This window comes from Pseudoxanthomonas sp. CF125 (assembly GCF_900104085.1).
Taxonomy (GTDB): domain Bacteria; phylum Pseudomonadota; class Gammaproteobacteria; order Xanthomonadales; family Xanthomonadaceae; genus Pseudoxanthomonas_A.
On the sequence record NZ_FNLD01000003.1, the window covers coordinates 590179 to 917835 of the forward strand.

General features: G+C 64.6%; 269 protein-coding genes and 5 pseudogenes. 157 read left to right on the plus strand and 117 right to left on the minus strand.

The annotated features are described in order from the left end of the window. Positions 1–150: 150 nt before the first annotated feature. On the plus strand, positions 151–939 hold the full coding sequence (locus tag BLR66_RS16150) for a TatD family hydrolase (protein ID WP_093289385.1): 789 nt from the start codon (positions 151–153) through the stop codon (positions 937–939). A gap of 69 nt (positions 940–1008) precedes the next feature. On the opposite strand, the gene BLR66_RS16155 is transcribed toward BLR66_RS16150, so the two are convergent. After that, a complete protein-coding gene (locus BLR66_RS16155; RefSeq protein WP_176943923.1) occupies positions 1009–1473 on the minus strand; it encodes a nuclear transport factor 2 family protein in 465 nt (154 codons plus the stop codon). Positions 1474–1498: 25 nt separating this feature from the next. Beyond that, positions 1499–1816: a hypothetical protein gene (locus tag BLR66_RS16160; protein WP_093289390.1), complete on the minus strand. Its 318-nt coding sequence runs from the start codon at positions 1814–1816 to the stop codon at positions 1499–1501. A gap of 190 nt (positions 1817–2006) precedes the next feature. On the opposite strand from BLR66_RS16160, the gene BLR66_RS16165 reads away from it, so the two are divergent. Beyond that, the gene (locus BLR66_RS16165; RefSeq protein ID WP_093289393.1) at positions 2007–3989 is read left to right on the plus strand and encodes a winged helix-turn-helix domain-containing protein; all 1983 of its coding nucleotides are present in this window, start codon (positions 2007–2009) and stop codon (positions 3987–3989) included. A 4-nt stretch (positions 3990–3993) separates the two neighbouring features. On the opposite strand, the gene panE is transcribed toward BLR66_RS16165, so the two are convergent. The 3 genes from panE to BLR66_RS16180 form a co-directional block, all read right to left on the minus strand. After that, a complete protein-coding gene (gene panE / locus BLR66_RS16170; protein WP_093289396.1) occupies positions 3994–4932 on the minus strand; it encodes a 2-dehydropantoate 2-reductase in 939 nt (312 codons plus the stop codon). Between the two features lie 106 nt (positions 4933–5038). After that, positions 5039–5833: an ABC transporter permease gene (locus tag BLR66_RS16175; protein ID WP_093289399.1), complete on the minus strand. Its 795-nt coding sequence runs from the start codon at positions 5831–5833 to the stop codon at positions 5039–5041. Between the two features lie 172 nt (positions 5834–6005). Next, positions 6006–6977 carry an ABC transporter ATP-binding protein gene (locus BLR66_RS16180; RefSeq protein WP_093289401.1) on the minus strand — a complete coding sequence of 324 codons (972 nt, stop codon included), beginning with the start codon at positions 6975–6977 and terminating at the stop codon, positions 6006–6008. A gap of 35 nt (positions 6978–7012) precedes the next feature. Between BLR66_RS16180 and BLR66_RS16185 the strand changes: the two are divergent. The 5 genes and pseudogenes from BLR66_RS16185 (at position 7013) to BLR66_RS16205 (ending at position 11926) form a co-directional block, all read left to right on the plus strand. Continuing rightward, a pseudogene (locus BLR66_RS16185) lies at positions 7013–7832 on the plus strand (FAD-binding oxidoreductase). 118 nt (positions 7833–7950) lie between these two features. Beyond that, the gene (locus BLR66_RS16190) at positions 7951–9417 is read left to right on the plus strand and encodes an alpha/beta hydrolase (protein ID WP_093289404.1); all 1467 of its coding nucleotides are present in this window, start codon (positions 7951–7953) and stop codon (positions 9415–9417) included. 154 nt (positions 9418–9571) lie between these two features. Beyond that, positions 9572–10318 (plus strand): ABC transporter ATP-binding protein, encoded by a 747-nt coding sequence (locus BLR66_RS16195; RefSeq protein ID WP_093289407.1) that lies wholly within the window; start codon positions 9572–9574, stop codon positions 10316–10318. After that, positions 10315–11496, plus strand: a complete 1182-nt coding sequence (locus BLR66_RS16200; RefSeq protein ID WP_093289409.1) for an ABC transporter permease — start codon at positions 10315–10317, stop codon at positions 11494–11496. Before BLR66_RS16195 ends, BLR66_RS16200 begins: the two co-directional genes overlap by 4 nt. A gap of 103 nt (positions 11497–11599) precedes the next feature. Next, positions 11600–11926: a hypothetical protein gene (locus tag BLR66_RS16205; protein ID WP_093289412.1), complete on the plus strand. Its 327-nt coding sequence runs from the start codon at positions 11600–11602 to the stop codon at positions 11924–11926. Between the two features lie 385 nt (positions 11927–12311). Here the strand turns inward: BLR66_RS16205 and BLR66_RS16210 are convergent, their stop codons facing one another. The 5 genes from BLR66_RS16210 to rpmH all read right to left on the minus strand — a co-directional run bounded on the left by BLR66_RS16210 (position 12312) and on the right by rpmH (position 17524). Further along, complete coding sequence (locus BLR66_RS16210; protein WP_093289415.1) at positions 12312–13316, minus strand: energy transducer TonB; 1005 nt, start codon at positions 13314–13316, stop codon at positions 12312–12314. A gap of 82 nt (positions 13317–13398) precedes the next feature. Further along, entirely contained in the window at positions 13399–14748 is a 1350-nt protein-coding gene (gene mnmE / locus BLR66_RS16215) for a tRNA uridine-5-carboxymethylaminomethyl(34) synthesis GTPase MnmE (protein WP_093289419.1), read from the minus strand. 297 nt (positions 14749–15045) lie between these two features. Further along, positions 15046–16791 (minus strand): membrane protein insertase YidC, encoded by a 1746-nt coding sequence (gene yidC, locus BLR66_RS16220; protein WP_093289421.1) that lies wholly within the window; start codon positions 16789–16791, stop codon positions 15046–15048. Between the two features lie 13 nt (positions 16792–16804). Further along, on the minus strand, positions 16805–17239 hold the full coding sequence (gene rnpA / locus BLR66_RS16225; RefSeq protein ID WP_093289424.1) for a ribonuclease P protein component: 435 nt from the start codon (positions 17237–17239) through the stop codon (positions 16805–16807). Positions 17240–17383: 144 nt separating this feature from the next. Further along, positions 17384–17524 (minus strand): 50S ribosomal protein L34, encoded by a 141-nt coding sequence (rpmH, locus tag BLR66_RS16230; RefSeq protein ID WP_093289426.1) that lies wholly within the window; start codon positions 17522–17524, stop codon positions 17384–17386. Between the two features lie 296 nt (positions 17525–17820). Here rpmH and dnaA point away from each other — a divergent pair, with 296 nt between their 5' ends. The 12 genes from dnaA (at position 17821) to BLR66_RS16290 (ending at position 30613) form a co-directional block, all read left to right on the plus strand. Continuing rightward, positions 17821–19146 (plus strand): chromosomal replication initiator protein DnaA, encoded by a 1326-nt coding sequence (gene dnaA, locus BLR66_RS16235; RefSeq protein ID WP_093289429.1) that lies wholly within the window; start codon positions 17821–17823, stop codon positions 19144–19146. A gap of 224 nt (positions 19147–19370) precedes the next feature. Continuing rightward, positions 19371–20471, plus strand: coding sequence for a DNA polymerase III subunit beta (dnaN, locus tag BLR66_RS16240; protein ID WP_093289432.1), 1101 nt, complete (start codon positions 19371–19373; stop codon positions 20469–20471). A 166-nt stretch (positions 20472–20637) separates the two neighbouring features. Next, the gene (gene recF / locus BLR66_RS16245) at positions 20638–21723 is read left to right on the plus strand and encodes a DNA replication/repair protein RecF (RefSeq protein WP_093289434.1); all 1086 of its coding nucleotides are present in this window, start codon (positions 20638–20640) and stop codon (positions 21721–21723) included. 333 nt (positions 21724–22056) lie between these two features. After that, the gene (gene gyrB, locus BLR66_RS16250; RefSeq protein ID WP_093289437.1) at positions 22057–24501 is read left to right on the plus strand and encodes a DNA topoisomerase (ATP-hydrolyzing) subunit B; all 2445 of its coding nucleotides are present in this window, start codon (positions 22057–22059) and stop codon (positions 24499–24501) included. Between the two features lie 7 nt (positions 24502–24508). Beyond that, entirely contained in the window at positions 24509–25324 is an 816-nt protein-coding gene (locus BLR66_RS16255) for a CPBP family intramembrane glutamic endopeptidase (RefSeq protein ID WP_255402723.1), read from the plus strand. Positions 25325–25392: 68 nt separating this feature from the next. Then, positions 25393–26184: a M48 family metallopeptidase gene (locus BLR66_RS16260; protein ID WP_093289440.1), complete on the plus strand. Its 792-nt coding sequence runs from the start codon at positions 25393–25395 to the stop codon at positions 26182–26184. Positions 26185–26316: 132 nt separating this feature from the next. After that, on the plus strand, positions 26317–27489 hold the full coding sequence (locus tag BLR66_RS16265; RefSeq protein WP_093289443.1) for a heme biosynthesis protein HemY: 1173 nt from the start codon (positions 26317–26319) through the stop codon (positions 27487–27489). 271 nt (positions 27490–27760) lie between these two features. After that, the gene (locus BLR66_RS16270; RefSeq protein ID WP_255402764.1) at positions 27761–28315 is read left to right on the plus strand and encodes an energy transducer TonB; all 555 of its coding nucleotides are present in this window, start codon (positions 27761–27763) and stop codon (positions 28313–28315) included. A gap of 103 nt (positions 28316–28418) precedes the next feature. Then, a complete protein-coding gene (locus BLR66_RS16275) occupies positions 28419–29168 on the plus strand; it encodes a MotA/TolQ/ExbB proton channel family protein (protein WP_093289449.1) in 750 nt (249 codons plus the stop codon). Between the two features lie 41 nt (positions 29169–29209). Next, positions 29210–29638, plus strand: a complete 429-nt coding sequence (locus BLR66_RS16280; protein ID WP_093289452.1) for an ExbD/TolR family protein — start codon at positions 29210–29212, stop codon at positions 29636–29638. A gap of 3 nt (positions 29639–29641) precedes the next feature. Then, positions 29642–30061: an ExbD/TolR family protein gene (locus tag BLR66_RS16285; protein WP_093289455.1), complete on the plus strand. Its 420-nt coding sequence runs from the start codon at positions 29642–29644 to the stop codon at positions 30059–30061. 153 nt (positions 30062–30214) lie between these two features. Continuing rightward, positions 30215–30613, plus strand: coding sequence for an ExbD/TolR family protein (locus BLR66_RS16290; protein ID WP_093289458.1), 399 nt, complete (start codon positions 30215–30217; stop codon positions 30611–30613). Positions 30614–30649: 36 nt separating this feature from the next. Here the strand turns inward: BLR66_RS16290 and BLR66_RS16295 are convergent, their stop codons facing one another. From BLR66_RS16295 to cls, 3 genes are all read right to left on the minus strand, one after another. Next, positions 30650–31405 carry a pyridoxine 5'-phosphate synthase gene (locus BLR66_RS16295; RefSeq protein WP_093289461.1) on the minus strand — a complete coding sequence of 252 codons (756 nt, stop codon included), beginning with the start codon at positions 31403–31405 and terminating at the stop codon, positions 30650–30652. A 31-nt stretch (positions 31406–31436) separates the two neighbouring features. Continuing rightward, positions 31437–31700 (minus strand): hypothetical protein, encoded by a 264-nt coding sequence (locus BLR66_RS16300; protein ID WP_093289464.1) that lies wholly within the window; start codon positions 31698–31700, stop codon positions 31437–31439. Positions 31701–31778: 78 nt separating this feature from the next. After that, positions 31779–33233 (minus strand): cardiolipin synthase, encoded by a 1455-nt coding sequence (cls, locus tag BLR66_RS16305; RefSeq protein WP_093289467.1) that lies wholly within the window; start codon positions 33231–33233, stop codon positions 31779–31781. 151 nt (positions 33234–33384) lie between these two features. On the opposite strand from cls, the gene BLR66_RS16310 reads away from it, so the two are divergent. The 11 genes and pseudogenes from BLR66_RS16310 to BLR66_RS16355 all read left to right on the plus strand — a co-directional run bounded on the left by BLR66_RS16310 (position 33385) and on the right by BLR66_RS16355 (position 41832). Then, positions 33385–34461, plus strand: coding sequence for a PA0069 family radical SAM protein (locus tag BLR66_RS16310; protein WP_093289470.1), 1077 nt, complete (start codon positions 33385–33387; stop codon positions 34459–34461). Positions 34462–35011: 550 nt separating this feature from the next. Further along, positions 35012–35395: a DUF4189 domain-containing protein gene (locus BLR66_RS19450; RefSeq protein WP_255402765.1), complete on the plus strand. Its 384-nt coding sequence runs from the start codon at positions 35012–35014 to the stop codon at positions 35393–35395. 190 nt (positions 35396–35585) lie between these two features. After that, positions 35586–36476 carry a hypothetical protein gene (locus tag BLR66_RS16320; protein ID WP_143014683.1) on the plus strand — a complete coding sequence of 297 codons (891 nt, stop codon included), beginning with the start codon at positions 35586–35588 and terminating at the stop codon, positions 36474–36476. A gap of 58 nt (positions 36477–36534) precedes the next feature. After that, positions 36535–36648 (plus strand): annotated as a pseudogene (locus BLR66_RS19455) (IS30 family transposase); the annotation flags it as partial. A gap of 150 nt (positions 36649–36798) precedes the next feature. Next, the gene (locus tag BLR66_RS16325) at positions 36799–37593 is read left to right on the plus strand and encodes a DUF4189 domain-containing protein (RefSeq protein ID WP_255402766.1); all 795 of its coding nucleotides are present in this window, start codon (positions 36799–36801) and stop codon (positions 37591–37593) included. 293 nt (positions 37594–37886) lie between these two features. After that, positions 37887–38579 (plus strand): DUF4189 domain-containing protein, encoded by a 693-nt coding sequence (locus tag BLR66_RS16330; RefSeq protein ID WP_176943924.1) that lies wholly within the window; start codon positions 37887–37889, stop codon positions 38577–38579. 57 nt (positions 38580–38636) lie between these two features. Next, positions 38637–39080: a hypothetical protein gene (locus BLR66_RS16335; protein WP_143014685.1), complete on the plus strand. Its 444-nt coding sequence runs from the start codon at positions 38637–38639 to the stop codon at positions 39078–39080. A gap of 48 nt (positions 39081–39128) precedes the next feature. Beyond that, complete coding sequence (locus tag BLR66_RS16340) at positions 39129–39593, plus strand: hypothetical protein (RefSeq protein WP_093289485.1); 465 nt, start codon at positions 39129–39131, stop codon at positions 39591–39593. Between the two features lie 74 nt (positions 39594–39667). Continuing rightward, the gene (locus BLR66_RS16345; protein WP_093289489.1) at positions 39668–40534 is read left to right on the plus strand and encodes a histidine phosphatase family protein; all 867 of its coding nucleotides are present in this window, start codon (positions 39668–39670) and stop codon (positions 40532–40534) included. 145 nt (positions 40535–40679) lie between these two features. Continuing rightward, positions 40680–41015: a hypothetical protein gene (locus tag BLR66_RS16350; RefSeq protein ID WP_093289492.1), complete on the plus strand. Its 336-nt coding sequence runs from the start codon at positions 40680–40682 to the stop codon at positions 41013–41015. A 298-nt stretch (positions 41016–41313) separates the two neighbouring features. After that, positions 41314–41832, plus strand: a complete 519-nt coding sequence (locus BLR66_RS16355) for a tetratricopeptide repeat protein (RefSeq protein ID WP_176943926.1) — start codon at positions 41314–41316, stop codon at positions 41830–41832. Between the two features lie 208 nt (positions 41833–42040). Here the strand turns inward: BLR66_RS16355 and BLR66_RS16360 are convergent, their stop codons facing one another. From BLR66_RS16360 to BLR66_RS16370, 3 genes are all read right to left on the minus strand, one after another. Next, on the minus strand, positions 42041–42733 hold the full coding sequence (locus BLR66_RS16360; RefSeq protein ID WP_093289498.1) for a 2OG-Fe(II) oxygenase: 693 nt from the start codon (positions 42731–42733) through the stop codon (positions 42041–42043). A 217-nt stretch (positions 42734–42950) separates the two neighbouring features. After that, the gene (locus BLR66_RS16365) at positions 42951–43589 is read right to left on the minus strand and encodes a response regulator transcription factor (protein WP_093289501.1); all 639 of its coding nucleotides are present in this window, start codon (positions 43587–43589) and stop codon (positions 42951–42953) included. A 10-nt stretch (positions 43590–43599) separates the two neighbouring features. Continuing rightward, positions 43600–44703, minus strand: coding sequence for a sensor histidine kinase (locus BLR66_RS16370; protein WP_093289915.1), 1104 nt, complete (start codon positions 44701–44703; stop codon positions 43600–43602). A 153-nt stretch (positions 44704–44856) separates the two neighbouring features. Here BLR66_RS16370 and BLR66_RS16375 point away from each other — a divergent pair, with 153 nt between their 5' ends. From BLR66_RS16375 to BLR66_RS16405, 7 genes are all read left to right on the plus strand, one after another. Continuing rightward, entirely contained in the window at positions 44857–45288 is a 432-nt protein-coding gene (locus BLR66_RS16375) for a DUF2141 domain-containing protein (RefSeq protein WP_093289504.1), read from the plus strand. 40 nt (positions 45289–45328) lie between these two features. Beyond that, positions 45329–46858: a carotenoid oxygenase family protein gene (locus BLR66_RS16380; RefSeq protein ID WP_093289507.1), complete on the plus strand. Its 1530-nt coding sequence runs from the start codon at positions 45329–45331 to the stop codon at positions 46856–46858. Positions 46859–46992: 134 nt separating this feature from the next. Continuing rightward, entirely contained in the window at positions 46993–47592 is a 600-nt protein-coding gene (locus BLR66_RS16385; RefSeq protein WP_218119663.1) for a hypothetical protein, read from the plus strand. A 3-nt stretch (positions 47593–47595) separates the two neighbouring features. Next, positions 47596–47949 carry an NIPSNAP family protein gene (locus BLR66_RS16390; RefSeq protein ID WP_093289509.1) on the plus strand — a complete coding sequence of 118 codons (354 nt, stop codon included), beginning with the start codon at positions 47596–47598 and terminating at the stop codon, positions 47947–47949. 101 nt (positions 47950–48050) lie between these two features. Next, positions 48051–48776 (plus strand): NIPSNAP family protein, encoded by a 726-nt coding sequence (locus tag BLR66_RS16395; protein WP_093289512.1) that lies wholly within the window; start codon positions 48051–48053, stop codon positions 48774–48776. Continuing rightward, entirely contained in the window at positions 48773–49276 is a 504-nt protein-coding gene (locus BLR66_RS16400; RefSeq protein ID WP_093289515.1) for a hypothetical protein, read from the plus strand. Before BLR66_RS16395 ends, BLR66_RS16400 begins: the two co-directional genes overlap by 4 nt. Positions 49277–49315: 39 nt before the next feature. Further along, the gene (locus BLR66_RS16405) at positions 49316–50008 is read left to right on the plus strand and encodes a helix-turn-helix transcriptional regulator (RefSeq protein ID WP_093289519.1); all 693 of its coding nucleotides are present in this window, start codon (positions 49316–49318) and stop codon (positions 50006–50008) included. A 300-nt stretch (positions 50009–50308) separates the two neighbouring features. On the opposite strand, the gene BLR66_RS16410 is transcribed toward BLR66_RS16405, so the two are convergent. Together BLR66_RS16410 and phhA are read right to left on the minus strand one after the other, a co-directional pair. Next, positions 50309–52435, minus strand: a complete 2127-nt coding sequence (locus tag BLR66_RS16410; RefSeq protein ID WP_093289522.1) for a TonB-dependent receptor family protein — start codon at positions 52433–52435, stop codon at positions 50309–50311. Positions 52436–52525: 90 nt separating this feature from the next. Further along, complete coding sequence (gene phhA, locus BLR66_RS16415; protein WP_093289525.1) at positions 52526–53413, minus strand: phenylalanine 4-monooxygenase; 888 nt, start codon at positions 53411–53413, stop codon at positions 52526–52528. Positions 53414–53544: 131 nt separating this feature from the next. Here phhA and BLR66_RS16420 point away from each other — a divergent pair, with 131 nt between their 5' ends. Continuing rightward, positions 53545–54027, plus strand: a complete 483-nt coding sequence (locus BLR66_RS16420) for an Lrp/AsnC family transcriptional regulator (protein WP_093289528.1) — start codon at positions 53545–53547, stop codon at positions 54025–54027. A gap of 72 nt (positions 54028–54099) precedes the next feature. Here BLR66_RS16420 and BLR66_RS16425 read toward each other — a convergent pair whose 3' ends face one another. Beyond that, positions 54100–54558 carry a hypothetical protein gene (locus BLR66_RS16425; protein WP_176943927.1) on the minus strand — a complete coding sequence of 153 codons (459 nt, stop codon included), beginning with the start codon at positions 54556–54558 and terminating at the stop codon, positions 54100–54102. Between the two features lie 313 nt (positions 54559–54871). Here BLR66_RS16425 and BLR66_RS16430 point away from each other — a divergent pair, with 313 nt between their 5' ends. Continuing rightward, positions 54872–57160 (plus strand): TonB-dependent receptor, encoded by a 2289-nt coding sequence (locus BLR66_RS16430; RefSeq protein WP_093289534.1) that lies wholly within the window; start codon positions 54872–54874, stop codon positions 57158–57160. A gap of 193 nt (positions 57161–57353) precedes the next feature. Here BLR66_RS16430 and BLR66_RS16435 read toward each other — a convergent pair whose 3' ends face one another. The 3 genes from BLR66_RS16435 to BLR66_RS16445 form a co-directional block, all read right to left on the minus strand. Further along, positions 57354–58337, minus strand: coding sequence for an NAD-dependent epimerase/dehydratase family protein (locus tag BLR66_RS16435; RefSeq protein WP_093289536.1), 984 nt, complete (start codon positions 58335–58337; stop codon positions 57354–57356). Positions 58338–58486: 149 nt separating this feature from the next. Continuing rightward, a complete protein-coding gene (locus BLR66_RS16440; RefSeq protein WP_176943928.1) occupies positions 58487–59554 on the minus strand; it encodes a glycoside hydrolase family 18 protein in 1068 nt (355 codons plus the stop codon). A 215-nt stretch (positions 59555–59769) separates the two neighbouring features. Beyond that, positions 59770–60549, minus strand: coding sequence for a rhomboid family intramembrane serine protease (locus BLR66_RS16445; RefSeq protein WP_093289542.1), 780 nt, complete (start codon positions 60547–60549; stop codon positions 59770–59772). 348 nt (positions 60550–60897) lie between these two features. On the opposite strand from BLR66_RS16445, the gene BLR66_RS16450 reads away from it, so the two are divergent. Beyond that, positions 60898–62064 (plus strand): class I SAM-dependent rRNA methyltransferase, encoded by a 1167-nt coding sequence (locus tag BLR66_RS16450; protein WP_093289545.1) that lies wholly within the window; start codon positions 60898–60900, stop codon positions 62062–62064. A 211-nt stretch (positions 62065–62275) separates the two neighbouring features. Here the strand turns inward: BLR66_RS16450 and BLR66_RS16455 are convergent, their stop codons facing one another. Beyond that, positions 62276–62764, minus strand: coding sequence for an Lrp/AsnC family transcriptional regulator (locus tag BLR66_RS16455; RefSeq protein WP_093289548.1), 489 nt, complete (start codon positions 62762–62764; stop codon positions 62276–62278). Between the two features lie 323 nt (positions 62765–63087). On the opposite strand from BLR66_RS16455, the gene BLR66_RS16460 reads away from it, so the two are divergent. Genes BLR66_RS16460 through BLR66_RS16485 form a run of 6 tightly spaced genes read left to right on the plus strand, consistent with a single transcriptional unit; the run spans position 63088 to position 71921 of the window. Further along, positions 63088–65337: a TonB-dependent receptor gene (locus BLR66_RS16460; RefSeq protein WP_176943929.1), complete on the plus strand. Its 2250-nt coding sequence runs from the start codon at positions 63088–63090 to the stop codon at positions 65335–65337. 10 nt (positions 65338–65347) lie between these two features. Beyond that, positions 65348–66880, plus strand: a complete 1533-nt coding sequence (locus tag BLR66_RS16465) for an APC family permease (protein ID WP_255402728.1) — start codon at positions 65348–65350, stop codon at positions 66878–66880. After that, positions 66877–68316, plus strand: a complete 1440-nt coding sequence (locus BLR66_RS16470) for an amidase family protein (RefSeq protein WP_093289555.1) — start codon at positions 66877–66879, stop codon at positions 68314–68316. Before BLR66_RS16465 ends, BLR66_RS16470 begins: the two co-directional genes overlap by 4 nt. Positions 68317–68329: 13 nt before the next feature. After that, positions 68330–68971: an FMN-binding negative transcriptional regulator gene (locus BLR66_RS16475; protein WP_093289558.1), complete on the plus strand. Its 642-nt coding sequence runs from the start codon at positions 68330–68332 to the stop codon at positions 68969–68971. Beyond that, on the plus strand, positions 68968–69945 hold the full coding sequence (locus BLR66_RS16480; RefSeq protein WP_093289561.1) for an alpha/beta hydrolase: 978 nt from the start codon (positions 68968–68970) through the stop codon (positions 69943–69945). Before BLR66_RS16475 ends, BLR66_RS16480 begins: the two co-directional genes overlap by 4 nt. Further along, on the plus strand, positions 69942–71921 hold the full coding sequence (locus tag BLR66_RS16485) for a S9 family peptidase (protein ID WP_255402729.1): 1980 nt from the start codon (positions 69942–69944) through the stop codon (positions 71919–71921). The genes BLR66_RS16480 and BLR66_RS16485 overlap by 4 nt, the downstream gene beginning before the upstream one ends. A 175-nt stretch (positions 71922–72096) precedes the next feature. Here BLR66_RS16485 and BLR66_RS16490 read toward each other — a convergent pair whose 3' ends face one another. From BLR66_RS16490 to BLR66_RS16510, 5 genes are all read right to left on the minus strand, one after another. Continuing rightward, complete coding sequence (locus BLR66_RS16490) at positions 72097–73518, minus strand: amino acid permease (RefSeq protein ID WP_093289564.1); 1422 nt, start codon at positions 73516–73518, stop codon at positions 72097–72099. A 284-nt stretch (positions 73519–73802) separates the two neighbouring features. Continuing rightward, positions 73803–74246 carry a hypothetical protein gene (locus tag BLR66_RS16495; protein WP_093289567.1) on the minus strand — a complete coding sequence of 148 codons (444 nt, stop codon included), beginning with the start codon at positions 74244–74246 and terminating at the stop codon, positions 73803–73805. Positions 74247–74300: 54 nt separating this feature from the next. Further along, entirely contained in the window at positions 74301–74690 is a 390-nt protein-coding gene (locus BLR66_RS16500; RefSeq protein WP_093289570.1) for a YciI family protein, read from the minus strand. A 126-nt stretch (positions 74691–74816) separates the two neighbouring features. After that, positions 74817–75197 carry a VOC family protein gene (locus BLR66_RS16505; protein ID WP_093289573.1) on the minus strand — a complete coding sequence of 127 codons (381 nt, stop codon included), beginning with the start codon at positions 75195–75197 and terminating at the stop codon, positions 74817–74819. A gap of 480 nt (positions 75198–75677) precedes the next feature. Beyond that, positions 75678–75929: an Imm32 family immunity protein gene (locus BLR66_RS16510; protein WP_093289576.1), complete on the minus strand. Its 252-nt coding sequence runs from the start codon at positions 75927–75929 to the stop codon at positions 75678–75680. A gap of 126 nt (positions 75930–76055) precedes the next feature. On the opposite strand from BLR66_RS16510, the gene rmuC reads away from it, so the two are divergent. Next, positions 76056–77399 (plus strand): DNA recombination protein RmuC, encoded by a 1344-nt coding sequence (gene rmuC / locus BLR66_RS16515; RefSeq protein WP_093289579.1) that lies wholly within the window; start codon positions 76056–76058, stop codon positions 77397–77399. 207 nt (positions 77400–77606) lie between these two features. Here the strand turns inward: rmuC and BLR66_RS16520 are convergent, their stop codons facing one another. From BLR66_RS16520 to BLR66_RS16545, 6 genes are all read right to left on the minus strand, one after another. Next, complete coding sequence (locus tag BLR66_RS16520; protein ID WP_093289582.1) at positions 77607–78638, minus strand: MlaA family lipoprotein; 1032 nt, start codon at positions 78636–78638, stop codon at positions 77607–77609. Between the two features lie 15 nt (positions 78639–78653). After that, positions 78654–78965, minus strand: a complete 312-nt coding sequence (locus BLR66_RS16525; RefSeq protein ID WP_093289585.1) for an STAS domain-containing protein — start codon at positions 78963–78965, stop codon at positions 78654–78656. Next, positions 78952–79608, minus strand: a complete 657-nt coding sequence (locus BLR66_RS16530) for an MlaC/ttg2D family ABC transporter substrate-binding protein (protein WP_093289587.1) — start codon at positions 79606–79608, stop codon at positions 78952–78954. Before BLR66_RS16530 ends, BLR66_RS16525 begins: the two co-directional genes overlap by 14 nt. Then, entirely contained in the window at positions 79605–80162 is a 558-nt protein-coding gene (gene mlaD / locus BLR66_RS16535) for an outer membrane lipid asymmetry maintenance protein MlaD (RefSeq protein ID WP_093289590.1), read from the minus strand. Before mlaD ends, BLR66_RS16530 begins: the two co-directional genes overlap by 4 nt. Before the next feature lie 4 nt (positions 80163–80166). Then, positions 80167–80919, minus strand: coding sequence for an MlaE family lipid ABC transporter permease subunit (locus BLR66_RS16540; RefSeq protein WP_093289593.1), 753 nt, complete (start codon positions 80917–80919; stop codon positions 80167–80169). Between the two features lie 205 nt (positions 80920–81124). Next, positions 81125–81913, minus strand: coding sequence for an ABC transporter ATP-binding protein (locus tag BLR66_RS16545; protein WP_093289596.1), 789 nt, complete (start codon positions 81911–81913; stop codon positions 81125–81127). Positions 81914–82101: 188 nt separating this feature from the next. Here BLR66_RS16545 and recC point away from each other — a divergent pair, with 188 nt between their 5' ends. The 7 genes from recC (at position 82102) to BLR66_RS16580 (ending at position 94339) form a co-directional block, all read left to right on the plus strand. Next, positions 82102–85509, plus strand: a complete 3408-nt coding sequence (recC, locus tag BLR66_RS16550; protein WP_093289598.1) for an exodeoxyribonuclease V subunit gamma — start codon at positions 82102–82104, stop codon at positions 85507–85509. After that, positions 85506–89138 carry an exodeoxyribonuclease V subunit beta gene (gene recB / locus BLR66_RS16555; RefSeq protein WP_093289601.1) on the plus strand — a complete coding sequence of 1211 codons (3633 nt, stop codon included), beginning with the start codon at positions 85506–85508 and terminating at the stop codon, positions 89136–89138. The genes recC and recB overlap by 4 nt, the downstream gene beginning before the upstream one ends. Beyond that, positions 89135–91114 (plus strand): AAA family ATPase, encoded by a 1980-nt coding sequence (locus BLR66_RS16560; protein WP_093289604.1) that lies wholly within the window; start codon positions 89135–89137, stop codon positions 91112–91114. The genes recB and BLR66_RS16560 overlap by 4 nt, the downstream gene beginning before the upstream one ends. Positions 91115–91154: 40 nt before the next feature. After that, the gene (gene folE, locus BLR66_RS16565; protein WP_093289607.1) at positions 91155–91766 is read left to right on the plus strand and encodes a GTP cyclohydrolase I FolE; all 612 of its coding nucleotides are present in this window, start codon (positions 91155–91157) and stop codon (positions 91764–91766) included. A 3-nt stretch (positions 91767–91769) separates the two neighbouring features. Next, complete coding sequence (locus BLR66_RS16570) at positions 91770–92156, plus strand: YchJ family protein (protein ID WP_093289609.1); 387 nt, start codon at positions 91770–91772, stop codon at positions 92154–92156. A gap of 63 nt (positions 92157–92219) precedes the next feature. Further along, positions 92220–93491: a TCR/Tet family MFS transporter gene (locus BLR66_RS16575; RefSeq protein ID WP_093289612.1), complete on the plus strand. Its 1272-nt coding sequence runs from the start codon at positions 92220–92222 to the stop codon at positions 93489–93491. Positions 93492–93493: 2 nt separating this feature from the next. Then, entirely contained in the window at positions 93494–94339 is an 846-nt protein-coding gene (locus tag BLR66_RS16580; RefSeq protein WP_093289614.1) for a D-hexose-6-phosphate mutarotase, read from the plus strand. A 24-nt stretch (positions 94340–94363) separates the two neighbouring features. On the opposite strand, the gene BLR66_RS16585 is transcribed toward BLR66_RS16580, so the two are convergent. The 19 genes and pseudogenes from BLR66_RS16585 to BLR66_RS16680 all read right to left on the minus strand — a co-directional run. After that, positions 94364–94723 carry a hypothetical protein gene (locus tag BLR66_RS16585; RefSeq protein ID WP_093289616.1) on the minus strand — a complete coding sequence of 120 codons (360 nt, stop codon included), beginning with the start codon at positions 94721–94723 and terminating at the stop codon, positions 94364–94366. A 121-nt stretch (positions 94724–94844) separates the two neighbouring features. Next, positions 94845–95285, minus strand: a complete 441-nt coding sequence (locus BLR66_RS16590; protein WP_093289619.1) for a PepSY domain-containing protein — start codon at positions 95283–95285, stop codon at positions 94845–94847. Positions 95286–95510: 225 nt separating this feature from the next. After that, entirely contained in the window at positions 95511–96692 is a 1182-nt protein-coding gene (locus BLR66_RS16595) for a benzoate/H(+) symporter BenE family transporter (RefSeq protein WP_093289622.1), read from the minus strand. Between the two features lies 1 nt (position 96693). Beyond that, positions 96694–97572 carry a methylglyoxal synthase gene (locus BLR66_RS16600; protein ID WP_093289625.1) on the minus strand — a complete coding sequence of 293 codons (879 nt, stop codon included), beginning with the start codon at positions 97570–97572 and terminating at the stop codon, positions 96694–96696. A gap of 90 nt (positions 97573–97662) precedes the next feature. Continuing rightward, on the minus strand, positions 97663–98025 hold the full coding sequence (locus BLR66_RS16605) for a gamma-glutamylcyclotransferase family protein (protein ID WP_093289628.1): 363 nt from the start codon (positions 98023–98025) through the stop codon (positions 97663–97665). A gap of 68 nt (positions 98026–98093) precedes the next feature. Next, the gene (locus BLR66_RS16610) at positions 98094–98510 is read right to left on the minus strand and encodes a hypothetical protein (protein ID WP_093289630.1); all 417 of its coding nucleotides are present in this window, start codon (positions 98508–98510) and stop codon (positions 98094–98096) included. Between the two features lie 207 nt (positions 98511–98717). After that, the gene (locus tag BLR66_RS16615) at positions 98718–100085 is read right to left on the minus strand and encodes an Hsp70 family protein (RefSeq protein WP_093289633.1); all 1368 of its coding nucleotides are present in this window, start codon (positions 100083–100085) and stop codon (positions 98718–98720) included. 288 nt (positions 100086–100373) lie between these two features. Beyond that, complete coding sequence (locus tag BLR66_RS16625) at positions 100374–100748, minus strand: hypothetical protein (protein ID WP_093289636.1); 375 nt, start codon at positions 100746–100748, stop codon at positions 100374–100376. Positions 100749–100839: 91 nt separating this feature from the next. Continuing rightward, complete coding sequence (locus BLR66_RS16630) at positions 100840–101691, minus strand: DUF4272 domain-containing protein (protein ID WP_255402738.1); 852 nt, start codon at positions 101689–101691, stop codon at positions 100840–100842. Beyond that, positions 101663–102151, minus strand: a complete 489-nt coding sequence (locus BLR66_RS16635) for a GNAT family N-acetyltransferase (protein ID WP_093289642.1) — start codon at positions 102149–102151, stop codon at positions 101663–101665. Before BLR66_RS16635 ends, BLR66_RS16630 begins: the two co-directional genes overlap by 29 nt. 145 nt (positions 102152–102296) lie before the next feature. Further along, the gene (locus BLR66_RS16640) at positions 102297–103388 is read right to left on the minus strand and encodes a hypothetical protein (protein ID WP_093289645.1); all 1092 of its coding nucleotides are present in this window, start codon (positions 103386–103388) and stop codon (positions 102297–102299) included. 166 nt (positions 103389–103554) lie between these two features. Then, the gene (locus BLR66_RS16645; protein WP_093289648.1) at positions 103555–103824 is read right to left on the minus strand and encodes a DUF2798 domain-containing protein; all 270 of its coding nucleotides are present in this window, start codon (positions 103822–103824) and stop codon (positions 103555–103557) included. Positions 103825–104051: 227 nt separating this feature from the next. Continuing rightward, the gene (locus tag BLR66_RS16650) at positions 104052–105107 is read right to left on the minus strand and encodes a glycoside hydrolase family 5 protein (protein ID WP_093289651.1); all 1056 of its coding nucleotides are present in this window, start codon (positions 105105–105107) and stop codon (positions 104052–104054) included. Positions 105108–105182: 75 nt separating this feature from the next. Continuing rightward, positions 105183–106646 (minus strand): FAD-dependent oxidoreductase, encoded by a 1464-nt coding sequence (locus tag BLR66_RS16655; protein ID WP_093289654.1) that lies wholly within the window; start codon positions 106644–106646, stop codon positions 105183–105185. Positions 106647–106863: 217 nt separating this feature from the next. Continuing rightward, positions 106864–111336 (minus strand): glutamate synthase large subunit, encoded by a 4473-nt coding sequence (gene gltB / locus BLR66_RS16660; protein WP_093289657.1) that lies wholly within the window; start codon positions 111334–111336, stop codon positions 106864–106866. 200 nt (positions 111337–111536) lie between these two features. Further along, positions 111537–111866 carry an I78 family peptidase inhibitor gene (locus BLR66_RS16665; RefSeq protein ID WP_093289660.1) on the minus strand — a complete coding sequence of 110 codons (330 nt, stop codon included), beginning with the start codon at positions 111864–111866 and terminating at the stop codon, positions 111537–111539. A gap of 30 nt (positions 111867–111896) precedes the next feature. Further along, positions 111897–112256, minus strand: coding sequence for an I78 family peptidase inhibitor (locus tag BLR66_RS16670; protein ID WP_093289662.1), 360 nt, complete (start codon positions 112254–112256; stop codon positions 111897–111899). A gap of 430 nt (positions 112257–112686) precedes the next feature. Beyond that, positions 112687–113469 (minus strand): annotated as a pseudogene (locus BLR66_RS16675) (ribonuclease H-like domain-containing protein); the annotation flags it as partial. 420 nt (positions 113470–113889) lie between these two features. Beyond that, positions 113890–116271 (minus strand): annotated as a pseudogene (locus tag BLR66_RS16680) (DEAD/DEAH box helicase); the annotation flags it as partial. Positions 116272–116665: 394 nt separating this feature from the next. Between BLR66_RS16680 and BLR66_RS16685 the strand changes: the two are divergent. Continuing rightward, positions 116666–120409, plus strand: a complete 3744-nt coding sequence (locus BLR66_RS16685) for a M48 family metallopeptidase (protein WP_093289920.1) — start codon at positions 116666–116668, stop codon at positions 120407–120409. Between the two features lie 178 nt (positions 120410–120587). Here BLR66_RS16685 and BLR66_RS16690 read toward each other — a convergent pair whose 3' ends face one another. From BLR66_RS16690 to BLR66_RS16735, 10 genes are all read right to left on the minus strand, one after another. Continuing rightward, on the minus strand, positions 120588–122441 hold the full coding sequence (locus BLR66_RS16690) for a hypothetical protein (RefSeq protein ID WP_093289668.1): 1854 nt from the start codon (positions 122439–122441) through the stop codon (positions 120588–120590). After that, the gene (locus tag BLR66_RS16695) at positions 122438–124606 is read right to left on the minus strand and encodes a DUF4175 domain-containing protein (RefSeq protein WP_093289671.1); all 2169 of its coding nucleotides are present in this window, start codon (positions 124604–124606) and stop codon (positions 122438–122440) included. The genes BLR66_RS16690 and BLR66_RS16695 overlap by 4 nt, the downstream gene beginning before the upstream one ends. Then, a complete protein-coding gene (locus tag BLR66_RS19045; protein ID WP_143014689.1) occupies positions 124603–124896 on the minus strand; it encodes a hypothetical protein in 294 nt (97 codons plus the stop codon). The genes BLR66_RS16695 and BLR66_RS19045 overlap by 4 nt, the downstream gene beginning before the upstream one ends. Next, entirely contained in the window at positions 124893–126053 is a 1161-nt protein-coding gene (locus BLR66_RS16705; RefSeq protein ID WP_093289676.1) for a BatA domain-containing protein, read from the minus strand. The genes BLR66_RS19045 and BLR66_RS16705 overlap by 4 nt, the downstream gene beginning before the upstream one ends. Continuing rightward, a complete protein-coding gene (locus BLR66_RS16710; RefSeq protein ID WP_093289678.1) occupies positions 126050–126946 on the minus strand; it encodes a DUF58 domain-containing protein in 897 nt (298 codons plus the stop codon). The genes BLR66_RS16705 and BLR66_RS16710 overlap by 4 nt, the downstream gene beginning before the upstream one ends. Positions 126947–126959: 13 nt before the next feature. After that, entirely contained in the window at positions 126960–127958 is a 999-nt protein-coding gene (locus BLR66_RS16715) for an AAA family ATPase (protein WP_093289680.1), read from the minus strand. A 198-nt stretch (positions 127959–128156) separates the two neighbouring features. Beyond that, entirely contained in the window at positions 128157–128864 is a 708-nt protein-coding gene (locus BLR66_RS16720; protein ID WP_093289683.1) for a DUF4159 domain-containing protein, read from the minus strand. A 46-nt stretch (positions 128865–128910) separates the two neighbouring features. Next, complete coding sequence (locus tag BLR66_RS16725) at positions 128911–130245, minus strand: TldD/PmbA family protein (RefSeq protein ID WP_093289686.1); 1335 nt, start codon at positions 130243–130245, stop codon at positions 128911–128913. 24 nt (positions 130246–130269) lie between these two features. After that, a complete protein-coding gene (locus tag BLR66_RS16730; RefSeq protein WP_176943932.1) occupies positions 130270–131904 on the minus strand; it encodes a TldD/PmbA family protein in 1635 nt (544 codons plus the stop codon). Positions 131905–132169: 265 nt separating this feature from the next. Then, positions 132170–134014, minus strand: coding sequence for a family 43 glycosylhydrolase (locus tag BLR66_RS16735; RefSeq protein ID WP_255402739.1), 1845 nt, complete (start codon positions 134012–134014; stop codon positions 132170–132172). Between the two features lie 90 nt (positions 134015–134104). Between BLR66_RS16735 and BLR66_RS16740 the strand changes: the two genes are divergently transcribed. The 3 genes from BLR66_RS16740 to BLR66_RS16750 all read left to right on the plus strand — a co-directional run bounded on the left by BLR66_RS16740 (position 134105) and on the right by BLR66_RS16750 (position 137602). Beyond that, positions 134105–135871 (plus strand): NAD(P)/FAD-dependent oxidoreductase, encoded by a 1767-nt coding sequence (locus BLR66_RS16740; protein WP_093289690.1) that lies wholly within the window; start codon positions 134105–134107, stop codon positions 135869–135871. A 243-nt stretch (positions 135872–136114) separates the two neighbouring features. Further along, the gene (locus BLR66_RS16745; RefSeq protein ID WP_093289693.1) at positions 136115–136966 is read left to right on the plus strand and encodes an NYN domain-containing protein; all 852 of its coding nucleotides are present in this window, start codon (positions 136115–136117) and stop codon (positions 136964–136966) included. A gap of 9 nt (positions 136967–136975) precedes the next feature. Beyond that, positions 136976–137602, plus strand: a complete 627-nt coding sequence (locus tag BLR66_RS16750; protein ID WP_093289696.1) for a DUF938 domain-containing protein — start codon at positions 136976–136978, stop codon at positions 137600–137602. Between the two features lie 238 nt (positions 137603–137840). On the opposite strand, the gene BLR66_RS16755 is transcribed toward BLR66_RS16750, so the two are convergent. The 3 genes from BLR66_RS16755 to BLR66_RS16765 all read right to left on the minus strand — a co-directional run bounded on the left by BLR66_RS16755 (position 137841) and on the right by BLR66_RS16765 (position 141416). Then, complete coding sequence (locus BLR66_RS16755) at positions 137841–139049, minus strand: hypothetical protein (protein WP_255402740.1); 1209 nt, start codon at positions 139047–139049, stop codon at positions 137841–137843. Beyond that, on the minus strand, positions 139024–140382 hold the full coding sequence (locus BLR66_RS16760) for an MBOAT family O-acyltransferase (RefSeq protein ID WP_255402741.1): 1359 nt from the start codon (positions 140380–140382) through the stop codon (positions 139024–139026). Before BLR66_RS16760 ends, BLR66_RS16755 begins: the two co-directional genes overlap by 26 nt. 266 nt (positions 140383–140648) lie before the next feature. Beyond that, positions 140649–141416, minus strand: coding sequence for a hypothetical protein (locus tag BLR66_RS16765; protein WP_143014690.1), 768 nt, complete (start codon positions 141414–141416; stop codon positions 140649–140651). Between the two features lie 495 nt (positions 141417–141911). Between BLR66_RS16765 and BLR66_RS16770 the strand changes: the two genes are divergently transcribed. Further along, positions 141912–143813 carry a M61 family metallopeptidase gene (locus BLR66_RS16770; RefSeq protein ID WP_093289705.1) on the plus strand — a complete coding sequence of 634 codons (1902 nt, stop codon included), beginning with the start codon at positions 141912–141914 and terminating at the stop codon, positions 143811–143813. A gap of 161 nt (positions 143814–143974) precedes the next feature. Further along, the gene (locus BLR66_RS16775; RefSeq protein ID WP_218119664.1) at positions 143975–145237 is read left to right on the plus strand and encodes a lytic murein transglycosylase; all 1263 of its coding nucleotides are present in this window, start codon (positions 143975–143977) and stop codon (positions 145235–145237) included. Between the two features lie 134 nt (positions 145238–145371). Here the strand turns inward: BLR66_RS16775 and BLR66_RS16780 are convergent, their stop codons facing one another. Continuing rightward, positions 145372–149082 carry an indolepyruvate ferredoxin oxidoreductase family protein gene (locus BLR66_RS16780; RefSeq protein ID WP_093289708.1) on the minus strand — a complete coding sequence of 1237 codons (3711 nt, stop codon included), beginning with the start codon at positions 149080–149082 and terminating at the stop codon, positions 145372–145374. 164 nt (positions 149083–149246) lie between these two features. Between BLR66_RS16780 and BLR66_RS16785 the strand changes: the two genes are divergently transcribed. The 3 genes from BLR66_RS16785 (at position 149247) to ggt (ending at position 152444) form a co-directional block, all read left to right on the plus strand. Further along, on the plus strand, positions 149247–149885 hold the full coding sequence (locus tag BLR66_RS16785; protein ID WP_255402742.1) for a tetratricopeptide repeat protein: 639 nt from the start codon (positions 149247–149249) through the stop codon (positions 149883–149885). A gap of 73 nt (positions 149886–149958) precedes the next feature. Then, complete coding sequence (locus BLR66_RS16790) at positions 149959–150654, plus strand: 2OG-Fe(II) oxygenase (protein WP_093289714.1); 696 nt, start codon at positions 149959–149961, stop codon at positions 150652–150654. An 86-nt stretch (positions 150655–150740) separates the two neighbouring features. Further along, the gene (gene ggt, locus BLR66_RS16795) at positions 150741–152444 is read left to right on the plus strand and encodes a gamma-glutamyltransferase (protein WP_093289717.1); all 1704 of its coding nucleotides are present in this window, start codon (positions 150741–150743) and stop codon (positions 152442–152444) included. Positions 152445–152536: 92 nt separating this feature from the next. On the opposite strand, the gene BLR66_RS16800 is transcribed toward ggt, so the two are convergent. Then, positions 152537–154039: an AAA family ATPase gene (locus BLR66_RS16800; RefSeq protein WP_093289719.1), complete on the minus strand. Its 1503-nt coding sequence runs from the start codon at positions 154037–154039 to the stop codon at positions 152537–152539. 252 nt (positions 154040–154291) lie between these two features. On the opposite strand from BLR66_RS16800, the gene BLR66_RS16805 reads away from it, so the two are divergent. The 9 genes from BLR66_RS16805 (at position 154292) to BLR66_RS16845 (ending at position 163158) form a co-directional block, all read left to right on the plus strand. Next, positions 154292–154924 carry a ParA family protein gene (locus BLR66_RS16805; RefSeq protein WP_093289722.1) on the plus strand — a complete coding sequence of 211 codons (633 nt, stop codon included), beginning with the start codon at positions 154292–154294 and terminating at the stop codon, positions 154922–154924. Positions 154925–155005: 81 nt separating this feature from the next. Continuing rightward, positions 155006–155482 (plus strand): SixA phosphatase family protein, encoded by a 477-nt coding sequence (locus BLR66_RS16810; protein WP_093289725.1) that lies wholly within the window; start codon positions 155006–155008, stop codon positions 155480–155482. Between the two features lie 8 nt (positions 155483–155490). Continuing rightward, the gene (locus BLR66_RS16815; RefSeq protein WP_093289925.1) at positions 155491–156060 is read left to right on the plus strand and encodes a YceI family protein; all 570 of its coding nucleotides are present in this window, start codon (positions 155491–155493) and stop codon (positions 156058–156060) included. Continuing rightward, the gene (locus BLR66_RS16820) at positions 156057–157985 is read left to right on the plus strand and encodes a phospholipase D family protein (protein ID WP_093289728.1); all 1929 of its coding nucleotides are present in this window, start codon (positions 156057–156059) and stop codon (positions 157983–157985) included. The genes BLR66_RS16815 and BLR66_RS16820 overlap by 4 nt, the downstream gene beginning before the upstream one ends. A gap of 14 nt (positions 157986–157999) precedes the next feature. Next, positions 158000–158425: a hotdog fold thioesterase gene (locus BLR66_RS16825; protein ID WP_093289731.1), complete on the plus strand. Its 426-nt coding sequence runs from the start codon at positions 158000–158002 to the stop codon at positions 158423–158425. A gap of 136 nt (positions 158426–158561) precedes the next feature. Continuing rightward, on the plus strand, positions 158562–159362 hold the full coding sequence (locus tag BLR66_RS16830; RefSeq protein ID WP_093289734.1) for a lysophospholipid acyltransferase family protein: 801 nt from the start codon (positions 158562–158564) through the stop codon (positions 159360–159362). A 50-nt stretch (positions 159363–159412) separates the two neighbouring features. Next, on the plus strand, positions 159413–160405 hold the full coding sequence (locus BLR66_RS16835) for a YheT family hydrolase (RefSeq protein WP_176943953.1): 993 nt from the start codon (positions 159413–159415) through the stop codon (positions 160403–160405). Between the two features lie 48 nt (positions 160406–160453). After that, a complete protein-coding gene (locus tag BLR66_RS16840; protein ID WP_093289737.1) occupies positions 160454–162520 on the plus strand; it encodes a tetratricopeptide repeat protein in 2067 nt (688 codons plus the stop codon). A 23-nt stretch (positions 162521–162543) separates the two neighbouring features. Then, a complete protein-coding gene (locus BLR66_RS16845) occupies positions 162544–163158 on the plus strand; it encodes a YbhB/YbcL family Raf kinase inhibitor-like protein (protein ID WP_093289740.1) in 615 nt (204 codons plus the stop codon). A 114-nt stretch (positions 163159–163272) separates the two neighbouring features. Here the strand turns inward: BLR66_RS16845 and BLR66_RS16850 are convergent, their stop codons facing one another. Together BLR66_RS16850 and BLR66_RS16855 are read right to left on the minus strand one after the other, a co-directional pair. Next, positions 163273–164091, minus strand: a complete 819-nt coding sequence (locus BLR66_RS16850) for an META and DUF4377 domain-containing protein (protein ID WP_093289743.1) — start codon at positions 164089–164091, stop codon at positions 163273–163275. Positions 164092–164224: 133 nt separating this feature from the next. Continuing rightward, positions 164225–165079, minus strand: a complete 855-nt coding sequence (locus tag BLR66_RS16855) for an undecaprenyl-diphosphate phosphatase (RefSeq protein ID WP_218119665.1) — start codon at positions 165077–165079, stop codon at positions 164225–164227. Here BLR66_RS16855 and BLR66_RS16860 point away from each other — a divergent pair. The 7 genes from BLR66_RS16860 (at position 165078) to BLR66_RS16890 (ending at position 172546) form a co-directional block, all read left to right on the plus strand. Then, positions 165078–165269, plus strand: coding sequence for a hypothetical protein (locus BLR66_RS16860; RefSeq protein ID WP_093289745.1), 192 nt, complete (start codon positions 165078–165080; stop codon positions 165267–165269). The two genes, BLR66_RS16855 and BLR66_RS16860, sit on opposite strands and share 2 nt — an antisense overlap. A gap of 251 nt (positions 165270–165520) precedes the next feature. Continuing rightward, the gene (glnA, locus tag BLR66_RS16865) at positions 165521–166930 is read left to right on the plus strand and encodes a type I glutamate--ammonia ligase (RefSeq protein WP_093289746.1); all 1410 of its coding nucleotides are present in this window, start codon (positions 165521–165523) and stop codon (positions 166928–166930) included. A 227-nt stretch (positions 166931–167157) separates the two neighbouring features. Then, positions 167158–167496 carry a P-II family nitrogen regulator gene (locus BLR66_RS16870; protein ID WP_093289747.1) on the plus strand — a complete coding sequence of 113 codons (339 nt, stop codon included), beginning with the start codon at positions 167158–167160 and terminating at the stop codon, positions 167494–167496. Between the two features lie 18 nt (positions 167497–167514). Then, the gene (locus tag BLR66_RS16875; protein WP_218119666.1) at positions 167515–169086 is read left to right on the plus strand and encodes an ammonium transporter; all 1572 of its coding nucleotides are present in this window, start codon (positions 167515–167517) and stop codon (positions 169084–169086) included. A 46-nt stretch (positions 169087–169132) separates the two neighbouring features. Further along, complete coding sequence (locus tag BLR66_RS16880) at positions 169133–170236, plus strand: two-component system sensor histidine kinase NtrB (protein WP_255402767.1); 1104 nt, start codon at positions 169133–169135, stop codon at positions 170234–170236. Then, positions 170226–171689 (plus strand): nitrogen regulation protein NR(I), encoded by a 1464-nt coding sequence (gene ntrC / locus BLR66_RS16885; protein ID WP_093289750.1) that lies wholly within the window; start codon positions 170226–170228, stop codon positions 171687–171689. The genes BLR66_RS16880 and ntrC overlap by 11 nt, the downstream gene beginning before the upstream one ends. A gap of 296 nt (positions 171690–171985) precedes the next feature. After that, positions 171986–172546, plus strand: coding sequence for a superoxide dismutase family protein (locus BLR66_RS16890; protein WP_093289751.1), 561 nt, complete (start codon positions 171986–171988; stop codon positions 172544–172546). A 125-nt stretch (positions 172547–172671) separates the two neighbouring features. On the opposite strand, the gene BLR66_RS16895 is transcribed toward BLR66_RS16890, so the two are convergent. Continuing rightward, positions 172672–173559 carry a hypothetical protein gene (locus BLR66_RS16895; RefSeq protein WP_176943954.1) on the minus strand — a complete coding sequence of 296 codons (888 nt, stop codon included), beginning with the start codon at positions 173557–173559 and terminating at the stop codon, positions 172672–172674. A gap of 129 nt (positions 173560–173688) precedes the next feature. On the opposite strand from BLR66_RS16895, the gene BLR66_RS16900 reads away from it, so the two are divergent. The 4 genes from BLR66_RS16900 to BLR66_RS16915 all read left to right on the plus strand — a co-directional run bounded on the left by BLR66_RS16900 (position 173689) and on the right by BLR66_RS16915 (position 177022). Next, a complete protein-coding gene (locus BLR66_RS16900; protein WP_093289752.1) occupies positions 173689–174969 on the plus strand; it encodes an acetyl-CoA C-acetyltransferase in 1281 nt (426 codons plus the stop codon). Between the two features lie 10 nt (positions 174970–174979). After that, positions 174980–175309, plus strand: coding sequence for a hypothetical protein (locus tag BLR66_RS16905; protein WP_143014691.1), 330 nt, complete (start codon positions 174980–174982; stop codon positions 175307–175309). A 241-nt stretch (positions 175310–175550) separates the two neighbouring features. Continuing rightward, the gene (locus tag BLR66_RS16910) at positions 175551–176528 is read left to right on the plus strand and encodes a DUF4349 domain-containing protein (RefSeq protein WP_093289754.1); all 978 of its coding nucleotides are present in this window, start codon (positions 175551–175553) and stop codon (positions 176526–176528) included. Then, entirely contained in the window at positions 176525–177022 is a 498-nt protein-coding gene (locus tag BLR66_RS16915) for a GNAT family N-acetyltransferase (RefSeq protein WP_255402743.1), read from the plus strand. Before BLR66_RS16910 ends, BLR66_RS16915 begins: the two co-directional genes overlap by 4 nt. Positions 177023–177329: 307 nt before the next feature. Here BLR66_RS16915 and BLR66_RS16920 read toward each other — a convergent pair whose 3' ends face one another. Genes BLR66_RS16920 through BLR66_RS16930 form a run of 3 tightly spaced genes read right to left on the minus strand, consistent with a single transcriptional unit; the run spans position 177330 to position 180425 of the window. Further along, entirely contained in the window at positions 177330–178592 is a 1263-nt protein-coding gene (locus BLR66_RS16920; protein ID WP_093289755.1) for a heme biosynthesis protein HemY, read from the minus strand. Continuing rightward, positions 178589–179623, minus strand: a complete 1035-nt coding sequence (locus BLR66_RS16925; protein WP_093289756.1) for a uroporphyrinogen-III C-methyltransferase — start codon at positions 179621–179623, stop codon at positions 178589–178591. Before BLR66_RS16925 ends, BLR66_RS16920 begins: the two co-directional genes overlap by 4 nt. 43 nt (positions 179624–179666) lie before the next feature. Beyond that, positions 179667–180425 carry a uroporphyrinogen-III synthase gene (locus BLR66_RS16930; protein WP_093289757.1) on the minus strand — a complete coding sequence of 253 codons (759 nt, stop codon included), beginning with the start codon at positions 180423–180425 and terminating at the stop codon, positions 179667–179669. Between the two features lie 16 nt (positions 180426–180441). Here BLR66_RS16930 and BLR66_RS16935 point away from each other — a divergent pair, with 16 nt between their 5' ends. From BLR66_RS16935 to BLR66_RS16955, 5 genes are all read left to right on the plus strand, one after another. Next, positions 180442–180939, plus strand: coding sequence for a YiiD C-terminal domain-containing protein (locus BLR66_RS16935; RefSeq protein WP_093289758.1), 498 nt, complete (start codon positions 180442–180444; stop codon positions 180937–180939). A 1-nt stretch (position 180940) separates the two neighbouring features. Next, a complete protein-coding gene (locus tag BLR66_RS16940; RefSeq protein WP_255402744.1) occupies positions 180941–181399 on the plus strand; it encodes a hypothetical protein in 459 nt (152 codons plus the stop codon). A 119-nt stretch (positions 181400–181518) separates the two neighbouring features. Then, positions 181519–181953 carry a rhodanese-like domain-containing protein gene (locus tag BLR66_RS16945; protein WP_093289759.1) on the plus strand — a complete coding sequence of 145 codons (435 nt, stop codon included), beginning with the start codon at positions 181519–181521 and terminating at the stop codon, positions 181951–181953. Between the two features lie 127 nt (positions 181954–182080). Beyond that, on the plus strand, positions 182081–182596 hold the full coding sequence (gene secB / locus BLR66_RS16950) for a protein-export chaperone SecB (protein ID WP_093289760.1): 516 nt from the start codon (positions 182081–182083) through the stop codon (positions 182594–182596). A gap of 94 nt (positions 182597–182690) precedes the next feature. Further along, positions 182691–183716, plus strand: coding sequence for an NAD(P)H-dependent glycerol-3-phosphate dehydrogenase (locus BLR66_RS16955; protein ID WP_093289761.1), 1026 nt, complete (start codon positions 182691–182693; stop codon positions 183714–183716). A gap of 424 nt (positions 183717–184140) precedes the next feature. Here BLR66_RS16955 and BLR66_RS16960 read toward each other — a convergent pair whose 3' ends face one another. Then, positions 184141–184731 (minus strand): outer membrane beta-barrel protein, encoded by a 591-nt coding sequence (locus BLR66_RS16960; RefSeq protein WP_093289762.1) that lies wholly within the window; start codon positions 184729–184731, stop codon positions 184141–184143. Between the two features lie 448 nt (positions 184732–185179). Here BLR66_RS16960 and BLR66_RS16965 point away from each other — a divergent pair, with 448 nt between their 5' ends. Beyond that, positions 185180–186544, plus strand: a complete 1365-nt coding sequence (locus BLR66_RS16965) for an alpha-L-fucosidase (RefSeq protein ID WP_093289763.1) — start codon at positions 185180–185182, stop codon at positions 186542–186544. Between the two features lie 242 nt (positions 186545–186786). Continuing rightward, positions 186787–187839 (plus strand): alkaline phosphatase family protein, encoded by a 1053-nt coding sequence (locus BLR66_RS16970; protein WP_176943934.1) that lies wholly within the window; start codon positions 186787–186789, stop codon positions 187837–187839. A 47-nt stretch (positions 187840–187886) separates the two neighbouring features. Here BLR66_RS16970 and BLR66_RS16975 read toward each other — a convergent pair whose 3' ends face one another. The 5 genes from BLR66_RS16975 to BLR66_RS16995 are packed head-to-tail and all read right to left on the minus strand — an operon-like array spanning position 187887 to position 192254. Further along, complete coding sequence (locus BLR66_RS16975) at positions 187887–188786, minus strand: 2-dehydro-3-deoxygalactonokinase (RefSeq protein WP_093289765.1); 900 nt, start codon at positions 188784–188786, stop codon at positions 187887–187889. Beyond that, positions 188783–189709 carry an SMP-30/gluconolactonase/LRE family protein gene (locus tag BLR66_RS16980; protein ID WP_255402745.1) on the minus strand — a complete coding sequence of 309 codons (927 nt, stop codon included), beginning with the start codon at positions 189707–189709 and terminating at the stop codon, positions 188783–188785. Before BLR66_RS16980 ends, BLR66_RS16975 begins: the two co-directional genes overlap by 4 nt. A gap of 4 nt (positions 189710–189713) precedes the next feature. Further along, positions 189714–190862, minus strand: coding sequence for a galactonate dehydratase (gene dgoD, locus BLR66_RS16985; protein ID WP_093289766.1), 1149 nt, complete (start codon positions 190860–190862; stop codon positions 189714–189716). Next, positions 190859–191488, minus strand: a complete 630-nt coding sequence (locus tag BLR66_RS16990) for a 2-dehydro-3-deoxy-6-phosphogalactonate aldolase (protein ID WP_093289767.1) — start codon at positions 191486–191488, stop codon at positions 190859–190861. Before BLR66_RS16990 ends, dgoD begins: the two co-directional genes overlap by 4 nt. A 16-nt stretch (positions 191489–191504) precedes the next feature. Next, positions 191505–192254 carry an SDR family oxidoreductase gene (locus BLR66_RS16995; RefSeq protein WP_093289768.1) on the minus strand — a complete coding sequence of 250 codons (750 nt, stop codon included), beginning with the start codon at positions 192252–192254 and terminating at the stop codon, positions 191505–191507. Positions 192255–192572: 318 nt separating this feature from the next. Here BLR66_RS16995 and BLR66_RS17000 point away from each other — a divergent pair, with 318 nt between their 5' ends. The 15 genes from BLR66_RS17000 (at position 192573) to BLR66_RS17070 (ending at position 223432) form a co-directional block, all read left to right on the plus strand. After that, entirely contained in the window at positions 192573–193523 is a 951-nt protein-coding gene (locus tag BLR66_RS17000) for a LysR substrate-binding domain-containing protein (RefSeq protein WP_255402747.1), read from the plus strand. 384 nt (positions 193524–193907) lie between these two features. Further along, entirely contained in the window at positions 193908–196883 is a 2976-nt protein-coding gene (locus BLR66_RS17005; RefSeq protein WP_093289770.1) for a TonB-dependent receptor, read from the plus strand. Positions 196884–197042: 159 nt separating this feature from the next. Next, entirely contained in the window at positions 197043–198287 is a 1245-nt protein-coding gene (locus BLR66_RS17010) for a glycoside hydrolase family 27 protein (RefSeq protein WP_255402748.1), read from the plus strand. Positions 198288–198862: 575 nt separating this feature from the next. Next, the gene (locus BLR66_RS17015) at positions 198863–201514 is read left to right on the plus strand and encodes a TonB-dependent receptor (RefSeq protein ID WP_093289933.1); all 2652 of its coding nucleotides are present in this window, start codon (positions 198863–198865) and stop codon (positions 201512–201514) included. Positions 201515–201634: 120 nt separating this feature from the next. Then, the gene (locus BLR66_RS17020; RefSeq protein ID WP_143014692.1) at positions 201635–203902 is read left to right on the plus strand and encodes an exo-alpha-sialidase; all 2268 of its coding nucleotides are present in this window, start codon (positions 201635–201637) and stop codon (positions 203900–203902) included. Then, positions 203886–205778: a glycoside hydrolase family 2 protein gene (locus BLR66_RS17025; protein WP_218119667.1), complete on the plus strand. Its 1893-nt coding sequence runs from the start codon at positions 203886–203888 to the stop codon at positions 205776–205778. The genes BLR66_RS17020 and BLR66_RS17025 overlap by 17 nt, the downstream gene beginning before the upstream one ends. A gap of 29 nt (positions 205779–205807) precedes the next feature. Beyond that, a complete protein-coding gene (locus tag BLR66_RS17030; protein ID WP_093289772.1) occupies positions 205808–207709 on the plus strand; it encodes a sialate O-acetylesterase in 1902 nt (633 codons plus the stop codon). Positions 207710–207726: 17 nt separating this feature from the next. Then, on the plus strand, positions 207727–209430 hold the full coding sequence (locus tag BLR66_RS17035) for a DUF5597 domain-containing protein (RefSeq protein ID WP_093289773.1): 1704 nt from the start codon (positions 207727–207729) through the stop codon (positions 209428–209430). A 94-nt stretch (positions 209431–209524) separates the two neighbouring features. Then, entirely contained in the window at positions 209525–212368 is a 2844-nt protein-coding gene (locus BLR66_RS17040; RefSeq protein ID WP_093289774.1) for a TIM-barrel domain-containing protein, read from the plus strand. A gap of 1 nt (position 212369) precedes the next feature. Then, complete coding sequence (locus BLR66_RS17045; protein WP_093289775.1) at positions 212370–214733, plus strand: glycoside hydrolase family 95 protein; 2364 nt, start codon at positions 212370–212372, stop codon at positions 214731–214733. Beyond that, positions 214730–216223, plus strand: coding sequence for a xylulokinase (xylB, locus tag BLR66_RS17050; RefSeq protein ID WP_093289776.1), 1494 nt, complete (start codon positions 214730–214732; stop codon positions 216221–216223). The genes BLR66_RS17045 and xylB overlap by 4 nt, the downstream gene beginning before the upstream one ends. 33 nt (positions 216224–216256) lie before the next feature. Further along, positions 216257–217591, plus strand: coding sequence for a xylose isomerase (gene xylA, locus BLR66_RS17055; protein WP_093289777.1), 1335 nt, complete (start codon positions 216257–216259; stop codon positions 217589–217591). 63 nt (positions 217592–217654) lie between these two features. After that, the gene (locus BLR66_RS17060; protein WP_093289778.1) at positions 217655–219085 is read left to right on the plus strand and encodes a sugar porter family MFS transporter; all 1431 of its coding nucleotides are present in this window, start codon (positions 217655–217657) and stop codon (positions 219083–219085) included. Between the two features lie 180 nt (positions 219086–219265). Continuing rightward, positions 219266–221797, plus strand: coding sequence for a glycoside hydrolase family 3 protein (locus BLR66_RS17065; protein ID WP_255402768.1), 2532 nt, complete (start codon positions 219266–219268; stop codon positions 221795–221797). A 72-nt stretch (positions 221798–221869) separates the two neighbouring features. Beyond that, positions 221870–223432 carry a sodium/sugar symporter gene (locus BLR66_RS17070; protein ID WP_093289779.1) on the plus strand — a complete coding sequence of 521 codons (1563 nt, stop codon included), beginning with the start codon at positions 221870–221872 and terminating at the stop codon, positions 223430–223432. A 112-nt stretch (positions 223433–223544) separates the two neighbouring features. Here BLR66_RS17070 and trmL read toward each other — a convergent pair whose 3' ends face one another. The 3 genes from trmL to BLR66_RS17085 all read right to left on the minus strand — a co-directional run bounded on the left by trmL (position 223545) and on the right by BLR66_RS17085 (position 225624). Next, on the minus strand, positions 223545–224039 hold the full coding sequence (trmL, locus tag BLR66_RS17075; RefSeq protein ID WP_093289780.1) for a tRNA (uridine(34)/cytosine(34)/5-carboxymethylaminomethyluridine(34)-2'-O)-methyltransferase TrmL: 495 nt from the start codon (positions 224037–224039) through the stop codon (positions 223545–223547). A 107-nt stretch (positions 224040–224146) separates the two neighbouring features. Next, complete coding sequence (locus tag BLR66_RS17080; RefSeq protein ID WP_093289781.1) at positions 224147–224521, minus strand: hypothetical protein; 375 nt, start codon at positions 224519–224521, stop codon at positions 224147–224149. A 386-nt stretch (positions 224522–224907) separates the two neighbouring features. Then, complete coding sequence (locus BLR66_RS17085) at positions 224908–225624, minus strand: SDR family oxidoreductase (protein ID WP_093289782.1); 717 nt, start codon at positions 225622–225624, stop codon at positions 224908–224910. A gap of 104 nt (positions 225625–225728) precedes the next feature. On the opposite strand from BLR66_RS17085, the gene BLR66_RS17090 reads away from it, so the two are divergent. The 12 genes from BLR66_RS17090 to BLR66_RS17145 all read left to right on the plus strand — a co-directional run bounded on the left by BLR66_RS17090 (position 225729) and on the right by BLR66_RS17145 (position 240631). Further along, positions 225729–228587: a M16 family metallopeptidase gene (locus BLR66_RS17090; protein WP_093289783.1), complete on the plus strand. Its 2859-nt coding sequence runs from the start codon at positions 225729–225731 to the stop codon at positions 228585–228587. Between the two features lie 147 nt (positions 228588–228734). Continuing rightward, the gene (locus tag BLR66_RS17095; RefSeq protein WP_093289784.1) at positions 228735–231605 is read left to right on the plus strand and encodes a M16 family metallopeptidase; all 2871 of its coding nucleotides are present in this window, start codon (positions 228735–228737) and stop codon (positions 231603–231605) included. Positions 231606–231787: 182 nt separating this feature from the next. Then, the gene (locus BLR66_RS17100; RefSeq protein ID WP_093289785.1) at positions 231788–232108 is read left to right on the plus strand and encodes a DUF4156 domain-containing protein; all 321 of its coding nucleotides are present in this window, start codon (positions 231788–231790) and stop codon (positions 232106–232108) included. Between the two features lie 195 nt (positions 232109–232303). Next, positions 232304–233320, plus strand: coding sequence for a 3-oxoacyl-ACP synthase III (locus BLR66_RS17105; RefSeq protein ID WP_093289786.1), 1017 nt, complete (start codon positions 232304–232306; stop codon positions 233318–233320). Positions 233321–233385: 65 nt separating this feature from the next. Then, complete coding sequence (locus BLR66_RS17110) at positions 233386–234288, plus strand: alpha/beta fold hydrolase (RefSeq protein WP_093289787.1); 903 nt, start codon at positions 233386–233388, stop codon at positions 234286–234288. 92 nt (positions 234289–234380) lie between these two features. Next, the gene (oleC, locus tag BLR66_RS17115) at positions 234381–236030 is read left to right on the plus strand and encodes an olefin beta-lactone synthetase (RefSeq protein ID WP_093289788.1); all 1650 of its coding nucleotides are present in this window, start codon (positions 234381–234383) and stop codon (positions 236028–236030) included. A gap of 124 nt (positions 236031–236154) precedes the next feature. After that, entirely contained in the window at positions 236155–236550 is a 396-nt protein-coding gene (locus tag BLR66_RS17120; RefSeq protein ID WP_093289789.1) for an endonuclease domain-containing protein, read from the plus strand. Continuing rightward, positions 236547–237536 (plus strand): 2-alkyl-3-oxoalkanoate reductase, encoded by a 990-nt coding sequence (gene oleD / locus BLR66_RS17125; RefSeq protein WP_093289790.1) that lies wholly within the window; start codon positions 236547–236549, stop codon positions 237534–237536. The genes BLR66_RS17120 and oleD overlap by 4 nt, the downstream gene beginning before the upstream one ends. Before the next feature lie 84 nt (positions 237537–237620). Next, a complete protein-coding gene (locus tag BLR66_RS17130; RefSeq protein ID WP_093289791.1) occupies positions 237621–237776 on the plus strand; it encodes a DUF1328 domain-containing protein in 156 nt (51 codons plus the stop codon). Positions 237777–237856: 80 nt separating this feature from the next. Further along, positions 237857–238489: a ubiquinone biosynthesis accessory factor UbiJ gene (locus BLR66_RS17135; protein WP_093289792.1), complete on the plus strand. Its 633-nt coding sequence runs from the start codon at positions 237857–237859 to the stop codon at positions 238487–238489. Continuing rightward, positions 238486–240144: a ubiquinone biosynthesis regulatory protein kinase UbiB gene (ubiB, locus tag BLR66_RS17140; protein WP_093289793.1), complete on the plus strand. Its 1659-nt coding sequence runs from the start codon at positions 238486–238488 to the stop codon at positions 240142–240144. The genes BLR66_RS17135 and ubiB overlap by 4 nt, the downstream gene beginning before the upstream one ends. A 109-nt stretch (positions 240145–240253) precedes the next feature. Then, positions 240254–240631 carry a hypothetical protein gene (locus tag BLR66_RS17145; RefSeq protein WP_093289794.1) on the plus strand — a complete coding sequence of 126 codons (378 nt, stop codon included), beginning with the start codon at positions 240254–240256 and terminating at the stop codon, positions 240629–240631. A gap of 67 nt (positions 240632–240698) precedes the next feature. Here BLR66_RS17145 and BLR66_RS17150 read toward each other — a convergent pair whose 3' ends face one another. Further along, the gene (locus BLR66_RS17150; protein ID WP_093289936.1) at positions 240699–243488 is read right to left on the minus strand and encodes a M16 family metallopeptidase; all 2790 of its coding nucleotides are present in this window, start codon (positions 243486–243488) and stop codon (positions 240699–240701) included. A 116-nt stretch (positions 243489–243604) separates the two neighbouring features. Here BLR66_RS17150 and BLR66_RS17155 point away from each other — a divergent pair, with 116 nt between their 5' ends. Next, a complete protein-coding gene (locus BLR66_RS17155; RefSeq protein WP_255402749.1) occupies positions 243605–244318 on the plus strand; it encodes a pseudouridine synthase in 714 nt (237 codons plus the stop codon). A gap of 11 nt (positions 244319–244329) precedes the next feature. Here the strand turns inward: BLR66_RS17155 and BLR66_RS17160 are convergent, their stop codons facing one another. The 3 genes from BLR66_RS17160 to BLR66_RS17170 form a co-directional block, all read right to left on the minus strand. Continuing rightward, positions 244330–244719, minus strand: coding sequence for an MAPEG family protein (locus BLR66_RS17160; protein WP_093289795.1), 390 nt, complete (start codon positions 244717–244719; stop codon positions 244330–244332). A gap of 153 nt (positions 244720–244872) precedes the next feature. Further along, positions 244873–246570 carry a M28 family metallopeptidase gene (locus BLR66_RS17165; protein WP_093289796.1) on the minus strand — a complete coding sequence of 566 codons (1698 nt, stop codon included), beginning with the start codon at positions 246568–246570 and terminating at the stop codon, positions 244873–244875. Positions 246571–246672: 102 nt separating this feature from the next. Next, positions 246673–247335 (minus strand): DUF4097 family beta strand repeat-containing protein, encoded by a 663-nt coding sequence (locus BLR66_RS17170; RefSeq protein WP_093289797.1) that lies wholly within the window; start codon positions 247333–247335, stop codon positions 246673–246675. Positions 247336–247528: 193 nt separating this feature from the next. Between BLR66_RS17170 and gpmI the strand changes: the two genes are divergently transcribed. The 3 genes and pseudogenes from gpmI to BLR66_RS17185 form a co-directional block, all read left to right on the plus strand. Beyond that, positions 247529–249073 (plus strand): 2,3-bisphosphoglycerate-independent phosphoglycerate mutase, encoded by a 1545-nt coding sequence (gene gpmI, locus BLR66_RS17175; protein ID WP_093289798.1) that lies wholly within the window; start codon positions 247529–247531, stop codon positions 249071–249073. After that, positions 249070–250332 (plus strand): murein hydrolase activator EnvC family protein, encoded by a 1263-nt coding sequence (locus tag BLR66_RS17180; RefSeq protein WP_093289799.1) that lies wholly within the window; start codon positions 249070–249072, stop codon positions 250330–250332. Before gpmI ends, BLR66_RS17180 begins: the two co-directional genes overlap by 4 nt. 222 nt (positions 250333–250554) lie before the next feature. Then, positions 250555–251826, plus strand: a pseudogene (locus BLR66_RS17185) (S41 family peptidase); the annotation flags it as partial. 130 nt (positions 251827–251956) lie between these two features. On the opposite strand, the gene BLR66_RS17190 reads toward BLR66_RS17185, so the two are convergent. Together BLR66_RS17190 and BLR66_RS17195 are read right to left on the minus strand one after the other, a co-directional pair. Further along, complete coding sequence (locus BLR66_RS17190) at positions 251957–252277, minus strand: DUF1820 family protein (protein ID WP_093289801.1); 321 nt, start codon at positions 252275–252277, stop codon at positions 251957–251959. A 255-nt stretch (positions 252278–252532) separates the two neighbouring features. Further along, complete coding sequence (locus BLR66_RS17195; protein WP_093289802.1) at positions 252533–253225, minus strand: rhomboid family intramembrane serine protease; 693 nt, start codon at positions 253223–253225, stop codon at positions 252533–252535. A 233-nt stretch (positions 253226–253458) separates the two neighbouring features. On the opposite strand from BLR66_RS17195, the gene BLR66_RS17200 reads away from it, so the two are divergent. Further along, entirely contained in the window at positions 253459–254823 is a 1365-nt protein-coding gene (locus tag BLR66_RS17200; protein ID WP_176943936.1) for an OmpP1/FadL family transporter, read from the plus strand. 77 nt (positions 254824–254900) lie between these two features. Here BLR66_RS17200 and BLR66_RS17205 read toward each other — a convergent pair whose 3' ends face one another. From BLR66_RS17205 to putA, 3 genes are all read right to left on the minus strand, one after another. Next, a complete protein-coding gene (locus BLR66_RS17205; protein ID WP_093289804.1) occupies positions 254901–255716 on the minus strand; it encodes a sulfotransferase family 2 domain-containing protein in 816 nt (271 codons plus the stop codon). A 58-nt stretch (positions 255717–255774) separates the two neighbouring features. Beyond that, complete coding sequence (locus BLR66_RS17210; protein WP_093289805.1) at positions 255775–256959, minus strand: GGDEF domain-containing protein; 1185 nt, start codon at positions 256957–256959, stop codon at positions 255775–255777. A gap of 97 nt (positions 256960–257056) precedes the next feature. Further along, the gene (gene putA / locus BLR66_RS17215; protein ID WP_093289938.1) at positions 257057–260245 is read right to left on the minus strand and encodes a bifunctional proline dehydrogenase/L-glutamate gamma-semialdehyde dehydrogenase PutA; all 3189 of its coding nucleotides are present in this window, start codon (positions 260243–260245) and stop codon (positions 257057–257059) included. 301 nt (positions 260246–260546) lie between these two features. Here putA and BLR66_RS17220 point away from each other — a divergent pair, with 301 nt between their 5' ends. Genes BLR66_RS17220 through BLR66_RS17240 form a run of 6 tightly spaced genes read left to right on the plus strand, consistent with a single transcriptional unit; the run spans position 260547 to position 265349 of the window. Further along, complete coding sequence (locus BLR66_RS17220; protein ID WP_093289806.1) at positions 260547–261035, plus strand: DUF2244 domain-containing protein; 489 nt, start codon at positions 260547–260549, stop codon at positions 261033–261035. A gap of 18 nt (positions 261036–261053) precedes the next feature. Then, the gene (gene coxB, locus BLR66_RS17225; RefSeq protein ID WP_093289807.1) at positions 261054–262007 is read left to right on the plus strand and encodes a cytochrome c oxidase subunit II; all 954 of its coding nucleotides are present in this window, start codon (positions 261054–261056) and stop codon (positions 262005–262007) included. Positions 262008–262065: 58 nt separating this feature from the next. After that, on the plus strand, positions 262066–263676 hold the full coding sequence (gene ctaD / locus BLR66_RS17230; protein WP_093289808.1) for a cytochrome c oxidase subunit I: 1611 nt from the start codon (positions 262066–262068) through the stop codon (positions 263674–263676). Positions 263677–263683: 7 nt separating this feature from the next. After that, a complete protein-coding gene (locus BLR66_RS19270; RefSeq protein ID WP_176943937.1) occupies positions 263684–263833 on the plus strand; it encodes a hypothetical protein in 150 nt (49 codons plus the stop codon). Continuing rightward, complete coding sequence (locus BLR66_RS17235) at positions 263830–264423, plus strand: cytochrome c oxidase assembly protein (protein ID WP_093289809.1); 594 nt, start codon at positions 263830–263832, stop codon at positions 264421–264423. Before BLR66_RS19270 ends, BLR66_RS17235 begins: the two co-directional genes overlap by 4 nt. A 47-nt stretch (positions 264424–264470) precedes the next feature. Continuing rightward, complete coding sequence (locus BLR66_RS17240) at positions 264471–265349, plus strand: cytochrome c oxidase subunit 3 (protein WP_093289810.1); 879 nt, start codon at positions 264471–264473, stop codon at positions 265347–265349. Positions 265350–265527: 178 nt separating this feature from the next. Here the strand turns inward: BLR66_RS17240 and BLR66_RS17245 are convergent, their stop codons facing one another. After that, positions 265528–265746 (minus strand): twin transmembrane helix small protein, encoded by a 219-nt coding sequence (locus tag BLR66_RS17245; RefSeq protein ID WP_093289811.1) that lies wholly within the window; start codon positions 265744–265746, stop codon positions 265528–265530. Positions 265747–265866: 120 nt separating this feature from the next. Here BLR66_RS17245 and BLR66_RS17250 point away from each other — a divergent pair, with 120 nt between their 5' ends. The 5 genes from BLR66_RS17250 (at position 265867) to BLR66_RS17270 (ending at position 270648) form a co-directional block, all read left to right on the plus strand. Continuing rightward, positions 265867–266568, plus strand: a complete 702-nt coding sequence (locus BLR66_RS17250) for an SURF1 family protein (protein ID WP_093289939.1) — start codon at positions 265867–265869, stop codon at positions 266566–266568. A 28-nt stretch (positions 266569–266596) separates the two neighbouring features. Further along, positions 266597–267184, plus strand: a complete 588-nt coding sequence (locus tag BLR66_RS17255; protein ID WP_093289812.1) for a hypothetical protein — start codon at positions 266597–266599, stop codon at positions 267182–267184. Continuing rightward, a complete protein-coding gene (locus BLR66_RS17260; RefSeq protein WP_093289813.1) occupies positions 267184–268347 on the plus strand; it encodes a COX15/CtaA family protein in 1164 nt (387 codons plus the stop codon). The genes BLR66_RS17255 and BLR66_RS17260 overlap by 1 nt, the downstream gene beginning before the upstream one ends. Before the next feature lie 2 nt (positions 268348–268349). Beyond that, positions 268350–269276, plus strand: a complete 927-nt coding sequence (locus BLR66_RS17265) for a heme o synthase (RefSeq protein ID WP_176943938.1) — start codon at positions 268350–268352, stop codon at positions 269274–269276. A 115-nt stretch (positions 269277–269391) separates the two neighbouring features. Then, entirely contained in the window at positions 269392–270648 is a 1257-nt protein-coding gene (locus BLR66_RS17270) for a Xaa-Pro dipeptidase (protein WP_093289940.1), read from the plus strand. 25 nt (positions 270649–270673) lie between these two features. Here the strand turns inward: BLR66_RS17270 and BLR66_RS17275 are convergent, their stop codons facing one another. Together BLR66_RS17275 and dnaG are read right to left on the minus strand one after the other, a co-directional pair. Next, positions 270674–272656 (minus strand): S9 family peptidase, encoded by a 1983-nt coding sequence (locus BLR66_RS17275; protein WP_093289815.1) that lies wholly within the window; start codon positions 272654–272656, stop codon positions 270674–270676. Positions 272657–272823: 167 nt separating this feature from the next. After that, positions 272824–274563: a DNA primase gene (dnaG, locus tag BLR66_RS17280; protein WP_093289816.1), complete on the minus strand. Its 1740-nt coding sequence runs from the start codon at positions 274561–274563 to the stop codon at positions 272824–272826. A 234-nt stretch (positions 274564–274797) separates the two neighbouring features. On the opposite strand from dnaG, the gene BLR66_RS17285 reads away from it, so the two are divergent. Next, entirely contained in the window at positions 274798–275700 is a 903-nt protein-coding gene (locus BLR66_RS17285; protein ID WP_093289817.1) for a hypothetical protein, read from the plus strand. 40 nt (positions 275701–275740) lie between these two features. Here BLR66_RS17285 and BLR66_RS17290 read toward each other — a convergent pair whose 3' ends face one another. The 3 genes from BLR66_RS17290 to rpsU all read right to left on the minus strand — a co-directional run bounded on the left by BLR66_RS17290 (position 275741) and on the right by rpsU (position 277135). Beyond that, entirely contained in the window at positions 275741–276232 is a 492-nt protein-coding gene (locus BLR66_RS17290; RefSeq protein ID WP_093289818.1) for a GNAT family N-acetyltransferase, read from the minus strand. Between the two features lie 164 nt (positions 276233–276396). Next, positions 276397–276843 carry a GatB/YqeY domain-containing protein gene (locus BLR66_RS17295; RefSeq protein ID WP_093289819.1) on the minus strand — a complete coding sequence of 149 codons (447 nt, stop codon included), beginning with the start codon at positions 276841–276843 and terminating at the stop codon, positions 276397–276399. 76 nt (positions 276844–276919) lie between these two features. Then, on the minus strand, positions 276920–277135 hold the full coding sequence (rpsU, locus tag BLR66_RS17300; protein WP_002808376.1) for a 30S ribosomal protein S21: 216 nt from the start codon (positions 277133–277135) through the stop codon (positions 276920–276922). A gap of 124 nt (positions 277136–277259) precedes the next feature. Between rpsU and tsaD the strand changes: the two genes are divergently transcribed. The 3 genes from tsaD to folK all read left to right on the plus strand — a co-directional run bounded on the left by tsaD (position 277260) and on the right by folK (position 279378). Further along, positions 277260–278312, plus strand: coding sequence for a tRNA (adenosine(37)-N6)-threonylcarbamoyltransferase complex transferase subunit TsaD (gene tsaD, locus BLR66_RS17305; protein WP_093289820.1), 1053 nt, complete (start codon positions 277260–277262; stop codon positions 278310–278312). A gap of 184 nt (positions 278313–278496) precedes the next feature. Continuing rightward, positions 278497–278850: a dihydroneopterin aldolase gene (folB, locus tag BLR66_RS17310; RefSeq protein WP_093289821.1), complete on the plus strand. Its 354-nt coding sequence runs from the start codon at positions 278497–278499 to the stop codon at positions 278848–278850. Positions 278851–278877: 27 nt separating this feature from the next. Beyond that, a complete protein-coding gene (gene folK, locus BLR66_RS17315; RefSeq protein ID WP_093289822.1) occupies positions 278878–279378 on the plus strand; it encodes a 2-amino-4-hydroxy-6-hydroxymethyldihydropteridine diphosphokinase in 501 nt (166 codons plus the stop codon). A 53-nt stretch (positions 279379–279431) separates the two neighbouring features. On the opposite strand, the gene BLR66_RS17320 is transcribed toward folK, so the two are convergent. Further along, the gene (locus BLR66_RS17320; RefSeq protein WP_093289941.1) at positions 279432–280172 is read right to left on the minus strand and encodes a pteridine reductase; all 741 of its coding nucleotides are present in this window, start codon (positions 280170–280172) and stop codon (positions 279432–279434) included. A 147-nt stretch (positions 280173–280319) separates the two neighbouring features. Here BLR66_RS17320 and BLR66_RS17325 point away from each other — a divergent pair, with 147 nt between their 5' ends. Beyond that, on the plus strand, positions 280320–281768 hold the full coding sequence (locus BLR66_RS17325) for a circularly permuted type 2 ATP-grasp protein (protein WP_093289823.1): 1449 nt from the start codon (positions 280320–280322) through the stop codon (positions 281766–281768). Between the two features lie 175 nt (positions 281769–281943). Continuing rightward, on the plus strand, positions 281944–282885 hold the full coding sequence (locus tag BLR66_RS17330) for an alpha-E domain-containing protein (protein WP_093289824.1): 942 nt from the start codon (positions 281944–281946) through the stop codon (positions 282883–282885). A gap of 108 nt (positions 282886–282993) precedes the next feature. On the opposite strand, the gene BLR66_RS17335 is transcribed toward BLR66_RS17330, so the two are convergent. After that, positions 282994–283824 carry a proteasome-type protease gene (locus BLR66_RS17335; RefSeq protein WP_093289825.1) on the minus strand — a complete coding sequence of 277 codons (831 nt, stop codon included), beginning with the start codon at positions 283822–283824 and terminating at the stop codon, positions 282994–282996. A 118-nt stretch (positions 283825–283942) separates the two neighbouring features. Here BLR66_RS17335 and BLR66_RS17340 point away from each other — a divergent pair, with 118 nt between their 5' ends. Then, positions 283943–285124 carry a class I SAM-dependent methyltransferase gene (locus BLR66_RS17340; protein ID WP_093289826.1) on the plus strand — a complete coding sequence of 394 codons (1182 nt, stop codon included), beginning with the start codon at positions 283943–283945 and terminating at the stop codon, positions 285122–285124. Then, positions 285112–285513 (plus strand): VanZ family protein, encoded by a 402-nt coding sequence (locus tag BLR66_RS17345; protein WP_093289827.1) that lies wholly within the window; start codon positions 285112–285114, stop codon positions 285511–285513. The genes BLR66_RS17340 and BLR66_RS17345 overlap by 13 nt, the downstream gene beginning before the upstream one ends. 129 nt (positions 285514–285642) lie before the next feature. Here the strand turns inward: BLR66_RS17345 and BLR66_RS17350 are convergent, their stop codons facing one another. The 3 genes from BLR66_RS17350 to BLR66_RS17360 form a co-directional block, all read right to left on the minus strand. Next, positions 285643–287952 (minus strand): family 20 glycosylhydrolase, encoded by a 2310-nt coding sequence (locus tag BLR66_RS17350; RefSeq protein ID WP_093289828.1) that lies wholly within the window; start codon positions 287950–287952, stop codon positions 285643–285645. Between the two features lie 245 nt (positions 287953–288197). Continuing rightward, on the minus strand, positions 288198–290945 hold the full coding sequence (locus tag BLR66_RS17355) for a TonB-dependent receptor (RefSeq protein ID WP_093289829.1): 2748 nt from the start codon (positions 290943–290945) through the stop codon (positions 288198–288200). Positions 290946–291079: 134 nt separating this feature from the next. Further along, the gene (locus tag BLR66_RS17360) at positions 291080–292108 is read right to left on the minus strand and encodes a glucokinase family protein (RefSeq protein WP_255402750.1); all 1029 of its coding nucleotides are present in this window, start codon (positions 292106–292108) and stop codon (positions 291080–291082) included. Between the two features lie 415 nt (positions 292109–292523). Here BLR66_RS17360 and BLR66_RS17365 point away from each other — a divergent pair, with 415 nt between their 5' ends. The 6 genes from BLR66_RS17365 (at position 292524) to BLR66_RS17390 (ending at position 299565) form a co-directional block, all read left to right on the plus strand. Next, positions 292524–293816, plus strand: coding sequence for a sugar MFS transporter (locus tag BLR66_RS17365; RefSeq protein WP_093289831.1), 1293 nt, complete (start codon positions 292524–292526; stop codon positions 293814–293816). Between the two features lie 42 nt (positions 293817–293858). Continuing rightward, positions 293859–294905, plus strand: a complete 1047-nt coding sequence (locus BLR66_RS17370; protein ID WP_093289832.1) for a LacI family DNA-binding transcriptional regulator — start codon at positions 293859–293861, stop codon at positions 294903–294905. A gap of 14 nt (positions 294906–294919) precedes the next feature. Beyond that, a complete protein-coding gene (locus tag BLR66_RS17375; RefSeq protein ID WP_093289833.1) occupies positions 294920–295972 on the plus strand; it encodes an SIS domain-containing protein in 1053 nt (350 codons plus the stop codon). Further along, positions 295969–297126 carry an N-acetylglucosamine-6-phosphate deacetylase gene (nagA, locus tag BLR66_RS17380; protein ID WP_093289834.1) on the plus strand — a complete coding sequence of 386 codons (1158 nt, stop codon included), beginning with the start codon at positions 295969–295971 and terminating at the stop codon, positions 297124–297126. The genes BLR66_RS17375 and nagA overlap by 4 nt, the downstream gene beginning before the upstream one ends. Beyond that, the gene (locus BLR66_RS17385; RefSeq protein ID WP_255402751.1) at positions 297123–298193 is read left to right on the plus strand and encodes an acyltransferase family protein; all 1071 of its coding nucleotides are present in this window, start codon (positions 297123–297125) and stop codon (positions 298191–298193) included. Before nagA ends, BLR66_RS17385 begins: the two co-directional genes overlap by 4 nt. 88 nt (positions 298194–298281) lie before the next feature. After that, the gene (locus tag BLR66_RS17390) at positions 298282–299565 is read left to right on the plus strand and encodes a PQQ-dependent sugar dehydrogenase (RefSeq protein ID WP_093289835.1); all 1284 of its coding nucleotides are present in this window, start codon (positions 298282–298284) and stop codon (positions 299563–299565) included. A gap of 16 nt (positions 299566–299581) precedes the next feature. On the opposite strand, the gene BLR66_RS17395 is transcribed toward BLR66_RS17390, so the two are convergent. From BLR66_RS17395 to BLR66_RS17410, 4 genes are all read right to left on the minus strand, one after another. Continuing rightward, on the minus strand, positions 299582–300499 hold the full coding sequence (locus tag BLR66_RS17395) for a hypothetical protein (RefSeq protein WP_093289836.1): 918 nt from the start codon (positions 300497–300499) through the stop codon (positions 299582–299584). Beyond that, on the minus strand, positions 300496–301893 hold the full coding sequence (locus BLR66_RS17400; protein ID WP_176943939.1) for a glycosyltransferase family 2 protein: 1398 nt from the start codon (positions 301891–301893) through the stop codon (positions 300496–300498). Before BLR66_RS17400 ends, BLR66_RS17395 begins: the two co-directional genes overlap by 4 nt. A gap of 183 nt (positions 301894–302076) precedes the next feature. Next, entirely contained in the window at positions 302077–303306 is a 1230-nt protein-coding gene (locus BLR66_RS17405) for a multifunctional CCA addition/repair protein (protein ID WP_093289837.1), read from the minus strand. A 241-nt stretch (positions 303307–303547) separates the two neighbouring features. After that, positions 303548–305512 carry a transglycosylase SLT domain-containing protein gene (locus tag BLR66_RS17410; protein ID WP_093289838.1) on the minus strand — a complete coding sequence of 655 codons (1965 nt, stop codon included), beginning with the start codon at positions 305510–305512 and terminating at the stop codon, positions 303548–303550. Positions 305513–305613: 101 nt separating this feature from the next. On the opposite strand from BLR66_RS17410, the gene BLR66_RS17415 reads away from it, so the two are divergent. Together BLR66_RS17415 and BLR66_RS17420 are read left to right on the plus strand one after the other, a co-directional pair. Beyond that, positions 305614–306411 (plus strand): sulfite exporter TauE/SafE family protein, encoded by a 798-nt coding sequence (locus BLR66_RS17415; RefSeq protein ID WP_255402752.1) that lies wholly within the window; start codon positions 305614–305616, stop codon positions 306409–306411. Between the two features lie 145 nt (positions 306412–306556). Next, the gene (locus BLR66_RS17420) at positions 306557–309451 is read left to right on the plus strand and encodes a TonB-dependent receptor plug domain-containing protein (RefSeq protein ID WP_093289839.1); all 2895 of its coding nucleotides are present in this window, start codon (positions 306557–306559) and stop codon (positions 309449–309451) included. Positions 309452–309537: 86 nt separating this feature from the next. Here BLR66_RS17420 and BLR66_RS17425 read toward each other — a convergent pair whose 3' ends face one another. From BLR66_RS17425 to BLR66_RS17440, 4 genes are all read right to left on the minus strand, one after another. Further along, positions 309538–310305, minus strand: coding sequence for an endonuclease/exonuclease/phosphatase family protein (locus BLR66_RS17425; RefSeq protein WP_093289840.1), 768 nt, complete (start codon positions 310303–310305; stop codon positions 309538–309540). Positions 310306–310322: 17 nt separating this feature from the next. Beyond that, positions 310323–311120, minus strand: coding sequence for a thiol:disulfide interchange protein DsbA/DsbL (locus BLR66_RS17430; RefSeq protein WP_093289841.1), 798 nt, complete (start codon positions 311118–311120; stop codon positions 310323–310325). An 88-nt stretch (positions 311121–311208) separates the two neighbouring features. Then, positions 311209–311832 carry a thiol:disulfide interchange protein DsbA/DsbL gene (locus tag BLR66_RS17435; RefSeq protein WP_093289842.1) on the minus strand — a complete coding sequence of 208 codons (624 nt, stop codon included), beginning with the start codon at positions 311830–311832 and terminating at the stop codon, positions 311209–311211. A gap of 97 nt (positions 311833–311929) precedes the next feature. Further along, positions 311930–312757, minus strand: coding sequence for a c-type cytochrome (locus BLR66_RS17440; RefSeq protein ID WP_093289843.1), 828 nt, complete (start codon positions 312755–312757; stop codon positions 311930–311932). A 174-nt stretch (positions 312758–312931) separates the two neighbouring features. On the opposite strand from BLR66_RS17440, the gene yihA reads away from it, so the two are divergent. Together yihA and BLR66_RS17450 are read left to right on the plus strand one after the other, a co-directional pair. After that, positions 312932–313540 (plus strand): ribosome biogenesis GTP-binding protein YihA/YsxC, encoded by a 609-nt coding sequence (gene yihA / locus BLR66_RS17445; protein WP_093289844.1) that lies wholly within the window; start codon positions 312932–312934, stop codon positions 313538–313540. A 52-nt stretch (positions 313541–313592) separates the two neighbouring features. Next, positions 313593–314567, plus strand: coding sequence for a polysaccharide deacetylase family protein (locus BLR66_RS17450; protein ID WP_093289845.1), 975 nt, complete (start codon positions 313593–313595; stop codon positions 314565–314567). A gap of 64 nt (positions 314568–314631) precedes the next feature. Here BLR66_RS17450 and BLR66_RS17455 read toward each other — a convergent pair whose 3' ends face one another. Genes BLR66_RS17455 through BLR66_RS17465 form a run of 3 tightly spaced genes read right to left on the minus strand, consistent with a single transcriptional unit; the run spans position 314632 to position 317916 of the window. Further along, positions 314632–315573 (minus strand): ABC transporter permease subunit, encoded by a 942-nt coding sequence (locus BLR66_RS17455; protein ID WP_093289945.1) that lies wholly within the window; start codon positions 315571–315573, stop codon positions 314632–314634. Positions 315574–315610: 37 nt separating this feature from the next. Beyond that, on the minus strand, positions 315611–316306 hold the full coding sequence (locus BLR66_RS17460) for a VIT1/CCC1 transporter family protein (protein WP_093289846.1): 696 nt from the start codon (positions 316304–316306) through the stop codon (positions 315611–315613). A 14-nt stretch (positions 316307–316320) separates the two neighbouring features. After that, entirely contained in the window at positions 316321–317916 is a 1596-nt protein-coding gene (locus BLR66_RS17465; protein ID WP_176943940.1) for a peptide ABC transporter substrate-binding protein, read from the minus strand. Positions 317917–317997: 81 nt separating this feature from the next. On the opposite strand from BLR66_RS17465, the gene BLR66_RS17470 reads away from it, so the two are divergent. From BLR66_RS17470 to fghA, 5 genes are all read left to right on the plus strand, one after another. Next, positions 317998–319362, plus strand: coding sequence for a glutamate--cysteine ligase (locus BLR66_RS17470; protein WP_093289848.1), 1365 nt, complete (start codon positions 317998–318000; stop codon positions 319360–319362). Between the two features lie 69 nt (positions 319363–319431). Further along, on the plus strand, positions 319432–320742 hold the full coding sequence (locus BLR66_RS17475; RefSeq protein WP_218119668.1) for an amidohydrolase family protein: 1311 nt from the start codon (positions 319432–319434) through the stop codon (positions 320740–320742). Between the two features lie 50 nt (positions 320743–320792). Next, on the plus strand, positions 320793–321902 hold the full coding sequence (locus BLR66_RS17480; RefSeq protein WP_093289850.1) for an S-(hydroxymethyl)glutathione dehydrogenase/class III alcohol dehydrogenase: 1110 nt from the start codon (positions 320793–320795) through the stop codon (positions 321900–321902). 77 nt (positions 321903–321979) lie between these two features. Continuing rightward, positions 321980–322555: an S-(hydroxymethyl)glutathione synthase gene (gene gfa, locus BLR66_RS17485; RefSeq protein ID WP_093289851.1), complete on the plus strand. Its 576-nt coding sequence runs from the start codon at positions 321980–321982 to the stop codon at positions 322553–322555. A gap of 60 nt (positions 322556–322615) precedes the next feature. Continuing rightward, a complete protein-coding gene (gene fghA / locus BLR66_RS17490) occupies positions 322616–323467 on the plus strand; it encodes an S-formylglutathione hydrolase (RefSeq protein WP_255402753.1) in 852 nt (283 codons plus the stop codon). A gap of 90 nt (positions 323468–323557) precedes the next feature. Here fghA and BLR66_RS17495 read toward each other — a convergent pair whose 3' ends face one another. From BLR66_RS17495 to BLR66_RS17505, 3 genes are read right to left on the minus strand one after another with little or no spacing between them, the layout of a single operon-like run. Further along, positions 323558–324247 carry a Dph6-related ATP pyrophosphatase gene (locus tag BLR66_RS17495; protein WP_093289853.1) on the minus strand — a complete coding sequence of 230 codons (690 nt, stop codon included), beginning with the start codon at positions 324245–324247 and terminating at the stop codon, positions 323558–323560. Positions 324248–324262: 15 nt separating this feature from the next. Continuing rightward, a complete protein-coding gene (locus BLR66_RS17500; protein ID WP_093289854.1) occupies positions 324263–324607 on the minus strand; it encodes a hypothetical protein in 345 nt (114 codons plus the stop codon). Positions 324608–324661: 54 nt separating this feature from the next. After that, positions 324662–325609 (minus strand): DegV family protein, encoded by a 948-nt coding sequence (locus BLR66_RS17505; protein ID WP_093289855.1) that lies wholly within the window; start codon positions 325607–325609, stop codon positions 324662–324664. Between the two features lie 305 nt (positions 325610–325914). Between BLR66_RS17505 and BLR66_RS17510 the strand changes: the two genes are divergently transcribed. Next, positions 325915–327555, plus strand: coding sequence for a sensor domain-containing diguanylate cyclase (locus BLR66_RS17510; protein ID WP_176943941.1), 1641 nt, complete (start codon positions 325915–325917; stop codon positions 327553–327555). Positions 327556–327657: the final 102 nt, after the last annotated feature.

Consider the following 327657-nt stretch of genomic DNA (forward strand, 5'->3'; position numbering starts at 1 on the left):
CCCGCTTTGCGGCGCCCGAAGGGTGTGCAAGGCTGGGAGGGGAGCGCGAAGCGCAGGGTGAGGGCCCGGCTTTTCGCGAAGAACTTGGCCATTCTCCCCAGAATCGGGAAGAGAAACCCAAAGCTCGCCACACCCTCTAAACTTCGCCGCATGCAACTTATCGACATCGGCGCCAACCTCACCCATGACAGTTTCGACCCCGACCGCGACGCGGTTCTGCAGCGCGCGCGCGATGCCGGGATCGTGCAGATGGTGATCACCGGCGCCAGCCGCGAGCATTCGCCCAAGGCGCTGGCGTTGGCTCAGGCGCACCCGGGCTTTTTGTTCGCCACCGCCGGCGTGCACCCGCATCACGCGCTGGAATACACCGACGAATGCGACGCTGAGATGCGCACCCTGCACGCGCATCCGCAAGTGGTGGCGGTGGGCGAATGCGGCCTGGATTACTTCCGCGACTTTTCCCCGCGCCCGGCCCAGCGCAAAGCATTCGAGCGCCAGCTACAGCTTGCTTCGGAGAACGGCAAGCCGCTGTTCCTGCACCAGCGCGACGCGCACGCCGATTTCATGGCGGTAATGAAGAACTTCGAGGGGCGGATCGGGCCGGCGGTGGTGCATTGCTTCACCGGCACCCGCGAGGAAATGTTCGATTACCTGGACCGCGACTGGCACATCGGCATCACCGGCTGGCTATGCGACGAGCGCCGCGGCCTGCACCTGCGCGAGCTGGTGAAGAGCATTCCCGCCAACCGGCTGATGATCGAAACCGACGCGCCCTACCTGCTGCCGCGCACGGTCAAGCCAAAGCCTTCGCACCACCGCAATGAACCCAGGTACCTGGCTCACATCGTGGAAGAGCTGGCGCGCGATCGCGGCGAGGACGTGGCGACCACGGCGGCGATAACCACGGCAAACGCGCGCGAGTTCTTCCGCCTGCCGTAGGTCGGGGCTACGTCCCCGACGCTCGGCCAATTTTCAGAGCGTCGGGGACGTAGCCCCGACCTACAGGCGTCATTCCTTCGGCACCGGGGTCGACTGGTGAATGACCAGCTGCCAGTGCCCGTCACGGCGCACGAATACGTTGAGGAAGCGCAGCGCCATGGCGCCGTAATTTCCCTTGTAGGTGCCGGCCACGTTCTCGATACCGGTCACCAATGCCGTGTCGCCGTACACGGAGACTTCCATGTCCTGGTCTTCGACTCGATCCGGCTTCAGTTCTCCCGAAGCGAATACTCCGATATCGGCCTCGCGGCTTACGACCGAGCCATTCATGGAATGGACGCGGAATTCTTTGGCGTACAGGCGCTCGAGATACGCGACATCGCGCTTGACCCGCGCCGCCGCCCATTCGTCCTGGATCCTGAGCAGTTCCTTCCCGCTCTCTCCGGCAGATTGAGCAACACCAGGGGCAGTCGGGGCGAGCCACAGCGCAACCACAACCGCTGCCGATTTCACCAGGGAGGTGAACTCGATCATGGGATTCTCCTGGGTGGCATGGACTTCACCGCGAAGCATTCGTCTGCGCGACCGTGCGGGTGGATTCGCGTACGGATGGCTCCATCACCAGCCGAACCCGCGTTACGCCCTCGCGCTGGCAGGCGCGGCGGGCTTCGGACATCAGGCGGGCGCGGGTGGCATAGACCTGGCTGAAGTTGTACTGACCGGTTGTCTCGCCGACTTCGCGCTGGCTGGGCAGGGCCGGTTTGGCGCAATCGACCACGATGCTGGCTTCGCCAACAGGCACTTCGGTCGCATGGGTGGAAGCGATGCCGAAGGAGGAGGACAGGGACAGAAGGGTGAGGCAGGTGCGGATGTTCATGGCGGTTTCCTTGGCGGTGAACCGGGTCGTTCCCGGCGTCGCCAGCTTCCTGCCGCCACGCCGGCCGGTCTTGAGGACGCCCGCAGGCTGCGCAGATGCTTTGTCGGAAAAGCTTGGGGAATGCTTAGGCCGGGCCAATGGGCTTTGCGCGTATGCTTGAAAGCACAGGGTTTTTTCGACAATACCCGCCATGCCCCCACCCCAACCGGCCAATCTAGCCTTCGACGATGTGGTGATCGATTTCGCCGGCCGCCGCTTGTTGCGCGGTGGCGCCGAGCAGCCGCTGGAGCCCAAGGCCTTCGCCGTGCTGTCCTTGCTGGCGTGCGCGCCCGGGCAGGTCTTTACCCGCGACGACATCCTGGATGCGGTCTGGGGTCATCGCCATGTCACCCCGGGTGTACTGAACCGGGTGGTGACCCTGCTGCGGCATGCGCTGGGCGAAGACGCGCAGCATCCGCGCCTGCTGCATACCCTGCATGGCACGGGGTATCGTTTCGACCTGCCTGCGCGGGAGGAGGCGGCCGATTCCGTGACGCTGCAGGAAGAGCGGCGTGTCCAATCCGATCGTCGCGCTCTGGAGGTTGACGGCTCGGGCGCAATCCCGGCACCGAGCGGCAAGCGTCGTCTTTGGCTGATTGCCGTGGTCGTGGCGGCGTTGTTGGCGGCAGTGCTGGCCTGGTGGCGTGATGCGTCTTCTCCGCCCCCGGTTTCCCCCGCTCCGAAAGCCGGGCCGGCCACTATGCCGACCCTGGTGGTGATGCCTCTCAAAGCCATCGGCAACGACGGTGCCGGCCGCGAACTTGCCGACGGCCTGGGCGAAGAATTGATCGGCACGCTGGCGCAGATCGACGGTCTGCGCGTGATCGCGCGCGAGTCCACCGTGATTGCCGCGGCCGAATCCACCGACCCGACCCGACTGACCCAGCGCCTGGGCATCACCCATGCCCTGGAAGGCAGCCTGCAACAGGCCGGACAGCACCTGCGCATTCGCCTGCGCCTGATCGAGGCCGGCAGCGGCCGCGCGCTATGGGCCAGGGATTTCGACCGCGATGCCACCGAAGTACTGGCCCTTCAGCGCGAGATCGCGCAGGCCGTGGCGACTTCACTCACCTTGAAGATGGGCCTGACGGCAGGATCAACGGCGAAAAGCGGCGATGCCGAATTTCTGCGCCGCTATCTGGCCGCGCAAGCCTTGCTGCGCAGCCGACAAGGCGCCGTCGATAGAACGGTCGAACCGGCGGAAGCCGAATTCCGCGCATTGATCCGTGAGCGTCCGGACGATGCGCGCGCCCATGCGGGACTGGCCTCAGCACTGGGTACGCGCGCCTACCGGCGCCCGCATCTGGCCGCCGCGCTGCGCGCCGAGGCCATGCAGGAAGCCGCCATCACCCAGCGGCTGGATCCGTCCCTGCCCGAACCTTACTTCCTGCAGGCCACCGCGGCATGCCGCGACAACCGATGGGAGCCTTGTCTGGCTTTGCTGGCGAAAACCACCACGCTGGCACCGAACTTCTATCCGGCCCGCTACCAGCAAGCCATGACAATGTCGCAACTCGGTTACCTGCAGCAAGCCGAGGCGATAGTGCGCGAGGACGTGGCGCGCGATCCCATCAATCCAGGCAAACGCTTTACCCTGGGCCGTATCCTCGACACTCTGGGACGGCACGAAGACGCGCGTGCGCAGTTCGAGCGCAGCGATATCTTCGCCGTCTACGGGCGTTGGTTCAACGCGGTCTGGCGCAAAGACTACGCCGCCGCCGTACGCATCGCCGAGCAGGATTTGGGCAACGAGGCCCTGCGCGATACCGAAGCCGGACGACTCAAGGCGTCCTACGTCGCCAGCTCTCGCGCGCTGGTCGATCCGTCGTTTTGGCCGCAGGCCGAGGCCGAGATGCGTACGTTCGAAGCGAAGACCGGGCTGCTGAACTTCAATCGCGTGCTGATGCCCGACGCCGGCAACCACGCCGCCGAACTGATCCACAAACTCGACGTGCTGCGCGAGCGCTCGTATTCGAGCTGGGACCTGTTGCTGTGGACCAAGGACCTGGCCTATCTGCGTCGCGATCCTGCCTTCCAGGATTATCTGCGCGACAACGGCATTCTGGCCTACTGGAAGAAGCACGGTTTTCCTGAGCAATGCCGCCCGCAGGACGAGGGTGCCGTTTGCGATTGACGGATTACGCGATCAGTCCCGCTTCGTAAGCCTGCAGGTGGCACCACGCCGCCGCCAACAGCGGCGCCTGCTGTTGCGCCTGCTGCGCGCGATGCAGCATGTCGCCGACGATGTGCGCTGCTTCCACTTTCTGTCCTGCCTCCAGGTCGCGCAGCATCGACGCCTTCACCGGCGAATCGGATTGCGTGAGCGTGGCCAGCGCCGTGGCCTGCGCGGTTTCTGGAACGGCTTGGCCGGCCGCTTCGGCTACCGCCGCGCATTCGCGATACAACGCATGCATGAAGTCGGCACCGCCCTCGCCTGCCACAATGCGCCCCACGCTGGCGCGCATCAGGCAGGTCCCTGCAGCCAGCGTGGCGAGGAAGCTGTATTTGATCCAGAGCTGCTGGTTGATGTCCGCGGCAGCGAGATGATCCAGCCCGGCTCGTTCGCAGAGCAGCGCGAAGTCGCGTACACGCTGGCTGTCGGCATCGCCTTCGCGTTCGCCGAAGGTGATCGAGGCCGGCTTGCCCAGATGCAACACTTCGCCATCGGGTCCTTTCGTCGCGCTGATGAAGCACAACCCGCCCAGCACACGTTCGCGTCCGAAGCGCGTGTCCAACGCCGCATAGTGCAGCAGACCGTTGAGGATGGGCATGACCGTGGTTTGCGGGCCAACCGCAGGAGCGATGGCGTCGAGCGAGCTGTCCAGGTCGTAGGCCTTGCAGCTGAGCAACACCAGATCGAATGGCTTTTCGGCCGCCAGCGGCTTCAGATTTTCGGCGACGACGTACGCGACCGGAAAATCCGCATCGCCGAGCGGGCTGCGGATCTGCAGCCCGTTGCGCTCCAGTTGCAGCGCGCGCGCAGAGCGCACGAGAAAAGTCACGTCCGCTCCGGATTGCGCCAGTCGACCACCGAAGTAGCCTCCGGTTCCGCCCGCTCCCAACACCAGGACTCGCATGCAATGCTCCTCGCTTTGTAGAGCCGAGCTTGCTCGGCTGCTCTTTAACACGCAAAGACCTGAGTCCCCGCGAAGGGCAGCCGAGCAAGCTCGGCTCTACAGGCCGCTAGCTGCGCAGACCTACGCCGCGCTTCAACAACCACAGACCCAAGGCGCCCAACCCGCCCACGAAGCTCAGCATCAACGCGTACGCCACCCACACCGGCACATCGCTGGTGCCCAGCAGGCCGTAGCGGAACGCATTGACCATGTAGAAGATGGGATTGGCGTGGGTAGCGGCCTCGGCCCACGGCGGCAGCAGCTTGACCGAATAGAACACGCCGCCCAGGTAAGTCAGTGGGGTGAGGATGAAGGTCGGCACGATGGCCACGTCGTCGAACTTCTTCGCATACACCGCGTTGATGAAGCCGGCCAGCGAGAAGATGGTGGCGCCCAGCAGCACCGTGGTCAGGGTGATGAAAGGATGCGGGATGCGCACCTTGGTGAAGAACATGGCGATCACCAGCACGATGCTGCCGACCATCAGCCCGCGCAGCACCGCGCCGGCCACGTAGCCGCCCAGGATCACCCAGTTGGGCATCGGGCTGACCAGCAATTCCTCGATATGGCGGCCGAACTTGGCGCCGAAGAAACTGGAGGAGATGTTGCCGTAGCTGTTCTGGATGACGCTCATCATCACCAACCCGGGCACGATGAACTCCATGTAGCTGTAGCCGCCCATGTCGCCGATGCGCGAACCGATCAGCCCGCCGAAGATCAGGAAGTACAAAGTCATGGTGATCGCCGGCGGCACCAGGGTCTGCCCCCAGATGCGCAGGATGCGCATGATCTCGCGGCGCACGATGGTGCCGAGGGCGACGAAGTTCTTTTGCAGTGAGGTGGTGGCAACGGCTTGGGTCATTCTCTATCTCAGCATCTCTTGCGTTTGCTCTTGCCCCCTCCCTTGCGAAGCAGGGGAGGGTTGGGGAGGGGTGCTCTTGATCTTGCCTTTAGCTCTTCTCAAAGCAACAACAACAGCAAAATCAAAAGCACCCCTCCCTAGCCCTCCCCTGCTTCGCAAGGGAGGGGATTAATCATGCCGCTTGTTCCCGCTTCGCCGCCGCTTCATCGCCGGTCAACCGCACGAACAATTCTTCCAACCGATTGCTCTTGGTCCGCATCGAACGCACGCGGATACCCGCCTCGCCCAACGCTGCGAACACACGGTTGAGATCCATCGCCCGCGGCATGTCCAAGTCCAAAGTATGGTCGTCGGTGGCGACCAGCGTGGTCCCTTCGATCGCCGGCAATTGCGAAGGCAACACGCCATCGATGTCGAACACGAATCCTTCCACATCCAGCTTGGCCAGCAACGCGCGCATCGGCCCCTGCTCGACGATGGTGCCGCGGTCGATGATGGCCACGTTGCGGCACAGGCTCTCGGCTTCTTCCAGGTAATGCGTGGTCAGGATGATGGTGGTGCCGGCAGTATTGATTTCCTTCAGCGTCTTCCACATGCCGCGGCGGATCTCGATGTCCACGCCGGCGGTGGGTTCGTCCAGGATCAGCAGGCGCGGACGGGTCATCATGGCGCGGGCGATCATCAGCCGGCGCTTCATGCCACCGGACAGAGTGCGCGACATGCTGGTGGCCTTGTCCCACAGCTGGGCGCGCTTGAGTTCCTCTTCGGCCCGCACCAGCGCCTCGGCCCGCGGAATTCCGTAGAAACCGGCGTAGTTGACCAGGATGTCGATGGGCTTCTCGAACATGTTGAAGTTCAGCTCCTGCGGCACCAGGCCGAGCAGGCGCATGGCGCCGTCGCGGTCCTTGGACAGATTGACGCCGAATACTTCCACTTCCCCGGCGCTCTTGTTGACCAGCGAGCTGACGATCCCGATCAAGGTGGACTTGCCGGCGCCATTGGGGCCCAGCAGGGCGAAGAAATCGCCCGGAGCGACCTGCAGCGAGACGCCCTTGAGCGCCTGCACGCCGGTGTCGTAGGTCTTGCGCAAGTCGGTGATGGAGAGCGCGGCCGCATTGGCGGCAGGTGCAGCTTGGGAAACCATGTAGGACCTTACGGCGCCCGCCGGGCGCCTGAAGTATGCAAACGCTTATTATAGGCGTCCCGTCGGGCCGGCCCCGGCACCAGACTGTTCCGGTTCCGAACCTTGGCCATCGTCCATTTCCCGCTCAAGTTGGTAGAACGCCGCATGCTGGCGCCCTCCGTCGGCCACTACGTATTCGTACGCGGCGACGGGCTTCCCTTGGATTTCATCCCGGGCCAGTTCATCCAGGTGCATTTCAGCTACGCCGATGGCACCGCCACCAAGCGCAGCTATTCGCTGGCCACCATCCACGACCATGCCCTGGGCGCCGGCGAAACCGTCGAAATCGCCGTCAGTTACGTGGCCGGCGGTGCGGCCACCGCGCTGTTCGAAGGGCTGGAGACCGGTGGCCAGATCGACGCCAGCGGCCCGTACGGGCGCTTCTGCCTGATGCCGGGCGACGCCAACAGGCGCTATCTGTTCATCGGCACCGGCACCGGCGTCACCCCTTACCGCGCCATGCTGCCGCTGGTGGAAAAGCTGATCGCCGAGCGCGGCATCGAGGTGGTGCTGCTGTTCGGCGCGCGCACGCCCGAGGAATTGCTGTACGGCGAGGATTTCCGCGCCTTCGCCGACAAGCACCCGCAGTTCCGCTTCGTGCCCTGCTTCTCCCGCGAGCTGCCGGACAACCCCCACCCCGATGTGCGCCGCGGTTACGTGCAGCAATTCCTGGCCGAGTTCTCGCCCAACCCGCAAACCGACATCGCCTACCTGTGCGGCAATCCCAACATGGTGGATGCGTGCTTCGAATCGCTGAAGGCCGACGGACTGCCGATTCCGCAGATCCGGCGGGAGAAGTACGTTTCGTCGAAGTGACGCTTTTCCTTCTCCCGGTGGGAGAAGGAAAAACCCATGCCCTGCCTTTGGTCACATCCGCCGCCGCTCTCCGTCGTGACAACATAGGGTCTGGAAGAGACCGCTCACCGGAGACGCCATGCGTCGAATACAGATTGCCGCCGCTGTTGCTCTGTTGGCCCTGGCCTGCGCCCCCGACGCGCAGGCGCGCAAGCTGGGCTCCCTGGAGTTCAAGACCTGCTCGCTGAGCACGCCGTTTTCCGACGAGGCGTTGCCCGCGCAGTGCGCTACGTTGCAGGTGCCGGAAAATCCGGCCAGCCCGGCGGGCCGCAAGATCGGCCTGAAGATCGCGTGGATACCCGCCGACAAGGACGATGCCGCCGAGCCGGATCCGGTCTTCATGCTCGCCGGCGGACCGGGCCAATCGGCGCTGGAAAGCTACCCGCAAACCGCCAATGCCTTCGCCGAGACCCGCAAGAAACGCCACATCATCTTGGTGGACCAGCGCGGCACGGGTGGTTCCAATGCGCTGAGCTGCAAGGAGCCGTTCGATGAAACCGAACTGCCCACGCCGCAGGCTGCCACCGACTACACCAAGCGCTGCCTGGCCGCACTGTCCAAGCGCGCCGATCCGCGCTTCTACACCACCACCGAAGCGATCCAGGACCTGGACGCGGTGCGCAAGGCAATCGGCGCCGAGAAGATCAATCTGGTCGGCATCTCTTACGGCACGCGCGTGGCCCAGCAGTACGCGGCGAAGTATCCGGCCAGCACGCGCACGATCGTGCTGGACAGCGTGGCGCCCAATTCGCTGGTGCTGGGCAACGAGTTCGCGCGCAACCTGGAAGAGGCGCTGGATCTGCAGTTCGCACTCTGCGCCAAGACTTCAGCCTGTCTGCAACGCATGGGCGACCCGCGCGCGAAGCTACGCGCACTGATGGCCAAGCTGGAATCCGATCCGCCCTTGGTGGCCTATCGCGACGGCATTACCGGCGAAAGCAAGCAGGAAAAATTGACGCCCGCGCTGGTCGCGGGCTTGGTGCGCATGTACGCGTACATGCCGCTGGCCTCGTCGCTGCTGCCCTTGCAGTTGAACGAAGCGGCCAACGGACGTTACGACGCGCTGATGGCGCTGTCGAAGATGCTGGGCGACCAGATGTCCGAAAGCATCACCATGGGCATGCAGCTTTCGGTGATCTGCAGCGAGGACGGCAGCGAACTAAAAGCCGACCCGGCCGACGAAGGCACTCTGCTCGGCAACGATCTCGCGGATTATCTGGTCGCCCAATGCGCGGTCTGGCCGAAAGGCACGCGTCCGGCGGGTTTCCGTGCGCCGCTGAAGACCGCCGTGCCTGCCTTGCTGTTGTCCGGCGAGTTCGATCCGGTGACCCCGCCGCGCTACGGCGAGGCAGTGGTCAAGCCGCTTGCGAACGGACGCCATCTGGTGCTGCGCGGCCAGGGCCACAACGTGATCGGCGTCGGCTGCATGCCCAGGCTGATGGCTCAGTTCATCGACAGCGCAGACGCCAGGAGGCTCGACGCCAAGTGTTTGGCCAAGTTGGCCTACACACCGCCCTTCACCGGCTTTTATGGATGGGAACCATGAGTGCCGGGAATGGGGATTCGGGATTGGGGATTGGGGATTCGGAACGGCAAAAACGGAGGACATCTTTCATGGTGGTTGCATCGCATGCGGCAAGGATCGGGGCTTTTCCCCAATCCCAAATCCCCAATCCCGAATCCCCATTCCCGGTGTCGCCATGATCCAAGTACAGGCGCTGCATAAGTCCTTCACCGCCGCCAAGACGGTGGTCAAAGCCGTTGACGGCGTGAGTTTCGAAGCGCGCGATGGCGAGATCACCGGTCTTCTGGGTCCCAACGGCGCCGGCAAGACCACCACCTTGCGCATGCTGTACACGCTGATGAAGCCCGACAGCGGGCGCGTGCTGGTGGACGGCCACGACACGGCCAGCGAAGCCGAAGCGGTAAGACGCGCGCTGGGCGTGTTGCCGGATGCGCGCGGCGTATACAAGCGCCTGACCGCACGCGAGAACATCGCCTATTTCGGCGAATTGCACGGCCTGGATGCGGCCACCATCGCCACGCGAACCGACAGTCTGGTGCGCGCGCTGAACATGCAGGACTTCATTGATCGTCGCACTGAAGGATTTTCGCAAGGCCAGCGCACCAAGACCGCGATCGCACGCGCGCTTGTCCACGATCCGGGCAACGTGATCCTGGACGAGCCCACCAACGGCCTGGACGTGATGACCACGCGCGGCCTGCGCGAATTTCTCAAGCAATTGCGCGCCGAAGGGCGCTGCGTGGTCTTCTCCAGCCACATCATGCAAGAGGTCGCTGCGCTGTGCGACCGCATCGTGATCATCGCGCGCGGCCAGGTGGTGGCCTCGGGCACCGCCGACGAACTGCGCGCGTTGACCGGCGAAGAGAACCTGGAAGACGCGTTCGTGAAAGCCATCGGCTCGGAAGAAGGACTGCTCGCATGAAATCTTTCCGTGCCTTGATGACCGTGATGCGCAAGGAATTGCGCGACCTGTTCCGCGACCGCCGCACCTTGCTGCTGGCCCTGGGGCTCAGCCCGTTGCTCACTCCCCTGCTGATCATCGGCCTGGGCACACTGGGCGAAAGCCGCGCCCGTAGCCAGATCGAAAAACCGTTAGAACTGCCTGTGGTCGGCCGCGAACATGCGCCCAACCTGATCGCCTGGCTGGAGGGCCAGAACGTGACGATCAAGGCGCCGCCGAAAGACATCAATGCGGCCATCGCAAGCCAGGAAGAAGACGTGGTCCTGCGGATCGGTCCCGAATTTCCGGAGCAATGGCGCAAAAGCCTGCCGGCACCGCTGGAGATCATCCAGGACAGCACCCGCCAGGATGCCGAAATCCCGGTGCGTCGCCTGCAAGGATTGTTGTCCGCCTATGGCGGACAAGCCGGTTCGCTGCGCCTGCTCGCACGCGGCGTCAGCCCCGGCGCGGCCAGCGCCATCCAGATACGGAAAACCGACCTGGCCACGCCCGAAGCGCAACGCGGGCGCGTGCTGTCCTTCATCCTTCCCTATTTCCTGATCATCAGCGCCTTCCTGGGCGGCGTTTCCCTGATCCTGGATGCGACCGCCGGCGAGCGCGAGCGCCAATCGCTGGAGCCCTTGCTGGCCACGCCCGCGCCGCGCGGCGCCATCGTCAGCGGCAAGATCGCGGCGGCGTGCGTGATCGCCTTGATTTCGCTGTTGCTCACCCTGCTCGCGTTCAAGCTGGGGGCGCTGCTGTCGCCATCGGTCGGCCGGCAGATGGAAGTCAGCTTCATGGCCATCGGCAAGCTGCTGCTGATCCTGATGCCGATGGTGTTCATCGGCACCACCCTGCTGACCTACCTGGCCGCCGCGGCCAAGAGCATGAAGGAAGCGCAGAGCCACATGACCTGGCTGATGCTGCTGCCGATGCTGCCGACCATCGTGCTGATGGTGAACCCGGTGAAGACCCAGCTCTGGCAGTTCGCGGTGCCTTTCCTGGCTCAGAACCAGCTGATCCTGAAAGTGGTGCGCGGCGAAGTCATCACCGCGCAGCAATGGGCGGTCTACCTGGCAACGGGTTTCGGCTTGGCGGCGATCCTGTGGTTCGCGGCGACGCGTCGTTACCAGCAGGAGCGTTTGGCCATCTCGGGTTGAGCCCACTCCAACAAAAGCAACCCGAGGGATTGCGCGGCGGTCAATTCAAACGCCACCGCGCCACCGTCAACGAAGACGGAACCGTTCGAACCTTGGACTAGCCGTGCTGGACATTTACTACACAGATCCATCCACCACCGATATGCCCGACGATCCCAGCGGCCTTGAACTGGCGGGCTCCATCGATCTCGATGCCCACCGCTCGCTGGCGTTTTTGTTCGACAAGGGCAGCCTGGCCGGCGCAGGTCTCAGATACTTCGAGGATTCCTTTCTGCAGCCTGCCCAGGTCGCCACGCTCATGAAGATATTCACGGCCAACGTGAGCGAACTCGGCGGCAACCGCGAGGCGCTGGAGGCGTTTGAGGCGATGCGCAGCCTCTTCGAGGCGGCATTGGTCAGGGGTGCAGGCCTGGCTGCCTTCTGCGACTGAGCTTGCGTCGAAAAGGAAATGGACCGCCTGGATGGTTTCCCTGAAGAAAAGAAAGGAAACAACCGTCATCCCGGCGAATGCCGGGACCCAACTTCCAGTTGATGCAATGTCGGAACGTGCGCCGTGAGAAATTGACCGGCACGTACGTTGTTCATGCGTAATGACAGGGCGTGCACAGATCATTTCCCACCGCTGACCAACCACTTCAATCGCTGTTAGTTGGGTCCCGGCATTCGCCGGGATGACGGTCTTTAATTTTAGAACCGGCCTTCTTCATTTCCAGCCCGTACCCGGCATCGCGCTTCGTGCGATTTCTGTACAGAACTTCCGGCTAAAACAAGAAGGCCGGCTTGCGCCGGCCTTCCGTCAACGATTGCTTTGCAATTCAACCCGGATTGAACGCCAGCGTGCGGCGCGTGGTGGTCGGCGCGTCGATGGGTTCGAACTTCCAGCGGCGTACCGCATTCAAGGCTTCGCGATCGAACACGCGCGGCGGCGTGGCGCGCACCACGCGCGCATTGGTCACCGAACCGTCGGTGCCGATGGTGATCTCCACCAGCACTTCACCGGCGGTGCCGGCGCGCAGCGCTTCGGGCGGGTACCGCGGCGAGGGCGAACTGACCACCTTCAGCGACGTGCTGGCGGCCGGCCGTGCAGCCGCGGGCGCCGCCGTTGCGGTCGAGGCCGGGGTGGTAGTGCGGGCGGCGGCTTCGCGCTGGGCCGCTTCACGCTGGGCGGCGGCAACACGCTCGGCTTCCGCCGCACGCGCTGCGTCCTGCTGTTGCTGCGTCGCCAGGGCGGCGGCGGCGGCCCGCTGCTGTTCGGCCTGTTGCGCCAGACGCTGCTCTTCCAGCGCCTTGGTCTCGGCAGCGGTGACTTCCTTGGTCTTCTCGGTCTCGGCGCGCGCTGCGACCGCCAGCTGCGCATTGGCAATGGTCTGCTTCAGGCGCGGCAGGGCCGGGGCTTTGGGATCGGCTTTTTCGAGCAGCGCAGAAAGGCGCTGCGCCTCGAGGAAGTCCTCGCGGCCGATGCTTTGTTCGGTAGCGATCAGCGTATAGGGCATCAGATCGGTCAATGCGCTGGTCACGGCCGGGTCACTGGGCAATTTGTCGCGCAGCGCCAGGTAGTACTCCATGGCGTTGTCCCCGCCCGGGGCGTAGATACGGTTCTCGCTCAGCGCCTTGGTGGCGGCTTCGCGCAGCTGCTCGGCGCTCATCGCCTGAACCTGCGCCGAAACGGCCGGTGCGGGTGGAGCGGCGGCCGGCGCGGCGGCCGGTGCTGCGGTGGTCGCTTCCGTGCCGGCTTGCTCGTCCTTGGAACAGGCGGCAAGGGCGACCATCAGCGACAGTGCGACCCAGCGCGACCTCTTTGAAATCGTGGCAACAGACATTCGTTTACTCCCCAAGACAAACAATCGAAAAAAACCCCTTACCAGCCAAGCATGAAGCATGCCATCGCATTCGTCGGCTTGCTCACTTGCCGATGCAGAAAGTCGAGAAAATGCGGCCCAGCATGTCATCCGGCGAAATCCTCCCGGTGATTTCGCCCAAGGCTTCGTGGGACAGCCTTAATTCTTCGGCGGCCAGCTCCAGCCTTTCGTGATCCAGTTCACGCTTTGCCGTATCCGCATGTTCCTGCGCCCTGCGCAGCGCGTCTACATGGCGGGCGCGCGCAGAGAACTCGCCGGCGCCGGCTTGCTGGGTGTTTCCCATGGCCAGCGAGCGCAAACGGGCATGCAGCGTTTCCAGACCCCGACCGTCCTTGGCCGAGACATGCACCGTGGTCTCGTTGTCCGTGGGCGGCGCAGCCAGCAGATCGCTTTTGTTGTGGATCAGCAGGCGCAGCGGCACTGTCGCCAGCACGCCTTCCACCGCCGCCAGCCCGGCGGCGGGGTCGCGCGCATCCAGCACCACCAGGGCCAGGTCGGCGGTTTCCAGTTCGGCCCGGGCGCGGCGCATGCCCTCGCGTTCGATGGCATCGCCCCCCTCGCGCAAGCCCGCGGTGTCCACCAGCGTCAGTTCCAGACCATCCAGGCGCATGGTTTCGCGCAGGACATCGCGGGTGGTGCCGGGAATGTCGGTGACGATGGCGCGGTCGCCGCCGGCCAGCGCATTGAGCAACGAGCTCTTGCCGGCGTTGGGCGGACCCACGATCACCGCATGCAGGCCGTCGCGCAGTTTGCGGCCGCGTTCGGCGTCGGCCAGCAGGTGCGACAGGTCGGCCTGCGTGGCCGCGAGCTTTTCGCGCACCGCCGGGCCACCCAGCGTGTCGATGGACTCGTCGGCGAAGTCGATGGCCGCCTCCACATGCACGCGCAAGGCCGAGAAACTGTCGGCGATGGCCTCCACGCGTTGCGAGAACACGCCCTCCAGCGCGCGCCGTGCAGCGCGCGCAGCGCGCGTGTCGGAAGCGGCGATCAGGTCGGCGATGGCTTCAGCCTGGGCCAGATCGAGTCGGTCGTTGAGAAAAGCGCGCTCGCTGAATTCGCCCGGGCGCGCATGTCGGGCGCCCAGCGAACAGGCGCGCATCACCAGTTGCTGCAGCACTACCGGACTGCCGTGGGCCTGCAGCTCGACCACGTCTTCGCCAGTGAAGCTGTTGGGCGCGGGAAAGGACAGCGCCAGGCCGTCATCGATGATTTCGCCGTCGTGTTCGGAAAAACGCACATGATGCGCGTGGCGCGGCTGCAGGCTTCGTCCGCAGATGTTTTCGGCGATCGCAAGCGAGTGTGGCCCCGACAGGCGCACGATGCCGACGCCGCCCGCGCCCGGCGCGGTGGCGACAGCGACGATGGTGTCGGTGCTGTGGTTGGCGTTGTTCATCGGCCTGCGGAATTCATGGAGCGGAGTCTTGCATATTCTCGAATCAAATCCGGTTCAACCAACGCTTTCGCGGCGAAGCTTCCAAGAATCCCGTTGGCCCTGATTTCCAGGAGTCCCGTTCGTGGTGAGCCTGTCGAACCATGCTTTTCGAGTGAAAACCAAGCGCTGGCTTTCGACTGGTTACCGCCAGGAGCGTGGTTCGACAGGCTCACCACGAACGGATGCGTGGAGTGGGATTCTCAAAAACAGGAAACCCGCCTTCCGGCGGGTTTCCCATGTTGTTGCCGATGCGGTCGTTTACTTGCTGATTGCCTTGCCCTTGGCTTCAGGTGCAGCCGGCGGCTTGCCGTGTTTCTTGCCGACCCACCATTGCTGCAGCAGGCCCAGGCTGCCGTTGGTTACCCAGTACAGCACCAGGCCCGACGGGAAGAACGCCATCATCACGCCGAACACCAGCGGCATGAACTGCATCATCTTCTGCTGCATCGGGTCCATGCCCACCGCAGGCGTCATCTTCTGCGTGGTCCACATCACCAACATGTTGAGCGCGGGCAGAATGAAATACGGATCGCGTGCGGTCAGATCCTGGATCCACAGGAACCACGGCGCCTGCCGCAGCTCCACCGATTCCACCAGCACCCAGTACAAGGCCAGGAAGATCGGCATGGTCACCAGGATGGGCAGACAGCCGCCCATCGGGTTGACCTTCTCTTTCTTGTACAGCTCCATCATCGCCGCTTGCTGCTTGGCGCGGTCGTCGCCGTAGCGCTCGCGCAGCTGGGCCACGCGCGGCGCAAGCGCGCGCATCTTGTTGGCGCTCTCGTACTGCTTGTTGGCCAGCGGATACAGCGCAAGTTTCACCAGAACCACCAAGCCGATGATCGACCAGCCCCAATTGCCGAACAGCGAATGCAGGTGGCTGAGGATCCAGAACAGACCTTGGCCGATGACGGCGAAGATGGAGAACTGGCTGTAGTCGACCGCGCGGTCGAGACCGGGCACGCCCTGCGCTTTCATCTGCTGGATCAGCTTCGGTCCCACGTACAGGCGCGCATCGGTGGACACGCGCTGGCCGGGCGCGACGTTGAAGCCCGGGCCCAGCTCGCGGATCAGCGCACGGCCGGAAATCTCGTCGGTCTGCAGTTTCACTTCGGCCTTAGGATCCGGAATCCAGGCGCTGAAGAAGTGGTGCTGCAGCATGGCAATCCAGCTGCCGCTCGCGTCCTGGTTAAGCTTGCCGTCGTCCATGTACTTGGCGAACTTCAGACGCTCGTACTGCTTCTGCACGCTATACCAGGTCGCGCCGCTGAAGCTGAAGGATTCCGGATTGGTCATGCCGGTCTTGATCACCGGTGGCTGGCGCTCCAGCTGGCGATAGATCGTGCCCTCCCAGGGCGCGCCGCCGTTGTTGACCACTTCGTCGCGCACGTCCACCGCGTAGTTGTCGCGCTTGAGCGTGTAGGTGCGGCGAATGACCACGCCCGACGGGCCGTTCCACACGAACGGCACCGACACCGACGCCGCACCGGGCGCCAGGTTGACTGCGCCTGCGCCGTTCTCCGGAACAAAACCGCTCAAGTGATTGGGTGCAGGATTCTTGGAGCTGGTCCAGCCGCTTTGCGCCGTGTAGTAGTGCGCCGGATCCTGGGTGAACAACACCACGGGCGGGCTGCCGGCGGCTTTGCTCTGCGGATACTTCAGCAGCACCGCTTCCAGCACGTTGCCGCCGTCGATGGTCAGGCGCAGCAGATCGCTGCTGACCACCACGCTCTGCCGGGCGGGAGCCGCGGTAGCGGTAGCGGTGGCATTGTTGGCAGCGGCGCTGACCGCGGGCGCCACGGGCACACCGGCACTGGCCGCAGTTGCGGCGGACTGCGGGACCGGCGAGGCGGAAGGCACCGAGCCTACGTTTGCGGGTTGCGGCTGGCTCGTGGCGGTCGCCAGTCCGGCCGGCTTGGGCGCATTGAACTTGCCCCACTCCATCCACAACAAGGTCGCCACCATCAGCCAGGCGAAAAACAGGAATACACGGGTCTGGTTCATCGGGCAGGCATTCTCAACCGGCGGAAGCGTCCGGTTTGGGCGTGTTGCGGGAAAGGGAAGGAAGAGGTTTCTTGACCGGCGGCATTGTGCCGGGCGCAGACGACGCGGGCAATGCGCCGGCACGTATCAGCGTGCGCAAAAAAGTCTCGCGCAACTGCGTGTTGTCGGCGTTGCGTGCGGCGACGCGGGCCACCACCACGTACTCGCCGCCTGGCAGGTGCTCGCGCAACTTGCGGAACTGATCGCGGAATACGCGTTTGATGCGGTTGCGGCCCACCGCATTGGGATCGACCTTGCGCGAAACGGCCAGGCCCAGCTTCGCTGGCGTTTCACCGGCCAGCCAATGCAGACTCAGCAGCGGGTCGGAGGTGCGGCGGGCTTGTTCGAATACGCGCGCGTATTCGGCGCCCGTGCGTACTCGCGCAGAGGGTGGGAAGGTGGCGTTCATGGGATCATGCTCATGAAGGCCTGCTCATGAAGGCGTTCTCATGCGGACATGAACATGCGGACATGAAAAAGTCCGCACAAGGGCTGCGCGGACTTTTTGCGGAAGGCGTACATGGATGACTCGGCCGCTAATGCGGCAGAAGCATCAGGCGCTCAGGCGTGAGCGGCCCTTGGCACGGCGACGGGCCAGGATCTTGCGGCCATCGGCGGTCTTCATGCGGGCACGAAAGCCATGGTCGCGCTTGCGCTTGAGGTTGCTGGGTTGGTAAGTGCGCTTGGTGGCCATGGGGCCCTCGGGCGGTTTGCGGTGGAAAGAACCGGAAATTCTATAGGGACACCCGGGCTCCGGTCAACCATGGCGTAGGTCGGGGCTACGCCCCCGACGCCCGCCAACTCGGCCACGCGTGCTGTCGGGGACGTAGCCCCGACCTACCGCGGTGGCCTAGCGGTGTTGCTGAACGCGGTGGATAACTCCCGTGCCGCGCGCCGTCGCGTGATAATGTGGCCGACTGTATTTCACCCGCGTCCCGCGCCGTTCGACTGCCGCGTGCACGCCCTTTCGAAGACCGATCGCCGCCCTCGATGGATGCCTGGCCCCGCTGCCTCGAACGCCTGGAAGCCGAACTGCCGGCCGAAGATGTACACACCTGGCTCAAACCCCTGCAGGCCGAACAGCGCCTCGACGCCATGGTCCTGTACGCGCCCAACGCCTTCATCGTGGAGCAGGTGCGCGAGCGCTATCTGTCGCGCATCCAGGAGTTGCTGGGCCACTTCGCCGGCCACCGCGACGTGTCGGTGGAAATCGGATCGCGCGCGCGCATCGTCGAGCCCGCGTTGTCGGCATCGGCATCGGCCGCCGCGAATTTCGCCGCCACCGAGCCTTACGCCGGCAACCTGGATTCGCACTACAGCTTCGACAACTTCGTCGAAGGCCGCAGCAATCAACTGGGCCGCGCCGCTGCCTGGCAGGCCGCGCAGAAGCCTGGCGACCGTTCGCACAACCCCCTGCTGCTGTACGGCGGCACCGGCCTGGGCAAGACCCATTTGATGTTCGCCGCCGGCAACGAACTACGCCGGCAGAATCCGAATGCGCGCGTGCTGTACCTGCGTTCGGAACAGTTCTTCAGCGCCATGACCAAGGCGCTGATCGAGAAATCGATGGACCAGTTCAAGCGCCGCTTCCAACAGGTGGATGCGCTGCTGATCGACGACATCCAGTTCTTCGCCGGCAAGGACCGCACCCAGGAAGAGTTCTTCCACACCTTCAACGCGTTGTTCGACGGCCGCCAGCAGATCATCCTGACCTGCGACCGCTATCCGCGCGAAGTGGAAGGCCTGGAGCCGCGTTTGAAATCGCGCCTGGCCTGGGGCTTGTCGGTGGCGATCGAACCCCCCGATTTCGAGACCCGCGCGGCCATCGTGCTGGCCAAGGCGCGCGAACGCGGCGCGCAGATTCCCGACGATGTCGCTTTCCTGCTGGCCAAGAAAATGCGCTCCAACGTGCGCGACCTGGAAGGCGCCTTGAACACCCTGACCGCGCGCGCCAACTTCACCGGCCGCGCCATCACCACCGAGTTCGCCCAGGAAACCCTGCGCGATCTGTTGCGCGCGCAGCAGCAAGCCATCAGCATCCCCAACATACAGAAGACCGTGGCAGACTATTACGGTCTGCAGATCAAGGATTTGCTGTCCAAGCGACGCACGCGCTCACTGGCGCGTCCGCGACAGGTGGCGATGGCCTTGGCCAAGGAACTGACCGAACACAGCCTGCCGGAAATCGGCGATGCCTTCGCCGGTCGCGACCACACCACCGTTTTGCATGCCTGCCGGCAGATCCGCAACCTGATGGAAACCGACGGCAAGCTGCACGAAGACTGGGACAAACTGATCCGTAAGCTCAGTGAGTAACTAGCCCCAGGCTCTGTGGATAAGTTGGGGACGAAAATCGCCTTCAAACTTATCCACAAGTTGCACCACAGATCCAACGTTCTTGATACATGGCTTGGCGGTATCGAAAAACGAATAAGATTCAAAGGGTTGCGCTGCTTCTCCACCGAAATCGGCGAAACCATCACCACCAGTTTTTGATTTAATACTCTTTCAAGATCCAGTGCATAAGGGGCCAGCACCACATGCGTTTCAGTCTGCAACGCGAAGCATTCCTGAAGCCGTTGGCGCAAGTCGTCAACGTGGTCGAACGCCGGCAGACGTTGCCGGTCCTCGCCAACTTCCTTGTCCAAGTGCAGGGCGGGCAACTCTCGCTCACCGGTACCGATCTGGAAGTGGAGATGATCGCGCGCAGCGCGGTCGACGACGCCCAGGACGGTGAAACCACGATCCCGGCGCGCAAGCTGTTCGAGATCATCCGGGCCCTGCCCGACGGCAGCAAGATCACCGTCAGCCAGACCGGCGACAAGGTCACCGTCTCGGCTGGGCGCAGCCGCTTCACCTTGGCAACGCTTCCGGCCAACGATTTCCCTTCGGTGGATGAAGTTGAGGCGACCGAACGGGTCAACGTGCCCGAAGCCGCGCTGAAGGAGCTGATCGAGCGCACCGCGTTCGCCATGGCCCAGCAGGACGTGCGCTACTACCTCAACGGCCTGCTGTTCGACCTGGGCGACAAGCTACTGCGTTGCGTGGCCACCGACGGCCACCGCCTAGCCTTGTGCGAAACCCCGCTGGACGGCGCCGCCGGCGCCAAGCGCCAGATCATCGTGCCGCGCAAAGGCGTGACCGAGCTGCAGCGGTTGCTGGAGAATGGCGACCGCGAACTGGAACTGGAAATCGGCCGCAGTCATATCCGCGTCAAGCGTGACGATGTGACCTTCACCTCCAAGCTGATCGACGGCCGTTTCCCCGACTACGCCGCGGTGATTCCGATCGGCGCCGACCGTGAGGTCAAGCTGGATCGCGAAGTCCTGCGCGCCGCTCTGCAGCGTGCGGCCATTCTGTCCAACGAGAAGTACCGCGGCGTCCGCGTCGAGGTTTCTCCGGGCCAATTGAAGATCAGCGCCCACAACCCCGAGCAGGAAGAAGCCCAGGAAGAGATCGAGGCCGACACCAAGGTCAGCGATCTGGCCATCGGCTTCAACGTCAATTACCTGCTCGATGCCCTCTCCGCCCTGCGCGACGAGCACATCATCATCCAGTTGCGGGACGCCAACTCCTCGGCACTGGTGCGTGAAGCCAGCAGCGAGAAGTCCCGGCACGTGGTGATGCCGCTGCGCCTGTGATTCCACCCTTGTTTCACGTGGAACATCCTCAACGCCCGGAGATCTCCGGGCGTTCTGGTTTTGCGGGGGGCCTTTTCGCCGTAGGTCGGGGCTACGCCCCCGACGCTCGGGTAGGTTGGTTCCTCTTTGTCGGGGACGTAGCCCCGACCTACGCAGGGGCCGGCGGATGCAAGTAACCCGCCTCACCGCCTCCGGCCTACGTCGCTTCGAAAGCGTGGCGATCGAACCCGCTGCTGGCCTCAACCTGATTACCGGCGACAACGGCGCCGGCAAGACCAGCTTGCTGGAGGCCCTACACCTGATGGCTTACGGGCGCAGTTTCCGTGGGCGGGTGCGGGATGGGCTGGTGAGGACGGGTTCGGACGCCGTCGAGGTCTTCGTGGAATGGCGGGAAGGCCCGGACGCCCGGCACCGCCGCGCCGGCCTGCGCCACACCGGCCAGACTTGGGTCGGACGCCTGGATGGCGAGAACGTGGCCCAACTGGGCGAACTCTGCGCCGCGCTGGCAGTGGTCAGCTTCGAACCCGGCAGCCATGCTCTGGTAACCGGCGGCGGCGAACCCCGGCGCCGGTTCGTGGATTGGGGGTTGTTCCACGTGGAACAAGGTTTCCTGTTGCTCTGGCGCCGTTATGCCCGCGCCCTGAAACAGCGCAATGCTCTGCTGAAGTCGGGCGCAGGCGGGCAGCAGCTGGATGCCTGGGATCATGAGCTGGCGGAAGCCGGGGAGCCCCTCACCCGCCATCGACGCCAATACCTGGAACAACTCCAGCTTCGCCTATCTGCGGTCGCCGCGGACCTAGTGCCGGCGCTGGGCGCCAGCAACCTCGAATTCCAACCGGGCTGGCGCAGCAGCGAGCTGTCGCTGGCCGACGCCCTGTTGCTTGCCCGGGATCGCGACCGGAGCCTGGGCTACACCTCCGTCGGCCCGCACCGAGCCGACTGGCGGATCGAATATGCGGGCCATCCCAACCGCGAAGCGCTGTCGCGGGGCCAAGCCAAGCTTTCTGCCCTGTCCGCCCTGCTCGCGCAAGCCGAGGACTACGCCCAGCGGCGCGGTGAGTGGCCTATCGTCGCCCTGGACGATCTTTCCTCGGAGCTGGACCGCAAGCACCAGCAACGGGTGCTGCAGCGCCTCCTGGCCAGCGGCGCTCAGATATTCATTACCGGCACCGAAGCCCCGGCCGCTCTGGAAAGTATTGAGGCGACACCGGCGGTGTTCCACGTGGAACAAGGCCAAGTTCTGCGCACGTAGGTCGGGGCTACGCCCCCGACGCTCAGGAAGCCAGGATTCCCTGTGTCGGGGGCGTAGCCCCGACCTACCCGCTTCTCTCTGAGGAAGAAGACGCCGGAAGAGCCTGCCCCGCGCTTGATGCGGGGCGGATGAGGGTGCGGCGAAGTCATTAGCGTGTGAACTATCCTGGTTTCGCCGTACCCTCACCCCAACCCCTCTCCCGCCGGGAGAGGGGCTTCAAGGCGGCCGAAATGCTATAATTCCTGCCTCACTCCCTATAGCTAATGTGTAGCCTGCAACCAGCCTTCGGCCGGACTGCTTGCACACGGAAGCGCAGCAGGCGATACGAAGCGCATGACCGAAGAAACCACTCCTGTCCCTACCCCCAACGGCAATTACGACTCCAGCAAGATCACCGTGCTGCGTGGCCTGGAAGCGGTCCGTAAGCGCCCGGGCATGTACATCGGCGACGTGCACGATGGCACCGGTCTGCATCACATGGTGTTCGAAGTGGTGGACAACGCCATCGACGAAGCCCTCGCCGGTCACGCCGACGATGTGGTGGTGAAGATCCTGGAAGACGGCTCGGTGGCGGTGTACGACAACGGTCGCGGCATTCCGGTCGATATCCACAAGGAAGAGGGCGTATCCGCGGCCGAAGTCATCATGACCGTGCTGCACGCCGGCGGTAAGTTCGACGACAACAGCTACAAGGTTTCCGGCGGTTTGCACGGCGTCGGCGTGTCGGTGGTCAACGCCTTGTCCGAGCATTTGTGGCTGGATGTGTGGCGCGACGGCTTCCATTACCAGCAGGAATATTCGCTGGGCGAACCGCTGTATCCGCTCAAGCAACTCGAAGCGTCCGACAAGCGCGGCACGCTGCTGCGCTTCAAGCCGGCGGCCGAGATATTCACCGATGTCGAGTTCCATTACGACATTCTGGCCAAGCGCCTGCGCGAACTGTCCTTCCTCAATTCGGGCGTCAAGATCACGCTCAGCGACGAGCGTGGCGAAGGCCGCAAGGATCTGTTCCAGTACGAAGGCGGCATCCGTTCTTTCGTCGAACATCTGGCCCAACTGAAGACGCCGCTGCATCCCAACGTGATCTCGGTGACCGGCGAGCAGAACGGCATCACCGTCGATGTCGCCCTGCAGTGGACCGACGCGTACCAGGAAACGATGTTCTGCTTCACCAACAACATTCCGCAGAAAGACGGCGGCACCCACCTGATCGGTTTCCGCGCCGCGCTGACGCGCACGCTGACCAATTACATCGAACAGAACGGCATCGCCAAGCAGGCCAAGGTCGCGCTGTCGGGCGACGACATGCGCGAAGGCATGATCGCCGTGCTATCGGTCAAAGTGCCCGATCCCAGCTTCTCCTCGCAGACCAAGGAAAAACTGGTCAGTTCCGAGGTCAGACCGGTAGTTGAGAGCACGTTCGGCGCACGTTTGGAGGAATTCCTGCAAGAACACCCCAACGAGGCCCGCGCCATCGCCGGCAAGATCGTCGATGCCGCCCGCGCCCGCGAAGCCGCCCGCAAGGCGCGCGACCTGACCCGCCGCAAGGGTGCGCTGGATATCGCCGGCCTGCCCGGCAAGCTGGCCGACTGCCAGGAAAAGGATCCGGCGCTATCCGAGCTGTTCATCGTCGAGGGCGACTCGGCCGGCGGTTCCGCCAAACAGGGCCGCAATCGCAAGAACCAGGCGGTGTTGCCGTTGCGCGGCAAGATCCTCAACGTCGAACGCGCGCGTTTCGACCGCATGCTGGCTTCGGCCGAAGTCGGCACGCTGATCACCGCGTTGGGCACCGGCATTGGCCGCGACGAATACAATCCGGACAAGCTGCGTTACCACCGCATCATCATCATGACCGACGCCGACGTCGACGGTTCGCACATCCGCACCTTGCTGCTTACTTTCTTCTACCGGCAGATGCCGGAGCTGATCGAGCGCGGCCACATCTACATCGGCCTGCCGCCGCTCTACAAGTTGAAGCAGGGCAAGCAGGAGATGTACATGAAGGACGATGCGGCGTTGAACGTCTACCTGGCCAACAGCGCGGTGGAAAACGCCGGCCTGATTCCCGCCGAAGGCGAACCGCCGGTCACCGGCGAATCGCTGGAGAAATTGCTGCTGTCCTTCGCCGGCGCGCGCGAGGCCATCGCCCGCAACGCGCACCGCTACGATGCGATCCTGCTGGAATCGCTGATCGATTTCTCGCCGCTGGACGCCGCGCATCTTGCGCAGAACGTCGACGAGCGCCAGGAATTGGATGCGCTGGAGAAGAAGCTCAACCGCGGCGGTATCGGCAGCGCGCGCTATGCGCTCACTCTGCAGTCGGCCAATGAGAACCGTCCGGCCGCGTTGCTGGCGACCCGCAAGCACATGGGCGAAGAACTGACCCAGGTGCTGCCGTTCTCCGCCTTCGAAACCGGCGAACTGCGTCCGCTGCGCGATGCGGCGGCGGTGCTGCACGGCTTGATCCGCGAAGGTGCGCAGATCGTGCGCGGCAACAAGACCCAGCCGATTTCGAGCTTCGCCGAAGCGCAGGCGTGGTTGCTCGATGAGGCCAAGAAGGGCCGCAGCATCCAGCGCTTCAAGGGCCTTGGCGAAATGAATCCGGAGCAGTTGTGGGATACCACGGTGAACCCGGATACGCGTCGTCTGCTGCAGGTGCGCATCGAGGATGCGGTGGCCGCCGACCAGATCTTCAGCACGCTGATGGGCGATGTGGTGGAACCGCGCCGCGAGTTCATCGACGCCAATGCGCTGAAGGTTTCCAATCTCGACGTCTGAGGCGAGCGTGAGCCAGGCGGTGGAGTCGCACGGCGCATCGCCTCCGCGTTCGCGCACAGGGCGTCCGCTTGCCGGATTCTTCCTGGATCTGGCGATTGCCATCGGCGCGCTGTTGGTTCTTTCCTTCGCCTGCGGAGCGGTCTGGGCCGCATTCAAGGGCGTGCAGATCGTCGTCCAGGGCGGGGCCACCGATCCGGCCAGCGTCATGCGTGCGCTGGGCGAACCCGGCGCCATCGCCATGATCTGGATGACGCTAGTCAGTACCGGCGGTGCGGCACTGCTGGTGTATGGGTGGCGGCGCCGGGCCACGCGCGAGGAGCGCGCGGTTTCCCGTCAGGCCATCCGGCGCATCGGCACCTGGGGTTGGGTGGTTGCGACGGGGGCGACCACCTTCCTGGTCAGTTCGGGCCTGGGCTTTCTTGGCCAGCATTTCGGCATCAAACCGCAACCGACCAACCTGGCATTGATCGAAGCCGCTTTCGCCGCGAGCCCGGTTTTCATGCTGTTGTTCGGGGTGTTCATCGCGCCGGCTTACGAAGAATTGCTGTTCCGCAGAGTGCTGTTCGGCAGACTGTGGGCGTCCGGGCGTCCCTGGCTGGGCGTGCTGCTGAGCAGCGCCGCGTTCGCCTTGATGCATGAAATTCCCGGCACCACCGGCAACAGCTGGCAGGCGACGGGCGTGCTTTGGCTTACCTATGGATTCATGGGCGCGGCCTTCGCGTTCGTCTACTGGCGTACGCGCACGCTGTGGGCCGCGATCGGAGCCCACGCGCTGAACAATGCCATAGCGCTGGCTTTGTTGAACCTGTCTGCAGGCAATTGAAAGCCTTTGGTTTGACGAAAAGTTAAGACGCCACTCGCCACACTCTGCATTCACAGGAGGGGCGTTGGATGAAGCACTGGATACTCTCGGCGGCGATCGTTGCCGCGCTGGCGGCTTGCGCCACCACAACGTCCTCCACGGGTCGCAGGCAGTACGTGGGCGGCGTTTCGGAACAGCAGCTCAATCAGCTGGGAGCGCAGGCTTTCGTCGAGGCGAAAAGCAAAGGCCCCCTGAGCAACGACGCCAAGCAGAACGCGTACGTGCGTTGCGTGGTCAATGCGCTGACCCGGCAACTGCCGGCGCAGGCCCAAAGCGTGGGTTGGGAGACGGCGGTGTTCGCCAACAGCGAACCCAATGCCTTCGCGCTCCCTGGCGGCAAGGTCGGCGTAAACACCGGTATTTTTACGGTGGCCAAGAACCAGGATCAGTTGGCGGCAGTGCTGGCGCACGAGATCGGACACGTGGTCGAGCGGCATCACGACGAACGCATCACCCGGCAGATGGGCGCCTCCAGCGCCGTGCAAGTGCTTGGAGCATTGGCCGGCGATTACGGCGCTCTGGCGACCCAGGGCGGCGGCCTGCTGGCGCAGACGGGTTTCCTGCTTCCGGGTTCGCGCGTGCAGGAAACCGAAGCCGATGTAGTGGGGCAGCGCTTGATGGCCGAGGCCGGATTCGATCCCGCCCAGGCCGTCAATCTATGGCAGAACATGATCGCCGCAGGCGGCGGCCGCCCGCCTGAATGGCTCTCTACTCATCCCAATCCGCAATCGCGCATTCAAGAACTGCGCAACCGCGCTGGAACGTTGACGCCCGCCTACCAGCAGGCGCGGGCTTCCGGGCGTATTCCGAAGTGCGGGTGACGAGGGATTTGCTGCGCCGCACCATGTCCAACCCTGTTTCCGAGCCATAGCCGTTTCTGTTAGCGTTGCCGCCCCCGAGCCCAGCCCGACGGCGTTCAAACCGGTCTTCGCAGTCCTTTAGAGGTGATCCCCATGTTGTTCCGCAATTGCAAACAAGCTTTGCTTTCCCTGGCAATCGTCAGCCTGCTGGGTACGGCCGCCGTCGGCGTCGACGCGCAGACGCGCGACCGATCGGAGCGCAGCAGCAAGAAGCAGGAAAACCTGTACCCCAACGCCACCCGCGAAGAGCCCAAGGCCAAAGGTGCGCCCAAGCTGCAAAGCAAACTGCAGAAGCTGATCGACATTTACAACAAGGACGACTACGCCGCTACCCGCACCCAGGCCGACGAGCTGGCAGCCAACCCGGCCGCCACCGATTACGACAAGGCCGTCGCCGCGCAGCTCGCTTCGCAGGCGGCCTACAACCTGGACGACATGCCCGGGACGATCGCTTACCTGAAACAGGCGGTGCAGCTCAACGCGCTCGACAACAACAGCCACTACCAACTGCTGTACATGCTGGCCGGCCTGCAGCTGCAGGAAGATCAATTGGCCGACGGCATCGCCACGCTCGACCGCTACTTCGCCGAAACCAAATCGCAAAAACCCGAAGAACTGGCGTTGAAGGGCCAGGCCCTGTACCAGCAGGAAAAATACGCTGAAGCCATTCCGGTGCTGAAGCAGGCCATCGAATCCTCGCCCGAACCCAAGGACAACTGGCAGCAGTTGCTGATGGCGTCCTACGCCGAGGCGGGCCAAGCGGGCGAAGCCACGCAGATGGCGGAGAAGATCGCCGCCAAGACCCCTGGCGACAAGAAGGCGCAGATGAACCTGGCCAGCGTGTACCTGCAAGCCGACAAGTACGACCAGGCCGCGGCCATCCTGGAGAAGCTGCGCAGCTCCGGCCAGATGACCGACGAGAAGGAATACCGTCAGCTCTACACCACCTACGCCAATATGGACGGCAAGGAGAAGGAAGTCATCGCCGTGATCAACGACGGCATGCAGAAGGGCGTGCTCAAGCCCGACCAGCAGACCTACCTGGCCCTGGCGCAGTCCTACTACTACTCCGACCAGATCGCGCCGGCGATCGAGGCCTGGCAGAAGGCTGCGCCGTTGTCAAAGGACGGCGAAACCTATCTGAACCTGGCCAAGGTGCTGTGGCAGGAAGACCGTATTCCCGAAGCCAAGCAGGCGGCCAAGTCGGCGCTGGAAAAAGGCGTCAAAAAACCCGAAGAAGCAAAGAAAATCATCGCTTTGCCCTGATTGTGAGATCCGGAAATTAGAGCTCCGGCACCCTGAAAAGATGGTACAGGCGTGGAAGATTGGTATAAGCTCGACACCCCCGCGCCGGAAACGGTTGCGGGTCCCCAAAATTTTGATGGCGCCGCTCCGTCGGCCCAAGAACTGAGCTCACTGGCGCATGGCTGAACAACTGGTCATTAACAACAGGTACCGCGACGAAGAGCAACCAGGCTTGAACTGGTCGCGCATCATCGGTATCGCTTTCGTCATCGCGCTGCACATGGCCGCATTCCTGTTGCTGCTGATCCCGGCCGTGGCCCCGCCTGCGGAAAAAGAGCAGGAACAGAAGACGATCGTGACCATCGTCGACGCGCCGCCGCCGCCACCCCCGCCGCCGCCGCCGCCGCCGCCGGACGAAACTCCGCCGCCGCCGATCAAGAACCTGGCGCCGCCCACCACCACCCCGTTGCCGCCGCCGCCCGAAGCGCCGCCGATCGACGTGGCCGAACCGCGCCCGACCGACACCTTCGTGCCGCCCTCACCGCCGGCTCCGCCCGCCCCGGTCCAGAGCATCGGCGCCAGCGTGGACATCTCGTCCAAGAACATGAATCCGCCGAAGTACCCGCCTGCCGCCGCCCGCGCCGGCATCCAGGGCACGGTGGTCCTGATCATCGACGTCGATGCCAGCGGCAACGTCACCAACGTAGCCGTCGAGAAATCCAGCCGTAACCGCGACCTGGACCGTGCCGCCATGGATGCTGCGCGTAAATGGCGCTTCAACCCCGGTAAACAGGGAGCCCAGAGCGTCGCCGGCCGCGTACGCGTGCCCGTTGACTTCAAGATGTAAAGCGCGGACAAGCTTCAAGCCGCACTAGCCGAAAACCGCATACACACCGCTGCAACCCCTAAACCCGCATCATTCTCATCATCACAAATAAAAGGTAAGCGTCATGCTGCAGGAAACCACCGCCGCTGCTGGAGGCAACAACGCCGCCCAGGCCCTGAACAACATGGGCTTTGAGCACCTTATTAGCGAAATGACCGCCACCCCCGGCTCGTATGTTGTTTCCTGGGTCGTGTTGATCACGCTGCTGATCATGTCCGCCCTGGCCTGGTACTGGACGATCATCAACTTCATCAAGAGCATGCGCCTGAAGGGCCAGGCCGAACGCGTCACCGGAAGCTTCTGGGACACGGCCAACGCCCAGGACGCCATCCGCCTGATGGAAGAACAGCCGCGCAACGAGCCGTTCTCCAAGATCGCGCTGGACGCCGCCCAGGCCGCTGCCCACCACCAGCGCAGCGAAGGCTCCAAGCTGGCCGAATCGCTGAACCGTTCCGAGTTCGTCGATCGCGCCCTGCGCCAGGCCGTCACCCGCGAGAGCTCCAAGCTGCAGGCCGGCATGACCGTGCTGGCGACCGTCGGCGCCACCGCGCCGTTCGTGGGTCTGCTGGGTACGGTGTGGGGCATCTACGGCGCCCTGATCCGCATCGGCGCCACCGGCCAGGCTTCCATCGACGCAGTGGCCGGCCCGGTGGGCGAGGCGCTGATCATGACCGCGCTGGGCCTGTTCGTCGCGATCCCGGCGGTGTTGGCGTACAACTTCTTCAACCGCACCAACAGCGCCACCAACGCCAAGTTCGACACCTTCGCGCACGACCTGCACGACTTCTTCGCCACCGGCTCGCGCGTCCGCTAAGCCTGCGTCGAATTCGCACAGATCAATAACGGAGCCCGAGAATGGCCTTCAGTAGTGGTAACGATAGCGGCGGCCCCATGGCCGACATCAACGTCACGCCCCTCGTGGACGTGATGCTGGTGCTGCTGATCATCTTCATCATCACCGCACCGCTGATGTCGCATAAGGTCCAGATCAAGCTTCCCGAAGCCAATCTGAACCAGAAGCCCGACGACGCGGCCAAGCGCGTGTCGCCGATCAACCTGGCGGTCAAGGAAGATGGTTCGCTGTACTGGAACGACGAGCGCATCACCAAGGAAATCCTGGAGTCGCGGCTGTCCAGCGCGGCCCAGCTGACCCCGCAGCCGCCGTTGAACCTGCGTGGCGACCGCACCACCAAGATGCGCACCATCAACGAAGTCACCAAGATCGCGCAAGAGCAGGGCATGCTGGATATCGGCTTCGTCGCCACCAAAGACAGGGGTCAATAAGCCATGGCATTCGCAACCGGTTCCGGCAAGGGCCAGCCGATGGCCGACATCAACGTCACGCCCCTGGTGGACGTGATGTTGGTGCTGCTGATCATCTTCATCGTGACCGCGCCGGTCATGACCTACCCGATCGACGTCGACCTTCCGCAACGCGTGATCAACCCGCCGCCGCAGCTGCGCGAGCCGCCGCCGCCGATCGAGTTGAAGATCGACGCGTCCGGCCAGGTGACCTGGAACAACAATCCGGTCCAGGTCAGCGCGGTGCAGGCGATGATGGAGAACGAGGTCCAGCGCGACCCGACCAACCAGCCGCTGCTGCAGATCGACGCCAACCCCGATGCACAGTACGACGTCATGGCCAAAGTGCTGGCCGCGGCCAAGAACGCGCAGATGCAGAAGATCGGTTTCGTCCAGCAGGAGTGATGCCTGGCGGGCGGTACCAAAAGAAAGCTTCCACGCCGCCTACGGGCGGCGTGGTCGTTTCCGGGTCGCCGATCCCAGGGAAGCAAGTCCGGCTTGCGGAGCGGGGAGGGCGGGAGTAGCGTGGGTCCATCCACCGACGCTCAGGAGTACGCCATGGCTTTCTCCGCTACCGCTCGCGATTCCGTCGTTGCCGAAATGAACATCACGCCGCTGGTGGACGTGATGCTGGTGTTGCTGGTGATCTTCATGGTGTCGGCGCCACTACTGACGAAAACGGTCGATGCCGGTCTGCCTCAGGTAACGTCGGACGATCCGGAAACGATCAAGCCACTGCAATTGCAGCTGGACATTGGCGACGATGGCTCCTACCGTCTGGACGGACGCTTGTTGCCACAGTCCGAACTGGGCGCTCGCTTGGGCGATGCAGCGCTCTCCGATCCACGCGTTGTACTACGCGTGCACGGCTCGTCCGGAGCCGATTATCAGCAGGTCGTTACCGTGCTGGCCGAAGCGCGCAAACAGGGCATCGCCAATCTGAGCGTGCAGCACTAAGCTGAAGTCGGAACGAGCGGCCGCGCGCTGCGGCCGTCACTGCGAGTCGGAAATAATCTGCAGATAGTTATGAACGGTGCGCTGCAGGCCCACATACAGCGCCTCGCTGATCAGCGCGTGGCCGATGGAAACCTCCAGCAGCTGCGGCATGGCTTCCAGGAATTCGGGCAGATTGGCCTGGCTGAGGTCGTGGCCGGCGTTCACGCCCAGACCCAGCGCCTGCGCTTCGCGTGCGGTGTCGATGCAGGTGGCGAGGGCAGCGCCCGCATCGCCCGAAGCTTGTGCGTGGGCGAAGGGGCCGGTGTAGATTTCGATGCGATCGGCACCGATTTCCCTGGCCAGGGCCAGCCCGGCGCCGCCAGCGTCCACGAATAGGCTGACCCGGCAATCCAGAGATTTCAGTTCCGCGATCAACGGGCGAAGACGTTCGGCGTCGCGGGCGAAATCGAAACCGTGGTCGGAAGTGAGCTGCCCATCGCCATCGGGCACCAGAGTGGCCTGGGCCGGACGCACCCGCTCGCACAGCGCCAGAAAACCGGGATAGCCCTCGCGCGGCGGAGCGAAAGGATTGCCTTCCAGATTGAATTCGACTTCGTGCTCCAGGGTCAGCGCCGCCAGCGCCAGCACATCGTCGGTACGGATATGGCGCTGGTCCGGGCGCGGATGCACGGTGATGCCGTGGGCGCCCGATTGCAGGCAGGTGCGCGCGGCGCGGACTACGTCAGGTTCGCCGCCGCCGCGCGAATTACGCAGCACCGCGATCTTGTTGACGTTGACGCTCAGCGCCGTCATCGCGCGCCTTCCCGCATCGGGAGATCCAGATTCAAGAATTGACCGGCGGCTCGGGCGGTTGCAATCCCGCCTTGCGCGCTTCGGCGATCTCGCGCAGACGGCGCAATTCCGCCGGATCGATCATCTGGCTTTCGTCGCGGCTGGTGCTGCCCACGCGCGCCGCGTACCAGCCCATGATCCAGGCGATGAACAAACCCAGCGAAGCCAGCAGACAGACCAACATCAACACCACCGACGAGGTCTTCAACGCGATCCCCATCGCCCCCAAGGCCAGCAGCAGGAATAGCCAATGCATGTTGTGCGTCCCCTCCAGACAATGGACGAAGTTTACTATTTCCGCCGCTGCGAAACGCCAACCCGTTCACAGCAATGTTCATAGCAAAGGCGACATAAGCCGGGCCAGCGCTTCGGGCAGGCGGTTGCGCCAGAGCGAGCGATTGCGCAGATCGTGCACGGGCTCGGAAGCGGCGATTTCCCCCTCCACGAGCTGGGCCAGGGTCGCGGCGATCGTGCGGTCGCGGAACAGCAGGGAGATCTCGAAATTGAGGCGGAAACTGCGATGGTCGAAGTTGGCGCTGCCGATGATGGCCAGGTCGTCGTCGCAGAGCAGGGCCTTGGTATGGAGCAGGCGCGGCCCGAATTCGTAGACCTTCACCCCGGCCGCCAGCAGCTCGTCGAAATAGGAGCGCGCCGCATAGGTCACCAGGCGCGAGTCGCTCAGCTTGGGCACGACCAGGCGCACGTCCAGGCCGCCCAGTGCGGCCGACGTCAGGGCCATGCGCGCGGCTTCGCCGGGCACGAAATACGGCGTCACCAGCCAGACCCGGCTGCGCGCCTCATGGATGGCAGCCACATGGGCGCGATGGATCGCCTCCCAGGAGGAATCCGGCCCGGAGATGAGCGTCTGCGCCGAAATGCCGCCCTGGATCCCGGGCTCGGTCGCCCGCCACAAGGTAGTGCCTTCGAAATCCTTGCGCTTCTGTCCGGTGGCATAAGCCCAATCCTCCACGAACACCAGCTGCACGCTGCGCACCACTTCGCCCTCCAGGCGCAGATGCAGGTCGCGGTAGGCGCTGTCGCCCAGGCGCTCGTCTTCTTCGTCGGTGATGTTGATGCCGCCGGTGAAGGCCACGCTGCCGTCCACCACCACGATCTTGCGATGGGTGCGCAAATTGACCCAGCTGCGGGTGAACGGGCGGAAGCGGGTAGGGTGGAACCATGCGAATTCGCCGCCGGCGTCCAGCAGCGGTTGCAGGAAGCGCCGGTTGACCTTCGACGAACCCACCGCATCCAGCAACAGACGCACCTTGACGCCTGCGCGGGCGCGTTCGGCCAGAGCATCGCGCAAGCGCGTGCCGATGCCGTCGGGCATGTAGATGTAGTACTCCAGATGGATATGGTTGCGCGCGCCTGCGACGGCGTCGAGTAGCGCGTCGTAGGTGGCGCCGCCATCCACCAGCAGCTGTACCGAGGTCGCGCTGGACGGTGGCAGGCCAGTGGTGGCCTGTCCCATCGAAGCCAGTTCCGAACAGTTGCCGTCGACCGGGCAGGAAGCGTCGTGCGATTCCATGCCCTTGCGCGAATGGTATCGGCGCAGACGCTGGCGGTGGATCTTCTGTGGACCCAGCAGGAAATAGATCAGGTAACCCAGATAGGGCAGCAGCGCCAGCGACAGCACCCAGGTAAGGGTGGCCACCGGCTCGCGTTTCTGCAGCACTATCCAGCCGCAGAGCAATACGATGTACAGCAGCCAAGCCAGGGTCAGGTACAACTTGAGGTGCGGGATCGCCCACAGCGCGTGCCACAGGTTCTGGAAGGTTTCGAGCATGGACCGATACTAGGGCCTGCCGCTGAAACAACCAACCGTAGGTCGGGGCTACGCCCCCGACGTGCGAGGGGTCCGGGTTGCCGTGCGTCGGGGGCGTAGCCCCGACCTACGTGTCGCCTGTCTTGAGACGGCGCGGCGCTAGGATTGGCGCATGGGCGAGTTGATCAAAGGCCGCGGCTCAACCGGCTACTTGCCGGGCCGCTTCGAAGTGACGGTCAGCCAGGGCGTCGACGACGGTTGGCACGCGCAGCAGGAAGAGGAATTCGCCTCGGTCCTGCCGCGCACCCAGGTGCGCGAGGAAACCGCGCGCAGCATCATCACCCGCAACAAATCGCCGGACATCTTCTTCTCGCAGTCAGTCAATCCTTACCGCGGCTGCGAGCATGGTTGTTCGTACTGCTTCGCGCGTCCTTCGCATGCCTACCTGGGCCTGTCGCCAGGCCTGGATTTCGAAACCAGGATCTTCGCCAAGACCAACGCGCCGGAGCTGCTGCGCCGCGAACTGGCCAAGCCCGGCTATCAGGTCAGTCCGATCGCGCTGGGCATCAACACCGACGCTTATCAGCCGATAGAACGCAAGCTGCAACTGACCCGCAGCCTCATCGAAGTCTTCGCCGAAACCAAGCATCCGTTCTCGCTGATCACCAAGAACGCATTGGTCACGCGCGACCTCGATCTGCTGGCGCCGTTGGCGCGCGAAAACCTGGTCAGCGTGCATTTCTCGGTCACCTCGCTGGACAACCGTCTTTCCGCAGCGCTCGAGCCGCGCGCCTCGGCACCGCACTCGCGCCTGCGCGCCATCCGCGCGATGCGCGAAGCCGGTGTGCCGGTCGGCGTCATGGTGGCGCCGGTAATCCCATGGGTGAACGACAGCGAGCTGGAAGCCGTGCTTGAGGCGGTGCGCGAAGCGGGGGCCGGATCGGCCGGCTATGTGCTGCTGCGGTTGCCGCACGAAGTAGCGCCGTTGTTCCGCGACTGGCTGCAGACGCACGTACCCGACCGCGCTGCGCATGTCATGAGCACCATCCAGCAGCTGCGCGGTGGCAAGGACTACGACTCGGCGTTCGGCAAACGCATGCGCGGCGAAGGCGTGTATGCGGATCTGCTGGAGCGCCGTTTCGCGCTGGCACTGAAACGCTATGGTTTTCCGGCGCGGCAACCGCGCGGACTCGATTGCACCCGCTTCATCGCGCCGCGTGCGCCGTCACCGCAGGGCGAGTTGTTCTAGCCGGGTTTCTGCCGATCCAGGGTAGGGCAAGCCAAAACGCCAGATGTGTGAGTGAAGGCACAGTGGTGCCGATTCATTGTGCCCCTCTTCCGTAGGTCGCTAGAATCCAGGCCCTGCGATCCGAACAGGTTCGCATGCGGCAATTTTTCCCTGGGATTGGGTGCAAAGCATGGACAGGTTGATTCGCCTGGCGGCCAAGGTGCCGCTAGCGAATTCGGTTTTTGAACGGCCTGCGCGTCGGCGCCCACCTCGCCCCTTCTTTAATGTGACTCGGCTAACACTGGCTATCGCCGGTGTCATTCCCTTTTCTTCGTTCGCGCAGAACGCCAACGAAAATGAGCGGCAGCATCCGCAGCGGAGGGGCGGTTCCAAGCAAACCGGCACCACTAAGACGCACTCCCTTGCGTCGAATCGAAGGGATCTGATCGTGCTTGAAAATCTCTTGCGTAGTTTGCTCGTGATGGGTGCGGGGTTGCTCTGGACTGGGGAGGTGCACGCTGAAGGAGGGAGTTGTCCTTCGGGCTATTACCCTGTTGGCGGGCAGGGAACCATGGGCTGTGCCCCACTTCCGGGATCCGGAAATCAGCAGGCCCCGCTACCACCAGCCCCGCAGTGGGAGCGTCGGTGGGGGGCGATTGCGACGGACGGGCCAAACGACGCTCTAGGCGTAGCTACCGACAAGCGGAGCAAGCGAGAAGCCTCGCAAATAGCAATGCAGGATTGCAAATCAAAAGGCGGCGTGAGTTGCAAGATCGACGTTGCATATGACAACCAGTGTGCCGCGGTTGTCGTGGGCGATGGAGGATACAACGTAGGCAATGCCGCCACGGTGGATATTGCAGTTGCATCAGGCATGAAGACGTGTCGTGACGGTGGGCTCACCAACTGCCACGCCTATTACACCGCCTGCAGCCTGCCGGTGCGCATCCGGTAAGTGCCATGCACGTCATCGCTTGCGACCAGTTCAGCTGCTTGGGTGCAACCCATGGCAACGAAAGCGGACAGATCAATCGAGCACAGAGGACAAATCCGTCCCCATTTTTCCAAATGAGTAAGCGCGTTCCCGGCTTCTGATGCTTATGCAAATCGCGGCAATTCCAATGACAATCAACCAAGGAAAAAATATGAACTCTCTCAAATACATTTACTCCCAGGTTCTGATTGCATCAAGTCTGGCTGTTTTCCAGATACCTGCCTTCGCCGACACGATCTCATTCGATTCGGCCAACGAAATAAGGGGCCGAGTCGTCGGCCCCATTACTTCGGGTCAAGCCGAAGACTGGATGGATGGCACGCAGATCAAAGCCTATTACCTCGAAACAGAACGGCCCATGCTGCTCAATGACCCAAAAAGCTCCTGCGGCGCTCAGCGCATCGAGCGGTTGCCGATTCTGTCGGAAGGGATGGCCCGATACAAAAACAAGTACGTCAAGATCTCCGCCTCGATTCAATGCGTTGAATCGAAACTGGGCAGTTACGCGATCGATCGTGTCGATGCCATAGAGGACTCCACCAGCAGTGCGCTGCCTCCCATGGTGGCCAATCTGCCCAATGTGTCCTGCAACCGCCCGAAAAGAGGATGGAACCAGGAGTGCGCATCCGACGGTTGGCGCATCTTGATCGACGCCAAAGGGTGCAGCGCGAAGAAGGGCGCCTATGGCAAGGTCCAGGCCGACGGCGAGGCCACCGTCAAGCTACGGCGCTCGCTGCCTCCGGCGCAGTCCGATGTCGAAGCGAAGCTCGGCGACGGGCAGTTCGTTTGCGTCGCAGCCACCGCGCGTGAATCCACCAGCAACCAGCCCCAGTGGTACTACCTGATGGCCATCCCGGTGCAGTCGGTCAAAGCCTGCGCCGCCAAGTCGTTCTGCGCAAGACCCGGCGACCTGCCCATCGAATGGATGCGACCCACGTCCGGTCAACGCTGCCACGCGAATGCTCGCAGCCGGTATGAAGGCGACTGCGCTGCGGGGTGGGTCAAGGCCGAGGAATTCGGTGAGTTTTCGATGGGCCTTTGAAGCCCGGAGTGACGAGACATGGCAAGAATGAGATGCCCCTATCAGCGCAGCACCAATGAACACCAACGAATTAATACGTTGGTACTTCCATAAAGGCACCGTTATGAACAGATATTACGAGCATGAACTCAACACAGTGGCCGCCACCCTCAATGGCAGGTCTCGTAAGACCCATGAGAGGTTCTGCGAAATGCGTTTCTTGGACGTGCATCGAGTTGCACGGATGCTTCTGATCGGGCTGCTCGCCTGGTGTCTTTGGCCAGCCACAGCTCAGGCGCAGCAGGCCTATGTCTGCGGCTCCGGCCCTGGCCCAGGCGAGCGGATGGTCGGGTGGACAAATGGCGCCGGTCCGCGGGCCAGTGACGCCATCGCCGCGCTTCCGCTGTGCGTGCGCGATGGTCCCGCCCCACCCCCGCAGGCGCCTGTCAGCATCTATGCAGCGATTGCTTGGCATCCCGATGCCGCCGACATTTGGGTAGACGGCAATTACACCGGTCCTAATGCCGCCGAGCGCGGGGCGCTCGAAATGTGCAACCAAGTGATGGGCGGCGGCTGCACTTCGACCGGTGAATGGTCGAACTCGTCGATGACGGTCATCCGCGACCGCGCCGGAAATTTCTATAACAGTTGGAACGGCCAAGATAGGGCTGGGCGTCGGCAAGCGCTGGCCGAATGTTCAGCCAAGCAACTGCTGCCGTGCGAGGTTTTTGCGACCATCCGCTCAACCACCAACCGGCGTTCGCCCGGCGCTTCCGTGCGCAAATTCTATGCGGCGTCGGCCTGGGTCGATGGCACCGAGGGAAATGACAACAAGCTCTACGTCGCAAGCGGCTATCGCAGCGCAGATGCCGCAATCGCCGCAGCAATCAAGTCGTGCAGCGACGCCACTTCGCGCCCGTGCAAAACCAACATGTGGACCGGCAACGGGTTCATCCAGGCCTATAGCGTGGATGCCGGCGACAGCGCGACCGTTGAAACTTCCGCCAAGCGTGCGCAGGAGGCCGCCCGGCTGAATTGCAAGAAATTGAAGAGCACCACTTGCGAACTTCAGGCGCTGTTCGACAGCCGCAAGCCTGGGTTGTTCGTGCACGATTTCACCAAGACCAAGGCTAGGTAGCTCGTCAGCAGATTATCGAAGAAACAGGGCACATCTATTCACTGAGCGGACAGAAAATAGATCTGTCCCTTTTCTTCCTCTCAGACGCACTCTCATGCGCCGAATCGAAAGGACTTGATCATGTTCAAAAATTCCCTGCGTATATTGCTGTTGACGGGCGCGGGATTGCTATGGGCTGGCCTCGCACAGGCGCAATGCCCCCCAGGCATGTACCATTTCAGTTTGCACCCAATCAGCCGTCCTCTTGCGCGCCTATTCCTGGGAATGGCAATCAACAGGCGCCGCAAGCTCCCGTGAGCAGCTATGCGGCGATTGCCTGGCATCCCGATGCCGCTGACATCTGGGTGGACGGCAACTACACCGGCCCCAATGCCGCCCAGCAGGGTGCGCTTGAAATGTGCAACCAAGTGATGGGCGGCGGCTGCACCTCGACCGGTGAATGGTCGAACTCGTCGATGACGGTTATCCGCGACCGGGGCGGAGATTTCCATAACGGCTGGAATGGCGAAGGTAGGGCTGGACGTCGGCAGGCGCTGGCGGAATGTTCGGCCAAGCAACTGTTGCCGTGCGAGGTTTTTGCAACCATCCGCTCAAGCACCAGCCGACGTTCGCCCGGCGCCTCCGTGCGTAAGTTCTATGCGGCGTCGGCCTGGGTCGATGGAACCGAGGGAAATGACCACAAGCTCTATGTCGCAAGCGGCTATCGCAGCGCCGATGCCGCAATCGCCGCAGCAATCAAGTCGTGCAACGACGCCACTTCGCGTCCGTGCGTAAACAACATGTGGACAGGCAACGGGTTTATCCAGGCCTATAGCGTGGATGCCGGCGACAGCGCGACCGTTGAAACCACGGCCAAGCGCGCGCAGGAGGCCGCCAGGGTGAACTGCAAGAAACTGAAGAGCGCCACTTGCGAACTTCAGGCGCTGTTCGACAGCCGCAAGCCTGGACTGTTCGTGCACGAATTCACCAAGACCAAGGCGAAGTAGTTCCTCTGTGACCAGCAACAAATCGACAGTCCACGCGTGAAAACAAAGAGAGAAAAGATGATCCGTTCGTTTCCCAGAATTCCAGCCGCTCTGCGCCACGCGTCTTCGGCGATACTGGTTTGCGCAGCTTCTTTAGCGATGCCCGTCTTTGCTCAGGATGGGACAGCCTCTGCCGCCTCCCATGACATCGGTGATCTAAAACACGCCGGGCCCGACTGGGTTCGCGGCAAAGTGGCCGAGGTTTCCGCAACGGCCTCGGGCATTCTGGTCGTATTCAAGAAAAGCATCGTCCCTGCGAACTGCAAAAAATCCGGCTCCTATCGTATTTTGATACGGCAGCAAGATACATCTATGACGCATCTGTTCATGACGGCATGGGCGAGCGGCAAGCACAACTTCCGGATAAGTACGTTGCCCTACACCAGTACCCCTCCGATCAATCCCTACATTCCGGATCGAGGCGACAACTACTGCACTGCGCTTCAGATAGACGTGAAGTAGCGTTTGCGACTTCGGACTCCCCTGCAACCTGCAAGGCAAAGAACGCACATGCGAATCGAAGAATCCGATACTCCCCGCTCCCGGGCAGTGAATGCCGTCTCGCATCTATCAACAGGCATCAGCGCCGCGCTGTTTATCCTGTGTTTGTTTCTTCCTGCCTACACTGTTTTCGGAAAACTAGAGCTCCACAGTACGGTCGGCTTCGAGGTGCTGATCATTGGATGGTTCGGCATCTTGGATTCCATGCTTGAGTGGTACGCGAATCCTCTGCTCGTCATTTCATGGTTCCTAATAGCCTTCAGGATTCGCGCTGTTGGTTTGATCTTTTCCACAGGCTCCCTCTATCTCGCCCTGTCGTTCCTTGGCAGGACGCAGATGATCCTGGACGAATCCCCCCACTATGGAAACATCGTTTCCCGAGATCTAGGGTATTGGGTGTGGATCGCCAGCATATCGTTCTCTATCGCGGCCGCCGTGATCCCTCTCGCTTACAACCTCACTAGAAGACGCTGACAGTCCATTCACGCCGCCGACGCTTCCCGGGTCGTCTCAACTCATGCATTAAACAAGGCGGAGAAAGAACGCCCATGGAAAAATCCCAATACGGGTCCCTTCGAATGAGCGCCACTACGGAAGCTCGCTTGAGAATGCCAAGCCGCATGGTGTTGATACGGCATGGTGAAAGCCAGGGCAATATTGTGCAGAAGGCGATCAAGAAGAAAAAGATTGCCGCTTACCCCGAAGGATTCAACGAAGTTCCAGATAGGGAATTCCGTCTGTCCAAGCGCGGGCAAGAGCAGGCCAAAACCACCGGCTCCTGGCTAAAAACCCAGTATCCGAACGGCTTCGATATCATCTACGTTTCGGACCATATTCGCGCACGCGAGACGGCGGCATTGGTCTGCGAATCCGCAGGCTGGCACGACTGCCAGATCAGAATCGATCCGCTACTTGGCGAGCGCTCCTGGGGAAACTTTCAAACCGCCCACGAGCACAAAAGAGACGCGCTTATGGCGCTACGCAAGCGGGACCCATTGCATGCGGCATTTCCCGATGGTGAGTCTCTTCTATTTACTAGGCTTAGAGCCCGCAATCTAATTCAAAAGGCGGCAACGCAATTTGCGGACAAGCGTGTTCTGATATTCTCACACGGCGAGTATATAGAGGCGTTCTGGAGCGAGCTGGCGCATTGGTCAACGGAAAAATCGGTGGAATTTTTTCACTCCAACGCTGGAAATGTCCGAAACTGCCAAGTCGTGGAATTTTCCAACTCCAATCCGCATACCTTGAGTGATGAAGGTTTGTTGCGGTGGGTCAAAAGTTCTTGTCCATACTTCGAAATATATGGCCAATGGAGTGAGCTATCCTATAGAAAGTTCAACCCAAGAGAATTATTGGAAATGGTGAATAAGTATCCGCACCTTGATTTGGGATCTCTGGAAAATCGGGAATGACCTCAGAGAGATGTGCTGCGCGATATTGCGCTTAGGCCCAAAAAAGGCGGACCGATTTGGTTTCTGTGCCAGATTAATAGTTGGATGAAGGGAGCAGAATAAGAAGCTTGACCCATTTTCTTCCAATGGATTCGCGAGATAACCAATGATCGACACCATTTTTTCGCGCAAGAACAAACAGGCGTATGCCGTTGTCGATTACTCGCAAGACGAAGAGATCGAGTTCTACTTTCGTGGGCGCATCATAGAGAACAGTTTTCCGGCTGAGCTGCTGGCGCTCATCGAGGAGTACAACGGCATCGTGGACGACATGGCTTTATCTCTTGTGGACGGAGCCGAAGAGAAAATCTACGCCTACGACCTTAGCCTCAAGGCAAGGGATTCGAGAATTTTCAATATCTCGATCAAGAACAAGGACGAAATCTCGTTCTTCACCAAGTACCCGACCGGCGACGGTTTCAGAGACGAGTACCCGGTGTAATCGCATTGTTGACGACGCCCTCGCCGGCACGGCGCACCCTATTCATCGCCGAGCCGCAGTGGCCAGTTCACGCAAATCCTGTTTCCTGCCCCGCGCCGTCATCGCAGGCGAACGGCCCCAGCAGCCGCGCGACAGATGATCGCCGGGGATCCGAAACGCGCTAAGCTTGTTCAATGGCGCGCAACTGAATCGCAAGTATCGAAGTGGCGCCATTGCTTGGGGAAGCAAGAAGAATCCAGAAGAACGGGTCAATCAGGGTCGGCACATGGTTGCCTGGCCTCTCATCAAGGGGATACCAATGAAATTCAGTTCCATGTCGATTGCCGCAGCGCTATTCGTTCTGGCCGTTCCGGCCGCTTTTGCCGCGCAGGAAGTCGCGCCGTCGCAGTACCACGGCAAGGACAAGCAGGAGGCCGCCCGCGCTCTGCTCGAAGTGGCCAAGGTGCAGGCCGGGAAGGGCAGCTGGGAGCGCATCGCGATCGGCCGCATCTACTACCTGGGCGGTTTCAAGGCCGAAGGCCAGGCGATCTTCGACGATGTGCTGGCCAACGATCCGGAAGGCACCGATCTGTTCCGCATCGCGCGGATCTACCGGCAGGCCGGCGAATGGGAGCGTGCCAAGCCCCTGTTCGAGCGGGCTTTGCAGGAGAAGCCGAAGGATGTCCAGGGCATAGCCGAACTGGGTGCCTACTACATGCTGCTCGGCGACCGCGCTACCGCCGAACAGCTGTTCGACCGCTCTTTCCAGCGCGAAGACGAGCTGTGGTCGACAGTCGCTGCGGCCGGCAGCTACCTGGACGTACCGCCGCAGGAGTAATTCTGCCGCCAGACGTGCACGGGTGTTTCATGTAGAGCCGAGCTTGCTCGGCTCTTGTCGTCATCCCAGCGAAAGCTGGAGGCGCTCTTCAACAGCCGTATGGCTGGTCATCCATTTCGCTTTTGTTCTTGCTTCTGCTTTTCCCTTCGAAAGCAGGGTCAAGATCAAAATGGATCCCAGCTTTCGCTGGGATGACGGCAACGGAGGATCAGCTGGCTGCGTAAAGCTTCTCCGCCGGCTGGAACAGGATCCAGCTGGTGGCGATGAACTTGTCGCCGTTCTGCGGGCGGTTGCCGCGGTGGGTGTGGGTGAAGGCGGTGGGCGCGATCAACAGGCTGCCGGTGCGCGGTTCGATCTTGCGTTGCTGGAACAGGAATTCGGTTTCGCCTTCCTCGAAGCCGTCGTTGAGATACAACGTCCACAGCAGGTGCCGGTGCAGGGTTTCGGCGCTGGCGTCGCGTGGGTACAGCTCGCAATGCCAGTATGGGTAGCCGCCTTCGCCCGCCGAATACCACTGCAGGTTGATCGCGCCGGGACGCAGGCAGGCGCGTGCCAGTTCGGCCACCGCCTTGTCGTCCATCGCGGCGAAATCCTCGGCCTGTAGGCGCCGCGATCCGCCACTGGCGTCGGGCTGCTGCAGCATCAGCGGCGAGATCAGCACCTGCGGATACTTGCGCAGATAGCCCAGCAGTCCGGCGAAGATGGCCTGCTGCAGGCGCGCATCTACTTCGGCCCAGTCTGCATTGCCGCTGATGCGCAGATCGCGGCTGTGCTTGAGTTCCGGATATACGCCGCCGCCTACGCGGCCGGGTTGCAGACGGTCGCTGCCGCGCATCCGCGCGACGATGGCCTCGCAGGTGGCGCGGTCCAGGGCGTCGTCGATGACTTCAATGAAATCCATGCAGGCAGATACTCTATGCGGACCTGCGCAACTTTATCGCGGAATCGTGCTCGCTGGCGGAGATCGATCTCGACCCCGAGACTCCGTAGCAGCGAGGCGCGAGCAGTGTCGTGGGAGCGGCGTCCCGTCGCGAGCTGTTGCTTGTGTTCGGCTTTCTGGCTAGAGCTCGCGGCGGGACGCCGCTCCCACGACACCGCTCCCACGTAGAGACACTGCATCAGATGATTCTCAGGGTGATCGCCTTCAGCACCGCGCGGGTGCGGTCGCGGGTACCGAGCTTGTCCAGAATGGTGGAGACATAGTTCTTCACCGTGCCTTCGGCCAGGAACAGGCTGCGCGCGATTTCCTTGTTGGAATAACCTCCGGCCAGCAAGCGCAGGATCGCCACTTCACGGGCGCCGAAGGTTTCGGTGGGTTCGGATTCGTCGCGGAAACGGAAACGTGCGCGCACCGGGTCGGTACTCACCGGCTGCAGCAAGGTTTCGCCGGCGGCGACCCGGACGATGGCGTCGCGCAGGTCTTCCGGCGCGGCGTCCTTCAACAGAAAACCTTGCGCGCCCGCATCGGTGGCGCGCAACAGCAAGTCGCTTTCGTCGAAGGTGGTGAGCAGCAGCATGGGCGTGGCGTCGCCGCGTTCGCGCAACCGCAGTAGCGCCTGGATGCCGTCGGTACCCGGCATGCGGATGTCGCTGAGCACCACGTCCACGGACTGTTGCTCCAGCTTCTGCAGCAGGTCGTCGCCGTCCTCGGCTTCCAGCGTCACCTCGATGTTCTGCTGCAACAGCAGGGCGCGCAAACCGGCACGGACCAGCGCCTGGTCGTCGGCCAATGCCACACGGATCGTCTTCGTGCTCATGTGGGAGTGCTCATGCGGGAAGTCTCGCTTCGATGCGCAATCCGCCGTGCGGCGCGACGCTTGCCTGGAAATCGCCCCGCGAGGCCTCCACGCGTTCGCGCATCCCGGCCATGCCGTTGCCTTCCCGGAGGGCGCCTTTCACCACGCCGTCATCCTCGATCCGCAGCATTACTCCATCGCCTTCGCGCAAGATTTCCACGGACACGCGGTTTGCGCCCGCATGGCGCGCCGCATTGGTCAGCGATTCCTGCACCAGGCGCAAAAGGGTCTCGGCCTGGGCGGGGTCGGTCACCTGCACGTCGCCGTCGATACGCAGGTCCATGCGCAGTTTGGGCAGCGGCGCGGCCAGCGCGCGCAATGCGGTTTCCAGGTCCAGGCCGCGGCTGTCGCGCAAGGCCTGCACCACGTTGCGGATGTCGGTCAGCAGTTCGCTGGAGAGCTGTTGCGCAAGGTGGATCTCCTGGCGCTGGGAGAACGCCGGATCCGACGCCAGCGCACGCAGGTTGAGGTGTATCGCGGTCAGCTTGTGTCCGGCCACATCGTGCAGTTCGCGCGCCATGCGCAGGCGTTCGGCATCGCGCGCGCTGTCGGCCAGCAGCGCGCGGGTGGCCAGCAGGTCGGCGTTGACCAGCGCAAGCCGGTCGCGCGTGCGCTCGGCATTGCTCGCGTAATGGCCCACCAGCAAGGCGAACGCCTGGAAGCCGGCATAGATCAGCACCATCAAGGACGGCGAGGAAAAGCCGGCGTCGCGCAGCAGCAGATAGAACAGCACGTCGACCACCGCCATGGCCAGCAGCGTCGCGCGCAACGACCAGACCATGCTCAGCTGCGCGGCCAACACCACCAGTAATACGGGTGTGGTGCCCGTGCGCGGCGCCAGCCATACCAATGCCAGCGCGCTCGCGGCGATGACCGCCAGCAACGCATTCACTTGCCGGGGCCCGAGCTGCGGCAGGTCGCAGCTCAGGCTGGCCACCAGGAACACCACCATCAGGCTCCAGCACAGAACCAGGCTTTGCGGCTCCGCATCGCGCAGGGAAAGGCCGACCGCCAGCCAGGTCAGCAGCAGGGCCAGGTTAAGGGGTTGCAGCAGGTGGCGGAGCAGTGCGCGCATGCCGGCATGCTGCGGGGTGGCCGCGGCGTTGGCAATGCATCCGCCGCCGAAAGTGACTTCCGGCACTGCGCAGTGGTGACTGCCGGCAGCTGATCGGTGTCGGTCCGCTGCGCACACTGGCCCCGTCATCCACCACAGCACAGGACTTCGCCAATGAACCGCACCGCCGCCTTCCGTATCGCCCCGCTCGCATTGATCGCCGCGCTGTCGAGCGCCAGCGCGCTCGCCGGCGACCTCACCGTAAAACTGCACGGCATCCGTGCCCAGACCGGCCTGGTCAAGGTGGCCGTGGTCGATTCGCAGGAAGCATGGGACGGCAAGGCCGCCCCGGTGCAGGCCGACGGCGTTCCCGCGCAGGGCGAGGAGGCCAGCTTCACTTTCAAGGATCTCAAGCCCGGCAACTACGCAGTGATGATCACCCACGACGAAAACGGCAACGGCAAGATGGATACCAACGTCATGGGCATGCCATTGGAAGGCTACGGCTTCAGCAACAACCCGCAGGTGATGCGCAAGCCGACCTGGGACGAAGCCCGCTTCCAGGTCACCGCTACCGGCGCGGCCATCGACGTCGACCTGCGCTGAAACGCATCCGCATCAAGCGCACCACATCAGGAGCATCGCCATGAGCACCACCGGTAACAGCCGCCGTCGTTTCCTGCGCAACCTGCTTTCCGGCGCCACGGTCATGGCGCTGGCCCCGACGCTGCTGCACGGCCAGGACGCAGCGGCCGGCGACGCCGCCGAGTTCGCGCGCGGCCTGCGCGAGCATCCGTGGATGGCGGGTTGGAAAAGCGCGACCGCCGAGTCGCTGGGCCCGACCACCGTGCAGATCGAAGGGCGGCTGCCCGAAGGTTTCGCGGGCACGCTCTACCGCAACGGACCGGCCTGGACCGAACGCGCCGGCTTCCGCTACGAACACTGGTTCGATGGCGACGGCATGGTGCACGGCTGGCGTTTCGACGGCGGCCAGCTGACCCATCGCGGACGCATGGTCGCCACGCCCAAGTTCACCCGCGAACAGAAAGCCGGACGCTTCCTGTATCCGGCAGCCGGCACGCGCATCCCCGATTCGCAGCCGGTGCGCAACAACGACGACGCCAATACCGCCAACACTTCGGTGATGACGCTCGATGGCCGCTTGTTCGCCTTGTGCGAAGCGGGTTCGGCCTTCGAGCTGGATCCCGACCAGCTGACCACGCTGGGGCCGGTGACCTGGCGTCCGGACCTGGCCAGCATTCCGTTCTCCGCGCATCCGCTGATCGATCGCGATGGCTCGGCCTGGAATTTCGGCGCGGTCAGCCTGATGGGCGGTTCGGGCCTGGTGATCTGGCACGTGGGCGCGGACGGCAAGCTGATTTCGGCCGACATGCTGGATACGCCGATACGCGGCTATCTGCACAGCTTCGCCATGACCGACAAGCATCTGGTGTTCGCCCTGATTCCGTTCCGCTATCTGGAAGGCGAAGGCGCGTTCTTCGAACGCCTGCGCTTCCAGCCCGAGCAGTCGCTGCGCGTGGCGGTGGTGCCGAAGGATGCGCCGACGCAAGCGCAGTGGTTCGAGGCCGAGTTCGCCGCCATCTATCATTTCGGCGATGCCTACGAGCGCAACGGCGAGATCGTGATGCGCGCCGTACAGCACCTCGACATCGAAGAGGCGCGCTCGCCGATGCAGGCCGCGATGAAAGGGCATGCGGAGGTGGAGGGCGGCAAGGGCAGACTGCGCGAACTGCGCCTGGGCCTGCGCGACGGTAAGGCGCGCTGGCAGGACATCGGCGTGGAAGGTATCGAGTTTCCGCTGTTCGATCCGCGCACGCGTGGCGACCGTGCAGCGCGCCTGTACGCGCCCACCAACGAAGGCGTCCGCACCGCGCCCTATTTCAATGCGGTCGCTTCCTACGATGTCGAACGCGGCCGCCGGCGCGTGCACAACTACGGCGAATCGGTGTTGGCGGAGGAGCATGTGTTCGTGCCGCGCCCCGGCAGCGCGCGTGCCGGCGACGGCTGGCTGGTGGGTACGCTGCTGGACAGCGCGCGCGGCCGCAGCGGCATCGCGGTGCTGGATGCGCGGCGCGTGGAAGACGGACCGCTGGCGCAAGCATGGCTGCCTTACACCGTGCCATTGGGTTTCCACGGCCATTTCGCCGCGCGCTGAGGACGGCCTTCAGGAAATCCGGAAGAGCGGATCTCCAGGCGGACCGCGCAAGGTCCGCCTGGACCGGGACTGCTGACAACACGCTGTCAGCAGCGGGCGCACAGACTGGCCATCTCCCAGCTATGGCGATACCCATGGATCCGCAACGCCGACTGATCACTGCCGCCTGTCTCGGCGGCACCGCCGCCACACTGTTGGCCGATGCCCTTGCCCAGACGGGCGGCGTCGCAGGCCACGCGCCCGCAGAGGTCCCGTCTCCCGACGGGAGCCACGACGGCCGCCACGATTTCGATTTCTTCCACGGCCGCTGGCATCTGCACAACCGGCGCCTGAAAACCTGGCTCGCTGATTCCGACGAGTGGGTCGAATTCGAGGGCCGCCTGCATTGCCAGTCCCTGCTCGACGGCATTGGCAATATCGATGAAGTCGTCGCCGATTTCGGAGAAGGCATCCACGGGCTCAGCCTGCGCCTGTACGACCCGGCGGCGCGGCGATGGAGCGATTACTGGGCCACCAAGCGCAGCGGCGTGCTCGGGCCACCGGTGATCGGTGCTTTCGACGGAGGGATCGGCACATTCTTCGGCGAGGACGAATTTGAAGGTCGTCCGGTGCGGATCCGCGCGATCTGGTCGCAGCCCGCCGCAAACGAAGTGCATTGGGAACAGGCCTTCTCCATCGATCGCGGCAAGACCTGGGAAACCAACTGGACCATGCGCATGACGAGGCAGAACTGACTCATGAGCAGATTCGTCGAAATACGCTCCTACACGCTCAAGCCGGGCACGCGCGAAGAGTTCGACCGCATCGCCTCGCAACAGGCCATTCCGATGCTGCGGCGCTGGGCCGTTGATGTGGTGACGCACGGACCGTCGCCGCACGACGACGATTCCTATTATCTGATCCGCGCCTACGCCAGTCTCGCCGACCGCCAGCAGAGCCAGGACGCCTTCTACGGCAGCCAGGAATGGAAGGACGGTCCGCGTGCGGCGATCCTGGCGCTAATCGAAAACTTCACTTCCATCGTGCTCGAACTGGAGCCGACGACGGTCGAAGCATTGCGGGTCGCGCCATCGCGCGGAGCATCGGCATGAAGACGACAAGATTGCGGCTGGCATTGTTGCTGGGTGCTTGTCTGAGTTCCGCCGCCGCCGCCGCGCACGCGAACGATACCGAGGAAACAGGAGCCCGATCCATGCAAACGACCGCGACTTGCTGCGCAGTGCTTGAGTTGCGCCAGTACACGCTCAAGCCCGGACAGCGCGAGGTCCTGATCGGTTTGTTCGACGAAAAGTTCGTCGCCGGCCAGGAAGACGCCGGCATGACCATTGTCGGCCAGTTCCGCGATCTGGATGCGCCGGACCGTTTCGTCTGGTTGCGCGGCTTCGCCGGCATGCCGCAACGCAAGCGGGCGCTGGAAACTTTCTACGGCGGGCCGGTGTGGCAAGGCAACCGCATCACCGCCAACGGCACCATGATCGATTCGGACAATGTGCTGCTGCTGCGGCCAGCCACGGTGACCTCCGGATTCGCTTTGCAGGGACTGGCGCGCGACCGGCGTCCTGCGGGCTTGGTGGTGGCGTACCTGCACTATCTGCAGCGGCCTGCGAGTGCGTCCATGGTGGGGGACATGGAGTGGCGTCTGCGTTCGGCCTTGCAGTCTTCCGGCGCGCAACTGCAGGCGGTGCTGGTCAGCGAACATAGCGAAAACACATTCCTGGCCTTGCCGGTGCGGCTGGGCGAGGAAGTGCTGGTGTGGGTGGCGGGTTTCGCCGACCAGGCTGCCTACGATGCGCAGCGCGTCGCGCTCGAAGAAATCGCGTCCGTTCTCCAACCTCTGCAATCCGTGCCGGCCGAACGCCTGCATCTGTCGCCCACTGCCGGATCCCTGTTGCGCGGCATGCAGGAGACGCAGCCATGACATCGCCTTCCCCGATCGCGTCGCCTTCGGAAAACGACGGACGCCACGACTTCGATTTCTACTACGGCCAATGGAAGGTGCGTAACGAGCGCCTGAAAAAGCGCCTGGCCGGCAGCGACGAATGGGAAACCTTCGAGGCCACGCAAAGCTGCCGGCCGCTGCTCGACGGTATCGGCAACTTGGACGACTTCGTCACCGGATGGAGCGGCGGGTTCCGCGGCATGACCTTGCGACTGTTCGACCTGCAGGCCAGGCAATGGCGCATCTACTGGGCCAGCAATCGCAGCGGCGTGTTGGAACCGCCGGTGATGGGACGATTCGAAGGCGGCGTCGGCACCTTTTACGGACGCGATACCCACGAAGGCGTACCGGTGCTGGCGCGTTTCCTCTGGTCTGACATCGCCGCCGATTCGGCGCACTGGCAGCAGGCCTTTTCCACCGACGAAGGCGCAAGCTGGGAAACCAACTGGCACATGTGGATGACGCGGATCGCCGGATGAGCCTTTGATCCGGGCGCCGCGGCGCGCCATGATGGCCGCATGCGCCGCGCCGACCGCCTGTTCCTGATCATCCACGCCCTGCGCGGCCGCCGTTCGGCGATGACCGCGCAGCAACTGGCCGGAACCCTGCATGTCTCCCTGCGCACCATCTATCGCGACGTCGCCGATCTGCAGCTGTCCGGGGTGCCGATCGAAGGCGAGGCCGGGATCGGCTACGTGCTGCGCAAGGGTTCGGACATCCCGCCGCTGATGTTCAACGCCGACGAACTGGAAGCGCTGGTGGTGGGCACGCGTTTCGTGCGCGCCTTCGGCGGCGAGCGCCTGGGGGTGAGCGCCAGCGCGGCATTGTTGAAGATCGAGGCGGTGCTGCCACCGGAGTTGCGCGAGCGTTCGCGCCGCACCCGCATCTACGCGCCTGAGCTGGACAACCGCATCGAGGCCAGCGGCATGATCGATCGCCTGCATGCGGCGGTGGAAGCGCGCCAGGTGCTGCGTCTGCAATACCGCGACCCGTCCGGCAGCGAAACCACGCGCGAAGTGGAGCCGCTGTGTTTGAGTTTCTGGGGCGGCAGTTGGACGCTGGGTGCGTGGTGCCGATTGCGCGGGGATTTCCGTAATTTCAGGCCGGACCGGATAGTCGTTTTGGAGGCGACTGGCGAAGCGTTCGTCGAGAGCGCCGGGCGGGATCTGGACGCTTACTTGCGGGCAGTGGGCAATACGCCGCAAGGCTGAAGCGTAGTCCCGGTCCTCGAATCGCCGTCCCCGCGAAGGCGGGGACCCAGTGGCTTTGCTTTCAGCGCCAAGAGCGTGGTTCGACAAGCTGCCCACGAGCGGCCCGAGGTAGGTCGGGGTTACACCCCCCGACACCAAGCTCGCGCGCTGCGCGACGCGGGAATTCTCCGCAACGTTGACCTTGGGCCGGGTCTCTCTCCGGTTAGGTCACGGTGGCGCCTCGACAACGAATTCTCGCGTGCGTCGGGGGCGTAGCCCCGACCTACGACACTCTGCGCCAACGGCGTCCGCAAATAGCCATCATCGACTCCACCGCCATTGCGCACCGACCTGCAAAGTGCGGCCGGGGCCGGGTTCGTAGAAGCGCCCATTGCCTTCGTTGACAATTGCCGAGCCGATGTAAGCCTGATCCAGCGCGTTGTCGATGCGCGCGAAAGTGCGCAGGCTGCCGGAGGCGAACTTCCATTCGCGCGCCGCTTCCAGATGCAGCAGGAAGTAGCCGGGCGCAGATTCGCTGGCCACATCGTTGACCACAACGTCACCAACACCTTCGCCTTCAGCGGCTGCGCTCCACGCGGTTCCCTGCCATTGCAGGCGACCGAACAACTGCTGACGCGCGACGCCCGGAATGCGAGAGCCCGCCGCCACCGGCGTCGAAGGGACGGTGCAGCCGGCGCCGGTGCAGACCAGATAGGTGCTGCGGAAAGTCGCGTCCAGCCAGGTATAGGCCAGCTGCAGGCGCCACCGGTCGGAGAGCGCGGTCTCGAACGAAGTCTCGAAGCCCTGCCGCCGTGCGCGCCCCACGTTGCGGAAACTGCTGCGCCCGCCGACATTGCGCGCCACCGCCAGCTCGTCGTCGGTGTCGGCGCGGAACAGTGCGGCTTCCAGGCGCGTGTCGCCTTCGCCGCGCCATTTCATTCCCAACTCCACATTGCGGCTGGTCGCCGGCTGCAGATCGAAGGCCAGGCCTGCGCCGCCATCGGCGCGGTAGCCCAGCTCGTTGAAGGTCGGCGTTTCGAAACCCCGGCCGGCGGAAACATAGAAGCGCAGATCCTCGCCAGGCTCGAACATCAGCCCGGCCACCGGCGTCGTATCGCGATAACGCACCTGGCCGCTGTCGTCGGGATTGCCGGCGGCGACATAGCGGTCGCGGGCGGTGAATTCCACTTCGCTATGGCGCGCGCCGGCCAGCAACGACCATCGCGGCGCGAACCGCCACCATGCCTGCGCGAACTGGTCCACGTTGCGTACCCGGTTGCTTTCGTTGCGCCGCAACGCGCCCTTGACGCCCAGCGTGGTTCCGATGAAGTTTTCGTAGCCGCGTCGTCGCTGATCCTGCTGGTCGAAATTGGCGCCGGCGGTGAGCTCGAACGGTTTCGAGGCCAACTCACCCTGCCAGCTCCAGCGCAGATCGGCGCCGCCATAGTCGCTGGCCAGGTCGATCACGCCGCCGGCGTTGAGCGGATTGGCTTGCGCCGCTACCGGCAAGGCCAGGAACTGCTCCACCGCACGTCGTCCCGCATAGGCCATGACACGCCAGGTCTGCGCATTGCCGACTTGCTGTTCGTAAGTCAGCCCGCCCTGGCTCTGGCGCACCGACTTGCGCGTGTCGAACTGCGTGGCGACCGACGTGGTCTGACGCGGATCGGCCTGGTACTGCGTGCGCGTCAGCCCCAGCGGGTCGTCGGCGTCGGGCAGATCGACATGGTTCAGCACCAGGGTCAGCTTGCGCGAAGGATCGATGCGGAAATCGAAGCGCGCATTGAGCGAATCGCGCCGCGCCGCGCTGTGGTCGCGATAGCCCTGGGTGTCGAAACGCGAGGCGGCCAGGTTGTAGCCCAGATCGCCACTGGCGCCCCGCAGCTGTGCGCCCAGCGTGTACGCATCGTCGCTGCCGGCCGTGGCGCGGACCCGCCACGGATCGCCCTCTTTTCCTTCCGTGCTCCATAACTGCACCACGCCGCCGGAAGAGTTTCCGTATAGCGCGGAAAAAGGGCCGCGCATGATCTCGATGCGTTCGCCGCCCAGCACGTTGAAATGCGAAAGCTGCCCCTGTCCATCCGGCATCGAGGCGGGAATGCCGTCGGAAAACAAGCGCACGCCGCGCACGCCGAAGGTCGAGCGCGCGCCGAACCCGCGGATGGACAGCTGCGTGTCCTGCGCATAGTTCTGCCGGTCGCGGGCCAGCAGTCCGGGAACGCCGCCCAGCGCATCGGAAACATCGACCGCATCGCTGTTGCCGTCGTCGCCAAGGGACACGGTATCTACGGAAGCCGGCGTGTCGAAATCATCGACGCCGATCAGGCGGGTGGCTTGCACGCGGATGCGGTCGAGGGTGACGGGGTCGCTGCCGGGGGATTGTGCGTATGTGCCCGTACTGAACGAAAGAAAGCCGAGCAGGGCGAGTGCGGAGTATCCGTAAGTCATGCGCCATGATCGCGCATCTCATCCCCAAGGTCGTCATCCCGCTTTCGCCGGGATGACGGCCGTATATTCTATTTTTTACGCCTACGTCCGTTAAACGTCCGCGTCCATGGCCCAGCCTTCGCCGGTGCCGCGCGTGTAGACCTTGTCGGCGTCCAGCACCTTGCCCGCCGGAGACGCTTCGCCCTGCGCCAGCCGCGCATAAATCGGCGTGAAGTCCGGCTCCGTCGCGGCGATCAGCTGCTCGAAGCTGTCGATGACGAAATAAGTCTTCTGGAAGGTGTCGATGCGGTAGCGCGTGCGCATCACCCGCTCCAGATCGAAACCGATGCGGTTGGGCGCATCCGATTCCAGCGAATACAGCGACTCGCCCTTCGACGAGACGATGCCGCTGCCGTAGATGCGCAAGCCCTGTGGCGTATCGATCAGGCCGAACTCCACCGTGTACCAGTACAGGCGCGTCAGGTTGACCAGCGCCTCGGGGCCGATGCCGTGCGCCTTTACGCCGCCGCGGCCGTAGGCCTGCATGTAATCGGCGAACAGCGGATTCATCAGCAACGGCACGTGGCCGAACAGGTCGTGGAAGAGGTCCGGTTCGGCGATGTAGTCGATCTGGTCCGGGCGGCGTATCCACCAGGTCACCGGGAAGCGGCGGTTGGCCAGGTGGTCGAAGAAATCCAGTTCCGGCAGCAGGCCTTCCACGCCGATCAGGGTCCAGCCGGTGGCCGCGCCCAGCACTTCGTTCAACTGGTCGAAGCGCGGGATTGCGTGCGGGGTCATGCCCATCTCGTCCTGGGCTTGCAGGAATTCCTCGCAAGCCCGGCCCACCAGCAGCTCGCGCTGGCGCTGGTACAGAGCGCCCCAGGTGGCGTGGTCCTCGGCCCGGTAGTCGTTCCACGGCTGTTCCACCACGGCGGTCGTATAGACCGGCACGTAGCCTTTGTCGGTCTGCTGGTGCTCGACGCGGCGTGGCTCGTTCATGGGCGGGTCTCCGGGAAGATGGAAGCGGCACTTGATGTTAGCGCCGCAAGCGCGCAACAGGGTTGCAAAGTTGCACGAATCGATGGATTTGGCGCAATATTCGTGCGTAAATATCTTATATCGAGCATGAAATGGCCGAATCCATCTCCTTGGACCGCACCGACCTGCGCCTGCTCGCGCTCCTGCAACAGAACGGGCGCGCCACCAATGCCGACATCGCCGCGCAGGTGAACCTGTCCCCGTCCGCCTGCCTGCGGAGGATCCAGCGGCTGGAATCCACGGGTGTGATCCGCGGTTACGCGGCCCTGGTCGATCCGAAGCGGGTAGGCCTGGGCCTGCAGGCCTTCGTGCGCGTGCAATTGGAAAAGCACGGGCAGCTGGGGCTGGACCGGTTCATCGACGGCGTGAACGACTGGGACGAAGTGGTGGCCTGCCACGCGCTCACCGGCGACATGGATTACCTGCTGCAGGTAGTGGTGCAGGACCTGGAGCACTTCTCCCGCTTCCTGCTGGACAAACTGATCAACGCCACCGGTGTGGCCGACGTGAATTCCAGTTTCGTCCTGCGCACGGTCAAGCAGACGCGGGCGCTGCCTCTGGGGCATCTCATGTAGGAGCGGGCCCTGCCCGCGACCGGACGTTACCGGTAAAGCCTGTCGCGGGCAGGGCCCGCTCCTACAGAGTTGTTATTTGGGTGGCAGAGTTATGCCCTTGATGCATTCCTCGACCGTGGTCTTGAGCGCCGGGTCGGTCACCGACTGCAATGCGGCCACCGCTTTTGCTTCATAGGCTTCGGCCACGCCTGGCGCCGGTTCGATGAAAGGCGAAGTGCACAGATTGCCGACGGTATAGCCATGTCCTACCAGCGCCAGCACGCGCTCGGGCGCATTCGGCAGCGCCCGGGCCAGCGCGTAACTCAAGGTCTCGCCGGTGCCGGCGTCGGAACCTTCGCGCAGCCGCAGGGCGATGGTCAGCCAGACCGGATCGGCGGTGGCGGTGGCGTCGCCGACCTTGCCGAAACGCAGCTCGTCCCGATCCAGCGCGGCGATGACCGCCTTGGCCCCCTTGGCGTCGATTTCGCTGTTGATCTGCTTGGCCAATTCCGGCTCTACCGGGGCCGTTTGCAGGGCGGGCACGGGAGACACGGGCGGAGCTGCGGGGGCTGCGGAAACCGGCGGGGCGGGCGCTGCGGCCGGTTCCGGTGGGGCAGCGACAGGCGAGCAAGCCGACGACAACAGCCCGCCACAGGCCAACAGAACCACCAATCCGGATCGCTTCACGCCATTCTCCACGGGTAGGGAAGAGGGCAGGATCGCAAAATCCGCAACGCCCCGTTCGTGATCCGATTGGCTGAACGGGACTTCCGGCCATTGCCCCGATTGTTGCTGTCCTGCAACATGCACGTGCTAGGCACCGAACCCCGCCTTAGCCTCCTTCCACCACCCTCCGGAAGCCAACATGCCCGCCAGCCGCTCCTCGTCCGTGCGTCCGCACCGACTCGCCCTCGCCATTGCCGCCCTGTTGCCGTTCGGCACAGTCCTCGCCCAGGAAGCCGCGCCCGCCGCGTCGACGCAAAGCGAAGCCACCACGCTGGATGCGGTGCAAGTCACCGCGCAGCGCCGCGTCGAGAACATCCAGGACGTGCCGGTATCCATCAGCACCATCAGCAGCGAGAAGCTCGACGTGCTGGCCTCCGGCGGCAACGACGTGCGCTTCCTGTCCGCGCGCGTGCCCAGCCTCAACATCGAATCCTCCTACGGCCGCGCCTTCCCGCGCTTCTACATACGCGGCCTGGGCAATACCGACTTCGACCTCAACGCATCGCAGCCGGTGTCGCTGATCTATGACGACGTCGTGCAGGAAAGCCCGTTGCTGAAAGGCTTCCCGGTGTTCGACCTGGAACGCATCGAAGTGCTGCGCGGCCCGCAGGGCACGCTGTTCGGCCGCAACACGCCGGCCGGTGTGGTCAAGTTCGAATCGGCCAAGCCGACCCAGGAATTCGGCGGCTACGGCAAGGTGTCCTACGGCACCGACAACATGTGGAACGTGGAAGGCGCCGTTGGCGGCGGCCTGACCGATCGCTGGTCGGCGCGCGCTTCGGTGCTGTTCCAGCGTCGCGAAGATTCGGTGACCAACACTTACATCCCCGGTCCCGACCGCGGCGCCGAAGGCTACGACGAATCGGCCGCGCGCGTGCAGTTCCTGTACGAGGGCGACACCTTCGAAGGCCTGTTCAACCTGCACAAGCGCCACCTCAACGGCACCGCACGTTTGTTCCGCGCCAACATCATCGATCCGGGCACCAACAATCTGGTGCCTGGCTTCGACCGCGATGAAGTGTCCACCGACGGCATCAACTTCTCCGAGCTCGACACCTGGGGCGGCAGCGCGCGCTTGCGCTGGGAACTGGGCAGCGTGAACCTGTACTCGATCACCGGCTATGAAACCGCCGAATCGCTCAACCGCGGCGACATCGACGGCGGTTTCGGCGCGGCGTTCCTGGGCCCGGGCAATTCCGGCCCGGGTTTCATTCCGTTCGCTTCCGAGTCGGCCGACGGCTTGCCCGACCACCGCCAGATCACCCAGGAATTCCGCGTCGAATCCAACGAGTGGGGCCGCTTCGACTGGCAGGCCGGCGTGTTCTGGTACGACGAAGACATCACCATCGACAGCTTCAACTACGACTCGCTGACCGCCGGCAACCCGCAGGCCGGCCATGCGATCCAGGAACAGCGCAACAAGGCCTGGGCGGTATTCGCCAGCGGCGACTTCGAAGTCACCGACGCCTTCACCCTGCGCGGCGGCCTGCGCTACACCAAGGACCAGAAAGACTTCAGTGCTTCGGTGCTGGAGGGCGCGCCGTTCGGCGCACCGGTCGGCGGCCCGTACTTCGTCAACACCGACGTCGATGACGTCAGCTGGGACCTGAGCGGCGTGTATGCGCTCAACGAAGACATCAATCTGTACGCACGCGTGGCCAAGGGTTTCCGCGCGCCGTCGATCCAGGGCCGGCTGCTATTCGCCAGTGCGTTGGCGCCCAATGGCGGCGTGTCCACCGCCGATTCGGAAGAAGTGATTTCCTATGAGGCCGGTATCAAGGCCGATCTGTGGGACAAGCGCGCGCGCCTGGGCTTCAACGTGTTCCGCTATGACGTCAGCGACCAGCAGATCATCGCTGTCGGCGGCGGTTCCAACACCGCCACGCTGCTCAACGCGGACAAGACCATCGGCCAGGGCTTCGAACTGGATCTGGAAGCGTATTTGACCGACACCCTGCTGGTCACGCTGGGCAGCAGCTACAACGACACCGAGATCGACGACCCCACCCTGGCCGTGCCCGGTTGCGGCGGCGGCTGCACCGTGACCGATCCGGAAACCGCGCCGGGTTCGGGCCTGTATCTGATCGACGGCAACTCGCTGCCGCAGGCGCCCAAGTGGGTGCACAACGTGACCGCGCGCTGGAGCATGCCGGTCGGTACGGGCGAGTTCTACGTGTTCACCGACTGGGCTTACCGCAGCGAAGTGAATTTCTTCCTGTACGACTCGGTGGAATTCCGCGGCAAGTCCTCGCTCGAAGGCGGCCTGCGCCTGGGCTACAACTGGAACCAGGGCGACTACGGCGTGGCGCTGTTCGGCCGCAACATCACCGACCAGACCCGCATCGTCGGCGGCATCGACTTCAACAACCTCACCGGCTTCCTCAACGAGCCGCGCACGGTGGGCGTGGAGTTCAGCGCGAGGTTCTGATGCAACGGCGGCTCTCCTTCTCGCAGAGGGGGAGCCCGCCGGAAAGCGGTAGGAGCGACGTCCCCCAAGGGGACTTCCTTCGGGGCGCGAGTCGCGAAGCCTGTAGATTGCCGGATTGCCGAAAATTCTGTCGTTTGGTTGCTGAGGGCTTCGCGACTCACGTCGCTCCTACAAAGCTCCTACAAACGATTGGTTAGTTCACCGGATAGGGTCCGTCTTCGAAGGTTTGCGCGTGGTAGCCCTTCGCGCCAACTTCGACAGCCAGTGGGCTGCGCGGATCTTCGCCGGCGCGCAGGCGCTCCAAGACGTGGGCGAAGCCGTAGGCCGGTTCCCATCCCAACGCCTGCCGTGCGGCGGCGTTGACGTAGACGCGTTCGATGCCCGCGAACATGCGCCAGCCCAGCCGCGCGTAGTCCGTTTCATAACCAGGGAAGTGCCGCGCCACCACGGCCGGCGCATCGTCGTGCAGCTGTTGCAGGTCCTCGCGGGTGAACGGCGTGGTGGCGCTGACGATGAAGCGGCTGAAGCCGATATCGCCCGCACGCTCCAGCGCCAGCAGGTGCGCATCCACCACGTCCTGCAAATCCGCGCGCCGGTACAGGAACTCGTTGGCCTTGATGTTGGCGTCGGCGAAATTCTCGCGCACCTGCCTGCGGTCGTCGGCCTCGGGGAAAAAGCGCGCGGCGCGCAGCACCACGCACGGCAGCCCTTCGTTGCGGTGGAACAGTTGGCATAAATCTTCGGCGGCGACCTTGGTCACGCCGTAGATGTTCTTCGGCACAGGCACCACCTCCTCTGTGATCCAGGCCGCAGGCGCGCCCGGCGGTGGCACCAGTGCATCGCCGTAGAGGCTGGTGGTGCTGGTGAACACGAAAGCGCCGACGCCGTTGCGCTTGGCCGCTTCCAGCAGATTGAGCGTGCCGGTGATGTTGGTGTCCACGAAATCCTGCCGCGTGTGCGTGGCCACGTGCGGCTTGTGCAGCGTGGCCGAATGCAGCACGGCGCCGATGCCACGCATGCAGCGGTCGACGAAAGCAGGGTCGGCGATGGAGCCGACCAGATCGGTGTGCGATGAAGGCGAGATATCGACGCCCGTGACTTCGCGGCCTTGCGCGCGCAACGTGCGCACCAGTCCTTCGCCCAGATGTCCCGCACTGCCGGTGACCAGTATCCGCATGTCGCGCGCCGCCGTTCGAAAACGGCGATTATAGTCGCGCCTCAAAATTTGCCGTAGGAGCGACGTTAGTCGCGAATATTGTGGCGGTTCTGGTTGTGCGGATTTGCGGTACGGTGTTGTTTCGCGACGAACGTCGCTCCTACGCGCTCCTATGGCGTTTTGTGCAGGGCCGCGTGGACTACGTCCAGCAACTGCTCGTCCGGATCGGTGCGTTGCTCCCAATACATCACCCCGCCCAGGCCGCGTTCGCGCACGAAATCCGCCTTGGCCCGCAGCGCCTGCGGGTCTTCGTAGCTGATCAGGCGGCGATCCTTTTCGTTCCATAGCCAGGCCGCTTGCGCCTGTTCGTCCCAGAGGCGGACGAAGCCGCCCTTGTTCAGGTGATCGCGGGCGATTTCCTGCCAGGTGACGAAGCCGCCTTCGCTGGCGAAGGGCTGGTGCAATCCCTGTTGCGCGTCGGTTACCTTGCCGAACACGCGGCCATAAAAGGCCAGGCCGACGTTGAGCTTGCGCGGCGGGGTGCCGGCCTTGAGGAATTCATCCACCGCCTGCTCGGTAGTCCGGCTACCGGGCGCGGCCGAAGCCGATCGGTACAGCGAAGCATGATGTCCCGTGGTCGGCGTCAGGCTGCCGTAAAAGTCGTAGGTCATCAGATTGATCCAATCCAATACCTCGGAGATGCGGGCGATCTCCAGACCGCGCGCGGCTTCGCCGTCGGCCGCGGCGATGGTCAGCAGATAGCGGCGGCCGCTTTGGCTTGTACCCAACGCGTCGAGCTTGGCGCGTATCGCCTGCAGCAGCAGGGTGAAGTTCTGCTTGTCCTCCGGACGATGGCTGATGCCGGGCCCCGGATGGGCCGGATACTCCCAATCGATGTCCAACCCATCCAGGTCGTGCTTGCGTACCAGCGCCACGGCGGTGTCCGCGAAACGCGCGCGCGAAGCGTCGGTGAGTGCGGCTTCGGAAAAATTCCCCGCGCCCCAACCGCCGATCGACAGCAATACTTTCAGGTCGGGATTCGTTTTTCGCAAAGCCACCAGGCCCGACAGCGAACGGACGGCGGTTTCGTGCGGCAGGAAAACCTCATGCGCCGGGTTGACCTGTGCGAAGGCGAAGTTGACGACATCAAGTTTCTCCGCGCTGATCTTCGGCAGCGTGGGGCCATCGGCAACATAGCCGATGATGCGGTAGTCGTGCGCGGCGTCTTTCGCACACACGGGACCGTGAACTAACACTGCGGCCAAAGCCAGGCCAGTCGTCAAGCGGGCCACATACTTGCGTAACGCATCCATCCGCCGCACACCTCTCTTGATCGTGAGGAGTTAACTATAGCGGCGCGATGCTCGGCATGGAGCAGGAGGGACGATCTGAAAAATGGGCGGACAGGCGCGGGACAAAAAGTGTCCGAATGCTTGTCGTCATGAATGTCCCGTCAGGAATTCGGCGGATCGCGCGGAGGAAAACGCAGGATCACGCCGCGCGATCCTTCGTTCTGGGGCCGCACCCACAACACCGGCACTTCGCGCGGCGCGGGCGGTTCCAGTTCGTCGTCCAGCGGCGCGAGGTTTTCTTCCTCGTCTTCCCAGCTGTAGCGCTTGCGCGGCAGGGCGGGATCCAGCTTGCGGAACAACAACGCAGCCAACAGACCGCCCACCGCGCCGCCCAGGTGCGATTGCCAGGACACACCGGGCTCGTGCGGCAACACCGTCAGCAACATGCCGCCGTAGAACAGGAACGCGATCATGCCGGTGGCGATGGCGGGCCGGTCGCGGCGCAACACACCCAGGCCGAAGATCAGGAACATCAATCCGTGGGTCACGCCGCTGGCGCCGAGGTGGCGCGACCCGGCATCGCCGAGCAACCACGCGCCGAGCCCCGAGCCGATCCACAACAACGGCAGCGACCACAAGGTGGCGCGCGGATACACGCTGCCGGCCAACGTGCCCAGCATCAGCAGGGCTACGCCGTTGGCGGCGATATGTTCCACCGATCCGTGCAGCAGCGGCGCGGTGAGCACGCCGAGCAGGCCTTGCGCGCTATGCGGCGCAACGGCGAACGGCGCCCAGTCGAAGCTGCCTTGCGCCGAATACACCAGGATCAGCGCCAGCACGAAGGCCAGGCTGATGTTGAGCGCGCGGATCAGGCGGCGGCGGTCGGCGCGCGCTTGGCTGTCCGGGTCGTGGCGGGGATCGTCGGGGTGGTAGGGGTCCATGAGGAAGGGATGGCGACGAGGTGCGGGAATGCAAGGGTGGGGCGGGTCGGGATGGTGAATCCCGTGGCCTTCGTGTGCAGGAAAAGGGTGAATGAGCCACCTCTCCCCTCGTGGGAGAGGTCGACGCGCTTGCGCGGCGGGAGAGGGGAAGCGGAGTCAGAGCGTTTCAGGCTGAAGAGCTGCGTCAGCATTCGAGAAAGCCGCTTGCTGGACGCGCGCTGGAGATTGAAGTTTCCTCCTTCGCTCGCCCCTCATCCGCCCTACGGGCCCCTTCTCCCACAAGGGGAGAAGGGGGCTGTCTGCTTCGGCTGCAAAGTCGGGGTATGCCTCAGCCGGTAGAATGCACCTATGAATACCCCACTCCCTCAAGTCCACCTCAAAAACGCCTGGCGCTCCAGCCACCCCTGGATCTTCCAGAAACTGGTAGCCAAGCCCGAACAGAAACCCAAGCCCGGCAGCATCGTCGATGTGATCGGGGTGGAAGGCGAATGGATCGGCCGCGGCTTCTACAACGGCCATTCGCGCATCGCCGTGCGCATCCTGGAAACCGATCCCGACGTGCCGGTCGATGCCGGCTGGTTCTCGCGCAAGATCGCCGAAGCGGTGTCGTTGCGCCGCGACGTGCTCAAGCTGGACGAAGTCTCCAACGCTTGGCGCGTGGTGCACGCCGAGGGCGACGGCCTGTCCGGCCTGGTCGTGGACCGTTACGACGATCTGCTGGTGGTCGAGTTCTTCAGCGCCGGCATGTTCCGCCACCGCGAGTGGATCTACGAAGCGCTGAAGGAACAGTTCCCCGGCGCGCGTTTCTACAGCTTCGCCGAAGAACACGTGCAGAAGCAGGAAAGCTTCGACTTCCGCGGTACCGAGCCGCCGGCGCCGGCGATCATCAGCGAATACGGCGTGCGTTTCCGCGCCGACCCGGCCGGCGCGCACAAGACCGGCTTCTTCGCCGACCAGCGCGAGAATCGGCAGTGGCTGTCGCAACAGGTCGCCGGCAAGCGCGTGCTGGATCTGTGCTGCAACACCGGCGGCTTCGGCGTGTACGCCAAGGTGCGCGGGGCCGAGGAAGTGGTGGGCGTGGATATCGACGAGGACGTGATTTCCATCGCCAAGGGCAACGCCAAGCTCAACGACGTGAAATTGAAGTTCGTGCAGGCCGACATCTTCCCGTGGCTGCGCGATGCGGGCAACGCCAAGGATCTGTACGACGTGGTGATCCTGGACCCGGCCAAGATGACCCGCGACCGCGAACAGGTGATCGCCGCGCTGAAGAAATATCTGGACATGAACAAGCTGGCGCTGGGCGTGGTGAAGCCGGGCGGATTGTTCGCCACGTTCTCGTGCACGGGGCTGGTCAGCGAGCAGGAGTTCCTGGACATGCTTCGTCGCGCCGCTTATTTCTCAGGCCGCACGATCCAGATCCTGAAGGTCTCGGGCGCAGGCGCCGACCATCCGTTCATGGCGCATGTGCAGGAATCGCGGTATCTGAAGGCGGTGTTCTGCCGGGTGTTTTGATTAGCCACCGGACGTCCCAGTTCTGGTTTTCGTACCCGATAAAAACGACTCGTCATCCCAGCGAAAGCTGGGATCCATTTTGACTTTGCCTTTGGCTGTTCACGCCGAGCTAAAGAGCAAGATCAAGATGGATCCCAGCTTTCGCTGGGATGACGACGATTATTACTGCGTGACACGAGTGGATCCCGGACTTCGGTAGAGCGAAAAAACCTCATTCCCGCTGCGGCCTCGGCGTCAACGGATAACCCGAGAACGGCTTCACCTCGTCCATCAGGAAGTGCGAGACGATCTTCTCCACGCCGTACTCGCCGGCCAGCAACAGGCGCGCGATGTCCTTCCAGTGGTGCACGTCGTGCACGATCACGCGCAGCAGGTAGTCGTAGGAACCGCTGACGCGGCTGGCTTCCACCACTTCGGGCATCGCCAGGATGCGGTGGTCGAATTCGGTGAACTCATCCAGCGCATGTTGCTTGAACGTCACCTGCGCCAGCACGATCGTCGCCGAACGGATGCGGTCCACCGCCACGTGCGCGCGATAGCTGCGGATCAATCCGCGCGCTTCCAACGCGCGCACCCGCGCCAGGCACGCACTGGGCGACAGCGCCACCAGGTCGGCCAGCGCCTGGTTGGTGATGCGTGCGTCCTGCTGCAGTACATCGAGGATCTTCAGATCCAGGCGGTCGGGGCTCTTCTGGGACATGTTCGGACTCGCGGGCGGCGGATCGTTGAAGGGATGTCGCGGGCCGCAGGTTGTAGGGAATGTGAGACATAAACCAGCAGATTCTGCGGTTATTGCTGTCCAAATCCGTCGTCAATGCGGAACGCATGCGGGTAAATCTTTCTATTTCAGCAGCTTATCATAACAAGGAGCTCCGTTGTTTCTGCTGGACGCAGCCTGGATGGTCACCTATTACTGCTAGCCAGCAGGCCTCTGATGCCGCCGCGACGGGAGGTCACTGGCGCGCCGTCGGCAGCGCCCCTGCTCCGCAGCCTTACGCCACGCCGCCATTGAGGGGATCGCCCATGAAGCCACAAATCCGCCACACCCTTTTCAACGCTATCCGCCTGGCCTGTCTGTGCAGCCTGGTGGGCAGCGCCCCGGTCTGGGCGCAGGAAGCAGCCCCCGCAGAAACCGTGGCAACAGACGCCACCACGCTGGACCGCATCACCGTCACTGCCGGCAAGCGCGAACAGTCGGTCCGCGAGGTCGCCGGTTCGGTCTCGGCCGTCACCGGCCAGCAGCTGCAGGACATCGGCGCGCAGAGTCTGGCCGACTACATCCAGAGCACGCCGGGCGTGGTCTTCAACCAGTACCAGCCCGGCGTTTCGCACGTGGTGGTGCGCGGCATCGCCAGCAACTCGGGCAACGTGCAGGGCCAGGCCACCACCGGCTACTTCCTCAACGAGGTTCCGCTGACCGAGCCGGGCTGGACCATCGTGGTGCCCGACATCGACACCTTCGATCTCAATCGGGTGGAAGTGCTGCGCGGCCCGCAGGGCACCTTGTTCGGTTCGGCGTCCATGGGCGGCGCGATCAACTACGTGGCCAATACCGCCGATGCATCCGGCTTCGACGCCGCGGTGGAAGCCACGGCCAGCCAGACCCGCAACGCCGATACCGGCTTCGGCGCCAAGGCGATGGTCAATGTTCCGATCAAGCAGGACGTGTTCGCGATACGTGCCGTGGCGCAGTACCGCGACGATCCCGGTTATCTGGACAACATCGGCCTGGGCAAAGACGGCTCCAACGACGTCACCGTCTCCGGCGGACGCCTGTCGATGGTGCTGACGCCGAACGAGAACACCACGCTCACCTGGCTCAGCCTGCTGCAGAAGACCGACTCGGACGACAACAGCTACCGCAATCCCACGCTCGGCGATCTGGTCCGCAACACCGCCGTGGCCGAGTTCACCGACACCGACATTTCCCTGCACAGCCTGCGCTGGGACCAGGACCTGGGCTGGGCCAACTTCACCGCGCTGGCTTCGTACCAGAAGAAGCAGCAGGACTGGCGTTTCGATTACACCCCGATCCGCGTGTTCTATAACGCCGATCTGGATCTGGACCTGACTTCGCCGCTCTACATCAACTCCGGCGGCGAGAGCGAAGGCCGCAGCCTCGAGCTGCGCCTGACCTCGCCTTCGGGCGGGCGCTTCGAATGGCTGCTGGGTGCGATGTACTTCGACACCGAAAAGACTTTGTACGAAGCCATTGGTGCGCAAGGCGCGGCGGCAGCGTTCGACAACTCCTCGCTGTACGGTCCCGGCAGCGGTGCGGTGATCGCGCCCGATGGCGAGATCTTCAACGCGTTCTATTCCGACATCGACGGTTCGGAAGCGGCCCTGTTCGGCGAAGGCAGCTACGCCTTCACCCCGGAATGGAAACTCACCGTCGGCGGCCGTTTGTTCAAGACCAAGGTCAGGATCATCTCCACCCAGGTGGGTTTCTCCACCTATCCGGGCGACCCCATCGTCACGCCGTCGGAAACCGACGAAAGCGGATTCAATCCGAAGGTTTCGCTCAGCTACACGCCCAACGACAACGTGATGTTCTACGGCCTGGTGTCCGAAGGTTTCCGCTTCGGCACGCCCAACACGCCCGGTCTGAGCGCGTATCCGGTTCCCGCCGGCAGCGGCAGCGACAGCCTCACCAACTACGAACTCGGCACACGCACCACCTGGCTGGACGGTCGTCTGCAACTGGACGCCACCGCCTTCTACGTCGACTGGAGCGATATCCAGCTGCGCCTGCAGACACCGGACTTCTTCAACTACGCCACCAATGGCGGCAAGGCCTACAGCCGCGGCATCGAACTGTCGGCCGCCTGGCGTCCCAATGACCGGTTCCAATGGCTGAGCTCGGTTACCTGGCAGCGCGCGCGCCTGGACGAGGATCTCTTCATCCTCTTCGCCGGCACCGCGCCCAAGGGCTCGCGTCTGCCGGGTTCCTCCGACTGGTCGGTCAACAACAACCTCAGCTACCGCTTCGATTCGCGCTTCTCTCCGACGCTCACCCTGACCCATCAGTATCTGTCCGAAGGCATCAGCGACCTCAATTCCGCAGTGCCCGGAGCGACGCCGAACAAGCAGGGCGACTACAACCTGTTCGACCTGCGTTTCCGCATGAGTTTCGGCAACACCGATATCACCCTGTTCGGCAGCAACCTGACCGACGAACGCGGCGTGACCCGCACCGTGTCGGAGGTCAACGGACTGGGCGAAGGCATCGTGCGTCCGCGCACCTTCGGCGTGACCGCGCATTGGCGCTACTGAGCGGCGCGCGGTGAGCTCGCGCTGGAAACGCGCACTGGCGCGCAAGCCGCTGGAGTCGGTATTGGCCGATGCCGAAGCCAGCGGGCTGCGAAGGCAGCTCGGCGCCGGCAGTCTGCTGATACTGGGCGTGGCCAACATCCTGGGCGCCGGCATCTACGTGATGACCGGCGAAGCGGCGGCCAGTTTCGCCGGGCCGGCGGTGCTGCTGTCGTTCGTGCTGGCCGGGCTGGCCTGCGGCTTCACCGGGCTTTGCTACGCAGAACTGTCGTCGGTGATCCCGGTGTCGGGTTCGGCGTACAGCTATTGCCAGGTGACGCTGGGCGAAGGCCTGGCCTGGGCGCTGGGCTGGATGATCATGCTGGAATACACGCTGGCCGCTGCGGCGGTAGCGGTGGGCTTTTCCGGCTACCTGCTCAGCCTGCTCGGCGATATGGGCATCTCCATTCCCGCGGCGCTGGCCGTCTCCAGCATCGGCGCCGATCAGGTGGGCGGACACACCGCGTTGCGACTCAATGGTGGCGTCAACCTGGTCGCCGCGCTGGCGGCGATGGCGGCGGCGGTGACGCTGATTTTCGGCGTGGGCCGCTCTTCGCTGGCCAACACCGTGCTGGTGCTGATCAAAGTCGCGGTGCTGGTCGGTTTCATCGCGGTCGGCTCGCGCTATGTGCAGGCTGAGAACTGGCAGCCGTTCCTGCCGGCCAATGAAGGCGGGTTCGCCTACGGCTGGCCCGGCGTGCTGCGCGCGGCGGCGATGCTGTTCTTCGCCTACCTGGGTTTCGAAACCGTATCGATGGCGGCCGCCGAAGCGCGCAATCCGCGCCGCGACGTGCCCATCGGCATCCTCGGTTCGCTGGTGGTATGCACGGTGCTGTACATCGCCGCCGCCGTGGTGCTGACCGGACTGGTGCCTTTCCGCGAACTGGGCGTGGCCGACCCGGTGGCGCTGGCGGTGGACCGCATCGGCTGGCCCGGCTTCGCCATCCTGATCAAGATCGGCGCGCTGACCGGGCTGGGCTCGGTGCTGCTGGCCAACGCCTACGGACATTCGCGCATGTGCCTGACCATGGCCCGCGACGGCCTGATGCCGCCGGTGTTCACCCGCGTGCATGCGCGCTTCGGCACGCCGTGGAAAGGCAATCTGATCCTGGGCAGCATCGCCGCGACTCTGGCGGCGACGCTGCCGATCAGCGTGCTGGGCGACCTCATCTGCCTGGGCATCGCCTCGGCCTTCATCGTGGTCTGCATTTCGGTGATGTGGCTGCGTACCCATCGTCCCGACCTGCGCGGCGGCTTCCGCGTGCCGCTGGGCGGTGTGCGCATCGGCAAGGTCTGGATAGGGGTGGTGCCGGTGCTGGGCATCGCCATGTGCCTGTCGATGATGGCGCCGGTGCTGGCCGATATGTTCACGCAGGTGCGTCGCGGCGATTTGCTGCCCGCCACGATCCTAACGGTCTACGTCGTCGCGGGCATAGCGATCTATTTTTTCTACGGCCTGCGGCATTCGCGCCGCGTGGGTCTGGCGGGCGAGGGAAGCGTGGCATGAGCGAAGGAACGGTTGGTTTGCAGGACGCACTCGCTCTGGGCCGGTTGGATGCGCGCGACCAGGCCGCGCTGCGACAGTCGGGCGAAATATCTGCTGCGGAACTGGTGGAGGCGGCGATCCTGCGTGCGCAGCATCTGGACGATGCGCTTGGATCGATCAGCCACCGGGCATTCGATCTGGCGCGTCAACGCGCGCAGGAAATCGATGCGCATAAAGACGATGGCCGCAGTCACGCCGGTGTGCCGTACCTGGTCAAGGATTCGCTGGACTATCCCGGCATGCCCACCCATGCGGGTTCGCGCAGTCGTGGCGATGCATTGGCGAATAAAGCCTTTCCGTTCGTGCAGCGTCTCGATGGCGCCGGACTGGTGCCTATCGGCAAGAGCACGATGCCCGAATTCGGCCTGATGCCTTCCACCGAACCATTACGCGGGCCGGTTACGCGCAATCCCTGGTCGCCACTGCACTCTCCCGGCGGTTCCAGTGGCGGCGCGGGGGCCGCCATCGCCGCCGGCATAGTGCCGCTGGCGCATGGCAGCGACGGCGCCGGCTCCATCCGCATGCCGGCCGCATGCTGCGGCGTGGTCGGGTTGAAGCCTGGTCGTGGCGGGGTGGTGCGGGTACGCTCGCGCCACGTGCTGGAAGATTTGATGGTGGGTGACAGCCTGATGTCGCGCAGTGTGCGCGATACCGCCTGGGCGTTCGCAAACGCGCATCCGCAAAGAAAAGATCCCGTGACCGGTCCCGCCGCGCGGCGTCTGCGCATTGCGGTAGTGGAACAAAACCTGGTCGGCAATGCGCCGCACCCGGAGGTAGCCGCTGCGCTTTCCCGCAGCGCCGAACTGTGCGCGTCATTGGGTCATCGGGTGGAAACCCGGCCGTGGCCGGTCGACGGCGCTGAGGTCACGCGCGCTTTGTACACGCTGTGGTCGCACCTGGCCGCCGATTGCGAGGACCGAGCCGCGTCCGCTTCGCAGACATCGCAATCTGCGTTGGAACCCTGGACGCTCGGGCTCGCGCGCTGGAACCGCGAGAACTGCGGCATCGACGAACTCGAGCAGGCCTATGCGCAGCTGGCCCATTTGCCGGCCGCCTTCAACGCTTTTCACCAGAACTTCGACGTGATCCTGTCGCCCGTGCTGCGCGCACCGCCGCTGCCGATAGGCGAGCTTGCGCCGGATCGAGAATTCGGCGAACTGATGCCGGCGCTGTTCGACTGGATGTCGTACACGCCCTTGCAGAACCTGGCCGGTACGCCCGGCCTCTCGCTGCCGCTATCCTCGACGGCGGAAGGGTTGCCGGTCGGTACCCAGTTCGTCGCCGACCGGGGACAGGAGGAGCTGCTGCTGGCGCTGGCTTTCGAACTGGAAGCGGCGGCGCCCTGGCGCGATCGCTGGCCGCCGCATTCGGTGGCGAGTCTTTCCTCCAAAAACTGATCCACGGAAAAATATGGGACACGCCAGAGACACTTTGTATGCAGCGCGCTCGCAGGACGACCTGGTCGCCCTGCTGGCTGCGCAACCGCTGGCCTGGCTGGTGTCGGCCGGCGGCGACGATGCTGCGTCCACGCCGCTGCCGTTGCGCGTGGGTTTCGACGCGGACGGAAGGCTGGATTCATTGTTGGGACATTTCTCGAAACGCAATCCGCATGCCGCGCGGCTGCAGAGCGATCCGGTGGCGCAGGTGCTGGTGATGGGCCCGCATGCCTATGTGTCGCCGTCCTGGCTGGACGACCGCACCCAGGCGCCGACGTGGAACTACGCCAGCGCCAGTTTCGACGTGCGCGTCTCGCTGCTGACCGATGCCGACGCCATCGCCACCGAACTCGACGCCCTGGTGACGCAGATGGAAACCGGGCGCGATAATGCCTGGCGCATGCAGGAAATGGGCGAACGTCAGGCGCGGCTCGCGCAGGGCGTGATCGCCTTGCGCGCGGAAATCGTTTCGGTCCACGTTACTTTCAAGCTTGGCCAGGACGAGCGCCGCTACGACTTCGACCAGATCGTGCGCGGACTGGAAAAGCAGGGCGAAGCGGAATTGGTTCGCTGGATGCGGGATTTCGATGCGCGCGCAACGGAAGGTGGACGATGAGCCGCAGCCTGGAAGCGCTGGACCCGGAAGTGCGCCGGTTCGTGGAAGCGGTCTGCGCCGAATCGGCGCGCCTTTCCGCTGGCCGCACGCTGGACTGGGTGCAAAAACGGCCCATCGCCGAGATCGCGCGGCAGCCGTGGCGCACCGGCGGCCCGGTCATGGCCGATACGCGCGAGGAATGGCTGCGCTGGAGCGGCGGCGATTTCCGCATACGCCTATACCGGCCTGTCGCCACCAACACCGCGTTGCCTGCGATCGTCTACCTGCACGGAGGCGGCTGGTCCATCTTCAGCATCGATACCCATGACCGCCTGATGCGCGAATACGCGCATGCCACCGGTGCGGTCGTAGTGGGCGTGGACTACGCGCTGTCGCCGGAGCACCGCTATCCCATCGCCCTGGAACAGAGCATCGACACGGTGCGCTGGCTGCGCGAGCATGCCGATGAGCTCCGCATCGACGCCTCGCGGCTGGCGCTGGCCGGCGACTCGGCGGGCGCCAACCTCGCTTTGAGCACTGCCTTGTCTCTGCGCGACGAAAACTCGAGTCGTGGGCTTTGCGCGCTACTGTTGAACTACGGCGGCTTCGACACCGAGATCTCGGAACACGCCCGCGCCACGCTCGGCACATCGGACGACATGCTGTCGGGAGAAGAAATGGACGCGTTCTGGAACAGCTACCTCGGCGAAGACGCACGGCATCGTCAGGATCCCTTGGCGGTTCCCATGCGCGCCTCTCTGCACGATCTGCCGCCCGCCTTCCTGGTGATGGCCGAACGCGACGTGCTCTCCGAGCAAAGCCTGCGCATGACCGAACTCCTGCGCGCGCAAGGCAACACGGCGACGCTTCGCCGCTATCCCGGGGCTTCGCACAGCTTCCTCGAAGCGATGTCGATTTCCGCACTGGCGCGGCGGGCGATCGAAGAGGGCGCGGGCTGGCTTAGGGAGCAGCTCGAAGTGGATACTCAAGCATGAACGCGATGGTCCTGCGTCGTTGGGCTGCGGTGCTGGTGGCATCGGTGCTGGTGCTGCCCGTGCTGGCGGGCACGCGCACGATAACTCCGGACGATCTGGTGAATCTCAAGCAGGTCGCCGATCCGCAGATCACCGCCGACGGCGCGCGCATCACCTACACCGTCGCCACGCCGCGGGGCGAAGGTAAGCTCGCATTGAGCCGGATCTGGCGTATCGGCGTCACGGGCGATGCCAAGGCAACGGAGCTACCTGCGCCGGCGGCAGCCAACGACAGCGCGCCGCGGTGGTCGCCGGACGGACTGCAGCTGCTGTTCCTTTCCGACCGCACACTTTCCGGCGGCAAGAAATCCGGAACCGGCCTCGCCTCCACCCAAGTCTGGCAAGTTCCGCGCGACGGCAGCGCCGCGCGCGCACTCACCGCATCGGCCGGCGAAGTGCTGTCCTTCTCGCTTTCGCACGACGGACGCTCGCTGGCCTACGTCGCGCTCGACCCGCTTGCGCCCGAGGCGGCGGCGCGGGCCAAGCGCAAGGACGACGCCATCGAAGTCGACCATCCACGGCAGTTCGCGCGGTTGTGGCTGCGCGATCTACGAGACGGCACCGCACGCACGCTCACCCCCGAACGCATGCAAGTGCATGAAGCAGTCTGGTCGCCGGACGGCAAACAGCTGGCGTTGCGCATCTCCACCGGCACCACGCTCAACGACTACTGGTACCGCTCGCGCGTGGTACTGATCGATGCCGGGACCGGCCGTCTGCTGCGCACGCTGTGCGACCGCGCATCGGCCGCGCCGCTGTCGTGGTCGCCGGATGGAAAACGCCTGATATACGGCGAACTGGGCGAACACGGCATGACCGCCGCCTTGTTCGTGCACGACCTGCACGGGGACAAGCGCGTGCCGCTGGCCAGCGACTGGCCGGGCACGCTATGGGGCGCGCGCTGGCAGGACGATGCCCAGTTGATCGGAGAAGGGCAGCGCGGCGTACGCGCGGAGTTCCTGCGCATCGATGCCGGCGACGGCAAGTGGACGACGCTGGCCCAAGTACAGGCGCCATGGCAGGCCTTCAGCGTCGCTCGCAACGGCGACGTCGCCTTCGTCGGCATGCGCGACGACACGCCGGCCGAAATCTGGTCGCTCACCGATGGAAAAGCGCGCGCATTGACCTCGACCCATCCGCAGGTCGCGCAATGGTCGCACGGGCAGCTGCGCGAGATCAGCTGGCGCAGTTCTCGCGATGGTCTGCAAATCCACGGCTTACTGATGCTGCCGCCCGACTACAAACCCGGCACGCGCCTGCCCACGCTGGTGCAGATCCACGGCGGGCCCGCGTGGGCGTGGTGGTCGGGCTGGCTGGGTTCGTGGCACGAATGGGCGCAGCTGCTCTCATCGCACGGCTATGCGGTGCTGATGCCGAACCCGCGCGGTTCCGAAGGCCAGGGCGGCGCCTTCACCGAAATGGCGCGTAGCGACTGGGGCGGCGCCGACTATCAGGACGTACTCGACGGCCTGGACCAGATCGTCGAACAAGGCATCGCCGATCCCAAGCGCGTGGCCATCGGCGGCTGGAGCTACGGCGGCTATCTGTCGGCGTGGGCGGTGACCCAGGGCGACCGTTTCAAAACCGCGATTGTGGGTGCCGGCGTGATCGACATCGGCGGCATGGCGCTCAGCACCGACACGCCCGACTACCTGCCCGGCTACTTCGGCGATCCGGTCACCCAACGCGACGCGTACGACAAGCACTCGCCGATCCGCTATGCGGACAAGGTGAAGGTGCCGGTGCTGATCCTGCACGGCGAACAGGACAAGCGCGTGCCTGTTTCACAGGGCGAGCAATTCTACGGCGCGCTCAAGTTCAACGGCACGCCGGTGGAAATGGTGCGCTACCCGCGCGGACCGCACTGGTTCCACGAACGCGAGCATGAGCGCGATGTGCTGGAACGCGTGCTGCGGTGGTTGGATACGCATTTGTAGGCTATGCGGCGAAACCTCCGCAGTCATCCCACGCGCGATAAACGGCCGTCATCCCAGCGAAAGCTGGGATCCATTTTGCTTTTAGGGCTTTTGTAAGCCGAACATCAACAGCAAGATCAAAATGGATCCCAGCTTTCGCTGGGATGACGACACTGGTTGTTCGCCGGTAAATGACTCAAGCATCCCCGCCTTTCGCCAACAAGCTCGCACGCCGCCCATAAGCCAGGTAAGCCACCAGCCCGATCGCATTCCAGATCAGGAAATACAGCTGCGTGCGTTGCGGCAAGCTCCAGAACAGGTACAGGCAGCCGAAGATCGCGATGGGTCCCACCACCCACGCCAACGGCGTGCGGAATACGCGGCGGCGCGAGGGGTCGCGCTTGCGCAGCACCAGCAGGCACACCGACACCGCGATGAAGGCGGCCAGGGTGCCGGCGTTGGCCAGCGCTGCGATTTCGTCCAGGCGCGCCACGCCGGCCAGCGCGGCCACCAAAATCGCGGTGAACAGCGTGGTGGCGATCGGCGTGCCGGTGCGCTTGCTCACCTTGGACAAGCCGCGCGGCAGCAGGCCGTCGCGCGACATCACGAAGAAGATGCGGCTCTGGCCGTACAGGAACGCCAGCAGTACCGTCGGCAGCGCGATGACGGCAGCGGCGGCGATGATCGTGGCTGCATTGCCTTGCTTCAGTTCACGCAGGATCAGCGCCAGCGGTTCCGGGCTGTTGCCGAAGATCGTGTAGCTGAGCGCGCCGACCGCGGCCAGCGCCACGATCATGTAGATCAGCGTGCAGCCGACCATGGAGCCGACGATGCCGATGGAAAGATCGCGCTCCGGGTTCTTGGTTTCCTCGGCGGCGGTGGAGATAGCATCGAATCCGTAGAAGGCGAAGAAGATGATCGCCGCCGCCGCCATCACCCCGCGTTCCACGCCGTCGGCGCCCATCGACTTGGCGAAGCCGAACGGCATGAACGGGTCCAGGCGCGTCGCGTCGAAATGCGGCAGCGCGATGGCCACGAAGATCGCCAGCGCGATCACCTTCACCACCACCAGCGCCGCATTCAACGTAGCGCTTTCGCGCGTGCCCGCCATCAACAAGCCGGCGACCAGGAACACGATGCCCACCGCCGGCAGGTTGATGAAGCCGCCGGCGTGCGGCCCGGCCGTCGCCCATAGCGGCAGGTCCACGCCCAGTCCTTTCAAGAAGCCCACGGCGTAGCCGGACCATCCTACCGCCACCGTACTCACCACCAGCGAATATTCCAGGATCAGGCTCCAGCCCACGATCCAGGCCAGGGTTTCGCCCAGCACGATGTAGCTGTAGGTATAGGCGCTGCCGGCGGCCGGCATCATGGTCGCCATCTCCGCATAGGCCAGCGCCGCGCAGGCGCAGACGATGCCGGCGATGGCGAAGGACAGCAGCACGGCGGGGCCGGCCAGGTTGGCGCCGACGCCGATCAGGGTGTAGATGCCGGTGCCGACAATGGCGCCGATGCCCAGCGCGATCAGGTGCGGCCAGCTCAGGGTGGGAACCAGCCGCCGGCCTTCCTCGTGCACGGTCACCTGATCGATCGATTTGCGCCTGAGCCAAGTCTGCATGCGAGCCCCTGAGTTTGTTTCTGGAAAAGGTGGCACATAGTGGCGCATCGGCCGCGCCGATGCGATGTGCGTTGCGGCGAGAAGGCCCCGGACAGCCCTTGCTTCGCCCCCTTTGACAAAGGGGGCTATGGGGGATTTGCTCTTGATCTTGCTCTGAAGCGAGAGCAAATCCCCCTCAATCCCCCTTTTTCAAAGGGGGAGGCATGCGCTTCGAGCCGGAATCGGTGCCCATGTCGTCGGTGTCCAGCTGGCGATGCCGCAGCGCCGCCCTTCATCGCGGGCAATCAGACGGCGGTGGAGCGATTGAAGAGGCTCTGCACGCTCGGTTTGCCCAGCACCATGAACGTCGCCACGCCGAGCGCCGTGCCGAAGGGAATCGACAGACAGGTAATACCAGCGATCACCTGGCAGAAGGTCCGCGACCGGCGTTGCCTGAGGTATTTGCCGGTGAGGAACTTGGCGATCGCCATGCCTGCGCCGAACAGGAAGAACAGCCCGCCGAAGATGCCGAACATCCAGCCCATCATTTGCGGAGGCATGGCATCGGCATGCTGGCCGGTCTTTACTGCGGACGAGAAGACCGCTCCCATCATCACGCCCATGGACATGTACATCAGGCCGAACAGGGAAAAGAACCCGCTGACGCCAGCCGAAATGTAGTAGCCGATGGAAAGCAGGCGCAGATGCTCTTCGTCGAGGATCGATTGCTTGAAGGCGAGGTCGGTCACGGGTGCCGCTCCTTGGGTGATGGCTGGATGGTATCCGGCCTGTGGAGTTCCGTGTCAGCTCGGCGTTTCGTTGGTCACGTTGTACGCGCTGCCTTTTTGCGGATCTATAGGCCGGATCTCGTAGAACAGGCCGTACTGCATGCATGGATTCTGCGCGGCCAGGTGCGCGGCTTCTTCCAGGCTGTGCGCCAGGATGAACCAGTAGCCGCCCACCACTTCCTTGGATTCGCCGAAAGGTCCGTCGGTCACCACGCCCCTTTTCTTCGAAACCGTCGCCCCGGGCGTATCCAGGCGCTGGCCGGTCTTCATTTTTCCTTCGGCGATCATGCGCTCCAGCCAGTCGTAGAACTCGTCGATAGCCACCTGGATGTCGGCGGGCGCGGCGTCCTTGTCCCATTGGCCGCGGGAGAGCACGAGGTATTCGGAAGGTGCCTGGTCGGTCATGATGGTTTCCAAAAATGGCGAAAGGATCGTAGGCGGCAAAGCGTATCGAAACCTGCGGGCGCCCGGCTATGCCAAGACGGGCGATTGCCCGCCCCAAGGCAGACCAATAAGCAGCCCGTTCAAAAGCTATTCCCAGAGGTTCGCGTTTTTAGGGAAACCGGGCCGCTGGACGCGCACCACGCAGAATCGTTGCCCGGTCGGGGCCTGCATCACCACCCATCGCTCCAAACGGTCAACGACGCTGGCGCCCAGTTTTTCCAGGCGGGCCACTTCGGCGGGAATGTCATCGGTTTCGATGTCGATGTGCACCCTGCTTTCGTGCTCGACGCGCTGGATTTGCACGATGGGTTCGTCGGGCGGCGTCTCCAGCATGCGGTAATTGCCGCGGGTGCCGGGGTGGTCCGGGTCTATCGCGCGACCCAGTGCCCCGGCCCAGAAGCCGGCGGCCTGATCGACATCGGGCGTGTTGCAATCGATCAGCAGGGCGCAGAGTCGGGAGTGGTGCATGGGCTTGTCTCTAGTATCGGGGCCAAGTCGAGCGTGCCAGGTTAACTTCGGCACAGGCTGGGTGAGAAAAAAGTAGGCTGGGTTGGCTCTATCAACCCAGCATCGCAAGAAATAGCCAAAGCGCTGGGTTGATGAAACTAACCCAGCCTACGGCCCTTTATCCTCGCTATGTCACTCACTTGTCACCTCGACTGGCAATAAGCAGAAATCCGCAGTTCGGCATGAAGCCGAGAAAGACAGCCAAATAAATCCAAAGCGATCAACTTCGACAACTGTTCGTTTCTCTCCGACCAGGGCGGAAAGACGATCCTGGTCTTCCCTCGGTAGTTCGCGAGCACAAGATACGACGGACATGATTGTGACAAGGGCTCCTGGCGCCAGAAGCTTTCCGTACGCGTCAATTGGTTGAGGCGGAAGATCATCAACGCTACCCATCAGACACCCATAAAACTCTAAAGGGGCTTCGGTTTAACTGAATTTTCAGCGCCCACCCAATAGCTTGGAGTTGAACACCGTGAAGTGGGGCGAGCCCTCAAACTCGGGCTGCACGTCTGCGAGGTGCACATGGCCGTAAGAATCGCCCATGCGCTCCATACTATCTGCGGCCGAGAGCAAGAAGGCAGCAATCTTTCGTGTCTCATCGGGAGTTGCATTGAGCGTTATTTCCGCAAGCTCGGCGGGTACAACGTCCTCAATCGGCAAACCCTGGTCGCTATATCCGTAAATCTTCATGGATTCTCGTGAGAGCTAACAAGAAATGGGCCTCGGGAATGAGGTGTAACGCAGTATGCAGCGTTATACGAGATGGACAAACACCCAAGACTCAACCCCTGAGACCGACCCCGCTACACTGTCCCCATGGATACCAACACCCTCCTGCTGATCCTCCTCGTCCTGGCCGCAGCCGCCGTCATCCTGCTGGTCGTCCTGCTGCTGCGCCGCCCCGAGCAGCGCATGGAGCTGGCCCTGCGCGAGGAACAGCGCAGCGGGCGTAGCGAGTTGCGGGAACAGCTGGACAGCCTGTCCAGGCAGCAGGAAACCCGGATCGAAGGCTTCGGACGCAACCTGACCGAACTGAGCACCCGCACCGACCAGCGCCTGGACCTGCTGCGCGAAGCGCTGGGCGAAGACGCCCGCAAGGGGCGGCTGGAAAGCAGCGAACAGCAGCAGCGTTTCAGCGACACCCTCAGCCAGCGCCTCAACGAACTGACCCAGCGCAACGAACTGCGCATCGGCGAACTGCGCGCCACCCTGGAATCGCGGCTCAAGGAACTGCAGGCCGACAACACCGCCAAACTCGAACAGATGCGCCAGACCGTGGACGAAAAACTGCACGCCACCCTGGAAACCCGCCTGACCGAAAGCTTCGGCAACGTCACCGCCATGCTGGCACAGGTGCACCAGGGCCTGGGCGACATGAACAAACTTGCCGCCGACGTCGGCGGACTGCAGCGCGTGCTCAACAACGTCAAGTCGCGCGGCGTGTTCGGCGAAGTGCAGTTGGCCGGATTACTGGAGCAGGTATTCGCACCCGACCAGTACGCGGCCAATGTCGCCACCGTGCCCGGCAGCAGCGAGCGCGTGGAATTCGCAGTGCGCTTCCCCGGTTCTTCCGCCGACTCGGTGGTGTGGCTGCCGATCGACGCCAAATTCCCGCGCGAGGATTACGAGCGTCTGCTCGACGCCCAGGAAAAAGCCGACGCCGACGGCGCACGCGCCGCGGGCGATGCGCTGGAACGCCGCGTGCGCCTGGAAGCGGCACGCATCCGCGACAAATACGTTTCCCCGCCCAGCACCACCGAATTCGCCATTCTGTTCCTGCCCACCGAAGGCCTGTACGCCGAAGTGCTGCGCCGCCCGGGACTGGTCGATGCCCTGCAGCGCGACCAGCGCATCGCCGTGGCCGGCCCCACCACCTTGCTGGCCCTGATGACCAGCTTCCACATGGGTTTCCGCACCCTGGCCATCGAAAAACGCTCCAGCGAAGTGTGGAAGACCCTGGGCGCGGTGAAGACCGAATTCTCCAAGTTCGGCGACGTGCTGGATTCGGTGAAGAGCAAGCTGGACCAGGCCAGCACCCAGATCGAGAAGACCGGCGTGCGTACGCGGGCTATCGAGCGCAGGTTGCGCGAGGTGGAGTCGTTGCCCAGCGAAGGAGAGCCGGGGTTGCTGGGGAGTGAGGTCGAGGATCCGCAGGAATAGGTCGACTGCCTGTCGGCATCCCGCAATCTGTCGTCATCCCAGCGAAAGCTGGGATCCATTTTGATGTTGCTTTTGCTGTTGCTGTTGCCTCGTCGACCATCCCACCAAGATCAAGATGGATCCCAGCTTTCGCTGGGATGACGACTCGATTTATTCGATTGAGGTCAGACCGCCGATTGCTCGATTGATCTCAGGTTGCCGAAAGCCTCACCCGCCCGGCGTCGGCACGATCACCGGCATCGCGTCCATCGGCACGGTGGGGTTGTCTTCTTCTTCCAGCAGGTAATCGGGCAGATTCTCGTCGTCCGACTTCTTGCGGTCCTCGCCGATCTGGTAGTTGCGGCGCTGCAGCCACGAATCGCGGAACAACGCGTACTCGTCCACCGCGCCTTCGCGCAAGGAATCGATCGACAACAGCTGCGCGCGCACGTCGACCAGCTGCAGCCCCTGCAGGAAGAAACGGGTCTTGTCGCTTTCCACCTGGCGGATCGGCGACAGCGGCGCGTCGCCGACCAGGCCGAACACATCGCGCACCGTGCGCGGCCCGAACAGCGGCAGCTCCACGTAGCGCGAGCGCTTCCAGCCCCACACGCCCAGGGTCTGGCCGAAATCCTCGTTCTTGCGCGGCAGCTTGGCGTCGCTGGCCGGGTCGAAGATGCCGCCGATGCCCAGCGTCGAATTCAACAGGAAACGGCCCAGCGACTGTCCGGCCTGCTTGGGCTTGCCCTGCAGCAGGCTGTTGAGCGCGGTGATGGGCTCGCCCAGATTGCTGAAGAAATTGCTGACGCCCAGCCGCACCGGCCGCGGCACCACTTTCACGTAGCCGCGCGCCAGCGGCCGCGCGATGGTGCGGTCCACCGCGTTGTTGAAGGTGTGCACCTTGCGGTTGAGTTTTTCCCACGGGTCGTACGACCTTGGCATTTCAACGCCGGGCGGCAGAGTGGGATCGGCGACCGGGTTGTACTCGTCCTGGCCGTAGATGGCGGCGAAGTCGTCTTCGGCGGCGGTTTCAGCGCCGGCGGAAACCGCGGCGGGTGCCTCTGGTGCCGGAAGTTCGATGGAGGCGTCTGCGCTCGCCGCAGCGGCCGCCGGCGTTTGGACGGGCGGCGGCGCCTCCGGAGCCTGGCCGACCACGAGGGTTTCGGCCGGCGGCGGCGTGGAGGCGGTGGGCTTGGTCGACGCGCAGGCCGAAGCCAGCGCAGCGAGAACAACGACGACAGCGATGCGTAACAGGTTCATCCCGTTTCCTGGGTACTACGGCGTGGGGGTGCCGGGGAAATCCAGCCCGGACGTCAATCGATAAGCGGTGCGCAGTTCGGACAGGCCAGCGGGCTCGCCTTCTATGTGCGGAGCCGCGCCTGCCGCGCGCAAGCGCGCGGCCAGTTCGGCCAACAATGCCAGCCCGGCGCTGTCCACGGAAGTGACTTTGGTCAGGACAATGCGTTGCGCGCCGGCCAGCATTTTGCTGGCCGAGGGCCACAAGGCGGCGGCCGCGGTCCGGTCCAGCGCGCCGGCGAAAACCAGGGCGTCGCCGGTGCGTTCGGCGGTGGCGTCAGTTGCTGCCATTGGCCTGCAACTTGCCGGCGCGCAGGTCAGCGGCGACCTGGGCAATGGACTTCTGCCGCAGCGGGGCGTCGAACTGGTTCTTGAAGGTCTGCACGTAGGAAATGCCTTCGATCATCACGTCGAACGCTTTCCATTGGCCGCCGACGTTGCGGATCAGGTAGTCCACCGGGATCGGGTCGCCGCCGTCGCGCAGCATCTCGCTGGAAACCTTGACCCCGCGGTTGCCGGGCAGCGGCGACTCGGACTTGATGCGCACGCGCAGCTTGGTGTTGAAGTCCAGCAGCGAGGTGCCGTAACGGGAGGTCAGATTGTCGGCCAGCGCATCGGCGAACAGCTTCACGTCGGCGTCGGACGCGCCGCGGCCATGCACGCCCAGCACCAGGCGAGCGGCGTAGTCGCGGTCGAACATGCGGTTGAATTCGGTGGTGATGAATTGCTTGAGCGCAGGCGGGCTCTTGCGGAATTCGGCGCGGCGCTGTTCCAGCGTGGTCAGGATGCGCGTGCTGCTGTCCAGCACCACTTTGCTGGCGCTGCCTTGGGCAGGCGCGGCGGCGGCGGGCTTGGCGGCCTGGGCGGTGACCAGCAGGGGAGCGCCGGCCAGCAGTACGGAGGCGATGACGAGGGAGAGCAGGGACTTCTTCATTTGGTGGGTTCCTCGGAGGGCGGGGTAGCGGCGGGCGGGGCACTGGCGTCGGCGCCGGCTTCGACGCTGCTTGCATCGCCGGAGCCGGCCGGCTTGCCGCCGCCGCTGAACATGTATTTGCCGACCAGCTGCAGCAGGTCGACCGCGGGTTGGGTGTAGGCGATCTCTTCGCCGGGCTTCAGGACTTCCGGGTCGCCGCCGGGGGAGAGGCCAATGTAGTTCTCGCCCAACAAACCGCTGGTGAAGATGCCTGCCGAAGTGTCGGCGGGCAGGTCCTTGTATTCATTATTGATATCGAGGGTGACCACCGAATCGAACTTCACCGGGTCCAGCGCGATCTTCGACACCTGGCCGATGACCACGCCGCCGATCTTCACCGGCGCCTGCGGACGCAGCTGGCCCAGGTTGGTGAAGCGCGCGGTCAGCTCGTAGCTGCTGCTGCCGAAACCGAACTTCTTGTTGGTCGAAGCAATCGCCAGCACCAGCAGCGAAGCCAGCGCCAGGACAAGGAAGGCGCCGACGGCGAATTCTAGACGGGGTCCACGGACGGCCATGGCATCAACTCCTGAACAACAAGGCGGAAAGAACGAAATTGAACATCAGCACCAACAGCGAGGCGTTCACCACTGCGCGAGTGGTGGCGACCGAAGTGCCTTCGATGGTGGGCTCGGCATGGAAGCCTTCGTAGGCGGCGACCAGGGCGCAGGTGCCGCCGAACACCGCCGACTTCAACAGGGCCACGCCGAAGTCGTCCCAGAAATCGACGCTATTGCTCAGCGCCGACCAGAACACGCCGTTGTCCAGGCCCAGCACGTGCACCGCTTCCAGATAGCTGGCGCTGATGGCCAGGCTGCAGAAGAAGCCGGTCAGCAGCGGCACGGTCAGCACCGCGGCCCAGAAGCGCGGGGCCACGGCCTTGGCCACCGGGTCGATGGCCATCAGCTCCAGTGCCTTGATCTGGTCGGTGGCGCGCATCAGGCCCAGCTCGGCGGCGATCGAGGAGCCGGCGCGGCCGATGAACAGCAGGGCGGTCAGCACCGGACCCAGTTCGCGGTAGAGGGACAGGCCCAGCAGAGTGGAAAGCGCGTCGGAAGCGCCGAAAGTGGTCAGCGTGCGCCAGCCCTGCAGGGTCAGCACCAGGCCCACGAAGGCGCCGCCCACGGCGATGATCGGCAGCGAACGTGCGCCAACCTTGTAGATTTCGCGGGTAAGTTCGGCGAAAAAGTCTTTGGTTGGCTTGGACGACCGGAACACCGACAGGGTGAACAGGCCGGCGCGGCCGACGGAGCGGATGGAAGCGGCAATGGGCATCAGCGCACCGTCCCGATCATCTGAACAGGCAGACGCCCGGAACAGCCCCCTTTGAAAAAGGGGGCGACAAGACGCGACAGCGGCTTGTGGGGGATTTGCTCTTCGCGCGAAAAGCAAATCCCCCGTCGCCCGCTTCGCGGCCGCCCGCCCCCTTTTTCAAAGGGGGCAAAGATACGGGCGTCGTTGCCTATGAAGGTGGGGTGTCTCATGCCGCCTCCGTCCGTGGTGTCGCGTCGAAGCCGATCGGCCCGTCCGGCTGCCCGCGCAGGAACTGCTGCACCAGCGGGTCGGTGGTGGCTTCCAGTTCCGCCGGGGTGCCGGAGAACACGATGCCGCCGTTGGCGATCACCACCGCCTGGTCGGCGATGGGCAGGGTCTCGTGCACGTGGTGGCTGACGATGATGCTGGTCAGGCCCAGGGTGTCGTTGAGGCGCTGGATCAGGCTCATGATCACGCCACTGGCGATCGGGTCCAGCCCGGTCAGGGGTTCGTCGTAGAGCATCAGCGGCGGGTCCAGGGCCAGCGCGCGTGCCAGCGCCACGCGCCGGGCCATGCCGCCGGAGAGCTCGCGCGGGTAGGCGTCGGCCGCCGCCCGCAGGCCCACGGCGTTGAGTTTGAAGGCAACCACGCGCTCGATCAGCGCTGCCGGCAATCGGGTGTGGGTGCGCAGGGGCAGGGCGATGTTTTCGCCCACGCTGAGGTCGGTGAGCAGACCATTGCCCTGCAGCAGCACACCGATGCCCTTGCGCATTTCCAGCAGGTGGCGGGTGCCGCGGGGCACCGGCTTGCCGAACACCTCGACCGTACCCGCCGCCGGCGGCAGCTCGCCGGTCAGCGCCGCCAGCAAGGTGGATTTGCCGCTGCCCGACGGACCCAGCACCGCGGTGATGCTGCCTCTCGGCACCGACAGGTCGATGTCGCGCAGGATCGTGCGTCCGCCCCGGTCTAGCCGGGTGTTGGACAGGCGCACTGCGGGCGAATCTGGGGAGGTCATTGGCACGGAAAACTCCAAAGCACCGTGAAGCATCGCGGTCGGTGGCTGAACAATAGTGCACTGCCCAGTTTCATTTTTGCATTTTTGCAACGCAGGCGACTGCTGGCCGGGCGTCTGCCCGTCCCAGCCCACCCCGATACAGGGGCGCGGTCGCGGCAGATGCGACGGCTCTGCGGCAAGATGACGGCATGCCCGAACGCCCGCAGGCCGATTTCCGGCTTTATCCCTCCAACGACCTGGACGTGCTGGCTGGCGTGCTGGGCGAGCTGTTGCGCGCGCCCGGCGACGGTGATTGGTGGCGCGAGGAATGGGTGCTGGTGCCGCAGTTCTCCATGCGCCGCTGGCTGCAGCAGTCGCTGGCCGAGCGGCTGGGCATCTGCGCCAATATCCGCTTCGTGACGCCGGGCGAGTTCGTCGAGCATGCGCTGGAGACCAACCTGGGCGCGGCGCCGCGCGCCGACCGCCTGATGCCCGAAGTCCTGCGCTGGCATCTATTGCGCGAATTGGAAACGAACCCGCCGCAGGAATTCGCCGGCTTCCTCTCCAGCACCGACCCCAGGCGGAACTGGTCGCTGGCTACCTCGCTGGCCGACAGTTTCGAGAAATACCAGGCGTGGCGCCGCGAGGATCTGCTGGGTTGGGAACGCCGCGCACCGCGTGACGATGCGCAGGCGCAATTGTGGAAACGGATCGGCGGCGGGCGCGCGCATCGTGCGCGGCGCATCGGCGAGTACCTGCAGCGGTTCGGCGGCGAGGGCGGTGAAATTCCCTCCGGCCTGCCTTCGCGCCTGTTCGTGTTCGCCTGCCAGAACATCTCGCCCGACGTACTGCAGGTCGTCGCCAGCCAGGCGCGCGCGGGCTGCCAGCATTTCTTCCTGCATACGCCGTCGCGCGCCTACTGGGGCGACCTGGACCGATGGGCAGCCGACTACCGTCCTGACCAGGACGACCGCTTCGGCGGCGAGAATCCTCTGCTGGCCGCGTGGGGCCAGGCCGGCCGCGATTTCATCGCCGCCCTGGGCAGCGGAGAAACCGTGCGTGCCCGTTTCGAAACGCCTGCCTTCACCCAGCCGCTTGCCGACACGCTGCTCGGCCGCGTGCAGACGGACGTGCTGGAAAACCGTGCGCCGCTTGCCGATGCGGTCGCTGGCGACCCGTGGCCCCGCCAGCAGGTCGATACCGCCGACGCCAGCCTGCAGTTCCACGCCTGCCACACCCGCCTGCGCGAAGTACAGGTGCTGCACGATCAGCTGCGCGCCTTGCTGGAAGAAAAAGCTGCGCCAGGCCGTGAGCGCATCGATCCGCGCGACATCGCCGTGCTGATGCCGGACGTGGACGCCTACGCGCCGCATGTGGAAGCCGTATTCGGCGGCGCGCTGGGAAGCTCGCGCGAAATTCCCTACACCATCGCCGATACCAGTCCGCTGGCCAGCGCGGCGATCGCCGAAGCCTTCCTGCGCCTGCTCAGACTGCCGATGCAGCCGCTGACGCTGACCGACGTGATCGACCTGCTGGCGGTGCCGGCGCTGGCCGAACGTTTCGACGTGGACGACGCCGACCGCGCGCGGCTGCAGGACTGGTTGCAGGTCAGCGGCGCGCGCTGGGGTCTGGATGGCGCGGACCGCGAACGCCACAACGCCAGTGGGGAAAGCGCCTACACCTTCGAATTCGCACTGGATCGTTTGCTGCTGGGCATGGCCAGCGGTGCGGACGACATGATCGCCGGCGTCGCGCCGTGGCCGGAGCTGGAAGGGCAGTCCACGCAGTCGCTGGACGCGCTGGTGCGGCTGCTGGCCGCATTGCGCAGCTACGGCACGCGCCTGCAAGGGCCGCATGCGCCGGGCGAATGGTCGGAGTTGCTGGCCGACATGATCGCCGCCTTGTTCGCCGCCGAGCCGCGCGATCCTTCCGAGCGCGCGGTGCTGGAGCGCCTGCACCAGGCGGTGGCCGGCTTCGCCGACAGCGCGTACCTGGCCGCGTTCGAGCAACCGGTGGCGCACAGTGTCGCCCTTGATCACTTCCAGGCCGAACTGTCCGGCAGCGATGCGCGCGCGCCGTTCCTGTCCGGCGGGGTGTGCTTCGGCAAGATGGTGCCGATGCGCTTGATCCCGTTCCGCGTGATCTGCGTGCTGGGCATGGAGGAAGCGGCCTTCCCCGCACGCGACGGGCGCGATCCGGTCAACCGCATCAACCAGGCGCTGGACAGCGCGCAGCGCCGCGTCGGCGATCCTTCGCGGCGGGATGCGGACCGTTATCTGTTCCTGCAGCTGTTCTCGTCCGCCAGCCGCGTTTTCTACCTCAGCTGGATAGGCATGGACGCGCGCGACGGCAGCAAGCGCGAACCTTCGATGCTGGTTTCCGAGCTTCTCGACGTCGCGGTGCGTTATCACCAGGGTGAAGGCGGGCAAGCCAACGGGGAACCGGTACGCGAGCGGCTGATCGTGCGGCACGCATTGCAGCCGTTCTCGCCCGCGGCGTTCGGTGCGGCGTTGCCGGAGGAAAGGCAGGGCGATGCGCGCCGTTTCAGTTACGACGCGCGCTGGCATCCGGCCGCCGATGCGGCCATCGGCAGCGACGAGCGCAAAGTTTTCGCGCCCGCGCGCCTGCTTCGCCAGCAAGAACCGGAAACCACCGTTTCGCTCGCGCAGTTGCGCGGTGCGCTGATGCGGCCGCACGAGTTCTATCTGCAGCAAGGCGTGGGTCTGCGCCTGCCGGAGGAAGAAGCGGCGCTCGAAGAGCACGAACCGTTCGGCACGCCCGACGCGCTGGCGCGGTACGGTTTGCGCCAGCGCGTTTTCGACAGCTGGTGCGAATCTGGCCAGGCACCGGATCTACGATCGCTGCAATCGCAATTGCTGGCGCGCGGCCTGCTTGCGCCGGGCGCCGACGGAGTGGCGGTGTTGCAAGGAGTGATGGAGGAAGTGGCGCCGTTCGCCGAAGCTGCGGTGCAGGCCGGCTTCGCAGGCGCCAGCGATTCGATGCCGTTCGAGTTGCCGCTGCGGGAAGGCGTGCTGATGGGCGCGCTGGATCGCATCTATCCGCAGGGCGCGCATCTGCAAGGCGTGCATTCGCAAGGTGTGTTCCGCGCGGTGCTCAATCCCAATGGGCGGCATGGCGGCCACGCAGTGAGGCATGGGCTCGACTGGCTGGTCGCTTCCGTGCACGGACTGCCGCTGTACGAACTGTCCGCGGAAAAGAAAGGCGCGACGCCGCAGATATTGGTGCGGCCTCCCTTGCCGCCGGATGACGCGCGACGGGCATTGTCTTCGTTGCAGGCATTGCGTGGTTACGGCATGGGCCGGCCTTTGTGCTTCCTTCCCAAGAGCGGCTATGCCTGGTGGCTGACCGCCCAGGCCGATCCCGGCAAGGCGTTGGCCGAAGCGCAGAAGGTGTGGGGCGGCGGCGACGACGACTTCGGCGGGCCCGGCGAAGCGCAGGCTGCGACCCTCATGGCCCTGCGCGGACGCGATCCTTTCCTGGATGGCGATGCGGATTCCCTCGATGCATTCGAACTCTTGTCGCACCTGATCTTCAGCGCGGTCGAACGCGGCGAAGCCTTCGCTGAGGAAGCTCTGACAGGAGCGAGGCTGCCATGAGCGAGGCCGTGTTCGACATCGACCTGCACCAGCGCAACCTGATCGAAGCCAGCGCCGGTACCGGAAAGACCTACGCGTTGGCCGGCCTGTTCGCGCGCGCGGTGATCGCCGAGCGCTTGCGCGTGCCGCAGATCCTGGCGGTGACCTATACCGTCGCCGCCACCCAGGAACTGCACGAACGCGTGCGCCTGCGTCTGAAGCAGGCGCTCGATCTCGCCCATGCCTGGCGCGAGGGCGACGGCGAAACCCATGCAGGCGACGCTGCGGAGACAGCGATGCTCCGCCGCTTGCTCCATCGGTCGCTCACGGCCGAACCGCGCGAATCGTTGCCCGCGCTGCGCCAGCGGCTTGCGCGCGCGCTGCGCGAAATGGACCTTGCGGCCATCGCCACCATTCACGGCTTCTGTCAGCGCGTGTTGCGCGAGCATGCGTTGGATACGCAGCAACCGCTGATCGCTTCGGAGCTGGAAACCGGCAGCGCCGCGCATCGCGAAAAACTGGCGGCGGACGTGTGGCGCGCGTTCTCGCAGGACCAGGAGGGCGCGGCTTTCCTGCGCCGCCGGTTCGGACGGTTGCAAGACCTGGCCCGGAGTCTGCGCGAACTGCTTGCGCCCGAGCCGCTGCTTCCGCCCGCACCGCAGACGTTGACCGATCCGCGGCCGCAGTTGATGCAGGCGTGGGCGCAGGTCTGCCATCTGTTCACCCTGCACGGAGAGTCGGCATGCGGAAAAATAGACGAAGCCATCGCCGACTCGGTGCTCAACGCCAGCCAGTACAAGGCCGAACATGCCTCTTCGCTGCGCCGCTGGCTGCAATCCGTTACGCGCTCGCCGTCGCCCCCGCTCGAGCTGCATCCCAAGTTGCACAAGTTCATCCCCGCCGCGCTAGAAAAAGGCACGCTCAAGGCCAAGGCCGGGCGTACTCCGCAATCGCCCTTGTTCGATGGCTTCCAGCCGCTGGTCGATGCAGTGGCCGCCGTCGAGCTTTGGCGCGAGGCGCACGACCTGCAACAGCTGCACGCGCTTCGGGCCGATGCGGTGCGGCGCGAGCGTGCCCGAAAGCAGGCTTTCAACGTACGCGACTACGACGACCTGATCGGCGAATTGCACGAAGCGGTGGCCAGCGATCCGGGAACGCTGGCCGGCGCATTGCGCAAACAGTTCCCCTGCGTGCTGGTCGACGAATTCCAGGACACCGACGCACGCCAGTGGGAAATCTTCTCGCGGCTGTTCGGCGAGGGTAGCCTGATCCTGGTCGGCGATCCCAAGCAGGCGATCTATCGTTTCCGCGGCGGCGACGTGAACACCTACGTGAAGGCCGCGGACACCGCCCAGCGCGAAAGCGCGCTGGACCGCAATTTCCGTTCCCGGCCCTGCGTGATCGATGCGGTCAACACCCTGTTCCAGTCGATGCCGGAAGGCTCGTTGGGCGAGGGCATCGCTTTCCTGCCCACCGAAGCGGGCGGCAAGGCCAGCGATTCGGATTTCCTGCTGGATAATCGGCCCGCTCCTGCGATCCATTTCCATGCGATTCCCCTTTCGGAAAACGGCAAGGACTACACCAAGCCCGTCTCCGTGCGTATGGCCGCCGAACTCTGCGCCGACGAAATTATGCAACGACTGCGGCCTTCCTCCGGATCGTCGATGAAAGACCGGCGTACGCAGACGATGAGGCCGCTGCAACCACGGGATTTCGCCGTGCTGGTGCGCGACCATCGCCAGGCCGCCGAGATCCGGCACGCGTTGTCGTTACGCGGCGTACCGGCGGTCGCTTCCGGCAAGGAAAGCCTGTACCAGAGCGAAGAAGCACAGGACCTGCTGACCTTGCTGCTGGCGCTGCGTTCGCCGGGCGACGACCGCCGTTTGCGCGCCGTGCTGGCGACGCCGCTACTGGGATGGGACGCGCAGCGCATCGTCGCGCTGGATATCGAATCGCACCATCAGCGCGATGAGGGCTTGAGCGCCGGCGACGCCCCCGCATCGAGTGCGGGGCAGGCTCTACGGCAATGGCAGCAGGATCTGGTGGCCTGGCGCACGCGCTGGGAGCGGCATGGTCCGCAGGCGATGCTGGCCGAAGTGCTGGCCGCCAACGCCGAGCGTCTGCTGCAACAGGCCGGCGGCGAGCGTCGCCTGACCAACTACCTGCAGCTGGGCGAATTGATGCAATCCGCATCGGGGCGCAATCTGGGCACGCAAGGCCAGCTGGATGCGTTGCGCCACGACATCGTCCATGCCGACGGCGAGAACGAAGCGCAGCAGCCGCGCCTGGAATCCGATGCCGGCCGCGTGCAGATCCTCACCCTGCACAAGAGCAAAGGCCTCGAGTTTCCGCTGGTGTACCTGCCCTTCGCAGGGATCGGCCGGCAGGAAAGGGTCGGCGGGCTGGCCATGTACACCGATGAAAGCGGACAGCGCGTGCGCCAATGGGAAACCGCCCAGGTCTTCGCTGGCGCGCCCGCCTGGACCGATGCCAGGCGACTGCACCTGAAAGAAGAAGCCGCCGAGGACATGCGCCTGCTGTACGTCGGCTTGACCCGCGCCAGCGAGGCGTTGTGGGTATGCTGCGGCCCGCTGTCGCAGCACGGCAACGCGGCGCTGAATCGACTGATGGGCGCCGCTGCGCCTACGCCGGAATTGAGAGCAAGGCTGGGCGATAAAGCCACTTTCAGCGAAGGCCTTCCGCCCGCCGGTAAACCCGCGCGCTTGCCGCCGCTGTCCGCCGAACGCGTGCCCGAGTCACGCACGGCGCAACGCCGGTTGCATCGCGACTGGTGGATCCACAGCTTCAGCCAGCTGCACAAACAGCAGTCGCACGGCGCCAGCGCGATGATCGAAACGCTTCCCGCCGATGACGAAGCGCCCTCCACTCCCCTCGCGCCCTCGCAACCGCGTCAATTCTCCGGCTCGCGCTTCGGCAACGTGCTGCACCATGCCCTTGAGCATGTCGACTTCGCCGCGTGGCGCGATCACGCAGGCGAGCGGCCACCGGCTTCGCAGGAGCGTTTCCTCATCGATGCGCTCAACAGCCAGGGCTATCCGCAACGCATGCACGAAGCCGGCATCCGCGAGCTGGCGCCGCTGGTCGCCCGCACGCTCAACGCCGCGTTGCCCGAAGGCGTGCGCCTGTGCGATCTGCCGGCGGAAGCGCGCCTGGTCGAACTGGAATTCCATTTGGCTTTGCGCGGCGCCACCAGCCATGCCTTCCTTGAGCTGCTGCATCGCCACGGCGTGGCCCTGGACCGCAACGACTTCGGCGTCTGGACGCAGCTCAGCGGCCTGATGAACGGCAAGATCGACCTGACCTATCGCCATGGCGGGCGCGTCTACGTGATGGACTACAAGTCCAACGACCTGCCGGCCTACGACGCGGCCACGCTCGCGCACACCATGGCTGCGAGCGAGTACGACCTGCAGGCCTTGCTCTATACCTTGGCCGTGCATCGCTGGATGCGGTTGCGGCTGGGCCCGTCCTACGACTACGACCGCGATTTCGGCGGCGTGCGCTATGTGTTCTGTCGTGGCCTGGATGCCGCCGATCCGGCGCGAGGTATGTTCGTGCCGCGCTTCGCGCGCAAACTGGTCGAGGCGGTGGATGCCCTGCTGGTGTCGCCGATGGAGCAGGCGGCATGAAGCTGATCGCGCATCTGCAGCGTTCGCAAGACAGCCTTCGCGCGGTGGACATCGCATTGGCGGATACCCTTCGCCGGTTGGATCCGGCGTCGGATGAGCTTGTGCTCGCCGGTGCGGCATTGGCTTCGCTGGCCGTCGGCACCGGTCATACGGCCTGCGCTCCGGCACGGCTGCAACTGCTGCTGGGAAGCGTGCCGGGTTTGCCCGAAGCGGACGAATGGATCGCGGCCTGGCGTGCATCGCCTTGGGTGAGCGAACCTGAAGCGGACGCCGTCGCACCTGCCTCGTTCCCCTTGGTGCTGGAAAACGGATTGCTGTACCTGCGTCGTTATCGCGAATACGAACGCGGCCTGGCTTCCTGCCTCAAGCGCCTGGCGGCGCAGTCGCCCACCGGTGCCGACCTTGCGGCGATACGGCCGCTGTTCGACGCGTTGTTCCCGGGCGCGCAAGACGGCGATCGCCAGGCGCGTGCGGCGGCACTGGCTCTGGTGCAGTCGCTGCTGCTGATTACCGGCGGCCCGGGCACCGGCAAGACCACCACCATCGCGCGCCTGTTGCTGCTGCTGATCGCGCAGGCCGATGCCGATGGCGCCGCGTTGCGTATCGCGCTGGCCGCGCCGACCGGCCGCGCCGCCGACCGCATGTCGGAGAGCCTGCATGCCGCCGTCGCCAATCTGCAAACCTCGCCGCTATTGCAGTCGAAGTGGCTGGCTGCGCTGCCGCGGCAGGCCAGCACGCTGCATCGCCTGCTCGGCAGCCGGCCGGGCAGTCCGCGTTTCCAGCATCATGCCGGCCAGCCGTTGCCGTTCGACGTGATCGTGGTCGATGAAGCCTCGATGGTGGACATGCCGTTGATGAGCAAGCTGGTGGATGCCGTGGCCGACGGCGCGCGGCTGATCCTGCTCGGGGACCGCGACCAGTTGCCTTCCGTGGAAGCAGGCGACGTACTGGCCGCCATCGGCGATGCCGCGGGCGATGGAGACACGCTTCCCGAAGCGCTGGCCTCCTCGTTGTCGCCGTTGTTGCCGGTCGTCCCGCGTAGGAGCGACGGTAGGAACGATCGTAGGAGCGACGTAAGTCGCGAAACGACCTCAACGATTCCCGAACAGAGCGATATGTTCGATTCCAGGAATGTGGGCCCTTCCATCGCGACTCACGCCCCGAAGGAAGTCTCCTTGGGGGACGTCGCTCCTACGGCCGCGCCTGCGCTGGAACGTTCGCCGCTGTTCGGCCATCGCGTTCAACTCCTGCGCGGTTATCGCCAGTCCGCCGAGTTGGATTTGTCCCCGCTGGCCAACGCGGTGCGCGAAGGCGATGCCGACGCCGCGCTGGGCCACCTGCGCGACGGCCGGTTGCGCGGCGTGCATTTCCACGAGGAGGCGGGCAATCCCCTGGCTTCAGATTCCCGCAGCGTCCTGCTTGCGCACTGGCGTGCGCTGGCGGCGGAAGCCGATCCTGCCGCAGCGTTGAAGGCGGCCGACCGCCTGCGCCTGCTGACGGCCTTGCGCGAAGGTCCACAAGGCGCCTCCACGCTCAACGCGCAGATCGAAGAAGCGCTGGCCGGCGCGCAACGCGAAACCTATTTCCATGGCCGCCTGCTGCTGGTCACCGAGAACAGTTACCGGCATGGCCTGTTCAACGGCGACGTAGGCATCTGCCTGCGCCAGGTGGACGGCAACGTCGCGGTTTTCTTCTCCAATGGCGGGCAGGACGTGCGCGCTTTCCACCCGGCCGCACTGCCGGCGCACGCCAGCGCGTTCGCGCTGACCGTGCACAAGGCGCAGGGTTCGGAATTCGACCAGGCCTGGATCGTGCTGCCGCAGCAGGATGCGCGCACACTGACCCGCGAACTGCTTTACACCGCGCTGACCCGCGCACGCAATCAGGTGCATCTGTTCGCGCGCGAAGACATCCTGCGGACCTTGCTTGCGCGCAAGGCCCAGCGGGTCACCGGGCTGGCGGAAAGGCTGGCCTGATGCGTTACCATCCACGCCCCCGCACGGGATTCTTCCGCCCATGAGCAACCACAAGAAAACACCCGCAAAATCCGCCGTCACCAAAGACCAGGCCGAAGCTGCCGTACGCACGCTGTTGGCCTGGGCCGGCGAAGACCCGACCCGCGAAGGCCTGCTGGACACGCCCAAGCGCGTGGTCGAAGCCTACGGCGACTGGTACAGCGGCTACGCCGAGGATCCGCGCGAATTCCTGGAACGCACCTTCAAGGAGGTGGCCGGCTACGACGAGATGATCGTGCTGCGCGACATCGAATTCGAAAGCCATTGCGAGCACCACATGGCGCCGATCATCGGCAGGGCGCACGTGGGCTACCTGCCCGACGGTAAGGTAGTGGGCATCAGCAAACTGGCGCGGGTGGTGGAAACCTACGCGCGCCGCTTCCAGGTGCAGGAAAAGATGACCGCGCAGATCGCCGGCTGCATCCAGGACGTGCTGCAGCCGCTGGGCGTGGGCGTGGTGGTGGAAGGCATGCACGAATGCATGACAACCCGCGGCATCCACAAGCGCGGCGTCAGCATGATCACTTCCAAAATGTTAGGCAGCTTCCGCGAGGATGCGCGCACGCGTGCGGAGTTCCTGCGTTTCATCGAGGCGGGGAACGGGAAGCGTTGATCGGTGGCCGCGTCGTCGTGTCCTTGCGGCTCCGACCGTGACTATTCGCAATGCTGCCGTCTGCTGCACGATGGGGCGCCAGCGGCCGATGCCGAAGCGCTCATGCGTTCGCGCTATAGCGCTTATGCGCTGGGATTGGGCCAGTACCTGCTCGACAGCTGGCACGCCAGTACGCGGCCTGTGGAATTCGATCTGGATGCCGCGGACCCGCCGGCGACTTGGTTGGGCTTGAGCGTCAAGCGCCATCAGCGAACCAGCGCAGACACCGCTGAAGTGGAATTCATCGCACGTTACCGCGTAGGCGGCGGCAGTGCGGTGCGATTGCATGAACGCAGCCGGTTTCAACTCGTCCATGGCCACTGGTTCTATCTGGATGGCCAACATCTGTAGCTCGGTGAGGGTTCGCTACGGATTTCCCGCTAAACTGCGGCCTTTCTGTCGACCGGCTTTCCTGTGAACGCAACTAACCAGACATCCGGCAAACGCAACGCCGCACTCATATTCATCTTCGTCACCGTGCTGATCGACGTGCTGTCGTTCGGCGTGATCATTCCCGTGCTTCCTCATCTGGTGCAAGATTTCGTCGGCGGCAGCATCTCCGAAGCCGCGATCTGGGTCGGCATCTTCGGCATGGTGTTCGCGGGTGTGCAGTTTGTGAGCTCGCCGATCCAGGGCGCATTGTCGGACCGCTTCGGCCGGCGTCCGGTGATCCTGCTCTCGTGCCTGGGGCTGGGCCTGGACTTCATCTTCATGGCGCTGGCCAACTCGCTGCCATGGCTGATGATCGGCCGCATCATTTCGGGCATCGCCTCGGCCAGCTTCACCACCGCCAACGCCTACATCGCCGACATCACTCCGCCGGAGCAGCGCGCCAAGGCGTTCGGCATGATCGGCGCCGCTTTCGGTCTGGGTTTCATCATCGGACCGCTGATCGGCGGCCAGCTCGGCGAAATAAGCCTGCGGCTGCCGTTCTGGTTCGCAGCGGGATTGGCGTTGCTGAATTTCCTGTACGGCTGGTTCGTGCTGCCCGAGTCGCTGCCCAAGGAAAAGCGCGCCAGGCGGTTCGATTGGTCGCACGCCAATCCGTTCGGTTCGATGCTGCTGTTGAAAAGCTATCCGCAGGTATTCGGTTTGGCTGCGGTGGTGCTGCTGGCGAACCTGGCGCACTACATCTATCCCAGCGTGTTCGTGCTGTTCGCCGACTATCGCTACCAGTGGGGTCCGCGCGAAGTGGCCTGGGTGCTGGCCATGGTCGGTGTGTGCAGCGTGATCGTGCAGGCCGGCCTGATCGGGCCGCTGGTCAAGCGCATGGGCGAGCGCCGTGCATTGCTGTTCGGGCTCGCCTGCGGCGTGGCCGGGTTCGTGATCTATGGTTTCGCCTCGGTGGGTTGGGTGTTCCTGATCGGCATTCCGATCAGCGCGTTGTGGGGAATGGCCGGCCCGGCGACGCAGGCATTGATCACGCGTCAGGTCGGCGCTGACGTGCAGGGCCGCATACAGGGTGCACTGATGAGTCTGGTGAGCCTGGCCGGCGTGTTCGGCCCGATGCTGTTCGCGGGCACCTTCGCGCTGTTCATCGGCCAACGCGCACCCATGCACTTGCCCGGTGCGCCGTGGCTGCTGGCGGGGGGATTGCTGTTCGGCGCGTTACTGGTGGCGTGGCGTTATGCGCGCGAACGCCCCACGACTGTCGCCGCCTGGTCGGGCGCGGAGCAGGAGCCTTGAATATGGAAGCAGGCCAGTTCCATGGCATCCCCGCGCTGCTGATCGACGCCCCCCTGGCCAGCGCCGCGATCTCGTTGCATGGCGGCCAGTTGCTGTCTTACGCGCCAAGGGGTTTCGACGACTTGCTGTGGCTCTCGCCGGTCAGCAAACGCGCGCCCGACGCGATCCGCGGCGGCGTGCCGGTGTGCTGGCCGTACTTCGGCCGCCAGGGGCAATCGGCGAATGCGCCGCAACACGGCTTCGCGCGCAACACCCAGTGGACGATGACGGACTCGAACCTCGATTCCGAAGGCGCAGCGACGATCGAACTGGCCCTGCCCGAACGCGCGGACACTCCGCTGCGATTGAAGCAGACGCTGCATATCGGCCATGAACTGCGTCAGTCGTTGACCACGCGCAATACCGGTGCGGAAACGGTCGTGTTTACCCAGGCGCTGCATACCTATTTCCATGTCGGCGATGCCGAACGCGCGCGGGTGAGCGGGCTGGATGGATTGACCTATGCGGACAAATACGACGGCGACGAGCACCTGCAATCGGGAGAATGGAACCTGCAGGATCCGCGCGATCCCGGCCGCAGCGACCGCATCTACCACCGCACCGGCAATCGCTTCGCGTTGATCGATCCGGTACTGGGCCGCCGCATCGACTTGACCACATCGGGCAGCCGTTCGCTGGTGGTCTGGAATCCGGGCGCGTCCGGCATCGCCGCAATCGGCGATGCGCCGGCCGACGGCTGGCACCGATTCGTATGCCTGGAAGCGGCCAATGCGAGTGAGGACGCGATTTCGCTGGCAACCGGACAAACGCACACTTTGCAACAAACGGTCAGCGCAGTCCGCCTGTAGGACAAAACCCTTACAGGAGGCGGGTCACAGGCCCTGCTTCACGAACTCCGCATTCAGTGCGTACACCAGTTTGCCCACTTCGGGCGTCAGGCAGGTATTGAAGGTCGCGGGATTATTGCAGCGGCCGTCGACATCGGCGGAAACCTTCTTCAAGCCATAATCGGCCAGGATCTGTCGCGCCTTCACGAAGCAGGCCTGGCCCGGGGATCCGGTCAGCAGGTTGCCGTGTTTGGTGCTGCAGTAAGTCATGGCGGACGCCAATGCGGCCGAATTGATCGCGTATAGCGATGGGCTGACCTTGGGGGATGCGGGCGCTGGCGCGGTCTGGGCGCTGGCGGCCGCGCTGATGGCGAGCAGGGTGGCGATGAGGCTGCGCTTCAACATGGGAATGTCCTCTGGGTCAGGGCATTGTCGGACGCAAACCGCCTCTGCGCCAGTCCACTTCGCTCCAAAAAGGGAAGGCCGCATCGCTGCGGCCTTCCCCTTGTTCACGAGTCGCGCGGACTCAGTCGTTTTCGACGTGCAGGACGTGTCCGTCCTTCGGATCGAGATGGATCTCGACATCGTTGCCGTCGGCGCGTTCGGCTTCGGCTTTCCACACGCCGTCGTCGAAGTCGACGTCATGCACCTTCGAGTAGCCGGCCGCCGACAGTTTGGCTTTGACATCGTCCTCGCTCAGCGTGGATACCAATGCCTCGGCGTAGATCCTGCTGGTGGCCGGGTCCACGCGCACATCGACACGGTTTCCATCGGCGCTGGTGGCGTCGGTTTCCCAGGCGCCATCTTCGAAGTCCAGATCGTCGATGCGGGTATAGCCCTTCTCCGTCAGCAGCGCGCGGACTTGCGGTTCGGTGAGCGCATCGGCCTTGGGGCTTTGCGCCAGAGCTGCGCCGGAGGCGGCCAGTGCGGCAGACAGCAACAATATTCGTGGTTGGAACTTGCGCATGGATTTTCTCCCGCGTTGGAATGAGCAGCGAGTGTGCCGATGCGTATCGGACTGCCGCATGAACTCACACCCCCTGCACATTGCTGAGCAAATGCAAACGGAAAAGGCGCATGGGCGCGTAGGAGCGACGTGAGTCGCGAAGGCATCCTTCGCTCATCTATCTCAATCATCCATTCATGCACGGTTTTAGGCGATGGATTCGCGACTCACGTCGCTCCTACGCATTCAGATTTTCCGCCGCCAGACCAGCAAGGTGACCGCGCCGGCGACGAGTCCCCAGAACGCCGAACCGATGCCGCCCAGCGAAATGCCGGAAGCCGTCACCAGGAAAGCGATCAGTGCCGGCTCGCGATCGCTTTCCTCGCGCATCGCCGCCGCCAGGCTGTTGCCGATGGTGCCGAACAGGGCGAGCCCGGCGATGGCCATCACCAGCTCTTTCGGAAACGCCGCGAACACCGCCGCGACCGTGGCGCCGAACAGGCCGACCAGTACATAGAACAGGCCCGCGAACACCGCGGCCACATAACGGCGTTCCGGATCCTGATGCGCTTCGCGGCCCATGCAGATCGCCGCGGTGATCGCAGCCAGGTTCAAGGCGAACGCACCGAACGGCGCCAACAGCACGTTGGCCACGCCGGTCCAGCCGATCACGGGCGAAATCGGCACCTCATAACCAGAAGCGCGGATCACGGCCACGCCCGGCACGTTCTGCGAGGTCATGGTGACGATGAACAACGGCAGCGCAATGCCGAACACCGAAGCCAACGACAACGACGGCAGGGTGAACACGGGGCGTGCGAATTCCAGCCGCACTCCGTCGACATGCAGCAAGCCGGTGGCGCCGGCGATGGCGATGCCCATCACCAGCGTCGCGATCACCGCATAGCGCGGGAACAGGCGGCGCCCGCACAGATAGGTCACGAACATGGTCAAGGCCATGCCCAGCTGGGTTTGCATGGAGACGAACACATCCAGCCCGAAGCGCAGCAGCACGCCGGCCAGCATGCCCGATGCCAGCGAGGCCGGAATGCGGTTCAAGCTGCGTTCGAACACACCGCTGAAGCCGGCGATGGCCATCAGCAAAGCCGACAGCACGAAGGCGCCGATCACTTCCGGATAAGGCAGCCCCGCAGTGCTGGCGATAAGCATCGCCGCACCGGGCGTGGACCATGCTGTCACTACCGGCATGCGGTAGCGCAGCGACAGGCCGATGCAGGTCAGGCCCATGCCCAGACCCAGCGCCCACATCCACGAAGCGATCTCCGCTTCCGATGCGCCCAGCGCCTGCGCAGCCTGGAACACGATCACCGCCGAGGCGGTGAAGCCCACCAGCACGGTGACGAAACCTGCGGCGACGGCGGAAAGAGAGAAATCGCGAAGCAGGCGCGGCGAAGAAGAACCGGTCATGTCAGGCACCGCGCCCGGCGCGTAGCGCCACCGCCTGCAGCCAGCGGCGGGCGACGACGGGCGAGGTCGTGCAGACCGCATCGTCGGTCACCGTGGTGACGGCGCGCTCCAGCAACTGGATATCGGCTTCGTGCTGCCGGGCGACATGCGGATCTTCGAAGAAGACCACGCGCTGGCACCGGCGCTCCAGTACACGGTCGGCGATCTGCGCATCGCCGCCCATGGGCCCGCTCTGGTAGCGCTCGGCCCACAGGCGGTCGTGCGGCCAGCCAAGGCTCCAGGCCAGTTCGTTGAGGCGCTGGCCGGTGGTGCCGGTGGCGACCCGGTGCGCAAAGCGCGACAACGCATCGAAATGTTCGGCCGCGAATGCCAGCATCTGCGGCTTCATCGCGTCGTGTGCGATCAGCGCCAGCGTTTGCGTTTCCAGTGCATGGAAGCGATCCGCACCGGGGTCCGGTGCAAAGCCGGCGTGGATGCGTTCCATCTCGATCCAGTCGCGCGCCGAGGCGACCGTGGACAGGAAAGGTTTGCCGTGGATCACGCATTGGCGCTTGAGCGCGGTCGCTTCCGGAAAAATGGAGGAAGGGTCCACCGGATCGATCAGGTAGATGGCGCCATCCAGGCTGCGCTCGGCGCCTTCCAGGCCCACCACTTCGGCGACCAGCTTCATCAGGCCGCCTTCGCGGCCATAGGGATAACGCCGCAGGCCCGCGTAGTCGACGAGCATGCCGGCCGTGGCGATGGCATCGTGGGTACGACCGATCGCATGCAGGCCCAGCTTCAACTCGCGGATGCCGGCTTCGCAGGCGCGCAGCCAGCGGAACAGGGCCGCGTCCTGGTTCTGATGGTGCAGGCGATTGGCTGCAAGGCCCAGGCGCATGGGGGAATCCGTGGGTGAAGGAGAGAAGACAGTCTAATTCTGTCATCCCGAGCGCAGCGAGGGATGACCTTCGACTTGTTCGGAACTTCCTTAGCCGCCACCAGACGGATTCTGAGACAAGTCGTTTCCACTAAGGGCGTAAATATAGGCCTGAACAATAGCGCCGGTTTCGAGCTTTGCCGGGACCAGCATGCGCACATAACCTTCGCCCTCGAACTGATCGAGGTGCGCCCAATGCGCGCCCAGCTCATCGGAGGAAAAGACGAATCCCGCGACCTCGTCGCCGCCTTCATCCACCACGATGCCCGGATAGCCGATCGCCGCTCCCCAGCCTTGTTGACGCAACGCGCCTCTGACTGTCGCCGCCTCCCAGGTGCCGGGAACCTCAGCCAGCACGTGCGCATTCGGGCGGCCGGGTGCGAGCGAACCGTAGACGAAGAGCCGGTCGGTCATTGAATTCTCAAGGCAGTCAGCGTCTGAGCCGAGCCGGCCCGCCAAGCGGGTCCGGCCGGAGCGGGCTGTCAGTTACCACTGATGTTCACATTCCATTCTTGGATTGGTACGTCGGTGCGCTCTACGACAAGTTCTTCGATGATTTGCTGTTCCGTGGTCAGCTGCGTCTTCCCCTGCGCAACAGGTTCTATGGCGCTGTCCGCGTCGCGCCAGGCGACAGTGACCCGCAGATCCCATTGCTCGTTGGCGGAGTTGAAGCGTGGCCTGGACAAGCGCGCCCATAGAATGCGGCCGTCCTTTATCTTGGCGCGCAAAAGCGGGATCCGGTTCTTCTCGAACAAGCCGATGAACTGCAGCTCTTTGCCGGGCTTGATCCAATAAGTCTGCTCGACGACGAAGGGACTACGTGCCGCTGGATCCTGCTGCGCCGCGGCGCTCAACGGCGTCAATGCGAGGGCAAGTATGAGGGGGGCAATAAAACGCATGCGACAGAATCTCCCTGGCGACTAACGCCTGAATTCAGCTGAATCGGAGTGGGATGGAAGCTGGATGCAACTGTAGCCGAAGGCGCGCGCTTAGGCACGGCTTCATGACTTGAGTGAAGACCATCGCTGACCAAGGTGAACGCCGACGCGAAAACATACCGATATGCAGCAGCGGCGAGTCGGCGGGCGGTCAACGCCGGCCGGAAATCAGTTCAACCCGCCCGGCGCGTGATCGGCCAGACCCGAAACGACTCCCAGCGAGGGATCCCCGAACACCAGTCTCACATTGGGGAATGCTTCCCGCACGACCGCTTGTACATACGGCGCGCGCGACATGCCCCCGGTCAGGAAAATGCTGTCGGGGCGCGCTTCCAGCTCGCTCGCCACTTCGCGCAGCAGCCGCTCCAGCCGGCTCAGGAAATCCACGCTGGCGATCCGCAGATCCTCGCGACTGGCGGCGACCGACAACGCCGCATCGATATAGTCCAGCGCATGCCGGCTGTCGTCGTGTTCGCTGAGCCGGATCTTCATGGACTCTACCGCGCGATACAAACGGGTGGTGCCGCCGTCGTGCTGCAAGGTCCGCAGCCGCGCGTTGTAAGGCGCGGGCACTTCGCTGAAATCGCGTTTGTGGAAGGCGCGCTGGCGCGGCATGTCCTGGACCATGGCCGCATCCACGAAATGATGCGCAGGCACGCGGGTATCGCCGCGTCCGAACAGCGGCATGAAGTGGGCCATGCTCAGGGCCAGGTCCACGTCGGTGCCGCCATTGGGCAGGCCCCAGGCGCGATGGATCACCGGCGCCTGGCTGCCGCCGACCTGCGCATGGGCGATATCGGTGGTGCCGCCGCCGACATCCACCACCAGCGTGGAATGCCGGGTATCGCTGCCGGCGTGGTAATGCAGCGCGGCGGCGGCGGGTTCTTCCAGGAAGTCCACCGCCTCGAAACCGGCGATCTGCGCGGCTTCGGCCAGGATATCCAGCGCCTGCTCGCCGCCTGCAGGACCCAGCGAACTGCGGAAGCGCACCGGCCGCCCGATCGTGGCCAGGCGCACCTCGGTGCCCAGCTGCCCGCCGGCGGTCAGGCGAATGTGTTCAAGAATCTGCGCGGCGATGCCGGTGATGGTCTTCCGCGCGCGTGGCAGCAGGTCGTAGCCCAGCATCGATTTGGGCGACTGCACAAGGTGGCCGCTGCCTTCTTCCAGATAACGGTCGATGGCGTCCTCGCCGAACACCGCATCGTCCAGATCCGCCGCCGCGTCCTCGGCTTCCTGCCTTTGCGTCTCCAGCCATTGCCTGCGCACGATCTGCACGGCATCGCGGTGCAGCTGCGCATCGCTGCGCGGAATCACGCCGCTACGGGTCTGCTCGACCTTGGCCGCCCGCACCAGCGCCGCGACTTCGCCTTCCAGCGCGGTGGTCAGACGGAAATCGGCGGGGTCCGGCAGGGCGGTGGGAAAGAACACCGCGGTACGGAACTGCGGCAGTCCGCCGAAGCGGATGTGCTCCAGCCGCCCGCCGATGCGCGCAGCCGCAGCCGAGTAGCTGGTGCCGAAGTCGATGCCGATTCTCATGGGGGATGGGGGCTTGCGCGCGGGGGCCGGCGATTCTACGTGGTACGGACGTGCGCGTCGCGAGGAGATCGCAATCCAGGCATGAGCTTGGCCAAAGTCAGACATCAACGCCCGAATCGGGCCGGCCCAATTCGCGGGGTCGGCTTGAAAGAATTCTGGACCTCAGTTCTGGGGAAGCAGCTGCGGATTCCACAAGACTTCCCACAAATGCTGGTCGGGATCCTGGAAGTATCCTGCGGAACCGCCCCAGGACGTGTCATGGGCGGGCCTGGCGATCACGGCACCGGCCTAAATGCCTTTGGCATCGGCGTAGGCGATCCAGGTGCCGCAGATCACAACAAAATAGACCAGGCCAGCCACGGAAATTATCTGCGACCGCCGTAAATGCGGGTGAAGCTTGCCGACGTTTGCGGCGTACACCAGCAGACCGACCTTTCCGATGCTGCGGCCGTCAGCAGCGGCCTGCCCGGCAATCAGCATGAAGTGATGCATGGCGAATACGAAAGGAAACAGAACAATGGCCTGGATGGCTGCGACCACCCACGCCACCGGAAACCCGAACGGTTCACGGCCGAAAGCTTTGGCAAGCACGGGCTGCACGTCCGGCGAGAATACGGTGCCGATGATCACGACGTAGATCACTGCCGGAAGCGCATAGCTCATTCTGCTTTTATGAGGCATCGGTGATGATCCGTTTGGCGCATGCCGTCCAGGTTAAGCCGGTCAGCGAAGCGGCTCCGGTGCGAATGAATTCTCAGGTATCCGTAGAGATATCATCCCACTCCTGCCCCATGTAGCCGATGAGCCAGTTAAGCGCATAGTGCCGCTCCATGGTTACGCCGGGCTCCAAGCCAGCAGGTGCCGGCTTGCCATTGATCCGCGCATCCACCACGGCCCAGTGATACCGATAGATCAGATCGGCTTGCTCCGCCACCTCTTCGGTGGATCGCAGCTTGGCGTCCGCGATGAATTGCTCGGCGGATCGCTGCTGCATGATCTTGACGGCGCGGGGTACGTCGCAGATCGCCGTTGGTTTCGACAGATCTTCCACATAGCCCAGCGCCCACAATAGCGTCCATGCCGTCTCATAGCGCCACGAAAACTGGACACGGTCATGATCGGAAGGCGAGGCCTGACTGATGAAGGCGGCCTCCTCGGGGCTGAAGTGCTCTTTCAACCGATAATCTTGGACGAGCTTGTCGACCGATGCTTGGTCCAGCCCTTCGCCTTTCACCGCCACGACGAGGAGCGCCATGGCTCGCCACGCCACTTCGTCCCTGGTGCGGCGTTTCATTTCGCCAACGTCTTCGATGGCAGGAAGCGATTCATTCACCGGTACGCCTTCCAATGCGAGACGCGCATCGGAGCGATCTTTCCGCTTGAGAGCATCGGCAGTAGCGCTGGTTTCTATGGACTTGATCCGTTCTTTCCGTTCTTGAAGATCGGGCGTGTCTTGCGCGCACGTGCTGGTCGATAGGGCGGCAAAAACGACCAACAGGAAACGATATCGCATAGGAGATACCTGGTGCTTGGACCAACCCGCGCCGCTTGGGTGTGGATTCGGTTGGAATGAATTGTCAGGCTTGCCTTTCGAAGCGCTGCTCATTGACTTGTTTTCCCCACTGGTTGCCGGCTTGCTGGTGAACCAAGCGAAAGCCGTGCCTTTCATAGAGATGCCTGGCGGTCTCCAGGCCCTCGAACGTCCAAAGGTAAACGCGACGAAAGCCTTGCGCAATGCAATGCTCCATGGCGTGGTCCATCAGTCTGCTTCCGATTCCTGTCCCGCGCGTTTCCTCGGACGCGATGAACCAACGGAGGTGCGCACCTTCCTCTTCGGCATGGGATCCGTCTATGGCGATGGACCCCTGTATTTTGCTTCCTTCCACGGCCAGCCAGATTCCATCGCGTCCGGCCTGGTACTGCTCGAAGAAAGCGACCAACCCGCCAGCAACCTTCGCTTCGAAGTGGAGGCCAAACCCGGCAAGGCGGCTGTAGTAGTCGGCGTGGAGTTCGGTAATGCGCCCGATGCAGCCGGGCACATAGCCCTGTTGTACGGTGAGTGCCATTGACGCGCCTTTGCGAACCTAATACCTGGACCAAGCCGAGTCGAGAAAGTGGGTTCGATTTGAATGAGTTTCCAGACTTTACCTCATGCTGGCCCCAGCGGATCGAAGCACCGTAGCCCGCTGCTGGTCCACGCACGCCCGGCCTTCAAGAAAATGGAAGCGCTGCATTCTTGGGAACCAAGATGCTGCACCAATTGATTGCACTTGGGCTATACGCAATCAAGTCCGTGCCATTGAACAGCACATCAACCTTCTTCTCATCCAGGCCAGATAGATTCTGCTTCGCCGTCAATGAAAGTTCAGCGAATGGCTCTCCGTTATCAAGGCCGCAAAGAACAATTCCATTTCCTTTTGGGGGTCTTATCGTACAGTACCGATTGCAGTGACTGACCTGCAATGCGCCATGCGGCAAGGACGCTACCGACTCGGCCTCGAATCGGCTGACTGACGGTGATTTTTCCTGCTCTTTGCCGGAAATAGAACCGACCCACGTTTTACTTGCAGGATCCTGCTTCATGCCATACCGGACGATGTAGTTGGCGTCACCTCTTGCAAGGGTCGCCTTTGTCGACTCACCCCCTATCGTGCTGGCAATTATCTGGTCCCCGATGAGTGTCAATCCACGGAGGTTCAAGAAACTCACAAGCGGAGGAAGGTTTCCGCCCATTGCATCCAGAACTATGCGGTCTTCCAGCTCGCAGAGAGGAGAGTTCCAGAAGAAGTCCTGTCCATCGAACTCAAGAATGGTGAAATACCGCCCTGCTCGTACAAAACCAGAATCAGAGAGTTTCACCAAAAATTGACTGCCGGACAGTTGGTGAACAGAAAGGATGGCCGGCATCCGTCGAAACTTGCCGTCGTTTTCTATGATCTTTGGATCATCCCGCAATATCTCCCAATTGCGGACTCGATACGTTTTCTTGCGGTCAGAACGCCAATCGGGCCAGTGGTGGCAAAGATGGGAATCGAAGATCGCCACGCCGGTTGTCCAGCGAAACCATGGGTAGCTGTAAGTCGGATGCTTCAACTCGGCGACGAGGGGAGCGTCGATTATTCTTCCGCTTCGATCAAGCGTGTATATGGCCGGCGAATACGGATCCGCCGTGAGCTGACCGATCACGGCAAGTCTCTCGCTGTCGAAGTGCTCGATCCGCATCGTGCTGATCAGTCCATTGTCCAGTGAGATCGTCTTTACTATCTCTGTTCTTAGAGTGATGCGGCTGGTCACGGTATCCATTAGGCAGCTCCGTCCGCGAACGACTCATCCGCGAGTGAGTGATCAAGAACCGCCAGTCCAGAAGTTGGAATTTGGAGAATGTGCATGGTGAATTCTTGGAAGACGCTGCGCTCTACCCGGGTTGCGCGGCCGCGCTCTACTCGGGCTACGTCACTTGGATGAACCGTCAGGCTGCTCGCACGAGTGCCGCTGTAGCCTTGCGCACCACAGGCAACACTAACAGCAGCACGGGAAATGCGATAAGCCACGACACCCCCCAAGCGCCGAGCCACTTGGATGTGAACTGAGGTGACATGCCAATGCCTTTGAAGGTGCTGATAAGGGACACGATGCATGTCATGAGGATAGACAGCATCAAAGGCATGACCAACGAGCCGTAGCGCGCGGGAAGCTTGGGAATACCGAAGACGATGGTGGATTTGTTTGAAGCGTTCATGAGCGATCTCCTAGATCCGGTCAAGCAAAGGCGCCTTTCGCCCGCGAACAGGCAAACAGCCCCGGCAATGCCGGAGATGAGGGGCGCGTTGGTTGACGTGAACGCTTACGGCCGACCGCGAGAACCACGATGACGGAGGGCATGTTAGAAACTGCGGCGCGTCTTGGCAAGAGCAGCCTAACCCCCGGCTATCAGAATTTTCATGCAATCCTGCTCGCGCTTTCGTTTCAATCCGTAACCCGATGCGCCTTCTTCGAAAGCACCGTCATCTGCGGTTTCTCATTCCCTTCCTTGTCCGGCTGCACGTTGAACGGATAGTCCGGCTTCCACCACGCGCCGCCGGCCCAGTAGGTCCAGCCCAGCCACACATCGGCGTTGGTTTCGATGTGCTCCAGCATCGACTCCAGCGCAGCCATGCAGACCGGGTCGCTGCCGGCGGCGAACTCGCCAAGGAAACCCTGCTTGTGGTGCTCGCGTAGCCAGGCAGTGAAACCCTGCAGCTTCTGCACACCGATCTGCTCGCTCTGGCATTGGCCGGAAGTACCCGAATAATCCGCGTCCAGATACTGATGCGCCTCGAACGCAATGCGATTGGCCGAATCGGTGATCGCCAGCAGCGCCTCGCCATTGGACGTGCCTCCGTACCAGGCGCCGTTCCAGCTGTGCGCGCCGCTGTACGCGGTGCCCGGCACCAGTACCAGATTATTCGCGCCGGCAGCGCGGATGGCGTTCAAGCCGGCCTGCGCGGCATCGGCCCAGCTCTTGGCGTCGATGCCGTTGGGCTCGTTCATCAGGCCGAAGATCACCGAGTCGTCGCCTTTGAATTCGGCGGCCAGCTTGCTCCAGAAATCCGCGAAGACCGCGACCGGAGTTTCCGCCGTGCCGATCCGGCTGCCGTAATACTTGGCGTAGTTGTGCACGTCCAGCACCACGCGCAGATTCTGCGCCTTGGCCCGCTTCACCGCGGTCTGCAGATAGGACAGCTGCTGGCTGTCCAGCGCGCCGTTGGCCTGCGGCTGCAGCCGTTCCCACAAGAACGGCAGACGGATCACATTCATGCCCTTGGAAGCGTAGTAGGCGTAGTCCGACTCGCTGGGGTAGGTGTAGTCCTTGTAGAGCACGCCGGGTTTTCTCGACGAATTGAATTCGGCGCCGGCCAGATTGACGCCGGCGTATTCCAACACACGTGTGGTTTGCGCCGAAGCCGGACTCAGGTTGGCCGACAGCAGGAGCAGGCAAGCGACGATGGCGATCCGGCAATGAGGAAGAGCATGCAAGCGCATGATCGATTTCTCCGTTCACGACGCAACGACCTTAGCATCGTGGACTACGACGGGCAGTGGAGCCCGTCGCAAAGTTCAGGAAAGCAGCATCTGCGCGATGCTTCCGGCCGCATCGCGGCCTTCGGCCACCGCCGTCACCACCAGGTCGGCGCCGCGCACCGCGTCGCCGCCGGCGAACAATTTGGGATTGGTGGTCTGGAACGGCAGGCGTCCGCTCTCGTCGGCGATACCGCCGCCGACCACGATGCGTCCATTCGGGCTGCCTTCCACGCCCTGCGCGGCCAGCCACTCCGGCACCGTGGCCGAAAAACCGAAAGCGATGATGACGATATCCGCTTCCAGCAACGATTCGCTGCCTTCGATCGGTACCGCATTGCGGCGCCCGCGCTCATCGGGTTCGCCGAGTTTCGTTTCCACCACCCGCACGCCGGCCACGCGGTCGTCGCCATCGCTTTCGATCAGCAGCGGCTGGCGGTTGAACAGGAAACGCACGCCTTCCTCGCGCGCATTGGCCACCTCGCGCGCCGAGCCGGGCATGTTGGCTTCATCGCGCCGGTACGCGCAGGTCACCTTGGCCGCGCCCAGGCGGATGGCGCTGCGCACGCAATCCATGCCGGTGTCGCCGCCGCCCAGCACCACCACGCGCTTGCCGCTCATATCGGGCAGCTGCATGGTGTCCTCCCAGCCGGCGATAGGCCGGCCCCAGGGATCGTTGCCGCTGACGATGCGCCCGTTCTGCACCAGGAACGGCAACGCCGGCAGCACGTTCTTCAGGTCCTGCCCAGGCAATCCGCCATCGGTGTAGCGATAGGCACCGGTGCCCAGGAAAACCGCGTCGTAATCGGCCAGCAGTTCCTCGATGCCGAGATCCTTGCCGATCTCCACGCCCAGGCGGAACTCCACGCCCATGCCTTCCAGCACCTGGCGGCGGCGCGCGATGATGCTCTTCTCCAGCTTGAAACTGGGGATGCCGAACTGCATCAGCCCGCCGATCTGCTCGTAGCGGTCGAACACCACGGCGTGGATGCCGTTGCGCGCCAGCACGTCGGCGCAGGCCAGCCCTGCGGGTCCGGCACCGATCACCGCTACGCGCTTGCCGGTGGCGACGACTTCGCTCAGATCAGGACGCCAGCCCTTTTCCAGCGCCGCATCGACGATGTATTTCTCCACTGCACCGATGGTGACCGCGCCGAAGCCGTCCTCCAGCGTGCAGCTGCCCTCGCACAGACGATCCTGCGGACAGACGCGGCCGCACATCTCCGGCAGCGGATTGGTGGTGTGGCAGAGCGCGGCGGCTTCGTCGATGCGGTTCTCCTGCACCAGCTGCAGCCACTGCGGGATGGCGTTGTGCACCGGGCATTTCCAGCTGCAGTACGGATTGCCGCAGTCCAGGCAGCGCCCGGCCTGGTGCTGCGCCTCGGGCAGGGCGAACTTGCCGTACATCTCGCCCCAGTCGCCGGAGGTGCGCAGTTCCAGCGGGATGCGCTGGGGCATCTGGCGGGGGAGTTCTACGAATTGGAAGACTTGTTTGCGGCTCATGAGAATCTTTCCGACGTCGTTGCAGCGTTCTTCATCGACCAAAGACGAGTCACTCGAAAACTATCCGAGGTCATCCCAGCGAAAGCTGGGATCCATTTTGACTTTGCTTCTGCTTTTGCTTCTTTCGTTTTGGATCGCGCGAAGATCAAGATGGATCCCAGCTTTCGCTGGGATGACGTCGGCAAAATTTCGCGGTATGAGCGCGGGTAAAGGCCCATCACGCCGCTCTCCTCAACGACTCCGTCAACGACTCCAGACTCGCCGCCTTCGGCTTGACCAGCCAGAACTTGCCCACGTAGTCGCGGAACTCGTCCAGGATCTGCTGCGCCCAGATGCTGCCGGTGAGTTCGCGATGCCGCGTGACCAGCGTGTGCAGGTGCTGGCGATGGCTTTCGAAACCTTCCGGCGAGATGCGGTGGATGTCGATCAGCTCGTGGTTGTAGCGGTCGACGAAATCGCGGTCCAGGTCCAGCACGTAGGCCAGGCCGCCGGTGAAGCCGGCGCCGAAATTCAGGCCCACCCTGCCCAGCACCATGACGATGCCGTCGGTCATGTATTCGCAGCAGTGGTCGCCCGCGCCTTCGATCACCGCCAGCGCGCCGGAGTTGCGCACCGCGAAACGTTCGCCCGCGCGTCCTGCGGCGAACAGCTCGCCGCCGGTCGCGCCGTACAGGCAGGTGTTGCCCAGGATGGCGGTGTTGCGCGCCTCGAAGCGCGCACCGCGCGGCGGGCGCACCACCAGGCGGCCGCCGGCCATGCCCTTGCCCACGTAGTCGTTGGCTTCGCCTTCCAATTCCATCAACAGACCGCCGGCGTTGAACGCGCCGAAGCTCTGCCCCGCCGTGCCGCGGAAACGCAGCTGCAAGGGCGCATCGCTCATGCCAAGGTTGCCGTGCGCGCGGGCGATGGCGCCGGACAGGCGCGTGCCGATGGAGCGGTCGGTGTTGTGGATCAGGAAGCGCTGGTCGCCGCCCGATTTGTCGGCGATGGGTTTGGCCATCAGGCCGTCGAGCTGCGTGGCCAGGCTGTCCGGCGATTCGTACAGACGCTGCGCGGCGCAGTGGCCGCTATCCTGATGCACGTGCTTGAGCAGGCGCGACAGGTCCACATGCACGCCGGGCCGCGGCGACACCTCGAGTTGCTGCAGCAGGTCGGTGCGGCCGACGATTTCGTCCAGCGAACGCGCGCCCAGATACGACAGCCACTGCCGCACTTCCTCGCTGAGCAGGCGGAAGAAATTCTCCACCCGCTCCGGCAGACCGGTGAAGTGCTTGGCGCGCAGATGTTCGTCCTGCGTGGCCACGCCGGTGGCGCAGTTGTTCAGATGGCAGATGCGCAGGTATTTGCAGCCCAGCACGATCATCGGTGCAGTGCCGAAACCGAAACTGTCCGCGCCAAGCAACGCTGCTTTGACCACATCCAATCCGGTCTTGAAGCCGCCGTCGGTTTGCAGCACGGTGCGGTCGCGCAATTGATTGGCGACCAGCGCCTGGTGCGATTCGGCCACGCCCAGTTCCCACGGCACGCCGGCGTAACGGATCGAACTCAACGGGCTGGCGCCGGTGCCGCCGTCATGGCCGGAAATGGTGATCAGGTCCGCGCCGGCCTTCACCACGCCTGCGGCAATGGTGCCGACGCCGGCATGCGACACCAGCTTCACCGAAATCAGCGCAGTCGGATTCACCTGGCGCAGGTCGAAAATCAACTGGGCCAGATCCTCGATGGAATAGATGTCGTGATGCGGCGGCGGCGAGATCAAACCGATACCCGGCTTGGCGTAGCGCAGCCGCGCGATCATCTCGTTGACCTTGTGGCCGGGCAGCTGGCCGCCTTCGCCGGGCTTGGCGCCCTGCGCGACCTTGATCTGCAGCACTTCGGCATTGACCAGGTATTCGGGAGTGACGCCGAAACGGCCGGACGCCACCTGCTTGATCTTGCTGCGCTTGGCGGTGCCGTAGCGCGCGGGATCTTCGCCGCCTTCGCCGGAATTGCTGCGGCCGCCCAGGCGGTTCATGGCGATGGCCAGCGCTTCGTGCGCTTCGGGCGACAGCGCACCCAGACTGATCGCGGCGGTGTCGAAGCGGCGCAACAGGTCGCTGGCGTCGGCAACTTGATCCAGCGGCGTCGGTGCATCGGCTTTTTTCAGTTGCAGCAGATCGCGCAAGGCCGAAGGCGGGCGCGCATGCACGAAATCGGCGTACTTCTGCCAGTCGGCGGGTTCGCCGGTGCGGGTGGCGTGTTGCAGCGACATCACCACGTCCGGGTTGTACATGTGGTACTCGCCGCCGTGCACGTACTTGAGCAGGCCGCCGATCTCCTGCTTGTGCAGGTCGTTCCAGGCGTTGCGGGTCAGCTGGCGCGCCTCCACGTCCAGCCGCGCCAGATCCACGCCGCCCACGCGCGAGGCGGTGTCCGGGAAACACAGATCGATCACGTCCGGCTGCAGGCCCACGATCTCGAACAACTGCGCGGCGCGGTAGCTGGCGATGGTGGCGATGCCCATCTTGGAGATGATCTTGGACAGGCCCTTGTAGATGCCCTTGCGGTAGCTGCGGCCGATCTGCGCCTGTTCGCCGCCCTTCTTCAGGTGCAGGATGCCGCGGCGGCCCAGATCGAACAGAGTCTGGTAGGCCAGGTACGGATACACCGCGGTCGCGCCGAAACCCAGCAGGCAGGCGATGTGGTGCGGATCGCGCGCGGTACCGGTTTCGATGATCAGGTTGACGTCGCAGCGCAGGCCGACGCGGGCCAGGTGGTGGTGCACCGCGCCGGTGGCGAGCAGGGCGTGCACCATCGGCCGTTCGGCCACCGGGTAGCGGTCGCTCAGCAGCAGCATCACCATGCCGTCGCGCGCGGCCTGCTCGGCCTGGGCGCAGATGCGTTCGATGCCGGCCTTCAATCCTTCTTCGTGCGAATAGGACAGGTCGATCAGCGCGTTCTTCTCGTCGTACGGTTGCATCTTCAGCAGCTGGCGCAATTTGCGTTGCGAGAGCACCGGCGAATTGAGGATCACGTGGTTCACCGTTTCCGGGCCCGCGTGGAAGATGTTGGTTTCCTTGCCCAGCTGCGTGGTCAGCGACATCACGCAGTCTTCGCGCAATGGATCGATCGGCGGATTGGTGACCTGGGCGAAGGCCTGGCGGAAGTAGTCGTACAGCGGGCGCGTCTGCCGGCTCAGCACCGCCATCGGCGTGTCGTCGCCCATCGAGCCGGTGGCTTCCTGTTCGGTCTCGGCCAACGGCCGCAGCACGAACTCCACTTCTTCGTTGGTCAGCTGGAACAGCTTGTGATAGCTGCGCAGGGTCTTCTCGTCGAACGGTTCTTCGACCAGCGAAGGGTCGATCAGTTCGGTCTGCAGATAGGTCACGCCGTGCTGCAGCCACTGCTTGTACGGCGCGCGGCCACGGTTGATGCGGTCGATGGCCTCGCTGTCCAGCAGATCGCCGCGCTTGAGATCGATGGCCATCATTTCGCCCGGGCCCAGCTTGCCCTTGCGCACGATGCGCTCGGCCGGCAGTTCCCACACGCCGGCTTCGGAGGCGACCAGGAAATGGCGGTCGGAGGTCAACAGCCAGCGCGCCGGGCGCAGGCCGTTGCGGTCCAGCATGCAGGCCGCGTAACGCGCATCGCAGGCGACGATGCCGGCCGGGCCGTCCCAGGGTTCGCTGTTCAAACCGTAGAACTCGTAGAAGGCGGCCAGGTCGGCGTCCTTGAACTCCAGCGATTGGGTGGCCGGCGGAACCAGGATGCGCAACGCCTGCAACAGATCCATGCCGCCGGCGATCATCAGCTCCAGCATGTTGTCCAGACTCTGCGAGTCGGATCCGTGCATGGAGATGACCGGGTCGAACTCGGCGATGTCGAAACGCGGCGTCTTCCACACCTTGCTGCGCGCCTGCGCCCAGCGGCGGTTGCCTTCGATGGTGTTGATTTCGCCGTTGTGGGCGAGCAGACGGAACGGATGCGCCAATGGCCAGCGCGGCAGCGTATTGGTGGAGAAACGCTGGTGGAACACGACCGCGCTGGCGGCCAGATCGCTGCGCTGCAGATCAGGGAAGAAGGTGGACAGCTTGTCCGGCAGCACCATGCCCTTGTAGCCGATGGCGTGCGGGCTGAGCGTGACTACGTAGAAATCGGCGGCGCTGTCGCCCAGCAGTGGTTCGCGCAGGCGCTGTTCGGCGCGGCGGCGCGCCAGGAACAGGGCCAGCGCGAAGGCCTCGTCGTTGTGGTCTTCGCCGGCGTCGACGAAGACCTGCTCGATATGCGGCAGCGTGTCTTTCGCCAGTTGCCCGCACACCGAATCGTCGGTGGGCAGTACTCGCCAGCCTTGCAGCTTGACGCCGGCGCGCTGGAATTCTTCCGCAAGAACGGCGCGGCACTGCGCGGCCTGTTCGGTATCGCGTGGCAGGAATACCAGTCCGGCGGCATAGCGCTGGCCGACGCTCAGGCCGGCTTCCTTGGCCAGCGCACGCAGGAACGCATCGGGTTTGCGGATCAGCAGGCCGCAACCGTCGCCGGTCAGGCCATCGGCGGCGACGCCGCCGCGGTGGGTCATGCGCGACAGCGCGGAGATGGCGGTATCCACCAGCGAACGCGACGGCTGGTCATCGAGTTGCGCGACCATGCCGAAACCGCAGGCGTCGCGTTCGTCGTTCGGATCGTAGAGTCCCTGGCTATGGCTGGGGGCCATCGTATTTCTCAACCGGATTAAGGCTGCCGGCGCGTGCCGATCAGCGAAGTGACGGCGACACCGCACCCTGCGCAAGCGGCGCTACTGAATGTCTCCGGAAACTCGACTAGAACATAGATGTTGCGGTGCCGCAACACGAGCGGGATGCGGCCCGGTTAGTTACATCGGCAACTTTTCTCCGGTCGTTGCCGGACTTCAATTCAACTGCAATTGACGCTGGCGATCTTGCCTTCGGCATCCAGCACCAGATTCAGCCTGCCCACCCTGAATTCCTTGGTGATGGGCTGGTTGTGCCTGAGTACGCGCACTATTTCGGCGCCGGCGGCGGTGCGCGCTCGCTCCTGCGTTTCCGGCGTGGGCAGCTGGCCGACCGCGTCGGCGACCTTGCCTGCGTCGCAATGCGCGGAAGAGGTGGCGTCGACGGCCGGGGCCGGCGGCGCAGCCGCGCTGTCCGGTGCGGGAACCTGTGCGCACGCGGACAGCGCCAGGGCCAGGGCTGGAGCGACAAGGAGCGGGATGGGTTTTGCCATGGCGTACCTCCCGGAGCAAGTCGGCGGCTGTCAGCCGCAGCGGATCGCGGTCACCGTGCCGGCGTCGTCCAGGTCCAGGTTCAGCCGGTTGCCGTTGAATTCCATCGTCACCATCTGGTTGGGTTTGAGCGTGCGCGCGGTCTCGGCGCCGCTGTCCTTGCGCGCCTGCTCCACCTCGGCCTCGGTGACTTTCTTGCCGACCGCCCACTGCGCCTGCGAGTCGTCGCAGGCAGTGGCCGCCGCCGGCGGTGTCGGCGGCGCCGGCTGAGCGGCTTCCTCGGCGCGCTCCTCGGACTGGGCCACGGCCTGTTCCTGCTCATCGGGTTTGGATGTGCACGCGGCGAGGCACAGGGTCAGCAAGGCGGCGGCTGGCAACAGAAGTCGGGACATGCGTGGCTCCGGAGAAGAGGATGGGCTGATTCAAGCATCCCGCATCCGGCATTCGCAAGGCGTTAACCGGTAGGACGCCGCTCAATCCACTGTACAAATCGGCCGAAGGCGTCGCCGATTCTGGCAGGACGGCGAAATGGAGCGGCCGGCGTAGCCGGAACAGATCTCTCCAGCATTTGTGTCCATGCCTCGCCGGTGACTGCTGCGTACATCAGCGGGGTGGTGTTGCCGGCGGTGGGTAGGCCAAGGGGGTGAGGTCGATTGAAGCCCCCCTCCCGTCGGGAGAGGGGTTGGGGTGAGGGTACGGCGGAGCGAGAGCGGCGCAAACATCATGGACTTCGCCGTACCCTCGCACCCCAAGGGTGCTTGCTACGCGCCACCTCGTATCGAGTACGGCGCAGGCTCTTCTCCAGATGGAAGAAGGAAGCGATCAAGGCGTCTCGACGAATGGCATCGTTTCTTCCCCAATCGCTTCTACTTCCACCAACCGCACCATCAGCAACGCCAGCGTCACTACATCCTGGTGGTTATGCGCGCACACACGCCGCAGGTTGCGAGCCGATCCGCCGCGCAGGTAGTTGAGCCAGGCCGCGGGCGCTTCGGAACCCGGGAGATCGTCCTCGCGCACGATGCGCAGCAATTCGCGCTCGATCGTCGCCAGGCGGCAGTTCTCCCAGGTGCCGCGATAGCGTCTGCGCGTGGGAAACAGCAGGTCCACATGATCTAGCGGCGTGATCGGGTCGTCCTTGCGCGCAAGGCGATAGCGCGTCTTCAGCAACGGCGAGTCGTAGCAGCGGCCGTTGTAGCTGGACAGCACGGTGGGCTTCTCTTGCAGCCAGCATGCGAAGGCATCGAGCATCGCCGCTTCGGCCGCCATCGTGGTCATCAGCAACTGGCGCACACGCAAGCCGTCGCCATGCCGGCTGTCGATATGCCAATCCGCGGCGCCGATCATGAAGGCGCGAGTGCCGGTGCCGCCGGCCAGTCCGGTGGTTTCGGTGTCGAAGAACAGCAGGTTGCGCGGGTTCAGCGATTGGTCGTGGCGCTTGGCGAACGCCAGTGGGAGATCGTAGTCCGGCGCGGGCATGGGCAAGTGGGTTTCGATCAGGCGCAGGCCTGGGGAGATTTCTTCTCCCGGGACTTCGCGGTCGGTGGATTTGTGTGAGCGCGGCGAAGCGGAGTTCTTTTCGCGGAGGCCCAGCAGCTTTCGCAGCGTATCGATGGATTGCGAAGCAGGCCGAGCCGCAGAGATACGCAATGCATCCGCGAGCGACGGGCCAGCCTCCTCCCTTGCGCGAAGCGCAGGGGAGGATTGAGGAGGGGTGCTCTTGATCTTGTTGTTGCTTTTCCCATCACTCGACGCAAAGTCTCCGGACGACTTCGCGCCAAGAGCACCCCTCCCCCTGAGCCGCTCGTCGCGGCTTCGAGCTCCCCTTGCTTCGCAAAGGGAGGGAGCAAGAGCGCCAGCTTCCCGCTTCAACGCCCGCAGCTTTTCCAGCGATACACTCACGCGGCGATCCCGAATGCCATGCGGAGGAGCGACGTGAGTCGCGACGTCTTCCTCCCTGAGAAACGATTCGGCATACCGCAGCTAACGAAATATCCTTCGCGACTCACGCCGCTCCTACTGGCATCACGCATCGATTTCACTTCCCAATAGTCCAAGCACCTCCAGCGCCAGCGACTTCGGCGTCGCCGATTGCTTGCCTTCGCTGGTCGCCAGCACCGGCCCCACGCACGCCGGGCAACCCGCCGCGCAATCGCAGCGACCCACCAGTTCACGCGCACGTTGCACCAGTTCGGCCTGCCGCCGCCATAACGGTTCGCTCAGGCCCACGCCGCCGGGGAAATTGTCGTACAGATACACGGTCGGCACGAACTGCTGCACCTCGACGGATGAACCTTCCGTCATCGGCACCGGTTTGCCGTCATCGTCCTGCGCACGGCCGTTGCCCTTGCCGTCCTGGGTCGCGAACCATGCCCCATCGCCATTGCCGACCGACTGCTGCAGGTCGCGCGCATCGGCCATCACCGCCACCGTCGCTACCACGTGCAATGCGTAGGCCGCGCCCAGAAAACCATCCAGCGCATCCTGCTTGGACGCGAACCCCTTCAGCAGCACCGTCTGCGGCAGCTGCCACCACACCGCGGTGGTGTGCAATTCCTGGTCCGGCAAATTCACCGGTCCATAGCCGATGTTCTCGTGCGTGTAGTAGCGGATCTTCTTGTAGCCGGCCACGCGCCGCACCACGTGCACTTCGCCGTGAATGCTGTCGCCGTCGCCGGCTTCGCAAGCTTCGAAACGCTCCAGCACTTTCAACTTGGTGAAATCGATGCTGTCGGTGTAGTAGTCCACATGGGTGCGGGTGACGTAGGCCTTGCGGCCTTCCCAGTCCAGCCGTTCGACCTGGTAGGGCGTGCTCTGCACCATGTGGATCGCGCCTTCGTACAGGGTGAGCGCGGCGGCTGAATAATCCACTTCGCAAAGGATAGTCTGGCGTCCGTCGGTCTTGTCTACGACTACGAAATTACCGTCGGCCACCGAGCGCAAGCTCACCGCTTGGGCCGGATAGCTGTCGGCGATCCATTCCCAGCGTTCGCCTTCGCGGTGTACTACTTCGGTTTCAGCCAGCGCTTCCAAATAGACAGAAGGATCGATCGGGCCGAACGGCTCATCGACCACGAACGGCAGTTCAAACGAACCGCAGCGAATGTGATCGAACAGAATCAGCGGTTGATCCGGAGCGATGCGCGCGTGTTCCGGCGGCGCATCGGCGAAGAAATCCGGATGCCGCACCACGTACTGGTCCAGTGGCTGCGAACTGGCCACCAGCACGCCCAGCGAAGGCTGCTGGCGGCGGCCGGCGCGGCCGAAGCGCTGCCAAGTCGCCGCCACCGTGCCCGGATAGCCGTTCAATACCACCACGTCCAGGCTGCCGATATCCACGCCCAGTTCCAGCGCGGAGGTGGCGATGATGCCGTCGATGCTGCCGGCGCGCATGTCGCGCTCGGCGGCGCGGCGTTCGGTCGGCAGGTAGCCGCCGCGGTAGGCGCGGATGCGTGGCGGCTTGCGCGGGTCATGGTCGAACACATCCTTCAGGTACTTGGTCAGCACTTCCACCATCAGTCGCGTCTGTGCGAACACCAGCGTTTTCAATCCCGACTTGATGGCGATGCGGGCGATGCGGTTGCTCTGCGAACGCGCCGAGGCGCGCAGGCCCAGGTCGGCGTTGACCACCGGCGGGTTCCACAGCAGTACGTGCTTGTCGCCGGTGGGCGCTCCGGATTCGGTGATCGCGCGCACGCGGTCCTCGATCAGCGCTTCGCAATGCGCTTGCGGGTTACCGATGGTCGCCGAGCACAGGATGAACTGCGGCCGCACGCCGTAGAAGGCGCAGATGCGCTTGAGCCGGCGCAGCACGTTAGCGACGTGGCTGCCGAACACGCCGCGGTAAGTGTGCACCTCGTCGATGACCACGTAGCGCAGGTTTTCGAAGAACTGCGCCCACTTGGTGTGGTGCGGCAGGATGGCCTGGTGCAGCATGTCCGGATTGCTGACCACGATGTCGCCATGCAGGCGGATCGCTTGCCGCGCATCGCCGGGCGTGTCGCCGTCGAAGGTGAAAGCCTTCACGCCCAATTCGCCGGCGCGGTTGAGTTCCAGCAACTCGGCGACCTGATCCTGCGCCAGCGCCTTGGTCGGGAACAGGTACAGCGCCTTGGCATTGCCGCTCATGGCCGCGGCCACCACCGGCAAGGTGTAGCAAAGCGATTTTCCTGAAGCGGTGGGCGTAACGATGGCGACATGTTCGCCCGCTTGCGCCGCGGTCCATGCTTCGGCCTGGTGGCTGTACAACCGGTCGATGCCGCGCGCCTGCAACGCGGCCTTCAATGATGCCGGCACGTCGTCGGGAATCGGCGCGTACCGCCCTTCGCGTCCGGGAATCATGAAGTTGCCGGTGATCCGGTCGGCATAGCGCTTGGCAAGCCGTTCGGTCAGCAGGCCGCCGTTCCGGCCCGCGTGGCCGTCGGCATCCAGCACCAGGGGATTGTCCTGTTCGTAAGTGCGCAGAGAGCGCGAGAGTTCGGTCATGCCAGGGCGCCTGGGGAAAGATGACAGTGGAGCCCCGTGCCGTCTCACCTGGTGCGACCGGTGCCCGGGCGGTCCGTACGGCCGGACTGATGGATTTTATTCGTGCGGTTAGGTAGTTTCGTCCCCGCAGATGCGGGGAGGGGTCCCCGGTTTGCCATTCCGTTCACCGCCGGTCCCGAGTACCGGGCCGGACGCGGGAACGGCATCACTACAGGGGATTGGACCAATGGAATCGCTCTATCCGGCCGGACCTGCATCGGTGCCTGCGGGCTTTACTTCGCCCAGCAAAAATTATCGCCGCCATGCATGGTTCGCCATGCTGGGCCTGCTCGGCTTCATGCTCGGTTATCTCGGTTTGCTGGGCTGGTTCGCCTGGACCAGCTATCGCCTGGTCGCCGGATTGCTGGCCGGTACGGGCGGCGGCGACGATGCGCTGGTGACCCTGGGCGCAGCGCTTTGCGCCGCCTTTCTTGCGTTCTTCATGCTCAAGGCGCTGGTATTCAACAAGCGCGCCAAAGTGTCCAGCCAGGACATGGAGCTCAAGCCGCAGGAGCAGCCGGAACTTTTCGAATTCCTGTACCGGCTGGCCGACGAAGCACGGGCGCCAAGGCCGCATCGCGTGTACCTGTCCGCCAACGTCAATGCCGGCGTGTTCTACGATCTGTCCCTGGCCAACCTGATCCTGCCATCGAAGAAGAATCTCGAGATAGGCCTGGGGCTTGTCAATGTGCTCAATCTGGGCGAACTGAAGGCGGTGCTGGCCCACGAATTCGGCCATTTCGCGCAACGCACCATGGCGGTGGGCCGTTGGGTGTATGTCGCCCAGCAGATCGCTTCGCATATCGTGGCCAAGCGCGATGCGCTGGATACGTTCCTGGCCACTCTGTCGCGGGTCGATTTTCGTATCGCCTGGATCGGCTGGATTCTTTCGCTGATCGTATGGTCGATCCGCTCGCTGGTCGAAATCGCCTTTCGCGCCGTAGTCATGGCGCAACGTGCGCTGTCGCGTGAGATGGAATACCAGGCGGACCTGGTATCGGCCTCGCTTACCGGCAGCGACGCCCTGGTGCATGCGCTGCATCGGCTAGGCGCGGCGGATGCCGCCTGGGGCAGGGCGCTGCAGTTCGCCAACAGCGAATTCCAGCAAGGCCGTCCGGTCAAGGACCTGTTCGCCGTCCAGACCCGGATCATCGAGCGCCTGCGCACGGTGCTGGCCGACCCGGCCTACGGCCAGTCGCCCACCGTGCCGCAGGACCGGAAGGACAGCCACCGCGTATTCCAGGCCGAGCTGGTGCAGCCGCCGCAGATGTGGTCTACCCATCCTTCGAGCACGGCGCGGGAAGAGAACCTCAAGCAGGTCTACGTTTCCTGTCCCATCGACGAGCGCCCGGCGTTGTGCCTGGTGCGCGATGCGCAATCGCTGAAGGAACAGGTAACGCTTCGCATGATGTCCAACCCGCCGGCGGAGTTCGCGCCGACCGAAGAATCCCTGCGCAGGCTGGACGAGGAATACGCCGCGCTGTCCTTCTCCCCGCGCTATCGGGGCAGTTACCTGGGTCGCTCATTCGTACGCAAGCACGCAAGAGTGGGCGATCTGTTTACAGGCACTGGGATTGGCGGCGACTTGCTGGCGCAGCTGGATGGGCTTTACCCGGAAACCCATGGCGAGGACATCGAGAAACTGCGCGACCTGGAGCAGCAGCGGGCCACGCTGGAAGCAGTGAGGCTCGGCGCTTTGCAGGCCGAGGGCGGAATGTTGCACTGGCGGGGCGCGCAGGTGTCGCGCAAGTCGTTGCCGTCGGTCATCGCCGAGCTGGAGAGCGAGCTGGAGCCGGTGCGCCAGGCGGTATTGGCGCACGACCAGCGTTGCCGTGGCCTGCATCTGGCGGCAGCCGAGAAGCTCGGTCCGGCATGGGTCGCGGCATTGCGAGGGCAAGTGCACGTACTGCACTACGCCGAGCATGCGCATGCCGACATCAGCGATGCCCATTCGCTGCTCGGCAACACCTACGCGATCGTCACTGCCGATGGACGCGTTTCCAAGGGCGAACTGCGCAAGCTGGTGGCGGCCTGCAATCAAGTGCAAGCTGGCCTCCAGGCCGTGTACGACCAAGCCGGGCAGGTAGTGGTGGACGCGCCGATGGCCGCCAAGCTGGGCGTAGCCACATGGCCTGAAATGCTGGAGCAGCCCTTCAGCCTGCCGCGCGCTTCGGAAGAAAACATCAATTCGTGGATCAAAGCGGTCGACAGCTGGACGCAAGCCACCTTGGGCGCTTTGTCCGCCTTGCGGCACGCCGCTCTTGAATCGTTATTGGCGACCGAAGACGAAGTCGCCCGCCAGCTGCGCAGCGATGCGCGTGAAGCGGAACCCGCGCAAGCGGCATCGGCACCCGGCGAGTACATCACCCTGTTGCCCGGCAAGGGCCGCCAGCTGCAACACAAACTGGGCTGGTGGGATAAATTCCAGACCGCGGATGGTTTTTTCCCCGGCGCGGCCAGAGTCGTGGTCGCCGGCGGCATCGTCGGCTCCGTGCTGCTGCTGGGCGGTGCGGTAGGCCTTTCCAAAGTAAACGTGTACAACGGCTTGGCGCGGCAGGTGACGGTAGAAATCGACGGGCAATCGTTGAGCCTGCAGCCATTCGGAACGGGCGTTCTGTCCGTGCCCAACCAAAACGTGCACAAGGTGGAAACCAAGACCAGCGATGGGGCGGTGGTGGAAAGCTTCGACGGTGATGCGCCCCCGGGCGCACCGCATCTGGTCTACAACATCGCCGCCGCGGCGCCGCTGATCGAATGGACCGCCAACTACGGTTCGGCCCCGGTGGTGCCGGAGCAGCGACTGGGTGCGCAGCGCTGGATCGAGACCCATGCCGAATACGTCTTCGCCGAACCGCCCGAATCCATCAAGACCAAGAGCGGCGACGGAGGAACCCGTTCGGTGCTATCCGGTTTCAGCAACGCTTCCCCTTCGCACATGTTGAGCGCCCTGAAAGGCCAGGAAGCGAAGGACGCCGCGGCCTTGATCGCCGTCCATGCAAAGTGGGACGCGGCTGATTCGCGCCATCTCGGAGAATGGCTGTGGCGGGCCCGGGAACATGACCCCGAGGGAAAAATCGTCGCCGAACGGCTGAAACGCAATCCGACCGAGATCGTATCGCTGCGCATGGAGCAGGAGTACGCCAAAGGCGCCGAGCACGATGCCGTTTGTGCACGGCACCGCGCACTCGCGGCGAAAACTCCCGATGCGGCGCCGATCAATTACATAGCCATGCGCTGCATCGCCGATCCGAAGGCCCGGGACGATGCGTTCGTAGCCGGCCATCTGCGCTGGCCGAAAGAGCCTTGGCTGACCATGGCGGCCGGCTATGTCTATGCGGAACGCGGGCTATGGGACCAGGCGCTTCCCTTGATGGAGCAGTCCAGCCTGATACCCGAGTTCGCGGAGGGAATAGCGCCCGATCTCGCCCGCCTGAAGCGCAGCATGCCGCAAGTTTCGCCCAGCCAGGTGGCCGCACTGGCCCAGCGTTCCAGTTATCTGGCAAACATGCTGGCTCTTGAAACCGGCGAAGGCACCAATGGCACGCCCTTCGCCGCCTATCGCTACCTGGGCGCGGGAGATCTGCCTAGCGCTCTGGGTATGGCCGCCTCCGACGACGAACTGTCGCAACGCGTGTTGCGGCTCGCCGCTGCGTCCGATGGCGCCACGCAGGACATGGTCGATCGGATGCTGGCCCTGCCGGTGAGTTCCGGCATCGATGAACTGACCGCTTGGACTTCGCTGGCCGTGGCCACGCGGGAACACCGCAACACCACGGCTTTGCGCGAGGCGGCATTGGCGTCCGATCCGGAAGAGGCTGCCGCTATCGCCAAATTCTTCGATGCGGTGCGCAGCGGCGCCGGTCGGGCGGAAGCGGAGACGGTACTGGGGGATGTCTCGTTGCGGGCTCGCGGGATTGCGTACAGCACGGCAGTCATCTTGAAGGGCACGCAATGCCCGGAAGCGTGGCGCGACTCGGCGAAAAAACTGCTCTTCTCTGCAGAAAGGCCGTACTTCTCCTGAACCGGCCAATGCGGATGGATGCGCAACAAAAAACCTGGGTTGCAGATGTCCGAGGTGCCCAACCTGGGTAGCGGCGTCCCTTTGCGAGCTTTCGAGCGGCCTGTATGAAAGGCTGAGAGCTCGCGACGGGACGTCGCTCCCACGTGTACCGCGAGTGGGCTTTGCCATCGGTGTTTTTTCAGGCTGCGACGCTGGTTCGCCCAGCGCGTGCACGTTCCAGCCACCACAGCGCGCCTGCGCTGGCCAGCCAGGCGAGGAACCAGGGCCAGGAGGGTCCGCGCCGTCCGGGGACCTCATGGTGGTCGGCGCTTCCGGCGACGTTGACCGGCATGGCTTGCAACCGCGCCGTAGAATCGCGCAATTCGGCTGCGCGCAGGGCCGGTGCCGTACCGATGGGGTAGACGAAGAAAGGCCATGAGCTTTCGGCTGCTTCGGCGTCGGTTTGCAGCAGCAGATGCCAGCCGGGTTGCCGGGGCCAGTAGGCGGCACAGAGAGAATCGCCGGCACCGGGATCGGGTAATAGCGTGGTGGTTTGTCCGTCGGCTGCGACGACACGGGGGTTGCCGCCGAGTCCGCACAACGCCAGACGCTGCTGTTCGCGCGGTTGCGGATCGATGCGCGGAGCGGAATCGGTTCGTGCGCGGGCCAGGGTTGCGAAGGCGCTGCTCCACAATTCGGCGTGGCGTGCGCTTTGTCCGGACAGCACCAGCGCGAAGCTGTCGGTCATGCCCCACACTGCGATGCGTCCACGCTGTTCCGCGCGCCAGACCGCGAGCACGGTGCCGTCGGCATCGCGCAGCAAGGGTGTGGCGTCGGCACCGCCCAGCTTCAGCGCGCGACGGGTAAGCGCAGGGTTTTCGTCCTGCGCGCCATTCGGCGCAGTGGCCGTGTCGGCCGTGCCCGGTCCGCGTCGCGCGCGCAGCGCTTCCTCGTCGATCGATTCGGCGGGCAGGCGAACAGTGGCGGTATCGCCGCCGGCGCCGAGCGAGAAGCCCAATGCCTGCCACTGGCGCCGTGTCGTGTCGGGCAATGGCCCGGTGATCCGCAACACCAGGCCGAGCCCCTGGCGAACCGCTTCGATCAGCGCCGCGCGTTCGTTCGCGCTAAGGGTGGCCCAGCTGCGTTCGTCCAGCACCACAAGATCGAAACGTTGCAAGGTCGCCGCATCCACGCGCAACGGCGCATCGCCCAGCTGCATACCGCCACCGACGCCGATCTGGGTATGCAAGGAAAGTCCGGCATCGGCGGCCCAGCGGCGCAGGTACTTCAGCTCGGGCGAGGGTGCGCCCGCCAGCAACAGCATGCGCGGCGCAGGATCGGCCGTCGTCCACAACGGCACCTGCACTTCTTCCACCGTTCTTCGCTGCGCATCTCGCACGCGCAAGGTGAAGATCGCCTGCCCGGGCACGCGGGTGGTGCCGGTGACGATGAATTCGCCGCTGGCCGGCAGCGCAAGCGCATCCACGCGCTGGCCGGCCGGATCGATCAGTTCCACCGATCCTTTGACCACGCCATTGACCTGTCCACCGATCTGGAACGCGGCGCCGGCCGCTACTTGTCCTGGTCCGTCCAGACGTATCACGCCACGCGGCAAGGCCGGCGCATCGAAGGTCAAGGGCAGAGTCTGCGCGGCCTCGCGGTCGCGCGGCTCCAGCCCGGCGCCGACGATGCGCAGGCGTTGCATGCCGGGATAACGACCCAACGCGGTGGCCAGATCGGGCACGCGTTCGGCACCGGCCAGAACCGGAGCCTCAGGCAGCGCGATCAGACGATCGCCCGCCGCCTGCGCGCCAGTGCGTGTCGCGCCTGCGGTGGCGACCACCAGTGTTCCCGCTTCCCTGGGCAAGGTGGGCGGCAACAGCGTGAAGTAGAGCAGCACGGCGCATAGCGGCTGCAGCAGCCACAACGCCGCCAGCCGCCAGCCGCGCGATCGCGAGGCGTCCGGTGCGCTTCGTTGCCAGAGCCAAAGGCGCAGCCAGGCGAGCATGACCGCCAGCGCCAGCAATACCGCCAGCCACAACGACAGGTTCATGGCCGGGTCTCCTGGCCCAACGCTTCAAGATAACGACGCCCGTCGGCGCCTTCGTCGCTGCGCCGCAAGACGTTCGCCGGCGGCCGCGGCAGCACCGTCCACAACAATCCGCGCAAGTCGCGCCGGCATTCGATGCAGGACGGATCGCGCCGCACCGCATCGATCGCGCTGACGAAGGCGAGCGGATCGGAAACGCGCGCTTCGTTGGCGCGCAGCCAGCGTTCCAGCGCATCCAGCGGTAGTTCGGTGGTCTTGGCCGCATGCGGAGAATCGGCAAGTGCGCGCCACACCTCGGCAGGCGCGGCATCGATGCCGGTGTTCTTCGCCGCTAGCGGCAGTTCGCGGCGCGCCAGTCCGGCGCGGTCGCCGGTCATGCGTCGCGCTTCATCGATAGGCGGAAGTTCGGGACCGACGCGGGCCAGGAAGATGCGCGTGGCCTGCTGCACCTGCTTGATGAAACCCAGCGCCTTGTACGCATAAGGCAAGGCTTGCCGCGGATGGCCCTGGCGCAGATGCAATTCCGATTGCCACATCTGGTCCAGCGCCTGCTTCAAGGTGGCGCGGGTTTCCGGATCCAGCAGGGTGGCCGCTTCGGCGTGGTCGTGGGTGTGGCCGAATTCCACAAGTACGTCGGCGTCCGCACCGAAGGCCGGCTTCGCCTCCTCGCTGGCAGGCGCGTGGTCGTGCTCGTCTTGCGTTGCCGCTTCCGCCTGCGTCTGTGCGTGGTCGTCGTCGTGCGTTTCGGCGTCGTTGGTCGGCGGCGGCCTGGCGCCGCCTTCGGCTTCCTCGCCCAGGAACTGGCCGTAGCGCAGGCGCAGGATGCGCTGGTCCACACCGATGGCGTCGGAACGGGCGGCGAAGCGTTCGGTATCGAGTTTGCGTTGTTCCTTCAGCAGGGCCTCGGCGTCGATGATGATCTGGCGCTGGCTGCGGAAATACGCAGGCATCACCTTCTTGACCATGCCTTCCAGGCCGGTGCTCTCCGCACCCAGGTCAGAGGGCCAGCGCAGGATCAGGCTGGGACTGCGCACCGTTTGCGGCCGCGGCGCACGGTTGTCGGCGACTGTGAGCTGGGCGATCAGATCGTCGCCGGTCGAGAATCCCAGTGCGGCCAGGTCCAGCTGCGGCGAGAAGCGTTTCAGCTTGCCGGTTCCGGTGCCACGCAGGTCGAGGGTGCGTTCGCGGAAAGTGATGTTCTCGCCTTCGCCCTGGGCCAGGGTGATGCGTAGCTGTGCGTTCGCCGCCACGCCGTAGTCGTCGCTCACTTCGAAGCTCAGCGCCCAGTTGCGCTGGCCCGGCGTGACCAGGCTCAAGCTGCGCTCGGGAACCAGCACTTTCACCTGGGGAGGCGCATCGCTTATCGCATCCAGCCTGTGCAGCGGTGGTGCGGGCTGATGTTCCGCTCCGCTTGGCGAGACGCGGTACAACACTGATTTGTCCAGACTGCGGGCGACGCTCCAGTCTTCGCCATCGCGGGTCAATGCGGCGCGGGTGCCGTCATGGAAGGCCAGATCGGCGGCGATGGGTTGCGGTTCGAAATGCAACGTCCACCGCAAATGCGAACCCTGCGGCGCTTTTGCATCCAGGCTGGCTTCGTCGCGTGCCGGCAGTCCGGTGTAGGCGGGGGGAGTTATGCGCAGCCGTTGCCCCACCAGCCGCGGCACGCCGGCCACCACCGGCAGGTTCTCCGCGCTGGGCGCGAGGACCGTCGTCGATTGCCGGGCTGGCCAGAAAACGAGTGTCGCAACGGCCAGCGCGCCCGCGATCCACGACGCAGCGATGCGCGACGACGACCATGCTGGGCGAAGATCGGGCGTGCGGTGTTCGGCCAGACGCTGTTGCAATCTTGCGCGCTGCAGTCGTTGCAGCGGATTCAACCGCGCATCTTCGGCGAACAGCAGATCCGTGCTGTCTTCCATGTCGGCGCGCTGCGCATCGAGCTGCCGGATCAGCCACTGACGATCGAAGCGGCGCGCGCGTTGCCACGCGAATACCGTCAGCAGGAAAAAACCGGCTACTCCAACCAGCAAGGCTGCCAATGTGTTCTGCCAACGCCATGCCGCAGCGGCCAACAGCAATGGCAATGGCGACCAGAGCAGCAGGTCGTCGGCCAGACTGCGCATGCGCGCCGGTTGCGACAGCCGTGGGAGTTTGTTCGCGATCATGACGCGACCTTCCCGCACACGTAGGCCTTGTGTGGCAGCACTTCTGCCTCCCCCTTTGAAAAAGGGGGATTGAGGGGGATTTGCTTCTGCTCTGGAGCACGATCAAGAGCAAGAGCAAGAGCAAGAGCAAAAGCAAAAGCAAAAGCAAAAGCAAAAGCAAAAGCAAAAGCAAAAGCAAAAGCAAAAGCAAATCCCCCGTAGCCCCCTTTTTCAAAGGGGGCGAAGCAACGGCAGCGCGCGGTTACGTCATGCTTGCGAACCAACTGTAAGAACAGCGCATGGGGACTCATGGCGAGACTCCCCTGACGCGCCGTGTCGCCAGCCAGCGCTCCGTCAGCAGCAGCGCCGCGATCAGCAGCGCCAGCCACGGCCGCAGGTCGCGCGGCGGCTGCGCGTACGACATTCCTCCCGTGATCGGCGCGTAGTCGCGCGCGGCCACTCGCGCCGGCACCGGCGCCGGTGATGCGAACAGATTGCGCAGATTGCGCGGGAAATCGGGTTGCAGCAGTTGCGGTATCGTCGCCGGAGCGAAGGTGCGGGTGAAACGAAGCACCCGGCCGCGTCCCAGCGCCGCGCCTTCGACCAGCGGCGCGCCGACTTCATCGCGCCAGTAGACGGTGGTCGAAGCAGGAAACTTGTATTCGGTGTCCGCCGACAGCAGTGCGGTTCCACCCCGCCGGATCAAGTCGGCGACTGCGACAGGCAGAGGGCCGGGCGCAAGCCAGACCAGATGCTGCGTATCGGCTGGGAGCGCCTGGGTCGTCGGCGCGGCTGCGAATGCAGCCGTTGTCGAAGGCCGCCACGCGCTCGCCGCCGCGCGCAGATAGCGCAATCCGTCTTCACGATCCTGCGCGTAGCGGACAGTGAGCGCCTGCGCGCCGGCAGCGAAGGGCTTGGGTGCCGGCATCGCACCCGCAAGCACCTTCCATTCGACCGTGCGCGACAGCTGCGGCCGTTCCGCATCCGCGCCCTGCAACTGTTCGGGAACCAGCACGCTCAGCTTCACCGCGGCAGGAAGTTCCGAATCGAGCTGACGCAACAGGCTGGCGAACGGCAATGCGGCGGTTGCGGGCGATGGCTGGTCCAAAGCGGGGAAGCCGGGCGCCAGCCAATGCAGACGCGCTTTGTCGTCGTCGATGGCTGCACGCGCCTGCGCCGCATCGATGCCAGGCATCACGGCCACCCACGGCGCTTCGCCGGCGCTGCCGAACAGCACCGGTTTCGCCAGCCACACCGCCAGCAAGGCGAGCAGCAGCAATCGCGCGACCAGCAGCGGCCATTCGTCGAAGCGCACGCGGTGGCGCGGCTTGAGCTTTTGCCGCAACCAGCGCAGTGCGGCGAAATCGGTGGGGCGTTGTTCGCTGCGGCGGGCCAGGTGGATCAGCAGCGGCAACAGCAGCGCGGCGAGCGCTGCCAGTGCGGCCGGCAACAGCAAGGCCGGAGTCATGCGTATTCCGCCGCGTCTCGCGAACCGAACAAGCGCCGCAGCGGCACATCCAGCTCCTCATCCAGCACGTAGCCGGCATGGCGGATGCCGCTGGCATCGAGCTGCGCGTGCAGCAAGTCGCGCGCTTCGCCGAAGCGGCGCAGGAAATCGGCCCGCAGCGCCACGCCATCGCCCAGCAATTCCTCGCCGGTTTCCGGGTCGCGGAAGCGGTAACCGCCGCGGAACGGGAAATCGCGTTCTTCGACGGTCAGCAACTGGATCGCCAGCACCTCGCGCCGCGCTGCCGCCAGTTTTTGCATCAGCTCCAGGCAAGCCGGGTCGAAGCAGTCGCTGAGCACGATCACCAGATCTTGCGCGCCGACGCGGTCCCACAACGGCGTCAATTGCTCGACGCGTGGGAATCCGCCTGCCGCCGACAATCCATGCATCTCGAGCAGCAAGCGGTCGCGCTGGCGAGCGCCGGCCGCAGGCGCGACCAGTTGCAGACCGTCGTCGCGCAAGGCCACCCAACCGAAGCGGTCGCCCTGGCGCATTGCCAACTCGCCGATGCAGGCCGCCAGCGCCTTGGCCGCATCCAACCGCGACCAGCCGGGACGCGCCGCGTCTTCCTGCGCCATCGAGGCGCTGGCGTCGATCAGTATCCACACCGCCAGCGGGCTTTCGCGCTCGGCTTCGCGCACGAAGAAGCGGTCCGAGCGTGCATACAGTTTCCAGTCGATTTGGCGCAGCTCGTCGCCGGGTTCGTAGGCGCGGTACTGGGCGAACTCCAGTCCGGCGCCGCGGCTGCGGCTGTGGTGCAGGCCGATGCCGTGCAGGCCGACCGCGCGCCGCGAGGTCAGCCGCAGGTCTTTCAATCGGCTGCGGACCTGGGGCGGGATCAGTTCGTACGACACCGTGTGCGGCCTGTCAGGCGGCAGGCAACGGCACGCTGCGCAGCAGCGCGGCGATCACGTCGTCGGCGCTTTTCTGTTCGGCTTCGGCGGCGAACGACAACAACAGACGGTGGCGCATGACCGGCGCCGCCAGTGCGGCGATATCTTCACGCGTCGCAGCCAGGCGTCCGTGCAGCAATGCACGTGCCTTGGCCGCCAGCACCAGCGATTGCCCGGCGCGCGGACCGGCGCCCCAGCGGACGTACTTGCGCACGTCTTCCAATCCGCCTTCGCCGGGTCTGCTCGCGCGCACCAGCTTCGTGATCCACGCCAGCAGGTCTTCGCCCAGATGCACTTCGCGGACCAGCGATTGCAGCTTCAGCACTTCCTCGCCATGCATCACCTGCGGCACTTCGTTGCCGCGGCTGCCGGTGGTCTGCGCCAGGATGTCGTGCTCTTCGCGCTCGCTGGGGTAGTCCACGCGGATGTGCAGCAGGAAGCGGTCCAGCTGCGCCTCGGGCAATGGATAGGTGCCGGCCTGTTCCAGCGGATTCTGCGTGGCCAGCACGAAGAACGGCGCCGGCAGCGCATGGGTCACGCCGGCATAGCTGACCGTGCGTTCCTGCATGGCTTCAAGCAGCGCGGCCTGGGTCTTGGGCGGGGTGCGGTTGAGTTCGTCGGCCAGCAACAGGTTGGTGAACACCGGACCGGGCTGGAAACGGAAATGGCGATGGCCGGTGCCGTGGTCTTCTTCCAGCAACTCGGTGCCCAGGATGTCGCTGGGCATCAGGTCGGGGGTGAACTGCACGCGGCGGAACTGCAGTTTCAGCGCCTGCCCCAGCGACCGCACCAGTAGGGTCTTGCCCAGTCCCGGCACGCCTTCGAGCAGGCAGTGGCCGCCGGCCAGCAGACCGATCAGCAATTGCTCGACGACTTCGTCCTGGCCGACGATCGCCTGGGCGATAGCCTGGCGCAGTTGGCCCAGCCGCGCGAGTTGGGATTGGAGGTCGGATTCGGTGAGGGGGGTACTCATCTTTGTTCCTTGCTGACTTCAATGTGGCCGGCTGCAAAATAATGAATCGTCATCCCAGCGAAAGCTGGGATCCATTTTGATCTTGCTTTGCTTTTGCTTTGGCTTTACGTCTTGCTGCGGGCTCAACGTGAAGATCAAGATGGATCCCAGCTTCCGCTGGGATGACGTCGGAGAGAATTCGGGGTGGTGAGGACGCACTCACGCCGTCAACGCATACATGACGATATTCACCGCGAACCTGGTGTTGTCCTCGGCCAGGAAGCGCTTGTTGCGCCAGTCGTAATCCCACTCGCAACCATAGTCCTTGTTGCTGTAGAGCAGGCCCAGGCGGCCGTCGATGTCGATGCCTTGCAGATACTCGTGCACCAGGTCGTCGCCCCAGCCGTTGAGTTCGAAACCGGTGGCCGGCGGGCCGTCGAACTTGAAGAAGCTGCGGTAGATCGGATGGTTGTTGGGCAGCTTCTTCATCGCCTTGGCGCCGAAGATCGAAGCCATCTGCGCTTCGAACGACTTGGCGAACAGGCCGTCGATGTCGTGGTTGCAGTCGTCCACCAGCACGAAGCCGCCGTTGCGCACGTAGCGTTCGAAGTTGCGGCGCTCGGCCGGGTTGAACTCCACCAGCTTGTGTCCGGCCAGGTAGCAGAACGGCGCAGTCAGCATCTTCGGATCGGCCAGGGCCAGCACGTGTTCCTTCGGGTCCACGCGCAGGTTGGTGTAGTCGATCAGCGAGGTGATGAGGTTGGCCGGCATGCGCTGGTCCACGTCCCAGTCGCCGGAGTCGTACTTCAGGCGGGTGAACCAGAAGTCGTAGCTGGAAACCGCCGCGCTTGCGCTGCGCGGCGGCCCGGCCAGCAGGGCGCCGGCCAGGCCGCCGGCCATCAATCGCAGGAACTGAGCGCGATTCATGCGCCGTCGCGCAGCTTCATCGATCGCACTGCATCCGCTTCATCGATCAGACCGCATCCGACAGGGAGGTGAAGGTGAAGTCGCGCAGCTTCATCGGCGGGATCATCATCACGAACGAAGACTCGTCGCCGGCCACGCGCACCGGCTTGCCCAGTTCTTCGATGTTGTTGAGCATGATCACCGGCGATTCGTTGAAGCGGAAATTCTTCACCGGGTACTTGATCTCGCCGTTCTCGATGTAGAAGGTGCCGTCGCGGGTCAGGCCGGTCAGCAGCACGGTCTGCGGATCGACCATGCGGATGTACCAGGTGCGCGTGACCAGGATGCCTTTCTGCGTGCTCTTGACCAGCTCGGCGGTGGACTTGGTGCCGCCGGACATCAGCAGATTGCCGGCCGCGCCGGTCGCGCGCTTGCCCTGTTTTTGCGCCCAGTAGCGCGAATACTCCAGGTTGACGACCTTGCCGTTCTCCACCACCGCGGTCTTCTCGCGCGGCAGTCCCTCGTCGTCCCACGGCATCACCGGGGCTTCCGGGTGCCAGGGATCGGCGGAAATATTCACCCGCGGGTCGTAGACCTGTTCGCCGATCTTGTTGCCGCCGCCTTTCTTGGACAGGAAGCTGCGGCCCTCGTCGGCCTGGCGCGCATCGAAGAAATTCATCATGAAAGAGATCAGCCCGGCCGCCGCGGCAGGTTCCAGGATCACCGTGTACTTGCCCGGCTCCAGCGCCTTGGCCGCGGCCGATTCGCTGGCCTTGCGCATGGCGACGCGGACGTCCTGGCCGGCCTTGAACGGAGTGGCGTCCTGCAGATTGCGGCCGACCCAGCCAGAGCCGCGGCCGTCTTCGGTACGCACGGTGCAGGTGTAGTCCAGGTTGGTGGCCTTCTGGTAGCCGAAGTTGCCCTTGCTGTTGGCGAAGGCGACGAAACTCTGACCGTCTTCCAGGAAGCCGGCGGCGATCAGTTTTTCCGCGCGGCACGGGCCGATGGAATCGGCCGCCACCTGGGCGCGATATTCCGGGGTGATGGCGGCGGTGGCTTCGCTGAAGGTCGGGCTTGCCTTGTAGGTCTGCTTTTCCACGGCCGGCACGAACTCCGGGTTTTCCGGCGCCAGCCTGGCCAGGTCTTCGGCCCTGCGCACCACGCGTTCCAGCGCGGCGTCGTCGAACTCGTTGATGGTGGCCACGCCCACGCGCTTGCCGAAAGCGACCTGCACGGCCAGATCGGCATTGTCGACGATGCCGCTGGTGGAGACATTATTCAGGGCGAAACGGATGTTGCCGGAAATGGAACCGGACAGCGACGCGGTGCATTCGTCGGCCTTGGACAGGGCGATGACCTTGTCGAGAATGGCCTTGGCTTGCTCTTCGGTGAAGATGCTCATGTTCTAGTGGTCTCCTGGATGCGATCAGCCGAGCGAGCGGGCGGTGTTGATGACGTTGATGCCGTTGAAGCGCGCGGTGCTGGAACCGTGCGAGACCGCCGATACCTGACCGGGTTGGCCCTTGCCGTCGAAGAACGAGCCGCCCATGCGGTAGTCGCTTTCGTCGCAGATCGCGGCGCAGGCGTTCCAGAACTCGGGCGTGCGGATCTGGTAGGCCACGTCCTCGATCATCGCGCCGATCTTGCCGTTCTTGATCTCGTAGAACAGCTGGCCACCGAACTGGGCGTTGTAGCGCTGCTGGTCGATGGAGAACGAGCCGTCGCCGATGATGTAGATGCCGTTTTCCACGTCCTTGACCATGTCGGCCACGCTCAGCTTGTCCTTGCCTGCCTGGAGCGATACGTTGGCCATGCGCTGGAATTGCACGCTGGACCACGAATCGGCGTAGCAGCAGCCGTCCGATTCCTTCTTGCCCAGGATGTGGGCCTGGTCGCGAATGGTCTGGTAGTCGACCAGCTTGCCGCCGCTGATCAGGTCCCATTGCTTGGTCTTGACGCCTTCGTCGTCGTAGCCCACTGCGCCCAGGCTGCCGGCCTGGGTCTTGTCGGCGAAGATGTTGACCCTGTCGCTGCCGTACTGGAACTTGGCTTCGCGCTTGTCCAGGGTGGCGAAGCTGGTGCCGGCGTAGTTGGCCTCGTAGCCCAGCACGCGGTCCAGCTCCAGCGGATGGCCGACCGACTCGTGGATGGTCAGCCAGGTGTGCGAAGGATCCAGCACCAGATCGTACTTGCCGGGCTTGACCGAAGGCGCCTTCAATTTCTCGCGCGCCTGCTTGGCGCCGGCGATGGCGTCTTCCTTCATGTCGTAGGACAGGCCGTAGTTGATCACGCCGTTGGGCGACACGAACTTGCCCGAAGCCGCGCCGTCCAGGTATTCGAAGCCCATCCCCATCGGCGAGGACAGACCGTCGCGGGTACGGAACTTGCCGCTGGCCTTGTCGATGGCGGTGACCGTCATCGGCGCCCAGATGCGGTGCACGTCCTGGTCGATGTAGGAGCCGTCGGTGCTGGCGAAATACTTCTGCTCGTTGACCAGGAACAGCATGGAGTTGACGAAATCCGCGCCGGCATTGGTGGCCGCGGCGTTGACGCCCAGCAACAGGTCCACCTTGTCCTTGATCGGCACGTTCATCGCGTTCTTCACGATCGGCGTCTTCCAGCTCACCTCGCCCACGCCTTTGACCGGGGCCAGCTGCACTTTGGCGGTCTGGATCTTGGCGTTGGCCTTGGCGATGGCCGCGGCCTGGCGCGCGGCCCGGGCCACCCCATTGGTGGTCAGGTCGTTGGTGGCGGCGAAACCCCAGGCGCCGTCGGCGATGACGCGGATGCCGGCACCGGTGGATTCGGTGTTCACCACGTTCTGCACCTTGTCTTCGCGGGTGATCACGAACTGGCGCAGGTAGCGGCCCACGCGCACGTCGCAGTAGCTGGCGCCGGCGTCGGTGGCGGCGGCCAGCGCGGCATCGGCCAGGCCTTTCTTGAAGCCGACGTCCAGCGTGGTCTGCAATTGTTCGGCGGCGATCGCCTTGCCGAGGAAGGACGGCACCATCAGGCCGCCGAGGCTGAGGCCGGTAACGGCCAGGAAGTCGCGTCTGTGCAAGGCTGCTCTCCATCGGTAGAGCCCGCGCGCGCGGCGCGGGACGGGGACTGAAGCGGACGATCATGGCGCGCACGCGGCGCATCGCCATACCGCCAGCGATCATTGCCGCCGGGGCAGGCAACGTCAAATGACTTTTGGCATAGACGGGGCGATGGGTTTCAATATTCGCGAGCCGCCGCCAATTCCTGCAATCCCCGCAATCCGGATCCGCTTCGTTCCGGATCGAGAGCGGTGGTCCGTCGTTCCGCCAGCGAATAAAACGCGGTCAGTTCGCTTTCTTGACAGCACTCAGTGCGGATACCCCATTCTCATTGAAGGCCTCTACCGCGACTTCATAAGACGGTTCGATGTTCAGCGCGCGCAGCTCCAGTGTCGTACCTTTGTCCACGAACACCTGATAGCTCAGGTTCAAGCGATCCGCGCGCAAGCCCCAGCGCACGTTGTAACCCACCGCGCCTGCAACGGGTTTCCAGGTCACCGTCGCATTGCGCCGATCCTGGTCGCGCTCGACGGTCACGCCCGCCGGGGCGTGCGGCGGCGCGCCGTCCGCGTTGCCGAACACGCGCAGGTCGCTGATGGCCAGGTTCGCGGCGCCCACGTGGCCATGCAAGTAGCGGATATAACGTGTGCGCACCGGCTCGGGCAGTTGCAGGTACGCATTGGGACGGTCGCGGCGGTCCGGCCCGTCGCCGACTTCGGCCAGCGGAGTCCACCGCTTGCTGTCGCGAGAGTATTGCAAGCGGAACGAGGTGTAGATATCCGGCGCATCGGCGTAACGCCCGGACTGATAATCGGCATAGTTGACCTGCACCGCTCGCACGATCTTTTCCGCGCCCAGATCGACGGTCAGCGTTTCGCCCGGTTTGTTGCCGCCGGCGACCCAGAACGTACGCGGATTCTCATCGGTGACACGGTCGGCGGCGAACTCGCCCTGCGTGGACGAAGCCGTCGCCTTCTTGCGATAGGACAGCAGCATCCAGCCGGTGAACAGCGATTCCGGATCGGCGACCTTGCCTTCCGGCATCCAGTGCGGGAAATCGCCGAAGCGCGCGGACACGCTCATCTGTCCGTCGTCGGCGAAGGCGGCGGGGAACATCGCGATGCGCCGTTCGAAGGTCCAGTTGTAGCCGATCCACGGCGTACCGGTGTTCCACCAGTTGCCGTATTCGTCCTGGAAAGTGGAACCGTGCCCGGCGCCCTGCACGAAACCGCCGGGCTTGTAGGCCACCGGGTTGTAAAGCGCGTATTCGAACGGACCCAGCGGACTGTCGCTGACATAGGTGCCGTTGGCGTATGCGTTGTACTCGGTGCCGGGCGCGCCGTACTGCAGGTAATAGCGGCCGCGCACCTTGGTCATCCACGCGCCTTCCATGTAGTTGCCGACCGGTTTGCCGTTGGGGAAATTCATGCCGCGGTGATCGGGGCCGAAGCGCTCCCAGCCATGCTTGGCCGGATCCAGCGCCAGCATCACTTTGGGTTCGCCACGGAAGGCGAATCCACGCGGGGCTTTTTCCATCTCGATGCCGTACAGCGGATAGGTGTCCGACGAACCCCAGTAGAGGTACCAGCGGCCGTCGTCGTCGATGAAGATATCCGGGTCCCATGGCCCCGGCGGGGTCTTGCCGGCCGGCAGCGGCAGCAGGTCCTGCCCCGGCGGCACGGCGGTGGGAATGCGCGGCAACAGGCGGGTGAGGTAGTCGATCTTGCCGCTGGCCGGATCGGTGGACTGCAACAACGCGCGCGGGCCGAACGCCGATTGCATGATGACCAGACGATCGCCGTCGGAAACCACGGCCGGGGCCACGATGCTTTCCGAAGGCCAGCGGCTGGGCGTGACGAAGCGCCAGTCCAGAAGATTGGTGGAGCGCCAGTAGCCATCGGCCAGGGTCTGGAACAGGTAGTAGGCGTCCTTGTGCCGCACGATCACCGGGTCGGCGCCGGTGCGGTAGGAGATGCCTTCGTTGAGCTGCTCGAAGTTGTAGCGGTAGTCCAGGTCGACAGGGTTGGCGTAAGTGCGTCGGCCGGGCGTTTCGGCTGCCGGCAGCGCAGTGCTCGCAAGGATCGACAGCGACAGCAGTGCGCCTCGTGGCAACAACGGAACGCGCTTCACGATGGTATCTCCCAATGCCGTTTTCGGTCGCTACCTTACCGCGCTTCGCATCGGCGGCAGTTAAACTGGCGTACCTCTACGGCCTTGCCCATGCTGCGACTCACCGACCTCAAGCTTCCCTTGGACCATGACCAAGCCGCGCTTCCCGCGGCGATCGTCGCGCGCCTCGGCATCGCCGCCGCCGAACTGGCCGGCTTCACTATCGCCAAGCGCAGCTACGACGCGCGCAAGCGCGGCGCGATCATGTTGATCTACGCGGTGGACGTGGAGACCACGCGCGAAGCGGACATCCTGCAGCGCCTGCAGATGGACGAAGAAGCGGCCGACGGCAAGGTCGCGCCCACGCCGGACACCACCTACAAACCGGTCGCACAGTCTTTGCATGGCGAAGCGCCGGTGCACGTACCGCTTTCGGTCTCGTCCGAAGACGCGCGCGTGGTGGCGACCGCCGTCGAAGAAGCCGTCCAGGCTTCTCCACATCCAGCGGCGCTACGACCTTTGGTCATCGGCATGGGGCCCTGCGGCCTGTTCGCCGGCCTGATTCTGGCGCAGATGGGCTTGCGGCCGATCATCCTGGAGCGCGGCAAGAACGTGCGCGAGCGCACCGTGGACACGTTCGGACTGTGGCGGAAGAAGATCCTCAATCCCGAATCCAACGTGCAGTTCGGCGAAGGCGGCGCGGGCACGTTCTCCGACGGCAAGCTGTACAGCCAGATCAGCGACAAGCGCCATTACGGGCGCAAGGTGCTGACCGAATTCGTCAAGGCCGGCGCGCCGGAGGAGATCCTCTACGTCAGCAAGCCGCACATCGGCACCTTCCGCCTGGTGTCGATGGTGGAGAACATGCGCGCGGACATCGAAGCGCTGGGCGGCGAGATCCGTTTCTCTCATCGCGTCGATGACCTGCTGGTGGAGACCGATGCTGCCGGTACGCGCAAAGTGCGCGGGGTGGTGTTGGCCGATGGCGGCGAGATCCGCGCCGATCATGTGGTGATGGCACTGGGCCACAGCGCACGCGATACCTTCTTCATGCTGCACGAGCGCGGCGTGTTCCTGGAAGCCAAACCCTTCTCCATCGGCTTCCGCATCGAACATCCGCAATCGCTGATCGACCGTGCGCGCTTCGGTCCGCAGGCCGGTCATCCGATCCTCGGCGCGGCCGACTACAAACTCGTGCACCACTGCCGCAACGGGCGCTCGGTGTACAGCTTCTGCATGTGCCCGGGCGGCACCGTGGTCGCCGCCGCCAGCGAACCCGGCCGCGTGGTCACCAACGGCATGAGCCAGTACTCGCGCAACGAACGCAACGCCAATGCCGCCATCGTGGTCGGCATCACGCCCGAGGACTACGCCGAGTTCGATCCCAGCGGCAGTCCGCTGGCCGGCATCGCCTTGCAGCGGCATTGGGAAGAGCAGGCCTTCCTGCAAGGCGGCGAAGACTACCGCGCGCCGGGGCAGCTGGTCGGCGATTTCCTGCGCAAACGCGCCTCGCGCGAATTCGGCGCCGTGCTGCCTTCGTACACGCCGGGCGTGACGCTGGGCGATCTCTCCAGCGCATTGCCGCGCTACGCCATCGACGCGATCCGCGAGGCGTTGCCGGCCTTCGACCGGCAGATCAAGGGCTTCGCGATGGACGATGCGATCCTCACCGGAGTGGAGACGCGCACTTCTTCGCCGGTGCGGATGACGCGCGGGGCGGATGGGCAGAGCCTCAATACGCGCGGGTTGTTTCCTGCGGGAGAGGGGGCAGGGTATGCGGGAGGAATCCTCTCTGCAGGTGTGGATGGGATCAAGGCGGCTGAAGCGGTGGCAATGCAGATGATCGCAGAAGGAACAGCGCGAGCGGTGCCGCTTTAGTCCCCTCCCTTGCGAAGCAGGGGAGGGCTAGGGAGGGGTGCTTTTGGCGCGATGTTCGACGAGTGAAGAGAAGTGGGCCGCCTGAAATCTTCTAAAGCAGGTCATTGGCTCTTTAGGTTCGCCGCAAAGAGCACCCCTCCCCAACCCTCCCCTGCTTCGCAAGGGAGGGGGCTGATCCCATCGCTGGGAGAATGAGGGGAGTATGTTTGCATCGGTGCAGCAATCAACTCAGGGATCAACCCCATGAAATCCAGAAACAACGCCAAGTCCGACAACGACGACGACCAGCCGCGGCTGGCGGTATTGATCGACGCCGACAACGCCCAGCCCTCGGTGATCGAAGGCCTGCTGGCCGAAGTGGCCAAGTACGGCGTGGCCAGCGTCAAGCGCATCTACGGCGATTTCACCAGCCCGCGCATGACCCAGTGGAAGGCGGCGCTGCTCAGGCACTCGATCAGCCCGGCCCAGCAGTTCGCCTATACCAGCGGCAAGAACGCCACCGACAGCTCGATGATCATCGACGCCATGGACCTGCTTTACACGCAGCGCTTCGACGGTTTCTGCCTGGTCTCCAGTGACAGCGACTTCACCCGTCTGGCCCAGCGCCTGCGCGAAGAAGGTCTGACCGTGTACGGCTTCGGCGAAAAGAAGACGCCCGATGCATTCGTGCGCGCCTGCGACAAGTTCGTCTACACCGAGGTGCTGCGCAAGGAAGCCGCGGCCAGCGCTCCGACGAAGCCGGCAACGGCCAAGCCGGCGAAGAAGGCGGTATCGAAATCCGCGCCGGCGCAACCGGCATCGACTGTGCCCCCTAGCCAAGCCGTGGCGGCGACGGACGCCAAGGACAAATCCGCCGAACCTTTACCGCTGGCGTTGATCCGCCAGGCCATTGAAGAAGCCTCCGACGACAACGGCTGGGCGTTCCTGGGCGCGGTCGGCAGCTACCTCAACAAGATCCAGCCCGACTTCGACCCGCGTCTGTACGGGCATCGCAAGTTGAGCGACTTGCTGAAGCACCAGCCCAAGTACTTCGCCATCGAGGAACGCGGCGCCAGTGGTTCCAACAAGATGATCTACGTCCGTTCGCTGGGCTGAGCGACCGCCGTGACGACCGGAAAACCGTTCTCGCCGGCCAGCGAGCGCAACCGCGATCCGATTCTGGAAGTCTTGCGCGAGCACTTCGCGCACGCGCGCGAAGTACTGGAGATCGGCAGCGGCACCGGCCAGCACGCGGTGCATTTCGCCGCGGCCATGCCGTGGCTGGGCTGGCAATGCTCCGACCGCGCCGACTATCTGCCGGGTATCCGCGCATGGCTGGACGAAGTGGCATTGCCGAATACGCCGCCGCCGGTGGAGCTGGACGTCGCGCAAGGCGCCTGGCCGGCCCGGACCTTCGATGCCGTATTCAGCGCCAATACCTTGCACATCATGGGATGGCCCGAAGTCCAAGCCTGCTTCGCGGGACTGGACAAAACGCTGGCCGCCGACGCGGTGCTGGCGGTGTACGGGCCCTTCAACTACGGCGGGCAATTCACCAGCGACAGCAACCGGGAGTTCGACGCCTCGCTGAAGGCGCGCGATGGGCGGATGGGCATCCGCGATGCCGAAGCCGTGGACGCGCTGGCGCAGACGATCGGATTGCGACTGGTCGACGATATCGCCATGCCGGCCAACAACCGCTGCCGGGTGTGGCGTCGCGGCGTTGGCGCGACGTTTACATCGCCGCGCTAAATCGCACGGGCGGGCTGGAACCTGCGCAACCCGCACTGTCGATGTGTCGTCGTGCTCCTCTCTCCCAGAGACCTGGACAAGATCGGTGGGAGCGGCGTCCCGCCGCGAGCTTCCCACGCAACCCGGCACTCATGGGAAAGCTCGCGGCGGGACGCCGCTCCCACCCGCTGCTCCCACCCGCTGCTCCCACCTCGCTCGCATATCGAGAAGCGTGCGTGGACAGCATGCTTTCAGCACGTTAGCGCATCGCCGCCTGCTGCCGCGCGGCTTCTTCGCGCAAGAACTCGCGCTCGATCAGCGGCGCTAGTGCGGTGGTGAAGCGCTTTGCGTCCACAGCATCGAGGTGCGACCACTCCGGCAGCGTATAACCCTGCAGTTGCGGATAGTCCTCGAAGTGGACGCCGGGCACGCCCGTACGCTGCAGCAGCGCTTCCCAACTTTCCTTGCGTGGCGTCAGCCGCTGTTCCTGAGCCTGCCACGGCCCACTGCTGGGCGGGCGCACGAACACCACCTGCACGCCGCGCGCGCGCAGCTTGGCCACGGCGCCGGCAACGCGTCCGATGGTTTCCTCGCGCAGCTTCCGCCGTTTGGCTTCGGTATCCACCATCGGCTGCAACGGCAGGCCCAACTGCACTTGCCAGATGCGGCGCGTCAGCGCGTGGTACCCGGGATCGTCCGAAACTTTGTGCCACAGGTAAGTGTTGCGGTCGATTTCCTGCACCGACAGCTTGCGCACCAGGATCCGCCTCGGCAGGCCCGGCCGATCCGGCCATGCTTGCCTGCGTACGACCACGGGCAAGGCGAAATCCGGGTCGTAGAACGCGAACCAGGGCTCCAGGAAACGCTGCGACAACCAATGGCCGCTGCGCTGCGAAGGCGACTGCCCATGGTAATAAGGCACTACCGAAGCGCGCCGTCCGCTCTGGCCCAGGAACAGGCTGGTCGGCGTCGTGTCCACCACCAGGCGGCCGGTGAAATCCGGATCGTCGGCCAGATCCTCCAGTACGGGCAAAGGCGAGGTGCCTTCCAGCGACAGCTGGATCGGACGCTCTCCAGTGGCGCGTTCCCATTCCGGCAGTTGTACGTCGAACAGCATGCGCGAGCTGCCGATGAGCACGGTCTTGCCGCCTTCGCCGGTGTCGATGCGGCGGCGCTGGTCGGCCCATGCGCCGTCGCTGTTGCGATAACCGGGTGCGGCCCCGAATGCGCGCCAGTGCCATTCCCATGCCGCCATCAGCAGCACGAACAACACCAGCGCGCCGAGCAGAATCCTGCCCCAAGGCTGCGACGGAATATCGCGTTCCGGCACCGGCTGCGCGACGCCGGGCCGGTCCGAAGCGGTGAGCCGCACGAAGCCGGGCCGCTCGAAGCGCTCTTCGGCTGGAATGCCGCCGTCGCTGGCCATCGCGAAGCCGGCCCGCTCAGAATTGGAAATAGATGAAGGCATTGCCCGCTCCCTGTGCGGCGACCACCGCGAACGCCATTACGCCCAATGCCGCCGACAACTGCACCGGGTGCCGCCGCGCCAACATCGCTTCCAGCGTGCGGCTGCGCATCAGCCAGTGGGCGATCACTATCCCGCCCACGATCAGCGCCACCATCGCCAGATGCGCGGTGGTCAGGATCGGTTTGGCCTCCGGGTTGCCGCCGAACATGCCTCGCAGGATCGTCCACGCCTGTCCGAAACCCTGGGCGCGGAAGAACACCCAGGTAATGTTGATCAGCGCATAAGTCAGCAGACCCAGCCCGAACAACGCCAACGGCCCGGGCCGGTAGCCCTGGAAGCGCGCGCGCAGCACGCGTTCGGCCGCCAGGTACAGTCCATGCAAACCGCCCCAGACCACGAAAGTCCAACTGGCCCCATGCCACAGGCCGCCCAGCAGCATCGTGGCCATCAGCGCGAAATAGGTGCGCGCCTCGCCATGGCGGTTGCCGCCTAGCGGAATGTAGAGGTAGTCGCGCAGCCATGACGACAAAGTGATGTGCCATCGTCGCCAGAAGTCTGAAAAACCGACTGCCGCGTACGGAAAGCGGAAGTTGTCGGGCATCGCAAAGCCCAGGCACATCGCCGCGCCGATCGCGGTGGTGGAATAACCGGCGAAGTCGCAGAAGATCTGCCCGCTGAAAGCCAGCGTGCCCATCCACGCATCCAGCGTGCCGGGAATGCGGCCCGGCGCGTCGTAGACCGCCTCGGCCGCCGGTCCCAGGAAACCGTCGGCCAGCACGATTTTCTGGAACAGTCCCAACACCATCAACGCCAGTCCGAAACGCAACTGGTCGGCGGTTGCGCGGCGTTCGCGCGCGAACTGCGGCACCAGTTCGGTCGGGCGCATGATCGGCCCGGCGACCAGATGCGGGAAGAAAGTAACGAACAGCGCGTAGTCGAGGAAGTTGCTGGCCGGCTTGGCGCGGCGCAGATACACGTCGAGCGTGTAGGACAGGGTGGCGAAGGTGTAGAAGGAGATGCCGACCGGCAGCACGATATCGAGTTTTGGCGGTTGGTAGGCCACACCCAGCGAGGCCATCAACACCTGGAAGTTCTCCATCAGAAAGCCGCCGTACTTGAAGTAGGCGAGCATGCCCAGGTTGACCACCACCGACAGCAGCATCCACGCGCGCCGCGCGTGCGGATTCTGCGCATCGACCAGTTTCTTCGCCGCCCACCAGTCGACCAGCGTCGATACCCAGAGCAGGATTACGAACGGCGGGTTCCAGGCCGCGTAGAACAGATAGCTGGCGACCAGCAGGTTGACCTTCTTGGTGGTCCAGCGGAAGGGCATTGCGTGGAGCGCAAGCACCAGCGCGAAAAACACGATGAAAGTAAGCGAGTTGAAGACCACGCGGGCGGACCTCGCCGGCGGGGGCCGGATATGACCTGCAACGCGGTTAGTGGCCGGCGACGGACAATACGGCGATGAACGGTGGTGCGTTCTTCGTCATGCCGAAGGTCGGGTGGACGCCGGGGTGCTTCCCGGCTCGTTCCTGCGCACGAACATACCCGGAATGTGGTCGTATCTCCTTCAAGGCGAGGCCCGCATGTCTCCGTTCAAGGGCTCGGCAATGCGGACTCGATCGACGCGCCGCCGGTGCTCGCCCCGTGCTTTTGCCGCAGCCACATGCCGAATGCGGACAGGCTGATGACGGCGGTCATCACCAGTTCGCCGCCGTCTTCGACCAGGGTCGACAAGGTCTGCGACACATTCCTTCCCAGCATCCCGTGCACTGCATCCACGCCGACACCGAAGAAAATCAGGATCGCGAAGTAGGCCGTGAAGACCAGATAGGCAAGCCAGTCGTCCTCCCCTCGAATCAGGCGCGTGCCAGCAAGCCAGAACACGGCCGACAACAATCCCGTCGTGGAAAATCCGATCAGATCGCCGACGACCGGCGATAGACCCAATCCGGCATTGAACATATGCCCGATCGCTTCATGCAGTTCGAACGCATCGTCCAGAAACGTCACAAACAGGATAGCCGCGAATGCATACCACTGCTTCTTGCCATACACCCGGGCGAGCATGGCAAACAGCGCACAGGCCATCAGTTCCAGGCCGTAGCCGAAGATTTCGGGATAGCCTCTATCGACGAAGGAAAACTGAAGGCGGTCATAGAAGAAGCTGCCTGTCAGACGATGCCTCTCCACATACGCATACCTTATGAAGCAGGCAATCAGGATCGAAATCGTACCGGTCACGGCTGCAACGGAGCATCGATGCGCTCGATCCGGCAGAATCAAAAAATCCCGCGCGAGCCGCAGGCCGCGAGGGACAAGGTATGCGATGGAATGGGATTGGTAGCCGGTGGCGACGTGCATATGACCCTCCTAGCGGATGACTTGCTGCCGTCCGCGAACTCGGCGGAGGGTCTGTCATAAAGGCGTCATATACTGCTTGCCTAATCAGGAGTTTTGCAATTTTTTTGCAGCGTATTCAGCAAGAAAAACGCTATGAATTCATGTCCCCTCTAGTCGCCATTAATCTAGGTGATAACTGCGTGACGTTTATGCCGCCGAGCAACAGAACGGAAGTTATCTCGGAGGTATTCGGAGGCTGGAGAAGAAAAAGAGGAAAGTCGAAACACTGCGTCGGCAGAGCGACGTCTCCAGCGCACCGAAAGGTTGTCCAATGCGGTTGGCTTTCTATACACAAACTCGGAAATCCCAACACGCATAGCGCGAAGCCCGCGGTCATCCCGTGTGCTTCAGGAACCTAGCCGACGATTCCGCCCGCCAGGCCGATTCCGCCCGCAAGCTTGTCGTTCCTCGCCCGACATGCCCAGAATGCCGCTTTCCCACGGAACTGGAACTCGCATGGCGCGGCTCGTGATCCTGTTGTCCTGCTTGCTGGGGCTGTCGTTTTCCGTGCGGGCACAGGCGCCGGCCGCCGCGGCCGCGGCTTCCGACCACGATTATCCTGGAGTGATATCGCTCGCGGTCGATGCCACCGACGTGTCGCGCCGCATCTACCGGGTGCGCGAACGCATCCCGGTACAACCGGGTCCATTGAAGCTCTGGTATCCGCAGTGGATACCCGGCAACCATGCGGCCACCGGCCCGATCAACCAGTTCGCGGGCCTGTCGATATCCGGCAACGGACAGCGCATCGAATGGCGGCGAGATCCGCTGGACGTTTACGCGTTCCATCTGCAAGTGCCCGCGGGCGTCACTACGCTCGATGTCGAATTCCAATCGCTTTCGCCCACTGCCGACGACCAGGGACGGGTGGCGATGACCACCGAGCTGATGTCGGTGCAATGGTCGCGCCTGCTTCTGTATCCGGCCGGCTACGACGCGCGCCGCATCCGCTTCGAACCCAGTCTGCGCTTGCCGGAAGGCTGGCAATTCGGCAGCGCGCTTGAAACGGCCGTGGCCGATGGCGGGGTGAGCCGCTTTCAGACGGTCGCTCTTGTCGATCTGGTCGATTCCCCCGTCTACGCGGGCCGCTACTTCAAACGGTTCGACCTGGATCCCGGCGCGAAAATACCGGTGCGCCTCAACGTGATCGCCGACGCGCCGGAGCTGCTCGAGGTCAAGCCGGAAATCCTCGCCGCGCACCGTGCGCTGGTGAAGCAGGCCGATCGCGTGTTTGGCGCGCGTCCGTTCGCGCATTACGATTTCCTGCTGGCGCTGTCGGACCAGTTCAGCGGCATCGGCCTGGAACATCATCAGTCGAGCGAGAACGGCACCTTTCCGGGTTATCTGACAGGCGAGGCGCCCTTCACCGACAACTATCTGCTGCCGCACGAATACACGCACAGCTGGAACGGCAAGTTCATGCGTCCGGCGCTGCTGTGGACACCGCACTACAACACGCCGATGCAGAACGATCTGCTATGGGTCTACGAAGGCCAGACCGAGTTCTGGGCCTGGGTGCTGGCCGCGCGGGCCGGGTTGTACACGCCGCAGCAGGCGCAGGAAGTGCTGGCCGCCAATGCGGCCCTGTTCGACCATCGCGCCGGCCGCGGATGGCGCAACCTGCAGGACACCGTCTATCAGGGCATCGTCGATTTCAACGATGCGCCGCAGGCATGGGAGAGCTGGCAGCGCGGCTACGATTTCTACGACGAAGGCACGCTGGTGTGGCTGGATGTCGATACCAAGCTGCGGGAACTGTCGGGCGGAAAACGCTCGCTGGACGATTTCGCGCGCGGGTTCTTCGGCGGCAGTACGGGCAAGGTAGAAGCGCGGACTTATGTGGTCGACGACGTGATCGGAGCACTGCGGACAGTGCAGCCTCATGATTGGGCCGCATTCCTGCGCCAGCGCGTGGACAGCCATGGTCCGGGCGCGCCGACGGAGGGTTTGGCACGTGCAGGCTGGAAGCTGGTCTACGACGAACAACCCAATGCCGCCATCGCAGAGGCCGAAGGCGACCAGGAGTTCGACGATTTCAGCTATTCGCTGGGATTGAAAATCGCCAGCGCCGATGGAAAGGTCGAAGCAGTGCTGTGGAACAGCCCCGCCTATCTTGCCGGACTGGCAAAAGACATGGTGGTCGTGGCGGTGTCGGGCATGGCCTACGATGCCGACCGCCTGAAGCGGGCGATCACCGCCGCCAAAACAACGGAACCTGCAATCGAACTGCTGGTGAGGCAGGGAGATGCCTATCGCACCTTGCGAGTGGAGTATCGCCAAGGGCTGCGGTATCCGCATCTGCAGCGCATCGCTGGAACGCCGGATCGCCTGACCCAACTGCTCGCGCCGAAAAAGTGATGGTTGCAGATGCGGTCGTTCGTTAGTGCATGGGATCCCAAAGGAATCGTATGCGCGAATGCGCAAACCCCGTCGCAACGGGTTCCCTCGTCATCCAGAGTTGCGGAAGCATGCGCGATACTCCGGCCAACAAGGACTAGGTCCGCCGAAAACGAGAGGGGATGGCCATGAAAACGCTTCTGTGCACTTCGTTGGCGCTAGCGCTATGGTCGAACGCAGCGCGCGCCGACGAGCTCGTCTTCAACGATTGTCTGGCGGGGCTGCGCACAAAGGCCGAAGCAGTGGGCGTGGAAGGAACCGCCTTCGACGCCAACACCCGCGATCTGGTTCCGGACATGGGCGTGCTGGAGTTGCTGGATGCCCAGCCGGAGTTCACCACGCCGATCTGGGATTATCTGGCCGCGCTGGTCGATGATCAGCGCATCAGCGATGGCCAGGCCATGTTGCAGGCCAATGCCGCGACCCTGGCGCGGGTTTCGCAGGAGTACGGCGTGGATTCGCAGACCGTGGTGGCGGTATGGGGCGTTGAAAGCGACTACGGCAAGACCTTCGGCAAGCGGCCGTTGCTGGTTTCGCTGGCTACGCTGTCCTGCTTCGGCCGCCGTCAGGAGTTCTTTCGCGGTGAATTCTTCGCCACGCTCAAGCTGCTGCAAGCCGGCGATCTGAAGTCCGAAGGTTTGACGGGTTCGTGGGCCGGCGCCTTCGGCCACACCCAGTTCATGCCCACCACCTACCAGCGCGTCGCCGTCGATGGCGACGGCGACGGGCGTCGCGATCTGGTCGCCAGCATTCCGGATGCGCTGGCTTCGACCGCCAACTATCTCAAGCAGGCCGGCTGGCGCACGGGCGAGCCATGGGGATACGAAGTGAAACTGCCTGCGGGTTTCGACGCCGCACTCGCAGGCAGGAAGAACAAGCGGCCCCTGTCCGACTGGATCGTGCGCGGCGTCACCCGCATCGACGGTACGCCGCTGCTGGCGGCCGATACCCAGGCGGCCGTGCTGCTGCCCGCGGGCGCGACCGGCCCCGCCTTCCTGGTGTTCCGCAATTTCGATGCGATCTATTCGTACAACGCGGCGGAGAGTTATGCCCTGGCCATCGCCACCTTGTCCGACCGCCTGCGCGGAGGCGGCGCGCTGGTCACGCCGTGGCCGACCGACGATCCGGGACTGGGCCGCGGCGAACGCAAGCAACTGCAGCAACTGCTGCTGGCGCGCGGGCATGCCATCGGCGAAGCGGACGGCATGATCGGTACGCTCACCCGTCGCGCGATCGTGGCCGAACAACAGCGGCTGGGACTGCAGCCGCAGGATGGGCGTGCGGGGAAGAAGATTCTCGATGCGTTGCGGGCCGAGGCGCCGCTGCCGGTCACGCCGCCGGCGACGGTGCCGCAGTCGCCGCCCGAATCCAAGCCAACAGATTGAGCAAAGCCTCTCCGGACGCCCGACCTGGAAGACTGTGGGAGCGGCGTCCCGCCGCGAGTTCCTGAGCGATTTCGAGCGTAGGCCAAGAGCTCGCGGCGGGACGCCGCTCCCACCTGTCGCAGGTGGACCGCGTTCTACGCCGCCTGCACGATCGGGATCTCCCGCGGATTGTTCCACTTGTCCAGCAGCGCCGCTTCCTTTGCTTTGGCCTTGTGCAAATGCGCTTCCTTGACATGGCCGTAGCCGCGGATGTGCTCGGGAATGCTGGCGATTTCGGCGGCCAGCGGCAGATTGCCCGCGTTGAGCGAAGCCAGCAGTGCGCCGATCGTCTTTTCATAGTCGCCGATCAATTTACGCTCGCCCTTGCGCTCTTCGGTGTAGCCGAAGATGTCGAACATACCGCCACGCAGGAACCTGAACTTCGCCATCAGCTTGAACGCGCTGAACACCCACGGACCGAATTCCTGCTTGATCAGCCGGCCCTGCGCATCTTTCTTGGCCAGCAGCGGCGGCGCCAGGTGGAAGTGCAGCTTGTAGTCGCCGTCGAACTGCTGCTCCAGCTTGCGCTTGAAATCGCCGCTGGTGTACAGCCGCGCCACTTCGTATTCGTCCTTGTAGGCCATCAGCTTGAAGAAATAGCGCGCCACCGCCTCGCTCAGTGCGGTGGAACCCGGCGCACGCACGTGTTCGGCGTCGCGCGCCTTGTCGACAAGGGCGCTGTAACGCTGCGCATAGGCCGCGTTCTGGTACTCGGTGAGGAAGGCGACGCGGCGCTGTATCAGTTCGTCCAGCGAACGCGACAGGCGCAAGTCGTCCAGCGGCAGGAAAGCGAGGTTGCTGTCGCCGCTGTTGGCGTCCTGAAGGCCGCGCACTTCATGCTCGTTGTCGGGCGTGCGCGGCGCGCTTGGACTCGCCCACTCGCTGGTCTCCCACTCGCCCGGAGGCAGGATCTGCAGGTTGCGGTGCGGTGTGCGCTCGGATTCGGTCTGCGTGTTGTGGATCACACCCGCTGCTTCGGCGACAGCGACGGGATTCACGACCGCAAGCCGGCCCCAGGCGAACGCCTGGCGGTTCATTTCGATGGCGGCGCCATTCAACTCGACCGCACGCATGATCGCTTCGAACGAAATCGGCACCAATCCCTGCTGCCACGCATAGCCCAGCATGAACAGATTGGCGGCGATTGCGTCGCCGAGCAGGGCCGTCGCAAGCACCGTGGCGTCGACCTGCAACGGCGCGCGCCCACCGAGTGCCTGGGTCACTGCCGAAACGATGCCGGCGGCCGGGAATTCCATGTCGGGACGCGTAGTGAACGTGCCGGGCATCGCCTGGTAGGTATTGAGCACCACCTGCGAACGTTCGCCACGCACTTTCGACAGCACCCAGTAATCGTTGACCACCACCATGTCGCAACCCAGCACCACGTCGGCTTCGCCGGCGGCGATGCGCACGGCGTGGATGTGTTCGGGCGTGCGCGCGATGCGGATGTGGGTGGTGACCGCGCCACCTTTCTGCGCCAGGCCGGTCTGGTCCAGCACGCTGGCGCCCTTGCCTTCCAGGTGCCCGGCCATGCCCAGCAGCGCGCCGATGGTGACCACGCCGGTACCGCCGACGCCGGTGATGAGGATGTTCCAGGGCTGCTGGAAATCGGCCTTGAATACCGGCGCCGGCAGGCTGGCCAGCAACTCGGTGGGATCTTTTTTCTTGCCCTTGCGCGGGCCGCCGCCGTGCACGGTGACGAAGCTGGGGCAGAAGCCGTTGACGCAGCTGTAGTCCTTGTTGCAGTTGGACTGGTCGATCTCGCGCTTGCGGCCGAACTCGGTTTCCTTCGGCAGCACCGACACGCAGAAGCTTTTCACGCCGCAGTCGCCGCAGCCTTCGCACACCAGCGTGTTGACCATCACCCGCTTCTGCGGATCGGCCAGCTTGCCGCGCTTGCGGCGGCGGCGCTTTTCGGTGGCGCAGACTTGGTCGTAGATCAGGATGGACACGCCCTTCACTTCGCGCAGCTGCTTTTGCACTTCGTCCAGGCGCTTGCGGTCGAAGAACTCCACGCCGGACGGGAAGATCTCCGGCTTGTTCCACTTGCCGATTTCATCGCTGACCACCACGATCGTCTGCACGCCCTCAGCGCGCATCATGTGCGCGATCTGCGGCACGCTGAGGGTGCCGTCCACCGGCTGGCCGCCGGTCATCGCCACCGCGTCGTTGTAGAGGATCTTGTAGGTGATGTTGACGCCGGTGGCCACCGACTGGCGCACCGCCAGCGAACCGGAATGGAAGAAGGTGCCGTCGCCCAGGTTCTGGAACACGTGCTCGGTTTCGGTGAACGGCGCCTGGCCCGACCAGGTGACGCCTTCGCCGCCCATGTGGGTGAAGGTGTCGGTGTCGCGGTCCATCCACGTCACCATATAGTGGCAGCCGATGCCGCCCAGCGCGCGCGAACCCTCCGGCACCACCGTGGAGGTGTTGTGCGGGCAGCCGCTGCAGTAATGCGGCACGCGCGGGAAGTTGGCGCGCGGCAGCGCCATTTCCGCTTCTTTTTCTTCCATCCAGCGCAAACGCTGCTCGATGGATTCGGTCGTGAAGAAGCGCTGGATGCGGCGGCCGATCACACCTGCGATGGTGGCAGGCGTCAGCTCGCCGGTGGATGGCAGGATCCATTCGCCGGCTTCATCGTACTTGCCGACGATGGAAGGACGCGGACCCGCGCTGGCCGGCCAGTTGTAGAACTGTTCCTTCATCTGCCGCTCGATGAAGGCGCGCTTCTCTTCGACGACGACGATGTCTTCCAAACCGTGGGCGAAGTTGGCGATGCCCACCGGCTCCAGCGGCCAGGTCATGCCGACCTTGTACACGCGGATGCCGATGTCGGCGCAGGCGGCTTCGTCCAGGCCCAGGTATTCCAGGGCCTGCAACACGTCCAGGTAGCTCTTGCCGGTGGTGACGATGCCCAGCCGCGCGCGCGGCGAGTCCAGCACGATGCGGTCCACGCCGTTGGCGCGGGCGAAGGCCTGCGCGGCCTTGACCGCATAACGGTGCAGGCGCATTTCCTGGTCCAGCGGCGGGTCGGGCCAACGGATGTTCAAGCCGCCACCGGGCATTTCGAAATCTTCCGGCAGCACGATGCGGCGCGCGAACGGATTCACTTCCACCGAAGCCGACGATTCCACCGTTTCTGCGATGGTCTTGAAGCCGATCCAGCGCCCGGTGTAGCGGCTCATCGCCCAACCGACCAGGCCCAGGTCCAGAATGTCCTGCACGCCGGCCGGGTTCAGCACCGGCATCATCGCGCTGACGAATTCGTCTTCCGAACCATGCGGCAGGGTGGAGCTGCGGCAGTTGTGGTCGTCGGCGGCCATGGCCAGCACGCCGCCATGCCTGGAAGTGCCGGCGGCGTTGCCGTGCTTGAACACATCGCCGCAACGGTCCACGCCGGGGCCCTTGCCGTACCACATCGAGTACACGCCCTCGACCTTGGCGCCGGGGAACAGGTTGGTCTGCTGCGTGCCCCAGACCATGGTCGCGCCCAGGTCCTCGTTGAGGCCGGGCACGAACTTCACCTGCGCTTCGCCCAGATGTTTCTTGGCCCGCCACAATTCCAGGTCGAAGCCGCCCAGCGGCGAGCCGCGATAGCCGCTGATGAAGCCAGCGGTGTTCAGCCCCGCGGCCTGGTCGCGCAGGCGCTGCATCAGCGGCAGGCGCACCAGCGCCTGCACCCCGCTCAGATAGATGCGGCCGTCGGTGCGGGTGTATTTGTGTTCCAGGGTGTAGTCGTTGTCCAGCATGTCGATCGCCGGGGTGTTGGCGGAAGACGGCGAGGTGAGTTCGGCAGTGCTGGTCATGGCTGGCCCGGGGGATTGGAGACGGCTGGCGGCGCCGGCATGGCCCGGCGCAGGGTGCGGAATTGTATCAGCGCGGTAATATGTGACCGATTTCGCTCACCGGTTGTGCGCTGCAGCGGGTAGGATGGGTTTGGGGAGGTCGTTTTGTGGTTAGGGGAAGTTGCGTGAATCTATTTCGAATTTTTCAGGCCGCGATGCTGGTCTCGCTGGCGTTGTCCGCTGCCGTCGCGCAGGGACAAACGATGACCAAGCCCAAGGAATTCTATTTCGATCAGGACGTCTCGACCGTCCGCAAGATCGTGGTGGCGCAAGGCGAAGGCGAGGCCCTGGCCGCCGAGCTGGTAAAAATGCGCGACCGCGGCCGCAAGTCGATCGAAGCGACGGCGCAGCTGGCCCATATCGCTCTGTCCGACAATCGTGCCGAGCTGGGCAAGACGCTATACGAGCAGGCGGTCTCGGGCACAGCCCAGAACAGCAGCATCGGACGGGCGGTGCGCTGGAACTACGCCTGGGACCTGTACCGCAACGCTGACTATGCGCAGGCTTTCGGCTTGTGGAACGATCTGGCGGCGGGTTTCGGTACCCCGGCCTGGTTGCCGCCGACGATGGCGCTGTCGTTGTGGAGTCTGGACCGCAAGGCCGAGGCCGTGCAGTGGTATGCGGCGGCGGTGCGGACCGAGCCGGCCCTATGGAGCGACCCCGCCAATTTCGCGCAATTGTTGCCGGAATGGCGCGAACAGGACCGGGCTCGCCTGATCGAAGTCCATGCGGCCTGGCAAGCGAATCCGCCAGCCTGGCCGTAGTCCGGCGACCGCATGAGAGAATCGTCGGCGTCCGGGCCCCCGGACCCTGGCGATCTTTTTGCGCTTCCGGACAATGATCAGCAACGAACTCGATATCGGACCCCTGCGGGAAAGGCTGAAAAGCCATCGCCGCCTGCAAGTACTGGACTTCCTGCAAGAGCCGGCTGCGGACAGGTTGCATGCCTGCCTGCGCGATGAAGTGCCTTGGGAAATAGCCCAGCGCGCCGATCTACCGGCGCCAGTACATCCTTTGCCGATGCCGGGAGCGCCCGAAGAAGCAGCGTTGTTGGAAGCGGCCTACCAGCGCGCCAGGATGGGTTTCGAATTCGTCTACGACCGCTACCGGATGGTCGATGCGCGCCGCGAAGGCCGCGAGCCGGGGCTGGTCCTTCACGTGGTGCTCGACTTCCTCAACAGTCCGCAGTTCCTCGATTTCGCGCGGGAACTCACCGGCGATTCGGCGATACGCATGGTAAGCGCGCAGGCCGCGAGATATCGTCCGGGGCATTTCCTCACCTTGCATAGCGACAAAGCGCAGGACGAAGACCGCGCGTTCGCCTACGTGATCAACCTTACCCGAGGGTGGCAATCGGATTGGGGTGGATTGCTGCAGTTTGTGGAGAAGGGCCAGCGGATCAGCGACACCTTCGTTCCGCACTGGAACTCGCTGAGCCTGTTCCAGGTGCCGCAGGCGCATCAGGTCAGCTTGGTGGCGCCATGGGCGAAAGAAGCCCGCTATAGCATTACCGGCTGGTTCCGGCGCAGCTGATAAGTTTGCCTACGCTATACCCGTCCGCGGCACGCTCGGCAGCATGCCTTCGCGCCAATAACGAAACCAATTTGCGGAGAACGACGATGCGCATCGCGATACTGCTTCTGCTGACGTTGTCGGCGGCCCTGTCCGCCAGTGCCGCCGACCGCATCACCGGGCGCGATTTCGCCACCCGTTCGGAAGTCATCGCGCCGCACGCGATGGCGGCCACTTCGCATCCTTTGGCCACGCAGATCGCGCTGGAGGTGATGAAGCAGGGCGGCAGCGCGGTCGATGCGGCCATCGCCGCCAATGCCGCGCTGGGATTGATGGAGCCCACCGGCAATGGGATGGGCGGCGACTTGTTCGCCATCGTCTGGGATCCGAAGACCAGGAAGCTTTACGGCTACAACGGTTCGGGCCGTTCGCCCAAATCGCTGACGCTCGATTATTTCCAGAAGCAGGGCCTCACCGACATCCCGCCGCTGGGTCCGTTGCCGGTCAGCGTGCCGGGCGCGGTGGACGGCTGGTTCGCCCTGCACGGCCGCTTCGGCAAGGTGCCGATGAAAGACGTGCTGGCGCCGGCCATCCGCTATGCGCGCGAAGGCCATCCAGTCGCCGAGACCATCGCTTATTACTGGGCCCGTTCGGTGCCGCGTCTGTCCAAGTACCCGGGCTTCAGCGAACAGTTCACCGTCGGCGGGCGCGCCCCGCGTACCGGCGAGTTGTGGAAGAACCCCAACCTGGCCGACACCCTGCAGAAGATTTCCGACGGCGGCCGCGATGCCTTCTACAAGGGCGACATCGCCCACACCATCGGTGACTACTTCAAGGCCAACGGCGGTTTCCTGAGTTACGAGGACCTGGCCGCGCACCAGGGCGAATGGGTGGAGCCGGTCAGCACCAACTACCGCGGCTACGACGTCTGGGAATTGCCGCCCAACGGCCAGGGCATCGCCGCGCTGCAGATGCTCAACGTGCTGGAAGGCTACGACTTCTCCAAGATTCCCTACGCCAGCGCCGAACACGTACATCTGTTCGTGGAAGCCAAGAAACTCGCCTTCGCCGACCGCGCGCGCTGGTACGCCGATCCCGCGTTCCAGCCGGCGCCGGTGGCCAAACTGATCTCCAAGCCGTACGCCGCGCAGCGCCGCAAGCTGATCTCGACCGACAAGGTGCTGAAGGAAGTGCAGCCCGGCACGCCGGCGGAACTGGATGAAGGCGACACCATCTACCTGACCACCGCCGACGCCCACGGCATGATGGTGTCGCTGATCCAGTCCAACTACCGCGGCATGGGCAGCGGCATGGCGCCGCCAGGGCTGGGCTTCATCCTGCAGGACCGTGGCGAGATGTTCGTACTCAAGCCCGGCCATCCGAACACCTACGAACCCGGCAAGCGTCCCTTCCAGACCATCATTCCCGCGTTCATCACCAAGGACGGCAAGCCCCTGATCAGCTTCGGCCTGATGGGCGGCGCGATGCAGCCGCAGGGGCACGTGCAGATCGTGATGAACCTCATCGATTTCGGGATGAACCTGCAGGAAGCCGGCGACGCCCCGCGCATCCAGCACGAGAACGACACCGAACCTACCGGCCAGAACACGGCGATGGGCGACGGCGGGGTGGTGCAGCTGGAAAGCGGATTTCCTTACGAAACCGTGCGCGCATTGATGGACAAGGGCCACCATCTGGAATGGGCGCTGGGGCCTTATGGCGGTTACCAGGCGATCCGTCGCGATCCGCAGACCGGCGTGTATTTCGGCGCATCGGAAAGTCGCAAGGACGGGCAGGCGGCGGGGTATTGATCGTCGTAGGAGCGAGCCCTGCCCGCGACGCTCCTGAATGATCTCTCGGAAAAGCGTCGCGGGCAGGGCCCGCTCCTACATCTCCTGCGCGATCAGTCGGCCGGCACGGTGCGTTCGCTGGCCCACGCGCGCAGCGCCGACACCTGTTCGGCCATGATCACCGACAGCGGCCGCGTGTTGCGGATTTCCTGCATCAGCAAATCGGTATCCAGCGCCTTCTGTTCCGCATGGGCGGTGTAAAGCGCGGCGACGATGGCCTGTTCTATCTCCGCGCCCGAGAAGCCGTTGCTGGCCGCGGCCAGGGCGGGCAACGCGAAGTCCTCGGGTTCCAGCTTGCGCCGGGTCAGATGCAGGCGCAGCACTTCCACGCGCGTATCGGGATCGGGCAGGTCGACGAAGAAGATTTCGTCGAAGCGGCCCTTGCGCAGCAGCTCCGGGGGCAGTTCGCTGACCTGGTTGGCGGTGGCGACGATGAACACGCCGCCGCCAGCGGCTGGACCCTTGCGCTCGGCCATCCAGGTCAGCAGATAGCCGAGCACCCGCCGCGAAACCCCGCCGTCGCCGTCGCCGCTGCCGCCGGCCAATCCTTTCTCTATCTCGTCGATCCACAGCACGCATGGCGCCAGCTGTTCGGCCGAAGCCAGCGCGCTGCGCAGGTTCTTTTCGGTCTCGCCATGGAACTTGTCGTACAGGGTGCCGAAATCCAGACGCAGCAGCGGCACGCCGAAACCGCCGGCGGTGGCCTTGGCCAGCATCGACTTGCCGCAGCCCTGCACGCCCAGCAGCAGCACGCCCTTGGGTGGATCCAGCCCGGGCGGCGCGTTACCGGACACGAACACCGCGCGGCGCTGCTCGATCCAGCGCTTCAGCCGGCGTGCGCCGGCCACGTCGGCGAAGCGGGCGGTGTCGTATTCGTAGTGCAGGTGGCCGCTGCGGTTGAGCAGTTCGAACTTCAGCTTGGACAATTGCGGCAGGTCGGCGGCACTGAGCGCGCCATCGTCGTAGATCAGCTGGCGGGCGATGCGTCGGGCGTCGGGCAGGCTCAGGCCCTGCAGGTTGCGCACGATCTGCTGCACCGCCTCGCCGTCGGCTTCGACCCGGCGACCGCCGTTTTCGCGGGCGTAGTCGGTGGCTTCCTCGCGCACCATCTTCAGCAGGGCGTTGGCATCGGGCAGGCGCGGGTTGAAGCGCACCGCGACGGCTTCCAGTTCCGGCGGCAGCTCCACTTTGCCGCCCACCAACACGATCACGTGCGGCTGGCAATTGCGGCGCTGGACCAGGTCACGCAGCTGGCGCTGGCTGCTGGCGTAGCCCAGGTAGGGATGGAAATCGAGCAGCAGGTAGATGCCGCGCTGCTCGGCCAGCTTCATCGCCTGCAAGGCGGCGCTGGCGTCGGGCGGGCCTTCGGCTTCGTCCTCGCGGTCCATGTCGATACGGCGCAGGCCTTCGGTGATCGACCAGCGGTACAGCGCGCGCCAGACCTGGGACAGGGCCTGGCGGAACAGTTCCACCACGCGGCCTTCGTCCTGGGTCTCGATGACGATCAAGGGGGTATTGGCGCGGATCAGCGCCGTCAGGTCCTGCAGTTCGCTCACGATCGGTCCGGGTCCATGGCAGCGCGCACGATAGCAAAGGGAAAACGGGATGAACGAAACGATTGCGCTTTTGCTTTGCCCCCTTTGGAAAAGGGGGCTACGGGGGATTTGCTCTTGCTCTGCGGACCCTAAAGACAAGATCAAGAGCAAATCCCCCTCAATCCCCCTTTTCCAAAGGGGGAGGCTGGGCGGCCTGTTCCCGGCTTACCGTGGCCGGTGTACCCTGCGGCTTCCCGGTAACGAGGCGTGCGCATGAAGACGATTCTGGTCGCCAGCTCCAAGGGTGGCGCGGGCAAGAGCACATTGGCCACCAATCTGGCCGCGCATTTCGCGCTGGACGGCAAACGCACCGTACTGGTGGACGCCGACCCCCAGCACTCCTCCACCCGCTGGGCCGAACGCCGCTCCGAGCTGGAAACCGCCGTACTTCCCATCGACGCCAGCGGCAAGCGCCCCTGGCGCAGCTGGCTGCCCGAAGACGCCGAACGGGTGGTTATCGACGCCCCGGCCGGATCCATGGCCGACGACCTGCAGCAATTCATCGAGCACGCCGACGCCATCGTGGTTCCGGTGCTGCCGTCGGCGATGGACATCGAGGCCACCGTGGGGTTCCTGAATTCGTTGTCCAAGGTGCCGCGCGTGCACAAGCGCAAGCTGCCGGTAGGCCTGGTGGTCAACCGCAGCAAGCCGTGGACCAACACCTCGCAGCAGGCGGTGGAAATGCTCAAGACCTGGCCTTATCCGGTGGTCGCGCAGCTGCGCGATACCCAGGCCTATGTGGTCCTGGCGGGCCTGGGCCGTAGCCTGTTCGATTACCGGTCAGCGCAGGTGCGCGACCATCAGGCCGACTGGGACCCCTTGCTGAAATGGGTCAAGAAGGCTTGAACCGGGCCCCAGAGTCTGACTTCACCGGGTTCGTTCCATCGAACTCGCTCTATCAAGCCCGCTACGACCGAAAGGGATGCCATGCGTGAACTGATACTCCTGCGCCATGCGCATGCCGAACCCGCCGCCGCCGGGCAGTCCGACCTCGATCGGCCCCTGTCTCCGGACGGGCTTGCCGAGGCCGCCGCCGCTGGCCGCTGGATCGCCGAACAAGGCCTGGTGCCGGACCGGGTGTTGTGCTCGCCGGCACGGCGCGCACGCGAAACCCTGGAGGCGGTGCTGGAGACCACCGGCTATGTCGAGCAGCGCCTGGACGAGCGGATCTACGAAGCCACCGCCGGCACCCTGGCCGAACTGGCCGATGCCAACCGCGAAGCCGAACGCCTGTTGCTGGTGGGCCACAATCCGGGCCTGGAGCGGCTGGCGGCGTTGATGCACAGCGGCCAGTCCGGCGATTACCGCGGCATGCCGGTCGCCTCGGTGGTGGTGCTCAAGTTGCCGGCGGACGCCAGCATCGAACCAGGAGTCGCGACTCTCTCCGCCTTCTGGTGGCCGTGACGGTTCCAATGTTCGGCCGCAAGCGTTGGAGGTGGTGCGGTCTGGCGCTGTTGTGCCTGCCCGCGCTTGCGGCAACGGCCGAAACCTTCGATCCGGTCGCCTCGCGTTTCGGTTTCGAACTGCGCACGCGCTGGGGCATGAAGCTGGAAGGCGAGTTCAAGCGCTACGAAGGCGAAGTGAAGCACCTTCACGACGGCCGCCACCAGGTGGTGCTGCGCATGTTCACCGATTCGGTGGAGATCCTTGGCCATCCACGCTATTCCGAGTGGACCCGCGGCCGCCAGTTCTTCGAGGCCGAGCGCTATCCGGTGGTGGTGTTCGTCTCCAAGCCCTACGACGAGCAGCTGCTGAAGCACGGCGGCGATCTGGCCGGCGACTTGAGCATTCGCGGCATCACCCGGCCCAAGACGCTGACGGTGGCGCCCTCCGCCTGCTCGCGCCCGGCGCGGGATTGCGACGTGGTCGCCACCGGCGCGGTGCGGCGCAGCGATTACGACATGGACGACTGGATGATGGCGGTCAGCGACCGGGTGGTGTTCGTGCTGCGTGCGCGGCTTAAAGGGGAAACTGCGCCATGAATATTCTTCTGCGCGGCCTGGTGGTGTGGCTGGCACTGTCGTGCGCAGCCTGCGTCAGCCTGTCCGAGACCCAGCGCAACCGCGCCGCTTCGATCGCCGTGGCGGCGCGTTCGCACGTGGTGGACTGCAGCGCGCCCAATGCATGCGCCCAGCCTTCGCCGTTGCGCGAACTCAGCGACCGCGCCGTCGCCGAATCCACCACGCAAGCGCCGCGCCATTACGCGCTGATCCTGGATCGCGGCAGCGATGCGCTGCTGGCGCGCATCAACCTGATCCGCAGCGCGCGCAGCCGCATCGATGTGCAGACCTACATCTTCGACAAGGACGACAGCGCGCGGCTGGTGCTGGATGAACTGCTGGCCGCATCGCGCCGCGGGGTGAAGGTGCGGTTGCTGATCGATCAGCTTTCCGCGATCCCGGACCTGGGCATCCTGGCGGCGCTGTCGGGTTCGCACGTGAATTTCGAGATCCGCATCTACAACCCCAGTTTCCGCAAGGCCAAGCTCAACTACTTCGACTATGCCGGCAGCGTGCTGTGCTGCTTCCGCCGCTTCAACCAGCGCATGCACACCAAGCTGATACTGGTGGACGCCGCCGTCGGCATCACCGGCGGGCGCAATTACCAGGACGACTATTTCGACTGGGACGCCGAGTACAACTTCCGCGACCGCGACGTGCTGGTGGCCGGGCCGGCCTCGCGCGAGATGGCGGCCAACTTCGACGCGTTCTGGAATGCGCGCCGCAGCATCCCGGTAGAACGCCTGAACGACGTCGGCCGCAAGTTGCTGAAGGAGGGCGTGCCGGCGATGCCGCCGGACGCTTTCCTGCGCCCGGAGCGAGTGGCGGCGCTGTCGGCCGAAGCCAGCGACCAGGCGCAGATACGCGATCGCCTGGTGCAGGCGGCGATGCCGGTGGGTGCGGTGAAATACGTTGCCGATCTGCCGCAGAAGCACCGCCGCGAACGTCCCGCGAATGCGGCGCCGGCGGTACCGGAGCTGAAAACGCTGATCGCCGGCGCGCAATCGGAAGTGCTGATACAGACGCCTTACCTGGTGATGTCCGACGCGGCCCAGGATCTGTTTCGGGAGCTGCATCAGCGCAAGCCGCCGCCGCAGGTGGTCGTCTCCACCAACAGCCTGGCCGCCACCGACAACGCGGTGGTCTATTCGATGTCGTTCAAGTACAAGCGCCGCTATCTGCGCGAGTTCGGTTTCCGCATCTACGAGTACAAGCCGTTTCCCGAAGACGCCCCGGTGGATTACGCCGCGCTGATGCCCGATGGGCCGCCGATCGAAATCCGGGAACGTTTCCGTGGCCCGTCCGGTTCGATCGGCCCGTCTTCGCGCTCGACCGGAGCGGGCGAAACCACCCGCCGGCTGCAGCGCACCGAATCGCGCCCTTCCTTCCTCAGCAGCGGCGCGGCCAGCGAGCCGCTGCCCTTGAAGCGCGCGGGCGTACGCATCGGGCTGCATGCCAAATCGATGGTGATCGACAACCGCATCGGCGTGATCGGTACCCACAACTTCGATCCGCGTTCGGAGAACTACAACACCGAGAGCGCGGTGGTCATCGACGATGCCGCCTTCGCGCAGGCGCTGGCCGCGAGCATCCGCCGCGATACCTCGCCGGAGAATTCCTGGGTGATTGCGCCGCGCGCCAAGCCGCCGGTGCTGTCGGGGCTGGACTACAGCCTGGGCAAGGTGTCCGAAGCCTTGCCGCTGTTCGACCTGTGGCCGTGGCGCTACGCCACCAGTTACCAATTCAAGCCCGGCCTGGACTGTCCGATGCCGGTGCCCTCGAACGATCCCGCGTTCCATCGTTGTTATGAAGCCGTCGGCGATTTCCCCGAGGTCAACGTCGGGCCAAAATGGCTGTATACGCGCTTGCTGACCGCGTTCGGCGCCGGTCTGGTCCCCATTCTCTAAAAGAGGAGCCGCATATGGCCTTCCGCAATCCTGTCGATATCGATGCCCTGAATGCGCGTGCGCGCGGTTCCATGGTCGAGACTCTGGGCATCGTCGTCACCGAAGCCGGCGACGACTGGCTGCGCGGCACCATGCCGGTGGACGCGCGCACCAGGCAGCCCTATGGGTTGCTGCATGGAGGCGCCTCGGTCGCGCTGGCCGAAACGCTGGGCAGCATGGCCGGCGGGCTGTGCGTGGACATAACGCGGGAAGCGGTGGTGGGCCTGGAGATCAACGCCAACCACCTGCGTGCGGTTCGCGAAGGCACGGTCACCGGCACCGCCCGCGCCCTGCATGTCGGACGCAGCACGCACGTCTGGGAGATCCGCATCGAGAACGAAGCCGGCAAGCCGGTGTGCATTTCCCGCATCACCCTGGCGGTGATTCCAGCCGCAGCGTAGGTCGGGGCTACGCCCCCGACGTGCGTAGTCTCGATGACGTTCGCAGACCATGCACCGCGCGCGTCGGGGGCGTAGCCCCGACCTGCGGCCCAGCGCTTAGTAGCCGAACTCCAGACCCATCCGGTATTGTGACGGAATGATTTCCCCCCAACCCCACGCCACTTCCGGCGGCGGACTGGGGCGCGCGTTCCGCTACCTATACCGCGTTCCTCTGCTGCTGATCCACATCCTGGTGCTGTTGCCGCTGGTGCTGCTGAGCATGGTGCCGCTGTGGTCGGGCGTGCGCGTGGGCGGACTGCGGGTGGAGCATCTGGCAGTCAAGCTGTGGTCGGCAGGGCTGATGCGCATCTTCGGTTTCCGCCTGCGCCGCATCGGCACGCCGTTGCCCGATCCGGCGATGTTCGTCGCCAACCATGTCAGCTGGGTTGACATCGAGATGCTGCACAGCCAGCGCATGATGGGTTTCGTGGCCAAGCAGGAAATCCGCGGCTGGCCGGTGGTGGGCTGGCTGACGGCACGCGGCGAAACCATCTTCCACCAGCGCGGCAGCCAGGAGTCGATGGGCGGGGTGATGCACGCCATGCTCGCGCGCCTGCAGGCGGGCCGTCCGGTCGGCGTGTTTCCCGAAGGGCGCACCCGCGACGGTTCCGAAGTGGGCCCGTTCCATGCGCGCATTTTCCAGCCGGCGGTGGAGGCGGGGGTGCCGGTGCAACCGGTGGCCCTGCGCTACGGCCCGCGCGGCAGCGCGCAGATGGCGGTGGCGTTCGGCGCAGGGGAAAGTTTCTTCGCCAATTTCATGCGTCTGCTGGGCGAACCACCACGCAGCGCGGATATCTGTTTCCTCACCCCGATCGCGGCGGGCGAGCTGGAAGGCCGCAGCAAGATCGCCGAACTGGCGCGCGAGCGTATCGTCGCGGCTATGGAGTCGGACCGATGAACGCATTTGGAGGCAATGCTCCAAACAACGCGAGCATGCTCGGCCCGATGCTGACCGCCGACGACTACCATCCACCCAAATGGCTGCATAACCCGCACCTGCAATCGGTGCTGAGTTCCAGCGGTTTGCGCCGCCGCCGCGGCCTGCGCGCGCTCAACGCCACCGGTGCGGTGACTACCGAACACATCTTCGACGGCGGCGACGGCGTGCGCCTGCAGGGCTGGCACAGCGCGGTGCCGGGCAAGACCTCCAGCGGCCTGGCGCTGCTGCTGCACGGCTGGGAGGGCAGCACCGAATCCAGCTACATGCGCATGACCGCCGCACGCCTGCTCGAAGCCGGTTTCGAAGTGGTGCGCCTGAATTTCCGCGACCACGGCGGCACCCACCATCTCAACGAAGAGATCTTCCACTCCAACCGGCTGGATGAAGTGGTCAATGCGGCCGGCGACGTGGCCCGGCGCTTCCCGCACCGCAGGTTCGTGGCGGCCGGTTATTCGCTGGGCGGAAATTTCGTGCTGCGCTTGGCCTTGCGCGCCCCCCAGGCGGGCCTGCCGCTGGCGCGGGTGGCGTCGGTCTGCCCGGTGCTGGACCCTTCCGCATCGCTGATGGGCATGGAAGAAGGGTTGCCGCTGTACCACTGGTATTTCCAGCGCAAGTGGCGGCATTCGCTGGAACGCAAGCGCGAACTGTTTCCCGAGCGCCACAACTACGACGACGAAACCCTGGCCAAGAGCGTGCGCGAGCTGACCCAGTGGATGGTCGAACGGCATACCGATTTCGGCACCATCGACGACTATTTCGAAGGTTACTCCATCGCCGGCAACCGGCTTGGCGCGCTGACGGTGCCGGCCGATATCCTGATGGCCGAGGACGACCCGGTGATTCCTTTCGCCCATTTCCAGGCTTGGCAGCTGCCGGCGCTGGCGCATCTGGAGACCGCACGCTGGGGCGGGCACTGCGGTTTCATCGAAAACGCGGCCTGCGACGGCTTCGGCGAACGCTGGGTGACCGCGCGCCTGCTGCGGGACGACAATCCGGGATAATCGGCCCGGCCGGCTAGAATAGTGGTTTGCCCTGAAGTGCCGGATTCCATGCAAGAGAAGATCATCCAAGCCCTGCGTAGCAATGCAGCGGAAGAAGCCGTCATCTACGCGCGCGAGTGGATCCACCAGAGTCCGGGCGATGCCCAGGCGCATCGCTGGCTGGCGGTGGCCTCGCAGCAGCGTGGCGACCACTCCGATGCGCTGCGCAGCATCGAGCGCGCCATCGAGCTGGCGCCGGAGAACGATGCCCTGCAACTGGTGCGCGCCAACCTGTTGATCGCGGGGAAGCAGTGGGAGGAAGCGAACGCGGCGCTGAGCAAAGCCAGCGACCTCAACCCCAACCAGCTGGGCGCCTACCTGATGCAGGCGCAGCTGGCGTTGGGTCGTGGCGATCTTGACGAAGCCGAACGCCTGAACCATCTGGCGTCCCGGGTGGCGCCGGATCACCCGCAACTGGCGGTGGTCGAGGGCATGCTGGCCTTGCAGCGCGGCAACGTGGATAGCGGATTGCAGCGGGTTTCGGCCGCTTTGCAACAGGTGCCGGAGGATGTGCAGCTGCGTTACGTGCTCGGTTTCCTGTACCTGCGCAAGCAGCACTGGGCCTTCGCCGAACAGGCATTCCGTGGCGTGGTCGAACAGCTACCGGACGCCCGCAACCTTCGCGCACTGATCGCCGAGCTGGTCAACCGCCAGGGCAGGCCGGCCGAAGCGGCTGCGGAACTCGCCCCGCTTTTGGCCGATCCATCGACGGCAACGCCCGTGATCCAGCGCGCCGCCGGCCTGCTGCATGTTGCCGCGGGCCAGGTCGAGCAGGCGCTGCCCTTGCTGCGCGGCGCGCTCGCGGTGCGGCCCGCCGATTTGCCGACGCTGCAAGGCCTGGTGGCTGCGTGGCGCACGCTGGGATTGGAAGACGATGCACGCGCCTCGCTGGAAGCGGCCCTGGCCACCACCACCGATGCGCCCGACTTGTGGCGCGCGCGGCTGGTGTTTACGCCGGATGCCGAAGCCTGGCGCGCGGTGATCGAACGTTGGGCCGCGGCCATGCCGAAGTCGATACTGCCGCTGGAAATCCTGTTGCAGCGACAGCAGCAAGAGGGCGATCGCAGCGCGGCCGACGCTACTGTTGCGCGCCTGTTGAAGCTGGCGCCCACTCATGCCGAAGCGCGCTTGCAGATGCTCAATGGGCTGATGGCCCAGGATCCGGGAACCGCGATCGCCCAGATAGAAGCCTGGCTGCTGACCGCCAGCGATCCTTCCGATCGTCGGTTCCTGCTGGGCCTGTTGGGATTGAGTCAGGACCAGGCCGGCCAGCCCGCCAAAGCCGTGGCCGCATGGTCGCAAATGCAGGCCGACCTGTTGCCGCAGTTGGTACCGTTGCCGCCTCTGAGCGCTCCGCGTCTGGAGTGGCCGGAGCTGGCTGCCAGCCCCGTGAACGCCGCCAAAGTGATGTTCCTGTGGGGCGCGCCGGGTTCGGGCATCGAAAAAGTAGCAGCGGTCATGGGTGCAGCGGGGGATCCGTTCCGCGCCGACCGCTTCGGCTCGCAGCCGCCGCAGGATGGCTTTCAGTCCTATGCCGTCATCGATGGGCTGACCTCCGGCAAGTTGTCGGGCCAGGAGGTGGCCGCACGCTGGCGCCAGGCGCTGCCGTCGCGCCAGCTGACCTCCGGCGATGTCTTCGACTGGCTGCCCTGGTGGGACAACGCGTTGTTGATCGCGCTGCGTCCATACGTGCGCGAAGGTATGCTGATGATGGCCATCCGCGATCCCCGCGATATGCTGCTGGATTGGCTGGCTTTCGGTTCGGTCGCACCGTTCGCCATGCCGTCGGTGGACGAAGCTGCGGCATGGCTGGCCGGCTCGCTTAGCCAGGCCGCGGCGTTGTTCGAGAACCAGTGGTATCCCAACCGCGTGGTCCACACCGATACGATCGGCAACGATCCGCGGATTGCGGCCGAGCTGGTCGGCGAAGCCCTGCAACTGTCGATGCCGGCGCCGCCCGCCATCGGCCCGGCGCACTTTCCGGCCGGCCACTGGCGTCATTACCGCCAAGCCCTGGGCGAGGCGTTCGCCGTGCTCGCGCCGATCGCGCAGCGGATGGGTTACCCGGAAACCTGATTGGCTACAGGAGTAAAAAAAAAATGCGCATCCATAGCGATAGTTTCGCCAACGGCAAGCCGATCCCCGCCGAATACGCCATGGGCCAAGCCGGTGGCTTCGCAGGCAACCGCAATCCGCACCTGGCCTGGGACGAGGCGCCGGCGGGGACTCGTTCGTTCGCGCTGCTGTGCATCGATCCCGATGCGCCCACCGTGCCGGAAACTGTCGGTCGCGACGATCTCGAAATTCCGGTGGAGCAGCCGCGCGCGGATTTCATCCACTGGACGATGATCGACATCGCCGCCGATGTGCGCCGGATCGAAGCCGGCAGCTGCAGCGACGGCGTCACGCCGAAGGGCAAGCGCAATCCGCCGGGTCCGCCGGGCGCGCGCCAGGGGTTGAACGACTACACCGGCTGGTTCGCCGGCGATGCGCAGATGGGCGGCGACTACTACGGTTACGACGGTCCGTACCCGCCGTTCAACGACTTGCGCACGCACCGGTATTTCTTCCGCTTGTTCGCGCTTGACGTGGAAAAGCTCGAAGTGCCGGGGCGTTTCACTGCGGCGCAGGTGCTGCGCGCGATGCAGGGACACGTGCTGGGCGAGGCGCTGGCGCACGGCACCTATTCATTGAACGCAAAAGCCAGGAGCTGAGAATCCTCTGTAGGAGCTGCGTCAGCTGCGACCGGAAATCATCCGGTTGCAGAAACCATCTTGAGCTGCATTGCCGCGGTCGCAGCTGACGCAGCTCCTACAAAGGCGTATGCGTTACCGCTTCACGGTTTCCGACTCCACCACCATGTCCAGCACATAGGCCAGTGAACCGCCGTCGGCTGGCGGGTTCTTGATCGTGTAGCGTTTGACCCGCACCACGTTGCGGATGCCGGGCTCGTGGGTGTAACCCTCGATGTTGCCGTAGAAGTTCTCGAAAGAGCCGTCCGTGCCGGTCTTGATGCCCTTATCGTCGTACTTGATCTCGCGCACCTGCAGGCACTGCAGGTTGGGGATCAGCGGATGGTTGCAGGGCTTGGTCTGCGCGGCGACTTCGAGGAAGGCGGTTTCGCCCGGACCACCGTAGCGGGTTTCGGCGGTGGGTTCGCCTTTGAACGTCAGCGTGTCGCCGTTGCTGGCGGTCAGCGTCAGCGTCGGCGCATCGCCCGTCTGCAGCGCGAATGTCGATTCCGTTTCCAGGCGCTTGCCGATCTCCTGATCCAGCGCCATCAGTTTGGCGTCGATGCAGGCCATCAGGGTCGATGCGAAACGGTCGAACTTCAGTTTGTCGCCTGCGACCGAATACGCACCGCCCATGTGGTTGCAGGTGTTGCCGACGCTGACGCGCCCATCTTTGAAATCGAGTTGCAGCGGCTTGTCCGCGCTGACGAAAAGCGCTTCGATGCGTTTGCCGCTGGCGTCTTTGGCGTCGTTCAACCGCCAGCGATAGGCGGACAGGAGGGCAGCCGTATCGGCCGAAGCGGGTTGCGTTGCGGCGGGAGCGGTCGCTGCCGGCGGCGTGGCCGGCTCGCCCTGAGGGGGCTTGGCGCAGGCCGCCAGTGCGAGTGGCAGCATCAGGATCAGGCAGCGTTTCATTTGATTCTCCAGTGATGAGCTCGGGCAAACGCATCAATGCAACGAATGGGGTGAACCTGCCGGATTGGCGTAGGAGCGACGTGAGTCGCGAGACAGACATCAATCGCGACTCACGTCGCTCCTACGCGCAGGATCAACTGCCGGCAGGCACCATCAGCAGCAATGCCACGCCCAGCACGAAACGGTAGATTGCGAATGCGGTGAAACGGTGGCTCTGGATATAGCTCAGCAACCATTTCACTGCGATGAAGGCAGTGATGGCCGAAGCGACGAAAGCGACGGCGAACGCCGCCCAGTCCTCGTTCGCAGCCTGGCCCGAGCGCAGCACGTCGATCAGCTCGTAGCCGGTGGCCGCGAACATGGTCGGAATGCCGACCAGGAAGGCGAACTCGGTCGCCGCCGCGCGATTGGTGGTGCCGGCGAGCAAGGCGACGAAGATGGTGGCCGAGGACCGGGAGGTACCGGGAAACACGCCGGCCACCACCTGCGCAATGCCGACCAGGATCGCCACCGTCCAACTGATCTCACTGCGCTCGCCCAAGGCTTGCGCGCGCTTGGCGGCGAAATACTCGGCGGCGACCATCCAGACGGCGCCCAGGATCAGTGCCCAGGCGATGGGCGTGACCTCCTCCGGTAGTTTGAAGCCCAGCTTCTTCACCAGCACGCCGAGCACGGCGGTCACGCCGAAGGCGACCGCCAATTTCAGTGTGTAGGCGCGCGCCTGCGCCGGGGTCAGTGCCATGCCGGCGGGGTCGTGGCCGGCGGGCGCGCCGCGGCCGAAGAACCCCATCGCCAGGTCCCACAGCCGTTGCCGGTAGATCAGCACCACGGCCAGGATCGCGCCGGCCTGGATGCCGATGTTGAACAGATCGCTGCGGTGGCCCAGCCAGCGTTCGGCGATCAGCAGGTGCCCGGTGCTGGAGATGGGCAGGAATTCGGTGATGCCTTCGATGACGCCGAGGAGCAGGGCTTTGAGCAGATCGATCATGGAGTGGGTCTGGGTGGGGGTGGATGGTGGCTTCGGGCAGCCCAAAGGGCTTGGCTACCTTGAAGATGGCAACCGCCTCGAAGGATCGTCATCCCAGCGAAAGCTGGGATCCATCTTGATCTTGCCTTTCACCGGGGGTGATACGGCAAAGGGCAAAGTCAAAATGGATGACCAGCCATTCGGCTGTTGAAAAGCGCTTCCAGCTTTCTCGCTGGGATGACGACGGTCTTGGAATGGCCGAGTTCAGTGTGGCGTCCAAGAATAGTGGATTTGCAAAGCGCCAATTTGGTGCATTGCAATTCCTTAAATCCCCGTAATTGTGCAAACCATCTGCATCTGTGACGCACCGCACCATATAAATCAACCACTTACCGTGCATTAAGGCTTGGCATGCGCCTTGCAATAGGTACCTCACTCAATTCCAAACCCGAGGTTCCAAAGATGTCTGCGGACAAAGTCGAAAAGCTGATCAAGGACAACAAGGTCGAGTTCGTGGACCTGCGCTTCGCCGATGTGCGCGGCATCCAGCACCACGTGACCTTCCCGGCCAACATCGTCGACGACTCGCTGTTCGAGGACGGCCGCATGTTCGACGGCAGCTCCATCAGCGGCTGGAAGGGCATCAACGAGTCCGACATGGTCCTGCTGCCCGACGCCAGCACCGCCTACCTGGACCCGTTCACCGCCGATCCCACCGTGGTGTTGACCTGCGACGTGCTGGACCCGGCCACCATGCAGGGCTACTCGCGCTGCCCGCGCGGCATCGCCAAGCGCGCCGAAGCCTTCCTCAAGTCCAGCGGCATCGCCGAACAGGCGTTCTTCGGCCCGGAACCGGAATTCTTCATCTTCGATTCCGTGCGCTACGCCAACGACATGGGCAACACCTTCTTCAAGATCGAATCCGAGGAAGCGGCCTGGAACAGCGGCACCAAGTACGAAGGCGGCAACAGCGGCTATCGCCCGGGCGTGAAGGGCGGCTACTTCCCCGTCGCTCCGGCCGACACCCTGCACGATATCCGCGCCGAGATGTGCAAGACGCTCGAGCAGGTCGGTATCGAAGTCGAAGTGCACCACCACGAAGTGGCCACCGCCGGCCAGTGCGAGATCGGCACCAAGTTCAACTCGCTGGTGAAGAAGGCCGACGAGCTGCTGACCATGAAGTACATCGTCAAGAACGTCGCTTTCCGCAACGGCAAGACCGCCACCTTCATGCCCAAGCCCATCGTCGGCGACAACGGCAGCGGCATGCACGTGCACCAGTCGCTGGCCAAGGGCGGCACCAATCTGTTCACCGGCGACGGCTACGGCGGCCTGTCGCAGCTGGCGCTGTGGTACATCGGCGGCATCTTCAAGCACGCCAAGGCCATCAACGCGTTCTCCAACTCGGGTACCAACAGCTACAAGCGCCTGGTGCCGGGCTTCGAGGCGCCGGTGATGCTCGCTTACTCGGCGCGCAACCGTTCGGCGTCGTGCCGTATTCCGTGGGTGTCCAACCCGAAGGCGCGCCGCATCGAGATGCGCTTCCCCGATCCGCTGCAGACCGGCTACCTGACCTTCACCGCGCTGATGATGGCCGGCCTGGACGGCATCAAGAACCAGATCGATCCGGGCGAGCCTTCCGACAAGGATCTGTACGACCTGCCGCCGGAAGAAGAGAAGAACATCCCGCAGGTCTGCTCCAGCCTGGACCAGGCGCTGGAAGCGCTGGATGCCGACCGCGAGTTCCTCAAGGCCGGCGGCGTGATGAGCGACGACTTCATCGACGGCTACATCGCGCTGAAGATGCAGGAAGTGACCAAGTTCCGCGCGGCCACCCATCCGCTCGAATACCAGCTGTACTACGGCAACTGAGTCCGCTTTCGCCGGGTTTTTAGCGGCGATAGCGACGGAATACCCCTCCCACCCGTCGCTATCGCCGCGTTTTCCCTTCGCAACTCCACTCAAGCAATAAATAAGAAAAGAAGCAAAGAAACAGCAAACCGCAGCTCCCTCTCCTACGTCGAATGCGGTTTCTGTTTTGTGTTGAAACCCCCGGTCGTTGCATCAGGCCGGCTCCTTTCCACCCACGGGGAATGCGCATGAAACTGATCACCGCCATCATCCGGCCGTTCAAGCTAGACGAGGTTCGAGAATCCTTGTCGCAAGCGGGCGTGTCCGGCATCACCGTCACCGAAGTCAAAGGCTTCGGACGGCAGAAGGGCCATACCGAGTTGTATCGCGGCGCCGAGTACGTCGTCGATTTCCTGCCCAAGATCAAGATCGAAACCGTGGTCACCGACGAGCGTCTGGAAGCCGTGATCGAGGCCATCCAGCAGGCGGCGGGCACCGGCAAGATCGGCGACGGCAAGATCTTCGTCACCGCCGTCGATCAGGTCATCCGCATCCGCACCGGCGAAGTCGGCGCGGACGCACTCTAACCAAACTCGGAGCCCCTTATGAAGACTCGTCTCTCCGGGTGGAAAACCCGACTGCAAGTAATGACGCTCGCGGCGCTGTGCTGCGTTGCCCTGGGCACCGGTTTTGGCGCGATGGCGCAGGAAACCGCGGCGCCCGCTACCGAAACTGCCGCTGCGCCGGCCGACGCCGCTGCCGCAACCACGCCTGCAGATGCCGACGCTGCGCCCGCCGTCGCAACACCTGCTGCCGCCGAAGCGGCGCCCGCTGCCGAAGCGCCTGCGGAAGAAGCGCCCGCTCCCAGCATCAGCAAACCCGACACTGTCTGGGTATTGATGTCGGCGGCGCTGGTGATCTTCATGACTCTGCCCGGCCTGGCCCTGTTCTACGGCGGCCTGGTGCGTTCGAAGAACGTGTTGTCGATCCTGGTGCAGAACCTGGCGGTGTTCTCGCTGGTCGCGGTGTTGTGGGCCCTGTACGGCTACAGCATCGCCTTCACCGAAGGCTCGCCCTTCATTGGCGGCTGGGACCGGTTGTTCGCCAAGGGCCTGGATGCGGCGTCGATCGGCGCCACCTTCACCAAAGGCGTGTACATCCCGGAGCTGGCGTTCTTCGTGTTCCAGGGTGCGTTCGCCTGCATCACCTGCGCGCTGATCGTCGGCGCCTTCGCCGAGCGGGTTAAGTTCGCCGGCGTAATGCTGTTCACCGTGCTGTGGTTCACCTTCGCCTATCTGCCGATGGCGCACATGGTCTGGTTCTTCCCCGGCCCGGATGCGTTCACCGACAACGATGCGGTGGCCGGCGTGCTGGCCAAGTCGGGTTTCCTGTTCGCCAAGGGCGCGCTGGATTTCGCCGGCGGCACCGTCGTGCATATCAACGCCGCGGTCGCGGGCCTGGTGGGTGCGTACGTGATCGGCAAGCGCACCGGTTATGGGCGCGAGGCGATCAAGCCGCACAACCTGACCCTGACCATGGTCGGCGCCTCGATCCTGTGGTTCGGCTGGTTCGGCTTCAATGCGGGTTCCGCGCTGGAAGCCGGCGGCGTGGCCGCGATCGCCTTCGTCAACACCTTCCTGGCCACGGCCGCGGCGGTGGTGGCGTGGACGCTGGTGGAATGGATCTTCAAGGGCAAGCCGTCGCTGCTCGGCGCGGCATCGGGTGCGGTGGCCGGTCTGGTCGCCATCACTCCGGCGGCCGGATTCGTCGGCCTCAACGGCGCATTGGCCATCGGCGCCATCGCCGGCGTGTTGTGCCTGTGGGGCGTGACCGGCCTGAAGAAGCTGCTGGGCGCGGACGACAGCCTGGACGTATTCGGTGTGCACGGCGTCGGCGGCATCACCGGCGCGCTGCTGACCGGCGTGTTCGCGGCGCCCTCCTTGGGCGGCGCGGGCATCTGGGACTACGTGACCGAAACCGCGCTGCCGGATTACTCCATCGGCACCCAGGTCTGGATCCAGGCCCAGGGCGTGCTGACCACCATCGTGCTGTCGGGCGTGGTGGCGCTGGTCGCCTTCCTGATCGTCAAGTACACGGTCGGCCTGCGCGTCAGCGAAGAAGCCGAACGCGAAGGTCTGGATATCTCCTCGCATGGCGAAGCGGCGTACGAGGCCTGATGGCGTTCTGGGGGCACCATTGCACTAAACTGGTGCAATGGTGCCCCTGATCCCCAAAAACCCGCTGCCGGACGGACCCGCCGCCGACGTGCTCAGCACGGCGGTGGCCTGGGCGGACGCCGAGGGCCTGATCCTCGGTGTCAACCCGGCTTTTGCGCGCTGGATGGGCGTCAGCGCACGACGCCTGCTCGGCCAACCCCTTGCGGCATTGGAAATGGATGGCGATGCCATGGCGCGGCTCTTCGAAAAATCGCAGCTGGAAAACACCGGCCCCGACGTGCTGCGGCTGCACCGCATGGCCCTGGGCCTTCCGGGCGAGTCGCAACGCTTCGCCGAAGGCTGGTTGTCGCGGCTCGATGACGGCGGCTGGCTGCTGGAAGCGCATCCGCTGGACGAATTCCCGGCGCTGGACCCGGCGCAGGTGCTGCCCAGCGCATTGGGCGCGGCGCTGAAAGGCCTGGCCCATGAACTGCGCAATCCGCTGGCCGGCCTCAAGGGCGCGGCGCAACTGCTGGCGCGACGCGCGCTGCACCGCGACGACAACGAGGACGAGCGCGAACTGATCGGACTGATCGAATCGGAAGTCGAGCGTCTCAACGGCTTGCTCGACCAATTGCTTTCTCCCGCCCCGCAGCGCCCGCATACCGCGCTCAATATCCACGTGGTGCTGGAGCGCGTGCTGCGCCTGGCCGAAACCGAAGGCGGCTGGTCGGTGCGCGTGCAGCGCGATTACGACCCCAGCATTCCCGAATTCCCCGGCGATGCCGACCGCATGACCCAGGCGATCTGGAACCTGGTGCGTAACGCCATCCAGGCCGGCGCCGCCAGCGTCACGCTGCGTACCCGCGTCGAGCATGGCGTGCGCATCCACGACCACCTGCATGCGATGGCGCTGCGCGTGGAGATCATCGACGACGGCAAAGGCGTACCCGAAGAACTGGCCGAACACCTGTTCCTGCCTTTGGTCAGCGGTCGTGCCGAAGGCAGCGGCCTGGGTCTGGCCCTGGCCCAGCAGGTGGCGCGCGAACACCGCGGCTCGCTGACTTACCGTTCGCGCCCGGGGCATACCGTGTTCACCCTGCTGCTGCCGCAGCCGGAAGACCATCGCTTGGAAGGGCAGCGCCTAGAGGAGCAGCGCAATGTCCATTGACCCGGCTTCCTTCGCGCCCGCTTCGCCGAACGCGCAGCGCATCTGGGTGGTGGACGACGATCGCTCGGTGCGCTTCGTGCTGGCCACAGCCCTGCGCGATGCCGGTTATGCGGTCGATGGCTTCGACAGTGCGGCCTCGGCTTTGCAAGCGCTGAATGCCCGCGGCGCATCGGCTCCCGACCTGATCTTCACCGATGTGCGCATGCCCGGCGACGACGGCCTGGCGCTGCTGGACAAGCTGAAACTCGCGCATCCGCAATTGCCGGTGATCGTGATGTCGGCCTACACCGACATCGCCAGTACCGCCGGCGCCTTCCGCGGCGGCGCGCACGAATTCCTTTCCAAACCTTTCGATCTGGACGACGCCGTCGCGCTGGCCGCGCGCACCTTGCCCGATGTCGCCGCGAATTCTGCGCCGGAACCGGTTTCCGAAGTCCCGGCCTCCGGCACCGGCAGTACCGAATTGATCGGCGATACGCCAGCGATGCGCGCCCTGTTCCGCGCGATCGGGCGGCTGGCGCAGGCGCCGTTGTCCGTGTTGATCACCGGCGAGACCGGCACCGGCAAGGAGCTGGTGGCCAACGCGCTGCACCGCGAGTCGCCGCGCGCGCGCAAGCCGTTCATCGCGCTCAACACGGCGGCCATTCCCGCCGAGCTGCTGGAAAGCGAATTGTTCGGCCACGAGGCCGGGGCCTTCACCGGCGCGCAGCGTCGCCACATCGGACGTTTCGAGCAGGCCGATGGCGGCACGCTGTTCCTGGACGAAATCGGCGACATGCCGCTGCCTTTGCAGACCCGGTTGCTGCGGGTGCTGGCCGAAGGGGAGTTCTTCCGCGTCGGTGGCCGCGAACTGATCCGGGTCGACGTGCGCGTGGTCGCCGCCACCCACCAGAATCTGGAGGCGCTGGTCGCCGAAGGCCGCTTCCGCGCCGATCTGCTGCACCGGCTCGACGTAGTGCGTCTGCAGCTTCCGCCGCTGCGCGAGCGCCGCGACGATGTCGCCCAGCTGGCGGAGAATTTCCTGGCCATCGCCGCACGCAAACTCGGCGCACCGGCTAAGCGTTTCGCCGTCCCGGCACTGGAGGCGCTGCGCGCCTACGATTGGCCCGGCAACGTGCGCGAATTGGAGAACGTGTGCTGGCGCCTGGCCGCGATGGCGCCTGGCGAAACCATCACTGCCTTCGATCTGCAGGGCGCGCTGTCATCCGATGTCGCCGTTTCCGCGCCGCCGCAGGCGATGGAATGGGACCAGGCGCTCGCCGTGTGGGCGCATGCGCGCCTGGACGAGGGCGCCGAGGGTTTGCATGCCGAAGCCCGCGAGCTTTTCGATCGCACCTTGCTGGAAGTAGCGTTGCGCTTCACCCACGGCCGCCGCGCCGAAGCGGCCAGCAAGCTGGGCGTAGGACGGAATACGGTGACGCGCAAATTGGGGCCAGGCCGCAAGCGCCGTTGAGCCGGACCACCTACAACAAGCGGATGCAGCGCGTGCGAAAAAAGCAATCGTGGAGCGGCGCGTGGGAGCGGTGTGTGGGAGCGGCGTCCCGCCGCGAGCTTTTTGCTTCATCCCTCAGGCGTCGGGTCCGGAATGATTTGGACTCGTCTGCGTCCTAAGAGCTCGCGGCGGGACGCCGCTCCCACGTGCCGCTCCCACACATCTTTCCCACGCGCTGTTCCCACCGGTGCGCCTGTTTCATCGCCGGTAAACAGCATGGCCTTTACGGTGGCGGCAACAATCCAAGGATCCTTCCCATGCGTATCGCCCTGATGGCCGCCGCTACCGCTGTTTTCCTGGCCGCCTGCGGCACCGCTCCGCCGCCCAAGCCCGCCAAGGTCGAAGTGCCGACCCTGAGCACCGCCAAGCAGGCGGTAGTGAACCTGGCGTCTGCTTCTGGCAGCCTGGTCAGCGGCAAGGCCACGCTGACGCCGATGAGCGGTGGTGTGCATATCACCGGCATCGTCGGCGGCTTGCCGCCCAACAGCACGCACGGGTTCCATATCCATGAAAAGGGCGATTGCAGCGCCGCGGACGCCAGCAGCGCCGGTCCGCATTTCAATCCTTTCGCCGCTGCGCACGGCAAGGCCGAATCGGGCGCGCACCATGCCGGCGACATGGACAACGTGGTCGCCAACAACGAAGGCGTGGTCAAGCTGGACATACACGTCAGCGGCGTCACCCTGGGCGGCGGTGCGGTCAACGACATCGCCGGCCGCGCGCTGGTGGTGCATGCGGCCCCCGACGACTACACCAGTCAGCCGGCGGGCAACGCCGGCGCGCGCGTGGCTTGCGGCGTGATCAAGGTCACCCAGTAGAAATTCTGGAGTGGTAGGGCGCGGGTAGGCGCGGGTAGGAGCGACGTAAGTCGCGATGAAGCATTATCGGTAACGCTTCATCGCGACTTACGTCGCTCCTACGTACGCCCCTACGTGCGCCCCAATCACGCCTTCAACGATTCGCGCACGTCGGCCCGGTTGTCGCAATAGGCGAAGGTCACCGGGATGCCGTGCGCTTCCAGTACCGCGGCGATCTGCCGTTGCCGCGCCTGGAAATATTCATAGGCGCGCTGCAGTTGTTCCACGTCGTCCGGCAACTGACCGGCGTGGCGCTGCTGCCACGCCGCCGGATCCAGCAATGCGATCTGCACGCCGCCTTCTGCGTAGCGCAGCAAAGGCTCCGGCGGCTGGTCCAGCCATTCTTCCTCGTCTGGCGCCAGCAGCGCGGTTTCGATCACCGGCCAGAGCTTCTGCAGGCCCTGGTTCTGGTACTGCATGGCCATGATCGCCGTCAGGTCGTGCACAGTCAGATAGCGCGCATGCTCGATGCGCGCGCTGAATGCCTCCTGCGCCAGCAGCGCGGTGTCGGCCCCGGCCATGCCGCGGTCCAGCAATATTTCCTCGAAGCTGTCCCGCAAGGTATCGATGATCCCGGCCGGACCGCTGAGCAGGAATGGCAGCACCCGCATCTGTCCGCCCGCCAGCCCGGCATCGGCCACCAAAGGCAGCGGGATATTGCCCTGCTCGTCGGCGCTGAAGGCGATGACCCGAGGGCCCTGTTCCCGTCCCGGAGCGCGCTGGCGCAACTCGTCCAGACGGCGATGCAGGGGCCAGCCGGGGCGCAGGACCTCGGCCGGATCGAAATGCGCCGCGCCCAGGCTCAGCTCCAGTGCGGTCGCGCCCGGCACCAGCTTGCCCAGGTCGCGGGCCAGTAGTTCCAGCAGGCTCGAGGCTTGCGCCTGCGGCAGCGCGGCCGTCGCCGGCACGCTGCCCGCAGCCAGTTCCAGCGCAAGCACGCCCATCACCGAGGTGTCCATCACAGACGCACCCATCACATGAACACCGGAGTCTGCTTGCGTCATCGTCAGGTTGGCCCCACGCCTTGTCGGCATTACACTTTCGCATTATGCCCGGCGTGCGTTACGGGCCGGTCATACCGACTTATCTCCGCGAGGTTCCCCATGCCAGCAGCCCGTCCCGTCGCCATCCTGGGCGGCGTCCGTATTCCATTCTGCAGGCAGAACACGGCCTACTCGGACGTCGGCAATCTGGGCATGTCGGTGCGGACGCTGGGTGCGCTGGTGGAACGCTTCGGCCTGCATGGCCAGCAGCTGGGCGAAGTGGCGATGGGCGCGGTGATCAAGCATTCCAGCGACTGGAACCTGGGCCGCGAAGCCGCTCTCTCTTCCGGCCTGTCGCCGTTGACGCCCGGCATCACCTTGCAGCGCGCCTGCGGCACCGGCCTGGATTCCATCATCACTGTCGGCAACAAGATCGCGCTGGGCCAGATCGAATCGGGCATCGGCGGCGGTTCCGACACCACTTCCGAAGTACCGATCGTCTACGGCAAGAAGCTGCGCGCGCGCCTGCTGGCCGCCAACCGCGCCAAGACCACCGGCGACAAGCTCAAGACGCTGGTCAAAGGCTTCAAGTTCGCCGAACTCAAGCCCGAATTCCCCGGCGTGGCCGAGCCGCGCACCGGCAAGAGCATGGGCGACCACTGCGAGGACATGGCCAAGCAGTGGAGCATTTCGCGCGACTCGCAGGACGAACTGGCGGTCGCTTCGCACCACAAGCTGGCGGCGGCGTACGAGCGCGGTTTCTTCGCGGACCTGATCGCGCCGTTCCGCGGCCTGGAGCGCGACAACATCCTGCGCGCCGATACTTCGCTGGAAAAACTCGCCACATTGAAGCCGGCTTTCGACAAGACTTCCGGCCGCGGCACGCTGACCGCCGCCAATTCCACACCGCTGACCGACGGCGCCGCCGCGGTATTGCTGGCCTCGGAAGAGTGGGCCAGGGCGCACGGCCATGAGCCGATGGCCTACCTGCGCGATGCGCAGGTAGCGGCGGTGGATTTCGTGCACGGCGAAGGCCTGCTGATGGCGCCGACCATCGCCGTGCCGGAAATGCTCAAGCGTCACGGCCTGACTTTGCAGGATTTCGACATCTACGAAATCCACGAGGCCTTCGCCGCCCAGGTGCTGTGCACGCTGCGCGCGTGGGAGAGCGAGGAATACTGCAAGAACCGCCTGGGCCTGGATGCGCCGATGGGCAAGATCGATCCGGCCAAGATGAATCCCAACGGTTCCTCGCTGGCCACCGGCCATCCCTTCGCCGCCACCGGCGCGCGCATCATCGCCACCGTGGCCAAGGAACTGAAGCAGCGCGGCGGCGGCCGCGCGCTGGTGTCCATCTGCACCGCCGGCGGCATGGGTGTGGTGGCCATCGTCGAGCGCTGAGCTTCAAAAGATGCGGGTCGAGAACCTCGATGAGCTCAAGTGCAGGTTGAGGCAGCTGTTCGATGATCCGGAAATCGCGTTTGCGGATTTCAGGCAACACGGAACCATGTTTTCGGTGCCCGGCAAGACTCGGCAAGTGCAGGCGTGTTTGCTGGCGGGCCTGACCGATGGCGCCTGGGAGGGGGAAGCAGGCCACTTGTTCTTCCGCAGTGATGCGCAGAACCTGCATATCTATCTGGCACCCGCACGAGGCGCGGTGTTGATCAACGCCAGCGTGATTTCGCTACACAAGGACTATTTGGCCAGCGTGGCCCAGGATTTCAGCAACATCGAGGACTGATGACACGCGCTTGCGCCGCCGCTGATCAGCTTGCACGGGACAGTCGAACACGCCCTGCTCTGCGGGTAATCAGGCGGCGACCCATCGTCGGCGATATTGGCAGGCCGCCTATCGCCTAATGTTGTGCGCTGCACATTGGTTTGGCTAACCCCATCGGGCGGGTTGCCCCGTTGTAACCTTGCAAGACTCGTAGCAGCGAAAGCCGCGCCCGGCCCCATGGCCCACTTGCCAAGGAAGCAGCATGAAATCCAGTACCTCGTTCCGTATCGCCTTCGTCGTGGCGCTGGGTGCAACTCTGCTGGCCTGCGCCAAGCAGGAATCCCGCAACCAGGCCTCAATGGAAGCGGCCAGTCCGGCCGCCGCTGCCGCGCCCGTAGCCGATACCGCCGCCGAGGCGGCCGGCGGGGGCCTCGCCCGCACTCGTAGCGAAGCCCCCGACGAAACTCAGCTCACTTCCAGCGCAGCCACCTACACCGATGCGCAACGCAAGTTCATCCGCACCGCGCAGGCCAATTTCCGGGTCCAGGACGTCTACCAGGCCGCGCTGGCCATCGAGGACGCGGTGGCCGCACAGGGCGGTTTCGTGACCGGCAACGAGATCGCCGCCGACGTGCAGAACACGACCCGCCAGTCCATCGGCGGCGGCAAACTGGTGGAGCTGGCCGAATACACCGTGCGCGGCGAGCTGACCGTGCGCGTGCCCAGCGACAAGACCCAGCCCTTCCTGCGCTCGATCGCCAAGTACATGGAATTCCTGGACAGGCGCAACTTCGCCGCCGCCGATGCGCAGTTCGAGTTGCTGCGCCAGCAGTTGGCCTACCAGCGCAACCAGGAAGCGCAGCAGGAACTGGGCCAGGCCAAGGACGAGGGCGGCAAGCTCGGGCAGAAGGCGACCGTGATCTCCGCGCGCAACGAGGCCAAATCCAGCCGCGACGAGGCGCTGATCGCGCAGAAGGAATTCGAGGACCGGGTGGAGTTCGCCACCTTGAACCTGTCGCTCTATCAGTTGCCGAAACTGCGCCGCACCGAAATGACCGACATGGAAGCGGCGGTGCGCGACAGCGGGCCGGGGTTCTTCTCGCGGCTGGGCGACTCTTTGAGCGCCGGCTGGTTCGGTCTTTTGGAAGTGGTATTGGTGCTGATCCATCTGTGGCCGCTTTGGTTGGCGCTGACGCTGGGCTGGCTGGCATTACGCGCGCTGCGCCGCAAGCGCGCATGACCGCCGCCGTGCTGCGCGACGCGCAAGCGGGCGATTTCGCTGCGGTGATCGCGCTCAACGCAGGCGAGGTGCGCCATACCAGCGCCATGGACGAAGCGCGTCTGAGGCAGCTGCACGGTTATGCCTGCTATCACAAGGTGGTCGAGATCGACGGCGTGGTCGGCGCATTCTTGCTGGCGATGCGCGAGGGCTGCGGCTACGTCAACGCCAACTTCGAGTGGTTCGCCGTACGCTATCCGTCGTTCCTGTACGTGGACCGGATCGTGGTCGGCGCCGATCATCAGGGATTGCAGCTGGGCACTTTGCTGTACCGGGACTTGTTCGAGTTCGCCCGCGATCAGGGCATTCCCGTGGTCGCTTGCGAATACAACCTGGTGCCGCCCAATGAACCGTCGCGGATCTTCCACGACAAATTCGGTTTCCAAGAGGTCGGCAGCCAGTGGCTGGAGGACGGTGCGAAACAGGTGTCGTTGCAGGTGGGGCCCGTGGTCTGAAGTTTACCTCTCCCGTTTACGGGAGAGGTCGAGGCGCAAAGCGCCGAGGGTGAGGGCATACGGGCGGATGCATAAGCATGTCGTGCAGCGAAAGCGAGAAAGCCGTTACACAGATCTTCGAAAGAATCTCTGCTCTCTCGAAGTCGGAGGCGGTACTTGAGCTGGCGCCAGCCAAGTGTCGATTATGTTCTTGATTCGGCTGCTTGCATCGCTCGGCGGCGGATAGATCTGCGCGAGGCCGGACTTCCCTCACCCTCGGCGCTGCGCGCCTCGACCTCTCCCGCAAGCGGGAGAGGTGTTCATCGCTTCATCCTCTCAGTCGCGGCAACCCATGCTCGTCGCGTTCTTCGACCACAGCTTCGTCGAAGATCTTCTGTTTGAGATCGCGCCCGGGCAATTCGGTAGCAGCCACGCCGCGCGTGGCGCCCAGCGCATTGGCATAGCTGCGTCGCGCAAGTTCCTCCTGGCCAGCGGCGGCGAAACCGTGGCCCAGCTCCTCCCAGGCTTCGGCGCTGGCGCCCTGGGCCAGCGCGCGATGCAGGAACTCCTGCGCCTGCGGCCATTGCCCCTGCAGTCGCGCCAGTTGCGCCAGGGTCACCAGCAGCGCCGGGCTGTCGGGATGGGTCTGCAGCCAGCGCTGCGCACTGGCGCGGCGCGAATCCAGTTTGCCGATCGGCAGGCGGCCATATAGCGCTACCAGCGATTCGTCCCAGCGCGCATCGATGGCTTGCTCCAGGCTGCGTGCAGCCGCATCGTCCCAGCGCAGGCCGGCGGCGCGTTCGGCGTAGGCGGCGACGATGCCTGCGTCCGCGCGCAGCGGTTTGGGCAGGGTTTCCCAACGTTCGGCCAGCACATTGGCGTCGGCCGATTCGCGCATCGCCTTGGCCGCAAGCTGCGCTTCCAACAGCGAATATTCCGGCAGCGACAGCGCCTGCTGCTGCTTGAGCGGTCCCAGCATTCCATAGGCTTCGCCGGCGCGGCCCAGTTCGGCCAGCGCCTGCGCGCGCAACATCAGTCCGCGCGGTGGCAAGGGTTGCGCTGCGGCGGAGTCGAGTGCGGCCAACGCTTGCGAAGGATCCTGCCGCGACAGAGCCCGATCGGCGACCGCCAACGCATGCGCACGGGCGCTGCGTTCGGCCAACGCAGCCAGGTGCGCCTGCACAGCGGCTTCGTCGCCGCGCCCATCGGCCGCGCGCACCGCCGCGGTACGCGCGATGGTGCCGACTTCATCGTCTTCGGCGGCGAGCAGCAGCAGTTTTTCCGCACGCTGCCAGTGCCCGCCATGCAACGCCTCCAGGCCTTCGGTCAGCCGCGCGCGCGCCTGCTTGCGGCGATAACGGCCCCAGGCGCGGAACGGCAAGGTCAGCAGTTTCCAGCAGATCCACAACAGCAATACGCCCGCCGCCAGCGCCAGCAGCGCGCCGGGCAGGGTGGCGCTGAAATCGTAGCCGCCAGCGCGCACGACGACTTCGCCCAGATCGCGGGCGCCATCGCGGGCCAGCCATTGCGCGCCCAGCACGCCCGACAGGATCAACAGCAGCAGGACAATGGCGGTGCGGAATATTTTCATCGTTCGACCTTCGGAGTGGAGGGCGATGGCGTCGCGACGGCTTGCGGAAGCGGAAGCGAGTAGCCCGAGTTCCGCAATTGCCGCAGTTGCTGCAAGGTACTCCCCAACACCGGCAATGAAGGTTGCAGTACGGCGGTGCGCAGGGTCTTCAATTCATCGTGGCGCTGCCGCAAGGCCGGCGAATCGGGCCACAGCTGCGGCAGCCATGCCTCCATGCGGACGACTGCGGCGCGGAAACCGACGGTATCGTCACGCTCCAGCGCCGCACGTGCCAGGGTCAGTTCGATCTGCAGGGCGGCTTGCCCGGCCGCGCGCTCGGTCGGCGCGATAATCGTCTTGTTTTCAGTGCGCCGTACGTCCACCAAGGGGGAAAGCAGGCGCTGCCAGGCCGCCTGCTGACCCTCCGCGGCGGGGGCGCGGTCCGGAAGTTTTTTCAACCCGGCGGCGAAAGCGTCCAACCGCCGCGCAATGGCGGCGTGCGGGCCGTTGCCCAGCGTGTCCAGCGCGGCGCGCTCTTGCGCCAGCGCCTGGCGCAGGTTGAGCAGGCGCGGATCGTCGATTCCCTGCAATGCGCCATCGGCCAGGGTGTAGGCGCGACGGGCGCCGTCCAGGTCGTCGGCGATGGCCAGGCGCTGCTGGGCTTGGCTCAACAGCAGCTCCACCTCGTCCAGGCGCAGGGCCTGGGCGCCGTGGCGGGTGGGATCGGCGAGTTTGGAAACGCTGTCTTCCAGCAACGCACCGCGCTGACTCAGGCCCAGCACCTCGTCGCGCAGCACGCGGTTGGTGGCGGCGGCATCGAGGATGCGCTGGGTCTGCGCACGCTGATCGCGGCGCAGGGCGTCGATGCGCTGCTCCAGCGCGCCGATGCGTTGCTCGCTCTCCGCTGCGTTGGCCCGCATGCGGGCTTCGCGCGCCTGCCACATCGCCCAGCCGCGCCAACCCAGCAGGCCCAGCAACAGCAGCGCCAGCAGCAGCACGATCAACCCAGTGCGGCCGCGCTTGGGGGTGGAGGAGGTTGTTTCTTCGGTCACACCAGCGTCCTTGTCAACACGCAGTCATATTGCAATGCGAATGCTAACGGAAGCGGCGCGCCATGGCGGCAATCAGTTGCCCCGGTAACGGACCCTTCGCCAGCTCCACTTCAGCAAAGCCGGCATCGCGGGCGAACTGTTGCAAGCGCGCGCTGGCCGCCACCACCGGCTGGCTCCGAAGCTGCAACAGCAGATCGGCCGGCGCGCTGTCCAACAGCTGTTTCAAGGCCCCGCTGCTGCTCAGCGCCAGTGCGGCCGGTGCATCCAGCGTGCGCAGCTTGCGCAGCGCATGGGCCGACAGCGCGATCGGTTGGCGCGTGTAGACGTTGGCGCGCAAGACTTCGGCGCCGCGCTGGCGTAACGCCGGTAACAGAGTTTCGCGACCTTCTGGCGCGGTCACCAATCCGACCCGGGTTCCGGCCAGCGCCTGCAACGAAGGCAACGCCAGCAGTCCCTCACTGTCCATGCGCGAGGGGAAAACGATCTCATCGATCCCGGCTTTGCGCAGCGCGGCCGCGGTGCCGCCGCCGACCGCGATCCAGATCTGGCCAGATTCTCGCGCCAGCGGCCGCAGCGCGGCCGCGGCGCGCACGGCGTTGGGGCTGGTGAAGAGAATGCGCGGCGCCGACAAGGCCAGCGCCAGCGCCTGGCGCGTCCCATCGTCGTCGCGCTTAACCACGCGCCACGGAGACAAGGCGATCAGCCGCGCGCCCTGTGCGGCGGCGGCGCGGCGCAACGCCGCGTGCCCGCCCTGCGGACGCAGCGAGATGACGTACCATCCGGGCGGTTCGGCGAAAGCCATGGGTGGATCATCTCAGATGGATGCGGTTTTGAAGAATTCGGCTTTGGAACAGGCAGCTACGCGCGAATCGGCTCTGGAGGCGCTGCGCGTCTATACCCGTGAACTGGTGCCGCTCGCTGCGATGCAGGTGCGCGTTGCCGGATACGACGGTTTGCGCCTGCACATGGACGCGCCGCTTGCGGTCAACATGAACGACAAGGGCAGCGCGTTCGGCGGCAGCATGACTTCGCTGATGACTTACGCCGGCTGGGGGTTGGTGACACTGCAGCTGCACCAGGCGGGACTGCGGGCCGACGTTTTCGTCGCCGACAGCGCCGTGCGCTATCGAAAGCCGCTGTACGCGGATCTGCATGCCGAGGCAGAACTTGCGCCAGAGGAGTCGTGGGCGCCGTTCCTGGGAACCCTGGCCCAGCGTGGCCGCGCCCGCATCCAGTTGCAGGCGCGGATCGCCGGGCCTGAAGGCGAGGTCATGGCCGACCTGAGCGGCCGCTACGTGGCCATCGCGAAAGGTTAGGATGCAGCGCTGGGGAACCGAGAGGCTGGATATGCGCAAATGGCTCAACCTGTTGGCGGTGCTGCTGCTGGCGCTGATGGTCGTAGCGCCCGCCGGCGCTCAAGGCAAACGCAAGAAGGGCAGCCAGCTCGAAGCGATGCAGCTGGCCTACGCCACGGCGATCCGCTGGGGCGAATTCGAAGAAGCCTGGCAGCTGGTGGATCCGGCCTACCGCAACGCGCATCCAATGACCGAACTGGCGTTCGAGCGCTACAAGCAGGTCGAGATCTCGGGCTATACCGACAAGAACAGCTCCCTGTCCGAAGACGGCAACGTGCTGCGCAACGTGGAGCTGCGGGTGATCAACAAGCACACCATGGCCGAACGCACCCTGCGCTACCGCGAAGAATGGCGCTGGGACCCGGAAGCCAAGCGCTGGTGGCTGGCGGTGGGATTGCCCGATTTGTGGGACGGGGAATGAATTAGGGATTCGGGATTCGGGATTCGGGATTCGCAAGAGCCAAGCCGGCCTCCCCCAATCCGTAATCCCCTATCCCCGCTTGTGCGACAATCGCGGCCCGTTTTGCAGCTGCCCATACCGTGAACTTCGAACAACTGCAGGCCTTCGCCAGCTCCTCCCCCCTGTTGTCGCTGGCCCTGGTCGGACTGACCCTGGCCATCATCGTCACCGAGATCGCCCGCCTGTTCCGCGGCTACAAGGCGCTGCGTCCGGCCGAGCTGACCGGCCTGATCAACCGCGACAACGCCCTGGTGGTGGACTTGTCGGCCAGCGCCGACTTCGAAAAAGGCCATATTGCCGGCAGCCGCAACATCGCCCCCAGCCAGTTCGACCCGGAGAACAAGCTGCTCGCCGCCGCCAAGCAACTGCCGGTGGTGGTGGTATGCCGCAACGGGCAGGCTTCGGCCGCGGCGGCCAAGCGCCTGAAGAAAGCGGGTTTCGAGCAGGTGTATTGGCTGGATGGCGGCGTCGCCGCCTGGCAGCAGGCCGACCTGCCGCTGGTCAAGGGCCGCTGAGCCTGCGCTTTCTCGCGGCCGGCCCTTGAAGCCGGGCCGGCACGTCGCCATCCCATGCGATAATTCCTCTCTTTCGCGCCACCTTCTTCCACCCAGATTTTCCCATACAGATCCACGGAGTACGTTCATGTCCGACGAAACCACCAACGGCGCCATCGCGCCCGCCGATGCCAACACTCCCGCCTTCACCGTGGAGAAGATCTACGTCAAGGACGTGTCCTTCGAAGTGCCCGGCGCGCCCGCGATCTACAGCGAGAACGTGCAGCCGGAGCTGCAGCTCAACCTCAACCAGCGCGTGCAGCGCCTGAACGAGAACGCCTTCGAAGTCGTGCTGGGCGTGACCCTGACCTGCAAGGCCGGCGACAAGGTCGCCTACGTGGCCGAAGTGCAGCAAGCCGGCGTGTTCGGTCTGGTCGGCCTGGAGCCGCAGGCGGTCGATGGCCTGCTCGGCACCCAGTGCCCGAACATCCTGTTCCCGTACATTCGCCAGCTGCTCAGCGACCTGATCCAGGCCGGCGGCTTCCCGCCGTTCTTCCTGCAGCCGATCAACTTCGACGGCCTGTACGCGGAAACCCTGCGCCAGCGTGCTGCGCAAGGCGAAGGCGGCGAACTGGCCAACACCGAGCCGGCCGGCAACGCCTGATCCTCGCAAGACCCGATCCTGTGGTTGAATCGCTGCGGTAAGCAGCGATCTGGCGGGCCGTGAACGGCCCGCCGTTGTTTCCAGGAGCGACAGCTTGGCCGAATCCTTGAAAATCGCAGTACTGGGCGCAGGCTCCTGGGGCACCGCGCTGGCCGCGCTGATGGCGCGGCATGGTCACGCCGTGACCCTGTGGGGCCGCGATGCGCAAGCCGCCTCGGTCATCGACCAGGCGCACGAAAACGTCCGCTATCTTCCCGGCATTCCGCTGCCGGACACCCTGCGCGCCACCACCGATCTGGCCGCCGCCCTGCACCAGGCCGATCTGGTGTTGGTGGTAGTGCCTTCGCACGCGTTCACCGAAACCTTGCGCCTGCTGGCGCCATTGCGCCCACCTGCCGCCGGCGTGGCCTGGGCGACTAAAGGATTCGAAACCGGTTCGGGGCGATTCCTGCACGAAGTGGCCGAAGACATCCTGGGCCCGGCGGTGCCGCTGGCCGTGGTCACCGGTCCGTCCTTCGCCAAGGAAGTGGCGATGGGCCTGCCCACTGCGGTGACCGTGCACGGCAGCAATGCCGAATTCGCCCAGCGCGTAGCCGACGTGTTGCACGGCCCCGCATTCCGCGCCTATACCGGCGAGGACATGGTCGGCGCCGAGCTGGGCGGCGCCATGAAGAACGTGCTGGCGGTGGCCACCGGTGTGGCCGACGGCATGCAATTGGGCCTCAATGCCCGTGCCGGCCTGATCACCCGCGGGCTCAATGAAATGCTGCGCCTGTCCGCGGCGATCGGAGCCAAGCCCGAGACCCTGATGGGTCTGGCCGGGCTGGGCGACCTGGTGCTGACCTGCACGGGCGATCTTTCCCGCAACCGTCGCCTTGGCTTGGCCCTGGGCCGCGGCCAATCGCTGGACGACGCGGTACGCGAGATCGGCCAGGTGGTCGAATCGGTGCAGACCGCCGACGAAGTGATGCGCCAGGCCGACCGCCATGGCATCGATCTACCGATTTCCAGCGCCGTGCGCGCCGTGCTGCATGGCGATCTGGCCCCTGCCGCGGGTCTGCAGCAATTGCTGGCGCGCGAACAGAAACCCGAGTACCCGGAAACGCTGTTCAAGGATTGAAGTTGGTAATCCAGGATGCGCGCGCCAATTGAGGCGAGCCGTGAAGAACTGGGTAGGCGCGGGAATCGCTTTGCCCCCTTTGTAAAAGGGGGCTATGGGGGATTTGCTCTTCGCGCCAAAAGCAAATCCCCCTCGGTCCCCCTTTTGACCAGCCATTCGGCTGTTGAAAAGCGCCTCAAAGGGGGAGGAAAAGCAGGCGGTCTCGCGGCGCCAGGCTGCTTGCATTGCGGATACCGCGATGTCCGAGGCTCGGCGTAGCACCAGCCGGCGAGCCTGCTCAACCTCGGTGCGAGAAACAAAAAAAGCCCGGCACTAGGCCGGGCTCAGGGTGCGACGCGGAGAGAGAGGGACGCGTCGCGTTACGCGTTGATGGAGTGATACCAGAACAAAGGTAGCTCCATGTGAAGCAACTGCAAGCAAAGCATTACCAGGTGAAGCGCGGACCGACGAACCACTGGGTGTCGTTGTCGGCGAACTTCACATCGGCCGACAGGCCCCAGTTCTGGTTGAACTTGGCCTGCGCGCCCAGGCGGCCGTAGAAATCGCCGTCGTAGTCGCTGCCGTCTTCGTAGCCGGCCATGGCGTAGCCTTCCAGGTGCGGGGTCATCGCACCGCGGATGCCCACTTCGGCGCTGTAGCCATCCAGGTCGTCGCCGGGAAAGCGCACGTCGCCGACGGTGAAGTCGTCGCCCTTGAACTTTTCATAGGCCACGCGGGTGACCAGATCCATGCGCTGCGAAATCTCGTGGTTGTAGCCCAGGCCCACGCGCCACTGGTCGTAGCCGTAGTTCACATCCTTCAGATCCTGGTTGTTGTAACCGGCGAAGAGATGGAAGTTGGGTGCGATGGCGACCGAGCCGTTGAGGCCCCAGCCGTCGGAATCCGGCGAATCCTTCAGATTGGTGGCGCTATAGCCGCCTTCGACATAGTTGTACGACACGCCCTCTGCAGCCGAAGCGGCGGCGCTCAAGGTGAGCGCGGACAGGAGCGAAAGAGCAAGCAAGGACTTCTTCATTGCAATGAACCTCGGAGATTTATGGTTATTAGCCAGCGCTGGGGCGTGTGCCGTTCGCAGCCGGTGTGTGAAGTATCCGTAAAGCGCTGCAATGCCCACTGAATACCAAACTGACCAGTGCATAAATTAAAAGGGTAGTGGCGGAACTTTCCGCGTTGAGCCAACTACGCGCCGTATCTCCAAATCCATCGGCGTCAGCAATTGCCGATCGAGTCGCGCGTCAATCGCTGATCGATGGACCACATCGGCCAAGACTCCTGGTCACATGACGATGCCGCTCATCGCAATAGTGTTGGCGATGTATCAGTTTGATGCATGCGATTGCAGTACTTCTCCCGGACGGATATACCTTCGCCTGTTGGCTGTCGCGTGTCCGCGCCGTCCGACGATAGTTCGCTCTCAACAGACGCACGGAGGAAGGAAGCATGGGTGTTCGGGACATAGGCGCATGAAGGCGCATTTTCTATTGCTGGCGCTGTGCTTCGGCGTTTCCAGCCCAGTCTGCGTCCAAGCCGCGGAAAAAGGTCAGGCACCCGAAGCGATCGGCAAGGGCGTTCCGACAGAAGAGCGCATGCAATGGTTCAAGGACGCCAAGTTCGGCGTGTTCATCCATTGGGGCATCTATGCGGTGGATGGGGTCGGCGAATCCTGGTCGTTCTTCAACGGCGATATCTCCTACCCCGATTACATGAAGCAGCGCAGCGGCTTCAACGCCGGCAAGTACGACCCAGACGCCTGGGCGGCGTTGATCAAGCGCAGCGGTGCGCGCTACGCGGTGCTGACCAGCCGCCATCACGATGGGGTGGCGTTGTGGAATTCGCGCCAGGGCATCAACGTGGTCCGCGATACTCCCGCCGGACGCGACCTGGTCGGTCCATTCGTGGATGCGTTGCGCAAGGACGGGCTCAAGGTAGGCCTGTACTACTCTTTGCCGGACTGGTCGTATCGCGATTACGACGTGTTCACCCGCCAGGAGAAGCGCTATCAGTTGAAGGACGATCCGGCCCGCTGGCAACGCTTCCTCGACTACTACCAGGGCCAGCTGAAGGAAATCGCCGATCGCTACAACCCGGACCTGTACTGGTTCGATGGCGATTGGGAACACAGCGCATCGGAGTGGCAATCGGCCAAGGTCCGCGAACGGATCCTGGCGCACAACCCGAACGCGATCATCAACTCGCGCCTGAAGGATTACGGCGACTACGACACGCCGGAGCAGGGCGTGCCCGTGCTGCGCCCGGCATCCAAGTATTGGGAACTGTGCCTGACCATGAACCAGTCCTGGGGCTACCAGCCGCGCGATAACCAGTACAAGAACGCCAACCAGCTGATCCACGTACTCGCCGACACCATCGGCATGGGCGGCAACCTGCTGCTGGACATCGGCCCGCGCGCCGACGGCAGCATCGACGAAAGGCAGGTGCAGATTCTGGAAAAGATGGGTCGCTGGACCGGCAAGCACGCCGAAGCGATCTACGGCAGCCAGGCGGGCATCCCGCTCGACCACTTCCACGGGCCAAGCACGCTTTCGCCGGACCGCAAGACGCTGTACCTGTTCCTCGACGGCAAGCCCAGCGGCGAAGTGCTGGTCAAGGGCCTGGACAACCAGGTGCTGCGCGCGCGCGTGGTGGGAAGCGGCGCGCAGGTAGCGCACCGTGTCCTGGGCAAGCACGACTGGAGCAAGGTGCCGGGCCTGCTGTATCTGGACGTGCCGGCCGAGGCGCTGGATGCGGACATGACCGTACTGGCGCTGGAACTGGACAAGCCGGTGGCGTTGTTCCAGGAGGAAGTCAAAGCGATCGAGAGCAACTGAAGCGATCGCCCCACCGTCCGTCGTGCTGCCCACTTTGTGTCATTGGCAGGCGGGTATGCTTGAGCGGTGGAACCAGCGGGGCTTGTCGCCGGACCACAAGCGCAACCTGCATTGCCCGTGGCTTAGAGAAGATTTCGCTGCATGATCTCCAGCAACCGCAAGATCCGCCAATCGGCATGAGAGCAAGCCCGAAACCCTGCGCGCGTTTGGTTCTCGGCAGTTTGCTGTGGCTAGCTGCAACCATGGCGCACGCGGCCGATGACCGAAGCCAGACCCGCAACGTCGTCCTGGTCACCCTGGACGGAGTGCGTGTGCAGGAAATATTCGGCGGCCTGGACGCCGAGGTTCTGCGCAGCACCCTGGCCGAGGGTCAGGAGCTCGCCAAGCACCCGGCCTACCAGCGTTATTGGGCCAGCACGCCGGAAGCCCGGCGCGAGAAACTGATGCCGTTCTTCTGGGCAACGCTGATGCGCCGGGACGGCTCCATTGCCGGCAACCCGCAGCGCGGCAGCCGCGTACAACTCGGCAACACCATGCGTTTCTCCTATCCGGGTTATGCGGAACTGCTGACCGGTCGTGCGCATGACGAGACCATAGACAGCAACGACAAGCGCCAGCAGCCATTCCCGACCGTCCTGGAGTTCGTGCGCCGCAAGCTGGGTCTGCCGCGCGATAAGGTCGCCGTCTTCGGTTCCTGGGATCGCTTCGAAGTGATGCCGGAACACGAAGCGGGGTCCCTCTTCGTCAACGCCGGATTCATGCCTTACCCGGATCCCGACCCAGGCATACGCCGCCTGAGCGATATGCAGGAAGGCGCCAGCGCCTGGGACGAAGAGCGTTTCGATGTCTTCACCAGCGCATTCGCCATGGCCCACCTGCAAACCGCGCGGCCGCGATTGCTGTACGTGGCGCTGGGCGATACCGACGAGTGGTCGCACGCACGGGATTACCCACGGACGCTCGAAGCGCTGCACCGCACCGACGAGTTTCTGCGCGAACTGTGGGCCTGGCTGCAGTCGCAGCCGCAATACCGCGACCGCACCACCCTGATCGTCACCACCGATCACGGTCGCGGCCGGACCGTGAAGGACTGGAGCGACCACGGCCCGGGTCTGGAGGGGGCGCAGGACATCTGGATCGCAATCGCAGGGCCAGGGCATCGGCGCCGCGGCGAGTGGAGCGATGCGCGCACGCTGCGGCAGGGACAGGTCGCGGCGACCATCGCCGCCGAATTTGGGCTGGATTATTCGGAACAGGACGCCAAGGCGGATCCGTCGATCGACGATGCGCAGTAGGGTCGGCGGCTAAGGCGTCTTCGGCTTCCTTCGCCAGCCAGCGACCCCTACGCCGGGATCAGCGATTTCGCTAGGCGATGCATTCCGTAGGCCGCCAGGTTTTCGGAGTGCCGTTGCACGCCAACACCCAAAGCCACCAGCGTCCTGGCGTAAGCGTCGATCAAACGGTCGTTGCCGATGAGGTGCACCTGCGCCGGACGTGGGGTCCGCGAGAACAATCCGGATGCATTGACCTCGTGCCCGATCAGCAGGCCCGACAGGTACGAAGGCAGCGCGGCCTCGGAGAATCGGCCGAACAACCCCAGCGTCCGCACGCCGAACAAATGATGCAGCAGCCCGCCGGCTTCGGCGCTGCGGCGCAGGCCGGCATCGAAAGCGTAGGCGTCGAAGCGCGAGTCGTCCTTGCCCATCAGTTTTCCGAGCACGGTATGCCGGCGCATGGCCGCATAGGTTTCTCCGGTCATCGCAGTGGCGATGGAAACGATCTTTCCGTCGCGTACGCTTATCCATTTGCTGTGCGTGCCGGGCAGGCACAGCAAATGGGTTCCCTGGTGCAACAGCTCAAGCAGCGCGCAGGCCTGGGTTTCCTCGCCGCGCATGACATCGGGCACTTCGGTCGAATTACGGTCCGCGACTCCGGGCACGAACCACAGCCGCCGTCCTGGAAACTCGGGCACTTCCACCGGCGCCATTGCCGCGGTCAGTTCATCGATGCCGGCCGGACAGTCCTGATAGGGCTGCTCGAACCAACCATCGCGGCTGCCGATCATCCCGCACAGCATGATGTCCGCGTCGTCCCAGGCTGCGATCAGCGGGGCAAGCGTCGCGGCGAAATTTCCATCGCACGCCAGTACGCCGCGGTCGCTGCGCTGCTGTTCTATCACGGCGCCGGCGGCATCCAAACGGTACGCGCGCAGACTGCTGCTGCCCCAGTCGATAGCGATCATGCGAGCTCGATCCGGCTTTCCGGCAGACCAAGCGCGCGCGGCAGGGGAACCTGCCAGATTCCTCCCGCGCCGGTTGTGCGCGCCAGTTCCTCGGCGCTGTTGTCGATCCGCGCGCTGCTGATATACAAGCGATCGTAGGCGGCGCCGCCGATGGAGCAGCAGGAAGGATTCTTCACCGGCAGCGGCACGATCCTGTCCACGCTGCCATCGCCGCGGTAGCGCACGACGCGGCCTGCGCCCCATTGCGCGTTCCACAAATAGCCGTCGGCATCGATGATGGAACCGTCGGGCGATGCGCCGGCGGCGTCCACTTCGGCGAATACGCGCGAATCCGATACCTCGGCGCTGCGGGCGTCGTAATTGCAATACAGGATCCGCGGTTCGACCGAGTCGCAGTAGTACATCCTGCGGCCGTCGGCGCTGAAGCAGATCGAGTTGGGAATGGCGGCGGCGGGCAGATCCAGCCGGCGCAAACCATGTGGGCCCGAGTACTGGTAGAACGCGCCGATGGGAGCATTGTCGCTGCGTTCGCTCTTGGTGCCGAAGACGAAATTTCCGTTGCGGTCGCTGCGGCCGTCGTTGATGCGGGTTTCGGCGTTATCGGCTTCCACATCGGCCAGCTTTTCCAGCGGAAGGGTTGTTCCTTCCTGCGCGGCATCGGGATCGGCCAGGTACAGGCCCTTGGCCAGACCCAGCAGCAGCTGGCCGGTCTGGCACAGCGCCAGCGAACCCAGGCGGTCCGGCAAGACCCAGTGCCGGGTGACGCGTCCATACGGCCGGTGCGTCCATAAATGCGAGGCATCGATGTCGGTCCAGAACAGCGCCGCGCGCCGTTCGCACCAGAGCACGCTTTCACCCAGCGCGCAGCGACTGTCGACGACCAGGCTGGGAACGACGCGATCCAGGTCGACGTAGGCGTTCACCGCATCACCACTCCGCGACGCTGCCGTCGGCGTGGCGCCAGACCGGGTTGCGCCAGGCGGGAGGATTCCGGCTAGCTTCGATCAATCGTTGCTCGTCGATCTCCACGCCAAGGCCGGGCTTGGGCAGCGCCGCGATGTTGCCATCGATGCACTGGAAGTCCTCTTTGTTGAGCACGTAGTCCAGCAGGTCGGCATCTCCGTTGTAGTGGATGCCGATGCTCTGTTCCTGCAGCACCGCATTGTGGGCGACGAAATCGACTTGCAGGCAGGCCGCGAGCGCAACCGGGCCCAATGGACAATGCGGCGCAAAGCCGACGTCGTAGGCTTCGGCCATGGCCGCGATCTTGAAGCATTCGGTGATGCCGCCGGCATGGGAAAGATCCGGTTGCAGGATCGACAGACCGCCGCCGGCCAATACCGATTTGAACTCGAAGCGCGAGTACATGCGTTCGCCGGCGGCCAGCGGGATGGAGGTGGCGTCGGCCAGGCGCGGATAGTATTCGGCCTGCTCGGGCAGCACCGGCTCCTCGACGAACAGCGGGTTGTGCGGCTCCAGCTCGCGCAACAGCACGCGCGCCATCGGCACGCTGACGCGGCCATGGAAGTCGACGCCGAAGTCGATGGTATTGCCGAACGCCTGGCGGATCTCGGCGACCTTGGCCACGGCCGCATCGATATTGCGCGGGCTGTCGATCAGCTTCAGTTCCTCGGTGCCGTTGAACTTGAACGTATCGAAGCCAAGGGCCTGGTACGACTTGATCTGCGCGATGATGTCGGCCGGCCGGTCGCCGCCGACCCAGCGGTAGGTTTTCATGCGGTCGCGCACGCGGCCGCCCAGCAATTCGTACACCGGCACGCCCAGCACTTTGCCCTTGATGTCCCACAGCGCCTGGTCGATACCGGCGATGGCGCTCATCAGGATCGCGCCGCCGCGGTAGAAGCCGCCCCGGTAAAGCGTTTGCCAAAGATCGTTGATCCGCGATGGATCCTTGCCGATCAGGTACTCGGACAATTCATGCACGGCCGCTTCCACCGTCTGCGCGCGGCCTTCGATAACCGGTTCGCCCCAGCCGCTTATGCCTTCGTCGGTTTCTATTTTCAGAAACAACCAGCGCGGTGCGGCATGGTAGGTGCTCAGACGCACGATCTTCATGGCATGGATTCCAGATAGGCCTGCTTGAAAGCACGCGCGCCCTGACGTGTGCGTTCGACCGTTTGGCCTGGTTTATAGAGCTCGCCGCCGATGCCCGCACCCGCGCTGCCGGCGGAGAGGAAATCGGCAAGGGTAAGGGGCGTGACGCCACCGACGACGAACAGGGGAACGGCAGGCAGCACCGCGCGCAGAGCGCGCACGTGCTGCGTTCCGTAAGTGGAAGCGGGAAAAAGCTTGAGCATCTGCGCGCCGGCGTCGAGCGCGGCGAAGGCTTCTGTAGGAGTGGCGAAACCAGCCACCACCTGCAGCCCAAGCTGCACCGCGTGGCGTATCACCGCCGGATTGGTATTGGGGGTGACGATGAAGCGCGCTCCTAGTCCATGCAGAACCTCGACATCGTGCTGGCGCAGCACGGTGCCGCCGCCTATCCAGAGGTCAGGGCCTGCTTCGCGAGCGGCGGTGCCGATGCTGTCGGCCCAGTCCGGCGAATTGAGCGGAATTTCGATAGCGTCGTAACCTTCTTCCACCAGGGCCCGCACATGCGCCGATGCCTCATGCGCATGGATGCCGCGCAGGATCGCGATCAGCGGCAGGCGAAAAGGAGAGGTGGCGGCCTCGATGCTCATGTGCGGGTCGGTCGCCTCACTCGTGATAGAGCTGCGAGCGGCCGCCATCGATCAGGATGTCGGTGGCGTTGATGAAGCGCGCTTCGTCGCTGGCCAGGAACAGCGCGGTGTGCGCGACCTCCTCTGGCGTGCCGATGCGCTTGGGCGGCAGCAGCTCGGTCTGGGCGCGGCGCGCGGCTTGCGGGTCGGGCTGCGAAGCGAACCAGGCCTCGATGCGCGGCACCAGGATCAGGCCGGGCGAAATGGAATTGACGCGGATTCCGCGCGCGGCGTATTCGATGCCCAGCGAACGGGTCAGGCCGATCAGGCCGTGTTTGGCCACCGGGTAGGGAAACGCGCCGGGGATGATCTTGTGGCCGTGCACCGAGGCGATGTTGACGATGGAGCCGGCGCCCTGTTCCAGCATCGACGGCAGCACCGCGCGCGCCATGTTCCAGGCGCCCTTGAGGTTCAACGACAGGCAGCGTTCCCAGTCGGCATCGCTCAGCGACAGCGGCTCGGAAAACACATCGGCGCCGGCGTTGTTCACCAATACGTCGATGCGGCCGTGCTGGTCCAGTATCCGCGCCACCGCAATGCCGATCGACTCGGCATCGGTGACGTCTGCGAGCAGATGAGCGGGATTGTCGGCGAGCTCCGGCGAAGGATTGCGGTCCAGTCCGAACACATGCGCGCCGTGCGCCGCGAACAGGCGCGCGGTGGCTGCGCCGATGCCGCTGGCTGCGCCGGTGACCAGCGCTACCTTGCCTTTCAGGCGCGCGCTCATCGCCGCACTCGCGCGGGTTTGGGGTGGGGCGAAGGGCGCCCTGGCGTCTTGCCCGGATAGGTTTGCGCCATGGGCCCTCCCGGCTCGTAGCGATGGTTCGGTGTCCGCGCCCCCTGTCTGTTGCCGACAGATGCCTCGCGCGGCTCGTGCACAACGGTTGTTCTTGTTCTGGTCGTTGCAACGTCTGCAGGGCGGTGCAGCAACGTTGGATCAGCGTGGCATAGGGTTGCCCGCGTTAGCTATGTACGACAAATGAAATTTTCGTCATATGCTATTCCCCGTGCATATAGCTTGCTGAACGCTCCAGGGAGAGTCCCCGTGGTCCAACCCTCAACCAGCTGGTTCAACGCCTCACGGCTCAAGACGCGCCATCTGTTGCTGCTGTTGCACCTGTACGAACAGCGCTCGGTGCTGCGCGCGGCCGAGGCGGCCAACATGACCCAGCCGGCGGCTTCCAAGCTGCTGTCGGAAATGGAAGGGATCCTGGGGGTGCCGCTGTTCGAACGCCATGCGCGCGGGGTAGAGCCCACCTGGTATGGCCAAGTGCTGATCCGCCGCGCGCGCTCGGCCTTGTCGGAAATCGGCCGCGCCCACGATGAAATAGCGGCCATGCGCAACGGCCGCATGGGCCAGGCGTCGATTGGCACGGTGGTCAATCCGGGCACCACTCTGGTGCCGCAGGCCATCGCTGCGGTGAAGCGCGACTTCCCCGACATTCTGATCCGGGTGGAAATGGATTACAGCCGGCCCCTGGTGGCCAAGCTGCTGGACGGACAGCTGGACATCGTGATCGGCCGGATCCTGGGGCCGGAAGGGACGGGCGATCTGGAGTTCGAGCCGCTGGCCGATGAACCGCATTCGGTGATCGTAAGGGCCGGGCACCCGTTGACGCAGCGCGGCAGGGTGACCCACGCCGACCTGATCGAATACGGCTGGATCATGCCGCCGGCCGCCAGCGTGTTGCGCGCGCGGTTGGATTCGATGTTCCTGGAACATGGCCTGGCGCCGCCGCAGAACATCATCGAGACCGCGTCGCTGCCGGTCATCATCCACCTGTTGCGGCATAGCGATCTGCTGACCGCCCTGCCTGCCGAATCGGTGGCGCCTTACCTGCAGACCGCGCAAATGCAGGTCTTGCCGATAGAACTGGGCGTGCGCATGGAGTTCTTCGGCATCATCCGCCGCCGCGACCAGCAACTGTCCCCGGGGGCTGAACGTGTCCTGGAAGCGCTGCGCGCCACGGCGCGCCAGCTGTATCCGGCCCTGTAATCGATTCCATCGGCTGAACGCCGGGAGCGGTCGGTTCCGTATTCAAAAACAACATAGCTTCTGCTCAATATTTCATTGGTATGGAATGTTGACAGCGGCCTATGCTCGCCTCGCAAGTCACATTTAGATGTTTTTTTTGTTAGCGCTACCACATGAGGGCAGTAACAGATCCGCAATGTGTCGGATGCCGGAGGAAAGGGCATCGCGACAACCCGAGAGGACGAGGGACTACAAGACGCGGGGAACCGGCAGGGGGCCGGGATCGGGCCCGGAAGCAACAAGAGGCAAATCACTACTCAACACAAGAGCACGGCCGGGCGCAAAAAACGCACTGGTCCGAAAACCAGCCAATCGTTCGTCAAGGTGTCCTGGGAGGGAACAACCATGTCAACGCGCCAAAGCCGTACCCCGGCAAGCCGGGTAGCAGGCCGCATCAATTTCCGTAAATTCCAGCGTTCGGCCATTGCTTTGAGCATTGCCGCGCTGCTCAGCGCCAATGCCCATGCGCAGGAGTCCCAGACCGCCCCGGACGACGCAGACGCGAAAAAAGAAGCCGTCGATCTGGATGCTGTCGTCGTCACCGGCATCCGCGGCTCCATTTACAGAGCCCAGGACATCAAACGCGACTCCGACACCTTCGTCGACTCGGTCACCGCGCTGGATATCGGCGCGCTACCCGACCGCAGCGTCACCGAAACATTGTCGCGCATCCCCGGCGTTACCATCGACCACTTCCTGTCGGTAGGCGATCCGGAACACTTCTCTGCCGAGGGCAGCGGTGTCCAGGTCCGCGGCCTGACCCAGGTCCGTTCCGAACTCAATGGCCGCGACAGCTTCTCCGCCTCCGGCGGCCGCAACTTGAGCTTCGGGGACGTGCCTTCCGAGCTGATGGCTGGCGTCGATGTCTACAAAAACCAGAAGGCCGACATGATCGAGGGAGGCGTGGGCGGCAGCGTGGATCTACGCACCTTCATGCCCTTCGATTTCGACGGCCAGCGGATCAGCGGTACCCTCAGCGAGAACTACGGCGACTTCGCCGAGGAATACAAGCCCACTGTCTCCGGCCTGTACAGCAACACTTGGGACACCAGCATCGGCAAGGTCGGCTTGCTGGTCGATATCACCCATTCCGAGCTGGCCACCCGCACCGATGGCATGTTCGTACGGCCGTTTTTCCAGAACGACAACAACGATCTGAACGGCGACGGCGTCAACGAGGAACTCTGGCTGCCACGCGGCGCCGACTGGCGCACGCTGCAGTACGAGCGCAAGCGCGATGGCGCCTATGTCGCCCTGCAGTGGCGCCCCAGCGACATCGTCGAACTCTACGCAACCGCCTTCCAGAGCAAATACGATGAGCTCTGGAACGAGGATGCGATCTTCGTCTCGAACGATCCCCTCGCGGTGGCGATTGACGCCAGCCAACCGTATGAACTGGACGGCGATGTGTTCCGTTCCGGCCGGCTCACCCAGCCCGGCGGCGTCCCCATGGGAACGGATATCCGCGCCTCCCACCGCAAATCCAAGACCACCGACTTTTCCTTCGGTTTGAAGTGGGCGCTCAGTGACGCCACCGAACTGACCACCGATTTCCAGTACATCAAGGCCACCACCAAGAGCCTGGATTCCACGGTGTCCCTGGGCGTCAACGTGCCCTATATCGACGTCGATCTTCGGGGCGGCAGGCCGACAATCGGCGTCGATGAGGAGTTCACGGGAAATCCCGCCAATTATTATTGGGGTTTCACCATGGACCATCAGGACGACAACGAGGCCGAGGAACTGGCCTGGCGCGCCGACCTCAAGCACAGCTTCGATAACGGCTTCATCAAGTCGGTCAAGTTCGGCGTACGCCTGACCGATCGCGACGCCACCAGCATCGATACCGGCTACAACTGGAAACCGGTGTTCCAGACCTGGATGCAAGGGTGGGCGATCCCGGCCGGCGCGATGCCGCCGCTGGATCTGAATAGTACGGTCAATTCCAGTCTGGTGCACCTGAATACCTTCGACAATTTCTATCGCGGCGACGCCAACACGCCGGGCGGCTTTTATGCACCGATCCTGGCCACGGCTCTCGGTTATCCGGGCAGCTACCAGGCTATCCACGATGCGGCCATCCCGTACTACATCAACGATTGCGGGTTCGGGCAGTACTGCCCTTACCAGGCAACGGTTCTGGACGACGTACACACCAATGTCCAGGCCGAGACCACCGAAGCCGCCTATCTGATGGTGAACTTCGGTCTGGACAACGCACGTCTGGATGGCAACGTCGGCGTACGCGTGGTGCGCACCGAGAACGCCGCCAGGGGTTTCCTGATCTACCCGAACCAAGGGCGCGCGCCTTATCTGGGCGCCGGCGAATCGGAACCCATCACGGCCGAAAATTCCTATACGGATGTGCTTCCCAGTCTGAATCTGCGTTGGGAATTTGCCGACAATCTGATCCTGCGTTTCGCTGCCTCCAAGGCAATCGCGCGCCCGAATTTCAGCGACATGCAGGCCTACCAGATCCTCAACGCCGACGTCGACGAGGGCGCAGGCCCCAGTTGCGCCGGCACCGCCCAGGTCCCGGTCGACTGCCTCGACCTGACCGGCAGTTCCTTCGACAACCCCTATCTGGAACCGATGAAGGCCAACCAGTTCGACCTGTCGCTGGAGTGGTACTTCGATCCGGACAAGGGCGGCATGGCCTGGATCAACCTGTTCCACAAGGACGTCTCGGACTATTTCCGCCGCCAGACGCAACTGGTTTCCTACCCGGGCGTCGATGGCAACGAATACGACTACCTGATCACCCGTCCCGTGAATGTCGGCACCGCGCGTATCCAGGGTGCGGAGATCGGCTGGAACCAGTTCTTCGACTTCCTGCCTGCGCCTTTCGACGGATTCGGAATGTCGGCGAACTACACCTACATCGACAGCTCGACCAAGGTGCCGAACAATCTGGATACGCAGCCGGTCGATACCGATGGCTCGGTGTTCGGCGATCTGCCGGCCGACGGCCTGTCCAAGAATTCCTACAACGTAGCCGCCTTCTACGAGAAGGGTCCCTGGCAGATCCGTTTGGCCTACAACTGGCGCAGCAAATACCTGCTGTCGATCGGGCCCAATGGCTATAACGGCGGCGACAACAATATTGCCTGGAAGCTGCCCGTATACAGCGACGACTACGGGCAGTTGGATGGCTCCATCTTCTACAAGTTCAACGATCACATCACGCTCGGCCTGGAGATGAACAATCTCAACAACGCCGAACAGCGCACGATCATGGACCAGAACGGAGCTGGCAGCCGCGTCACTTCCTGGTACGTGAACGACACGCGCTACGCCGCGACCCTTCGCGTGACGTTCTAAGCGTGTCCGAAGAAGGGGAGGCGTTTCCTCCCCTTTTTTCGTCGGCAAATCGCCTCCTGCCCAAGGAATACGCCATTGGCACCATTCGCGGTGCGAGGAGCGCGTATTCGCTTCTTCCCCCGGCGCATTGCGACCGGTCATTTCGGACGGTCCTTACCCATGCAGCGTAAGCGAACCTACAAGCTGATTCCGGTGTGGCTCGCACTGATGTTGCTGGCTTCGGCCTTGGCGATCCGGCCGGCGCTGGCATTGGAAGAACCGGCCGACGATGCGCAGCCCGCGCAGGCCGAGCCGCCGCGCACGATGAACGGCCTGGCGACGACGCCGCCGATGGGCTGGAACAGCTGGAACAAGTTCGCCTGCAACGTAGACGAGAAACTGATCCGCCGCATGGCCGATGCGATGGTTTCCTCGGGCATGCGGGACGTCGGTTATCGCTATATCGTCATCGACGATTGCTGGCATGGCGAACGCGATCGCGACGGTTTCATCCAGGCCGATCCCAAACGTTTTCCTTCCGGCATGAAGGCGCTGGGCGACTACATCCACGCCAAGGGCCTCAAGTTCGGAATCTATTCCGATGCGGGCCGCAAGACCTGCGGCGGTCGGCCGGGCAGCCAGGGCTACGAATTCCAGGACGCCCTGCAGTACGCGCGCTGGGGCGTGGATTATCTGAAGTACGACTGGTGCAACACCGGCACCCGCAATGCGCAGGAAGCCTACACGCTGATGGCCGACGCGCTGCGCGCCAGCGGCCGCGACATCGTGTTCTCCCTGTGCGAATGGGGCAATCAGAAGCCGTGGCTGTGGGGCAAAACCGTCGGCAATCTATGGCGCACCACCGGCGACATCTACGACAAGTGGCAGGGCCGGCATAAATACATGCTGGGCATGCTGGATATCGTGGATATCAACGAACCGCTCTGGCCGTACGCGGGTCCGGGGCACTGGAACGATCCGGACATGCTGGAAGTCGGCAATGGCGGCATGACGGAAACCGAGTACCGCACCCACTTCAGCCTGTGGGCGATCATGGCTGCGCCGTTGATCGCCGGTAACGATCTTTCGCGGATGGATGAGGCGACCAGACGCATTTTGCTCAATCGCGAAGTGATCGCCGTCAACCAGGATGCGCTGGGCGTGCAGGGACGCCGCGTTGCGAAGAACGGCGACCAGGAAGTCTGGGTGAAGGCCTTGGCGGATGGCGGGCGCGCGGTATTGTTGTTCAATCGCGGTGAACGGCCAGCCGAGATCGGTGTGGAATGGGAGCAACTGGCATATCCGCGCCATCTCAGCGCGCGCCTGCGCGATCTCTGGAAGCAGCAGGATCTGCCGCCGCAAGTGGGGCGCTATGCGACCACGGTCGAGCCTCATGCAACGGTGATGCTCGTGGTTCAACCCTGATCGCGGCTCACACAACGCGATGACTGGCCCGCGCAGACCGTTCGCGCTCGTTGCTTCAACGCCTGCCGCGCGCACGTATCGTTTTGCAGCAACAGATTAAGGCGGATGCCGGGCGTCCGTGTGCTATGGATGACGCGTTGCAGCATTCAAGAACGATATAGATCAAGGCGAATATTTCATTGGTGTGGAATGTCACCGCCACCTATGCTGCGCGCAACTTCGGATTTGGGCGCTGATTTATTGTTAGCGCTAACAATGCGGCTTCCAGCCAATTGAGGAGGTCCGGCAATAAGGCGAAGCATCGACTGTCGTGAGGTTGTGATCGGTGCGGGCGCCGGTGTCTGGAACGAGCGGTGGCGAAGATCTGGCCTATGCAGCCAGGTCAAGCCGACAACGAGCATTTTTCCTGGCCGAGAGGATCGTGGTACGGGATTCCGTAGCGGGATTCTCAAGAACAGGTTTGTCTTTTGGTTGTATCCCTGGGAGGGAATAGAGTGATTGCAGCGCAACAGAACCGCGGCCCGGCAGTCCGGACCGCAGATCGTACGTCCGTCCATACGCTTCGGCATTCGCTCATTGCGCTCAGCATCGCGGCTTTGCTCAGCGCCAATGCTCACGCCCAGGAGGCAGCGGCAATCACCGACGAGGCCGCAAAAACCGAGGCTACCGAACTCGATGCGGTCGTCGTCACCGGCGTGCGCAGCAGCGTCACCAAGGCGCAGGCGATCAAACAGAACGCCGAACAGATCGTCGATTCCATCGTCGCCGAAGACATCGGCAAGCTGCCCGACAACAACGTCGCCGAGGCGTTGCAGCGCATCTCCGGCATCCAGATCCAGCGCAACTACGGCGAAGGCAGCGAAATCGCCATCCGTGGTCTGACCCAAGTCCGCACGGAACTCAACGGCCGCGACATCTTCACCGCCAACGACGGCCGCGGACTGAGCTTCGAGGACGTGTCGGCCGAATTGCTTTCCGGCGTCAACGTCTACAAGAACCCGTCGGCGGAGATGATCGAAGGCGGCCTGGGCGGCACCGTCGATCTGCGCACGCGCCTGCCTTTCGACTACGACGGCATGAAGCTGGCCGGCGGCATCCAGTACAACCATTACGACTTGGCCGACAAAGGCGAAACCGCTTTCTCGGGCCTGTTCAGCAATCGCTGGCAGACCGGCATCGGCGAGATCGGTCTGCTGGTGAACTTGTCCAAACAGAAGGGTTCGTTCCGCCAGGACACGATCTCGATCGAGCCTTGGTACGACCAGACCGGACCTGTAGACGGTCTGCCGGGCTACGAAGACCAGAATGTCTCGGTGCCGCACGGCGCCGGCATCAATACCACCAATGGCGAGCGCGATCGCCAGACCAGCGCCATCGCGTTGCAGTGGCGCCCCAACGACGATGTCGAGGTGTATCTGCAGGCGCTGCGTTCGGACTACGACTTCAGCTGGCTGGACTACTCGTTCTTCGTCTACAGCGGCGGCAACCCGATGCAGCCTGTTCCCGGCAGCAGTTACGTGGTCAACGACCGCAACGAATTCGTCAGCGGTACGTTCCAGAACACTCCGGCCGACTCCAACACCAGCTTGACCAAGCGCCACTCGGTCACCACCGACTATTCGGCGGGCGCCAAGTGGACGGTCAACGATCGGCTCTCGCTGAGCACCGATTTCCAATACGTCGATGCCACCACCGAGTCCACGCGCTACATCGTCGGCACCGGCATGACCGCCACGCCGCGCTTCACCATGGACTTCAGCGGCGACCTGCCGCGGCTGACCGTGACCGACGCCAGCGGCGCGGAGGGCTACCTGTCCGACAGCGCCAACTACATCGGTTGGAAGTTCCACCTGGACAACCAGGACGACAACAAAGGCACCGAATTCGCCTGGCGCAGCGACATGGATCTGGCCTTCGACGAAGGCTTCTTCCGCAGCTTCAAGGCCGGCGTGCGCTACACCGACCGCGATGCCAAGAACAAGGGCAACGTCTGGCGTTTCATGTGCTTGAACGGCTGCGCCGGCGCCGCCTTCGCCGACTATCCGAACATCCCGCTGGTGCAGAACCCGACCTCCGACTTCTTCCGTGGCGACGGCTATACCTTCGGCCCGACCCTGACCGCGTCCAACGCCGCGGTGGGGGATTACGGGGCGACGCTTGCCGGCTTCGGCGCGGAGCCGCTGACTTTCGGTCCGCGGAACATCAACACCCAGAGCGAACAGACCTACGCGGCGTACGGTGTGCTGCGCTTCGGCAGCGACGCGGGCGCACTGCCATTCGACGGCAACGTCGGTGTGCGCGTGGTCCGCACCGAACTGGAATCCACGGGCGTCATGACCAACCCCGACGATCTGGCCGGCCTGCTGCCGATCAGCGTGCAGCAGAGCTATACCGACGTACTGCCCAGCCTCAATCTGCGTCTGTTCCTGCGCGACAACCTGCAATGGCGTTTTGCCGCGTCGAAGGGAATTTCGCGCCCGGGCTTCGACAAGCTCAATCCCAACCTGGGTTTGAGCGTCGATACGGGTGGCCGCCGCACCGGCTCGGCGGGCAATCCGAACCTGACCCCGATGGAGGCCAATCAGTTCGATACCTCGCTGGAATGGTACTTCGGCAAAGGCTCCATGCTGTACGGCACCGCGTTCTACAAGAAAGTCGACGGCTTCATCGCCGATGTCACGGCTCCCGAAACCATCGATGGCGTGGAATGGGAGATCACCCGCCCGGTCAATGGCGATAACGGCAAGATCAAAGGCGTGGAAGTGGGCTACACCCAGTTCTTCGATTTCCTGCCGGGCTGGTTGAGCGGTTTCGGCCTGCAGACCAACTACACCTATGTCGACAGCAAGGCGCCAAGCCCCACCGCGACCGACACCAACGGCCAGGCGCTGACGGTGCCGCTGCAGGGTCTGTCCAAGAACAGCTACAACGTCATTCTCAGCTACGAACAGCCGCGCTTCGCCGCGCGTGTGGCCTACAACTGGCGCAGCGATTGGCTGGTGACGACCGCCGGCAACGGCACCGGCAATTTGCCGGTCTACAACAAGGGTTTCGGACAGCTGGATGCTTCGGTCCGTTTCAACATCAACGACGTCTGGTCGGTTTCGCTGGACGGCATCAATCTTCTGGATACCCGTCGCGAAAGCTATCTCGGCTACGAATCGCGCTTGCGCGACTTCGTGATCAACGACCGCCGCTACGGCATCACCTTGCGAGCCAGTCTGTAACCGCCGAACGGCGGTTCCGGACCCGCCCCACGCCTCCCCGCGTGGGGCGGGATTATCGGAGTCCATAGTCACCAAGCTGTTCCATTCGCGCGTCGCCCGTTCTCTGGAGGTCGTTTCCCGATGCATGCAATCCGTAATCGGCCTGCACAGGCGGCACCGCAGAAGAGCACGGCCTTGCGATGGTTGGCGTTCTTCGCGGGCCCACTGTTTGCGGGCCTGTTCGCCTGCTCGGATATAGCGCAGGGTTCGCCGGCCGCTGAAGTCGCTTACCGCTGGAACAATGTGGCCATCGGCGGCGGCGGCTTCGTCACCGGACTGTCGTTCCATCCCGCCGAGAAGGGATTGGCCTATGCGCGCACCGATGTCGGCGGCGCCTACCGCTGGGACATGGCGGGAAAGCGCTGGGTGGCGCTGACCGATTGGATCGGCGTCGAGGACGTCAATCTGACCGGTATCGAAAGCTTGGCTATCGATCCCTCCGACTCCGAGCGCGTCTATCTGGCGGCGGGTACCTACACTAATCCGAAGGTCGGCAATGGCGCCATCCTGCGTTCGCAGGATCGTGGCCGCACGTTCCTGCGTACCGACTTGCCGTTCAAGCTGGGCGGCAACGAATTGTCGCGTGGCAACGGCGAGCGGTTGGCGGTGGATCCCAACGACGGCCGAGTGCTGCTGTTCGGCACCCGCCGCGATGGTTTGTGGCGCAGCGAAGACCATGGCTCGCGCTGGTCGAAGGTGGAGAGCTTTCCCGCCATCGCCACCTCGCCCGCGGCCAGCGCGCAGGGCTGGAATCGCGTCCAGCAGATAGGCATCGTGTTCGTCGAGTTCGATGCCGGCAGCGGCCGTGCCGGCCACTCGACGCCGCGTATCTACGCGGGCGTCTCCACGCAGGAAACGAGCCTCTATGTCTCCGACGACGCCGGCCGCAGCTGGCAAGCGGTGGAAGGGCAGCCGGTCGGATTGCGTCCCAACCACATGGCCCGCGGCAGCGATGGTACCTACTACTTGAGCTATGCCGACTTGCCGGGCCCGGACAAGATGAGCGACGGCGCGGTGTGGAAGTACGTTCCCGCCACCGGCGCCTGGACCGACATCACGCCGGTACCGCAATCCACCGATACCGAGAAAGACGGTTTCGGTTGGGGCGCGGTAACAGTGGATCCGCAGAATCCTCAGGTACTGCTGGCCAGCACATTCACCCGCTACGGGCCGCACGACGACATCTTCCGCAGCACCGATGGCGGCGTCACTTGGCAGCCGCTGTTCGCGCGTTCGGATTTCGACCACAGCGTGTCGCGCTGGACGGCGGATCACACACCGCACTGGATGGCCGACATCGAGATCAATCCGTTCGACAGCGACGAAGCGATGTTCGTGACCGGCTACGGCATCTGGGCCTCGCGCAACCTGACTGCGTTCGACGACGGCAAGTCGAAAGTGAAGTGGTGGTTCAAGAACACCAACCTGGAAGAAACCGTGCCGCTGGATCTGATCAGCCCGCCGGAAGGCGCGCACCTGCTCAGTGCGGTGGGCGATATCGACGGCTTCCGCCACGATGACTTGGCCGTGCCGCCCTTGCAGTTCTCCGGTCCTCGTTTGACCAATGGCGAAAGCATCGCCTACGCCGGCCAGGTGCCGTTGACCGTGGTCCGCAGCGGTACGGTGCGCGATCGCAACAACAACGAAGTGCGCGCGGCGTATTCGCTGGATGGCGGCAAGAGTTGGGAACTGTTCGCCAGCGAACCGCCGCAGGGCGAGGGCGCCGGACATATCACCATCGCCGCCGACGGCAAGCGCGTGATCTGGACGCCGTTGAAATCGGGGGCATGGATCACCGCCGATTTCGGCAAGCACTGGCAGAAGGTCAAAGGCGTGCCCGATACCACGGTGATCGAGGCCGACCGGGTGGACGAAGGCATCTATTACGGATTCGACGGCCTCACCGGCAAGCTGTACGTCAGCGGCAACGGCGGCGTGGAATTCAAAGAGGCCCAGGGCGTGGTGGGCGAATTCGGCGATTGGTTCCATCCCGAAGTGCATCCCGATCCGCTGCACAGCGGCGTGGTCTATCTCACCGCCTCCTGGCGCGGACTGCTGCGCTGGTCCTCGGGCAAGCTGGAACGGTTGCCCGGCGTGGAGAACGCGCATTCGCTGGGGTTGGGCAAACCGAAGGAAGGCAGCGACACGCCGGCGCTGTACCTGTTCGGGCAGATCGCCGGCAAGACCGGCCTGTACCGTTCCGACGACGACGGCCGGCGCTGGACCCGCATCGACGACGACGCGCACCGCTACGGCAAGATATATCGCGTCACCGGCGATCCACGCCTGTATGGGCGGGTGTATTTCGCTACCGGCGGACGGGGAATCGTGTATGGCGATCCGCGCTGAATGCTCCATCAGCATGAGCTCGCTGCGCCGACTCGCTGTCGCGTTGCTGGCGTGCTCGCCATTGGCCTGCGCGCCGTTGCTGGCGAATGCGCAGGGATACACGCCGCGTCCACAGGAGCGCGTGTCCGATGCGCCGGTGCCCACGCCGATTGCTGAGCCTGCCTCCACACCGTTGACCAACTTGCCGGGTCGCCAACGGCGCAGCCTCAACGGCAAATGGCAGGCGCTGGTGGACGGGTACGCCGACGGCATCGGCGACTGGAAGGCGGTCTGGAAAGACCGTACCGCGACAGGCAAGACCCAGTTCTTCGAATACGGATTCGACGACAGCGTTACCCTGGAAGTGCCGGGCGATTTCAATACGCAGCGGCCGGAGCTGACCTGGCTGGAAGGTTCGGTGTGGTATCGCAAGGCGTTCGAATACGATGCTGCCCACGGCAATGGACGGCGGCTGTTCGTCCACTTCGGCGCCGCCAATTACCGCACCGACGTGTTTCTCAACGGCGAGAAGCTCGGCAGCCACGAAGGCGGGTTCACGCCGTTCCAGTTCGAACTGACCGGGCGGTTGAAGGACGGCGAGAACCGCCTGCTGGTGCATGTCAACAACGAACGCCGCAAGGACGGCATTCCGGCGCAGGGCTTCGACTGGTTCAACTATGGCGGGTTGACCCGCGACGTGGATCTGGTCGAAACGCCGGTGACCTATATCCAGGATTATTCCCTGCAGCTTGCGCCGGATTCGTTGCGACGGGTAGACGGCTGGGTGCAACTGGCCGGCACGGCGCCGCGGCAGCCGGTGCGCGTGCGCATTCCGGAACTGGGCGTGGACGTGCGCACCCAGGCCGGCGCCGACGGTCGCGCGCCGCTGCGCTTCGAGGCGCCGTTCGCATTGTGGTCGCCTGCGAAACCCAAGCTGTACCGCGTGGAGGTCTCCACGCCGCAAGAGTCGCTGCAGGAAGACATAGGTTTCCGCAACATCGCCGTGCGCGGCGACGCGCTGCTGCTCAACGGCGAGCCGCTGTTCCTGCGCGGCGTCAATTTCCACGAAGAAATCGACGGCCGCCGCGCGCATTCCGAAGCCGATGCGCAGCGCATGCTGGAGCAGGCCAAACAGCTGGGCGCCAATTTCGTGCGTCTGGCGCACTACCCGCACAGCGAACACCTGGTGCGCTTGGCCGATCGCATGGGCCTGCTGCTGTGGCAGGAGATCCCGGTCTACCAGGGCATCGACTTCGCCGCCGCCGGCATGCAGGACAAGCTCGAGGCGATGCTGGCGGAGATGATCGGCCGCGACCGCAACCGTGCCGCGGTCATCGTATGGGGCATCGCCAATGAGACTTCGCCCGGCCCTGCGCGCAATGCGGCGCTCTCCACGCTGGCGCAACAGGCGCGCCGGTTGGATCCCACGCGGCTGGTCAGCGCGGCGTTCTATGGACCCGGTTTCAACAGTGGCACATTGACCGTCGCCGATCCGTTGGTCGCATCGCTCGATGTGGTCGGCATCAACGAATACTTCGGCTGGTACACGCCCTGGCCGGTCGAACCCGAGCAAGCAGTGTGGAAGCCGTTCGGCAAGCCGCTGCTGATCACCGAATTCGGCGCCGAGGCGCGCTACGGCCATCACGGCGCGGCCGATGTGGCCAGCGCCTGGAACGAGGAATTCCAGGCCGAGTTCTATCGAAAACAGCTGCGCATGCTGGCGCGTATTCCGTTCCTGCGCGGCACGGCGCCCTGGGTGATGATGGACTTCCGCTCGCCGGTACGGATGCATCCGTTCCAGTCCGGCTATAACCGCAAGGGGCTATTGTCCGAACGCGGCGAGCGCAAGCTGGCCTGGCAGGTGATCCACGACTATTACGCGGAGGTTGGACGGTGAGACGCACTCTTTTTATCGGACTGGGACTGATGTTGCTGGCGGCGCAGCCCGTGCAGGCGAAGATCGCGCTGCCGCTGATGTTTTCCGATGGCGCCGTGCTGCAGCGCGACCAGCCGTTGCCGGTCTGGGGCTGGGCGGCGCCGGGCGCGAAGATCGAAGTCGCGTTCGACGGCCGCAGCGCGGAAGCCACGGCTTCCAGCGATGGCGCGTGGCGGGTCGAACTGCCCGCGCACGCAGCGGGCGGACCTTATCTGCTTAAGATCAGCGAAAACGGCGGCGACGCTACTACCGTGCACGATGTGCTGGTCGGCGACGTGTGGCTGGCTTCGGGCCAGTCGAACATGGAGTGGCCGGTTGCGCAGGCCAAGGACGCGCAGCGGGAAATCGCAAGCGCCGGCGACAATCGCATCCGCCATTTCAAAGTACCCAAGTCGTGGTCGGGCCAACCGGAAGCGCGCTTGACCGGCGGCCAATGGCAGGCGGCATCGCCGCAAACGGTGGGCGCGTTTTCGGCGGTCGGGTATTTCTTCGCGCGCGACCTGCGGGCGAAGACGGGCGTACCCATCGGCATCATCGACAGTACCTGGGGCGGCAGCCGCATCGAGGCCTGGACCGATGCCGCTACCCAGGGACTGGATGCGCAGGCAGTCGTGCGGCAGGCCAGTGAAGCGCAGGCGCGCGATCAAGCCGCAGTGGCCGAGACCCATGCACGCCTGGCGCGCTGGCCGCAGAAGGGGGTCGATACCTCGCGGTGGAACCAGGCCGGTTTCGACGACCGCGACTGGGACCGCATTGCGGTGCCGGGTTTGTGGGAAGGCGGCGGCTACAACGGCATGGATGGGGAGGCGTGGTATCGCGCCAGCTTCACTCTGAGCGATGCCGAAGCCAAGGCGGGCGTCGTGCTGGGCGTCGGCCGCATCGACGATTCCGACATCACCTGGGTCAATGGTCAGCAGGTGGGCGAAACGCGCATGCAGTACAACCTGCCGCGCCAGTACTCAGTGCCACCGCAGGCGCTGCACGCGGGTGTCAACAAGGTTGCGGTGCGAGTGCAGGATTTCGGCGGCGGCGGCGGCATCCATGGCGCCGCCGGCGAAGTGTTCGTGCAGCCGCAAGGCGCGGCCAAGCGGCCGTTGGACGGCGAGTGGAAATTCCGGCCGGCGCAGGTGTCGGTGGCGATGATCGACGACAAGAACCAGTATCCCGCGCTGCTGTACAACCAGATGATCCGCCCGCTGCGGCCGTATCCGGTGCGCGGGGTAATCTGGTACCAGGGCGAAGCCAACGCGACCGCGGCCGACGCTTACCGTTACCGCGACCAGTTCGCCGCCATGATCGGGCAATGGCGCAGCGACTGGAAACAGCCGGCCATGCCGTTCCTGTGGGTGCAGCTGGCCAATTTCATCTCCGGTGCGGATGTTCCCGGCCAAAGCGCCGGTGCCGGCAGTCCGTGGGCGCTGCTGCGCGAATCGCAGTCGCACACGCTGGCTCTGCCGGCTACCGCGCAAGCGGTGGCCATCGATATCGGCGATCCGAACGACATCCATCCGCTGAACAAGCAGGAAGTCGGCCGCCGTCTGGCGCTGGCCGCGCGCCATGTGGCTTATGGCGAATCGCTGGTGTATTCCGGCCCGGTTTATCGCGCAGCCAAGTTCAAAGGGCGCGAGGCCAGGGTGGAGTTCGGTCCATCCACCACTGCGTTGGCGGTGCGCGGCGGAGGCGATGAAGTGCATGGTTTCGAACTGGCCGGCGCCGACCGCCGCTTCCATCCGGCGCGCGCCGTTCTCCGCGGCGACGCCGTCGTGGTGACCAGCGATGCGGTCGCACAACCGCAGGCAGTGCGCTATGCATGGAGCGACAACCCCGAACAAGCCGATCTGATCAACCGCGATAGCTTGCCTGCATCGCCTTTCCGCAGCGATAGCTGGTAATCAAGGAGAACCACCGGATGACGATACGAATCCCGACCGTCGTTGCCTCTGCCCGCCTGCTGCGATCGGCAACGGTATTGGCGCTGTTCGCGTTGCTGGTGGCGTGCAAGCCGTCCGAGGCGCCTGTGGGTGCGGCGCCGGCCGAAACCAGAAGCGAATCCAAGCCGAAGGCGCAGAGCGCCGAAGCGCCGATCCCGAAACTGGTGAGCGAGAACGGCCGCCATGCGTTGCTGGTAGACGGCGAGCCCTTTCTGCTGCTGGGCGCGCAGGTGAACAACTCCAGCAACTATCCGGCCGCACTCGAAAAAGTGTGGCCCGCCATCGAAGTGCTGAAGCCCAATACGGTGATGGTGCCGATCGCCTGGGAGCAGGTCGAGCCGCAGGAAGGCAAGTTCGATTTCTCCTTCCTCGACACCTTGCTGGCGCAGGCGCGCGAGCACGACGTGCGGCTGGTGCTGCTGTGGTTCGCGACCTGGAAGAACAACGGACCCAACTACGCGCCGGCCTGGGTGAAGCTGGACAACAAGCGCTTCCCGCGCGTCGTCACTGCCGACGGCAGGACGCTTAACTCCCTGTCGCCGCTGGCCGCCGAGACGCTGGAAGCCGACAAGAAAGCCTTCGTGCAGTTGATGCGCCATCTGAAGCAGGCCGATCCGCAGCGCACCGTCATCATGGTGCAGCCGGAGAACGAACCCGGCACCTACGGCGCGCCGCGCGATTTTTCGCCGCTGGCGCAGAAGGCGTTCGATGGGCCGGTGCCGGAAACGCTGATCAAGAAGATGGGCAAGCAGCCCGGCAACTGGAAGCAGGCGTTCGGCAACGACGCAGACGAGTTCTTCCATGCCTGGCATGTGGCGCACTACATCGATCAAGTCGCCGCGGCGGGCAAGGCCGAGTATCCGTTGCCGATGTACGTGAACGCGGCATTGCGCGATCCGTTCACGCCCGGCCTGCCCGGGCAGTACGAGAGCGGCGGTCCCACCGACAACGTACTGGAGATCTACAAGGCGGCCGCGCCCAACATAGACCTGCTGGCGCCGGACATCTACATGCGCGAGTACGACAAGTACACCACCGTGCTGGACCGCTATTCGCGCCCCGACAACGCCTTGCTGGTGGCCGAAACCGGCAACGACACGATGTTCGCGCGCTATTTCTTCGCGGCATTGGGCCAGCAGGCCATCGGCTGGTCGCCGTTCGGCATCGACTACACGCGCTATTCCAACTGGCCGCTGGGGGCCAAGCGCATGTCGCCCGAATCGCTGGAGCCGTTCGCGCTGAACTATCGTCTGGTGCGGCCGGCCGCACGGGTGCTGGCCAAGCTGAGCTTCGAAGGCAAGGTGCATGGCGTCGCCGAACAGGCCGGCCAGCCCGTGCAGACGATCAAGCTCAACGACCGCTGGAATGCGGTGATCACCTATGGCGTGCCGCAGTTCTGGTTCCAGGGCGAAGCGCCTGGCAATCCGGAGCCGGTGGGCGCGGCATTGATCGCAGAAACCGGTACCGACGAATTCCTGGTCACCGCCTATCACGCACGGGTGAACATCGTCGCTGTCGATCCCGCCGTCGCCGCACGGCAGATCTACGACCGCGTCGAGGAAGGTACTTACGAAAACAACCAATGGAAGTTCCAGCGCGTCTGGAACGGCGACCAGACCGATTATGGGCTGAATTTTTCCAGCGCCGATCAGCTGCTGAAGGTGAAGCTGGCGACGTACTGAATTGCAAGGTATCGACGGCGTTCGGCGATCGTTGCCGGAATCCGTAGCGGCGGGTCTGGCCCGTCCCACACGAATCGAAAGGGAGGAGCGGAAAATGCGTAATTTAATGGGGCTGAGCCTGCCGTTGCTGGTCTTGCTGGCCGCTTGCGGCGGCAAAGCCGGCCAGGCGTATGAGAAGACCGACAACGGCGTCATCGTGCGTCCCTTGGATAAAGGCGCCGCGGCGGTGCGCCTGCAGGTGGTGGATGCCGGCATCATCCGGGTCAGTGCCGATCCCGATGGCGATTTCAAGCGCAGTCCCAGCCTGATGCGGGTCGAGGCCACAACACCGGCTGCCAAGTTCGACGTCGATAGCGCCGACGGCAAGCTGCGCCTGACTACCGACAAAGTAACCGCCGAGGTTTCGCTGCAGAGCGGCCGGGTCAGCTTCCTGGACAAGCAGGGCAAGCCGGTACTGAGCGAGGTCGAAGGCGGCAGGAGTTTTTCCCCGCTGGAAGTGGAAGGCAAGCCCTACCTCAGCGTCCGCCAGCGTTTCGAATCGCCCGATGACGAAGCCATCTACGGCTTCGGCCAGCATCAGCAAGGCTGGATGAACCAGAAAGGCCACGATGTCGAACTGCTGCAGCACAACGTGGACATGGCGGTGCCTTTCCTGGTGTCCAGCCGCAACTACGGCCTGCTATGGGACAACAACGCCATCACCCGCATGGGCGACCCGCGCGGCCTGCAGCCGTTGCCCAAGAGCCTGAAACTGTACGACGCCAAGGGCGAAGAAGGCGCGCTGACCGCGCGCTACTCGGTCGGCGGCGTGCAGAAAGTCGAGCGCCGCGAATCCGAGGTGAACTACCAGTACATCAAGGACCTGGCCAACTTCCCGGCCGAAGCCAAGAGCAAGGACCAGCCCATGCAGGTGACTTGGGAGGGCGAGATCGAAGCGCTCAGCCCAGGACGCCATACGTTCTCGCTGTACTCCAGCGAGTACGCCAAGCTCTGGATCGACGACAAGCCAGTGATCGACCGCTGGCGCCAGAACTGGAATCCGTGGCACCACGAATTCGCGCTGGAACTGCAGCCGGGCCAGCGCCACAAGCTGAAGATCGAGTGGAAACTGATCGACCCCAGCTACATCGCATTGCTGCATCGCGATCCGTTGCCCGCCGCCGAAGCCAAGAACCTGTCGCTGTGGTCCGAAGCCGGACAGATGATCGATTACTACTTCGTCGCCGGCGACTCTGCCGATCAGGTCATCGCAGGCTATCGCGAACTGACCGGCAAAGCGGTGCTGCTGCCGAAATGGGCCTACGGATTCTGGCAGAGCCGCGAGCGCTACAAGACGCAGGACGAACTGGTCGGCGCGCTGGCCGAATACCGCAAGCGCCAGCTGCCCATCGACAACATCGTGCTGGACTGGTCGTACTGGCCGGAAGACGCCTGGGGTTCGCACGATTTCGACAAGACGCATTTCCCCGATCCCGACGGCATGGTCAAGCAGGTCCACGATCTGCACGCGCAGATCATGATTTCGGTATGGCCCAAGTTCTATCCCACCACCGCCAACTACAAGGAACTGGATGCCGCCGGTTTCATGTACAAGCGCAATGTGGAAGTGGGCGAGAAGGACTGGATCGGCGCGGGCTATTTGAACTCGTTCTACGATCCGTATTCGGAGAAGGCGCAGGCCATCTACTGGCGGCAGATCAACGAGAAGCTCAACAGCAAGGGCTTCGACGCCTGGTGGCTGGACGCGGACGAGCCTGACCTGCATTCCAACCTCGATGTCGGCGAGCGCAAGGCGCGCACCACGCCGACCGCGGTGGGCCCGTCCACCGAGTTCTTCAATTCCTACCCGCTGCCGCACACCCAGGGCGTATACCGCGGCGACCGTGCGGCCGATCCGGACAAGCGCGTGTTCATCCTGTCGCGCAAAGGCTATGCCGGCACCCAGCGCAATGCGGTGGCGGTATGGAGCGGCGATATCGTTTCGCGCTGGGACGACATGCGCGATCAGATTTCCGCTGGCGTCAATCTGTCGATGTCGGGCCTGCCGAACTGGACCTTCGATATCGGCGGCTTCGCGGTGGAGAAGCGCTACGAGCGCCAGGACCCGGCGCATCTGCCGGAATGGCGCGAGCTCAACACCCGCTGGTACCAGTTCGGCGCGTTCGTGCCACTGTTCCGCTCGCACGGCCAGTTCCCGTACCGCGAGATCTGGAACATCGCGCCGGAAGGCACGCCGTACTACGCCAGCATGGCCTACTACAACCGTCTGCGCTACACGTTGCTACCCTACGTCTACACGCTGGCCGGCGATACCTATCATCGCGACGGCAGCATGATGCGCAGCCTGGCGATGGAATTCCCGGGCGACGCCAAGGTCCGCGACATCAACGACCAGTATCTGTTCGGGCCGGCATTCCTGGTGGCTCCGGTGACCGCGTTCAAGGCTACGCAGCGCCCGGTCTATCTGCCGGCCGGCAGCGCCTGGTACGACTTCTACAGCGGCCAGCGCCACGAGGGCGGACAAACCCTGCAGGCCGCCGCGCCGCTGGAGCGCATGCCGTTGTTCGTGCGTGCCGGTGCGATCGTGCCGACCGGTCCGGTGCAGCAATACGTGGACGAGAAGAAGGACGCGCCGCTGACCGTGGTGGTCTATACGGGCGCCGACGGCGAATTCTCGCTGTACGAAGACGATGGCAAGGGCTACGGCTACGAGAAGGGCGAGTTCAGCCGCATTCCGCTGAAATGGAATGAGAAGAGCGGTGAACTGAGCATCGGTGCGCGCCAGGGTACGTTCCCCGGCATGCAGGCCAAGCGTGAAGTGCGCGTGCGCTGGATCAGCGGTCCGCGCGCCGACGCCGGCGCACTGGAACCGGCCGCCGATACCACCGTGCAGTACGACGGCAAGGCGATCACGGTGAAGGCGGCCAAGACGAACTGATATGAGCGTCGATCTGACCCGCCGCGAATTGTTCAAGGGAATGGGCGCAGGCCTTGCGATCGCTGGCCTGGCACCGTCCGCAGTCGTGCACGCGGCTGCGAGCGCCACCGCCGACGGCGATGCGCTCAAGCTCTGGTACCGGCGGCCGGCGACGCGATGGGTGGAGGCGTTGCCGTTGGGAAACGGGCGCCTCGGTGCGATGGTGTGGGGAGGCATCGAACACGAACGCCTGCAGCTCAACGAAGACACGCTGTATGCGGGCGGCCCGTACGAAGCCGACACTTCCGGCGCGCTGGAAGCATTGCCGGAAGTGCGCCGGCTGATTTTCGCCGGCCAATACGCCCAGGCCGAAGACCTGGCCAACGCCAGGATGATGGCGCGGCCGCTCAAGCAGATGCCCTATCAGCCGCTGGCCGACCTGGTGCTGGATTTCCGCGATATTCCGGACACCACCGACTATCGTCGCGAACTCGATCTGGATACGGCGATCACGCGCACGCAGTTCCGAACCTGGAAGACGGAGCACACGCGCGAAGCCTTCGTCTCGCCGGTCGATCAGTGCATCGTGATGCGCCTGTCTACCGACCGTCCCGGCGGCATCGACCTGCGGGTATCGCTGGACAGCGATCAGCAGAGCGAAGTGTCGGCCGAAGACGGCGCCCTGCTGCTGCGCGGCCGCAATCCGGCGCGGCACGGCATCGAGGGCAAGCTGAAGTTCGCGACGCGGGTGCGTGCGATTCCCCGTGGCGGCTCGCTGCAGGTACGTGGCGAACGCATCGAAATCGAAGGCGCGGACGAGGTAGTGCTGCTGATCACGGCCGCGACCAGCTATCGCCGCTACGACGACGTCAGCGGCGACCCCGAAGCGATCACGCGCCGGCAGCTGGCGGCAGCGCAGCAGCGCGGTTTCGAAGCGCTACGTGCAGCGCATGTGGCCGAGCACCAGCGCCTGTTCCGTCGCGTCTCCCTCGATTTGGGAAGTACTGAAGCGGCGAAGCTGCCCACCGACGAACGTGTCGAGCACTTCGCCAACGATGGCGATCCCGCGCTGGCCGCGCTCTATCACCAGTACGGCCGGTATCTGCTGATTTCCAGTTCGCGTCCCGGTACGCAGCCGGCCAACCTGCAGGGCATCTGGAACGACTTGATGGACCCGCCGTGGGAAAGCAAATACACGATCAACATCAACACGGAAATGAACTACTGGCCCAGCGAGGCCAACGCCTTGCCCGAATGCGTGGAGCCGTTGGAGAGCATGCTGTTCGACCTGGCGGAAAAGGGCGCGCGCCGGGCCAGGGAAATGTACGGAGCGCCAGGCTGGGTGGTGCACCACAACACCGACCTGTGGCGGCAGACTGGTCCCATCGACGGCGCGCAGTGGGGTTTGTGGCCGATGGGCGGCGCCTGGCTGCTGCAGCAATTGTGGGACCGCTGGGACTACGGCCGCGACGAAGCTTATCTGCGCAGGATCTACCCGCTGTTCAAGGGTGCGGCCGAATTCTTCGCCGCCGCGCTGGTGCGCGATCCCGCTACCGGCGAGATGGTCACCAATCCATCGATGTCGCCCGAGAACGTGCATCCGAAGGGCGCCTCGCTTTGCGCCGGACCGGCAATGGACTCGCAATTGCTGCGCGATCTGTTCGCGCAGTGCATCCAGGCTGCCGGCCTGCTGGGCGTGGATGCCGGTTTCGCACAACAGTTGCAGCAATTGCGCGGACAGCTGCCAGCCGATCGCGTCGGCAATGCGGGCCAGTTGCAGGAATGGCGCGAAGATTGGGACATGCAGGTGCCGGAGATCCACCACCGCCACGTCTCCCATCTTTACGCATTGCATCCGAGCTGGCAGATCAACCTGCGCGATACGCCGAAACTCGCCGCGGCCGCTAAACGATCGCTTGAAATACGCGGCGACGACGCCACCGGCTGGGGCATCGGCTGGCGCTTGAACCTGTGGGCGCGGCTGGGCGACGGCGAACACGCGCTGAAGATCCTGCGCATGCTGTTGGCACCGCAGCGGACCTATCCGAATCTGTTCGATGCCCATCCCCCGTTCCAGATCGACGGCAACTTCGGCGGCACCGCCGGCATCACCGAGATGCTGCTGCAGAGCTGGGGCGGTTCGATCTTCCTGCTGCCGGCGCTGCCGCAAGCGTGGGAATCCGGATCCGTGCGTGGTCTTAAGGTGCGCGGCGCGGCGGGCGTCGATCTGTCTTGGAAAGCGGGCCGTCTGGCCATGGCCACGCTCACCAGCGTGCACGGCGGCCGTTACAACGTGGTGCTGGGAGAACAGAGTCTGGATATGGAACTCGAAGCGGGCCAGTCGCGACGCATCCGCCTGCAAGACGGCAAGCTGGTGGCGGCATGAGCCTGTACGCCGGCATCGATGCGGGAACCCAGAGCATCAAGCTGCTCGTCTACGACGCGGAGTCCAGGCAGGTCGTCGCCACAACCAGCGCGCCGCTCGAACTGATCAGCGGCGAAGACGGCAGCCGCGAGCAGCTGGCTTCGTGGTGGATCGAAGGCGTGCACGCTTGCTTCGCGCAACTGGATGCGCCAGTCCGCGCGTCCATCGCCGCGATCGGCGTCTCCGGGCAACAGCATGGCTTCGTGCCGCTGGGTCGCGATGGCCAGGTGCTGGCGCCGGTCAAGCTGTGGTGCGATACCAGCAGCGCGCGCGAGTGCGGACAGATCATGCAGGCGCTCGGTGGAGAACAGCGCTGCATCGAGATCGCGGGCAATCCCATCCTGCCCGGTTATACCGCTTCCAAGCTGCCGTGGACGCGCCGACATCGTCCCGAGGTCTATCGCGACCTGGCGACCATCCTGCTGCCGCACGACTATCTCAACTTCTACCTCACCGGCGAACGCTTCACCGAACTCGGCGATGCCTCGGGCACCGGCTGGCTGGATGTGCGCACGCGCCAATGGTCGAAAGAACTGCTGGCGGCCATCGATCCCGATCGCGATCTTTCGCCGTGCTTGCCGCCGCTGATCGAACTGGGCACCACCTTCGCGATCCTGCCCGCGATCGCCGACGCGCTCGGGCTGCCGCACGCAGTTCGCATCGCGGTCGGCGGCGGTGACAACATGATGGCGGCCATCGGTACCGGCTGCGTGGTGCCGGGCCGGCTGTCGATGAGTCTGGGCACTTCAGGAACCCTGTTCGCCTACGCCGATCATCCGGTGGTGGATGCCAACGGCGCCTGGGCCGCGTTCTGTTCTTCTTCCGGCGGCTGGCTGCCGTTGATCTGCACCATGAACTGCACGGTCGCTACCGAGACCATCGCACGTTTGTTCGGCTTCAGCGTCGCCCAAGGCGAAGCCATGATCGGCGATACCCGTCCGGGCGCCGACGGCCTGACCTTGTTGCCTTTCTTCAACGGCGAACGCACGCCGAACCTGCCCGATGCCCGCGCTGCGATGCTGGGCATGGATCCGCTCAACGCCACGCCCGCCAACTGCTACCGCGCGGCGATGGAAGGCGCGACCTACACCTTGAAGTATGGCTACGACGCATTCGCTGCGGCGGGTCTGCAGTTCGAAGCCATCGTGCTGACCGGCGGCGGCGGCAAGAGCGCCGCCTGGCGGCAGATGATCGCTGATGTGTTCGATCTGCCGGTGGAAGTGCCACGACAGACCGAAGGCGCCGCGTTCGGCGCTGCGCTGCAGGCGTTGTGGTCCCAGTTGCATCAAAGCAAAGAAGGCGTCGCTCTGCACGACCTGGTGGCACAGCATGCCGCCGTAGATCCATCGCTTTCCACCCGGCCCGACCCTGCGCGCGTCGGCCAATACCGGACGCACTACGCGCGTTTCCTGCAACACCTCGATGCCGTGCGCACGCTGTACCCGGCGTAGCGCGCCCCCGCACAACAGAATGGAAGACAGACCATGAGCAATCTCTATTTCACCGGCGCAAAAGAATTCTTCCCGGGCATCGGGCGCATCCCGTTCGAAGGCCGCGATTCGGATAACCCCCTCGCCTTCAAGGTGTACGACGCCAACAAGCGCATCGGCGGCAAGACCATGGCCGAGCACCTGCGCTTTGCGGTGTGCTACTGGCATACCTTCTGCAACGCCGGCCACGATCCTTTCGGCCCCGGCACGCGCCGATTTCCGTGGGAAACCGGCTCGCCGCTGGCTACTGCCGAGGCCAAGATCGACGCCGCGTTCGAGTTCTTCAGCAAGCTGGGCGTGCCGTACTGGTGCTTCCACGACATCGATCTTTCCCCCGATTCCGAAGACATCGGCGAATACGAGAAGAACCTCAAGCACATGGTCGCCCTGGCCAAGTCGCGCCAGGAAGCCACCGGCACGAAACTGCTGTGGGGCACGGCCAATCTGTTCTCGCACCCGCGCTACATGAACGGCGCTTCGACCAACCCCGACTTCGCTGTGGTCGCCCGCGCGGCCGTGCAGGTCAAGGCCGCGCTCGAAGCCACCGTCGAGCTGGGTGGCGAGCACTATGTGTTCTGGGGCGGCCGCGAAGGCTATGCCTCGCTGGTCAACACCAACATGAAACGTGAGGTCGAACACTTCGCCCGCTTCCTGACCATGGCCCGCGACTACGGCCGCAGCATCGGGCTGAAGGGTAATTTCCTGATCGAGCCCAAACCGATGGAGCCGATGAAGCACCAGTACGACTTCGACAGCGCCACGGTAGCCGGCTTCCTGCAACAGCATGGCCTGGAAAAAGACTTCAAGCTCAACATCGAAGCTAATCACGCGACGCTGTCCGGGCACACCTTCGAACACGACCTGCAGGTGGCTTCCGACCACGGCCTGCTGGGCAGCATCGACGCCAACCGCGGCAATGCGCAGAACGGTTGGGATACCGACCAGTTCCCGACCGACCTGTACGACACCGTCGGCGCCATGCTGGTGGTGCTGCGTCAGGGCGGGCTGGAAGGCGGCCTGAACTTCGACGCCAAGGTCCGTCGCGAATCGACCGATCTGGAAGACCTTTTCCTCGCCCACATCGGCGGCATGGACAGCTTCGCGCGCGGCCTGGAAGTGGCGCATGCGCTGCTGACCGATTCGCCGTGGGAGCAGTGGCGCGCCGAGCGTTATTCCAGCTTCGACAGCGGTGCCGGCCGCGATTTCGAGCAGGGCAAGCTGGCCCTGGCCGACCTGCGCACGCTGGCCGCAAACAACGGCGAACCCAAGCAGATCAGCGGCAAGCAGGAGCGTTATGAGAACCTGTTGAACCAGTATCTGTTGCGCTGATACTTGCCGCCGCCGATCCGTAGATTCCTAATCCATACGAGCCGCACTCAGCAAAGGCCGCCCATGAACAGCATTCCCCTCAGCAAGGCATCCGCCGACAGCGGCGAGAACACCCGGCTGATCATCCTGATCAGTTGCGTGGCCACCATCGGCGGCTTCCTGTTCGGTTTCGACAGCGGGGTGATCAACGGCACTGTCGACGGGCTCAAGCAGACTTTCCACTCCAGTTCGGCCGGAACCGGTTTCGAAGTGGCTTCGATGCTGCTGGGTTGCGCGGTCGGCGCCTTCTTCGCCGGCCGCCTGGCCGACCGCTGGGGACGGCGGGCGGTGCTGATCATCTCGGCGGTGCTGTTCCTGCTCTCGGCGCTGGGCGCGGGCATGGCCAACACGTCGCTGGTGTTCATCATCGCGCGCGTATTGGGCGGTTTCGCGGTCGGCGCGGCCAGCGTGATGTCGCCGGCCTATATCGCCGAAGTGGCCTCGGCCCGCTACCGCGGACGGCTGGCGACGGTGCAGCAGATCGCCATCATCGGCGGACTGTTCTGCGCCTTCCTCAGTAACTACCTGCTGGCCAAGACCGCAGGCGCCTCCACCGAAACGCTGTGGCTGGGCTTTGCGGCGTGGCGCTGGATGTTCTGGATGATGGCGATCCCGTCTTTGATCTTCCTGTTGCTGTTGTTGCTGATCCCCGAAAGCCCGCGTTACCTGGTGGTCAAGGGCCGCAAGGAAGACGCGTTGAAAGTGCTGACCCGCCTGTACGGCGCGGCGGAAGCCAAAACCAAGCAGATCGAGATCGAGGGCTCGCTGTCGGCCGACCACCATCGTCCGCGCTTGTCCGATCTGGTCGACAAGGCGACGGGCAAAGTGCGCAAGATCGTCTGGATCGGCATCGGCCTGGCCACCTTCCAGCAGCTGGTCGGCATCAACGTGGTGTTCTACTACGGCGCGGTGCTGTGGCAGGCGGTGGGCTTCTCGGAAAACGACGCGCTGCTGATCAACGTGCTGTCCGGCGCGCTCAGTATCGGTGCGTGCGTGCTGGCGCTGATCCTGATCGACCGGATCGGCCGCAAGCCGTTGCTGTGGATCGGTTCGGCCGGCATGGCGGTGTCGCTGGCGCTGGTGACCTTCGCCTTCGCCAGCGCCGGGCTGGATGCGCAGGGCAAGCTGGCGATGTCCGACTCGATGGGCATGCTGGCGCTGGTGGCGGCCAACGTCTACGTGGTGTTCTTCAACATGTCCTGGGGTCCGGTGATGTGGGTGATGCTGGGCGAGATGTTCCCCAACCAGATCCGTGGTTCCGGACTGGCGGTGGCGGGCGCGGCGCAGTGGACGTCCAACTTCCTCATCACCGTCACTTTCCCGATCCTGCTGACCGGCATCGGTCTGGCTGGTGCCTACGGTATCTACACCGTGGCCGCGGTGATCTCGGTATTCTTCGTACTCAAGTACGTGTACGAAACCAAAGGTCGGGAGCTGGAACAGATGGAAGGCTGACCATTGGTGGGGGAACCGGTTGCGCAACGATTTCCACGCGGCCGGTCTACCCTGTTTGGAAGCAGAGCAGGGCCCGCCGATACGGCGGGCCTTCATTTGATCTTATCTACGCATGACGGAGTCACGACATTGAACGCACTCGCTGAGCCTTCCCGTTTCCGTCCTGTGCTACGGACGGGCTTGCTGTTGGCCGTTCCAGTGGCATTGGCATTGTCGGCCGCGGCCTGTCGCGACGAAAAAGCGCCCGCAGCCGCCGCCACGGCCGAAACCACTTCGTCATGGCCTGCAGTCGCCTGGCCGCTGACCGAAGATCCTGCTATCGAGAAGCGCATCGATGAGCTGATGGCGAAGATGACGGTGGAGGAAAAGGTCGGCCAGATCGTGCAGGGCGACATCGCCAGCCTGACGCCGGACGACGTACGCAAGTATCGATTGGGTTCGGTGCTGGCCGGCGGCAATTCCGACCCAGGCGGCAAATACAACGCCACTCCCGCGCAATGGCTGGCGCTGGCCGATGCGTTCTATGAAGCGTCGATGGATACATCGCAGGGCGGCAAGGCCATCCCGATCCTGTTCGGCATCGATGCGGTGCACGGGCAGAGCAACATCGTCGGCGCGACGCTGTTCCCGCACAACATCGGCCTGGGTGCGACCCGCAATCCGGATCTGATGGAGCGGATCGGCAAGGTCACCGCGGTGGAAACGCGCACCACCGGCATGGAATGGGCGTTCGCGCCGACCGTGGCGGTGCCGCAGGACGATCGCTGGGGACGCAGCTACGAAGGCTATTCGGAATCGCCCGACGTCGTGGCCAGCTTCGCCGGCAGGATGGTGGAAGGGCTGCAAGGAAAGGCGGGCGCGCCCGACTTCCTGGATGGCTCGCACGTGATGGTGTCGGTGAAGCATTTCCTGGGCGACGGCGGCACTACCGGCGGCAAGGACCAGGGCGATACCAAGATCGACGAAGCCGAACTGGCGCGTATCCACGGCGCCGGTTATCCGCCCGCCATCGCGGCCGGTGCGCAGACCGTCATGGCCTCGTTCAACAGCGTCAACGGCGAGAAGATGCACGGTAACCGGCATCTGCTGACCGAAGTGCTGAAAGGGCGAATGAATTTCGGCGGCTTCGTGGTGGGCGACTGGAACGGACACGGTCAGGTCAAAGGCTGCACCAACGACAATTGTCCCGCCACGATTCTGGCCGGCCTGGACATGGCGATGGCGCCCGATAGCTGGAAGGGTTTCTACGAAACCGCAGTGGCGGCGGTGAAAGCCGGCACGCTGCCGATGGAACGGCTGGATGATGCGGTACGGCGCATTCTGCGGGTGAAGTTCCGTCTTGGCCTGTTCGAGGCCGGCAAGCCTTCGCAACGGCCGCTGGGCGGCAAGTTCGAATTGCTGGGTGCGCCAGAGCACCGTGCAGTGGCGCGTCAGGCGGTGCGCGAATCGCTGGTGCTGCTGAAGAACCAGGGCGGCGTGCTGCCGCTGGATCCGCACAAAACTCTGCTGGTGGCCGGCGACGGCGCCAACGATGTCGGCAAGCAATCCGGCGGCTGGACGTTGAACTGGCAGGGCACGGGCACCACGCGTGCGGACTACCCCAATGCCGATTCCATCTGGGAAGGCCTGCAGGCGCAGGTGAAGGCCGCCGGCGGCAACGCCGAATTGGCGGTGGACGGAAAATACAAAAAGAAGCCCGACGCCGCCATTGTGGTGTTCGGTGAAAATCCCTACGCCGAATTCCAGGGCGACATTCCCGATCTGTCCTACAAACCCGGCGACGACAGCGATCTGCAGCTGATCAAGCGGCTGAAGGCCGAAGGCATTCCGGTGGTCGCGGTGTTCCTGAGCGGCCGGCCCTTGTGGGTGAATCGCGAGATCAACGCCGCCGATGCGTTCGTGGCGGCCTGGCTGCCCGGATCGGAAGGTGCCGGTATCGCCGATGTCCTCCTGCGCGATGCGCAGGGCAAAGCGGCGCACGATTTCAAGGGCAAGCTGGGCTTCTCCTGGCCGCGCACCGCCATCCAGTTCGCCAATAACGTCGGGCAGAAGGATTACTCGCCGCAGTTCGCGTTCGGCTACGGCCTGACCTATGCCGACAACGGCGATCTTGCGCCGTTGCCGGAAGTATCGGGACTGTCGGGCGAACAGAAAGTCGCTGGCGTCTACTTCGCCCGCGGGCGCGCCGCGCCGGGAACGGGCCTGCGTCTGGAAAACGCGCAGGGCCATGCGACCAAGGTCGCCGCATTGCCCGCCGCGCTGCACGACAACAGCCTGCGTGTCGCCGCGGTGGACCACAAGGCGCAGGAAGACGCCTTGCGTTTCTCCTGGGCCGGTACCGGCAAGGCCAGTGCGTTCCTGGTGGCCGATGCTCCCTTCGATGTGCTGCGCGAATCCAACGGCGACGTGATGCTGGTGCTGACCCTGCGTGCGGAAACGGTGCCGCAAGCGGAGGTGAACCTGGGCGTGGCCTGCGGCGAAGGCTGCGCTGCGACCTTGCCTCTGCACGATGCGCTGGCGGCGTTGCCGAAAGAGCAATGGACCACGCTGGGAGTGCCGTTGAAGTGCTTCGGCGCGGCGGGCGCCGATCTTACGAAGCTGACCCAGCCGATGCGGCTGGAAACTGCGGGCGCCCTGCAATTCTCGCTGTCGCGGGTAGCGTTGGGTGCGATCAACGAGGCCGACCACGTGTTCGAGTGTCCCAAGCCCTGACGATCCGCCGCGCGCTTCTTTTCCCGGCATCGCTGCCGGTCCATGCCAACCAGGTTTGCAGTCGAGGCTGAAATGACACTATCCCCGATCGATATCGGTATCGTCCTGGCCTACCTGGTCGGCATTTTCGTGCTGGCGCAGCTGGTATCGCGCGAGAAGGGCGGGCACCAGAAATCGGCGAAGGATTATTTCCTCGCCAGCAAATCGCTGCCGTGGTGGGCCATCGGCGCTTCGCTGATCGCGGCCAACATCTCGGCCGAGCAGATCATCGGCATGTCCGGTTCCGGTTACGCCATCGGCCTGGCGATCGCCTCCTACGAATGGATGGCGGCGATCACCCTGCTGATCGTGGGCAAGTTCTTCCTGCCCATCTTCCTGCGCAACGGCATCTACACCATGCCGCAATTCCTGGAAGAGCGTTACGGCACCAGGATCCGCACGCTGATGGCCGTGTTCTGGCTGGGGCTGTACGTCTTCGTCAACCTCACCTCGATCCTGTGGCTGGGTTCGCTGGCCGTCGCGCAGGTCACCGGCATGAACCAGATGCTGGCGTTGGCGTTGCTGGGGATTTTCGCGCTGGCCTACCAGTTGTACGGTGGACTGAAAGCGGTGGCGCTGACCGATATCGTGCAGGTGTCGCTATTGGTGCTGGGCGGCCTGTTGGTATCGGCGCTGACGCTCAGCAAGATCGGCGATGGCGCCGGCATCGTGGCCGGCTTCAGCAAGCTGTGGCAGGCGCACCCCGAGCACTTCCACATGATCCTGTCCAAGGACAGTCCCTTCTACAAGGACCTGCCGGGACTGAGCGTGCTGATCGGCGGCATGTGGATCATGAATGTCAGCTACTGGGGCTTCAACCAGTACATCATCCAGCGCGCGCTGGCGGCCAAGGACATCAAGGAAGCGCAGAAGGGCGTGGTTTTCGCCGCCTTCCTCAAGCTGCTGATGCCGGTGATCGTGGTGCTTCCCGGCATCGCCGCGGTGGTGCTGGCCAAAGACCTGGCGCGTCCCGATCAAGCTTATCCGACCATGATGGCGATCCTGCCCAGCGGCATCCTGGGCCTGGTGTTCGCGGCGCTGGTGGCGGCCATCGTGGCCTCGCTGGCTTCCAAGATCAATTCGGTCGCCACCATCTTCACCCTGGATTTCTACGCCAAACAACACAAGAACCACGACGAAACCAAACTGGTGCGCGTCGGCCGCATCGCGGCCACGGTCTCCATACTCCTGGCCATCCTGACCGCGCGCCCGTTGCTGGGCAGCTTCGACCAGGGCTTCCAGTACATCCAGGAATACACCGGCTTCTTCACTCCGGGCATCGTGGTGATTTTCGTGCTGGGCCTGTTCTGGAAGCGCGCCAACGAAGCCGGTGCGCTGGCCGCGGCGATCGGTTCGTTCGCGCTGTCGGTGGTGTTGAAGCTGGCATGGCCCTCGCTGCCGTTCATGGATCGCGTCGGCCTGGTGTTCCTGCTGGCCCTGGCGCTGGCCATCGTGGTGTCGCTGGCGAGCAAAGCCTCCGGCGTCAGCGACCGGATCAAGACCGGCGACGTCAGTTACGCGACCACCCCATCGTTCAATATCGCCAGCGTCGCGGTGGTTGCGATCCTGTGCGCGTTGTACGCGAGTTTCTGGTGAGCGAAGGAGAGCGGTCGGAAATGGACCGCGCCGGATGAATCGTTCGATCCGATGCGTGCACTCGTTGCGACGGTAGAAACGGTCGAGGCTGGCTCGGCCTGCGTGTAGCCGGTCAGTTTCCGCCGGCGAAACCGATCTGGCGCCAGGCTTCGAACACCACCACGGCGATGCTGTTGGAAAGATTCAGGCTGCGGTTGTCCGGCCGCATCGGCAGGCGCAGGCGTTGTTCCGGCGGCAGGCTTTCCAGCACGTGGGCGGGCAGGCCGCGGGTTTCGGGGCCGAACAACAAAGCGTCGCCGGAGCGATAGCTCGGCTGGTCGTAGCGCTGGGTACCGCGGGTGCTCAAGGCGAACAGGCGTCGCGGTGCGATCGCGGCCAGGGCGGCTTCCAGCGAAGCGTGGACCTGCAGCGTGGCGTATTCGTGGTAATCCAGGCCGGCGCGTCGAAGCTGCTTGTCCTGCAAATCGAAGCCCAGGGGCTCGATGAGGTGCAGCCGCGCGCCGGTATTGGCGCAGAGGCGGATGGCGTTGCCGGTGTTCGGTGGAATCTCCGGCTGGTACAGCAGCACGTCCAGATCGAGTGCGCGCGCGGTGTCGTTGTTGCTCATCGCACGGATTCTACGGGGCGCTGGCTCTATCGGCGCGCTGCCGTACTGCTCTCGGCGATGCTTGAAGCGGGTTATTGCATTAACGCGGGGTGTTGCGCTTCAAGCGATCAACGCGAGGCCAGCTGCTGGGCCAGGGTAGCGGCGCCGACGGCCACGATCTGCACGTCTTCCGCCGACGGGCGCACGGTCACGACCGGCATGTCGACGATGCGTGCGGTGTTGTCGGCCAGGAAGTAGGCCAGGTCTTCGGCAGCCGGGCGGACGGTGACGGCGGCCAGGTCGACGATCTTGTTGGCCTGGTAGTAGGCGGCGTCTTCGAACGAAGGACGTACGGTGACGGCGGGCAGGTCGACGATGTGGCTGGCAACCGGCGCGGTCTTGGCGCTGGCTTCGTTATAGGACTGGCTGGAGATCAGCATGGAGCCGGCGCAGACGGCGAACAGGGCGGCGGCGGTCAGCGGCAGGAAGGTCTTGGTGTTCATGGTGTTGGGCCTCTTTAGTGTCGTTGTTGGGTGGTGTGGTAGTAAGGTAGTACACCTAATCAGATCGGTCAAGCAGAACTTGCATTTGCAGTTCTTTTATTCAGCTATCAGTCAGGTTTTGTTGGGTCGGCTGTGCTTGTAAGGTAGTAATGCAGACGCCGTGCCAACTTCAAGTTATTGATTCAATTACAAATACATCTATAAGAAAGGTGTCCGTCCGTCCGCCCGGTGTCCGCTGAGGTGACCGGATCGCCGTCGAAGACGCTCGATCCCGACGCGTGTGACCCCCTTTTACGAGCGAAGGAAAGGCACCCGGCCAGCTTTCTGGACAGTGGTTGTGATGCGCTTCAGGGAAAAAAGGTTGAACGCGGGATCGCCGATCCGCTTCACCAGGGCAGGGTTTGTCCCTGCCAGTCGAGGAAAGCGCCCGAATCGCGCGCTTGCAGTCCACCGATCACCTGCAACAAGCCGCGCGCCGATTCCTGCGGGCTGAGTGCGGCGCGGTCGGTGCCCATGTCGGTGCGCACCCAGCCCGGGTGCAGCGCCACCACCAGGATGCCGCGCGGCGCCAGCGCTTGCGCCAGCAACGAAGTCGCCATGTTCTGCGCCGCTTTGCCGATGGCGTAGCTGGGCGTGCGGAATTCTTGGCGCAGGCCGATCGATCCGATTTCCGAAGAGATGTTGGCTACGCGAGCGTTATCCGCCAGTTGTGGGGTAAGCGTCTGCACAAGCAGGAACGGCCCCAGCGCATGGGTGCGGAAGCTGGTCTCCAGATCGGCGGCCTGCACGCTGCCGTAGCGTTCGCCGCCGCGCAGCACGCCGGCGTTGTTGACCAGCAGATCCAGCGGCTCGCCCTCGGTGAGCAGCGGCAGTTCGCGCGCCAGGGCCGCATGGCTCTTGGGTTCGGCCACATCCAGGGGCGTCACGTGCAGCCGCCCGGGATGCTCGCCAGCCAAGGTATTGAGCGCCGTGGCCTTGCCCGGTTGGCGGCACGCAGCGACCACCCGGTCGCCCCGCGCCAGCAGTTGCCGGCAGAGTTCCAGGCCCAGTCCGCGGTTGGCCCCGGTGACCAGACAGCGTTGCGCTTCCGTCTTGCCTTCCATACCAGCACCCGCCTTACGACCATGCCTTGTGGCCTAGTGTAATGACCGGCTGCGGTCGCTAGCATCACGGGCTGATCCGCAGACCATCAATAAAGGAATATCCGATGCGCCTTTCCCGCCGTCCGCGTGCCGCCCTGCTTGCCGTTGCCCTTTCGACCGCTCTCGCCGGGCTGGCGGCGTCGCCGCAGGCCGCACTGGCCAAGCCCGATGGCAGTGCGCAGGTGGAGATCAAGTACGACGAATTCACCCTGCCCAACGGCCTGCGCGTGATCGTGCATACCGACCGCAAGGCGCCTATCGTGGCGGTCAACATCTGGTACCACGTCGGCAGCAAGGACGAACCGGCCGGCCGCAGCGGCTTCGCGCACTTGTTCGAACACCTGATGTTCAACGGTTCGGAGAACGCCCCTGGCGAATTCTTCGAGCCGTTCGAACTGGTCGGCGCCACCGACATGAACGGCACTACCTGGTTCGACCGCACCAACTATTTCCAGAACGTGCCGACCACCGCGTTGGACATGGCGCTATGGATGGAATCGGACCGCATGGGCCATCTGCTCGGCGCGATCGACCAGAAGACGCTGGACGAACAGCGCGGCGTGGTCCAGAACGAAAAGCGCCAGGGCGAGAACCAACCCTACGGCCAGGTCGAAGACGAGATCAACAAATACCTCTATCCGAAGGATCATCCGTACCACCACAGCGTTATTGGATCGATGAACGATCTGAACGCCGCGTCGCTGGAAGACGTGAAGACCTGGTTCAAGACCTGGTACGGCCCCAACAACGCGGTGCTGGTGCTGGCCGGCGATATCGACCTGAAGACCGCCAAGGAGAAGGCCGCCGAATATTTCGGCGACATCCCGGCCGGTCCGACCATGCCGCGGATCAAAGCTGGCCCGGTGCAGGGCGAAGCCACCCGCGCCAGCATGACCGACAAGGTTCCGCAGGCGCGCATCTACCGTTCGTGGAGCGTTGCCGGCTTCAACGACGCCGATCTCGACCGCCTGCAGCTGTTCGCCACCGTGCTGGGCGGAAGCAAGAGCTCGCGCCTGGACAAGCGACTGCTGTTCCAGGACAAGCTGGTGGATAGCGTCAGCGCCTCGGTGCAGCCGTTCGAGCTCGCCTCCACCTTCAGCATCCAAGCCGATGTGAAGGAGGGCGTGGACCCGGCGAAGGTGGAGGCGGCCATCGACGAGGAGTTGAAGAAGCTGCTCAAGGAAGGCCCCACCGGGGCCGAACTGCAACAGGCCAGCACCCGCTGGAAGTCCGGGTTCGTGCGCGGCAGCGAGCGCATAGGCGGTTTCGGCGGCAAGGCCGACACGCTGTCCGAATGCGCGGTTTACACAGGCGATCCGGGCTGCTTCCGCCGCAGCCTCAAGGTCTGGTCCGAATCCGACGCGGCCAGCATCCGCGCCACCGGCGACCGCTGGCTATCCAAAGGCGGCAACACGCTGGTAGTGACGCCGGGCGAACGCACGGCTATCGCCGAGGAGCCGGCGGCGACGCCCGCGCCATTCCAACTGCCGGCCGCCGATCCCAAGTACAAGACCGAGGCCAGCGGCATCGACCGCAGCAAAGGCGTACCGCAGACCACGACCTTCCCCGACCTCAAGTTCCCGAAGCTCGAGCGCGCCACGCTGAGCAACGGCACCCAGGTGATCCTGGCCGAACGCCATGACGTGCCGGTGGTGCAGTTCAGTTACCAGTTCAAGGGTGGCTACACCGCCGACCAGGGCCGCAAATCGGGCACGTCCAGCTTCACCATGGGTATGCTGGACGAGGGCGCGGGCGATCTGGACGCGCTGGCGTTCGGCAACCGCGCAGAATCGCTGGGCGCCAGCCTGAGCGCCGGCGCCAACCTCGATGGCAACAGCGCCAATCTGTCGGCGTTGAAGGAGAGCCTCGATCCGTCGCTGGCCCTATACGCCGACATGGTGCGCCGTCCGCGCTTCGACCAGAACGAAATCGACCGGGTCAAGGCGACCTGGATCGCCGGCATCAAGCAGGAGAAGGCGCAACCGCAGGGCGTGGCGCTGCGCGTGCTGCCGCCGTTGCTGTACGGCAGCGGCCATCCCTACGGCATTCCCTTCAGCGGCAGCGGCAACGAGGCCGCCATCGCTTCCCTTTCGCGCGAGGATCTGCAGGGCTTCCAGCAGCAATGGATGCGTCCGCAAGGCGCGACCCTGATCGTGGTGGGCGACACCACGCTGAAGGAAATCGTGCCGTTGCTGGAGAAGCACTTCGGCGACTGGAAGGGCACGGGTGCGGCGCCCGCCGCCGCCGCCGCGCTGGCCGTGGTGAAGCGTCCGGCCAAGCCCAAGGTGTACCTGATCGACCAGCCAGGCGCGGTCCAGGCCACGTTGCTGGCCGGCGAAGTGGTGCCTTCGTCCACCGATCCGGGCGCGGTGCGCTTGGAGATCGCCAACTCGGTGCTGGGTGGCGAATTCTCCTCGCGCCTCAACATGAACCTGCGCGAAGACAAGCACTGGGCATACGGCTCCTACAGCTTCATTCCAGGCGCGCTCGGCCAGCGTCCGTGGATAGCCTTCGCTCCGGTGCAGATCGACAAGACCGCCGATTCGCTGAAGGAACTCGACCGCGAGATCCGCGAATACGCCAGCGGCAAGGCGCCGCCCAAGGCGGAGGAGGTCTCCAAGATCCAGGCCACCGAGATCCGCAGCCTGCCCGGCGCGTACGAAACCGCCGCTTCAGTGCTGGGCACGATCAGCGGCATCGTGCGTTACGGGCGTCCTGACGACTACGTGTTCCAGCGCAAGGCCGAGATCGAGGCCCTGACGCCGGAGCAGGTGAAGGCCGCAGCGGCCACGCTCGATCCCGGCGTGTTGACCTGGGTGGTGGTCGGCGACCTGAAGCACATCGAGGCGCCGGTGCGCGGGTTGAACCTGGGCGAGGTCAGCATCGTCGATGCCGACGGCAAGCCGGTCGCGAAGGCGAAGTAGGCCGGCCCCGAGGCAGTGCGCAGCGAAGCCCGCCGCAAGGCGGGCTTCGTGTTTTCGCCCCTTCCTTATGGCCTAGTGTAATGACCGGTGCCGGCCGTTAGCATTACCTGGCCGCCTTAGGTCCTGACTCCATATAAAGGAATATCGATGCGTCTTTCCCGCCGTCCGCGCGCCGCCCTGCTGGCTGTCGCTTTGTCCACCGCCCTCGCCGGATTGGCCTTTTCGCCGCAGCCGGCGCTGGCCAAGCCTGGCGGCAGCGCGCAGGTGGAGATCAAGTACGGCGAATTCACCCTGCCCAACGGCCTGCGCGTGATCGTGCATACCGACCGCAAGGCGCCGGTGGTGGCGGTGAACCTGTGGTACCACGTGGGCAGCAAGAACGAGCAGCCCGGCCGCACCGGTTTCGCCCATCTGTTCGAGCATCTGATGTTCCAGGGCAGCGAGAACCACAAGGCCGAATACTTCGAACCCTACGAGCTGGTCGGCGTGACCGACCAGAACGGCACCACCAACCAGGACCGCACCAATTATTTCCAGAACGTGCCCACCACCGCGCTGGACATGGCGTTGTGGATGGAATCGGACCGCATGGGCCACCTGCTCGGCGCGATCGACCAGAAGTCGCTGGACGAACAGCGCGGCGTGGTCCAGAACGAAAAGCGCCAGGGCGAGAACCAGCCTTACGGCCGCCGCATCAGCGCCAAGATCTTCGAAGCGCTGTATCCGGCCGGGCATCCGTATAGCTGGCAGACCATCGGTTCCATGGCCGATCTGGATGCGGCCACGCTGGATGATGTGAAGACCTGGTTCAAAAGCTGGTACGGGCCCAACAACGCGGTGCTGGTGCTGGCCGGCGATATCGACCTGAAAACCGCCAAGCAGAAAGTCACCGAGTACTTCGGCGACATCCCCGCCAGCGCCACCCTGGCCGACATGCCGACCAATATTCCCAAGCGCGCCCAGGACACCCGCGAGACCGTGCCCGACCGCGTGCCGCAGGTGCGCATCTACCGCGCCTGGCCGGTGGCAGAACTGGGCAGCAAGGACGCCACCCTGCTGGACCTGTTCGCCCAGGTGCTGGGCGGCAGCGCGTCCTCGCGCTTCGACACGCGGCTGGTCCATAACGACAAGATCGCCGACAACGCCAGCGCCTATACCTGGAGCAGCGAGCTGAGCGGCACCTTCTTCCTGGTGGCCACGGTCAAGGACGGCGTGGATGCGGCCAAGGTCGAAAAGACGATGGACGAGGAACTGCAGCGCCTGATCAGCCAAGGCCCGACCGCCGAGGAACTGGAGCGCGCCAAGGTCACCACGCGCGCCAGCTTCGTGCGCGGCATCGAGCGCATCGGCGGCTTCGGCGGCAAGTCCGACGTGCTGGCCCAATGCGCGGTCTATACCGGCAAGCCGGACTGCTACAAAACCGACTTGGCCGACATCGACGCGGCCACCCCGGCCAGCGTGCAGGCGGTGGCCAGGAAGTGGCTGGGCGTCGGTTCGCACACCCTGATCGTGCAGCCCAGCGAAACGCCGGCCTCTTCACTGCCGGAAACCATACAGGCCGCGCCCGCCAGCAAGCCGGCCGCGGTTCCTTCGGTCGATCCGAAGTTCAAGACGGTCAAGACCGATATCGACCGCAGCACCGGCGTACCCAAGACCACCAGCTTCCCCGCGCTGAAGTTCCCGGCGCTGGAGCGCGCCACGCTTTCCAACGGCATGCAGGTGGTGCTGGCCGAACGCCACGAAACGCCAGTGGTGCAGCTATCGGTGGAATTCCCGGGCGGCTACACCGCCGACCTGGGCAAGAAGCTGGGCACCGCCAACTTCACCATGCAGATGCTGGACGAAGGCGCTGGCGATTACACCGCGCTGGAACTGGCCGCGCGCCAGGAAGACCTGGGGGCGCAGATCGGCGTCGGCGCCGGCCTGGACTACTCGTCCGTCGGCCTGTCCGCGCTGAGCGACAAGCTGCCCGAGTCGCTGGACCTGCTGGCCGACGTGCTGCGCCGTCCGACCTTCGCCCCGGAAGAAGTGGAACGCGTGCGCGCGACCTGGATCGCCGGCATCAAGCAGGAGAAGGCGCGGCCGCAGACCGCGGCGATGCGCATCATGCCGCCGCTGCTTTACGGCCAGGGCCATCCGTACGCCATTCCGTTCACCGGTAGCGGCACCGAGGCTTCCATCGCTTCGCTGACCCGCGACGATCTGGTCGCTTACCACGGCAACTGGCTGCAGCCGGACAAGGCCCGGGTAGTGGTGGTCGGCGATACCACCTTGCAGCAGGTCCTGCCGTTGCTGGAAAAACGCTTCGGCGACTGGAAAACGCCTGCCGGCGCGCCGGCGTTGCCGTCCATCTCCAAGGTCGCCGCGCCTGCGGCCAACCGCGTCTATCTGATCAACCAGCCGGGCGCGACCCAGTCCAACGTCTACGTCGGCCAGCTGATTCCGCCCACTGGCGATGCCGGCACCATCGATTTCGATTTCGCCAACGGCGTGCTGGGCGGCGAGTTCAGCTCGCGCCTGAACATGAATCTGCGCGAGGACAAGCACTGGGCCTACGGTTCCTACAGCAACGCCAGCAACACCTTGGGCCAGCGTCCGTGGTTCGCCTCGGCAGCGGTGCAGACCGACAAGACCGCCGACTCGATCAAGGAGCTGCGTTCGGAAATCACCGCCTTCGCCAGCGGCCAGAAACCGGCCACCGCTGCGGAGATCGCCAAGATTCGCGCCAGCAACACGCTCAGCCTGCCCGGCGGCTACGAAACCACCTCGGCGGTGCAGGGCCAGATCAGCAGCAACCTGCGCTATGGCCGCCCGGACGACTACATCGTCCAATACAAGGCCCGCAACGATGCGATGACCGCGGCCGAAGTCACCGCCGCGGCCAAGACGCTGGTGCCGGCCTCGCTGATGTACGTGGTGGTCGGCGACCTGTCCAAGATCGAAGCGCCGGTGCGCGCCCTCAACCTGGGCGAAGTCAGCGTGCTCGACTCTGACGGCAAGCCGGTCGCTGGGAAGTAAAGCTTCTGCCCTGGTAGGTCGGGGCTACGCCCCCGACGCACGGGAACTGGAACTCCCCGCGCGTCGGCCACGTAGGGCCGACCTACTTCCCACTCTTTTCTTGCCAGAGGGGAGGAGGCTTCCTCCGAAGTTCATAACTCCCGCCACATACTCCAGCGCGCACCCCGCCAACAGGATTCCCCATGCGTCTGCCCCTGATCGCCGCCTCCCTGGTCCTGACCCTTTCCGGCTGCACCTGGGTGCAGATGGCCCCCGAGGCCAGCGGCGTGCGCGTGATCGCCGCCGGCGCCGCCCCGGCCGGCTGCGAGAAGCGCGGCGAGGTCTCGGTTTCGGTCAAGGACAGCGTGGCCTTCTACGAACGCAACGCCCTGCGCGTGCGCGACGAGCTGGAAACCCTGGCCCGCAACGAGGCCCCCGGCATCCAGGCCAACACCGTGCAGCCGCTGGGCGATCCGGTCAACGGCGAGCAGCGCTTCGCCGCCTACCGCTGCGCCAGCCGCTGATGATCCGTCGTAGGTCGGGGCTACGCCCCCGACGCGCTGGGAGTTCCAGTTCCCGTGCGTCGGGGGCGTAGCCCCGACCTACCTGTTTCTCCGCACGCGGGCGGCCCGGTCTCCTCGCCAGAAACCCAAACGTGCGATAAGGCACGGAAGCCGGTACCCTTGTCGCCCCTCCGGCCAGCCTCGGCGCTCACTTAGATGCTCTTCCAGAACGTCTCCATCGCGGGACTGGCGCATATAGATGCGCCGCACACCCTGACTTCCAAAGCCATCAACGAACAGTTGAAGCCCACCATGGACCGTTTGGGCATCCGCACCGACGTGCTGGGCGACATCGCCGGCATCCACGCGCGCCGCTTGTGGGACGACGATCAGCAAGCTTCCGACGTGGCCACCCTGGCCGCGCGTCTGGCGCTGGAAGACGCCGGCGTGACCGCCGACCAGATCGGCCTGCTGGTCAACACCTCGGTCAGCCGCGACTTCCTGGAGCCGTCCACCGCCAGCATCGTGTCCGGCAATCTGGGCATGGGCGAGAACTGCCAGAACTTCGACGTCGCCAACGCCTGCCTGGCCTTCATCAACGGCATGGACATCGCCGCCCGCATGCTGGAGCGCGGCGAGATCAACTACGCCCTGGTCGTGGACGGCGAAACCGCCAACCTGGCCTATAAGATGACGCTTGAGCGCATGCAGTCGCCCGACGTCACCGAAGAGCAGTTCCGCAACGAGCTGGCCACCCTGACCCTGGGTTGCGGCGCCGCGGCCATGGTCATGTCGCGCAGCGAGCTGACCCCGGACGCGCCCCGCTACAAGGGCGGCGTGACCAAGGCCGCCACCCAGTGGAACACCCTGTGCCGCGGCAACCTGGACCGCATGGTCACCGATACCCGCATGCTGCTGATCGAAGGCATGAAGCTGGCGCAGAAAACCTTCGCCGCCGCCAAGATCGCGATGGGCTGGGTGGTGGACGAGCTGGACCAGTTCGTCATCCATCAGGTCAGCCAGGTGCACACCCAGGCCTTCATCAAGGCCTTCGGCATCGACCCCAAGAAAGTGCTGACCATCTTCGGCGAGCACGGCAACATCGGCCCGGCCAGCGTGCCGATCGTGCTGAGCAAGCTCAAGCAGCTGGGCCGCCTGAAGAAGGGCGACCGCATCGCGCTGCTGGGGATCGGTTCGGGCCTGAACTGCTCGATGGCTGAAGTGGTCTGGTAAGCGGACCGGCGATTGTCTACGGGGGCCGGTTCGCCGGCCTCTTTCATTTGGGGCGCTAGTACACGATGAGTCTTCCCGGTTATCCCTTCACGCCGAAGAAGTTCGAAGTGCGTCCCGGCTTGTCGATGAGCTATCTGGACGAAGGTCCGCTCGACGGCGAGGTGGTGGTGATGCTGCACGGCAATCCGTCGTGGAGCTATTACTGGCGCAATCTGGTTGATGGGCTCAGCGACCCGGCTCTTGCAAAGCGCTACCGCTGCATCGTTCCCGACCATATCGGCATGGGCTTTTCCGACAAGCCCGACGACCGCGACTACGACTACACGCTGCAATCGCGCGTCGACGACCTTGCTGCGTTGCTCAAACATCTGGACATCGCCGGCCCAGTGACCTTGGCCGTGCACGACTGGGGCGGCATGATCGGTTTCGGCTGGGCGCTGACCCACGCTGCGCAGGTGAAGCGGCTGGTGATCACCAACACGGCCGCATTCCCGCTGCCGTCCGCCAAGAAGATGCCGTGGCAGCTGTCGCTGGGGCGCGATTCGAAATTCGGCGCCTTCATCATCCGCGCCTTCAATGCGTTCTCCAGCGGCGCGTCCTACCAGGGCGTGGAAACGAAAATGCCGGCCGACGTGCGCCGCGCCTACGTGTCGCCCTACGACAGCTGGGCCAATCGGATCAGCACGCTGCGCTTCATGCAGGACATTCCGCTGCATCCGGGCGACAAGGCGTGGGCGCTGGTGGAAGCGGCCGGGCAGCGGCTGCCGCAATTCGCCGATCGTCCGGCCTTCATCGGCTGGGGGCTGAAGGATTTCGTGTTCGACAAGCATTTCCTCGCCGGTTTCAGGCAAGCGCTGCCGAACGCGCAGGTGACTGCGTTCGAAGACGCCGGCCACTACGTGCTGGAAGACAAGCAAGCCGAACTGGTGCCGGCGATCCGCCGGTTCCTGGACGCAAATCCTTTGTAGGAGCGGGCCCTGCCCGCGACGCTCTTCCCGGCATGACGGGAAGAGCGTCGCGGGCAGGGCCCGCTCCTACAGGCAACTACTACAATCAGCGCATGACTGAAACCTGCAACATCGCCGCCACGCTTCCACGCCTCGCGCGCGAACGCCCCGATCAGATCGCGATACGCTGCCCCGGTTCGCGCGGCAGCGACGGTTTCGGAAAATACGATGTCGCCCTGACCTACGCCCAACTCGATGCGCGTAGCGATGCGATCGCCGCGGGTCTGGCCAAGCACGGCATCGTCCGCGGCACGCGCACGGTAATCATGGTACGGCCGTCGCCGGAGTTCTTCCTGCTGATGTTCGCGCTGTTCAAGGCCGGCGCAGTGCCGGTGCTGGTCGATCCTGGAATCGACCGGCGCGCGTTGAAGCAGTGCCTGGACGAAGCGCAGCCGGAAGCCTTCATCGGCATCCCGCTCGCGCACATCGCGCGGCTGATCCTGGGCTGGGCGCGTAGCGCGAAGAAGCTGGTCACGGTGGGTTCGCGCTTCGGCTGGGGTGGCACCACGCTGGTAAAAGTCGAGAACTCGGGCACCGGCGCCGGAGCGCAGCTCGCCGACACTCAGCCCGACGACATCGCCGGCATCCTCTTCACCAGCGGTTCCACTGGCGTGCCCAAGGGAGTGGTGTACCGCCATCGCCATTTCGTCGCCCAGATCGAACTGCTGCGCGATGCGTTCGGCATGCAGCCGGGCGGCGTGGATCTGCCGACGTTTCCGCCTTTCGCCTTGTTCGATCCTGCTCTGGGGCTGACCTCGGTCATTCCCGACATGGACCCGACCCGGCCGGCCAGCGCCGATCCACGCAAGCTGTTGCATGCGATCCGCACGTTCGGCGTGACCCAGCTGTTCGGTTCGCCCGCGCTGATGCGCGTGCTGGCCGATCATGGCGAGAAGCTCGCCGGCGTATTGCGCGTCACTTCCGCCGGCGCGCCGGTGCCGCCGGAAGTGGTGGAGAAGATCCGCGCGCTGCTGCCCGAAGGTGCGCAGTTCTGGACGCCCTACGGTGCTACGGAATGCCTGCCGGTGGCGGTAATAGAAGGCCGCGAACTGCAAAGCACCCGCGAACAGACCGAGCAGGGCGCCGGCACCTGCGTCGGCCGCCCGGTCGCGCCCAATGAAGTGCGCATCATCGCCATCGACGACGCGCCGATAGCGCGATGGTCCGACGCATCGCCGGTCGCGCAGGGCGTGGTCGGCGAAATCGCCGTCGCCGGCCCCACCGCCACCGACAGCTACTTCAACCGCGAAGCGGCCACGCGCGCAGCGAAGATCGCCGAAACGCTATCCGATGGAAGCCAGCGCATCGTGCACCGCATGGGCGACGTCGGTTATTTCGATGCGCAGGGCCGGTTGTGGTTCTGCGGACGCAAGACCCAGCGTGTGGAGACGAGGGACGGCCCGCTGTACACCGAGCAAGTCGAACCCATTTTCAACACGCACCCCGATGTGAAACGGACCGCTTTGGTCGGCGTCGGCCCGCAAGGCCGCCAGGAACCTGTGCTCTGTTACGAATTGCAGCCGAATGTCCCGCCGATCCGCCGCGCCAGCGTTGTCGATGCGCTTCGGGCGATGGCGGCGGCTCATGCGCACACGGCGTGCATCGAACGATTCCTCTGCCATCCGGCTTTCCCGGTCGACATCCGCCATAACGCGAAGATCGGGCGGGAGAAGCTGGCGGTGTGGGCGGCAGCGCAGGTCTAAGCCCCTCCCCCTGCGAAGGCAGGTGGAGGTTGGGAGGGGGTGAAGGCGTCATCGGGTAGTTTTCCGACAGATCGCATGTCAACGCGCTGTTAGCCTGGAGGCAACTTAAATCCGGAGCGCAGGGATGCAGCCCATATGGAACAACTCGCGCGAGTTGCGCAAGAATGCGACCGACGCCGAGCGCAAGCTCTGGCAGCACCTGAGGAACCGGCAGATCAACGGAATCAAGTTCAGGCGACAGTATCCGATTGCCGGGTACGTCGCTGATTGCGCCGCGCCCTCCATCAGGTTGGTGATCGAGCTTGACGGTGGGCAACACCTGCGGCAGACCGAATACGATCAACAGCGGACCGAAAGGCTCGGCTGCAATGGTTACAAGGTTCTGCGCTTCTGGAATGATGATGCATTGCTGAGAACAGAGCAGGTCCTTTCGGAAATAATCCCAGTGGCCGACTTAACCCCTCCCCAACCCTCCCCTGCATTCGCAGGGGAGGGAGCCAAAGGCAGACGCGAAGCATGAAAATCCTTGTCACCGGCGGCGGCGGTTTCCTAGGCCAAGCGCTATGCCGCGGTCTGGTCGAACGCGGCCACAAAGTCATCAGCTTCAACCGTGGCCACTATCCGGTGCTGGCTGCTCTTGGCGTCGGCCAGGTGCAGGGCGATCTGGCCGATGCGCATGCGCTGACCCATGCGGCCGATGGAGTGGAGGCGATCTTCCACAATGCGGCCAAGGCCGGCGCTTGGGGCAGTTATCAAAGCTATTACTCGGCGAACGTGACCGGCACGCAGAATGTGCTCGACGCCTGCCGCACGCATGGCATCGGCAAATTGGTCTACACCTCCACGCCCAGCGTCACCCATCGCGCCACCCATCCGGTCGAGGGCGGCACCGCGGACGAGGTGCCGTACGGCGAGGATTTCCAGGCGCCTTACGCCGAAACCAAAGCGATCGCGGAAAAAGCCGTGCTCGCCGCCAACGGCCAGACGCTCGCCACCATCGCCCTGCGTCCGCGCCTGATCTGGGGCCCGGGCGACCAGCAGATCCTGCCGCGCCTGATCGAACGCGCCAATGCCGGACGCCTGCGCATAGTCGGCGACGGCAGCAACCGCGTGGACACCACTTACATCGACAATGCCGCGCAGGCGCACTTCGACGCTTTCGAGCATCTCGCCGTCGGCGCGGCGTGCGCGGGCCGCGCGTATTTCATTTCCAACGGCGAGCCCAAGCCGATGGGCGAACTGCTCAATGCGCTGCTCGATGCCGCCGGCGCGCCACGCGTGGAAAAACATCTCTCGTTCAAAGCCGCCTACCGCATCGGAGCGGTGTGCGAGACGCTGTGGAAAATACTGCCGCTGAAAGGAGAGCCGCCGATGACGCGCTTCCTGGCCGAACAGCTCAGCACCGCGCACTGGTACGACATGGCTCCGGCCACGCGCGATTTCGGTTACCGGCCGCGGGTGAGCTTTGACGAAGGCCTCACAAGGATGAAGCGCGCGTTGAAGTAAGGCACCTCCGTCACCTGAAGACAACTTCCGCCTGCCGATGATGGCCGTGTCGCCAATCCGGCGCGTCGATCAACGGAATGTCCCATGCTGCACTATGCCGTCATCTTCCTCGTCATTGCGCTCATCGCCGCTGTGCTCGGTTTCAGCGGCATTGCCGGCGCCGCCAGCAACATCGCCTGGATCCTGTTCGTCGTGTTCCTGATCCTGGCGGCGATCTCGTTCTTCCGCAAACGCGCCTGAGCCGCTCGCCATGGCGGCCGTGGCGCGTTCGGTCCGATGACGCGCCACGGCCGACCGCGCCGGCCGGGTAGAATGCCCGCATGGCGACTTCTCCTTTCGACTCCCTCAAACCGCTCGCGGGCCGTGCGCTCGAAGCCGCGCTCAACCGCGCTCTGGCGCTGGACCCCGATACGCGCGAGGCGCTGAAGCCGCTGGATGGCCGCAAGATAGAACTGTCGCTGGAGGCCCCTGCGCTGGCCTTGCGGATCGGCGTAGCGGGCGAACGCCTGGAAGTAGGCCCGGTCGAACCCTCGCAAGAACCCGACCTGGCAGTCCGCAGCACTTTAAGTGGTCTGCTGGGACAGATTCCCTTCCTGCGCAAGGACAACGCCGCTCCGGTCGGACGCGTGCGCGTTTCCGGAGACGCCGAACTGGCCCGCCGCCTGCAGGCGCTGGCGGAGCGTTTCGACCCGGACTGGCAGCAGCCGTTCGTTTCGGTGTTCGGCGAAATCGTCGGCGTGCAGGTCGCCAACGCTGCGCGCGGCGCGTTGCGCCAGTTGCGCAGTGCGGGCGGGAACCTGGCCCAGAATGCTGCCGAGTTCGTCACCGAGGAGTCGCGCGACGTGGTCGGCCGCGCGGAACTCAACGCCTTCCACGACGATGTCGATGCGCTGCGCGACGATGTGGAGCGCTTGCAGGCCAAGGTCGACCGTTTGCGCGGGAGCGTTGCATGAAGGCCGCGCTGCGCGCCAGCAAGATCGGTCGAGTGCTGTTGCGCTACCGGTTGGACGATCTGTTCGACGACACGCCGGCCGAGCGCTGGCTGAAACTGGCGCGTCCGTTCGTGCCGCGCGCATCCGCGGCCATCGCCGCGCAATCGCGCGGCGCGCGTCTGCGCCTGGCGCTGCAGGAACTCGGCCCGATCTTCGTCAAGTTCGGCCAGATCCTGTCCACGCGCCGCGATCTGGTGCCGCCGGACGTGGCCGACGAACTCTCCCAGTTGCAGGACCGGGTCAAGCCCTTCGACGGAGAAGCCGCGCGCGCCATCGTCGAACAGGCGTTGGGAAGGCCGGTCACCGAAGCCTTCGAATCCTTCGACACCACGCCGTTGGCGTCCGCTTCCATCGCCCAGGTGCATGCGGCCACGCTGGCCGGCGGGCGCGAGGTGGTGGTGAAAGTGCTGCGCCCGAAAATCGAGAAGCAGATCGCCGCCGACATCTCGCTGCTCAACTCCGTGGCCGCGCTGGTCGATCGCGCCCATCCCAGCGCCGACAAGATCCGGCCGCGCGAAATAGTCGCCGAGATCGAAACCACGCTGGCCGCCGAGCTCGACCTGCAGCGCGAGGGCGGCAATGCCAGCGTTATACGGCGCATGTGGCTGGATTCCGACGATCTGTACGTGCCCGAGATCATCTGGAGCCACACCGCCGAGCGCGCGCTGACCATGGAGCGCGTGCGCGGCATTCCCTCCGACGACATCGCCGCCCTGGACGCGGCCGGCATCGACCGCAAGGCGCTGGCGGCCAAGGGCGTGCGCGTTTTCTACACCCAGGTGTTCCGCGACAATTTCTTCCACGCCGATGCGCACGCCGGCAACATCTGGGTCGACAGCGATCCTGCGCGCAAGTCCAACCCGCGTTTCATCGCGCTGGACTTCGGCATCATGGGCCAGCTGTCGCAGGAAGATCAGTACTACCTGGCCGAGAATTTCATGGCCATCTTCAACAAGGACTACCGGCGCATCGCCGAGCTGCACGTGGAAGCGGGCTGGATGCCGGCCACGGTGCGCATCGACGAACTGGAAGCGGCGGCGCGCTCGGTGTGCGAGCCGTACTTCACCCGCCCGCTGTCGGAAATCTCCCTGGCCGAAGTGCTGGTGAAGCTGTTCCGCGTCGCGCAGAAGTACGAACTCACCCTGCAGCCGCAGTTGATCCTGCTGCAGAAGACGCTGTTGAACATCGAAGGCGTCGGCCGCCAGCTGGATCCGCAGCTCGACATCTGGGCCGTGGCCAAACCGGTGCTGGAACGCATACTGCTGGAACGCTACAGCCCGCAGCGCGCGGTGCAGGAACTGCGCAAGCGGCTGCCGGAAATCATGACCCACGCGCCGGACATGCCGCGCCTGGTGCACGCCTGGCTGAAACAGCAGGTGGAAGGCAAGCATGAGTTGGCCATGCGCTCGCACGACCTCAACGAACTTGCGCAGACCATGAAAGGCATGCAGCGGCGCATCGTCGCCGCCATCCTCGGCACCGGCCTGCTGATCGTGGCGGCGGTGTTGTACGGCTTCGAAGCGGGCGGGCCGAGCATTCTGGCGATTCCGGCCTCCTCATGGATCGCCGGTCTGGGCGGATTGTGGGCGCTGCTGGCGGCGTGGCCGCGGCGTTGATCCCCCTGCCGGGGTCGCGCTGCGGGGGCGTTCCCCGCACAACGAAAATTCATCGCCGCCCCGGAATATCGGTATAGCATTGCCCCCCTTGCCCTAGGGGATCGTCGCGATGGCCCAGGCGTCTTTCCAGATCGTGTTTTCCACGCATCCTTTCGGGTTGAAGGCGCGGGTCAGGGGCGAGGCCACGTTCGAGAGTACCGTGGCCTACTGGTACGCCATCGTGGCGGAACTGGACAAGCGGCCATCGGCCGGATTGCTGCTGATAGACGAGATGACCGGCGCTCCCTTGTCAGAGGAACACTGGCGGCAGCTGGTCGAAATGATGAAGGGTGGGCCGCTGGAACGGTTGCGGATCGCGCACGTCAAACCGATGGGATTGGAACGGATCGAGTACTGCGAAATATTCGCCCTGGAAGCCGGCATGCACGCGCGCGTATTCACCGACGAGGCCGAAGCGGTGCTGTGGCTGCGGCACGGTCTCAGCTAGCCGATCGAGCGGATTGCAAAAACGACAACGGCCCGAATACGGGCCGTTGTCGCCAAGTCGAAGTGCGTTACTTGGCGAGGGCCGGAGCGGCCTGCGCCGCCTTGGCGAAGTCGCCGGCGTTGTAGACGCTCAACGCCTCCGGGTTCAAGTATTTGCGGATGGCGGCATTCACCTGCTCCAGGGTCAGCGCCCGGTAGCGCGCATCCAGCGCTTCGGTGAACTTCATGTCGCGGCCGTAGTAAAGCTGGTCGGCCAGCATGTCGGCCACGCTGCCGTCTTCGGCGCGCGCCTGTTGGCGCTCGGTCAGAGTGCCGGACACCGCATCGCGCAGCTCCTCTGCGGTGATGCCGTCCTTGACCAGCCTGCTCAGTTCCTCGCGCACCGCCGCTTCCACCTTGTCCATGTTCTGCGGCGCGGCGATGGCCTGGATGCTGAGGGAACCGGCATCGTCCTTGCGGTCGCGGCTGTCGTCGGCGTGGATGCCGCTGGCGACGCCATAGCTCAGGCCTTCTTTCTGGCGAATGCGATCGCCCAGCCGCGACTTGAGCGCACCGCCGCCGAATACCCGGTTGGCCACCATCAACGCAGGGTAGTCCTCGTCGGTCACCTTCAGCGGCAGGTTCTGCCGGGCCAGCATCACCGCATTGGGCTTGTCGGGAGTTTCGAAGCGCTCGCGCTTGGCCGGCACCGCTGTGTACCGGGTATCGATGGGCGCGAAAGTTTTCGGGGATTTCCAGCCCGAGAACAATCCTTCCAGCTGTTTTTTCACCGCAACGGGATCGAAGTCGCCGACGATGGCGATCTCGCCCTCGGCCGTGCCGTAGAACTCCCGGTGGAAGGCGGCCAGTTCTTGCAGCTTCAACGCTTTCATCGCGGTCAGCGATTCGTCCAGCGTCTGTACATGCAGCGGGTGTCCGGCCGGCCAGGGATCGAAGTGCTGCGCCAGCGCGATGCCGGCAACGCTGCCCGGCTCTTTGCGCGAAGCCTCCATGCCGGTGATGGCTTGCAGACGCAATTGCTCGAACTCGCTTTCCGGGAACGCCGGGTTGCGCAGCACGTCGGCCGCCAGCGCCAGCGCGTCGGCCAGCTGCGCGCTGCGGGTTTGCAGGTTGATGCCTGCGCCTTGCAGGCTGCCGCTGACATTGGCCTGGGTCTTCAGTGCTTCGAAGCGCTGGTCGATCTGCTGGCGGGTCATCGATTTGCTGCCGCGCATCAGCATGGCGCCGGCCATGCCCGCCGCATTCTGGCGGCCGGTGACCGAGGCCACGTCGCCGAAGCGGAACTTCGCGTTGACCACCACGGTCTGGCCGCGCGTTTTCTTGGGAAGCAGCGATACTTTCAGGCCATCGCCCAAAGTGAAGGTCTGCGTGCGCGCCTGCAGGTTCTGCGGCGAGGGATCGAAGTTTTCGCCAGCGGCCACGACTGCACGGCCTTGGTAACCTTCCACCACCTTGGCGGCGTCCGGTGCGGTGGGGATCTCGGCACGGTCCGGCTTCTCGGTAGGCACGAAACGCCCCAGCGTGCGGTTGCTCGGCTTCAGGTACGCGGCAGCCACGCGGTTGACGTCGGCCGCGGTGACCTTGTCGATGGCATCGCGCGTGGTGAACAGCAGGCGCCAGTCGCCCGCCGCCAGGTATTCGGACAGACCCATGCCCACCGCATTGACGTCGGTGAAGTAAAGGTCGAAGGAGTTGGCGATGCGTTGGCGCGATTCGTCGACTTCGGCCTGGGTCACCGGTTGTTCGGCCAGCTTTTCCACTTGTTTCAACAGTTCGGCCTGCGCCTTGACGCTGTCGCCGTCCTTGGGCACCACCACGTAAGCGCCGAACAGGCCCGGATCGCGCATGGATTCGACGAAGGCGCCCGCGCCCGCGGCGAGTTTGGTTTCCACCAGGGCCTTATGCAGGCGTCCACCGGGCGTGTGTCCCAGCAGGTCGCCGAGCACGCTCAGCGGGGCATTGTCGGCATGGGCGACGGCCGGGACGTGATAGGCGACGGCGGTCAGGCTCAGATCGCCCACGCGCCGCACGGTCACTTCGCGTTCGCCATCCTGGGTCGGTTCGACCGTGTAGTAGCGCGGCAGCACGCGCGACGGCTTGGCGATCTTGCCGAAGCGTTCGGCGATCAGCTGCAGGGTCTTTTCCGGTTCGATGCGGCCGGCGACGATCAAAGTGGCGTTGTCGGGCTGGTACCACTGGCGGTAGAACGCCTGCAAACGGTCGATCGGCACGCCTTCCACGTCCGAGCGCGCGCCGATGGTGCTCTTGCCGTAGTTGTGCCACAGGTAGGCGGTGGAGCGCACGCGTTCGAAGAGCACGCCGCCGGGATTGTTCTCCCGGCTTTCCAGTTCGTTGCGCACCACGGTCATCTCGCTGTCCAGGTCCTTCTTGGCGATATTGGAATGGAGCATGCGGTCCGCCTCCATGCCCAGCACCCAGGTCAGGGTGTCGTCGCTGGCCGGGAACGAGGAGAAATAATTGGTGCGGTCCAGCGAAGTGGTGGCGTTGAAATCGATGCCGCGCTTCTTCATCTCGCCGCTGATGTCGCTTTGCGTGGGCGTGCCCTTGAACTGCAGGTGCTCCAGCAAGTGGGCCATGCCGGTTTCGCCGTAGTTCTCGTTCACCGAACCCACGCCATAGACCAGATTGACGGTAACGGTGGGTTTGCTGGCGTCCGGGAATAGCAGCACGCGCAGACCGTTGGCCAGCCTGTATTCGCTGATGCCTTCGATGCTGGGGCCGCTGACTATGCCCCCGTTGGCGGGCGGTGCGGTGGCACGGGAGTGGGCGGGGCCGGCCGCAGACAATCCCAGCGTCAATGCCAGGGCGAATGCGAGAATAGGGCGTAGCGTTTGCATGCGGGTTTCCTTGGAGGTCTTCTTGGACACACAGGCGCCGGTTGCGTCCATCGCTTCCGTGCGCCGCCCGCGAGTGTCTCAAATTTCAACGGCCCGCAGCCTGGAACGGAGAAACTGTGCAACAACAAACATTAGGGCTGACGACGCTGTTCGCGGATGAATGGCTGGCTGTAGTCGACAAGCCGGCCGGACTGATGGTCCATGACAGCAAGCTGGCGCGCGGCGAAACCGATTTCGCCGCCGACCGCCTGCGCGAGCAGTTCGGCAAACCGATCTTTCTGATCCATCGGCTGGACCGGGCCACCAGCGGCTGCCTGCTGCTGGCGTTCGACCGCGAAACGGCCAGCGCCCTGGGCAAGACGCTGATGTCCCAGGACGTGGACAAGGAATATCTGGCCGTATGCCGCGGCTGGCCCGAACCGGCCTTCACCGTGGACCATCCGCTGGACGGCGGGCCGGGCAAGCCGGAAAAGAAACCGGCGGTGACGCATTTCACCCGTCTGACGACCGGCGAGCTGCCGGTTCCTTCGAACGGATTCGAGACCTCGCGCTACGCCTTGCTGCAGTGCCGGCTGGAGACCGGGCGCTTCCGCCAGATCCGCCGGCACCTCAAGCACGCCTTCCATCACATGATCGGCGACACCAGCCATGGCGATGGCCGCCATAACCTGCAGTTCCGCATGCGCGGCGTGCATCGCATGCTGTTGCATGCGTCCACGCTGTCGTTCACGCATCCGGTCAGCGGCGAACGCATCGCCGTAACGGCGCCGTTGGATGCGGAATTCCGCAAGGCCTACGCCCTGTTCGATTGGGACGAGAAGATGCTGTAGGGCGTGGTCTCTCAGCCAATCTTCAGCGCGGCCATCACGATCAGGGCGATGGCGCTGGCAAAGCCGACCAGCCATACCAGACTGCGCAGCGCCTGCACGTTGGCCACATAGAACACGCCGTGCAGCACGCGTGCGACGACGAAGACGATGGCCAGCAGGTTGACGGTCGTCGGCGCCACGCCGGCCAGCTGCGCCATCAGCACGCCGGCGACGAACACCGGGAAGGATTCGAAGCCGTTGAGATGGGCGGCGTGCGCGCGATTGGAGCGCGGATTGGTCTGCCTGGCCTGCCAGTCGCGCGGATCGCGGTTGTTGTAGCGCTCGCCGGATTTCTTGGCGACCGACACCCACAGGTACGGCAGCAGGGCGGCGATCAGGATGCACCAATAGGCGATGGACATGTCTTTCTCCTTGAGAGTGCGCCATAGCCTAGCCGAAGCGCCCGCAAATAGAGACGGCGCCTTGCGGCGCCGTCCGGTCTTTTTGTAGGAGCGGGCCCTGCCCGCGACGCTCTCGCTTGAAAAGCGTCGCGGGCAGGGCCCGCTCCTACAGGATCATTTACCCTTCAGCATCGCGTCGCGCGCGCTCTTGAACGGATTGCCGGCATACCAGTTCGGCCAGCGATCGCCATTGGCGATTTCAAGGCCTACGCCGTACACCGCGGACAGTTCGTCCATGGTGCCGTCCAGCTTCCAGGTCGCCGCGTCGAACTGGTCGCCGGGCTTGTGGTAGCGGTTCTCGTTGTAGTCCTTGGCCGCCGCGTCGCCCGCGGCCTTGCCGCCGTCGATCAGGTCGTCGCCTGCGTCCACGTACAGCGCCGGCACGCCGGCCTTGGCGAAGTTGAAGTGATCGGAGCGGAAATAGCTGCCGGCTTCTGGACGCGATTCGGAATGCAGCGTGCGGCCCTGTTTCTCGGCGATGGGTTTGAGGATGTCTTCCAGCTCTGAACTGCCCATACCGACCACGGTCATGTCGCGGGTCTTGCCGGCCACACCCATCGCATCGAGGTTGATCACCGCCACGGTCTTGTCCAGCGGCACCACCGGGTGGGCGACGTAGTACTTGGAGCCCAGCAGGCCGGATTCTTCCAGCGTCACCGCCAGGAACACCACCGAACGCTTCGGCTTGCCGAGCTTGGCGAACTGGTCGGCGATTTCCAGGATGCCGGCCACGCCGGTCGCGTTGTCCACCGCGCCGTTATAGATGTTGTCGCCCGGCTCATCGGGATGCTTGCCCAGGTGGTCCCAGTGCGCCATGTACACCACCGCTTCATCGGGCTTCTCGCTGCCGGGCAGGATGCCGACCACGTTGCGCGACTGCTTCTCGGTGCTGGTGCTCTTCAGGTCCACGCTCATCTTCGCCGGCAGCGGCACGGCCTTGAAGCCGCGCTTGTTGGCGTCGGCGCGCAGCTTGTCCAGGTCCAACCCCGCGTCGGCGAACAAAGCCTTGGCCTGGTCGCCGGTGATCCAGCCCTGCAGCGGCACGCGCGGGGCCGGATCGTCGGCGGCGCGCAAGTCGTACTGGGTGCCGGACCAGGAGTTCTTCACCACGTCCCAGCCGTAGGAAGCGCCTTCGGTGTCGTGGATGATGATCGCGGCGGCGGCGCCCTTGCGCGCGGCTTCCTCGAACTTGTAGGTCCAGCGCCCGTAGTAGGTCATGCGCTTGCCTTCGAACAAGGATTCGTCCTTGGCGTGAAAGCCCGGGTCGTTGACGAACATCACCACGGTCTTGCCCTTGACGTCCAGGCCGGCGTAGTCGTTCCACTTCTGCTCCGGCGCGTCCACGCCGTAGCCGACGAACACCATGTCGCTGGCTTCCACCTTCACTTCGGGCTGGCCGGTGCGCGTGCCCACCACCATGTCGCTGCCGAACTTCAGCGTATGCGTCTTGCCTTTGACGTCGATGGTCATCGCCGTGTTCTCGTCGGCGGTGGTCTCCATCATCGGCACGGTCTGGAAGTAACTGTCGCCGTTGCCGGCTTTCAGGCCGATGCGCTCCATCTGCGTCTTGATGTATTCGACGGTCTTGTCCTCGCCGGGAGTGCCCGGGCCGCGCCCTTCGAACTCGTCGGAGGCCAGCGTCTTCACCAGTTCGGAGAAATCGGCTGCGTTGATGTCGGCGGCGAAAGCGTGCCCGGCGGCAGCGGGAACGGCTGGCGCAGCGGGTTCGGGCGTCGCCGTTGTGGGCGTCTCGCGCTTGCAGGCCGATAAAGCGGCCAGCAGGGCGAGGGGCAACAGAAGAGGGGATCGCATTCAGGGTTCCTCGTTTCAGGAACCTTCGATTCTAGCGCCTGCGGTCCTGGCGCGCGGGTGCCGATGGGGACGGACCGGAAGATCCGTCCCCGCGTCGGTCGTTCATTCCTTCGGCGCGGTGGGGCCGTCGAAGGTTTTGGCGGTGGCGCCGGTCACCGTGCCGGTCTTGGCGGTCTTGTGCACGTACAGCGTGACCGGGCGTTCGAACACCAGCGGGCCTTCCACCACGGCGTTGGGGCCGATGATGATCACCGGATCGCGCTTGGGCTCCATGTTGAACATGCCTTGCGACTTGCGCACGGCCAGGCCGCCGCGCACATGCGAGTCGATGCCCACGGTGACGTTGCCGCGCACGGTCTCAATGCCGCCGCCCACTTGCGTGGCGACCAGGCCGATCGCGCCATTCACGGTTTCCACGCCGCCCTTCAGCTTGCCGCCACGGTCGATGAAGATGCTGCCGTTCACGGTTTCCACGCCGCCATTGACAGTGACCTCGCGTTCCAGCTTGATGCTGCCATTGACGGTTTCCAGGTCGCCGGTGACGGCCTTGTCGCCCACCGCGATGCTGCCGTTGACCGTGCCGGCGTTATCGGTGGTCGCGCCGCCGCCGATGCGGATGCTGCCGTTGACCGTTTCCAGGTCGCCGTAGGTCTGGCCGGATTCGGCGGTGATGCTGCCGTTGACCTTGGAGACGTCCTCGGCGGCCAATGCGCTGCCCACGCTCAGGGCCAAGGTGAGGAAAAGTGCGGTACGTGCTGGGGACATGATGGGTTTCCTGTCTGGGTGATGACGATTGTGATGCTTTTGGCGCGGCTAGGGTTTAAAGCCCGTTCGGTAATTTCCGCGTGACGGAGCGAAGGAAGGCGGAATTGCGGGAATCCCGCCAGCGTCCAGCAGGTCGGGCTTCGCTACAATCCTTGCCTGCTCGAAGTCACTGGCCTGCCACTGGAGTTCTATCGTGTCCGCTTCCCCCGCGCGTCCCAAGCCCGTCGTCCTGTTGATCCTAGATGGTTGGGGCCATCGCGAGGATCCCGCCGACAATGCGTTGGCCCAGGCCACCTTGCCGAACTGGCAGCGTCTGCTGGCCACCGCACCGCACACGCTGATCCATACCGAAGGCCGCCATGTGGGCCTGCCGGACGGGCAGATGGGCAATTCCGAAGTCGGGCACATGAACCTGGGGGCCGGCCGCATCGTCTATCAGGACCTGACCCGCGTCGATGCGGCGATCGAGGACGGCAGCTTCTTCGACAACCCGGAACTGGTCGGTGCCTGCGAGGACGCCAAGGCCGACGGCCGTACCTTGCACGTGTTCGGGCTGTTGTCGCCGGGCGGCGTGCACAGCCATCAAACCCATATCTTCGCCATGCTCGAGCTGGCCAAGCGCCGCAGCGTGGCCCGCGTGGCCGTGCATGCCTTCCTCGACGGACGCGATACGCCGCCGCGCTCGGCCGAAGCCAGCCTGCTGGCATTGCAGTCGGTGTGCGACAAACTGGGCAATGCCCATGTCGCTTCGGTCAGTGGCCGCTATTACGCGATGGACCGCGACAAGCGCTGGGACCGCCTGCGGCTGGCCTGGGACGCTATCGTGGAAGCGAAGAGCGAACACCATGCCCCCGACGCGCTGTCCGCCCTGCAGGCTGCGTACGCGCGCGGCGAGAACGACGAGTTCGTGCTGCCCACGGTGATCGACGGCGCCCAGCCCATGCGCGACGGCGACGCGGTGGTGTTCATGAACTTCCGCGCCGACCGCGCGCGCCAGATCACTTCGGCGTTCGTATCGCCCGGTTTCGACGGATTCGATGCACGCCGGCCGAAACTTTCGCGCTTCGTGTGCCTGACCGAATACGACGCCAAGCTGCCGGCTGCCGTCGCCTTCGGGCCCGACGATCTGCGCCATACGCTGGGCGAACTGCTGGCGGAGGCCGGCCTGACCCAGCTGCGCATCGCCGAGACCGAGAAATACGCGCACGTGACCTTCTTCTTCAGCGGCGGACGCGAAGAGCCCTTCGCTGGCGAAGAACGCATCCTGGTGCCCAGCCCCAAGGTCGCCACCTACGACCTGCAGCCGGCGATGAGCCTGCCCGAACTCACCGGCAAGCTGGTGGAAGCCATCAGTTCCGGGCGCTTCGACGTGATCGTGTGCAACATCGCCAATCCCGACATGGTCGGCCACAGCGGCGATCTGCAGGCGGCGATCCTGGCCGCGCAGGCGGTGGACATTGCGATAGGAGCCGTGGACGCGGCGGTGCGCGCGCAGCACGGCGCGCTGATCATCACCGCCGATCACGGCAACCTGGAAATGATGCGCGACCCGGATACCGGACAGCCGCATACCGCCCACACCGTGGGGCCGGTGCCGCTGGTGTATGTCGGCGAGCGCACTGCGACACTGCGTGCTGGCGGCGCCTTGCGCGACGTATCGCCCACGTTGCTCGATCTGCTGGGCATGCCGCAGCCCGCGGAAATGACCGGCCGCAGCCTGTTCGACAAAGCCGGATGAAGCCGCGCTTCGTCCTTGCCTGCCTGGTGCTGGCGATCGGCCTGCTGGCCGTCCCGCCTTCGCCCGCGCAGAGCCAGCGCGAAGCCGAAAAGAAACTGCAGAAGCTGCGCGGCGAACTGAAGAGCATCGCCCAGGAACGCCGCAAGCTGGAGAACGCGCGCGGCGAAGCGGCCCGCAAGCTGCGTGAAGCCGACGAGCAAGTCGGCAAATCCAGCCGCTCCCTCAACGACACCGAAACCGCGCTCAAACGCGAAGAAGCCGCGCTCGCGCAATTGCAAAAGCAACGCGACGACATGCGCTCGCGCCTGGACGGACAGCGCCGGCAATTGACCGCGCTGGTGCGCGCCTCCTATCAATTGGGCGGCGACGCGCCGTTGAAGGTGCTGCTATCGCAGGACAAAGTGGCCGACGCCAACCGCGCGCTGGCCTACCACCGCTACCTGCAGCGCGACCGCGCGCAGCGTATCGCCGCGCTTTCTACCGAACTGCAGGCGCTGGAGGAAGTGGAGCGCGAGATCGCTGCGCGCCGCGCGCAACTCGACGCCACCCGCAGCCAGCAGCGCGCCAAGGTCGCTGCGCTGGCCAAGGACCGCAAGACCAATGCCGCGTTGACCGCCGAGCTCGACCAGCGTTACCAGGACCGCAGCGCGCGAGAAAAAGCGCTGGGCCAGGATGCGCGTTCGCTGGAAAGCCTGCTGGCCAATCTGCGCGCCGCCGCGGCGCGCGCAGAGCGGGAACGCCGAGCCGAGGCGCGCCGTCTGGCGGCGCAGGAGGCCGCCGAGAAACGAGCCGCCGCCACGCCGCGCAACGCGGGCGACAGAACGGCAGCCGCGCGCACGCCGGCGCGCCCTGCCGTGGCCAATGCGCCGGCGCTGAAAGTCGGTGGCCTGGGCTGGCCGCTGTCGGGCAACCTGCTGGCGCGCTTCGGTGGCCGCATGCCCGACGGACGCGCTAGTTCCGGCGTGTTGATCGGCGCGCCCGCCGGCAGCACGGTCACCGCGGTGGCCGATGGCAGCGTGGTGTTTTCCGAATGGATGACCGGCTATGGCCTGATCCTGATCATCGACCACGGCAACGGCTACATGAGTCTGTACGCGCACAACGAAAGCCTGTTGCGCGACGTGGGCGACCGGGTCAAGCGCGGCGACGCGCTGGCCAAGGTCGGCACGTCCGGTGGCCAGGGCACGCCGGCGCTGTACTTCGAACTGCGCCGCAACGGCCAGCCGGTCGATCCTTCCTCCTGGCTGCAGCGCCGCTGAGACGCTTTTCCCCTTTGTAAAGGGGGCTATGGGGGATTTGCTCTTGATCTTTGCTGGGTGAGAAGCAAGAGCAAATCCCCCTCGATCCCCCTTTTTTAAAGGGGGAGGCAGAAGCCACAGCCGCGTACTGTGGAAATCGTTAACAGGCTTTCCCGCATAATCGGGTGAAACTTCGCGCCCCGGTGCGAGGTCGGTCATTCGAAGCCTCCCCGGAGCGATTGCATGCGTTTTCCCCTGGTCCTGTTTCTAGCTTTGTGCTGCATGCCCGCCTTCGCCCAGGAGGCGGAAAAAGAGCCGCCGCTGGTCGCTTCCAGCGACGATCCCGATGCGGCCGAGACCGCGCCCTCGAAAGTGCCGCTTGACGAGATCCGCCGCTACGTGGCGGTGTACAACGCGGTCAAGGACGCTTATGTCGAGCCGGTGGACGACAAGAAGCTGATGCACTCGGCGATCCGCGGGCTGTTGCTGGACCTGGATCCGCACAGCACCTATTTCGACAAGGAAGACGCCGAGGCCTTCGACGAGCAGGCCACCGGCGCTTACGACGGCGTGGGCGTGGAACTGCTGCAACAGCCCGACAACACCTTGCGTGTGATCGCGCCCATCGACGGCACGCCGGCGGCCAAGGCCGGCATCAAGTCGGGCGATGTGATCGTCGCCATCGACGGCAAGCCGATCAGTGGCGAAGACGGCATGGAACCCTTGCGCGGCGAGCCGGGCTCCAAGCTCACCCTGACCATCGCGCGCGAAGGCAAGCCGAAACCTTTCGACGTCACCCTGACCCGCGAAACCATCCGCATCGCCAGTGTGAGCAGCCGGATGCTGGAGCCGGGCTACGGCTATGTGCGCATCAACAGTTTCCAGGCCGACACCGGTGCCGATTTCCAGCGCAACCTGGACAAGCTGCAGATCAATGGAAAGTTGAAGGGGCTGGTGCTGGACTTGCGCAGCAACCCGGGCGGCCTGCTGATTTCGGCGGTGCAGGTGGCGGACGATCTGTTGGAGAAAGGCAACATCGTCAGCACCCGCGGACGCATCGCGATCAGCGATTCCAAGTTCGACGCCACTCCCGGCGACCGCTTGCAGGGCGCCCCGCTGGTCGTACTGGTCGATGCGGGTTCGGCCAGCGCCGCAGAAGTGCTGGCCGGCGCGCTGCGCGACAACCAGCGCGCGCGCGTGGTCGGCAGCCGCACCTTCGGCAAAGGTTCGGTGCAGACCGTGCTACCTCTGGACAATGGCGACTCGGTGAAGCTGACCACGGCCCGCTACTTCACCCCCAGCGGAAAATCGATCCAGGCCAGCGGCATCGTGCCGGATGTAGTGCTCAAGCCCGACGCGCCGGCGGCCAAAGAATCCGCGGCGCCCTACGACTACAGTGAGGCCACCTTGCCCGGCCACCTGCGCGGCGACGACGAAGGCGCCGAAGGCTACAGCGCCGGCGATGTGCTGGAGGGCGACAAGCCGATCGATGCGGCGCTGGCCGAGCTGAAGAAGAAAGCTCCGGTCACAGCACCGACAGCCTCCGCGAAACCCTGAACTGCAATCCGTGGGAGCGGCGTCCCGCCGCTCCCACCGTGCTTCAAACATCGTGCATCAAGGCTTCCCGGCAGGGAATCCGGGCAATTCAGCGTGGTTTGGACGGCAACGGAAACGGAGTCACCACCCGTTCGCCGCTCTCCGCATCGCGGATCACCGATTGACCCTTGCGCTCCACTTCCTCGATGCGCACGATGCTCTGCATCGGCAGATGCAGCACCTTGGTGCCGGCGAATTCGTCGCGCAGGCGTTCCTCGGTCGGGTCCACCACGATGCCGTCGTGCACGTCGAACACCAGTTCGCCCACTTCGGTGAATCCCCACAGGCTGCTGGCGGCTACATGCCGGCCGTACAGCTGGTAGATCTTGCCGTGGTTTAGGAAGGTGACTTTGTAGAGGGACTTGGCCATGGACCGATTATAGAAGCTGGTCGATAGAAGCTGATCGGAACAGAAACTCCGTTCATGCGGAGTCCGGTATCCCGTTCGTGGTGTCGCGAACCATTCGCTCGGAATCTCTTTCTGCCGTTCGTGGTGAGCTTGTCGAACCACGCTTTTCGAGGAAGAGCGGGTTGCTTGCCTCCCCAATATTGCGCCAAGAGCGTGGTTCGACAAGCTCACCACGAACGGTTCCAAAAATCTAATAAATCCGCTGCATGGCTTGAATCAATACCCTTGCCGTTTGCGCAGTCTGCGCGCGATGGCCGCGCGCACGAACAGCGCGAACACGATGCCGAACAGGAAGCCGGCGATGTGCGCCGACCACGCCACCGCGCCGAAGGCCGGGCCGATGTAGGCGAAGATCACCTGCAGCAGCGCCCAGATGCCGATCAACAGCGAAGCGGGCGCTTTCACGAACTCCAGAAACAGGCCCAGTGGCACTACCACGCCCAGCTTGGCCCGCGGGAACAGCGCCAGATAAGCGCCGATCACCGCCGACACCGCGCCGCTGGCGCCAATGATCACCCGGTCCGGCGTGCCGATGGCCAGCACGGCGGCCAGATTGGAGAAGGCTCCGCCCAGCAGAAAAAGGATCAGGAACCGCCACGGGCCCATGGTGCGTTCGGCAGGCAGACCGAAGATCAGCAGGAACACCAGATTGCCCAGCAGGTGCGCCCAATCCGCATGCAGGAACAACGCGGTGAACAGGCGCAGCGCGCTGCCGTCGCGCACCGCGGCCACCCAGTCCTGAGGCGTGGACAAACCGCCGGACAGGGCGCCCCAATTCAGCAGCAAACTGTCGTGAGCGGCTACCGGCCGCGTTGCGGCCCACAGGAAGACCACCCACAGCGCCGCGAACAGAACGGGGGTGGCCCAGCGCAGGGAAGGTTTCTTGCGTGAGGGCAGTGAGACGAACATGGCGGAAATGTACCTGTTCCGCAAACCCAGCGCTGCCAGGGACTTGCATCACAACCATGAACCCAAGACTAACCAACGTCGGTATGGATTGTTAGCTTTTGGTTATCCCCTGAATGTATACTGCATACGGCGTCGTATGTCGGGAGGGGATTCCGGCACGTGGTCGCAGGACGGAACATCGTCCTCTGAGCGGCGCAGAGAGCTTTCCCACGTCCTTCCGGAGCAGAGACACCATGGAATTAGTAAGCAAAGCAACCCGCATCTCGGCATTGGCCCTCGGCATCGCCGGCGCCCTTGCCTGTGGCCAGGCCCAGGCCTCGGCTTTCCAGCTGAAAGAAAATAGCGTCAAGGCGCAGGGCCGTGCCATGGCCGGTGCGGCATCGGCCAAGGGCGACGCTTCGGTCGTCGCCAACAACCCGGCAGTCATGTCCACCTTCACCGAGAAGGCAGTGCAGGCCGACGTCACCGGCATCGATCTTTCGTTCAAATTCGACGGTGGCGGTAGCGCCGCCGCGGGCAGTCCGCTGGCGCAGCCGCTGACCGGCGGTAATGGCGGAGATGCGGGCGGCTTGACCGCCGTACCGGCCGCTTCGTTCGTGCTGCCGCTCAACGGCGACTTCGAATACCTCACCCTGGGCGCCATGATCAGCGCGCCGTTCGGTCTGAAGACCGAATACGACAATGGCTGGGTCGGCCGTTACCAGGCGCTGAAGTCCGATGTGGAGATCATCGACCTGACCCTGGCGGCCTCGTTGGAACTGAGCGACACGTTCTCGGTCGGCCTGGGCATGATCTACGAGCACTCCGACGTCACTTTGTCCAACGCCCTGGACTTCGGCACGGTGATCTGCCAAGCCAGTGCCGCGCTGTGCGCCAGCCCGACCTACGGCCCGCAGCAGAACGACGGCACGGTGTCGGTCAATGGCACCGACAACAGCTTGGGCTGGATCGTGGGCCTCAACTGGCGTCCGACCGACAAGCTGTCGCTGGGCTACTCGCACCGTTCCGAGATCGATCATGAGGTCCGCGGCTCCGCAGATTTCACCGTGCCGGCCAACGTCACGCCGATCTTCGCCGCCAGCGGCCGCTTCGTCGACACCGGCGCCGGCGCCAAGCTGACCACGCCCAGCGTGGACACCCTCAGCGGCACCTACTACGCCACCGATCGCTTCACCGTGATGGCCGAAGTGGCGCGCACCGACTGGCACTCGCTGGAAGAGATCCGCATCACCTTCGACAACCCGGCGCAGCCGGATTCGGCCGAAAACTATCTGTGGAAAGACAGCTGGTTCTATTCGTTGGGTGGCGAGTACAAGTTCAGCGACAGCTTCACCTTCCGCGCTGGCGTAGCTCGCGACGATTCTCCGATCAGCTTGCCGTACCGCACTCCGCGCATGCCCGACCAGGACCGCATGTGGTACTCGCTGGGCCTGACCTGGAACATCTCGGAGCAGTTGGAACTGAACGCCAGCTACGTGAAGATCGACCTGGCCGACACGCCGGAAGTGAACATCGGTTCTTCGACCGGCGCGCGCCTGGTGGGCGAATACGACGGCGGCGCCGACCTGTACGGCATCTCCGCGCAGTACCGCTTCTGATCGAGGCGGTCTCTACGGTCAAGAAAAAACCCCGCTTCGGCGGGGTTTTTTTTTTCAGTTCGTTTGAGGGTTGAGTATTAACGCAACAACGCACTTCTCTGTTTCAGTGAGTCCAGTTTTTCGGAAAAATCTGAGATCTGTTCAGTTCTTGCTAGAAGTTCCGCCCGAGCATGTTCGAACAGAGCCAAGTCGTATTTGTTGTTGCGCAACAAGGCGGCATAGGCGGATGGAGTCAAATGCGAAGCGAGTCGTTCCAATCTGCTGTCAAGGCCGCGATCGCGTGAGCCCTCGTTCTGCGGAAAATGAGCGCCATCGAAGTCTGGCCACCACTGCTGAACCTGGTTTTCCAGAAGAACGACACTGGCATCGTATTCGCTGACCAGGCCAAAGAACGGCAAGCGATCCAGAGCATCGATGGCGTCTTCCAGGCAAAACTCATTGGGTGGTTCATAGTAGACCCCGCCACGAGCCAGAAAAGACACCTGCGAATCGCAAAAAATGTAAGGCCTGTTGCGGACCGAATGCTCAATCCAGTCCGATAGCGAGGCGAACATCCAGTCGTCGCCTTCTGCTGCCATGCGTCTTTCTTGATCGAACATGGAAGCGATGCGATCAAGCGGGTGCCGCAAGAAAAAAATAGGGAATACTGGCTTCGTGGTTACCGTGTCTAGGGGAAGACGGAAATGATGGCTGCTGAAAGCGACATGTTCGGGGTGCTCCCTGATCATCCGTTCGATGTCGGGCGCAAGCAGCACGGAGTTGGCGGTTTCGCCATGGAATTCCATGAACTGCTGGCCAAAGTTCTTGCGCAGGATCCAATCCAGCGTCGACCCGCCATTTTTGAACAAATGCAGATGTATTAGCGCAGGCAGCAGCGAAGACGAATTGTTCATGACCTGAAATATACCCTCTACTGTTATTTAAGTCACTTTTATGACCACACACTCCGAGTCAGGAATTTCGCGCCGTGGCAGTTTCCTCGGTTTGCAGTAATTGAACTCGCACCTGATCACGGCCGAAACGCTTGGCTTCGTATAGCGCCTGGTCCGCAGCGCGCATCAATGCGGGGAACGGTTGCGGCACGGTCGAGGCTCCAACTCCCAGGCTGACGGTTACGCGCACTTGCGGACCCGTTGTGCGGAACTGGAGGGCTGCGACTTCTTCGCGAATGCGTTCGGCCATTTGTTTGGCGTTCTCGGAGCCGCTGTCGGGCAGAACCACTACGAATTCCTCACCGCCTATGCGGGCGAACAGATCCTCGTTGCGAATGCACCCGCGCACGGTCTCCGAAAAACGCTGCAGCACCTCGTCACCGGTTTCATGGCCATGCAGATCGTTGATCGACTTGAAACTGTCGAGGTCCAGAGCGATGACGCAGAGCCCACGGCCAGGCAGCATGGGTTCGATGCGCGTGCGCAGTTCGCTGCTCAGGCCGCGCCGGTTGAGCGCGCCGGTCAGCGGGTCGAACAGCGCGCTGAGCCGCAGCGATTCGCTTGCGCGGAAACTGGTCAGCATGAGCATGCAGAAATTGAGCAGGAACCAGATCGACAGATCCAGGTTGACCCAGGCGTCGTTCGGCCCGTATTGGGCAGTGAACGCGTGCAGCAGGTCCCGTGAGTACAGCACCAGCAGTACCGCGCAGCCCAGCATCATGATGCGTGCCGGCACGCGGTCGGGCGCGGTATTGAGGTGGCGCAGTTGGGCGATTACCAGCAACAGCACCAGCACTTCGGTGATGCTCATGGCCGCGCCCTGCGCATCCACCGTACCCCAGAACCACCAGCCCGCCAACGACAGGCCTACGCATACCGGCATCAAAGCCCATTCGTAGATGCGCAGCCGGCGCTGGCCCACGAATCGCATCATCGACCAGGCCAGGCCCACCAGTCCCGCACAGGCCAGAAGGCCGCCGAGGCCTGCGGTCCAGTATGCCGAATGCCATTCGCCCGAACGCTCCAGTTCCTGGGTGGTGCCGTCGAGCATCGCTGCACCCAGCGAATACACCAGGTGGGCCGCGCCCCACAGAGCGATGCCGCGCAGACCGCGCGAAATGCGTTCCAGATACCAGAACAGGCCCAGCAGTACGACCGCCAGGCCGCAATCGCTCAGCAGCAGGTTGTAGAAGTCGGTGGTCATCGCTGCCGATAGTATCGGCGGTTATGGCCGACCGTCACGGCAGCGGCCGATATTCAGCCGCAAGCCGCCCAACCAGGCCAAGCGGAGGCTCGCGAACCTAGTCGCCCAGGGTCAGCAGCGAGGCATTGCCGCCGGCCGCCGTGGTATTCACAGTCACCGTCTTCTCGGTGGCGAAACGGGGCAGGTAGTGCGGGCCGCCGGCCTTGGGGCCGGTGCCGGACAGGCCCTGGCCGCCGAACGGCTGCACACCGACCACCGCGCCGATCTGGTTGCGGTTGACGTAGACATTGCCCACCTTCACCCGTGCGGCGATGCGGTCGATGGTTTCGTCGATGCGCGAATGCACGCCCAGGGTCAGGCCGTAGCCGGTGGCGTTGATGGCGTCGATGACCTTGTCCAGTTCCTCGCCTTTCCAGCGCACCACGTGCAGAGCGGGGCCGAAGACTTCCTTGTGCAGCTGGTCCAGCGAATGCAGTTCCCAGGCGCCGGGCGCGAAGTAGGTGCCGTGCGCGGTGGAGGCGTCCGTATGCGCGCGCTTGATCGGCTTGGCTTCCCTGTCCATGCGTTCGGCATGGTCCTGCAGGATCTTCAACGCGTCGGCGTCGATCACCGGGCCCACGTCGGTGGAGAGCAGGCCGGGGTCGCCCACCTTCAATTCGTCCATCGCGCCGGCCAGCATGCCGATCACCTTGTCGGCGATGTCTTCCTGCACGAACAGCACGCGCGCGGCCGAACAGCGCTGGCCGGCGGAGGTGAAGGCCGAACCGATGGCGTCCTTGACCAGTTGCTCCGGCAACGCGGAAGAGTCGGCGATGAAGGCGTTCTGGCCGCCAGTTTCGGCGATCAGCACGCCGATGGCGGCGTCGCGCGCGGCCAGGGCGCGGTTGATGGCGCGCGCGGTGTCGGTGGAGCCGGTGAAGGCCACGCCGGCCACGCGCGGATCCCTGGTCAGTGCCGCACCGACCACCGCGCCGTCGCCGGGCAGGAACTGCACCACGTTCTCCGGCACGCCGGCTTCGTGCAGCAGCTTCACCGCCGCATGGCCGATCAGGTTGGTTTGCTCGGCCGGCTTGGCGATCACGCTGTTGCCAGCGGCGAGCGCGGCTGCGACCTGTCCCAGGAAAATGGCCAGCGGGAAATTCCACGGGCTGATGCACACGAACACGCCGCGCCCGTGCAGCTGCAGCTCATTGGATTCGCCGGTGGGGCCGGGCAGGCGTTCGGGCGCGCCGAACTGCGTGCGCGCCTGGGCGGCGTAGTAGCGCAGGAAGTCGACCGCCTCGCGCACTTCGGCCACGCCGTCGGGAATGGTCTTGCCGGCTTCCTTCACGCACAGCGCGATGTACTCGGGCATGCGCGCTTCCAGCAAGCTGGCGGCGTGTTCCAGGATCGTCGCGCGGCCCGCGGCGGGGGTGCGGTCCCAGCCGGGCTGCGCGGCGACCGCGTTCTGCAGGGCTTTCTCGACGATGGCGGCATCGGCTGCATGCCATTCGCCGACGGTCTGGCGACGATCGGCGGGATTGGTCACCGGCAGCGCGCGCGTGGACAGCACTGCGCCCGGCACCAGCGGCGCGGCGCGCCAGCCGTGCGGGCCGGCTTGCGCGAAAGCGGCGTTGACCTGCTCGGCGAGCGCTCGCAGATCCTGATCGTTGGCGAGGTTGGCGCCCATGGAGTTCTTCCTGTCGGTGCTCAGGCTTGGCGCCTGGTTCTGGAAAAGTCGCACCGGCAGCGGGATGCGCGGGTGCGGGATGGAGTCGAACGCGGACACGGTTTCGACCGGGTCGCGGATCAGGTCTTCGATGGCCACGTTCTCGTCGGTGATGCGGTTGACGAAGCTGGAGTTGGCGCCGTTTTCCAGCAGGCGCCGCACCAGGTACGGCAGCAGGTCCTCATGCGAACCGACCGGCGCGTACACGCGGCAGGGCACGCCCAGGCGGTCGGCGGGAATCACTTCTGCGTACAGGTCGTCGCCCATGCCGTGAAGTTTCTGGTGTTCGTAGTCGCGACCATTGGCAATGGAGCGGATCGCGGCGATGGTCTGCGCGTTATGGGTGGCGAACATTGGGTACAACGCATCGCTCTGGTCCAGCATCCTGCGCGCATTGGCCAGATAGGAAACATCGGTATTGGGCTTGCGCGTGAACACCGGATAGCCCGGGTGGCCTTCCACCTGTGCGCGTTTCACTTCTGCGTCCCAGTACGCGCCCTTGACCAGGCGCACCGGCATGCGACGACCGACGCGGCGGGCCAGGTCGGCCAGGAAATCGATCACGTAGGGAGTGCGCTTCTGATAGGCCTGCACGGCCAGGCCATAGCCTTCCCAGCCATCGAGCGATTTGTCCGAGAAGGTCGCTTCGATCAGGTCCAGCGAAAGCTCCAGGCGGTCGGCTTCCTCGGCGTCGATGGTGAAGCCGATGCCGTAGGACTTGGCCAGCTGCGCCAGCTCCAGGATGCCAGGGGCCAGCTCGGCCATGACGCGTGCGCGCTTGGCGTGCTCGTAGCGCGGGTGCAGTGCGGACAGCTTGATCGAGATGCTGGGGGCGGCGAAGACATCGGGGAACGGCCCCGTCTTGCCGATGGCGTGGATGGCCTGGCGATAGGCTTCCAGATAGCGCGCCGCATCCTTGGAGGTCAGCGCGCCTTCGCCCAGCATGTCGAACGAATAACGGTAGTTGGCGTTGTCGCCCTTGCGGCTGCGGGTCAGCGCCTCGGCGATGGTGCGGCCCATCACGAACTGGTGGCCCATGATCCGCATCGCCTGGCGCACGGCCAGGCGGATCACCGGTTCGCCCACCCGGCCGACCAGCCGCTTGAAGGCGCCGCGCACATCGTGGCGGGTCAGGTCGTTCAGACTGACCAGCTTGCCGGTGAGCATCAGGCCCCAGGTGGAAGCGTTGACCAGCACCGAGTCGCTTTCGCCCATGTGCTTCTTCCAGTCCGCGTCGCCCAGCTTGTCGCGGATCAGCTTGTCGGCGGTGTCCTGGTCGGGGATGCGCAGCAGCGCCTCGGCCACGCACATCAGCAGCACGCCTTCCTCGCTGCCCAGGTCGTACTGGCGCATGAAGGCCTCGATGGCGCCCTGGTCCTGCGCGCGGGCACGGACCCGGCCCACCAGATCGGCGGCCAACGCCTGGGCCCTGGCCTGCTCTTCGGCGGGCAAACGGGCTTGCTCCAGCAGTTCGCGTACATGTTCAGCTTCGTCGCGCATCCACGCCGCGGTGATGGCGCGGCGTAGCGGGGCCGCTTCAGCGGGCAGTTCCGGCGACAGGATTTCCGGTGACGGCATTCCCGGGGACAGAAGGGCATCGGCGAGGGGCGGCGCAGCGGTCGCACCGGCGGGCAAGGTGGTCATAGGGTGTCGGGCATGCCTCGGGAGCCCGATAGTGTAGAGCTTGCGCTCCCGCCATATCACCGTAGGAACTGCCGAATATCAGGGCATCCACGCGCCGGATATGCGGTGGGACGCGCTGCAGGGGCACCGGCGGCGGCCCGATCAGCGGCTGCCCGCATCACCGAAGCTTGCCGCTCGGGGGTGCGGCGGCTACCATTTACAGGGTTTCCTGCGGCCAAAAAGCGCAGTTGGCGACATGATCGAAGTGGTTCCGTCTTTCCCGATCGGGCATGGCGCAAGGCTCAGCCTGCGACCGCCCCGGGCGCTGACGGCCCACCAGTTCAGGGCGCTGTTCGCGGCACTGGCCGGAACGATGTGGTTGGTGGCCAGCGCAGGCTGGCTGGCCGGCAACGTATTCGCGCCGGCCTTCGCGTTGCTGCATAGCGCGATCGTGGCGGCGGCGTTGCGCTGGTTGTGGCGCAGCGGCGAGCGCGGGGAATGCATCACCATCGGTCCCGAGGTGGTGGAAGTAAGCCGCAGCGACGGAAACGGGGCAGAGGCAGAGGCGATATTCCGGGCGCATCCCTATTGGGTGCGACTGCTTATCGAAGAAGAAGGCGAAAGGATTTCGCTGGCTTCCAGCGGCAGGCGGGTCGAGGTGGGCAACTTCCTCGGTCCGGCCGAACGCCGGGAGCTGGCAAGGCAGTTGCAGGATTTACTGGCGGCGGCAAGCCGCTACCGATGACGCACAAGGGTCTAGGCAATGACGCAAGCGAAAGGTTTCTTCAAGCGGGTCACACGGTCTCTGGGTGCGGCCTGCGCACTGTTGCTGGCGCCGGCATTGGCCTGGGCGCAATCGGCCGACCCCAAGCCCTGGCAGCTCAACATGGGTAAGGGCGTCACCACCTCCGCCCAGCACGCCTACGACGCGCACATGATTGCGCTGTACGTGTGCGTGGTCATCGGCATCATCGTGTTCGGCGCCATGGCCTACGCCATGTTCAAGTTCCGCCATTCCAAGGGCGCGGTCGCGGCGCAGTTCAGCCATAACACCACGGCCGAAATCATTTGGACGGTGATCCCGATCCTGATCCTGATCGTGATGGCCTGGCCGGCCACGGCCAAGCTGATCGCCATGTACGACACCCGCGATTCGGAAATGACGGTGAAGATCACCGGCGTGCAATGGCTGTGGAAATACGAATACCTGGGCGAAGACGTGCAGTTCACCAGCCGCCTGGACCACGAGTCGGACCGCATCCGCCAGAGCGGCGCCAAGCCGACCGTTGCGGCCAATCCGCACTACCTGCTCGATGTCGACAACCAGCTGGTGCTGCCGGTCAACACCAAGATCCGTTTCGTCATCACTGCCGACGACGTGATCCACGCGTGGTGGGTGCCGGCGCTGGGCTGGAAGCAGGACGCCATTCCCGGAATCATCAACGAGGCCTGGACCGATATCCAGACCCCGGGTATCTACCGCGGCCAGTGCGCCGAGCTGTGCGGCAAGGACCATGGCTTCATGCCGATCGTGGTCAAGGCCGTGAGCAAGGAAGAATTCAAGACCTGGCTGGCCTCGCGCAAGCCGGCCGCACCCGCGCCTGCTGCTGCTCCGGCCCCTGCCGCTACGCCCGCGGCTGCGCCGACCGAAGCAGCTCCCGCTGTGGCGCCGCCGGCCGAAGCCGCGCCCGCCGCCCCAGAACCCGCCAAGGTCTGAGCGCTTCCGCGCCGATCTTTCGCCAGCCCGCATTCGATTTTTTTTGAGGTAACACCCCATGGCCTATTCCGAAGTCGCCCACCATGACGATCACGGCCACAAGCAAGGCTTCATCGAGCGTTGGTTCTTCTCGACCAACCACAAAGACATCGGCACGCTGTACCTGATCTTCAGCTTCATCATGTTCATCATCGGCGCGGGCATGTCGGTAGTGATCCGCCTTGAACTGATGACGCCGGGCCTGCAGTTCGTGAAGCCCGAGTTCTTCAACCAGATGACTTCGGTGCACGCGCTGGTGATGATCTTCGGCGGGGTGATGCCGGCGTTCGTGGGCCTGGCCAACTGGATGGTGCCGCTGCAGATCGGCGCGCCGGACATGGCGCTGCCGCGCATGAACAACTGGTCGTTCTGGATCATGCCGTTCGCCTTCACCCTGCTGCTGCTGACCCTGGTGCTGCCGGGCGGCGCGCCGGCCGGCGGCTGGACGCTGTATCCGCCGCTGTCGCTGCAGGGCGGCTACAACGTGGCCTTCACCGTGTTCGCCATCCACATGATGGGCGTCAGCTCGATCATGGGCGCGATCAACATCATCGCCACCATCCTCAACATGCGCGCCCCGGGCATCGATCTGCTGAAGATGCCGATCTTCTGCTGGACCTGGCTGATCACCGCGTTCCTGCTGATCGCGGTGATGCCGGTGCTGGCCGGCGCGGTGACCATGCTGCTGACCGACAAGTTCTTCGGCACTTCGTTCTTCAACGCGGCCGGCGGCGGCGACCCGGTGATGTACCAGCACATCTTCTGGTTCTTCGGCCATCCGGAGGTCTACATCATGATCCTGCCGGCGTTCGGCATCGCCAGCGAGATCCTGCCGACCTTCAGCCGCAAGCCGCTGTTCGGCTACCAGGCCATGGTCTACGCCACCGCCTCGATCGCGTTCCTGTCGTTCATCGTCTGGGCGCACCACATGTTCACCGTGGGCATGCCGCTGGGCGGCGAAATCTACTTCATGTTCGCGACCATGCTGATCGCCATCCCCACCGGGGTGAAGGTGTTCAACTGGGTCAGCACCATGTGGCGAGGGTCGCTTTCCTTCGAGACGCCGATGCTGTGGGCCATCGCCTTCGTGATCCTGTTCACTATCGGCGGTTTCTCCGGGCTGATGCTGGCCATCGTGCCGGCGGACTTCCAGTACCACGACACTTATTTCGTGGTCGCGCACTTCCATTACGTGCTGGTCACCGGCGCGCTGTTCGGCATCATCGCCGCGGTCTACTACTGGTGGCCGAAGTGGACCGGCCGGATGTACAGCGAGTTCTGGGGCAAGTTCCACTTCTGGTGGAGCATTGTGTTCGTCAACCTGCTGTTCTTCCCGCAGCACTTCCTGGGCCTGGCCGGCATGCCGCGCCGCATCCCGGACTACAACCCGGTGTTCGCCGACTGGAACCTGATCAGCTCGATCGGCGCATTCGGCATGTTCGCCACCCCTTTCATCATGGGCCTGGTGCTGTGGTCCTCGCTGCGCAACGGCGCCAAGGCCGAAGCGCGCGCCTGGGAACATGCGCGCGGTCTGGAATGGACGGTGCCTTCGCCGGCGCCGCACCACACCTTCACCACGCCGCCGGTGATCCGTCCGGGTGATCTGGCTCACGACGACGTGACCCACTGATCGGACCATGAGCGAACCCACCCGTCCCGCCGCTCGCTCTACGGAGCATGACCTCGCCGTGCGCCGCAAGCGCGCGGGGCGTACGGCGTTGGTGATCGGTGGGATCGCGCTGGCGATCTACTTGGCCTTCATCCTCTCCGGCGTGGTCGCGCAATGAACGCGGACAAGCCCAACACAGCGAGGTCCAACACGGCCGGACTGTTCAAGCTGGTGGGCGTGTCGCTGGCGGCCTTCGCTTTCACCTTCTCGCTGGTGCCGCTTTACCGCATCGCCTGCGAAAAAGTATTCGGGATCCGTCTGGAACAGGGTCCGGGCGAAGCCCGCGCCGCCGCGCTGGACAAGAAAGCGCGCACGGTCACCGTGCAATTCGACGGCGGCGTGAACTCCAAGCTGCCGTGGGCGTTCCATCCGGAACAGCTGACCATGCAGGTGGTGCCGGGCGAGTTGAACGAGGCCCTGTATTTCGCGCGCAACGACGGCAAGAGCGCCATCGTCGGCAGCGCGGTGCCTTCGGTGGCGCCGGCGCGCGCGTCGGGCTACTTCACCAAGACCGAATGCTTCTGCTTCACCGCCCAGACCCTGCAGGCCGGCGAGAAGCGCGACATGCCGGTGCGTTTCATCGTCGATCCCGACCTGCCGGCCGACGTGAAAACCATCACCTTGTCGTATACCTTCTTCAAGAACGATGCCCTGACCGCGCGCCTGGGTTCGGGTAAGACTTCGTCGTCGCCGCTCGCGGCTCCGTAAATACCCATAAGATCAGCCACCAGATCAGCAACAGGAACGACCCCGCCATGGCCCAATCGCATTCGCCGGACGCCAACGTCTACTACGTACCGCACCACAGCAAGTGGCCGTTCGTGGGCTCCATCGCCATGTTCACCACCATGCTGGGCGTAGCCAGCTGGCTCAACGAGACCGCATGGGGCAAGTGGGCGTTCTTCGCCGGCATCGTCATGCTCTGCGCCACGCTGTTCATGTGGTTCGGCGATGTGATCCGCGAGTCGATCACCGGCAGCTACAACAAGCAGGTGGACGTGTCCTTCCGCATGGGCATGGTGTGGTTCATTTTTTCCGAGGTGATGTTCTTCGGCGCGTTCTTCGGCGCGCTGTTCTACGCGCGCAACCTGGCGCTGCCGTGGCTGGGCGGCGAAGGCGACGGCGTGATGACCAATGCGCTGCTGTGGGACGGTTTCAGCGCGGCCTGGCCGACCTCCGGTCCGGCACAGGTCGGTGGCGCGTTCCAGACCATTCCGGCCTGGGGCCTGCCGCTGGTCAACACCCTGATCCTGCTGAGCTCGGGCGTGACCCTGACCATCGCCCACCATGCGCTGAAAGCGGCCAACCGCAAGCAGGTGCTGATCTGGCTGGGCCTGACCGTGGTGCTGGGCTGCCTGTTCCTCACCTTCCAGGCCGAGGAGTACATCCACGCCTACAAGGAATTGAACCTGACCCTGGGTTCGGGCATCTACGGTTCCACCTTCTTCATGCTCACCGGCTTCCACGGCGCGCACGTGTTCCTGGGCACGCTGATGCTGCTGATCATGTGGCTGCGCGTGGCCAGGGGCCATTTCACCAAGGACAACCATTTCGCGTTCGAAGCGGCCGCGTGGTACTGGCACTTCGTCGACGTGGTGTGGCTGGGACTGTTCCTGTTCGTCTACGTGCTTTGATGCGCTCCTTCTCCCGTCGGGAGAAGGTGGCGCGCAGCGCCGGATGAGGGTACGGCGAAGCGAGATGGCGAACAGTGCGGGTTGGTAGTCAGTCCTTCATTCGCTTTGTTGCCGGCAGAATGTCCTTTTCGCCGTACCCTCACCCCAACCCCTCTCCCGCTGGAGAGGGGCTTTCGTTTCAGCCGCCGATACCGTGCGGCTTGATCACGCCGGTATAGATGCCCAGTGCCACCAGCAGGATCAGCGCCACCGAGAAGGCGATGCGCCGGGTCAGCGCATTGACGGTACGCTTGCTCTGGCCCTTGTCGACCAGCAGGTAGTACAGGCCGGCGCCCAGGTTCCACAGGATCACTATCAGGAACGCGATGATCAGCAGGGTTTTCAGCGAGTCGTTCATGGTGCTTTCGTCCGGCGGTGGGCACGTAGTATCAAGGCCCCTATTATCGCAGGCGCGGGGCAAGCACGCGTGAGCCGGACCAGCAACGGTCTGTTCGGTTGGGCGCTCGCTGTGCTGGCGATGGCGCTGTTCTGCAGTCTCGGTGTCTGGCAGCTGGATCGCGGCAAGCAGAAGCAGGCGATGCTGGCTCAGTCGCAGGGCGTACTGACCGCACGCATGCCCTTGCCGCTGCGCGCCGCCGCCGATCCGGCGCGCGCCGCCGCTTACGACTGGGCGCAAGGGCAGGGCCGTTTCCTGGACAAGCCCGCAGTACTCCTGGACAACCAGACCAGCGAAGGGCGTTCGGGCGTGCGCGTCTACCGCGTGTTCCAACCTGGCGCGCCCCAGGGCGATGCCGCCGGCACACCGCCGGTGCTGGTCGAACTGGGGTGGTTGCCGTTGCCGGGCGATCGCAGCCTTCCCCGCATCGATTCGTTTGCGGCCACCACGCAGGTGGCCGGTCTGCTGGCGCCGCCGCCATCGGCGGGCCTCGCCGCCGCGGTTGCTTCGCCGCAGGCCGACGGCAATCTGCTGGCGACCAGCCTCGACCATGCGGTGCTTTCGAATGCGCTCAAGCTGCCGACGCTGGCTCCGCGCGTGCTGCGTCTGGATCCCGCGCTCAAGGTCGGCTACCTGCGCGATCTGGATATTCTGCCCAACACCCTGCCGCCCGAACGCCACCTGGGCTACGCGGTGCAATGGTTCGGACTGGCGCTGGCCGTGCTGATCACCGCCTTGGTGCTGACGCTGCGCAAGCGCCGGCGGCATTCGCAGGCAGCGTAGAGCCGCTGCGCATGAGAAAATGCCGGACATGAGTTCGACTCCCCCTCTCCCGACCCCCTCCGAGGCGGCGCGGATCCGCCGCGGACGCTGGATCCTGGTGCTGATCTTCCTGCTGTTCTTCGGCACCATTTTCGGCGCCGGCATCCTGCGCTTCAGCGGCTGGCAGCCGCAGGGCACCAAAGCCCATGGCGAGATGCTGCGCCCGGCGGTGGATGCGCGCGCAGTGGTGCCCAAGCTGAAGGACGGCGGCGACTACGCATGGCAGCCGGCCGAACGCATGTGGCGGATCGCGGTCGCGCCGCCGGCCGACTGCGCCAGCGCCTGCCTGAAACTGGCCAAGGATCTGGACGTGGTGTGGCAGCTGTTCGGCAACAAGGCCGACCACGTCGAAATCCTCTGGATCGGTTCCCATCCCGCCGGCGCTCCCCAGACGCCGTCGTTACGCCTGTTGCAACCCACGCCCGAACTGCTGGCTGCGTTGCCGCGCGTGAACGATCCGGCCGGCGTGCCGCTGTACGTGATCGATCCCAACGGCTTCGTGATCCTGCGCTATGCGCCGGGCACCGATCCGGGCTTCATCCGCACCGACGTTTCGAAATTGCTCAAGTTGATCTGATGAACCTGCTCGCCCGTCCTGCCGTCTACAAGCATTTCCACCGCTTCGCCTGGCTCGCCGTGGCGCTGACCTTGTGCGTGGTGGTGTTCGGCGCCTTCGTGCGCTTGTCCGACGCAGGCCTGAGCTGTCCCGATTGGCCGACCTGCTACGGACGCGCCGCATGGCCGCAGGCCGCCAGCGAAGTGAACGATCACGCCGCCAGCGCCATCCGCCCGTTCGAAACCCACAAGGCCTGGCGCGAGCAGGTGCACAGGATGCTGGCCGGTTCGCTGGGCGTGCTGGTGCTGTTGCTGGCGGTGCTGGCCGCGCGCAAGCGCCGCTACGGCATCGCACAGATCGTGATTGCTTCGTTGCTGGTGGCCACTGCAATTCCGTTGTACATGCGCGGCGAACACCAGGCGGCATCGGTGCTGGCGGTCTTGGGCGAAGTCGTTCTCCTTTTCGCCGCATTGCGCTGGTCCAACGTGGACCTGGCGCGGGTCGGTGCATTCACACTTGCGGTAATCATCTTCCAGGCGCTGCTGGGCATGTGGACGGTGACCTGGCTGCTCAAGCCCATCGTGGTCATGGGCCATCTGCTGGGCGGCCTGACTACCTTCGCACTGCTGACCTGGATGGCGTGGCGCGCGATCGACCGGCCGATCATCGTGGTCGAAGCTATCGCGCTGAAGCGCTGGGTGATCGCCGGACTGGTGCTGCTGGGATTGCAGATCGCACTCGGCGGCTGGGTCAGCGCCAACTACGCCGCGCTGTCCTGCGGCGCGGGCAGCTGGTCGGCGGACAATTTCCCCAAGTGCGTGGGCCAGTGGTGGCCGCCGCACGATTTCCGCGAAGGCTTCGTACTCTGGCGCGGCGTCGGCGTGGATTACGAAGGCGGCGTGCTGGACGGCGCTTCGCGCATCGCCATCCAGATGGCGCATCGCATCGTCGCGGTCGTTCTCGCTCTGTACTTGTTGACGTTCGCCGTGCGCCTGCTGCGCACGCCGGGCATGCGCGGCTGGTCCACCGCTTTGTTCGTACTGGTCGTGGCCCAAGTCTCGCTTGGCATTCTCAACGTCAAGCTCGCTCTGCCGCTGCACGTAGCGGTTGCGCATAACGCGGGCGCCGCGCTGCTGTTGTTCGCGCTGGTCTCGCTGCTGGCGCGTTTGCGCAAATTGGAATGACGATGTCGGTCGTACGCCAGTACTGGAGCCTCACCAAGCCGCGCGTAGTCGCGCTGATCGTGTTCACCGCGCTGGTGGGCATGCTGCTGGCCATCGACGGCATGCCTGATGCGCAGCAGTTGAAGCGTGGCGCGCTCGGCTTCCTCGGCATCTGGCTGGCGGCTTCCAGCGCCGCGGCCATCAACCAGATCCTGGACGCGCGCATCGACGCGAAGATGGCGCGCACCTCCTGGCGTCCGTTGGTGGTCGGGCAACTGCAGCCGTGGCAGGCGCTGGTGTTCGCGCTGGTGCTGGCGGCGATCTCGATGACGGTGCTGGTGCTGTGGGTCAATACGATCACCGCGGTGCTGACCTTCGCCTCGCTGATCGGCTACGCGGTGGTCTACACCGTGTTCCTGAAACGGGCTACGCCGCAGAACATCGTCATCGGCGGCATCGCCGGCGCGGCGCCGCCGCTGCTCGGCTGGGCCGCGATCACCGGCATGACCGGGCGCTGGGACTGGGCCCACGCGCTGCTGCTGGTGCTGATCATCTTCGTGTGGACGCCGCCGCACTTCTGGGCGCTGGCGATCTTCCGCCGCGAAGACTACGCGCGCGCGCTGGTGCCCATGCTGCCGGTGACCCACGGCGTGACCTATACCCGCTGGCAGATCCTGTTCTACACGGTGCTGCTGGTGGAAGTGACGGTGCTGCCGTGCATCATCGGCATGAGCGGCTTCTTCTATCTGGGCGGGGCGCTGGTGCTGGGCGCGGTGTTCCTGTGGTACGCGTGGCGATTGCTGGATCCGCCCGACGAATTCTTCCCGATGCGCGTGTTCAACTATTCCATCGTCTACCTGATGGCGCTGTTCGCGTTTCTGTTGGCCGACCACTGGTTGATGCCGCTGCTGCAGCCGGCGTCGCTGATCGAGTTCGTGCCGCAAGCCTGAGCGACGGTTGCTCCGCCCCTTGCCGGTATTGCCTATACTCGATAGGTCGATAACAAGGGGAATCGCAAAGATGATCGAACGGCGCAGGATTGCTTCGAGTTGCCTATTCTTGGCCATGGCGTTCGGCGCCGGCGCGGTTGCCGCGCAGGAAACCGCCACCGAGCCAGCGCTATGGATAACCGCCGACCGCATGCTGGACGTCCGCAGCGGCCGCCTGATCGATCATCCCCATGTGCTGGTGCGCAACGGCCGCATCGTTGAAACAGGCAGCGGCGCCGCCACGGTTCCGGCGGGCGCCAAGCATGTGGATTTGCCAGGCATGACCTTGCTGCCGGGGTTGATCGATATGCACGTGCATTTGGACAGCGATCCCACTTATGGCGGCTACACCGGGCTGCAGTTCAGCGACCGGTTCTGGTCGGTGCTGGCCGTCGTCCACGCGCAGAAGACACTGGCGGCCGGTTTCACCACGGTGCGCAACGTCGGCGCCGATGCCTGGAACGATGTCGGCCTGCGCCAGGCGATCGATGCGGGCAAGATTATGGGGCCGCGCATCGTCACCGCAGGTCATTCGTTCGGCGCCACCGGCGGCCATTGCGACTCGACCTTTTTCCCGCCGTCGATGGAGCAGAAGAGTCCGTTCAACGCCGACAATCCCGAAGAGGGCCGCAAGCGCGTGCGCGAGCTGCGCAAGTACGGCGCGCAGGTCATCAAGATCTGCGCGACTGGCGGCGTGTTCTCGCGCAACACCGAGCCCGGCCAGCAGCAGCTGAGCCTGGAGGAGATGAAAGCCATCGCCGACGAAGCCCATCTGCAGGGCCTCAAGGTGGCCGCGCACGCGCACGGTGCCTCGGGCATCAAGGACGCCATCCGCGCCGGCGTGGACACCATCGAGCACGCCAGCCTGATCGACGACGAAGGCATCGCCCTGGCCAAGAAGCACGGTGCGTGGCTGTCGATGGACATCTACAACACCGACTACACCCAGGCCGAAGGCAAGAAGAACGGCGTGCTGGAGGACAACCTGCGCAAGGACCGCGAAGTCGCCGATATCCAGCGCGAAGGTTTTCGCCGCGCCCACGCCGCCGGCGCGAAAATGGTCTACGGCACTGATGCCGGGGTCTATCCGCATGGCTTGAACGCGGGCCAGTTCAAGGTGATGGTCCGCTACGGCATGACGCCCGTGGAAGCGATCCGCAGCGCAACGCTGGATGCGGCCGCGGCCCTGGACCGCAAGGATGTCGGTGCGATCGAGAAAGATCGCTGGGCCGATCTGATCGCCGTCTCCGGCGATCCGACCCAGGATGTGAGCCTGCTCGAAACGATTCCGTTCGTGATGAAGGGCGGGGAAGTGGTGAAGGACCTGCGCTAAGCGGTGCAGATCCGCACCACTCCGCTTACTTCAACAGATACTCCTGCCAGAACCGTATCGCCGCTGCGCCGAAGTAATCGCTATTGGTCTTCTTCTTGAAGCCATGGCCTTCGTCGGCGTACATCAGAAACCACACCGGCTGCCCGTTGCCGCGCACCGCCTTCACGATCTGCTCGGCTTCGGTATAGGGCACGCGCGGATCGTTGCGGCCCTGGGCCACGAACAGCGGCGATTTGATCTTGCTGGCGTTGTTCAACGGCGAGATGCGGTCGAACACCGCTTTCATCTCCGGCACGCGCTCGTCGCCGTATTCGGCGCGGCGCAGGTCGCGGCGGTAGCTTTCGGTGTTGTTGAGGAAGGTGCCGAAATGCGAAATGCCGACCGTGTCCACGCCTGCGCGGATGCGGTCGCCGTAGTGCATCAGCGAGGCCAGCACCATGTAGCCGCCGTAGCTGCCGCCGGCCACCCCCACGCGGCTGGCGTCGAGTTCGGGCTGCGTAGCGATCCAGTCGAGCAGCGCGCCGATGTCCTTCACCGAGTCTTCGCGCTTTTCCGCGTTGTCCAGGGTGAGGTAGGTCTTGCCGTAGCCCGAGGAGCCGCGCACGTTGGGCACCAGCACCGCGACGCCCAGCTCGTTGGCCATGAACTGGAAACTGGGAGTGAACGTGGGCAGTGCCTGGCTCTCCGGACCGCCGTGGATATTGATGACCACCGGCAGTTTGCCGTTGGCCGGCAGCTTGGCGGGGCGGTAGTAGAACGCGGGGATGGTGCGAGGCTTGCCGTCCACCTGGTCGAAAGTAGGGAAGCGCACCAGCGTCGGCGCGACGAACTTCGACGCATCCAGGCCGCCGACTTCGCTTCGCGTCCACTGCGTGCGCTGGCTGCTGGCCAGGTCGATCACATGCACGTCGCTGGGCGAGGTGGCGGTGTTAAGACTCAGCGCCAGACGCTTCCCATCTGGCGAGAAACCAAGCCCTCCGATCACCCCCACCGGCAGCTCCGGCAACTTCACCGGGCGATGGCCGGGAAGCGACAGCACGTGCAATTTGCTGATGCCGTCTTCATTGGTGACGAACGCCAGGTGCTTGCCGTCATCGGCGATTTCCAACCCTTCCGCATCCCACGGAATGCCGCCGCTCAACTGTTCGAACTTGCCGGCCTCCGGGTCGTGGAAGCGTAGGGTCTGGAATTCGCTGGGCTTGCCGTCGAAAGGCTCATCGGAGATGAAGTACACCGATTTGCCGTCCGGCGCGAATTTGAAACCGGCGAACGCCGCCTTGCCGCCGTCCACGGGAAACAGCTCCAGCTTGCCGCTCGCCAGATCGACCACACCGGGATACGACTCGTTGGCCGACACGTACTTCACCACCAGCAAGCGCTTGCCGTCGGGCGAGAAATCCATCGGGCTCCAGCTGCCGCCCGCCGTCACCAGCGGGCGCGAGGTGCCGGCGCGGGTGTCGCGCACCCACACATCGCGGTCGGTGCCGTTGCGCGTCGTGCTGGTGTAGGCCATCAGGCCGCCGTCGCGGCTGATCGTCGCGCTGCCGTTCTGCGTGCGCTTGCCATCGGTCAACAGAGTGATGGAGCGGGTCGATTCGTCGAACCAGTACAGCTGCGAGAATTCATCGCCGCCCTTGTCCTTGGCGAAGACGAAACCCTGGCGCCAGGCGGCAGCCGGCGAAGAAGTCAATCCCGAAATGGGTTCGGGATAGAACGTCAGCTGCTCGCGCATGCCCATCGGCTGGCACACGCGGTGCGCCTGCGCGGTCTCGGCGAAACGGGTGCTGATCAACACGCAGCCGTCCTTGGTCCAGCCGGCGAAGGATGCGCCGCGCGTGTTCTGGTAACGGTCCAGCCGTTCGATCAGTTCCGCGGGTATTTCCGGGACGTTCTCGGTGATGCGGTTGCCTTGTTCCAGGCGCTGCACCTCCGGCGCGCGCTGGGCCGAAGCGGGCAGCGCGGAAACCAGCAGCAAGCCGGCGCACAACGTGTAAGCAATGCGACGCATCAGGGCTCTCCGGGAGGCGATCGCAGGACTGTAACCTGTGAAAAGCGCACATGCTCATGACTAATGTCATGCTTTGTAGAGCCGAGCTTGCTCGGCTGTTCTTTGCGCAGGTTCAAGAGCAGCCGAGCAAGCTCGGCTCTACAAAGCCGCCATCCAGTCAGGTACGGTCAGGCGGGCTGCTTGCCGCGCCGGCGCTGCGCCTGCAGCAGGGTCATCAGTTCGTACTTGTCGGCGACATCCAGCGGGCCGGCGCCCATCTTCGCCTGCAACTCGGTCAGGCGCTGCTGGATGGCCTGGTCCTCCAATTGCTCGGCCGCGTCGATCAGCGTCTGTCGCCACTTGCCTTCATCGCCGGGCACTACTTCCGAGGCCAGCTTCTGCAGCGCGGTGAGATCTTCACGTTCCGAGAAATGCTGCAGCAGCGCGCCAGTGGTGATTTCCGGCCGCGCATGCACCAACGACAAGAGCTCCACCAGCAATCCCACCCCGGGCTGGTTGAGATCCTTGAATCCATAGGGTGGTTCCAGCGATAGCGCCAACGAAGGCTGTTGCAGCAAGACGGTGATCGCACCACGCACCAGGCTGCGCTTCTGCGCCTGCGCCGGCACGCGGGATGCCACTTTGGGTTTTTCGGGCAAGACGGGCTGTTGCTGCACGCCTACGCCGGTGATTTCGCCCAGCCGCTGCCGCATCAGGTCGCCGAACGCGCCATCGGGTATCTGCGCCAGCAAAGGTTTCGCGCGCTCGGCCAGACGCGCCTTGCCGTCCAGCGTGGACAGGTTAACGTCCTTGCCCAGCTCATCGTAGAAGAACTGCGACAACGGCGTGGCCTGCTGCAGACGCATGTCGAAACCCGCCGCGCCCTCGCTGCGCACGATGCTGTCCGGATCCTCGCCATCGGGCAGGAACAGGAAGAACGCCTGTCGCCCGTCCTTCATGCGCGGCAGCACCGACTCCAGCGCCTTCCAGGCGGCGCGCTGGCCGGCGGCGTCGCCATCGAAACAGAAATACACGTCCGGCGAATTGCGGAACAGCAGCTCGGCATGATCGGGCGTGGTCGCGGTGCCCAGCGTCGCCACGGCCTGCGTCACCCCGTACTGGAACAACGACACCACATCCATGTAGCCCTCCACCACCACCAACCGTTCGATCTTCTGGTTGGCCTGCCGTACCTGCCACAGTCCGTAGAGTTCGCGGCCTTTGTGGAACAGCGGCGTTTCCGGCGAGTTGAGGTATTTGGGGCCGTCGTCCTTGGTCAGCACACGGCCGCCGAAGGCGATCACGCGGCCGCGGCGGTCGTGGATGGGGAACATCACCCGGTCGCGGAACTTGTCGTAGACGCGGCCGTTGTCGCTTCTGGACAGCATGCCGGTCTTGTCGAGCAGCTTGATCCGGCGTTCGTCCGTGCCCAGCGCGTCCTTGAGTCCGGAAAATCCATCCGGCGCATAGCCGATGGAAAACTGCGTGCGGATGCCGTCGTCGACGCCGCGCTGATCGAGATAGGCCCTGGCTTTCTCGCTGTCCTCCAGTTGCCGCTGGAAGAACTTGGCGGCCGCGTCCAGCGCCGCGTACATGTCGCGGCCATCGTCGGTTTCGTTGCGGGTCCGCGTTTCCTTGGGCACTTCCATGCCCACGCGCTTGGCCAGCTCGTCGACCGCATCCAGGAATTCCAGGCGGTCGTAGTTCATCAGGAACGAGATGGCGGTGCCGTGCGCCCCGCAACCGAAGCAGTGGTAGAACTGCTTGGTCTGCGACACGGTGAACGACGGCGAACGCTCGTCGTGGAACGGGCAGCGCGCCGAATACTCCTTGCCCTGCCGTTTCAGCGGCACGCGCGTACCGATCACCTCGACGATGTCGGTGCGCGCCAGGAGGTCGTCGATGAAGGCGTCGGGAATGCGCGCCATGCTGGGGTTGGAAGCCTCGGTTGCGGGGCCGGCGGGGCCGGCTCGTTAGGGTAACTGCCGCGGTGGATGCCGGGGGGTGCATCGCGATCGCGGGTATTAGGATTTTCGGCGATTCAAGTATGATCGATCCGCTGCGGGTATCACACCGGAATCGTGGGCGCCGCAGCTCGTTCAGGACGAGCGGGTACCGCTCAAGTCAAAGCCAAAGCATAGGGAGGTTATATGGTGAATAGGATGTTGTGTCTGGCCGGCCTGCTGGCCCTGTCCGCGGCCGCTCGCGCCGGCACCTGCGAAGACGGTTTCGAGGCGGTCGGCGACCCGCGCAACGGTCTGCTGTTCATGGGGGAGGTGCAAAAGCCGGGGCTGAGCGTCAGCAGCGCCTTGGGCCAGCTGCAGAAGATTGCTCTCGACAAAAGCTACCAGATCGGCAACGAGTCGATCACCGGAAATTCCGGCGAGTTGTTCTTTACCCAAACCAATCTCCGCACGCCCATCGTGATGCGGGCGCAGGCCGATAGCTCCGGACAGGTATCGCTGGGCACCAAGCTGGCGCGTGGCCAGAAGGTGGAGGTGGCGGATGCGCGTAAGGAAATCTGCTCGATGCTCGCCATGCTCAAGACCGGCAAGGAAGGCGAGGCGATCGCCGCCGCCGTGCGCAAGAGCAGCGGCGCGGGCCAGGTGATCGATGCCGAGGCCCCGAAGCTGTCGGCGGAAATCGGCCGCGAGATCCAGAAGACGATGGCGGGGGTGAAAAGCAAGGGGACGCTCGGCAATCTCCTGATCGGTTCCACCAATTACGCGACCGCGGGCGAACACAAAGAAGCGTTCGCACCCATCATCGCCAAATACAAGGGACGTAAATACCGGATCGATGGGCAGATCTACACAGTGTCGCGGAATGAGTTCAGCGGCGAATTGGTGGTCGCCTACCTGGTCACGCAGACCCGCGGTTTGCTCAAGATTCGCCAGAGTTCCACGTACAACAGCAACAACTTCATGATCCAGTGCGTGCTGGCACCGGACCAGGCGAAGTTCTTCCTCACCCTGTCCGAGGGGGATTGGGTGAAATTGGCAGGTACGGTAGACAAGATCGACCCCGAAAGCATGGAGCTTCGGGATTGCCGCCAAGCCAACTGAGCCCAGCATCAATCGTTTGCGAGGCGGACTCGACCCGGCCCTAGCGTCCGGGTCGGTCCGACTCCGCGGCCAGCGCGTGCAGGGCCGGCCCGCTGAGCCGTTGCACTGTCCATTCCTCCAGGCCCACCGCGCCCAGGCTGCGGTAGAAGCGGATGGCCGGTTCGTTCCAGTCCAGTACCGACCACTCGAAACGGCCGCAGCCGCGCTCGGTCGCCAGCTTGGCCAGGTGGACCATCAGCCGCTTGCCCAGGCCCAGACCGCGGTATTGCGGGCGGACGAACAGATCTTCCAGGTATAGGCCGCGCTGGCCGAGGAAGGTCGAGAAATTGTGGAAGAACAGGGCGAAACCAGCGGGTTGGCCGTCGACTTCGGCCATCACGACTTCCGCTGCGGGGCGCGCACCGAACAATTGCTCGGTCATGCCGGCTTCGGTAGCGACGGCCTCATGGGCGAGCTTCTCGTACTCGGCCAACTCGCGGACGAAAGCCAGGATTTGCGGCACGTCCGCGCGCGTCGCGGGACGCAGTTCGATATTTCGGAGAGGCGATGGATTCGGTCATGGCCGGAACAACTTAGCCCTCCCCTTCAAGGGGAGGGTTGGATGGGGATGGTGTGGCTGCGAAAGTGAATCAATGGGATCGGACGGGAAAACCATCCCCATCCCGGCCTTCCCCTTGAAGGGGAAGGAGAAAAAACTCAGCCCGCGAATTTCTTCTTCACCAGCGCCGACACCAGACCCATGTCGGCCTGTCCGGCCAGCTTCGGCTTCAGCACGCCCATCAGCTTGCCCATGTCGGCCGGGCCGGTGGCGCCGGTTTCGGCGATGGCAGCCTCGATGGCGGCCAGGATCTCGGCTTCGCCCAGCTTGGCCGGCAGGTACTTCTCGATCACCACTATTTCCGCACGCTCGACGGCGGCCAGGTCCTCGCGATTGGCGGCTTCGAACTGGCTGACCGAATCCTTGCGCTGCTTGACCATCTTTTCCATCGCAGCGATCACCGCGGCGTCGTCCAGCTCGATGCGTTCGTCCACTTCGCGCTGCTTGATGGCGGCGTTGATCAGGCGCACCACGCCCAGGGTGTGCTTGTCGCCCCCTTTCATGGCGGCCTTCATGTCTTCGACGAGTTGCTGTTTCAGGGTCATGCGGAATCTCCAAAGGCTAAAAACACAAAAAGCCGGCTACGCTCGCGCGTGCCGGCTTCTGGCGAAGCGACGCGGCTCAGTACAGGCGCTGGCGCTTGGTGACATCGCGCGAGCTGCGACGCAGCTGACGCTTCACCGCAGCAGCGGCCTTGCGCTTGCGTTCCTGGGTCGGCTTCTCGTAGAACTCGCGCTTGCGGGTTTCGGCCAGAACACCGGCTTTTTCGCAGGTACGCTTGAAGCGACGCAGAGCAAACTCAAAAGGCTCGTTTTCGCGGACTTTGACGCTGGGCATGGAATCTCCGGGACACAAACAACCGGGTCAGTCCCGGCGAGCCGCGTATGATAACGGCACCCCGGGGCTGCCTGCAAGCCGCCCGGGCGCTGGATTACCGCCCACAAGCCCCCATTTTGAGCCCATGCGCGTCCTCGGTATCGAAACTTCCTGCGATGAGACCGGCGTGGCCGTCTACGACACGGCCCTGCCGGGCAGCGCCGGGCTGCGCGCCCACGCGGTCTACAGCCAGATCGCCCTGCATGCCCAATACGGCGGCGTGGTGCCCGAACTGGCCAGCCGCGACCACGTCCGCAAGCTGCTGCCGCTGGTCAGACAGACCCTGGCCGAAGCCGATCTGAAGCTCGAAGACTTGGACGGGGTGGCTTATACCGCCGGCCCCGGGCTGGTCGGCGCGCTGCTGGTCGGGGCGGGAGTAGCCCGTTCCCTGGCCTGGGCGCTGGAAGTCCCGGCGGTGGGCGTGCACCACATGGAAGGCCATCTGCTGGCCCCTTTGATGGAAGACGACCCACCCGAAGCGCCCTTCGTGGCCTTGCTGGTCTCCGGCGGGCATACCCAGCTGGTGGCGGTGGACGCCATTGGCAGCTACCGGTTGCTGGGGGAAACCCTGGACGACGCGGCCGGGGAAGCCTTCGACAAGACCGCCAAGGTCATGGGCCTGCCTTACCCCGGCGGGCCGCAGCTGGCGGCGCTGGCGGCGACCGGCCGCCCGGGCGTCTACAAGTTCTCCCGGCCGATGACCGACCGGCCCGGCCTGGATTTCAGCTTCAGCGGCCTGAAGACCCAGGTGATGCTGGCCTGGCGCGACAGCGACCAGTCCGACGCCACCCGCGCCGACATCGCGCGCGGCTTCGAAGACGCGGTGGTGGACACTCTGGCCATCAAGTGCGAACGCGCGCTGGAAGCGGCGGGCAGCGACACCCTGGTGATCGCCGGCGGCGTGGGCGCCAACAAGCGCCTGCGCGAGAAGCTGCACGACATCGCCGGTAAGCGCGGTGGACGCGCCTGCTTCCCCCGCCCGGCGTTGTGCACTGACAACGGCGCGATGATCGCTTTCGCGGGCGCGTTGCGGCTGCAGGCGGGGCAATACGAAACCGCAGCGGTGAAAGTCACCCCGCGGTGGGACATGGCGACGTTGCCTGTAGTGGGCGAGACGAAGCCGGAGTTCCAACAGTAACGGCGAAAAATGAGCGTCGTCATCCCAGCGAAAGCTGGGATCCATCTTGATCTTGCTTCTTGTCAGCGTCGGTAGCTACGAGCAAAGTCAAAATGGATCCCAGCTTTCGCTGGGATGACGAGCAAAAGCGGTTACGCTTTTGTTTCTCAACACTTCTGTCACCTAACTCGCGTGCCCGGCTGCCATGGACAAAGTCTTCATAGAAGGTCTCGAAATAGACGCCCTCATCGGCATCTACGATTGGGAGCGGCGTATCCGCCAGACGCTGCGCTTCGACCTGGAGATGGGTTTCGACAACCGCAAGCCCGCGGCCAGCGACGACATCGCCGATACGCTCAACTACAAGGCGGTCAGCAAGCGGCTGATCGAATTCGTCTCCCAATCCGACTACGGCCTGGTGGAAACGCTGGCCGAGCGCTGCGCGGAAATCGTGCTGGCGGAATTCGGCGTGTCCTGGCTGAGATTGAAACTCAGCAAGCCTGGCGCGGTACGCGGTGCGGTGGCAGTGGGTGTGGTCATCGAGCGTTCGCGCGAATGAGCCGCTCGCGCTAAGGATGACAATTTAGTGGGCAAGGCCTACCTCAGTCTGGGCAGCAACATGGAAGCGGAAAGGAATCTCGCTTCCGCCGTGTCCGCATTACGCGCGCGCTTCGGCGCGCTGGTCCTTTCGCCGGTCTACCGTACCGCCGCGATCGGCTTCGAAGGCGCCGACTTCCTCAACGCGGCGGCGATCATCGAATCCGATCTTGACGTGCATGCGCTCAACGATTGGCTGCATGCGCTGGAAGACGCGCATGGCCGCGACCGCAGCGGCCCGCGTTTCGGCGACCGTCCGTTGGATATCGATATCGTGTTCTACGACGATCTGGTGATGGAGGGGGCGGGGAGTTTGCGTATTCCGCGCCCGGAGTTGAGGCACGCTTTCGTGCTGAAGCCTCTGGCCGACATCGCGCCTGATTTCGTAGATCCCAAGTCGGGTCAGACATTGGCAGCGCTGTGGGCCCATTCACCGGAGCGCGAGATGTCCCTGGAAGTCGTGGGAGCGGCGTCCCGCCGCGAGCTTTAGCTCTTGCAGGAACAACAAAGCAAAAGCTCGTGGCGGGACGCCGCTCCCACCAGTCATCCCGCCAGCGTGCGGCCACCATCCACGCGAATTACTTGGCCGGTCGTATAGGTCGCATCCTGCAGTAGCCAGCGCACGGCTTCGGCGATTTCCTCCGGCGTACCGGTGCGCGCCAGCGGCGTGCGTCCGAGCATGCTCTGCTTCGCGGCGTCGCTATGGTCCTGTTCCGGCCACAGGATCGCTCCTGGCGCGACCGCATTGACGCGCACTTCCGGCGCCAGTTCCAGCGCCAGCGATTGGGTCGCCATCAACAGTGCGGCCTTGGCCATGCAGTAGACCGTGTGCCCGGCCAGCGGGCGCTCGGCATAGATATCGGCCAGATTGACGATGGCGCCGCGCGCGGCCTTCAGGTGCGGCGCGGCGGCCTGGGCCAGGAAGAACGGTGCGCGCGCATTCGAGGCGAACAGCGCGTCCCATTGCTGCGGCGTGGTATCGCCAATGGCCGTCGGTTGGAACGTGGATGCATTGTTCACCAGCGCATCGAGCCGCCCGAAGCGGCCGACCGTCCTGGCCACCAGTTCGGGCAGACGGTCGAACTCGGACAGATCCGCCTGCAGGGTAAGCACGCTGCCGGCGCGCGCCGATTCCAGTTCGGCCGCCAGCGCCTGCATTTCCGCCGCCGAGCCACGGTAATGCAGCGCCAGGTCGTACCCCTGTGCGTGCAGGCGTCGGGCGATGGCCGCACCGATGCGGCGGGCGCTGCCGGTGATCAGGGCGGCGGGGGAAGAGGCGGGCATGGAATTCCTGATGTCGAAGGCCGGCCACATTGTGTCTCCAATCCGCTGCGCCGGGCCAATGCTTGACGGCCATCGCGGTTCCGGGCATGTTGCAATGCATCACCTGTCAGGACGCACGCGCCGACGCAGGACAACGGAACGGAGCGAATGGACTGGGCGAAGTACCGCACTACCACTTTCGACGAGCTGATCCAGGCTGACGGCCAGCCGCGACCGGCAGCGCGCCGTCTGGTCGAATACCTGGGTGGCCTGTCCGGCCGCGAGATCGCTGAGCGTCAGGTCGCCGCCGACGTCATCGCCCGGGTCATGGGCATCACCTTCACCGTGTATTCCGACGGCCGCAACGTGGACCGCACGCTGCCGTTCGACCTGATTCCGCGCGTCATCCCGCGCACCGAATGGCAGCGTACCGAAGCCGGCCTGAAGCAGCGCATGCGCGCGCTGAACCTGTTCATCGGCGACATCTACGGCAAGCAGCAGATCGTCAAGGACAAGGTGTTCCCGGCGATGCTGTTGAAGGACTCGGTCAATTTCCGTCCGCAGTGCGTGGGCATCAAGCCGCCGCTCGGCGTGTGGGCGCACATCTGCGGTTCGGATCTGGTGCGCGACGGCGACGGCACCTTGTACGCGTTGGAAGACAACCTGCGTATTCCCAGTGGCGTGTCCTACATGCTGGAAAACCGCATGGTGGCCAAGCGCGTGTTTCCGGAATTGTTCGAGACCAGCTCGATCCTGCCTGTAGACGAATATCCTTCGCAGCTCTACGACACTCTGGCCGCGCTTTCGCCGCGCCCGGGCGACACACCGACCATCGCCCTGCTCACGCCGGGGGTGTTCAACAGCGCGTATTTCGAACATGCCTATCTGGCCCAGGCGATGGGCATCGAACTGGTGGAAGGCAACGACCTGTTCGTGGCCGACGACGATTGCACCTACATGCGCACGGTGTACGGCGCGCAGCGGGTGGATGTGATCTACCGGCGGGTGGACGATCTGTTCATCGACCCGGAAGTGTTCCATCCCGAATCGGTGCTGGGCGCGCCGGGCCTGATGCGCAGCTGGCGTGCCGGCAAGGTGGCGCTGGCCAACGCGCCGGGAGCGGGCGTGGCCGACGACAAGGTGGTGTTCGCCTACGTGCCGAAGATGATCAAGTACTACCTGGACGAGGATCCGATCCTGCCCAACGTGCCCAGCTATCTTTGCCACAATGCGAAGGAGCGCAAGTACGTGCTGGAGAACATCGAGAAACTGGTGGTGAAGCCGGCCAACGAATCGGGCGGCTACGGCATGCTGATCGGGCCGCGTTCCACCAAGCGCCAGCGCGACAAGTTCAAGAAGCTGATCGAGGCCGATCCGCGCAACTACATGGCGCAACCGACGCTGTCGCTGTCCACCGCGCCCATCGTCACCGACGATGGTCCCTCGCCGCGGCATCTGGACCTGCGGCCTTTCGTGCTGTCCCGTGAGGATATTTATGTCACCACGGGCGGGCTTACCCGCGTGGCGATGGAAAAGGGTTCGCTGGTGGTGAATTCTTCGCAGGGCGGTGGTGCGAAGGACACCTGGGTGGTGGATCTTGATGAGGAGGCGGATTGATGCGAGTGGTTGAGCGCTTTGCTCTAGCTCATCCTTCCCGCAAAGGCGGCGTAGGTCGGGGCTACGCCCCCGACACAGGGGAACCTTGCCTCTACGTACGTCGGGGGCGTAGCCCCGACCTACCTGGTCTTTGCGAGGAAGACGATTTCGTTATTCCTTGCTGTGAGGTCCGCTGATGCTCTCCCGCGTCGCCGACAACCTCTACTGGTTCAGCCGCTACGTACGCCGCGCCGAGAACACCGCGCGGCTGGTCGGCGTCGGCAGTCTGCTGCAGCTGGATCTACCGCGTTCGGTGCGCTTCGCCTGGCGGCCGATGGTCGATACGGTGGGAGCGGGCGATGCCTTCGCCGAACTGTTCCCCAGCACCGGCGACGACGCCAGCGATGCCGAAGTGGTGCGCTTCCTGCTGCTGGACGAACGCAATGCGTCCTCGCTGCGCAGTTCGGTCGACAACGCGCGCGAGATCCTGCGCGGCATCCGCGACACCCTGCCGCAGGAAGTGTGGGAAGCCATCAACGATCTGTATCTGTACATCGAAGCCAATGGCGAGCGCGGCATGAGCCGGCGCTACCGCATGGAGTTCATCGCCCGCATCGCCGATGGCTGCCTCAAGGTTTCCGGCTTGCTGACCGCCAACGTGAGCCGCGACATCGGCTTCCAGTTCCTGCGCCTGGGCACGGCCATCGAGCAGGCCGACATGACCACGCGCATCATCGATGCCGGTGCGTCGGGACTGGTGACGCCGCGCAACGAGGACGACCGCGAGGCCTTCCAGAACATGCAGTGGATGGCGGTGCTGCGGTCGCTGGCCGCCTATCAGATGTACCGGCGCCATGTGCGCCAGCGCGTGACCGCAGAACACGCGCTGCGGTTCCTGCTGCAGAATAGCGAATTCCCGCGCAGCGTGCAGTTCTGCCTGGCTCGCGCGCACAGCGTGCTGCCCACCATGCCGGCGCGGCCGGGCGTGGACCGCGGTCTGAACCGGGTGGTGGGATTGATCCGCAATGCGGACCCGGTGTCGCTGGCGGCGAAGAATCCGGCGGAGTTCATGGACGAGATCCAGGTGCACCTGGGCACCTTTCACGCGGCGCTGGCCGACGGTTATTTCCGCGGCTGAAACGGCTATGCGATTGTGTAGGAGCGGGCCCTGCCCGCGACGCTCTCCGTTACGAGCATAAAGCGTCGCGGGCAGGGCCCGCTCCTATAAATGCGTCGCTACGGACTGTTATTGCTGTCCGGAGGCATCGCCCGGATCGGGCCGCGGCGCCACCCGGCGCGGCGGCAGCGGCGGCAACGAAGAAGTCTGCTCTTCGGGTTCGCGCGCAGGTTCCCACGGGAAACGCGGCAGGCTGTGCACCGCCGCTTCGAGTTTACGCGACCAGGTTTCGTGGATTTCCGCATACAGCGGCGTATCGCCTTCCATGCGCATCTTCTGGGTGATCTTCAGGTCGCCGGCGCGGATCAGGGCGATATCGATGGGCAAACCCACCGACAGATTGGAGCGGATGGTGGAATCCAGCGACACCAGCGCGCAGCGCGCGGCGTCTTCCAGAGTGGTCTGCGGGCGCAGGATGCGGTCGAGGATGGGTTTACCGTATTTCGATTCGCCGATCTGCAGGTACGGCGTCTCCGGCGAAGTGGCGATGCAGTTGCCCAGCGGATAGATCATGTACAGGCCGGGCCGTTCGCCGGCGATCTGCCCGCCCAGGATCAGGGTGGACTGCACGCTGACGCCGCTCTGCTGCGCTTCGTCCTTCATCCTGGCCTGGCTGGCCACCAGCACTTCGCCGACGTACTCGGCGACCTCGTACAAGTGGGTGAAGGTGCGCAGGCTGCGCTTGGCGTTGGGATCCTCGGCATCGTGCGTCAGCCGGGAAATGGTCAGTTGCGTGGTCGCCAGGTTGCCCGCCGACATGATCACGAACACGCGATCGCCGGGATACTCGAACACATGCATCTTGCGGTAAACGCGCACGTCGTCGAACGAGGCGCTGGTGCGCGTATCCGCCGCGAAGACCAGGCCTTCGTCCGTTTCTATGCCGACGCAGTAGGTCATGTGGCCGTTTGTGCTGCCGTTGTGCTGTGCGTCAACGATTCTATGCGGGCCATCCACGCTTGGCTAGCGTTGCCGTCGGCCGCGTAAGATGTGGTGCTCGCTCTCACATTCCTATCCCATGCCAGATCTTCCTCCACCCGACCCGGATGCCGCCCGTCACAGCGAAGGGTTGGCGGCGATGATCCGCGGCGAAATCGCCGGGACCGGCGGCGGCATTCCGTTTTCGCGCTTCATGGAGCTGTGCCTGTATGCGCCCGGACTGGGCTACTACAGCGCAGGCAGCACCAAATTCGGCGCCACCGGGGATTTCGTTACCGCTCCCGAACTCGGCCCTCTGTTCGCCGGTTGCGTCGCCACCGCCGTGGCGCCGGTACTGCAGCAACTGGGACCGGAAGCGGAGTTCCTGGAAATCGGCGGCGGCAGCGGCGCTTTCGCCGAGGTCATGCTCAAGCGCCTGCTGGCGATGGACGCTTTGCCCGCGCGCTACGCGATCCTCGAACCCAGCGCGGATCTGCGCGAGCGTCAGCGCGAACGCCTGGGACGCAGCCTGATTCCGCCGGTGTTCGATCTGGTGGAGTGGCTGGACGGCCCTCCGGAACAATCCTGGAACGGCGTGCTGTTCGCCAATGAAGTGATCGACGCCTTGCCGACTCCGCGCTTCACTCTGCGCGATGGCGAAGTGTTCGAGGAAGGGGTGGCGCTGGGGGAAGACGGCCGTTTCGTGCGCAGCGACCGGCCCGCCGATGCCTTGCAGGCCGCGGCGGTGCGCCATCTTGAGCGCACCTTGGGTGCGCCTTTCCCCGACGGCTATCGTTCCGAGTTGCTGCCGCAGCTGCCGTACTGGGTGCAAGCGGTCATGGGCGGGTTGGAAGCGGGTGCGATGCTGTTCGTCGACTATGGCTATCCACGCCGCGAGTACTATCTGCCGCAGCGCGACCAGGGCACGCTGCGTGCGTTCTACCGCCATCAGACGCACAACGACGTCTACGCCTGGCCGGGTTTGCAGGATCTCACCGCTTCGGTCGATTTCACCGCATTGGCGGAAGCGGGCACCCATGCCGGCTTCGACTTGGCTGGCTACTGCACGCAAGCCAGCTTTCTGCTGGGCAACGGCCTGCCGCAGCTGTTGCAGGAAGCCGAAGATCGCGCCTCCGAAGCGCAACTGCAACGCCTGCGCAATGAAGCCAAGCAACTGACTTTGCCTAGCGAGATGGGCGAAAGATTCCAGGTCATGGGCTTCTCCCGCGATGTGGAGCTCGGCGCTGCGTTCCTCATTGGCGACCTGACGTGGCGGCTGTGAGCGCGGCGCTTAAACCGCTGCGCCGGCCGCGGCTGTGGCTGGGCCTGTGGATCGCGGCCGTCGTGGCGCTGATCGTGGTCTGCCTGATACCGCTGGATTCGCTGCCGCCATTGCCGGACAACAGCGACAAGGTGGAGCACCTGCTGGGTTACTTCCTGCTCGCTGCCGCGGCGGTGCAGTTGTTCGGCAGCCGTCGTTCGTTGTCGCTGGCTGCCATGGGTCTGATCACGCTGGGAGTCGGCATCGAGTTCGCGCAGGGCTTCACCGCCTACCGTTCCTCCGACCCTGCCGATGCGGTGGCCAATACCCTGGGCGTGCTGCTGGGCATGACCACGGCGCTGACGCCGTGGCGCGATCTGTTGCTGCGCATGGAAAAGCACCTGCCCTGATAGAGGAGCGCCCCATGGCGAGGCCCCTGGAGCAGTGTAGGTCGGGGCTACGCCCCCGACGCTTCCGACCAACAGGAACCCGGAATCTCCCCGTGCCCGTCGGCCACGTAGGGCCGACCTACGGGCTGATCACGGACGCAGCGTTACCCGATCCAGCACCCACATCGCCGGACGCGTATCGCCGGTGAAGAAGATGCACAGGTTCTGCGGGCCGGCGACCGCTTTCAGCGGCGTCTTCAAGGTCACGAAACCATCGGCGTCGGGCGCGGCCGGCAACGGTACCGTCGCCAGCAACTCTCCGTCGCAACCCGCGCGGATCTCGAGCTCGCCGTTCGCACTCTTCGCCTGCTTGAACTTGCGCGAGGGCTCGTCGTGCGCAAGCTGGAAGTAGTACGGCAGGCGGCCGGCGCGTACTTCGATCGAAGCGATGCCGTCCAGATCGGCGGCTTTCCATTCCCAGCAGGGATTGAAGATGTCCGCATTGAAGATGGCTCGCTCGCCTTCGATGGGGCCATCGTCTTCGAGCCGGAGCATCAGCGCGCCGGTGCACATCGCCAGCTCTTCGTCGCTGCGTGTCAACAGCGAGGCAGCGTCCAGCTCGCGGTCGGTGGCCTTGGCCAGCGGCTTCCCGTCGACGAACACCGATGCACGCAGTTCCGCGGGTAATGCCAGCGAGAAAGGTCCTTTGTAGGCAGTCGAACCAACCGAAGGTTCGCTGCCATCGGTGGTGTAACGAATGTCGGGATAGCCCAGAGAATTCGACAGACTGACTTCCACGCTTTTGCGCTTGCGGTCTTCCACCAGCGTGCTGCGCACCTCGAACGGCGTTTGCGCATAGCCGATGCCCATCGCCTGGTAACGCTGCAGTTGCGTGGGCAGGCGGGCGAGGAAACCCTCCCAGTCCTTTTTCTGCACCGGAGACCATGCCGTTTCCGACAGCGCGGCGATACGCGGGAAAACCGCATGCTGCACGCGCGCGAAGGTGCGCATGTGTTCGGTCCACACGTTGGCCTGCAGGCCCAGGATGTGCGAACGCTTGTCCGTGGCCAGTGTGGCGGGTACCGGTTCGAACGCGTAAACCTGTTTCAGCGGAATGGTCGCCGGACGCCCGGGTGGCTCGTTCGGCGAATCGGTCTGCAGGTAGTCCAGGTACAGCTCCGAGGAAGGCGCCATGACCACATCGTGGCCCTGGTTGGCGGCGGCGATGCCGCCTTCGATGCCGCGCCATGACATCACCGTGGCCTCTTCGGGCAGGCCGCCTTCCAGGATTTCGTCCCAGCCGATCAGGCGCCGGTGCTTGGCGACCAGATACTTCTCCAGCCGCTTGATCAGGTAGCTCTGCATGCCGGCTTCGTCCTTGACGCCCAGTTCGCGGATCCGCTTCTGCACGCGCGCCGACGCCTTCCACTGGTCTTTCACCGCCTCGTCGCCGCCCACATGCACATAGGCGCCGGGGAACAGATCGACCACTTCGCCCAGCACGTTTTCCAGGAAAACGAAGGTGCTTTCCTCCACATTGAACAGATTGGTGTTGACGCCCCATTCGTTGGAAACCACCGGCGGCGTATCCAGCACGCCCAGTTGCGGATAGGCGGCGATGGCAGCGGTGGCGTGGCCGGGCACGTCGATCTCGGGAACGATGGTGATGTGCAGCGCGGCCGCGTAACGCACCACGTCGCGAATCTGTTCCTGCGTGTAGTAGCCGCAGTAGGGTTTCGGCTTGTCCGAGGCATCCACGCCGCCGTCTCCTGCGGGAATGCGGCAGCCGCCGACCTCGGTCAGCTTGGGATAGCGCTTGATCTCGATTCGCCAGCCCTGGTCGTCGGTCAGGTGCCAGTGGAAGGTATTGAGCTTGTGCAGCGCCATCGCGTCGAGCATCTGCTTGATTTGATCGACGCTCTGGAAGTGGCGCGCCGAGTCGAGCATCAGCCCGCGCCAAGCGAAGCGCGGCGTATCGTCTATGCGCAAGGCCGGCAGGGACAGCGCACGGGCCTCGCCGGGCGGCAGCAGCTGCCATAGCGTTACCGCGCCATAGAAGAGGCCGCGCGGATCGCGCGCCGATACGATGGCGCGTTGCGGATCTATTTCCAGCGTATAGCTTTCCGGCGACTCGCCTGCCGCTTTGGGGTCGATGCGGAAGTGGATCGCGCCTTTGTTGGCGCCGTTTTTGTCGCGTACTTTCAGCTTCAGGCCATGACTCTTGGCGACGAAGCCGGCCAACTGCTCGGCGGCAGCGCGCGCCTGCGGGTCCAGCGCCACGACCTGCGTGGCCGGATCCACCACAAAACTGCCTTCATTCCGCTGCATCGATGCGGGCGCGGGTATCAACGCCGGCTCCGACGCCGCCGTGCCGGCTGCGGCCATTGCGCCGGATGGGCACACGGCCAGCAATATCAACGCTCCCAATGCAACAGGCCGCAGGCAATCCGAAATCGTCATCGCTTCATCCTCGCAAGATTGTCGATCCTAACCGACAGCGTGGGAGCGGCGTCCCGCCGCGAGCTTTGCTTTTGCTTTCTTGGCGGCAGAAAAGCAAGGGCAAGAACAAGAGCTCGCGGCGGGACGCCGCTCCCACGACTGTTCTGGCGTCGGATCAACGGGTGGCATCCATCATCCCTCAAAAAAATCGGGCCCGGACAAGTCCAGGCCCGTGAGGGAAACACATCAAATAAATCTTGAGCTGCTTAGAACTTGAAACGGAAGTTCAGGTAGTACTGGCGACCGTTCTCGTAAATAGAACGCGGGCGATCCTTGTTTTCGGCGTAGTACTTGGTCTTCGGGTTGTTCAAGTTCATCAGGTCCAGTGCCAACGAGAAGTTGTCGGTGATCTGGTAGCCGAACGACGCCGAGACGTTGTCGATCTCGTCTTGGTAGAACGCGGAGGCGCGATCCAGGCCGCTGAAAAACTCGGAACGGTAGTTGTAGTTGACGCGTGCGTTGAATTTGTCGTTCTCGAAGTAGGCACCCACGTTATAGGTGTTCTCCGAGGTGCCGAGCATCGCCGTACCGTCGTCGGTGTCGCCGTCGGCGTAGGTGTAGTTCGCGAACACGCCGAAGTGGTCGCCGAACGGCTGCTCCCATGCCAATTCGAGGCCTTTGACCTTGGCGCTTGAGCTGACCGGCACGGTGAGATCGTACTGGATCAGTTCACCCTGCGGGCGCTGGGCGTCGATGGTGAAGTAGGCCTGGCGATCGGTACCCAGCGCCACGTAGTTGTCGATGTCCATGTAGAACACGCCCACCGAGAACAACGCGCGTTCAGCGTAGTACCACTCGAAGGTCGCATCGAGGTTGGTGGAGATGATCGGCTCGAGCTGCGGGTTACCGCCGGTGCCGGTACCGATACCGCCGACGGCGGCGGGCGGGGTGAGGCTTACCGCACCTGCCAGCGCCGAAAAATCCGGGCGCGTCAGCGTGCGCGACGCGGCGAGGCGAAGCACCATGTCGTCGTTGAGGTTGTACTTGAAGTTCGCGCTGGGCAGCCAATCATTGTAGGTGTTGGTGGTTAGCACCTTCTTGAACGCGCCGAAGGCAGAGGTCGTGATCGCAGCCGGATCGAGCGGATCGGCATTGACGTAGTTGGTGACCTCCTCCTCGGTGCGCACAAAGCGAACGCCCAGGTTAGCGGTCCAGCGCTCGCCGCTGAAGTTGAACTGCGTATAGGCGGCCGAGCTGGTTTCCTCCAGGCCGTATGCGCCCGGGAAGAAGAAGCGCGACACCGGATCGCGGTTGGTCATCTGGTTGAAGATGGCCAGCTGTCCGGGCGAGAAATACCAAATGTTGCGCGGAAAGTTGCCGCCCAGGCCATCGCCGAAGTCGCCCGGATAGTTCTGGAAACCATTCGGCCAGTTGGCGGGATCGAACGGATCCGGTCCGCCGGAGAAGTCCGGGCCCTGGGCCGTGACCTGATCCAGATTGCGCTTGTGGCGGGCATTGCGAACGCCGAACTCGATGGAGTCCAGCACGCTGTCATCGACGAAGTACTTGCCGTCCAGCTTCGCCCAGTCCTCCTCGTCAACAACGTCGATGTCTTGGAAACCGAAGATCCAATCGAGCCGGTAGTCGGTGCCGGGTGTGCCCGGTACGCCGGTGTTGGCGTTACCCAGGTGCCAGTCGGCGGCGCCTACGCCGTGCAGCCCCCAACCCGCGCCGGAGTTCAGGCCCACGTCCCACTCGGCCACGTCCTGAGTCGGGGTTTCGCCGTGGCCTTCGGAGGTGCCGATCTGGCCGGAGAAAGTCAGCTTGTCGCTGACGTCCCATTTGCCATCCACACTGAAGAACTCGGTGCTGGATTTCGCGCCTGGGCGCGAGATCTGGTCGTAGATGCCGAATGCGTTAGCGGGATCGACTCCAGGTGTCGCCGCGAATTCGGCCTGGACCAGGGTATTGTTGCGGATCACATAGCCTGGCAAAGGCACCTGGCCGTTGGCGCCGTTGGTGCCGTTGATGATGCGGCTGCCCCACAGCATGTAGTTGCGGTTGTAGTTGTCGGCCTTCATATCCGAACGGAAGTAATTGGCTTCCAGCTCCACCGTATCGGTAGGCTTGAACTGCGCCGTGATCATGCCGCCGGTGCGTTTGCGCTCCTGTTCGAACAGTGCCGAGCCGACCAGAGTCGGGAAGAAGACGCCGACCAAGTCGGGATGGGCAACGCCGGCCGCAGTATTGGCGCCAATCGCTTCGTAGCCCAGTAGTTCCTGGCCGTCGCGGCGCAGATGTCGCTCTTCGCTGAAAGCCTGCACGGTCAGGCCGAAGCTGCCGTCGGCATTTTTCCAGTTGCCCAGAACCGAGATCTGCGGGTCGGTCTTGCCCGGCAGTTCGGCATGCACTGCGCCGACCGAACCGAAGATGCTGAACCCCTCATCGAAGTTGAGTGGATTGCGGGTGACGATGTCGATGCTGCCGACCGCGCCACCTTCGACCAGCTTGGCTTCGGACGACTTGCGCACCACGACCCGGTCGACCAGTTCGGCCGGCAGCAGAGAGTAGCTGACGCTGCGGCCGACGGTGCCGGTCTGGTTGAGTACGAACCAGTCGCCGCTAGCGACATTGTGACCGTCGATCAGAGTCTGGGTCAGGCTGGGGCTGGTACCGCGCATGCTTACGCGGTCGTTCTCGTCGAAAGCGCCTTCGTTGGCGCTGGCGGCGCTGATGTTGACGCCCGGTACGCGCGACAGCGAGTCGGCCACGTTCTTGTCGGGCATCTTGCCGATGTCCTCGGAAGTAATCACTTCCACGCGGGAATCGGAGTCGCGCTTCGCCTCAAGGGATTTTTCGATACTACCGCGGATGCCGACGACGGTGATGGTCCCCAGATCTGTCGCGTCTTCTGTAGTTTGCGTCGTCGTGCTGGTTTCCTGCGCGTGCAACTGCGCAGCGAAGCTGAGGCTCGCCACGATCGCAGCCGAAAGGATTGATTTTTTACAGTTCATGATGCTTCCCCATCGCTGGTTGAGTTGTGGCAACGAAGACCGCTGCCGTGCCTATGCCCGTTGTTGCTGATCGTTTTCAGTTGGGCCGCGCCTGCCCAAGCAGGTGGCCCGTGGTCGCTCCGACGACTTTTCTCCTACCCACCCTCACATTGGCCGAGGTACCAGTTCGCGGCGCCGATGACGCCGAGTTGTCCGTGCTCGACCAACCGCACGGGTATGCGTTCCAGCGCCGCGCGCATCGGTCCCTTGTTGAGGAACCGTTCGACGAAGCTGCTGTTCAAAAGGAATTCGCGGATCTGCGGCAGGATGCCGCCGGCCAGGTAGACGCCGCCCTGCGCGCCGTACAGCAGGGCCATGTCGCCGACCGCGCTGCCCAGCAGGCCGCAAAAGATCTCCAGGCTTTCGCGCGCCAGCGCGTCGCTGCCGGAGATCGCGGCGGCGGTGATCTCGCCGGGCGTCTGGTACCGGTTGCTGGATCCGCGCAAGGTGCACAGGGCGTTGTGCAGATTCATCAGGCCCGGGCCTGACAAAGCGTATTCGACCGGCACATGCGTGCGCTGCTTCAGCATTTCCGCCAGCAGCGCCATCTCGATGGCGTTGCCGGGGGTCAGCGCGGCATGGCCGGCTTCGGTCGCCAGCACCACGGCGCGCTTGCCGGTGGGAATCCACACCGCCGCGCCCAGGCCGGTGCCGGGGCCCAGCACCAGCGTGGGTCCCGCTGGTGCGGTTTCGGGCCCGGTCAGGCGCAGCACTTCGCTGGCGTCCACATAGGCCGCGGCATGGGCGACGGCTTCGAAATCGTTGACCAAGCGGAACTCGCGGAAGCCCAGGCGTTCGCGTATTTCCTGCGGCGACAGGCGCCAGGGCAGGTTGGCGGTGATCACGGTGCCGTCTTCCAGCGGATATCCGGCGCTGGCGATCACTCCGCGGCCGATGGTCTCGCCGCCCAAGGTACCGATGAAGTCCTGGATGATTTCCGTCAGTCCGGGGTATTGGGCGCAGGCGTATTTGCGGTACTGCAGCACGGCGACGGGGTGGGCAGGATCGTCGCTGCCCTGTACCAGGCCGATGCGTACGTGGGTGCCGCCCACGTCGGCGGCAATGAAGCGCTCATGCAGGGCGTCCAAGGAGTTGACCGGCAGTGGATTGGCGTTTGCGACCACACATCTCCCCATGTCTTCGCGAGCCGCGGCGCAGTAATCCGCAGGGCCATTACGGCCGGAGTGTGAGATTGGTCTGACAACGTTGTCAACAGGTGGTCATGAAAAACTGACAGGCCTGGCCAGGATAGTTGCATCAGTATCGATGTGAGTAATAATTTTGACCAATTCGGCTCATTTTCGGACATTATTGTTCATATTCGCGTGGATACCGTTGTCTCCATACGGTCAGCTTGCTGCGGTGCAAGAGAATTCAGGAGCCGGGATCGACCGCATTTGAGTACTGCGCGGGCGTCCGAAGTGGCCTCCGGAAGAAAAGTATGACAACGTTGTTCCCAGTCAAAGTCGCAAACCGCCTCGGGTAGAGCCCGTTCGCCAGCGGTGCTGCGGCCACCGCCAGATAGGGGAGTCCATCGTCATGACTGCAGTACCCGCCAATGCCACCGTCGCCGCCAACCGGCACGTCGGTTCCATCGCCATCATCGGCTTGCTGTTCTTCATCATGGGGTTCTTCACCTGGATCAACGGGCCGCTGATCACCTTCGTCAAGCTGGCTTTCGATCTGGACGAAGTGAAGGCGTTCTTCGTCGTCTTCGTCTTCTACATTTCCTATTTCATGTTGGCTTTGCCCGCGTCCTGGGTGCTGAAGCGCACGGGTCTGAAGAAGGGATTGGCGCTCAGCCTGTTCGTCATGGCGGTGGGGGCGGCCCTGTTCGGCGAACTGTCCACCCAGCGCGTGTATGCAGGCGCACTGACCGGACTGTTCGTGATCGGCGGCGGACTGGCCATGCTGCAGACCGCGGTCAATCCCTACATCAGTATCCTGGGACCCATCGAAAGCGCCGCGCAGCGGATCGCGGTGATGGGCATCTGCAACAAGGTCGCCGGCATGCTGGCGCCGTTGCTGATCGGCTCGCTGGTGCTGCACGGAATCGGCGACCTGGCTACGCAGGTGAGCACCGCCGATGCGGCGACCAAGGCGATGCTGTTGAACGAGTTCGCCGCCAAAATCCACACCCCGTACCTGGTGATGGCCGGTGTGCTGGTGCTGGTGGCCATTGCGATCCTGTTTTCCTCGTTGCCGGAAATCAAACCCGCCGACGCCAATGCCGAACGCGCCGACGGCGCGGCCGGCGCCAAGGGCAACGTGTTCCAGTTTCCGCATCTGTGGCTGGGCGTGCTGTGCCTGTTCGTCTACGTGGGCGTGGAAGTGCTGGCGGGCGATGCCATCGGCACCTATGGCAACGGCTTCGGCTTGCCGCTGGACGAAACCAAGTTCTTCACCTTCTTCACTCTCTGCGCGATGCTGCTGGGCTATCTGATCGGATTGGCGGCGATTCCACGCTTCATCTCGCAGCAGCGTTACCTCAGCGTTTCGGCGGTGATGGGCATCGTGTTCGCCCTGTGCGCGTTCCTGACCAAGGGTTATGTGTCGGTCGGTTTTGTCGCAGCGCTGGGACTGGCCAATGCGATGATGTGGCCGGCGATCTTTCCGCTGGCGATCAAGGGCCTGGGCCGCTTCACCGAAACCGGTTCGGCGCTGCTGGTCATGGGTATCGCCGGCGGCGCGATCATCCCGCAGGCGTTCGCCATCCTGAAGCAGCACCACGATTTCCAATTGGTGTTCGCGCTGCTCGCCGTGCCCTGCTACCTGTACATCCTGTTCTTCGCCTTGCGCGGACACCGCGTGGGCAAGACGAAACAGGCATGATGCGCAAGTTACCGGGAATCACAGGCAATGGCTGAGCCGAATATGCGCAGACCCACCATCAAGGATGTCGCCGAACGCGCCAAGGTGTCGCTGAAGACCGTGTCGCGCGTCATCAACAACGAACCCTCGGTGATGCAGGGCACGCGTGCGCGCGTGCTGCACGCCATCGCCGAACTGGATTACGAACCCGACCAGTCCGCGCGCAACCTGCGCAGCGGCACGCCGTTCGTGGTCGGCCTGATCTACGACAACCCCAACCCGTACCACATCATCGGCGTGCAGAACGGCGTGCTGGCCGCGTGCCGGGAAACCGGTTTCGGCCTGCAGATCCATCCCTGCGATTCCACCTCGCCGCTGCTGGCCGAAGAATTGTCGGAACTGGTGCAGCGTTCGCGCCTGGCCGGCCTGGTGCTGACCGCACCGATGTCCGAAAGCATGGAACTGGTGCAGGCGCTGGCGGCGCGCGGAGTGAAGCTGGTGCGCATCATCGCCGCCACCGAAGACCCCAACGACGGCTACCCCTGCGTCTACGTGGATGACCACGATGCCGCCTATGAAATCACCGAACACCTGATCCAGCTCGGCCACCAGCGCATCGGCTTCCTGTGGGGCGGACTGGCGCACCGGTCCAGCATCGAACGCTACAACGGCTACGAGAAGGCGTTGAAGGATTACGGCATCACCCTGGACAAGCATCTGGTCGTGCCGGGCGACTACACCTTCGACGATGGTTTCCGCGGTGCCCGGCGCTTGCTCGCTTTGCGCGAGCCGCCGACCGCGATCTTCGGATCCAACGACGAGATCGCCGCCGGCGTGCTCGCCGCCGCCAAATCGGCGGGCATGAACGTGCCCTACGACCTTTCCATCGCAGGCTTCGAGGACAGTCCGTTCTCCAAGCAATCCTGGCCCGCGTTGACCACCGCCAAGCAAGCCACCGAGGACATCGCCCGGCAGGCCGCGCGCCTGCTGATCGCCGGCTTGCGCCACGACGCCTACGACGAAAACCCCACGCCGCTGCACAACCAGGGCTTCGTGCCGCAACTGGTGGTGCGCGGCTCCACCGCGCCGGTACGCCCGCGCAACGATTGAAGCCAAGCCACCCCATGAACACCGCAGCAACGAACCAAGCCGGTTTGCCCGCCCCCCACGACACCCTGATGTACGCCGAAGCCGCGCAGACCGCCGAAGTGGTCGCCGCGCAGTTCACGCGCAACCAACCGGTCATCGCCGCACTGGCCGAAGACCTGCGCCGCAATCCGCCGCCGTTCGTGGTGACCTGCGCGCGCGGCAGCTCCGACCATGCGGCCACTTATGCGAAGTATCTGTTCGAGACGCAGCTGGGCATCGTCACCGCTTCGGCCTCGCCCTCGGTCGGCTCGGTCTACGAAGCGAAGCAGAAACTGGATGGCGCGTTGTATCTGGTCATCTCGCAATCGGGCAAAAGCCCCGACCTGCTGCGCAACGCCGAAGCCGCGCGCGAAGCCGGCGCGCGCGTGGTGGCGCTGGTGAACGTGGAGGATTCCCCGCTGGCGCAGCTGGCGCATACCGTGGTTCCGCTGCATGCCGGTCCCGAACGCAGCGTGGCGGCGACCAAGAGCTATCTGTCGTCGCTGTCGGCCATCCTGCAACTGGCCGCCTACTGGAAAAACCAGGCGCCGTTGCTCGACGCGCTGGAATCCTTGCCCGACAGCCTGCGCGCCGCGTGGCAGGCCGACTGGTCGCCGCTGACCGAAGGCCTGGTCGATGCGCACAACCTGTTCGTCCTCGGCCGCGGTCTCGGCCTCGCCGCCGCGCAGGAAGCCGCACTCAAGTTCAAGGAAACCTGCGGCCTGCACGCCGAAGCCTACAGTTCGGCGGAAGTGAAGCACGGGCCGATGGCGCTGGTGGGGCCGGGATTCCCGGTGCTCTGCTTCGCGCAGCCGGATGAAACCGAGGCCGGCACGCTGGCCCTGGCCAAGGAATTCCGGGGGCGCGGTGCGGAGGTCTGGGTATCGTCGGCACATGGAGATCTTCCATTGGTGAAAGCGCCGCATCCGGCCTGCGCGCCGCTGCTGACCATCCAGAGTTTCTATCGCGCCATCAATGCATTGGCGCTGCGCCGCGGGCACAATCCGGATGTGCCGCCGCATCTGAACAAAGTCACCGAGACCGTATGAACGGCGATCCGACCGACAGCATCCTGGCCCTGGTCAACGGCCGCGTCCTCACCGATCGCGGGATCGAGGAGGGCATTGCGGTGCTGGTGCAGGCGGGGCGTATCGTCGCCGTGGTTTCCGAGCACCAGGCTTTGCAGCGCGCCGATGATGCGTACGACCTGCAAGGCGCGATCCTGCTGCCGGGTTTCATCGATTGCCAGGTCAACGGCGGTGGCGGCGTGCTGTTCAACAACTCGCCGGATGCCGAATCGCTGCGGCGCATCGGTGCGGCGCACCGCCAATTCGGCACCACCGGTTTCCTGCCCACCCTGATCAGCGACGATGCCGGCAGGATGCGTGAAGCCGTCGCCGCCACGCACGCGGCGATCGCGCAGAACGTGCCGGGCGTTCTGGGCATCCATTTGGAAGGTCCTTACCTGGCGCCAGCGCGCAAGGGCACCCACGACGCCAGCAAATTCCGCGTGCCGGACGCGCAGGAAATCGAACTGGCCACCGCTCTGGACAACGGCATAACGTTGATCACACTTGCGCCGGAGCGGGTGGGCGCCGATACGGTGCGTGCGCTGGTACAGCGCGGGGCCATAGTCTGCGCCGGCCATACCGCCGCCAGTTACGAGGAAACCCGCACCGGCATCGACGCGGGCATCCGCGGCTTCACCCATCTTTTCAATGCCATGTCGCCCCTGACCGGCCGCGAGCCCGGCGCGGTCGGCGCGGCGATGGAAGATGCCGGCACCTGGTGCGGCGTCATCGTCGACGGCCATCACGTGCACCCGGCCAGCCTGCGCGTGGCGTTGAAGGCCAAGGCGCGCGGCAAAGTATTCCTGGTCACCGACGCCATGCCCCCGGTGGGCGCGGACGATCCCAGCTACGAACTCTATGGCGAAGTGATCACCGCGCGCGATGGCGTGGTCCGCAATGCGGCGGGGACATTGGCCGGGTCGGCATTGGACATGGCCACGGCGGTGCGCAACAGCGTACGGATTCTCGGTTTACCGCTGGAAGAGGCGGCGCGCATGGCCTCGGCCTATCCCGCGGAGTTCCTGGGCATAGGCGACCGCTACGGCCGCATCGCGCCGGGCTACCACGCCGATCTGGTGGCGTTGGACGCGGACCTGCAGGTCGTCGCCACCTGGATCGACGGCAGCCAGTGACCGCGCCGCGGCGCTTCGATTCGGTCGATGCGCTGCGCGGCATCACCGTGGCGGCGATGCTGCTGGTCAACAACCCGGGCGACTGGGGCCACGTGTACGCACCGCTGCTGCATTCGGAATGGAACGGCTGCACGCCGACCGACCTGGTGTTTCCGTTCTTTCTCTTCATCGTCGGCGTGTCGATCGCGCTGGGCATCGTCCCACGCGTGGAGACGGGCACCGGTATCGCTTCATTGCGGCGCGCGGTGATGCTGCGTGCGGCGAAGATCATCGGCCTGGGGTTGCTGCTGCACCTGCTGGCGTTCTGGCTGTTGGACAAGCCGTGGTTCCGGCCGTGGGGCGTGCTGCAGCGGATCGGCCTGTGTTTCGCGGCGGCAGGTCTGCTGGCGACCCTGACCCGCGCCAATGCGCAGTGGTTCATCATCGCGGCCCTGTTGCTGGGTTATTGGGCCTTGCTGGCGGCGGGCGGTTCGTTCGCACCTCTGGACAATCTGGCCAGCCGCATCGATACCGCGCTGCTGGGACCGATGGTCTATCAGTTCGATGCGGCCAGCGGCCGTGGCCATGATCCGGAAGGCTTGTTGAGCACGCTGCCCGCCATCGCCACCACGCTGCTGGGCGTACGCGCAGGCCAATGGCTGCGCGGCGGCGATGCGAAGCGACTGCTGTTGGCCGCAGTGATCGCACTGGCGGCCGGATTCGCCTGGTCGTACTGGTTCCCGTTCAACAAGAACCTGTGGACGTCCTCTTATGTGCTGTGGACGGCGGGCTGGGCCATGCTGGCACTGACCCTGTGCCATGCGCTGATCGATGTCGGCAAGTGGCCTGCGCTGGGCCGCCGTTTCGGAGCCAATGCCATCGCCGCCTATGTCGGATCGGCGGCTATGGTCTATGCACTGGCGGGGCTGGGTTGGTGGGAACCGATCTATCGTGTCGGCTTCAGCCAATGGATGAGCCCGCGTTTCGGGCCCTACCTGCCGTCGTTGGCCTTCGCCTTGGCGTTCGTGGGACTGTGGTGGGGCGTGGTGTATTGGATGGACCGTCGCCGCTGGTACCTCAAGCTCTGACCGCTCTCAGCATCCTTCTGCTTCCGATCACAGCTTTCTCCGCTGCATTGGAGTAGAAAGGCGGGCATCCCCCGGTGTGAGTGCCGCCATGCGCCCGTCTACGTACCTGCTTGCCTGCTGCTTGCTGTTGCTGACCGCGTGCGATCTGTCAGGCGCCGAGGACGACAATAAACGTTCCGCGCAGGAAGCGCCCGAACGCGCCGCGTCCCGGCTTATGGCTTCCCCACGCGTCGTGCCGGTGAATCGGCCGGTCGCCGTCCACGCCAGTGCCGTCGCGCAGGCCGCACCTGGGCAGCCCCCCTCGATGGGCGGCAATCTGCCTGCCCGGCAGATTCCCAATCCCGCTTTCAAGAGCACCGAAGTCGCGCGGTTCGACCAGCCCTGGGCAATGACTTTCCTGCCCGATGGGCGCCTGCTGGTCACCGAAAAGCCGGGCAAGTTGCGGCTGATCGATGTCGCCACCAAGCAGATCGGCGAAATCATCGGCGTGCCGGCCGTCGCCTATGGCGGGCAGGGCGGCTTGGGCGATGTGGTGTTGCACCCGCAATTCGCCAGCAATCGTCTGATCTATCTGAGCTATGCCGAATCGGGAACCGGCGGACGTGGAGCGGCAGTGGCGCGCGCGGTCTTGAATCTGGACGCCAGCGGCAACAACGGCAGCCTATCCAACTTGCAGGTGATATGGCGGCAGATCAAGGTGAGCGGAGAGAATCATTACAGTCATCGCCTCGCCTTCGACCGCGATGGCAAGCTGTGGATCAGTTCAGGCGAACGCCAGAAGGGCGCGCCGGCGCAGGATATGCAATCCAACCTGGGTAAGATGTTGCGCCTCAATGCGGATGGTTCGACGCCTGCTGACAATCCGTTCGCCAATCAGGGAGGCATTGCGGCGCAGGTGTGGTCGTTGGGCCATCGCAATGTGTTGGGCGTCGTTTTCAATGCGCAGGGCCAGTTGTGGACGCATGAGATGGGTCCTGCCGGCGGCGACGAACTCAACCTGATCGAGCGCGGTTCCAATTACGGGTGGCCCATCGTTTCCAACGGCAGCAACTACGACGGCAGCGACATTCCCGACCATTCCACGCGGCCGGAATTCAATGCGCCGGAAGCATGGTGGACGCCGGTGATCGCGCCGGCCGGTTTCATCATCTACGACGGCGATCTGTTTCCCTATTTCCGCGGCAACGGCTTCATCGGCGGGTTGGCGTCGACGGCGCTGATCCGCATCCAGTTCGACGGCAACACCGGCAGGGAAGTGTCGCGCTATCCGATGGGCCAGCGCATCCGCGAAGTGGAGCAGGGTCCGGACGGCGCGATCTGGCTGCTGGAGGACGGTTCGAACGTACGCTTGTTGAAATTGACGCCGACTTGATCGCTGCGAGCGGCGATCAGAGGTCGATCACGGCTTCCACGCTCACATAGCGGTAGGCGTAACGGTCGGAGCCGGTTTCGTTGAGCACCGGCGTGTCCTTGTATCCCGCATTGGCGCGCAGCCAGGCTCTCTTCCAGTGCGGGGTGTCTACGCCGACCTCCAGCATGCGCGCATTGCTCCAGCTTTCGCTGTCGCTGCGCTGGCGGCCGAAGCCCGCGGCCGCACGCCATTGGTAGCCGCCGTAGTGGCGCCGAAGCGCGACCACGCCCAGGACTTCTCCGTACCATTCCGGCGAGTAATAGTCCCCTTCGCGCGCCTCGCTGTTGCGGAAGTAGCGGCTGCGCAGCTGCACGCTGATTCCCTGTTCGGGCAAGGCCGCGAAGATCAGGTTGCCACGCAGATGCGTACGCAGATTGCTGCCGGAACCGAAGTCCTGCAGGCCGACCAACCCAGTAGCAGTCCAGCGCTCGCCCATCGGCAGGTCCACTGCAGCGCCGGCAAAGGTCTGCACCAGGCCGCGTTCGGCACCCTCGCGGGTTTCCAGGATTTCGCGTTCCAGGAAGAACTCCTTGCGGCGGGCGTCCTGGCTATGCAGCGAAGCACTGCCCAGCAGCGCGTCGCCATTGGTGCCCGCGTCCACTTTCCACCGCCACAGATCGCCGCCGCCCGCGGCGCGGACATACAGGCGCTCTTCGCTCTGCGACCAGCCGTCGCCAGCGAAGCGCGCGCGTTCCACCTTCATCCCCAACCAGCGATCGTCGCTATAGCGGCGCAGGTCCCAGCCCAGTCCGTATTTCTGCGTCTGGTTGCCGTCGGCGTCGGAAGACAGCCACAGCTCAGGTCGAAACGCCTGTTTCGGCGACGGTTCTTCGCCGGCCGCCGCCATGCCCGACAGCGCCATCAACAGGGCGAAAGCCAGCGGAGCCCGCTTCATTTCGTACCCCAGGTCTTGCGCAGGCGCAGCAGTTCGGCCGCATAGCCCAACACGCACACCGGTTGCAGCAGCATGGTGTAGCCGATCGAATAGAACAGGAAACCGCTGAGATTGCGCCGCACCCGCAGATCCTGTCGTTTGAACATCCTGGTCTGCACGCCGAAGATGACGATGTTCCAGAGCATGGCCAGAGGCAGCACCAGCAGCGTCATCAATCCCGCGATCCAGTAGTAGCCGAACAGCGCCAGCACCAGGCCGGGCAAGAACGCCAGCGTGTAGACCAGGTCCAGCGGCAGGAACAGCAGATTCCACCAGATGAAAAGCGTGCTCATGCGCGGCGCGAACAGCAGCCGGCCATGCCGTGCGAAAGCTTCCATCAATCCGCGCGACCAACGCTGGCGCTGGCGCGAGAATTGCCCGACCTTGGCGGGAACCTTGGTGAACAGGCAGGCGTCCTCGCAATAGCCGATGCGCGCGCCGGTGGCCAGCAGCGCCCACGACACCACGATGTCTTCGCCCACGCACTCGGGCCAGCCGCCCACTTGTTCCAGCGCCTGCCGCTCGTACAGAGAGAACGCGCCCTGCGCCACCAGCGTGCCGTGGTACATGCTCTGCATGCGCTTCACCGCGGCGATGCCGTGGAAATAATCCCACTCTTGCGCGCGGGTCAGCCAGTTGTCGCGCGAATTGCGCACCAGCACCGCGCCGGCGACGGCCACCGTGCCGGCGGGGTCAGAGAGATAGCGCTGCACGATTTTGCGCAGCGCGTCGGTGCGCAGATAGGAGTCGCCATCGACGGTCAGCACGAGCCCCTGCCGGGTCTCGGCGAATCCGCGGTTCAACGCCGCCGACTTGCCTTGGTTGCGCGGCTGCGCCAGTACGCGGATCTGCATCCCCGGGCGCGAGAGCCGGCCGGCCGCCGCCTGGGCGATGGCCAGGCTGTCGTCGGTGGAGCCGTCGTCGATCACCACCACCTCTACCTGGCCGACGTAGTCCTGCAGGGAAAGGCTGAGCAGGGTGTCGTCGATGTTCTCGCCTTCGTTGTAGCAGGCCACCAGCACGCACAGGTCCGGATACACGGCGAACTCGCGCCTCGAAGGACGGCGATCGCTGAGGATCGAGCCGATCAGGAAGGCATTCATAAAACCGGGCACATAGGCGATGAAGGCGATTACCACCAGCGCCACCGCGAATCCGGTGACGTGCGACAGCTCGCTCAACCAGGATTGCGACAGCCACACGCTGAAACCCATCCAGGCTGCGGCCAGGGCCAGGACCAGGGCGAACTTGACCCGCAACGGCACGTACAGACCGCCGCGCGCGGCCAATGCGGGCGTGAGCGAGAGTTCGTCGGTTGCCGGGTCGATCAGCGAGGTCGAATCGAGGTTGTACATATCCAGTGTCCAGGTGCTTATGGAGTAGCTGCACTGGAGTAAAAGCAATTATCGTGCCAGGGGTGGAATCCCTTTCCTGTTGAGCTGTTGGGTCCGGAGAGGGCAAGAGAATGGTCACGGACGGCGAACTGCGTCACATTTTTACCGACCGCTGCCTTGCAGAGCTGGTGCGACGGAGCCGACTCAGCTTTCGGACCGCCGCGCCTTCTGGATGGCGAGCAGCCGCGCCTTCTTCAGCGCCAGTCCGACTTCGGGGCCGGTGAGCGGGGTTTCGGCCAAGTCGCGGGCGTTCACCGCCAGCGCGGCGGCATGCAGGCGCTGCAGTTCGCGTCCCTGCGGATAGTCGGCGTCTTCGCTGCCCAAGCGGCCGCGCTTGTCGGCTTCGCAGACCAGAGTGAGTTGAGCGATGCGTTCCGGTTTGCGGAACGCGTCGCAACGCGTTAGCAGCTCCAGCACCGTGGCGTCGCGCAGCTCATTCAGACGGTGCACGTTGAGATGTTCGCGGCAGGCCATGATCGCCAGCTCGCGATGCGCGGCCGGCACTTTGAGACGTTCGCACAATGCTTTCAGCGGGGCCACACCGGCGTGTTCGTGGCCGATATGTTTCGGCAACACCTCCGCCGGCGTCAGCGCCTTGCCCAGGTCGTGGGTCAGCGCGGCGAAGCCGATCGCGTCATCGCCAGGCGCAAGCCGCGCGGCCATGTCGCTGACCATTTCCTGGTGCAGGCCAGTATCCACTTCCGGATGGAACTCGGCACGCTGTGGCACGCCGTACAGCGCATCCACTTCCGGCAATACCTGGGCCAACGCGCCGCAATCGCGCAAGGTGCGAAGGAAGGCCGAGGGCGTGGCCGAACGCAGCGCACGCGACAGCTCCTGCCAGACGCGCTCGGGCACCAGTTCGGCCAGCTCGCCGCCTGCGGCCATTTCCCGCATCAGCGCCATCGTCTCAGGTGCGACCGTGAAGCCCAAGGCCGCGAATCGCGCCATGAAACGCGCCGCGCGCAGTACGCGCAGCGGATCTTCAACGAAGGCCGGCCCCGCATGCCGCAATACGCGCGCTTGCACATCGCGCGCGCCGCCCAGCGGATCGAACTGGTTGCCTTGTTCGTCCTGCGCGATCGCGTTGATGGTGAAGTCGCGACGCGCCAGATCCTCTTCCAGCGTCACCGATGGATCGCTGTCCACCACGAAGCCGCGATAGCCACGCCCGCTCTTGCGTTCGGTGCGGGCCAGCGCGTATTCCTCGCCGGTGCGCGGGTGCAGGAATACGGGAAAATCGCGCCCGACCGGTTTGAAACCCTGCGCCAGCATTTCCTCTGGCGTAGCGCCGACCACGACGTGGTCGCGGTCGCCGGGCTCAAGGCCCAGCAACTTGTCGCGTATGGCGCCGCCGACTAGGTAGGTTTTCATACTAAGAATGATGCCTTGTTTTTCCTTCTCCCATCGGGAGAAGGTGCCCGAAGGGCGGATGAGGAAATGGATTTTCAGCTATTGAAAAATTTCCCTGGCGAGTAATTTCCATTCCCTCACACCCCAAGGGTGCTTGCTTCACGGCGTCCGTCGCTGCGCGCCACCTCGTATCAAGTACAGGGCAGGCTCTTCTCAGCCCTGCACACCCTTCGGGCGCCGGTGGGAGAAGGAAAAGCGGAACTCAGCTCTTGGGCAACTGCGCCGTAGGGCAGCTGAAGGATTTCCGCTTCGCATCCACGCGGCCAAGCATGCGGTCGGTTACCGGCAGGGCCTTGCCGTTCAAGCGCCAGTCGTAGATCACGCTGAAGGCCAGCACGCGCGCCACGTACTCGCGGGTTTCCTTGTAGCTGATGGTCTCTATCCAGAAATCCGGGTCGTAGTTGGGACGTTGCGACTGCCAGCGCGCGGTGGGCGCCGGGCCGGCGTTGTAGGCGGCGATGGCCACGTACGGCGTGCCGTATTTGTTTTCCATCTGCCGTAGGTACGCGGTGCCCAGCATGATGTTGGTATCCGAATCGTAGAGGCTGTTGGCGCCGCCCCAGGGCAGGCCCAGGCTTCTGGCGGTGGCCGCGCCCGTGCTGGGCAGGACCTGCATCAGGCCCATGGCGTTGGCGCCGGAGCGCGCCTTGGGGTTGAAGACGCTTTCGGCGCGTATCTCGGCCGCGACCCAGGCCGGGTCGATGGCGTTCCTGGCTGCTTCGCGCTTGATGGTCTCGCCATGGTGCAGCGGGAAGCGCAATTCGTAGAGGCGTTGTTCCTCCGGATTCTTGCCCAGCGAAAACACCGCCCGGTCGAACCAGCCGTTGTCGCGCGCCACTTCCACCGCCAGGCGGCGCTGGGTATCGTCGAAGCGCGCCAACGCGCTGTTCCATTCGCTGGTGGCCCAGCCGGGGCGTTCCAGTTTCCATAACTCCATCGCACGGACGATTGCCGGATCCTTGGCGATCACGGCGCGGGCCTGCGCGCCGTCGTTGGGGATCCAGGCGCATAGCGCGTAACCCTGATCGATGCGGTCGGCGGCCAGGAAACCGTGGAAGGTGGCCGACTTGGCGGCTTCTCGGAACAGGCGCTGGGCTTCGGCGTTGTCGCCGTTTTTTTCCGCCAGCCGCGCTTCGAAATAGCGCCAGCGCGAATCCTCGCGCTGCGCTTTGGGCATCTTGCGTATCGCCGCCAGTGCGGCGCGCCAGTCGCCACGCGCCATGGCTTCGCGAACGCGCCATTCGTGCAGCTTTTCGTCGTAGGCCGCTTCGGGCACGGCATTGAGGCGGCGCGCGGAATCGGGTTCGTAGGACGCTACCGTCCACAGCGCCGCTTCGTACAGCACCTTGCCGCGCTCGCTTTCGTTCATGCCCAGCGCCGCGGCGTACTGCGGCAACTGCACTTCCGCACTGGCTGGCGAAGATTTGGCCAAGCGCATCAGGCCGTACATGGCCATCTTGCGACTGCGTTCGGTCTTCGGCCAACCGAGCGCGCGCGCATGCACGCTGTCCAGGAACGCGGCGTAGTCGTTGGCCAGCGCTGCATCGGCTGCGGGCAATCCGCGCGCTGCGCTGCGCATGACGGCTGGTTGCTGCTCGGCGGCGGCCTTGTCGATGCGCTCCCAGCGCAGGACCGGCGGCAATCCGCCGTTGACGCCAAGCAGGGCGAACACGGGATCGCAGCTGTCCGGCAGCGACTTGCCGGTGCTGGTCCAGATTTTCTGCGCGTCCAACGTCCATTGCGCATCGGCCTTGCCCAGGGCTTGGCGCGCGTTGAGTTCGGCGCATTGCAGGCCGACATTGGAGGTCGGTTTCCACACCGCACGCAGCGTGGGCCAGTCCTGCCGCCGGGACAATGCGGGCAGCCAGACGCCGCGGAAAGCATCGGCCACGGCCTGGCCGTCGTAGCGTTTGAGGAAGGATTGCGCCTGTGCGGTGGACAAGGTGTCGATGTCGCGTTTGAGAGCGGCAAATTCCACCCAGCCGTACAGTGGATGCGCCGTGAGCCCCGGGGAATATTGCGAGGCATCGAAGCGGCCGCTTTCCGCTGCCTGCAAAGCTGCCTGAATTTGCGGGCGTTGCGCGTCCAGGTTTTGCGCTTGCGCGGCGCAGGCCGGCAATAGGCCGCAGGCGGCAGCGAGTACGATAGCGAAGCTAGCTTTTGTCATGGCCGAAATACTAAAGGATGGCGGATGAATCGCATGATTCGCCGCACGGGCGCGTGAATTGCGCATCACACTAGCCGCATCACATTTGGTTTGGAGAGAACGTGTTCGAAGGAATCTGGATGTTCCCCTTGCTGGGTGCAGTCGCCGGCGTACTGGCGGGATTGCTTGGCGTCGGCGGCGGATTGGTGCTGGTCGGCGCATTGGCGTGGTTGTTGCCCTTCTACGGTGTTCCCAAAGAAGCGGCGATGCATGCGGCCCTGGCCAGCTCGCTGGCCAGCATCGTGCTGACCGCTGCTTCGTCCGCATACGCCCATCACGGTCGCGGCAGCGTGCTGTGGCCCACGGTGAAATGGATGGTGCCGGGTTTGTTGCTGGGCGGATGGCTGGGTAGCGGCATCGCGGTGAAGCTGGACGATCAGGTGCTGCGTTGGGTGGTGGCGGGCTATTGCCTGCTGGCTGCGGCGCAGTTGCTGTTCGGCAAAACCCGGGTCGGCGCCGAAGGCGTAATGGCGCGGCCGCCGACCGGCTTGCCCATGATCGCGGCGGGTACCGGCATCGGCGCGGTGTCGGCGGTGGTGGGTATCGGCGGCGGCAGCATGACCGTGCCTTTGCTGGTGTGGCGCGGAATCGCACCGGTACGCGCGGTCGGCACCTCCAGCGCCTGCGGAGTGGCGATAGGGCTGGCCAGCGCCGTCGGCTATGCGTTGCATGCCCCGGCGGGTGCGCTACCCGAATATTCGGTGGGCTATGTCTATCTGCCGGCCGCCATCGGGGTGGCGGTGGCCTCGGTGTTGTCGGCGCCGTATGGCATGCGTCTGGCGCACCGGATCAGTGGTTTGGCCCTGAAGCGGGTATTCGCCCTGTTCCTGATAACGGTTGCGGTCACCTTATTAGTGTGAACACGGACCGAAAGGCGAATTACATTCAGCCAACCCTCACACGATTCGCTTGCTGATTTTTACGATTTGTTTACAAACTGGCGCCAGACCGTCCTGGCACAGGGAACTGGACGGTCTTACCTCAATCACTCTGGAGAGAGAGACCATGAAACCGCGCCGCCAATCCTTGGCTATCGCCATCCACCTCAGTTTGCTCCTGACTCTGCCGGGCATCGCCGCCGCGCAGGACACTACCGAACAACAAGCCAAGACGCTGGACACGGTCACCGTGACCGGCACCCGCATCAAACAGACCAATGCGGTCACCGCGCAGCCGGTGTTCGTGCTGGACCGCGAAAAGCTGGACAAGACCGGCGTGCAGACCGTCGGCGACGTGCTGCAGCAACTGACCGCCAGCGGCAAGGCGCTCAACGCCAAGTTCAATTCCTCCGGCAACTTCGGCTATCCGGCCGACGGCGGCGGCATCGGTGCGGGTTCGGCGCAGGTCGATCTGCGCAACCTGGGCTCCAAGCGCGTGCTGGTGCTGGTGGACGGTATCCGCTGGGTCAATGAGTCCTCGGCCTCCGGCGTCAGCGGCAGCGCCGACGTCAACACCATTCCGCTGGCCATCGTCGAACGCATAGAAGTACTCGAAGACGGCGCGTCTTCCATCTACGGCTCCGACGCCATCGCCGGCGTGGTCAACATCATCACCCGCAAGACGTTCGACGGCGCCGAAGTCCACACCTATTTCGGACAGTACGATGACGGCGGCGACACCACCGAAGCCAGCCTGACCCTGGGCGGCTCCGGCGATCGCTGGTCCGCGGTATTCGGCGCGAGCTACTACGAGCAGAAGAGCATCAGTTCCGGAAGCTGGGAGCAGTCCTCATACCCCACCCCCGGCACCGGGGTCCGTGGCGGCAGCTCCGGCATCCCACAAGGACGCTTCACCTTCTGCGATCCGTCGCGGCCGGTCGATGGCGTCGGCGGTTGCGATGCGGACGGCAACAATTGGTACGACATCACACTCAACAATGGCACTACCGTGCCGGTTTTCGATCCGAACGACCCGAATGGCGGCACCTACCACGGCTTCAGCGGCGCAGACCGCTTCAACTTCGCGCCGTACAACCTGCTGCTGACGCCCAGCAAGCGCAAGTCGTTGTTCACCAGCGTCAATTACGACATCAACGAGAACACGCGCCTGCACGTGAAAGCGTTGTACAACAATCGTACTTCGACCAATCAGGCCGCGCCCGAGCCGATCTTCGTGGGGCCGTTCGCGGGAACCGGCGGAATCGCCGATACGATCTCCATTTCCGCGGCTAACCCGTACAACCCGTTCGGCATCGACCTGGATGCATCGAGCAACTTCGGTTTCATCACCAAGCGTCCGGTCGAAGTCGGTCCCCGCATCTTCGAGCAGGATGTCGACACGGTCTATTTCAACATCGGCCTGGACGGCCTGTTCAATATCGGCGACCGTGGTTTCAATTGGGACGCCAACTACGTGCATTCCGTCAACAAGGCCACGCAGACGTTCTACAACGGCTATAACGTCGCCAAGCTCAAGCTCGCGCTCGGCGATCCTGCCTTGTGCGCAGCGGTGGCGGGCTGCATACCGCTGGATCTGTTCGGCGGCCAAGGCCGTCCGATGACCCAGGAGATGATCGACTACATCCGTACCACCCAGATCGATTCCAGCAAGCAGACGCTGGACCTGGCTTCGGCCAACGTCACCGGCGATCTGTTCGCCATCGGCGACCGCACCGCCGCCTTCGCCGCCGGCGTCGAGTACCGCAAGTACAGGGGCGAGTTCAACCCGGATCCGTTGCGCCAGTCCGGCGAGTCGCAGGACTCCTTCGCCGCGCCGGTCAAGGCGGACTACAACGTCAAGGAAATCTATACCGAGTTCAACTTCCCGGTGCTGGCTTCGCTGGACCTCACCGCCGCCGTCCGCTATTCGGATTATTCGACCTTCGGCACCGCCACCACCGGCAAAGCGGGTTTCCGCTGGCAGCCGGTCGAAGACCTGGTGATACGCGGTACTTATTCGCAGGGATTCCGCGCGCCGAACCTGGGCGAGTTGTACGGCCTCACGCAGTTCGGCGCGACCCTGGTCGATCCCTGCGGCTCGACCGGCAGCCCCGGACCGGCGGCGCCGGAATTCGCGGCGGGTTGCTTGGCGCAAGGCGCGCCGCCCACCTTCGAACAGGCCAACACCCAGATCACCACCTTCACCGGCGGCAATCCGAACCTGGAACCGGAAGAATCGGACAGCTACACCATCGGCGTGGTCTACAGCCCGTCGTGGGGCGAGGACCAATCCTGGTCCGAACGCCTGGATATCGAGTTGAGCTACTACAACCACGAGATCGAGGGCGCCATCCAGGCGCGCGACCTGCAGTCGTTGCTCGAAACCTGCTTGCGCGAAGGCGGCGTCGGTACGCTCAACTGCACGCCGTTCACCCGCAATCCGATCGGCGGCAACCTCAATCCGCCGAACAACTTCCTGGATAACCTGGGTTCGATCAAGACCGACGGTCTGGACGTGAAGTTCAACTGGACCGGTCCGGAATGGGGCTGGGGCAACTTGAACGCCTCGCTGCAGGCGACCTATGTGATGGGTTACGAAGCGATAGACATCGACGGCAACCGTTCGCAACGCGAAGTCGGCATCGAAGTGGACGACAGCGCCATCCCGGAATGGCAGGTCAACGCGCAGTTGGGCTGGACCTCCGGCGACTGGAGCGTGAATTGGACCTCGCGCTTCATCGATGCGGTCAAGGAGCCTTGCAGCAACGTGCCGGTCGGCGAAGCGCCGGGCTGCCAGGGCGGCGTCGAATTCAACAAGCTGGGCTCGACCACCTTCAACGATGTGCAGGCCAGTTGGAAGAACGCTTTCTCGCTGGAAGGCCTGAAGTTGTCCGTCGGCGCCAACAACGTGTTCGGCAAGGAACCGCCGGTGTGCCTGACCTGCTCCTTGAACGGCTACGACGCGGGCACCTACGATCTGCCGGGTGCGTTCTGGTACCTCAGCGCCGACTATCGTTTCTAATCGGACGTTGTTGAAAAAACAAACGGGCGGCGATGCGAATCGCCGCCCGTTTTCTTTTCAGGCTTTGCCGGCGGGCAGGTTGCGGCTCAACGCAGCGCCGCTTGCGGTACGTCGATGCTCATCGCCAACGCCAGATGATCGGAGAACGCGGCGGGAATGGCGCGCGCATCGGCGAATGCCAGGCGCTCGCTGACCAGGATGTGGTCGATGGCGCGTTGCGGACGCCAGCTGGGGAAAGTGGGCACGCAGAAGGCCGGCGGACGCAGGTGCGTGCGGGTGTACAGCAGATCCATTTCCGGCCGGTCCGGCACGCAGTTGAAATCGCCCATCAGCACCGCATGCGGGTGGTCGGCCAGCAGTTCGGCGATGAACGCCAGTTGCGAGCGGCGCGAGACCGCGCCCAGCGACAGATGCGCCACTGCCACCACCAGGCCCTCATCGCCGTCGCCGAAGCGCGCCATCAGCACGCCGCGTCCGCCGATACGGCCGGGCAGGGCATGGTCGCTGACTTCCACCGGTTCCAGTTTGCTCAGCAGGCCGTTGGCGCTGGACGCCACCCGGCCGACGTTGCGGTTGGGTTGGTGGCTCCAGTAGTCGAAGCCGCCTTGTTCGGCCAGGTAGTGGGTCTGGTTGGTGAACCCGGAGCGCAGGCTGCCGGGGTCCGCTTCCTGCAGGCCGACGATGTCGTGCTCGCCGGCCATCTTCGCTATCGAATCCAGGCTCACGCGCTTGTTGCCGGTCGGCAGCGCGTGCGACCAGCTGCGGGTCACATAGTCGCTGTAGCGGCGGGTGCTGGAACCCGCCTGGATGTTGGCGCTGAGCAGCTTGAGCCGGCGCGTGTCCGCTGCGGTCATGGGGGCGACCGGTCGGATTACTTCGCCGCACCCGATTGCGCGGCGCGTTCCCTGGCGATCAGATGATCGGCGATGCGCAGCATGTCTTCCCAGCTGCGGCCCTTGATCAGGTACTTGCCATTGACGATCAGGGTGGGCGTGCCTTCCACCTTGCTACGCATCATGAACTGGTTGGCCTTGTTGATCCGGCCGGCCACCGCGAAGCTTTTCATGGTGTTGAGGAACTGCTCGGCGCTCACGCCGTACTGGGTGTAGAACGCGGCTACCTTGGCTTCGTCGGGCTTGTCGCCTTCGGCCGGAATGCTGTGCTTCAGGTGGATCGCTTCGTACACGGCCTGGTGGCTCTTTTCTTCGATGCCCAGCGATTCGGCCGCAAAGAAGGCCTTGGCGTAGGGAACGAAGTCCGGACGGAACTGCGCCGGCACGTAGACCAGATTCACGTCGGCCGGCTGCTTGGCCTTCCAGCTACGCAGGGTGGGATCGAAGGCATAGCAGGCCGGGCAGATGTAGTTGAACATCTCGACCACTTCGATCTTGCCATCGACCGGCTGCCAGGGCTGGCCGCCTTCGATGTCCAGGTAGTCGGTCCCAGCCACCGGCTCAGCGCCTTGCGGGACCACCGCCGGATTGTTGTTGGGTGCGGCGGGTTCGGGCGCGGCGGTTTCGGCCGGCGCCGTGGCGCCGGTCGCAGCGGCGATCGTGGGCGCTGCATCGGCGGGCGCCGGGGCTGCGGCCTCTGCCGGGGTTTCGGTCTTGGAGCAAGCCGCCATCAGCGGCAGCAGCAGCGACAACATCAGGGCGTGATGGATTCTCATGCTTGGATCCTAGGAGGGGTGAGAAGGGGCGATCGTTTCTTGAGTGCCTGCATCTTTTACAGAAGCACTGTTTATCAGAGCACGGCGATTATTTCCGGGCACGTTCCCGCGCTATCAGATAATCGGCGATGCGCAGGGTGTCCTCGAAGGAGCCACCGGTCACCCGGTATTTGCCGTTGACGATCAGCGTCGGGGTGAATTCGACGCCGGTGGCCAGGGCGAATTCCTTGGAGCGTTCCAGCAGTAGGTCCGTCGCCGGGTTTTCCATCGCGGCGACGAAGGCTTGCGGATCGACGCCGTAGCTGGCGTACCAGGTGGCGATCTCATTGGAGGAGGCATTCTGGATCGGCAGGCTGCCTTGTTCGTGCAGCGCCTTGAACATCGCATCGTGGGTCTTGGCCAGCACCCGCAGCTTGGCGGCGGCGTAGTAGGCGCGGGCGTAGGGCGTCCAGAATCCGCCGAACGCGGCGGGCACCGGGGTGAAGCGCACCCAGGAAGGCTGCTTCTTGTGCCAGGCGCTGACCACGGGCTGGAAGTGCGCGCAATGGATGCAGGTGTAGCCGAAGACCTCGACCACTTCCACCTTGCCGTTGAGCGGCGCGTAGGGCTTGCCGTCCGCGATCTCCACGTAGTCCACGCCGGCGACCGGGTCGGCGGCGAAGGCGGATAGCGGCAGCAACGCCAGCAGCAACAGGGCAAAGCGCAGTTTCATCGGGCGGCCTCGTGGCACAAAAAGAAACGCCGGCCATGATCGGGCCGGCGCAATGAACAAGAGCTGTGATCCACGGACCGCGCCGGGCGCGAAAGGTTCACGACTGTTGCGGTGCGGGCTCGGCGGCAGGTGCGGGCGGAGCGGCGGGCGCGGCCTTGCCGGCCGAAGCGGCGGCATCGTCGGCGCGATTGTGCAGGCCCTGCAGATAGGTGCCCAGCGCCTGGATTTCCTGGTCGGTCAGCTTGTTGGCGACCTGCGCCATGATGTTGAACAGCGCCGGATCCTTCACAGTGGTGGTGCCGGTGCGGTATTCCTGCAGGCGGCGGGCGGCGTAATCCTGACGCTGGCCACCCAGGTGCGGGTAGGCCGGGCCGGGATTGCCGGCGCCGCTGGGGCCGTGGCAGGCCATGCAGGCGGGAATGCCGCGGGCAGCGTCGCCGCCGCGGTACAGCTGCTGGCCCACTTCGTAGAACTTCATGCCCTTGTAGGTGCCGTCGGCGATCACCGTGTCGTCAGCCAGGCCTGCGCTGGCCTTCTGGGTGGCGAAGTAGGCGCCGATGTCGCGCATGTCCTGCGGGGTCAGGTCCTTCACGAACGGAACCATGGCCACCGCCGTCCCGCCGCGCTGGCCGCTGGCGATCAGGGCGACCTGGTGAGCAATGTAGCGCTCGCTCTGGCCGGCGATGTTGGGGTATTGCGGGTCGCTGCCATTGCCGTCGGCACCATGGCAGGCGGCACAGGCCGAGGCCTTGGTCTGGCCGGCCTTGGCATCGCCCCAGGTGGTCTTGCTGAGGTCGATCTCCAGCGGCGCGGTCACCACGGGCGCGTTGTCCGGCAGCGGAGCCACGGTGGTCTGGGCGAATGCGACCGCACCCACGGCCGCAATGGCCAGTCCGGCAAGTCCAAAAACGCGAGCGTGGCGCATGCTAAAGCTCCGGGAATATCGAAAAAAGCGGCGCCGAGCGGCGGCCGCGAAACAGGGGAATTATCGTCGGGGCAGGCCTTGCGGGTCAATGAAAGCGGGCGTCGCCGGCTTTTTGCGGGCTTTTCCCCGGTCGTGGCGGCGCCGGTGCGGCCGTCGCCGTGCCATCCTAGTGGCATGTTCAATCCCCTAGAAAAAGCCAAATACCTGCTGGCGGCGCATATCCCCAGCCAGCTTCCCGCCGACATCGGCCATGAAGTCGCCTTCGCCGGCCGTTCCAATGCGGGCAAGTCCACCGCGCTCAACGCGCTGACCCGGCAGAAGGCGCTGGCGCGGGTCTCCAAGACCCCTGGCCGCACCCAGCAGCTGGTGTTCTTCGAAATCGAGCAGGACAAATACCTGGTCGACCTGCCCGGCTACGGTTACGCCAAGGTGCCGCACGAGCTGAAGGACCACTGGCAGGCATTCCTGGATCGCTACTTCCGCACCCGCAATGCCCTCAAGGGCCTGGTGGTGGTGATGGACATCCGCCACCCGCTGAAGGAATACGACCGGCACATGCTCAGCTATGCGGTGGAGCGCGGCATCCCGGCCCATGCGCTGCTGACCAAGGCCGACAAGCTGGGCCGCGGCCAGCAGGCCAACGCGCTGCAGGCGGTGAAGAAAGAGCTGTTCTCCCTGTTCGGCGACACCGTCAGCGTGCAGACCTTCTCCGGCGAGTCCAAGCAGGGCGTGGACGAGGCGCGCGCGGTGGTGAACGGGTGGCTGGGGTTTTCGCAAGTCTAGGATTCCGATCCGCGGTTATCTTCTTCGGCCCCGTTCTCAAAGGATTTCGCGCATGCGGCTACTGGTCTTTCTGTTGTGGCTCTGCGCATGGTCGCCCGCGTTCGCAGCGCACGCGGCCGAGAGTACCGACCGCCGCATCGCCGTCACCATCGACGATCTGCCGTGGGCGCGTCTGGACGGCATCGCACCACCTGACCTGCAGGCGCGCCATGAGCGTTTGATCGCGGCGCTGAAGCAGGCGGACGTGCCGGGCATCGGCTTCGTCAACGAAAACAAGCTGGAAATCGACGGCAAAGTCGATCCGCAGCGCGTGGCGATGCTGCGCGACTGGCTGGATGCAGGTTACGAGCTAGGCAACCACACTTACGCGCACGTCGATCTGCACATGGTCGGCATTCCGGCTTACGAGAAAGACATCCTCGACGGCGAGCGGCAACTGCGTCCGCTGCTGGCCGAACGGGGAATGGCGCCGCGCTGGTTCCGCCATCCCTACCTGCGCGCGGGTCGCACGGCGGCCGACAGGGCCGACGTGGCGGAATTCCTGGCCCAGCACGGTTACCGCATCGCGCCGGTCACCGTGGACAACGGCGAATGGGTGTGGGCCTTCGCCTACGCCAACGTGATGAACACGCAGGCCGACACGCCCGAGCGCGAAGCATCGCTGCTGCGTCTGCGTCTGGGCTACGTACCCTACATGCTCAACAAGCTGGATTACTACGAAGCGCAATCGCAACAGCTGCTGGGCTACGCGCTGCCGCAGATATGGCTGATGCATGCCAACGAGCTCAATGCCGACAGCTTCGTGGAGCTGATCGCGGCCGCGCGCCGCCGCGGTTACCGCTTCATCACCGTGGACGAAGCGATGCGCGACCCCGCTTATGCGCGCCCCGATGGTTACAACGGCCGCTACGGCCCCAGCTGGCTGCACCGCTGGGCGATGGCCGAGAAGAAACCGAAGGAGTTCTATGCGGGCGAACCCGTCGTACCGAAGTGGGTAATGGCTCTGGCCGACGTGGACTCGGAGTAGGTCGGGGCTACGCCCCCGACGCTTGCCGGGCGTGCATCTTGAGCGTCGGGGGCGTAGCCCCGACCTACTGGTCAAGGCGCGGGTCCATCCATCCGCGCAGCGCGTCCACCAGGGTGTTGATCGCCACGATCAGCGCGCCCACCACCAGCACCACGCCCAGCACCAGGGTGTAGTCACGGTTCAAGGCGCCTTGCACGAAGTAGCGGCCCATGCCGGGAATGCCGAAGACCTGTTCGACCACCGCAGAGCCGGTCACCACGTTGATCAATGCCGGCGACAGCCACGCCACCACCGGCAGCAATGCGGGCTTCAACGCGTGCGAGAACAACAGGCGCGTCTCCGAAAATCCACGTGCGCGCGCGGCACGCAGGTAATCCGCGGAAAGGGTTTCCAGCATCGAAACGCGGGTCAGCCGCGCGCAATAGGCGATGTTGGGCAGGGCCAGCGCGATCACCGGCAGCACCAGATTGCTCCACTGGCCCCAGCCGCCGGCCGGCAGCCAGTGCAGAGTCACCGCGAACAGCAATACCAGCAGCGGCGCGGCGACGAACTTCGGGATCGCCAGCCCCAATCCCGCAAGCAGCATCAGGCTACGGTCGATCCACTTGCCCGCCCGCAACGCGGCGAATACTCCCAGGGGAATTCCCAGCAGCAACGCCAGCAGCAGCGCGAGTCCGCCGTTGAGCGCCGACACCGGCAGCGCTTGGGCGATCAATTGGTTGACGGTGTAGTCCGGGTACTGGAAGGAAGGACCCAGGTCGCCGCGCATCACGTCGCCCAGCCATGCGCCGTACTGCGCGATGAGGGGCTGGTCCAGCCGGTATTGCGCGGCGAGTGCGGCCTGCACTTCGGGCGGCGCGGATTTTTCGGTATCGAACGGGCCGCCGGGCGCGGCGCGCAGTAGTACGAAGCAAAGCGTTGCCAGCAGCCACAAAGTGATGAACGCTTCGAGTAGGCGTGAAAGGAGGCGCCTCACAAAACCACGATACTCGAGGTGCAGCGGCATGTAGACACCATGCATTGTTGGCCTGTTCGGTATCGCACTACACGCGCACATCGAACAAGTTGCCGATCAAGTGCGAAGCCGCCATCGCCATCGCTCCCCAGAAACCCACCCGCAACGCGCCCCGCAGCAAAGGCGCGCCGCCAGCGTAAGCGGCCAAAGCGCCGGAGACGAAAAGGCTGGCCAGCGTGACCGCAATGGTCGCCATGCCGACATTCTCCGTCGGCACCAGCAATACCGCAGCCAGCGGCACCAGCGCGCCCACGGTGAAAGCGGCTGCCGAAGCCATGGCCGCCTGCACCGGGCGCGCGCGCAAGGTTTCGGTGATGCCAAGTTCGTCGCGCGCGTGGGCGCCCAGAGCGTCGTGCGCGGTCAGCTGTTCGGCGACCTGATGCGCAAGCGCGGGAGTCAGGCCGCGGCGCACATAGATATGCGCCAGTTCGGCGAGTTCGGTGTGCGGGTCATCGGCCAGCTCCTGTTTTTCCTGGCGCAAATCGGCCTTTTCCGTATCCGCTTGCGATTGCACGGAAACATACTCGCCTGCCGCCATGGACATGGCGCCCGCCACCAGGCCTGCTACTCCGCTGGTCAGGATCACCGCATGGCTGGCGCCGCTGGCGGCCACGCCCACCACCAGGCCGGCGACGGAAACGATGCCGTCGTTGGCGCCCAATACCGCCGCGCGCAGCCAGCCGACGCGGTTGGAGCGGTGCACTTCACGATGTCTGGCGCGCATGCGGTTTCCTCTTCTCAATCGCGCCAGCGTAACCAGCGCGAGGCATGGCGGTCGAGCGGATTGGCTTCGAAGCCCAGCACTTCCGGTCTGACCAGGTGCTTGGAGGTGTAGAAGTACAGCGGTATCGCCGCATGGTCGTTCAAAAGCTTCTGCTCCGCCGCATGCAGCCAGGCGTTGCGCGCGGCTTCGGTCTTGGCAGCATCGGCCTTGGCCAACCGTTGGCGGAAACCCGCATCGTCGTAGCCGGTCCAGTTGAGCGGACCGTCGCTGCCGAATGCGGCCAGAAAGTTGCGCGCGTCCACCACATCGCCGACCCAGCCGCCGCGGAACACCTGGGTGATCGCGCGTTGCTTGCGGTTCTGCACGAATACTTTCCATTCCTCGTTGCGCAGCCGCACCTGCGCTCCCAATACGTCGCGCCACATCGACGCCACCGCCAAGGCCATGCGCCGGTGGGGCGTGGAGGTGTTGTAGCGCAATTCCAGCACCAGCGGCCGCTCGGCCGAATAACCGGCGGCGCGGTACAACGACTTGGCGCGCGCCTCCCGTTGCGCCTGGGTGGCGTCGGCCCAGGCCATGCGGGCGCCGGTGTAGCCGGGGATTCCACCCGGTACCAGACCGTAGGCGGGTTGTTCGCCCAAGCCGGTGACGTAACGGGTGAGCTTGTCGCGGTCCACCGCCAGCGACAGCGCCTCGCGCAAGGCGTGGTCGTTTCGGAAAGGGGGCTTGCCCAGATTCATCCCCAACCAGAAAGCCCCCAGATAAGGAGAGATGCGCAACTGGTTCCCGAATCTTTTCCGCAATACGTCCAACGGTTGCGGCGGCACCGTCTCGGTGAAGTGCAGATCGCCGGCGGCGAAACGCTGCAGCTCGGCCGCAGCGTCTTCGGTTACCTGGAAGCGTACGCGCTGGATAGATACGTTGGCCGCATCGTGGAAGCGCGGGTTGCGCTCCAGAGTGAGGTTGGCCTGCGGCGTCCACGCCAGCAACCGATAAGCGCCGTTGCCGATCAAGCGTCCCGGACGCGTGTGTTGCGCGCCGAATCGCTCCACTGCCGGCAGATAGACGGGAAACGCGATGGGCAGCGTCAGCAACGCAGGCAGGGCCGCACTGCGGCTGAGAGTGAACACGACCCGGCGCGCATCGGGCGCCGCCACGCCCAAGGTTTCGGGAGCGAGCTTGCCCGCCTGCACGGCCTGCGCATTGCTCAGGGCATCGAACAGCTCGGCGAACGGCGCGGCTGTTTTCGGTGAGAAGGCGCGACGGAAGCTGGCCACCACCTGCGGCGCATCCAGTGGTTCGCCGTTCGACCAGCGCAGGCCTTCGCGCAAATGGAAGGTCCAGGTGCGGCCATCGGCCGATACCTCCCAGCGCTCGGCAATACCGGGAATCAACCTGCCTGCGGAATCCTCGGTCACCAAGCCTTCGTAGAGGTCGCGCAATACGTTGCCGCACGACACTTCCTGGCAACGGTGCGCATCCAGCGTGCTGGGTTCGGGGCCGTTGCCACGCTCCAGTTGAGCGCGCTCCGGTTGTAGCGGTGGTGGAGCGGCCTGCGCCATGGCATCGGCGGAACACAGAAGCAGCAGGGCGGCAACGATCGGGCGCATCGGCTCAGGATATAGTGCGGGCCTTGCGATGTCAGGGCAGCGGCCCAACATTCCCTAGTCTCCGACGCAGAGTATCCGCCCTTGTCCAGTCCCAGCCATGTTGCGGATACGCCCATCACCGACCGCGACCAACTGGCCGCTTACATCGCTTCGGGCGAAAAGCCGAAGGCCGCTTGGCGCATCGGCACCGAACACGAGAAGTTCGGTTTCCGGCTCGACGACCTGCGTCCGCCGACCTTCGATGGCGAGCGCGGGATCGAAGCGCTGTTGAAAGGTCTGACCCGTTTCGGCTGGCAGCCCGTCGAAGAGCACGGCCACGTCATCGCACTGCTGCGCGACGGCGCTTCGGTCACGCTGGAACCGGCCGGCCAGCTGGAATTGTCCGGCGGCATGCTGGAGAACATCCATCAGACCTGCAGCGAAGTCGGCACGCACCTGAAGGAAGTGAAGACGGTCGCCGACGAACTGCAACTCGGTTTCCTGGGCATGGGCTTCCAGCCCAAGTGGACGCGCGACGAGATGCCGTGGATGCCCAAGGGCCGCTACCAGATCATGCGCAACTACATGCCCAAGGTCGGCAAGCTGGGCCTGGACATGATGAAGCGCACCTGCACCGTGCAGGTCAACCTGGATTTCTCCAGCGAAGCGGACATGGTGAAGAAATTCCGCGTCTCGCTCGCCTTGCAACCCATCGCCACCGCGTTGTTCGCTGATTCGCCGTTCACCGAAGGCAAGCCCAACGGCTACCAGAGCTACCGTTCGCACATCTGGACCGATACCGATCCGGACCGCACCGGCATGCTCGACTTCGTGTTCGAAGACGGCTTCGGCTACGAACGCTACGTCGACTACCTGCTCGACGTGCCCATGTACTTCAGCTACCGCAACGGCGAATACATCGACTGCTCGGGCCAGAGCTTCCGCGATTTCATGGCCGGCAAGCTGCCCGCATTGCCGGGCGCGCTGCCCACCGTGACCGACTGGTCCGACCACATGACCACCGCATTCCCGGAAGTGCGCATGAAGAAGTTCCTGGAGATGCGCGGCGCCGATGGCGGTCCGTGGGGAAGGTTGTGTGCGCTGCCCGCGTTCTGGGTAGGCCTGCTCTACGACCAGACCGCACTGGATGCGGCCTGGGACCTGGTCAAGGACTTCAGCCTGGAAGAACGCAATGCGCTGCGCGACGGCGTGCCGAAACACGCGCTCAAGCTGCCGTTCCGCGGCGGCAGCGTGCGCGACTTGGCCATGGAGGCATTGAAGATCGCAGTGCACGGGTTGCAGCGCCGCGCCATGCTCAACAGCAAGGGCAGCGACGAATCGGGCTTCCTCGATCCGCTGGTGGAATTCGCCGAAGCCAACGAAACCCCGGCCGAACGCAAACTGGCCCTCTTCCATGGCGCATGGAACGGCGATATCGACCGCGTGTTCAAAGAGTTCGCATACTGATCCCGCTGCTGTAATCTGGATTCCTTTCTAGGGAGTCCAACGATGATGCGATTCGCCGGCTTTTGCTTGTTGGTTCTGCTCGTCTTCGTCCCGGCAGCACAGGCAGTAGAACGCACTGCGCTGGTCGGCGGCACCTTGGTGGACGGCACGCTCAGCGATCCGATCCGCAACAGCGTGATCCTGATCGAGGATGAGCGCATCGTCGCCGTCGGCACGGTGGGCAGCCTGGCGGTTCCGGCCGACGCCAAGGTGATCTCGACCGAAGGCATGACCGTGCTGCCCGGGTTGTGGGACATGCATGTGCACCTGATGCTCAACGGGCACTCCGACTACGCGTATTGGGACAAAACCTATCCTCCGCAATTCGGCAGCGTGATCATGCCGGCCTCGGCCAAGCAGTTGCTGATGGCCGGCGTGACCGGTGCGCGCGATCTGGGCGGGCCGTTGGAGGAAAGCATCGCGGTGCGCGATGCGATCAATCAGGGAAAACTTCCGGGGCCAACGCTTTTCGTGTCGGGTCCCTTCATCCAGAAGAAGCCCTATCCGGGCACCGAGCAATTCCGCTGGGGCGTGGATTCTCCCGCCGATGCGCGCGCCAAGGTACGCAAGCTGGCCGTGGCGGGCGTCGATACCATCAAGCTGATCGACCAGGACCAGATGAGCGATGCGGAAATCGCCGCCATCGTCGATGAGGCGCACAAGCATGGCCTGCCGGTGGTCGCGCACGCGCATCGTCCAGAGGAGATCCGCCGCGGCCTGAAAGCGGGCGTGGATTGTTTCGAACACACCGGCCTGGCCGCCGCGCCGGAATATCCGGAGGACGTCATCAAGGCTCTGCGCGAGCGCACCGCCAACATGTCGGCCGGCCCGCTGTTCTGGACGCCGACCATCGAGGGCCTCTACAACTTCCCCTATACGGTCAAGAACCACGAGTTCATCGATGGCGATGCCTGGCACGAAGGGCTGACCCCGGAAATCGTGGCCGATATCCGCAAGTCGCTGGAGCATCCCGAACGGATCAGCTATTTCCAGCAGACCCCGCAGCGCTGGCCCACGCTCAAGCGCAAGTTCCAGCAGCTGCGCGAGAACGGAGCCATGCTGCTGGTGGGCACCGATTCGGGCATTCCGATGAAGTTCCACAGCGGCAGCACCTGGAACGAGCTGGACGTGTGGGTCAACCAGCTGGGCGTGCCGGCCATCGACGCCATCCGCGCCGCCACCTACTGGCCGGCAGTGGCCATGAAAGCCGACAAGGACTACGGCAGCGTCACCGAAGGCAAGTACGCCGACATCATCGCGGTCAAGGGCGACGTGCTGAAGCAGGTCGCCCTGCTGCAGCGCGTGGACATCGTGGTCAAGCACGGCAAACAGGTAAAATAACCGCTGCCGTCCGCCCCGCGGATGCCGGCAAGACTTCGCAGGAGTTGCACATGAAATCACGCGCCGCCGTCGCCTTCGCTGCAGGCGAACCTTTGCAGATCGTCGAGATCGACGTCGCTTCGCCGCAGAAGGGCGAAGTGCTGGTCAAAATCACCCATACCGGCGTCTGCCATACCGACGCGTTCACTCTGAGCGGCGACGATCCGGAAGGCCTGTTCCCGGCGGTGCTGGGCCATGAAGGCGCGGGCGTGGTGGTCGAAGTCGGCGAAGGCGTCACCAGCGTCGCCCCAGGCGATCACGTGATTCCGTTGTATACGGCCGAATGCCGCGAGTGCGAGTTCTGCAAATCCGGCAAGACCAATCTGTGCGTAGCGGTGCGCGCGACCCAGGGCAAGGGCGTGATGCCCGACGGCACCACGCGCTTTTCCTACAACGGCCAGCCGATCTACCACTACATGGGCTGCTCGACCTTCAGCGAATACACGGTCGTGGCCGAAGTCTCGCTGGCCAAGATCAATCCGCAGGCCAATCACGAACAGGTCTGCCTGCTCGGTTGCGGCGTCACCACCGGGATAGGGGCCGTGCACAACACCGCCAAGGTGCAGCCGGGCGATTCGGTGGCCGTGTTCGGCCTGGGCGGCATCGGCCTGGCGGTGATCCAGGGCGCGCGCCAGGCCAAGGCCGGCCGCGTCATCGCCATCGACACCAATCCCGGCAAGTTCGCGATGGCGCAGGAGATGGGCGCCACCGACTGCGTCAATCCCAAGGACCACGACAAGCCGATCCAGCAGGTGATCGTGGAAATGACCGGCTGGGGCGTGGACCATTCGTTCGAGTGCATCGGCAACGTCAACGTGATGCGTGCGGCGCTGGAATGCGCGCACCGCGGCTGGGGCCAGTCGGTGATCATCGGCGTGGCCGGCGCCGGGCAGGAGATCTCCACGCGGCCGTTCCAGCTGGTCACCGGGCGCAAGTGGATGGGCACGGCCTTCGGCGGGGTGAAGGGACGCACCCAGTTGCCGGGTATGGTCGAGGACGCGATGCGCGGCGACATCCAGCTGGCGCCCTTCGTCACCCACACTCTGCCGCTGGATGGGATCAACGAAGCCTTCGATCTGATGCACGAAGGCAAGTCGATCCGTACGGTGATCCACTACTGACGCGTGTTGCTACAGGGGCGTCGCGCGGGCGTTCCGCGCATCCGCTGAATCGGTGGTTTCCGCACCGGAGGGTCACCATGAGCACAGTCAAGATTCATCCATCGGTAGACAACGGCATCAAGGCGGGCGACGAAAATTTCGTAGGCGGCACGCTGGCCTGCCATTGCGCCCAGGATCAGGTCACCGTCAAGGTCGACGCGCAAACCGCCCACAACCACGCCTGCGGCTGCAGCAAATGCTGGAAGCCGCCGGGCGCCACGTTCTCGGTGGTCGCGGTGGTGCCGCGGGACAAGGTGTCCGTCACCGCCAATGCGCAGAAGCTGAAGATCGTCGACGACAAGGCCACCATCCAGCGCCATGCCTGCAGCGACTGCGGCGTGCACATGTTCGGCCGCATCGAGAACAAGGAGCATGCGTTCTACGGGCTGGACTTCGTCCACACCGAACTGTCGCCGCAGAGCGGCTGGTCGGCGCCGGGTTTCGCCGCGTTCGTGTCCTCTATCATCGAAACCGGAACCCCCCCGGCGCAGATGGCAGCGGTGCGCGCGCGTTTGCGCGAACTGGGCCTGGAGCCGTACGACTGCCTGTCGCCGGCGCTCATGGACGCGATCTCCACCCAAGTAGCAAAATTGCGCGGCGTGCTGGCCGCGTGACCTCGCAGAAGCGGCCATCCGGTTCCTTCCCGACGCCGGGAAGGAACCTCAGGAACACGCATGACACTCGCACGCATGACACTTGAACGCATCGAACACCGCGCCTGCTTCGGCGGCTGGCAGGACGTCTACCGGCACCGATCCGAAGCGCTGGATTGCGAAATGAATTTCGCGATCTACCTGCCGGCACAGGCCGCGACGCAGAAGTTGCCGGTGCTGTACTGGCTCTCCGGCCTGACCTGCACCGAACAGAACTTCATCACCAAGGCCGGCGCGCAACGCTATGCGGCCGAGCACGGCGTGATCCTGGTCGCGCCGGACACCAGCCCGCGCGGCGAGGAGGTGGCCGATGCGGACGGTTACGACCTGGGCAAGGGCGCTGGCTTCTATATCAACGCCACTCGGGCACCGTGGTCCAGGCATTACCGGATGTACGACTATGTGGTGTCGGAATTGCCGGCGCTGGTCGAGGCGAATTTCCCGGTCACCGACGCGCGTGCCGTTAGCGGCCATTCGATGGGTGGGCACGGCGCGCTGATCGTGGCGCTGAAGAATCCCGGCCGCTACCGCAGCGTGTCGGCGTTCTCGCCGATCGTGGCGCCGTCGCAGGCGCCGTGGGGCGAGAAGGCACTCGCCGCGTATCTCGGCGAAGGCCGCGAAACGTGGAAAGCGTGGGACGCCACGGCGCTAGTCGCCGGCGCATCGGAAAGGCTGCCGCTGCTCGTCGACCAAGGCGGGTCCGATGAATTCCTGGCCAACCAGCTCAAACCGGAACTGCTGGAGGCGGCTTGCGAAGCGGTCGGCCATCCGCTGACGCTCCGCCTGCAACCTGGCTACGATCACAGCTACTACTTCATCGAAAGCTTCATCGGCGAGCACATCGCCCACCACGCCGCCGCCTTGAAAGCCTGAAACCGTAGGAGCGAGGTGAGTCGCGAATCGTTCGCTTCGGTTTTCTTGGTTTCGCGACTTACGTCGCTCCTACGTCGCTCCTACGCCGGTCTATGTCGCCGGGCCTGTTTGCAGCTCGAAATCGGTATAGGCGAATCGCTGGTCGCGCAGGAGGGTTTCGCCACGCGTGATGGAGATCGGGTGCTCGAACATCGGCCCGGCGTGCACGCAGGTATGGAATTCGCCGTTCTCGCCGCAGGGATCCACGTCCGCCGGCAACGCGTCCAGCAAAGCCGCGTCGAAATCGCGTCCGGAGAAGTCGGCGGATAGTTGCTGGGTATCCACGCAACAGATCGCCGCTTTCAACCCGCCTGCCTGCATCTCCCGCGCCAGCGATGGGGTGTCGCTGCCGAACAAGGGCGTCAGCACCCGCCAGCCCAGTGGTGCGCACATCGCCACGCGGTAGTCGCGGATGTCCTGCAGGAACAGATCGCCGAAGGCGATGGACAGCGTACGCGGCCAGCGCTCGCGCGCCGACCGCAGCGCGGAGGCGAACGCCGCTTCATAAACCGCGTTGTCGCACGCCGGCGGAATCATCGCCTCGATCAGCGGCAGTCCGGCGGCCATGGCCTGGGCATGCAGTACCTCCCTGCGGATTCCCTGCATGGAGACGCGCTCGTAGCCAGCGGTGACCGTGGTTATCAGCCCCGCCACCGGAACGCCCGACTGCCGCAGGCGATGCAAGGTCCAGGCCGCATCCTTGCCGCCGCTCCAGGACAACAATACCGGCTCGACGGTCATGGCGCCGGCATCCGGTCAGGCGGCAGAAACGTCGCGCAGTTCCCAGGCGCTACCGGCCAGCAGGCGCAGGCGGTGCTTGAACACGCTGCCGGGAATCGAGGTGACCACGATCAGATCGATCTGCAGGTCGTGCTGCTCGCCCTTGACCGTCGCGCCGGGATCGGTCGCGCCCAGCGAGGCGTCCACGCCATCGGGATCGGGTTGCGCATCGCGCCAGCGCTTGAACAGGCTGTCGCTGCCCAACGCTTCCTGCAGTTGCGAGGCGAACGCATCGGCGCCGTTGGCGCTGAAGCTGAGGTCGGAATCGCTGCCGCGCGCCTTCTTCGGATCCTTGAGGCTGATGTAGTAGCGGGTCGCCATGCGGTCACTCCATTGAAGAGGAACACAGCCTAGCGACGCCGCGTTATCCGTACGTTAGGAGACGTTGAAGGTATGCGGTTCGGCGGCGAAGCCGACCACCACCGCGCCCTTGCCTACGTTGACCATGCCGGTCAGGCTCATCACGCTTTCAAACACTTCCACGTTGTTGTTGGCGCAGATATCGCGCAAGCGGGCGTAGCCGGGCAGCGCGCGCATTTCGGCCAGTTCGCCGCCGTAGCTCAGGCACACGGTCGGAGTCAGCAGACCGGAAATCACCCGGTTGCCGGCGAACTTGAACATCTGTTCCACCGCATTCTCGAAGCCCTTGATCTTGGCCACCGGCTCGGTCTTGCCGGCATGGCCGTGCAACACCGGCTTGATGTCCAGCGCGCTGCCCAAAGCGACGCTGAGTAGGCCGACGCTGCGGTCGCCCTTGGTCCGCGCGCGCGCGCGCAGGTAGTAGAGATCGCGCGGGATCATGTAGCCGTGGCTGTTGGCGGCTAGGTATTCCAGCTTGGTGCGCATGTGCTGCACGTTGGAACCGGCTGCGCGCATGCGCACCGCTTCCACCGCGGTGACGCCCTGGGCGGCGAACAGAGTCTGGGTATCGATCACCCGCAGCGCGAACGGCGAGTTGTGGCCCGCGGCCTGACGCACCGGTTTGTAATCGTTGAGGATGGCGAAGCTGGCCTGCATCGCGTTCTCGTGGATCGGGCTGCGCGTCTTGGTGATGGTCATGCAATAGACGTGGTCGTAGTCGATCACCAGCCGTTCCAGGAACAGGTCGCGGATCTGGTTGACCGTGAACGGAGTCGTCTCGGCTTCGTGGCCGCGCTCGGCCACGTGCGCGTGCAGGAAGCTCAAGGTGGCTTCTTCGTCCCGGTGATCGGCCAGCACCGCATCGCCGATGCGCACGGTGATGGGCAGCAGCACGATGTCGTTCTTTTGAATGAAGTCCTGCGGCAGATCGCAGGCGGAATCCACCACTATTCCTATGCGCATGAAGCCCCTCCCGGCATGCATCGCAAATAAGCCCGGCAACGTAGCGCAAATCTGCAACCCGCTGCGCTGAAAAAGTGTGCGTTAGTCCACATTCTCGCGTTCTGGCGGTCCAGGCGGCGCTGGTTTCCGTAGCGGATTCAACTAGAACCCCGGCGCTTACCAGGACCTCGCCCAACTCCTGGATTGGGTATTGAGGGCAAAGTGGTTTCGTATAAAGAGTGATGTGCATCACATTTTTGTGTGAGTGGCGCTTGTTAAGGGCTGCCCCTCAGGCTGACACTGGCGCCAGGCAAGCAAGGGGCGAGATGAGCAAGCGCTGGCTGCTGGTGGGGACGTGGTGCCTGGCGCTGCTTTGCTCCGCTCATGCCCAGGCAGACGGCATCGTGCGGATCGATCCCCTCGCTGCCGACAGCGGTTCCACCGCCAAACAGCACGCGGGGATTTTCGCCGAACGCGATTTCATCGCCGATCCCGATACGCCTTCGGTCATCGGCAATGGTCAATGGCGATTGCAACCGGCCGCCGGCATCGATCAGCCGCTGTTGCTCGTCTACCACCCTTACAGCGCACGGGTCAGCGTGCAGGGTCCAGGCCTGGCCAAGCCGGTCACCCAGACCTTGTTCGATCGCGATCTGGATCCGCAGTATTCGCGGCATGCGCTGGTGTTTCCGTTGCTGAGCGACGCCCCGGTGGACATCAAGGTGGAGGGCGCACGTTATCCCTTGCAGGTGGCGGTGGTTCCGCGCACCCGGCATATCGCCCACGACCTGACCCAGGTGCGCATCCTGCTGCTGTCGGTAGGCGTGCTGGTGGGCGTATCGCTGACCGTGCTGCTGTTCTGGGCGATGCTGCGGGAGCGGGTGTACTTGCTCTATGCAGCGACCATGGCGCTGCAGATGCTGTTCCTGCTGTGCTCGTATGGAGAGGCCTACGCGCTGCCGGGCCTACGCGCGCTGGCGGCGTTCGGCGCGCCCGGTATCTGGTTCATCGCCACGCTATCGACCATGGCCGCGGTGTGGATGCTGCAGGACTACGCCGGCCTGCGTTTGCGGGTGCCGCGCCTGAGCCGGGCCATGCGCTGGGTGGGCATCTACATTCCGGCGCTGGTGCTGCTGTTGCTGGTAGCGCCGTGGCCCGCGCGCAAGGAATGGTTTCCCAATGTGGGCAACGCCTTGTTCCTGCTCACCAACGCACTGGCGATCACCGCCTTGTACAGGGCTTGGCGCAGGGGAGGGCGGCATGCGGGCTTCATCCTGATCGCCTGGGTTCCGTTGGTGTTTTTCAGCACCGCGCGCGCGATCCAGCTCAGCATGGGCATCCCGGTCGAACCCTGGCTGCAATACGGCTTGCCACTGGTGCTGGCCTTCACCGCGGTGGTGCTGGCGCTCGGACTGGCCGACCGCATGCTCACCTTCCGCCGCGAACGCGATACCGCCCAGCAGCATGCAGAACGCGATTGGCTGACTGGCGTGCTCAACCGCGGCGGTATCGAACATCGCCTGGATTGGGCGGTGCTCAATACCCGTCGCGAAGGCATGCCGCTATCGCTGTTGTTCCTGGACCTGGATAATTTCAAGCAGGTCAACGATTGTTTCGGCCATGCCCTGGGCGATGCCTGCCTGCGCGCGGTGGTGCGTCTGGTCAGCGAAGAACTGCAATACGGCGATCATCTGGGCCGCTTGGGCGGCGAGGAATTCGTGCTGGGCCTGCCGGGCGCAGACAGCACACGCGCCATCGCCATGGCCGAACATCTGCGCCTCAAGATCCAGGCCCAGTGCGAGCAAGTGGAAGGCGTGCCGGCCGCAGTCACGGTGAGCATCGGGGTCACCCAATGCAACGCCACCGATACCGTGGCGACGCTGATCAAGCGGGCCGACAAGGCGATGTACATCGCCAAGCATGGCGGGCGCAATCGCGTGGCTACGTTGGAAGCTGCGGCGGTTTGAGCTTTTGTTCGTTGCCTGTCGGCGTGTGGTGACGTCGGGAAAGCACTGCTTTTGCTTTGCCCCCTTTGGAGCGCTTTTCAACAGCCGAATGGCTGGTCAAAG

Coding starts and splice junctions, on each gene's coding strand:
- BLR66_RS16150 (WP_093289385.1), top strand. CDS start 151: ATGCAACTTATCGACATCGGCGCCAACCTCACCCATGACAGTTTCGAC.
- BLR66_RS16155 (WP_176943923.1), bottom strand. CDS start 1,473: ATGATCGAGTTCACCTCCCTGGTGAAATCGGCAGCGGTTGTGGTTGCG.
- BLR66_RS16160 (WP_093289390.1), bottom strand. CDS start 1,816: ATGAACATCCGCACCTGCCTCACCCTTCTGTCCCTGTCCTCCTCCTTC.
- BLR66_RS16165 (WP_093289393.1), top strand. CDS start 2,007: ATGCCCCCACCCCAACCGGCCAATCTAGCCTTCGACGATGTGGTGATC.
- panE (WP_093289396.1), bottom strand. CDS start 4,932: ATGCGAGTCCTGGTGTTGGGAGCGGGCGGAACCGGAGGCTACTTCGGT.
- BLR66_RS16175 (WP_093289399.1), bottom strand. CDS start 5,833: ATGACCCAAGCCGTTGCCACCACCTCACTGCAAAAGAACTTCGTCGCC.
- BLR66_RS16180 (WP_093289401.1), bottom strand. CDS start 6,977: ATGGTTTCCCAAGCTGCACCTGCCGCCAATGCGGCCGCGCTCTCCATC.
- BLR66_RS16190 (WP_093289404.1), top strand. CDS start 7,951: ATGCGTCGAATACAGATTGCCGCCGCTGTTGCTCTGTTGGCCCTGGCC.
- BLR66_RS16195 (WP_093289407.1), top strand. CDS start 9,572: ATGATCCAAGTACAGGCGCTGCATAAGTCCTTCACCGCCGCCAAGACG.
- BLR66_RS16200 (WP_093289409.1), top strand. CDS start 10,315: ATGAAATCTTTCCGTGCCTTGATGACCGTGATGCGCAAGGAATTGCGC.
- BLR66_RS16210 (WP_093289415.1), bottom strand. CDS start 13,316: ATGTCTGTTGCCACGATTTCAAAGAGGTCGCGCTGGGTCGCACTGTCG.
- mnmE (WP_093289419.1), bottom strand. CDS start 14,748: ATGAACAACGCCAACCACAGCACCGACACCATCGTCGCTGTCGCCACC.
- yidC (WP_093289421.1), bottom strand. CDS start 16,791: ATGAACCAGACCCGTGTATTCCTGTTTTTCGCCTGGCTGATGGTGGCG.
- rnpA (WP_093289424.1), bottom strand. CDS start 17,239: ATGAACGCCACCTTCCCACCCTCTGCGCGAGTACGCACGGGCGCCGAA.
- rpmH (WP_093289426.1), bottom strand. CDS start 17,524: ATGGCCACCAAGCGCACTTACCAACCCAGCAACCTCAAGCGCAAGCGC.
- dnaA (WP_093289429.1), top strand. CDS start 17,821: ATGGATGCCTGGCCCCGCTGCCTCGAACGCCTGGAAGCCGAACTGCCG.
- dnaN (WP_093289432.1), top strand. CDS start 19,371: ATGCGTTTCAGTCTGCAACGCGAAGCATTCCTGAAGCCGTTGGCGCAA.
- recF (WP_093289434.1), top strand. CDS start 20,638: ATGCAAGTAACCCGCCTCACCGCCTCCGGCCTACGTCGCTTCGAAAGC.
- gyrB (WP_093289437.1), top strand. CDS start 22,057: ATGACCGAAGAAACCACTCCTGTCCCTACCCCCAACGGCAATTACGAC.
- BLR66_RS16260 (WP_093289440.1), top strand. CDS start 25,393: ATGAAGCACTGGATACTCTCGGCGGCGATCGTTGCCGCGCTGGCGGCT.
- BLR66_RS16265 (WP_093289443.1), top strand. CDS start 26,317: ATGTTGTTCCGCAATTGCAAACAAGCTTTGCTTTCCCTGGCAATCGTC.
- BLR66_RS16275 (WP_093289449.1), top strand. CDS start 28,419: ATGCTGCAGGAAACCACCGCCGCTGCTGGAGGCAACAACGCCGCCCAG.
- BLR66_RS16280 (WP_093289452.1), top strand. CDS start 29,210: ATGGCCTTCAGTAGTGGTAACGATAGCGGCGGCCCCATGGCCGACATC.
- BLR66_RS16285 (WP_093289455.1), top strand. CDS start 29,642: ATGGCATTCGCAACCGGTTCCGGCAAGGGCCAGCCGATGGCCGACATC.
- BLR66_RS16290 (WP_093289458.1), top strand. CDS start 30,215: ATGGCTTTCTCCGCTACCGCTCGCGATTCCGTCGTTGCCGAAATGAAC.
- BLR66_RS16295 (WP_093289461.1), bottom strand. CDS start 31,405: ATGACGGCGCTGAGCGTCAACGTCAACAAGATCGCGGTGCTGCGTAAT.
- BLR66_RS16300 (WP_093289464.1), bottom strand. CDS start 31,700: ATGCATTGGCTATTCCTGCTGCTGGCCTTGGGGGCGATGGGGATCGCG.
- cls (WP_093289467.1), bottom strand. CDS start 33,233: ATGCTCGAAACCTTCCAGAACCTGTGGCACGCGCTGTGGGCGATCCCG.
- BLR66_RS16310 (WP_093289470.1), top strand. CDS start 33,385: ATGGGCGAGTTGATCAAAGGCCGCGGCTCAACCGGCTACTTGCCGGGC.
- BLR66_RS19450 (WP_255402765.1), top strand. CDS start 35,012: ATGGGCTGTGCCCCACTTCCGGGATCCGGAAATCAGCAGGCCCCGCTA.
- BLR66_RS16320 (WP_143014683.1), top strand. CDS start 35,586: ATGAACTCTCTCAAATACATTTACTCCCAGGTTCTGATTGCATCAAGT.
- BLR66_RS16325 (WP_255402766.1), top strand. CDS start 36,799: ATGGTCGGGTGGACAAATGGCGCCGGTCCGCGGGCCAGTGACGCCATC.
- BLR66_RS16335 (WP_143014685.1), top strand. CDS start 38,637: ATGATCCGTTCGTTTCCCAGAATTCCAGCCGCTCTGCGCCACGCGTCT.
- BLR66_RS16340 (WP_093289485.1), top strand. CDS start 39,129: ATGCGAATCGAAGAATCCGATACTCCCCGCTCCCGGGCAGTGAATGCC.
- BLR66_RS16345 (WP_093289489.1), top strand. CDS start 39,668: ATGGAAAAATCCCAATACGGGTCCCTTCGAATGAGCGCCACTACGGAA.
- BLR66_RS16350 (WP_093289492.1), top strand. CDS start 40,680: ATGATCGACACCATTTTTTCGCGCAAGAACAAACAGGCGTATGCCGTT.
- BLR66_RS16355 (WP_176943926.1), top strand. CDS start 41,314: ATGAAATTCAGTTCCATGTCGATTGCCGCAGCGCTATTCGTTCTGGCC.
- BLR66_RS16360 (WP_093289498.1), bottom strand. CDS start 42,733: ATGGATTTCATTGAAGTCATCGACGACGCCCTGGACCGCGCCACCTGC.
- BLR66_RS16365 (WP_093289501.1), bottom strand. CDS start 43,589: ATGAGCACGAAGACGATCCGTGTGGCATTGGCCGACGACCAGGCGCTG.
- BLR66_RS16370 (WP_093289915.1), bottom strand. CDS start 44,703: ATGCGCGCACTGCTCCGCCACCTGCTGCAACCCCTTAACCTGGCCCTG.
- BLR66_RS16375 (WP_093289504.1), top strand. CDS start 44,857: ATGAACCGCACCGCCGCCTTCCGTATCGCCCCGCTCGCATTGATCGCC.
- BLR66_RS16380 (WP_093289507.1), top strand. CDS start 45,329: ATGAGCACCACCGGTAACAGCCGCCGTCGTTTCCTGCGCAACCTGCTT.
- BLR66_RS16385 (WP_218119663.1), top strand. CDS start 46,993: ATGGATCCGCAACGCCGACTGATCACTGCCGCCTGTCTCGGCGGCACC.
- BLR66_RS16390 (WP_093289509.1), top strand. CDS start 47,596: ATGAGCAGATTCGTCGAAATACGCTCCTACACGCTCAAGCCGGGCACG.
- BLR66_RS16395 (WP_093289512.1), top strand. CDS start 48,051: ATGCAAACGACCGCGACTTGCTGCGCAGTGCTTGAGTTGCGCCAGTAC.
- BLR66_RS16400 (WP_093289515.1), top strand. CDS start 48,773: ATGACATCGCCTTCCCCGATCGCGTCGCCTTCGGAAAACGACGGACGC.
- BLR66_RS16405 (WP_093289519.1), top strand. CDS start 49,316: ATGCGCCGCGCCGACCGCCTGTTCCTGATCATCCACGCCCTGCGCGGC.
- BLR66_RS16410 (WP_093289522.1), bottom strand. CDS start 52,435: ATGACTTACGGATACTCCGCACTCGCCCTGCTCGGCTTTCTTTCGTTC.
- phhA (WP_093289525.1), bottom strand. CDS start 53,413: ATGAACGAGCCACGCCGCGTCGAGCACCAGCAGACCGACAAAGGCTAC.
- BLR66_RS16420 (WP_093289528.1), top strand. CDS start 53,545: ATGGCCGAATCCATCTCCTTGGACCGCACCGACCTGCGCCTGCTCGCG.
- BLR66_RS16430 (WP_093289534.1), top strand. CDS start 54,872: ATGCCCGCCAGCCGCTCCTCGTCCGTGCGTCCGCACCGACTCGCCCTC.
- BLR66_RS16435 (WP_093289536.1), bottom strand. CDS start 58,337: ATGCGGATACTGGTCACCGGCAGTGCGGGACATCTGGGCGAAGGACTG.
- BLR66_RS16445 (WP_093289542.1), bottom strand. CDS start 60,549: ATGGACCCCTACCACCCCGACGATCCCCGCCACGACCCGGACAGCCAA.
- BLR66_RS16450 (WP_093289545.1), top strand. CDS start 60,898: ATGAATACCCCACTCCCTCAAGTCCACCTCAAAAACGCCTGGCGCTCC.
- BLR66_RS16455 (WP_093289548.1), bottom strand. CDS start 62,764: ATGTCCCAGAAGAGCCCCGACCGCCTGGATCTGAAGATCCTCGATGTA.
- BLR66_RS16460 (WP_176943929.1), top strand. CDS start 63,088: ATGAAGCCACAAATCCGCCACACCCTTTTCAACGCTATCCGCCTGGCC.
- BLR66_RS16470 (WP_093289555.1), top strand. CDS start 66,877: ATGAGCGAAGGAACGGTTGGTTTGCAGGACGCACTCGCTCTGGGCCGG.
- BLR66_RS16475 (WP_093289558.1), top strand. CDS start 68,330: ATGGGACACGCCAGAGACACTTTGTATGCAGCGCGCTCGCAGGACGAC.
- BLR66_RS16480 (WP_093289561.1), top strand. CDS start 68,968: ATGAGCCGCAGCCTGGAAGCGCTGGACCCGGAAGTGCGCCGGTTCGTG.
- BLR66_RS16485 (WP_255402729.1), top strand. CDS start 69,942: ATGAACGCGATGGTCCTGCGTCGTTGGGCTGCGGTGCTGGTGGCATCG.
- BLR66_RS16490 (WP_093289564.1), bottom strand. CDS start 73,518: ATGCAGACTTGGCTCAGGCGCAAATCGATCGATCAGGTGACCGTGCAC.
- BLR66_RS16500 (WP_093289570.1), bottom strand. CDS start 74,690: ATGACCGACCAGGCACCTTCCGAATACCTCGTGCTCTCCCGCGGCCAA.
- BLR66_RS16505 (WP_093289573.1), bottom strand. CDS start 75,197: ATGCACCACTCCCGACTCTGCGCCCTGCTGATCGATTGCAACACGCCC.
- BLR66_RS16510 (WP_093289576.1), bottom strand. CDS start 75,929: ATGAAGATTTACGGATATAGCGACCAGGGTTTGCCGATTGAGGACGTT.
- rmuC (WP_093289579.1), top strand. CDS start 76,056: ATGGATACCAACACCCTCCTGCTGATCCTCCTCGTCCTGGCCGCAGCC.
- BLR66_RS16520 (WP_093289582.1), bottom strand. CDS start 78,638: ATGAACCTGTTACGCATCGCTGTCGTCGTTGTTCTCGCTGCGCTGGCT.
- BLR66_RS16525 (WP_093289585.1), bottom strand. CDS start 78,965: ATGGCAGCAACTGACGCCACCGCCGAACGCACCGGCGACGCCCTGGTT.
- BLR66_RS16530 (WP_093289587.1), bottom strand. CDS start 79,608: ATGAAGAAGTCCCTGCTCTCCCTCGTCATCGCCTCCGTACTGCTGGCC.
- mlaD (WP_093289590.1), bottom strand. CDS start 80,162: ATGGCCGTCCGTGGACCCCGTCTAGAATTCGCCGTCGGCGCCTTCCTT.
- BLR66_RS16540 (WP_093289593.1), bottom strand. CDS start 80,919: ATGCCCATTGCCGCTTCCATCCGCTCCGTCGGCCGCGCCGGCCTGTTC.
- BLR66_RS16545 (WP_093289596.1), bottom strand. CDS start 81,913: ATGACCTCCCCAGATTCGCCCGCAGTGCGCCTGTCCAACACCCGGCTA.
- recC (WP_093289598.1), top strand. CDS start 82,102: ATGCCCGAACGCCCGCAGGCCGATTTCCGGCTTTATCCCTCCAACGAC.
- recB (WP_093289601.1), top strand. CDS start 85,506: ATGAGCGAGGCCGTGTTCGACATCGACCTGCACCAGCGCAACCTGATC.
- BLR66_RS16560 (WP_093289604.1), top strand. CDS start 89,135: ATGAAGCTGATCGCGCATCTGCAGCGTTCGCAAGACAGCCTTCGCGCG.
- folE (WP_093289607.1), top strand. CDS start 91,155: ATGAGCAACCACAAGAAAACACCCGCAAAATCCGCCGTCACCAAAGAC.
- BLR66_RS16580 (WP_093289614.1), top strand. CDS start 93,494: ATGGAAGCAGGCCAGTTCCATGGCATCCCCGCGCTGCTGATCGACGCC.
- BLR66_RS16585 (WP_093289616.1), bottom strand. CDS start 94,723: ATGTTGAAGCGCAGCCTCATCGCCACCCTGCTCGCCATCAGCGCGGCC.
- BLR66_RS16590 (WP_093289619.1), bottom strand. CDS start 95,285: ATGCGCAAGTTCCAACCACGAATATTGTTGCTGTCTGCCGCACTGGCC.
- BLR66_RS16595 (WP_093289622.1), bottom strand. CDS start 96,692: ATGACCGGTTCTTCTTCGCCGCGCCTGCTTCGCGATTTCTCTCTTTCC.
- BLR66_RS16600 (WP_093289625.1), bottom strand. CDS start 97,572: ATGCGCCTGGGCCTTGCAGCCAATCGCCTGCACCATCAGAACCAGGAC.
- BLR66_RS16605 (WP_093289628.1), bottom strand. CDS start 98,025: ATGACCGACCGGCTCTTCGTCTACGGTTCGCTCGCACCCGGCCGCCCG.
- BLR66_RS16610 (WP_093289630.1), bottom strand. CDS start 98,510: ATGCGTTTTATTGCCCCCCTCATACTTGCCCTCGCATTGACGCCGTTG.
- BLR66_RS16615 (WP_093289633.1), bottom strand. CDS start 100,085: ATGAGAATCGGCATCGACTTCGGCACCAGCTACTCGGCTGCGGCTGCG.
- BLR66_RS16625 (WP_093289636.1), bottom strand. CDS start 100,748: ATGAGCTATGCGCTTCCGGCAGTGATCTACGTCGTGATCATCGGCACC.
- BLR66_RS16630 (WP_255402738.1), bottom strand. CDS start 101,691: ATGAGCAGCGCTTCGAAAGGCAAGCCTGACAATTCATTCCAACCGAAT.
- BLR66_RS16635 (WP_093289642.1), bottom strand. CDS start 102,151: ATGGCACTCACCGTACAACAGGGCTATGTGCCCGGCTGCATCGGGCGC.
- BLR66_RS16640 (WP_093289645.1), bottom strand. CDS start 103,388: ATGGATACCGTGACCAGCCGCATCACTCTAAGAACAGAGATAGTAAAG.
- BLR66_RS16645 (WP_093289648.1), bottom strand. CDS start 103,824: ATGAACGCTTCAAACAAATCCACCATCGTCTTCGGTATTCCCAAGCTT.
- BLR66_RS16650 (WP_093289651.1), bottom strand. CDS start 105,107: ATGCGCTTGCATGCTCTTCCTCATTGCCGGATCGCCATCGTCGCTTGC.
- BLR66_RS16655 (WP_093289654.1), bottom strand. CDS start 106,646: ATGAGCCGCAAACAAGTCTTCCAATTCGTAGAACTCCCCCGCCAGATG.
- gltB (WP_093289657.1), bottom strand. CDS start 111,336: ATGGCCCCCAGCCATAGCCAGGGACTCTACGATCCGAACGACGAACGC.
- BLR66_RS16665 (WP_093289660.1), bottom strand. CDS start 111,866: ATGGCAAAACCCATCCCGCTCCTTGTCGCTCCAGCCCTGGCCCTGGCG.
- BLR66_RS16670 (WP_093289662.1), bottom strand. CDS start 112,256: ATGTCCCGACTTCTGTTGCCAGCCGCCGCCTTGCTGACCCTGTGCCTC.
- BLR66_RS16685 (WP_093289920.1), top strand. CDS start 116,666: ATGCTGGGCCTGCTCGGCTTCATGCTCGGTTATCTCGGTTTGCTGGGC.
- BLR66_RS16690 (WP_093289668.1), bottom strand. CDS start 122,441: ATGAACCTGTCGTTGTGGCTGGCGGTATTGCTGGCGCTGGCGGTCATG.
- BLR66_RS16695 (WP_093289671.1), bottom strand. CDS start 124,606: ATGATCGCGAACAAACTCCCACGGCTGTCGCAACCGGCGCGCATGCGC.
- BLR66_RS19045 (WP_143014689.1), bottom strand. CDS start 124,896: ATGAGTCCCCATGCGCTGTTCTTACAGTTGGTTCGCAAGCATGACGTA.
- BLR66_RS16705 (WP_093289676.1), bottom strand. CDS start 126,053: ATGACTCCGGCCTTGCTGTTGCCGGCCGCACTGGCAGCGCTCGCCGCG.
- BLR66_RS16715 (WP_093289680.1), bottom strand. CDS start 127,958: ATGAGTACCCCCCTCACCGAATCCGACCTCCAATCCCAACTCGCGCGG.
- BLR66_RS16720 (WP_093289683.1), bottom strand. CDS start 128,864: ATGAATCGCGCTCAGTTCCTGCGATTGATGGCCGGCGGCCTGGCCGGC.
- BLR66_RS16725 (WP_093289686.1), bottom strand. CDS start 130,245: ATGAGCATCTTCACCGAAGAGCAAGCCAAGGCCATTCTCGACAAGGTC.
- BLR66_RS16740 (WP_093289690.1), top strand. CDS start 134,105: ATGCTGCGACTCACCGACCTCAAGCTTCCCTTGGACCATGACCAAGCC.
- BLR66_RS16745 (WP_093289693.1), top strand. CDS start 136,115: ATGAAATCCAGAAACAACGCCAAGTCCGACAACGACGACGACCAGCCG.
- BLR66_RS16755 (WP_255402740.1), bottom strand. CDS start 139,049: ATGCCTTCATCTATTTCCAATTCTGAGCGGGCCGGCTTCGCGATGGCC.
- BLR66_RS16760 (WP_255402741.1), bottom strand. CDS start 140,382: ATGCCCTTCCGCTGGACCACCAAGAAGGTCAACCTGCTGGTCGCCAGC.
- BLR66_RS16765 (WP_143014690.1), bottom strand. CDS start 141,416: ATGCACGTCGCCACCGGCTACCAATCCCATTCCATCGCATACCTTGTC.
- BLR66_RS16770 (WP_093289705.1), top strand. CDS start 141,912: ATGGCGCGGCTCGTGATCCTGTTGTCCTGCTTGCTGGGGCTGTCGTTT.
- BLR66_RS16775 (WP_218119664.1), top strand. CDS start 143,975: ATGGCCATGAAAACGCTTCTGTGCACTTCGTTGGCGCTAGCGCTATGG.
- BLR66_RS16780 (WP_093289708.1), bottom strand. CDS start 149,082: ATGACCAGCACTGCCGAACTCACCTCGCCGTCTTCCGCCAACACCCCG.
- BLR66_RS16790 (WP_093289714.1), top strand. CDS start 149,959: ATGATCAGCAACGAACTCGATATCGGACCCCTGCGGGAAAGGCTGAAA.
- ggt (WP_093289717.1), top strand. CDS start 150,741: ATGCGCATCGCGATACTGCTTCTGCTGACGTTGTCGGCGGCCCTGTCC.
- BLR66_RS16805 (WP_093289722.1), top strand. CDS start 154,292: ATGAAGACGATTCTGGTCGCCAGCTCCAAGGGTGGCGCGGGCAAGAGC.
- BLR66_RS16810 (WP_093289725.1), top strand. CDS start 155,006: ATGCGTGAACTGATACTCCTGCGCCATGCGCATGCCGAACCCGCCGCC.
- BLR66_RS16815 (WP_093289925.1), top strand. CDS start 155,491: ATGTTCGGCCGCAAGCGTTGGAGGTGGTGCGGTCTGGCGCTGTTGTGC.
- BLR66_RS16820 (WP_093289728.1), top strand. CDS start 156,057: ATGAATATTCTTCTGCGCGGCCTGGTGGTGTGGCTGGCACTGTCGTGC.
- BLR66_RS16825 (WP_093289731.1), top strand. CDS start 158,000: ATGGCCTTCCGCAATCCTGTCGATATCGATGCCCTGAATGCGCGTGCG.
- BLR66_RS16830 (WP_093289734.1), top strand. CDS start 158,562: ATGATTTCCCCCCAACCCCACGCCACTTCCGGCGGCGGACTGGGGCGC.
- BLR66_RS16840 (WP_093289737.1), top strand. CDS start 160,454: ATGCAAGAGAAGATCATCCAAGCCCTGCGTAGCAATGCAGCGGAAGAA.
- BLR66_RS16845 (WP_093289740.1), top strand. CDS start 162,544: ATGCGCATCCATAGCGATAGTTTCGCCAACGGCAAGCCGATCCCCGCC.
- BLR66_RS16850 (WP_093289743.1), bottom strand. CDS start 164,091: ATGAAACGCTGCCTGATCCTGATGCTGCCACTCGCACTGGCGGCCTGC.
- BLR66_RS16860 (WP_093289745.1), top strand. CDS start 165,078: ATGGAGTGGGTCTGGGTGGGGGTGGATGGTGGCTTCGGGCAGCCCAAA.
- BLR66_RS16855 (WP_218119665.1), bottom strand. CDS start 165,079: ATGATCGATCTGCTCAAAGCCCTGCTCCTCGGCGTCATCGAAGGCATC.
- glnA (WP_093289746.1), top strand. CDS start 165,521: ATGTCTGCGGACAAAGTCGAAAAGCTGATCAAGGACAACAAGGTCGAG.
- BLR66_RS16870 (WP_093289747.1), top strand. CDS start 167,158: ATGAAACTGATCACCGCCATCATCCGGCCGTTCAAGCTAGACGAGGTT.
- BLR66_RS16875 (WP_218119666.1), top strand. CDS start 167,515: ATGAAGACTCGTCTCTCCGGGTGGAAAACCCGACTGCAAGTAATGACG.
- ntrC (WP_093289750.1), top strand. CDS start 170,226: ATGTCCATTGACCCGGCTTCCTTCGCGCCCGCTTCGCCGAACGCGCAG.
- BLR66_RS16890 (WP_093289751.1), top strand. CDS start 171,986: ATGCGTATCGCCCTGATGGCCGCCGCTACCGCTGTTTTCCTGGCCGCC.
- BLR66_RS16895 (WP_176943954.1), bottom strand. CDS start 173,559: ATGGGTGCGTCTGTGATGGACACCTCGGTGATGGGCGTGCTTGCGCTG.
- BLR66_RS16900 (WP_093289752.1), top strand. CDS start 173,689: ATGCCAGCAGCCCGTCCCGTCGCCATCCTGGGCGGCGTCCGTATTCCA.
- BLR66_RS16905 (WP_143014691.1), top strand. CDS start 174,980: ATGCGGGTCGAGAACCTCGATGAGCTCAAGTGCAGGTTGAGGCAGCTG.
- BLR66_RS16910 (WP_093289754.1), top strand. CDS start 175,551: ATGAAATCCAGTACCTCGTTCCGTATCGCCTTCGTCGTGGCGCTGGGT.
- BLR66_RS16915 (WP_255402743.1), top strand. CDS start 176,525: ATGACCGCCGCCGTGCTGCGCGACGCGCAAGCGGGCGATTTCGCTGCG.
- BLR66_RS16920 (WP_093289755.1), bottom strand. CDS start 178,592: ATGAAAATATTCCGCACCGCCATTGTCCTGCTGCTGTTGATCCTGTCG.
- BLR66_RS16930 (WP_093289757.1), bottom strand. CDS start 180,425: ATGGCTTTCGCCGAACCGCCCGGATGGTACGTCATCTCGCTGCGTCCG.
- BLR66_RS16935 (WP_093289758.1), top strand. CDS start 180,442: ATGGATGCGGTTTTGAAGAATTCGGCTTTGGAACAGGCAGCTACGCGC.
- BLR66_RS16940 (WP_255402744.1), top strand. CDS start 180,941: ATGCAGCGCTGGGGAACCGAGAGGCTGGATATGCGCAAATGGCTCAAC.
- secB (WP_093289760.1), top strand. CDS start 182,081: ATGTCCGACGAAACCACCAACGGCGCCATCGCGCCCGCCGATGCCAAC.
- BLR66_RS16960 (WP_093289762.1), bottom strand. CDS start 184,731: ATGAAGAAGTCCTTGCTTGCTCTTTCGCTCCTGTCCGCGCTCACCTTG.
- BLR66_RS16965 (WP_093289763.1), top strand. CDS start 185,180: ATGAAGGCGCATTTTCTATTGCTGGCGCTGTGCTTCGGCGTTTCCAGC.
- BLR66_RS16970 (WP_176943934.1), top strand. CDS start 186,787: ATGGCGCACGCGGCCGATGACCGAAGCCAGACCCGCAACGTCGTCCTG.
- BLR66_RS16975 (WP_093289765.1), bottom strand. CDS start 188,786: ATGATCGCTATCGACTGGGGCAGCAGCAGTCTGCGCGCGTACCGTTTG.
- dgoD (WP_093289766.1), bottom strand. CDS start 190,862: ATGAAGATCGTGCGTCTGAGCACCTACCATGCCGCACCGCGCTGGTTG.
- BLR66_RS16990 (WP_093289767.1), bottom strand. CDS start 191,488: ATGAGCATCGAGGCCGCCACCTCTCCTTTTCGCCTGCCGCTGATCGCG.
- BLR66_RS16995 (WP_093289768.1), bottom strand. CDS start 192,254: ATGAGCGCGCGCCTGAAAGGCAAGGTAGCGCTGGTCACCGGCGCAGCC.
- BLR66_RS17005 (WP_093289770.1), top strand. CDS start 193,908: ATGTCAACGCGCCAAAGCCGTACCCCGGCAAGCCGGGTAGCAGGCCGC.
- BLR66_RS17010 (WP_255402748.1), top strand. CDS start 197,043: ATGCAGCGTAAGCGAACCTACAAGCTGATTCCGGTGTGGCTCGCACTG.
- BLR66_RS17020 (WP_143014692.1), top strand. CDS start 201,635: ATGCATGCAATCCGTAATCGGCCTGCACAGGCGGCACCGCAGAAGAGC.
- BLR66_RS17025 (WP_218119667.1), top strand. CDS start 203,886: ATGGCGATCCGCGCTGAATGCTCCATCAGCATGAGCTCGCTGCGCCGA.
- BLR66_RS17030 (WP_093289772.1), top strand. CDS start 205,808: ATGTTGCTGGCGGCGCAGCCCGTGCAGGCGAAGATCGCGCTGCCGCTG.
- BLR66_RS17035 (WP_093289773.1), top strand. CDS start 207,727: ATGACGATACGAATCCCGACCGTCGTTGCCTCTGCCCGCCTGCTGCGA.
- BLR66_RS17040 (WP_093289774.1), top strand. CDS start 209,525: ATGCGTAATTTAATGGGGCTGAGCCTGCCGTTGCTGGTCTTGCTGGCC.
- BLR66_RS17045 (WP_093289775.1), top strand. CDS start 212,370: ATGAGCGTCGATCTGACCCGCCGCGAATTGTTCAAGGGAATGGGCGCA.
- xylB (WP_093289776.1), top strand. CDS start 214,730: ATGAGCCTGTACGCCGGCATCGATGCGGGAACCCAGAGCATCAAGCTG.
- xylA (WP_093289777.1), top strand. CDS start 216,257: ATGAGCAATCTCTATTTCACCGGCGCAAAAGAATTCTTCCCGGGCATC.
- BLR66_RS17060 (WP_093289778.1), top strand. CDS start 217,655: ATGAACAGCATTCCCCTCAGCAAGGCATCCGCCGACAGCGGCGAGAAC.
- BLR66_RS17070 (WP_093289779.1), top strand. CDS start 221,870: ATGACACTATCCCCGATCGATATCGGTATCGTCCTGGCCTACCTGGTC.
- trmL (WP_093289780.1), bottom strand. CDS start 224,039: ATGAGCAACAACGACACCGCGCGCGCACTCGATCTGGACGTGCTGCTG.
- BLR66_RS17080 (WP_093289781.1), bottom strand. CDS start 224,521: ATGAACACCAAGACCTTCCTGCCGCTGACCGCCGCCGCCCTGTTCGCC.
- BLR66_RS17085 (WP_093289782.1), bottom strand. CDS start 225,624: ATGGAAGGCAAGACGGAAGCGCAACGCTGTCTGGTCACCGGGGCCAAC.
- BLR66_RS17090 (WP_093289783.1), top strand. CDS start 225,729: ATGCGCCTTTCCCGCCGTCCGCGTGCCGCCCTGCTTGCCGTTGCCCTT.
- BLR66_RS17095 (WP_093289784.1), top strand. CDS start 228,735: ATGCGTCTTTCCCGCCGTCCGCGCGCCGCCCTGCTGGCTGTCGCTTTG.
- BLR66_RS17100 (WP_093289785.1), top strand. CDS start 231,788: ATGCGTCTGCCCCTGATCGCCGCCTCCCTGGTCCTGACCCTTTCCGGC.
- BLR66_RS17105 (WP_093289786.1), top strand. CDS start 232,304: ATGCTCTTCCAGAACGTCTCCATCGCGGGACTGGCGCATATAGATGCG.
- BLR66_RS17110 (WP_093289787.1), top strand. CDS start 233,386: ATGAGTCTTCCCGGTTATCCCTTCACGCCGAAGAAGTTCGAAGTGCGT.
- oleC (WP_093289788.1), top strand. CDS start 234,381: ATGACTGAAACCTGCAACATCGCCGCCACGCTTCCACGCCTCGCGCGC.
- BLR66_RS17120 (WP_093289789.1), top strand. CDS start 236,155: ATGCAGCCCATATGGAACAACTCGCGCGAGTTGCGCAAGAATGCGACC.
- oleD (WP_093289790.1), top strand. CDS start 236,547: ATGAAAATCCTTGTCACCGGCGGCGGCGGTTTCCTAGGCCAAGCGCTA.
- BLR66_RS17130 (WP_093289791.1), top strand. CDS start 237,621: ATGCTGCACTATGCCGTCATCTTCCTCGTCATTGCGCTCATCGCCGCT.
- BLR66_RS17135 (WP_093289792.1), top strand. CDS start 237,857: ATGGCGACTTCTCCTTTCGACTCCCTCAAACCGCTCGCGGGCCGTGCG.
- ubiB (WP_093289793.1), top strand. CDS start 238,486: ATGAAGGCCGCGCTGCGCGCCAGCAAGATCGGTCGAGTGCTGTTGCGC.
- BLR66_RS17145 (WP_093289794.1), top strand. CDS start 240,254: ATGGCCCAGGCGTCTTTCCAGATCGTGTTTTCCACGCATCCTTTCGGG.
- BLR66_RS17150 (WP_093289936.1), bottom strand. CDS start 243,488: ATGCAAACGCTACGCCCTATTCTCGCATTCGCCCTGGCATTGACGCTG.
- BLR66_RS17160 (WP_093289795.1), bottom strand. CDS start 244,719: ATGTCCATCGCCTATTGGTGCATCCTGATCGCCGCCCTGCTGCCGTAC.
- BLR66_RS17165 (WP_093289796.1), bottom strand. CDS start 246,570: ATGCGATCCCCTCTTCTGTTGCCCCTCGCCCTGCTGGCCGCTTTATCG.
- BLR66_RS17170 (WP_093289797.1), bottom strand. CDS start 247,335: ATGTCCCCAGCACGTACCGCACTTTTCCTCACCTTGGCCCTGAGCGTG.
- BLR66_RS17180 (WP_093289799.1), top strand. CDS start 249,070: ATGAAGCCGCGCTTCGTCCTTGCCTGCCTGGTGCTGGCGATCGGCCTG.
- BLR66_RS17190 (WP_093289801.1), bottom strand. CDS start 252,277: ATGGCCAAGTCCCTCTACAAAGTCACCTTCCTAAACCACGGCAAGATC.
- BLR66_RS17195 (WP_093289802.1), bottom strand. CDS start 253,225: ATGTTCGTCTCACTGCCCTCACGCAAGAAACCTTCCCTGCGCTGGGCC.
- BLR66_RS17200 (WP_176943936.1), top strand. CDS start 253,459: ATGGAATTAGTAAGCAAAGCAACCCGCATCTCGGCATTGGCCCTCGGC.
- BLR66_RS17205 (WP_093289804.1), bottom strand. CDS start 255,716: ATGAACAATTCGTCTTCGCTGCTGCCTGCGCTAATACATCTGCATTTG.
- BLR66_RS17210 (WP_093289805.1), bottom strand. CDS start 256,959: ATGACCACCGACTTCTACAACCTGCTGCTGAGCGATTGCGGCCTGGCG.
- putA (WP_093289938.1), bottom strand. CDS start 260,245: ATGCCGTCACCGGAAATCCTGTCGCCGGAACTGCCCGCTGAAGCGGCC.
- BLR66_RS17220 (WP_093289806.1), top strand. CDS start 260,547: ATGATCGAAGTGGTTCCGTCTTTCCCGATCGGGCATGGCGCAAGGCTC.
- coxB (WP_093289807.1), top strand. CDS start 261,054: ATGACGCAAGCGAAAGGTTTCTTCAAGCGGGTCACACGGTCTCTGGGT.
- ctaD (WP_093289808.1), top strand. CDS start 262,066: ATGGCCTATTCCGAAGTCGCCCACCATGACGATCACGGCCACAAGCAA.
- BLR66_RS19270 (WP_176943937.1), top strand. CDS start 263,684: ATGAGCGAACCCACCCGTCCCGCCGCTCGCTCTACGGAGCATGACCTC.
- BLR66_RS17235 (WP_093289809.1), top strand. CDS start 263,830: ATGAACGCGGACAAGCCCAACACAGCGAGGTCCAACACGGCCGGACTG.
- BLR66_RS17240 (WP_093289810.1), top strand. CDS start 264,471: ATGGCCCAATCGCATTCGCCGGACGCCAACGTCTACTACGTACCGCAC.
- BLR66_RS17245 (WP_093289811.1), bottom strand. CDS start 265,746: ATGAACGACTCGCTGAAAACCCTGCTGATCATCGCGTTCCTGATAGTG.
- BLR66_RS17250 (WP_093289939.1), top strand. CDS start 265,867: ATGGCGCTGTTCTGCAGTCTCGGTGTCTGGCAGCTGGATCGCGGCAAG.
- BLR66_RS17255 (WP_093289812.1), top strand. CDS start 266,597: ATGAGTTCGACTCCCCCTCTCCCGACCCCCTCCGAGGCGGCGCGGATC.
- BLR66_RS17260 (WP_093289813.1), top strand. CDS start 267,184: ATGAACCTGCTCGCCCGTCCTGCCGTCTACAAGCATTTCCACCGCTTC.
- BLR66_RS17265 (WP_176943938.1), top strand. CDS start 268,350: ATGTCGGTCGTACGCCAGTACTGGAGCCTCACCAAGCCGCGCGTAGTC.
- BLR66_RS17270 (WP_093289940.1), top strand. CDS start 269,392: ATGGCGTTCGGCGCCGGCGCGGTTGCCGCGCAGGAAACCGCCACCGAG.
- BLR66_RS17275 (WP_093289815.1), bottom strand. CDS start 272,656: ATGCGTCGCATTGCTTACACGTTGTGCGCCGGCTTGCTGCTGGTTTCC.
- dnaG (WP_093289816.1), bottom strand. CDS start 274,563: ATGGCGCGCATTCCCGACGCCTTCATCGACGACCTCCTGGCGCGCACC.
- BLR66_RS17285 (WP_093289817.1), top strand. CDS start 274,798: ATGTTGTGTCTGGCCGGCCTGCTGGCCCTGTCCGCGGCCGCTCGCGCC.
- BLR66_RS17295 (WP_093289819.1), bottom strand. CDS start 276,843: ATGACCCTGAAACAGCAACTCGTCGAAGACATGAAGGCCGCCATGAAA.
- rpsU (WP_002808376.1), bottom strand. CDS start 277,135: ATGCCCAGCGTCAAAGTCCGCGAAAACGAGCCTTTTGAGTTTGCTCTG.
- tsaD (WP_093289820.1), top strand. CDS start 277,260: ATGCGCGTCCTCGGTATCGAAACTTCCTGCGATGAGACCGGCGTGGCC.
- folB (WP_093289821.1), top strand. CDS start 278,497: ATGGACAAAGTCTTCATAGAAGGTCTCGAAATAGACGCCCTCATCGGC.
- BLR66_RS17320 (WP_093289941.1), bottom strand. CDS start 280,172: ATGCCCGCCTCTTCCCCCGCCGCCCTGATCACCGGCAGCGCCCGCCGC.
- BLR66_RS17325 (WP_093289823.1), top strand. CDS start 280,320: ATGGACTGGGCGAAGTACCGCACTACCACTTTCGACGAGCTGATCCAG.
- BLR66_RS17330 (WP_093289824.1), top strand. CDS start 281,944: ATGCTCTCCCGCGTCGCCGACAACCTCTACTGGTTCAGCCGCTACGTA.
- BLR66_RS17335 (WP_093289825.1), bottom strand. CDS start 283,824: ATGACCTACTGCGTCGGCATAGAAACGGACGAAGGCCTGGTCTTCGCG.
- BLR66_RS17340 (WP_093289826.1), top strand. CDS start 283,943: ATGCCAGATCTTCCTCCACCCGACCCGGATGCCGCCCGTCACAGCGAA.
- BLR66_RS17350 (WP_093289828.1), bottom strand. CDS start 287,952: ATGACGATTTCGGATTGCCTGCGGCCTGTTGCATTGGGAGCGTTGATA.
- BLR66_RS17355 (WP_093289829.1), bottom strand. CDS start 290,945: ATGAACTGTAAAAAATCAATCCTTTCGGCTGCGATCGTGGCGAGCCTC.
- BLR66_RS17365 (WP_093289831.1), top strand. CDS start 292,524: ATGACTGCAGTACCCGCCAATGCCACCGTCGCCGCCAACCGGCACGTC.
- BLR66_RS17370 (WP_093289832.1), top strand. CDS start 293,859: ATGCGCAGACCCACCATCAAGGATGTCGCCGAACGCGCCAAGGTGTCG.
- BLR66_RS17375 (WP_093289833.1), top strand. CDS start 294,920: ATGAACACCGCAGCAACGAACCAAGCCGGTTTGCCCGCCCCCCACGAC.
- nagA (WP_093289834.1), top strand. CDS start 295,969: ATGAACGGCGATCCGACCGACAGCATCCTGGCCCTGGTCAACGGCCGC.
- BLR66_RS17390 (WP_093289835.1), top strand. CDS start 298,282: ATGCGCCCGTCTACGTACCTGCTTGCCTGCTGCTTGCTGTTGCTGACC.
- BLR66_RS17395 (WP_093289836.1), bottom strand. CDS start 300,499: ATGAAGCGGGCTCCGCTGGCTTTCGCCCTGTTGATGGCGCTGTCGGGC.
- BLR66_RS17400 (WP_176943939.1), bottom strand. CDS start 301,893: ATGTACAACCTCGATTCGACCTCGCTGATCGACCCGGCAACCGACGAA.
- BLR66_RS17405 (WP_093289837.1), bottom strand. CDS start 303,306: ATGAAAACCTACCTAGTCGGCGGCGCCATACGCGACAAGTTGCTGGGC.
- BLR66_RS17410 (WP_093289838.1), bottom strand. CDS start 305,512: ATGACAAAAGCTAGCTTCGCTATCGTACTCGCTGCCGCCTGCGGCCTA.
- BLR66_RS17420 (WP_093289839.1), top strand. CDS start 306,557: ATGAAACCGCGCCGCCAATCCTTGGCTATCGCCATCCACCTCAGTTTG.
- BLR66_RS17425 (WP_093289840.1), bottom strand. CDS start 310,305: ATGACCGCAGCGGACACGCGCCGGCTCAAGCTGCTCAGCGCCAACATC.
- BLR66_RS17430 (WP_093289841.1), bottom strand. CDS start 311,120: ATGAGAATCCATCACGCCCTGATGTTGTCGCTGCTGCTGCCGCTGATG.
- BLR66_RS17435 (WP_093289842.1), bottom strand. CDS start 311,832: ATGAAACTGCGCTTTGCCCTGTTGCTGCTGGCGTTGCTGCCGCTATCC.
- BLR66_RS17440 (WP_093289843.1), bottom strand. CDS start 312,757: ATGCGCCACGCTCGCGTTTTTGGACTTGCCGGACTGGCCATTGCGGCC.
- yihA (WP_093289844.1), top strand. CDS start 312,932: ATGTTCAATCCCCTAGAAAAAGCCAAATACCTGCTGGCGGCGCATATC.
- BLR66_RS17450 (WP_093289845.1), top strand. CDS start 313,593: ATGCGGCTACTGGTCTTTCTGTTGTGGCTCTGCGCATGGTCGCCCGCG.
- BLR66_RS17455 (WP_093289945.1), bottom strand. CDS start 315,573: ATGCCGCTGCACCTCGAGTATCGTGGTTTTGTGAGGCGCCTCCTTTCA.
- BLR66_RS17460 (WP_093289846.1), bottom strand. CDS start 316,306: ATGCGCGCCAGACATCGTGAAGTGCACCGCTCCAACCGCGTCGGCTGG.
- BLR66_RS17465 (WP_176943940.1), bottom strand. CDS start 317,916: ATGCGCCCGATCGTTGCCGCCCTGCTGCTTCTGTGTTCCGCCGATGCC.
- BLR66_RS17480 (WP_093289850.1), top strand. CDS start 320,793: ATGAAATCACGCGCCGCCGTCGCCTTCGCTGCAGGCGAACCTTTGCAG.
- gfa (WP_093289851.1), top strand. CDS start 321,980: ATGAGCACAGTCAAGATTCATCCATCGGTAGACAACGGCATCAAGGCG.
- fghA (WP_255402753.1), top strand. CDS start 322,616: ATGACACTCGCACGCATGACACTTGAACGCATCGAACACCGCGCCTGC.
- BLR66_RS17495 (WP_093289853.1), bottom strand. CDS start 324,247: ATGACCGTCGAGCCGGTATTGTTGTCCTGGAGCGGCGGCAAGGATGCG.
- BLR66_RS17500 (WP_093289854.1), bottom strand. CDS start 324,607: ATGGCGACCCGCTACTACATCAGCCTCAAGGATCCGAAGAAGGCGCGC.
- BLR66_RS17505 (WP_093289855.1), bottom strand. CDS start 325,609: ATGCGCATAGGAATAGTGGTGGATTCCGCCTGCGATCTGCCGCAGGAC.
- BLR66_RS17510 (WP_176943941.1), top strand. CDS start 325,915: ATGAGCAAGCGCTGGCTGCTGGTGGGGACGTGGTGCCTGGCGCTGCTT.